The organism is Nonomuraea thailandensis, from assembly GCF_024172165.1.
Classification (GTDB): Bacteria; Actinomycetota; Actinomycetes; order Streptosporangiales; family Streptosporangiaceae; genus Nonomuraea; species Nonomuraea thailandensis.
The window spans coordinates 8370627-8824812 of record NZ_JAMZEB010000002.1 but is presented as its reverse complement, the minus strand read 5'-3'; the positions used below and the strand labels follow the sequence as shown (position 1 = coordinate 8824812).

Annotated in this window: 423 protein-coding genes, 1 tRNA gene, 1 other RNA gene, 2 pseudogenes and 1 riboswitch (2 of these 428 only partly in view); of the genes and pseudogenes, 221 read left to right on the top strand and 206 right to left on the bottom strand. The window is 71.7% G+C overall.

Features of this window, described 5'->3' with window-relative positions; all coding sequences use genetic code 11:
- Positions 1-548, top strand: the 3' portion of a protein-coding gene (locus HD597_RS44280) for a phosphoenolpyruvate carboxylase (RefSeq protein ID WP_253751949.1). It extends 2074 nt beyond the left edge of the window; 548 of the gene's 2622 nt are visible here — the last part of the coding sequence; its start codon lies beyond the left edge, outside the window; the stop codon is at positions 546-548.
- Positions 549-598: 50 nt separating this feature from the next.
- On the opposite strand, the gene HD597_RS44275 is transcribed toward HD597_RS44280, so the two are convergent.
- Both HD597_RS44275 and fdhD read right to left on the bottom strand, forming a co-directional pair.
- Positions 599-1681, bottom strand: a complete 1083-nt coding sequence (locus tag HD597_RS44275; RefSeq protein WP_253751946.1) for an epoxide hydrolase family protein — start codon at positions 1679-1681, stop codon at positions 599-601.
- A gap of 74 nt (positions 1682-1755) precedes the next feature.
- Entirely contained in the window at positions 1756-2595 is an 840-nt protein-coding gene (gene fdhD / locus HD597_RS44270) for a formate dehydrogenase accessory sulfurtransferase FdhD (protein WP_253751943.1), read from the bottom strand.
- Positions 2596-2650: 55 nt separating this feature from the next.
- Here fdhD and HD597_RS44265 point away from each other — a divergent pair, with 55 nt between their 5' ends.
- From HD597_RS44265 to HD597_RS44225, 9 genes are all read left to right on the top strand, one after another.
- Complete coding sequence (locus HD597_RS44265; RefSeq protein WP_253751940.1) at positions 2651-3472, top strand: biotin--[acetyl-CoA-carboxylase] ligase; 822 nt, start codon at positions 2651-2653, stop codon at positions 3470-3472.
- Between the two features lie 58 nt (positions 3473-3530).
- Positions 3531-4040, top strand: a complete 510-nt coding sequence (locus HD597_RS44260; protein ID WP_253751938.1) for a PH domain-containing protein — start codon at positions 3531-3533, stop codon at positions 4038-4040.
- Between the two features lie 89 nt (positions 4041-4129).
- A complete protein-coding gene (locus HD597_RS44255) occupies positions 4130-5101 on the top strand; it encodes an adenylate/guanylate cyclase domain-containing protein (protein WP_253751935.1) in 972 nt (323 codons plus the stop codon).
- A 15-nt stretch (positions 5102-5116) separates the two neighbouring features.
- A complete protein-coding gene (locus HD597_RS44250) occupies positions 5117-6202 on the top strand; it encodes an S-(hydroxymethyl)mycothiol dehydrogenase (protein WP_253751932.1) in 1086 nt (361 codons plus the stop codon).
- Positions 6202-6822, top strand: coding sequence for an MBL fold metallo-hydrolase (locus HD597_RS44245; protein WP_253751929.1), 621 nt, complete (start codon positions 6202-6204; stop codon positions 6820-6822). The genes HD597_RS44250 and HD597_RS44245 overlap by 1 nt, the downstream gene beginning before the upstream one ends.
- Before the next feature lie 80 nt (positions 6823-6902).
- Entirely contained in the window at positions 6903-7115 is a 213-nt protein-coding gene (locus HD597_RS44240) for a (2Fe-2S)-binding protein (RefSeq protein WP_308210815.1), read from the top strand.
- 24 nt (positions 7116-7139) lie between these two features.
- Positions 7140-7625 (top strand): bacterioferritin, encoded by a 486-nt coding sequence (gene bfr / locus HD597_RS44235; protein WP_253751926.1) that lies wholly within the window; start codon positions 7140-7142, stop codon positions 7623-7625.
- A gap of 308 nt (positions 7626-7933) precedes the next feature.
- On the top strand, positions 7934-8602 hold the full coding sequence (locus HD597_RS44230) for a response regulator transcription factor (protein WP_043620820.1): 669 nt from the start codon (positions 7934-7936) through the stop codon (positions 8600-8602).
- Between the two features lie 3 nt (positions 8603-8605).
- Complete coding sequence (locus HD597_RS44225) at positions 8606-9883, top strand: ATP-binding protein (RefSeq protein WP_253751923.1); 1278 nt, start codon at positions 8606-8608, stop codon at positions 9881-9883.
- Here HD597_RS44225 and HD597_RS44220 read toward each other — a convergent pair.
- A complete protein-coding gene (locus HD597_RS44220) occupies positions 9867-10343 on the bottom strand; it encodes a GtrA family protein (protein WP_253751919.1) in 477 nt (158 codons plus the stop codon). The genes HD597_RS44225 and HD597_RS44220 overlap by 17 nt on opposite strands.
- Before the next feature lie 335 nt (positions 10344-10678).
- Between HD597_RS44220 and HD597_RS44215 the strand changes: the two genes are divergently transcribed.
- The 3 genes from HD597_RS44215 (at position 10679) to HD597_RS44205 (ending at position 13331) form a co-directional block, all read left to right on the top strand.
- Complete coding sequence (locus HD597_RS44215) at positions 10679-11827, top strand: 5-(carboxyamino)imidazole ribonucleotide synthase (RefSeq protein ID WP_308210814.1); 1149 nt, start codon at positions 10679-10681, stop codon at positions 11825-11827.
- Between the two features lie 46 nt (positions 11828-11873).
- Entirely contained in the window at positions 11874-12368 is a 495-nt protein-coding gene (gene purE / locus HD597_RS44210) for a 5-(carboxyamino)imidazole ribonucleotide mutase (RefSeq protein ID WP_308210812.1), read from the top strand.
- Positions 12369-12443: 75 nt separating this feature from the next.
- Positions 12444-13331 (top strand): GNAT family N-acetyltransferase, encoded by an 888-nt coding sequence (locus HD597_RS44205; protein ID WP_253751916.1) that lies wholly within the window; start codon positions 12444-12446, stop codon positions 13329-13331.
- 21 nt (positions 13332-13352) lie between these two features.
- Here HD597_RS44205 and HD597_RS44200 read toward each other — a convergent pair whose 3' ends face one another.
- Positions 13353-14666, bottom strand: coding sequence for a UDP-glucose dehydrogenase family protein (locus HD597_RS44200; RefSeq protein WP_253751913.1), 1314 nt, complete (start codon positions 14664-14666; stop codon positions 13353-13355).
- A 124-nt stretch (positions 14667-14790) separates the two neighbouring features.
- On the opposite strand from HD597_RS44200, the gene HD597_RS44195 reads away from it, so the two are divergent.
- Entirely contained in the window at positions 14791-15954 is a 1164-nt protein-coding gene (locus tag HD597_RS44195) for an acyl-CoA dehydrogenase family protein (RefSeq protein WP_253751911.1), read from the top strand.
- Between the two features lie 130 nt (positions 15955-16084).
- Entirely contained in the window at positions 16085-16702 is a 618-nt protein-coding gene (locus HD597_RS44190) for a DUF4240 domain-containing protein (RefSeq protein ID WP_253751908.1), read from the top strand.
- 25 nt (positions 16703-16727) lie between these two features.
- Here the strand turns inward: HD597_RS44190 and HD597_RS44185 are convergent, their stop codons facing one another.
- The 8 genes from HD597_RS44185 to HD597_RS44150 form a co-directional block, all read right to left on the bottom strand.
- Positions 16728-17954 carry a tyrosine-type recombinase/integrase gene (locus tag HD597_RS44185; RefSeq protein ID WP_253751905.1) on the bottom strand — a complete coding sequence of 409 codons (1227 nt, stop codon included), beginning with the start codon at positions 17952-17954 and terminating at the stop codon, positions 16728-16730.
- Between the two features lie 3 nt (positions 17955-17957).
- Positions 17958-18134, bottom strand: a complete 177-nt coding sequence (locus HD597_RS44180; protein ID WP_043627595.1) for a helix-turn-helix transcriptional regulator — start codon at positions 18132-18134, stop codon at positions 17958-17960.
- On the bottom strand, positions 18131-19450 hold the full coding sequence (locus HD597_RS44175; protein WP_253759729.1) for a replication initiator: 1320 nt from the start codon (positions 19448-19450) through the stop codon (positions 18131-18133). Before HD597_RS44175 ends, HD597_RS44180 begins: the two co-directional genes overlap by 4 nt.
- Positions 19451-19703: 253 nt before the next feature.
- Entirely contained in the window at positions 19704-19865 is a 162-nt protein-coding gene (locus HD597_RS44170) for a hypothetical protein (protein ID WP_253751902.1), read from the bottom strand.
- An 18-nt stretch (positions 19866-19883) separates the two neighbouring features.
- Positions 19884-20225, bottom strand: a complete 342-nt coding sequence (locus HD597_RS44165; RefSeq protein WP_253751899.1) for a hypothetical protein — start codon at positions 20223-20225, stop codon at positions 19884-19886.
- Positions 20226-20241: 16 nt separating this feature from the next.
- Positions 20242-20889 carry a DUF2637 domain-containing protein gene (locus HD597_RS44160; protein WP_253751896.1) on the bottom strand — a complete coding sequence of 216 codons (648 nt, stop codon included), beginning with the start codon at positions 20887-20889 and terminating at the stop codon, positions 20242-20244.
- Between the two features lie 18 nt (positions 20890-20907).
- Entirely contained in the window at positions 20908-22242 is a 1335-nt protein-coding gene (locus HD597_RS44155) for an FtsK/SpoIIIE domain-containing protein (RefSeq protein WP_253751894.1), read from the bottom strand.
- Positions 22235-22564 (bottom strand): SCO3933 family regulatory protein, encoded by a 330-nt coding sequence (locus HD597_RS44150; protein ID WP_253751891.1) that lies wholly within the window; start codon positions 22562-22564, stop codon positions 22235-22237. The genes HD597_RS44155 and HD597_RS44150 overlap by 8 nt, the downstream gene beginning before the upstream one ends.
- A 105-nt stretch (positions 22565-22669) precedes the next feature.
- On the opposite strand from HD597_RS44150, the gene HD597_RS44145 reads away from it, so the two are divergent.
- Positions 22670-23041, top strand: coding sequence for a GntR family transcriptional regulator (locus HD597_RS44145; protein ID WP_253751888.1), 372 nt, complete (start codon positions 22670-22672; stop codon positions 23039-23041).
- On the opposite strand, the gene HD597_RS44140 is transcribed toward HD597_RS44145, so the two are convergent.
- Positions 23001-23192 carry a hypothetical protein gene (locus HD597_RS44140; protein ID WP_253751886.1) on the bottom strand — a complete coding sequence of 64 codons (192 nt, stop codon included), beginning with the start codon at positions 23190-23192 and terminating at the stop codon, positions 23001-23003. The genes HD597_RS44145 and HD597_RS44140 overlap by 41 nt on opposite strands.
- Positions 23189-23401, bottom strand: a complete 213-nt coding sequence (locus tag HD597_RS44135) for a hypothetical protein (RefSeq protein WP_253751883.1) — start codon at positions 23399-23401, stop codon at positions 23189-23191. Before HD597_RS44135 ends, HD597_RS44140 begins: the two co-directional genes overlap by 4 nt.
- 152 nt (positions 23402-23553) lie before the next feature.
- On the opposite strand from HD597_RS44135, the gene HD597_RS44130 reads away from it, so the two are divergent.
- Both HD597_RS44130 and HD597_RS44125 read left to right on the top strand, forming a co-directional pair.
- The gene (locus HD597_RS44130; RefSeq protein WP_253751880.1) at positions 23554-24294 is read left to right on the top strand and encodes a helix-turn-helix domain-containing protein; all 741 of its coding nucleotides are present in this window, start codon (positions 23554-23556) and stop codon (positions 24292-24294) included.
- A gap of 2 nt (positions 24295-24296) precedes the next feature.
- The gene (locus HD597_RS44125; protein ID WP_253751877.1) at positions 24297-24773 is read left to right on the top strand and encodes an NUDIX hydrolase; all 477 of its coding nucleotides are present in this window, start codon (positions 24297-24299) and stop codon (positions 24771-24773) included.
- Here HD597_RS44125 and HD597_RS44120 read toward each other — a convergent pair.
- The 3 genes from HD597_RS44120 to HD597_RS44110 are packed head-to-tail and all read right to left on the bottom strand — an operon-like array spanning position 24741 to position 26198.
- Complete coding sequence (locus HD597_RS44120) at positions 24741-25307, bottom strand: HD domain-containing protein (protein ID WP_308210810.1); 567 nt, start codon at positions 25305-25307, stop codon at positions 24741-24743. The genes HD597_RS44125 and HD597_RS44120 overlap by 33 nt on opposite strands.
- Before the next feature lie 47 nt (positions 25308-25354).
- Complete coding sequence (locus HD597_RS44115; protein ID WP_253751874.1) at positions 25355-25840, bottom strand: GntR family transcriptional regulator; 486 nt, start codon at positions 25838-25840, stop codon at positions 25355-25357.
- A gap of 4 nt (positions 25841-25844) precedes the next feature.
- The gene (locus HD597_RS44110; protein WP_253751871.1) at positions 25845-26198 is read right to left on the bottom strand and encodes a hypothetical protein; all 354 of its coding nucleotides are present in this window, start codon (positions 26196-26198) and stop codon (positions 25845-25847) included.
- Between the two features lie 146 nt (positions 26199-26344).
- Here HD597_RS44110 and HD597_RS44105 point away from each other — a divergent pair, with 146 nt between their 5' ends.
- The gene (locus HD597_RS44105) at positions 26345-27088 is read left to right on the top strand and encodes an XRE family transcriptional regulator (RefSeq protein WP_253751868.1); all 744 of its coding nucleotides are present in this window, start codon (positions 26345-26347) and stop codon (positions 27086-27088) included.
- Between the two features lie 167 nt (positions 27089-27255).
- Here the strand turns inward: HD597_RS44105 and HD597_RS44100 are convergent, their stop codons facing one another.
- From HD597_RS44100 to HD597_RS44075, 6 genes and pseudogenes are all read right to left on the bottom strand, one after another.
- Positions 27256-27720 carry a macro domain-containing protein gene (locus tag HD597_RS44100; RefSeq protein WP_253751865.1) on the bottom strand — a complete coding sequence of 155 codons (465 nt, stop codon included), beginning with the start codon at positions 27718-27720 and terminating at the stop codon, positions 27256-27258.
- A gap of 113 nt (positions 27721-27833) precedes the next feature.
- Positions 27834-29585 (bottom strand): annotated as a pseudogene (locus tag HD597_RS44095) (IS481 family transposase); the annotation flags it as partial.
- A gap of 141 nt (positions 29586-29726) precedes the next feature.
- Positions 29727-31580, bottom strand: coding sequence for an IS481 family transposase (locus HD597_RS44090; RefSeq protein WP_253759725.1), 1854 nt, complete (start codon positions 31578-31580; stop codon positions 29727-29729).
- Between the two features lie 577 nt (positions 31581-32157).
- On the bottom strand, positions 32158-33615 hold the full coding sequence (locus HD597_RS44085; protein ID WP_253751860.1) for a PIN-like domain-containing protein: 1458 nt from the start codon (positions 33613-33615) through the stop codon (positions 32158-32160).
- Positions 33616-33874: 259 nt separating this feature from the next.
- Entirely contained in the window at positions 33875-35005 is a 1131-nt protein-coding gene (locus HD597_RS44080; protein WP_253751857.1) for an AlbA family DNA-binding domain-containing protein, read from the bottom strand.
- Between the two features lie 853 nt (positions 35006-35858).
- Complete coding sequence (locus HD597_RS44075; protein WP_253751852.1) at positions 35859-36317, bottom strand: hypothetical protein; 459 nt, start codon at positions 36315-36317, stop codon at positions 35859-35861.
- 261 nt (positions 36318-36578) lie between these two features.
- On the opposite strand from HD597_RS44075, the gene HD597_RS44070 reads away from it, so the two are divergent.
- A complete protein-coding gene (locus HD597_RS44070; protein ID WP_253751849.1) occupies positions 36579-37115 on the top strand; it encodes a hypothetical protein in 537 nt (178 codons plus the stop codon).
- 13 nt (positions 37116-37128) lie between these two features.
- Here HD597_RS44070 and HD597_RS44065 read toward each other — a convergent pair whose 3' ends face one another.
- The gene (locus HD597_RS44065; protein WP_253751846.1) at positions 37129-37914 is read right to left on the bottom strand and encodes an ankyrin repeat domain-containing protein; all 786 of its coding nucleotides are present in this window, start codon (positions 37912-37914) and stop codon (positions 37129-37131) included.
- Between the two features lie 245 nt (positions 37915-38159).
- Between HD597_RS44065 and HD597_RS44060 the strand changes: the two genes are divergently transcribed.
- The gene (locus HD597_RS44060) at positions 38160-38723 is read left to right on the top strand and encodes a trypsin-like peptidase domain-containing protein (RefSeq protein ID WP_253751843.1); all 564 of its coding nucleotides are present in this window, start codon (positions 38160-38162) and stop codon (positions 38721-38723) included.
- A 128-nt stretch (positions 38724-38851) separates the two neighbouring features.
- Complete coding sequence (locus HD597_RS44055) at positions 38852-40543, top strand: hypothetical protein (RefSeq protein WP_253751840.1); 1692 nt, start codon at positions 38852-38854, stop codon at positions 40541-40543.
- A 43-nt stretch (positions 40544-40586) separates the two neighbouring features.
- Here the strand turns inward: HD597_RS44055 and HD597_RS44050 are convergent, their stop codons facing one another.
- Both HD597_RS44050 and HD597_RS44045 read right to left on the bottom strand, forming a co-directional pair.
- Entirely contained in the window at positions 40587-41825 is a 1239-nt protein-coding gene (locus HD597_RS44050; RefSeq protein WP_253751837.1) for a hypothetical protein, read from the bottom strand.
- A complete protein-coding gene (locus HD597_RS44045; protein ID WP_253751834.1) occupies positions 41812-42366 on the bottom strand; it encodes a SigE family RNA polymerase sigma factor in 555 nt (184 codons plus the stop codon). The genes HD597_RS44050 and HD597_RS44045 overlap by 14 nt, the downstream gene beginning before the upstream one ends.
- 142 nt (positions 42367-42508) lie before the next feature.
- On the opposite strand from HD597_RS44045, the gene HD597_RS44040 reads away from it, so the two are divergent.
- Positions 42509-43555: a questin oxidase family protein gene (locus HD597_RS44040; RefSeq protein WP_253751831.1), complete on the top strand. Its 1047-nt coding sequence runs from the start codon at positions 42509-42511 to the stop codon at positions 43553-43555.
- A 16-nt stretch (positions 43556-43571) separates the two neighbouring features.
- On the opposite strand, the gene HD597_RS44035 is transcribed toward HD597_RS44040, so the two are convergent.
- On the bottom strand, positions 43572-44726 hold the full coding sequence (locus HD597_RS44035) for a DUF418 domain-containing protein (RefSeq protein ID WP_253751828.1): 1155 nt from the start codon (positions 44724-44726) through the stop codon (positions 43572-43574).
- A 162-nt stretch (positions 44727-44888) separates the two neighbouring features.
- On the opposite strand from HD597_RS44035, the gene HD597_RS44030 reads away from it, so the two are divergent.
- The 7 genes from HD597_RS44030 to HD597_RS44000 all read left to right on the top strand — a co-directional run bounded on the left by HD597_RS44030 (position 44889) and on the right by HD597_RS44000 (position 54975).
- Positions 44889-45599, top strand: coding sequence for a GbsR/MarR family transcriptional regulator (locus HD597_RS44030; RefSeq protein ID WP_253751825.1), 711 nt, complete (start codon positions 44889-44891; stop codon positions 45597-45599).
- Positions 45600-45717: 118 nt separating this feature from the next.
- Positions 45718-46176, top strand: a complete 459-nt coding sequence (locus tag HD597_RS44025; RefSeq protein ID WP_253751822.1) for a hypothetical protein — start codon at positions 45718-45720, stop codon at positions 46174-46176.
- Positions 46177-46355: 179 nt separating this feature from the next.
- On the top strand, positions 46356-47747 hold the full coding sequence (locus HD597_RS44020; protein WP_253751819.1) for an AAA family ATPase: 1392 nt from the start codon (positions 46356-46358) through the stop codon (positions 47745-47747).
- A gap of 117 nt (positions 47748-47864) precedes the next feature.
- Complete coding sequence (locus HD597_RS44015) at positions 47865-49388, top strand: hypothetical protein (RefSeq protein ID WP_253751816.1); 1524 nt, start codon at positions 47865-47867, stop codon at positions 49386-49388.
- A 5-nt stretch (positions 49389-49393) separates the two neighbouring features.
- The gene (locus HD597_RS44010; RefSeq protein WP_253751812.1) at positions 49394-52822 is read left to right on the top strand and encodes a hypothetical protein; all 3429 of its coding nucleotides are present in this window, start codon (positions 49394-49396) and stop codon (positions 52820-52822) included.
- A 116-nt stretch (positions 52823-52938) separates the two neighbouring features.
- Positions 52939-54075, top strand: coding sequence for a hypothetical protein (locus HD597_RS44005; protein WP_253751809.1), 1137 nt, complete (start codon positions 52939-52941; stop codon positions 54073-54075).
- Between the two features lie 93 nt (positions 54076-54168).
- On the top strand, positions 54169-54975 hold the full coding sequence (locus HD597_RS44000; RefSeq protein ID WP_253751805.1) for a hypothetical protein: 807 nt from the start codon (positions 54169-54171) through the stop codon (positions 54973-54975).
- A gap of 40 nt (positions 54976-55015) precedes the next feature.
- Here the strand turns inward: HD597_RS44000 and HD597_RS43995 are convergent, their stop codons facing one another.
- The 5 genes from HD597_RS43995 to HD597_RS43975 form a co-directional block, all read right to left on the bottom strand.
- Complete coding sequence (locus tag HD597_RS43995; RefSeq protein ID WP_253751802.1) at positions 55016-55735, bottom strand: DUF4097 family beta strand repeat-containing protein; 720 nt, start codon at positions 55733-55735, stop codon at positions 55016-55018.
- A gap of 85 nt (positions 55736-55820) precedes the next feature.
- Positions 55821-56660 (bottom strand): LLM class flavin-dependent oxidoreductase, encoded by an 840-nt coding sequence (locus HD597_RS43990; RefSeq protein ID WP_253751800.1) that lies wholly within the window; start codon positions 56658-56660, stop codon positions 55821-55823.
- Positions 56657-57487, bottom strand: coding sequence for a GNAT family N-acetyltransferase (locus HD597_RS43985; RefSeq protein WP_253751797.1), 831 nt, complete (start codon positions 57485-57487; stop codon positions 56657-56659). Before HD597_RS43985 ends, HD597_RS43990 begins: the two co-directional genes overlap by 4 nt.
- 121 nt (positions 57488-57608) lie before the next feature.
- Positions 57609-57956 (bottom strand): STAS domain-containing protein, encoded by a 348-nt coding sequence (locus HD597_RS43980; protein ID WP_253751794.1) that lies wholly within the window; start codon positions 57954-57956, stop codon positions 57609-57611.
- Between the two features lie 34 nt (positions 57957-57990).
- Positions 57991-59442, bottom strand: a complete 1452-nt coding sequence (locus HD597_RS43975; RefSeq protein WP_253751791.1) for an LCP family protein — start codon at positions 59440-59442, stop codon at positions 57991-57993.
- A 39-nt stretch (positions 59443-59481) separates the two neighbouring features.
- Between HD597_RS43975 and HD597_RS43970 the strand changes: the two genes are divergently transcribed.
- Entirely contained in the window at positions 59482-60540 is a 1059-nt protein-coding gene (locus HD597_RS43970; RefSeq protein ID WP_504928502.1) for a glycosyltransferase family 2 protein, read from the top strand.
- Positions 60541-60592: 52 nt separating this feature from the next.
- On the opposite strand, the gene HD597_RS43965 is transcribed toward HD597_RS43970, so the two are convergent.
- Both HD597_RS43965 and ispD read right to left on the bottom strand, forming a co-directional pair.
- A complete protein-coding gene (locus HD597_RS43965; protein WP_253751788.1) occupies positions 60593-62329 on the bottom strand; it encodes a CDP-glycerol glycerophosphotransferase family protein in 1737 nt (578 codons plus the stop codon).
- Between the two features lie 26 nt (positions 62330-62355).
- Positions 62356-63621, bottom strand: a complete 1266-nt coding sequence (gene ispD, locus HD597_RS43960) for a 2-C-methyl-D-erythritol 4-phosphate cytidylyltransferase (RefSeq protein WP_253751785.1) — start codon at positions 63619-63621, stop codon at positions 62356-62358.
- Positions 63622-63732: 111 nt separating this feature from the next.
- Between ispD and HD597_RS43955 the strand changes: the two genes are divergently transcribed.
- The 6 genes from HD597_RS43955 to HD597_RS43930 all read left to right on the top strand — a co-directional run bounded on the left by HD597_RS43955 (position 63733) and on the right by HD597_RS43930 (position 69468).
- Positions 63733-65151: a CDP-alcohol phosphatidyltransferase family protein gene (locus HD597_RS43955; protein WP_253751782.1), complete on the top strand. Its 1419-nt coding sequence runs from the start codon at positions 63733-63735 to the stop codon at positions 65149-65151.
- An 11-nt stretch (positions 65152-65162) separates the two neighbouring features.
- Positions 65163-65771 (top strand): DUF5941 domain-containing protein, encoded by a 609-nt coding sequence (locus tag HD597_RS43950; protein WP_253751779.1) that lies wholly within the window; start codon positions 65163-65165, stop codon positions 65769-65771.
- 77 nt (positions 65772-65848) lie between these two features.
- The gene (locus HD597_RS43945) at positions 65849-66583 is read left to right on the top strand and encodes a phosphocholine cytidylyltransferase family protein (RefSeq protein WP_253751776.1); all 735 of its coding nucleotides are present in this window, start codon (positions 65849-65851) and stop codon (positions 66581-66583) included.
- Positions 66584-66611: 28 nt separating this feature from the next.
- The gene (locus HD597_RS43940; RefSeq protein ID WP_253759721.1) at positions 66612-67652 is read left to right on the top strand and encodes an iron-containing alcohol dehydrogenase family protein; all 1041 of its coding nucleotides are present in this window, start codon (positions 66612-66614) and stop codon (positions 67650-67652) included.
- Positions 67630-68397 (top strand): CDP-alcohol phosphatidyltransferase family protein, encoded by a 768-nt coding sequence (locus HD597_RS43935; protein ID WP_253751774.1) that lies wholly within the window; start codon positions 67630-67632, stop codon positions 68395-68397. Before HD597_RS43940 ends, HD597_RS43935 begins: the two co-directional genes overlap by 23 nt.
- Positions 68398-68583: 186 nt before the next feature.
- Positions 68584-69468, top strand: coding sequence for a glycosyltransferase family 2 protein (locus tag HD597_RS43930; RefSeq protein ID WP_253751771.1), 885 nt, complete (start codon positions 68584-68586; stop codon positions 69466-69468).
- Here HD597_RS43930 and HD597_RS43925 read toward each other — a convergent pair.
- A complete protein-coding gene (locus HD597_RS43925; protein ID WP_253751768.1) occupies positions 69465-70178 on the bottom strand; it encodes an acetoacetate decarboxylase family protein in 714 nt (237 codons plus the stop codon). The genes HD597_RS43930 and HD597_RS43925 overlap by 4 nt on opposite strands.
- A 106-nt stretch (positions 70179-70284) precedes the next feature.
- Between HD597_RS43925 and HD597_RS43920 the strand changes: the two genes are divergently transcribed.
- Positions 70285-70731 carry an RNA polymerase sigma factor gene (locus tag HD597_RS43920; protein WP_253751765.1) on the top strand — a complete coding sequence of 149 codons (447 nt, stop codon included), beginning with the start codon at positions 70285-70287 and terminating at the stop codon, positions 70729-70731.
- Positions 70724-71632 (top strand): hypothetical protein, encoded by a 909-nt coding sequence (locus tag HD597_RS43915; protein ID WP_253751762.1) that lies wholly within the window; start codon positions 70724-70726, stop codon positions 71630-71632. Before HD597_RS43920 ends, HD597_RS43915 begins: the two co-directional genes overlap by 8 nt.
- Here the strand turns inward: HD597_RS43915 and HD597_RS43910 are convergent.
- From HD597_RS43910 to HD597_RS43895, 4 genes are all read right to left on the bottom strand, one after another.
- Positions 71629-72540, bottom strand: a complete 912-nt coding sequence (locus HD597_RS43910) for a glycosyltransferase (RefSeq protein WP_253751759.1) — start codon at positions 72538-72540, stop codon at positions 71629-71631. The genes HD597_RS43915 and HD597_RS43910 overlap by 4 nt on opposite strands.
- 107 nt (positions 72541-72647) lie before the next feature.
- The gene (locus tag HD597_RS43905) at positions 72648-73877 is read right to left on the bottom strand and encodes an acyltransferase family protein (protein WP_253751756.1); all 1230 of its coding nucleotides are present in this window, start codon (positions 73875-73877) and stop codon (positions 72648-72650) included.
- Between the two features lie 175 nt (positions 73878-74052).
- Entirely contained in the window at positions 74053-75696 is a 1644-nt protein-coding gene (locus HD597_RS43900; protein WP_253751752.1) for an LCP family protein, read from the bottom strand.
- A gap of 138 nt (positions 75697-75834) precedes the next feature.
- Positions 75835-77649 (bottom strand): hypothetical protein, encoded by a 1815-nt coding sequence (locus tag HD597_RS43895; protein WP_253751749.1) that lies wholly within the window; start codon positions 77647-77649, stop codon positions 75835-75837.
- A gap of 234 nt (positions 77650-77883) precedes the next feature.
- Between HD597_RS43895 and HD597_RS43890 the strand changes: the two genes are divergently transcribed.
- From HD597_RS43890 to HD597_RS43880, 3 genes are all read left to right on the top strand, one after another.
- Positions 77884-80079, top strand: a complete 2196-nt coding sequence (locus tag HD597_RS43890; RefSeq protein WP_253751746.1) for a glycosyltransferase family 39 protein — start codon at positions 77884-77886, stop codon at positions 80077-80079.
- Between the two features lie 104 nt (positions 80080-80183).
- Positions 80184-81113 carry a glycosyltransferase family 2 protein gene (locus HD597_RS43885; protein WP_253751743.1) on the top strand — a complete coding sequence of 310 codons (930 nt, stop codon included), beginning with the start codon at positions 80184-80186 and terminating at the stop codon, positions 81111-81113.
- 2 nt (positions 81114-81115) lie between these two features.
- Positions 81116-82180: a glycosyltransferase family 4 protein gene (locus HD597_RS43880; RefSeq protein ID WP_253751740.1), complete on the top strand. Its 1065-nt coding sequence runs from the start codon at positions 81116-81118 to the stop codon at positions 82178-82180.
- On the opposite strand, the gene HD597_RS43875 is transcribed toward HD597_RS43880, so the two are convergent.
- A complete protein-coding gene (locus tag HD597_RS43875; RefSeq protein ID WP_253751738.1) occupies positions 82081-83040 on the bottom strand; it encodes a lysylphosphatidylglycerol synthase transmembrane domain-containing protein in 960 nt (319 codons plus the stop codon). The two genes, HD597_RS43880 and HD597_RS43875, sit on opposite strands and share 100 nt — an antisense overlap.
- A 95-nt stretch (positions 83041-83135) precedes the next feature.
- Here HD597_RS43875 and HD597_RS43870 point away from each other — a divergent pair, with 95 nt between their 5' ends.
- The 7 genes from HD597_RS43870 (at position 83136) to HD597_RS43840 (ending at position 92632) form a co-directional block, all read left to right on the top strand.
- A complete protein-coding gene (locus tag HD597_RS43870) occupies positions 83136-83963 on the top strand; it encodes a class I SAM-dependent methyltransferase (RefSeq protein WP_253751734.1) in 828 nt (275 codons plus the stop codon).
- Positions 83960-84955, top strand: a complete 996-nt coding sequence (locus HD597_RS43865) for a lysylphosphatidylglycerol synthase domain-containing protein (protein WP_253751731.1) — start codon at positions 83960-83962, stop codon at positions 84953-84955. Before HD597_RS43870 ends, HD597_RS43865 begins: the two co-directional genes overlap by 4 nt.
- Positions 84956-85100: 145 nt before the next feature.
- Complete coding sequence (locus HD597_RS43860) at positions 85101-86165, top strand: glycosyltransferase family 4 protein (protein ID WP_253751728.1); 1065 nt, start codon at positions 85101-85103, stop codon at positions 86163-86165.
- 32 nt (positions 86166-86197) lie between these two features.
- A complete protein-coding gene (gene manB / locus HD597_RS43855; protein WP_253751725.1) occupies positions 86198-87277 on the top strand; it encodes a mannose-1-phosphate guanylyltransferase in 1080 nt (359 codons plus the stop codon).
- A gap of 34 nt (positions 87278-87311) precedes the next feature.
- Complete coding sequence (locus HD597_RS43850; RefSeq protein WP_253759720.1) at positions 87312-88205, top strand: DNA-3-methyladenine glycosylase family protein; 894 nt, start codon at positions 87312-87314, stop codon at positions 88203-88205.
- Between the two features lie 49 nt (positions 88206-88254).
- Positions 88255-90801, top strand: coding sequence for a bifunctional FO biosynthesis protein CofGH (locus HD597_RS43845; protein WP_253751722.1), 2547 nt, complete (start codon positions 88255-88257; stop codon positions 90799-90801).
- An 82-nt stretch (positions 90802-90883) separates the two neighbouring features.
- Positions 90884-92632, top strand: coding sequence for a substrate-binding and VWA domain-containing protein (locus HD597_RS43840; protein WP_253751720.1), 1749 nt, complete (start codon positions 90884-90886; stop codon positions 92630-92632).
- A gap of 9 nt (positions 92633-92641) precedes the next feature.
- On the opposite strand, the gene HD597_RS43835 is transcribed toward HD597_RS43840, so the two are convergent.
- The 4 genes from HD597_RS43835 to cofD all read right to left on the bottom strand — a co-directional run bounded on the left by HD597_RS43835 (position 92642) and on the right by cofD (position 96170).
- Positions 92642-93103, bottom strand: coding sequence for a TspO/MBR family protein (locus HD597_RS43835; protein ID WP_253751717.1), 462 nt, complete (start codon positions 93101-93103; stop codon positions 92642-92644).
- 41 nt (positions 93104-93144) lie between these two features.
- Positions 93145-93882: a lytic polysaccharide monooxygenase gene (locus HD597_RS43830; protein WP_253751714.1), complete on the bottom strand. Its 738-nt coding sequence runs from the start codon at positions 93880-93882 to the stop codon at positions 93145-93147.
- Positions 93883-93960: 78 nt separating this feature from the next.
- The gene (locus tag HD597_RS43825) at positions 93961-95235 is read right to left on the bottom strand and encodes a coenzyme F420-0:L-glutamate ligase (protein WP_253751711.1); all 1275 of its coding nucleotides are present in this window, start codon (positions 95233-95235) and stop codon (positions 93961-93963) included.
- On the bottom strand, positions 95232-96170 hold the full coding sequence (cofD, locus tag HD597_RS43820) for a 2-phospho-L-lactate transferase (protein WP_253751707.1): 939 nt from the start codon (positions 96168-96170) through the stop codon (positions 95232-95234). The genes HD597_RS43825 and cofD overlap by 4 nt, the downstream gene beginning before the upstream one ends.
- Before the next feature lie 181 nt (positions 96171-96351).
- Between cofD and HD597_RS43815 the strand changes: the two genes are divergently transcribed.
- The 4 genes from HD597_RS43815 to HD597_RS65205 all read left to right on the top strand — a co-directional run bounded on the left by HD597_RS43815 (position 96352) and on the right by HD597_RS65205 (position 103670).
- Positions 96352-98466 carry a hypothetical protein gene (locus tag HD597_RS43815; protein WP_253751704.1) on the top strand — a complete coding sequence of 705 codons (2115 nt, stop codon included), beginning with the start codon at positions 96352-96354 and terminating at the stop codon, positions 98464-98466.
- 318 nt (positions 98467-98784) lie between these two features.
- Positions 98785-99045: a WhiB family transcriptional regulator gene (locus HD597_RS43810; RefSeq protein WP_020546325.1), complete on the top strand. Its 261-nt coding sequence runs from the start codon at positions 98785-98787 to the stop codon at positions 99043-99045.
- 115 nt (positions 99046-99160) lie between these two features.
- Positions 99161-102319, top strand: a complete 3159-nt coding sequence (locus tag HD597_RS43805) for a glycosyltransferase family 2 protein (protein WP_253751700.1) — start codon at positions 99161-99163, stop codon at positions 102317-102319.
- A 43-nt stretch (positions 102320-102362) separates the two neighbouring features.
- Complete coding sequence (locus HD597_RS65205; RefSeq protein WP_276083178.1) at positions 102363-103670, top strand: DUF5719 family protein; 1308 nt, start codon at positions 102363-102365, stop codon at positions 103668-103670.
- Between the two features lie 146 nt (positions 103671-103816).
- Here the strand turns inward: HD597_RS65205 and HD597_RS43795 are convergent, their stop codons facing one another.
- Positions 103817-104440, bottom strand: coding sequence for a TetR/AcrR family transcriptional regulator (locus HD597_RS43795; protein ID WP_253751697.1), 624 nt, complete (start codon positions 104438-104440; stop codon positions 103817-103819).
- Between the two features lie 42 nt (positions 104441-104482).
- Positions 104483-105310 (bottom strand): class I SAM-dependent methyltransferase, encoded by an 828-nt coding sequence (locus HD597_RS43790; protein WP_253751694.1) that lies wholly within the window; start codon positions 105308-105310, stop codon positions 104483-104485.
- Between the two features lie 216 nt (positions 105311-105526).
- Here HD597_RS43790 and HD597_RS43785 point away from each other — a divergent pair, with 216 nt between their 5' ends.
- Positions 105527-105766 carry a hypothetical protein gene (locus tag HD597_RS43785; protein WP_253751692.1) on the top strand — a complete coding sequence of 80 codons (240 nt, stop codon included), beginning with the start codon at positions 105527-105529 and terminating at the stop codon, positions 105764-105766.
- A 178-nt stretch (positions 105767-105944) separates the two neighbouring features.
- On the opposite strand, the gene HD597_RS43780 is transcribed toward HD597_RS43785, so the two are convergent.
- On the bottom strand, positions 105945-106328 hold the full coding sequence (locus HD597_RS43780; protein ID WP_253751689.1) for a VOC family protein: 384 nt from the start codon (positions 106326-106328) through the stop codon (positions 105945-105947).
- A gap of 82 nt (positions 106329-106410) precedes the next feature.
- Complete coding sequence (locus HD597_RS43775; protein ID WP_253751687.1) at positions 106411-106770, bottom strand: metallopeptidase family protein; 360 nt, start codon at positions 106768-106770, stop codon at positions 106411-106413.
- A 381-nt stretch (positions 106771-107151) separates the two neighbouring features.
- Here HD597_RS43775 and HD597_RS43770 point away from each other — a divergent pair, with 381 nt between their 5' ends.
- Genes HD597_RS43770 through HD597_RS43750 form a run of 5 tightly spaced genes read left to right on the top strand, consistent with a single transcriptional unit; the run spans position 107152 to position 111163 of the window.
- Positions 107152-107520 carry a DUF3499 domain-containing protein gene (locus HD597_RS43770; RefSeq protein WP_080042876.1) on the top strand — a complete coding sequence of 123 codons (369 nt, stop codon included), beginning with the start codon at positions 107152-107154 and terminating at the stop codon, positions 107518-107520.
- Positions 107521-107564: 44 nt separating this feature from the next.
- Positions 107565-108914, top strand: a complete 1350-nt coding sequence (locus tag HD597_RS43765; protein WP_253751685.1) for a phosphomannomutase/phosphoglucomutase — start codon at positions 107565-107567, stop codon at positions 108912-108914.
- Positions 108911-109078 (top strand): Trm112 family protein, encoded by a 168-nt coding sequence (locus HD597_RS43760; RefSeq protein WP_138710780.1) that lies wholly within the window; start codon positions 108911-108913, stop codon positions 109076-109078. Before HD597_RS43765 ends, HD597_RS43760 begins: the two co-directional genes overlap by 4 nt.
- Positions 109075-110181, top strand: coding sequence for an SIS domain-containing protein (locus tag HD597_RS43755; RefSeq protein ID WP_253751683.1), 1107 nt, complete (start codon positions 109075-109077; stop codon positions 110179-110181). Before HD597_RS43760 ends, HD597_RS43755 begins: the two co-directional genes overlap by 4 nt.
- Positions 110182-110230: 49 nt before the next feature.
- A complete protein-coding gene (locus tag HD597_RS43750; protein ID WP_253751681.1) occupies positions 110231-111163 on the top strand; it encodes a cation diffusion facilitator family transporter in 933 nt (310 codons plus the stop codon).
- Positions 111164-111248: 85 nt separating this feature from the next.
- On the opposite strand, the gene HD597_RS43745 is transcribed toward HD597_RS43750, so the two are convergent.
- Complete coding sequence (locus tag HD597_RS43745) at positions 111249-111593, bottom strand: MerR family transcriptional regulator (protein WP_253751679.1); 345 nt, start codon at positions 111591-111593, stop codon at positions 111249-111251.
- A gap of 103 nt (positions 111594-111696) precedes the next feature.
- Between HD597_RS43745 and ahcY the strand changes: the two genes are divergently transcribed.
- Both ahcY and HD597_RS43735 read left to right on the top strand, forming a co-directional pair.
- A complete protein-coding gene (gene ahcY, locus HD597_RS43740; protein WP_253751677.1) occupies positions 111697-113124 on the top strand; it encodes an adenosylhomocysteinase in 1428 nt (475 codons plus the stop codon).
- 187 nt (positions 113125-113311) lie between these two features.
- Positions 113312-114547 carry an adenosylhomocysteinase gene (locus tag HD597_RS43735; RefSeq protein ID WP_253751675.1) on the top strand — a complete coding sequence of 412 codons (1236 nt, stop codon included), beginning with the start codon at positions 113312-113314 and terminating at the stop codon, positions 114545-114547.
- A gap of 4 nt (positions 114548-114551) precedes the next feature.
- Here HD597_RS43735 and HD597_RS43730 read toward each other — a convergent pair whose 3' ends face one another.
- On the bottom strand, positions 114552-115517 hold the full coding sequence (locus HD597_RS43730) for a helix-turn-helix transcriptional regulator (protein ID WP_253751673.1): 966 nt from the start codon (positions 115515-115517) through the stop codon (positions 114552-114554).
- A 43-nt stretch (positions 115518-115560) separates the two neighbouring features.
- Here HD597_RS43730 and HD597_RS43725 point away from each other — a divergent pair, with 43 nt between their 5' ends.
- Positions 115561-116715 carry an epoxide hydrolase family protein gene (locus tag HD597_RS43725; RefSeq protein WP_372513549.1) on the top strand — a complete coding sequence of 385 codons (1155 nt, stop codon included), beginning with the start codon at positions 115561-115563 and terminating at the stop codon, positions 116713-116715.
- Between the two features lie 14 nt (positions 116716-116729).
- Here the strand turns inward: HD597_RS43725 and HD597_RS43720 are convergent, their stop codons facing one another.
- The 3 genes from HD597_RS43720 to HD597_RS43710 form a co-directional block, all read right to left on the bottom strand.
- Positions 116730-117002 (bottom strand): helix-hairpin-helix domain-containing protein, encoded by a 273-nt coding sequence (locus HD597_RS43720; RefSeq protein ID WP_253751669.1) that lies wholly within the window; start codon positions 117000-117002, stop codon positions 116730-116732.
- Positions 116999-118336 carry an FAD-binding oxidoreductase gene (locus HD597_RS43715; RefSeq protein WP_253751667.1) on the bottom strand — a complete coding sequence of 446 codons (1338 nt, stop codon included), beginning with the start codon at positions 118334-118336 and terminating at the stop codon, positions 116999-117001. The genes HD597_RS43720 and HD597_RS43715 overlap by 4 nt, the downstream gene beginning before the upstream one ends.
- A gap of 94 nt (positions 118337-118430) precedes the next feature.
- Positions 118431-119066, bottom strand: coding sequence for a DUF305 domain-containing protein (locus HD597_RS43710; RefSeq protein ID WP_253751665.1), 636 nt, complete (start codon positions 119064-119066; stop codon positions 118431-118433).
- 164 nt (positions 119067-119230) lie between these two features.
- Between HD597_RS43710 and HD597_RS43705 the strand changes: the two genes are divergently transcribed.
- Positions 119231-120634 (top strand): LVIVD repeat-containing protein, encoded by a 1404-nt coding sequence (locus HD597_RS43705; RefSeq protein ID WP_372513547.1) that lies wholly within the window; start codon positions 119231-119233, stop codon positions 120632-120634.
- Between the two features lie 126 nt (positions 120635-120760).
- Positions 120761-122116: an LVIVD repeat-containing protein gene (locus HD597_RS43700; RefSeq protein ID WP_253759717.1), complete on the top strand. Its 1356-nt coding sequence runs from the start codon at positions 120761-120763 to the stop codon at positions 122114-122116.
- A gap of 30 nt (positions 122117-122146) precedes the next feature.
- Here the strand turns inward: HD597_RS43700 and HD597_RS43695 are convergent, their stop codons facing one another.
- On the bottom strand, positions 122147-123103 hold the full coding sequence (locus HD597_RS43695; protein WP_253751663.1) for an RDD family protein: 957 nt from the start codon (positions 123101-123103) through the stop codon (positions 122147-122149).
- A gap of 51 nt (positions 123104-123154) precedes the next feature.
- Here HD597_RS43695 and HD597_RS43690 point away from each other — a divergent pair, with 51 nt between their 5' ends.
- Positions 123155-124147: a stage II sporulation protein M gene (locus tag HD597_RS43690; RefSeq protein ID WP_253751662.1), complete on the top strand. Its 993-nt coding sequence runs from the start codon at positions 123155-123157 to the stop codon at positions 124145-124147.
- A gap of 40 nt (positions 124148-124187) precedes the next feature.
- Here HD597_RS43690 and HD597_RS43685 read toward each other — a convergent pair whose 3' ends face one another.
- From HD597_RS43685 to HD597_RS43665, 5 genes are read right to left on the bottom strand one after another with little or no spacing between them, the layout of a single operon-like run.
- Positions 124188-125561: a DUF58 domain-containing protein gene (locus HD597_RS43685; RefSeq protein WP_253751661.1), complete on the bottom strand. Its 1374-nt coding sequence runs from the start codon at positions 125559-125561 to the stop codon at positions 124188-124190.
- Between the two features lie 28 nt (positions 125562-125589).
- Positions 125590-126561, bottom strand: coding sequence for an AAA family ATPase (locus HD597_RS43680; protein WP_372513645.1), 972 nt, complete (start codon positions 126559-126561; stop codon positions 125590-125592).
- A 13-nt stretch (positions 126562-126574) separates the two neighbouring features.
- Positions 126575-127753, bottom strand: a complete 1179-nt coding sequence (locus HD597_RS43675) for a DUF4350 domain-containing protein (RefSeq protein ID WP_253751659.1) — start codon at positions 127751-127753, stop codon at positions 126575-126577.
- On the bottom strand, positions 127750-128382 hold the full coding sequence (locus HD597_RS43670) for a DUF4129 domain-containing protein (RefSeq protein WP_253751658.1): 633 nt from the start codon (positions 128380-128382) through the stop codon (positions 127750-127752). The genes HD597_RS43675 and HD597_RS43670 overlap by 4 nt, the downstream gene beginning before the upstream one ends.
- The gene (locus tag HD597_RS43665; RefSeq protein ID WP_253751657.1) at positions 128379-129413 is read right to left on the bottom strand and encodes a DUF7847 domain-containing protein; all 1035 of its coding nucleotides are present in this window, start codon (positions 129411-129413) and stop codon (positions 128379-128381) included. Before HD597_RS43665 ends, HD597_RS43670 begins: the two co-directional genes overlap by 4 nt.
- Positions 129414-129928: 515 nt before the next feature.
- Here HD597_RS43665 and mtrA point away from each other — a divergent pair.
- The 7 genes from mtrA (at position 129929) to HD597_RS43635 (ending at position 137189) form a co-directional block, all read left to right on the top strand.
- Positions 129929-130606 (top strand): MtrAB system response regulator MtrA, encoded by a 678-nt coding sequence (gene mtrA / locus HD597_RS43660; protein ID WP_043620615.1) that lies wholly within the window; start codon positions 129929-129931, stop codon positions 130604-130606.
- 18 nt (positions 130607-130624) lie between these two features.
- Complete coding sequence (mtrB, locus tag HD597_RS43655) at positions 130625-132373, top strand: MtrAB system histidine kinase MtrB (protein ID WP_308210805.1); 1749 nt, start codon at positions 130625-130627, stop codon at positions 132371-132373.
- Entirely contained in the window at positions 132360-134090 is a 1731-nt protein-coding gene (locus HD597_RS43650) for an LpqB family beta-propeller domain-containing protein (protein WP_253751643.1), read from the top strand. Before mtrB ends, HD597_RS43650 begins: the two co-directional genes overlap by 14 nt.
- Before the next feature lie 203 nt (positions 134091-134293).
- Positions 134294-134977: a ComF family protein gene (locus HD597_RS43645; protein ID WP_253751640.1), complete on the top strand. Its 684-nt coding sequence runs from the start codon at positions 134294-134296 to the stop codon at positions 134975-134977.
- 628 nt (positions 134978-135605) lie between these two features.
- Positions 135606-136274 carry a ribosome hibernation-promoting factor, HPF/YfiA family gene (gene hpf / locus HD597_RS43640; RefSeq protein WP_253751637.1) on the top strand — a complete coding sequence of 223 codons (669 nt, stop codon included), beginning with the start codon at positions 135606-135608 and terminating at the stop codon, positions 136272-136274.
- 94 nt (positions 136275-136368) lie between these two features.
- Positions 136369-136494, top strand: a complete 126-nt coding sequence (locus HD597_RS65200; protein ID WP_276083177.1) for a hypothetical protein — start codon at positions 136369-136371, stop codon at positions 136492-136494.
- Entirely contained in the window at positions 136491-137189 is a 699-nt protein-coding gene (locus tag HD597_RS43635) for a response regulator (RefSeq protein ID WP_253751634.1), read from the top strand. The genes HD597_RS65200 and HD597_RS43635 overlap by 4 nt, the downstream gene beginning before the upstream one ends.
- Positions 137190-137405: 216 nt before the next feature.
- Here the strand turns inward: HD597_RS43635 and HD597_RS43630 are convergent, their stop codons facing one another.
- Positions 137406-138623, bottom strand: coding sequence for a winged helix-turn-helix domain-containing protein (locus tag HD597_RS43630; RefSeq protein WP_253751631.1), 1218 nt, complete (start codon positions 138621-138623; stop codon positions 137406-137408).
- A gap of 388 nt (positions 138624-139011) precedes the next feature.
- Complete coding sequence (locus HD597_RS43625; RefSeq protein WP_253751628.1) at positions 139012-139272, bottom strand: HGxxPAAW family protein; 261 nt, start codon at positions 139270-139272, stop codon at positions 139012-139014.
- A 224-nt stretch (positions 139273-139496) separates the two neighbouring features.
- On the opposite strand from HD597_RS43625, the gene secA reads away from it, so the two are divergent.
- A complete protein-coding gene (gene secA / locus HD597_RS43620; protein WP_253751625.1) occupies positions 139497-142286 on the top strand; it encodes a preprotein translocase subunit SecA in 2790 nt (929 codons plus the stop codon).
- Positions 142287-142352: 66 nt separating this feature from the next.
- Here secA and HD597_RS43615 read toward each other — a convergent pair whose 3' ends face one another.
- From HD597_RS43615 to HD597_RS43600, 4 genes are all read right to left on the bottom strand, one after another.
- Positions 142353-142724: an Rv3235 family protein gene (locus tag HD597_RS43615; protein WP_253751621.1), complete on the bottom strand. Its 372-nt coding sequence runs from the start codon at positions 142722-142724 to the stop codon at positions 142353-142355.
- Between the two features lie 180 nt (positions 142725-142904).
- A complete protein-coding gene (locus HD597_RS43610) occupies positions 142905-144179 on the bottom strand; it encodes a PTS transporter subunit EIIC (RefSeq protein ID WP_253759714.1) in 1275 nt (424 codons plus the stop codon).
- 49 nt (positions 144180-144228) lie between these two features.
- Entirely contained in the window at positions 144229-145575 is a 1347-nt protein-coding gene (locus HD597_RS43605; RefSeq protein WP_253751618.1) for a PTS transporter subunit EIIC, read from the bottom strand.
- Between the two features lie 250 nt (positions 145576-145825).
- A complete protein-coding gene (locus HD597_RS43600; RefSeq protein ID WP_253751616.1) occupies positions 145826-146566 on the bottom strand; it encodes a GntR family transcriptional regulator in 741 nt (246 codons plus the stop codon).
- Positions 146567-146690: 124 nt separating this feature from the next.
- On the opposite strand from HD597_RS43600, the gene HD597_RS43595 reads away from it, so the two are divergent.
- The 6 genes from HD597_RS43595 (at position 146691) to nagZ (ending at position 151835) form a co-directional block, all read left to right on the top strand.
- Positions 146691-147725: an SIS domain-containing protein gene (locus HD597_RS43595; RefSeq protein WP_253751613.1), complete on the top strand. Its 1035-nt coding sequence runs from the start codon at positions 146691-146693 to the stop codon at positions 147723-147725.
- Positions 147726-147763: 38 nt separating this feature from the next.
- Complete coding sequence (locus tag HD597_RS43590; protein ID WP_185109948.1) at positions 147764-148000, top strand: PTS sugar transporter subunit IIB; 237 nt, start codon at positions 147764-147766, stop codon at positions 147998-148000.
- Between the two features lie 10 nt (positions 148001-148010).
- Entirely contained in the window at positions 148011-148457 is a 447-nt protein-coding gene (locus HD597_RS43585; protein ID WP_253751610.1) for a PTS sugar transporter subunit IIA, read from the top strand.
- Positions 148458-148572: 115 nt separating this feature from the next.
- Positions 148573-148833, top strand: coding sequence for an HPr family phosphocarrier protein (locus HD597_RS43580; protein ID WP_253751607.1), 261 nt, complete (start codon positions 148573-148575; stop codon positions 148831-148833).
- Positions 148830-150491 (top strand): phosphoenolpyruvate--protein phosphotransferase, encoded by a 1662-nt coding sequence (gene ptsP / locus HD597_RS43575; RefSeq protein ID WP_253751604.1) that lies wholly within the window; start codon positions 148830-148832, stop codon positions 150489-150491. The genes HD597_RS43580 and ptsP overlap by 4 nt, the downstream gene beginning before the upstream one ends.
- Positions 150492-150530: 39 nt before the next feature.
- A complete protein-coding gene (gene nagZ, locus HD597_RS43570) occupies positions 150531-151835 on the top strand; it encodes a beta-N-acetylhexosaminidase (protein ID WP_253751601.1) in 1305 nt (434 codons plus the stop codon).
- 4 nt (positions 151836-151839) lie between these two features.
- Here nagZ and atpB read toward each other — a convergent pair whose 3' ends face one another.
- Positions 151840-152634 carry a F0F1 ATP synthase subunit A gene (gene atpB, locus HD597_RS43565; RefSeq protein WP_253751598.1) on the bottom strand — a complete coding sequence of 265 codons (795 nt, stop codon included), beginning with the start codon at positions 152632-152634 and terminating at the stop codon, positions 151840-151842.
- Between the two features lie 141 nt (positions 152635-152775).
- On the opposite strand from atpB, the gene HD597_RS43560 reads away from it, so the two are divergent.
- The 5 genes from HD597_RS43560 (at position 152776) to HD597_RS43540 (ending at position 156078) form a co-directional block, all read left to right on the top strand.
- Positions 152776-153420 carry an HAD family hydrolase gene (locus HD597_RS43560; protein WP_253751595.1) on the top strand — a complete coding sequence of 215 codons (645 nt, stop codon included), beginning with the start codon at positions 152776-152778 and terminating at the stop codon, positions 153418-153420.
- Between the two features lie 96 nt (positions 153421-153516).
- On the top strand, positions 153517-154026 hold the full coding sequence (locus HD597_RS43555) for a DUF6912 family protein (RefSeq protein ID WP_253751593.1): 510 nt from the start codon (positions 153517-153519) through the stop codon (positions 154024-154026).
- 136 nt (positions 154027-154162) lie between these two features.
- Entirely contained in the window at positions 154163-154573 is a 411-nt protein-coding gene (locus HD597_RS43550) for a DUF2690 domain-containing protein (RefSeq protein WP_253751590.1), read from the top strand.
- Positions 154574-154653: 80 nt separating this feature from the next.
- Positions 154654-155280 carry an HAD family hydrolase gene (locus HD597_RS43545; protein WP_253751587.1) on the top strand — a complete coding sequence of 209 codons (627 nt, stop codon included), beginning with the start codon at positions 154654-154656 and terminating at the stop codon, positions 155278-155280.
- 90 nt (positions 155281-155370) lie between these two features.
- Positions 155371-156078 carry an HAD family hydrolase gene (locus tag HD597_RS43540; protein ID WP_253751585.1) on the top strand — a complete coding sequence of 236 codons (708 nt, stop codon included), beginning with the start codon at positions 155371-155373 and terminating at the stop codon, positions 156076-156078.
- Between the two features lie 76 nt (positions 156079-156154).
- On the opposite strand, the gene HD597_RS43535 is transcribed toward HD597_RS43540, so the two are convergent.
- Positions 156155-157660, bottom strand: a complete 1506-nt coding sequence (locus HD597_RS43535; protein ID WP_253751581.1) for a penicillin-binding transpeptidase domain-containing protein — start codon at positions 157658-157660, stop codon at positions 156155-156157.
- 147 nt (positions 157661-157807) lie between these two features.
- Here HD597_RS43535 and HD597_RS43530 point away from each other — a divergent pair, with 147 nt between their 5' ends.
- The 3 genes from HD597_RS43530 to HD597_RS43520 are packed head-to-tail and all read left to right on the top strand — an operon-like array spanning position 157808 to position 161602.
- Entirely contained in the window at positions 157808-158728 is a 921-nt protein-coding gene (locus HD597_RS43530; RefSeq protein WP_253751578.1) for a LysR family transcriptional regulator, read from the top strand.
- Complete coding sequence (locus HD597_RS43525; protein WP_253751575.1) at positions 158725-159582, top strand: serine hydrolase; 858 nt, start codon at positions 158725-158727, stop codon at positions 159580-159582. The genes HD597_RS43530 and HD597_RS43525 overlap by 4 nt, the downstream gene beginning before the upstream one ends.
- A 58-nt stretch (positions 159583-159640) precedes the next feature.
- On the top strand, positions 159641-161602 hold the full coding sequence (locus tag HD597_RS43520) for an acetoacetate--CoA ligase (RefSeq protein WP_253751571.1): 1962 nt from the start codon (positions 159641-159643) through the stop codon (positions 161600-161602).
- Here the strand turns inward: HD597_RS43520 and HD597_RS43515 are convergent.
- Positions 161592-163256, bottom strand: coding sequence for an alcohol dehydrogenase catalytic domain-containing protein (locus tag HD597_RS43515; RefSeq protein WP_253751568.1), 1665 nt, complete (start codon positions 163254-163256; stop codon positions 161592-161594). The two genes, HD597_RS43520 and HD597_RS43515, sit on opposite strands and share 11 nt — an antisense overlap.
- A 109-nt stretch (positions 163257-163365) precedes the next feature.
- Here HD597_RS43515 and HD597_RS43510 point away from each other — a divergent pair, with 109 nt between their 5' ends.
- The gene (locus HD597_RS43510) at positions 163366-164325 is read left to right on the top strand and encodes an AraC family transcriptional regulator (RefSeq protein WP_253751565.1); all 960 of its coding nucleotides are present in this window, start codon (positions 163366-163368) and stop codon (positions 164323-164325) included.
- 12 nt (positions 164326-164337) lie between these two features.
- On the opposite strand, the gene HD597_RS43505 is transcribed toward HD597_RS43510, so the two are convergent.
- Together HD597_RS43505 and HD597_RS43500 are read right to left on the bottom strand one after the other, a co-directional pair.
- The gene (locus HD597_RS43505; RefSeq protein WP_253751563.1) at positions 164338-164997 is read right to left on the bottom strand and encodes a response regulator; all 660 of its coding nucleotides are present in this window, start codon (positions 164995-164997) and stop codon (positions 164338-164340) included.
- Positions 164994-166427, bottom strand: a complete 1434-nt coding sequence (locus HD597_RS43500; protein ID WP_253751560.1) for a sensor histidine kinase — start codon at positions 166425-166427, stop codon at positions 164994-164996. Before HD597_RS43500 ends, HD597_RS43505 begins: the two co-directional genes overlap by 4 nt.
- A 136-nt stretch (positions 166428-166563) precedes the next feature.
- Here HD597_RS43500 and HD597_RS43495 point away from each other — a divergent pair, with 136 nt between their 5' ends.
- The 4 genes from HD597_RS43495 (at position 166564) to HD597_RS43480 (ending at position 170590) form a co-directional block, all read left to right on the top strand.
- Positions 166564-167481 (top strand): ATP-binding cassette domain-containing protein, encoded by a 918-nt coding sequence (locus tag HD597_RS43495; protein WP_253751557.1) that lies wholly within the window; start codon positions 166564-166566, stop codon positions 167479-167481.
- Positions 167478-169001 carry a DUF1349 domain-containing protein gene (locus HD597_RS43490; protein WP_253751554.1) on the top strand — a complete coding sequence of 508 codons (1524 nt, stop codon included), beginning with the start codon at positions 167478-167480 and terminating at the stop codon, positions 168999-169001. Before HD597_RS43495 ends, HD597_RS43490 begins: the two co-directional genes overlap by 4 nt.
- Entirely contained in the window at positions 168998-169774 is a 777-nt protein-coding gene (locus HD597_RS43485) for an ABC transporter permease (protein ID WP_253751552.1), read from the top strand. The genes HD597_RS43490 and HD597_RS43485 overlap by 4 nt, the downstream gene beginning before the upstream one ends.
- Positions 169775-169987: 213 nt before the next feature.
- On the top strand, positions 169988-170590 hold the full coding sequence (locus HD597_RS43480; protein WP_253751549.1) for a L,D-transpeptidase family protein: 603 nt from the start codon (positions 169988-169990) through the stop codon (positions 170588-170590).
- A gap of 74 nt (positions 170591-170664) precedes the next feature.
- On the opposite strand, the gene HD597_RS43475 is transcribed toward HD597_RS43480, so the two are convergent.
- The 4 genes from HD597_RS43475 to HD597_RS43460 all read right to left on the bottom strand — a co-directional run bounded on the left by HD597_RS43475 (position 170665) and on the right by HD597_RS43460 (position 175309).
- The gene (locus HD597_RS43475; protein WP_253751546.1) at positions 170665-172239 is read right to left on the bottom strand and encodes an NADH-quinone oxidoreductase subunit NuoF family protein; all 1575 of its coding nucleotides are present in this window, start codon (positions 172237-172239) and stop codon (positions 170665-170667) included.
- Between the two features lie 61 nt (positions 172240-172300).
- Positions 172301-173140, bottom strand: a complete 840-nt coding sequence (locus HD597_RS43470) for a ferric reductase-like transmembrane domain-containing protein (RefSeq protein WP_253751543.1) — start codon at positions 173138-173140, stop codon at positions 172301-172303.
- A gap of 73 nt (positions 173141-173213) precedes the next feature.
- Positions 173214-174677: a DUF1996 domain-containing protein gene (locus HD597_RS43465; RefSeq protein WP_253751540.1), complete on the bottom strand. Its 1464-nt coding sequence runs from the start codon at positions 174675-174677 to the stop codon at positions 173214-173216.
- Complete coding sequence (locus HD597_RS43460) at positions 174674-175309, bottom strand: DUF4142 domain-containing protein (RefSeq protein WP_253751537.1); 636 nt, start codon at positions 175307-175309, stop codon at positions 174674-174676. The genes HD597_RS43465 and HD597_RS43460 overlap by 4 nt, the downstream gene beginning before the upstream one ends.
- Positions 175310-175438: 129 nt before the next feature.
- On the opposite strand from HD597_RS43460, the gene HD597_RS43455 reads away from it, so the two are divergent.
- The 4 genes from HD597_RS43455 to HD597_RS43440 all read left to right on the top strand — a co-directional run bounded on the left by HD597_RS43455 (position 175439) and on the right by HD597_RS43440 (position 181984).
- Positions 175439-175984 carry a sigma-70 family RNA polymerase sigma factor gene (locus HD597_RS43455; RefSeq protein ID WP_080047242.1) on the top strand — a complete coding sequence of 182 codons (546 nt, stop codon included), beginning with the start codon at positions 175439-175441 and terminating at the stop codon, positions 175982-175984.
- A complete protein-coding gene (locus HD597_RS43450; RefSeq protein WP_253751535.1) occupies positions 175984-176184 on the top strand; it encodes a zf-HC2 domain-containing protein in 201 nt (66 codons plus the stop codon). Before HD597_RS43455 ends, HD597_RS43450 begins: the two co-directional genes overlap by 1 nt.
- An 84-nt stretch (positions 176185-176268) precedes the next feature.
- Positions 176269-177072 (top strand): tryptophan 2,3-dioxygenase, encoded by an 804-nt coding sequence (locus tag HD597_RS43445; RefSeq protein WP_253751532.1) that lies wholly within the window; start codon positions 176269-176271, stop codon positions 177070-177072.
- A gap of 37 nt (positions 177073-177109) precedes the next feature.
- A complete protein-coding gene (locus HD597_RS43440) occupies positions 177110-181984 on the top strand; it encodes an NAD-glutamate dehydrogenase (RefSeq protein ID WP_253751529.1) in 4875 nt (1624 codons plus the stop codon).
- Positions 181985-182044: 60 nt separating this feature from the next.
- Here HD597_RS43440 and HD597_RS43435 read toward each other — a convergent pair whose 3' ends face one another.
- Positions 182045-183070, bottom strand: coding sequence for a DUF8094 domain-containing protein (locus tag HD597_RS43435; RefSeq protein ID WP_253751525.1), 1026 nt, complete (start codon positions 183068-183070; stop codon positions 182045-182047).
- Between the two features lie 47 nt (positions 183071-183117).
- Here HD597_RS43435 and prfB point away from each other — a divergent pair, with 47 nt between their 5' ends.
- Positions 183118-184233 (top strand): peptide chain release factor 2, encoded by a 1116-nt coding sequence (gene prfB, locus HD597_RS43430; protein WP_253751522.1) that lies wholly within the window; start codon positions 183118-183120, stop codon positions 184231-184233.
- A gap of 12 nt (positions 184234-184245) precedes the next feature.
- On the opposite strand, the gene HD597_RS43425 is transcribed toward prfB, so the two are convergent.
- Positions 184246-184437, bottom strand: coding sequence for a hypothetical protein (locus HD597_RS43425; protein WP_253751519.1), 192 nt, complete (start codon positions 184435-184437; stop codon positions 184246-184248).
- Between the two features lie 202 nt (positions 184438-184639).
- Here HD597_RS43425 and ftsE point away from each other — a divergent pair, with 202 nt between their 5' ends.
- The 13 genes from ftsE (at position 184640) to HD597_RS43360 (ending at position 196724) form a co-directional block, all read left to right on the top strand.
- Positions 184640-185329: a cell division ATP-binding protein FtsE gene (gene ftsE / locus HD597_RS43420; RefSeq protein WP_043620538.1), complete on the top strand. Its 690-nt coding sequence runs from the start codon at positions 184640-184642 to the stop codon at positions 185327-185329.
- Positions 185330-185349: 20 nt separating this feature from the next.
- Positions 185350-186249, top strand: coding sequence for a permease-like cell division protein FtsX (ftsX, locus tag HD597_RS43415; protein WP_253751516.1), 900 nt, complete (start codon positions 185350-185352; stop codon positions 186247-186249).
- Between the two features lie 48 nt (positions 186250-186297).
- The gene (gene smpB / locus HD597_RS43410; protein WP_253751513.1) at positions 186298-186765 is read left to right on the top strand and encodes an SsrA-binding protein SmpB; all 468 of its coding nucleotides are present in this window, start codon (positions 186298-186300) and stop codon (positions 186763-186765) included.
- A 19-nt stretch (positions 186766-186784) separates the two neighbouring features.
- Positions 186785-188641: a penicillin-binding transpeptidase domain-containing protein gene (locus HD597_RS43405; RefSeq protein WP_253751510.1), complete on the top strand. Its 1857-nt coding sequence runs from the start codon at positions 186785-186787 to the stop codon at positions 188639-188641.
- 310 nt (positions 188642-188951) lie between these two features.
- Positions 188952-189335: a transfer-messenger RNA gene (gene ssrA / locus HD597_RS43400) on the top strand.
- Between the two features lie 194 nt (positions 189336-189529).
- The gene (locus HD597_RS43395; RefSeq protein ID WP_253751507.1) at positions 189530-189913 is read left to right on the top strand and encodes a YbaB/EbfC family nucleoid-associated protein; all 384 of its coding nucleotides are present in this window, start codon (positions 189530-189532) and stop codon (positions 189911-189913) included.
- Entirely contained in the window at positions 189910-190254 is a 345-nt protein-coding gene (locus tag HD597_RS43390; protein ID WP_253751504.1) for a hypothetical protein, read from the top strand. The genes HD597_RS43395 and HD597_RS43390 overlap by 4 nt, the downstream gene beginning before the upstream one ends.
- Positions 190251-191330, top strand: coding sequence for a hypothetical protein (locus HD597_RS43385; RefSeq protein WP_253751500.1), 1080 nt, complete (start codon positions 190251-190253; stop codon positions 191328-191330). The genes HD597_RS43390 and HD597_RS43385 overlap by 4 nt, the downstream gene beginning before the upstream one ends.
- Positions 191331-191600: 270 nt before the next feature.
- Entirely contained in the window at positions 191601-192524 is a 924-nt protein-coding gene (locus HD597_RS43380) for a hypothetical protein (protein WP_253751497.1), read from the top strand.
- Complete coding sequence (locus HD597_RS43375; protein ID WP_253751495.1) at positions 192521-193111, top strand: hypothetical protein; 591 nt, start codon at positions 192521-192523, stop codon at positions 193109-193111. The genes HD597_RS43380 and HD597_RS43375 overlap by 4 nt, the downstream gene beginning before the upstream one ends.
- Before the next feature lie 79 nt (positions 193112-193190).
- Entirely contained in the window at positions 193191-194024 is an 834-nt protein-coding gene (locus HD597_RS43370) for a phosphatidylinositol-specific phospholipase C/glycerophosphodiester phosphodiesterase family protein (RefSeq protein WP_253751492.1), read from the top strand.
- A gap of 151 nt (positions 194025-194175) precedes the next feature.
- The gene (locus tag HD597_RS43365; RefSeq protein ID WP_253751488.1) at positions 194176-195564 is read left to right on the top strand and encodes a hypothetical protein; all 1389 of its coding nucleotides are present in this window, start codon (positions 194176-194178) and stop codon (positions 195562-195564) included.
- Positions 195561-196724, top strand: a complete 1164-nt coding sequence (locus tag HD597_RS43360; RefSeq protein ID WP_253751485.1) for an ARPP-2 domain-containing protein — start codon at positions 195561-195563, stop codon at positions 196722-196724. Before HD597_RS43365 ends, HD597_RS43360 begins: the two co-directional genes overlap by 4 nt.
- On the opposite strand, the gene HD597_RS43355 is transcribed toward HD597_RS43360, so the two are convergent.
- A complete protein-coding gene (locus HD597_RS43355) occupies positions 196669-197079 on the bottom strand; it encodes a hypothetical protein (protein WP_253751482.1) in 411 nt (136 codons plus the stop codon). The two genes, HD597_RS43360 and HD597_RS43355, sit on opposite strands and share 56 nt — an antisense overlap.
- Positions 197080-197178: 99 nt before the next feature.
- On the opposite strand from HD597_RS43355, the gene HD597_RS43350 reads away from it, so the two are divergent.
- The 5 genes from HD597_RS43350 (at position 197179) to HD597_RS43330 (ending at position 204062) form a co-directional block, all read left to right on the top strand.
- The gene (locus HD597_RS43350) at positions 197179-198141 is read left to right on the top strand and encodes a GlxA family transcriptional regulator (protein WP_253751479.1); all 963 of its coding nucleotides are present in this window, start codon (positions 197179-197181) and stop codon (positions 198139-198141) included.
- 26 nt (positions 198142-198167) lie between these two features.
- Positions 198168-199832, top strand: coding sequence for a serine/threonine-protein kinase (locus HD597_RS43345; protein ID WP_253751476.1), 1665 nt, complete (start codon positions 198168-198170; stop codon positions 199830-199832).
- A gap of 13 nt (positions 199833-199845) precedes the next feature.
- A complete protein-coding gene (locus HD597_RS43340) occupies positions 199846-202755 on the top strand; it encodes an AfsR/SARP family transcriptional regulator (RefSeq protein WP_253751473.1) in 2910 nt (969 codons plus the stop codon).
- A 178-nt stretch (positions 202756-202933) separates the two neighbouring features.
- Complete coding sequence (locus tag HD597_RS43335) at positions 202934-203536, top strand: hypothetical protein (RefSeq protein ID WP_253751470.1); 603 nt, start codon at positions 202934-202936, stop codon at positions 203534-203536.
- The gene (locus HD597_RS43330; protein ID WP_253751467.1) at positions 203520-204062 is read left to right on the top strand and encodes an OmpA family protein; all 543 of its coding nucleotides are present in this window, start codon (positions 203520-203522) and stop codon (positions 204060-204062) included. The genes HD597_RS43335 and HD597_RS43330 overlap by 17 nt, the downstream gene beginning before the upstream one ends.
- A 90-nt stretch (positions 204063-204152) precedes the next feature.
- Here the strand turns inward: HD597_RS43330 and HD597_RS43325 are convergent, their stop codons facing one another.
- Together HD597_RS43325 and HD597_RS43320 are read right to left on the bottom strand one after the other, a co-directional pair.
- Positions 204153-205244 (bottom strand): S1C family serine protease, encoded by a 1092-nt coding sequence (locus HD597_RS43325; protein ID WP_253751465.1) that lies wholly within the window; start codon positions 205242-205244, stop codon positions 204153-204155.
- Positions 205245-205262: 18 nt separating this feature from the next.
- The gene (locus HD597_RS43320) at positions 205263-206693 is read right to left on the bottom strand and encodes an AMP-binding protein (RefSeq protein WP_253751462.1); all 1431 of its coding nucleotides are present in this window, start codon (positions 206691-206693) and stop codon (positions 205263-205265) included.
- An 80-nt stretch (positions 206694-206773) separates the two neighbouring features.
- Here HD597_RS43320 and HD597_RS43315 point away from each other — a divergent pair, with 80 nt between their 5' ends.
- Entirely contained in the window at positions 206774-208354 is a 1581-nt protein-coding gene (locus tag HD597_RS43315; RefSeq protein WP_253751459.1) for a hypothetical protein, read from the top strand.
- A 96-nt stretch (positions 208355-208450) separates the two neighbouring features.
- On the top strand, positions 208451-210628 hold the full coding sequence (locus HD597_RS43310) for an acyl-CoA dehydrogenase family protein (protein WP_253751456.1): 2178 nt from the start codon (positions 208451-208453) through the stop codon (positions 210626-210628).
- 10 nt (positions 210629-210638) lie between these two features.
- Here HD597_RS43310 and HD597_RS43305 read toward each other — a convergent pair whose 3' ends face one another.
- Entirely contained in the window at positions 210639-212462 is a 1824-nt protein-coding gene (locus tag HD597_RS43305; RefSeq protein WP_253751453.1) for a hypothetical protein, read from the bottom strand.
- A gap of 87 nt (positions 212463-212549) precedes the next feature.
- Between HD597_RS43305 and HD597_RS43300 the strand changes: the two genes are divergently transcribed.
- The 5 genes from HD597_RS43300 to HD597_RS43285 all read left to right on the top strand — a co-directional run bounded on the left by HD597_RS43300 (position 212550) and on the right by HD597_RS43285 (position 220361).
- Positions 212550-214091, top strand: coding sequence for an MmpA family trehalose lipid delivery protein (locus tag HD597_RS43300; RefSeq protein WP_253751450.1), 1542 nt, complete (start codon positions 212550-212552; stop codon positions 214089-214091).
- A 110-nt stretch (positions 214092-214201) separates the two neighbouring features.
- Complete coding sequence (locus tag HD597_RS65195; RefSeq protein ID WP_272894589.1) at positions 214202-214336, top strand: hypothetical protein; 135 nt, start codon at positions 214202-214204, stop codon at positions 214334-214336.
- 12 nt (positions 214337-214348) lie between these two features.
- Positions 214349-215155, top strand: coding sequence for a glycosyltransferase (locus tag HD597_RS43295; protein ID WP_253751433.1), 807 nt, complete (start codon positions 214349-214351; stop codon positions 215153-215155).
- Positions 215152-216246: a glycosyltransferase family 4 protein gene (locus HD597_RS43290; RefSeq protein WP_253751430.1), complete on the top strand. Its 1095-nt coding sequence runs from the start codon at positions 215152-215154 to the stop codon at positions 216244-216246. The genes HD597_RS43295 and HD597_RS43290 overlap by 4 nt, the downstream gene beginning before the upstream one ends.
- Complete coding sequence (locus HD597_RS43285) at positions 216243-220361, top strand: alpha-(1->3)-arabinofuranosyltransferase domain-containing protein (protein ID WP_253751428.1); 4119 nt, start codon at positions 216243-216245, stop codon at positions 220359-220361. Before HD597_RS43290 ends, HD597_RS43285 begins: the two co-directional genes overlap by 4 nt.
- Here HD597_RS43285 and HD597_RS43280 read toward each other — a convergent pair.
- A complete protein-coding gene (locus HD597_RS43280) occupies positions 220288-221433 on the bottom strand; it encodes an acyltransferase family protein (protein ID WP_253751425.1) in 1146 nt (381 codons plus the stop codon). The genes HD597_RS43285 and HD597_RS43280 overlap by 74 nt on opposite strands.
- Before the next feature lie 191 nt (positions 221434-221624).
- Between HD597_RS43280 and pgfA the strand changes: the two genes are divergently transcribed.
- Both pgfA and HD597_RS43270 read left to right on the top strand, forming a co-directional pair.
- Positions 221625-222548 carry a cell envelope lipid trafficking protein PgfA gene (gene pgfA / locus HD597_RS43275; RefSeq protein WP_253751423.1) on the top strand — a complete coding sequence of 308 codons (924 nt, stop codon included), beginning with the start codon at positions 221625-221627 and terminating at the stop codon, positions 222546-222548.
- A gap of 162 nt (positions 222549-222710) precedes the next feature.
- Entirely contained in the window at positions 222711-223817 is a 1107-nt protein-coding gene (locus HD597_RS43270; RefSeq protein ID WP_253751420.1) for an NAD(P)H-dependent flavin oxidoreductase, read from the top strand.
- 56 nt (positions 223818-223873) lie between these two features.
- On the opposite strand, the gene HD597_RS43265 is transcribed toward HD597_RS43270, so the two are convergent.
- A complete protein-coding gene (locus HD597_RS43265; RefSeq protein WP_253751417.1) occupies positions 223874-224683 on the bottom strand; it encodes a crotonase/enoyl-CoA hydratase family protein in 810 nt (269 codons plus the stop codon).
- Positions 224684-224800: 117 nt separating this feature from the next.
- On the opposite strand from HD597_RS43265, the gene HD597_RS43260 reads away from it, so the two are divergent.
- Genes HD597_RS43260 through HD597_RS43235 form a run of 6 tightly spaced genes read left to right on the top strand, consistent with a single transcriptional unit; the run spans position 224801 to position 231889 of the window.
- Complete coding sequence (locus HD597_RS43260) at positions 224801-226345, top strand: acyl-CoA synthetase (protein ID WP_253751414.1); 1545 nt, start codon at positions 224801-224803, stop codon at positions 226343-226345.
- Positions 226335-227234 (top strand): Zn-ribbon domain-containing OB-fold protein, encoded by a 900-nt coding sequence (locus HD597_RS43255; RefSeq protein WP_253751412.1) that lies wholly within the window; start codon positions 226335-226337, stop codon positions 227232-227234. The genes HD597_RS43260 and HD597_RS43255 overlap by 11 nt, the downstream gene beginning before the upstream one ends.
- Positions 227231-228253, top strand: coding sequence for a thiolase family protein (locus HD597_RS43250; protein WP_253751409.1), 1023 nt, complete (start codon positions 227231-227233; stop codon positions 228251-228253). The genes HD597_RS43255 and HD597_RS43250 overlap by 4 nt, the downstream gene beginning before the upstream one ends.
- A gap of 2 nt (positions 228254-228255) precedes the next feature.
- Positions 228256-229404, top strand: coding sequence for a thiolase family protein (locus HD597_RS43245; RefSeq protein WP_253759711.1), 1149 nt, complete (start codon positions 228256-228258; stop codon positions 229402-229404).
- Positions 229404-230990: an acyl-CoA synthetase gene (locus HD597_RS43240; protein WP_253751406.1), complete on the top strand. Its 1587-nt coding sequence runs from the start codon at positions 229404-229406 to the stop codon at positions 230988-230990. Before HD597_RS43245 ends, HD597_RS43240 begins: the two co-directional genes overlap by 1 nt.
- A gap of 38 nt (positions 230991-231028) precedes the next feature.
- A complete protein-coding gene (locus HD597_RS43235; protein WP_253751403.1) occupies positions 231029-231889 on the top strand; it encodes an alpha/beta fold hydrolase in 861 nt (286 codons plus the stop codon).
- A 48-nt stretch (positions 231890-231937) separates the two neighbouring features.
- Here the strand turns inward: HD597_RS43235 and HD597_RS43230 are convergent, their stop codons facing one another.
- The 3 genes from HD597_RS43230 to HD597_RS43220 all read right to left on the bottom strand — a co-directional run bounded on the left by HD597_RS43230 (position 231938) and on the right by HD597_RS43220 (position 240326).
- Complete coding sequence (locus tag HD597_RS43230; RefSeq protein WP_253751400.1) at positions 231938-238600, bottom strand: tetratricopeptide repeat protein; 6663 nt, start codon at positions 238598-238600, stop codon at positions 231938-231940.
- Positions 238601-238697: 97 nt separating this feature from the next.
- Complete coding sequence (locus HD597_RS43225) at positions 238698-239324, bottom strand: LysE family translocator (protein ID WP_253751397.1); 627 nt, start codon at positions 239322-239324, stop codon at positions 238698-238700.
- A 141-nt stretch (positions 239325-239465) separates the two neighbouring features.
- The gene (locus HD597_RS43220; protein ID WP_253751394.1) at positions 239466-240326 is read right to left on the bottom strand and encodes a LysR family transcriptional regulator; all 861 of its coding nucleotides are present in this window, start codon (positions 240324-240326) and stop codon (positions 239466-239468) included.
- A gap of 110 nt (positions 240327-240436) precedes the next feature.
- On the opposite strand from HD597_RS43220, the gene HD597_RS43215 reads away from it, so the two are divergent.
- The 5 genes from HD597_RS43215 (at position 240437) to HD597_RS43195 (ending at position 244092) form a co-directional block, all read left to right on the top strand.
- Entirely contained in the window at positions 240437-240970 is a 534-nt protein-coding gene (locus HD597_RS43215) for a cysteine dioxygenase family protein (protein ID WP_253751391.1), read from the top strand.
- Positions 240971-241024: 54 nt separating this feature from the next.
- Positions 241025-241528: a pyridoxamine 5'-phosphate oxidase family protein gene (locus HD597_RS43210; protein WP_253751388.1), complete on the top strand. Its 504-nt coding sequence runs from the start codon at positions 241025-241027 to the stop codon at positions 241526-241528.
- A gap of 134 nt (positions 241529-241662) precedes the next feature.
- Positions 241663-242970, top strand: coding sequence for a ferredoxin reductase family protein (locus HD597_RS43205; RefSeq protein ID WP_253751385.1), 1308 nt, complete (start codon positions 241663-241665; stop codon positions 242968-242970).
- A 222-nt stretch (positions 242971-243192) separates the two neighbouring features.
- Positions 243193-243783 carry a winged helix-turn-helix domain-containing protein gene (locus tag HD597_RS43200; protein WP_253751382.1) on the top strand — a complete coding sequence of 197 codons (591 nt, stop codon included), beginning with the start codon at positions 243193-243195 and terminating at the stop codon, positions 243781-243783.
- Between the two features lie 27 nt (positions 243784-243810).
- On the top strand, positions 243811-244092 hold the full coding sequence (locus HD597_RS43195) for a hypothetical protein (protein ID WP_253751379.1): 282 nt from the start codon (positions 243811-243813) through the stop codon (positions 244090-244092).
- Here the strand turns inward: HD597_RS43195 and HD597_RS43190 are convergent.
- Positions 244086-244484 (bottom strand): ester cyclase, encoded by a 399-nt coding sequence (locus tag HD597_RS43190; protein WP_253751376.1) that lies wholly within the window; start codon positions 244482-244484, stop codon positions 244086-244088. The genes HD597_RS43195 and HD597_RS43190 overlap by 7 nt on opposite strands.
- 333 nt (positions 244485-244817) lie before the next feature.
- Between HD597_RS43190 and HD597_RS43185 the strand changes: the two genes are divergently transcribed.
- Complete coding sequence (locus HD597_RS43185) at positions 244818-245327, top strand: TetR/AcrR family transcriptional regulator (RefSeq protein WP_253751373.1); 510 nt, start codon at positions 244818-244820, stop codon at positions 245325-245327.
- Positions 245328-245360: 33 nt separating this feature from the next.
- On the opposite strand, the gene HD597_RS43180 is transcribed toward HD597_RS43185, so the two are convergent.
- Together HD597_RS43180 and HD597_RS43175 are read right to left on the bottom strand one after the other, a co-directional pair.
- On the bottom strand, positions 245361-246428 hold the full coding sequence (locus tag HD597_RS43180; RefSeq protein ID WP_253751370.1) for a CU044_5270 family protein: 1068 nt from the start codon (positions 246426-246428) through the stop codon (positions 245361-245363).
- A gap of 3 nt (positions 246429-246431) precedes the next feature.
- Positions 246432-247031, bottom strand: coding sequence for an RNA polymerase sigma factor (locus HD597_RS43175; RefSeq protein ID WP_253751367.1), 600 nt, complete (start codon positions 247029-247031; stop codon positions 246432-246434).
- 177 nt (positions 247032-247208) lie between these two features.
- Here HD597_RS43175 and HD597_RS43170 point away from each other — a divergent pair, with 177 nt between their 5' ends.
- Positions 247209-247985 (top strand): polyprenol monophosphomannose synthase, encoded by a 777-nt coding sequence (locus HD597_RS43170; RefSeq protein WP_253759709.1) that lies wholly within the window; start codon positions 247209-247211, stop codon positions 247983-247985.
- Positions 247986-248042: 57 nt separating this feature from the next.
- Positions 248043-248846, top strand: coding sequence for a class I SAM-dependent methyltransferase (locus HD597_RS43165; protein ID WP_253751364.1), 804 nt, complete (start codon positions 248043-248045; stop codon positions 248844-248846).
- 37 nt (positions 248847-248883) lie between these two features.
- Here HD597_RS43165 and HD597_RS43160 read toward each other — a convergent pair whose 3' ends face one another.
- The 3 genes from HD597_RS43160 to HD597_RS43150 all read right to left on the bottom strand — a co-directional run bounded on the left by HD597_RS43160 (position 248884) and on the right by HD597_RS43150 (position 252243).
- Positions 248884-250125, bottom strand: coding sequence for an MFS transporter (locus HD597_RS43160; protein ID WP_253751361.1), 1242 nt, complete (start codon positions 250123-250125; stop codon positions 248884-248886).
- Positions 250122-251222, bottom strand: coding sequence for a MerR family transcriptional regulator (locus HD597_RS43155; protein WP_253751358.1), 1101 nt, complete (start codon positions 251220-251222; stop codon positions 250122-250124). Before HD597_RS43155 ends, HD597_RS43160 begins: the two co-directional genes overlap by 4 nt.
- 97 nt (positions 251223-251319) lie before the next feature.
- Entirely contained in the window at positions 251320-252243 is a 924-nt protein-coding gene (locus HD597_RS43150) for an RNA polymerase sigma-70 factor (RefSeq protein WP_372513644.1), read from the bottom strand.
- Positions 252244-252500: 257 nt separating this feature from the next.
- On the opposite strand from HD597_RS43150, the gene HD597_RS43145 reads away from it, so the two are divergent.
- From HD597_RS43145 to HD597_RS43135, 3 genes are all read left to right on the top strand, one after another.
- Positions 252501-252986 carry a carboxymuconolactone decarboxylase family protein gene (locus HD597_RS43145; protein WP_253751354.1) on the top strand — a complete coding sequence of 162 codons (486 nt, stop codon included), beginning with the start codon at positions 252501-252503 and terminating at the stop codon, positions 252984-252986.
- A 172-nt stretch (positions 252987-253158) separates the two neighbouring features.
- Complete coding sequence (locus tag HD597_RS43140) at positions 253159-254433, top strand: AAA family ATPase (RefSeq protein WP_253751351.1); 1275 nt, start codon at positions 253159-253161, stop codon at positions 254431-254433.
- Positions 254434-254513: 80 nt separating this feature from the next.
- Complete coding sequence (locus HD597_RS43135; RefSeq protein WP_253751348.1) at positions 254514-255050, top strand: RloB family protein; 537 nt, start codon at positions 254514-254516, stop codon at positions 255048-255050.
- A gap of 86 nt (positions 255051-255136) precedes the next feature.
- Here the strand turns inward: HD597_RS43135 and HD597_RS43130 are convergent, their stop codons facing one another.
- Positions 255137-256492: a dipeptidase gene (locus HD597_RS43130; RefSeq protein ID WP_253751344.1), complete on the bottom strand. Its 1356-nt coding sequence runs from the start codon at positions 256490-256492 to the stop codon at positions 255137-255139.
- A gap of 253 nt (positions 256493-256745) precedes the next feature.
- Here HD597_RS43130 and HD597_RS43125 point away from each other — a divergent pair, with 253 nt between their 5' ends.
- Genes HD597_RS43125 through HD597_RS43115 form a run of 3 tightly spaced genes read left to right on the top strand, consistent with a single transcriptional unit; the run spans position 256746 to position 259710 of the window.
- On the top strand, positions 256746-258128 hold the full coding sequence (locus HD597_RS43125) for an aspartate aminotransferase family protein (RefSeq protein ID WP_253751340.1): 1383 nt from the start codon (positions 256746-256748) through the stop codon (positions 258126-258128).
- A 52-nt stretch (positions 258129-258180) separates the two neighbouring features.
- Complete coding sequence (gene ald, locus HD597_RS43120; RefSeq protein ID WP_253751321.1) at positions 258181-259290, top strand: alanine dehydrogenase; 1110 nt, start codon at positions 258181-258183, stop codon at positions 259288-259290.
- Between the two features lie 51 nt (positions 259291-259341).
- Positions 259342-259710, top strand: coding sequence for a VOC family protein (locus HD597_RS43115; protein WP_253751318.1), 369 nt, complete (start codon positions 259342-259344; stop codon positions 259708-259710).
- Here HD597_RS43115 and HD597_RS43110 read toward each other — a convergent pair whose 3' ends face one another.
- From HD597_RS43110 to HD597_RS43075, 8 genes are all read right to left on the bottom strand, one after another.
- Complete coding sequence (locus HD597_RS43110; RefSeq protein ID WP_253751315.1) at positions 259711-261099, bottom strand: tetratricopeptide repeat protein; 1389 nt, start codon at positions 261097-261099, stop codon at positions 259711-259713.
- A 53-nt stretch (positions 261100-261152) separates the two neighbouring features.
- Entirely contained in the window at positions 261153-262058 is a 906-nt protein-coding gene (locus tag HD597_RS43105; RefSeq protein ID WP_253751312.1) for an urease accessory protein UreH domain-containing protein, read from the bottom strand.
- 2 nt (positions 262059-262060) lie between these two features.
- Entirely contained in the window at positions 262061-262261 is a 201-nt protein-coding gene (locus HD597_RS43100; RefSeq protein ID WP_253751310.1) for a hypothetical protein, read from the bottom strand.
- Positions 262262-262353: 92 nt separating this feature from the next.
- The gene (locus HD597_RS43095; protein ID WP_253751307.1) at positions 262354-262659 is read right to left on the bottom strand and encodes an SHOCT domain-containing protein; all 306 of its coding nucleotides are present in this window, start codon (positions 262657-262659) and stop codon (positions 262354-262356) included.
- Between the two features lie 145 nt (positions 262660-262804).
- The gene (locus HD597_RS43090; protein WP_253751304.1) at positions 262805-263176 is read right to left on the bottom strand and encodes a VOC family protein; all 372 of its coding nucleotides are present in this window, start codon (positions 263174-263176) and stop codon (positions 262805-262807) included.
- Complete coding sequence (locus HD597_RS43085; protein WP_253751301.1) at positions 263160-263924, bottom strand: class I SAM-dependent methyltransferase; 765 nt, start codon at positions 263922-263924, stop codon at positions 263160-263162. The genes HD597_RS43090 and HD597_RS43085 overlap by 17 nt, the downstream gene beginning before the upstream one ends.
- A 46-nt stretch (positions 263925-263970) precedes the next feature.
- On the bottom strand, positions 263971-264426 hold the full coding sequence (locus tag HD597_RS43080; RefSeq protein WP_253751297.1) for a Clp protease N-terminal domain-containing protein: 456 nt from the start codon (positions 264424-264426) through the stop codon (positions 263971-263973).
- A 9-nt stretch (positions 264427-264435) separates the two neighbouring features.
- The gene (locus tag HD597_RS43075; protein WP_372513524.1) at positions 264436-264639 is read right to left on the bottom strand and encodes a hypothetical protein; all 204 of its coding nucleotides are present in this window, start codon (positions 264637-264639) and stop codon (positions 264436-264438) included.
- 51 nt (positions 264640-264690) lie between these two features.
- On the opposite strand from HD597_RS43075, the gene HD597_RS43070 reads away from it, so the two are divergent.
- The gene (locus HD597_RS43070) at positions 264691-266190 is read left to right on the top strand and encodes an FAD-dependent oxidoreductase (RefSeq protein ID WP_253751294.1); all 1500 of its coding nucleotides are present in this window, start codon (positions 264691-264693) and stop codon (positions 266188-266190) included.
- Here the strand turns inward: HD597_RS43070 and HD597_RS43065 are convergent.
- Both HD597_RS43065 and HD597_RS43060 read right to left on the bottom strand, forming a co-directional pair.
- A complete protein-coding gene (locus HD597_RS43065) occupies positions 266171-266818 on the bottom strand; it encodes a response regulator (RefSeq protein ID WP_185109860.1) in 648 nt (215 codons plus the stop codon). The genes HD597_RS43070 and HD597_RS43065 overlap by 20 nt on opposite strands.
- The gene (locus HD597_RS43060; RefSeq protein ID WP_253751291.1) at positions 266815-267921 is read right to left on the bottom strand and encodes a sensor histidine kinase; all 1107 of its coding nucleotides are present in this window, start codon (positions 267919-267921) and stop codon (positions 266815-266817) included. Before HD597_RS43060 ends, HD597_RS43065 begins: the two co-directional genes overlap by 4 nt.
- A gap of 95 nt (positions 267922-268016) precedes the next feature.
- Between HD597_RS43060 and HD597_RS43055 the strand changes: the two genes are divergently transcribed.
- The gene (locus HD597_RS43055; RefSeq protein WP_253751288.1) at positions 268017-269765 is read left to right on the top strand and encodes a gamma-glutamyltransferase family protein; all 1749 of its coding nucleotides are present in this window, start codon (positions 268017-268019) and stop codon (positions 269763-269765) included.
- Here the strand turns inward: HD597_RS43055 and HD597_RS43050 are convergent.
- Together HD597_RS43050 and HD597_RS43045 are read right to left on the bottom strand one after the other, a co-directional pair.
- The gene (locus tag HD597_RS43050) at positions 269755-271203 is read right to left on the bottom strand and encodes a flavin-containing monooxygenase (protein ID WP_253751285.1); all 1449 of its coding nucleotides are present in this window, start codon (positions 271201-271203) and stop codon (positions 269755-269757) included. The genes HD597_RS43055 and HD597_RS43050 overlap by 11 nt on opposite strands.
- 102 nt (positions 271204-271305) lie before the next feature.
- Complete coding sequence (locus HD597_RS43045) at positions 271306-271479, bottom strand: hypothetical protein (protein WP_253751282.1); 174 nt, start codon at positions 271477-271479, stop codon at positions 271306-271308.
- A 105-nt stretch (positions 271480-271584) separates the two neighbouring features.
- Here HD597_RS43045 and HD597_RS43040 point away from each other — a divergent pair, with 105 nt between their 5' ends.
- Together HD597_RS43040 and HD597_RS43035 are read left to right on the top strand one after the other, a co-directional pair.
- Positions 271585-272370 (top strand): SURF1 family protein, encoded by a 786-nt coding sequence (locus tag HD597_RS43040; RefSeq protein ID WP_253751280.1) that lies wholly within the window; start codon positions 271585-271587, stop codon positions 272368-272370.
- Positions 272371-272372: 2 nt separating this feature from the next.
- On the top strand, positions 272373-272684 hold the full coding sequence (locus HD597_RS43035; RefSeq protein WP_225271828.1) for a DUF3817 domain-containing protein: 312 nt from the start codon (positions 272373-272375) through the stop codon (positions 272682-272684).
- Positions 272685-272721: 37 nt separating this feature from the next.
- On the opposite strand, the gene HD597_RS43030 is transcribed toward HD597_RS43035, so the two are convergent.
- The 3 genes from HD597_RS43030 to HD597_RS43020 all read right to left on the bottom strand — a co-directional run bounded on the left by HD597_RS43030 (position 272722) and on the right by HD597_RS43020 (position 274977).
- Positions 272722-272913 carry a tail-anchor membrane protein gene (locus HD597_RS43030; RefSeq protein ID WP_253751277.1) on the bottom strand — a complete coding sequence of 64 codons (192 nt, stop codon included), beginning with the start codon at positions 272911-272913 and terminating at the stop codon, positions 272722-272724.
- Between the two features lie 123 nt (positions 272914-273036).
- The gene (locus HD597_RS43025) at positions 273037-274104 is read right to left on the bottom strand and encodes a protein kinase domain-containing protein (RefSeq protein ID WP_253751273.1); all 1068 of its coding nucleotides are present in this window, start codon (positions 274102-274104) and stop codon (positions 273037-273039) included.
- Between the two features lie 18 nt (positions 274105-274122).
- Positions 274123-274977: an arylamine N-acetyltransferase family protein gene (locus HD597_RS43020; protein WP_253751271.1), complete on the bottom strand. Its 855-nt coding sequence runs from the start codon at positions 274975-274977 to the stop codon at positions 274123-274125.
- 71 nt (positions 274978-275048) lie between these two features.
- Between HD597_RS43020 and HD597_RS66195 the strand changes: the two genes are divergently transcribed.
- From HD597_RS66195 to HD597_RS42990, 6 genes are read left to right on the top strand one after another with little or no spacing between them, the layout of a single operon-like run.
- Positions 275049-275732: a response regulator transcription factor gene (locus HD597_RS66195; protein WP_168008205.1), complete on the top strand. Its 684-nt coding sequence runs from the start codon at positions 275049-275051 to the stop codon at positions 275730-275732.
- A 10-nt stretch (positions 275733-275742) separates the two neighbouring features.
- Complete coding sequence (locus tag HD597_RS43010) at positions 275743-279123, top strand: DUF4153 domain-containing protein (protein WP_253751268.1); 3381 nt, start codon at positions 275743-275745, stop codon at positions 279121-279123.
- A gap of 8 nt (positions 279124-279131) precedes the next feature.
- Positions 279132-280673: an N-acyl-D-amino-acid deacylase family protein gene (locus HD597_RS43005; protein ID WP_253751265.1), complete on the top strand. Its 1542-nt coding sequence runs from the start codon at positions 279132-279134 to the stop codon at positions 280671-280673.
- 35 nt (positions 280674-280708) lie between these two features.
- Positions 280709-281785, top strand: a complete 1077-nt coding sequence (locus HD597_RS43000) for an alanine racemase (RefSeq protein ID WP_253751262.1) — start codon at positions 280709-280711, stop codon at positions 281783-281785.
- A gap of 9 nt (positions 281786-281794) precedes the next feature.
- Positions 281795-282175 carry a RidA family protein gene (locus tag HD597_RS42995; protein ID WP_253751258.1) on the top strand — a complete coding sequence of 127 codons (381 nt, stop codon included), beginning with the start codon at positions 281795-281797 and terminating at the stop codon, positions 282173-282175.
- A 9-nt stretch (positions 282176-282184) separates the two neighbouring features.
- Positions 282185-283375: a hypothetical protein gene (locus HD597_RS42990; protein ID WP_253751255.1), complete on the top strand. Its 1191-nt coding sequence runs from the start codon at positions 282185-282187 to the stop codon at positions 283373-283375.
- A 4-nt stretch (positions 283376-283379) separates the two neighbouring features.
- Here the strand turns inward: HD597_RS42990 and HD597_RS42985 are convergent, their stop codons facing one another.
- The 3 genes from HD597_RS42985 to HD597_RS42975 form a co-directional block, all read right to left on the bottom strand.
- Positions 283380-284225, bottom strand: coding sequence for a poly(ethylene terephthalate) hydrolase family protein (locus tag HD597_RS42985; protein ID WP_253751252.1), 846 nt, complete (start codon positions 284223-284225; stop codon positions 283380-283382).
- A gap of 124 nt (positions 284226-284349) precedes the next feature.
- Positions 284350-284889 carry a TetR/AcrR family transcriptional regulator gene (locus HD597_RS42980; protein WP_253751249.1) on the bottom strand — a complete coding sequence of 180 codons (540 nt, stop codon included), beginning with the start codon at positions 284887-284889 and terminating at the stop codon, positions 284350-284352.
- 5 nt (positions 284890-284894) lie between these two features.
- Positions 284895-285464 carry a LysE family translocator gene (locus tag HD597_RS42975; protein WP_253751246.1) on the bottom strand — a complete coding sequence of 190 codons (570 nt, stop codon included), beginning with the start codon at positions 285462-285464 and terminating at the stop codon, positions 284895-284897.
- A 147-nt stretch (positions 285465-285611) separates the two neighbouring features.
- Between HD597_RS42975 and HD597_RS65180 the strand changes: the two genes are divergently transcribed.
- Entirely contained in the window at positions 285612-288365 is a 2754-nt protein-coding gene (locus HD597_RS65180) for an AAA family ATPase (RefSeq protein ID WP_308210800.1), read from the top strand.
- 57 nt (positions 288366-288422) lie between these two features.
- Here HD597_RS65180 and HD597_RS42960 read toward each other — a convergent pair whose 3' ends face one another.
- The 5 genes from HD597_RS42960 to HD597_RS42940 form a co-directional block, all read right to left on the bottom strand.
- Positions 288423-289394, bottom strand: coding sequence for an ABC transporter substrate-binding protein (locus tag HD597_RS42960; protein WP_276083171.1), 972 nt, complete (start codon positions 289392-289394; stop codon positions 288423-288425).
- Positions 289395-289468: 74 nt separating this feature from the next.
- On the bottom strand, positions 289469-290257 hold the full coding sequence (locus HD597_RS42955) for an ABC transporter permease (RefSeq protein ID WP_253751240.1): 789 nt from the start codon (positions 290255-290257) through the stop codon (positions 289469-289471).
- A complete protein-coding gene (locus tag HD597_RS42950) occupies positions 290254-290985 on the bottom strand; it encodes an ABC transporter permease (protein WP_253751237.1) in 732 nt (243 codons plus the stop codon). The genes HD597_RS42955 and HD597_RS42950 overlap by 4 nt, the downstream gene beginning before the upstream one ends.
- A 140-nt stretch (positions 290986-291125) precedes the next feature.
- Complete coding sequence (gene otnK / locus HD597_RS42945) at positions 291126-292385, bottom strand: 3-oxo-tetronate kinase (RefSeq protein WP_253751233.1); 1260 nt, start codon at positions 292383-292385, stop codon at positions 291126-291128.
- 105 nt (positions 292386-292490) lie between these two features.
- The gene (locus tag HD597_RS42940; RefSeq protein ID WP_253751229.1) at positions 292491-293189 is read right to left on the bottom strand and encodes a hypothetical protein; all 699 of its coding nucleotides are present in this window, start codon (positions 293187-293189) and stop codon (positions 292491-292493) included.
- 562 nt (positions 293190-293751) lie between these two features.
- Between HD597_RS42940 and HD597_RS42935 the strand changes: the two genes are divergently transcribed.
- Positions 293752-294900, top strand: coding sequence for a DUF418 domain-containing protein (locus tag HD597_RS42935; RefSeq protein ID WP_253751225.1), 1149 nt, complete (start codon positions 293752-293754; stop codon positions 294898-294900).
- Here HD597_RS42935 and HD597_RS42930 read toward each other — a convergent pair.
- Positions 294897-295820 carry an AraC family transcriptional regulator gene (locus tag HD597_RS42930; RefSeq protein ID WP_253751222.1) on the bottom strand — a complete coding sequence of 308 codons (924 nt, stop codon included), beginning with the start codon at positions 295818-295820 and terminating at the stop codon, positions 294897-294899. The two genes, HD597_RS42935 and HD597_RS42930, sit on opposite strands and share 4 nt — an antisense overlap.
- Positions 295821-295940: 120 nt before the next feature.
- Here HD597_RS42930 and HD597_RS42925 point away from each other — a divergent pair, with 120 nt between their 5' ends.
- From HD597_RS42925 to HD597_RS42915, 3 genes are all read left to right on the top strand, one after another.
- Positions 295941-296492 (top strand): NADPH-dependent FMN reductase, encoded by a 552-nt coding sequence (locus tag HD597_RS42925; RefSeq protein WP_253751217.1) that lies wholly within the window; start codon positions 295941-295943, stop codon positions 296490-296492.
- A gap of 74 nt (positions 296493-296566) precedes the next feature.
- Positions 296567-298699 (top strand): hypothetical protein, encoded by a 2133-nt coding sequence (locus HD597_RS42920; protein WP_253751212.1) that lies wholly within the window; start codon positions 296567-296569, stop codon positions 298697-298699.
- A 14-nt stretch (positions 298700-298713) separates the two neighbouring features.
- Complete coding sequence (locus HD597_RS42915; protein ID WP_253751209.1) at positions 298714-299052, top strand: hypothetical protein; 339 nt, start codon at positions 298714-298716, stop codon at positions 299050-299052.
- Positions 299053-299151: 99 nt separating this feature from the next.
- On the opposite strand, the gene HD597_RS42910 is transcribed toward HD597_RS42915, so the two are convergent.
- The 6 genes from HD597_RS42910 to HD597_RS65175 all read right to left on the bottom strand — a co-directional run bounded on the left by HD597_RS42910 (position 299152) and on the right by HD597_RS65175 (position 306164).
- Positions 299152-300243: a serine hydrolase domain-containing protein gene (locus HD597_RS42910; protein WP_253751206.1), complete on the bottom strand. Its 1092-nt coding sequence runs from the start codon at positions 300241-300243 to the stop codon at positions 299152-299154.
- A 19-nt stretch (positions 300244-300262) separates the two neighbouring features.
- On the bottom strand, positions 300263-301162 hold the full coding sequence (locus HD597_RS42905; protein ID WP_253751202.1) for an alpha/beta fold hydrolase: 900 nt from the start codon (positions 301160-301162) through the stop codon (positions 300263-300265).
- Positions 301163-301224: 62 nt separating this feature from the next.
- The gene (locus HD597_RS42900; RefSeq protein ID WP_253751198.1) at positions 301225-302298 is read right to left on the bottom strand and encodes an ABC-2 membrane transporter-related protein; all 1074 of its coding nucleotides are present in this window, start codon (positions 302296-302298) and stop codon (positions 301225-301227) included.
- Positions 302295-303194 (bottom strand): ABC transporter ATP-binding protein, encoded by a 900-nt coding sequence (locus tag HD597_RS42895; protein WP_253751194.1) that lies wholly within the window; start codon positions 303192-303194, stop codon positions 302295-302297. The genes HD597_RS42900 and HD597_RS42895 overlap by 4 nt, the downstream gene beginning before the upstream one ends.
- On the bottom strand, positions 303191-303583 hold the full coding sequence (locus HD597_RS42890) for a GntR family transcriptional regulator (RefSeq protein ID WP_253751191.1): 393 nt from the start codon (positions 303581-303583) through the stop codon (positions 303191-303193). Before HD597_RS42890 ends, HD597_RS42895 begins: the two co-directional genes overlap by 4 nt.
- A gap of 73 nt (positions 303584-303656) precedes the next feature.
- The gene (locus tag HD597_RS65175) at positions 303657-306164 is read right to left on the bottom strand and encodes a LuxR C-terminal-related transcriptional regulator (RefSeq protein ID WP_276083168.1); all 2508 of its coding nucleotides are present in this window, start codon (positions 306162-306164) and stop codon (positions 303657-303659) included.
- 78 nt (positions 306165-306242) lie between these two features.
- On the opposite strand from HD597_RS65175, the gene HD597_RS42880 reads away from it, so the two are divergent.
- A complete protein-coding gene (locus tag HD597_RS42880; protein ID WP_253751176.1) occupies positions 306243-307220 on the top strand; it encodes an NAD(P)-dependent alcohol dehydrogenase in 978 nt (325 codons plus the stop codon).
- A gap of 22 nt (positions 307221-307242) precedes the next feature.
- Here the strand turns inward: HD597_RS42880 and HD597_RS42875 are convergent, their stop codons facing one another.
- Positions 307243-307980: an SDR family oxidoreductase gene (locus tag HD597_RS42875; RefSeq protein ID WP_253751172.1), complete on the bottom strand. Its 738-nt coding sequence runs from the start codon at positions 307978-307980 to the stop codon at positions 307243-307245.
- An 86-nt stretch (positions 307981-308066) separates the two neighbouring features.
- Here HD597_RS42875 and HD597_RS42870 point away from each other — a divergent pair, with 86 nt between their 5' ends.
- The gene (locus tag HD597_RS42870) at positions 308067-308669 is read left to right on the top strand and encodes a TetR/AcrR family transcriptional regulator (protein ID WP_253751169.1); all 603 of its coding nucleotides are present in this window, start codon (positions 308067-308069) and stop codon (positions 308667-308669) included.
- Positions 308670-308673: 4 nt separating this feature from the next.
- Here the strand turns inward: HD597_RS42870 and HD597_RS42865 are convergent, their stop codons facing one another.
- Entirely contained in the window at positions 308674-309129 is a 456-nt protein-coding gene (locus HD597_RS42865) for a MarR family winged helix-turn-helix transcriptional regulator (protein WP_372513514.1), read from the bottom strand.
- Positions 309130-309223: 94 nt separating this feature from the next.
- Here HD597_RS42865 and HD597_RS42860 point away from each other — a divergent pair, with 94 nt between their 5' ends.
- Positions 309224-309769, top strand: coding sequence for a YceI family protein (locus HD597_RS42860; protein ID WP_253751147.1), 546 nt, complete (start codon positions 309224-309226; stop codon positions 309767-309769).
- Positions 309770-309913: 144 nt separating this feature from the next.
- On the opposite strand, the pseudogene HD597_RS67065 reads toward HD597_RS42860, so the two are convergent.
- The 4 genes and pseudogenes from HD597_RS67065 to HD597_RS67060 all read right to left on the bottom strand — a co-directional run.
- Positions 309914-310153: pseudogene (locus tag HD597_RS67065) on the bottom strand (hypothetical protein); the annotation flags it as partial.
- On the bottom strand, positions 310122-310445 hold the full coding sequence (locus HD597_RS42850; RefSeq protein ID WP_253751140.1) for an AraC-like ligand-binding domain-containing protein: 324 nt from the start codon (positions 310443-310445) through the stop codon (positions 310122-310124). The pseudogene HD597_RS67065 and the gene HD597_RS42850, both read right to left, overlap by 32 nt.
- A 40-nt stretch (positions 310446-310485) precedes the next feature.
- Complete coding sequence (locus tag HD597_RS42845) at positions 310486-311811, bottom strand: alpha/beta hydrolase family protein (RefSeq protein ID WP_253751136.1); 1326 nt, start codon at positions 311809-311811, stop codon at positions 310486-310488.
- Between the two features lie 508 nt (positions 311812-312319).
- Positions 312320-312430, bottom strand: a complete 111-nt coding sequence (locus HD597_RS67060) for a hypothetical protein (protein WP_372513511.1) — start codon at positions 312428-312430, stop codon at positions 312320-312322.
- 299 nt (positions 312431-312729) lie between these two features.
- On the opposite strand from HD597_RS67060, the gene HD597_RS42835 reads away from it, so the two are divergent.
- Positions 312730-314235 (top strand): PQQ-dependent sugar dehydrogenase, encoded by a 1506-nt coding sequence (locus HD597_RS42835; RefSeq protein ID WP_253751131.1) that lies wholly within the window; start codon positions 312730-312732, stop codon positions 314233-314235.
- An 18-nt stretch (positions 314236-314253) separates the two neighbouring features.
- Here HD597_RS42835 and HD597_RS42830 read toward each other — a convergent pair whose 3' ends face one another.
- Complete coding sequence (locus tag HD597_RS42830; protein WP_253751126.1) at positions 314254-314817, bottom strand: ArsR/SmtB family transcription factor; 564 nt, start codon at positions 314815-314817, stop codon at positions 314254-314256.
- A gap of 79 nt (positions 314818-314896) precedes the next feature.
- Between HD597_RS42830 and HD597_RS42825 the strand changes: the two genes are divergently transcribed.
- Entirely contained in the window at positions 314897-316318 is a 1422-nt protein-coding gene (locus HD597_RS42825) for an alpha/beta hydrolase family protein (RefSeq protein ID WP_253751123.1), read from the top strand.
- Here HD597_RS42825 and HD597_RS42820 read toward each other — a convergent pair.
- Positions 316315-317286 carry a helix-turn-helix domain-containing protein gene (locus HD597_RS42820; RefSeq protein ID WP_253751120.1) on the bottom strand — a complete coding sequence of 324 codons (972 nt, stop codon included), beginning with the start codon at positions 317284-317286 and terminating at the stop codon, positions 316315-316317. The genes HD597_RS42825 and HD597_RS42820 overlap by 4 nt on opposite strands.
- Before the next feature lie 101 nt (positions 317287-317387).
- On the opposite strand from HD597_RS42820, the gene HD597_RS42815 reads away from it, so the two are divergent.
- Positions 317388-318416, top strand: a complete 1029-nt coding sequence (locus HD597_RS42815) for a saccharopine dehydrogenase family protein (RefSeq protein ID WP_253751116.1) — start codon at positions 317388-317390, stop codon at positions 318414-318416.
- A gap of 177 nt (positions 318417-318593) precedes the next feature.
- On the opposite strand, the gene HD597_RS42810 is transcribed toward HD597_RS42815, so the two are convergent.
- From HD597_RS42810 to HD597_RS42785, 6 genes are all read right to left on the bottom strand, one after another.
- Entirely contained in the window at positions 318594-319214 is a 621-nt protein-coding gene (locus HD597_RS42810) for an NUDIX hydrolase (protein ID WP_253751113.1), read from the bottom strand.
- Positions 319215-319217: 3 nt separating this feature from the next.
- Positions 319218-319874, bottom strand: coding sequence for a class I SAM-dependent methyltransferase (locus HD597_RS42805; RefSeq protein ID WP_253751110.1), 657 nt, complete (start codon positions 319872-319874; stop codon positions 319218-319220).
- 37 nt (positions 319875-319911) lie between these two features.
- Complete coding sequence (locus HD597_RS42800) at positions 319912-320616, bottom strand: hypothetical protein (protein ID WP_253751107.1); 705 nt, start codon at positions 320614-320616, stop codon at positions 319912-319914.
- A 411-nt stretch (positions 320617-321027) separates the two neighbouring features.
- A complete protein-coding gene (locus tag HD597_RS42795) occupies positions 321028-322020 on the bottom strand; it encodes a hypothetical protein (protein WP_253751102.1) in 993 nt (330 codons plus the stop codon).
- A 47-nt stretch (positions 322021-322067) separates the two neighbouring features.
- Positions 322068-323009, bottom strand: coding sequence for a GlxA family transcriptional regulator (locus tag HD597_RS42790; RefSeq protein WP_253751099.1), 942 nt, complete (start codon positions 323007-323009; stop codon positions 322068-322070).
- Positions 323010-323114: 105 nt separating this feature from the next.
- Positions 323115-323276, bottom strand: a complete 162-nt coding sequence (locus tag HD597_RS42785; protein WP_253751096.1) for a hypothetical protein — start codon at positions 323274-323276, stop codon at positions 323115-323117.
- 38 nt (positions 323277-323314) lie between these two features.
- Between HD597_RS42785 and kstD the strand changes: the two genes are divergently transcribed.
- A complete protein-coding gene (kstD, locus tag HD597_RS42780) occupies positions 323315-325081 on the top strand; it encodes a 3-oxosteroid 1-dehydrogenase (protein WP_276083167.1) in 1767 nt (588 codons plus the stop codon).
- A 90-nt stretch (positions 325082-325171) separates the two neighbouring features.
- Here kstD and HD597_RS42775 read toward each other — a convergent pair whose 3' ends face one another.
- Positions 325172-325990, bottom strand: a complete 819-nt coding sequence (locus HD597_RS42775; protein ID WP_253751092.1) for a MerR family transcriptional regulator — start codon at positions 325988-325990, stop codon at positions 325172-325174.
- Positions 325991-326040: 50 nt separating this feature from the next.
- The gene (locus tag HD597_RS42770) at positions 326041-326469 is read right to left on the bottom strand and encodes a hypothetical protein (protein ID WP_253751089.1); all 429 of its coding nucleotides are present in this window, start codon (positions 326467-326469) and stop codon (positions 326041-326043) included.
- Between the two features lie 198 nt (positions 326470-326667).
- Between HD597_RS42770 and HD597_RS42765 the strand changes: the two genes are divergently transcribed.
- Both HD597_RS42765 and HD597_RS42760 read left to right on the top strand, forming a co-directional pair.
- A complete protein-coding gene (locus HD597_RS42765; RefSeq protein ID WP_253751086.1) occupies positions 326668-327039 on the top strand; it encodes a YciI family protein in 372 nt (123 codons plus the stop codon).
- A complete protein-coding gene (locus tag HD597_RS42760) occupies positions 327039-328463 on the top strand; it encodes an RNA polymerase sigma factor (RefSeq protein ID WP_253751084.1) in 1425 nt (474 codons plus the stop codon). Before HD597_RS42765 ends, HD597_RS42760 begins: the two co-directional genes overlap by 1 nt.
- A gap of 21 nt (positions 328464-328484) precedes the next feature.
- Here HD597_RS42760 and HD597_RS42755 read toward each other — a convergent pair whose 3' ends face one another.
- Positions 328485-329168, bottom strand: coding sequence for a carboxymuconolactone decarboxylase family protein (locus HD597_RS42755; RefSeq protein WP_253751080.1), 684 nt, complete (start codon positions 329166-329168; stop codon positions 328485-328487).
- A 73-nt stretch (positions 329169-329241) separates the two neighbouring features.
- On the opposite strand from HD597_RS42755, the gene HD597_RS42750 reads away from it, so the two are divergent.
- Positions 329242-329886, top strand: coding sequence for a TetR/AcrR family transcriptional regulator (locus tag HD597_RS42750; protein WP_253751077.1), 645 nt, complete (start codon positions 329242-329244; stop codon positions 329884-329886).
- Positions 329887-329892: 6 nt separating this feature from the next.
- Here the strand turns inward: HD597_RS42750 and HD597_RS42745 are convergent, their stop codons facing one another.
- Together HD597_RS42745 and HD597_RS42740 are read right to left on the bottom strand one after the other, a co-directional pair.
- Complete coding sequence (locus tag HD597_RS42745; protein ID WP_253751074.1) at positions 329893-330252, bottom strand: hypothetical protein; 360 nt, start codon at positions 330250-330252, stop codon at positions 329893-329895.
- 72 nt (positions 330253-330324) lie between these two features.
- Positions 330325-330471: a hypothetical protein gene (locus HD597_RS42740; RefSeq protein ID WP_253751071.1), complete on the bottom strand. Its 147-nt coding sequence runs from the start codon at positions 330469-330471 to the stop codon at positions 330325-330327.
- Between the two features lie 62 nt (positions 330472-330533).
- Here HD597_RS42740 and HD597_RS65170 point away from each other — a divergent pair, with 62 nt between their 5' ends.
- On the top strand, positions 330534-330662 hold the full coding sequence (locus HD597_RS65170) for a hypothetical protein (RefSeq protein WP_276083166.1): 129 nt from the start codon (positions 330534-330536) through the stop codon (positions 330660-330662).
- Positions 330663-330684: 22 nt separating this feature from the next.
- Here HD597_RS65170 and HD597_RS42735 read toward each other — a convergent pair whose 3' ends face one another.
- From HD597_RS42735 to HD597_RS42725, 3 genes are all read right to left on the bottom strand, one after another.
- Positions 330685-331455 (bottom strand): enoyl-CoA hydratase-related protein, encoded by a 771-nt coding sequence (locus tag HD597_RS42735; RefSeq protein WP_253751068.1) that lies wholly within the window; start codon positions 331453-331455, stop codon positions 330685-330687.
- A 94-nt stretch (positions 331456-331549) separates the two neighbouring features.
- A complete protein-coding gene (locus HD597_RS42730; RefSeq protein WP_253751065.1) occupies positions 331550-335023 on the bottom strand; it encodes a serine/threonine-protein kinase in 3474 nt (1157 codons plus the stop codon).
- Between the two features lie 109 nt (positions 335024-335132).
- Positions 335133-335993, bottom strand: a complete 861-nt coding sequence (locus tag HD597_RS42725) for an alpha/beta fold hydrolase (protein ID WP_253751062.1) — start codon at positions 335991-335993, stop codon at positions 335133-335135.
- Positions 335994-336226: 233 nt separating this feature from the next.
- Here HD597_RS42725 and HD597_RS42720 point away from each other — a divergent pair, with 233 nt between their 5' ends.
- Positions 336227-337207 carry a pyridoxal-phosphate dependent enzyme gene (locus tag HD597_RS42720; RefSeq protein ID WP_253751059.1) on the top strand — a complete coding sequence of 327 codons (981 nt, stop codon included), beginning with the start codon at positions 336227-336229 and terminating at the stop codon, positions 337205-337207.
- A gap of 4 nt (positions 337208-337211) precedes the next feature.
- Here HD597_RS42720 and HD597_RS42715 read toward each other — a convergent pair whose 3' ends face one another.
- Entirely contained in the window at positions 337212-339158 is a 1947-nt protein-coding gene (locus HD597_RS42715) for an AfsR/SARP family transcriptional regulator (protein WP_253751056.1), read from the bottom strand.
- A 115-nt stretch (positions 339159-339273) separates the two neighbouring features.
- On the opposite strand from HD597_RS42715, the gene HD597_RS42710 reads away from it, so the two are divergent.
- The 4 genes from HD597_RS42710 (at position 339274) to HD597_RS42695 (ending at position 344807) form a co-directional block, all read left to right on the top strand.
- Positions 339274-340152 carry an alpha/beta fold hydrolase gene (locus HD597_RS42710; protein WP_253751053.1) on the top strand — a complete coding sequence of 293 codons (879 nt, stop codon included), beginning with the start codon at positions 339274-339276 and terminating at the stop codon, positions 340150-340152.
- Between the two features lie 76 nt (positions 340153-340228).
- Complete coding sequence (locus HD597_RS42705) at positions 340229-340756, top strand: carboxymuconolactone decarboxylase family protein (RefSeq protein WP_253751050.1); 528 nt, start codon at positions 340229-340231, stop codon at positions 340754-340756.
- A 122-nt stretch (positions 340757-340878) separates the two neighbouring features.
- Entirely contained in the window at positions 340879-342003 is a 1125-nt protein-coding gene (locus tag HD597_RS42700) for a serine hydrolase domain-containing protein (protein WP_253751047.1), read from the top strand.
- Between the two features lie 116 nt (positions 342004-342119).
- The gene (locus tag HD597_RS42695; protein ID WP_253751044.1) at positions 342120-344807 is read left to right on the top strand and encodes a tetratricopeptide repeat protein; all 2688 of its coding nucleotides are present in this window, start codon (positions 342120-342122) and stop codon (positions 344805-344807) included.
- Positions 344808-344848: 41 nt separating this feature from the next.
- Here HD597_RS42695 and HD597_RS42690 read toward each other — a convergent pair whose 3' ends face one another.
- Complete coding sequence (locus HD597_RS42690; RefSeq protein WP_253751041.1) at positions 344849-347734, bottom strand: helix-turn-helix transcriptional regulator; 2886 nt, start codon at positions 347732-347734, stop codon at positions 344849-344851.
- A gap of 396 nt (positions 347735-348130) precedes the next feature.
- Here HD597_RS42690 and HD597_RS42685 point away from each other — a divergent pair, with 396 nt between their 5' ends.
- Positions 348131-348574 (top strand): hypothetical protein, encoded by a 444-nt coding sequence (locus tag HD597_RS42685; RefSeq protein ID WP_253751038.1) that lies wholly within the window; start codon positions 348131-348133, stop codon positions 348572-348574.
- A gap of 584 nt (positions 348575-349158) precedes the next feature.
- Here HD597_RS42685 and HD597_RS42680 read toward each other — a convergent pair.
- Positions 349159-349230, bottom strand: a tRNA-Arg gene (locus HD597_RS42680).
- A 115-nt stretch (positions 349231-349345) separates the two neighbouring features.
- Here HD597_RS42680 and HD597_RS42675 point away from each other — a divergent pair.
- Both HD597_RS42675 and HD597_RS42670 read left to right on the top strand, forming a co-directional pair.
- The gene (locus HD597_RS42675) at positions 349346-349732 is read left to right on the top strand and encodes a response regulator transcription factor (RefSeq protein WP_253751036.1); all 387 of its coding nucleotides are present in this window, start codon (positions 349346-349348) and stop codon (positions 349730-349732) included.
- A 210-nt stretch (positions 349733-349942) separates the two neighbouring features.
- Positions 349943-350611, top strand: a complete 669-nt coding sequence (locus HD597_RS42670; RefSeq protein ID WP_253751033.1) for an AIM24 family protein — start codon at positions 349943-349945, stop codon at positions 350609-350611.
- 140 nt (positions 350612-350751) lie between these two features.
- Here the strand turns inward: HD597_RS42670 and HD597_RS42665 are convergent, their stop codons facing one another.
- The 3 genes from HD597_RS42665 to HD597_RS42655 form a co-directional block, all read right to left on the bottom strand.
- The gene (locus HD597_RS42665) at positions 350752-351801 is read right to left on the bottom strand and encodes a cellulose binding domain-containing protein (protein WP_253751030.1); all 1050 of its coding nucleotides are present in this window, start codon (positions 351799-351801) and stop codon (positions 350752-350754) included.
- 108 nt (positions 351802-351909) lie between these two features.
- Complete coding sequence (locus HD597_RS42660) at positions 351910-352740, bottom strand: universal stress protein (protein ID WP_253751027.1); 831 nt, start codon at positions 352738-352740, stop codon at positions 351910-351912.
- Positions 352737-353087: a hypothetical protein gene (locus tag HD597_RS42655; RefSeq protein WP_253751024.1), complete on the bottom strand. Its 351-nt coding sequence runs from the start codon at positions 353085-353087 to the stop codon at positions 352737-352739. Before HD597_RS42655 ends, HD597_RS42660 begins: the two co-directional genes overlap by 4 nt.
- Before the next feature lie 90 nt (positions 353088-353177).
- A riboswitch (TPP riboswitch) is annotated at positions 353178-353290 on the top strand.
- Here HD597_RS42655 and thiC point away from each other — a divergent pair.
- Positions 353283-354827: a phosphomethylpyrimidine synthase ThiC gene (gene thiC / locus HD597_RS42650; protein ID WP_253751020.1), complete on the top strand. Its 1545-nt coding sequence runs from the start codon at positions 353283-353285 to the stop codon at positions 354825-354827. It overlaps the preceding riboswitch by 8 nt.
- Before the next feature lie 309 nt (positions 354828-355136).
- On the opposite strand, the gene HD597_RS42645 is transcribed toward thiC, so the two are convergent.
- The 6 genes from HD597_RS42645 to HD597_RS42620 all read right to left on the bottom strand — a co-directional run bounded on the left by HD597_RS42645 (position 355137) and on the right by HD597_RS42620 (position 360429).
- Positions 355137-355988 carry an SDR family oxidoreductase gene (locus tag HD597_RS42645; protein ID WP_253751018.1) on the bottom strand — a complete coding sequence of 284 codons (852 nt, stop codon included), beginning with the start codon at positions 355986-355988 and terminating at the stop codon, positions 355137-355139.
- Between the two features lie 40 nt (positions 355989-356028).
- Positions 356029-356985: a glycine betaine ABC transporter substrate-binding protein gene (locus HD597_RS42640; RefSeq protein WP_253751015.1), complete on the bottom strand. Its 957-nt coding sequence runs from the start codon at positions 356983-356985 to the stop codon at positions 356029-356031.
- A complete protein-coding gene (locus HD597_RS42635; protein ID WP_253751012.1) occupies positions 356982-357758 on the bottom strand; it encodes an ABC transporter permease in 777 nt (258 codons plus the stop codon). The genes HD597_RS42640 and HD597_RS42635 overlap by 4 nt, the downstream gene beginning before the upstream one ends.
- Entirely contained in the window at positions 357755-358930 is a 1176-nt protein-coding gene (locus HD597_RS42630; RefSeq protein WP_253751009.1) for an ABC transporter ATP-binding protein, read from the bottom strand. The genes HD597_RS42635 and HD597_RS42630 overlap by 4 nt, the downstream gene beginning before the upstream one ends.
- Entirely contained in the window at positions 358923-359576 is a 654-nt protein-coding gene (locus HD597_RS42625; RefSeq protein WP_253751006.1) for an ABC transporter permease, read from the bottom strand. The genes HD597_RS42630 and HD597_RS42625 overlap by 8 nt, the downstream gene beginning before the upstream one ends.
- A gap of 70 nt (positions 359577-359646) precedes the next feature.
- Positions 359647-360429: an SDR family oxidoreductase gene (locus HD597_RS42620; RefSeq protein ID WP_253751003.1), complete on the bottom strand. Its 783-nt coding sequence runs from the start codon at positions 360427-360429 to the stop codon at positions 359647-359649.
- 142 nt (positions 360430-360571) lie between these two features.
- On the opposite strand from HD597_RS42620, the gene HD597_RS42615 reads away from it, so the two are divergent.
- The 7 genes from HD597_RS42615 to HD597_RS42585 all read left to right on the top strand — a co-directional run bounded on the left by HD597_RS42615 (position 360572) and on the right by HD597_RS42585 (position 368488).
- Complete coding sequence (locus HD597_RS42615) at positions 360572-360991, top strand: hypothetical protein (RefSeq protein ID WP_253751000.1); 420 nt, start codon at positions 360572-360574, stop codon at positions 360989-360991.
- 12 nt (positions 360992-361003) lie between these two features.
- Positions 361004-362413 carry a sensor histidine kinase gene (locus tag HD597_RS42610; RefSeq protein ID WP_253750997.1) on the top strand — a complete coding sequence of 470 codons (1410 nt, stop codon included), beginning with the start codon at positions 361004-361006 and terminating at the stop codon, positions 362411-362413.
- A complete protein-coding gene (locus HD597_RS42605) occupies positions 362410-363072 on the top strand; it encodes a response regulator transcription factor (protein WP_253750994.1) in 663 nt (220 codons plus the stop codon). Before HD597_RS42610 ends, HD597_RS42605 begins: the two co-directional genes overlap by 4 nt.
- 88 nt (positions 363073-363160) lie before the next feature.
- Positions 363161-363700, top strand: a complete 540-nt coding sequence (locus HD597_RS42600; RefSeq protein WP_253759699.1) for a DUF4956 domain-containing protein — start codon at positions 363161-363163, stop codon at positions 363698-363700.
- 29 nt (positions 363701-363729) lie between these two features.
- Positions 363730-364605 carry a polyphosphate polymerase domain-containing protein gene (locus HD597_RS42595; protein ID WP_253750991.1) on the top strand — a complete coding sequence of 292 codons (876 nt, stop codon included), beginning with the start codon at positions 363730-363732 and terminating at the stop codon, positions 364603-364605.
- A 137-nt stretch (positions 364606-364742) separates the two neighbouring features.
- Positions 364743-365804, top strand: coding sequence for a DUF6891 domain-containing protein (locus HD597_RS42590; RefSeq protein WP_253750988.1), 1062 nt, complete (start codon positions 364743-364745; stop codon positions 365802-365804).
- Between the two features lie 563 nt (positions 365805-366367).
- A complete protein-coding gene (locus tag HD597_RS42585; RefSeq protein ID WP_253750985.1) occupies positions 366368-368488 on the top strand; it encodes a transglycosylase domain-containing protein in 2121 nt (706 codons plus the stop codon).
- Here HD597_RS42585 and HD597_RS42580 read toward each other — a convergent pair.
- Both HD597_RS42580 and HD597_RS42575 read right to left on the bottom strand, forming a co-directional pair.
- On the bottom strand, positions 368485-369687 hold the full coding sequence (locus HD597_RS42580; protein ID WP_253750982.1) for an MFS transporter: 1203 nt from the start codon (positions 369685-369687) through the stop codon (positions 368485-368487). The genes HD597_RS42585 and HD597_RS42580 overlap by 4 nt on opposite strands.
- A complete protein-coding gene (locus HD597_RS42575) occupies positions 369684-370610 on the bottom strand; it encodes an NAD(P)/FAD-dependent oxidoreductase (protein WP_253750979.1) in 927 nt (308 codons plus the stop codon). The genes HD597_RS42580 and HD597_RS42575 overlap by 4 nt, the downstream gene beginning before the upstream one ends.
- A gap of 105 nt (positions 370611-370715) precedes the next feature.
- On the opposite strand from HD597_RS42575, the gene HD597_RS42570 reads away from it, so the two are divergent.
- From HD597_RS42570 to HD597_RS42560, 4 genes are all read left to right on the top strand, one after another.
- Complete coding sequence (locus tag HD597_RS42570; protein WP_253759697.1) at positions 370716-371303, top strand: helix-turn-helix domain-containing protein; 588 nt, start codon at positions 370716-370718, stop codon at positions 371301-371303.
- Positions 371304-371411: 108 nt separating this feature from the next.
- On the top strand, positions 371412-371978 hold the full coding sequence (locus HD597_RS42565; protein ID WP_253750977.1) for a DUF6879 family protein: 567 nt from the start codon (positions 371412-371414) through the stop codon (positions 371976-371978).
- Between the two features lie 41 nt (positions 371979-372019).
- Positions 372020-372145: a hypothetical protein gene (locus tag HD597_RS65165; RefSeq protein ID WP_276083165.1), complete on the top strand. Its 126-nt coding sequence runs from the start codon at positions 372020-372022 to the stop codon at positions 372143-372145.
- Positions 372142-372474: a winged helix-turn-helix domain-containing protein gene (locus HD597_RS42560; RefSeq protein WP_253750974.1), complete on the top strand. Its 333-nt coding sequence runs from the start codon at positions 372142-372144 to the stop codon at positions 372472-372474. The genes HD597_RS65165 and HD597_RS42560 overlap by 4 nt, the downstream gene beginning before the upstream one ends.
- A 184-nt stretch (positions 372475-372658) precedes the next feature.
- On the opposite strand, the gene HD597_RS42555 is transcribed toward HD597_RS42560, so the two are convergent.
- The 5 genes from HD597_RS42555 to HD597_RS42535 are packed head-to-tail and all read right to left on the bottom strand — an operon-like array spanning position 372659 to position 379312.
- Entirely contained in the window at positions 372659-373882 is a 1224-nt protein-coding gene (locus HD597_RS42555; protein WP_253750971.1) for an acyl-CoA dehydrogenase family protein, read from the bottom strand.
- 8 nt (positions 373883-373890) lie between these two features.
- Positions 373891-374877, bottom strand: coding sequence for an ABC transporter ATP-binding protein (locus HD597_RS42550; RefSeq protein ID WP_253750969.1), 987 nt, complete (start codon positions 374875-374877; stop codon positions 373891-373893).
- Positions 374867-376759: a dipeptide/oligopeptide/nickel ABC transporter permease/ATP-binding protein gene (locus HD597_RS42545; protein WP_253750966.1), complete on the bottom strand. Its 1893-nt coding sequence runs from the start codon at positions 376757-376759 to the stop codon at positions 374867-374869. The genes HD597_RS42550 and HD597_RS42545 overlap by 11 nt, the downstream gene beginning before the upstream one ends.
- On the bottom strand, positions 376752-377690 hold the full coding sequence (locus HD597_RS42540; RefSeq protein ID WP_253750963.1) for an ABC transporter permease: 939 nt from the start codon (positions 377688-377690) through the stop codon (positions 376752-376754). Before HD597_RS42540 ends, HD597_RS42545 begins: the two co-directional genes overlap by 8 nt.
- Positions 377687-379312: an ABC transporter substrate-binding protein gene (locus HD597_RS42535; protein ID WP_253750961.1), complete on the bottom strand. Its 1626-nt coding sequence runs from the start codon at positions 379310-379312 to the stop codon at positions 377687-377689. Before HD597_RS42535 ends, HD597_RS42540 begins: the two co-directional genes overlap by 4 nt.
- A 107-nt stretch (positions 379313-379419) precedes the next feature.
- On the opposite strand from HD597_RS42535, the gene HD597_RS42530 reads away from it, so the two are divergent.
- A complete protein-coding gene (locus HD597_RS42530) occupies positions 379420-380082 on the top strand; it encodes a TetR family transcriptional regulator (RefSeq protein ID WP_253750958.1) in 663 nt (220 codons plus the stop codon).
- Between the two features lie 9 nt (positions 380083-380091).
- Here HD597_RS42530 and HD597_RS42525 read toward each other — a convergent pair whose 3' ends face one another.
- Genes HD597_RS42525 through HD597_RS42510 form a run of 4 tightly spaced genes read right to left on the bottom strand, consistent with a single transcriptional unit; the run spans position 380092 to position 384849 of the window.
- Positions 380092-382038 (bottom strand): DUF6807 family protein, encoded by a 1947-nt coding sequence (locus HD597_RS42525; RefSeq protein ID WP_253750955.1) that lies wholly within the window; start codon positions 382036-382038, stop codon positions 380092-380094.
- A complete protein-coding gene (locus HD597_RS42520; protein WP_253750951.1) occupies positions 382038-383090 on the bottom strand; it encodes a mandelate racemase/muconate lactonizing enzyme family protein in 1053 nt (350 codons plus the stop codon). Before HD597_RS42520 ends, HD597_RS42525 begins: the two co-directional genes overlap by 1 nt.
- Entirely contained in the window at positions 383087-383959 is an 873-nt protein-coding gene (locus HD597_RS42515; protein WP_253750947.1) for a 5-dehydro-4-deoxyglucarate dehydratase, read from the bottom strand. The genes HD597_RS42520 and HD597_RS42515 overlap by 4 nt, the downstream gene beginning before the upstream one ends.
- Positions 383956-384849, bottom strand: coding sequence for an NAD-dependent epimerase/dehydratase family protein (locus tag HD597_RS42510; RefSeq protein ID WP_253750944.1), 894 nt, complete (start codon positions 384847-384849; stop codon positions 383956-383958). The genes HD597_RS42515 and HD597_RS42510 overlap by 4 nt, the downstream gene beginning before the upstream one ends.
- A 192-nt stretch (positions 384850-385041) precedes the next feature.
- Between HD597_RS42510 and HD597_RS42505 the strand changes: the two genes are divergently transcribed.
- From HD597_RS42505 to HD597_RS42480, 6 genes are all read left to right on the top strand, one after another.
- Positions 385042-385995 carry a LacI family DNA-binding transcriptional regulator gene (locus tag HD597_RS42505; protein WP_253750941.1) on the top strand — a complete coding sequence of 318 codons (954 nt, stop codon included), beginning with the start codon at positions 385042-385044 and terminating at the stop codon, positions 385993-385995.
- A gap of 205 nt (positions 385996-386200) precedes the next feature.
- Entirely contained in the window at positions 386201-387163 is a 963-nt protein-coding gene (locus tag HD597_RS42500; protein ID WP_253750938.1) for a carbohydrate ABC transporter permease, read from the top strand.
- A complete protein-coding gene (locus HD597_RS42495) occupies positions 387147-388013 on the top strand; it encodes a carbohydrate ABC transporter permease (RefSeq protein WP_253750935.1) in 867 nt (288 codons plus the stop codon). The genes HD597_RS42500 and HD597_RS42495 overlap by 17 nt, the downstream gene beginning before the upstream one ends.
- Positions 388014-388056: 43 nt before the next feature.
- The gene (locus tag HD597_RS42490; protein ID WP_253750932.1) at positions 388057-389346 is read left to right on the top strand and encodes an extracellular solute-binding protein; all 1290 of its coding nucleotides are present in this window, start codon (positions 388057-388059) and stop codon (positions 389344-389346) included.
- A gap of 8 nt (positions 389347-389354) precedes the next feature.
- Positions 389355-390635 carry a Gfo/Idh/MocA family protein gene (locus HD597_RS42485; RefSeq protein ID WP_253750928.1) on the top strand — a complete coding sequence of 427 codons (1281 nt, stop codon included), beginning with the start codon at positions 389355-389357 and terminating at the stop codon, positions 390633-390635.
- Positions 390625-391719 (top strand): dienelactone hydrolase family protein, encoded by a 1095-nt coding sequence (locus HD597_RS42480; RefSeq protein ID WP_253750924.1) that lies wholly within the window; start codon positions 390625-390627, stop codon positions 391717-391719. The genes HD597_RS42485 and HD597_RS42480 overlap by 11 nt, the downstream gene beginning before the upstream one ends.
- 53 nt (positions 391720-391772) lie before the next feature.
- Here the strand turns inward: HD597_RS42480 and HD597_RS42475 are convergent, their stop codons facing one another.
- The 7 genes from HD597_RS42475 to HD597_RS42445 form a co-directional block, all read right to left on the bottom strand.
- Positions 391773-393557 carry an ABC transporter substrate-binding protein gene (locus HD597_RS42475; protein WP_253750921.1) on the bottom strand — a complete coding sequence of 595 codons (1785 nt, stop codon included), beginning with the start codon at positions 393555-393557 and terminating at the stop codon, positions 391773-391775.
- Between the two features lie 17 nt (positions 393558-393574).
- Positions 393575-393850: a DUF2160 domain-containing protein gene (locus HD597_RS42470; protein ID WP_253750918.1), complete on the bottom strand. Its 276-nt coding sequence runs from the start codon at positions 393848-393850 to the stop codon at positions 393575-393577.
- 2 nt (positions 393851-393852) lie between these two features.
- Positions 393853-394662: a carbohydrate ABC transporter permease gene (locus tag HD597_RS42465; RefSeq protein WP_253750915.1), complete on the bottom strand. Its 810-nt coding sequence runs from the start codon at positions 394660-394662 to the stop codon at positions 393853-393855.
- A gap of 5 nt (positions 394663-394667) precedes the next feature.
- Positions 394668-395609 (bottom strand): carbohydrate ABC transporter permease, encoded by a 942-nt coding sequence (locus HD597_RS42460; RefSeq protein WP_253750912.1) that lies wholly within the window; start codon positions 395607-395609, stop codon positions 394668-394670.
- Positions 395606-396700 carry an ABC transporter ATP-binding protein gene (locus HD597_RS42455; protein WP_253750909.1) on the bottom strand — a complete coding sequence of 365 codons (1095 nt, stop codon included), beginning with the start codon at positions 396698-396700 and terminating at the stop codon, positions 395606-395608. Before HD597_RS42455 ends, HD597_RS42460 begins: the two co-directional genes overlap by 4 nt.
- Complete coding sequence (locus HD597_RS66190) at positions 396693-397793, bottom strand: ABC transporter ATP-binding protein (RefSeq protein WP_253750905.1); 1101 nt, start codon at positions 397791-397793, stop codon at positions 396693-396695. The genes HD597_RS42455 and HD597_RS66190 overlap by 8 nt, the downstream gene beginning before the upstream one ends.
- A gap of 122 nt (positions 397794-397915) precedes the next feature.
- Entirely contained in the window at positions 397916-398740 is an 825-nt protein-coding gene (locus tag HD597_RS42445; RefSeq protein ID WP_253750902.1) for an SDR family NAD(P)-dependent oxidoreductase, read from the bottom strand.
- An 83-nt stretch (positions 398741-398823) separates the two neighbouring features.
- Between HD597_RS42445 and HD597_RS42440 the strand changes: the two genes are divergently transcribed.
- The 3 genes from HD597_RS42440 to HD597_RS42430 all read left to right on the top strand — a co-directional run bounded on the left by HD597_RS42440 (position 398824) and on the right by HD597_RS42430 (position 401880).
- Positions 398824-400380: a DUF4434 domain-containing protein gene (locus HD597_RS42440; protein WP_253750899.1), complete on the top strand. Its 1557-nt coding sequence runs from the start codon at positions 398824-398826 to the stop codon at positions 400378-400380.
- A 76-nt stretch (positions 400381-400456) separates the two neighbouring features.
- A complete protein-coding gene (locus HD597_RS42435) occupies positions 400457-400753 on the top strand; it encodes a DUF8820 family protein (RefSeq protein ID WP_253750896.1) in 297 nt (98 codons plus the stop codon).
- Complete coding sequence (locus HD597_RS42430; RefSeq protein ID WP_253750893.1) at positions 400753-401880, top strand: DUF6745 domain-containing protein; 1128 nt, start codon at positions 400753-400755, stop codon at positions 401878-401880. Before HD597_RS42435 ends, HD597_RS42430 begins: the two co-directional genes overlap by 1 nt.
- A gap of 2 nt (positions 401881-401882) precedes the next feature.
- Here HD597_RS42430 and HD597_RS42425 read toward each other — a convergent pair whose 3' ends face one another.
- The 13 genes from HD597_RS42425 to HD597_RS42365 all read right to left on the bottom strand — a co-directional run bounded on the left by HD597_RS42425 (position 401883) and on the right by HD597_RS42365 (position 415044).
- Complete coding sequence (locus tag HD597_RS42425) at positions 401883-403073, bottom strand: hypothetical protein (RefSeq protein WP_253750890.1); 1191 nt, start codon at positions 403071-403073, stop codon at positions 401883-401885.
- On the bottom strand, positions 403070-403600 hold the full coding sequence (locus tag HD597_RS42420) for a SigE family RNA polymerase sigma factor (RefSeq protein WP_253750887.1): 531 nt from the start codon (positions 403598-403600) through the stop codon (positions 403070-403072). The genes HD597_RS42425 and HD597_RS42420 overlap by 4 nt, the downstream gene beginning before the upstream one ends.
- 73 nt (positions 403601-403673) lie before the next feature.
- On the bottom strand, positions 403674-404501 hold the full coding sequence (locus HD597_RS42415; protein WP_253750884.1) for an STM4011 family radical SAM protein: 828 nt from the start codon (positions 404499-404501) through the stop codon (positions 403674-403676).
- Positions 404495-405760: an STM4012 family radical SAM protein gene (locus HD597_RS42410; protein WP_253750880.1), complete on the bottom strand. Its 1266-nt coding sequence runs from the start codon at positions 405758-405760 to the stop codon at positions 404495-404497. The genes HD597_RS42415 and HD597_RS42410 overlap by 7 nt, the downstream gene beginning before the upstream one ends.
- On the bottom strand, positions 405747-406538 hold the full coding sequence (locus HD597_RS42405) for an STM4013/SEN3800 family hydrolase (protein WP_253750876.1): 792 nt from the start codon (positions 406536-406538) through the stop codon (positions 405747-405749). The genes HD597_RS42410 and HD597_RS42405 overlap by 14 nt, the downstream gene beginning before the upstream one ends.
- Positions 406535-407581, bottom strand: a complete 1047-nt coding sequence (locus HD597_RS42400) for an STM4014 family protein (RefSeq protein WP_308210796.1) — start codon at positions 407579-407581, stop codon at positions 406535-406537. The genes HD597_RS42405 and HD597_RS42400 overlap by 4 nt, the downstream gene beginning before the upstream one ends.
- Positions 407578-408567 (bottom strand): STM4015 family protein, encoded by a 990-nt coding sequence (locus tag HD597_RS42395; RefSeq protein ID WP_253750873.1) that lies wholly within the window; start codon positions 408565-408567, stop codon positions 407578-407580. The genes HD597_RS42400 and HD597_RS42395 overlap by 4 nt, the downstream gene beginning before the upstream one ends.
- Before the next feature lies 1 nt (position 408568).
- Positions 408569-409507, bottom strand: coding sequence for an STM4015 family protein (locus tag HD597_RS42390; RefSeq protein ID WP_253750868.1), 939 nt, complete (start codon positions 409505-409507; stop codon positions 408569-408571).
- A gap of 1 nt (position 409508) precedes the next feature.
- Complete coding sequence (locus HD597_RS42385) at positions 409509-410459, bottom strand: STM4015 family protein (protein ID WP_253750865.1); 951 nt, start codon at positions 410457-410459, stop codon at positions 409509-409511.
- A 131-nt stretch (positions 410460-410590) separates the two neighbouring features.
- On the bottom strand, positions 410591-411958 hold the full coding sequence (locus HD597_RS42380) for a glycoside hydrolase family 5 protein (protein WP_253750862.1): 1368 nt from the start codon (positions 411956-411958) through the stop codon (positions 410591-410593).
- Between the two features lie 4 nt (positions 411959-411962).
- The gene (locus tag HD597_RS42375) at positions 411963-412805 is read right to left on the bottom strand and encodes a carbohydrate ABC transporter permease (protein ID WP_253750859.1); all 843 of its coding nucleotides are present in this window, start codon (positions 412803-412805) and stop codon (positions 411963-411965) included.
- A complete protein-coding gene (locus HD597_RS42370) occupies positions 412802-413683 on the bottom strand; it encodes a carbohydrate ABC transporter permease (RefSeq protein ID WP_253750856.1) in 882 nt (293 codons plus the stop codon). The genes HD597_RS42375 and HD597_RS42370 overlap by 4 nt, the downstream gene beginning before the upstream one ends.
- Positions 413684-413757: 74 nt before the next feature.
- Positions 413758-415044, bottom strand: coding sequence for an extracellular solute-binding protein (locus HD597_RS42365; protein ID WP_253750853.1), 1287 nt, complete (start codon positions 415042-415044; stop codon positions 413758-413760).
- A gap of 145 nt (positions 415045-415189) precedes the next feature.
- Between HD597_RS42365 and HD597_RS42360 the strand changes: the two genes are divergently transcribed.
- A complete protein-coding gene (locus HD597_RS42360) occupies positions 415190-416200 on the top strand; it encodes a LacI family DNA-binding transcriptional regulator (protein WP_253750850.1) in 1011 nt (336 codons plus the stop codon).
- A 146-nt stretch (positions 416201-416346) separates the two neighbouring features.
- Here the strand turns inward: HD597_RS42360 and HD597_RS42355 are convergent, their stop codons facing one another.
- Positions 416347-417219 carry an aldo/keto reductase family oxidoreductase gene (locus HD597_RS42355; RefSeq protein ID WP_253750847.1) on the bottom strand — a complete coding sequence of 291 codons (873 nt, stop codon included), beginning with the start codon at positions 417217-417219 and terminating at the stop codon, positions 416347-416349.
- Positions 417220-417341: 122 nt separating this feature from the next.
- Between HD597_RS42355 and HD597_RS42350 the strand changes: the two genes are divergently transcribed.
- Positions 417342-417785: a winged helix-turn-helix transcriptional regulator gene (locus HD597_RS42350; RefSeq protein WP_253750844.1), complete on the top strand. Its 444-nt coding sequence runs from the start codon at positions 417342-417344 to the stop codon at positions 417783-417785.
- A gap of 5 nt (positions 417786-417790) precedes the next feature.
- On the opposite strand, the gene HD597_RS42345 is transcribed toward HD597_RS42350, so the two are convergent.
- The 3 genes from HD597_RS42345 to HD597_RS42335 are packed head-to-tail and all read right to left on the bottom strand — an operon-like array spanning position 417791 to position 420782.
- A complete protein-coding gene (locus HD597_RS42345; RefSeq protein WP_253750841.1) occupies positions 417791-419416 on the bottom strand; it encodes a serine/threonine-protein kinase in 1626 nt (541 codons plus the stop codon).
- A gap of 25 nt (positions 419417-419441) precedes the next feature.
- Complete coding sequence (locus HD597_RS42340; RefSeq protein ID WP_253750838.1) at positions 419442-420296, bottom strand: alpha/beta fold hydrolase; 855 nt, start codon at positions 420294-420296, stop codon at positions 419442-419444.
- A 45-nt stretch (positions 420297-420341) separates the two neighbouring features.
- Positions 420342-420782 (bottom strand): MarR family winged helix-turn-helix transcriptional regulator, encoded by a 441-nt coding sequence (locus HD597_RS42335; protein ID WP_253750835.1) that lies wholly within the window; start codon positions 420780-420782, stop codon positions 420342-420344.
- A 41-nt stretch (positions 420783-420823) separates the two neighbouring features.
- Here HD597_RS42335 and HD597_RS42330 point away from each other — a divergent pair, with 41 nt between their 5' ends.
- From HD597_RS42330 to HD597_RS42325, 4 genes are all read left to right on the top strand, one after another.
- Positions 420824-421174, top strand: coding sequence for a nucleotide pyrophosphohydrolase (locus HD597_RS42330; RefSeq protein ID WP_253750832.1), 351 nt, complete (start codon positions 420824-420826; stop codon positions 421172-421174).
- Between the two features lie 65 nt (positions 421175-421239).
- Positions 421240-421362, top strand: a complete 123-nt coding sequence (locus HD597_RS65150; RefSeq protein WP_276083163.1) for a hypothetical protein — start codon at positions 421240-421242, stop codon at positions 421360-421362.
- Entirely contained in the window at positions 421359-421484 is a 126-nt protein-coding gene (locus HD597_RS65145) for a hypothetical protein (protein ID WP_276083162.1), read from the top strand. The genes HD597_RS65150 and HD597_RS65145 overlap by 4 nt, the downstream gene beginning before the upstream one ends.
- A 57-nt stretch (positions 421485-421541) precedes the next feature.
- A complete protein-coding gene (locus HD597_RS42325) occupies positions 421542-424688 on the top strand; it encodes an AfsR/SARP family transcriptional regulator (protein ID WP_253750830.1) in 3147 nt (1048 codons plus the stop codon).
- On the opposite strand, the gene HD597_RS42320 is transcribed toward HD597_RS42325, so the two are convergent.
- Positions 424655-425155 (bottom strand): SRPBCC family protein, encoded by a 501-nt coding sequence (locus HD597_RS42320; protein WP_253750828.1) that lies wholly within the window; start codon positions 425153-425155, stop codon positions 424655-424657. The two genes, HD597_RS42325 and HD597_RS42320, sit on opposite strands and share 34 nt — an antisense overlap.
- Before the next feature lie 70 nt (positions 425156-425225).
- Here HD597_RS42320 and HD597_RS42315 point away from each other — a divergent pair, with 70 nt between their 5' ends.
- From HD597_RS42315 to HD597_RS42295, 5 genes are all read left to right on the top strand, one after another.
- Complete coding sequence (locus tag HD597_RS42315) at positions 425226-426440, top strand: amidohydrolase family protein (protein ID WP_253750825.1); 1215 nt, start codon at positions 425226-425228, stop codon at positions 426438-426440.
- A gap of 21 nt (positions 426441-426461) precedes the next feature.
- Complete coding sequence (locus HD597_RS42310) at positions 426462-427487, top strand: alpha/beta hydrolase (protein ID WP_253750822.1); 1026 nt, start codon at positions 426462-426464, stop codon at positions 427485-427487.
- 100 nt (positions 427488-427587) lie between these two features.
- Positions 427588-428007 carry a hypothetical protein gene (locus HD597_RS42305; protein WP_253750819.1) on the top strand — a complete coding sequence of 140 codons (420 nt, stop codon included), beginning with the start codon at positions 427588-427590 and terminating at the stop codon, positions 428005-428007.
- Positions 428008-428230: 223 nt separating this feature from the next.
- On the top strand, positions 428231-429529 hold the full coding sequence (locus HD597_RS42300) for a M23 family metallopeptidase (protein ID WP_253750816.1): 1299 nt from the start codon (positions 428231-428233) through the stop codon (positions 429527-429529).
- A 121-nt stretch (positions 429530-429650) separates the two neighbouring features.
- The gene (locus tag HD597_RS42295; RefSeq protein WP_253750813.1) at positions 429651-430349 is read left to right on the top strand and encodes a helix-turn-helix domain-containing protein; all 699 of its coding nucleotides are present in this window, start codon (positions 429651-429653) and stop codon (positions 430347-430349) included.
- Here HD597_RS42295 and HD597_RS42290 read toward each other — a convergent pair.
- Genes HD597_RS42290 through HD597_RS42275 form a run of 4 tightly spaced genes read right to left on the bottom strand, consistent with a single transcriptional unit; the run spans position 430333 to position 432752 of the window.
- Complete coding sequence (locus HD597_RS42290; RefSeq protein ID WP_253759693.1) at positions 430333-430956, bottom strand: alpha-ketoglutarate-dependent dioxygenase AlkB family protein; 624 nt, start codon at positions 430954-430956, stop codon at positions 430333-430335. The two genes, HD597_RS42295 and HD597_RS42290, sit on opposite strands and share 17 nt — an antisense overlap.
- Before the next feature lie 40 nt (positions 430957-430996).
- Entirely contained in the window at positions 430997-431458 is a 462-nt protein-coding gene (locus HD597_RS42285) for a hypothetical protein (protein WP_253750810.1), read from the bottom strand.
- Complete coding sequence (locus HD597_RS42280) at positions 431455-432261, bottom strand: 2OG-Fe(II) oxygenase (protein WP_253750807.1); 807 nt, start codon at positions 432259-432261, stop codon at positions 431455-431457. The genes HD597_RS42285 and HD597_RS42280 overlap by 4 nt, the downstream gene beginning before the upstream one ends.
- On the bottom strand, positions 432258-432752 hold the full coding sequence (locus HD597_RS42275) for a methylated-DNA--[protein]-cysteine S-methyltransferase (protein WP_253750804.1): 495 nt from the start codon (positions 432750-432752) through the stop codon (positions 432258-432260). The genes HD597_RS42280 and HD597_RS42275 overlap by 4 nt, the downstream gene beginning before the upstream one ends.
- 105 nt (positions 432753-432857) lie before the next feature.
- Here HD597_RS42275 and HD597_RS42270 point away from each other — a divergent pair, with 105 nt between their 5' ends.
- Positions 432858-433670: an alpha/beta hydrolase gene (locus HD597_RS42270; protein ID WP_253750801.1), complete on the top strand. Its 813-nt coding sequence runs from the start codon at positions 432858-432860 to the stop codon at positions 433668-433670.
- A 96-nt stretch (positions 433671-433766) separates the two neighbouring features.
- Here HD597_RS42270 and HD597_RS42265 read toward each other — a convergent pair whose 3' ends face one another.
- Together HD597_RS42265 and HD597_RS42260 are read right to left on the bottom strand one after the other, a co-directional pair.
- Positions 433767-434393 carry a hypothetical protein gene (locus tag HD597_RS42265; RefSeq protein ID WP_253750797.1) on the bottom strand — a complete coding sequence of 209 codons (627 nt, stop codon included), beginning with the start codon at positions 434391-434393 and terminating at the stop codon, positions 433767-433769.
- Between the two features lie 53 nt (positions 434394-434446).
- A complete protein-coding gene (locus tag HD597_RS42260) occupies positions 434447-436075 on the bottom strand; it encodes a CocE/NonD family hydrolase (RefSeq protein WP_253750794.1) in 1629 nt (542 codons plus the stop codon).
- Positions 436076-436216: 141 nt separating this feature from the next.
- On the opposite strand from HD597_RS42260, the gene HD597_RS42255 reads away from it, so the two are divergent.
- Positions 436217-437107, top strand: coding sequence for a hypothetical protein (locus tag HD597_RS42255; RefSeq protein WP_253750791.1), 891 nt, complete (start codon positions 436217-436219; stop codon positions 437105-437107).
- A 454-nt stretch (positions 437108-437561) separates the two neighbouring features.
- Here HD597_RS42255 and recQ read toward each other — a convergent pair whose 3' ends face one another.
- Both recQ and HD597_RS42245 read right to left on the bottom strand, forming a co-directional pair.
- Positions 437562-439418, bottom strand: coding sequence for a DNA helicase RecQ (gene recQ / locus HD597_RS42250; protein ID WP_253750788.1), 1857 nt, complete (start codon positions 439416-439418; stop codon positions 437562-437564).
- A 323-nt stretch (positions 439419-439741) separates the two neighbouring features.
- The gene (locus HD597_RS42245; RefSeq protein ID WP_253750785.1) at positions 439742-440902 is read right to left on the bottom strand and encodes an MFS transporter; all 1161 of its coding nucleotides are present in this window, start codon (positions 440900-440902) and stop codon (positions 439742-439744) included.
- Positions 440903-441042: 140 nt separating this feature from the next.
- Here HD597_RS42245 and HD597_RS42240 point away from each other — a divergent pair, with 140 nt between their 5' ends.
- Genes HD597_RS42240 through HD597_RS42230 form a run of 3 tightly spaced genes read left to right on the top strand, consistent with a single transcriptional unit; the run spans position 441043 to position 443037 of the window.
- On the top strand, positions 441043-441783 hold the full coding sequence (locus tag HD597_RS42240) for an SDR family NAD(P)-dependent oxidoreductase (protein WP_253750769.1): 741 nt from the start codon (positions 441043-441045) through the stop codon (positions 441781-441783).
- Positions 441784-441811: 28 nt separating this feature from the next.
- Positions 441812-442060, top strand: a complete 249-nt coding sequence (locus HD597_RS42235; protein WP_253750766.1) for a type B 50S ribosomal protein L31 — start codon at positions 441812-441814, stop codon at positions 442058-442060.
- 29 nt (positions 442061-442089) lie between these two features.
- Positions 442090-443037 carry a DUF1152 domain-containing protein gene (locus HD597_RS42230; protein WP_253750762.1) on the top strand — a complete coding sequence of 316 codons (948 nt, stop codon included), beginning with the start codon at positions 442090-442092 and terminating at the stop codon, positions 443035-443037.
- A 6-nt stretch (positions 443038-443043) separates the two neighbouring features.
- Here HD597_RS42230 and HD597_RS42225 read toward each other — a convergent pair whose 3' ends face one another.
- On the bottom strand, positions 443044-443637 hold the full coding sequence (locus tag HD597_RS42225; protein ID WP_253750759.1) for a TetR/AcrR family transcriptional regulator: 594 nt from the start codon (positions 443635-443637) through the stop codon (positions 443044-443046).
- A 126-nt stretch (positions 443638-443763) separates the two neighbouring features.
- On the opposite strand from HD597_RS42225, the gene HD597_RS42220 reads away from it, so the two are divergent.
- Entirely contained in the window at positions 443764-444006 is a 243-nt protein-coding gene (locus HD597_RS42220; protein WP_253750756.1) for a DUF3040 domain-containing protein, read from the top strand.
- On the opposite strand, the gene HD597_RS42215 is transcribed toward HD597_RS42220, so the two are convergent.
- From HD597_RS42215 to HD597_RS42200, 4 genes are all read right to left on the bottom strand, one after another.
- Positions 443977-444234 (bottom strand): DUF6343 family protein, encoded by a 258-nt coding sequence (locus HD597_RS42215; RefSeq protein WP_253750753.1) that lies wholly within the window; start codon positions 444232-444234, stop codon positions 443977-443979. The two genes, HD597_RS42220 and HD597_RS42215, sit on opposite strands and share 30 nt — an antisense overlap.
- Positions 444235-444244: 10 nt before the next feature.
- On the bottom strand, positions 444245-444949 hold the full coding sequence (locus HD597_RS42210) for a maleylpyruvate isomerase family mycothiol-dependent enzyme (RefSeq protein ID WP_253750750.1): 705 nt from the start codon (positions 444947-444949) through the stop codon (positions 444245-444247).
- A gap of 17 nt (positions 444950-444966) precedes the next feature.
- The gene (locus tag HD597_RS42205) at positions 444967-445662 is read right to left on the bottom strand and encodes a DUF4344 domain-containing metallopeptidase (protein WP_253750747.1); all 696 of its coding nucleotides are present in this window, start codon (positions 445660-445662) and stop codon (positions 444967-444969) included.
- A 145-nt stretch (positions 445663-445807) separates the two neighbouring features.
- Positions 445808-446542 carry a hypothetical protein gene (locus tag HD597_RS42200; protein ID WP_253750744.1) on the bottom strand — a complete coding sequence of 245 codons (735 nt, stop codon included), beginning with the start codon at positions 446540-446542 and terminating at the stop codon, positions 445808-445810.
- Positions 446543-446733: 191 nt separating this feature from the next.
- Here HD597_RS42200 and HD597_RS42195 point away from each other — a divergent pair, with 191 nt between their 5' ends.
- A complete protein-coding gene (locus HD597_RS42195) occupies positions 446734-447606 on the top strand; it encodes a sugar kinase (RefSeq protein ID WP_253750741.1) in 873 nt (290 codons plus the stop codon).
- On the opposite strand, the gene HD597_RS42190 is transcribed toward HD597_RS42195, so the two are convergent.
- Positions 447603-450881 carry a discoidin domain-containing protein gene (locus HD597_RS42190; protein ID WP_276083161.1) on the bottom strand — a complete coding sequence of 1093 codons (3279 nt, stop codon included), beginning with the start codon at positions 450879-450881 and terminating at the stop codon, positions 447603-447605. The genes HD597_RS42195 and HD597_RS42190 overlap by 4 nt on opposite strands.
- A 238-nt stretch (positions 450882-451119) precedes the next feature.
- On the opposite strand from HD597_RS42190, the gene HD597_RS42175 reads away from it, so the two are divergent.
- The 3 genes from HD597_RS42175 to HD597_RS42165 all read left to right on the top strand — a co-directional run.
- Positions 451120-452109, top strand: coding sequence for a LacI family DNA-binding transcriptional regulator (locus tag HD597_RS42175; RefSeq protein WP_253750738.1), 990 nt, complete (start codon positions 451120-451122; stop codon positions 452107-452109).
- A gap of 302 nt (positions 452110-452411) precedes the next feature.
- Positions 452412-453764, top strand: coding sequence for an ABC transporter substrate-binding protein (locus HD597_RS42170; protein ID WP_253750735.1), 1353 nt, complete (start codon positions 452412-452414; stop codon positions 453762-453764).
- Positions 453765-453768: 4 nt separating this feature from the next.
- Positions 453769-454186: the 5' portion of a carbohydrate ABC transporter permease gene (locus HD597_RS42165; RefSeq protein WP_253750732.1), read on the top strand. The gene runs 449 nt beyond the window's last position; 418 of the gene's 867 nt are visible here — the first part of the coding sequence; its start codon is at positions 453769-453771; its stop codon lies off the right edge, out of view.

Sequence of the window (454186 nt, the reverse complement as noted above, 5' to 3'; positions counted from 1 at the left end):
GCTCCCGCCCGGCCCGCCGCGGCCTCGGCGCCCCGCGCTCCCTCGACGACCTGCGCGCCATCCCCTGGGTCTTCGCCTGGGCCCAGACCCGCGTCAACCTCCCCGGCTGGTACGGCCTGGGCACCGGCCTGGCCGCCGTCGACTCCCTCGACGAGCTGCGGGCGGCCTACGCGGAGTGGCCGCTGTTCAACGTCATGCTGGACAACGCGGAGATGTCGCTGGCCAAGACCGACCGCTCCATCGCCAAGCGCTACCTGGCGCTGGGCGGCAGGGAGGACTTCGCCCAGCGGGTGATGGAGGAGTACGACCGGACCCGCGAGCTGGTGCTGCGGGTCACGGGGCACACGCGGCTGCTGGAGAACCGCAAGGTGCTCTCGCGCGCCGTCCAGCTCCGCGACCCGTACGTGGACGCCCTGTCGCACCTCCAGCTCCGCGCGCTGCGCGCGCTGCGCACGGAGAACCCGTCGGACCAGGAGCGCGACCGGCTCTCCACGCTGCTGCTGCTGTCGGTGAACGGGGTGGCGGCGGGCCTGCAGAACACCGGCTGACGCCACGAGAAGGCGCCCCCCCCGAGCGAGGGGGGCGCCTTTTTTCGTGCCTAGCCGATGCTGCGGAAGAAGGCGATCACGTCCGAGGTGAGGGCCTCCGTGGCGGTGTGCGCCGTGTAGTGGCCGCGGGCCGGGGCCGGGAGGGTCTTCCAGGAGACGATGCCGGCGTGGTCGCGCTCGGCGAAGCGGCGGATGGACTTGAAGTCGCCCTCGCCCATGGCCAGCGCCGTCGGCACGGTCGTCGGCTCCTTGGGCTGCTCGGCGCGGGAGTTCTCCCAGTAGAGGCGCAGCGCCGAGCCGGCGGTGCCGGTGAGCCAGTGGATGGCCGCGTTGGTCACCACGAAGTCGTCGTCCAGGTCCTCGTCGAAGAGCTGGGCCAGCCAGCCGACGAGGCCGGCGGGCGAGTCGACGATGGCGTGCGCGAGCGTCTGCGGCTGCTGCGACTGCAGCACGTTGAACGCGCCCTTCTCCTTCCAGAACCAGTCGAGCACCGCCAGCCCCGCCTGGTCCTCCTCGCTCAGCTCGGCGAACTCGGCCGGGTCGCCCGACGGGAAGGAGAAGATCTGCGTGACGTGCACGCCCACCACGTGCTCCGGGTCGATCCTGCCGATCTCGGGGGAGATCATCGAGCCGCCGTCGTTGCCGACCGCGCCGTAGCGCTCGTAGCCGAGCCGCGCCATCAGCTCGGCCCAGGCCCTGGCGATGCGCTGGTTGTTCCAGCCCAGCTCGCGCGTCGGGCCCGAGAAGCCGTAGCCGGGCAGCGACGGGATGACCAGGTGGAAGTGGCGCGACAGGGGCTCGACGGCGCGCAGGTACTCGGCGATGGAGCCGGGCCAGCCGTGGGTGAGGATCAGGGCGAGCGCGTCGGGGTTGTCGGAGCGGACGTGCAGGAAGTGGATGTTCTGGCCGTCGATCTCGGTGGTGAACTGCGGGTGGGCGTTGAGCCGGGCCTCCACGGCCCGCCAGTCGAAGCCGTCGCGCCAGTGCGTGACCAGCCGCTTGACCCGCTCGACGCTGACGCCCTGGTCGGCGCCGGGGATCTCGTCGGCGAAGCGGGTCAGGGCGAGACGGGCCTGGAGGTCGTCGAGGTCGGTCTGGGGGATCTCGACGCGGAAGGGGGTGATGCTGCTCATGATCTGACCTCCAGAAGGAACGGAATGTTTCGTTCTGTTCTAAGAGTAACAGAACGGAATGCTTCATTCCACAGTTAGGCGATGATTCTTTCCGCGCCCGCGTACACGTTGCAGCGCTCCCCGCGCAGGAACCCCACCAGCGTCAGCCCGAACTCCCTGGCCAGCTCCACCGCCAGCGACGACGGCGCCGACACCGCGCACACCACCGGGACGCCCGCCGCCAGCGCCTTCTGCATGATCTCGTAGCTGGCCCGCCCGCTGACCATGAGCACGTGCTCGGCCAGCGGCAACCGCCCGGCCATGGACGCCCAGCCGACCAGCTTGTCCACCGCGTTGTGGCGGCCCACGTCCTCGCGGGCCGCGGCCAGGGCGCCGTCGCGCGCGAACAGCCCGGCGGCGTGCAGGCCGCCCGTCTTGCCGAACCCGCCCTGGGCCGCGCGCAACGCGTCCGGCAGCCCGTACAGCACCTCGGGAGCCAGCGCGAGCGAGCCGCGGGGGACGGAGGCGCAGCGGTCGCGCAGCGCGTCGAGGCTCGCCGAGCCGCAGACGCCGCAGGCGCTGGAGGTGAGGAAGTGGCGGTCGAGCGCGGGCAGGTCGGGCACCGGGCCGCGCAGGCGCACCGTGACGGTGTTGTAGCGGGCCTCGGGCGGCAGGTCCTCGTCGGTGCAGTACGCGATCGACGCGACGTCGCCGTGGCGCACCAGGCCCTCGCCGTGCAGGAAGCCGGCGGCCAGCTCGAAGTCGTGCCCCGGCGTGCGCATGGTGATCGCCACCGTCCTGCGCGTGCCGTCGGGGGCGGTGAGGCGGAGCTCCAGCGGCTCCTCCGTGGCCAGGTCGTCGCGCCGCTGACGGGCGGCCGGGCCGGACAGCTCCGTGATCCTGATCCGGGTGGTCGGCCCGGGGCGCTCGCTCACCCCACCATCTTGCCTCTTCGGCCTCGCCGCGCCCGTCATCAGCCAAGATGGGGAGATGGCCGACTCACGCTACTCCGACCTCGACCGCCCGCCGCTGTCCGAGGCGTCGCTCAACCGGGCCCTGGTCCGCCCGGGCTCGATGTGGACCGGTGTCACCGTCGTCGACAGCACCGGCTCCACCAACGCCGACCTGGCCGAGGCGGCCAGGGGCGGCGCGCCCGAAGGCACGGTGCTGGTCGCGGAGGCGCAGCAGGCCGGCCGCGGGCGGCTGGGCCGCACCTGGTCGGCGCCGCCCCGTTCAGGGCTGACGTTCTCGATCCTGCTCAGGCCCGGCGTGCCGCCGCTGGCGCAGGGCTGGCTGTCGCTCCTGTACGGCGTGGCCGCCGCCTCCGCCGTACGCCGCCTGGCGGAGGTCGAGGTGGGCCTCAAGTGGCCCAACGACCTGCTGATCGGCGAGCGCAAGCTGGCCGGGGTGCTGGCCGAGCGGGTGGACGACGCGGTCGTCATCGGCATGGGCCTGAACGTCACCCTCCGCCCCGACGAGCTGCCCACCGAGACGGCCACCTCGCTGAGCATCGCGGAGGGGGCCTGCCTCGACCGTGACCCGCTGCTGCGCGCCGTGCTCAGGGAGGTCGAGGCCCACTACCGGGAGTGGACGGAGGCCAAGGGCGACGCCGACGCGTCGGGGCTGCGCGCGGCCTACCTCGCCGTCAGCGCCACGGTGGGCCGCCAGGTCAGGGTGGAGCTGCCGGGCGGGCAGACGCTGACCGGGCTCGCGACCGGCGTGGACGGCTCGGGCCACCTGCAGCTGGAGTCCGGCGGCGAGCGGTACACCCTGAGCGCGGGCGACGTGGTGCACGTGCGGGCCGTGGGCTGAGCTGCCCGTTGCGTCATGGGCATGGCCCCGGCACCCCGATGGTGGCACGATGCTGCCCATGACCCTTCCCGACCACCATCTGACGCAGGGTGAGCGGCGCGTCCGATCCTTCCACCCCCACTGGAAGCGGCTCATCGTCCCCTTCATCGCGCTGGTCCTCATCGCCGCGGCCACGGGCGCCGCGCTGTACTTCATCCCGGACTTCGAGTACGTGTCCTACGCCAGGATCGCGGTCGTCGTCATCGGGCTCATCCTGCTCACGATCTGGTCGTTCGTGCCGTACCTGCAGTGGAAGAACACCGGCTACGTGCTCACCACGCACCGCTTCACGATCAGCACGGGCGTGCTCAACAAGTCGACCGACGAGATCCCGATCACCAAGGTCAACACGGTGAGCTCGGACCAGACCTTTCCGGAGCGGCTGCTCGGCTGCGGCACGCTGACGGTCGAGTCGGCCGGTGACCGCGGGGAGATCGTGCTGAAGGACATCCCGAGGATCCAGGACGTGCGCACCGACCTGTTCAGGCTCGTCGAGGACGCCTCGGACGGCGAGGTCGACGGGCGCTGAAACAGCCGCCTCCGGCGGCGAGGTCACACGGGCGCCGAAGCAGCCGCCTCCGGCGGCGAAGGCGAGGGGCCGTCAAGTAGCCTCCTCGGGTGAGCGAAGCCCGTCCCGGCCGCCCGAGCGCCGAGGAGATCGAGCGACTGCTGGTCGGCCTGCCGCCCCGGTACACGCGGGCGGAGGTCTCCGCCAGGAGCGGGGTGCCGCGGGAGCTGGCCGAGCGCATCTGGCGCGCGCTCGGCTTCGCGCAGCGGGCGGACGACGCCGTGGCGTTCACCGAGGCCGACGTCGACGCGCTGCGCCGGGTGCGCAGCATGCTCGACGGCGGCCTGCTCGACGAGCAGACCGTGATCCGCATGGCCCGCGCGCTCGGCCAGACCACGGCCAGGCTGGCGCAGTGGCAGGCCGAGATCATGATCGGCACGATGCTCCCGTCCGAGCCGTCCGAGGGCGACCTGGCGGCGGTGCTCGGCGCGGCGCAGGTGCTGATGCCCGACTTCGAGCACGTGCTCACCCACGTCTGGCGGGCCCAGCTCGCCGCCGCCGGCACGAGACTGCTGGCCATCGCCGACGTCAACGACGAGCTGGTGCCGACCAGGGTGGCGATGGCGGTGGGGTTCGCGGACCTGGTGTCGTTCACCCGGCGCAGCCGCGAGCTCGACGAGAAGGAGCTGGCCGGGCTGGTGGAGGGGTTCGAGTCGCGGGCCTCCGACGTGGTGGCCGGCCACGGCGCCCGGCTGGTCAAGACGCTGGGCGATGAGGTGCTGTTCACCGCGCAGGGCCCCGAGCAGGCCGCGGCCGTCGCCCTCGACCTGGTGGAGACGGACGAGCTGCGCATCGGGATGGCGTACGGCCCGGTGCTGCCCATGATGGGCGACGTCTTCGGCACCACCGTCAACCTCGCCGCCCGGCTCACCGCCATCGCCCGGCCCGGCACGATCCTCGTCGACGAGTCGCTGGCCGGCGGGCTCGGCGGCGAGCCGTACGAGTTGCACAAGATCAGACGCCGTCCGGCGAGGGGTCTCGGCGTGGTGCAGCCCTATGTCTTGCGGAGATCATCCTCCTGACCCAAGATGACTGGCATGCCGTACGAAGTGCAGGGCGTGGTAGCCCGGGGCAAGGGTCAGGAAGTTTCTCTCGAGACGGTGCTCGTGCCGGATCCGGGTCCGGGCGAGGCGGTGGTGAACGTGCAGGCCTGCGGCGTGTGCCACACCGACCTGCACTATCGCGAGGGCGGGATCAGCGACGACTACCCGTTCCTGCTGGGACACGAGGCGGCGGGCACGGTGGAGGCGGTCGGCGAGGGGGTCACCGGCCTGGAGCCGGGCGACTTCGTGATCCTCAACTGGCGCGCGGTGTGCGGCCAGTGCCGTGCCTGCCTGCGCGGTCGCCCGTGGTACTGCTTCGCCACGCACAACGCCACGCAGAAGATGACGCTCAAGGACGGCACCGAGCTGTCGCCCGCGCTGGGCATCGGCGCGTTCCTGGAGAAGACGCTGGTCGCGGCCGGCCAGTGCACGAAGGTCTCGGCCGAGGCCCCGGCGCAGGTCGCGGGCCTGCTCGGGTGCGGCGTGATGGCCGGCATCGGCGCGGCCGTCAACACCGGCGGGGTCACCCGGGGCGACAGCGTGGCGGTGATCGGCTGCGGCGGCGTCGGCGACGCGGCGATCCTCGGCGCCTCGCTGGCGGGCGCCGCGAAGGTCATCGCGGTGGACGTGGACGACAGGAAGCTGGAGTGGGCGCGCGGGTTCGGCGCCACGCACACGGTCAACTCCCGCTCCGCGGACCCGGTCGAGGCGATCCGCGACCTCACCGGCGGCAACGGCGCCGACGTGGTCATCGAGGCGGTCGGCCGGCCCGAGACGTACGAGCAGGCGTTCTACGCCCGCGACCTGGCCGGCACGGTCGTGCTGGTCGGCGTGCCCACTCCCGACATGCGCATCGACCTGCCGCTGCTGGACGTGTTCGGCCGCGGCGGCGCGCTGAAGTCCTCCTGGTACGGCGACTGCCTGCCGAGCCGCGACTTCCCCATGCTGATCGACCTGTTCCTGCAGAACAGGCTGCCGCTCGACAAGTTCGTCTCCGAGACGATCGGGCTCGATCAGGTCGAGGAGGCGTTCGGCAAGATGCACCGGGGCGAGGTGCTGCGTTCGGTGGTGGTGCTCTGATGATCGACCGGATCATCACCTCGGGTACGTTCTCGCTGGACGGCGGCACCTGGGACGTCGACAACAACGTCTGGCTGGTCGGCGACGCGCGCGAGGTCGTGGTCATCGACGCGGCCCACGACGCGGCGGCGATCGCCGAGCGGGTGGGCGGGCGCACGGTCGCCGCCATCGTCTGCACGCACGCGCACAACGACCACATCAACGCCGCCCGCGACCTGGCCGCGCTGACCGGGGCGCCGATCCGGCTGCACCCGGCGGACCAGGTGTTGTGGGAGCAGGTGTACGGGCCGGAGGTGACGTACGAGCCGCTGGCCGACGGGGAGAAGCTGCTGACCGGCGGCGTCGCCCTGCAGATCCTGCACACGCCGGGGCACTCGCCGGGCGCGGTCTGCGCGTACGCGCCCGAGCTGGGGGCCGTCTTCAGCGGTGACACCCTGTTCAAGGGCGGGCCGGGGGCGACGGGCCGCTCGTACAGCTCGTTCGAGACGATCATCGAGTCGATCAGGGAGCGGCTGCTGACGCTCCCGCCGGAGACGGTCGTGCACACGGGTCACGGCGACTCGACCGCGATCGGCGCGGAGGCTCCGCACCTGGAGGAGTGGATCTCGCGAGGGCACTGACAGCGGGGGATAGGCGTTTGTGACCCACCCAACGTAGGCAAGCCTTACCAAAGTGGGTTACCTTAGGTGTGCCTAACCTTATGGCGCCCATCCCTTCGCGAGAGGTTTGTCCCTGGATGTACGTGTGCATTTGTCGTGCTGTGACCGAGAATGAGGTCCACGACTGCATCGCTGCCGGGGCAAAGAGCGCGAAGCAGATCCGCGACACCACCGGTGCTGGTGGGGACTGTGCCCGTTGTGTGCGGAAGATCTGTGCGATCCTGAAACGGTCTGACGAACTGACGACCGCATAGCCGGATAGCGATGAGGGGCCCGTCATGCAGGGCGACAAGCAGATCATCGAATTGCTCAACGAACAGCTGACCGCGGAGCTCACCGCGATCAACCAGTACTTCCTGCACGCCAAGATGCAGGAGAACTGGGGGTACACGAAGCTCGCCGAGCACACCCGCTACGAGTCGATCGACGAGATGCGCCACGCCGAGCGCCTCACCGATCGCATCCTCTTCCTGGAGGGCCTGCCCAACTACCAGCGCCTCGGGACCTTGCACATCGGCCAGACCGTCGAGGAGCAGCTGAGGGCCGACCTCGAGGTGGAGCTGTCGGTGGTGCAGCGGTTGCGGCCGGGGATCGCGCTCATGCGCGAGAAGGGCGACATCACCTCGGCGAACATCTTCGAGGACATCCTGAAGGACGAGGAAGAGCACATCGACTACCTGGAGACCGAGCTGGGGCTGATCAACAGCCTCGGGATCCAGCTCTACCTCGCCCGGTACGCCGAGCCGCCGTCCGCCGACGACTGAGCCGCCGACTGAGCCGGCGAGGACGCAAGGGGGGGTCAGGTGGGCCAGGGGCTCACCTTTCTCCATGTATGGGGCCTGACAACAAGCTGACCCGCCGGTGCGGCCCGCCCATCCCGGCGGACGACACGATCTCGGAATCGTGCACCCATGCATGATCGTCCGATGAATCGAAGGCCGAAAACGGCGGTGTTTTAATCACGACCTACCGTATTTTAGCTGTGTTTGCCCAGGTCAATGGATAGGTCAACGACAAGTCAAACCGCGCGCTGTGCCCGGGAAACGATCGCTTAAGGTCCTACGATCGCTTCATGACCTGCGTACTTCTCGCCGAGGATGACACCTCGATCTCAGAGCCACTCGCGCGTGCGCTGCGCCGCGAGGGCTATCAGGTCGAAGTGAGCCCCGACGGCCCGCAGGCCCTGGAGAGGGCCCTGTCGGGCGGCATCGACCTGATCGTTCTTGACCTTGGCCTGCCGGAGATGGACGGCCTCGAGGTCGCCCGCCGGATCCGGGCCGAGGGCCACGGCACCCCGGTGCTCATACTGACCGCCCGCGTCGACGAGGTGGACACCGTCGTCGGCCTCGACGCCGGCGCGGACGACTACGTGACCAAGCCGTTCCGGCTGGCAGAGCTGCTGGCCAGGGTGCGGGCGCTGCTGCGCCGCGGCACCTCCGAGACCCCGGTCGTCCAGGGCGTGCGCATCGACGCCGACTCGCGGCGCGCCTGGATGGGGGAGAAGGAGCTGCATCTGACCACCAAGGAGTTCGACCTGCTGCGCGTCCTGGTCCGCGACGCGGGCAAGGTCGTCACCCGCGAGCAGATCATGCGCGAGGTGTGGGACACCAACTGGTGGGGCTCCACCAAGACGCTCGACATGCACATCTCCTGGCTGCGCCGCAAGCTCGGCGACGACGCGGCCAAGCCGCGCTACATCACCACCGTCCGGGGAGTCGGCTTCCGGTTCGAGCGCGAGTAGGAGATGCGCCGCCGACTGCTCTCCTCCACCCTGGTCGTCGCGGTAATCGCGGTCCTGCTGCTGGGGGTCCCCCTGGGCGTCGTCGTCAGCCGTCTGATCGTCGATGAGGCGGCTCAGGAGCTCGGGGCGGAAGCCAAGCGTCTCGTGGGAGAGGTGGAGTACGCCCGCGTCCAGGAGACGCCGCTCGACCCCCAGCAACTGGAGCAAAAGTACCCGGGCAGGTTCATCCAGATCTGGGAGCGCGGAACCCCCCTGAGGGTGACCGTCGTCGGCGACCCCCCGCCGTCGGGTCACCTGATGACAGAGGACGCCCAGACCAACACCGGTGTCTACGTGCGGATCAGCCGCGACCGCGATCAGGTCGAGCAGGACGTACGGGCCCGCCTGCTGCTCATCGTGGCCCTGGCCGGCGCCGCCCTGGCGGTGGCCGTGAGCCTCGCCGTCGTGCAGTCACGCCGCCTGACGCTGCCCCTGCAGGACCTGGCGAAGATCGCCGAACGACTGGGCTCAGGCGACGCGCGCCCGAGCAAACACCGCTACGGCATCCCCGAGCTCGACCGCGTGGCCCAGGTGCTCGACCGCAGCGCCACCCGCATTTCCGACCTGCTCACCCGCGAACGAGAGTTCGCCACCGACGCCTCCCACCAGCTTCGCACCCCCTTGACCGGCCTGACCATGCGCCTGGAGGAGATCGTGGCCTCCGCGGGCGAGCCCGAGGTCGTGCGCGAGGAGGGCGAGGCGGCGATCGTGCAGGCCGAGCGGCTCACCGCCGTGATCGACGAGCTGCTGGCCGCAGCCCGCCGCCAGCGGCACGCCCAGGCCGAGCCGGTCGCGATCGACGAGGTGCTGGGCCAGCAGATCACCGAGTGGGAGCCGGTCTTCCGCGACGCGGGCCGCACGCTGCAGCTCGAAGGCTCCCGCGGGCTGAAGGCGATGGCCACCACCGGAGGCTTCGGCCAGGTGATCGCCTCGCTGCTGGAGAACTCGCTGCGGCACGGCGGTGGCGCCGTCTCCGTCACCACCTCGTTCGGCGGCAACTACGTGGTGACCGAGGTCGCGGACGAGGGCCCCGGCATCGCCGACGAGATCGCCCCCAAGATCTTCGAGAGGAACGTCAGCGGCGGCGGAGGCACCGGGCTCGGGCTGACGCTCGCCCGCGCGCTGGCCGCGGCCGACGGCGGCCGGCTGGAGCTCGTACGGCGGCGCCCCGCGACGTTCGCCGTCTTCCTGCGCCCGGCGGAGGACGACGGGCGGAACCGGGTGGTCAGCGGCCCGGCTTGACCCCGCCCTCGGGCAGCTCGACCGGGATCGGGTCGGTGGCCTCCAGGAACACCCACTTCTTGTACGACCAGTAGCGGAACAGCGTGCCGAGGCCCACGCCCACGATGTTGGCGATGTTGAAGCTGAGGGGGTCGTGCAGGTTGAGGGTGTAGGTGGTGAAGCCGATCGTCAGTATGCCGAACAGCAGTGCGATGCCGTTGAGCAGGAAGAACAGGAAGTATTCCCGGCGCAGGCCGCTCTGCTCGCGGTGGCGGAAGGTCCAGAAGCGGTTGCCGACGTACGCGAAGGTGGTGGAGATGATCGTGGCGAAGAGCTTGGACGTGAGCGGGCCGAGAAAGAGGTTGAACAGGTTGAGCAGGCTCGTGTCGATGACGAACGCCACGGCGCCGATGCTGCCGAACTTGGCCAGCTCGTGCACGAGGGACGAGAACCGGTGGTAGAGGCGTCTGGTGAAGTCCACGTCTCTGCTCGGTCCCTTCCCTAGTCGGCCTTGCGCCCCCAGCGTACCGGCCACGATGGAGCCCGGGTGTCAGAGGGATGAACAAAGGTCAGAAAATGGGTCTTCAGAAACTTCGTCCGATATCCGGCATACCCGTTTCGCAAGGTTTACCCTGCTGAACAGTTCGAGGGCACGCGAACGCTGGGCGGTCGTGCCCGCCGGGCGGTTCCGTCCGCCGGGCGACCCGGAACGGCCGTCCAGCCCTCGCCCGCGCGACCGGCTGCCGGGAGGCGACGCGCCTGGCTGGTCAGGGGCGCAGTCGGCGCAGTCGTTCCGTCCCGGTAAGCTCACCTGGCGTGAGTTCCTACAGCCCCATCGGACCGGTCGTCGGCATCGTCGGCGCGGGCCAGCTGGCCAGGATGTCGCAGCCGCCCGCCATCGCGCTCGGCGTCGAGCTGCGGGTGCTGGCCAACAACCCCGAGGAGAGCGCCGCCCGGGTCATCGTCGACACGCGCATCGGTGACTACCGCGATCTCGGAGACCTCCGCGAGTTCGCCAAGGGCTGCGACGTGATCACGTTCGACCACGAGCACGTGCCCACCGAGCACATCAGGGCCCTGACCGCCAACGGCTACGTCGTGCACCCCGGCGCCGACGCCCTCGTGCACGCCCAGGACAAGGCCGTCATGCGCGAGCGCCTGACCAGGATCGGCGCGCCCTGCCCCGCCTGGGCGCGGGTGTCGTCCGCCGACGACGTGGCGGGCTTCGCCGCCGAGCACGGCTGGCCCGTGGTGCTGAAGGCGGTGCGCGGCGGCTACGACGGGCGCGGCGTGTGGGTGTGCCGCACGCCCGAGGAGGTCGCCGAGGCGTTCGCGACCGGCGTGGAGCTCATGGCGGAGGCGTTCGTGCCGTTCGAGCGGGAGCTGGCCGTGCTGGTCGCCCGCTCGCCGCACGGGCAGGGCGTGAGCTACCCGGTCGTGGAGACCGTGCAGGAGAACGGCATCTGCGTCGAGGTCATCGCCCCGGCGCCCGGGCTCGACCAGGAGCAGTCCGCCCAGGCCCAGCGCATCGCCCTGACGATCGCCAACGAGCTCGGCGTGACCGGGCTGCTGGCCGTGGAGCTGTTCCAGTCGGAGAGGGGGCTGGTCGTCAACGAGCTGGCCATGCGCCCGCACAACAGCGGCCACTGGACCATCGAAGGCTCCACCACCTCCCAGTTCGAGCAGCACCTGCGGGCCGTGCTCGACCTGCCGCTCGGCGCGCCCAGGATGACCGCCCAGCACGTCGTCATGGCCAACCTGCTCGGCGGTGACGACCCCGACCTGTTCAAGCGGTACGAGCACGTCATGGCCCACGACCCGGGCATCAAGCTGCACTTCTACGGCAAGGAGGTGCGGCCGGGCCGCAAGATCGGCCACGTGACCGCCCTCGGCTCCAACCTCGACGAGGTCCGCGCCCGCGCCCGCCACGCCGCCGTCTACCTCATGACCGGGGAGTACACGTGAGAGAGCGCAGCATCCTGATCTTCTCGGTGGCTCCGAAGGAGGCGCCGTGAAGATCGGCATCGTGATGGGGAGCGACTCCGACTGGCCGGTCATGAAGGCCGCCGCGGAGGCCGTCGCCGAGTTCGGGGTGCCGTTCGAGGCCGACGTGGTGTCGGCGCACCGCATGCCCACCGAGATGATCGACTACGGCCGCCAGGCCGCCTCCCGCGGCATCCAGGTGATCATCGCCGGCGCCGGCGGGGCCGCCCACCTGCCCGGCATGCTGGCCTCGGTCACCCCGCTGCCGGTCATCGGCGTGCCGGTGCCGCTGAAGTACCTCGACGGGATGGACTCCCTGCTGTCGATCGTGCAGATGCCGGCCGGGGTGCCGGTCGCCACGGTCGCGGTCGGCGGGGCGCGTAACGCCGGGCTGCTGGCCGTACGGATCCTGGCCGCCTCCGACGCGGGGCTGCGGGAGAAGATGATGCAGTTCCAGGAGCGGTTGAAGGAGCAGGCGTACGCCAAGGGCGAGAAGCTGCGCGCTGAGGCCGCCGAGCTGTAGGAGCCTCGGTCACAGAGCCATAAGCGGCCGGTAAACCGCCTTTTTCCCGGGGGTCGTGGCGGCTAGGGTGCGGCCATGGACGACCCGACCAAGGGGCACGCGGCCCGCGTGTACGCCGCCGACCCCCTCCTTGCCGGACAGGACGAGCTGATCGCCAAGCGCGGCGAGGAGCTGCTGGAGGTGCCGGACGCCGTCGGCCTGGCCGCCGTGGACCGGCTCCACCCCGACACCCTGCCCGCGTGCTGGTCCCCGCTGGTCGTCCACCGCCTGCGCGCCCGCGCCGCGGGACCCGACCCGGAGGCCGCGCTCGGCGCGCTGCTCGACCGGTGGCTGGCCATGCCCCGCGGCGGCGAGCCCGGGCAGGCGCTCAGCGTGTTGTGGCCCAGCCACGACACCGCCCCCGTCCGGGCGCTGGCCGTCCGCGGCTTCGCCCCCATCACCTCACTGGCCGTCCGCGGCGTCCGCCCCGGCGGCCCGGGCGCGAGCGACCTGGCCGTCCGCCCGGCCCGGCCGGACGACGTCGAGGCGATGACGGGGATGTACGAGCGGCTGGTGGCGTACGACGCGCAGTGGGGGTGGGTGACGGTGCGCGCGTCCACCAGGGAGCGGCTCAGGGAGTCGGTGGAGGCCGAGGTGCTGCCGCTGAACTGGTGCTGGCTGGCCGAGGTGGACGGCCGTGCCGCAGGGTGCGTCATCGTGGAGCCGCCGGGTCGGTCCGGGTGGATCTCCCATGCCGTGAACGTCGCGCCCGCGGCGTACCTGGGGGTCATGTACGTCGAGCCGTGGGCGCGGGGCCGCGGCGTGGGCGCGGCGCTCACCGGCGTGGCGCACGAGGAGGCGGCGAGGAGGGGGGTGTCGGTCATGCTGCTGCACCACGCTCTGCCGAACCCGCTGTCGACGCCGTTCTGGGCACGGCGAGGCTACCGGCCGCTCATGACGCAGTGGGTGCGTCACCTGCGGTAGGAACGCGGCACACGGCTGGGACTATGGGCGGCCGAGGGCGCGGTAGTGCCATCCGGCGGAGCGCCACATCTCGGAGTTGAGCGCGTTGCGGCCGTCCACGATGCGCCGGGTCGCCACCACGGCCCCCAGCTCCACCGGGTCGAGCTGCAGGAACTCCTGCCACTCCGTGAGCAGCAGCACCACGTGCGCCCCGCGAACCGCTTCGACGGCCGACGTGCCGTAGTTCAGCTCGGGGTGGGCCTTGCGGGCGTTGTCGAGGGCGATCGGGTCGTACACGGTGACCTGTCCGCCCTGGTGGCCGATGGTGACGGCGACGTCGAGGGCGGGGGAGTCGCGGATGTCGTCGGAGTTCGGCTTGAAGGCCGCTCCGAGCACGCCCACGGTGCAGCCGTGGAAGGAGCCGCCGGCCAGCTCCCTGGCCAGGTCGACCATGCGGGCGCGGCGGCGCATGTTGATCGCGTCCACCTCGCGCAGGAACGTCAGCGCCTGGTCCGCCCCCAGCTCGCCGGCCCGTGCCATGAACGCCCTGATGTCCTTGGGCAGGCACCCGCCGCCGAACCCGAGCCCGGCGTTGAGGTAGCGGCCGCCGATGCGGTCGTCGTACGACAGGGCCTCGGACAGCAGCTGCACGTCGGCGTGCGCGGCCTCGCAGACCTCGGCCATGGCGTTGATGAAGGAGATCTTGGTGGCCAGGAACGCGTTGGCGGCCGTCTTGACCAGCTCGGCCGTGGCGAAGTCGGTCACCACGATCGGCACCTCGCCCAGCGGCTCGTACACCTCGCGCAGCATCTTCTCCGCCCGCTCGCTGCGCACGCCGAGCACGATGCGGTTGGGGCGCAGGGTGTCCTCGACGGCGAAGCCCTCGCGCAGGAACTCGGGGTTCCAGGCCAGCTCGGCCTCGGCGCCGGCCGGGGCGAGCCTGGCCAGCTTGTCGACCAGCCGCTCGGCCGTGCCGACGGGCACGGTGGACTTGCCGACGACCAGGCACTCGCGATCGAGGAGCGGGGCGAGGGACTCGATGGCCGCGTCCATGTACGTCACGTCGGCGGCGTACTCGCCACGCTTCTGCGGGGTGCCGACGCAGACGAAGTGCACGTCGCCGAAGGCGGCGACCTCCTCGTAGGAGGTGGTGAAGCGCAGCCGGCCGGAGTCGAGGCCGCGGCGGAGCACGGGCTCGAGGCCGGGTTCGTGGATGGGGAGCTCGCCCGCGTTGAGTCGGTTGATCTTGTCGGCGTCGATGTCGAGGCCCAGGACGTCGAACCCGAGATCAGCCATGCAGGCCGCATGGGTGATGCCCAGATATCCGGTCCCGATCACCGTGAGGCGATATGGCACGAGGGAGCTCCTTTCGATCGCGCAGGCATGCTACCGGCCCCCGCTACTCCTACGTGCCACCTGCATCTCTTCGCAAACCGTACCGGCTGGTAACAAGATGGTCGGACGTCCTAGTATCTGATGCATGAGCTTCCCTCTCTATGCGCCCGCCGAAGAGCACGACATGCTCAGGGAGACGGTCCGCGCCCTGGCCGACGAGAAGATCGCACCGCACGCCGCCGAGATCGACGAGACCGAGGAGTTCTCCTGGGACGTCTACAAGGCGCTCGTGGCGGCCGACCTGCACGCCGTACACGTGCCCGAGCAGTACGGCGGCGCCGGGGCCGACGCGCTGGCCACGGTCATCGTCATCGAGGAGGTGGCCCGCGCCTGCGCGTCCTCCTCCCTCATTCCCGCCGTCAACAAGCTCGGCACGGTCCCGCTCCTGCTCTCGGCTTCGGAGGAGCTCAAGTCCCGCTACCTGGCGCCGGTCGCCAGGGGCGAGGCGATGTTCTCGTACGCGCTGTCGGAGCCCGAGGCCGGCTCGGACGCGGCGGCCATGAAGACCCGCGCGGTGGCGGACGGGGACTCGTACGTGCTCAACGGCGTCAAGATGTGGATCACCAACGCCGGCGTCTCCGAGTACTACACCCTGATGGCGGTCACGGACCCCGCGGCCGGCGCCCGCGGCATCTCCGCCTTCCTCGTGGAGAAGTCGGACGAAGGCGTCTCGTTCGGCCCCAAGGAGAAGAAGCTCGGCATCAAGGGCTCGCCCACCCGCCAGGTCATCCTGGACAACGTCCGCATCCCCGCCGACCGCATGATCGGCGCCCCCGGCACCGGCTTCAAGACGGCCCTCGCCACCCTCGACCACACCCGCATCACCATCGCCGCCCAGGCCCTCGGCATCGCCCAGGGCGCCCTCGACTTCGCCATCGGCTACGTCAAGGAACGCAAGCAGTTCGGCCGGCCGGTGGCCGACTTCCAGGGCCTCCAGTTCATGATCGCCGACATGTCGATGAAGCTGGAGGCGGCGCGGCAGCTCACCTACCACGCGGCGGCCAAGTCGGAACGCGCGATGCACGGGGAGCCGCAGAAGGACCTGACGTTCCTGTCGAGTGCGGCGAAGTGCGCGGCTTCGGACGCGGCCATGGAGATCACGACGGATGCGGTGCAGTTGCTGGGTGGGTACGGCTACACGAAGGACTTTCCGGTGGAGCGCATGATGCGTGACGCCAAGATCACCCAGATCTACGAGGGCACCAACCAGATCCAGAGAATGGTCATGGCCCGCCAGCTTCTCAAGTAGGCGTTGACGTGCGGGAACCCGGCGCTTCCTGTGGGGTGGGCCGGGTCCGCCGAAGCGCTGACTGATCCTCGGTTCCGTCCCTGTTCCGTGATCTTTACACGACGGCCCCGGGGTGCGAGCATCACGCGGCATGGATGTCGATGAGTTCTGGGACCTGATCGAGCGTTCCGGACGTGAGACCGATACGAGGGAAGCGCGTGTCGCGTGGTTGGTGGACGAGCTCTCTCAGCGCCCGGTCGAAGAAATCATCGACTATGACATCTGGTGGACGACCACTCGGGACCGTGGTTGCACCATCGACCTCTATGCGGCGTACTGGTTCGTGTTCCAGAAGGGCTCGCTGAACGGCTTCGAGTACTTCGTGAACTGGCTCGTCGGCCTGGGGCGCGACACGTTCGAGGCTGTGGCCGACTGCCCTGATCGATTGATCGAGCTGCCGCAGGTGCTCCACCTGCTGAAGCCGAAGGACTTGTATGCCAAGCGCCGGCCTCGGAATCCGGAGCGGATGAGTGAAGATCGTCCTGAGTTCGAGTCGCTGGCCTACGTGGCGTCCGACGCCTATGAACAGGTGACCGGTAAGGACCCGACCGGACTCAGCGAAGCCGTGCACGCTCGGCGCGCTTCAGGCGGGTTCCCCCTGATCCCGGCGCTCGGCAGTGTCCCCCATGGAGAGCAGTGGGATTTCGACGATGAGCAAGAGCTGGCTCGCAGACTTCCACGGATAGCCCGTTATCGGGATCAGCGGTAACCCTCTACGCTGCCGTAGCGGCCCCTTACGGACGGAAGAAGCGCTCGTCAATCGCTCTGCGAGCGCGATCGTGGGAGCCCGGCATCATGTGGGCGTAGACGCGGAGGGTGAAGCCTGGGTCGGCGTGGCCTAGATACTCGGCGAGTTCCTTGACCGAAACGCCGCCAGTCAGCATGACGCTCGCGTAGTAGTGGCGGAGTTGGTGCAGCCCCTCTTTGCGCGAGGTGGTGTAGCGCCGGCGCTGGCGGGAGTCCTTGTCCGGCGCCGGGATCACGCCCGCAGCCACAAGAGCGGGCTTCCAGACGGCCTCGCTGTAGCTTCTGGCCTTGATGAAGTGGTCGTCTGTCCAGCGGAACAGCAGGTTGTGCGTACGAAGCTTGCCGTTCACCCTCTCCCAAGGCAGAGAGCAGGGCAACGGGGGATAGGCCGAGACGTGCCGCCTGATGGCCTCGGCCGCCCAGTCAGGCAGCGGTACGACTCGCTCACGGTCGTTCTTCGGCAGTGCGAAGACGTGGTCGGCTCCAAGCTTCTTGATCTGCCGCCGCACGCGGAGAACACGGTCCTCGGAGTCGATGTCTTCGAGGGCCAGGCCGAAGAGCTCGCCTTGCCGCAGCCCGCAGGCGGCCCCAAGCATGGGCAAGAGGCGGAAGAGTGCGGGGTGCGCGTCGATCAGGGCATGGACCCGTTCGTCTGACCACGCTGTGATCTCTTCGGCAGTGCGCTTCGGCGCCTGGACGATCGGCGACTTGGCGGGACTGCGCTTGATCGCCTCGTCGGCGACGGCAAGATCGAGAATGCCCTGAAGGACCAGGAAGGCCGTCTGTACGGTCGAGGTCTCGAAACGGCTGCTCAGGTGACTGATCCACGCCTGGATCTGGGACGGCTTGATGCTCTTCACCTGGCGCTTCGCGAACGTTGGCGCGACATGGAGCCGGTGGATGTACTCGTATCGAATCTTGGTCGATGGATCCACGATCCGCGAGGCGAGCCACCGTTCGGCGAGGTCGCCGAAGATGACTTTGCCTGCGTTTGGGTCGATGTAGTCGCCGCGGGCGATGTCAGCGCCCATGGTGGCGATCTTGCGCTCGGCGTCGGCCTTGCGGTCGTAGGCGGTCGAGCGTTCCTTGCCGTCGGGGTCCACCCAGACGGCGAGCCAGCGCTTGCCCTTGCCGTGGCGCGCGGTCTTGGCCTTCTGCGACTTGCCGTCGGGGGTTCGGACTGTCTTGGTCCAGAGGTCCTTGACGAAGGCCATGGGCTACTCCTGGTCCTGGACCCAGGACATGACGTCCTCAGGCACGTAGCGCAGGTGTCGGCCGATTCTGTGGCCTCTGGGGCCGGTGCGGTGGTGTCGCCACTGATAGAGGGTGGCGATCGGGACGCCGAGGAAGGTGGCTACGTCCTCCACGGTCCAGAGCTTGGCGAGGGTGCTCATATGCACCCTCCGGTGATGGCGGCGGCGAGGAGTTGATCGCCGAGGGAGTGGCCCTTGCCTGCGTACTCCCATGCGCTGATGACGAGGACGGTGTCTTCGTCGAAGAGCGGCAGGCGGCCGGTGGTGATGTCGGTGTCGCGGGCGTGGTGTTCTCTGGCTGCTCGGAGTTCGCCAAGGGTGGTGGAGTAGTGGCGGGAGCGGGTGGAGAAGTGGCCGCGGAAGCCGAGCATGTGGGCCCAGTCGGCGAGGCGGAGTTCGGCCAGGTCGGGCTCAGTGCCGAGCCGCAGACAGGTGGTGATGAGGCGGCGGGCGTGGTCGCGCAGGTTGTAGGCATCGAGGTTGTCGAGTGGGTTGATTCGGCGGTCAAGGGTGCCGACGCATTCGGCGGCTTTGGTGGCGTACTTGGCGATGTAGCCAGCGACGGCTTGGTCGGTGAGGTCGCCGTCCAGGGTGATGGGGCGAATGTCGAGCTGGTCGCCCCAGCGCAGGGGCCGTTCGGGCTGGTCGGCGTAGGCGGGAGCCTTGGCGGACACGGCCTTGGTGGCGTGCTGGACGGCCTGGGTCAGTACGTCGGCGGTGGCCCAGGGTGGTGGGGGTGCTTCGGGGCCGTCGGGGCCGTCGAGGCGGATGACGGCGTGGAAGTGGATGACGCCGCGGCGCTGGTATTCGGCGACCTTGGCGAAGGAGAGGGTGAGGTGGTGGCGAAGTTTCTTGAGGAGGAGGCCGCCTTGCTTGGCGAGGTGGCGGCGTACGGAGTCGGCGAAGCGCTTCCACAGCAGCGGGGCCAGGGCGTTGAACAGGACGGAGCCGGTGTAGTCGTAGCAGTCGGGGCACAGCGGTTCACCGAGGCGCGGGTCGTCCTTGCTGTGCCGTTCGGTGCAGGACATGACGTGGCCGTGTGGGCAGGTTGCGGCGTCGCGGCGGGCATGGCAGGGCTGGACCTTGCCGTTCCTCTCGCGTCGATTGTGGACCGTTCCAAAACTTGGCGCAGTGAAGGTGACGAACAGGGTCGGGTGGCTGGTGACGGTCTCGGGAACGCCCTTGCCGCCGACGAGGCCGGCGCGGATGAGGTGGTAGGTGTCGGCGCGGTAGATCTCAGCGCAGGCCGGGCAGCGGGTGGCGCGGCGGGTCTTGCACGGGACGCGCAGGATGCCGTCGGGTTCGGCGCGGGTGGTGTAGCGGTGTAGGAGTTGGCCGGTGGCTTGGTCGTAGTGGTCAACTCTGCCGCGTAGGTGGATGGGCTGGCGGCAGCCGCCGGTCTGCTTGATCTGGTTGGCCCAGCGGTCGTAGTCGGGGTGGTTGAGTCGGGCAATCATGCCCGCTTTGGCGTGCGCGGTGGCGTGGGTTGTGGGCAAGATGGTGTTCTCCTTTCGCTCGTTGGGGTGAAGGGATGGCCCTCGACCTGGCGTGTGTCTTGGCGGATGTGCGGCCAGGCCGGGGGCGCTGCGCGTTAGGCGCCGTGGTTGTCGATGCCGGTGCCGTCGCAGTCGCGGCAGCGGGCGTTCTCGGGATCGAGGCCGGTGCCGTTGCAGGTGCAGCAGCAGTAATGGATCACCTCGTTCATCTCGGTCACTTCTGCCTGTTGCGAGCGGTGGTGAGGTAGATGCGCCAGTGGTGAGGGCGGGTGCGGTCCAGGTAGGCGCGTGAGACGCCGATGACGGTGAAGTGCAGGCGCAGGCGGAACAGGGCGTCGATGATTTCGGCTCGGGTGCCGTCGATGCGGATGCGCATGGTCGGGTCCTCTCCTGATCAGGTGGCGGGTGCGGGGTCGGATTGGATGCAGCCGCGGTAGCTGGCTTCGGCGTCGTGGCGGGCGCGGGCGGCGGCCAGGATGGCGACGGCGCGGTATTCCACCGGGCCGAACAGGCGCGAGGTGGCGTAGTGGCTGTAGGGGGAGTCCTCGTAGTCGATCTGTGAGCCGACGAGGGTGGCGATCTGGTCGATCTCGGCGCGCTGGTCGGCGTCGCTGGTCTGGTCGGGGAAGTGGTGGACGGTGACGCTGGAGGAGACGGGTACGTCGGGATGGGTTTCGAGGAAGGCGGCCAGGTCGAGCAGGCCGTTGATGAGGGCGGTGCGGTGGTCGTACGTCATGAGTTGGGTTCTCCCTTCAGGCGGTGCGCAGGGTGCGCAGCAGGGCGGTGGCGAGCTGGCTGGAGACGCCCAGGCGGGTACGCAGGGCGTCACCGGTGATGGGCTTGCCATGCCGGGCGTGGTGTTCGTCGGCGATCCGTTGGGCGTAGTCGACGAGTGCGGGCGCGAGAGCGTCAGCCTGCTCGTCCTGGGTGTCGTTCTCGTCCTGTGCTTGGTTCGGGATGAGTTCCGGGACTGGAGGCGAGGTCAGGAGCGGCGCGGGCTCACGCGCGAACGGTTCGAGGCGTGTGGCGCGGCGTTCGAGCATCGAGACGGCGATGAGGAAGGCGCCGGCCGGGGTGGCGGCGGTGATCCAGCCCCAGACGGTCGGGTCGGCTTGGGCGAGGTTGGCGGCCAGAGACAGGATGATGCCGCCGGTCAGAACAAGGACGGGCCAGGAGAGCGGGCCGCGCTGGGTGCGGCCGGTCTTCTTGTCACGCTGGCGTTCGCGGGCGGCCATAACGCAGGTCAGGTCGATGCAGACGGCGATGGCCCAGGACATCCAGCCGGTCTGGCCGTGCTGGCTGGCAGTGTCGCGGATGTGGGTGAACGATCCGGCACCCGCGATGACGGCCAGGACGAGGACCGGGCCGGTGTCGAGCATCCAGCAGGCGAAGCGTCGCATCGTTCCTCCCTTCGTGGTTCAGGCGTCGAGCAGGTGGGACGGGTCGTAGTCGGGCAGGTGGGCGGTGATCTCGTCCCAGGCGGGTGTGAGGTGGGCATGGGTGCGGGCGGCGTGTTCGGCGGCTTGCTCGGTGACGTAGAAGGAGCGGGCGCGGTACCACTGGCCGTCCTGACCGGCGACGATGGCCACGCCGGGCGTTTCGGCGGCGATGGCGCGAGCGGAGACCAGCGCGGCCGGGTCCAGATCGCCGAGGGTCATCGTGGCGGTCTCGGGATCATTGACGCGGTGGCAGATCCGTCCGGAGCACTGGGCTCGGAGCGCGGTGACGCCGGGGCCGAGGTCGGAGCCGATCCTTTGGCCGCAGCAGAACAGGTAGATGCCGAACGCCCGCCCAAGCTGGGCGACCCGCAGCAGCGCGGTGGACGTCTTGGCGATCTCGTCCTTCTCGGACTTGTCGGCCATCAGGTAGAGCTCGGCCAGCTCATCCACCAGGACCACGACCGGGACCGGCCGGACGCCGGGCGGGAGCTGCCAGATGTTGCGGGCACCGGCCTGTCGGCATAGCCCCATCCGGTCGATCATCAGGGCGACCAGGTCATCCAGCAGGCCGACGGACTCGGCGCGGCAGGTGGCCAGCGCCGACAGCCGAGGCGCGTACGGGGTGAACTCCACGCCGCCCTTGAGGTCGAAGCCGACGAGGGCGACGGGTTGCCGGGCGAGGCCGACGATAAGTGCGTTGGCCAGGTTGGATTTGCCGGACTGGGTGGCTCCCGCGTTGATCCAGTGCGGCACGGTGCGGAAGTCGATGAGCCAGGGTTTGCCGGTCTCCAGCCGCCCCACGGTCACCTTGAGCAGCTCAGGCGAAGGCGGGAGCTCATCGACCTTGACCAGCGGGTCACGCATGGTGGCCATCAGGACGACCCGGCCGGGCCTGGGGGAGGACACACGGATGGCGTGTACGCCCCAGGAGTGGGCGAGGCGTTCGGCGGCGTCGGCGTAGTCGCCGGGCGTCTGGCCCTCCAGGGTGTGCAGGGTAACGCGCCAGCCGTGCCGGGTCGGCAGTGGCAGCCACATGAACGGTTTGGTGTCCACGGCGATGCGCTGCCATTTGCGCCGGACCCGGACGACGCCGGTGGAGGCGACCAGGCCGGGGACGGTGGTGAACCAGAAGCGCTGCCGCTTCTTGGTCAGATTGCAGCCGAGGGCGACCCGCCGCCACGAGGCGCGTACTGACAGGGCGACGAGCGGGAAGCCGAGCGCGAGCCAGAAGGACGGGTAGTGGCAGCGGCGCCAGGCCCACAGCCCGGCCGCAAGGGCGGCCAGGACTGCGAGCACCAGCAGCGCGTCACGCATCGGCCGTCTCCTTGATCGAGAGCAGGGCGTTGGCGCGGTAGGCGATGCCCCATCGGCCGGCGATCTCCCAGACGTAGCCGAGCAGGCCGACGGCGTTGACCTGATCGCCGACGCTGATGGGCGGTTCGCCGGTGATGCCGATCTTGACGAGTTCGATCCGGCCGAACTCGTCTTCGACGGAGACGGTGACCTCGTAGACGGTGTTGCCGTTCTTGTCGGTCTTGATCTCGCCGGTGTCCTTGTTGAGCACCCGCGGACGCGGGCCCTTGACGCAGGTGATGGCGAGCTTGCTGACATCGACAGGGATCGGGACGGAACGCATGAGCTGTGACCTCCTCTTTCGTCGTTCACCAACATAGTTAACCTAGTTGGCTTGGTTGTCAATGTGTTCTCGGTTGGCTTGGTCGGCGTTTCGTGATGTGATGGGATGGCGATGGTTCAGAACACCGGCCGCCCCGGCTACCTCCAGATCGCCGACGATCTCCGCACGCAGATCCGCGGCGGCTCTCTCGCGCCCGGAACCCCACTGCCCTCCACCGCCCAACTCGCCGAGCGGTACGACGCCTCGCTGAGCGTGGTGAAGATGGCCGTCGGCATCCTGCGCAACGAAGGCCTGGTGATCGGCCAGCAGGGCAAGGGCGTCTTCGTCCGTGACACCGAGGAACGCCCCGCCGGCGACGAGCAGGCCGGCCTGGCCGAGCTGCGCGCCACCGTGCGGGACCTGTCGGTACGGCTGGCGAAGGTCGAGGAGCAGTTGGCTACGTCCACGTCACGCCGTCCCGGACGTAGCAGCCGGTAACCTTCCGGGCCAGCGACGCCGAAGCCCCGCCGGGGTGCCTGCGCAGGCTCAGGGCCTTGTCCTGCCGGCGGATGCCGACCAGGACCATGACGTAGCCAACCAGCAGAGTGAAGCTGAGCAGGACGGCGACGATCAGCGGAAGCCAGCTCACGTCCAGCTCACCCCCATCGCGGCAGCGGCGCGGGGACCGCGCGGGGGACGCCGGGTCTCCGAACGCCGGTTGCGCCGGTTCCTGGCCCGCTCCTTACGCGCCCACCGGTCGCGCGCCAGGCACTTGGTGCAACGCGTCTGTCCCTCGGTCAGGGCGTTGCCGCACTCGCAGGCGGGCGTCTCGCTCAGGATGGTGATCTCGATGTTCATGAGTGCATCTCCTCCTTCGGTTGCTGCCGTTGTGGCCTTGTGCAATCGAGGATGCGACGCAGAGTCAGGACGAGATCACTACACGACGGGACATGTTCAAGACGTCCGGCCTACGATGGCCAGGTCCCCGGACGTCCTTGGGAGCAGGTGAAATGGCGAACGAACGGCTACGCGCGGCGCTGTTGCAGAAGGGTGCGAGCATCGCGGACCTGGCCGAGGCGATCGAGGTCGATCCCAAGACCGTCGAGCGGTGGATCACCAAGGGCCGCGAGCCGTACAGAAAGCACCGCTTTGCCACGGCTTCCTACCTGGGCGTGGACGAGACGTACCTGTGGCCGCAAGCCCTCTCCCGGGAGCAGGTGGTCGCCGCGTCCGAGAGCGAAGTCCTGGCGATCTATCCACACCGGTGGGCCGTACCCCGGGACACGTGGGGACGTCTGTTCACCGCCGCGTCCGAGGAGATCGGCGTCCTGGTCTACAGCGGGTTGTTTCTCGCCGACGACGCCGCCATGGTGCGACTGCTCGGCGAGAAGGCGCGGGCGGGCGTGCGGGTGCGAATCCTGCTCGGAGATCCTGATTGTGCCGAGGTCGCCCAGCGCGGTCAGGACGAGGGCGTGGGGGATGGCATGGCCTCGCAGATCCGTACCGCTCTGGTGCTCTACCGGCCGCTGTTCGGCCTGGACAACTTCGAGCTGCGGTTGCATCAGACGATCCTGTACAACTCGATCTACCGGGCCGATGACGACCTCCTGATCAACATGCACGTGTACGGCATGCGTGCCGGGAACGCGCCCGTGCTGCATCTGCGCAGGGTGGCCGGCGGGGAGATGGTCACCACCTACGCTGACAGCTTCGAGAAGGTCTGGGCCGGGGCCGTCCCGGTGGAGTCCTGACCGTGGCCAAGCGCATCGACTTCTACGACGACCCCGACGCGCCCGAGCCCGACAGCTTGGTCCCGTCCGTGAACGTCATCGTCACCAACCCGGTCGGGGACGTCTTGATGATCCGCCGCAGCGACAACGACAACTGGGCTGTACCTGGGGGTGCCGTCGACCTGGGCGAGTCCATCCCGGAGGCGGCCATCCGGGAGACGGCCGAGGAGACTGGGATCACGTGTGAGATCACCGGCCTGGTCGGCACCTACAGCGACCCCCGGCACGTGATCCTCTACACCAGCGACGGCGAGGCCCGCCAAGAGTTCTCCATCGTCCTGACCGGCCGCGCCATCCAGGGCGAGCCGACCCCGAGCGAGGAGTCCCGAGAGGTCCGCTGGGTGCCTCGGGATGAGGTCATGGCGCTGCCGATGGACCGGTCGATGCGGATGCGGATCGAGCACTACCTAACCGGCCCCGGCCTGCCGTACATCGGATAGCGCCGCCTCCACCGACCGCACCGACGACACGATGCACGGCGTGGCATCCGTGATCGACCGGCTCACCACATGCTCAGGCCCATACCGGGAATGGATCTCGGCCAGCCGGTCGAGAACGTCCACGTGCCGGCCGTCCGGGCCGGTGGTCATGTCGCAGTAGGTGAGCGCTCTGGCCAGGTCCGGTCGTTCCTGGTCGAACTCCTTGGCCAGGACGTCGAGCAGGTCCCGCTGCCGGGCCTCGTTGTCGGCACACGAGTGGTAGGCCACCAGGCGGCACAGCCGCTCGTCCGCCTGGGCCACGTCGCGTAGGTAGCGGGCGCCGTCGAGTTGGTGCATGCCAGTGTTGACGAGGTCGGGGGCGTAGCCGATGTCATGCAGCAGGCAGGCGGCGATCAGCGTGTCGGTGTCCTCGCCGAGCACCGCAGCCAGGGACTCGGCCCGGTCGGCGACCCCCTGAGTGTGCGCCCACCGCCGGGGCAACGTCGTCGCCAGCAGGTCCTTGGCCAGGCCATATGCCCATTCGGTATGTCCCACGTGCCTCACGATAGGCATGAAATTGGGAGGAAAACGCCGTGGGACGGTCAGACGTCCTGGGACGTCCTTCCTGACGGCGGGTCATGCCGGACGAACCGCCCCCGTCCCTGCTCCGTCACGATCAGCCCTTCCCGCTCCAGCACGGCCATCGCCTGCCGCACGGTGTTGCGCGAGATCGTGAGCTCCCGCCGCAGCCTGGCCTCGCTGGGCAGCGTCGCGCCTGGAGGGAAGTCACCCCGCTTGATCTGTTCGCGCAGCCATGCGGCGACCGCCTGGTAGCGGTAGGGGGCGTCTGTGCTCTTCCCGGCGGTCACACGCCCCTTGGACGGCACCGTGACCAGCAATCCCTCCTCCTCCAGGATCGCCAGCCCGCGACGCACCGTGTTCCGCGCCACCCCGAACTCCCGGCACAGCTCCGCCTCAGAAGGCAGCGCCTGACCAGGGGCGAACTCACCCGATCGGATCCGTTCCCGCATCCGATCGGCGATCTGGAGGTAGACCTGCCCGCCGGTCAGCCATCGCCCCGTAGCCACAGGCTCAGCCGCGGTAGGCATCGAGCAGCTTGTTCAGATCGACGCTGAGATCCCCCTGCTCACCGTCCGCCCACCCCTCCTGCGCGGCCTCCTCGATCCGGTCCACCGCGACGGCCATCTGCAGGAACGACACCCGCTCATCCTGCTGATCACCCCAGTAGAACCAGCAGAACGGCAGATGCACGAACACCCGCCGCACCCGCCCTCGGCTGTCGGTCACGTCCAGCGTCGTCCGACCGTCCGGGGTGACGACCAGCACATGCGTGACGCGTCGTGCTTGGAGTTCCTCGCTCAGGGCGAGCAGTAGCCGCTCCGCGTACGCCCGCTGCTGGTCCTTGATGCTCTGACTTATGTGCACCCTCGTCCTCCTGACGTCCGTGCGGTTGCTGTGCGTCGAGCTTCACCCGTCGCCAGGGGCGGGAACACCGCAACTTAGGGACGTCTAGGGACGTCTGATGCTAACGTCGCAGCACAGGGTCGTTCTGCGAGAGGAGCAGCCCGGACATGAACAACAACCTCCGCTACGCACTGGCCGTCGCCCGGCTCAACCCCACCGACGTCGCCGCCGCCCTGGCCGTCGACCCCAAAACCGTCGCCCGATGGCTCCAAGGCCGCATCCCGTACCCCCGCCACCGCTGGGCCGTCGCCGACCTCCTCCAGGTCGACGAGGCCGACCTGTGGCCCGACGTCGCGTCACGACACCAGGCCCTCACCGATGGCATCGCCGCGATCTATCCGCATCGCTGGGCCGTCCCCCAGGCGGTCTGGCGCAACCACTTCAGCCGCGCAAGGCGGGAGATCGGCATCTTGGCCTACAGCGCGTTGTTCCTCGCGGAGGATCGGGCAGTTCTCGACATCCTCACCGCCCGTGCCGAGGCAGGTGTGAAGGTCCGCGTCCTCCTCGGAGATCCGGACGGGAAGGAAGTGGCCGCGCGTGGAGCCGATGAGGGCATCGGCGCGGAGGTGATGGCGGCCAGGGTCAAGAACGCGCTCACGCTGTACCGGCCCCTGCTCCAAGTCCAGGGCGTAGAGATCCGCCTTCACCGCACAGTGCTCTACAACTCCATCTACCAGGCCGACAACGAACTGCTCGTCAACACCCACGCCTACGGCACACCAGCAGCCAACGCCCCAGTCATGCATCTGCCTGGGGCCCACAACCAAGGGCCGGCAGCTACCTACCTCACCAGCATGGCGTGCGTCTGGACCATCGCTCTCCGTGTCAGGAATAGCTCAGACACCATCTGACACAGCTACGGGCAGCCTGTCAGGTCTCAGGACCCGTGCGACAGATCCGGCTCGGGAGGTGGGTGACACTCCGGCTAGATGATCTTCGGTATGTCCTGTGGATGACAGTACCGCGGGTTGGTGCGAGCAGGGATGTTAAGGGTCTGTGCCTCAGCAGAGCTAGACGGTTAGGGCAGGTCGTATACGGTGACCGCGATACCGCGCTCGGTCAGCTGTTTGAGGATTATCGGTTCGATCTGGTCCCAAGAGCCGCCCGCGAGACCAGCGCCGATTCGCGGCATGTGGACACTCGCGTGGAGGCTCAGAGCTTCGTCACCCAGAGTGGACAGGCAACGGGCCAGGGCGTCGTAGCGGATAGGCGGGCCGTCCTTGGTGGGCCGGATGCCGTGCTGGCCAATCATGTTCGCGACCCATAGCTCGGGCTCGACCTGCACCAACCGGATGGCACCCAGCTGGAAGTCGTTACCAGAGCGGCGCCAGGCTCGGTAGTCGGCTTCCGGCTGTGGCCAGCGCCGGGAGAGGGCAAGGACGAAGCCCCTGCCCCAGCCGCCGATGTCGTTGCACACGTGGCAGATGACCTTTGGTCCCTGGCCGTGGGGATGGGTCGCGTCGCCGGTCACATAAGAGATCACGGTGTGGAAGGTACGCCAGCGCCCTGACATTCGTGTCCCGCGCGATCATCAGTAGAAGACTTTCTGCGGTTGCCGAGCAGCGGAAGCTGCGGCCTTCGAACTTTGAACCGGGCGATCGGCTTGGTGGTGGTGCGGGCGACCTCGGCGATGACCTGGCCGGCAGGCGTGGTGATGCGGAAGGTCCCGTCGGTGTCCTCGACGGTCACGGTCATTCCGGCGTGGCCGATGCCGACGCGGATGCGCTGCCCGGCGATGGACAGCTGGCCGCGGCTGCTGACGCGCCGCTGCACGCAGACCGGCTCGTCGGTAAGGCGGGGTTCGGGCCCTGCGGGGCGGGCGTCCCGGAGGCGGGCTATCTCGTCGCTGGTGAGCGGGTTGGGCAGGCTGCGCAGCAACGTGTGCCCATCGGTCAGGTGGAGCACGGCGCCGTCGATGCGGACGGTCAGCCGACGTCCGGCGAACTGGTAGCCGACCGAGTACTGCCGGCCGCCCAGGGCGACCAGGCCGCTGGCGTTGATGGTCCGGTCCACCTCGATCACCTCACCAGTGCCTGCGCGGGCCGGCTTGGCCGCAGGCTGGATGGGGGTGCCGCCGTCTGCGATCAGCTGCCGCAGGTGCCGAGGCGTGAGCCGGGACGGGACTTTCTTGATCCTGACCCGGCCGGCCAGCAGTTCGACGGTGCCGGCATCGGCCCGCAGCGTGATCGTGGCTCCGGCCCGGTGGGTGCCGAGCCAGAACTGCTGTCCGCAGACGGCCAGGTTGCCCGAGGCGGGGACGACCCGGGTGAACTCGACGGCCAGGTCGACCACGTCAGTCCCGTCAGCCGGCATCGCCAGCTGTGCTGTCTCGGCCTGCGCCGGCGGCATCACCACTGGCTCAGTCTGAGGTTCGGGCTCAGGATCGGATGGCGGATCGGGGAGGGCGTGCAGGGCCGATGGCAGCCGCAGCGGTAACTGGTCATCATGGCGAGGCTGGAACCGGTCGGCGGGGCGGTCCATGTCCAACGCCTGGTGGGGCCGGCGGGTGTTGTAGTCGTCGACGAAGGCGTCCAGGATCTGCTGGGCATGCTCGATGCTGGTGAACGGGCCATGGTCGTCCAGCAGTTCCCGCCGAAGCGTCTGGTGGAAGCGCTCCACCTTGCCGGTGGTGGTGGGTGAGTGCGGGCGGGTCAGCCGGTGCGTGATGCCGTTCTCGCGGCAGATCCGATCGAACAGCACCTCCCCGCCGCGACCGAACCGGGCGGTGAACTGCTTGCCATTGTCCGTGAGCAGCTCATCCGGGATTCCATATCGGCTCAGCGCCGCGGCGAGGGCCAGGCACACGGCCCGGCCGGTCGGGCGGGCCACCACAGTGGCGGCGACGCAGTAGCGGGAATGGTCGTCGACTCCAGTGACGACCTTGCACTCAGTGCCATCGGCCAGCATGATCCCGCCGACGATGTCCATCTGCCATAACTGCATCGACTCGGAGCGTTGCCAGCGCTTGTAGTCCTCCCGCCGCCGGCCCCTGGGGGTAATCTGCACCAGGCCGTGCCGCGCCAGCACCCGGTGCACCGTCGCCCGCGACGGCACCGGCCCGGGGCAGCCCCGGCGAGTCAGCTCCCACACCAGCCGGCGAGCACCCCAACGAGGGTGATTACGCCGCAGCTCGCAGATCAGCGCCTCCACTTCGGCCGGTGTCCGCCTCGGTGACGTGCGCGGGCGAGATGAACGATCCGACAGCCCGGCCAGGCCCTGATCGCGGTATCGGCTCAGCCATCGATGCACCGCCTGACGGGAGACCCCGAACCGGCGGGCGACCTCGGTGACACTCGCCCCGGACAGCACCTGCAGCACCGCTTGATACCGCTGCTCGACCACGCTCAACTCCACCAGCACTCGGCGAAGTGTTACGCACGTCCTGAGCACGATGTGTCACGCGAGTCATGAGACCCGACACAGCTACGGGCAGCCTGTCTGGTCTCACTTGATGCTTGACGCTTTGGCATCGGATGATGCTTGACACTCCTAGCCGATCTTTCGCTTCTTAGTATGCGCTTGGGACTTGATCCGGGTGATCTCCTGGGTGGTGGTTCGGGGCACGACGCGGATGGGTTCGCCGTTGTCGCGCACGGTGATGTGGGTGTCGTCCACGGTCACGTCCAGGATCTTGCGGGCGTGAACCCGGCCGACCTGGACCTTCTGCCCGACCACCTGGAAGTGCCCGCGGCTGCAGACCACCCGCTGGACGGTGACGGGCTCGGTCGGAGCGCCGGGTGGTGGTCCGGCGGGGCGGGCGTTGCGCAGGGTGACACACTCGGCGAGCGGGAGTGGGCAGGGTACGGCGCGCAGCAGCAGGCGTTCCTCGTCCATGACGCGGGCCGTGATGCCGTCCAAGCGCACGATGACGCGGCGGCCGGCCAGGTGGGCGCCGATGCACAGGGCCCGCCCGGCCAGGCTGATGGTGCCGATCGAGCTGACCTGCCGATCCACCTCGACGGCGCTCGCCGCAATCGCGGGCTCGGCGACGGGCTCGTCCGGTGCTGGGCGGGCTTGTCCCGAAGCGAGCAGCGCGGCCAGGTCCTTGACGGTCAGCCGGGAGGCCACGCTCTTGAGCCGGCCACCGCTGCCGGTGAACACGTGCAGCCGCTGAGTGCTGATCCACACGGTGATCGGCATGCCCGCCCGATCGGGGCCGAGCCAGAGCTGCTGGCCACCGATCGACAGGTTGCCTGAGGCAGGAACGACCCGATCGACCTCGATCGCCTGGCGCGATAGCGGATCGACCGTGCTCATCAGGACGGGCTCGGGCCGTTCGGGTTGATCGAAGTGATGGATGGCCGGGGCCGGGAGATCCGGCGGTGCGGTCGCGGGAGGGGCCGCGGGAGCAACGCCGGCAGCGGGGGCGGGCACCGTGGTCAGGCCGGCGGGCAGGTGCAGTGGCAGTTCCCGCTCGGCCCGGCGTTGTCCGTCGCTGCGCTCGATGAAGAACCGGTCGGCGGGGAAGGCCATGTCCAGCGCCTGGTGAGGGCGGGCGGTGTTGTAATGCTCGGCGAAGGCGTCCAGTTCGGCCTGGGCGGTCTCGATCGAGGCGAACGGCAGCGCCTCGGTCAGCAGCTCGCGGCGCACGCTCTGATGGAAGCGCTCGATCTTGCCAGTGGTGGTCGGGGTGCGTGGTGCGGTGTGACGCAGTTTGATGCCGTTCTCCCGGCAGACACGCTCGAACAGCACCTCGCCTGCCTTCGGCCCGCCGAACCGGCCGGTGAACTGCTTGCCGTTGTCGGTCAGCACCTCCAGCGGCACCCCATAGGCGCGCATCGCCGCGGCGAACGCCGCGCACACCAGCCGCCCGGTCGGCCGGGTCACCACCGAGGCGATCACGCAGAACCGGGAATGATCGTCCACGCCAGTGATCAGCTGGGCCTCGCTGCCGTCGGCCAGCAGCAGCCCGCCCATGATGTCCATCTGCCACAACTGCATCGGCCCCGGACGCTCCCAGCGGCGGTAATCCTCGCGCCTGCGCCGGCGGGTGACCGGCTCGACCAGCCCGTTACGCACCAACACCCGGTAGATGCTCGCCCGCGACGGCAACGGCTCCACCCCGCGCCGGCCCAGCTCCCACAACAGGGTACGCGGCCCCCACCGCGGATGGGCCCGCCGCAGCTCACAGATCAGCGCCTCGATCGCAGCCGACGTCTGCATCGGATGCGCCTTCGGTGCATGCGACCGATCGGCCAGCCCCGCCAGGCCACCGTCCTGATACCGCCGCACCCAGGCATGCACCGACTGCCGCGACACCCCATACCGTCCGGCCACATCGGTGACCTTCGCGCCCGACAACACCTCGATCACCGCGTGATAGCGCTGCTCCACGACACTCAACTCCACCAATGCCACCCGAGCCTCCCCCGAAGCGCCGATAACGCCACGAGCAGGCACAGATAACGATCAAGGTGTCAAGCATCAAGCGAGGCCAGAGTGTCAACCATCAAGCGAGACAGGACACAGCTACGGGCAGCCCAGAAAGCAACTTATCTGCACGTCATCAAGGGCAGCCCGCCTGTGGCGGCCTGCCGCGCGTCGGGCGGTCGCTGGCCGCGCTGCGGCTCTCCGGCCGGTCGCGACCAGCACCACCCACGCGTCTATCGACGCCACATCGGTTACATGGAACTTCAAGGAATTTGTAGCTCCACGAGGGCGATAGAGCCATGCCAGATGAACCCAGCGTTATGGCCGAGGACGTCAGGCCCACCACACGAATGCGGCCCTTACGATCGCCACGGCATGGCGAGTCACCGTACGTGGCCGGGGGCGCTCGGTGGGCCAGGGCTTCGTTCCTCAGCCCTGGCCCACCGAGGATCACGGCTGATCACCGAAAGTGCAAGCTAAACTGGGTGGTTCATCGGTTCTCCAGATAGAGGCGCGCACGACCCTAAGCGGACACGTTGATGCCTGCGATCTATTGATTATCTCTGTTCATGGGGCGTCGAATCGAGATGGTGGCATCTATGTCAAGATAGTCATGCAACAGGCTGATCAGCTCGGGTCCGTCGATCAACGTGAGCGGCTTCCCCTCGACGAATTTCCTCGTGGCGCTTCCAAACCAGCTAGTTGTTACCATGATGCCGGCTTGTGCTTTCACGTGCGTCATGACCCCATACAGCGCATGGACGGCGTCGAGGGAGACAGCCCTGCTGTAGCGCTTCACCTGGGCCACAGTCCTAATGACCCCAAGATTAGCGTCCGACTTTGTGGCGTCAATATCGAAACCGGCATCATGCGCTGGCTCTGTAACGTATGCAGTGAACCCCATGGCTTCGAGTAGTTGCCGTATCAAATGCTCAAACTCGGCGGGAGACAGTGCCATAAGATCGGGCTTATGGTCGTCCTTTAGAGATGACAGTACATCGAGAACCCCTGCCGCTTGTGCCGTTCTTTCAGATTCGCGGACTTCACTAACCGTGTCAGGTGAAACTCGGCCAGGAAACTGTTCGACGGCAGCTTCCAGGAAGTCAGATAGCATCATCTGTACCATCGACGACTTGCTGTGATCAAAAAGCTCTTGTCTTAGTTCCGGGCGTCCCTGCTGGGCTTTCCCGTTCTTGTCGAGCTCCCACCAGTCCTCCTTTGCATCGCTGGTGACCATGACAAGCATGCGTCCTCGGGCTTCCGTCTGTGCATAATCCATAATCTGACGCCAAAGGATGTAATCGCCAGCTGCCCTGTATGGGGTAGGCTTCCTTTCGGCGTCTCTATATCCCGGCGGGATTAAATTCGGGTATCTGTAAGATGTCGCTTCTTCTACAAGGTGTCTCAGTTCGGCATGAAGATATGGTGGTCCAATACGGCCTCTTGTCACCTCGTCAAGGCGTGCAAGTACCGGATCGCCGGACTGGAGATCGTTCGGTGCGAGGTCGTGTTCGGCTTCCAACGTCACGAGTTCTGCCAGAGCGGAATCCATCACTCCATCGAGTCTAGAGAGAATTGATTCCTCATTCAGGCCATTTGCGCCGGGGTCCCAGACTCGGTCGGTCATGTTCATTTGGCGTAGGTGAGTGAAGCGCAATACAGCTTTTCGTAGCTCGCCAGCCGCCTTATTGGTTGCATCTTTTAGGACGCGCCGAACCTCGCGGAATTGAGACAACCTATTTAACACCACATCGACCCGATTGCGGTGGAATTCTAGTGCCGCTTGATGTGGGATCCAGAGCCGATCTCGCACCTCCAGCAGAGTTGCCAAAATCTGTTCGCGAGCGGTGGGGGTGACGCGGTACAGGTGCAGCAGCACATTCGCGTCCAAGACGATGAGCCCCTCACGAATATAAGGCCCTGGGTCTGGGACCTCCGCCCACCACGCCTGAAAGCCGCTGCCCAGACCAACCGGATCTTGCGGGTCATTTTGGTACTGCGCGTTCATTTTGAACAGCCTATCGGAGTAATCGACTTAAGGCCTAGATCAGTTCTATCTTGAGCGCATGGTCGTGCAGCCTGGATGATCATCACCGGGACATCCGTCTCTCTCGTACTCGAGGGCAGGGGACCTCTAGAACCTGGCTTGTCTGCCTGAGAGGACGCCTCCCGAGAGACTTCTATGTCTGCTTGCTACCTCTGTCCAGTTTAAGGCACTCGTCATCTACGGTTGAGGTGACCGATGCCGATGGATCTTCTTCGTTGTACTATTCGCGACCATTGTTCGGGCTGTTAGGCCTATTCCCAGTCCTAAAGAAAGTACGCCCGGCAACAAGCATCGCATGAAGCTCTCGTGGATCCACCCCTACTGTACGATCACCACGCCTGCGGACGATCGAAAACATTTTTCCTTCTACCTTCCCATCAAGAATTCCACCGAAGACCATGAAAGGCTTTCGTTCATCACGCTGTGGTGGAATCAAGACGTACAATATTTCTTTATGGCCGAGTGGTATTACGTCAAGGCGAAGGTCATCAATTGGCGGATGAATACGAGCATTGATGACGTCGCGATACTGGCCCAGTCGCTTTGGGTTTGGGCTCAATGGGGTTAGTTTATGTAGAGTATCTCTGCCGTCGATCTCCCGGGATTCAATTCCAATGAGCAATAGCCCGCCAAGCTCCGCGTTGGCAAAACTAGATACATCTTGGGCGAGTTCGACCTTCCATCGGTCGCCCTGATACTTCGACATGTAGTCGATGCTCTTGACCTCAAGAGTGTCGGATTCGGGAGTTCCAATCAGCTGCGAAGCACCACCAGCCTCAAGAATATCTATAATTACATTAGGATGCATCAGGGAGTTCTCGGAGAAGAATGCCCTGTAGCTCAGCTCGCGGCGCAAGGAGAATAGATCGCCGAGCGTTAGGTTCTGAGTTGGTCCGGTGCATTTCATAAACCATGAACGTGCCCCGTCATCAAAGGTGGATGCTAGTCCCTCCGAAGCCTCACTTGTTTCAATCAAACGCAATCCGAATCTCCTGATGATGGGGTTAGTGACTTGCTCCATCTCCCCAGGGAAACTAGGAATTAGCGAAATAAAATAGATAGTTATGGTAAATTCGTCTTCTTTGGTTAGGTCAAGATAGTATGAAGCGAATTCATCCCATGGAAACACGACGAAATCTTCGATGACAATTGAGGCGTAGGCGTCACCCTTGTCGGGAGAGTCGTTCCATAGCCTTCGGCTGCGTTCCAGTAGTGTCGTGGAGAAATTAGCTACGCTGATCCCTGCGATGGCATCGGAGTGATCGCTTGCGATCTCATAATCGACATTATTGATCGTCCCGCACACTAATTCCTGGCCAGAAATATCTAGTGAGAATGACGGATAGCGCATATGCATATCATTGCACATCGCTGGCGTAGAATCGAGATGGCGCTAAGTAAGACACTCAAGGTCATTTAAGGCAATCCGACTGGAGTGTAGAGCCGGGCTGAGTGAGGAGTTTGGTGGCACCAGCGCTGACAGCAACGTCCCCGCACGAGGGCTCACCCCGACCACCGTCCTCTGACCGCGGGTTTCCGCTGCCGGCCAGGATGATTGGCCCGCCTGGAAAGCGGAAGGTCAGGCAGCCGCGGGGCTTCCGTTCCTCGGGCCTGGCGGCCCTGCGGTACGGGTCCCCTTGCCACCGGATAGGTGGGCCGGCCGTCTGCCGGGTTGCTGTATAGCAGGGAGGTACAGCAACACCGACGCATGCGAGCGCCGCCCACCAGACGGCATCTACCGCTTGACCAGGAGAAAGACCCCTCGACGGTGTGCCGGCTCCCGTTTGCAAGCAGGCGCTCACCAAGGAGCGGCGCAGACCGCTCCCGTGCTCTGTCCTTGTTCCGTCGCTGTTCCGTGGGAGTGCCGTAACCAGCGAAAAGAGATGCGAAGTGTCCACAGGCGTAGCCGGTGCTCAGCCGTATGGTCGAGCTGCCTTCGCAGGTGATCGAATCGGGTGTCGGAGATCACCCAGATCTACGAGGGCACCAACCAGATCCAGCGCATGGTGATGGCGCGGCAGCTCCTCAAGTAGAGGCTCTCTGGGAAACGCATGGTCTTCGCAAGGAAGGCGCTGCGCGCAAGGAAGCTCAGGCGGTGACATTGGGGGGCACAGCCCCCCAAACCCCCAGTTCAAACCCCGCTTCGCCGATGTGTTGGCCGACTACCCGACCTGGCGGCGAGGCCGTTGTCGCCCCGGCCGGCACTATCCGACAGCAAGCGCGAGGAAGGCGCAGACCAGAAGGAAAAGGGCCAGGACCAGGCCGCGCCCCCGCCATGACAGGTCCGGCGCGCTCACCAGGGCGGCCAGGGGGTAGGCGAACGATCCGGCGACCACGCTGACCGGAACGTCGGTGAGCTCCCAGATCGGCACCAGGAAGAAGGGCGCCAGCACGGCGACCGGCCATGCGGGGCGCACCCCGAGGAGGTGCAGCAGCGGCCAGGCGAGCGCGACCGCTGCCCAGTTCCCGATCGTCCACGCGTCGGCCGGCAGGCCGACACAGCCGAAGTGGCCGCAGCGGGAGTCGTCGGACAGGGCGGCTACGAGCACGAGCCAGCCGAACTGGACGAAGGGCAGGATGATGCCGGCCAGCCCGGCGACGACCAGTCGCTCGGCGAGCCGGCCTCCGGTGGCGGGTGAGACACTCGCGTTGCGTCCATCCATCACCGCAAGCATCGGATCCGGCTGTCTCGCGATGCACACGCATGGATCACGATTCATGTCTCCGCCGCCAGATCAGTGGCCTTCGGATGCTGGTGGATGAGCGGGTACGGTCACGTAAGCGATCGAGCCGTGTGCGTCGTCCGCCGAGCAGGTGCGTGGCGACCCGCGTCGCCCTGCCGCGGCGGGCAGGTCCAGGTCGCTGATGTAGCCGGTCAGTCTCGCATCGCATCGATGTCGGTCCGCGCCGCTACGGTTCCGGCCATGGCTGACATTCATGAGCTCATGGTCGCGATGGACCTGCGCGGCGATCTGCCCGAGGCCGAGCTCGCCGAGCTGCGCTGGCACCTGGGGCTCGGCTCGCGGCCCGGGCACGTCGCCGAGAGGACGATCGTGGTCAATGAGGTTCTCGATCTGCTGCCTGACGAGCAGGAGCCCATGCGGGACGAGAACGGCGACTGGGTGATCAAGGAGTTTCCGCGACCGGCGTGGGGTGACGGCGGGTCACCGTACGCGGCCTCGAAGATTCCCGGGGCCGGCTTCTCGATCCTGGTGCGCGGCGACGAACGGTGGGCGCTGACCTGCCGCTGGGAGGTTCACCCCGACGGGCATGCGGAGGTGGCTGAGCTGATGGGCCGGCTGGCCGTCCGGCTGCACGAGAACGGGTCCTTCTTCGGTTACCAGCGCTGGTATGAGGATGATGAGCCGGAGGTGCTCGGCGTACGCGACGGGAAGGTCGTGACGTGTCGCGACGGCGGGTTCGTCCCACCGTTCTGGGAGGAATCCGATGCGGACCGCTGAGCCCGAGGACTGATCAGACGAAGCCTTCGGCGACGAGCCGGGCGCCGTGTTCGTCGACGACGTGCCGCTGACCCGATCCCCCGACGACGCGAAACCAGCTTTCCACGATCAGCTGGGCCTGCTCCAGCCGGTAGCTGAAACCGCCGTACATGCCGGGGACGGTGAACCAGGAGGCCGGGTTGCGCTGCTCGGTGAGCGTCTCCAGCTCGGGAAGGCGCAACCGCTGGTCGGTGATCAGGTCGCCGGCCCGCTCGTGAATCAGCGCGTGGAAGTGGCGTTGCATCGACCTCATGGTCTCGGCCGGCAGGGGGTGGCGGATCACCGGCGTGAGCGGTGCCAGGAGATGGTGATGTCCCCTGCGTTCAGCGATGTCGACCGCCCGCTCTCCCTGAGCCGTGCGCAGCGTGCGCCAGGCGCCGCGGGCGACCAGCCGGTGAGCGAGGCCGGCCTCGGCGCCGTGCCAGGCGGCCTGGTGAAGAGGGGCGTATCCGCTGCCGCCGCCGACTCTGCCGCTGTTGATCCAGCCGGGGTGTTCGTCGAGCAGGGCGAAGACCGCGGACCAGTCGCCGTCGCGCGCCGCCTGGGCCAGGCTGTCGCGTCCCTCGATCACCCGGCGCTTGTAGCCGGACCGCTGAGTGACGCCGTCCCACGTCGAGACCTCGTCTTGCTCCATGTGGTGCCCGTCTGCTCCGGCTGCCCTCTGGGGCATGATGTCGGCGACGCTGTACAAGATCAAGCGAAGCGTGACACGGTGGTCTTCTGGCGACGATGGCTTGATCAACGGCGCGCCGTGAGCCATGTCGCCACAGACCATACCGACCCGAGGGGGAGTGAAGGGCTGTGACGCGTTGGTTGTGGTTACCCATAGTCCTCGCCCTGGCCGGCTGCTCGGCATCGGCCCCTCCGGTGCCGATGCCGGGTGGTGGGCCGGCGGCCGACGGTGAGGTGGCCGTCTCGTCGGAGAAGGCCGGTGCGGAGCAGAGCGTGGTGCGTCTCTCGGCGATCGCGCCGTCGTGCAACAAGGAGATCGAGGGGACGGGGTTCGTGTACGCCCCGCAGCGGGTGGTGACCGCCGCCCATGTGGTGGCCGGCGCCGTCCCGGTGTCTCCGGTCATCACCACTGCCGATGGCGAGCAGTACGAGGGCCAGGTCGTGGCCTTCGATCCCGATGCCGACGTCGCGGTCCTGTACGTACCGAAGCTGCCCGCCCCTGCGCTGCGCATCACCGCGGCGCCCAAGCCGCTGCTGCGGATCCCCGGGTTGTCGCTCGCCGATGCCCGGATGCTGGGGTATCCGAAGGGCGCCGAGCAACTGGTGACGCAGCCGGTCGAGATCGAGCAGCGGATCGAGGCCGAAGGCCCGAATCTCTACAAGGAACGCAACGTCACCAGAGTGGTCCTCGGGTTCTCCGCCGATACGGACGCCGGCCTGAGCGGCGCCCCGCTGATCCTCGAAGGCGGAGAGGTCGCCGGGATGGTCTTCGCTTCGGCGATCGAGCATCCGGAGGAGGGATATGCGCTGGCCGGAGAGGAGATCCTCGCCGTCACCGACGGTGCGGCCAAGGCCACGAAGCACGTCTCGACCCAGCGGTGCGACGAGGACGGCTGACCAGGGCCGAAAGGGAGGCCGCACCGCAGGGGGAACCGCTGGTCGTCACCGTGGTCGAGCCGTTTCCCGAGGGTGACCGCGCGACCGGCGCGAAGCAGTGATCGGCCGTACTACGATCAAGCCTCATTGTGCACTTATCCCGATCAGCGGCCTCCGCCTCGCTGGCCGTCACCTTCGCCTCGATCGCCCTCAGCCTGGTGCTCGGCACCGCGACCCCCGCATGGCTCGCCACCATGTGGTACGCGCCCGGCGAGAGCCTCAAGACCTCCCCCCTGCTCCCGGTCCTGGGTGGCTTGCTGCTGGTCGGGCTGGTGAACTCGTGGATGTTGTGGCAGCTCTTCCGGGGGCCCGCGCCCCTGGTCGGGCCGGTGCGCCGGGCGGCGACGTGGCTGCGGCTCATCCTGTACGCCAACGTGGCATGGCTGCTGATCCCCTCGTTCCTCCCGAGTCCGGTCGAGCTGGTGATCGGGCTGGTGCTCTGGGCGTCCGCGCTCGTGCTGATCACAATGGTGCTCACCGGGCCGGGCCGGGCCTTCCGGTCGGCTCTGCTCCTGGTCGGGGCGGTGGAAACAGCCGGATCGTTCGCGATCGGCCTGGTGGACGATCCGGTGTCCCGGTTCTTCCCGGGTACGGCCTACCGGGCGACCGTCCTGGTCGTGGAGGTGGCGGTCTTCGCCGGCATGGTGATGCTGCTGCTCGCCCAGCGGCGCGACGGGCGCTGGAGCCGGGCGACGATCCTCGTCGGCTGGGGCACGTTCGCGAGCGGGTTTCTGGTGGAGCTCGTGGACGGCCTGACGAGCGGGAGCACGATCGAGTCGATCGCCGAGGCGATGGACGTGCTCTTCCTCGTCTGGCTGGCGCGCACGGCCCACGAGCTGAACCGCGAGCCGAGGCGGCCGGCGCCGCTGCGGGTGCCCGCGGCGGTCATGGCCGCGGCCTCGGTCTCCCTGCTGATGATGATCGTCGGGCCCGAGAACCGGCCACGTCTCTCCTACACCTGGCAGGGCGAGCAGCTACCGCCTTCGGACTGCTGGACGTGGAGGGACCCGCCGCGTGTCGCGGACACCCCGGCTCACGAGCGTGATCGCGCCTATCTGTGCAGCGTGAACAAGCCTGACCGTGACATCTCGGACCAGGCGCTCTTCAGCAGGGGCAGGGCCGCGTGCGTCAGGTTCGCGCGCGGGGAGCCGGTCAAGGCCCGGCCCGCGCTGCTCGCGCTGCTCTGCCCTGAGGTGATCGGACGGAGCCACCCGGATCTGTTGCTGTCGTCCGCCCAGCTGGCGCAGCGGCAGAAGGAGAAGGACGACCTCGCACGCGAACAGATGCGGCGCGAGGCGCGCAGGGAGGACGCCCTGTGCCGTGACCCATGGCCCGCGTTGCGGACGCGGTTCCAGGCGACGGCGTCCTACTACGACTGGGACGCCCAGCCGTACGCCATTCATGACAAGGAAGCGGACACGTCCGAGGACTCCGACGCGATCTGGGACGAGGAGACGCTCGACCCGCTCGAGACCCGCGGTGCGCTGGCCCTGTTCTTCACTCCCAGCCAGGACTGGGCGACCTGCGTCACGGCGAAGGCGCTGGGCTCGGCCCCGCCACCCCTCCGGCGCAGGGGCTGGGATGAGGTGGTCGAGGCGGACATCGTCAGCGAATCGGGCCGTCTGGTGATGCAGACGCTGTCGGCGAGCAAGGTGCGCTTCCCCGACCTCGCGCGCAACGGCCCTGGCCGCTACCGGCTGCGCCTGTACACGCGTCCTGAGCAGGATCTGATTCTCGTCTATCCGGCTGGAAGAGGGGAGCGGCGCGGCCAGGGCCCTTGAGCAGCGGGCGCGCGTCCACCGCCGCCCGTAGCCGCCCCGGCGCTCAGTCGATCTTCGTCAGGTCGATGACGTAGAGGTCGTCACCGATCTGGTACGCGAGCAGCCGATCGTCGCCACGGGCGACGCCCGGCACCTGGATGCTCCCCTTCTCGTCCCGCTCGCCGAGATCGGCCGCCCTGCCCGTGGTGACGTCGTAAAGGATCGCGATGTGCCCCGCACCCTCGGCCATGACCGGCGCGACCAGGAAGCGCTCGCGGGCGAGCCCGTCCATCATGAGGCCCTTCACCGGCAGCTCCTTCTCCTGCGAGCCGTCCCGCAGCCGGTAGAAGCTCCTCCCGCCGTCCTGCGCCTCCTGTGCCCCGGCGCAGACCCGCGTCCCGCAGATCAGGCCGTCCTCGCCGGGACGGGTGACGGCCACGCTCGTCTCCCCGGTCTCCACGTTGGTGATGCTGGTGAACCGCGACCCGTTCCCCTCGGAGAGCGCGCCGGGCGAGCCGATCCACGGCCACTTCAGCAGATGCATCCCCGCGCCGCCGTTCACCTCCCGCACCTCGCCTCCCGCTGCGGGAACGGTGAACACCCCTCCGCTGAACAGGGAGAAGACGATCTGGCCGGCTTCGACGGCGAGGCCGCTGAGCCCGGCGCCGCCGCCGCCCTCCACGTCGGCGATGCCGGTGGCCTCGCCGCCGCTCACCGGGGCGGTCCAGACGTGCACGCGCCGGTCCTCGGTGGCGGTCCACCAGGCCACCCGGCCGCCGCCGGCCGTGAAGTCCGAGGCGAACACGACGGTTCCCGCCGGTGTCGGCACGTCGGTGATCTTCCGCAGGTCGCGGGTGCGCAGGTCGTACGCGTACAGGGCGTCGGTCTGCTCGAAGCCGCCCCACGTGGTCACGAGCATGGTGTGCTCGTCGATGAACGCCTGCGGACGCAGCGCCGTCCCGCCGGGCCCGCGCGCGGGCACCTTGCGCACCGCCGCGGGATACATCTTCTCCACGGGCTCGGGGAGCGGCCACGTCCGCGGCGTGGCGGCGGAGGGCGGCGGGTCCGTGGACGGGGACGTGCTCGGCAGCGCGGCCGTCACGTCGCCGTGGCGCAGCACGGCCGCCGTCCCGCCGGCCACGGCCACCACGGTCGCCGCGGCCAGCACCGCCTGGGCCAGGTTGCGCCGGCGGCGCCGCCGGTAGCCGTCCTCCAGCCGGGCGGGCAGGCCGGCGGGCATCCGGGGCGCGTGCTGCGACGCGCTGCCGAGCGTCCTGCGCAGGGCCTCCTCAACGTCGGTCATCGTAGGTTCCCTCCAGCCGCGCCCCGTCGAGAGGCGAACGTGGTCGTACCTGTGCGGATCGTCCGTCCTCGGCCGGTACGGCCGCGCGGAGCTTGTCGAGCGCGCGGGAGGCCTGGCTGCGCACGGTTCCCCGGGAGATGCCGAGCACCACGGCGATCTCCGCGTCCGTGAGCTGTTCGTAGTAACGCAGCACGAGCACCGCGCGCTGCTTGCGCGGCAGGCCGGCCAGCGCCAGCCACAGGGTCCGCTCGTCCCCGCGCGGCAGCGTGTCCTGGTGGACGCCGTCAGGCAGGTCCCAGGTCGACAGCTCGCGCCGGCGCAGCCGCCACGTCGACAGGTGCAGCCTGGCCATCGTCGTGCGCACGTAACTCTCGGGGCTCTCCTTGGCCCGTAACCTCGGCCAGGCGGCGCGCAGCCTCAGCAGCGCCTCCTGCACGAGGTCGGCCGCGTCGTGCTGGTTGCCGGCCAGCACGTAGCCGTAACGCAGCAGCGCGTCACCCCGTTCGGCGACGAAGTCCGCGTAGCGGGGATCACCGTCCAACTGCCTCGACCCTTCGTTGTCTCCGACAACCCCAAGAGGAGGCATCGCCGGATTCTGTTGCACGACCTAGGTCCAAAGGCGGAGAACCATTCGATCGGGGGACCGACGTGCGGGACCGCCGCCGAGGGTTAGCGTCCCTGTCATGAGCGACAGCGGGACATTGGAAGAAGCGTACGAGCGGCTGCACAGGACGGGCCCCGAGTTCGACGGGTGGCTGTCCAACCACGGCCCGATGGCGGTCGAGGCGATGGTCAGGCACGGGTACGACCGTGACGTGCACCGCTGGCTCGACGGTTACGTCGCCCGGCTGGACGAGCTGCCGCGCGGCGCCTCACCGGTCGGCGGCGGGGAGTGGCGGGAAGCGCTGGGCGATGCGCGCCGGCTCGGTGACTGGCTGGCGTTCTTCGACGGGGAGCTGCGGGAGCGGCCGTGGCGGGACGTGCTGGAGACCTGGTGGCCCCGCCTGCTGCCCGGCATCGCGGCCGGAGCCACGCACGGGGTGATCCGCACCGGGCACGCGGTCCACGCGCTGCTCGGATTCGAGGACGAGACGCGGCTCGCCGAGCTGGGCCAGGCGCTCGGGTACTGGGCGGCGCGCTGGCAGCCCGTCGCTGCCGCGGGCCCGCCGTCCGGTACGGCCGATCCCGGGCGGGCCCTCGACGGAGTCCCGCGGGTGCCGGACCAGAGCAAGGGCATCAACCATCGGCTCGACCAGCTCGCCGAGGTCGCCGGGTGGGGGCCGGCCGTGGCCGCGCTCAGACCGGCCGCCGACGCCGAGCAGGCCCGCGCGCGCCTCGCCGAGCTGGCGGACGCGGCCACCCTGCGCTACCTCACCCACGCCCACGGCAATCCCGTCATGCTGGTCCACGCCGCGACCGCTCCGACGGCGGTGTTGCGTACCCTGCCGGCGTTGCCTCAGGACCTCTGGGCCGGCAGCCTCGACGCCGCGTGGGCGGCGGGCGCCGCGGTGACCGCCGCCTACGCCCCCGCGGAGCCGGTGGCCCGGCAGGACCTGCCCGCCGGGGCCGGGCCGGCGGAGGAGGTGTTCGAGCTCGCGGTCCGGCACGGGGACGAGCATGTGATCAAGCTCGCCGACACGGCGCTGGACGTGCACCGCCGCACCGGTGATCCCGACGCCCTCGCGGCGGTGGCCCGCGCGGCCACGCTGATCAGCCCGTTCGCCTCCTGAGCGGCTTCGTCGTGCATCAGCCCTTGCGCCGCGAGGGCCGGTAGGTGAGGCGGCGCAGCAGGATCTCGGCCGGCCCCCGATGGCCGACGACGCGCATGCACTCGGCCAGCACGATCGACGACGCCCACACCGCGACCGCGATCCCGAGCGTCGCCGCGTACCCCATGTCGTCGTGCAGCCCGAGCGCGAACGGATAGAACAGCACCACCCACACCAGCGCCTGGAACAGGTAGAACGTCAGCGACCGGCGGCCCAGCGCGGCGAGGGCGGTGGTGAGGCGCCCGCCTCGGGCCCCGACGGCGACGAGCCCGATGGCGGCGGCCAGGCCGATGCCGCCCGCGTACCCGGTCAGGTCGTGCGCGACGGCGACCGCCCAGCGGACGGGAACCGACTCCGGGGACCACAGTCCCGCGGCCAGCAGCGCGGACGGAGTGCGCCCGGCCAGGGCCAGACCGAGTCCCAGGACGGTGATGCGGCGCAGCAGTGTCAGGTGCCGCTCCGGCTCGTCGAGGAGGCGGCGGCGCGCGGCCAGGATGCCCATCGCCATGGCGGGCACGACCATGAGGGTGGAGACGACGGTGTTGGCGGGCCAGGCGGGGAGGTTCGCGACGAGGTGGGCCGCGAAGGCCGGCTCCATGATCTCGGCGATGGTCGCCGGGTCCGTCTGGGCGGCCACGCTCTGCCAGGCCAGGAGCAGGGTGGCGGGGACGAGCGTCAGGCCGCCGGTCCACCACAGAACGGACTCCCCGGCCCGCACGATCGGCGCGAGCACCAGCAGGGTGAGCCCGTAGACGGCGACGATGTCGATCGGCACGAACACCACGGCGTTGAGGAAGCCGATGACGATCAGCCACCGTCCCCGGCGGCGCAGCAGACTCTTGATGGACGGCCAGCCCTCGCCCCGCGCCTGCTGGGCGGCGAGCAGCTGCACCAGGCCGTAGCCGAACAGGAACACGAACATGTTCCTGGCCTGGTTGTCGGCGACCAGGGACTTCACGAACTTCGCGGCGGCGTCCAGCCACGGCGGGCCCGTGTGCCAGTCGTCGACGAAGGAGGGGGCGTGGGAGAGGGCGATCAGCAGCAGCATGACCCCGCGGGCGAGGTCGGGCGCGAGCGACCTGGAGGGCCGTGCGCCGACGGAGGAAGAACGAGATATTACGTCTTCAGTCATGCCCGAAAGCTACTTTGCATTCAGTGTTCAGTCAACAAGAAAGAGTGTATTTTCGCAGGTTATTGCAATGGTCTGTGCGCGAATGCAAAACCCTGAGTTGCAATGGCATGTCGCCAAAGGCAATACTGGTCATCGGGCACCAGATCAGGAGGCGGACGACACATGCCGGGCGGCAGGCTCACTCACGACGAACGCCAGGTCATCGCGCAGGGCCTGGCGGACGGGCACACGTACACCGAGATCGCCAGGCGCCTCCAGCGCCCGGTCTCCACCGTCACCCGCGAGGTGATCCGCAACGGCGGGGCGGGCGACTACCGGGCCGACCGGGCCCACGACGCGACCGCCACCCGAGCCCGCCGCGGCAAGACCCTCCAGCCGCGCCCGGCGCCCGCCGCCGACGAACACGGGCGCGATCCGGAGACCATGAAGGCGCTGGAGGAACGCTTCACGGCCATGATGGTGGACACCGGCCTGACCCACACGCCCGCCCGGGTCCTCGCCTGCCTCTACATCACCGACAGCGGCAGCCTCACCGCGGCCGAGCTCGTCCAGCGCCTCCAGGTCAGCCCGGCCTCCATCTCCAAGGCCGTCGGCCAGCTCGAACAGCAGCGCCTCATCAGGCGCGAGCGCGACCCCCGGCGCCGCCGCGACCGGTACGTGATCGACGGCGACATCTGGCACCAGTCGTGGCTGGCCAGCGCCTACCAGAACGCCCGGCTCGCCGACCTCGCCCACGGCGGCGCCGACGCCCTCGGCCCGGCCACCCCCGCAGGGGTGCGGCTGGAGGGCCTGGGCCGGCTCCTGCGGCAGCTCAGCGACGACATGGTCCGCGCGGCCGAGCGGTGGCGCGACGCCTCGGGCGATCTGTCATGATCGCGGCTCATGGACATCGACGCCTTCTGGGACGTGGTCGAGCGCTCCGCCACCGCTCGGCCGGGAGGACTTCGAAAAGGTCGTCGGCTGTCCTGACCGCCTTGTGGAACTGCCGGCCATGCGACTGCTCGACGAGCTGTCACGCAACTACCGCCACGAGCGGACGAGCGCGTCGAGGGACGGCCGGATCCGGCTCGAACGGGTCACGCTCACCCGGTCCCGGCGCTGGCCGGACGAGGTCTATCCGGAATTCGAGCTGCCGGCCTACGTGGCCGCGAAGGCGTACGAACGGGTGACCGGCCCGGAGGCGATCGCCTGGGGGCTTCGGCGGACACGGTCGAGTTCACCCGCCGCCTCCCGCGACTCGCCCGCCATCACGGCGTCAACGACGAGCAGGACAAGAACGCCTCCACCTGGTGGCGGCGATATCTGGACCGGGAAGGAGAAGAAACCCGCGTCTGGACGTTCTCCCGCTGGAACACTACGGGCCCGGCTCGTACCCGCCCTGGGCGACGACGACTGTCGCCTCTCGCGCTACGGGGAGTGCTACCGCGACCGGTGCCTCGACGAGATGTGATCGTCATGAGGCCCTCGTGCAAGAAAGCAGAACTGCACTTCTGAGAGGTATGGTTCTGTATCAGATGTCGTCGCGGGAGCGGAGGAGACTTGATCGCCAAACCGGAGCGCCTCTTCGATCGCGTGCGAGAATGGCAGGGACTCACGGACTTCGTGGCGCCCCGTCAGAGCGCATCCGCCTTGACAGGTGCCGGCCTGGGCGTGGTCAGCGGACGGCGCAGGCAGGGAAAGAGTTTCCTCCTGCAGGCTCTGGCGGAAGCCGCCGGCGGAATGTACTTCGCCGCCACCGAAGCGACGGAGGCCGAGTCCTTGCGGCTGTTCGCGGAGGCCATCACCCGGTTCACCCGTGAAGTGGTGGAGATACCCTTCCGCGACTGGAACGACGCCATCCCCTACGTGTTGAGGGCCTTCCGTGACCGCCCAGTGCCGTTGATCATCGATGAGTTCCCCTTCCTCATCAGGGCATCTCCCGCACTGCCTTCGATCATCCAGCGGGAGCTCGGCCCCGGAGGCAGCGGCCGCGAGAGCGCGGCACGGTTGATCCTCTGCGGATCCGCCATGTCCGTGATGGGAGGGCTGCTCTCCGGGCAGGCGCCGCTACGCGGACGGGCCGGGCTCGAACTCGTGGTCCAGCCCTTCCGATACCGGCAAGCCGCCGAGTTCTGGGGAATCACGGACCCCCGCCTCGCCGTCATGGTGAACGCCATCGCCGGAGGCACTCCCGCCTATCGGTACGAGTTCACGCAGGGTGACGCGCCGTCGGAGCTCGCCGACTTCGACTCGTGGGTGGTACGCACGGTGCTGAACCCACAGAAACCGCTGTTCCGCGAGGCGCGTTACCTCCTCGCGGAGGAACGGGACATCCGGGACCCGGCGCTCTACCACTCGGTCCTGGCGGCGATCGCCAGCGGCAATTCGACCAACGGCGGCATCGCCGGCTATGTCGGACGCAAGTCGGACCAGATCACTCACCCGCTCAACGTCCTCGAGGACTGCGCGCTCATCACCCGCGAGCCCGACCTCTTCCGGTCCGGACGCGCCCGTTATCGCATCGTGGAACCCCTCATCACCTTCTACGAGGCGATCATGCGCAAGCGCTGGGCGGAATTGGAGATCCACCGGGCGGAGACCGTGTGGCGTTCGGTCAGGCAGACGTTCCTCGCCCAGGTCGTGGGCCCGCACTTCGAGGGCTTGTGCCGCGATTTCGCCCTGGACGGCGAGGACGGGCTCTTCGGCGAGTTCCCCGCCGAGCTCGGCTCCGGTGTGGTCGCCGATCCGGCCAACAGGACGCAGATCGAGGTGGACGTGGTGGCGTTGGCGGCACAGGAGCCGGGGCGGCCACGGCGGATCCTGTCACTCGGTGAGGCCAAGTGGGGAGACGTGATGGGGCGCCATCATCTCGAACGGCTTGCCAGGGCCCGCACACTGCTGGAACAGAAGGGCTACGACACCCGCGGCACCGTTCTGGCCTGTTACGGCGGGGCCGGATTCAGCCCGGAGTTGCGGGCGGCCGCCGGCGACGACGATCATGTTCGTCTCGTCGGAATCGACCGGCTCTACGGGGTCTCATGAGGAGCTCCAGTGATGCCGCTCCACCGCTCCCCGGAAAAGTGACTGGCGCCGAGGGGCCCGCTGCGGCATCATGGCGTCCATGATCTTCTACGGGAAGGGCGGCCACCGCCCCGGCCGGTGAACCCCGGCACGAGGAAGCTGAGCACCGGAGACGACGAGCTCACCTTCCTGGCACACACGATCTCCATGTCCTCCCTGCACGGCCCCGGCCCCTGGCCGCCGCATGCCATGGACCTGCCCGACGAGCCTCCTCGCCAGGACGACGGCAGGCCGTACATGCCCTCCGTCGTCATGGACGGCGTCCGCACCCACCACTTCGGCTTCGCCCCCGACCTCGGTGCCGTCCAGGAGGTCGCCGATCTCCTTCAGTGGCGGGCCCCGTACCAGAGGCTGCACGAGCGCCTCGCGGAGGCCTGCGCGCTGGAGCTCTGCGACGAGCTGGTGTCCGAGCTGGCGGGCAGGGAGCTGAGCAGGCGGCAGGTGTACGAGGCGGGCCGGTGGCTGGCCGAGCACGGCACGCGCCGCGAGGCCGTCAAGATCGGCATCGTGCTCGTCGGCGCGTCCGGCGACGAGCGGGACCGGGAGCTGCTGCTCCTGCTCGGCACGCTGGAGGAGTTCACCCTGTACGCGGCCGTCGCCCTGCTGCGCACCCAGCCGGCCGGGGAACGGGAGCGGGCGGTGTTCGAGCTGGCCGGCCGGGTGACCGCCTGGGGCCGCATCCACGCCGTCGAACGCCTCGAAGGCAGCGACGACCCCGAGGTCAAGGCGTGGCTGCTGCGCGAGGGCTTCCGCAACGGCGTCATGGACGAGTACCTGGCGCCGCTCGCCGCCACGACCGGCGACCTGTACTCCGCGCTCCTCGACCCCGAGCCGGACGAGGCGCTGGTGGACGGCGCGGGTGGCATCCTGTCCGCGCTGGTCCGCGGCGAGGGCGGCCCCACCACGGGCATCAGCGCGTACGGCGAGGCGGTGCCGGCCCTGGCCCGCTACGCCGACCTGGCCGCGGCCGGGGAAGCCACCCTGCGGCGCCTCGACCACCTCCTGACCATCCGCCGCCACCTGAGCGAGCCTCCCGAGCACTGGCTCCCCGCCGACGTGCAGGCTCTGCGCCGGCGCTACGCGGACGTGCTCGCGCAGCCGCGCTGGGCCGAACTGGCGCTGGCGGGGGTGGCGGACCCCAGGAGTGACGGCTTCGCGCTCGCCCAGTACTGCGCGCAGGGGCTGGCCCTGCCGATCCTGCCGCAGCTCGTGGCCCGGCTCCGGGTGGACCCGTGCGACGGCTTCACCTGGCAGCACGTGCTCGGCCTGGCCGATCCCGGCACGCTGGTGGCGCTGGCCGAGGAGCTGCTGCCGCTGGACGACCTGGCGAACGGCCCGGGAGACCGGCTCATCGGCGACGGTCATGAGCAGGCGCTGGAGACGATCGTCACGGAGCTGGAGCGGCATCCGGGTCTCGGCCTGCCGCTCGTCAGGGCGGCGCTGCGCAACCGGGGCATCCGGGTCCGGCGGTGCGCGGTCCGGGCGTTGCGGGCCTGGCCGGAGCCGCCGGAAGAGGCCGCCGCGTGGGTGCGGGCGGCGCACGCGGTGGAGCCGGACGGGGCGCTCCGCGACGAGATGGACGCCTACCTGGGGCAAGGGTGATGCGCATGCGATCTCAGGAACTGCTCGACGAGGTGGAGCCGCTGTCCCACGGGCAGCGCTGCCGTCACCTGGCACTGCGCGCCCGCGAGCTGTCCGGCCGCGCCGAGGGGCGAGGTGAGGGCGGTCCCGACGGCCGCGCCGAGCTGGCCGCCCTGCTGGAGGAGCTGGCCGCGGGCGGCTCGTACGAGCGTCTGCTGGCCGTGCGGATGGCGGCGGCGGCGAGGGACCTCCCGCGCCTCATCCGCGCTCTGGCCGACCCGGACCCTGACATATCCGGATTCGCGATCGCCCAGGCCGTCAAGCTCGGCGCCCCCGACGACACCATCCTCGCCCTGGCCCGCACCGCTCCCCTCCGCCACCGCCTGACCGCATACCGCGCCATCAGGCGCAACCGCCGCGCCGACCTGGCCGAGCGCCTGATCGACGAGGTGCACGAGCGGTGGGGCGACCGCGAGGCCGCGGGCCTGCTCGTGGCCTGCCGGCCCGAGGTGGTCGCCGCCAGGCTGGCCGGCCTCGCCCACGCGGTGCCCAACTGGGCGGCGCTGGCCGGGAAGCACCCGCTCCTGGTGCTCGACCACGTCGAGCAGACGCTGGACGGCCTGCCCCAGGACCTGCGGAACACCTGGTGGCCGACCGTGGTCCCCGGCGTGGAGGCCGCCGCCAGGCACGCCCCCGAGCGGGTGATCGCGCTGCTGGAGCGCCACTGGACGCCCAGGTCGTGGCGCTGCGCGGGCCGGCTCCTGGACGCCGACCCGGCCCGTACGCTGGCCGTCTACCTGACCCCCGGCCGGCAGCGCCCGCTCGCCGGCCTGCTCAGGCGGGCGGGCGTGCGGCGGCGGCTGGCCGCGCTCACCGACGAGCGGCTGGCCGAGCTGGGCAGGGCGGTGCGCGAGCAGCCCGGCGCGGTAGCCGATCTGCTGCGGTCGCTGCCGCCCTCCCGCAGGGACGCGATGTTCACGGCGACGACGCGAGGCGCCGACCCCTCCCAGCAGGTCTCCTCCGAGGACCTGCTGAACCCCGACCTCTCCCAGCAGGTCCACTCCGAGGACCTGCTGAACCTCCTCCCGCTGAGCCGCCGCGTCGCCGTGGCCCGCCGCATGCTCGGGCTGCGCGCCGTCGCCGAGGACGAGCTGCGCACGCTGGAGATCACCGCCTTCCTCCCCTACGACGAGGCCGAGCCGGTGCTGCGCGCCGCCACCCGCCGCTCCGACGCACAGGACCGCGCCAACGGCTACGTCAACCTGATCGCCTGCGCGGGCCGCAGCCGCGACCCCGAGGCCCTCACCCGGCTGACGGACGCCCTGACCCGCCTGCGCAACGAGCAGGACCCGGTGCGCGCCGCGGCCCTCACGGCCTTGGCCGGGATCCCCGGCGGGCTCATCCAGCCCGCGCACGTGCCCTTCCTCGACGGGCTCGCCGAGGACGCGCTGGCGGCCCGCGACTGCTCGCTCCGCACGCGGCACGCCGTCAGCAGCCTGGCCGCCTGGGTCTTCGAGCAGGGGGCCACGCGGGAGGACGCGGCCCTGCTGGAGTTCGGCATGCGGACGTTCGAGCGGGTGATCGAGCACGTGGGCACGGCCACGCTCAGCCATCTGACGGAGGTGTTGCGGCGCGGCCGGGAGGTCGAGCTGGTCCGCAGGCTGGCGCCGTACCTGGAGGCGGCGGCCGGCCACGACAGGCACCGGCTCGCCTTCGTGATCGCCACGGCACTCGGCCGCCGCGGGCACGAGCTGCCCGAGCTGCAGCGGGCGCTGGAGCGCGCGCTGGACGCGGTCGACGGGGCGGAGGCGATCGAGGCCGTCGAGTACTGGCTGGAGCCGCCGCGGACGAGGGGTGAGCGGGTGGCGGGGCTGCTGGCGGCGGATCCGTCCGTGGTGCAGCTGGACAGGGTGTTCGAGGTGCTGGCGTGGCAGCGTACGGACCTGCTGGAGGCCGCGCTCGGCCCGGAGGATCCGGAGGGGCGCTTCGCCAGGAGCGGCGCGCGCCGGGTGCACCACGTGCCGCGCGCGGCCGTGCTGCGCTGGACGGCCCGGCAGCGCGAGGCGTACCTGGGGCTGCTGGAACGGGTCGCGCGGGACACCACGCTGCCCGTGTGGGAGCGGGCGCGGGCCGTGCGGAGGACGGGCGAGGTGCCCGGGGTGCCGGCCGCGCGGTTGCGGGCGTACGTGACGCCGGGGGAGACCGCGGTGCGGCGGGCCGCGCTGACCGCGCTGCCGTGGACGGTGTCGCCGCAGGACGTGCTGGGCGACCTGCTCGCGCACGCGGGCGGGGACGACGCGCACGTGGCGGTGTACGGGGCGGCGCGGGCGGCCAGGTTCGTGCGGCCCGCGGAGCTGGCGGCGGAGCTGGGGCCGGTGCTGGCCGGTGGGAAGGTCGCCGCGCGCAAGGAGGCCATCCGGCTGCTGGCCCGGCACCGCGCGCCCGGCGCGATGGGCGTGCTGCGTGGGCTGTGGGAGGCGCAGGGACAGCACAAGGACGTCCGGGCGGCGATCGTGTCGGCGGCGGCGGACCTGCTCTCCGAGCCGGAGGCCTGGGAGCTGCTCAGGGAGGCGGTCGCGGCGGCGGAGGACGTGGCCGCCCCGGTGCTGGGGCCGCAGCCGCTGAACCTGCCGGAGCGGTGGCGGCCCGCGTACGGGGAGCTGATCGCCGCCGCGACCCGTTCGGGTGACCTGGGGACCCGGCTGGTGGCCGTCCGTGCGCTGCCTCGCTGGGGCTCCTACGTGCGCGGCGCCCCGGAGCGGCTGGCCGAGATCGTCCGCGAGCTCGGCCGGACCGCCGAGTGGCGGGCCGCGGCCCACGGGCTGGTGGGGGTGGCCTGCTCGGGGAGCGGGGTGGAGGAGCTGCGGCGGACCGTGCGCGCGCTCGCCGCCGCGCCCGACGGCCCGGACGCAGGAGCCGAACGCGACCGCCCGGCCGCCCAGCGGCTCGCAACCATCGTGCTGGACCTGCGCCTGAACCTCCATCCCGGCCAGGGCCGGCACCCCCGCCTGAACCTCCATCCCGGCCAGGGCCGGCGCCCGCGCCACGCCGTGGACCCGGAGCCGGTACGGCAGGCCGCGCGGGCGATCGTGGACGATCTGCCCGCCGACCTGGCGGCCGAGCTGCTGGCCGCCACCGTGGACTGGGAACACGACCCGCGGCACGACCTGGCCCGGCTGCTCGGGACGATCCCCGGGGTGCTGGCCGCCGCCGAGGCCGGCAAGCTGCTCGCGGCGTCGGCGCGGGACGTGCCGGCGGAGCTGCTGCTGCCGCACGCGCGGTGGCTGGCGGAGCGCGGCGAGGCGGGCGCGTTGCTGGCCGTCGCGCTGGCCGAGTCGTGCGCCATCAGGGCGGGCTGGGGCGAGGCCTGGCGTGAGCTGCTGCGGCGGGTCAGGGCGAGCGGCCTGCGCGAGGCGGGGTACCGGGCACGCCGGGTCACGACGGCCATGGAGTGAACGGGGAGGGTTCGGCACCACTTCACTGACAGTTCAGGAAATTGTCAGACATCTGCATGGGTGCGGTATAACGTCGATTTTTGATCATCGAACGTCGAAGACGGGGTTACCGCACCATGCGCAAGGTCCTGACACTCACCCTCGCCGCCACCTCCGCCCTCTCCTTCCTCGCCGCCACCCCGGCAGGCGCCGCCGACCGTCCCCGCGACCTCCCGACGGAGATCTACGGCGGCGCCTGGACGGCCGGCCACGTCCAGGGCATGGCCATCGACCAGCGCAAGGGGTACATGTACTTCTCCTTCACCAACCTCCTCGTCAAGACCGACCTTCAGGGCAGGCTCGTCGGCTCCGTGACCGGCTTCACCGGCCACCTGGGCGACCTCGACTTCAACTCCCAGGACGGCCGCGTGTACGGCTCGCTGGAGTACAAGGAGCAGGAGTCGTTCTACATCGCGATCTTCGACGTGGACCGCATCACCGCGCCCGACATGGACGCCCAGACCGCCGACGTGGTCAAGACCGTGTACCTGAAGGAGGTCGTCGCCGACTACGTGGCCGACATGAACGGGGACGGCAGGTTCGACGGCAACGTCGGCAACACCCCCGACCACCGCTACGGCTGCAGCGGCATCGACGGCGTCTCGTTCGGCCCCGAGTTCGGCAGGAAGCACGGCAGGCAGAAGCTGACCGTCGCCTACGGCATCTACGCCAACACCACCCGGCAGGACAACGACTACCAGGTCCTGCTCCAGTACGACATCCAGCAGTGGAAGAAGTACGAGCGCCCGCTCACCGAGAGCGCCCCGCACAAGAGCGGCCCCGAGCAGGTGGACGGCAAGTACTTCGCCTACACCGGCAACACCACCTACGGCGTGCAGAACCTCGAGTACGACGAGCACACCGGCAACTGGATGATGGCCGTCTACAAGGGCACCAAGCCGCAGTTCCCGAACTACACCTTCTTCATGGTGGACGGCGCCGCCCGCCCCAGGACGGGCGAGCTCGCCGGCCAGCCGCAGGCCGAGCGCGGCCAGCTCCTCACGCTGGCGCCCGGCGGGCTGGAGGACGCGGCGACCGGGGTCAGGGGCTGGCAGTTCACCGGTGAGTACGGGCTGATCTCGCTCGGCGGCGGCCACTACTACGTGGCCAAGGCCGGCAAGGTCACCGAGGACGGCGTCTCCAAGCACACCGGCCACGCCCAGCTCTACCGCTGGACCGGCCAGTCGCCGACGCCCTTCGAGCGCGTCGGCTGACGCCGCCTCCATGACAGGCCGCCTGCGGCCGGTCAGCGCGGACTGTTAGGGTCGTGCCCCTTGAACGAGTAAAGCATCCTGCATGGGAGGGTCATGCGGACCACGGGGAAGATCGCGATCGTCACGTCCGTGCTGGCCATGGCCGCCGCCGTTCCGGCGGCGGCCATGGCGCAGGCGGCGCCGGCCTGGGTCGCCTACCACGACCTGAGCGCGAGCCAGAGCGTCGCCCGGGTGAAGCAGCTCAAGGACCAGGGCTACCGGCCGATCACGGTCAACGTCTCCGACGGGGAGCGGTACGCCGCCGTCTGGGTCAAGGGCGGCTCCGGTGAGTGGGGCATCTGGCAGGGCATGTCGGCCGACGGGTTCCAGAAGCGGTTCGACGCCGGGCTGGAGGAGGGGGCGCAGCCGACCTCCGTCTCGGCCACCGGGCCGGCCGGCTCGGAGGTGTTCACCGCAGTCTTCGAGAAGAAGCCCGGCGCGTTCCTGGCCAGGGCCGGCCTCACCCCGGCCGCCTTCGCCGCCGCCAACAAGGAGGCCGCCGCCAAGAAGCTCGCGCTGACCTCGGTCGACGCGTACGGCACGCCGGGCGACATCCGCTACGTCGCCGTGTGGAGCGCCGGCGGCGGCGCCTGGCAGTACACCTACGGCAAGTCGCTCAAGCAGCACGAGGCCGAGTTCTACGCCAAGAAGAAGAAGGGTTTCCGGCCGGTCAGGATCGCCGTGGCGCCCGACGGGACGTACGCGGCCGTGTGGCGCAAGGACCGGGTCAGGTCCTGGGCCCACTACGTGGACATGAGCGCTTCCGGCTACCAGAAGCGCTTCGACGACCTCAAGGCCAAGGGGCTCGCCCCGGTGCAGGTCAACGCGGAGAACGGCAAGTACGCCGCCATCTGGCAGTAGCCGGCTCGGGTGCGGTGGACGACGCCACCGCACCCCGCCGTCACTTCGCCAGGATCCGGACGTGGCCGCTCCCGCTGCCGGCCGCGATCCTCCGTTCGCTCTCCCGGTCGTTCTTCACCTCCGAGCGCGTGCTCCCGTCCGTGCTCGTGGCCGTCACCGCGTACGTGCCCGAGGGAACCCGCGCCGTCACCCCGCCGTCCTGCGAGCGCAGGTCGAGGGTGGTGGGGGGATCGGTGAACGCCACGTCGATCGGCCCGTCCGAGGTGCGGCAGCGCACGTACGGGGACGTGAGGCCCGCGCCGGTGATCGAGCCGTCGCTCCGCAGCCGCAGCCGGCCCGAGGCGCCCGTGACCTGGATGCGATCCCGGCTGCTGGCGGCCACGTCCTGCGTGAGACCGTCCAGGATCAGACCGTCCGTCACGTCGATCGAGAGCCGGACGCCGGGCGGGACCTTGACGTGGTAGCGGGCGCCGCAGTCGCCGAAGACCATGTCGCAGGCGGCGCTCAGGCGCAGGGTGCCGTCGCGCAGCGACCAGGCGGGGGCGTCGGCGGCCTTGCCGCGCACCCACCGCTCCACCTGGACGGCGCCGCCGGCGCCCTGGAGGACGCGGACGCCGCCCAGGGAGGCGTCGATCTTCAGGTCGGCCCCGGTGAAGGGGAACGACCGGGCGGCGTGGACCTCGTCGGCCTTCAGGTCCACGCCGCAACCGGTGGCCGCCAGGAGCGCCACGCATGCCGCGATTGCCGCAATCTGCCTCATGGCCCCGATCGTGGCCGAGCGGGCCGCCCCGGCCATCGACCGTCCGGCCGAATCGGCATCGGCCGTTCGGCCGGTGTCGGGGCCGCTACAGCGCCGACAGCAGCGCGTGCACCTGCCCCAGCGGGTCGGCCCCGATCGGGCGTACCGCCACCGACGTGGCCCCGGCCGCCCACAGGCTCTTGACCTGCGCCGCGGCCTCCTCGGCGGTGCCGGACGCCATCGCCACGTCCTCCGGCGGGACACCCAGGAACCCGGCCTGCCCGGCCACCGCCTCCCGCACCGCCTCCGCGCTGCCCGACCCGACGCGCAGGAAGGTGAACACGACCAGCTCGTGCTCCCGCCCGGCCCCGATCGTCTCGATGATCCCGGGCACCTGGTCGGGGCCCACGCCCTCGGGCACGATCGTGCCCTGGGCCACGCGCCCCGACAGCGCCAGCGAGCGCGGCCGCTTCACCCCGGCCAGCACGGGCGGCGGCTCGGCCGGCGGGTGCACCAGCGACACGCCGTCCAGGTGGACCTCCTTGCCGTGCAGGGTGACGGTCTCGCCGCGCAGCAGCGCGGTCACCGCGGTGATCGTCTCCTCCAGCAGGGCGAGCGGCGAGGCCGGGGCGGCGCCCACCTGGCGCATCCAGTCGAGTACGCCGTGCCCGATCCCGGCCGCCAGCCGCCCCGGGTGCATCCGTGCCAGGTTTCCCAGCTCCATCGCCAGCAGCGCCGGGTTGCGCAGCGGCGCGGGGGCGATGCCCAGGCCGACGCGCAGCCGGGAGGTGACGGCGAGCGCCGTGGCGGCCGAGGTGAGGCCGCCCGTCCAGCCCAGGTCCTCCACCACCCACAGGTCGTCGACGGACGTCTCGTCGAGCGCTCTGGCGAACGGGACGAGCTGCTCGGGCGGCAGCCCCCGGTCGAACATGACGCCGAGTCTCACGATGCCCTCCAGTAATAGCGGAACAACCGGCCGGTCTCCGAGTATCCAGCACGCAGGAAGGCGTCGGCGGTGGGGACGTTGGCGACGTCGGTGGCGGCCACGATGCGTTGCAGGCCGGCCTCGGCGAGCGTGCGGGTGCCGTGGGCCAGCAGGTCGTCGACGTAGCCGTGGCCGCGGTGCTCGGGCACCACGCCGATGTAGGCGATCGAGTGGTCGTCGGGCGCCACCAGCCCGACGGGGGAGTCACCGAGGTAGCCGATGACGAACCAGCCGGGCTTGGCCTTGCGGCTCATCAGGTCGTCGTACATCCACCGGGCCTCCTTCTCCGCGCCCGACGTGGCCACCTCCACCTGCGTGTCGTGGTCGAGCGAGCCCTCGGAGACGCGTACGAGGATGTCGATCACCTCGGCGGGGTCCATGCGGCGGGCGGGGCGGTAGGCCAGCCTGCCCGGATCGGCGGGCACGTCGCTCCCGGCCGCCCACTCCAGCATCAGCCGCTCCACCTCCATGGAGAACCCGGCCTCGATGAGCGCCTCGTGCTCGACCGCGCGATCGACGACGGGATCGAGCCCCGGCTGGAGCGAGATGTCGTGGATCACCTTGGTCAGGCCCATCGCGCCGAGGCTGCCGCGCAGCAGGCCGGCGGCGGCCACGGGGTCGGGGCCCGGCTCGAACTGCCAGACGATCGCCGGCTCCGAGCCGGGGAAGGGCGCCCAGTAGGCCAGGCGGGCCTGCCCTTGCGCGAAGCACCACTCAGGCCGTGTCCTGCCCTCGTCGAAGGCGGCGCGGAGCTGGGAGCGCGCAGGCTCGGGGAACTGGTCGAACAACGTGAAAGCCTCCGCACCTCAAGGGGGCTCTCCCGCGACTCGGAGAAGGGTCGTGGAGAGGCGTGCCCAACATGACCCGACCATGTTCTCGCACACCTCTTACCGGATGACCCGCTACCGCTCAGGCGGCGTTCTCCAGCGCGGCCCGCGCCTCGGTGAGGGAAGGGCTCGTCTCGAAATGCCGGTCGAGATTGGTGATCGTCAGCAAGTGGCGGATCATTCCGGGAGCGAGGACCAGGATCATGCGCCCGTGCAGATCCTGGATGTGGTTGAGCGTGGCCACCAGCACGCCGAGCCCGACGGAGTCGCAGAACGGCACCTCGGTGAGGTCCACGACCACGTTGAGGGGATCGGCGGCCGCGAGGGCCTGCTCCAGCTCCGCCCGCAACCGGGGCGCGCCTGCAACGTCGAGATCGCCTACGACGTGCAGAACCGTACAGGGCTCCTCCCGCCAGTGCCTGACCACCATGGGCCTCACCTGCCCGACACCTCGATAATTATGCCTATTTCTTACATATGTTCTGCATTGCCGTTTTGGTGGTTGGTGTAACACTCGGCTTCGCAGTCGGGGTGCCAGTGGACTTCTGTTGCTGGACTTTCGGCTGGTCGCTGCCCAGGATCAGCTCGATGCCGTCGAGCTCCACCTTGCGCAGCTCCGCTCCGGGAATGGCGGCGGCCACGACTTTCGCCTGCGCCTCGAAAGCCTCGCCGTAACGGATGAAGGTCTGCTTGTAGTCCTTCTTCGAGGTGTTCCCCGGCTTGCCCGGCACCTTGAAGCCGTAGGCGACCAGCGCGTCCTTCGTCCGCGCCCCCAGGCCCGTGATCAGCGTGCCGTTCTTGACCTCCAGCGTGATCTCGCCGGGCGTGAGCGCCGGAGGCTTGGGGGAGGCCGAGGTGGAGGCCGGGGCGGACGGCGTGGGCCTGGCAGGATCCTGGTCCGCGTCGATCTTGGCGAACAGGTCCCGGGCCGCCTGCTTGTCCCACAGCACCGCCGACTCGCCCGTGGGGGTCTTGAAGTCGACGTCGGCCAGCGGCACCTCGGCGAACGTCACGTCCGACAGCGAGACGTCCCGCATCTGCGTGGCCAGCCCGAGCAGCCCGTCGTCGGGATCGACCTTCACCGTGCTCAGCGTCGAGTTGACGAACGAGGCCAGCTTGGCCGGGTTGGCCAGCGTGTCGGCGCTCAGCGCCCGGTTGAGCAGCGCCGAGATGACCTGCTGCTGCCGGTCGATGCGGTCGAGGTCGGAACGGGCGGTGGCGCGGGTGCGGGCGTAGCCGAGCGCCTGCACGCCGTCGAGCTGGTGGGTGCCGGCCGGCAGGTTGAGCGCGATCTTGGTGTCGTCGATGGGCACGGGCGTGCAGACGGTGACCCCGCCGAGGGAGTCGACGACGTCGATGAAGCCCAGGATGTTGACCTCGATGTAGCGGTTGATCTCAAGCCCGGTGGCCGCCTCGACGGTCTGCTTGGCCAGCTTGGGCCCGCCGAACTGGTAAGCGGAATTGATCTTGTGGTCGCCCTTGCCCGGGATCGTCGTCCAGGTGTCGCGCGGCAGGCTCACCACGGTGACCTTGCTGTGGTCCTCCGACAGGTGGACGACCATCATCGTGTCGGTGCGCTGGCCGGCCTCCCGGCCCAGCTTGAGCCGGTTCTGCTGCTGGCGGGTGAGGTCGTCGCGCTTGTCCACGCCGACCAGCAGGATGTTCTCGGCGCCCTGGGACGCGGGCGCGGTCACCCCCGCGTCGACCGTGCCGATCTGGCGCGGGGTCGCCCACACCACGCCCGTGGTGATCAGCACGCCGGTGGACAGGAGGCCGGCGGCCAGCACGTTGCGGCGGCGGGCCCTGGCACTTCTGCGCGGCGGCCGCCGAGTGCGGACGGGTGTCGTCAGCTTGACGTCGCCGTAGGCGTCTCCGCCCACGAGCACACCGCCGTCCTCCTCGTCCGGGTCGCGCATACCGTCCCCCTCTTGTCACCCCGGAGGATCGGCCTTTCGATTGCCCTCCTCCCACGGTCGTACAGTAGCGTGAGCCCCGCCATGAAGCAGTTCCCCGACTCGCCGCACGCGCCCGCGCAGACGCGCGGCTGGCCCCCCATCTCCGTCGTCATGCCGGTCCTCAACGAGGAGCGGCACCTCCGCGAGGCCGTCGAGATGGTCCTCGCCCAGAGCTACCCAGGTGAGATCGAGGTCGTTCTCGCCGTGGGTCCGTCCCAGGACCGCACCCAGGAGGTCGCCGACGCCATCGCGGCGGCCGACCGGCGGGTGACGGTGGTGCCCAACCCGACGGGCCGCACCCCCAACGCGCTCAACGCGGCCATCGCCGCCTCCCGCAACGACATCGTCGCCAGGGTCGACGGGCACGCCATGCTGCCCGACGACTACCTGCGCGTGGCCGTCGAGACGCTGGCCGAGACCGGCGCCGACAACGTGGGCGGCATCATGGCGGCCGAAGGGATCACCCCCTTCGAGCAGGCCGTCGCGTGCGCCATGACCTCCAAGATCGGCGTGGGCGCCGCCGCGTTCCACGTGGGCGGCACGGCCGGGCCGGCCGACACCGTCTACCTCGGAGTCTTCCGCCGGTCGGCGCTCGCCCGCGTGGGCGGCTACGACGAGCACTTCCAGCGGGCCCAGGACTGGGAGATGAACCACCGCATCCGCCAGACGGGCGGGCTCGTGTGGTTCCAGCCGCGCATGCGGGTCTCCTACCGGCCCAGGCCCAACGTGAAGGCGCTGGCCAAGCAGTACTTCCACTACGGCCGCTGGCGGCGGGTGGTCGCGCGCACCCACGAGGGCACGATCAACCTCCGCTATCTCGCGCCCCCGGCCGCCGTGCTCGCCATGCTGCTCGGGCTGGTCGTCTCGCCGTTCTTCCCGCTCGCGCTGATCGTGCCCGGCGGTTACCTCGCGGCCATCGCCGCGGGCTCCGCGCTGACCGGCGGCGGGCTGCCGACGAGCGCCAAGCTGCGGCTGCCGCTGGTGTACGCCACCATGCACTGCTCGTGGGGCTGGGGCTTCCTCACCAGCCCGAAGAAGCTGGCCCGGCCGCTGCGCTGACCCCGTCCTCCGTCCCCCCGCACCCCGCCGCACCCGCGGCGGGGTGCCGAGCTCATCCTCCGGAGAAGACGCGCTCCACTGCCGCGTCGAACCGCGCCATCGCGTCCGGGTACTCCGGCCCGAACAGGTAGCTCCTCAGCTTCACCCGCGCCCTGGCCAGCGTGTCCTCCCCGTCCAGGAACTCCGCCAGCCCCGACAGGTCCCCGCCCAGCAGCACCCCCGCCTCCGTGCTCGGATAACGCTCGTGGAAGGCGCGCTCGGGCAGCCCCGCCACGTTCGTCACCGCGTACGGCTTCTCGCTGGCCAGGAAGTCGGCCACCACGCTGGAGATGTCGCTGATCAGCAGGTCGCACTCGTTGAAGCAGTCGTACAGGTGCGGCACGGGCCCGGCGACGACCAGGTGCCTGATGTGCGGCGCCGCCCCGGCCGGCCTGGAGGGGTGGCGGGCCTTGGACTTGGCCAGCTCCGCCGCCTCGATCATGGCGACGATCTTCCTGTGGGCCCGGGTGGCGCTCTTGTCGCGGTGCCCGGTGAGCGGGTGCGGCTTGTAGATCACGCGCAGCGGGGGCTGGTGGTCGAGCAGGGCGCGCACGATGCGCGGGCCCATGGTGATCAGCGAGGTGTGGAACAGGTCGTCGTTCCAGCCCTCCCAGGTGGGCGCGTACAGGACCGTCCGGTACGGCAGCCCCGGCCCCTCCGTCGAGATGCCCTGGAGCTGCGGCCGGCCGACCTCGTGGATGTTCTCGTCCCTGACGCCCACCTTGGCCCGGCGGTAGCGGTCGCGGCCGGCGGGCCCCGCCACCCACACCTCGTCGTAGACCCGCGAGAACGGGTTGAACGAGGCCTCCTTGTCGCTGTCGCCGTGGTTGAGGAACGCGCTGCGCAGGGTCGGGATGCGCAGCATGTGCACGTTCCTGCCGACGTTGGCGACGTACAGGCAGAGCTTGGCCCCGGCCAGCGCGCGGAAGCTCATCAGGTCGGCCGACGACGGGATGCACACCATCGGCAGGCCGGTGCACTCCAGGTGCCTGGCCATGCCGCGCTCGCGCAGCACGACGATGGCGCGCCTGCGCATGCGTTCGAGGGTGGGCAGCCACATCCTGGCCTGGTAGGCGGCGGCCGTGGCGCCGGAGAAGTACAGGATCACCTCGGGGCCGTACTTCTCGACCTGCTCGCCCACCACGTCCAGCACCCTGGCCCGGTCGGTGAGCGGCCTGGCGCGGCGCACGTACGGGATGAGGGCGAGCGCCCCGGCCAGGCCGGCCGTGAGCGCCACCGCCGCGCCCAGCGTGGCCGGGACGGCCCCCAGGACGGCTCCGAGCACCGGCAGCGCGTCCAGATAGAGGAACGGCACGCTGCCGGCGTCGCGCAGCGGCCCCGGCGGCATCCTGGGGATGCGCAGCGCGGAGACGTCGAGGTTGCGGGTGGTCACCGGCATCCTGCTGAGCATCTGGCGCAGCCGCAGCGCCAGGCCCGTGTGCAGGGCCCGCACCGCGTGGATCGCCAGCATCCCGGCGGCCAGCGCCGCGAACCACGGCAGCTCGGCCCCCGTCGTGCGCGCGACCAGGAGCAGCGCCATGGTCTCCCTGGCCGCGAAGCGCAGCGTGACTCCCAGGTGCACCTTGGCGAGCAGCTCGGGCAGCGGGCGGGCGGCGCGCGGGGCCGCGTACTCGACGAGGTACGAGGCCGCGGCCACCGCTCCGAACAGCACCGGTGCCGGCCACAGCGCCGCCACCAGCAGCGCGGGGTAGCAGGCGAGCAGCGCCGCGATCACGATGAGTCTCCTCATGCGATCGCACGGTACTAAGCCCCAGGTCAAGCGCCGTCCACGCGGGCGTCTATGACTTGCCCTGATAGGTCGGAGATGAGGATGTCCAGCGAGGTCTGCGCGACCACGAGCGGAGAGGCTCCGGTATTCAGGCAGTTGACCCGGATGCCGTCGGCGGCCCATTCGCGGGCCAGTGCCCGGGTAAGCCCGGCGACGGCCGCCGCGCCCGACTCGTGCAGGGCGCCGGAGCCGGGCGGGACCTGCAGCAGCAGGCTGCCGCGCAGGTGCGGCCGGGCGGCCCGGGCGAGGTTGAGCGCGCCCAGGTGGCCGGCGCCGACCACGTCGGCGACGGTCTCGCCGCTCGCCCGCACCAGGTCGCCGGCGTGGCCCGCGCCCGCCACCAGCACCACGTGGTCGGCTCCGCCCACGTCGCCGAGCGCCTTGGCCACCGAGTCGAAGTCCTCCACGCGCACGCCGTCGGCGCGGGTCAGGACGCGTACCGCGGCGCCGTGCCGGGCGGCCTCCCGCGCGAGCTCGCCGTCGCCCAGCAGGACGACCACCTGCCCGGCCAGCGCCGCCCTGTCGCCCGCCGGGACGGGCCTGGGCAGCCGGAAGAGCAGGTCCGCGATGTGCAGGTCGGCCGGGTGGGTCACCTTGATGTTGCGCTCGCTGCCCTGGACCAGGTGGATCGGCACCTCGGGCAGGTACCTCAGCACCACCCCGCAGTCGTCGGTGGCGGGCAGCCCGGCGAAGCCGGGATCGGCCATCGCCCGCTCGTACGCCCGCCTGATCACCGAGAGCCGGAAGCACTGCGGGGTCTGGCTGCGCCGCAGCCGCGACCGGTCGAGCACCTCGCCGATCGCCCCCTCGGGCGTCGCCACCAGGACCGTGTCGGAGCTCGGGATCGCCACGTTGACGGCCTCGTGGGTCTCCAGCGCCCTGACACACTCCGTGATGATCCGGGGCTCCAGGAGGGGGCGTACAGCGTCGTGCAACAGCACGTTGCACTCCTCCGCCCCGAGCGCCGCCAGCGCCCGCCACGTGCTCTCCGTACGGCTGGAGCCGCCTTCGACCACCTTGCTGACCTTGCGGTATCCGCCCCGGGCCACGATCTCGCGCACCCGGTCGGCGTACCCGGGCGTCATCAGCACCACGATCTCGTCGATCTCGGGCGCGGCCTCGAACACCGCCAGCGAATGCTCGATGATCGTCCTGCCCGCGACCTCGATGAGCTGCTTGGGCGTGCCGAGCCCGACCCGCTGTCCCACCCCGCCCGCGAGGAGCACTCCGACCGACCGTAGCCGTGAATCCATACCGGCAGCGTAACGGTGCTGTTCCGTGATATCGCGTTGACCTGTCGCTACGCTGTGTCTACGCACCCCCGAGACCGTGTGCTCCACCCCGACCGGGAGGAGACCTGAGCTTTGCCCGACTCATTGACCCGCGAAGGCACGACCACGTCGGTCCTGCTGCTCGCCACGACACCCGCGTGCAGGCTGCACAGCGGCGACGGCACGCTGCTCGACCGCCTCGGCGACCAGCTCGCCACGCTGCCCGTGCGCGAGGTCCAGGTGCTGAGCGCCGCCGGCGGCCTGGCCGCCGACCTGCGCGGCGTCGCCAAGATCGCGCGCACGGCGACCGGCGCCGTGGCCGTGCTGCCCGGCGACCTGGTGCTGCACACCGAGGCGCTGGCCGTGCTGCTGGAGCACCCGGCGCGCAGCACCGCCGCGCTGATCTCGCACGACGCCACCGCCGGGCCGCTGCGCCCGTCCGTACGCGTGGAGGGCGGCCGGGTCGTCGCGTCGGGCAGCTCCTTCCACCTCGTCCCCGAGGCGAACGCCACGTTCAGGGGCGTGCTCCAGACGGGTGAGTCCGACCTGGCCTCGCTCGCCGACATCGCCGAGGAGCTGGCGGAGCTGGCCGACGCCGGCAAGCTCGGCCCCGTCACACCCGTCGAGGCGGTGGACCTGCTGCTGGTCGGGCTGGTCAGGTCGGGCGTGACCGTGCGCGCGTCGGGCATCGGGCAACTCCACGCCGATCGGGTGACCGGCCAGAACGCCGCCGACGCCGCCCTGGCGAGGCTGGCCGAGGTGGACGAGGCCAAGGTCAGGCTCGACGCCTCCGTGAAGGAGGACGACGGCTTCTTCGCCACGTTCTTCGTCTCCTCCTGGACCCGCCACCTGATCAAGCCCTGCGTGCGGCTCAAGCTCACCCCCAACACGGTGACCGGCATCTCGGCCGGGCTGGCCCTGCTGGCGGCCGTCTGGTTCTCGGCGGGCACCCAGGGCGGGCGGCTGGCCGGGGCGGTGCTGCTGTTGCTGTCGTTCGCGCTCGACTGCCTCGACGGGCAGCTGGCCCGCTACACGCGCACCTTCTCCCCGCTGGGGGCCTGGGCCGACGGCATGTCCGACCGGCTCAAGGAGTACGCCGTCTACGTGGGCCTCGCCTTCGGCGCCGCCGCCGGAGACCTCTGGCACCTGGCCGTGGCCGCGATGGTGCTGCAGGTCGTCAGGCACGCCATCGACTACACCTACGCGGGCGCCGTCGCCGACGCCGCCCGCGTCGGCGCCATGTGGGGCAGGCCCGCGCGCTCGCTGCTGGAGTCGCAGGACGTCCGCCGCGCGCCCGGCGGCGTGCTCAGGCTCGCCCAGCGCCTCGAACGCGACACGATCGCCCGCTACCTGAAGAAGATGATCGTGCTGCCCATCGGGGAGCGCATGGCGCTGATCGCCGTCACCGCCGCGCTCTGGGACGCCCGGGTCACGTTCCTGGCGCTGCTCGGCTGGGGCGGCGTGGCGGCGCTCTACCAGCTCGCCGGACGGATCGCGAGGTCGGCAAGGTGATTTCGGTCCACATGACACCCGTTCCCAGCAGCACGGTCGTGGCCTACCGCGACGACGGGCCCCTCTCGCGCGCCATGGGGCTGCTCGTGGCCGGGCAGCTCCCGCCGCTGCCGCCGGTGATCGCCGGCACGTTCGTCACCGGCGTGCTGCTGCTGCTCGGCGTGGCGGGGACCGACGGGCTGGCCGTGTTCGCGCCCGCCGTCACGCTGCTGCTGGCGGGGCCGGGAAGCACGCATCCCCACGACGGCAGGTTCGACTGGCTCGTGCCGCCGATCCTGCGGCTCATCGAGTACACCTTCGTCGCCGCCGTCGGGTTCGCCCACGAGGTGCACCCCCTGGTGATCTTCGCGCTGCTCGCCGCGCTGGCGTTTCACCATTACGATCTGGTCTACCGGTTGCGCCAGCGCGTCTACCCGCCGCCGTGGCTGGCCACCCTGGGGCTCGGCTGGGACGGGCGGATGATGGTGGTCTCGCTGGTCGCGCTGTCGGGCTGGCTGACCGGGGGTTACGCGCTTCTCGCGATTTACCTGTGGGGGCTGTTCGGCTGGGAGAGCCTGACGTGCTGGCTCGCCGCGCCCCGATCCGGGGTGGAAGCGACCGATATGGGAACGCAAGACTAACGCCGGATTACCCGCACGGGGCCCAAAGACGAATACTCTTTGGGCCATCGGAGTCATGCTCGACTGAGGAGTGCACGTTGCTGGGAATGGTTCTGGCCGCTGGGGCCGGACGACGCCTGCGGCCGTACACCGACACGCTGCCCAAGGCGCTCGTGCCGGTCGACGGCGAGACCACGATCATGGACATCTCGCTGCGGAATCTCGCCGAGGTGGGCCTGAGGGACGTCGTGGTCGTCGTCGGTTACGCGGCGCAGGCCGTACACGAGCGCAAGGACGCCCTTGAGGAGCGCCACGGCGTCAAGCTCACCCTCGTGCACAACGACAAGGCCGAGGAGTGGAACAACGCCTACTCCCTGTGGTGCGCGCGCGACTACTTCGCCCAGGGCGCGCTCCTGGTCAACGGCGACACCGTGCACCCGGTCTCGATCGAGAAGACGCTGCTGGCCGCGCCCGCGACCAGCGACATCCTGCTCGCCGTCGACAACGTCAAGACGCTGGCCGACGAGGAGATGAAGGTCACGCTCTCGCCGGAGGGCGCGCTGCGCCGCATCACCAAGCTGATGGACCCGGCGCAGGCGTACGGCGAGTACATCGGCGCCACGCTCATCAGGCCGGCCGCGGCCGACCGGCTGGCCGACGCGCTCAAGACCACGTTCGAGCGCGACCCGCAGCTCTACTACGAGGACGGTTACCAGGAGATGGTCGACCGCGGCGAGCTGATCCACGCCGCGCCCATCGGAGAGGTCGACTGGGTCGAGGTGGACAACCACGACGACCTGGCCAAGGCCCGCGCCATAGCCGTTCACTACTGAGGGGGCGCGGATGCCGCTTCTAGCGAGGATGTTGCCGGCGCCGCTGACCATGGACGTCAGGCGCGGCGCGGTCGCCCAGCTCGGCGCCCTGCTGGCCGACAGCCGCGTGGCGACCTCCGGCAGGATCGCGGTGGCCGTCGGCATGGGCCAGGGCGACCACATCGAGAGCCTCATCGCGCCCACGCTGGGTGACGCCGAGGTGTTCAGGGTGGCCGACGGGTCGGTCGACGCGGCCGTCTCGCTCGGCGCCGACCTGCGCAAGGCCGCCTACGAGGTGGTCGTCGGCGTGGGCGGCGGCAAGACGATCGACGTGACCAAGTACGCCGCCTCGCTGGCCGGCATCCCCATGGTCGCGGTGGCCACCAACCTCTCCCACGACGGCATCTGCTCGCCCACCGCCTCCCTCGTCTACGAGGGGGGCAAGGGCTCGTTCGGCGTGCCGATGCCGCTGGCCATCCTGGTCGACCTCGACTTCGTGCACAACGCGCCGGAGTCGCTGGTGCGGGCGGGCGTGGGCGACGTGGTGAGCAACCTGTCGGCCATCGAGGACTGGCAGCTCGGCAACGTCGAGCGCGGCGAGCCGATCGACGGGCTGGCCTGCTCGATGTCCCGCACCGCCGCCGAGGCGCTCGTGGGGCGCACCGACTCCATCGAGTCCGACGCGTTCCTGACCGTGCTGGCCGAGTCGCTGATCCTGTCCGGCATGTCGATGGTCGTCGCGGGCTCTTCCCGGCCCGCGAGCGGTGGAGATCATGAGATCCTTCATGCCGTGGATCAGCTCTTTCCCGGCACCTCCAACCACGGCGAGCTCGCCGGCATCGGCGCCGCCTTCTGCTTCTTCCTCAGGCAGGACGACGCCCGCGTCAAACAGGTCGTCGACTGCCTGCGCCGGCACGAGCTGCCCGTCGTCCCGGGCGACATCGGGCTGAGCGCCGAGCAGTTCGCCGAGGTCGTCGCGCTGGCCCCGGCCACCCGCCCCGGCCGTTACACGATCCTGGAGCACCTGCGCATGCAGGACTCGGAGATCCGCGATCGGGTGGGGGACTATGTCCGGGCCTTCGGTAGCTGAGCTGCGCCAGGTGGCCCAGCCGCCCGGCCACCTGGAGCGCAGGAACGGCGAGCACTGGGCGGGCGTGCTCTACATGCGCCGCCTGTCCATCTACGTCACCTGGATGTTCGCCAAGACCTCCGTCACGCCCAACCAGCTCACCTGGGTGATGACCGTGGCGGGGGTCGCGGCCGGCTTCGTGCTGGCCCTGCCGGGGCTCTGGGCGGCGGTGCTGGCCGCCCTGCTGATCCAGGTCTACCTGCTGCTCGACTGCTCCGACGGCGAGCTGGCCCGCTGGACGGGCAAGACGTCGCCGGCCGGCGTCTACCTCGACCGGGTGGGCGCGTACTTCGCCGAGGCCGCGGTGCTGGCCGGGCTGGGCTGGCGGGCCTCGGCCGTGCTGCCCGACTGGTACACCGTGTTCGGCTTCGCCGCCGCGCTCGGGGCCATCCTCATCAAGGCCGAGAGCGACCTGGTGGAGGTGGCCAGGGCCAAGGGCGGGCTCGCGGCCGCGAGCGAGGCGGCGGCCGTGCAGTTCCGCTCCGGGCTGCTGGGGCTGGGGCGGCGGGTGCTGGCGGCGACGAAGTTCCACCGGATCGTGCAGCCGATCGAGCTGTCCATGCTCGCGGTGGTGACCGCGGTGATCGACCTGATCATCGGCGATCTGACGGCGACGCGGGTGCTGGTCGTGGCCTGTCTGGCCGCCGCTGCGCTGCAGACCGTGCTGCACCTGATCAGCATCATGGCGTCGAGGCGACTCGCTTGATGTCGAGCCTGGAACCGAGGGGGCTTCCCGTCCGTCGTATTGATCGGACGTCCGCCGTTCGGTGGGGGTTCATCGTCGGTTCCGATACGCTTAGCTTCACCATTCCCAGACCATGCAGACCAGCAGACTCGGTGATCATGAAAGAATGCTCCGCCCGTGCTCTCAACGCGTCAGGACAGTGATTCGTTGAAGATCTCGTGCGTCATCCTCACCATGGGCAACCGGGTCGCGGAGCTGAACCGGGCGGTCGAGTCCGCGCTGAACCAGGTCGACGGCGACGTCGAGGTGGTGATCGTAGGCAACGGTGCCGACGTGCCCCAGGTGTCGGCGACGCCACCCGAGGGTTCGGCCGCGATCGTGAAAGCGATCCGGCTCGAACAGAACACGGGCATCCCCGCCGGCCGTAACCGGGGCGTCGAGGAGTGCTCGGGAGACGTCGTGCTGTTCCTCGACGACGACGGCTGGTACGCCAACCCGAAGGTCGTCTCGCACGTACGCGACCGCTTCGCCACCGAGCCCGACCTGGCCGTGATCTCCTTCCGGATCATGGACCCTGACGGGAGCGGCAGCCAGCGCCGCCACGTCCCGCGCCTGCGCGCGGGCGACCCGCAGCGCTCCAGCCCGGTCACCACGTTCCTGGGCGGCGCCTCGGCGATCAGGCGCTCGGCCTTCCTCCAGGTGGGCGGCCTGCCCGAGCGCTTCTTCTACGCGCACGAGGAGACCGACCTGGCCTGGCGGCTGCTCGGCGAGGGCTACCGGATCGAGTACGACGCCGAGACGGTGATGTACCACCCGCAGGTGCCGCCGACCAGGCACGCCCAGTTCCACCGGCTCAACGCCCGCAACCGGGTCTGGCTGGCGCGGCGCAACCTGCCGTGGCCGCTGGCGGTGCTCTACCTGACCAACTGGGTGGTGCTCACCGTGATCCGCGAGCGCGGCGCCTCGGGGGCGCTCAAGGCGTGGTTCTCCGGCTTCTTCGAGGGGCTGCGCAGCCCGGCGGGCGAGCGCCGTCCCATGGCCTGGCGCACGGCGTGGCGGATGGTCAAGCTCGGCCGGCCCCCGATCGTCTAGACCTGCTGGGCCTCGCCGAAGCTCATCTCCGCGTGGGAGATCGTGGTGGCGAAGATCGCCCGCTTGGGCAGCCCCAGCTCGCTCAGCTCCTTGGCGATGGGATGGTTGCCCAGGCGGATCAGCGCGCCGCCGGGCCGGACCCTGGCGCCCTTGGCGCGTACGGACCAGGCGACGCGCCGCGTCACCCCGTCACGGTGTGTGTAGGCGTCGAGCGGGGCCATCGCGCCCGCGCCCGGCACGGGCAGGCCGGGTTTGATCAGCATGTCGAGCACGAGCCGCCCGTCCTTGCGCAGGATGCACCTCTTGTACGGCGACGCCAGGCGCAGCTCGATGTCGGCCAGCTCCTTCGGAAAGCCCCACAGGGTGCGCCCGGCCTCCAGCGTGAACTCCTGGTCCACGGGTAGCCAGTGCACGAACACGCCGGCCTGCCGCAGCTCCGCGGGCCCCATGGCCCCGGACGAGCCGGGCGGGCGCACGAGGAAGGCCATGCCGAACTCGTGGTAGGTGTCGAGGTCGCCGTCGCGGTAGTCGACGAACACGAGCATGCAGACGGCCTTGCCGGGCAGCACCTCGGCGACGTCCAGCCCTGAGTACGCGATCACCGCCCTGGCGGCGTCGGCACGCACCGGGTAGAGGGCACTGCACACCTCCGCGTCCCTCACCCGCACGGGCATGCCCACCGTCCGGCCCTGGATCAGATGCGATGCCATAGGTCCCAGTACATCAACCCGGAAGCCGTGTGACCATTCCCGCCCCGGTGGCGTCTAGGTGTGATGTGACCATCGAAAGAGCACGGGGGGCGTCATCATCGAGGACTTGTACCGCGAGCACTGGCCGCTCGTGTGCGGGTTCCTCCTGCGCAGGACGCGTGACCCCCACCTCGCGGAGGACCTGGCGCAGGAGACGTTCGTCAAGGCGACCAGGGCCCTGCTGGGCTGGCGCGGCGAGAACCCGGCCGCCTGGCTGCTCACGATCGCGCGCAACGTCCTCATCGACCACGTCCGCCGCGCCCGCCGCGAGCTGCCCCTGCCCGAGCCGGACGAGCTGGGCGCGCCCGGGTTCCACGTGGACTCCCTGGAGGTGCGCGACGCCCTGGGGCGGCTGCCCGAGCAGCACCGCAGGCTGCTCACGCTGGTCTACTTCGAGGGCTTCTCGCTGGTGGAGGTGGCCGCGATGACCGGCAGGAAGCACGCCACGATCAAGACCGCCCTCTGGCGGGCCAGGAACGCCTTCGCTGATCTTTACGGAGCTCCCCATGACTGATGACTTTCCGGAAATGCCGGACTTTGACCCGAAGCTCACCCGGAAGGCCGTCCGCCGGGGGCTGGTCAGGACGACGACGAACGTGCTGGCGGTCCTGCTGGCACTCGCGCTGGTGGCCACGATCGGCTCGTCCCTCGTCCAGCAGCGCGGTGACCGGGAGCGGCGCATGACCGACGTGCTGGGCACCGCCTTCAAGCTCTACAACCCGGCCTACAGCGTGGCCGTGAGCGACTGCTGCGAGACCACGCCGCTGTCGATGTCGTTCCAGGTGACCGCCTCCCCGCTGCGGCCCGTAGGAGGCTCCTGGCCGGCGGCGGGCGAGACCTACACCATCAGCCAGGACTTCTTCGGGCGCGTGGGCCGCCTGCCCCTGGGCAGCACCGCCGGCACCAGGCTGTCCGTCTCGCTCTTCAACGTCGGCGGCGCGCTGGCGCCCAAGGAGGAGGTGCGCAAGGTGCTGGCGAGGCTGCCGGACGGGCTCAACGCGCTGTCGGTGGTGGAGTTCGCCGCGCCGCTCAAGGACGCCGAGCTCAAGGCTTTCCTCGAGCAGAACAAGACGTGCGCCGACAAGGTGGTCTACGAGCGCAGGACGAGCTCGCTGCCCATCACCTGGGGCGAGATCACGTGGGATGGCGGCGAGTTCTCCGAGGGCAAGCACGGATGCGGGGTCGGGCTGGACAACTTCCGCACCTGGGTCGGCCTGCTGCGCGAGCACGACGACGCGAACCTGCGCAGCTTCGACCTCACCCTTGACCGGCTGCGCAAGGCGGCACGCGACGGCCTCGCCTACGCCTACGTGGACGAGCTGTCCAGTGTCGAGAGGCTGCGCGAGCTGATCGAGGACCCGCGCGTGCGCACGATCCGCCTGGCGGACGCCACCTTCGACCTCGACCGCCCCTAGACGGCCAGCGCGTGCCTGGCCACCCCGGCCCACGACTCGGCGCGGCGCACGAACGCCTCACAGTGGTCCGGCCAGTGGTGGCGCAGCCGCGCCTCCGCGTGCCCCTGCGTGCCGAGCTTGACCCGCCGCGCCGGGTTCTCCTTCAGATCCAGTACGGCGTTCAGCACCGCGTCCACCTCCAGCGGCACCACCAGCCCGCACCCGGCGCCCTCGACCAGCGAGGCGCCCTGCGGGGTGGTGATCACCGGCAGCCCGCGGCCCATGTAGTCCATGATCTTGGTGGGCGGCGTGGCGACCGTGTCGTCGGCCAGCGACAGGCCTGCGAGCGCCCCCTCGGCCATGCGCAGGGCGTGCCGGTTCGGGACGTACCCGAACCAGTCGAGCAGGCCCACCCGCTGCGCGTCCCGCAGCAGCGGCCGGACCTCGCGGGCGGCGGCGCCGATGAGGTCCAGCCGGACGCCGTGCGGGACCAGGCGCTCGGCCAGCCCGATCAGCTCCGTCACGCCGCGCTCGGCCGACAGCCGGCCGATGTGCACGACCCTGGTGTCGCCAGGAGGGGGAGGACTGGGCGACACCAGGGTCGCCTCGGGGACCACGGAGGGCGTGATCACCCGGTGGCGCCTTCCGGCGCGGGCGAGTTGCCTGGGGGTGACCTGCTCGCGCACGTCCCAGACGACCGGAGGGCGCCTGTAGGGCAGCGCCCGCAGCAGCCGGTGGTCGTGCACGATCAGCAGGTCCGCGTCCCGCACGCCGCGTCTGAGCGCGGTGCGCGCCCGGCCGGGGGAGGCCTGGCGGGCCACGTCGATCGCGGTCAGGCCCATGGCGGGGGTCACGTTGAAGTAGGTGAAAGGCGCGACGTAGGTCACCTCGTGGCCCGCGTCGAGCAGCGCCCGGATCTGCCGGTGCATGATTCGGGCGTCCTCGGGATGATGGACGGTTGTGGCGACACATGCGCGCATGTGTCGATGCTGAGCGCTAACCAGGTCAAAGGCGTTAATGCGGGTAGAACGGCTGCTTAACTTCGAGAGGGGCGACGATAGAGCCAGGTCAGGCGGGGCTCCAGGACCCACTTGAAGACCGTGCGGGTCTCCGGCAGGCACAGGATGATGGCCAGCGCGAAGCAGCTCGCGCTGATCGCCAGCACGCCCAGCGGCCCGTACAGCCACGGCGCCGACAGCCAGCCCATCTCCTTGGCGATCAGCACGGGGATGCCGTGGAGCAGGTAGCAGTAGAGCGTGCGGGTGCCGAGGTCGGTGTACCAGGTCTCCTTCCTGGGCACCAGCGCCAGCACGGCCAGGCACATGGCCAGCGCGCACACGAGCAGCCCGATGCGCAGGCCGAGGCCCATGTACCACGACAGGTCGAGGTCCTGGTAGCTGTTCTTGTAGTAGAACGGGCCCAGCTTGGCCATGGGGGCGATGAAGATGGCCACCCCCGCCGCGCCGACCAGGATGAACCCCGAGACGATCTTGATCCAGCGCCGGTTGAGCATCTCGAAGTGCTCCGGCTGCAGCACCAGGCCGATCACGAAGAACGGCAGCAGGCCGAAGAAGCGGTCCATGCTGAAGTCGCCCGAGATCTGCGAGAACCCGGCGAACAGGTAGATCGCGATGGCCACCGGCACCGGGTACTTCATCCGCTTCCACACGGGTGTGGACAACCGCCAGAACAGCAGCGCCAGCAGGTACCAGTTGAGCCACGCCGGATCGATGATCGTCAGGCTCCACTTCGACCCGAGGGCGGTGCGGAGCGCGGCGTAACCCACCTCGACGATCACGTACGGGACCAGGAACGTGTCGACCAGCTTGTTGGTCTTGGCGTTGGAGTTCCAGAAGTTCCTGGACAGGTAGCCGCTGATCACCACGAACAGCGGCATGTGGAAGACGTAGATGAAGATGTAGGCCGCGCGCGCGGAGTCGGCGGCCAGCGTGGGCACCAGCGAGTGGCCGATCGGCACCAGCGCGATCAGGATGAACTTGACGTTGTCGAGGAACGGGTCGCGCCTGCGCTTGGAGGCCTCCGCCGCCGGCTGCGGCTGCTCCTGGCGCCCCTCGCCCGACTCCGGCCCCTCGGTGATCACCGCCTGGGGCGCGGTGCGCTCACCTGACGCGGCCCCGTGCGGGTCCGTGGACTCGCTCCAGAACGCCTCCTCCGGCAACGGCCAGCGGGCTCCCGTGTTGGCGGGCCCTTGCTCCTCTGGGCTGCGCTTGGGCGTGGCCGATGGGGAGAATCTGGTGTCAGACACGGAAGAGTCGCTCAGCTTCGCTCGGGGCCGGGGAACCGCGACGACTACAGGAGCGGGAAACCCGTACGGGTTGGTGTCGCGCTGCGTCGCCAACCCGCAACAGACTATCCCGCCCTCGCGGGTCCTGTCTCTCGCAGTGGAGCCAAATGCCCGGTTCCACAGGGAACTTGGAGCCTCAGGTGCACACGTTCTTCTGCTCCGAGGCGGTGATGGTGCTGTTGTTGACGCTGTCGGGCAGCTTGGTCACCTTGACCGACTCGAAGTCCTCGCCGACCACGAGCTGGATGATCGGGGTGCCCTTCGTGGCGGCTCCCGCCGTGGCGGCGGTCGCCGACGTGTACGGCTGCGGGTTGGTCGCCGGCACCTTGCCCGAGGCGGCCTGTGGCTTGGGCAGCACGGAACCGCCCAGCGCGACGGCGTGGTCGGCCGCGGTCTCGATCGTCTTGGCGTAGTGGATCTCGCTCTTGGCCAGGCTCGCCCCGCCGGGCGCCTCGTAGTTGCCCACCCCGACGACGTTGAAGCCCTGCTTGGCCAGCTCGTCGGCCACCTCGCGAGCCCTGCCCACGGTCTTGGTGCCGTTGAGCACCTGCACGCGCACCTGCTCGGGCTTGACCTTCTCCTTGGGCTTGGTGCTCGCGCTCGTGCTCGGCTCCGGCGTCGTGACCTCGGTGTCGGTCTTGATCGAGGTGAACAGCTCGGTGGCGTCCGGCTCCTTCCAGACCACGCGGTTCGGGTCCTGCGGGTCGGCGCCCCAGGGCACCGTGGTGAACTTGACGCCGTTGGCCGTCATCGCCCTGGCGCTCATCGCGATCTGGATGAGCTGCTCGGTGTCGTTGGCCAGCTCGGGGTCCATGGTGACCGAGCCCGCCGCGGCGGCGACGAAGTCGCGCAGCCGGCCGACGTCGGTGAGCAGCTCGCTGCTGGTGGCCTTGGACACGACCTTGCTCAGGAAGATCTGCTGGCGCTTGATGCGCTGGATGTCGCTGCCGTCGCCGTACTTGCGCAGGCGCACGTAACCCAGCGCCTTCTCGCCGTTGAGCAGGCTCTTGCCGGCCGGCAGCACCAGCTTGGAGGCCTTGTCGTTGACGGCCGTGCGCAGGCAGATCTCGATGCCGCCCAAGGCGTCGACGATGCTCTTGAACCCGCTGAAGTCCACCTCGACGTAGTGGTTCACGCGGATGCCGGTGAGGGTCTCGATCGTGGAGATCGTGCAGGCGATGCCGCCCGCGTTGTACGCCGAGTTGATCATGTCCCGGCGCGGGGCCATCTCCTGCTTGGTGGTCTCGTTCTTGCACCGGGGGATCTGCACCATCGAGTCCCGCGGGAAGCTCACCAGGCGGGCCTTGTCGCGGTTGGGCGAGATGTGCATGAGGATGATCGTGTCGGTGCGCTTGCCGCCCGCGTCGGCCTGCCGGGCGAGCTCCTGGCCGTACCTCGCGTTGCCCTGGCCTGCGCGCGTGTCGGAGCCGACGAGCAGCACGTTGAGTGCGCCGGTCTCGGGGGGCCGCGGGTTGATGATGTCTTCCTTGACGCTCTTCTGGTTGATGTTGCCGAAGGCGTCGCGGTAGGTCGTGTACGCGGTCAGCGCGCCCGCGACCATGACCGTGGTCAGGCCGATGCTGACCCAGGCCAGCACGCGCATCTTGGTCTGGCCGCCGGAGCCGCCGTCGGAGCGGTGGCTGCGCGGGGGCCGGTCGTCGGGCGGCGGAGGCGGCGCGGCGGCCGCCTGCCGGCGGGCCATCCGGCTGCCGGGTTGCGTGACGGCGTTACGGCGGTCCTGCACGGAATCGACTACCGGCACGATCCTGTAGTCACTCATACGCCCCCTAGCCCCACTCCTTGCGCCGCCGGATTGGTCGCTCCGCGCCACGAGACTAGGTCACGTACGGCGTGCCCCGAGCCATGATCGCGGGGAACGGCCGTGACCCGGACGTGATGTTTCCGCGGCAAAGCATACTCAGAGCTGGACATTGGGTGGAATATCATCGCCAAACTCTTTCGCCCTCGGATCGCCACCGGACTGTCGGAGCAGGCCAGGCCCGAGGCTCTGGGCCGCCGCCAAACAGGCCAGGGGCACGGCCGGCAACACGTACCGGTAGTCGAACTCGGCGGCCGCGGCCGGTGTGATCAGCAGCACAACGGCCACCGACCAGGGCACCAGCCAGGCCGGACCCGCCGCGAGGCGGCTTGCGTGCCGCCTGCGGGCGAGCGCCGCGACCGGTGGCACGAGCAAGATCCCCAGGAGCACCGGGCCGGGCAGGCGGACCATGCTCTGGTAGGCCCGCATCCAGCCGGCGAAGGGCTCCACGATCTCCGTGCCGATCGCACCCTGCTCGTAGAGCTTGGCATACTCGGCGCCGACCTGTGCGGGATAGCGCCCAGGAGGCCCCGGCGGGGCCGCCGGGAACTGGTAGTAGCCGTAGATCTCGGCGTCGGGGTAGATCGGCCGGCCCCAGGTGAACGAGCGGCCCAGCTCCTCCAGCACGGAGGCGGCGTAGTCGAGGGGCTGCGTGGTGATCGCCAGCATCGCGAACCTGGCAGCCAGGTCGTCGTTCTCCTTCGAGAACGTGATCCCCGGCCGCAGCACCAGTGGGGCGTCCTTGGCCCAGATGTACTCCTGCGAGGGCGGCCGCCGCTCCGGCGGGCGCGGGTCGCACAGGACCTTCAGGTCAGGGGGCGGGTCCATCCTGGCGCAGTCGGCGAAGGACATGGTGCGGGCGTAGAGGAAGACGCCGTTCGCACCGACCAGGCCGACGCGCTGGTAGGTGACGTAGAACCAGGCGCCGTACGCGACGATCGGCACCAGCGCGGCGGCCAGCAGCACGGCCGCCGGCCCGAACCGCACGACCGGCACTCTCCGCCCGCCCGGCCGTCCTCGCCCGCCTGACCTTCTTCGCCCGACCGGCTCTTCTCGCCCGACCGGCGTTCTTCGTCCGACCGTCGGCCTGAACGATCCGCCCGCCGGTCCGATCGGTTCGTCCGCCGGGCTCAGCCGGTGGCGCAGCGCGAACCAGGCCGCAAGGAGCACGATCAGCGGCTGGCCGACCGTCCTGGTGAGCGTGGCGGCGGCCAGCAGCAGGCCGATGGCGGCGATGGTCGCCGTCCGGCGCGTGGCGCACAGCGCCACGGCGGCGACCACCAGGAACGTGAAGAGCGTGTCCGAGACGAGCAGGTGCTCCAGCTCGATCTGGTACGCGTCCAGCAGCACCGGCACCGTGGCCAGCGTCGCCGCCCACCTGGGGGCCCGGCGGGCGGCCCGGTAGATCAGGATGGCGGTGGCCAGGCCGAGCAGGTGCTGGGCCGCCGTGACCGCGCCGAACGCGTGCAGCGGCTCCAGCAGCTTGAGGAACATCGAGTAGCCGGCCGGGCGGACGAGGTCGGGGCGGGGTTTGAAGACGGTGACGATGTAGGTGTAGGAGTCGGGGAACCACAGGGCGGGGCGGTAGCCGAGCATGGCCAGGGTCCGCAGGACGGTGCCGACTGCCAGAACGGCCAGGAACCAGCGGTGCCGCCGCACCCACTGCCTCCGAAGTGCGGTGCTGTGCGGTGCGGTGCTGCCTGGCGTGGTGCTGCCTGGCGTGGTGCTGTCCGGTGTGTGGCGTGTCGCGGGTTTCAGGACGCGCGCCCGGATGGTCTTCAGGACGTGCGCCAGGTCGGCGAGGCGCTCCACCCGGCTCAGGAGCCGTGCTGGCAGGCGATGCGGGTCGCGGGGCAGGCGCCGCCGGCCGCGGCCGGTCCTCGTGGGCTCCCCGTCGCGAGCCTCCGGCCTCACCGCATGTCCTCCCGCTTCTCCGGCACGTCCGTACGCTACCGGCGATCGCGAGCACGCCGCGCCCCGCGCCGCTCGCCCGCGCCGCGTGCCCCGCGCCGCTCGTCCGCGCCCCGCGCCGCCGCGCCGCGTGCCCCGCGGCCCGCCCCGCGTCCATGCCCCGTGCCTCGCGGCCCCGCAGTCCGTGGCGCGCGGGTGGACGGTGGGTGCGTCAGGGTTGGATACGCTCAGCCTCCGATGGAACTCGATCGACCCGGCCGGGTGCTCGCCACGCTGTCCGTGCTGCCCGCGCTGGCAGTGGCGGGCTGGTTGCTGGCGGGTCTGCCGCTGCTGCTGCTCGGCTGGTTCGCGCCGTTGCCCGCCACGCTGCTCGGTGTCCCGCTCGCGGCGCTGCTGTGCTGGCTGGGCGCGCGCGGGCTGGGCGAGAGCCCCACCCACGGCGGCACGACACGCGGCGGCGCGGCGAGTGGCGGGACGACACGCGGCGACACGACACGCGATGGCGTGGCGAGCGGTGGTGCGGCGAGCGGCGGAACGGCCAGCGGTGGTGCGGCGGGCGGTGGCGCGGCCGGTGGTGTCGCGCGGGCGGTGGTGTCGCGTGCGGCCGGGGGCGTCCTCGGGCGGGTCAGGGCCGCCACGTGGCAGGTGGCGGGCGTCGTGGGGGTGGCCGCCGCCTCGGGTGCGTTCAACGCGATCATGCACAGCGAGCAGATCGCCGTCAGGCGCGACCCGGCCACCTACACGCAGTACGCCGCCTGGATCGCCGCCCACGGCGGCCTGCCCGTCCCCGCCCAGGCCGAGGCGTTCGGCGGGGCGGATCCCGCGCTGGTGTTCAAGAGCGTCGGGTTCTACGACGTGGACGGGGCGGTGGTGCCGCAGTTCATGCCGGGCTCGCCGATGCTGTTCGCGATCGGCCACTGGCTGGGCGCCCCGTACGTGGTGCCGGCCGTGCTGGGTGCGCTGGCCGTGCTGGCGGTGGCCGGGGTGGTGGCGAGGCTGGCGGGGCCGAGGTGGGCGACGGTGGGGGCGGTGGCCTTCGCCGTGAGCCTGCCGATCCTCTACACCTCGCGCACCACGTTCAGCGAGATCCCGTCGCTGATCCTGCTGTTCGGCGGCCTGGCCCTGGCCTACGACGCCCTCGCGCGGCGGGAGCGGGGCAGGGCGCTGCTGGCCGGGCTGGTGTTCGGGCTGGCCGTGCTGGTCAGGGTGGACGGGTTGCGGGACGTGCTGCCGGTGCTGGCGTTCGCGGGGCTGCTGATCGCGATGCGGCGCTTCCGCAGGCCGGAGGGGGTGGTGGGGCCGCCGCTGCTGATGGGACTGGTGGCCGGGGCCGGGATGGGGATGCTGGCGGCGTATCTGGTGGCCCGTCCTTACCTTTCCTATCTGTCCGGTTCGGTGAGGCCGCTGCTGTTCGTCTGCGCGGGCGTCCTCGTGCTCACCGCCGCCGGTACGGCGCTCGCCCCGGCCCTCGCCCGGATCCGCCTGCCGGAGTGGGCGCCGAGGACGGGGGCGGTGCTGGTCGTGCTGCTGATGGCGGCCCTGTACGCGCGCCCGTGGGTGCAGACCGTCACCCGGATCCCCGTCAGCGACGACGACCGCCGCACCGCCGAGATGATCATGCAGATCCAGCGGGCGAACGGCCTGCCCGTCGACGGCACCCGGCTCTACTTCGAGGACTCCCTGCGCTGGGTGGTCTGGTACGTCGGCGCCCCCGCCGTCCTGCTGGCCACGATCGCCGCCGCCCTGCTCGTCCGCAGGCTGCTGCGCGACGGGTCGTCGTTCGAGTGGCTGCTGCCGCTCGCGCTCGTGGGCTGGACGACCGTCACCACGCTGCTGCGGCCCGAGATCACCCCCGACCACCCGTGGGCCGCCCGCCGCCTGGTGCCCGTCGTGATCCCCGGGATGATCCTGCTCGCCTCGTACGGGCTGGCCAGGCTGCGCCGCCTCACGGACCGGCACGGGCCGCGGGTGCTGAAGTGGGGCATGGCGGCAGCGGTGGTGCTCGTCCTCGTGCCCCCGGCCGTGACCTCGATCGGGACGGCGTTCACGCCGGTCGAGCGGGGAGAGGCGGCGGCGGTGCAGGCGATGTGCGCGAGGATCCCGGCCGACGCCTCGGTGCTGACCGTCGAAAGGGTGACGGGTGACCGGTTCGTCCAGGTCGTCCGCGGCATGTGCGGCAGACCGGCCGCGCAGGTGGCCCGCCCGGACGGTGCCGACCTGGCCACCGAGGCCGAGGTGCGGCGGCTGGCCGAGCGGGTGCGCGCGGCGGGCCGGGTGCCGGTCGTGCTGGGGGCCGAGCAGGGGCAGGTCTCGCCGTACGGGGCGGCGTCGCAGGTCCTGGGGCTGGTCACGCGCCAGGACGAGCGATCGCTCACCGAGGCGCCGGACGGCACGTGGTCCCTGCGGATGAACGTGTGGATGGCGGTCGCCTGAGCGGCCCGCGATGAGCCAGACTGGGAAGAAGATCCGGGAATCGGGAGTTCCCGCTGGCCCGATGTGGACTCGCCTCCCGGCTGGGCAGAGTACCCTCGACCCCCGTGAGCACGCTTGAGACCCCCAAGAGTGGAACCGCCGTGGAAGAAGCGCCGTACGTCACGATCGTCCTGCCCTGCTACAACGAGCAGGACCACGTCCTCGACGAGGTGGAGCGCATCACCAGGGCGATGGACTCGAGCGGCTACACCTACGAGCTGGTCGCCGTCGACGACTGCTCGACCGACGCCACCCTGGCCAAGCTGAAGGAGGCCGCGCCCGACTATCCCCACCTGCGCATCCGGGCCTTCCACCGCAACGGCGGGGCCGGCACCGTGCGGCGCATCGGCTCGCAGGAGGCCAGGGGCGAGATCGTCGTCTGGACCGACGCCGACATGTCCTACGCCAACGAGCGCATCCCCGAGCTGGTGCAGATCCTGGAGAAGGACGCGACCATCGACATGGTGGTCGGAGCCCGCACCAGCGAGGAGGGCTCGCACAAGCTCCTGCGCGTGCCGGCCAAGTTCGTGATCCGCAAGGTGGCGGAGATGCTGGCCGGGCAGAAGATCCCCGACCTCAACTCGGGGCTGCGGGCCTTCCGCAAGGCGGTGGCCAAGCCCTACCTGCGGCTGCTCCCCCCCGGCTTCTCCTGCGTCACGACGATCACGCTGTCGTTCCTGTCGAACCAGCACGACGTCTACTACCTGCCGACGGAGTACGCCAAGCGGGCCGGCAAGTCGAAGTTCAGCTTCGTCTCCGACGCCTACCGCTACATCCTGCAGGTGCTGCGGATGATCATGTACTTCAACCCGCTCAAGGTGCTCATGCCGCCGGCGTTGTGGCTGGTGGCCATCGGGTTCGTGAAGGGCGTGTGGGACATGATCCAGCACCCGTTCTACTTCCCTGCCAACACCGTCATGATCTTCCTGTCCGGGCTGCTGATCGGGTCCGTGGCGTTGCTCGCCGACCTGATCGTGCGCTCGCGGGGAGAGTGACGTTGCGGATCGCGATCGTCGGCCCCACCCATCCGTACAAGGGGGGCGGGGCGCAGCACACCACCGAGCTGGCGCACCGCCTGGCGGCGCTCGGCCACGACGTGGTGATCGAGTCGTGGCGCGCGCAGTATCCGTCCTTCCTCTACCCGGGGCAGCAGACGATCGACGCGCCCGAGGGCACGCCCTACCCGAAGACCGTGCGGCGGCTCGACTGGCGGCGGCCGGACGGGTGGGTGGCGGCCGGGCGGCGGCTGCGGTCGGCGGACCTGGTGGTGCTGGCGGTGCTGAGCCCGGTGCAGGTCCCCGCCTACCTGGGCATCCTCCACGGGATCGGGCGGAGGACCCGTACCGTCGCCCTGTGTCACAACGTGCTGCCGCACGAGCGCAAGCCGTACGACGAGCCGCTGATGAAGGCCCTGCTCAAGCGGGTGGACGGCGTGCTGGCCCACTCCGAGCCGCAGGCCGCGCTGGCCAGGGGGCTCACGGCGAAGCCGGTCAGCGTGGCGGGGCTGCCGCCGCACCTGCCCTCGACCTCCGGTGACCAGCCCGCCGGGGCGGTGCACCGCCGGCTGCTGTTCTTCGGCATCGTGCGGCCGTACAAGGGGCTGGACCTGCTGCTGCGCGCGCTGCCCGAGGGGATCTCGCTGACCGTCGCGGGCGAGTTCTGGGGCGGGCTGGAGGAGACGAAGGCGCTGATCGGCGAGCTGGGCCTCGGCGAGCGGGTGGAGCTGCGGCCCGGGTACGTCGCGGCCGAGGACGTGCCGAGGTTGTTCGCCGCGGCCGACGCGCTGGTGCTGCCCTACCGCAACGCCACGGCCAGCCAGAACGTCTGGCTCGCGCACGAGCACGGCGTGCCCGTGATCGCCACCCGCGTCGGCGCGCTGGCCGACCACGTCACCGACGGCGTGGACGGGCTGCTGGTCGAGCCGGGCGACGCCGGGGCGCTGCGCGCGGCGATCGAGCGGTTCTACGCCTCCGGAGAGCCGGAGAGGTTGCGGTCGGGGGTCAAGGCGGTCGATCCCGAGCCGTTCTGGTCGGCGTACGCGACGGCGCTGCTGGGCGCCTGACGGCCGAGCGCGAACGCGATGCCCGCGGCGGCCGCGTCGGCCAGCGTGAACGCCAGCCGCGACACGATCGCCACGGCGAGCGCGATGGGCGTGCCGACGATCGGCCCGAGCACGAGCACGAGCGCGCCCTCCCTGACGCCGACCCCGGCCGGCACGACCACGGTCAGGATCCCGGTCGCCCAGGCGAAGGCGTAGGCGCCCGTCGCCACCACGTACAGGTCGGGACGGCCGGCGATGAGCCCGATGTGCAGGCCGTAGACGAGCCAGCCCAGCGCCGTCCACGCCACCGCGACCACCACCGTGCGGCCGGACAGCACGCTCTCCAGCGGCTCCTTGCGCGCGATGCGCAGCGCCAGGTTGAGACCCCAGGTGAGCACCCGGGGATGCAGGCAGACGATGATCACCGGCACGAGCAGCACGAAGTACCAGGCCCGCCGCACCGCCTCCAGCGTGCCCAGCGTCGGGGTGGCGATCGAGATCGCCACCCCGAGGTTGATCACCAGCCCCAGCGAGATCGTCGCGAACGTGCGCCGCGGCGGGCTCCCGTGATCGCGCCCGAGGTCGATCATCGCCGCGTACGCCCACACCGCGCCCGGGATGTACTTCCCGAGCTGCCCCACGAACATGATCCGCCCGGCGATCCGCACCGGCACCCGCGTGCCCAGCCCCGCCAGGATCTCCCGCCAGGCCAGCAACATGCAGAACTGGCCGACCAGCACCGCCACGAACGACCCGAGCACCGCCCATGGCGACATCGCGGCCAGCGCGGTCGTGGTCTCGTCCCAGTTGGTGGCCAGGCCGTAGCCCAGGAAACCGATCGCGACCAGGGCGAGGAGGACGCGCAGCAGGCGGCGGAGCATTGGCTCAGGTTACGCGCGGTTCTCCGCCCAAATCCAGCAGGCGGGAGCACACGATTGGCGTGCGCGTCCGCACGAGGTCGGTACGGTGGGGAACCGTGGTGAAGCAACGGGTCGCGCAGCTCGAATACTCGGAGTTCCAGTCCGCCATGCTCGACGAGGCGAAGCGCCGGCGGAAGGCCGCGAAGATCATCGCGGTGCTGGAGCACTTCAACGGGCCGCTCGGCGGGCTGACCGTCGGCGACGTGGGCTGCTCGGCCGGGTTCATCGCCGACGAGCTGGCGCAGGCCGGCGCGAAGCACACGCTGGGCATCGACATCGACGTGCCGGGGCTGCGCAAGGCGGCCGACCGGTTCGGCGAGCGGGTGGCGTTCGTCTGCGGCGACGGCACGGCGCTGCCGTTCCCCGACGGCTCGATCGACGTGCTGGTGTTCAACCACATCTACGAGCACGTGGTCGACCCCGACGCGGTGGTGGCGGAGATGCGCCGGGTGCTGTCCGACAACGGGGTGCTCTACCTCGGGCTCGGCAACCGGCTCGGGGTCATGGAGCCGCACTACAAGCTGCCGTTCCTGTCGTACCTGCCGCCGGCGCTGGCCGACCGCTACGTGCGGGCGTTCGGGCGGGCCGACCACTACTACGAGCGGTTCAGGACGCGGCGCGGGCTGCGCCGGATGTTGCGCGCCTTCCACGTGTGGGACTACACCCTGCCCGTGCTGGCCACGCCGACCCGGTTCGCGGGGGGCGAGCTGTTCCCCGGGGTGCTGGGGAAGGTGGTCAGGACGGTGCTGTCGCGGATGCCGCGCGAGGTGCTCAGGCTGCTGCTGCCGGTCGTGCCGACGTACCTGTGGGTGGCCACCAAGACCCCGCGCCGGCCGGCGGGGGCGCGGCTGCCGCAACCGCCCGAGCGGGTGCGCCCGCTGTGAGCACCGACCCCGCCGCTGACCCCGCCGCCGACCCAGCAGCCGACTCAGCAGCCGACCGCGCCGCCGAGTCCGCCGCCGATCCCGCCGAGGCTCCTGGCACCGTCGCCGAGGGGGTGCCGCGGCGGCGCTCGGTGGGTCGCCGGCTGGTCAGGTACGGCTTTCTGGCGGTCGCGCTCGGCTTCGGCGGTTACGCGGTCGCCAGGCAGTGGGACGCGGTGGTGGCCGGGTTCGCCAGGCTCTCGTGGGCGGCCCTGGCCGGCTCCCTGGTCGCGGTGGTCGCGGCGCTGCTCGGAGCCATGCTGACCTGGCGCACCCTGCTGGCCGACCTGGGCTCACCGCTGCCCGCGCGCCCGGCGGCCAAGGTGTTCTTCGTGGGCCAGCTCGGCAAGTACATCCCCGGCGCCGTCTGGCCCGTGCTCGCCCAGATGGAGATGGGCCGCGACCTCGGCGTGCCGCGCCCGCGCAGCGCGGCGGCGTTCTTCCTGATGATGCCCGTCCAGCTCGCCACGGGCCTGCTGGTCACGCTCGTCACGCTGGGCTGGAACCAGTACGGCTGGCTGCTGCTCTTCGTCCCCCTGCTGCTCGTCCTGCTCGAACCCAAGGTGATCAACGCGGTCATCGGGTACGCCCTGCGCCGCCTCCGGCGCGAGCCCCTCGAACGCCCCCTCACCAGGCGCGGCATGCTGACCGCGCTCGGCTGGGCGCTGACCGGCTGGCTCGCCTACGGCGTGCACCTGTACTTCGTCGCCCCCCAGGGAGGCCTGCTCTTCGCCGTCGGGGCCTTCGCGCTGTCGTGGTGCCTGGGCATCCTGACCTTCGTGATCCCGGCGGGCGCGGGAGTCAGAGAGCTTGCCATGGTTGCGGTGCTCGCGCCCCATCTTGACTCCGGTGCCGCAATTGCGGTGGCCCTTTCCTCCCGCATTGTCATCATCATGGGGGATCTGATCTGCGCGGGCCTGGCGGGAATTGCGGCGCGTCGCGACTCGGTGTGATTTGGCCCACGATTTAGGGGAGGCTGGTCATAAGCTGAATTTCAGAGGGGGACGCCCGGTCCCACGTTGATCTTGAGGGGAGAAGATCTTCGTAATGCCTCGAGTGCTCGTCGATGCGGCGGCGGTCCCCGCGGACCGCGGCGCGTTGATCAGATACGTTGACGGGCTCGTGGCCGCGCTCGATCGGGCCGGTGCGGATCTGTCAGTGGTCTGCCAGCGTGCCGAAGCGGAGCGATACCGCCGCCTCGCGCCCACGGCCCAGGTGCTTCCCGGGCCTGTCGCGATCACCAACAGAGCCGCCAGGCTGGCCTGGGAGCAGACAGGGCTCCCGTTACTGGCCCGCCAGGCCGGCGCCGACGTCATCCACGCCCCGTACTACTCCATCCCGCTCAGCTCGGGCCTGCCGACCGTCGTGACGGTGCACGACGCCACCTGGTTCACCGAGCCCGACAACCACAGCCCGCGTGCCGCGTTCTTCCGCTCGGCCACGCGCACCGCCGTGCGCCACGCCAAGCGCGTCATCGTGCCGTCCAAGGCGACGCGCGACGAGCTGGTGCGCGTGCTGGCCGCCGACCCCACCCGCATCGACGTGGCCTACCACGGCGTGGACCTTGCGCAGTTCCACCCGCCGAGCGAGGAGGAGATCCGCAGGGCCGGCCTGAGGTGCGGGCTGCACGGCCGGCCGTACGTGGCCTTCCTCGGCGCCCTCGACCCCCGCAAGAACGTTCCGAACCTCATCCGCGGCTTCGCCGCCGCCGTGAAGCGGCTGGAGGAGCCGCCGGCGCTGGTGCTCGGCGGCGGCGTGCACGAGGACGACGTGGACGCCGCCTGCCGCGAGGTCGAGGCCACGGTGAAGGTCATCAGGCCCGGCTACCTGCGCGCGCCCGACCTGCCCGGGTTCCTGGGCGGGGCGCTGGTGGTGGCCTTCCCCTCGCGCGGCGAGGGGTTCGGGCTGCCGGTGCTGGAGGCCATGGCCTGCGGCGCCGCGGTGCTCACCACCCACCGCACCTCGCTGCCCGAGGTGGGCGGGGACGCCGTGGCCTACACAGAGCCGGACGCCGGCAGCATCGCCACGGCGCTGGGTCACCTGCTCGCCTCCCCCGAGCGCAGGAAGCAGCTACAGGAGGCAGGGCTGGCCAGAGCTCGCGAATTCCCCTGGGACGCCTCGGCCGAGGCGCATCTCAGCTCCTATCAACGCGCGATCGAATAGTTCGGTAACCTCACGGAGTGATGGAGAGCTCTTTGCCAGACCTCGAGGCGATCCTCCTGGTCGGGGGGCAGGGCACGCGCCTGCGTCCGCTGACACTGGGCACGCCCAAGCCGCTGCTGCAGACCGCCGGGGTGCCGTTCCTGGCCCACCAACTGGCGCGCGCCCGCTCGTTCGGCGTGCGCCGGATCGTGTTCGCCACCTCCTACAAGGCGTCCATGTTCGAGCCTGCCTTCGGTGACGGGGCGGCGTTCGGGCTCTCGCTCGTCTACATGACGGAGGAGACACCGCTGGGCACCGGCGGCGCGATCCGCAACGCCGCCGAGGCGCTCACGGCCGGCCCCGACGACCCGGTGCTGATCCTCAACGGGGACATCCTCTCCGGTCACGACATCGGCGAGCAGGTGCGCGTGCACCGTGCGAAGCAGGCCGCTGTAACGCTCCATCTGACAGAAGTGGATGATCCATCCCGTTTCGGTTGCGTGCCGACCGACGAGGCGGGGCGCGTGACGGCGTTCCTGGAGAAGACCCCCAATCCGGTGACGAACCGGATCAACGCCGGGTGCTACGTCTTCACCCGGTCGGTGATCGACTCCATCCCGCGCGACGAGGTGGTCTCGGTCGAGCGCGAGACGTTCCCCGGGCTGATCGAGTCCGGTGAGCTCGTGCTGGGCTACGCCGACCGCACCTACTGGCTCGACGTCGGCACCCCGAGCGCCTACGTGCAGGGCTCGCGCGACCTGGTGCTCGGCAAGCTGGCCTCGCCCGCGCTGCCCGGGCCCACGGGCGAGTGCCTCCAGCTCGACGGGGCCCGCGTCTCGCCCGAGGCGAAGGTGCAGGGCGGCACGGCCGTCGGCGCGCGCGCCGTCGTCGAGGCGGGGGCCACGGTGGTGGGCTCGGTGCTGAGCGACGACAGCGTCGTCGAGGCCGGGGCCACGGTGACCGACTCCGTGGTGGGCCAGGGCGCGCGGGTCTGCGCCGGCACGGTGGTGCGCGACGCGGTGATCGGCGACGGCGCCATCGTCGGGCCGGGCAACGAGCTGCAGAACGGCGTGCGCATCTGGCCGGGCATCGAGCTGCCCGAGCGCGCGCTGCGTTACTCCAGCGACGTCTGACCCACCCCGCCGGGCGGGGCAGACTGGACAGGTGATGGAGCGCAGGTGGGAGCCCGACGGGCCGCTCGACGTGGGGCTGGCGTTGCAGCCGCACAAGCGCGGCGGCGGCGATCCCACCTGGCGCCGCACTCCCGACGGCGCCGTGTGGCGCACGTCCAGGACCCCCGACGGCCCCTGCACGCTCCGGGTGAGCGTCAAGGCGGACGGCGTGCACGGGCAGGCGTGGGGGCCGGGGGCCGGCTGGGCGCTGGAGACGATGCCGGCGCTGCTGGGGGCCGATGACGACCCGTCCGGGTTCAGCGTCAGGCACGAGGCGCTGGCGGAGGCCGCCAGGAGGCATCCGGGCCTGCGCATCGGGCGTACGGGGCGGGTGATGGAGGCCCTCGTGCCCGCCGTGCTGGAGCAGAAGGTGGTCGGGCAGGAGGCGTGGCGGGCCTGGCGTTGGCTGCTCGGCCGCTACGGCGAGCCGGCTCCCGGCCCTGCCCCCGAAGGCATGCGGGTGGTGCCGGAGCCGGGGGTGTGGCGGCAGATCCCGTCGTGGCACTGGCACCGGGCGGGCGCCGAGGCCGTGCGCGCCCGTACGATCGCCACCGCCGCCTGGCACGCGGGCAAGCTGGAGGCCGCCGCGACCACGCAGGAGCTCGACCGGCTGCTGCGGGCGCTGCCCGGGGTCGGCGTGTGGACGTCGGCGGAGGTGCGCCAGCGGGCGTTCGGCGACCCCGACGCGGTCAGCGTGGGCGACTTCCACCTGGCCAAGCTGGTCGGTTACGCCCTGACGGGGGAGAAGACCGACGACCCCGGCATGATGCGGCTGCTGGAGCCGTACACCGGGCATCGGCACCGCGCCACGGTGCTGGTCTGGCTCAGCGGCCTGCGCCCGCCGGCCAGGGGGCCGAGGATGGCCGCGCGCGACTACCGGTCGTTCTGAGCACGCCCTGGGTGCGTACGGTGAACTCAGCCCGTCGTACTGTGCCTGTATGAGTTCTGACTCCGCGCTCCGCCGTGCCCTCGCCCGTGCCAGGGACGGCAAGACGCTCGACGTGACCGAGGCGACCGTGCTCCTGCACGCCAGGGACGGCCATCTGGACACGCTTCTCGAACACGCCTCCCGGGTGCGCGACGCCGGTCTGCGGGCCGCCGGTCGCGAGGGGATCATCACGTACAGCAGGAAGGTGTTCATCCCGTTGACCCGGCTGTGCCGGGACCGCTGTGGTTATTGCACGTTCGCGACGGCGCCGCACAAGCTGCCCGCGCCGTTCCTGAGCCCCGACGAGGTGCTGGAGATCGCCCGGCAGGGGGCGGCGATGGGGTGCAAGGAGGCGCTGTTCACGCTGGGGGACCGGCCGGAGGACCGCTGGCACCAGGCCAGGGAGTGGCTGGACGCGCACGGCTATGACGACACGTTGTCCTACGTGCGGGCGATGGCGATCAGGGTGCTTGAGGAGACCGGGTTGTTGCCGCACCTCAACCCTGGGGTGCTGAGCTGGCGGGACTTCCAGCGGCTCAAGCCGGTCGCGCCGTCGATGGGGATGATGCTGGAGACGACGTCGCGGCGGTTGTTCGAGGAGAAGGGGCAGCCGCACTACGGCTCGCCGGACAAGGACCCGGCCGTGCGGCTGCGCGTGCTGGAGGACGCGGGCCGCACGAACGTGCCGTTCACGACGGGCATCCTGATCGGCATCGGCGAGACCGTCGAGGACCGCGCCGAGTCGATCTTCGCGATCCGCAGGGTCGCCAGGGAGTACGGCGGCATCCAGGAAGTGATCGTGCAGAACTTCCGCGCCAAGCCCGACACCGCCATGCGCGGCCTGCCCGACGCCGACCTGCAGGAGCTGGCCGCCACGATCGCGGTGGCCCGCCTGGTGCTCGGCCCCCGGGTGCGCCTCCAGGCGCCGCCCAACCTGGTGGACTCCGAGTACGAGCTGATGATCAGGGCCGGGATCGACGACTGGGGGGGCGTGTCGCCGCTCACTCCCGACCACGTCAACCCGGAGCGGCCGTGGCCGCAGATCGAGGACCTCGCCGCGCGCACCGGCGAGTCCGGCTTCCAGCTCAGGGAACGCCTGACGATCTACCCGGAGTACGTGCAGGCAGGGGAGCCGTGGCTCGACCCCCGGCTGATCGCCCACGTCTCCGCCCTGGCCGACCCGGCCACCGGCCTGGCCCGCGAGGACGCCGTGCTGGAGGGCCGCCCCTGGCAGGAGCCCGACGGCGGGTTCGCCGCGTCCGGCCGGGTGGACCTGCACGTCGAGGTGGACACCACGGGCCGCACGAACGACCGGCGCGACGACTTCGACCACGTCTACGGCGACTGGGACGCCCTGCGCGAGCGCCTGGGCACGGCGGCCGCCGCCACCTCCAGCGACGTGCGCCAGGCGCTGAGGCGGGCCGAGGCCGATCCGGCGGGCCTGACGGACGCCGAGGCCGTGGCGCTGCTCGGCGCCGAGGGTGAGGCGCTGGACGAGCTGGCCGCCATCGCCGACGCGCTGCGCAAGGAGGCGGTGGGCGACGAGGTCACCTACGTCGTCAACCGGAACATCAACTTCACCAACGTCTGCTACACCGGCTGCCGCTTCTGCGCCTTCGCCCAGCGCAGGACCGACGCCGACGCGTACACGCTGAGCGTCGAGCAGGTCGCCGACCGGGCCGAGGAGGCGTGGGCGGCCGGCGCGACCGAGGTGTGCATGCAGGGCGGCATCCACCCGGACCTGCCGGGCAGCGCGTACTTCGACATCGCCAGGGCCGTGAAGGCCAGGACGCCGGGCATGCACGTGCACGCGTTCTCCCCGATGGAGGTCATCAACGGCGCCTCGCGGATGAACCTGTCGATCCGCGACTGGCTGGAGGCCGCCAGGGAGGCGGGCGTGGACTCGCTGCCCGGCACGGCGGCCGAGATCCTCGACGACGACGTGCGCTGGGTGCTGACCAAGGGCAAGCTGCCGGCCAAGGAGTGGATCGAGGTCATCACCACGGCCCACCAGGTGGGCATCCCCACCACCTCGACCATGATGTACGGGCACGTGGACAACCACCTGCACTGGGTCAGGCACATCAAGCTGATCAGGAAGCTGCAGGAGGAGACGGGCGGCTTCTCGGAGTTCGTGCTGCTGCCGTTCGTGCACACCAGCGCCCCGATCTACCTGGCGGGCGTGGCCAGGCCGGGGCCGACCGCGCAGGAGAACAGGGCCGTGCACGCGCTGGCCAGGATCCTCCTGCACGGCGCGATCAGGAACATCCAGTGCTCGTGGGTCAAGCTGCAGGACGACCTGTGCCGCCAGGTGCTCCAGGGCGGGGTGAACGACCTCGGCGGCACGCTGATGGAGGAGACCATCAGCCGGATGGCCGGGTCGGAGAACGGCTCGTACAAGACGATCAGCGAGCTGCGCGAGATGGTCGAGGTCAGCGGCCGGCCGGTCAGGCAGCGCACCACCGAGTACGGCGTGCCGAGCGAGGAGCGGCTGGCTGCCTCGGCGGCCAGCGACGGCGTCTGCCAGAGCGTCAGGAGGGTCCTGCCGATGGCCTAGTTGTAACATGTTCTAACAAGCACTTGCGCCCGCCCAGTGAGGCGCTGGGAGAATCGTGCCTCCCCGTGGAGAGAGGTTCACCGTGCGGTTGGGTCGGCACCGCGCCGCGTTAGCCCCCGAGCAGCGGCGCAGGAAGGCGCTCCAGCGCGGCATGCTGGCAGGGCTGACGGCCGTGGCCATCGTCGCGGCCGGCCTCGTCGTGATCTTCGGCGGCGGCGGAGTGCTGTGCAGCACACGAGAGCCTGTTCTGGTCAACGTGGCCGCCGCGGTGGACGTGGCCCCGGCGGTCATGGAGGCGGCGGGCCGGTTCAACGAGTCGAAGACGGCCGTGGGCGGCCGGTGCGTGCTGGTCCAGGTGACCGAGCAGCCGCCGGCCACCGTCCTGCGCACGCTGATCGGCGACCGGGCGGGCGTGCTGGCCGAGCGGCCCGACGGCTGGATCGCCGACTCCTCGGCCTGGATCAGGCTGGCCCGCCAGCAGGGCGCGAGCTCGCTGCCGGCGGGGGAGAGCGTGGTGGCGACCTCGCCGCTCGTCTTCGCCACCCGATCGTCGCTGGCCCAGCGCTTCTCGGTGGGCCGGACGGAGATGAACTGGCGGATGGTCTTCCCCTCGACCGTACGCGGGCGGCTGACGCCCAACGCGGACGAGCCGGACGTCGTACGGGTGCCCGACCCCTCCCTGGCCGGGGCGGGCATCGCCACCGTGGCCGCGGCCAGAGACGTCGTCGGCACCGGGCCCGACGCCGACAAGGCGCTGACCGCGTTCGTCCGGTGGGCGCAGGCCGGGTCCGCGCCCGACTACCGCAGCATGCTGGCCGCCGTGGACGACCACACGTTCTGGCAGCGGCCGGTCGTCATCGTGCCCGAGCAGTCCGTGTGGAACCACAACCTGCGGCCCTCCTCGGACCCGGTGGTGGCCCTGCACCCGCGCGAGGGCACGATCAACCTGGACTACCCGTACGTCGTCACCGCCGCCGACCCCGACGTCGCCGAGGCCTCCACCGTCTTCGCCGGCTGGCTGAAGGGGGCGCAGGCGCAGGAGATCGTGCGCCGGGCCGGCTTCCGGTCGGGCGACGGCACGCAGGGGCCGATCTCGCCCGGCCCGCAGATCCCCTCCGCCGCCCCGAGGACCAGGTCCTCGGTGTCGCCGCAGGACATCGACGAGGCCCTGCGCGCCTGGAGCAGGCTCGCCCCGCCGACCAACATCCTCGTGCTGGCCGACACCTCCAAGCACATGGCCGAGCCGCTGAACGGCCGGACCCGGGTGAGCGTGGCGCTCGACGCGGCCAAGATCGGCCTCCAGCTCTTCCCCGATTCCACCCACATGGGGCTGTGGGAGTTCGCCGACAAGGTGGGCGGGATCAGGAGCCATCGCCAGCACGTCGGCCTCGGGCCCATCACCGAGCCCGAGACGGGGCAGGTCATCCGGCGGAGCCGGCTGGACCAGCTGACCAGCACGATCACCGCGCATCCGAAGCGCGACAGCTCCCTGTACGACTCGATGCTCAGCGGGTTCCGCCGGGTGAGCGGCGACTACCGGGAGGAGATGAACAACGTCCTCCTGGTGATCACGGCCGGGCGCGACGACGGCAAGGGCACGGATCTGGCGCACCTGCTCGACCGGCTGAAGCGGGAGTGGAACCCGGACCGGCCGGTGCAGATCATCGTGATCGCGTTCGGCAAGGGCGTCGATCGGGCCGGACTGTCCCAGATCACGGCCGTCACGAACGGATCCCTGCACGAGGCCGAGGAGCCGGGAGAGATCATCGACGTCTTCCTGGCGGCCCTGGCCCGCCGGCTGTGCCACCCGACCTGCAAGCCGACGGCCTAGGAGCGCCGCTCAGCGGTTGCGGCGGGCGATGGAGGCGTTGAGCGCGGTGGCGAAGACCGTCCACGCCGCGTAGGGCAGCAGGAGCGCGCCCGCCGTACGGTCGGCGCGCAGGGCCCGCCGGATCAGCACCGCGTTGGAGGCGTTGAGCAGCAGGAGCTCGGCCAGGGCCAGGCGCGGGGCTCTGGCGCGGAAGAACAGGGCCGGCCAGGCGGCGTTCAGCGCCAGGTTGCCGGCCAGGGCGCGGGCCAGGGCGTCACGCTCAGGGCCGTCGCCGTGGGTCAGGGCGCGGGCTCCGCCGTACGCGATGAGCCCGTACAAGGGGGTCCACACCAGGGGGAAGGCCCGGGGCGAGGGTTGCCAGGCGGGCTTGCGCAGCCGCTTGTACCAGGCCGTGCCGGGGGCGGTGGCCAGCGAGCCCGCGAGGGCGGCGGCGCCGGTGGCGAGCGCGGTGGCGAGCAGGGTCCTGTTCATGGCACGTGCCCCTGCCCGCCCCGCGTCGGTTCAAAAGGTTGTCACACGCGTGCCCAGAGGGCGGGCACGTTCGGCGGCTCCCAGCCCGCGAGGGCGGTGTGCGCCTGGAGGCACCGGTAGGTGCCGCCGTTGTAGGTGACGGTGTTGCCGGCGGCATAGGCCGTGCCGGCCCGCCAGGTGCCGGAAGGCGTGGTCGTCGTCGGGGTCGGGGTGGGGGTGGGGGTCGGCGTGACGGTCGGGGTGGGGGTCGGGGTCGGGTTGCCGCCACCGCCGCCGATGTTCAGGTCGATGCAGGAGTAGAAGGCGTTGGCCGTGTCGGAGATGTTCCAGATGGCCAGGACCTTCTGCCGGCCCGAGTAGCCGGAGAAGTTGACCGTGTGCGAGATCGTCTGCGGCGGCTGCTGGCCGTTGCCGTTGAAGACGGCCACGCGCGTGTTGCCGATGTAGTACTCGTAGTTCGACGTCGCGTGCCTGGCGGTGAACGTCCAGGTGAAGGTCACCGAGCTGCCCACCGAGGCGACGGGCCAGGCCTTGCTCTCGTCGCTGAGCTGGGCGAACTGCCCGAGGTTGGCGTGGCAGCTGCGCAGGCCCTTCGGGCCTTCCACGCTCTGGGGCTCGTAGATGATGTTGCCGCAGCCGGAGACCTTGCCCTGGGCGCAGTTCGCCTGGCGGGAGGGCGGCGTGAGCACGTAGCCGTGCGCGAACGCCGGGGTGGTGTTGAACACCGTGGTGGCGACCGCGATCACCACCACGGCGACTAACGTGAGGGTCCTTCTCATGAAGTGCTCCTTCACATGGGGGGTTGGCCCCAATGTAAAGGAAAGTTTCCTAACGGTAAACGCCCGGCTTACCGCCTGTCAGCGCGTGACGATGAAGTCGGCGGGGTCGCGCGGCGCCCGGTCGCGCGGCGGCGCGGCGGCATGGCCGACGGCCACGCAGCCCATCGGATCCCACGATTCGGGCAGGTCGAGCACCTCGCGGACGACCGGGCGGCAGAACATCGTGGACGACACCCACGCCGAGCCGAGCCCCTCCACGGCGAGCTGGATCAGGAAGTTCTCCACCCCGGCGCCCGTCGCCACGATGAACATCTCCCGCTCCGAGGCGTTGCGCCGATCGTCCCTGTAGGTGTGCGAGCCCTCCATCACCAGGCACGGCACCACCAGGTAGGGAGCGTTGCGCAGCACGTCACCCCGCTTGATCCGCTTGGCGATCGACTGCTCGGAGAACCCGTCGCCGCGCAGGTCGGCGATCCACGCCTCGCGCATGGCGTCGAGCAGCTTCGTCCTGGTCTGCGGCGACTCCAGGAGCACGAACCGCCACGGCGTCGTGTGGTGCGGCGCGGGCGCCGCGATGCCGGCCGCGACCGCCCTGCGCACCGCCTCCGGATCGACGGGCCGCTCGGAGAACTCCCTGATCGTACGGCGGGCGAACACGACGTCCCGCGACCCGTAACGGAACAGGTCGTCGTCGGCCCCCCGCACCAGCGGCCGGACCCCGGGCCCGTCGTCCTCGGTCACCAGGTGCGCCAGCCCGCGCACGATCGCCACCGGAACCCCGGCGAGCTTGCCCTTGACCAGCTCCGCCGCGCTCGCGATCTCGTCGGCCAGGGCCGTGACCGTGGCGCTGAGCTGGTTGCCGTAGGAGTCGGACGTGCCGCGGTAGTCGTCGAGCGGCAGCACGCCGGCTGCGCCGATGGCCACGTCGGTGAGCCCGTTGCGCCACGGCCGCCCGAACGTGTCGGACACGATCACACCGACGCGCCCGCCCAGCCCCGCCCTGATGCGCCTGGCCGAGGCGTCGGAATCCTCCGGGAGGAGCAGCACGGTGCCCTGCTCGGTGTTGGAGGCGTCGACCCCGGCGGCGGCCATGACGAAGCCGTGCCTGGTCTGGGAGATCACGGTGTCGCCGCGCCTGGCGACCACGCGCTCGGTCTCGTCCAGGATGGCCTGGGTGCGATCCGGCGCCTGCCGCACCCGGCCCTCGGCCTTACTCACGATCTTGGAGGTGACCACGACGATGTCGCCGTCGAGCAGGCCGGCGCCGGCGAGCAGGGACGCGACGTCGTCGCCCGGCCGCACCTCGCCGATGCCGGTCACGGGGATCACTTCGATGCGGGTCGCCTCGCTCACCTGGACAGCTCCTGGGCCAGGTCGAGGGCGCTGCGCGCGATGTCGGCCGCGGCCTCGGCGTCGTGCATGAGGATCGGGCGGGCGAGCACGCGCACGCCGTCGAGCGCCACCCCGGCGTCCTCCTCGGCCACCAGCCAGCCGTCGATCAGCTCCGGGCCGTACAGCTCCAGCACGGCCTGCGCGGTCGTCTCCACCCCGATCGCCGTCAGGCAGGCGTCGGCCATGCCCCGCACCGGCGCGCCGCCGATGATCGGGGAGACGCCCACCACGGTCTTGGGCAGCAGGGCCTCGCGGATGCCCGGGACCTGAAGGATCGTGCCGATGCTGACGACCGGGTTGGACGGCGGCAGGATCACCACGTCGGCCTGCTCGACGGCCTCCAGCACGCCGGGGGCCGGCTTGGCGGTGTCGGCCCCGACCAGCGCGAACGACTGGGCGGGCACCGAGGCGCGCAGGCGTACCCACCACTCCTGGAAGTGGATCGCGCGCTTGCCGCGCTCGTCCTTGATCACGACGTGCGTCTCGCAGCGGTCGTCGCTCATCGGCAGCAGCCGCACGCCGGGCTGCCAGCGGGCGCAGAGCGCCTGCGTGATCTGCGAGAGCGGGTAGCCCGCCTCCAGCATCTGCGAGCGCACGATGTGGGTGGCGAAGTCGCGGTCGCCCAGGCCGAACCACTGCGGCTCGACGCCGTACGCGGCCAGCTCCTCCTTGACGACGTGGCTCTCCTTGGCCCGGCCCCAGCCCTGCTCCTCGTCGATGCCGTTGCCCAGGGTGTACATCACGGTGTCGAGGTCGGGGCAGACCCGCAGGCCGTACAGGGTGATGTCGTCGCCCGTGTTGCCGATGACGGTGATCGAGGCGTCGGGTGCGGTCGCGCGCAGCCCCCTGAGGAAGCGGGCGCCGCCGATGCCGCCGGCTAGTGACACGATGTGCATGCGGCCCAGTCTTCCATCGGGCTCTGACAGCGCCCGCTTGGGACCGGTTTTCAGCTTATTGTCATCGGTGTACTGCCAGGTATTGGACGATTTGATATGGAAGAGGTTCCTGGGACTCCCGGCAGGTGAGTCAGTGATGTGGCAAACTCCCTTCGGGCTAAAGGGTCCGATGGGGGTACTTGTGAGCAAATTTGACGTTGCCCGGCTCAAGGAGCCGGCCGCCTGGGTCATGCTCGTCGCCGGGTTGCTGAACGTGGTGCTGGCGATCGGGCACATCCTGATCGGCTCGTCCGGCTCGTCGTCCTTCACCGAACGCGCGGTCTCGAACTTCTCGGGCGTGACGAGCCCGATCGTGACGGCGTTGCTGCTCGGTGCCGTGTTGCTGGTCACCAAGGTGGGCGAGCCGTCGGCCAAGGCGAAGCCGATCACGTACGGCGCCGCGGCCGGGCTGCTGCTCGCCGCCGTGTTCGGCATGCTCGCGCTGTTCGCCGGGCTGTTCGCCGGAGGCGGGGCCCGCGCCACGATCGAGTACGTGCTCCTCGGCGTGCCCACCCTCGCGCTGACCGCCATCGCCCTGGTCTACCTGCTGCCCCAGGTGCTGCCGGAGCGGCCCGCCGCGCAGGTGTACCACGGCCAGTTCGGCCCGCAGCCCGGGTTCTTCGACCAGCAGCAGTACAACCCCCAGGGCCAGCCCCAGGCGGGCCCCGGCTACGGCCAGCCCGGCTTCGGCCAGCAGCCCGCGCCGGGCCAGCCCGGGTTCGGCGGTCCCCAGGACCAGCAGCCCGCCTACGGCCAGCAGCCTCCCTCGGGACAGCAGCCCGGCTTCGGCCACCAGGACCCGCAGGCCGCCGCCGCGTACGGCCAGCAGCCTCCGTCCGGCCAGCAGCCCTCGCCCCAGCAGCCCATGCCCGGCCAGCAGGACCACCCGTTCGGCCAGCAGGACCCGCAGGCGGCGCCCGCGTACGGGCAGCAGCCGATGTCGGGCCAGCAGCCGATGCCCGGCCCGCAGCCCGGCTACGGCCAGCAGCCCCCCTCGGCCCCCGCCTACGGTCAGGCCGCCCCCGGCTACGGCCAGCAGCCTCCCTCCACTCCCGGCTACGGCCAGCAGCCCCCCTCCACCCCCGGCTACGGACAGCAGCCGCCCAGCTTCGGCGGCCGGCCGGAGCAGCCCGAGCCCCAGGCCGCGGCCTACACCCCGCAGCCGGCGCCGCAGATCAGGGGCGCGCTGCCCCCCGCCTCCTCCGACCAGCCGCAGCCCGAGCCCTACGCCCCCGAGGGCTTCGGCCAGTACACTCCGGCCGACACGGCCCCCTCGGCCCCTGCGCCCGCCCCGGACTACACCACCCCGCCCGCCGGCGAGTACACCCCGGCCCCGTACGTCCCGGCCGACAGCCAGCCGAACCTGTACGGCCAGGCCAGCCCGAACCCGTACGCGCCCGCCGCGAACGACCCCTTCCCCACGCCCGCGGAGCAGCAGGCCGGCTCGTACGCGCCTCCGGCCGACAACCCGTACGCGCCCGCCGCCGACAACCCGTACGCGCCCGCCGCCGACAACCCGTACGCGCCCGCCGCCGAGCAGCCCAGCCCGTACGCGCCCCCGGCCGAGCAGCCCAACCTGTACGCGGCCTCGGCCGAGCCGGCCTACCCGTCCGGCGACACGACGCCGAACGTGCAGTACCCGCCGCAGGCCGAGCAGCCCCAGCAGCCCCAGCAGTTCGGCCAGCAGCAGCCGTACTTCGGGCAGAGCGCGTTCGACCAGCAGGGCGGGTTCGACCAGCAGGGCGGGTTCGACCAGCAGCAGGGCGGCCAGCAGCAGGGCGGCCAGCCGTTCACGGGCTACTCGGGTCACGAGTTCGCCACCCCGCCCGCCTACCAGGAGCCCGATCCGCCGGTCGACCCGCGCTCGCAGCAGCTCATGGACGCCTACCAGCAGGCGGAGACGTACCAGTCGAACGTCGGCACCCAGCCCGAACTGCGCGTCCCCGAGTACGGCGGCCAGCAGAACAGGCCGTACGACGACCCGTTCGGGCACCCCCAGCAGCAGCCCCCGGCCCAGCCCCAGCACGGCGGGTACGAGCCGCAGCAGGGCCAGTACCAGCCCACCCACCAGGCCCCGCAGCAGCCACAGCAGGCGCAGCAGCAGGGCGGCTGGCCGGCGGACGCGCAGGGCGGCGAGTCGACGATGCGGATCGATCCCGCGTCGCTGGGCGGCGGCTACGGCGGCGACCACCGCCGTCCCGGAGACGACCCGATCGACCCGACAGCCATATACACCCCCAACGAGCCCCGCAGGTAACGGACCGGCAATGAACGGCTAGAGAGAAGGTGGGCCACGGGCGGGTGTCTTTCCCGCCCTGGTACGGTTCCGACCGCTGAGAGCGTTGAACGAGCCAGGCCGATGCCATGCCCGTCAGGCGTCGGCCCGGTGCGAACATCACATGACGAGCACACCGGGGCGAGATCTGGTCTTTCCCCGGATAGCTGCATGCCGCTTGACGGCACGTGCAGCACACGCGTGTAATTACAACCATGTTGTTACGCCTTCCCGTGGGTGGGTACTAAGGAAGGCGTCCATGGGGGGCTCCATTGCGGGCGGGCGGCAGGGAGGTGTGCAGTGACCGATCCGGTCATCGCACAGGATCAGCTTGACGCTGAAGAACTCGGCTGGCAGGAGCGTGCGTTGTGCGCTCAGACGGATCCGGAGGCGTTCTTCCCTGAGAAGGGCGGCTCCACCCGAGAGGCCAAGAAGGTCTGCCGATCGTGCGAGGTCCGTGCCGAGTGCCTGGAATACGCACTCGAGCACGATGAGCGGTTCGGCATCTGGGGTGGGCTGTCCGAGAGGGAGCGTAGACGGATCAAGCGCCAGGCGGTGTAGTTGATAAGGGGGGAAGGGGTCACGCGGGAAGCCGTGTGACCCTTTTCGCATCTCCTGAACCGCTTGCACCTGTATGGTGGGGCCGCCTGATCTTCCCCTCTGGAGTCACCCACCCATGTCCCGTCCCTACGTCACCGCGATCGTCGTCTCCCATGACGGCGCGCGCTGGCTCGGGGAGACCCTGCGCGCGCTGATCAACCAGAGCCGCAGGCCGGACCGCGTGGCGGGCGTCGACAACGGCAGCAGGGACGGCTCGGCCGGCCTGCTGGGCCAGACGCTCGGCCCCGGTAACCTGATCTCCCTGCCCCGCTCCACCGGTTTCGGAGAGTCGGTTGCCAAGGCGCTCGACCGGCTGCCGTCCGCCGGGCGCGACGAGTGGATCTGGCTGCTCCACGACGACTGCGCCCCCGACAGGCGCGCGCTGGAGATGCTGCTGGTCGCGGCCGAGCAGGATCCCAAGGCCGCCGTGCTCGGCCCCAAGCTGCTCGACTGGATCGACCGCAGGCGGCTGCTGGAGCTCGGCGTCACCGTGGGCCGCACCGGGCGCAGGGACACGGGGCTGGAGCCGCGCGAGTTCGACCAGGGGCAGCACGACGGGACGCGGGAGGTCCTGTCGGTGTCCACGGCCGGGATGCTGATCCGGCGGGACGTGTGGGAGAAGGCGGGCGGGCTCGATCCGTTCCTCCCGCTGTTCAGGGACGACCTCGACCTGTGCTGGCGGGTGCGCAACGCCGGCCACAAGGTGCTGAACGTGACCTCCGCCGTGGCCTGGCACGCCGAGGCGGCGGCCCGCAGGCGGCGGCGCATCACGGTGAGCGGCGACCATCCGCGCCGCCTCGACCGGCGCAACGCGATCTTCGTGGTGATGGCGAACCTGCCGTTCATGGCGATGATGTGGGCGCTGCTGCGCAACGTGCTCGGCTCCTTCTTCCGCACGCTGCTGTTCATCGTCAGCAAGCAGCCCGCGAACGCCCTGGACGAGGTCGTGGCCATGGCCTCGGTCCTGGTGCACCCGTTCAGGCTGCTGCGGGCGCGGCGGGCCCGCAGCCACGGCCGCAAGAAGGGATATATCCGCATAAAGCGGCTTATGACCCCTCGGGGTGCGGCCTACCGGCGCCTCACCGACATGGTGCAGAGCTTCCTCGCCGGCGAGGCGCCGGTCGACGCCGCCGGCCAGCACCACCACGCGGCCCACGGCGAGGAGCAGGACGCCGTCCCGCCCTCCGACAGCGGCGCCTTCCAGCGCTTCATCGGCCGGCCCGGGGTCATCCTCATGTTCGCGCTGACCGTCGTCTCGCTCCTGGCCGAGCGGTCGCTGCTGGGCGGCGAACGGCTCGGCGGGGGCGCGCTGGTGCCGGTGACGGGCGGCGCCGCCGAGCTGTGGGCGTTCTACCTGGAGGGCTTCCACGACGTGGGGCTCGGCTCCACCGCGCCCGCGCCGCCGTACGTGGCCGTGCTCGCCGCCCTCTCGACGCTCGCCTTCGGCAAGACCTGGCTGGCCGTCTCCATGCTGCTGCTCGGCTCGGTGCCGCTGGCCGGCGCGACCGCGTACCTGGCCACGCGGCACCTCATCCCGTCCGTGCCCGCCCGGGCGTGGGCGGCGGGGACGTACGCGCTGCTGCCGGTCGCCACGGGGGCCATCTCGGGCGGGCGGCTGGGGACGGCCGTGGTGTTCGTGCTGCTTCCCGTGTACGCCTGGCTGCTCGGGATCATCCTGCTGGCTCCCGACCGGAGGCGGGCCCGGCGGGCCGCCTGGGCGCTGGGGTTGTGGCTGACGGTCGGGATGGCGTTCGTGCCGCTGGTGTATCCGCTGTTCGCGGTGCTGGGGGTGCTGGGAGCGGTCGGGCTCGGGCGGCTGGCGGGCGGTGGCCGCGGCCAGGCCACGGCCGACGCCGACGCCTCGGACACTGCCACGCCATCGGGCACCTTCGCCACCGGCTCCGGCTCCGGCTTCGCCCCCGCCACCGGCCCGGGCTCCGGCTTCGCCCCCGCGCACGGCCCGGGCTCCGGCTTCACGCCCGCCACTGGCCCTGACCCTGGTTCCGGCTTCGTGCCCGGCCCTGGCCCTGGCTTCGGCGCCGGCGCCGCCGGCAGCCCCGCCGGCAGCCCCGCCGGCGCTGATGGCGGCCGTCGTGGGCGGGCCGGCGGGCGGCGAGGCCGAGCCCGGGGCGGGGTCCTGAGCAGGAGAGGCGGGGGAGCGGGCGGCCGGGTGAGCCGTGAGGCGCTGGTGTCCATGGCGATCGTCCTCGCCGTGCCACCGGTGCTGCTCCTGCCCTGGACGGCCGGCCTGGTGACGGATCCCGGCAGGATCCTCCTGGAGGCCGGCCTGCACAACCCGGCCCTGGTGAACCCGTCCCTCCCCCCGGAAGCCCTGCTCGCACTCAGCCCAGGCGGCCCGGGACTGCCGCCGTTCTGGGTCACGGCGGGCCTGGTGGCGGCGGCGCTGGCCGCACTCCTCATGCGCCGACAGCGCCTGATCGTCGCCATCGGCTGGGGCGTCGCCCTGTACGGGGTGCTGGCGGGCGTCCTGGTCAGCCGCATCACGGTCGACGGGGCGAAGGTGTGGCCGGGCGTGCCGCTCGCCATCGCCGGGACAGGGCTGGTGGTCCTCGTGGGCCTGACCGCCCACCGGCTCGCCGAGCTGCGCGCCGGAGGCGGGCTGCGGCGGCTGGGGGCGACGGCGATGGTGGTGGTGGCGTTCAGCACGCCGCTGCTGGCGGCCGGCTACTGGGTGGTCGGCGGGGTGCGCGGGCCTCTGGTGGGCGACGCCAGGGACGTGCTGCCCGCGCTCGCCGCCGCCCGTACGGCGCAGGGAGAACGCACTCTGGTGATCAAGGGGACGGGGTTCGCGGTGCTGCACGGGCGTACACCCCTGATCGGCGAGGCCGAGCTGCCCGCCGAGACCCAGGCCCGCGACCGGGTGGGCGCCGCCGTACAGGGTCTCGTCGGCGGTCGTGGCGGCGACGCCGCCACGCTGGCCGCGCAGGGCATCGCGATGGTCGCCGTGGCGCCCCCGGTCTCGCCCGAACTGGCCAGGACCCTCGACTCCCAGCCCTCCCTGGAACGCATGAGCCTGTCGGAGACGGGCGGCGGCCTGTGGCGCCTGGCCGAGCCGGTCACCCGCGTCCCCGTCGAGCCGGTGAGCGTCCTGCACACGGTGTGGCTGTGGGCGCAGGGGGCGTTGCTGCTGGTGGCCGCCCTCCTGGCATCACCTGGCCGCAGCCGGCCCGAACCCGCCGACACCCCGCCCGCCGTGGCACTGGCGGGTGCGTGATGCGGGCGGCGGGAACCCGGCTCCCGGACGTGGCGGGTGCGCGATGAAGAGGTTCGTGGACAACAGGTTCGGCCTGCTGGTGCTGGTCGTCGTGTCCCTGGCGGCCATGTACGGCATCGCGTACGTCACCAGGCCCGCCGTCACCCCGCCCGCCCCCGCTCAGCCGCGCAAGGTCGCCGTGGAGTCGGTCACCGCGGTGTGCCCGGGGACGAAGGGGGAGCAGGTCAACGTGTACCTGCCGGGCACGCTCAACGGCGAGACCATGGAGAACGGCAAGCCGTACGTGACCAAGGGCCCCGGCGGCCTGGAGGCCGGCTACCTGACCCGCGCCACCGCGGGCGCCGCGCGTGGCCTGGCCGGAGTCCGCTGCACGGAGCCCGCCCCCGAGACCTGGCTGCTGGGCCCCGGCCCGGCGAACGCCGACGTACGCCTGCACCTCACGAACGCCGACAAGGCGCCCGCGCTGGCGGACGTGCAGGTGTACGCGGCGGAGGGCCGGATCTCCAGCGAAGCCGGCCTCGGCCTGGAGATCGCGCCGGGCGAGCACAGGGAGATCGACCTGAAGACCCTGGCGCCGTCGGCCGACGTGATGGCCGTGAGCGTCACCACCACGTTCGGCCGCGTCGCCGTCGCGGCCAGGGCGACGCCGGAGACGGGCGGCGTGGACTGGCTCCCCGCGGCGGCCCCGCCGTCCACCCGCGTGGTCGTACCGGGCGTCCCCGGAGGCGGCGGCCTGCGCAGGCTCCTCGTCGCGGCCCCCGGCGAGACCGACGCCGTCGTGGAGATCAAGGCGGTGACCGCGGACGCGCAGTTCGCGATGAAGGGCCGGGAGACGCTGGACGTCCCGGCGAACAGCGTGACCGCCCTGGACGTCACCACAGGCGTGGCCGGCTCCGCCGCCGCCCTGGTCCTCACCTCCCCGACCCCGATCGTCGCCGGCCTGATCGCCACCGGCACGGGAGAACGCTCGGACGTCGCCTTCACCGCCGGCACCCCGTCCCTGGCCCTGGGCAGCGCCGTCGCCCGCAACGCCACGGGCTCACAACTGCTGCTGACGGCGCTCGGCGCCCAGCCCGGCAAGGTGCGGGTGCAGGTGGTGCCGGGGAAGGGGACGGCGCAGGCCCCGTTCGACGTGGAGGTGCCGGCCGGGCGGACGCGGGCGGTGAAACTGACGGCGAAGGGGGACTTCGCGGTGGTGGTCACGCCGGTGGCGGGGGAGGTGTACGGCGGCAGGCTGGTGGAGGAACGCCGGCGAACCGGCGTCCTCCTGACCACCCAGCCCCTGGCCCCGGCCCGGATGTTCACGATGCTCCCACCCCTGGCGCACACGTACGACGTGGTCGCCCCCTGAACCGGGCGCGGTCCACCACCTCCGGCGGCTCGCCCTGTAGGGGACCTCTGCTCGCCGCCGCGCCGCAGCCGGACCCCGTGACGGAGCATGTCCGCAGCATCGCGGACCGTGGCGATCCCGGCCGCCGCTTCACTCCCGGACGCGGTTCAGGCCCGCGCACCCCCGACGCCGTCCAGCACGACGCCCACCAGGTCGTCGACGAACTCGACGGTCACCTCCTGAGAGTCGGAGGAGCCGTACAGCAGCCCCGTGAGAACCGTCTCGTGACACACCCCGACGATCATCGCCACGGCCGCGTCGACCCTCGCGTCCGCCGCGAGCCGCCCCAGCTCGACCTCGCCCTGCAGATATCCACGGAGCCGATCACGCCAGTCCTCCCCGGGCACACCGCCGGCGGCGAACGCGTCGAGGACCTTCGGCCGGTCGATCAGCCCGGCGAAGGCCGGCAGCACCGCCTTGTGGAAGGCGATGCCGTACAGGACGTGGGCCCGCAGGTTCTCCCGGACGGAACCGTGGCCGGGGCTGGGCAGCGCGCCCATGCCCCGCCCCACCGTGCGGACGTGGGCGCGCACGGCGAGCGCCAGCAGTTCCTCCTTGTCGGCGAAGTGGTTGTAGAGCACCCCGTCGGCCACGCCGGCCTCGCGGGCGATGGCGCGGACGGTCAGACCGGTGGTGCCGCGTTCGGCGATCAGGCGTTCGGCCGTGGCGACCAGGTGTTCCCGCAGGCTGAGGTCGGTTCCGTGGAGTGCCGGCGCTTTTCTCGGTGACACCAGGACACCGTACCGAGGTAGGGCGCGACGCCGTACGCCTGCTCAGAGCCCGGCCCGTACCAGCCAGGCGGTGGTGCGGACGCGGACGGCGTCCCCGTCCTCGAAGTCACGGAACGCGGCCTCCAGGGCCGCGCGGACCGGGGCCGGGCCGGCGCCGGCGAGGTGGTGCCGGACGGGGCCCCAGCCGCTGAGGAACTCGGCCGCGTCCGAGGCGTTCCTGCCCATCTCGGCCATGGCTTCCACGGGTGTCACCGTGATGTCGCCGAAGCCCGCCCCCGTGAGCACCTCACGGATCCGGTCGGGGTCGGCGAGGGAGAGCGGGCCCGACCGATCCGGCGTGGAGGCCGGCCGCCGGCCGGGCAGGAGCCCGCCGATGGCGGCCAGGACCGCGCCCAGGTCGGTGCCGCCCGGGTCCTTCAACGTCACGAAGGCCAGTCGGCCGCCAGGCCGCAGCGCCCTCGCGACGTTGCCGAACGCGGCGACCGGATCGCCGAAGAACATCACGGCGAACCGGCTGACCGCCACGTCGAACGAGCCCGGCTCGAACGGGTGGACCTGGACATCGCCCCACTCGAAGGTGACGTTCGGGACGCCCTCGGCGGTGGCCACCGTGCGGGCCCGCTCCAGCATCGGCTTCGACAGGTCGACCCCGACGGCGTGCTGGGCGCCGCGGGCGGCGAGCCTGGTGATCTGCCCGTTGCCGCAGCCGAGGTCGAGCACCCGGTCGTGCTCCCCGATCCGGGCCGCCTCCAGCAGGGCCTCGTTGAAGCCGCTGTTCGTGGCGTCGTACCGGTCGTGGTTGTCGGCCCAGTGCCGGCCCTCGTACCCGTTCCACGCCTGCGCCTGCTCGGCGTTGACGATCGTGCCCATCGCGCTCCCTCCTCTATGAACCTATGTTCATGAACCTATGTTCATGGTGAGACGCCCACGGGCCCGCGTCAACCGTCATCCGAGGGGCCGAAAGTGGCCGGTGTGGCCAGAGATGCAGGTCGGCGAAGATAACTCATCGTAACTATCCGCTACCTTGTGTCACGGTGACGTGGTGGCAGAGGGTGATAGTCCGAAAGCCACTTCGAGGAGGTTCTCGTGCAGACATCCCCCCGTAGGATCGCCGTCGCCGGGGTGATCGCCGCTGCCGCCGGGCTGGTCCTGCCCGCCACGGCCGCACACGCCGTGGTCGATCCCGCCAAGGTCGCGGTCCTGGAGTCGGTCCAGAAGATGGATCCGGTGCTGATGGCCAACTGCGCCACCGGCACGGCCGCCGACCCCGCCGGTGCCGTGGTCGTTCCGCCGGAAGTCCCGCTCGTGGGCTGTCTCGCGCTCTGATCCGACGATCAGGCGACAGGGCCCCTCCGCGGGCGGCGGGCTCGCGCCGCCCGCGGAGGGGCCCCTCGTCATGCCGCGGGGCGGCGGCTCACCGCGCGGGACGTGCCGCGTCGGGCTCCAGGTCGTTCGCCTCGTCGCCCGGCTGCTCGCCCATCGCGTACGAGAGCGCGGAGCGCCCCTACTCCACGACCTCCAGCCCGTTCCCGTCCGGGTCGCGCAGGCCGAACATGGGCGGCACGCCCGGCCAGCGCAGCAACTCGCCCACCTCCACGCCGTGCTCCACCAGCTTCTCGTGCAGCGCCGCCGCGTCCGCCACCGTGAGCCTGATCCCCGTCTCGACACCCGGCTTCGCGTCCGGGCCCGCGGGGACGAGTGCGATCGTGGTCGCGGCCCCCGCAGGCGCCACCTCGATCCACCGCCCGCCGAGCTGCTCGACCGGGGCGTCGAAGCGTTTGTCCAGGCCCAGGACGTCCACGTAGAACGCGACGGCACGGTCCTGATCGGTGACGGGGACGCCGACGGTCCTGATGCCGGTGATCGCGGTGCTGGCTTGCTCGCCCATGTTGAGTCTCCTGTCGTCTGCTCGCTGAGGTGGACTCGTGGTTCGTCCAGAACTCATCGCTGCGGACCGGAGAGGATCGGGGCTAGCGGCGGTCGTCGTAGCCGGGATCGACGGTTTCCGGGGTCAGGCCCAGCAGGGTGGCCACCTGCTCCACCACCGTGTCGTGCACCATCGCGCCCAGGGTGTCCCGGTCGCGGGCGCGGGCCTCCAGCGGCCGGCGGTACACCACGATGGAGGCGGGGGACTGGCCGGTGGCGGCGTCCGCGCGGCCGAAGGGGATCGGCTCGGAGTTGAGCCGGGGGCCGTCGCCCAGCTCGCTCAGCGGCGGGACGTCCTCCACCGCGAACTCCACCGCCGACAGCTGTCTCTCCCAGCGGGGCCTGAGGCGGTCCACCGCGTCGAGCACCAGGTCGTCGAAGCGTTCGCTGCGGGACTTGGCCATGGGGACGTGGGAGGGAGCGAGCGGGCCGCGGAGACCGCGACCGTGGCGATCGCGCCGTCGGGGACCGCGCTTGGGTATCACGTGTGCAAGTGTACGGGGCCGCTTCCCCGATGCCCTGGAGCGCCGCCCTGGGGAGATCGCGGCGATGGCACGGGCCTGCCTCCCGGATCCGCGGGAGCGGTGCGGGCAAGATCGAGGTGGTGCGGAGGATTGGGCAGGTCGCGAGGTGGGGAAGCCGGGGAGGGCGGTGCCGGGGGAAGGGGAGGAGGGTTCGGGGCATGTGGGTGGAAACGCTGCGACAGGTGTCCGAATTGTGGCGACACGCTCGTTAAGAGCGCTCAGGTAGTGGCGCCTCGCACTCTTACCAGATACGGTCCCTCCGTGAGCCCCGTCCGCCGCTGTTCCCGCACCGCCTGCAGCCAGCCTGCCGTCTTCACGCTCACGTACGTATACGCCGACTCGACCGCTGTTCTCGGCCCTCTGGCGACGTACGCGGAGCCACACTGTTATGACCTGTGCGCCGAACACGCCGAGCGGCTGACCGCCCCCCGCGGCTGGGAGGTGGTGCGGCTGCCGACGGACGGCGCCTCGCCCAGCTCCGACGATCTCGAAGCGCTGGCCAACGCGGTCAGGGAGGCGGCGCGGCCCACGTCCTCCGGTGGCGGCGAGCCGGTCGGCCAGGGCGTCGAGGTGAGCCGCCGCGGGCACCTGCGTGTTCTGAGATCGGCCCAGCAGCACCGCGACCGGTAGGCTCGTCCTGTAGGGCGGAAACGACCGAGGGGCGGAGCTGGAGAGTGGGCGACCTCGCCAAGATCTTCAAAGCGTACGACGTTCGCGGGGTGGTGCCCGACGAGCTGGACGAGCCGACCGCCGAGGCCGTGGGGGCGGCGTTCGTCGAGGTGACAGGGGCCCGGTCGGTGGTGGTCGCGCATGACATGCGCGAGTCGTCCCCGCTGCTGGCGGAGGCTTTCATCAGGGGCGCCCGCTCGCGCCGTGCCGACGTGGTGCACGCCGGGCTGGGCTCGACCGACCTGCTCTACTACGCCAGCGGCAGCCTGGGGCTGCCCGGGGTGATGTTCACCGCCAGCCACAACCCCGCCCGCTACAACGGCATGAAGATGTGCCGGTCGGGCGCGGTGCCGATCGGCGGCGACACGGGGCTGACGGAGATCCGCGACAGGGCGGCGGAGCTGGTCGGGACGACGGCCGCGCCCGGCGGCTCCGTGATCGAGAAGGACCTGCTCCAGGGCTATGCCGACCACCTGCGCGGGCTGGTCGACCTGAGCGCCATCAGGCCGCTGAAGGTCGTCGTGGACGCGGGCAACGGCATGGGCGGCCACACGGTCCCCGCCGTGTTCGAGGGCCTGCCGATCGAGCTGACCTCCCTCTACTTCGAGCTCGACGGCGCCTTCCCCAACCACGACGCCAACCCGCTGGAGCCCCAGAACCTCGTCGATCTGCAGCGGGCGGTCGTCGACAGCGGCGCCGACCTCGGGCTCGCCTTCGACGGCGACGCCGACCGGTGCTGGGTGATCGACGAGCGGGGCGAGTCGGTCTCGCCGTCGGCGATCACGGCCCTGGTCGCGGTGCGCGAGCTGGCCAAGTACCCCGGCTCCACGATCATCCACAACCTGATCACCTCGCTCGGCGTGCCGGAGATCGTGCGCGAGCACGGTGGCGTGCCGGTGCGCACACGGGTGGGCCACTCGTTCATCAAGGCCGAGATGGCCAGGTCGGGCGCGGTGTTCGGCGGCGAGCACTCGGCCCACTACTACTTCAGGGACTTCTGGTTCGCCGACTCCGGGATGCTGGCCGCCCTGCACGTGCTGGCCGCGCTGGGGGAGCAGGAGCGGCCGCTGTCGCAGGTCGTGGCGGCCTACTCGCGTTACCACGCCTCCGGCGAGGTCAACAGCGCGGTCTCCGACCAGGCGGAGGCGCTGCGGCGGGTGCGGGAGGCGTTCGCCGGGCGCGGGGAGTTCGACGAGCTCGACGGGCTGACCGTGAGCGGGCCCGACTGGTGGTTCAACCTGCGGGCGTCCAACACCGAGCCGCTGCTCAGGCTGAACGCCGAGGCGGCCGACGAGAGCAAGATGACGGCGATCAGGGACGAGGTCCTCGCCATTGTGGGAAAGGTGTCAGATTGAAGATCGACGACTGGCTGCTGGAGATCCTCGCCTGCCCGGCGTGCAAGGCGCCGCTGCGGGCCGAGAACGAGGCGGAGGAGCTCGCCTGCACCGGCTGCGGCCTGATCTACCCGGTCCGGGATGACATTCCCGTCCTGCTCGTCGACGAGGCCAGGAAGCCGTGACCTGGGAGCCGGAGCGGCTTGACGACCAGCGTCACCTCGGTGAGGGCGACCCTGGCGGCATGCTCCCGGCCGTCGCGGCCTCCGCGGCGCACGTACGCACCGGCTACCGCACCGCCGTCGAGGCGCGGCTCGATCGCCTGGCCGACCACGGGCGCCCGCGTGCCATCGTGGTCGCGGGCATGGGCGGCTCCGCCATCGCCGGCGACATCCTGGCGGCGGTCGTGGGCAACGGCGCGCCGCTGCCGATCGTGACGCTGCGCTCCTACCAGCTCCCCGGCTGGGTGGGGGCCACCGACCTGGTCATCGCCGTCTCCGGCTCGGGCACCACCGAGGAGACGCTGTCGGTCGCCACCCAGGCGGTGCGGCGCGGCTGCACGCTGCTCGGCGTCGGCGCTCCCGGCACCCCGCTGGAGGCCATCGCCACCCAGGCGTCGGCCGTCTACGTGCCGGTGCCGGTCACCGGCCAGTCCAGGGCCAACCTGTGGCTGCTGAGCATTCCCCCGATCGTGGCGGCGGCGGCGCTGCGGCTGGTGTCCGTGGAGGCCGGCCTGTTCGAGCGGGTGGCCAGGTCGCTGGAGGACCTGGCGAACCGGTGCCGCCCGTCGAGCGAGTCGTTCGTCAACCCGGGCAAGTCGCTGGCGATGGACCTGGCCGAGAGCGTGCCGATGATCTGGGGGTCGTCTCCGGCGGCGTCCGTGGCGGCGTACCGGCTGGTCTGCCAGCTCGGTGCGAACGCGAAATATCCCGCCATCCACGGCGAGCTGCCCGAGGCCGACCACCACCAGGTGGCGACCCTCGACGGGCCCATGGCCGAGCGTGACATCTTCGCCGACACGGCGGGCCGCACTCTCAGGCTCGTCGTCCTGCGCGATGTGGAGGAGCACCCTCAGGTGACGCGGCGACGCGAGGCGTCGCTGCGGCTGGCCCGCGAGCGCGACGTGCCGGTCACCGAGCTGACGGCCGACGGGGTGCATCCGCTGGAGCGAATGGCGAGCCTCATCGGGCTCGGCGACTATGCGAGCACCTATCTGGCGCTGGGTTATGACATCGACCCGACCCCTGTGTCAGCGATCACTGAGGTAAAGGCAAGGATTTCCCAATAGGATCCCCTATCGGGCCTTTGTAGGTGATCTTTATGACTGGAGTAGACCGGTGAGCGCGAGCGGCGGAACTAAAGCGATCATTGCGGCATTGGCCGCGAACCTGTCCATTGCCGTGGCCAAATTCGTGGCAGCGTTCTTCACCGGGTCCTCCTCGATGCTCGCGGAGGGCATCCACTCGGTCGCCGACTCCGGCAACCAGGTGCTGCTGCTGGTCGGCGGCAAGCGGGCGGCCAGGGCCAGGACGAAGGAACACCCGTTCGGCTACGGGCGCGAGCGTTACTTCTACGCCTTCGTGGTGGCCGTGGTGCTGTTCACGATCGGCGCGGCCTTCTCCCTCTACGAGGGCGTGCACAAGATCTCCGACCCGCACAAGGTGGAGGCGCCCATCTGGGCGTTCGCGGTGCTGATCTTCGCGATCATCGCCGAGACGTTCTCGTTCCGTACGGCGATCATCGAGTCGAACGCCGTCCGCGGCAAGCAGTCGTGGGTGTCGTTCATCCGCCGTTCCAAGTCCCCCGAGCTGCCGGTCATCCTGCTGGAGGACCTGGGCGCGCTGCTCGGCCTGATCTTCGCGCTGTTCGGCGTGACGATGGCGGTCATCACCGGCGACGGCGTCTGGGACGGCATCGGCACCCTGATGATCGGCGTGCTGCTGGCCGTGATCGCGGTCGTGCTCGCCATCGAGACCAAGTCGCTGCTCGTCGGTGAGGGCGCCTCGCCCGACGTGGAGAACCAGATCAGGGTCGCGCTCGAAGGCGCGCCCGAGGTCTCGCGCGTCATCCACATGCGCACGCTGCACCTGGGCCCGGAGGAACTGCTGGTGGCCGCGAAGATCGCGGTCGAGCACAACGACACGGCGGCCGAGGTCGCGCACGGCATCGACGAGGCCGAGCGGCGGATCAGGCAGGCCGTGCCGATCGCCCGGGTGATCTACCTGGAGCCGGATCTGGACCGCCTCAAGAGCACCTCCGCCACCGGCTGACCCGGCCGGACGGGCGGCGGCCCGCCGCCCGTCCGGCGGGCGTCGTCCGGCGGGCGTCGTCCGGCGGGCGTCGTCCGGTGGGCGTTCAGCGGACGCCGTTCGGCGGGCGGAGCAGGCGCAGGGCCTTCTCCTTCTCGAAGTCCAGGGCGCGGCGAGGCACCTGGATGCGCCCGATGCGGATCCCGAGGTCGCGTACGGCGGCCGCCACCGCCGGCTCGCTCAGCACCCGCAGCGCGAACGCCAGCTCCGCCGGCGACACGTCGAACTGTTTCTCCAGCTCCACGCCCTGAGCCACGGCGGCCAGCTCGTCGGGCCCGAAGCGCCGGTGCGCCCCTTGCTCGCGCACCGGTGGGAGCAGGCCGAGTGCCTCCCGGTATCGGAGCATTCGTGGGGACATGCCGAGCCGCTTGGCTGCTTCCGTGATGCGCATTCTTACATTCTTACGTCAGGTTAGCCCTCCATGAGGTGCATCCCCGTAGGAGCGCCGCCTAGACTCGTCGGCGACAACCATCCGTGACGCGAGGGGAAACCCGATGGACTTCAAGGTCGCAGACCTTTCACTTGCCGACTTCGGCCGTAAGGAAATCCGGCTCGCCGAGCACGAGATGCCCGGCCTCATGTCGGTCCGCAAGGAGTACGCGGCCTCCCAGCCCCTTCGCGGCGCGAAGATCATGGGCTCCCTGCACATGACGATCCAGACGGCCGTCCTCATCGAGACCCTCGTGGCCCTCGGCGCCGAGGTGCGCTGGGTGAGCTGCAACATCTTCTCCACCCAGGACCACGCCGCCGCCGCGGTCGTCGTCGGCCCCAACGGCACGGTGGACGACCCGCAGGGCGTCCCGGTGTTCGCCTGGAAGGGCGAGACGCTGGAGGAGTACTGGTGGTGCACGGAGCAGGCGCTCACCTGGCCTGACGGCGACGCCCCCAACATGATCCTCGACGACGGCGGCGACGCCACCCTCCTGGTGCACAAGGGCGCCGAGTACGAGAAGGCCGGCGCCGTGCCCCCCGCCACGGCCGAGGACCCGGAGGAGTGGCACGTCATCATCGACCTGCTCACCCGCACGGTCGGCGCCGACAAGAAGTGGACCCGGATCGCCGAGAGCATCAAGGGCGTCACCGAGGAGACCACGACCGGCGTGCACCGCCTCTACGAGATGCACAAGAACGGCCAGCTCCTCTTCCCGGCCATCAACGTCAACGACTCGGTCACCAAGTCGAAGTTCGACAACAAGTACGGCTGCCGCCACTCCGTCATCGACGGCCTCAACCGCGCCACCGACGTGCTGATCGGCGGCAAGGTGGCCGTGGTCTGCGGCTACGGCGACGTCGGCAAGGGCTGCGCCGACGCGCTGCGCGGCCAGGGCGCCCGCGTCATCGTCACCGAGATCGACCCGATCTGCGCGCTCCAGGCGGCCATGGACGGCTTCCAGGTCACCACGCTGGAGGAGGTCGTCGGCATCGCCGACATCTTCGTCACCTGCACCGGCAACTTCAACATCATCACCGCCGAGCACATGGCGAAGATGAAGCACCAGGCGATCGTCTCCAACATCGGCCACTTCGACAACGAGATCGACATGGCCGGCCTGAGCCGCACCGAGGGCATCGTCAGGAACACCATCAAGCCGCAGGTCGACGAGTGGGTCTTCGCCGACGGGCACTCGATCATCGTCCTCGCCGAGGGCCGCCTGATGAACCTGGGCTGCGCGACCGGCCACCCCAGCTTCGTCATGTCCAACTCGTTCACCAACCAGGTGATCGCGCAGATCGAGCTCTTCGCCAAGACCTCCGAGTACCCGATCGGCGTGTACACGCTGCCCAAGCACCTGGACGAGAAGGTCGCCCGCCTGCACCTCGACGCCCTGGGCGTGAAGCTCACCGAGCTGTCCAAGGAGCAGGCCGCCTACATCGGCGTCCACGTCGAGGGCCCGTACAAGTCGGACCACTACCGGTACTAGATCTCTGCCGCGAACAGCTCCGAGAGGTTGCTACTCGCCTCTCGGGGCTTTTCCATCTGTTACGGCGGGCCAGGTCACCCGCACGCGCCGACGCCACCCCGGTCTGTCATGGCCGGTCGTGAAGGATCACGGACCGGGCGCCGTGACGAGCGTGACCCTGGCCGTCCTCTTCGGTTTAAGGTTGGCCATGGACCTCAGTGAAAGCGGTGAGCGGCAGATCTCCTGGGCCGCCCGCTCGATGCCGGTGCTCACGGCGATCGGTGAGCGGTTCGCGCTCGAACGGCCGCTCGACGGGCTGAGGATCGCGGCCTGCCTGCACGTCACGGCGGAGACCGCGGTGCTGCTGGGGGCGCTGAAGGCGGGCGGGGCCGAGATCGCGCTGGCCGCCTCCAATCCCCTCTCCACGCAGGACGACGTCGCCGAGGCGCTCAGAAGCTACGGGATCGCGGTGCACGCCCGCGCCGGGGTCGATCGGGCGACCTACTACCGGCACATCCACCAGGCGCTCGACCTGGCCCCGGAGCTCGTGCTGGACGACGGCTGCGATCTGGTGAACATCCTGCACACCGAGCGGACGGACCTGCTCGACGGGGTCACCGGCGGCTGCGAGGAGACCACGACCGGGATCATCCGGCTGCGGCAGATGGCGGCCGAGGAGGCGCTGCGGTTCCCCGTCGTGGCCGTGAACGACACCCGTACCAAGCGCATGTTCGACAACCGGTACGGGACCGGCCAGTCCACGCTCGACGGGATCATGCGGGCCACCAACACCATGCTCGCCGGGCGGACCGTGGTCGTGGCCGGGTTCGGCTTCTGCGGGCGCGGGGTGGCCGAGCGGGCCAAGGGGTTCGGGGCGCGGGTGATCGTGACCGAGATCGACGCCGTCAAGGCGCTGGACGCGACCCTCCAGGGATACGAGGTGCGGCCGATGGCGCAGGCGGCGCTGCTCGGCGACCTGTTCGTCACGGTGACGGGCAACCGCGACGTGATCAGGGCCGAGCACCTGTCGGTGATGAAGGACGGCGCCATCCTGGCCAACGCGGGGCACTTCGACGTGGAGATCGACGTGCGGGGCCTGGACGAGATGGCCCACGAGGTGCACAGGGGCGTGCGGCCCAACACCGACGAGTACGTGATGCCCGACGGACGGCGGCTGCTGCTGCTGGCCGAGGGCCGGCTGGTCAACCTCACCGCCGCCGAGGGGCATCCGGCGGCCGTCATGGACATGTCGTTCTCGGCGCAGGCGCTCGCGGTGGCGTGGCTCGTCGGCGAGCGGGCGAACCTCGCGCCCGGCGTGTACGACGTGCCGGAGGAGATCGATCACGAGGTGGCCAGGCTCAAGCTCGCCGCCACCGGCATTGGCATCGATCTGCTGACGGCCGAGCAGGAGGAGTACCTGCACTCCTGGCGGATGGGCTCCTGAGGGCTCACGCAGGAGCCGGGCGGGCCGCGTCGGCGAGGCGGGCGCCGAGGCCGGCGATGTGCCGGACGAGCTCGGGCGGCTCGTGCACCTCGAACGGCACCCCGAGCTGCGCGACCCACATGGCCAGCTCGTCCAGGGAGTTCGACCCGGTGCTGAGGACGCACGCGTCGTCACCGGCTGGCTCCACCACCGCCATCGTCGGCGGCATCCGGGCGGCGACCACGCCGGCGGGAGCGTGCACGGTGAACCGGCCGCGATAGCGGTAGGGGTCGACGGAGATCCGCTCGGAGACGTAGCGGACGAGATCGTCACCGGGCGGCCGGCGGGGCGTGAAGCGGGGCCCGTTGGGGGTGTGCAGGCGCAGCCGGTCGACGCGGAACGTGCGCCAGCCGGCCCGGCCGGTGTCCCACGCCACCAGGTACCAGCGGCGGCCCGAGCTGACCAGCCGGTACGGCTCGGCGGTGCGGACGTCCTCGGCGCCGTCGTGGGAGCGGTAGCCGAAGCGCAGGCTCTCCCGGTCGCGCACGGCCGCGGCGATCGCGGTGAGCACGGCCGGGTCCACCTCCGCGGCCGTGGACCCGGCCAGCGGGACCGTGACCGACCGCAGGTTGCCGACGCGGTGCCGCAGCCGGGACGGGAGAACCTGTTCGAGCTTGGTGAGGGCGCGCAGCGAGGTCTCCTCGATGCCCGCCACGCCCGAGACGGCGGCGGTGCCGAGGCCGATGGCGACCGCGACGGCCTCGTCGTCGTCGAGCAGCAGCGGCGGGAGCCCGGCGCCGGCGCCGAGCCGGTAGCCGGGCGCGCCCGCGGTGGCGTGCACGGTGTAGCCGAGCTCGCGCAGCCGGTCGATGTCACGGCGCACCGTGCGGGGCGAGACGCCGAGCCGTTCGGCCAGCTCGGCGCCCGGCCAGTCGCGAGGGGTCTGCAACAGAGAGAGCAGCCGCAGCAGCCGCGCCGAGGTCTCCAACATGACGTCCATCCTAGGACCGAAGTTGTCCTAGGTCGTTCCTAGCATGGTCGACATGAACAACGACGCGCGCATTCGTCCCTTCCGCATCGACATCCCGCAGGCGCAGCTTGACGACCTGCACGCCCGGCTGGCGGCGACCCGCTGGCCGGACGAGCTGCCCGGGGTGGGCTGGTCCTACGGGGTCCCCACCAGCTACGCGAGGACGCTGGCCGAGTACTGGCGCACCGGCTTCGACTGGCGGGCCGCCGAGGCCAGGCTGAACGCCTTCCCGCAGTTCACGACCCCGATCGACGGCCAGAACATCCACTTCCTGCACGTCCGCTCGCCCGAGCCCGACGCGCTGCCGCTGATCATCACGCACGGCTGGCCCGGCTCGATCGCCGAGTTCATGAACGTCATCGGCCCGCTCACCGATCCGGCGGCACACGGCGGCGACCGCTCCGACGCCTTCCACGTCGTCGCCCCGTCGATCCCCGGCTTCGGCTTCTCGGGGCCCACCACCGAGACCGGCTGGGACCTGGAGCGGGTCGCGCGGGCGTGGGCGCGGCTCATGGACCGGCTCGGCTACCGGCGCTACGGCGCCCAGGGCGGCGACAGCGGCTCGGTCATCTCGCCGATGCTCGGCCGCGCCGCCCCGGAGAACGTGGTCGGCGTGCACGTCAACGGCGCGCTCGGGTTCCCCACCGGCGACCCCGCCGAGCTGGCCGAGCTCACGCCCGCCGAGCTGGCCCGCCTCGACCAGTACCAGGACCAGGACAGGGCCGGTTACGCGATCATCCAGGCCACCCGGCCGCAGACCCTCGCGTTCGGGCTGCACGACTCACCCGCGGGCCAGCTCGCGTGGATCGTGGAGAAGTTCAAGGAATGGACCGATCCGGCCCGCGACCTGCCCGAGGACGCGGTGGACCGCGACGAGCTGCTCACCGACGTGAGCATCTACTGGTTCACCGGCACCGCGGCCTCGGCCGCCCGGCTCTACAAGGAGGGGCAGAAGGGCTGGGGCGCGGTGGCCGAGTACTCGGCGCTGCCGCACGGCGTGGCCGTCTTCCCCGGGGACGGCGGGGTGCGCCGGATCGCCGAGCGCGAGCACCACGTCGTGCACTGGTCGGAGTTCGACCGGGGCGGCCACTTCGCCGCGATGGAGGCGCCCGAGCTGCTCGTCGAGGACATCCGGGCCTTCTTCCGCCCGCTGCGATGACCCTGCGGGGCGCCTCAGGGCGTCTGCCGCTCCGCGAGCAGGCGCTTGCGCTCGGGGGTGTAGTGCCACCACGGGAGTGCAGGCCCGCCCTCGGCCTGGCGTACGGCGGACATGATGGTGTCGAGCAGGCACGGGTCCTCCCGCTTGCCGCCGGCGGCCGAGATCCGCTCGTACAGGTCGAGCGGGTCCCGGCCGTGGAGCTGGTCGACGCGGGTGATGCCGATGCGTTCGAAGCGGGCGGCCACGGCGCGGCCGACGTTGAGCAGGTCGGTGAGGTTCGAGGTCACGGGGCCCCTCCTTCGTGCGATGGCGGGATGTTGAAGTTGATCCGGAACAGGTTGCGCGGGTCGTAGCGGGCCTTGAGCGCGGTGAGGCGGGCGTGGTCGGCGGGGGTGTAGGCGGCTGCCACGCGGGCGGGGGCGGAGTCCTCGACGCCGGCGAAGTTGAGGTTCGTGCCGCCGGTGCTCCACGGGCGCAGGCGGGTCAGCAGCTCGTCGCGGCGGCGCAGCGCCCCGGCCTCCGGCACGACGCCGGTGAACAACGAGTACGCCGCGTCGCGCCCTCCGACGCAGTTGGCCACCCGTGGCGCCCGCGCGTACGCGCCGCCGAACTGGCGCAGCTCGGTGACGAAGGGCGACCCGGGCCCGGCCAGGGCGGCGACGGTCTCGACGGCTTCCGGCGTCAGCTCGCGCAGCAGCACGTTCCGGTCAAGGGCGACGTACGGCTCGCCGGCCGGATCGTGATGGATCGACCCCACCTGTGCGTAGGGCAGCTTCCGTACCGTGTCCAGCAGCGTGGGCCGCAGGTCGCGCAGGGGCCGGACGAGGAACTCGCCCTCCGCCACGTCGCCGCTGTAGGCGATGCGGACATGGACGAAGAACCGGCCGCGCAGCGGCTCGGGCAGGCCCGGCACGTCGGGGGCGCCGATCAGGAGCACCGAGGAGGCCATCTCCTCGGGCATCCGGCGGCTCCACGCGGCGTAGGCGTGCAGCACCTCGGCGGTGGCCTCGCCGGGGAAGTACAACCCGCCCCCGTACAGCTCCGAGATCGGGAACAGGTCGATCTCCATGTCCACGACCAGGCCGAAGTTGTCCTTGGCGCCGCGGACCGCCCAGAACAGGTCGGGCTCCGACCCGGCCGTCACCTCGCGCGGCCGGCCGTCTGCGGTGACGAGCCGCAGGCGGCGTACGTGGTCGGCGGCGAAGCCGTAGCGGCGGCCGAGGAGGCCCGCGCCGCCGCCCGTCGTGTAGCCGACGGCTCCGACATGCGGGCTCGATCCGTTGAGCGGGGCCAGCCCGTGCGGGGTCGTGCGCTCCAGCACCTGCTCCCATCGGGCGCCCGCCTGGACCCACGCGGTCCCGGCAGCCGGGTCCACCGTCACGGCGTCCATCCGGCGCGTGCTGACCAGCACGGCGCCGTCGGCGGCCACCGCCGGGCCGTGCCCGGTGGCCATGACGCCCACCGGCCGCCCCCGCTCGGCGGCCAGCCGCACCGCGGCGACCACGTCCCGCTCGCCCGCGGCGGCGACCACGCAGGCGGGGCGGGAGTCGCCCGCCGCCCGGTTCAGCCCCAGCCGGTTCTCGTCGTAGCCGGGCTCTCCTGGATGGAGGTTCGTGCTCATGCCCGCGACACTATGCCGGGTGCTCCGGCCGCGGCTTGCAGGAATCGGACGTCGGGCGGCTCAGCGGGTGGGGCGGATCAGGGGATGGGGCGGATCAGGGGGTGGCCTGCATCTCCTGCATCCGGCGGATCTCGGCCGCCTGCTCCACGCTGACGTCGGTGGCCAGCTCCTCGATCTTGATGTGCGCCCCGCCGGTCAGCACCTGCTTCGACATCTCGATCGCGCCCAGATGGTGGTTGATCATGAGCTGCAGGAACATCCGGTCGAACTCCTTGCCCTGGGCCGCCCTCAGCGCCTCGATCTGCTCGGGCGTGGCCATCCCCGGCATGCTCTGGTGGCGGCCGTGGTGGTCGGGCACGGTCTGCTCCTGCTCCCGCAGCCAGGTGGTCATGTACTGGATCTCGGGGCCCTGCACGTCCTGGATCCGGTCGGCCAGGCCCTTGAGCCTGGCGGATTCGGCGCGGTTCGGGGCGAGCAGCGCCATGTCCACGGCCTGCCGGTGGTGGAGGATCATGTCCTGGACGTACTTCACGTCCGCGGCGTTGGCGGTGGCCGAGGGGACGGCGGTGGCTGCCTCCCCGGGGGAGAGGGTCCTGGCCTGCTCGCCCGGGCGTCCGGGCGCGATCACCGGCGCCGACGAGCCGGCCCGCGGGGCCTGCGGGGTCGTGTCGGAGCTGCAACCCGAGAGGGCGGCGGCAAGGGTCACGACGACGACGAGCGCAGCGCGCACTCAGCCTCCTGACTGAACGGGGTACAGCATGCGCACTCTAGGTGAAAACCGTACTAAATGAAAGAGGTCGAATCGCAACAAAATTTGACATGTTGGACGCTGGTCGTTGGGGCCGGGAGGGGGTGAGGATTGCGTAGATTTATGCCCCCTTTATTGGAGGTCTGGTGTTAGCCCCCCGCAAAGCCCTCATCCTGGTAGCGGCGTTCGTCGCGTGCGTTGGTGTCACGGCACCCGTCCAGGCTGCGGACATCCCGGCTCCCGGCGAGATCGTCATGAGCCCCAACATCAAGCACGTCACGAACGTGCCCAAGCCTGAAGCCCTGTCCGACATCAACACGGACATGGCCTTCCAGGGCGACTACGCCTACGTGGGCAACTACTTCGGCTTCTCGATCTACGACATCAGGAACCCGAAGAGAACGTCGCTGGTCAGCTCCGTCGTCTGCCCCGGCGGCCAGATGGACGTCAGCGTGTACGGCGACCTGCTGTTCGGCTCCGTCGACTCCTCCCGCAACAACGACTCGTGCAGCAGCACCGGCCAGAGCGCCACGATCAAGGAATCGTGGGAGGGCATCCGGATCTTCGACGTCTCGAACAAGTCCGCCCCGACGTACATCAAGTCGGTCGAGACGAACTGCGGCTCGCACACGCACACGCTCGTGCCCGACCGCAGGCGGCAGAACGTCTACATCTACATCTCCTCCTACGGCCCGAGCGACACGTACCCGGACTGCAAGACGCCGCACGACCTGATCTCCATCATCAAGGTGCCGCTGCGGAACCCGGAGGCGGCCTCGGTCATCGCCACGCCGAACCTGTTCCCCGACGGCGGGTACCCGGGCGTCCCGCTGCCCTACCCGGACGGCAAGACGGCCACGGCGGGCTGCCATGACATCACCGCCTACCCGGAGAAGGGCATCGCCGCGGGCGCGTGCATGGGTGAGGGCATCCTGCTCGACATCCGCAACCCCGAGCAGCCCAAGGTGACCGCGACGGTCAGGGACGAGACGAACTTCGCCTTCTGGCACTCGGCCACCTTCAACAACGAGGGCACGAAGGTGATCTTCACCGACGAGCTCGGCGGCGGCACCAGGGCGACCTGCAACGAGGCCATCGGGCCGAACCGGGGCGCCAACGCCTACTACGACATCGTCGGCGGGCAGCTCCAGTTCAGGAGCTACTTCAAGATCGCGCGGCACCAGGCCGACACGGAGAACTGCGTGGCCCACAACGGCTCGCTGATCCCGGTCAAGGGCCGCGACATCATGGTGCAGGCCTGGTACCAGGGCGGCGTCTCGGTGGTGGACTTCACCGACTCCGCGAACCCGAAGGAGATCGCCTACTTCGAGCGCGGTCCCGACAACACCGCCGGTCCGCTGTACGGCGGCTTCTGGTCGGCCTACTACTACAACGGCTACATCTACGGCTCCGACTTCCACCAGGGCCTGGACGTGCTGAAGATCAACGACTGGCGTACGAACAAGGCCAACGGCGTCAAGATGCGCTCCCTGAACGCGCAGACACAGGCGTCGTACCCCGAGCGCGGGCACGGCCGCGACGACTGGTAGATCGTGCGGCGGGGGCTCCGACCGGAGCTCCCGCCCTTTTTCGTTTCCCGCATCCGACGTGCACGTTCACACTCCGAGCGTGATCAAGGAGGCTCCCGAGTGACATCGAAGCGCCGTTCCCTCGTCATGGCGGCGATGGCCGCCGTCTTAGCGCTGGCCGTAGCACCCGCGCAGGCCGCCGACATCCCCCCGCCCGACGCCGTGGTCCACAGCCCCAACGTGACCCACGTGCTGAACATCCCCAAGCCCGACGCGATCGCCGCCACGATCAACACCGACCTCGCCTTCCAGGGCGACTACGCCTACGTGGGCAACTACGGCGGCTTCTCGATCTACGACATCAGCAACCCCCGCAAGGCCAAGCCGGTCAGCTCGGTCGTCTGCCCCGGCGCCCAGATGGACGTCAGCGTGTACGGCGACCTGCTGTTCGCGGCCGTGGACTCCTCGCGCAACAACGACTCGTGCAGCAGCACCGGGCAGAGCGCCACGATCAAGGAGTCGTGGGAGGGCGTCCGCATCTTCGACATCTCCGACAAGACCAACCCGCGCTACGTCAAGTCGGTCGAGACCAACTGCGGCTCCCACACCCTGACCCTGGTGCCGGGCAAGGGCCGTGACCAGCACAGGAACGTCTACGTCTACGTGTCGTCGTACCAGCCGGCCGACACCTTCCCCGACTGCGCGCCGCCGCACGACAAGATCTCGATCATCAAGGTGCCGCTCCGCGACCCGGAGGCCGCCGCGGTCGCCGCGACTCCCGTCGTCTTCCCCGACGGCGGCAACGAGACCCAGCCCGGCCTGCTCCTGCCGACCAGCGGCTGCCACGACATCACCGTCTACGCGGAGAAGGACATCGCCGCGGGCGCGTGCATGGGCGACGGCGTGCTGTTCGACATCCGCGACCGGCTGAACCCCAAGATCACGGCCAGGACGACCGACCCGAACTTCGCGTTCTGGCACTCGGCCACGTTCAGCAACGACGCCAGGAAGGTCGTCTTCACCGACGAGCTCGGCGGCGGAGGCGGAGCGACCTGCAACGAGGCCACCGGCCCGAACCGCGGGGCGGACGCGATCTACGAGATCGTGCGGGGGCAGCTCGTCTTCAAGAGCTACTTCAAGATCTCGCGCCACCAGGCCGACAGCGAGAACTGCGTGGCGCACAACGGCTCGCTGATCCCGGTCAAGGGCCGCGACATCATGGTCCAGGCCTGGTACATGGGCGGCGTGTCGATCTGGGACTTCACCGACTCCGCCAACCCGAGGGAGATCGGCTACTTCGAGCGCGGTCCCCGCTCGGCGGGCGGCGGCGGTGGCGTCTGGTCCGCCTACTACTACAACGGCTACATCTACGCGGCCGACTTCCACGAGGGTCTCGACGTCATCAAGATCAGCGACCCGCGTACCGACAGTGCCAGGTACGTGCGTACCGACCGGCTGAACACGCAGACGCAGGAGTCGTACCACGGCCGCAGGCACGGCTGAGGTGACGGCTCGCGCGCCCCGTGACCGCGCTCACTGAGGCGGCGCGAACCCGCCCGGAGTCGCCCTCGGCGGCTCCGGCGCGGGTGCGGGCGGAGCCGGCGGCTGCTGGTACACGACCGGGCCGGGCGGCGGCGCGTACGGGTGTTGCGGCGCCTGCGGGTGCTGCGGTGCGTGCGGGTGCTGCGGTGCGTGCGGGTGTTGCGGCACGTGCGGGCCCCGCTGCGGCGGCTGCCCGTTCCCCAGGCGCTGCGCGAACCGCGCCTGCTCCCGCCGCCGCCGCTCCGCCAGGACGGCGCTCAGGTACGCGTGCGCCGGCACCCCGCCAGGAGCCGCCGGCGAGACGAAGGCCGCCACCTGGGTCGCGATGCGTATCCCCATCTCGTACTGCACCTGCGGCGTGAGGTCGTGCCAGCGCGTCAGGTACTGCCGGGCCGCCTGCGCCACCTCGTCGGGCAACTGGGACAGCTCCAGCGTGGCCGCCCAGCCCACGAGCTGCGGCGGCATGACGATGACCTGCCCCGACTCGCGCGGCGCCCGCTCGGAGATCACGATGGTGCCCGCGAACACGTCGCCGAGCCGCTTGCCCCGCTGCGAGACCAGCGACGCGATCAGCGCCGGCGCCCCCGAGAGCATCCAGAACTCCAGGACCCCGGCCAGCCCGCGGAACAGCGCCTGCCTGAAGCGCTCGGGGCTGCCGTCGTCGCCGACCACCCGGAGCCCGAGCGCCAGCTTGCCGAGGCTGCGGCCCCTGCTGAGGGTCTCGAAGATCACCGGATAGCCGACCAGCACCAGCACCACCAGGACGATCATCACGGCCCCGAACATGGCGGAGTCCGTGATGGCCGCGAACGCTCCTAACAGCGCGTAGGCGGCGACCAGAACGGTGAACTGCACGGCCATGTCGATGACGATCGCCAGGGCCCGGGAGGGCATCTGCGCCACCCGCACTTCGACGACGACGGCGTCGCCGGTCACAACCTCCGACATATGTGGAGCCTAACGGCAATGTCCGGGTGAACGAGCGGCCAGAATGTTCGGGTGGACATCGATGCGTTCGTCACAGCACACCGCCCCGTGTGGGACCGGCTCGATCACCTGGTCAAGCACCGCTCCTCGCTGACCGGCGCCGAGGTGGACGAGCTGGTGGAGCTGTACCAGCGGGTGGCCACGCACCTGTCGATGGTCCGCTCGTCGTCCAAGGACCCGATGCTGGTCGGGCGGCTGTCCGCGCTGGTGGCCAGGGCCAGGTCCGCCGTCACCGGCGCGCACACGCCGGCCTGGCGCGAGGTGACGCGCTTCTTCACCGTGTCGTTCCCCGTGGTGGCCTACCGGGCCCGATGGTGGTGGCTGGCGGTCACGGTGGCTTTCCTGGCGGTGGGGTGGGTGATGGGCGCGTGGGTGGCGGCCAACCCCGACGTGCAGGCGTCGATCGCCAGCCCCGACGAGATCACCCGGCTCGTCGAGGAGGACTTCGCCGACTACTACTCCGAGCACCCGGCCGCCTCCTTCGCCAGCCGCGTGTGGACCAACAACGCGTGGGTCGCGGCGCAGATGATCATGTACGCGGCGGTGCTGGGCCTGCCGATCCCGTACGCGCTCTACGCCAACGCCGAGAACGTCGCCGTCTCCGGCGGCCTGATGGCCTCCAGGGACAAGCTGGACATCTTCTTCGGCCTGATCCTGCCGCACGGCCTGCTGGAGCTGACCGCCATCTTCCTGGCGGCGGCCGTGGGCATGCGCCTGGGCTGGACGGTCGTCGACCCGGGGCCGCGCAGGCGGATCGAGGCGCTGGCCGAGCAGGGCCGGGCGGTGATGAGCGTGGCCATGGGGCTGGTCGTGGTGCTGTTCGTGTCGGGGCTGATCGAGGCGTTCGTCACCCCGTCGGGGCTGCCCACGTGGGCGCGCATCAGCATCGGGGTGCTCGCCGAGGCGGTCTTCCTCGCGTACGTGATCATCTTCGGCCGCAGGGCGCTGCGCGACAACGAGACCGGCGACATCGAGCGGGCGCCCGACGTCGCCCCGACCGCCTGACCGCGGCGTCACCGGACCGGAGCGCGGCGGGCTCGGCGCGTCAGAGCCGTCCCGCCGCCTTGAGAGCCAGGTACGCGTCGGCGAGGGCCGGCGCGATGTCCTCCGGAGGCGCGTCGACGACCTCGACACCGTGCCGCCGCAGCCTGGCCGTGATGCGCCTGCGTCCGAGCTGGGCCTGCTCGGCCGCCGCCGCGTCGTACACCTCCTCGACCGACCCGCGGCGGCCCGCCATGGCCGCGACGGACGGGTCGGACACCCCCGCCACCAGCACCAGGTGCCGCGCGGAGAGCTGCGGCAGGACCGGCATCAGGCCCTCGTCCATGGCGGCCGGGTTCAGGTCAGTGAGCAGCACCACCAGGCAGCGCCGCTTGGCCCGCGACAGGATGGCGGCCACCATGCCCTGCGCGTCGGCCTCGACCAGCTCCGCCTCGATCGGCGCCATCACGTTGACCAGCGACGACAGCAGCTCGGTACGCGACGCCCCGCTCACCCAGGCGCGTACGGCCCGGTCGTGGGCCAGGAAGTCGACCTGGTCGCCGGCCCTGGCGGCCAGCGCGGCCAGCAGCAGGGCGGCGTCCATCGACCAGTCGAGGCGCGGCCAGCCGGGCGCGGGCCTGGGGTCGGGCCGCAGGAACAGCCCGGCGCCGCTCGCGTCGGCCCCCGCCAGGTAGATCGGCGCGGCGCCGACCCGCCCCGCCGAGGTGCGGCCGGTGTCGAGCACGATCAGCACGCGACGGTCGCGCTCGGGCCGCCAGGTGCGGACGACGACGTCGTGGCGGCGCGCGGTGGCCCGCCAGTCGATGGAGCGCACGTCGTCGCCGACGACGTACTCGCGCAGCGAGTCGAACTCGGTGCCCTGCCCGCGCACCAGCGCCGGGTGCTGCCCGTCGAGCTCGCGCAGCCGGGCCAGCCGGGAGGGCAGGTGCTTGCGCGACAGGAACGGCGGCAGCACCCGCACCGTCCACGGCGCCTGGTGGTTGCCCTGCCGGGCGGCCAGGCCCAGCGGGCCGAGCGAGCGCACGGTGATCGCCACGGAGGAGCGGTCGCCGCGCCTGGTCGGGCTGAGCGAGATGACGATCTTGCGGCGTTCCCCGGCCGGCACGTCCAGCGGGGCCACCCGCGGGTGCACCTCCGCGGAGGGCGGCCAGGCGTCCCTGAGCAGGCCGCGTACGCGCCTGCCGCCCGGGTTCTCGACCACCAGCTCCACCGTGGCCTGCTGGCCGAGCCGGACCAGCGTGTCGCCGGACCGGTGGAAGCGCAGCGGCCGCACGGCGCCCGCGAACACCAGGTCCACGACGATCCCCGCGGCCAGCAGCAGGCAGACCCCGGCCAGCGCGGCCCCGGGCTGCGGCGCGAACAGCACCACCACGATCCCGACCGCCGCGACCAGCCCGGCACGTCCCGTCAGAGCCATTCCCGCACCACGCTTCCCGTAGCGGCCGTCAACGCGGGACCGGGACCGAGGCCAGGATGCCGTCGAGCAGGCCGTCGGCGGTGGCGCCCTCCAGCTCGGCCTCGGGCCGGAGCTGCACGCGGTGCCGCAGCGCGGGCCTGGCCAGCGCCTTGACGTCGTCGGGGGTGACGTACGGGCGCCCGGACAGCCACGCCCACGCCCGGGAGGCCGCCAGCAGCGCCGTGGCGCCACGCGGCGAGACGCCGAGCTGCAGCGACGGGGAGTTCCTGGTGGCCCGGGCCACGTCCACGATGTAGCCGAGCACCTCGGGCGCCACGTGCACCTTCGAGGCCGCCTCCCGGCCCGTCGCCAGGTCCTCGGCCGAGGCCACGGGCTTGATGCCGGACAGGTCACGCGGGTCGAAGCCGCGGGCGTGCCGGTCGAGCACGGAGATCTCCTGCTCGCGCGGCGGCAGCGGCACGGTCAGCTTGAGCAGGAACCGGTCGAGCTGGGCCTCGGGGAGCTGGTAGGTGCCCTCGTACTCGACGGGGTTCTGCGTGGCGCACACCACGAACGGGTCGGGCAGCTCGCGGGCCGAGCCCTCCACGCTGACCTGCCGCTCCTCCATCGCCTCCAGCAGCGCCGCCTGCGTCTTCGGCGGCGTGCGGTTGATCTCGTCGGCGAGCAGCAGGTTCGTGAACACGGGCCCCTCGCGGAACTCGAACTCCGCGGTCTTCGTGTCATAGATCAACGACCCGGTCACGTCGCCGGGCATCAGGTCGGGCGTGAACTGCACCCGCTTGAAGTCCAGCGACAGCGCCGCCGACAGGGTGCGCACCATCAGCGTCTTGGCCACGCCCGGCACGCCTTCGAGCAACACGTGCCCCCGGCACAACAACGCGATGACCAGCCCCGTCACGACCGCGTCCTGGCCGACCACGGCCTTGGACACCTCGGCGCGCAGCGCGCCGAGCGCCTCCCTGGCCGAGTCGCCGTTGCCGATCGGCCCGCCGGCCGGCACGCGGTATGTCTCATCAGAGTTCACTGATCTGCCTCTCCATGAAGTCCAGATATGCGGCCAGCCCGACGAGCCCCGCGTCGTCCGCCGGCGGCGGGCCGTAGAGCGCCGCGGCGACCTGCTGCGCGTCGTGCCCCGTGCGGGCGGCGATCGCCGAGACGATCTCCGGCCGGCCCGCGCCGGACGCCAGCCCCAGCCTCGGAGTGAGCCGGTCGATCGTGCCCGCGCGCAGCGCGTCGGCCGCGCGTTCCCTGGCGCGCCTGGCCCGGTAGAGCCGGCCGCGCCCCTCGACGGTCTCGGCGGCCCTGACGACGACCGGCAGCTTCTCCGTCACCACGGGCCCCAGCCGGCGGCCGCGCCAGAACGCGGCCACGGCCACGGCGATGATCGACATGTAGACGGCCCACCGGATGCCGGCCGGCATCAGGTCGTACATCGACTGGCCGCGCTCGCCGGGCAGGTCGAGCGCGGGCGGCGTCTCGGGCGGCACCAGCCAGGTGACGGGCCTGCCGGTGCCGATGAGGTTGAGCGCCAGCGCCGCGTTGCCGTCCTCGGCCAGGCGCCGGTTGGTCATGAAGCCGCCGTCGCCGACGACCGTGATGACCCCGCTCGCGTACGGGAAGCTGACCAGGGTGTGCCCGTCGCCCGCCGGGTAGCAGGCGGTGGCGCCCGACGGGCCGCGCAGCACGGCGCCGCCCAGGTAGGCGCTGCCCGCGGCGGTGGCGGCGGGCAGGCCGCACTCGGGCTCGCGGGAGCGGGGCCTGGCTCCGGCCGCCTCCACGCGCACGCCGGGGGCCAGGGCGGGCAGGCCGAAGAGGTCGCCGACGATCAGGCGGTCGCCGGGGACCCTCGCCAGGCTGAACTCCTCGACGTACATGGTGTCGGTGATCAGCAGCAGCCGGTCGCCCGTGGCGGCCTTGGCGGCGGCGGCCTCGACGGAGTCGACCCGGTCGACGGTGACGCCCCGGTCGCGCAGCAGCTCGGCCAGCGCCCTGGAGCCGGACAGCGAGGTGTCGTCGGGGTCGAGGTAGCGGGCCGGGGCGCGCTCGGGGCCGAGCAGGACGCCGAGGACCGCGATGAGCACGACGAGGCCGCCCAGCAGCGCGATCATCCGGCCGGCCCGCCAGGTGGAGCGGGCGGTGGGGGAGGTCGGGTAGGACTGCCCGGGAGGGGCCTGGGGGGTGACGACGCTCATGCCCCGCCCTCACCGGCCGCGGCCGCGAGCGGCACCGGGCGCGCCTGGCGCAGGCGCTCGTCGAGGCCGGTCATCGTCTCGTACGCCTCCCGTGTGCCCATCACCCCGCCGTACGTCACGTCGTCGAACGAGCGGGCGGCCGCCGCGAGTTCCTGCGCGAACGAGGGCAGCGACACCGCCGCCTCGGCGGCCAGCTCGTCGGCCGTCCGCCCCGGCATGCCGTCGACCAGCGCGCGTTCCTCCAGGTCGCGAGCGATGGCCCGGAGCCGTTCCTGGATGGCCTGGGTCCAGCGGCCCTCCTGGGCCAGGCGCTCGGCGGCCTGCCGGTGCTCGGCCGCGGTCAGCGCCCGCGTGCCGAACAGCGCGCCGGGCGCGAGCGCGTTCCTGCGCGCCGTCTTGCGCAGCCGCCACGCGATCAGCGCGATCAGCCCGAGCAGGATCAGCGTGATCACCACGGCGGCGATGATGCCGCCCGCCGAGCCGCCACCGGTGGCCGCGTCGAGAAGGTCGCCGAGGAACTGCGTGACGTACCGGTAGAGCCGGTCGAACAGGGCTTCCTTCTCGTACTCCGGCTTGAGGAGCTCCTCCGCGGCCTTGCGCGCGGCCTCCTCCCGGTCGATCGGGCTCACGACCTGGCGGAGTTGGACGGGTGCCACAGCTCGTCGGCCGAGGCGTGCACCCAGCCCTGGCGCTGCTGCTCGATGGCGGCGGTCTGCAGCACGAGGTCGAACGCCTCGCTGCGCATGCGCCGGTCGGCGTACAGCAGGCCGGAGACGCCGGCCTCGAACGGGTAGGTGAGCATCGCGCCGAGCGTGCCGCCGATCGCGATCAGCACGGCCGACACGATGGTGTTGGTCACCGAGCTCGTGCCCAGCATCCCGAGCATGGTGCCGATCAGCGTGAACGGGAACGTCAGCAGGCTCGCGACGAGGCCGACCAGCAGCGACGTGAGCAGCAGGATGCCGAACACCCGCCAGAAGTCGCCGGTCACCAGGTGCCACGAGCGGCGCATCGCGTCGACCGGGCCGCGGCCTTCCAGGACCACCGCCGGCGAGGCGAACGCGAAGCGGGTCCTGAAGAACAGGTAGTAGGCGACGTAGAGGATGAGGAACAGGACCGTCAGCCCGAGGATCCAGCCGATGGCTGAGGCGTCGGTGGCGTTCATCACGATCGCGACCAGGAGCAGCACGAAGACGATCAGCGGCACCACCATGATGGCGGCCATCATGGCCACCACGCCGAACAGCGCGGGGATCCGGCCCTTGACGAGCTGCCAGGCCTCGCCCGCGCTGATGTTGCCGCCGAAGACGGCCCGGCCCAGGATGCGGGTCAGCACGCCGGTCAGCAGCGTGACGACGACGAACGAGATCGCGGAGGAGATGAGCGTGCCGCCGTACTGGCCGACGATGCCGGAGATGCTGTTGAGCTGGCTCTCGGCGCCGGCGATGCTCTCGGGGTCGTCGAGCGGGCTGGGCATGGCGTCGATGAGGAACGCCTGGCCGACGGCCATCGGCACGGCGGCGAGCAGCGCGGCCACGGCCGACAGGCCGAGCACGGCCTTGGGGTTCGACCGGATCAGCTTGATCGTGCCGTCCAGGATGTCGCCCAGACCCAGCGGGCGCAGCGGGATGATGCCCGGGCGGAGCGCCGGCGGCGGCATGTAGCCGTATCCGGGCTGCTGTTGCGGATAAGGCGGATATGGTGTTTGCGGCGCTTGCCCGTAAGGCATCTGTTGCGGCAAATGCGGGGGTTGCTGCGCGGGCGGGCCGTACGGCTGCCCGGTGGGCGCCGGCTGTTGCGCACCGGGGGCGGTCCACGGGGAGGCCGGCGGGGCGCTGTAGGGCGGGGGCTGTTCGGCCGACCAGCCTGATGGCGTCTCGGGCGTGGGACCGTGACCGTCTGACATATCCCAATCCTGGCACGCTGTGCGGGGCATTGGTGTCACGGGAAGGATTCGCGGCCTCATCTTGCCCGCATTCACGGAGGAATCCGGGCAAGGTTCGCGTCCAGGGATGGCCGAAAGTCGCTCTGTTACCGCAGACTGAGATTGCGGTCGCGGGGGCGGACCTAAAATTCGCCTTTTGTAGGGCTCAGGTCACACTCATGGGTCAACCAAGGGTAACCTTCAGCGATCGTGCGGGTATGTCCCACAATGCGTAGAACGAATGAGGGGCCATGAAAGGTCGCGTGCTGGTCGTCGACGACGACGCCGCTCTCGCCGAGATGCTGGGGATCGTGCTGCGAGGGGAAGGCTTCGAGCCGTCCTTTGTCTCCGATGGCGACAAGGCCCTCGACGCGTTCCGGGATACACGCCCGGACCTGGTGCTGCTCGACCTGATGCTGCCGGGGGCCGACGGCATCGACGTCGCGCGCAGGATCAGGGCGGAGTCGGGGGTGCCCATCGTCATGCTCACGGCCAAGAGCGACACGATCGACGTCGTGCTCGGTCTGGAGTCGGGCGCCGACGACTACATCGTCAAGCCGTTCAAGCCGAAGGAACTGGTGGCCAGGGTGCGGGCGCGGCTGCGCCGTACCGACGAGCCCACCCCCGAGATCCTCCAGATTGGCGACATCACCATCGACGTGGCCGGCCACTCGGTCAAGCGCGGCGAGGAGACGATCAACCTCACGCCGCTGGAGTTCGACCTGCTCGTGGCGCTGGCCCGCAAGCCGCGCCAGGTGTTCACCCGCGAGGTCCTGCTTGAGCAGGTGTGGGGTTACCGGCACGCGGCCGACACGCGGCTGGTCAACGTGCACGTGCAGCGGCTCCGGGCCAAGATCGAGAAGGACCCCGAGCACCCCGAGATCGTCGTGACCGTCCGCGGCGTGGGCTACAAAGCCGGTCCCGCCTAACCCTCGCCCCTCCCCGCCGTGCCCCCGACGAAGAAGAAACGAACGCGCAGACGGACGCTCCGCCAGATTCTCGGCGGCGTCCGCCGGCGGGTTCGCCGTGCGGCGGGCAGGACACGCAGCATCTGGCGGCGCTCACTCCAGCTCCAGGTGGTCACCAGCACGCTGGTGATCTCCGTGATCGTGGTGGTGGTGCTCGGCACATTCCTGTTCGGCCAGATCAACAAGTCGGTCGTGGACAGCAGCCAGCGCACCGCCGCCAGCGAGGCCTTCGCCGACCGGCTGCAGATCGCCGACGCGCTGACGCCCGAGACCGACGACCCCGCCAAGCAGGCCGCCGGCGCGGAGCCGGCCGCGGGCAACCTGCTCGACGAGGTCATGGACACCATCACCGGCTCGGGGGAGAACGGCTCCGAGAAGCGCTACGAGGTGCTGATACTCAACCTGACGTCCCCGGGCCAGTCGCGGGCGTCGGGCAGCGTCGTGCCCGCCGACGTGCCGCTCACCCTCAAGCTCGCCCTGCAGCGCAACATCCGCGCCTACAAGTGGGAGGACGCGACCGGGTCGATCCAGACCATCAGGTTTCGCGGTGAGAGCCAGCCAAGGCTGACGTACGTGGTCGGCGGCATCGTGCACCTGACCACCAACGGGCGCACCTACGAGGTCTACCACTTCTTCCCGTTCGACGAGGAAGAGGAGCTGCTGTCCAACGTCCGGCTGGCCATCGTCGTGGTCGGGCTCGGGCTCGTGCTGCTGCTGGCCGCCATCGCCTACCTCGTCGCCCGCCAGGTCGTCACCCCCGTCCGCCTGGCCCGCCAGGCCGCCGAGCGCCTGGCCTCCGGCAGGCTGGACGAGCGGCTCAAGGTGCGCGGCGAGGACGACCTGGCCCGGCTGGCGAACTCGTTCAACGAGATGGCCGCCAACCTGGCGCTCAAGATCCACCAGCTGGAGGAGCTCTCCCAGGTGCAGCGGCAGTTCGTCTCGGACGTCTCCCACGAGCTGCGCACCCCGCTGACGACCGTCCGCATGGCCGCCGACCTGCTGTACGACGCCCGCGAGGACTTCGAGCCGATGGCCGCCCGCTCGGCCGAGCTCATGCAGGCCCAGCTCGAACGGTTCGAGTCGATGCTGGCCGACCTGCTGGAGATCAGCCGCTACGACGCCGGCGCCGCCACGCTCGACCTGGAGCCCGTGGACATCCGCGACGTGGTGCTGCGCGCGATCGGCGACTCCGAGGCGCTGGCCGAGCGGCACGGCACCCGCTTCGAGCTCAGGCTGCCCAACGAGCCCTGCGTGGCCGAGATCGACAACAGGCGGGTCGAGCGGATCCTGCGCAACCTGCTGTTCAACGCCATCGAGCACGGGGAGGGCCGCGACATCGTGGTCACCGTCGGCGCCGACCGCGACGCCGTGGCCGTCGCCGTTCGCGACCACGGCATCGGGCTCAAGGCCGGCGAGGACACCATGGTCTTCGACCGCTTCTGGCGGGCCGACCCGTCGCGCGCCAGGACCATCGGCGGCACCGGGCTCGGCCTGGCCATCTCCCGCGAGGACGCCGGCCTGCACGGCGGCTGGCTGCAGGCGTGGGGGCAGCCCGGCGAGGGCTCCCAGTTCAGGCTCACGCTGCCGAGGAGCGCGGGCGTGGACCTGAAGGGCTCCCCGCTGTCGCTCGTGCCGCCGGAGATCGAGATGCGCCGCACCTGGCGGACGTCGATGACGCCCGTGCTGCTGCCCGCATCGGGGGACGGGGACGGCCATGACGAGGATTAGCCGGCTGGGCACGGCGCTCGGCATCGTGGCCGCGATGGTCCTGGGCGGCTCGGGGTGCACCGTCATCCCCCCGAACGGCCCGTACACCGTCAACAACGACGAAGGGGCCGGCGACCCGCTCAGCAAGCCGTTCCAGCGCATGATCGCCATCCCGCCGCAGCCCGGCTGGGGCGCCGAGGACACGATCAGGGGCCTGCAGGCCGCCATGGCCGCCCACGCGGACGACCCGTCGGTCCTGGCCGACTACCTGACGCCCGAGGCGCGGGCCAAGTGGACGGCGGCCGGGCCCGTGACGGTGATCCAGGACGAGTACGAGGTCGTGGTCCCGCCGCCGCGCGAGTCCGAGACGTCGATGAAGATCACGCTCAAGGCGCACGTGGCGGCCCTCATCAACGAGGACGACTCGTACAAGCCGACGGGCGGGTCGTGGGAGCGGACCTTCGAGCTGGTCAAGCTGCCGGAGGGGTACCGCGTCAGCAGCCTGCCCGCCGGGCTGCTGCTCACCCAGTCCGACGTGGCGCGCGCGTACCGGCCGACGAACCTCTACTACGTCAACCGCAGCACGCAGGACCGGCTCGTCGTCGACCGCGTGCGCCTGCGGCTCGACACGATGGAGACGTTCGCGCAGACCGTGCTCGAGCGCCTGCTCGAACCGCCGACCGAGGCCCTGCGCGGAGCGGTCACCTCCAGCTTCCCCGCCGACACGAAGATCGAGTCGATCAGGTCGGGCGAGGATCGCGTGATCATCAACCTCTCGGGGCAGCTCGACACCCTCGACCTCAGCACCGAGGAGACCCTCAGAGGGCAGATCAGGAACAGCCTCAACAGGAACGAGATCGCCAAGGGCCGCGTCATCGAGATCCTGGTGGACGGCGAGCCCTACACCGTCGACCGGCCCGACTCCGTCGACCAGTGGCTGGACGACGACGTCCGCGACAGCGCCTACTACGTCGACAAGGGGGCCGTCCACTACCTGACCAAGGACGGCGCCGGGGGCGCCGTGGCGGGCGCGGCAGGAGAGCAGCGCGAGGGCTACAGCCACTTCGCCGTCTCCGCCGGCCCCAACCCGCTCATCGCTGCCAGGACCTCGACCGGCATCTCGGTGGCGGGGCTCGCGCCCGAGGGGGTGTGGCAGGAGGTCGTCCAGGGAGACGATCTGACGCCGCCCACGTGGCACAGGGACGGCTCCCTGTGGACCTACGACGGCAAGAACGGGACCTTGCTGAAGTACGACCCCGTCAGGCAGCGGACGGATCCCGTGCGGGTGCCGGAGGAGCTGGACCGGCTGGACATCAACCAGTTCAGGATCGCCAGGGACGGGGTGCGGGTCGCGGTGACCACCGGGGACGAAACCGTTCAGATCGGGGCGCTGACCGGTGAGGGGACGGGGATGAAGCTGGAGAACCTGCAGCTTCTGACCAACACCGAGACCGGGAACGAGATCAAGGACATCGCCTGGCGGGACGACGAGCACCTGCTCGTGCTGGTGCAGGCGACGGCGGGGCAGACGCTCAACGAGATCAACGTGGGGGATGGGGAGACCACCGGCGTGCCGTTGAAGGATCGGCTGCAGTCGGTGGCGGCGTTCCAGGACCAGGTGCTGGCGGACGTTACCACCAAGGGCGGGAGCAAGTTGATGGCGCTCAGCCAGGATCAGCAGACCTGGACCGCCAAGATCGACACCGATGGTGGCGCGCCTCTGTTCCCGCTGGGCTGACCCGCCTCGCCGACGCGTCGGCTTGGACCGCGTCGGCCTGCCCTTGCATCCGCTGTCACCCGTCCTGCCCCGTCCTGCCCCGTCCCGTCCCGCCCCGTCCCGTCGTGTCCTGCCCCGCGCCGCCGCCCCCCGCCGCCTCGCGCCGTCTGAATGCGTTGTGTCAGTGAGCCGGAACTGTCGGTGGCGACCGGCATGCTGATCCCGTGCTGAACGCCGTACTGGACCTGGTCCTTCCCCCGGCCTGTGCGGGCTGTGGCGCCAAGGGGGCGTCGTGCTGCCCGCGATGCTTCGAGGCGCTGACCGCAGAGCCCGCCAGGCGAGCCCCCGTCCCGCGCCCGTCCGGCCTGCCCGACTGCTGGTCCGCGGCGCCGTACGAGGGCGTGGTGCGCAGGATGATCGTGGCCTACAAGGAACGAGGGGCGGTGGCGCTGGCCGGGGTGCTGGCCGAGGCGGTGGCGCGGACGCTGCTGGTCGCCATGGGACAGACAGGGGAGTGGGCGGGTACCGGGCCGTTCGCCGTCGTGCCGGTGCCGAGCGCCCGAAGGAGCGTGCGCGGCCGGGGTCATGATCCCGTAGGGAGGCTGGCCGTGCTGGTGGCCGCCCGGTTGCGGGCGCTCGGGATGGGCGCCGAGGCATGGGCGGGGCTGAGACAGGCCGGCCGGGTGGCCGACCAGGCGGGCCTGAGTCGCGCTCAGAGAGCCGCCAACCTCGCAGGGTCACTTCGGGTCGTCCGCGCGGGAAAAGGGCCTCCAGCGCCCCGTGCGCTGCTCCTGGACGACATCGTGACGACCGGCGCGACCCTCGCCGAGGCCGCCAGGGCGCTGCAAGCTGCGGGGATCGAGGTGCCGCTGGCCGTCACCGTGGGCGCGACACGCCGAAGATCTTGAAATTCGTCATGGTCACGTTCGGTAAAGAAAGATCCAAATCGGTTTCCTGGCCTGGAGGTCACATGTCACTTCCCCTAGACCGGCACTGCGGCTGTTCGGTGGACGGGAGGCCCGTGCGCATAAGGGTTGCCGATCGGTTAAATGGGGCATTGGAAGGCGCTTTCCGAGGGGTGCGATATCACGGACCGTGATCATCCGGTTGAGGCTCAGGCTGACATTCGTGCTGGATGCGGATAGCGTTCCTACATGGCACCCGTTCGGGTCCGTGGTTGCGCAGGGTCGGGGTCCCCGGCTCTGCTAGCCGATGCCAGCCGCAGGCAAAACGGTCCACGTAAGGCGACTCTTTGTCGACCGATCACGGTGCGGCTTAGGGGTAAGTCCTGCCTTCCCGGGGGTCCAGATGTCCCCCGTCAGAAGAGAAGGGCAGTAGTGGCAACAGAGCCGCGAGACCCTCAGCAGGCGGATGTGGGGTCGAAGACCAGGTCGGCCGGGCGGGTGCCTTCCGAGTTCCCGGTGACGCAGCGTCGGAAGAGGGTGACCGTGACAGGGAGGCAGCCAGACCACCCCGTCCGACATGCACGTAGTCGGGCGCTCTTGCTCAGTCGTTAGACCGAAGGGGGGCTGTTGCATGGACATCATCGTCAAGGGCCGGCACACAGGAGTTAGTGATCGGTTCCGAGACCACGTGACGACCAAGCTGGCCAGGATCGAACGTCTGGACAACAAACTCATCCGAGTCGATGTGGAGGTGTCCAAGGAGCGTAATCCGCGCCTCGCCGATCAGCGGGAGCGCGTCGAGCTCACCATTCACTCCCGAGGGCCGGCCATCCGCGCCGAAGCCTCGGCCGACGACCGACTCGCAGCCTTCGATCTAGCCCTCGACAAGCTGGAAGGCCGTCTCAGGCGGCTGGCCGACCGGCGTAAGGTCCACCACGGCAACCACTGCCCGCCCTCGGTGGCGGAGATCACCGCGACGCTCCCTGACGCCGCCGATCTGAAGCCCCGCACGCAGTCAGGCGCCCCGAAACAGGCCGAGCCTGACGAGGACGAGCTGCAGCAGAAGAGCGACCAACTCTACGACGACATCGTCCCGATCGAGATGGACGGCGACGGGCCGCTCATCGTCCGGGAGAAGTTCCACCGAGCCGAGCCCATGACCATCGATCAGGCCCTGCTCGAGATGGAGCTGGTCGGACATGATTTCTACCTGTTCCGTGACAAGGAGAGCGGCCAGCCGTGCGTCGTCTACAACAGACGCGGCTACAACTACGGCGTGTTGCGGCTCATAGAGCCCTGATCGCGCGCTAAAAGATCTTCTCGACCACCCGAGAACCGCGGGTACATGCCATCATGGCGGTTCAACGGCTCTGGCCCCCCGACGAGGAGGAGACGTGAGCGAGCTCAGTCAGGTAGGGATGAGCGAGCGAAGCGAGGCAATGGCAGGCGCGAGGCTGATCGTCACGAGGCTGATCGTCACGAGGCTGGTCGTCACGAGGCTCACCAAGGAGGCTTCGTGACCGAGTCTGACGAGGCCCGCGCGCAGGCGAGCGAGCCGATCCGCGTGCTGATCGTCGACGATCACGAGCTGATCCGGCGGAGCCTGGCGCTGGCGCTGGCCGCCGAGCCTGACATCGAGGTGGTCGGTGAGGCGAGCGACGGGCAGGAGGCGGTCGAACTGGCCGATCGCCTCATGCCTGACGTCGCGCTCATGGACGTGCGCATGCCGCGGCAGGACGGGATCGAGGCGACGAAGGGCATCAAGGCCTCCGTCCCGAGCACCCGCATCATCATGCTGACGGTGAGCGACGAGGAAGAGGATCTCTTCGAGGCCATCAAGGCGGGAGCCACCGGCTACCTGCTCAAGGACGTCCAGATCAACGACGTCCCGGCCGCGGTGCGCGGCGTGCACGAAGGCCAGTCGTTAATCAACCCGGCGATGGCGGCCAAGCTCATCAGCGAGTTCGCCAACATGAGCCGCAAGGAGGCCGAGCGGCCGCCTCAGCTTCCCGTTCCCCGGCTGACCGACCGGGAGATGGAGGTGCTGCGGCTCGTCGCCAAGGGCATGAACAACCGGGAGATCGCCAAGCAGCTGTTCATCTCCGAGAACACCGTGAAGAACCACGTGCGCAACATCCTCGACAAGCTGCAGCTGCACTCGCGGATGGAAGCCGTGGTGTACGCGGTGCGGGAGCGCATGCTCGAGATCACCTGAGCCACGGACGCTGCTTGAGCTGCTGCCGTGGCTCGAGGTGCGAGATGTGGCTCGAGTTGCGGACACGGCTGTACTGAGAACGTGGCTTTGGGTTGCGCAACGTGACTGGGGTTGTGACGTGGCTTGAGTAGCGGGACCCGTCCGAGCCGCCCGTCCGAGCCGCCCGGGCCGTTGTGGTGGGGCCCGGACGTGTGCGTGGATGTGTGTGTGGCGTGCTCAGCTCGCGTTGGGCTGGGGCGGGGGTGCGGGGGTTGCGTTGAGCATGGGGAGCAGCTCAGGTGGGTCGGAGCGTTCGACGCGTACGGCGTCGCAGCCCACCCACTCGGCGGCCGACCAGAGAGCCTCGCTCAGGGCGTCGGCCCACTTGGCGGGTGAGAGGCCGGGCTCCAGGTGGACCTGCCTGGCCACCAGCGTGGAGCCCTCGCGGGCCGGGTCGACGCGCCCGATCAGCCGCCCTCCGGACAGCACCGGCATCGTGAAGTAGCCGTGCACGCGCTTGGGCTTGGGGACGTAGAGCTCCAGCGTGTAGGTGAAGCCGAACACCCGCTTCGTGCGCTCGCGGTGCCAGATGAGGGAGTCGAACGGCGACACCAGCGTGGTGCGGTGGCGGCCGCGCGGCTCGGACTCCAGGCCCTCGGGCGCCGCCCACGCGTTGGCCAGGCCCTTCTTGCCCGGCCAGCCGGCGACGGTCACGGGCACCAGGCCCGCCGCGCCGCTGAGCAGGACCTCGTCGAGGATCGCCGCGTAACGGCCCTTGAGGCGGAGGAAGTCGATGAGGTCGGTGCGGTTGGCCACGCCGAGGGAACGCCCGGCCACGCCCGCCAGACGTACGATGCACTCCTCGTCGGACAGGTCGTCGGCCAGGAGGTCGGCGGGGACCACCCGCTCGGCCAGGTCGTAGACGCGGCGCCAGCCGACGCGGCGGCTGCACACCAGCTCGCCGATGTCGAGCAGCCACTCCAGGCCGATCTTGGAGTCGGACCAGTCCCACCACGGGCCGCCGTTCTTGGCGCCGCCCACGTCGGACGTCGTCAGCGGGCCCGACTCCCTGACCTGGTCGAGCAGCTTCTCCACGTTGTCGGGCACCTCGTGCCACCGGTAACGCCGCTCGCGGTAGGCCCGGCGGCGGAAGGAGTAGAGCGGCCAGTGCTCGATGGGCAGGATGCAGGCGGCGTGGCACCAGTATTCGAAGCTCTGGGCGGGATTGTGCCAGTAGGCGCGCTCGATCTTGGAGCGGCCCACCGCGCCGAGGCGGGCGTAGGCGACCAGCTCGTGCGAGCGGGCCAGGACCGAGATCGTGTCGAGCTGGACGGCGCCCAGTTTGCGCAGCATGGTGTGCACGCCGCCCTTGCGCGCGTCGGCGCCGATGAAACCCTGCGCGCGCAGGATGATCCGGCGGGCCTCTTCGGCGGTCAGATCGGTCACACCGGTCATGCCCGCGCCTCCATATGGCGATGCATGCGAGCAATCTAGCCATGGGCACCGACAGAAATGACCGCTGCCCGTCTCGGAGATCGCACCTGGGGCCTCGCATCGCATCTGTGGCGGGCCTCGCATCTCGCATCTGCGGTGGGCGCACGTCTCCGACTGCAGGGCGGCTCGGGGTGCAGGGCGGGCCGGGGTGCAGGGCGGGCTGGGAAGGCAGCTGGTGGTGAAACGCTCAGGTCGGGGGGTGCGAGGTGCTCGGCTGGAGGTGCGGGGCGCGCCCGGAGGTGGGGGTACGGGCCCGGAGACGCGCCCGGGCGTCACGTGTCGCGTGATCGTGTCCCGGCATGCGGACGGCGGGCGGCCCAGGGTAGGGCGCCCGCCGTCGATGCGTGAGTCAGCGGTGATCCTCAGCGCGCATGCCCACCCGCGGAGCGTCGATCACGACGTCGGTGAAGATATCGAAGACGAGGGCGAGGACGCCGCCGACGACGAACAGCCCGGCGCCGATCCAGATGAGCGTCCAGTTCGCGGCCGTCATACCGAAGCCGGCCACGACGGTGCCCACCAGCATCACCGTCACCGCGAGCCACGAGGACGCGCGCCCGCCGTGGCTGCCGAGATTCTCGGTATGCTCCGACTTCTTCCCCTCAACCATGACAAATCCTTCCTTTGCCGGATATCCCGCTATTGGTGCGAGCCGGCTCTCCACCGGCATACCCTCTGCCTTGTCCCCATTCTCCCAGACTGGTTCTGCGCCCTCGTCGTCACGGTGGCTGTGTCTGGTTGCGGAACCGCCTACGATGGCTAACGGGGAAGTTTGTCTCGGCCTCTCCTCCTGGCGGCGCCGCCGGGGTAGACCTGCGAGGAGCTTTACATAAAGTGGCAGCCATTCTCGACAAGATCCTACGTGCCGGCGAAGGCAAGATCCTGCGCAAGCTCAAGCGGATCGCAGACCAGGTCAACTCCATCGAGGACGACTTCACGAGCCTGTCCGACGCGGAGTTGCGTGCGCTGACGGACGAGTTCAAGCAGCGCCATGCCGACGGCGAAAGCCTCGACGATCTGCTTCCCGAGGCGTTCGCGACCGTGCGCGAGGCGGCCCGCCGCGTGCTCGGCCAGCGGCCCTACGACGTGCAGATCATGGGCGGCGCCAACCTTCACCTGGGCAACATCTCCGAGATGAAGACCGGTGAGGGCAAGACGCTGACCTGTACGTTGCCGTCCTATCTCAACGCGATCGCCGGCAAGGGCGTGCACGTCATCACGGTCAACGACTACCTGGCCAAGCGTGACGCCGAGACCATGGGGCGCATCCACCGCTTCCTCGGCCTGGAGGTCGGCTGCATCGTCTCCGGCCAGGCCCCGGAGGAGCGCCGCAAGCAGTACGAGGCCGACATCACGTACGGCACGAACAACGAGTTCGGCTTCGACTACCTGCGCGACAACATGGCGTGGTCGCTCGACGAGTGCGTGCAGCGCGGTCACTTCTTCGCGATCGTCGACGAGGTCGACTCGATCCTGATCGACGAGGCCCGCACGCCGCTGATCATCTCCGGTCCCGGCGAGCAGTCGGGCAAGTGGTACCAGGAGTTCGCCAAGATCGTCCCCCGCCTGCGCAGGGGCGTCGAGGCGAAGAACCCGGGCGAGGAGAGCACGGGCGACTACATCGTCGACGAGAAGAAGCGCACGGTCGGCATCCTTGAGGCCGGCGTCGAGAAGGTCGAGGACTGGCTCGGCATCGACAACCTGTACAAGCCGGAGCACACCCACCTCGTCGGCTTCCTGAACAACGCGCTCAAGGCCAAGGAGCTGTTCAAGAAGGACAAGGACTACATCGTCGCCGACGGCGAGGTCCTGATCGTCGACGAGTTCACCGGCCGCATCCTGCACGGCCGCCGCTACAACGAGGGCATGCACCAGGCCATCGAGGCCAAGGAGAGCGTGAAGATCAAGGACGAGAACCAGACTCTCGCCACGGTCACCCTCCAGAACTACTTCCGCCTCTACGGGAAGCTGGCCGGCATGACCGGTACGGCCGCCACCGAGGCCAACGAGTTCCACCAGACGTACAAGCTGGGCGTCGTCCCGATCCCCACCAACCGCCCCATGGTCCGCAAGGACCAGCCGGACGTCGTCTACAAGACCGAGGACGCCAAGTTCGACGCGGTGGTGCAGGACATCAAGGAGCGCTACGAGGCCGGCCAGCCGGTGCTCGTCGGCACCACCTCGGTGGAGAAGTCCGAGCGGCTGTCGAAGGCGCTCAAGCGGCGCGGCGTGCAGCACGAGGTGCTCAACGCCAAGAACCACGCGCGTGAGGCGTCGATCATCGCCGAGGCGGGCCGCAAGGGCGCCGTCACCGTCGCCACCAACATGGCCGGTCGAGGCACCGACATCATGCTCGGCGGAAACTCCGAGTTCCGCGCCGACCTGGAGCTGCGCCAGCGCGGGCTCGACCCGGTCGAGACGCCGGAGGAGTACGAGAAGGCCTACCCCGAGGCGCTGGAGAAGGCCAGGGCGGCGGTCAAGGCCGAGCACGACGAGGTCACCGAGCTGGGCGGCCTGTACGTCCTGGGCACCGAGCGGCACGAGTCGCGCCGCATCGACAACCAGCTTCGCGGCCGTTCCGGCCGTCAGGGCGACCCCGGCGAGTCGCGCTTCTACCTGTCGCTCGGCGACGACCTGATGCGCCTGTTCAACTCGGCCAGGGTCGAGATGATCATGACCAGGCTGCAGATCCCCGACGACCAGCCGATCGAGTCCGGCATCGTCTCCAAGGCCATCGCCTCCGCCCAGCACCAGGTCGAGCAGCAGAACTTCGAGATCCGCAAGGAAGTTCTGAAGTACGACGAGGTCATGGACCGCCAGCGCAAGGTCATCTACGCCGAGCGCCACCGCGTGCTGGAGGGCGCCGACCTGCACGAGCAGGTGCGCGGCTTCATCGGCGAGGTGATCGACGGCTACGTCCAGGGCGCCACGGCGGAGGGCTTCGCCGAGGAGTGGGACCTCGACAAGCTGTGGAAGGCGTTCGGTGAGCTGTACCCGGTCTCGGTCCGGATCGAGGACGTCGTCGAGGAGGCCGGCGGCCGCGAGGACCTGACCGCCGAGCTCATCAGCGACAAGATCAAGGCCGACGCGCTGGCCGCCTACGACCGGCGCGAGGAGGAGTTCGGCCCGGAGACCATGCGCGACCTGGAGCGCCGCGTGATCCTCTCCGTGCTCGACCGCAAGTGGCGCGAGCACCTCTACGAGATGGACTACCTGCGCGAGGGCATCGGCATGCGGGCCTACGCGCAGAAGGACCCGAAGATCGAGTACGCCCGCGAGGGCTTCGAGATGTTCGCCGCGATGCTGGAGGGCATCAAGGAGGACTCCGTCGGCTTCCTGTTCAACCTCGAGGTCGAGGTGCAGGAGAACCCGATCGTCGAGGAGGAGGACGCGGCCATCGCGGAGACCCGCTCGATCATCGCGCGCGGGCTGCGCGGCCCCGAGCGGCCGGCCGAGCTGGAGTACTCCGCTCCCGGCGAGCAGGGCGACGTCGAGCACGTCCGGGTCCGCACGACTCAGGCCGAGCGGGCGGCGTACGGCAACGTGGAGCGTAACGCGCCCTGCCCGTGCGGGTCGGGCAAGAAGTACAAGCGCTGCCACGGAGACCCGAAGAACGCCGCCTGATCCGTCATTCCTGGGCCCCCACCTCCTGCGGAGGTGGGGGTTCGCCTTTTCGGCGGGCCGCCACGCCTAGGCCGTTTCGAATTCGGTGCACAGCCACTGGTTGCCATGTCGTTCCAGGCGCAGGGCCAGGACGTGGTTGCGGTTGCCGCAATGGACGAGCGCGCACATTTCCACGGCGCCGTCGCGGGGTTGCTTCATGTGGACGCTTCCGGTGAAGGGCGGCCGGTCGGCATGGATCATCTGGCCCGCCCGTACCAGCTCGCGGTAGGCGCGCTCGGTCAGCCGGTCGGCCAGGGCCTGTGGCGGGCGGCGGCCGGCCAGCACCTCCGCCAGGGCCTGGGTCAGGTGGCGCAGCCTGCGCTCGTCCGGTTGGGCGCCCGGCGGGCCCCAGACCAGGGGGGTCGTCAGGGCCAGCGCGCCGTCGATGTCGTGAGGCATGGGCTGCTCCGATTCTCTGCATGGAAGAAAGAGTCGGTATAAACGAGTTTTCGGCCCGGCTCAGGAATACAGAAAGCGCCAGCTTGTGCGCGTGCGGCGGAAGCTCGTCCGGTTATGCGGGGAAAGTTTCGGGGGAAGCTGGAGTGGTCCGGCCCTCTTTGGGATGGGGGAGTCAAGGGTTTAGGGCTCGCGTCCCGGGGTGGGCAGGTCGAGCCAGCGGATCAGCAGGGTGAACAGGGCGTAGTAGATCAGCAGGTACGCCACGCCGAACCCGATGATCAGGCCGAGGCCGTGCGTGTTGGACTTGCTGGCGTTCAACAGCAGGTCGATGGCGCCGCCGGAGAAGGTGAAGCCCAGGCGGGCGCCGAGCTCGGCCATCAGGGCCATGGACAGGCCGGTCAGGAGGGCGTGGGCGGCGAACAGCACGGGGGCGACGAAGATGAAGGCGAACTCCAGGGGCTCCGTGATGCCCGTGATGAAGGCCGTCAGGCCGGCCGACAGCAGGATGCCCCCGACCGCCTTCCTGCGCTCGGGCGGGGCGGCCCGCCACATCGCCAGCGCGGCCCCGAGCAGGCCGAACATCATCACGGGGAAGAAGCCGGTCATGAAGATGCCCGCGCCCTGCTCGCCGGCGAAGTAGCAGTTCAGGTCGCCCGCCGCGTCGCGGGTGGCGCCGTTCACGCCCGCGTGGCACTCGGGGACCGTGAACCAGACGATGGTGTTGAGCACGTGGTGCAGGCCGATGGGGATGAGCAGGCGGTTGGCCACGCCGTAGAGGCCGGTCCCCACCGTGCCGTGGGCGGACAGCCAGTCGCCCGCCTGTGCCAGCCAGTCGCCGATCGGGCGCCACAGGAAGCCGAACAGCACGCCCAGCAGCAGGGCGGCCACGGCGGTGATGATGGGCACCGAGCGGCGCCCGCCGAAGAAGGCCAGCCAGGAGGGCAGCTTGACGCGGTGGAAGCGTTGCCAGAGGAGGGCGGCCGTGAGGCCGATGAGGATGCCGCCGAGGACGCCGGTGGGGTTCGGGGCGCCCAGGTCGAGCGCGGGCACGCCGTTCTGGAGGGTCACCGAGACCTTGTCGTGCACGGCGCCGTGCCCGGCGTCGAAGAAGAGGGTCTTGCTCACGTGGTCGAAGACGAGGTAGCCGACCAGGGCCGCCAGCGCGGTGGAGCCGTCGGACTTGCGGGCGAAGCCGATCGCCACCCCCACGGCGAACAGCAGCGCGAGGTTGTCGAACAGGGCGGCGCCGGCCGCCGCCATGACGCCGGCCACCGGGAGCAGCCAGGGGAGCGCGCCGCCCAGGCCGTGCGCGCCGAGCAGGTCGTCCTGGCCGAAGCGGTAGAGCAGCCCGGCGGCGGGGAGGACCGCGATGGGCATCATGAGGGAGCGGCCGACGCGCTGCAGCACGGAGAAGGCCGACGACAGCCGGGACTGCGGCGGAGCCGGGTCCTGCATGGTCGTGGTCACCCCCACGTGAGCGTCGACGCGGGGGTCAGGTCGGTTACTACCCCGGTGCTGATCTCCCCGAACCGGGCTCGGTCTCGCCCGAGTCGAGGTCGGGCTCGGGTTCGCGGCCGGGTGTCATGATGTTCAGCCTGCGGATCAGGAACGTGAACACGGCGTAGTAGACCAGGCCGTAGACCAGGCCCAGGACCAGGATGCCGGGCAGGTTCTCGGTGTTCGACTTGCTGGCGTTCAGCAGCAGGTCGAGCAGGCCGGCGGAGAAGCCGAAGCCGAGCTGGCCGCCGATCAGCGTGGTCAGCGCCATCGCCAGGCCGGTCAGGATCGCGTGGACGACCAGCAGCAGCGGCGCGACGAAGATGAAGGCGAACTCGATCGGCTCCGTGATGCCCGTGACGAACGACGCCAGCGCTGCCGAGAGCATGATGCCGCCCACGGTGGCCCGCCGGTGCACGGGGGCGGCCCGCCACATGGCCAGGGCGGCGGCGGGCAGCGCGAACATCATGACGGGGAAGAAGCCGGCCATGAACTGGCCGGAGTACGGGGCGCCGCCGAAGTAGCAGTTCCAGTCCCCGCCCAGCACCTGGCCGCCCACCTCGCACTGCGGCACGACGTACCAGACCACGGAGTTGACGAAGTGGTGCAGGCCGAGGGGGATGAGCAGGCGGTTGATCAGGCCGTAGATGCCGGTGCCGATGGGGCCGATGGCGGCCAGGGCCTCGCCGGCGTGCCGGATCCACTCGCCGATCACCGGCCACAGCCAGCCGAACGCCACGCCCATGAGCAGGGCCACGATGGAGGTGATGATGGGCACGAAGCGCCGGCCGCCGAAGAAGGCCAGCCAGGACGGCAGCTTGATGCGGTGGAAGCGCTGCCACAGGACGGCGGCGACCAGGCCGATGACGATGCCGCCGAGCACGCTGGTGGGGTTCTGGATGCCGTTGTCGACGATCTCCTTGATGCCCTGGGGCTCGACCACCTTGACGGCGACGGTGTCCCTGATGTCCGACTCGAAGAACATGGCCTTGGTCACGCGGTCGAAGACGAGGTAGCCGACCACGGCGGCCAGCGCGGTGGAGCCGTCGGACTTGCGGGCGAAGCCGATCGCCACCCCCACGGCGAACAGCAGCGGCAGGTTGTCGAACAATGCCGCCCCGGCGGCGGCCAGCACGTGGGCGACCTCGTTCATCCAGGCCATCCCGGACACGTCGGCCAGGCCGCCCGGCGCGGCGCCGTTGGAGCCGAGCATGTCGGGCTGGCCGAAGCGCTGCAGCAGGGCGGCCGCGGGCAGGGCGGCGATGGGCAGCATGAGGGAGCGGCCCAGCCGCTGGAGCACGGTCATCACGCGAGCGAACGGCGAGGGCCGGGCGGCGGCGGAGGTTTCGTTCACGTCTCGTTCACCGGCGTTCCTCCAAGGCGTGGTCATGCCAGGAGTCATGAGGCGCCGGACACGGCGGCTCGTCGGCCGAGTCTGGCGGAGTTCGGGACGCGGCTCAAGAGCCGCGCCTGGCGGGGATCGGGACGCGGCTCAAGAGCCGCGCCTGGCGGGGATAGGGACGCGGGCTCAAGAGCCGCGCCGGGGATCGGGACACGGCTCAAGAGCCGCGCCTGGTGGGCGTCAGCGGGTGTCGGGGCGTGGCTCAGCCACGCCGGGCGGGCATTTCGAGGAGGGTGCGGAGCTGGTAGCGGTCGGCGCGGTAGGTGGACACGCCCAGCTCGGCGCAGACCCCGCCGGAGAACGACCGGCGCTGCAGCAGCAGCACGGCCCCGCCGCGCGGCAGCTTCAGCAGGTCGGCGTCGCTCGGGTCGGCGATGCCGCCGTCGATGGTGAGCTCTCCGGCGTCCATGACGAGCCCGTAGCGCCGCTCCAGCAGCTCATAGAGCGATTTTTCGGACAAGTCGTGGTCGGCGAGGTCGGGGGCGAGCTTGACCGGGATGTGGGCCCGCTCGATGGACAGCGGCTCGCCGTCGGCCGTACGCAGCCGCTCGATGAAGTGCACCTCCTCGCCCGGCTGGATCCCCAGCTCCTTGGCCAGGTGGGCGCTGGCCCGCACGATGCGGCGGTCCAGGTCGCGCGAGCCGGGGATCATGCCCCGCGCCCGCATGTCGTCGGTGAACGACGTGAGCTGCAGCGCCAGCTCGATCTTCGGCCGCGCGACGAACGTGCCCTTGCCGGGCACGCGGTGCAGTCGGCCCTCGGACACGAGGTGGTCCACAGCCTGCCGTACGGTCATCCTGGACAGGCCGAAGCGCTGGCAGAGCTCGCGCTCGGACGGGATGGCCGCCCCGATGCCGAACTCGTCGCTGTCGATGAGGTCCAGCAGGATCTCGCGAAGCTGGAAGTACTTGGGCACCGGGCTGTCCGGATCGATGTGCGCCACGGATCCTCCCCTCGTCTCTACCTGGGCAATGGGCTATGGTTCGTACTGGTCTAGTCCGGACTAGACCACATGTCGCGAAAGACGGTCAAGTCTGAACCGCAATGACCCGAGGGATGAGCCGAAGATGACCACCAAGATGCGCAGCGAGATCGCCGAGCAGCCGACCGCGCTGCGGGCCACACTCGACTCCCTGCTCCCCAAGATCGACGAGATCAGGGCCATGGGCGAGCAGACCCGCCAGCTGCTGTTCATCGCGCGCGGCACCTCCGACAACGCAGCAGTGTACGGGCGCTACCTGGTCGAGGCGCACGCCGGACGCCTGTCCGCGCTGGCCGCCCCGTCGATCGCGACCACGTACAGGCGCAAGCTCGATCTCGACGGCGTGCTGGCCGTGGCCATCTCGCAGTCCGGGCGCACCGAGGAGATCGTCGAGACCCTGGCCTGGGCGAAGGACTGCGGGGCGCGCACCGTCGGCGTCACGAACGGCGGCGAGGACAGCCCGCTCGCGCAGGCCGCCGACATCGCCCTGTGCACGGTGGCCGGCGAGGAGAAGGCCGTGCCCGCGACCAAGACGTACACGACGCAGCTCGCCGCCCTGGCCGTGCTCGCGATCGGGCTGGGCGCGGACGTGGACGCCGGCGAGCTGCGGCGGGTGCCCGAGGCCGTGGAGAAGCTGATCGCGGAGCCCGGGGACATCGAGGCCGTGGTCGAGGGGCTGGCCGACAAGCAGGGCGTGGTCGTGTCCGGGCGCGGGCTGGCGTTCTCGACGGCGCTGGAGACCGCGCTGAAGCTCAAGGAGGCCTGCTACCTGCACGCCATGGGCCTGTCGTACGCCGACCTGCTGCACGGCCCCATCGCCGTGGTGGACGCCGACACGCCGGCGCTGCTGGTGGCCGCCGAGCACAGCCCGACCCTCCAGGGCACGATCGCGCTGGCCGAGCGGGTGGTGGCCGCGGGCGCGGCGGCGTACACGATCGGCGGGGGCGGCGCGCTCGCCCAGGCGGGCACGGCCGCGCTGAACGGCCCCGATCTGCCCGAGTGGCTGGCCCCCATGGGCCTGATCGTCCCCGGCCAGCTCCTCACCGAGGCGCTGGCCCGCAGGCTCGGCATCGACCCCGACGCGCCGCGGGGCCTGAACAAGGTCACCCAGACCGACTGATCTAGCCTGGTCAGAGTGCTAATCCTAGGGAGGACCGGATGGCGGCGGACGTGAACGCGATCATCGCCGCGCTGGGCGGCGCCGACAACATCATCGACATCGAGCCCTGCATCACCCGCCTGCGTACGGAGGTGCGCGACGCCTCGAAGGTCGACCAGCCGGCGCTCAGGGCGGCGGGCGCGCACGGCGTGATGGCCGCGGGCAACGTGGTGCAGGTCGTCGTCGGGCCGGAGGCGGACACGATCGCCAGCGACATCGAGGATGTCATCGGCTGAGGGCGAGACCATGACGACTGTTCTCGCCCCGATGGAGGGGACGGCTGTGGGGCTGGCGGCCGTGCCCGATCCGGTGTTCTCCGCGGGCATGGTGGGGCCGGGAACGGCGATCGACCCGCTGCGGGGGCCAGGCAAGGCCGTGGCCCCCATAGCGGGAAAAATCATGAAGCTGCACCCGCACGCGTACGTCATCGTGGGGGACGACGGCAAGGGCGTGCTGGTGCACCTGGGGATCGACACGGTCCAGCTCAAGGGGGCGGGGTTCCAGCTCCTGGCGGCGGAGGGCGACAGGGTCAGCGCCGGCCAGCCGGTGGTCGCCTGGGACCCGTCGGCCATCGAGGCGGGCGGCCGCTCGCCGGTCTGCCCGGTCGTCGCGCTCGACGCGCTTTCCGACGAGCTCACCGGGGTAGCGGAGGGGTCGGTGCACGTCGGGGACGAGCTCTTCAGATGGGGATAGCGGCCGTTCGCCGGAGGTCGGCCTCACCCGGCACAATGAACGGGTTGTCCGTGTTTACCGCGATGACGGAGATGGCCGGCCGGTCTGGACCGGCACGAGAAGGAGGAGCAGCAAGATGGGTGAGCGCAAGGTCACCGTGGCGGCGGAGGTAGGGCTGCACGCCCGTCCCGCGGCGACGTTCGTCCAGCGGGCCAAGCTGGCCCCGATGGACATCACGGTGGCGAAGTCCCACGGCGGTGGGCCGGTCAACGGCAAGAGCATCCTTGCGATCATGGCGCTGGACGTCCGCCAGGGCGAGTCCGTCGTGATCAGCGCGGAGGGCGAGGGCGCCGACGAGGTGCTCGACGAGCTGGCGAAGATAGCCAGTACGCCATGAACCTCCGGGGGGTGGGGGTCAGCCCGGGCATCGGGCACGGCCCCTCGTACGTACTGACCGTCTCTGTGCCCGAACCCCCCGAGGGCGCCACCTACACCGGTGAGGCGGAGCAGGAGAAGGAGCGCGCGATGGCCGCGCTCACGCAGGTCGCGGGCGAGCTGGAGGCCCGCGGCAACCAGGCGGGCGGCGAGGCCGGAGAGATTCTCAAGGCGCAGGCGCTGATGGCCGAGGATCCCGGTCTGGTCGTGAAGGTGAGATCACTGATCGACCGCGGTCTGGCCGCCCCCAGGGCGGTCTTCGAGGCCTTCACGAAGTACCGGACCGTGCTGCAGGGGTCCGGCGGATACCTGGGCGAGCGGGCCGCCGACCTCGGTGACATCAGGGACCGCGTGATCGCGTCGCTCACCGGGCAGGCCATGCCGGGGCTGCCGATGGCGCCCGCGGAGCCGTACGTGCTGGTCGCCAGGGATCTCGCCCCCGCCGACACCGCGCTGCTGTCCAGGGACGACGTGGTCGCGTTCGTCACCGAGGAGGGCGGCCCGACCAGCCATACCGCGATCATGGCCAGGTCGATGGGCGTGCCCGCCGTCGTGGCCTGTCCCGGCGCCACCCGCATCCCGGACGGGGTGCGGGTGATGGTGGACGGCACCTCCGGCGACGTGCGCGTGGAGCCCGCCGCCTCCGACGTGGCCGACGCGGTCGGCGCCGCCACGGCGCGCCAGGCGGTGCTCGCGTCGTGGACGGGGCCGGGCGTGACGGCCGACGGGCACCCCGTGCCGCTGCTGGCCAACGTGGGCGGCCCGGCCGAGCTCGACGCCGCCGTGGCCGCGGGCGCCGAGGGCATCGGCCTGTACCGGACCGAGTTCCTCTTCCTCGACAGGCCGGAGCCCCCCTCCGCCGAGGAGCAGGAGCGCGCCTACCGGGCGGCGCTGGAGGCGTTCCCCGGCGGCAAGGTGGTGGTGCGCACGCTCGACGGCGGCGCGGACAAGCCGCTGGCGTTCCTGCCCGCGGCCACCGAGCCGAACCCGGCGCTGGGAGAGCGGGGCCTGCGCAGGTTCGCGCGTTTCCCCGAGGTGATGGACGTCCAGCTCCGCGCGGTGGCCGCGGCCGGCGGGGCCGCCGTGATGGCGCCGATGGTGGCCACGGCCGAGGAGGCCGCCTGGTTCGCCAGGGAGTGCCACGACAAGGGGCTGGACGACGTCGGCGTGATGATCGAGATCCCGTCCGCCGCGCTGCGGGCCGCCGACCTGCTGGCCATGGTCGACTTCGTCTCCATCGGCACCAACGACCTGAGCCAGTACACCTTCGCCGCCGACCGCCAGCTCGGCGCCGTCAGCGCGATGCACGACCCCTGGCAGCCCGCCCTGCTCGACCTGGTCGCCGCCACGGCCGTCGCGGCGGCGCGGGCCGGCAAGCCGTGCGGGATCTGCGGCGAGGCCGCCGCCGATCCGGCCCTGGCCTGCGTGCTGGCCGGGCTCGGGGTCTCGTCGTTGTCGATGGCGCCCTCCGCGCTGGCCGCCGTGCGCGCCGGGCTCGCGGCGCACACGATGGAGCAGTGCGAGGCGGCGGCCGAGGCGGCCCGCACCGGGTCTTCGGCGGCCGATGCGAAGGCCGAGGCCCGCCTCCACCTGCCAGGTCTCGACAGGTTGGGGCTGTAGCCGGCCCGGGCGGGTCGTCATCTGGATACCTTTGGAGTCATGTTTGGACGGATCGGTACGACAGGGCTCCTGGTGATCGCGCTCACCGCGTGCGGCGGTGGCGACGGCTCGGCGGAGGTGGGGCCGACCGGAGGCAAGGCGGCCCCACCCGCCACCACGTCGGCCGGCACGTCGGCGACCACGTCCTCCGCTCCGGCGACCACGGCCCCGCAGCAGAGCCCGGTGCAGCGGGTGCTGGGGAGGATGAGCGTGGAGGAGAAGGTCGGCCAGCTCTTCATGCCCGTCCTGTACGGCACCGCCGCCGACACGGTCTCCGGCGAGAACCAGGCCAGGTACGCCGCCCGGACCCCGGCCAAGGTGATCGCGAAATACCACCTCGGCGGCGTGATCCTGTTCCCGCACAACGTCAAGAGCACCGCCCAGGTCGTCGGCCTCAACAACGGCATGCAGCGGGCCTCGAAGGAGGTCCCGCTGCTGATCGGCACCGACCAGGAGAACGGCCTGGTCTCCAGGATGTCCGCGCTCATGACCGACTTCCCCGGCGCGTCGGAGATCGGCGCGACCAAGGACACGGACCTGTCGCGGCAGGTGGCCAGGGCGACAGGTGAGGAGCTGGGCGCGCTCGGCGTCAACCTCGACTTCGCGCCGGTCGCCGACGTGAACGTCAACCCGCGCAACCCCGTCATCGGCCGCCGCGCCTTCGGCGACGACCCGCAGAAGGTGGCCAGGATGGTGGCCGCGGCGGTCAAGGGGTTCGGCGAGGCGAAGATCGCCGCCACCGCCAAGCATTTCCCGGGGCACGGTGACACGTCCGTCGACAGCCACACGGGGCTGCCGGTGATCAAGCACACCAGGGCGGAGTGGGAGCGCATCGACGCGCCGCCGTTCAAGGCCGCGATCGACGCCGGGGTGGACGCGGTGATGAGCGCCCACATCGTCTTCCCCAAGCTGGACCCGTCGGGCGACCCGGCGACGCTGTCCAAGCCCATCCTGACCGGGCTGCTCAGGGAGAAGCTCGGGTTCAAGGGCGTGATCTCGACCGACGCGCTGAACATGGGCGGGGTGCGCAAGAAGTACGACGACGGGGAGATCGCGGTGCGGGCCGTGCTGGCCGGGGCCGACCTGCTGCTCATGCCGAACGACCTGCCCAAGGCGTACGACGCGGTGCTGGCGGCGGTGAAGTCGGGCCGCATCTCCAAGGAGCGCCTCGACCAGTCGGTCACCCGGCTGCTGACGCTCAAGCAGAAGCGGGGCCTGCTGACCGGGGCGCCCGTGGCCTCGGCGGAGCGGGCGGCCGAGGTGCTGCGCTCGCCTGAGCACCGCAAGCTGGCCGCCCGCGCCTAGGGGGTCAGTGCGAGCCGTGCAGCCCGCTGGCGATGTACATCGCGGCGAGCATGGCGAACAGGAACGCCTGAAGGAACATGATGAACATCTCGAACGCGGTGATCACGATCGTCATGGCCACGCCGAGCACGCCGAGGCCCGCGCCGAGCGGTGTGAGCTGCTCGAACAGGAACCAGAAGCCCACCGAGCTGAAGAAGGCCACGAGGAGGTGGCCCGCGAACATGTTCGCGAACAGGCGGATGAAGTGGGTGAACAGCGAGGTGAGGAAGACCTCGGCGAGGATGAGCGGAGCGTAGATGCCGTACGCCCAGCCGGGCAGGCCCTCCAGGTACACCACACCTCGCAGGTAGCCGCGCACGCCGTGGTGGCGCACGCCGAGGTAGACCTTCAGGACGTACACCGAGATCGCCAGCACTGCCGCGAAGTTGACGTGCGCGGCGACGGGGAACTGGATGAACGGGACGACGCCCATCAGGTTCCAGATGAGCACGGTGAGGAAGATCGTCAGGAGCAGTCCCATCCAGCGGTCGGCGTCCTTGCCGAGGTGGGGCCGGGCGATCTGGTCGCGTACGAAGTCGTAGGCGTACTCGCCCATGCTCTGCCAGCCCCGTGGCACGATCTTGGGCTTGGCGAATGCCGCCCAGCACAGCGCGATGGCGATGACCGCGCTGAACAGGACGATGAGGATCGGTTTGGTGAACCATTCCGGTCCACCGGGGATGATGGGGGGAAATTGGAAGAGTTCGGAGCCCGGAGCGGTCCACTCTTCAGGGGAGGTGATCAGGATCGTCGTCCGCACGGCGGTCCCTTCTGGGTAGCGACTTACGCTGGAAAAACACCTTAACTGGATATTTCGGTCACCCTTTTTCTAGGGTTTTATCCGTTTATTAAGGGGCGAGCTCCGGTAAAAGTCGCAACCGTGACGCCCTACCCTAGAACGATGGTTACGGGTGTGCTCATCGACTGGGGTGGCGTGCTCACGAGCAGCCTCTCCGACTCCATCGCGCGATGGATCGCGGCCGACAGGATCGACGCCGACCGCTACTACACCGTGATGCGCGAAATGATCGACCACGCCTACCGGGGCGGCGACAGCGAGAGCGTCGTGCACGCGCTCGAAAGGGGCGAGATCGACGGGGCCGCCTTCGAGCGCGACCTCGCCGCCCGGCTGCTGACCCTGGACGGCGTGCCGCCGGTGGCCGAGGGGCTGCTGGAGCGCATGTTCGCGGGCTTCGAACGGGTCGAGGCCATGTACGACATGCTGCGTGACGTCCGCGGCAGCGGCGTGAAGACCTGCCTGCTGTCCAACTCCTGGTCCAACACCTACCCCCGGGACGACTGGGACGAGGTCTTCGACGCGGTCGTGATCTCCGGCGAGGTCGGCATGCGCAAGCCCGAGCCGCGCATCTTCCAGCACGCGCTCGGCCTGATCGGCCTCGCGGGCGCCGAATGCGTGTTCATCGACGACATCGAGGCCAACATCGACGCCGCCCGCGCCCTCGGCATCGCCGGGATCCACCACCGCGACGCGGCCACGACCATCGCCGAGCTGGAGACCGTGCTGCGGCTCACGTTGCGCAAGTAGCCTGCCGATGCGGTCGTGACCAGGCACCATGAGTAGGGTGGCGGAGGCCTGGTGAGGCAGGCTCTTCCCACAGCAGAGGTGTTGGAAAGGTTCGTCATGCGCGTCTATCTGCCGTGCACTCTTCCGGCCCTGGCCACGGCGGTCGAGGCCGGGGAGCTGGGCCCGGCTCCGCTGACCGGTTACGCGGTCACGCCCGCGCTGATCGAGTGGTACGCCTCGGGCGACACCGAGGAGCTCGAGTACGTCGCGCTGACCGAGGCGGCCCGCGCCTCGCTGCGCATGCTGGCCGCCGACCGCGCCGACGGCGTGCCGGCCGCGCCCCGCCGCGTGGTGGTCGCCGCCGAGGTGCCGGAGCGCGCCGCCACGGTCGGAGTCGACCTGGAGGAACGCGCCAGGGTACGCCTCGCGGAGCCGATCCCGCTGGCCAAGGTGGCCGCCGTGCACATCGACGACGAGTACGCGGTGCCCGACATCGAGGCCGCCGTCGCCGCGCTGCCGGCCGCCGACGAGGGCGACGACGACGCCCGGTTCACGGTGGACGGCGCCGAGGCGCACGAGCTCATGTGGTACGCGACCCAGGAGATTCCCGAACTCCTGCGCCCATAACGGTGCGATCACAGACGCGCGTGGTTCCCTGCCGGGCGAAGTCGATCTCGCTAGGGTCGCCACCCAGCAAGAGTCGTCTGACAGAAGGAGTCGGTTCCACGTGATGCGTCGAGTCGCAGCGATCGCTGTAGGTGCGGTGACTCTCCTGGCCGGTTCGCCAGCGCAGGCCCAGGCCGCGCTCAAGCCGTACGACCACCAGGACCCCTACCGGTCGGGCTGTGGCAACTCGGCCAGGGTCGTGAAGACCGCCAAGATCAAGAGCCGGGTCCACGGAGAGCTCGGCACCATCAAGCTCATGTGGTCGGGCCGGTGCCAGACCAACTGGACCGAGATCAAGACCGCCTCCTCCGCGCGCGGCACCATCAACGTCTACACCGCGGACGGCCGGCACAACCGGTTCAGCTTCAGGGCCGGCAACGGCGGCCGTCACTGGGGCGACATGCTCGCGGCCAAGAACATGTGCGCCTGGGGCAGCGTCAGCATCCAGTGGAACGGCGGCAACGGCGGCCAGAACGCCCAGGGCACCACGGGCAAGGCCTGCGACTAGCCGCGGGAAGGGCTGCGGCCGCGCGGTCGCAGCCCCCGGTTCATCCGGATGTCACACCGGCCATCTAGGCTAGGCGTGACATGACGAAGCACATCATCTGGGATTGGAACGGCACGCTCTTCCACGATTCCGACGCCGTGGTCCAAGCCACCAACGAGATCTTCAAGCCCTACGAGCTACCCGAGCTGACCCTCGACGGCTTCCGCGCCGTCTTCACCCGCCCCATCTGGGTGGCCTACGAGCGCCTGCTCGGCCGCCCGCTCGCCGAGGGCGAGTGGCAGCAGCTCGACGCCGGGTTCCACGAGCACTACTTCAGGTTCTGCGACGTGTGCCAGCTCGCCTCCGGCGCGGAGGTCATCCTCTCGACCTGGACGGGCACGCAGTCGCTCTGCTCGATGGCCCCGCACGACCACCTGGTGCCCAAGGTCGAGTCGTTCGGCATCACGCGGCACTTCACCAGGATCGACGGCCTCACCGGTGCGCTCGGCGGCGAGAAGGCCGTCCACATGACCGCGCACATCGAGGCCATCGGCGTCGATCCCGGCGAGATCCTGGTGATCGGCGACAGCGTGGACGACGGGCTGGCCGCCAAGCACGTGGGAGCCAGGGCGGTGCTCTACACCGGCGGCATGACCACCAAGGCCGAGCTGCAGGAGACCGGGCTGCCGGTGGTCGACCGGCTGTCCGACGCGCTCGACTACGTCTGATCATGCCGTAATCGCTCGGGCGGGAGCCCTGACGGCGGCGACGGCCGTACCCTTGCAGGGACCCCTCAGGAGGCTGCCATCAACCGCCTTGTGCTGTGGAACGTCGATCTGACGCTCGTCGACGTCGCCATCGTGACCAGAGACGCCTACGCCGAGGCGTTCCGCGTCGTGACCGGGCGACCGCTGGTCAAGCTCGTGCCCCCGCTCGGGCGCCCCGACTCCGAGATCGTCTTCGAGACGCTCGCCGTCAACGGCATCGTGGCCGAGGACGACCACCTGCCCCGGTTCCTGTCGGCGCTCGCCACGGCCTTCGCCGACCGGCGCGGGCGGCTCGGGCAGGACGGGCGGATGATGCCCGGGGCCAAGACGGCGCTGAAGGCCGTCTCGCGGCTCGACGGGGTGGTGCAGACGGTGCTGACCGGCACCATCCGGGCCAACGCCGTGCACAAGCTGAAGGCGTTCGGGCTCGACAGGCACGTCGACTTCGAGCTCGGGGGGTACGGTGAGGAGGTCTACCCCAAGGCGACCCTGCTGCAGGTGGCGCAGTCGCGCGCCAAGCAGCGGCTCGGGACGCCGTTCACGGCCGCCAACACGGTCGTGATCGGTGACTCCACGCGGGACGTGCAGGCGGCCAGGATCGGCGGGGCCGGGATGATCGCGGTCGCCTCCGGGCGGTCCATGGCCTCCGAGCTGCGCGAGGCCGGGGCCGACATCGTGCTGCCCGACCTGTCCAACGCCTCCGAGGTGGTGGCGGCGGTCGCGGCCCTGACGGCCCCGCTGGACCGCGCGGCCCGCTGACACCGGAGGTGCCGGCCACCGCCGGGCGCCACGCCGGACGCCACGCCGGACGAGCGTGGCGCGGGGCGGCGCCGGGTCAGGGGAGGGCGCGCAGGAAGCGGGCCGCGATCGGGGCCGCGACGGCGGAGCCCGCGCCGCCGCCCTCGACGATGACCGAGAACGCCACGTCGTCCTGGTAGCCGATGAACCACGAGTGCGCGGGCGGCTCCTTGCCCGAGCCGTACTCCGCCGTGCCGGTCTTGCCCGCCGTGCCCGCCGGGAAGCTGACGCCGTGGGCGGTGCCGTCCGTGACGACGGCGGGCATGAGCCGGCGCAGGGCCTTGACCACGCCGCCCTCCAGCGGGCGCGGCTCGGCCCGCTGCTGCCCGGGGACGGGCTCGCCGGTGACCAGCCGGGGCGGGATGTAGGAGCCGGAGGCGATGGCGGCGGCGACCGAGGCCATGTTGAGCGGGCTCGCCAGCACCCTGCCCTGCCCGATCGAGGCGGAGGCGAGGTCCGTGTCGTCCTTGGGGTCGGGGAACTCGGCGCGCACGGCCGGCACCCCCGGCGTGATCGCGGTGCCGAAGCCGAAGCTCCTGGCGACCTCGCCGAGCCGGCCCCCGTTCAGCTCGGCCACGCTCATCTCGCCGAACGTGGTGTTGCACGAGTGCGCGAACGCGTCGCGGAACGACAGCGTGCCGTAGTCCTTGAAGCCCGCGTTGTGGAACGGGAAGCCGCCGATGTTCTTCTCGGCCGGGCACGTCACCTGCTGCCCCGGCTCGACCCCGTCGGCGACCAGCGCGGAGGCCGTCACGACCTTGAACGTCGAGCCCGGCGGGTACTTGCCGAGCAGCGCCCGGTTGAACCCGCCAGGCGCGTTGACCGCGGCCAGGATCTCCCCGGTGGAGGCCCGCAGCGCGACCAGGGAGGCGGGCTTGTCCGTGCCCTCCAGTGCCTCGGCCCCCGCTCGATGCACCTTCAGGTCGATGCTGGTCCGGATCGGCTCCTTCCCCGCCTGCTGCTCGGCGACGGTCCTGACGCGTTCGCCGCCCTTGTAGAGGTCGATCCTGGTGCGGGACAGCTCCTCGAAACGGTCGGGGAAGGTCTGCTTCATGCCCTCGACGAGCTGCTGCACCGAGCCGGGCGCGCCGGCGTTGTTGAGGTCGGCGCCGTCGGCGGCCAGGACGCGCACGGGGTCGCCCTTCTGCGCGACCACCTTCAGTGACAGGCCCTTCTTCAGCAGCGGGTGGAGGGTGGCGGGCGTCCAGGCCACCTTCCAGGCACGGTCCCGCTCGACGACCCGGAGCCTGCCGTCGTACTCCCAGTTCCGCGCGCCGGTGACGGCGGCCTTGAAGGCGACGTCGCCGCCCGACACCTCGCCCGGGCGGAAGGCGGCCCGGGTGGCCTTGAGGTCGGTGAGGAAGCGCCGGTGCAGGCGCTCGAAGTCGGCGGGCGGGTCGGCGACCAGCGCCCGCATCGCCGCGTAGTCCTGGGCGGACCAGGCCGCCAGGTACCGATCGGCCGTCTCCTCGGGCGAGCCCTCGACCCGCAGCGCCCAGATGACGCCGCTCGCCACGAGGGCCGGGATCAGGAGTGCCGCCACGATCCACGGCCACCGCCTGCGGCGTCTTTTGCCATAGATTCGCCCCGTTTGTGGTGCCATGCCGCAGAGAACACCAGAGCCTGCGGCGCGGTGTCCAATACTGATATGAGCGCTTCTCAGATATAAATCTGGATATAGTGGCTGGTCATGGACCTGGTCCGACATCTCCGCTACTTCATCGTGGTGGCGGAGGAACTGCACTTCGGCAACGCCGCCATCCGGCTCGGCATGGCCCAGCCGCCCCTCAGCCAGCGCATCAAGCGGCTGGAGGAGGAGCTCGGCGTGCGGCTGTTCGACCGCTCCGCCCGCCAGGTCCGGCTCACCGAGCCCGGCCGGCTGCTGCTCGGCGAGGCCCGCGAGATCGTCGGCCGGGTGGACCGGCTGCACGAGCTGGCCAGGCAGGGCGGCCGGGGCACGGTGCTGAAGGTGGGGGTGCCGCCCGACCTGGCCGCGACCGTGCTGGCCGCCCTGGTCGCGGCCTTCCGCGAGAGCAGCCCCGAGGTACGCCTCGCGCCCGCCGAGGTCTGGACCGCCGACCAGGTGACGGCGCTGACCGAGGGCACGATCGACGTCGGCCTCGTCCGCCATCCCGTGACCGCGCCCGGGCTGACGTTCGGCCAGGTGCTGGTGCAGGCGCAGGGCGTGCTGCTGGCCGAGGGCGACCCGCTGGCGAGCGTCGGCGAGGTGCACCTGGCCGACCTGGCGGGCCGCGAGCTGGTGATGCCGCCCAAGGAGGGCGAGCCGGGCTGGCGCGCCGAGGTGCTCGCCGAGTGCCGCCGCCAGGGCTTCGTGCCCGCGCAGGTGCACGAAGGCGCCGGGCTCGGGCTGGTGCTGGCGGGGGCGGCGGTGGCGTTCGGGCCGAGGATGGAGCTGCCGGGGCTGGCCTGGCGGCCGCTGCTAGGCTCGCCGATCACGAGCCGGGTCTCCACCGCCTGGCGCGCGGCCACGCCTGCGGTCGGCGACTTCTCGGCCGCGGCCGTACGTACGTTGAAGGAGAGCGCCGGGATGACCCACGAAGGCGCCGCGCCCGCGCGGCGGGTCAGCCGCAGGCCGGGGATGCTGGCATGAGCGCGCCGGCCTTCGACCGGTTGTTCCGGGCCGCCGGGGTCACCGGCTGGCTGTACGCGGCCGACGTCGACACCGGGCACGACCTCGGGCACGGCGCCGACGAGCCGATGCCCACGGCCTCGATGTTCAAGGTGCCGCTGCTGGTGGCGCTGTGCCGGCAGGCCGACGCCGGGCTGCTCGACCTGGCCGAGCGGGTCACCGTGACGGCGGCCGACCGGGTGTCCGGGCCGACCGGGATCTCCTCGATGCTCGACGACGTGACGATCTCGCTGCGCGACCTGGCGTACCTGATGATCGCGCTGAGCGACAACACCGCGGCCGACAAGCTGCTCGGCAGGGTGGGGTTCGACGTGATCAACACCATGCTGGAGACGTTCGGGCTGAAGCGGACCCGGGTGGTGCAGGGCTCGGGAGAGATGCTCGGCAGCATGGACGTGGACACCGGGCACGCGTGGCCGTTCGTGGATCCCGACGACATCGCCCGGCTCAGCGTGCTCGACCCCGCGCGCACCAACCACAGCACCGCGCGGGAGATGGCGCGGCTGTTCGGGATGATCTGGCGCGACGAGGCCGCCTCCGCGCCGTCGTGCGCCTGGATGCGCGGCGTGCTCAACATGCAGGTGTGGCCGCACCGCATGGCCTCGGGTTTCCCGTACGACGACGTGGCCGTCAGCGGCAAGACGGGCACGATGCCGACGCTGCGCTGCGAGACGGGCGTCGTGGAGTACCCCGACGGCGGCCGGTACGCGGTGTCGGTCTTCACCCGCTCCTTCGGCACCGCGCTCATCCAGCCGCGCGCCGACGCCGTGATCGGCACCGCCGCGCGTATGGCGGTGGACCACCTACGGAGGTAGCAAGTTATGGGGGAGGCCGGGTATGACTTTCCTCCGTACGGGCGACAGGATGAGGCATATGGTTGCTGAGGGCGAGCTTCTCTGGGAGCCGAGCGAAGAGATCGTCGAGTCCGCCAGGCTGACCCACTACCTGCGATGGCTGGGGCGGCCCGTCGACTACGAGGACGCGTGGCGGTGGTCCGTCGATCGGCCCGCGGAGTTCTGGACGTCGGTCTGGGACTACTTCGAGGTGGTCGGCGACCGGGGTGACGGCCCCGTGCTGTCGGGGACGATGCCGGGCGCCACGTGGTTCGCCGGCAGCTCGCTCAACTACGCCGAGAACGCGCTGCGGCGTTCCGACGGGGGCACCGCCCTCGTCTTCGTCTCCGAGGACGGCGGCCGGCAGGAGCTGACCTGGGCCGAGCTGCGCGAGGAGGTCGCCAGGGTGCGCACCGGGCTGCTGCGCCTCGGTGTCGGCCGCGGCGACCGGGTGGCCGCCTACCTGCCCAACATTCCGCAGGCCCTGATCGCCTGCCTGGCCACCGCCTCCCTGGGCGCGATCTGGTCGGCCGGCTCGCCCGACTTCGGCGTGCCGAGCATCGTCGACCGGTTCAGGCAGATCGAGCCCAAGGTGCTCATCGCCGTCGACGGCTACCACTACAACGGCAGGAGCTACGACCGCTCCGCCGCGGTCAACGCGATCGCCGCCGAGCTGCCCACGCTGCGGGCGACCGTGTGGATCCCGTACCTGGCGGCGGCCGAGGAGGGCCGCGCGCCGCAGCAGGCCGAGCCCGCTCCCGGGCACGCCGGTCAGGTGCCGCACGGCGAGGTGATCGGCTGGGAGGGGCTGCGGGCCGAGGAGGGGCCGCTGGAGTTCGAGCGGGTGCCGTTCGACCACCCGCTGTGGATCCTCTACTCCAGCGGCACGACCGGGCTGCCCAAGCCGATCGTGCACGGGCACGGCGGCGTGGTGCTCGAACACCTCAAGTCGCTCGCCTTCCACCAGGACCTGGGCGAGGGCGATGTGTTCTTCTGGTACACCACCACAGGCTGGATGATGTGGAACTACCTCATCGGCGCCCTGCTGGTGGGGGCCACGCCCGTGCTGTACGACGGGTCGGCCACGCACCCGTCGCCCGCCGCGCTGTGGCGGATCGCCGACACGGAGGGCGTGACGTACTTCGGGGTCGGGGCGCCGTACATCATGGCCTCGCTGAAGGCCGGCATCCACCCGGAGGGGCTGGAGCGGCTGCGCGGGATCGGCTCCACCGGGTCGCCGCTGCCGCCGGAGGGGTTCGCCTGGGTGGCCGCCGAGCTGCCCGGGGTGCCGATCGGGTCGTTCTCCGGGGGGACCGACGTGTGCACGGGGTTCGTCGGGGCCACCATGCTGCACCCGATCAGGGCGGGGATCATCCCGTGCCGGTCGCTGGGGGCGAAGGTGGAGTCGTACGACCCCGTGGGCAAGCCGGTCGCCGGCGAGGTGGGCGAGCTGGTGCTGACCCTGCCGATGCCGTCGATGCCGGTCATGTTCTGGAACGACCCCGGAGGCGAGCGGTACACCGAGAGCTACTTCGACGTTTACCCCGGGGTGTGGCGGCACGGCGACTGGATCAAGATCGACGAGGACGGGAGCTGCGTGATCTACGGGCGCTCCGACTCGACGCTCAACCGCGGCGGCGTGCGGATGGGCACCAGCGAGTTCTACCGGGTCGTCGAGCGGTTCGGGGAGATCGCGGACAGCCTGGTGATCGACACGGGCCAGCTCGGGCAGGAGGGGCGGCTGCTGCTCTACGTGACGCTCGCCGAGGGCGCCGAGCTGACCGACTCCCTGGAGCGGGCGCTGTGCGACGCGCTGCGCAAGGAGCTGTCGCCCAGGCACGTGCCGAACGAGATCCGCGTCGTCCCCGGCATCCCGCGGACGTTGTCCGGCAAGAAGCTGGAGGTGCCGGTACGCAAGATCCTGCTCGGCACGCCCGTCGAGGACGCGGCCAACCCCGACGCCATGGCCAACCCCGAGGTGTTGCGGCACTTCACCCCATGAGGACGGTGATCTTGCCGCGGAGGTCGCCCGCCTCGGCCCTGCGGTGCAGCCGGGCGAGCTCCGTCAGCGGGTGCGACTCCGCGATCTCGACCGTGAGCCGGCCTTCGTCGATCAGGGCGGCGAGGGCGGCCAGCTCGTCCGGGTCGTAGCGCATCACGAAGTGGCCGTCGCCCCCGGCGATCGAGACGGTCGTGCGGGACTGCCCGGCCGGTCCGCCCGGGACCAGGTTCAGAAGCACGTCCACGTCGGCGGGCAGCGGTGCCGTGGTGTAGTCGATCACCTCGTCGGCGCCGAGCCGCCGCACCGCGGCGGCGCTGCGCGGGCTCGCGGTGGCGATCACGTGCGCGCCCGCCAGCTTGGCGAGCTGTACGGCGAACAGCCCCACCCCGCCGCCCGCGCCGTTGACCAGCACCCGCGCGCCCGGCGTGATGCGGGCGTGCTCGCGGACCGCCTGCCAGGCGGTGAGGCCGGCCACGGGGACGGCGGCGGCGTCGGCGAGCGGGATGCCGGCCGGGGCCTTGGCGAGAACGTCCGCCGGGGCCACGACGTACTGCGCCGCCGCTCCGTCCACCATGCCGAACACCCGGTCACCCGGCGCCAGGTCGCCGGCGCCCGGCCCCGCCTCGACGACCGTGCCGGAGACGTCCCAGCCGAGGGTGTGCGGCAGGCTCGCCCGGAACACCTCGGGCAGCAGCCCGGACCGCAGCCCGATCTCGGACGGGTTGAACGAGGTGGCGGCCACCTCGACGAGCACCTCTCCGGGGCCGGGGCGCGGGACGTCCACCTCGTCGACGCGGATCACCGAGGCGTCACCGAACTCGTGGATCCGCGCCGCCCGCATCGCGGCCGCCGCGCCGGGCCTGCGGCGGGTGGTGTGCCGAGTCACCTGGCGGAACGCGCCGGCGTGTTCCGCGGCCCACTCCCGGAACGAGGTCGCCGGAGCCTTGGTGACCTCCTCGACCGCCCTCGTGACCGGCGCCGGCCGCCTCACGAGCTCCGCCTGGGCCCGCAGCACCTCCTCCACCGCGCCGGACGGCCAGCCGCCGGCTGAAAGGGCGGCGCGGGCCTGCTCGGGCGTCAGTTCCTCCCACCGCGCCGCGAGCCCGGTGACCTCGGAGAGGATCCGCACCTGGTCGGCCTGCGAGATCGTCTCGGGCCCCGTCAGGGCGTAGGCCGCGCCGTGGTGCCCCGCGTCCAGCAGCGCCCGTACGGCCACGGCCGCGACGTCCCTCTCGTGCACCACCGGCATGCCCGCCGCCCCGTACGCCCCCCGCACCACGCCCGCGCGCACCTGCCGGGCCCAGCGCAGCGCGTTGGCCGCGAAGGCGTGCGGGCGCAGGAAGGCCCACTCGCCGGCCGCCTCCTCGACCAGCCGCTCGACCTCGCGCTCGGACGTGCGCCGCGCGGCCGAGGACAGGTAGACCACGCGCCGCCCCGCCAGCGCCCGCACCACGTCCTTCGCGCCGTCGGCGGTGGCGAACGGCCACACCAGCAGCGCCGACGTCACCCCGTCCAGCGGCGGCAGCGTCCGAGGGTCCCGCAGGTCGCCGTCAGCGCCGCTCAGGGCCACCACCTCGGCCCCGGCCTCCCGTAGCAGCGCCACCGCGTGCCGCCCCACCGTGCCGGTCGCCCCGGTCACCAGAATCCGTGCCATCGTCGCTCTCCTCTCGTCGCACGAACACCGTAGGAAGAGATGAAGAGATGGCCAATGCGTTCAGGTCTTCCATTCATACGTCAGCGTCTTCCGGGTTAGAGTTCGCGGTATGGACGTGCTCAGCGACGTGGTCGCCGTCATGCGGACCGGCCGGCCCCGTTCCGCCCGGATCGAGTGGCGCGCGCCCTGGGGGCAGCGCTTCCCGGCGGCGCCCGGTTCGGCCGGGTTCCAGGTGGTCCTGCGCGGGGCCACGTGGCTGCTGCCGCCCGGCGGGCCGCCGGTCGCGTTGTCCGCGGGAGACGTCGTGTTCTTCCCGCGCGGGCACGGCTACGCCATGGCCGACAGCCCGGCCACCCCGGTGGCCGAGCCGTCCTGCGACCCGTACACCGACGAGGACGGCCTGTTCTCCTCGGCCTCGATGGAGGGGCAGGGCGCGGCCACGGTGCTGCTGTGCGGCGGTTACCGCCTCGATCCCAGCCGGGCGCACCCGCTCCTGCGCGACCTGCCCGACCTCGTCCACCTGCCGGCGCAGCCCGGCCTGCACTCCGAGGTGCGCGCCGCCGTCGAGCTGCTGGGCGCCGAGATCCACCGGCCGGGGCTGGGCGCGGACACCGTCGTGTCGTCCCTGCTCGACATGCTGCTGCTGTACATCCTGCGGGCCTGGTTCGCGGCCGAGCACGGGCACTGCGAGGTCACCGGCTGGGCCGCCGCGCTGGCCGACCCGGCCGTCAGCGCGGCGCTCGACGCCATGCACCGCGACCCGGCCCGCCAGTGGACGGTGGCCGAGCTGGGCACGCGGGCGGGGCTGTCGCGGGCGGCGTTCGCGCGCCGGTTCGCCGCGCTGGTGGGGCAGCCGCCGCTGGCGTACCTGACGTGGTGGCGCCTGTCGAGCGCCGGCCGGCTGCTGCGGGAGGGCGACGCGCCGCTGAGCGAGATCGCCGCCAGGGTGGGGTACGGCTCGGAGTTCGCCTTCGCCAACGCCTTCAAGCGGGAGTACGGCATGGCTCCTGGCAGGTACCGCCGCACGGCCTGCCCGGCCCAGCCGCGGGAGGCCGCCCTGACCCGCTGAGCCGGGGCCCGCTCAGCCGCGTTCGCCGGGGACGACCAGGCCCGACTCGTACGCGGTGACGACGGCCTGGGTCCTGTCACGCAGGCCCAGCTTGTTCAGCACGCGGCTCACGTGGGTCTTGACCGTCTCCTCCGTGACCACCAGGCGGTCGGCGATCTCGACGTTCGACAGGCCCTCGGCCACCAGCCGCAGGACCTGCGTCTCGCGCGGGGTGAGCGCCGACAGGCCCGCGTCGGGGCGGCCCCGCGCGGGCGTCAGGCGGGCGAACTCGCTGATCAGGCGTCGGGTGACGGCCGGGGCCAGCAGCGCTTCACCGGCGGCGATCACGCGGACCGCCTCGAAGAGGCGCTCGGCCGTGACGTCCTTGAGCAGGAAGCCGCTGGCGCCCGCGCGCAGGGCGTCGTAGACGTACTCGTCGAGGTCGAACGTGGTCAGGATGAGCACCCGCGGCCCCTCGGGGCCCGCCACCAGCCGGGTGGCCTCGATGCCGCTCATACCCGGCATGCGCACGTCCATGAGCACGACGTCGGGGGACAGCTCGCGGCACATCCGCACCGCCTCGGCGCCGTCGGGGGCGGTGCCGACGACCTCGAGGTCCGGCTGGGTGTCGAGCAGCTCGGCGAACCCCGTGCGGACCACCAGGTGATCGTCGGCGATGACGACCCGGATCACGAGGCGTCCCTGCCGGGGAGGCGCGCCTCCACCAGGAAACCGCCGCCGGGCGCGGGCCCCGTCCGCAGCTCGCCGCCGACCGCCACCGCCCGCTCCCGCATCCCGGCCAGCCCGTGCCCGTCCGCCGCCTCTCCGGCTGTCGTCCCGGGGCCGGGGCCGGGGCCGTTGTCGCGGACGCGCAGGCGCAGCGTGTCGCCGGTGTAGTCGAGCTCCACGTCCACCGCCGCCCCGGGCGCGTGGCGGCGGGCGTTGGTGAGCGCCTCCTGGACGATCCGGTACGCGGCCAGCTCCACGCCGGGATCGAGCTCCACCGGCGCGCCCCGCAGGATCAGCCGGGTGTTGTTCCCGGACGCCTCGCGGGACCCGTCGAGCAGCTCGTTCAGCTCGTCCAGGCGCAGGCCGGGCTGCGGGCGCCAGGTCGTCTCCGCCTCCGCGTCCTCGCGCAGGACGCCGAGCAGCCGGCGCATCTCCGTCAGCGCCGCCCTGGCGGTGTCGCCGATCGCCAGCAGCCGCTCCGCGCCCGCCGCGGGCATGCCGGGGACGGCCAGCCGGGCGGTCTCGGCCTGCACGGCGACCATGGAGATGTGATGGGCGACCACGTCGTGCAGCTCCCTCGCGATGCGGGCGCGCTCGCCGCGGGCCGTGTGCTCCAGCAGGCTGTCGGCGATGACCTGCCGGGCGGCCGTGTCGGCCCTGGCCTGGTGGCGGGCGCGGCGGGCGATCCCGGCCAGCGCCGCGGCCGGGGCCAGGCAGCCGAGCAGCAGCGAGAGCAGGCGTACCGGGCCCTCGGACCGGCCGGTCGCCTCCGCCGCCACCGCCAGCAGGGGGAACGGCACGGTGAGCGCCACGGCACGCCACAGCGGCCCGCCGAACCGGTAGGCCGCGACGAGCTGGGCGACCAGCCCGGCGGGGGTGAAGGTGTGGAAGGCCGTGATCGACAGCAGGCTCGCGCCCGTGACCAGGAGCCCGGCGGTGGCGGGCCGGTTCCACAGGAGGGCCGGCGGCAGCGTGGTGCCCAGGGCGAGCAGCGGGAAGAGCACGGCCTGCGGGACCGGTTCCGGGCGCCCGCCCGCCGGAAGCCGCGTGCCGGCCCCGCCCCCGGCATCGCCCGCCGCGTCACCCGCCGCGTCACCGGCCGACGGGAACGGGCCGCCTGCCGTCTCGCCGGCCGACGGGAACGGCCCGCCCGTCGAGTCACCGGCCGATGGGAGCGAGCCGTCCGCCGGGACGGCTTGGGTGTCCGAGAGGATCAGGCCGGGCCCGTGCTCCGCCTGCGCGACCGCCTGGGCCACGCCCACCAGCGCCAGCAGCGCGACGAGCACGACCGGCGCGTACCGGGCCGCGGCGAACCGCCGGACCGGCCCCGCCCACGCCCCGAACCGGCCGTGCGGCACCGGCCCGGCCGCCCGCCGGTCATACGCTCGCTCCACGGACCTCATTGTTTCCCCGCCGCCCCCGCATGGCATCCCTCCCAGGAGGGACGGTAGCTCGCGGACGAGAGTGATCCCGACAATCGCTCTCAGGCGTGACGACCGCCCGGCCACCCGCTGCCTAGTGTGCCTGGACATGGAAGCAACCATCGAAGTCACCGGGCTGCGCAAGCGGTTCGGCCAGACGACGGCGCTGGACGGGATGACGTTCACGGTGCTGCCCGGCCAGGTGACCGGGTTCGTCGGGCCGAACGGCGCGGGCAAGTCCACGACGATGCGCGTGGTGCTCGGCCTGGACGCGCCTGACGAGGGACACGCGCTGGTGGGCGGCAGGACGTACCGGAGCCTGCGCCGCCCGCTGAGCCACGTCGGCGCGCTGCTCGACGCGGGCGCGCTGCAGCCGGGCCGCACGGCACGCAACCACCTGCTGTGGCTGGCCCACTCGCAGGGGCTGGGGGCGCGGCGCGTGGACGAGACATTGGAGCTGGTGGGGCTGACGGCGGCGGGGAGGCGCAGGGCCGGCGGGTTCTCGCTGGGCATGCGGCAGCGGCTGGGCATCGCCGCCGCCCTGCTGGGCGACCCGCCGGTGCTCATGCTGGACGAGCCGTTCAACGGGCTGGACCCGGAGGGCATCGTGTGGATCCGCGGGTTCCTGCGGTCGCTGGCCGCCGAGGGGCGCGCGGTGCTGGTCTCCAGCCACCTGATGAGCGAGCTGGAGGACACCGCCGGCCACCTCGTGGTGGTGGGGCGCGGCCGGGTGGTCGCGGACGTCGCGGTGTCCGAGCTGATCGCCGCGGCCTCCCAGGACCGGGTGACGCTGCGCACCACGGCCCGGTCCGCGGCCATGTCGGCGCTGGCCGGGGCCGGGGCGACGGTGACGGTCAGCGAGCGGGACACGGTGGTCGTCTCCGGGATGCCAGCCGGGGAGGTGGTGCGGCTGCTCGGCGCGCGGCAGGTGCCGTTCTCGGAGGTGAGCGCGCACCGGGCGACGCTGGAGGAGGCGTACCTGGAGCTGACGAGGGACGCCGTGGAGTTCAGGGGGGCGGCGCGATGAGCTTGCGTCACGTGCTGCACGCGGAGTGGACCAAGCTCAGGACGGTACGCGGCTGGGTGGCCGGGCTGGTGGCCGCCTGCCTCGCCGTCGTCGGGCTGGGCGTGCTCTTCGCCACCGGCAGCTACTCGTCGTGCAGCAAGGGCCCGGTCGAGGTGCCCTGCCCGGCGCCGACGCTGGGCCCCGACGGCACGGCGGTCGTCGACCGCTTCTACTTCGTCAGCATGCCGCTGGACGGCAACGGCGCCATCACCGCCAGGGTGAGCTCCATGAGCGGCCAGATCCGCCTGCCCGACGCGACGCCCGGCGTGCGGAACGTGGTCCCCGGCGTCGTGCCGTGGGCGAAGGCGGGCCTCATGGTCAAGGAGAGCACCGAGCAGGGGGCCGCGTACGCCGCCGTCATGGTCACCGGCGCCCACGGCGTGCGCATGCAGCACGACTTCACCGAAGACGTGGCGGGCGGCCCGCGGGGCGTGTCGCCCGGATCGCCGCGCTGGCTGCGCCTGAGCCGCACCAGGGACACGATCATCGGCGAGGAGTCGGCCGACGGGAGGCAGTGGTCCACGGTCGGCACGGCCCGGCTGGAGGGGCTGCCCGCGAAGGTGCGCATCGGCCTGTTCGCCGCCTCGCCGCCGGACGTGCGGGTGGAGAGCAACCCGCTCGGCGGCACGGCCACGGCCGGCCGCTTCAGCGAGGTCACCGCGCTCGTGGACCAGGTCAGCGTCGGCGGCACGACGTCCCGCACGTGGCAGCAGGACGACATCGGCGTGGACTACGACGTGGACGGCACCCCGCACCACCCCGGCGGCCTCGCCAGGAACGGCGGCACGTTCGCCATCACCGGGACGGGCGACATCGCCCCCAACACGACCGAGGGCACCGTCGAGCGGACGCTGACCGGCGCGCTGATCGCGCTCGTCGTGGTGATCGTGGTGGCGGTGCTGTTCGTCACGACGGAGTACCGGCGCGGCCTGATCCGCACGACGCTGCTGGCCGGCCCGCGGCGTGGCCGGACGCTGGTGGCCAAGGCCGTGGTGGTGGGCGCGGCCACGTTCGCCGCCGGGCTGGTGGGAGCGGCCGTCACGGTGCCGCTCGGGGTGCGACTGCTGCGCGGCAACGGCATCTTCACGCTGCCGGTGAGCACGCTCACGGAGGTGCGGGTGATCGTGGGCGCCGCGGGCGTCCTCGCTGTGTCCGCCGTGCTGGCCCTCGCGCTGGGCGCCCTGTTCCGGCGCAGCGCGCCCGCGGTCATCGCGGCGATCGTGGTGCTCGTGGTCCCGTACGTGCTGGGGACCGCGTCCATCCTGCCCGACGAGGTGTCGCGCTGGCTGCTGCGGCTCACCCCGGCCGCCGGCTTCGCGATCCAGCAGAGCGTGCCGGCGTACGAGCAGGTGATCTCGCACTACGTGCCCGCGATGGGGTACTTCCCGCTGCCGCCGTGGGCCGGGTTCGCGGTGTTGTGCGCGTACGCGGCCCTCGCGCTCGGCCTGGCCGTGCGCCGCCTGAACGGGAGGGACGCGTGAGGCGGGAACTGCACGCCGAGTGGACCAAGCTGCGCACGGTGCCGGGGCCCGTCCGGCTGCTGATCGGGATCGTCGCGCTGACCGTGGCGGGCAGCGCGGCCGCGGCCGGCGCGATGGAGTGCCCGTCGGCGGGCTGCGGTCAGGACGCCGCCCGCGTCGGCCTGTTCGGGGTGCAGCTCGGACAGGGGCTGGTGGCGCTGCTGGCGGTGGTGGCGGTCTGCGGGGAGTACAGCACGGGGATGGTCCGCACCAGCCTGACGGCGATGCCGCGCCGGATGACCGCGCTGGCCGCCAGGACCGCCCTGCTCGCCGGGCTGACGTCGGCCGCGGGGGCGCTCGGCGTGCTCGGCTCCCTGCTGGTGGCGCGGCTGCTGCTGCCCGGCAACGGCTTCACTCCCGAGCACGGCTACCCGCCGCTGTCGCTCGCCGACGGGCCCACGTTGCGGGCGGCGGCCGGGTCGGTGCTCTATCTGGTGCTGATCGCGGTGCTGAGCGCGGGCGTGGCGACGGCCGTGCGGGACTCGGCGGTCTCGGCGGGGGCCGTGCTGGGGCTGATCTATCTCTTCCCGATGGTCGTCCTGATGATCAGGAACGAGGACGTGCAGCGCCTGCTCTGGAGGTTGTCGCCGATGAACGCGGGGCTGGCCGTCCAGGCCACCACGACCCTGCCCGCCATGCCCATCGGCGCGTGGGCGGGGCTGGGCGTGGCCGCGGCCTGGGCCGGGGCGGCGCTGGTGTGCGGCGGGCTGCTGCTCCGCGCACGTGACGCCTAAATACGAAATAACCGATTTAGCCGGGATCCGGTTATTAGCCGGGGCTTTGCTTGATAAAAGCCATGAATTCTCTGCGGTGCGGGTAGGCGTTGATTTATGAGGATAAAGCTTCAAAGAATAGCCGCTCTTGGCGTCGCCGCCGCCGCCGTCTGTGCGATTCCGGCTCCCGCTGCGGCCGACCACACGGACCAGGCCGGTCAGGTGTCCGGGGTCGTGCTGAAGCCGGGAGACCGGGGAATGGCCGTCAAGGTGCTGCAGGAGAAGCTGCACCGGGGCCGCTACTACTTCGGGAAGATCAACGGCGTCTACGACGAGCAGACCAAGATGGCCGTGTGGGCGCTGCAGAAGCACCGCAGGATCATGCCGCAGGGCGAGGTCGGCTCGCGGGTGTGGGCGGCGCTGGAGCGGTCGGCGCACCGCCGCCCGCTGGTGCCGAACGGCGGCGCCGACCGGGTGGAGATCAGCCTGCGCGACCAGCTCCTGACCGTCTACCGCGACCGCAAGCCCGCGCTGATCACGCACATCTCGTCCGGCGCCGAGGTGCGTTACTGCGAGGACGGCCGCTGCGGCAACGCCATCACGCCGGTCGGCGACTTCCGCGTCTCCCGGCGGGCGCCGGGCTGGACGACGGGGCGGCTCGGATCGATGTACAACTCGCTGTACTTCGTGGGGGGCATCGCCATGCACGGCTCGACGAAGGTGCCGCTGCGCCCGGCCTCCCACGGCTGCGTGCGCGTGCCGTTGACGACGTCCAAGCGGTTGTTCGAGATGGTGAAGATCGGTGAGCCCGTTTATGTGCGCGGCAAGATCATGTGACGTTGAACAGCGCCGACATTATTCATATCGGCGCTATTCCGAAATAACGCTTTTCTGGGTCACGCCCCTCACGATCAGGCGCGCGCGATGCCGACGCGGGTGAGCCGCGGCACGCTCTCTCCTGCCTTCTTCATCACTCCGTCCTTGACCAGCCGCAGCGGCCTGCCCGCGGGCTTGGGCCCGCCGCCGTGGTCCCCGCCGTTGGTCTGGGCCAGCCGCAGAGCCAGCGCCGGGCACATGTCGACCGCCCGCCGCGCCTCCTTGGCCATGAAGCCCGGGATCTGGCGGAACGACGGGAACCCGTAGTCGTCCAGGTCCACGAACTCGGGCAGCAGGTGCGCGCACAGCCCGTGCCCCTGGCAGCGGGACCAGTCGACCTCCAGCCGGTACTCGGGCTCGGCCTCGCGCTCCGGCATCGGCAGCACCCCGCGCACGGGGCGGCCGCAGGAGCCCTGCTCCAGATGTTGCGCGATCTCGACCTCGAACGCGTCCAGGGCCGACAGCACGAACTTGGCCGTGCCGTCCGGGTGGAAGCACGCCCCGCGCCGCTCGACGCCGCGCACGCAGCGCCGTACCGCGTCGATGGAGCCGGTGCCCTCGACCAGCGCGTACATGGCCTTGGCGATGTCGGGCAGGCCGAGCCGGCACGGACCGCACTGGCCCGCGGACTCCGCCGCGAGGAAGGCGGCGACCCGGGCGGCCTCGCCCAGGGCGCAGGTGGACTCGCCGAGCGGGACGATGATCCCGGCCCCGAGCGTGGCCCCGGCCTGCTTCATGCCCTCGCGGGAGATCACGGCCGTCTCGACGACGCCGGCCGACAGCCACGCGCCGTGGTAGCCGCCGATGAGCACGCCGTCGCCGATCTCCGCCTCGCACAGGCCCAGCACGTCCGACAGGTACGTCCCCGTGGGCGCCTCGATGACCGCGCCGTGGGCCGCGCCGCCGCTGACCGTGAGCAGGATCGTGCCGGGCTCCTTGGCGGTGCCCACCTCGGCGTACTTCTCCGGCCCGTACTCGGCGAGCAGCGCGAACTGCGCGTACGTCTCCGTGTTGGACAGCAGCGTCGGCAGCCCGTCCACGCCGCTCGTCGCGGCCCGCTTCTTCCTGCCCGGCGGGATGCCCTCCTCTCCGTTCACGGCCTTGACCAGCGCGCCGCCCTCGCCGGAGATGAACCGCTCCTTGATCCCGACCACTCTGATCGGGACCCGGCTCTCGGCTCCGCCGGACACGTTGGCCGCGCGGCGCTCGTTCACGGCGGCGGTGACGGACGCCTCGGCGACCTCGCCGCCGGCCGTGGCGACGACCACCTCGCGGGCGCCCAGCGCCTCGGCCGCCAGCACCGCGCCGTCCAGCACGAGGTGCGGGTTGCGGGTGAGCAGCATGGCGTCCTTGGAGCTGGCCGGCTCGCCCTCGGCGCCGTTGACCAGCACGACGCACTCGCCGCCCGAGCGGGCCGCGTCGGCCACGGCGCGCAGCTTGCGGGCGAACGGGAAGGCCGCGCCGCCCCGGCCGCGCATGTCCACCTCGTTGGCGTACGAGATGAGCTCGCCCAGCTCCCTGGGCTCCATGACGCCGTGGAGGGTGCGGTGGGCGGGCAGGTCCAGGCGACGGCAGTGGTCCAGCCCGGCGGTGAGCCGGGCCGGACCCATGCGTAACACCCGTGGCACTCTGGCCGGAATCACAGTCGCTCCTTGGGGGCTGCGAGCAGGATCATCCTGCCTCCCGGTATCTGCGGCGGGCCTCGGCGAGGCTGACGGGTGCCTTGACGGCTGTCGCCGTCGCTCCGGCCGGGACCGGAGTCTTCTGCTTGGCCTGCTGGGGCCGCTCCGACGGCACGCCCAGGGCGGCGGGAGCGGTCACGGCGGGCATGTTGACCTTCTCGGGTACGACCGGCGGCCTGCGCACCGTCGCCAGCACGCGGACGATCAGCGCGCCGCCGACCGCCGCCATGCTGGCCACGTACGACCAGGCCACCCAGCCGGCCGGCGGGCGGCCGGCCGTCAGTCCGTGCATGATCCCGACGGGCCAGGCCAGGTACGCGGCGGAGTGGAGGATCCGCCACAGCCACGGCCTGGTCCGCGTAGCGAACCGCCCCCTGAGCATTCCCGTCACCACGGCCAGGACCATCAGGTCGAAGGCCAGGGTGCCGAGCCCCACGTAGATCCCGGCGACCGGCACGACCGCCGCCCCCGGCGGCACGTGCCCGAGGCTGATCATGAGTGTGATGTGCGTGACCAGGTACGCCAGCCCGATGAGCGCGGTGGCCCGGTGGGCGAGCTGGGCCCTGACCCGGTTGGCCGGTGACAGGAAGACGCGTTCCGTGGTGAGCAGGCCGAGCGCGACGGTCGCGGTCAGCAGCACCAGGGCGAACACGCCCGCGTAGAACTCGAGGAAGCCGACCCCTCGGCCGAGCAGCGCGATCCCGCGTTCCGTCCTGGTCAGCGCGAACACTGACAGCACGAGGGCCGCGATGGAGGCGCTCGCCCCCAGCCGGACGTTCCTGGTGTCCAGCAGAGTGGGGGCGTGCCTGGGGTGTCGTCTGTGGAGCATGTATTTCCCTCCAAGGTCGGGTGAGGGTGCGACTCGGAGAGCTGCGTTGCCCGTGAGGGCGACGACGATCAGATCAGCAACGGCGGCCACGGTTGATGCATGAGACGACGAACTGCATCAGCCGGTCGGGCATCACGTTGGCGAAGTCACCGTGGTCGGTGACGGGGTTGTGCTTCTGCTCAGGGAAGGCGTCCACGGCGTACGAAGGACCTTGCGGCACGTTGTACGCGAGCGTCATGCGTAGCTGCGGAATCGCTCTGGTGCCCTGGGGGCAGGCACCACCCTGGCCGGGGAAGACCACGTGTGTGCGGTGGTTGGCGCTGTCGGTGTTCTGACCGTCCCAGCAGCTGGGGAAGTCCAGAATACGGAGGACCTGGCCGCCGCGCGGGCAAAGCGTGTATTTGTCGGGACTTATGCGATTTTGGAATCCCGAGCAGCTCCAGCCGGCCTTGGCGTTGGCCCCGCCGTTCGTGGCCGCCTTGGCGTCACCCGTGATGATCCGGATGAACCTCGGCATCTCGACCACCCGGGCGGCGGCGTTCCCGCGGAACTGGAGCGTCACGGAGCGCGGACGCAGGACCTGGCCGACGTTGCCGTCGGGGTCGGTGGCGTTCGCGTCGGACCTGCGGTCCCTGAGTACCGGCCAGAAGTAGGTGGACCGGTCGTTCAGCCGGCAGGTCGTCCCGGCCGCGGCCAGGCTCTCGTCGGTGGAGAAGGCGTCCGTCGACAGGTTGCCCACGTAGTCGTGCAGGTGGTGCGCACCGTTGCTCACGCCGGGGGCCACGATGAAGTTGTCGGGGTTGTTGTGGCCGTTGCGGTTGGTGCCGCACTGCGAGACGAACGTGCCACGCGAGCCGTTGCGGCCGGTGCGGGCCTGGTCGTTCACCGGCGCGACCTGGCGGATGTCCACGAAGTCCTCGGGGAACGGGCCCAGGTCGGCGCACTGCTCCTCGGCGCCGCCCGTCCCGGTGGGCGAGGGCGAGGCCGAGCCGGTCGGCGAGGCGCTCGGCGAGGCGGTGGACCCGCCGTCGTCGGGGTTCTGGGTCTGGCTGGGGCTCGGGGTGGGCGTGCGGGTGGGCTGGTTGCCGCCGCGGCGGCGGCCGAAGGTCTCGGCGCTCTGCTCGGGCTCGGCCTCGGGGTTGCCGGCCTCCGGAGCGTCCGGGGCGTCGGTCTCCGGCGGCTGCGCCGGGTCGAGCAGCGCGATGCCGCCGCCCTGGGGGGCCTGCTGCTCGTCGTCGGTCTGGCCGGTGCCCTGCTGGTCGGTCTGCTGGTCCTGTTGCTGTCCCTGCTGGTTCTGATCCTGTTGCTGACCCTGGTCCTGTTGCTGTCCCTGGTCCTGGTTCTGGTCCTGCTGCTGGCCCTGGTCCTGGTTCTGATCCGGCTGCTGGGTCTGGCTCGCCTGAGGTGACTGGGTGGCCTCCGCCGGATCGCAGTGGTCGGCCAGAACCGGGCCGACGCCGATGACGGCCGCGGACACCAGGCCGCTCGCCACCACCGCGAGGGTGGTCACGGCCGCGGCCATGCGTCTGGATCTCATGATGTGTGTCTCCTCTTTTCAACCGCCAGTGCGACGGGTGGAGCGGGTGAGGGCGTCGGGGGTTCGGGCAACTGGTTGTGGTCGACCAGGCGGGTGGACTCCAGATAGCCCATGTGGCGCATCACGTAGTTGATGCCTTCCTGGGCGAACTTCCTGATCTCGGAGTTGCGCGTCCCGGACCGTACGCCCGCCACGACGGTGAAGACCTTGCCGTGCGCGGCACGCAGCAGGTTCGCGAAGTCCTTGTCGAAGGCCGGCCCGCTTTCGGCCGCGAGCTGGGCCATCCAGCTCTGCTGGTCGGCGTTGGGCTCGTCGGGCAGCGCCACGCCGAGCTTCTTCGCAACCTGGCGCGTGATCAGGTCGAGCTCCATGTGCTCTTCCATGATCAATTTGCCGACTTCCTTCACACGCTGGGACTCGGCGCGGGTCTGGGCGTACTCACCGACGGGCATCTCCCAGAGGCCCGCCTGGCGTACCTTGACCAGCAGATCGCGGTCGGCGGCCGTGAGAGGCCCCGATGAGGTCTGCGTCCACTGGGCGGCCGCGGGATCGATCGCCGGCGGCATGACCAGCGCGATCGTCACGGCGGCGGCTACGACGAAGCCGCCGAGCATGAACATCTCGCCGCGCAAAAGCCTGTGCATGGTCGGAGGTACGCGGGCGTCTCGGTCCAGGTTCACGCATGGCCGGGAATAGTTAGAAATGACTGGAGTTATCGGAGTGGCTACCGCTTGGATAACGAAGGTGTAAAGATGTGCCCCGTGCTAGGTCACCTCGACGGCAGGTTCGAGAGTGCGGATGCCGAGGCGGAGCACCGCATCGCGGTGCTTTACCAGGAGTTCGGCGGCCCTCTGCTGCGCCACGTACGCAAATCAACAGGTAACGACCTTCAGTGGGCTGAAGACGTCGTGCAGGAGACGATCGTCAGGGCCTGGCGGAACTCGGCAAGACTGCAATGGGAACCGAGCCTCATATGGGCGTGGCTGCTGACAGTGGCCCGTCGCATAGTCATTGACGGTCGTCGGCGGAAGAGCGTCCGGCCCCAAGAGGTCGAGCCGCCTGAAGTCGACATGATGTCGGTGCCCGATGGATCGGAGCGCGCCTTATCGGCGATGGTCGTCGCGGACGCGCTGCGGTCCCTGTCCGAAGAACACCGCGAAGTCATTGAGCAGACCTACCTCCGAGACCGTACGATAAGTGAAGCGGCGGAGATTCTGGGGATCCCGCCGGGCACGGTGAAGTCCCGGCTCTACTACGGGATCCGGGCTCTCCGTGAGCTACTGCGGGACAAGGGGGTAGCCGGCTGATGCATGACGGGGTGGCCGCCTACGTCCTCGGCGTCCTCGATGATGAGGAGCACGAGGCCTTCGAACGCCACCTCGACACGTGTGAGCAGTGCCAGGCGGAGCTGATTGAGCTCGCCGAGCTGCCGGAGCAGCTCGATGAGCTCAAGAACGATCCCTCCTCGACTTCCGGTGACGATCCGCCCATGACGATGTCACGTTGACGTCTGTCCCCTTTTCGGGTGGTATCGGTAGGCAAGGCGTTACGCCCGGCCCCGCGCGGCCGGGCGGTCAGGGGGAGGTGTTCGGTGGGCATCGACGGTGATGCTTCCGGTCCCCCGCGCCGTCAGTTCGGCGAGGAAGGCGGTCGGCTGTCGTACGGCGGCTACCTTCGCCTGCCCGAGCTCCTCGCCCAGCAGCAGCCGCAGTCGCAGGCTCCCGACGAGCTGCTCTTCATCACCATCCACCAGGTCTACGAGCTGTGGTTCAAGCTGCTGCTCCACGAGCTGGAAGGCGCCCGCGAGGCCATGTTCGCGGGAGAGCTGTGGAAGGCCAGGCAGCTGTTCAAGCGCGTGCACGCGGTCGAGCGGGTGCTGATCGAGCAGGTCGAGGTCCTGGAGACGATGACGCCCCAGGACTTCATGGAGTTCCGCGCCAAGCTGGCGCCCGCCAGCGGGTTCCAGTCGGTGCAGTTCCGCGAGCTGGAGTTCCTGTCCGGGCTGCGCGACGAGCGCTATCTCGGCTCGTTCCGGCACGTCTCCGACGAGGAGCTGGCCCGGCTGCGCCGCAGGCTCGCCGAGCCCACGCTGTGGGATGCTTACCTGACAGCCCTCTCCCAGCGTGGCCTGCCGGTCTCGGACGACGAGATCATGACTTCGCTGCTGGCCGTGGCGAGAAACCGCGGGTCCTACGACGACCTGTGGCAACTGGCCGAAGACCTCCTGACGCACGACGAGACCGCCGCGTTGTGGCGGATGCGCCATGTCCAGATGGTCGAACGCCAGATCGGCACCAAGTCGGGCACAGGCGGCTCGACCGGTGCCCCCTACCTGCGCGGTAGGGCACGCCTGCACTACTTCCCACTGCTGTGGGAACTTAGGGCCTGGCTATGAACACGTTGGCAAACCCTCACAAAGGAGTGAGAGCGATATGCCGCTCGACGAGGCCAAGGATGAGCTGCTCCAGCGAGCCGCCGAGAGTTGCGCGGTGGGCAGTGACCATGTGAGCCCCGAGGAGGCACTGTCCTTCCTGCGGTTCTACTATCGGCATGTCGCCCCGGAGGACCTGCTCGACCGCAACCCCGTTGACGTGTACGGTCCCGCGATGTCCCAGAGACGGCTCGCCGAGCTCCGCCCCCAGGGCAGGGCCGTGGTCAGGGCCTACACCCCCACGCTGGACGAGCACGGCTGGGACCCCGGCCACTCGGTGGTCGAGGTGGTCACCGACGACATGCCGTTCCTGGTCGACTCGGTCACCATGGAGCTCGACCGGCACGACTTCGGCGTGCACCTGGTGGTCCACCCGCAGATGCGGGTGCGCCGTGACATGACGGGCCGGATGCTCGGCCGCGGCCAGGAGGACGTGACCGGCCAGATGCTGGTCGAGTCGTGGATCCACATCGAGATCGACCGCCAGTCCGACGACGAGGCGCTCAAGGCCATCGAGGCCGACCTGCAGCGCGTGCTCACCGACGTGCGCCACTCGGTCGAGGACTTCAGGAAGATGCGGGCGCTGGCCGTCCAGACCGCCGAAGACCTGAGCATGAACCCGCCGCCGCTGGAGCCCGCCGAGGTCGAGGACAGTATCGACCTGCTGCGCTGGCTCGCCGACGGGCACTTCACCTTCCTCGGCTACCGCGAGTACCGCCTGGAGGACACCGACGAGGGCGAGACGCTGCGCGCGCTGCCCGGGGCCGCGCTGGGCATCCTGCGCGACGACAAGGTGGGCTCGGGGAGCTTCGCGTCGCTGCCCGCCGAGGTGCGGGCCAAGGCGCGCGAGAAGCAGCTCATGATCATCACGAAGGCCAACTCCAGGGCCACCGTGCACCGGGCCACCTACCTCGACTACATCGGCGTCAAGCTGTTCTCTCCGGAGGGCGAGGTGGTCGGGGAGCGGCGCTTCCTCGGCCTGTTCACCCACGTGGCCTACAACGAGTCGATCTCCCGCATCCCGGTGCTGCGGCGCAAGCTGGCCGGCGTGCTGAACGAGGCCGGGCTGGCCCCCGACAGCCACGACGGCAAGGACCTCATCGAGATCCTGGAGACGTTCCCGCGCGACGAGCTGTTCCAGACCTCGGTCGAGCAGCTCCTGCCGATCGCGATGGGCGTGCTGCGGCTGCGCGAGCGCAAGCAGGTCAAGCTGTTCCTGCGGCGCGACGACTACGGCCGCTACATCTCCTGCCTGATCTATCTCCCGCGCGACCGCTACACCACGAAGGTGCGGCTGAAGATGCAGGAGGTGCTGCTCAAGGCGCTCGGCGGCCGGTCGCTCGACTACAGCGCGATGATCGGCGAGTCGGTGCTGGCCCGCCTGCACGTGGTCGTCAGGGGCGAGCGCGGCCGGCAGCTCCCGCCGCCCAGCGTGGACGTGGAGGAGCTGGAGGCGCGCCTGGCCGCCCTCACCCGCTCCTGGGAGGACGACCTGGCCACCGCGCTGACCGAGATGACCTCCGAGGAGGAGGCCCCCACGCTCATCAGGCGCTACGCCTCCGCCTTCCCCGAGGGGTACAAGGCCGACTTCCCGCCCAAGGTGGCCGTGGTCGACCTGCGGCGGCTGGAGCAGATCGTCGAGGCGGGCGACGGCGAGCAGGTCGGGATCAACCTCTACGAGCCGTACGACGCCGCGGAGGGGGAGCGGCGGCTGAAGATCTACAAGGTCGGCTCGCCCATCTCGCTGTCCCAGGCGCTGCCGCTGATCCAGCGGCTCGGCGTGGAGGTCGTGGACGAGCGCCCGTACGAGATCGACCGCGACAACGACCCCAGCACCAAGAACGCCTGGATCTACGACTTCGGCCTGCGCTACACGCCGTCGGACGAGGTCGACAGGAACGACTTCAAGCGGCTCTTCCAGGACGGCCTGGCCGCCCTGTGGAAGGGCCGGGTGCAGGACGACGACTTCAACGCGCTGATCCTGCGGGCCGGGCTGACCTGGGAGCAGGTGGAGATCCTGCGGGTCTACGCCAAGTACCTGCGGCAGGCGGGCAGCACCTTCTCGCAGCTCTACATGGAGCGGGTGCTGCGCGACAACGTGCGGGTGGCGCGGCTGCTCGTCCGGCTGTTCGAGGCCAAGCTCGATCCGCGGCGGGGCGAGGACGTGCGGGTGGACCTCGTGGAGGCGCTCAACGAGGAGATCCTGCGGTCGCTGGACGAGGTGGCCTCGCTGGACGAGGACCGCATTCTCCGGGCGTACCTGGAGATGATTCAGGCGACATTGCGCACCAACTACTTCCAAACAGTGGATGGAGAGCGCAAACCGTACATATCTCTCAAATTCGACCCGCAGGCCATCAGCGTGTTGCCGTTGCCGCGGCCGAAGTACGAGATATTCGTGTATTCGCCGCGGGTCGAGGGCGTGCATCTGCGCTTCGGGAAAGTCGCGCGCGGCGGGTTGCGGTGGTCGGACCGGATGGAGGACTTCCGCACGGAGATTCTCGGCCTCGTCAAGGCGCAGATGGTGAAAAATACCGTTATTGTGCCGACTGGGTCCAAGGGCGGATTTGTCGTTAAGCGTCCGCCTAAGTCTGGTTTGCGGGAGGATCTGCTCGCCGAAGGCGTGGCCTGCTACCGGATGTTCATCTCCGGGCTGCTCGACATCACCGACAACCTCGTGGACGGCAAGGTCGTGCCCCCGCCCGACGTGGTCAGGCACGACGGCGACGACACCTACCTCGTCGTCGCCGCCGACAAGGGGACCGCCACCTTCTCCGACATCGCCAACAGCGTGGCCAAGGAGTACGGCTTCTGGCTCGGCGACGCCTTCGCCTCCGGCGGCTCCATCGGCTACGACCACAAGGCCATGGGCATCACCGCCCGCGGCGCCTGGGAGTCGGTCAAGTACCACTTCCGCACCATGGGCGTGGACGTCCAGACCACCGACTTCACCGTGGCCGGCATCGGCGACATGTCGGGCGACGTGTTCGGCAACGGCATGCTGCTGTCGCAGCACATCCGGCTGATCGCCGCGTTCGACCACCGCCACGTCTTCGTGGACCCCTCGCCCGACGCGGCCCGCTCCTTCGCCGAGCGGCGGCGGCTGTTCGAGCTGCCGCGCAGCTCGTGGGAGGACTACGACGCCAAGCTGATCTCCGCGGGCGGCGGCGTCTTCCCGCGCACGGCCAAGTCCATCCAGATCACGCCCCAGATGCGCGAGGCGCTCGGTATCCCGTCCGGCGTCGCCTCCATGGCGCCGAACGACCTCATCAGCGCCATCCTGCGGGCCCCGGTGGACCTGCTCTGGAACGGCGGCATCGGCACCTACGTCAAGGCGAGCGCCGAGTCCCACACCGACGTGGGCGACAAGGCCAACGACGGGCTCCGGGTGAACGCCGCCGACCTGCGCTGCAAGGTCATCGGCGAGGGCGGCAACCTGGGCTTCACGCAGCTCGCCCGGATCGAGTTCGCCCTCAACGGCGGCCTGGTCAACACCGACTTCATCGACAACTCGGCCGGCGTGGACACCTCCGACCACGAGGTGAACATCAAGATCCTGCTCGACCAGGTCGTCCGCGACGGCGAGCTGACCGACAAGCAGCGCAACCAGGTCTTCACCTCGATGACCGACGAGGTGGCCGACCTCGTGCTGCGCGACAACCACGCCCAGAACGTGGTCCTCGACGCCGCCCGCACGCAGGCGGTCGAGATGCTCCACATCCACGCCCGCTACCTGCGCAAGCTGGAGCGGGAGGGGCTGGTCAACCGGGAGCTGGAGTTCCTGCCGTCGGACAAGACGCTGGCCGAGCGGCGCCAGGCCAGGCTGGGGCTGACCGCGCCCGAGTTCTCCGTGCTGCTCGCCTACACCAAGCTGGTGGCCGACGCCGAGCTGCTCGGGTCCGACCTGCCCGACGACCCGTACCTGGCCTCGTGGCTGGTCTCCTACTTCCCGTCGGCGCTGCGCGAGCGGTTCCGCACGTACATGGACGAGCACCCGCTGCGGCGCGAGATCATCACCACCTGCGTGGTGAACGAGCTGATCAACTCGGCGGGCACCACCTTCATGTTCCGCTTCGGCGAGGAGACCGGCGCCTCGACGCCCGACATCGTGCGGGCGTACCTGGTCGCGCGGGAGGTCTTCGACCTGCCCAGCTTCTACCGGGCCGTGGAGGCGCTGAACAACCAGGTCGACACCGGCACGCAGATCGCCATGCTGCTGGAGGCCCGCAAGCTGGTCGAGCGCGGCGCCCGGTGGCTGCTGGTCAACCGCCGGCCGCCGCTGGACCTGGCCGGGTCCGTGAGCTTCTTCGTCAAGGGGGTCAACGGGCTGCTCGCCCACATCCCGAAGCTGCTCACCGGGCCCGACCTGGCGGCCTACGAGGAGCGGCGCGACTCGTTCGCGGCCCGCGGCGTGCCGCTGGAGCTGGCCGAGCGGGTGGCCGGGATGGTGCCGGCGTACTCGACGCTGGACCTGGTGGAGATCTCGTCGCTGACGGGGCGGCCGGTCAACGAGGTCGCCGAGGTCTACTTCGACCTGGCCGACCGGCTGCAGCTCGCCCGGCTGCGGGAGCGGGTCATCGCGCTGCCCAGGGACAACCGGTGGAACTCCATCGCCCGCTCCGCGCTGCGCGACGACCTGTACGCCGCGCACGCCTCGCTCACCCGTGACGTGCTGGCCCACAGCAAGCCGGGGCTGCCTCCGGAGGAGCGGCTGGCGCGGTGGTCGGAGGCGAACTCCGCGGCGGTCTCCCGGGCCCGCCAGACGCTGTCGGAGATCTGGGAGAGCGACAACTTCGACCTCGCCACGCTCTCCGTCGCGCTGCGCGCGATCCGCACGCTCGTCGCCGCCAGCAACCTCCCCCACACGGAGGCCTGACCTCACGAGCCGCCGGGGCCGGCCGACGGCCCGCCCCGGCGGGCCCGCGCCGTAGGGCGGCTACTGCCCGGAGGCCCGCGTCAGCACGCCGTCGTGGGCGATCACGGACGCGGCGGACGGGTTGGTGAGGGGCGGGACGGCGGTGGCGTACTGGTGGGTCTCGGTCAGCTTGAGCGTGCGGCGCAACACCGGCGCGCTGATCGCCCACCGGGCCTGCTCCGGCACCGGGATGTAGTCGTCCTCGGCCGTCTTCGTCGTCGTGGACGTGGTGCGGGACAGGGAGTACTGGATCAGCGCCCCGCCGTCCTTGGTGCGCAGGGCGTAGACGGGGAAGTTGTCGGCGCTGAAGATCGAGTCGTAGCTGAAGCCCTCGTTCTTGGCCTGCTCCCGGCTGGCGGCGATCTGCTCGGCGACGTCCGTGGTGAGCGGGCCGGCCCCGAGCAGGCCCGCCGTGACCCCGGCCGTGCCCGTCTCGGCCACGCTGGCGTGCACCGGGCCGATGAACTGCGGGCTGATCGTGACCGACTTGTCATCGGCGGCCACCACGGAGGCGTAGCCCTCGGCGTCGAGCGCGATCTCCGGGAGCTCCTGCCCCGGCAGGAGCTCGGCCGCGGAGCTGAGGCGCCAGTGGTCGGACTTGGTGAAGGTCAGCAGCGTCTGCCGGCCGTCGCGCGTCACCAGCGCGCTGAACCAGGGCGCCCGCTCACTGCGGGGGAACCTGGGCACGTACAGCGTCGGCGCGCCCCACTGGCGGCGCGGCGGCCTGGAGCCGGTGGACACGTAGGCGGCCTGGGTGATCTGCCACTGCCCGCCCGTCGTGATGTCGCTCGCCATCGTCAGCCTGCCCTCGAAGGTGCTCTCCCAGGTCGAGCCGCGCAGCGAGTCGTCGGTGAGGGTGAAGGCGGTGAACTCCTCGGCCGCCTGCGCCGGTGTCACCGCGGGCTCCTCGGCGGCGGGCGACGGGGTCGTGGTGACCGCGGCCGCGGGCGTGGTGGCAGGCCGCGGGGCATCGCCCGTGCAGGCGGTCACCCCGGCGAGCAGGCCGGCGGCGAGCGCCAGCATTCCACGCCGACCGTATGCACGCACCTCGCCATGTTATTCGGGCCCGCGAGGGTCGCGTACCCTTGGGAGACGTGGCAGGCATCGATCCGGCAGAAGAGATCAACGAGCTCCGGGGCACGCTCCGCAGCATCCAGGACGTGCTCGACCTCGACGCGATGCGCAAGCAGATCGCGGAGCTGGAGCAGCAGGTTGCCGCGCCCGACCTCTGGGACGACCCTGAGCAGGCCCAGAAGGTCACCAGCAAGCTCTCCCACCTCCAGGGCGAGCTCAACCGCGTGGAGGGCGTCGCGCGCCGTCTGGAGGACCTCACGGTCCTGTACGAGCTGGCGGCCGAGGAAGGCGACGACGACACGCGCGCCGAGGCCGACAAGGAGCTGGAGGGGCTGAAGGCCGACATCGGCGCCCTGGAGGTCCGCACGCTCCTGTCGGGCGAGTACGACGCCCGCGAGGCGCTCGTCACCATCAACTCGCAGGCCGGCGGCGTCGACGCGGCCGACTGGGCCGAGATGCTGCTGCGCATGTACCTGCGCTACGCCGAGCGCAAGGGCTACGCCACCGAGGTCTACGACACCTCCTACGCGGAGGAGGCCGGCATCAAGTCGGCCACGTTCACGATCAAGGCCCCCTACGCCTACGGCACGCTGCGCGGCGAGCACGGCACCCACCGGCTGGTCCGCATCAGCCCGTTCGACAACCAGGGGCGGCGGCAGACCTCGTTCGCCGGCGTCGACATCGTGCCGGTCGTCGAGCAGACCGACCACATCGACATCAACGAGGACGAGATCCGCGTCGACGTCTACCGCTCCAGCGGCCCCGGCGGCCAGGGCGTCAACACCACCGACTCGGCCGTGCGCATCACGCACCTGCCGTCCGGCATCGTGGTCTCCTGCCAGAACGAGCGCTCCCAGCTCCAGAACCGCGCGACGGCCATGAACGTCCTTCAGGCCAAGCTCCTGGAGCGCAAGCGGCAGGAGGAGGCGGAGAAGATGTCGGAGCTGCGCGGCGCCACGACCACGTCGTGGGGCACGCAGATCCGCAACTACGTGCTGCACCCGTACCAGATCGTGAAGGACCTGCGCACGGGCACGGAGGCGGGCAACCCGTCAGCGGTGCTCGACGGCGACCTCGACGAGTTCATCGAGTCGGAGATCCGCTGGATGCGGCGCCAGGAGTCGGGCGCCGAGTAGGTGCCGAGCAGGTCAGGTGCCGAGCAGGTGCTGGGCCGCGAGGCTCAGCAGCAGCAGGGCGACGAGGAGCAGGGCGACGAGGGCGGGTGACAACCCGGCGAAGCCGTGGTTGTGCATCCGCTCCCTGTTGGCGCGGCAGACGGGGCAGCGCCCCTCGACCACGGGGTGAGCGCACTGGGCGCATACGAGGTGTTCACAACTCATGACAGCCCCAAGTCTAGCCGCACAATCGTTTTGTTTCCGTTATGGACGTTCCATGCCAGTCTTCCCCCTAGACTGTCGTCTGGCCAATCGGAACGTCGATCATCAGTAAAGTCAACGCCCCCGATCGGCCGGTGGCGGGAAGTGGGCATGTGCCACCCTCGCTTCCGTCCTGACCCCTAGACTGGCATGCCGTGATGCTCTCGTGATCCATTTCGATAATGTCACCAAGGTCTACGCGAACCAGAACCGGCCCGCCCTCGACCACGTATCCGTTGACGTGGACAAGGGTGAGTTCGTGTTCCTCGTCGGTCCCTCGGGATCAGGCAAGTCGACGTTCCTGCGTCTGATCCTGAAGGAGGAGCGGCCCAACTCCGGCGCGATCCACGTCGCCGGCAAGGACCTGGCCCGCCTCTCCAACTTCAAGGTGCCGCACCTGCGCCGCCGCATCGGCTGCGTCTTCCAGGACTTCAGGCTGCTCCCGAACAAGAACGTCTACGAGAACGTGGCGTTCGCCCTCGAGGTCATCGGTAAGCCCCGGCGGTTCATCCGCAAGGTGGTGCCCGAGGTCGTCGAGCTGGTCGGCCTGGAGGGCAAGGCCCACCGCATGCCCGACGAGCTGTCCGGCGGCGAGCAGCAACGCGTCGCCATGGCCCGCGCGTTCGTCAACAGGCCGATGATCCTGCTGGCCGACGAGCCCACGGGCAACATCGACCCCGCGACGAGCATCGGCATCATGAAGGTGCTCGACCGCATCAACAGGACTGGCACCACGGTCGTCATGGCCACGCACGACGCGGCCATCGTCGACTCCATGCGCAAGCGTGTCGTGGAGCTGGAGGACGGCAAGATCGTCCGTGACCAGTCGCGTGGCGTGTACGGCCAGGCGTACTGACAGGGAGCTGCAGACAAGACATGCGGGCGAATTTCATCTTCTCCGAGGTCTGGATCGGCCTCCGTCGCAACCTGACCATGACGATCGCCGTGGTGATCACCGTGGCGGTCAGCATGGCGCTGCTCGGCGTCGGCCTGATGATCAACAGTCAGGTCGGGCTGATGAAGGGCTACTGGGACGACAAGGTCGAAATCTCGGTCTTCCTCTGTAAGAAGGGGACGGCCATGCCGGCCTGCAACGGCAAGGCGATCTCGCCCGCGCAGACCAAGGCGCTCCAGGAGCACATCAACAACACCCCCGGCGTCAAGGGAGTGGTGTTCGAGGACGAGGCCGCCGCGTACGAGAACTTCAAGCAGTCGTTCTCGTCCAACAAGGCCCTCGTCGACGCGACCAAGGTCGAGGACCTGCCCCAGTCGTTCAGGATCAGCCTGGAGAACCCCGACAACTACCAGCCCGTCATCGACGCCATGAAGGGCCAGCCCGGCGTGGCGCAGGTGATGGACCAGAAACAGCTCATCGCCCCGTTCTTCAACCTGCTCAACACGCTGGCGTTCGCCGCTCTGTCGGTGGCCGTCGTCCTGGTGCTGGCGGCCGCCCTGCTGATCGGCAACACGGTGCGGCTGTCGGCGTTCAACCGGCGCAGGGAGACGGGCATCATGCGGCTGGTCGGCGCCTCCAACCTCTACATCCAGCTTCCGTTCGTCATGGAGGGCGTCATCGCCGGCCTGGTCGGCGGGGTGTTCGCCGCGGTCATCCTGATCCTGGCGAAGGTGTTCCTGTTCGACGAGGTCGTCAACTTCTTCGGCACCGGGCTCGGCTGGAACGACCTGGCTCAGACGATCACGCTCACCATGGTCATCGGTGTCGTGATCTGTATCCTGGCCTCGTTCGTGACGCTGCGCCGCTACCTCAGGGTGTAGCGAGTGCGCTTGGGTCGTGACCGCCCCGGTCGCCGGTAAAGTCGAAGCATGCCACGTGAGACCGGGCGGAAGGTCATCGCCCAGAACAAACGTGCTCGGCACGACTACCACGTCGAGGACACTTTCGAGGCGGGTCTCGTGCTGCAGGGCACCGAGGTGAAGTCGCTACGCGAGGGCCGCGCCTCGCTCGTCGACGGCTACGCCAGCATCGACGGCAACGAAGCGTGGCTGCTCAACGTCCACATTCCCGAATACTCGCAGGGCACGTGGACCAACCACGCGGCGCGCCGCAAGCGCAAGCTGCTGCTGCACCGCAAGGAGATCGAGAAGCTCGCCGCCAAGACGAAGGAGGGCGGGCTCACGATCGTGCCGCTGACGCTCTACTTCAAGGACGGCAGGGCCAAGGTCGAGATCGCCGTGGCCCGGGGCAAGAAAGACTGGGACAAGCGGCAGGCGCTGGCGGAGCAGCAGGCCAAGCGGGAGATGGCCCGGGCACTGCGGCAGCGCAACCGATGAGAGTGTGACACCGCAACCGATGAGACGCGCCCGCCGCACCCTGGCCGCGACCGTCACCCTGGCGGTCGCGAGCACGACGCTGACCGGCTGCTTCGAGGAGCCGTCACCGCACGACGCGGTGCGTGACTTCCTCGTGGGCTGGCAGACGGAGGACTACGAGCTGGCCGCCGGCCGCACCGACGGTGACGTGGCGACGGTGCGCAAGGCTCTGGCCGACGCCAAGCTGGAGCTCGACGCGGCCTCGTTCCGCTTCAAGATCAAGAGCATCAGCATGACCGGCGACGAATCCAAGGCCGACTTCCACGCCGAGGTCGACCTGGGGGAGAACAACCCCCTGTGGGGCTACGAAGGCGTGCTGCCGCTGCACCTGGTCGACGGCTCCTGGAAGGTGCGCTGGTCACCCTCGGTGCTGCATCCGGAGCTCAAGGAGGGGCAGCGCTTCGCGGTCGACACCCAGCCCAGGCCGCGTCAGCCGATCGTCGACAGGGCGGGTGACCCGCTCCAGAGCGACACCCTGCTCTACGTCGCGGGCGTCTACCCCAACCAGCTCGGCGGCCGGGCGGAAGAGGTGGTCACCAAGCTGGCGGAGGTCACCGGCTACGCCCAGGACCGGCTGCTGAGCCGGGTCAGGTCCTCTCCTCCGGAGAAGTTCGTCCAGCTCGTGACGTTCGGGCGCTCGCGTTACCAGTCGTTGCAGTCGAAGCTGGAGGCCATCGACGGGATCAAGGTCGAGCCGCAGAAGCAGCCCGTCGATCCCGACGCGCCCCGCCAGCTCGTGGGCAATGTCAGCGCGCTCACGCCCGAGACGGAGCAGAAGCTCGGCGGCCCGCAGCGGGCCGGTGACTCGGTGGGCAGGAACGGCCTGCAGCAGGCCTACCAGAACTACCTGACGGGCTCCACCGAGACCAAGGTGATCACCCTCGACCTCAAGACCGGCCGCCAGGTCGCCGAGCTCGAAGGGTGGCCGGGCCGGCAGAACGTCTCGGTCAAGACCACGATCGACCGGGCCACGCAGGCCGCGGCCGAGCAGGCGGTGGCCGACACCGGGACGAGCGCGCTGGTGGCGGTGCAGCGCGACACCGGCGAGATCCTCGCCGTCAGCACCAAGGGCCTGCACCAGGAGCGCGACGCGCTGGCCGGCAAGTTCCCGGCCGGCACGGCGTTCTCGATCGTGGCGGCCGACGCGTTGCTGAAGAAGGGCGTGAGCACCAAGCAGAAGCTGGCCTGCCCGCAGGAGCGCACCGTGGGCGGGGCCAAGTTCGTGCACGCCGGGCAGGCCGCGGGCGTCACGACGTCGGCCACCTTCCAGGAGAACTTCGCCAAGGGCTGCGTGACCGCGCTGGCCTCGCTGGCCCGCCGCGTCACGGCCGACGACCTGCAGCGCAGCGCGAAGGCGTTCGGCGTGGGGCAGCCGTGGCGGCTGCCGCTCAAGTCGTTCAGCGGGACGCTGCCGGAGCTGTCCAGCGACGCCGACAAGGCCAAGGCCATCGCGGGCCAGAACGTCGAGATGAGCCCGCTCAGCATGGCCCTGGTGGCCGCGGCGGTGGGCTCGGGCACGTGGCGGCCGCCGGTGCTGGTCACCGACCCGAAGTCGCCCGACCCGTCGGCCGAGGCGAAGCCGGTCGTCCAGCCTGCCCCGGTGCCGATGGACGCCAAGGTCCGCACCGCGCTGATGACCATGATGCGGGCCGGCGCGGCCGGCACGCCCGCCCAGGCGGGCAAGGGCCGCGTCTACGGCGTCCGGGCGTCGGCGGCCGACCAGCAGGGCTGGTTCGTCGGCTGGCAGGGCGACGTGGCCATCGCGGTGCTGACCAAGAACTACGACGCGGCGGCCGTGGCGGGCAGCTTCTTCGCGGGCCTGCGCAACCCGTCGTGAAATTGTCGCGACGCTGAGCAACCATCCGGGCACCCGATTGCGTCTTACTCAATGACTGGGCCCGCTCGGGGGGTTGCGGTTCCAGTCGCCGTGATGAGATCAGGACTTCATCTCGGGGGAAGTCCTGCCGTCCGGACCGGCTCGACCCTGCCGGTCGGCCCCCGGGAGCGCGCGCCGTTGTGCCACGCTCCCGGGGGTTTCGGCATGTGCGGCTGCACCTGGAATTAAGTTGGCGTTGAGGGTGTTGTCCCCTGTAGATTCATCAATGCGCGGGCCTCGTCCCGACGGGGCGCGTGTTGAAAACTGCACAGGGGGTGACTGGCTTCGACTTTGACCTTGCAAGCCAGGTGAAGCGGGCCGAGGACTGCGGACATAACCTCGTTAATCCTGTGACCGCAAACAACAAGTGCCAATTCCAAGAGCACTGTGGCTGCCAGGTCTGACCTGGCGCTCGCTGCCTAAGTAGCGAAACCACTGTCAGCCCGGGAGTGCCTTCGGCCCGGTGTCTGGCATCGTCAGAAGGCTCAACCGATCAACCCGGCCACGGGGGCGATCGGGAAACCAAACAGTGGCTGAGCCCGTCGGCGACTCGCCTGCGTGATCGCCGGGGCTGAGAAAAACACAGCAGGCTGCGCCCGGAGAAGCCCTGACTTGGGGTTGAAGGACGCGGGTTCGATTCCCGCCACCTCCACCACTTCAGACCGCCTCTTACCTGCGGAAACACCGCAGGTAGGGGCGGTTTTGGCGTTCCCGGGCCCTTGTCGGCGGGGAACCTCCGGTGAACCGTGGGCGAACTCTCAAGATCGACACCGGGGTGGCGCCACGCCTTCTGCTTGGATCTCCTTGGCCGAAATTTGCCATCGAGCATGACCGAAAGTGGAGGGGCCCATGGCGACCTCGGACGAGGCCGACTTCCTGGACCGGTTCGCCGAGCTGCGGGAGGTCGAGGCGGCGGCCAACGGCCTGGTCAAGGTGACGGTCGACGGCACCAGCGATCTGGTGGAGCTGGTGATCGACCCCAGGGCGATGCGGCTGCCGTCCGAAGAGCTGGCCGCCGCGATCAAGGAGGCGTTCGGGCGGGCCCGCACCGCCGCCCAGGACCGCGCGATGCAGGCCGTCCCCGACGTCCTGCGGCAGGAGACGCCGGAGCTGACCGCCCTGCTGAAGGACATCGAGGCCGACGCCCGCGGCAACATGAACGAGATCCTGCTGGCCGCCGGCGAGCTGACCGCGCGGCTGGACCGGCTGATGCGGCAGGGCACGCAGCGATGAACGAGAACGGCGACGGGATCCAGGTCGTCTACGGCAGCCGGGCCGTGTCCGCAGGCAGGCTCAGGGAGCAGGCGGACGAGCTGGAGCAGGCGCTGGGCGGCGCCCTGGGCCGGGCCGATCACGCGGGCGGCGCCGGAGCGGCGCCCGAGCGGCCGGGGGCGCAGTTCGACGTCGAGTTCGCCGGGCTGACCGAGCTGGTGCGCAACGCGTTCGGGGCCACGGCGGAGACGCTGCGCGGCCACGCCGCGAAGGCCGAGCTGTCGGAGCGGAACTACACCCATGCCGAGCAGGCCGGCGTCGAGCCGGCCGAGCGCGTACGGACCGGGCTGGAGGACCGGTGAGCTGGGAGATGCCGCCCGGGCTGCGGGTGGTGCACGGTCTGGTCGCGTCCGACGCCCCGTGGCCGCGCGCCGACGAGACGCAGCGCCTCGACGGGGCCGGCTCGTGGATGGACCTCGCCTCCGCCTCGCAGGGCGGCCGGGCGGAGTCGGCCTCGGCTGTCTCCCAGGTGAGGGCGTCCGGCAACTACGGCGGCGACGTCTCCGTCTTCGAGAGCTCCTGGAGCGGCACGGACGAGCGGATGGGCGACGGGGCCCTGGCCAACGCCCTGGTCGGCACCGGGACGACCGCGGTCGTGGTGCTTCGCACCGTGTGGAAGTACGTCGTCGTGATCGCCCTCCTCGCCCTGCTGGTGGCCGTCATCCGGTCCTTCGCCCTGGGCCCGGCGCTGGGCGCGCTCTTCACCAGGATCCGGACCATGGGCACGCGCAAGGCGCTCCAGGCCACCCTCGCCCAGATCGAGCGGAACATCGGCGGGAACGCGGTCGCCGCCCTGCGGCTCGCGAAGGGCATCTTCGGCCGCCTCATGATCGTGCCCGGCCTCCAGACGGCCCTGGTGGCGGCCAACACGCTCTCCCTCGACCCCTTCGACGACAACGCGCAGGCCCGCGAGGCGGCCGAGCACGTGCTGAACCAGACGCCCGCGGGACGGGAGGCGCTCGCGTACGCCAGGGAACACGGCATCACGACCCTGTACCAGAACGGGCCGAACGAGTACGGGTCGGGCTACAACCGGAACCTGAAAGTCATCCACATCGGCGGCGCCGGCTGGTCCACCCCCGAGGCCATGGCGGGGGAGTTCGTCCGGCAGGTCGAGATCGCCAAGAGCCGCTGGACCCCGAGCCCCCTCGGGACGGACCTGGGCGAGTACGCCGAGGCGCGCGGCCGGGAGGAGGAGGCGGCCAACCGGGCGGCGTACCGCATGGGCAGCCAGCTCGGCCACGAGGAGGACGCCCGCCAGACCTACGGCGAGGACGGCTTCAAGAGCCACGGCGCCGACTACGGGGACCTGGCCCAGGAGCACGACGAAGGGCTGGAGCAGGCCATACTCAACGGCCCGTTCAAGCTGTTCAACTGACACCCCGGCCCCCGCCGGGGTGCGCGGGGTCACGAGCCGGAGGCGTGGGTGGCGGAGAAGGCGCTGTCTCTCGGACGCCGACGCCGGGATAGACGACCTGCCACTCACCGGGGAGCCCGTGTTCGGGCCGGCGACCGAGTTGTAGTCGTGACCGTTGAGCGATCGGTTGCCCGCTCTGAGTTACAAATCTGCCACTCTGTCACCAATCATTGCTCTACGTGTGCTTAGGTGTTGCTTTGACAATTCCTGTGTTCTAGGTGGGGTTCAAGCGTGTCAAGGTACGACTGGCGCCATTCGGCGTTCGCGCCACTGGTGGGGTTGCTGGTGTCCGGGGTGCTGCTGGTGGCGGGCGCGGTGGGGGCGCTGTTGCGGCTCGTGGGCGCGACGACGGCCCCGGCGGCGGCCGAGCTAGTGGTCACTCTCGTCATCGCGGTGTTCCTGACCACCGTGCTGAGGATCGTCAGGGCGGTGCCCGACATCCGGCGCGAGAGCGCCGCGACGGCGCGGGCGGTGGCGAGCATCGGTTCGGTGAAGCTGGGCGAGGAGACGCTGGTGGCGCGGCGGCTCAAGCTGTTCAAGGAGGCGGCCGAGGCCGGCAGCGACTGCGAGGCCGTGCTCAGCGCCCGCTCCGCGCTGGACGAGAGCGAGATGGCCAACCGGCATCACCTCGACCACGCGCTCATCTGGGCGCTGCCGGTCTTCGGGTTCATCGGCACCGCGCTGACCATGGCGGCGATGGTGAGCTCGTTCGGCAACGCGCTGGACGGGCGGGGCGACCCCGGCGTGCTGATCGCCGCGCTCAAGCAGTTCGTGCTGCCCGAGCTGGCCTCCGCGTTCGGCGTCACGATGATCGCGCTGTTCCTCAGCGTGCTCGCGTTCGGCGCGATGGCCCTGGTCGAGCGGGCCGAGCGGGCCAACGTCGGAGCGGCGGACGAGGTGTTCCTGATCTACCTCGCCCGCCTGCCCGGCAAGGAGGCGGGGCCCGGCCTGGCGGGGCTCACCCGCGAGCTGGCCCAGGTGCAGGGGCTGACCAGGGAGCTTTCCCACATGCAGGGCCTCACGCAGGAGCTGGCCCACTCGCGGGGCAGGACCGAGGAGCTGGTGAAGGGCCTGGACGCGCTGCGCACCGCGGTGGACCGGCTGGCCGCCGCCGAGAGCCGGCCGCAGAAGTACACGCTGGTGAGGGAGCAGTGAGGAAGCGGGCTCCGAGGTCGTTCGCGCCGCCGCTCGACCTGCGCTTCATCGACCTGTTCATGGCCATCGTGCTGGCGCTGTCGTTCGTGGCGATCATGCTGACCGTGGTGACGCGGATGTTGCCGACGCAGGACTCCGCGCCGCCCGCCCGGCAGCAGCAGAGCGTGGCCCAGCTCGAACGCCGGCTCGCCGCCGCCGAGCAGGCCAGGCGGGAGGCCGAGGCGGAGCTGCGCACGACGCGGGACCAGATCTCCGAGCAGACCGCCTTCGCCCTGCCGTGGTGGCTGATCGGCCTCTGCGCGCTGCTGGGCGTGCTGGCCGTGTTCATGAACTGGCGGGTGCGGCTGTGGAACAAGGGCAGCCTGCCGCCGCTGTGGAGCTGGGGGCTGGTCACGCTCGTGGTGGCCGTGGTCACGGTGGTGATCAGGTCGCTGAGCGACGGCCAGGGATACCTGCTGCTGGCCGAGATCCCGTGGTGGGCCGCCGACGTCCTCTGCCTGGGGCTGTTGCTGGTCGCGCACGTGCTGATCTCGGACATCCGGGATCGGCAGGCCACGCTGGGGCGGATCAAGGCACAGAGCCGATAATTCAGGCGAACGTCACTCCTGTCACACTTTTCCCGCATACCGTGACACGCGTCTCGATCATCCCTCGATAGGAGATGCGATGTTGCGTCGAACCCTGGGCGTGCTGGCCGCCGCCGGCGCGCTGCTGCTGACGGCCGTCCCTGCCTCGGCGACGGCCGTCCAGCCCCTGCCCCGCGCCCACGCGCACAACGACTACGAGCACGAGCGCCCCCTCCTGGACGCCCTCGACCACGGGTTCACCAGCGTCGAGGCCGACATCTACCTGGTGGACGGCGAGCTGCGCGTCGGGCACGACCCCGAGGACCTGCGGCCAGGACGCACGCTGCAGTCGCTCTACCTGGACCCGCTGGCCGAGCGCGTCCGCCACGGCAGCGTCTACCCGCGCAGCCGCCAGCAGCTCCAGCTCCTGGTGGACATCAAGAACAACGGCGCCGCCACCTACACCGAGCTGGACAGGGTGCTCAAGAGCTACCGCAAGATGCTCACCGGCTACCACAAGGGCAGGGTCAAGCCCGGCGCGGTCACCGTGGTGATCAGCGGCGACCGGCCGCGCGACCTCATGGCCGCCCAGGAGCGGCGCTACGCCTTCTACGACGGCCGCATGGCCGACCTCGGCCAGGGCGACCCGGCCCTGATCCCGCTGATCAGCGACAACTGGACGAACCACTTCACCTGGACCGGCGTGGGCGAGATGCCCGCCGCCGAGCGGGACAAGCTGCGCCAGATCGTGGCCACCGCCCACCGCGACGGGCAGCGGGTGCGCTTCTGGGCCACGCCCGACACGGCGGGGCCGGCCAGGGACGCGCTCTGGCGGGAGCTGGTCGCCGCGGACGTCGACCACATCAACACCGACGACCTGGCCGGGCTGGAGGCGTTCCTGCGCGCCGACGACGGCCGGCGCGAAGCGGCTTAGATCCCTTCGCGCCCGCCGCGAACCCCCGGTAGGGTCCGGAACCAGACTGGCCGCGGGACTCCGGTACGACTTCCGGAATCCGCCTGTACAGCGATACTTTCGCAGCTCGTGCCTCCATTCCCCGGCCAGTCGACGACCTCCGGGGGAGCCGATGGAGACCTACGCCGACCTGATCGAGTGCGAGGACGTGCTGCTCTTCGCGAACGCGGCGATCACCTCGACCGGCCAGCGCGAGTTCCACAGCGCGGCCGGCGAGCAGCGGCTCTCCCTCGCCTTCCTGCACAGCTACATCCACGGCAACTATCCCGGCCTGTACGCCGCCACGCTCGCGCTCGACATCAACGACCACAACGCCGCCCTGATCATCGCCAACCTGCTGCGGCGCAAGGGCGGCCACGAGGGCGACGCGCGGCTGATCGCGTGGCGGCTGGGCCGGATGAGCCCGCCCCGCGTCTACCGGCTCTTCCAGGAGCTGCGCCGCGCGGGCGTGAACAACCGGCGCACCCGCGCGCTCGTCCGCGACTGGCTCGCCGCCCGGCCCGACCTGGCCTTCGACGCGGTCAAGTACCGCTCGGCGGTGAAGTCGGCCGTGCGGCACGCGCACCTGCGGCCTGAGGGCGAGCTGGGCGACTTCCTGTTCGCGCCGTTCAGCCGCGCCCGGTACGACACGCCCATCCTGGAGACGTGGCGGCGGGCGCACTACGACAAGAACGCCCTGTACGACCTGCCGTACACGGTCGCCGAGGGCTTCGCCGCCCGCCACGGCATCGCCCGCGCCGTCTTCCTGGAGCGGGTCGCGCCCCGGCTGACCAGGCTGGAGCGGCTGCGGCTGAGCGGGGCGGCCGAGCGCGACGGCGTGCGCACCGAGGCGGATCTGGCCGCGATGCCGCTGGTCAGGCTGGCCTCGTACGTGCTGTCGCCGGCCGCAGACGTGCGGACGCGGCGGCGTGCCGAGCTGGTCGCGGCGCTGCGCGCCTCGGCGGCGCGGGCGGCGGGCGCGCGGGCCGGCACGTGGGGCAGCGTGGCGGCGGTGCTGGACGACAGCTTCTCCTCCTTCGGCTCGCCGGTGAAGCGCCGCCGGCCACTGGCGGTCGCGCTGGCCTGCCACTACCTGCTGGAGGCGCTGGCGGGCTCGTACCGCGCGCTGTGGCTCTCGCGCCGCTCCGACCCGCTCCAGGTGCGCCCGTCCGGGCCCACGCCGCTGGGGCGGCGGATCATCGACGCCCTCGAAGGTCGGCCCCGCCTGCTCGTCATCGTCTCCGACGGCTGGGACAACGCGCCGCCGGGGCTGGCGAGCGAGGTGCTGCGCGTCTGGCGGCGCAAGCTCGACCCGGCGGGCGAGGTGGGGATCGTGCACCTGAACCCGGTCTTCGACGCCGAGCGGTTCGAGGTGCGCCGGCTGGCTCCGGTCGTGCCGACGGCCGGCGTCCGCGACGCCGAGGACCTGCCGGCGCTGGTGGAGCTGGCCAGGTTCGCGGAAGGACGGACGGGGCTCGCGGAGCTGCGGGCGTACCTGGAGGATCGGGCGGCGCGACGATGATCGACCTGGACGGCCTGGAGACGCGGCCCGCGCAGACCTGGGGCGCCATGCGGCTGGTGCCGCTCGTGCGCCGCGAGCCCATCGAGGACCTGCGGCTGCACGCCAAGGTGTACGGCGACGAGGCGAGCGTGGTGTTCCTGCCGGACCGCACGCTCTACACCGCGTACGTGCCGCACGCCTTCGTCGCGTCCTGGACCGATGACGGCACCCCGGCGGCGGCGTACGGCACGCAGCTCGGGCAGCCGCTGCGGCACGTGTGCGTCCGGGCGCGGCGCAGGATGGCCCGCCGGGTGGACGCCGGCCGGCTCCGGTTCCTGCCGTTGCACCTGGCCATGGAGGGCTTCCTCGCGCTGCACTTCGGCGGCCCCGAGATCGCGTGGGAGGAGTGGTCGCGCCAGGCGCTCGCGCACGGCCTGTCACCGCGGGCCGAGGACGCCTACACGGGGGCGGAGGTGCGCGGGCTGGACGACGCGCTCAAGGTCTTCGAGATCTACCCGGGGCAGTGCGGGCTGCTGCTGTACGCGGGGGACACGCTGGCCAGCGCGTTCGTGGTGCCGCATCCGGAGGACCACCGGGCGCTGCACCCGACCCTCATCCGCGACCTGTACGGCGAGCTGATCTACGAGTACGCCCTCTTCTTCCCTGCCAGGGACTTCCGCGCGGCGATCGACGAGAGCGCGGTCACCGGCCTGGCCGGCCTGCGGGCCGAGGCCGAGCGGGTCGAGCGCGAATGGGCGGGCTTCCACGACTCGGTCATGGCGGCCGGGCTGCTGGGCGCCCCCGCGCGGGTGGAGGAGGTCCACCGGATGGGCCGGTACACGCTGAGCCGCTTCCTGCCCTCGTTCGAGCGCAAGAGCGAGAACCACATCGGCGAGACGATCACCGATGAGGACGGGCGGCCGGCCTACCTGAAGACGTTCAGGCTGTCGGAGGCGCAGTGCCGGCGCGGCCACCTGCTGAGCGAGCTGGCCGCGCACGGCTGGAACCTGGCCGGCACCGCCGCCGCGCTCGGGATCAGCGTGCCCGCGCTGGGAGCGCGGCTGGAGCGGTCGGGGTTCGGGCACCTGCTGCGGCAGGACGTCATGGACGCCTTCCGCAAGCAGCTCAATGAGCGCACCCGGCGTACTCGTCGAGGCGGCGCAGCATCGCCACCAGCATGAGCGGGAACATCACCACGTGCGAGACCAGCATCAGCCCGCCGGCGTCCATGACCCCAGTCCACAGCAGGGGGAAGAGCGGGACGGCGGGCGCGAACATGATCGCGCACATCTCCAGCGTCGGCGCCCAGCCGTGGCCGCGGAACCGCATCCACGCCGCCATGCCGATCGACATGTTCAGCGCCATCGACAGGTACCACAGCTCCGGCTGCTCGGCGTGGGAGACGCCGAGGCCGACGGCTGACTGCAGCATGCCGAGCGCGAACATCCCGACGAACATCGCGATGATCATTTCGACGTAGTGGAGGGCGAACCTGCCCCAGCGGCGCCCGGTCTTGGGAGGTGTCGTCGTCGTCATGCCCCGACTGTCGCCGGTACGGGCCGCGGCGGCCAAGGGCGACGGCCGGGAAGGTCCGGAAACTTGGGTTCTGCGTCCTTCGGACCTACAGTCGGGGCCATGGACCGAAGACGGGTCGTGATCGTGGCCTACGAGGCTTCGGAGCTGCTCGAGATCGCGAGCATCACCTCGACGCTGGAGAGCGCCAACTGGCACGGCGCGCAGCCGTACTACGAGTATCGCGTCGCCACCCCCGGCGGTCACCCCATCACCACGGCCACGGCGCTGACCCTGAGCGCCCAGCTCGTCCTGGAGCGGGTCACGGGGCCGCTCGACACCGTCGTGGTCGCGGGCGGGATCGGCCACGAGGACGCCGCCGGCAACCCGCTCATCGTCAGCCACGTCCGCCGGCTCGCCAAGGAGAGCCGCCGCGTCGCCTCCGTCTGCACCGGCTCCTACATCCTGGCCGCCGCCGGCCTGCTCGACGGCCGGCGCGCCACCACGCACTGGCACCAGGCCGAGCGGATGGCCGAGCTCTACCCCGACGTCGTCGTGGACCCCGACCCGATCTTCATCAGGGACGGCAACGTCGCCACCTCCGCGGGCATCACCGCCGCCCTGGACCTCATGCTGGCCTTCGTGGAGGAGGACAACGGCACCGAGCTGGCCAGGACCGTCGCCAGGAACCTCGTCACCTACCTGCAACGACCCGGCGACCAGGCGCAGATGAGCATGTTCGTCAGCGCCCCCTCGCCCGCCAACAGCCTGGTCAAGCGCACCCTCGAACACATCTCGGCCCACCTGCGCGACGACCTGAGCACGGCCACGCTGGCGATCGAGGCGGGCGTCAGCGAGCGGCACCTGACCAGGCTCTTCCTCAAGCACCTCGGGCAGACGCCCGGCCGCTACGTCAGGCAGGCCCGCACCGAGGCCGCCGCCCACCTGCTCGCCTCCACCTCGCTGCCGATGGCGGCGGTGGCGGTGCGCTGCGGGTTCGGCACCGCCGAGACGCTGCGGCAGGCCTTCATCGACCGGTACGGCATCCCCCCCTCCCGCTACCGCCTGACGCAAGCGGTCGGCTGATCCCGGCTCTGGCTAGGGTGTCTGCGATGAACGGTGACCGGGTCGTGGGCGGCTACACGCTGCGGCGCCTGCTCGGCCGGGGCGGCATGGGCGAGGTGCACCTCGCCGCCACGCCCACGGGCGGCCTGGCCGCGGTCAAGCTCATCCATCCCCACCTGGCCGGGGATCCGGTGTTCCGGCGGCGGTTCGAGCGGGAGGCGGCGGCGGCCCGGCGGGTGGCCAGGTTCTGCACCGCGCCCGTGCTGGACGCCGGGATCGACGGGAACGTGGCCTACCTCGTCACCGAGTACGTCAAGGGGCCCGACCTGGCGCAGGCCGTGCACGAGCAGGGGCCGCTGTCAGGCGCGAACCTGGAGGCGCTGGCGGTGGGCGTCGCCACCGCGCTGAGCGCCATCCACGGGGCCGGGGTGATCCACCGCGACCTCAAGCCCTCCAACGTGCTGCTGTCGCCGCTGGGACCGCGCGTGATCGACTTCGGCGTCGCGCAGCTCGTCAACGACTCCATGGCCAGCCAGGCGATACTCGGGACGCCCGCGTTCATGGCGCCCGAGCAGGCGCGCGGGGAGCCGCTGACGCCCGCCGCCGACGTGTTCGCGTGGGGCGGGGTGATCGCGTTCGCCGGGACGGGCCGGCCGCCCTTCGGGAGCCCGCACTCCGAGGCGCTCTACCGGCTCCTGCATCGGGAGCCGTGGCTGGACGGGCTGGACGAAGGCATCCGGGGGGTGGTGGAGCGGGCGCTGGCCAAGGACGCGCGGCTGCGGCCCACGGCTCAGGAGCTGCTGGCCGAGTTGGTGGGCGGGACGCGCCTGGCCACGGCCACCCAGGTGGTCGAACGTACGTGGACGGGGGGCGTCCAGCGGCCCGTGGGCGCGGTGGCGGCCTCCGCCGAGCAGTCTGCAGCCGGGCCTGTCGGCAGGCGGCCCGAGGTCGTGGCGGCTTCCGGTGGGCGGCCCGAGGTCGTGGCGGCTTCCGGCGGGCGGCGGAGGAGGCGGTGGCCGTGGGTGGCGGCGGCCGGGAGCGCGGCTGCGCTGGTCGTCGCCGTCGCCGCCGTGACCCTGCCCGGCCTGGCCTCCCGGACCTGGCCGTACGAGGCCGGGTTCACGGACGGATGGGCCGTCGGCGCGTCCGACGCCGGCGACGCCCGCCTGGACGGCGCCGCCTACGAGCTGACCGTCGAGCCCGGCTGGCGGCTGTGGAAGTCGGCCCCCGTCCAGGAGCCGGAGAACGGGGTGATCGTCAGCGCCAAGGCCACCCTGGAGGAGGGCGAGGGGGAGTACGGTGTGTGGTGCCACGGCTCGGCGAGCTCCGGAGACCGTTACGAGTTCGGAGTGAGCGGCGCGGGCAAGGTGTCGATCGTCAAGCGCCGCACGGGCACCGGGGGCAGGATCCTGTACGGCCCGGCGGACGTGCCGAGGACGGCCGCCGACCGCGTCGTCGCGGAATGCGGCCAGAGCGGGAGCAAGGTGACCCTGCGGATGTGGCTGAACGAGAGCCTGGTCGCCGAGGTGTCCGACGCCGAGGAGCCGTACGGGCCCGGCGAGGCGGGCGTGCACGCGGCATCGAGCGCCACCGGGCAGGCCCGCGTGAGCTTCGAGACCTTCGCCGTCAGACCGGCGGCCGTCGCCGCCGGGCCGGCGTCCTCCGCGGTCGGACCGGCGACCGTGGCCGTCGGTCCGGCGACCGGCGCGTGAGGCCGAGGCGCCGGTGAACGTGCGCTTCGGCGTGCTCGGTCCGCTGCGCGTCGACGGCGGCCAGGCACCGGGACCGGCCAAGCACCGGACGTTACTGGCCGCGCTGCTGCTGTCGGCGCGCGAGCAGGTGCCGGTCGAGCGGCTCCTGTCCGCGGTCTGGGACGACCGGCCGCCCGCGTCCGCCGAGTCCGTGCTCCGCGTGTACGTCAGCGGGCTGCGCAAGGTCGTCGGCGGCATCCGTACCGTGCCCGGGGGTTACCTGCTCGACGTGGAGCGCGACGACGTGGACTGCCATCGCTTCGAACGGCTGGTCGCCGCGGCCAGGCAGGCCAGGCGGGCCGGGCGGGTGGCGGAGGCGGCCGACGGGCTCAGGGCGGCGCTGGGGCTGTGGCGGGGGCCGGTCGCGCTGGCGGACGTCGAGTCGTCGGCGCTGCGGCGGGCGCACGGCGTGCCGCTGGAGGAGCTGCGGCTGACCGCGCTGGAGGAGCGGGTGGAGCTCGACCTGCGGCTGGGGCGGGGCGCCGAGGTGGTGGGCGAGCTGCGGGCGCTGGTCGGGGCCCATCCGTTGCGCGAACGTGCCTGGGTCCGCCTGATCGAGGCGTTGCACCAGGCGGGGCGCAGGTCGGAGGCGCTGAACGCGTACCAGGACGTGCGGCGGACGCTGGTGGAGGAGCTCGGCCTGGAGCCCGGAGCGGAGCTGGTGGCCGCCCACCAGCACGTCCTGGACGACACCGCCACGGACCCGCCGGCCAGCGGCCGCAGTGCTGGACCGGGAGGTGCCCTGGATGAGCCGGTCAACGAGCTGCCGCCCGACATCTCGGACTTCGCCGGGCGGCGGGCGGTGCTCGACTGGGTCGCGCGGATGGCCGCCGAGCGCGCCCCGGCCCCCGTGCACCTGGTCCTGCACGGGCCGCCCGGCTGCGGCAAGTCGGCCGCCGCCGTGCGCGCCGCCACCGCCCTCGACCTCCCGGACGGCCGCCTGTACGCCGCTCTCGGCGCCCGCCCGCCCGGCGCCGTGCTGGAGGACCTGTTGCGGTCCCTCGGCTGCCCGGACGGCGCGGTGCCACCCGCGCTGGACGATCGGGTGCGGCTGTACCGCAGCATGACGGCCCGCAGGCGGCTGCTGGTCCTGCTGGACGACGCCGCCGACGAGGCCCAGGTACGCCCGCTGCTCCCCACGGGGCCCGGCAGCCTCACCCTGGTGACGAGCCGGTCGCCGCTGGCCGGGCTGGAGGCGGCGCGGGCGTACGAGCTGGGCCTGCTCGACGAGGACGAGGCCGTGGCGCTGCTCGGCGGCGTGGCCGGGCCCGAACGGGTACGCGCGGAGCCCGAGGCCGCGCTGCGCATCGTCCGGCTCTGCGGACACCTGCCCCTGGCCCTGCGCATCGCCGGGTCCCGGCTGGCCAGGAAGCCGGGCTGGACGCTCGCCCACCTGGCGGGGCGGCTCGGCGACGAGCGGCGCCGGCTCGACGAGCTCAGCGCCGGCGATCTCGCCGTACGCGGCAGCCTCGCCCTGGGTTACCGCGGCCTGCCGGACCCGGAGCGGCGGCTGCTGCGCCGGCTCGGCGCGCTGTCCGCGCCCGACTTCGCGCCCTGGGCGCTGGGCGCGGACCTGGAGCCGCTGGTCGAGGCGGGGCTGCTGCAGTCGCGCGGGCTGGACGAGGCGGGTCAGGAACGGTACGGGTGGCACGACCTGACCCGGCTGTACGCGGCCGAACGCCTGGCCGAGGAGGACGGCGGACAGGGCCGGGTGCTGGCGGCCCTGGCGGGCGAGATCCTGGAACGGACCCGCCACGCCCGCGAAGCCCTCCTCCCGGCGGAGCCCGGCACCGGCCGCACCGAGATCCACCTCCCCGGGCCCTCCGACGCCCCGCTGCCCGGAGCGGACGGCCCGGCCTGGGACCCGGGGCCTCCTGGAGGCGGCGGAGCGGCCGCGGGCGGGCATCCCTTCGCCGGCCGCGCGGGATGGTCGCGGCGGGGCGGTGACGGGCTGGAGACGGGGTGGTTGCGGCAGGAGGCGCGCTGGCTGAGCGCCGAGCGCCGGTTCCTGGTGGCGACGGTCGAGGACTTCTTCAAGGCCGCCCTGTACGAGGCCGCGTGGCGGCTGGCCTTCTACCTGACCCCGCTGTTCGAGCTGGGCGCGCACCACGACGACTGGCACGCGGCGACGGCGACCGGGCTGGACGCGGCCAGGGCGGCGGGCCACCGGCAGGGCGAGGCCCTCCTGCTGCGCGGCCTGGCCGACCTGCACCGGGCGGAGGGCCGCATGGACGCGGCGGCCGCGGCGCTGAGGGCGGCCCAGCCCCTCGTGGACGGGCTGGAGCTGGCGCGGATCACCCTCCGCCTGGGTCTGATCCAGGCCGCGGTGGACCGTCACCGGCCGGAGCCCGAGGCGGAGGGTGGCGCGGGTGGGCGGTGGACGGCGCGGGGGCAGGGCGGCGCGGGTGGGCGGCGGTCGGCGCGGGAGCTGGAGGCGGAGCGGGCGTTCGGGCGCGCGTTGCGGGTGTTCGAGGAGGCCGGCGACCGGCGGGGGCGGGCCGAGGCGTTGCGGGCGCTCGGCTCCCTGCACGGGGACGAGAGCACGCTGAACGAGGGCCTGGCCGCGTACCAGGAGCTGGGTGACCTGCGTGGGGAGGCGGAGGCGCTGCTCGACCTGGCCAGGCTGCATCTCACCGCGCGCCGCCACCACCAGGCCCGCGACTGCGTGGAGCGGCGGCTGGGGATCAACCGCCGCCTCGGCGACCGGCTCCCCGAGGCGGCGGCGCTGCTCGTGCTGGCCGAGGTCGAGGAGGCGGAGGGCGTCCCGGCAGCCGCGGTGGACGCGGCGCGGGCGGCGCTGGAGACGTTCACCGCGTACGGGGACCGCAGGAATGCCGAACGGGCCCGTCAGGCACTGGCACGGGCCGGGCGGTTGAGGCCCTGATGGGAGGTATGGAAGAGTTTGACGGCCTCGGTGCTGAGCGGATCAAGGCCGAGGGCGGCAGGCTCGCGCGGGAGGCCGGCAGGCGGCGTGGTCGGTGGATACAGCCGACTATGCGGATCCTGAAGGTCGCCTCCGTAGGGTGAGGGCCACATCCCCGACATACGAAGGTGACCAGGTAATGCGAAAGACGTTCGCGCTGGCTGTCACGGCGATCGTGCTGGCAGGGTGCGGCATGTTGCCGGGCCGGCAGGGCGGAGGCGGTGAGGAGCGGCAGTCGCAGGCCGCGGCGGAGGGGCAGCCGGCGTCCACGTCCGCGTCCGCGGCTCCCACGGGGCAGGCGCCCGAGCGCAGCGCGCCGCCGCAGGACACCGCGGTGATCGCCGGCCGCGAGGTCAAGGTCGGCGCGGGCGACATGTACGGCAAGGCGCGGGTCGACATCACCGCGCTCAGGCGCCAGGGCCGCACCCTGAGCCTCAACTGGACGGTCACCGCCACCGAGGGCAAGGTCAACCTGCACAACGGCCTGGGTGGAGGCCCGCTGGACTTCACGGTCTCGGCCGTCTCCCTGATCGACCCGGTCAACGCCAAGCGCTACCGGGTGGCCCGCAACGGCACCGGCCAGGGCGCGGAGTGCGTCTGCTCCGGCACGCAGGGGCAGTTCCTGGAGCCGGAGGAGGCCTCCACGTTGTACGCGGTGTTCGCGGCCCCGCCGGCGGACGTCACGAAGATCAACATCGAGATGCCGATGTTCGGCGTGTTCACCGATGTTCCGATCTCTTAGCGTCGCGCTGACCCTCGTCCTGTCGCCCACCCCCGTCCCCAGCCCGCCCGCGGACGCCACCGGCGCCGTCGAGGACCTCGTCCTGCCCGTCGAGGACATCGTGGGCGAGGTCGAGTCCATGGACGGCACCGAGAGCGAGAGCAAGGTGGGGCGGGAGGTGACGGTGGCGGTGACCAGCGACGTGCTGTTCGCGCTGGACAAGTGGCGGCTCACCGCCAAGGCCAGGCAACGGCTGGCCAAGGTCGCCGAGAAGGTCGAGGCCGAAGGGGCCGGCGGGGTGGTCAGGATCGAGGGGCACACCGACGACCAGGGCAGCGACTCCTACAACGTGACGCTGTCGCAGCGGCGCGCGCAGGCCGTCGAGAGCGCGATGCGGAAGCTGCTGGCGGCGGCGGGCGTGACGCTGGAGGCGCGCGGCTACGGCGAGAGCCGGCCCAAGGTGCCCAATGTGATCGACGGCAAGCCCGTGGAGCCGAACCGGGCCAGGAACCGGCGCGTCGAGATCGTCTTCACCGCCAAGCAGTGACCCCGGTGCCCGCCTGCGGTCGGCGCGCCCGCGAAGGGACGCGGGCGGCGCAGGACCGGTCGCCGGGTCGCCGGTGCGGGACCGGGGCCGTCACTCGCCCGCGAGTTGCCCCAGCGTCACGGTGACCGTCTGGGTCTGGCCGTTCGAGCGGGTCACCCCCACTCGGGCGCGGTCGCCCGGCTTGAGCGTGGTGATGGTCTCGGCCAGGACGGCCATCGTCGGCGTGTCCGTGTCGTTGATCGAGGTGATCACGTCGCCCGCGCGGATGCCCGCCTTCTCGGCGCCCCCGCCCCGCTCGACGCTGGCCACCCCGACCCCGGTCGGCTGGCCGTCGGAGCCGATGACCGTGCTGCCCCGGATGCCCAGGGCGGCGCGGTGGCTGTTGGTGACCTTGCCGTGCTCGACGATCTGCCGGGCGATGTCCGTGGCCGTGTTGCTCGGGATCGCGAAGCCGATGCCCGGCGCGGCGCCTCCGCCCAGAGCGGGGTCGGTGGCCGCGAGCGTCGGGATGCCGATCACGTGACCTGACAGGTCCACGAGCGCGCCGCCGCTGTTGCCCGGGTTGATCGCGGCGGAGGTCTGGATCGCGCCGGCGATGGTGGCGCCGGGCGAGTCGGGGTTCTGCGGCTCGGTGACCGTACGGCCGAGCGCGGAGACGATGCCGTTCGTGACGCTGCCGGACAATCCCAGCGGGTTGCCCATGGCCAGCACGATCTGCCCCACCCGCAGCTTCGAGGAGTCGCCGAAGCGGGCCGGTCTGAGCCCGTCGGGCCGGTCCACCTTGATCACGGCCAGGTCCCCTGCGGCGAACGACCTGACCAGCTTGGCCGATCGCGGCGGCCCGCCGGTGGCGATGGTGACGTTCATCTGCGTGGCCTGCCCGACCACGTGCGCGTTGGTGACGATGTGGCCCTTGGTGTCGAACACGATGCCGGACCCCAGCCCGACCTTCGTGTTGATCTGCACGATGGACGGCAGGACGTCCGAGATGACCTTCTCGTACGCCGACTCCAGCGCCTGCGGCGACATGGTGGGCGAGGCCGTGGACGTGCGCGGTGTCGTGGGCGAGGCCGTGGGGGAGGACGGCGCGGACGGGCTGACGGTGCCTGTGGTGGTAGGGGGAGGCCCGCAGCCGGCGACCAGTACGGCTGCGGCGGCCAGTCCCGCGACGATCTCCCTCATGGGGAGATCCTGCCCAGCTCAGCTCGAAAGATACGCTTCCCGGACGTTTCGCCTGCTCAGCTTGCCCGTCGGCGTCCGGGGCAGGGACTCCCGGTACTCGATGAGCCGGGGGTGTTTGAGCCTGGCCAGCCGGGGCGCGCAGTGCCGCAGCAGCTCGGCCGTGAGCTCCTCGCCGCCGGTGACCCCGGCCACCGGCTGGACGAGCGCCACCACCTTCTGCCCCCACTCGGGATCGGGCACCCCGATCACCGCCACGTCGGATACGGAGGGGTGCTCCAGCAGCGCCGCCTCGATCTCGGCCGGGTAGATGTTGACGCCGCCGGAGATGATCAGGTCGGTCCGGCGGTCCAGCAGGAACAGGTAGCCGTCCTCGTCGAGGTAGCCGATGTCGCCCGGCGTGTAGTCGCGCCCGCGCATGGCCGCGGCTGTCTTGTCCGGGTCGCCGTGGTACTCGAAGCGGTTGATGCCGCCGATGTAGACGAGCCCGGGCGAGCCCGGCGGCACCTCGTCGCCGTCCTCGTCCACGATCGTGAACGTCATCCCGTCCAGCGCCCTGCCGACCGTGCCGGGCCTGGCCAGCCACTCCTGGGAGGAGACCATGGTCGCCACGGCGGCCTCGGTGGAGCCGTAGTACTCCCAGACCACCGGCCCGAGCCAGTCGATCATCGCCTGCTTGGTGGCCGGCGGGCACGGGGCGGCCCCGTGGTAGAGATGGGTGAGGGACGACAGGTCGTACGACTCCCGGTCGGGCACCGCCAGCAGCCGGTGGAACATCGTGGGCACCATGAACGCGTTCGTCACCCGGTACCGCTGGATCAGCTCCAGCGCGGCGGCGGCCTCGAACCGCTCGGGCGCCACGATCGAGTGCCCGAACTGCAGCGCCATCATGGCCTGCCCGTACGGCGCCGAGTGGTAGAGCTGCGAGCACACCAGGTGCACCCCGCCCATGGGCAGCCCGAAGTGCCGCCAGCTCTTGCGCAACAGGATCGGGTACAGCTCCTCCGGCGTCAGGTCCAGCAGCCGCCGGCGCACGCCCTTGGGCCGTCCGGTGGTGCCCGAGGTGTAGAGCATCATCGATCCGGCCCGCCGGTGGCCGGGCGTGGTGGCGGGCCGGCCCGCGACGAGCTCGTCCACCGTGAGGGCGTCCGGCGCGATCACCACCTTGGCGCCGCAGTCGCCCACGATGTAGTCGATCTCCTCGGCGGTGAAGTGCCAGTTGACAGGGACGAGATAGGCCCCGATCTGGTACGTCGCCAGCATCATGGTCAGCGCGTCGGCCCCGTTCTTCAGCACGGTGACCACGCAGTCGCCCGGCGCGACTCCGCGCGAGGTCAGGCCGTTGGAGGCGCGGTTGACGCGGTCGAGCAGGCGTCCGTAGGTGATGCCCTCGTCGCCGAGGAGGGCGGGGCGTTCAGGGTCGTTGGCGGCGATCTCGTAGAAACCCCTCATGTTGGCAGACCTTACAGAATTAGATTCTGCTGGGGGAATAGAGGAATTATCCCGCTCTCTCGTGACGTAACCTCAAGGCCATGGCGGACGACGGCGAGCGCAGGCGCACCTATGATTCACCCACCACCCCGTTCCGCAAGGTCGTCCTGCCCGCGGAGGAGACGATCAGGATCTCGCGGCCGCCCGCGCCGGGGCCGTCCAGCCCGGTGAAGTCGCCGGAGCAGGCCGAGGAGCAGCCCGCCGACGAGCCGCCCGCTCAGAACGGCGGCCAGTCCGCCGCCAAGAGCGGCCGGTCGACCGATCAGAAGGGCGGCCGTCCGGCCGACCAGCCCGCCGACCAGCCCGCCGATCAGCCCAACGGTCAGCCGACCGATCAGCCCAACGGCAAGCCGACCGGTCAGGCTTCCGCCAAGGCGCCGGCGAAGACGCCGGCCCCGGCTCCCGGCCAGTCGCCCGGCCAGTCGCCCGGCAAGATGGTGGCCCCCGCGCCGAGCCGGACCCCGAAACGGCAACCGCCGAGCGGACCGTCCGCGCAGCCGCCGAGCGGGCCCTCGGCCCAGCCGCCGAGCGGGCCTTCCGCCCAGCCCCCGGGCCAGGCGCCGACAGGCGCGCCGGCTCCCGGCCAGGGACCAGGCCAGAGCCGGCATCCGGGTCAGGCGCAGGGCCCGGCCCCAGGTCAGGGCGTGAGTCACGGTCAGGGCCCGGGTTCCGGTCAGGGCATGGGCCACGGTCAGGGCCCGGGGCCTGGTCAGGGCGCGGGGCCCGGTCACGGCCCGGGGCCGATGCAGAACCCGGGGCCGATGCAGGGCCAGGGTGCGGGGCTGCGGCTGGGCCAGCCGCCTCAGCAGCAGTACCTGCAGCCCCCGCCGCCCGTCCCCCCGCTCCCTCCGGAGCCCAGGGCCCGCCGTTTCGGCGACATCCCGATGAAGGCGGTCTACCTGGTCGGCGCCATCCTCGGCACGGTCGTGGCCGTGCTGCTGGTGTTCGTCGTGTTCCGCGGCGACGTCCCCGCCAACCAGGAGCCGTCCGAGCAGGTCGTCCGGGTCGCGCCGGTGCCGTCCGTCACGGCGACGCCGACGGTGTCGACCAGCCCGACCCCCACCGAGACGCCGATCGTGCTGCCTCCGGTGCCCGACTCCAAGAAGTACGCCACGCTGTCCGGCACGGCCTCCACGGTGTCCGGCACGATCACCGACAAGAACAGCGGCATCTCCTACCCGAGGCTGGCCTCGCCGTGGAAGGCGAAGTCGTTCCCGCCGTTCTCGATCGCGCAGCGCATCGGCAAGGTCGCCGTCCCGCACACGGTGATCGCCTCCGCCATGTACCCGGGCGAGTCGCCGGAGGAGAAGCCCACCTCGAACGCCGACTACCGCGAGATCGCCACCCAGGCGGCCCGCTGGACGATCCGCACCCAGTACCCCGCGGGCGCCAAGCTCGACGAGTGGACCGCCTCGCAGAAGATCCCGGTCGGCAAGGGCTGGACGCTGGGTTACAAGGTCACCTACACCGTCGGCGGCAAGGAGCAGGAGGCTCAGGCGATGGTGACGGTCATCGAGGTGGGCAAGACGAAGCCGGCGATGCTCATGGCCTCGATCCCCGAGACGAACAAGACCCGCTGGCGCGACCTGAACACGCTGGTCCAGCAGGTGCGTCCGCTGTAGGAAGCCCAGGAAAGGCAGCGCGGGAGAGCGGTATGCCAGAAGCATCCTCTAGAATATGATTCTGGGCATGACTCGGACCTGGCTGGAGGATGGACAATGGCGATCGGGTTGAGCGAGGAGCACGAGGCGCTCCGCGAGTCGGTGAGCGGCTGGGCTGAGCGGAACATCCCCTCGGAGCTGCTGCGCGCCGGGACCGAAGGGCGTCCCGCGTTCTGGTCCGGCCTGGCCGAGCAGGGGCTGCTCGGCCTGCACGTGCCCGAGGAGTACGGCGGCTCCGGCTACGGGCTCCTGGAAGCGGCCGTGGCCGTCGAGGCGCTGGCCGAGCGCATGGCGCCGGGGCCGTTCGTGCCGACCGTGCTGGCCAGCGCGGTGATCAACGCCTCCAAGCGCCGCGAGCACCTGGAGTCGTTCGTGGACGGCACGCTGACCGCCGCCGTCGCGCTGACCGGCACGCTGACCGGCACCCGCCGCGAGGACGGCTCCCTGGTCGTCTCCGGCACGGCCGAGCCCGTGCTCGGCGGCTCGCTGGCCGACTCGCTGGTGCTGCCGGTCAGCACGCCCGAGGGTGAGGAGTGGGTGCTCGTCGACGCCTCCTCCGCCACCGTCACCGAGATCAAGTCGCTCGACCTGACCAGGCCGGTCGCCAAGGTGGAGCTGTCGGAGGCGGTCGTCCCCGCCGAGGGCGTCCTGGACGGCGTCGAGACCTCCGACGTGCGCGACCTGGCCGCGATCCTGCTCGGCGCCGAGGCGGCGGGCGTGGCCTCCTGGTGCGTGACGGCCGCCGCCGAGTACGCCAAGGTACGCGTCCAGTTCGGCCGCCCGATCGGCCAGTTCCAGGGCATCAAGCACAAGCTGTCGCGCATGCTGGTCGCGCTGGAGCAGGCCCGCGCCACCGTGTGGGACGCCACCCGCGCCGAGGGCCAGGAGCTGCGGTTCGCCGCCGCCGTGGCCGGGGTCATGGCCCCTGACGCCGCCGTGCGGTGCGCCAAGGACGCCATCCAGACCTTCGGCGGCATCGGCTACACCTTCGAGCACGACGTGCACCTCTACTACCGCCGCGCGCTCACCCTGCGCGCCCTGCTCGGCTCGTCGGCCGAGTGGGCGGCGACCGTGACCGAGCTGTCCCTGCAGGGCGTCTCCCGCGAGATGGAGATCGACCTGCCCGAGGGCGCCGAGGCGCTGCGCGAGTCGATCCGCGCCGAGATCGCGGAGATCGCCAAGCTGGAGGGCAAGGAGCAGAAGCGGGCCCTGGCCGATCAGGGGTTCGTCATGTCGCACCTGCCCAAGCCGTGGGGCCGCGACGCCAAGCCGCTGGAGCAGGTGCTGATCGCGCAGGAGCTCAAGGCCGCCAGGGTGCGCCTGCCCGCCATGATCATCGGCGCCTGGGTGGTGCCGTCGATCGCCGCGTACGGCACCGTCGAGCAGCAGCAGCGCTTCCTGCCCAAGACGCTCAGCGGCGAGCTGATCTGGTGCCAGCTCTTCTCCGAGCCCGGCGCCGGCTCCGACCTGGCCTCGCTGCAGATGAAGGCGGAGAAGGTCGAGGGCGGCTGGAAGCTCAACGGCCAGAAGATCTGGACGTCCGTCGCCCACGTGGCGGAGTGGGGCATCTGCATCGCCCGTAACTCCAGCGAGGGCTCCAAGCACGAGGGCATCACGTACTTCCTGGTCGACATGAAGGCTCCGGGCGTCACGGTCAGGCCGCTGACCGAGATGACCGGCGAGAACCTGTTCAACGAGGTCTTCCTCGACGACGTGTTCGTGCCGGACGACCTGGTCGTGGGCGAGGTCGGCGAGGGCTGGAAGGTGGCCCGCAACACGCTGTCCAACGAGCGCGTCTCGCTGTCGTCCGGCTCGGGCGGCACCGGCGCGTCCGTGCCCGACCTGCTGGGCCTGGTCGGGCGGCTGGGCCGGGAGCTGACGCCGGTCGAGGCGCAGACGGTGGCCGAGGTGGTCTGCGAGGGGCACTCGATCAACGCGCTGTCGTTGCGGGTGACGCTCAAGCAGCTCGCCGGGGCCGAGCCGGGCGCGGACGCCTCCGTACGGAAGCTGCTGTCCACCTCGCACGCCCAGCACGTCTCCGAGACCGCGGTGGAGCTGGTCGGCGCCGCTGCCGTGACCGCCGCGGACATGAAGCTCGGCGACGCCGGCTACTGGAACCGGGCCGTGCTGGCCACCCGGGCGATGACCATCTACGGCGGCACCACGGAGGTGCAGCTCAACATCATCGGCGAGCGCATGCTGGGCCTGCCGAGGGACCCGGAGCCGGGCAAGTAGGCCCGGTCGATCACTCCGCGGACCGCGGAGGAACGGCCGCCCCGTCCTCGTCGGGGACGGGGTGGCCGATCCTGATCTCCCCGACGCAGGCGTCAGGGCCGCCGTCCGTGCGGAGGGCGAGCTCGGCGCCCTCGCCGGGGATCCGGGCGAACGTCCTGCCCAGGTCCTTGCCGGCGCGCACCTGCGTGACCCCGAGCCCGAGCCGTACCGACAGGGTGGTCTCCGCGCTGTTCAGGTAGGTGATCTGCGCGGTGTACGCGCCGCCGGGCAGCCGCCCCGGCAGGCGGAAGCGGACCTCGTCCGGGCCGACCGGCACGCAGTTCCCGCGCTGCGGGACGCGCAGGCCCCGGATGGCGACCGGGCGCAGGCGGCCTCGCGCGTCGAACGTCATCGGCTGCTGCACGGGGCCGGAGAGCTCGCGCTGCCACGTCACCGGCCACGGGTCCGGCACGCCGAGGAGCTTGGAGTGCAGGGCGTAGTCGTGGAAGAAGGCGGCGGCGGCGACCCCTGGCGGCACGTGCGTGTCGAGCACGACCGTGCCCTCCGGCACGCGGGAGAGCGCCTGCCTGGCGGTGGCGACGTAGCCGCGGACGGTGGCGCCGAGCGGGCGGTCGGCGTACGCGGCCACCGACCAGACCGACCCGGCCGTGACGGCGGCGGCCAGCGGCGCCCAGGCCCACCTGAGGCGGGTGCGCGGGCGCAGCCAGGGCCGTTCCTCGCCCTCCAGCGGGATGAACGCCAGCCCGAGCACGACGGCGACGACCGTGGCGGTGGCGGCCAGGTACCGCAGCTCGTACCCGAGGATGCCGGGCCCGAGCAGCTCGATCCGGCCCAGCAGCACCGGCACCACGTCGGCGAGCAGGAAGTAGCCGAGCAGCACCAGCCACGCCAGCCAGGCCCGGCGCCGCCACCGCACCGACACGGCCACCACGGCCGCCACGACCGCCAGCCCGATCCAGACCAGCGGCTCCGGCGGGGCGGCCATCGCGTAGTCGTCCCCGATCGGCCGCCACTGCCACGGCCCGCCCAGCGCCGACGGGATCAGGCCGCGCGAGCCCAGCATCCAGAAGAACTCGCCCGCCACGCCGGCGTCCGGCAGGCCGGGGGTCTGCGTCGCGTTGTTGATCTGCACGGAGCTGTAGAGCCCGGTGAAGAAGACGTACGAGTACGCGGCCAGCAGCCCCGCGTACGGCACCCAGGCCCGCCACAGCCGCATCCAGCCCGGCGTCAGCCAGCCGGCGGTGATCACCAGCATCAGCACCGGGACGAACGCGGCCTTGACGAAGAAGACCAGCCCGAACAGCGTCCACGCGCAGGCCGCCACCACGTGCCGGACCCGGCCGTCACGCACGTACAGCAGGTGCGAGGACAGCGCCATCGGCAGCGCCAGCTGCAGCGGCAGCGTCTCCAGCACCGCCGCCCACCACGACAGCGACGGGATCGTCATGGGCGTCAGCAGGTAGAACCCGAGCGGCACCAGGATCGCCGGCCGTGCCCCGAACAGCAGCCACAGCAGTCGCAGCAGCGCCAGGCTCGCCCCGGCCTGCAGCGTGATCGTCATCGAGTGGGCCAGCAGCTCGTTGTAGCCGCCGAGGCGGGCCATCGCCCACGAGATGCCGAACCCGCCAGGCAGCAGGTGGCCCACGTCCACCCACATGAGGTAGTCCCAGGTGAAGCCGCTCTCCTGGCCCCTGATGATGTAGTGGAAGTCGTCCTGGCGGAAGAACGTCCGCCTGACCAGCTCGAACTTCCACACGAGCTGCACCGCCACCATCACGAGCCCGGTCGCGAGCACGGCGTCGCCGCCGCGTGATCGCATCCCCTGCACGGTCATGGCCCCCAGCCTCCCGTCACCGGCGAGGGTAACCACGCGGCGGTGATCAAGGGAATGGCCGTGGCTCTGTTGTGATGTCATTGCGGGATGCCGTACACCGCCCGAGCCGGGCTCGCCGCCGCCCTCCTCGGGCTGGCGCTCGGCTGCCTGGCGCTCGGGCCGGCCCTGGGGTGGGGGTTCACGCTGCTCCAGGACATGGTGTTCGTGCCGGACCCGGCGTTCTCCCGGTTCACGTTCGGGCTGGCGGGCGGCGCGGCGCGAGTGGTGCCGAGCGACGCCGTCGTGACCGCCCTGGCGCAGGTGCTGCCCGCCGAGCTGGTGCAGAAGGCGATCCTGCTGGGGATCTTCGTGCTGGGCTGCTCGGGCGCGGCGCTGCTGCTGCCGTCGCAGTCGCTGGGGCCGAGGCTGGTGGCGGGCGCCTTCTACGTGTGGAACCCGTACGTGGCCGAGCGGCTGCTGATCGGGCAGTGGGCGCTGCTGCTCGGGTACGCCGGGCTGCCCTGGGTGGTGCGGGCCGTCCGGTCGGGGCGCAGGATCGTGCCCGCCGTGCTGCCGGCGGCGGTGGGCGGGTTCGCGGCGATGACGGTCACGGCTCTCACGGCGCTTCCCGTGGCACGGGGGAAGGCCCTGGTGCGGGTGGTGGCGGTGCTGGCGGTGTTCAGCCTGCCGTGGCTGATCCCGACGGCGCTGCGGCCCCAGGGCATCGAAGGCGACGCCGCCGGCGTGGAGGCCTTCGCGGCCAGGGCCGACACGCCGTTCGGCGCCGTGGGGAGCCTGCTGTCGCTGGGCGGGATCTGGAACGCGCACGCGGTGCCGCCCGGCTACGAGACCGTGGTGGGGGCGGTGGCCAGGCTGGCGCTCACCCTCGTCGGGGTCGTCGCGTTCCTGCGGGCGGACGTGCCGTACAAGCGGGGGCTGGCCGCGGCGGCGGCGATCGGGCTGGGCGTGGCGTGCGTCGGGGTGAGCGAGCCGGGCCGGGCGGCGTTCGCGTGGGTCGTGGTGGAGGTGTGGGGCGGGTTCGCGGTGTTCAGGGACGCCCAGCAGTACGTGGCACCGCTGGCGCTGGTGGCGGCGCTGGGGCTGGGGCTGCTGGCCGAGCGGGTGGCGCGGCACCGGGTGTGGGTGGGCGCGCTGGCGCTGGTGCCGGTGGCCGTGCTGCCGACCATGGCGTGGGGCTCGCTGGGGCGGCTCGGGGCCGTGCCGTACCCGGAGAGCTGGACGGTCGCGCGGGAGGTCATCCGGCGCGATCGGGAGCCGGGGGACGTGCTGGTGCTGCCGTTCGAGTCGTACCGGCAGTTCCCGTGGAACGGCGGGCGGGCGGTGCTGGATCCGGCGCAGCGCTTCTTCGCGACGCCGGGCCGGCGGGTGGTCTCCAACGACGCCGTACGGGTGGGCGATCTGGTCGTCAGGAGCGAGGACCCGCGCGTCCAGGGGCTAGAACACGTACTAGAAGGAGCCTCACCCGACCTGCCGGGGGCGGGGTTTCGCTACGTGATAGTCGACGCGGGGACAGGTGAAGAGCGACAGCGCTTCGGTATGTGGCTACGGAGCGCGAGGGTCCTGGTCGATACCCGTGACCTGCGGTTGTACCGATTCGACGGTCCCGTGTCGCGGGTTCCGTCCGAATAGGTACGCTGATCAGCGACTTTGTTAAGATTTCGTCTAGCTACTTCCGAGTAGCAAGAATTGGTTCTAGGTTTAGGGACGCCCGCACCAATGTCCGCTCGAGGAGGAACCCCGTGATCAAGATCCTCTTAGCAGCGATGATCGGCGTCGCCGTTGCGGCACTCGTGGCGACGGTCACCACCGTCACCTTCACCGGCGCCACCGCCACGCCGGTCAACCAGCCGCTCTACAACTACGGCGACCGGTAATCAGAGCCGAACATGCCACCCTCTCCACCAGGGGACGAGAGGGCGAGCCGGCCACCACTGCTTGAGATCGTCGTTCCCGCCTACAACGAGGAACGACGACTTCCCGGGGGGCTCCTGCAGCTGTGCGCGAAGCTTGCCCGAATGCCGTTCCCCACCTCTGTCATCGTCGTGGACAACAACAGCACCGACCGCACGGCCGAGATCGTTCTGAACTGGCCGCGCAGCCCCGTGCCCGTCCGCCTCGTCCAGTGCGCGATCCCCGGAAAGGGGGCCGCGGTACGCGCCGGGCTGCTCGGCACCAGCGCGCCGTTCGTCGGCTTCTGTGACGCCGACATGGCCACCGACCTCGACGCCATCGACGTGGCGCTCGGGCTGCTGCTGTCCGGCGAGCGCGTCGTGATCGGCTCCAGGGCGCACCTGGGCTCGCACGTCGAGAACCGGCACAGCAAGGTGCGGGAGCTCGGCGCGTTCGGCTTCCGCACGCTGGCCGGCGCGCTCGTGCACGGCGTGAGCGACACCCAGTGCGGCTTCAAGTTCTTCGACGGCGTGCTCGCCCGCGAGAGCGCCGCGAGGCTGCGCACCCCGGGCTTCGCGTTCGACGTCGAGCTGCTCGCGCGCTGCGTCGAGCGCGGCTCGACGGTGCGGGAGATCCCCGTGCGCTGGCGCGACATGCCAGGCTCGCGTTTCTCCCCGGCCAGGCACACCTTCGGCATCGTGCTGGAGCTGGGGCGGATCTGGCTGCGGCTGCACACCCGGCCCCGGCCCGCCGCCGCGCACCCGGCCTGGGAGCCGCCGCTCGACCCCGTCGGATATCCGTGAAGATCGCTGTCGTCAACTGGCGTGACCCCTGGCATCCCCAGGCCGGCGGCGCCGAGACGTTCGCCTGGGAGCTGGCCCGCCGCTTCGCGCGCGCCGGTCACCAGGTGTGCTTCGTCACGGCGCGGGCGCCGGGGCAGCGCCGGCGCGACAGCGCCGAAGGAGTGCGCTTCGTGCGGATGGGCGGGGTCTTCTCCGTCTATCCGCTGGTGCTGGGCTGGCTGCTGCCGCGCGGGGGCCGCTTCGACGCGGTGCTCGACTGCCAGAACGGCATCCCGTTCTTCACCCCCTGGGTGGTGCGGCAGCGCACCCGCGTGCTGTGCGTCGTGCACCACGTGCACGACCGGCAGTTCGGGGTGCACCTGCCGGGGTGGCTGGCGGCGTTCGGGCGGTTCCTGGAGGGGCCCGTGTCGCGATGGAGCTACCGGCGGCACGCGAGCGTGGCGGTGTCGCCGTCCACGGTGCGGGCCATGCGGGAGCGGCTCGGCTGGCGCGGCCCGGTGCACATCGTGCCGAACGGGGTGAGCATCGCGCAGCCGGGAACCATCGCGAGAAGCCCGGTTCCCCGGCTCGTCTGCCTCGGCCGGCTCGTCGCGCACAAGCGGGTGCACCTGCTGCTCGACGCCGTCGCCGAGCTGCGCGAGCGCTGGCCGGACCTGGTGGTGGACATCGTCGGCCGGGGCCCGGAGGAGGCGGCGCTGCGCGCCCGGCTGCCCGAGGGCGTGATCCTGCACGGCTACCTGCCGGAGGAGGACAAGGCGCGCCTCGTGGCGCAGGCGTGGCTGCACGTCAGCGCCTCGCAGGGCGAGGGGTGGGGGCTGAGCGTGCTGGAGGCCGCCGCGCTCGGCGTGCCGACGGTGGCGTTCGACGTGGACGGGCTGCGCGACGCCGTACGGCCCGGCGAGACGGGCTGGCTGCTGCCCGAGGGCACTGACCTGGCCAAGGGCCTTGCTTCGGCACTCGACGAGCTGGACCACACTTATAGCGTGAAATGTCGGGAATGGGCCGGGCGGTTCTCCTGGGACCGCGGTGCCGAACGCCTCACCGCGCTGATGCACGGCTCCGACCCCGGTCCCGGCTGGGAGGAACGGTGAGCAAGGAGCAGGCCAGGACCCTGCTGCCGACCGACAAGCTGGTGGCCGGGCGGCGCACGGGCGGTGGCCGGCCGGTGGCCGGGCCCGCCAGGCGCCGGCTCTGGCTGCTGCTGTGCTGCCTCGGCTTCGCCCTGCTGGCGTTCACCACCAAGCCGGGCCGGCTCATCTCCGACACCAAGATGGACCTGGCGCTCAACCCGGTCGGCTGGCTGGAGCGCGCTGCCCACCTGTGGGACCTGCAGCACTTCGGCCAGCTCCAGAACCAGGTGGCGGGCTACATCTTCCCGATGGGGCCGTTCTTCGCCCTCGGCGACCTGGCGGGCGTCGCGCCGTGGGTGACGCAGCGGCTCTGGCTGACGCTGCTGATGTGCGTGGCCTTCCTCGGCGTGGAGCGGCTGGGCCGGCAGCTCGGCATCGGCACGCCGGGCACCAGGATCGTCGCCGCGCTGGCGTACGCGCTGGCTCCGCGCACGCTGTCGATCCTCGGCGAGATCTCGATCGAGTGGCTGCCCGCCGCGATGTTGCCGTGGATCCTCATCCCGCTGCTCACCGCCTCGGAGACCGGCCAGCGGGCCCGCGGCGCCATCAGGTCGGCGCTGGCCGTGGCGCTGTGCGGCGGCGTGAACGCGGTCGCCGTGCTGGCCGTGCTGGTCGCGCCCGTCCTGTACATCGTGACCCGGCCGCGCCCCGTGCCGCGCTGGCGGCTGCTCGGCTGGTGGTCGGGGGCGGTCGCGGTGGCCACCCTGTTCTGGTCGCTGCCGCTGCTGCTCGTGGGCCGCTACGCCTTCAACTTCCTGCCGTACACCGAGACCGCCGACACCACCACCGCCGTCACCTCGCTCACGAACGTGCTGCGCGGCGCCTCCGACTGGGTGCGCTACCTGCCGCTCAGCGGCGTCTTCGAGCAGCCGCCCGGCTTCACGATCGCCACCTCGGCCACCATGGTCGTGGTCACCGGCCTGATCGCCGCGCTCGGCCTGGCCGGGCTGTCGCGCCGCGACCTGCCCGCCAAGGGGTTCGTGGTGGCGATGTTCCTGGTCGGCGTGGTCGCGCTGGTCGCGGGGCACGCCGGCGCGCTGGAGCCGATCACGGCCGAGCCGGTGCGCTGGCTGCTCGACGGGCCGCTCGCGCCGCTGCGGAACCTGCGCAAGTTCGACCCGCTCGTGCGGCTCGCCCTCGCCTTCGGCCTGGCCCACCTGCTGGTCAGGGCCAGGATCCCGCTGCGCACGACCGCCGTGGCGGCGTTCGTCGCGCTCGTGGCGCCCGTCTTCAACCAGGGCCTGGCCGCGCCGGGCGACTTCCAGCAGGTGTCGTCCCACTGGCGGGAGGCGGCCGCCTGGCTCGACGGCAACGCCGGTGACGACGGCGTGCTCGTCGTGCCGGGCGCCAAGTTCGGCGAGTACGTCTGGGGCCGCCCCATGGACGAGCCCCTGCAGGCCCTGTCCACCGCCCGCTGGACCACCAGGCAGATCACGCCGCCCGGCTCCGTGGGCCTGACCAGGCTGCTCGACGCCGTGGACCAGCGGCTCACCGCCGGCCACGGCTCGGCCGGGGTGACGGCGGTGCTGCGCCGGCTGGGCGTGCGCTACCTGCTCGTCAGGAACGACCTGAACAGGGCGAACCTCCAGGGCGCCTGGCCGTCCAGGATGTACGAGGCGCTGCGCGAGTCCCCGGGCATCAGGAAGGTGCGCTCGTTCGGCGACGTGGTCGGCGACCGGGAGACCGACGACGCGGTGAACCAGGTGGACGCGCCGTTCCCCGCGCTCGACCTGTACGAGGTGTCCGGCAGCGCGGACCTGGTCTCCGTGCAGCCCGCGGCCGACGCGCTGACGGTGCGCGGCGGGCCCGACTCGCTGCTCGCCATGGGCGACCTCGGCCTGCTGGACGACGGCCCCGTCCTCGTCGGCGGCGACGCCGGCAAGCGGGAGGCGCCGACCGTGGTCAGCGACGCGCTGCGGCTGCGCGAGCGCTCGTTCGGCGAGATCAGGTCCAACTGGTCGCCCACGCTGACGGCCGACCACAAGGCCGACTTCGGCGGCGTCAGGGAGCTGGACCTGCTGGAGGACGGCTGGCTGGACGAGACCGCGGTGGCCGAGTACGACGGCATCGCCGGCATCAGCGCCTCCTCCTCGGTCGCCGACCCGTACGCGATCGCCGGGATCAGCAGCCCCGGCAACGGCCCGTGGGCCGCCATGGACGGCAACGTCGACACCGGCTGGCAGAACGACGGCGCCACGGCCCCGCAGGGCGAATGGCTGCGCGTGGACCTGGCCGGGCGCATGCGGCCGCCGTACGTGGACGTCATGTTCGCCCCCGACCTGATGCTCGGCCAGTCGATCAGGCGGATCGCCGTGGAGACCGAGGCCGGCAGCCTGGTGCAGGACGTCACCGCCAGCACGGACCCGCAGCGGCTGCGCGTGCCCGACGGGCCGACCACCTGGGTGCGGCTCAAGGTCGCCGGCACCTCCTCCGCCACGTGGAGCTACGGCCAGCGGGTCGGCATCGTGGAGCTGTCCATCCCCGGCGTCTCGGCCGGCCGCACGATCCGGCTGCCGGGGCAGGGCGACGTGTACGTCATGGACCGGGGCCTCGACGAGCGGCCCGCCTGCGTGCGCAACCCGTACCGGTGGGTCTGCAACGAGGTGACGCTGGCCAGGAAGGGCGAGGAGACCGGGTTCGACCGGACCTTCAGCGCGGGGTCCGACGCGGCGGTGAACGTGCGCGGGACCGCCGTGCTGAGGGATCCCGAGCTGGTCGACCGCTTCACCCGGGTCGGTACGGACCTGACCACCGTGACCGGCTCCTCCCAGCTCAGCGACGACGCCGTGGTCTCGGCCAGGTCGGCGTTCGACGCGGACGGCAGCACCACCTGGATCCCCGACTCCGACGACACCGAGCCCACGCTGAGCATCGCCTGGAAGGGCAAGCGGAAGATCTCCCGCATCCAGATCGGCCGCCCGAGCGACGACATGCAGCCGCTGGACGTGGTCGTCAGCGGCGACGGCGGCCAGGTGCGCGGCGGGCGGGTGGACGAGCAGGGCGTGCTCACCTTCAAGGCCATGTCCACCTCCCGGCTGAAGCTGCGCTTCGACCCCTTCTCCAAGCGGCTGCAGGTGACCGAGCTGGTGGTGCCCGGGGTCGACCCGGTGGGCCGGCCCGCCGACATCCCGCTCAGGCTGGCGTGCGGGCTCGGGCCCCGGATCGAGGTGAACGGCGAGGTCGTCGCGACCAAGGTCGCCGGCACCCACGCCGACCTGCTCGAACAGCGGCCGGTGCAGATCCTGGGCTGCTCCAGGGCGGAGCTGGCGCAGGGGGACAACCGGGTGCGGGTGGCGGGCTGGGACCCGTACACGATCGACTCCCTCGTGCTGGGCACGCTGCCGCGCCGGCCGGACGGCGTGGAGGGCTCGGCGGTGCGCGGCACCTGGAGCACGTCCGCGCGTGAGGTCACGGTGAGCGCGCCGAAGGACTCCTTCCTGGTCGTCAACGAGAACTACAACGCCGGCTGGCGGGCCCAGATCGGCGGGGAGACGCTCAAACCGGTACGGATCGACGGCTGGAAGCAGGGCTGGGAGCTGCCCGCGGGCACCCAGGGGACCGCCAGGCTCGAATACCTGCCCGACCGCCCCTACCGGCTCGCGCTGCTGCTCGGGCTGGCCGGGATCGCGCTGCTGGCGCTGCTCGCGCTGGCGCTGCGCGGGCCGCGGCCCGAGCACGTGCGCGAGACGTCCGCCGCCTCGGCCGCCCGGCTGTCCCGGCCGCGGGCGCCGGTCGTGATCGTGCTCGCGCTGGCGTTCGGCGGCTGGGTGGCGAGCTGGCAGGGCATGGTCGCGGTGCTCGCCGCCGTGCTCGTGACCCTGCTGCTGCGGGCCCGCGGGCTGCCCGCGCACTGGGCGGCGGCCACGAGCTTCGGCGCGGCCACGGCGTCGCTGGCGGCGGCCATGGCGCTGCGGAACTACGGGGTGGACGTGGGGCCGCTCATGGACCAGGCTCCGCAGCTCGCCGCGGTGGCGGCCGTCGGCGTGCTGTTCGGGCAGCTCGTCACGGAGCCGGCGCGGCCGGCAGCGGAGCCGGAGCTCCCGGCGGAAGAGCAGGTGCTGACCGGTGTCCGCTGAGCTTGAGCGCGCTCGCCTCGATCAGGTGGTAGCTGCCGACGCTGAGCAGCATCGTGACGACGAACGACACCACCGCGACGCTGGCGAAGTCGCCCTGGAACGGCTGCGCGCCGGTGAGCTTCATCTGCAGCGTGATCACCGGCGCGTGCCAGAGGAAGAAGCTGTAGGAGATGCGGCCCAGGTAGGCGATGACGGGGTTGCCGAGCACCTGGTTCCTGAGGGAGCCCGGCCGGGAGGCCAGCGCGAACGGCGCCACCAGGAGCACCGCCACCGCCGCCTCCAGGCTGACCCGCAGCAGCGACTGCGACAGGGTGGGCAGCGCGAGCGTGCGCGGGCCGGCCAGGCCGGTGCTGAGGACCACGTACAGCAGGCCCGCGAGCACCAGGAGCTGCGGTGCCAGCGAGTCGATCACGCGGCTGTGCCCGATCCACACCGACAGCACCGCCATCGCCATGCCGCAGGCGAAGAAGATCAGGTGGTACGGCAGCAGCAGCGCGAGCTGCGGCTGCTCGAACAGCCGGGCGGCGGCCACGACGGCCAGGGAGATCACCGGCAGCACCGCGATGCCGCCCAGCAGCCGCACCGGCCGGTTCCCGCCGCGCGCGAAACGGTGCAGCAGCCAGGCCAGGATCGGCAGCACCACGTAGAACGACATCTCGATGGGCAGCGTCCACATCTGGTAGAGCCCGTCGGGCGTGGGGTCGCCGGGGAAGAAGTTCTGCGTCAGCGACATCCACTTCAGCCAGCCGGTCCAGTCGAAGGGGCTCCACGCCCACAACGCCAGCGCGGTCACCAGCCAGTAGACCGGCATCACCCGCAGGACGCGGCGCCACAGGTAACGCAGCGGCTGCGGCCGTGGCGTATCCTCGATCACCGCGCGCGCCCACGGGCGGTACAACAGCAGGCCCGACAGGAGGAAGAAGATGGGTACGGCGATGCCCAGGCGGCTCATCATCCAGGGGAGCATGCCCTCGCGGTACATGACGCCCGTGTTGCTCCCGACGTGCAGCAGCCAGACGCCGAGCGCGGCGATCGCGCGGATGCCGTCGAGTGCGGCGTCCCTGCCCCTCATCGCTGCTCCCACTTTCTCGCTTTCCTGACCGTACGGCGCTTCACCGGCCGCCGAAACCACGATAGAACTTGTTTCTATCGATTTGGTTGCGGTGATCGGGCCGCCGGTGACGGACATCACTCACTGTCATACTTTGTTGCTCGACGATCGCAGACAAACGACAACATGTTCTACAAAATGCGGAGGCCTCGATGGGTCGTATCTCCACGCTCGTCCTCATCGGGTTCGGGGCTTTCTTCATCGCGCTGGCGCCCCTGCTGAAATTCTGGGCGGCCGATCAGATCATCTCGGCGCCGGCGAACCAGTTCGGCATCTCGCGACTGGAGGCCAAGGGCGCCCAGTACTTCTCCATGCAGGACCTCAAGGTGCTGACCGGTGACCTCGACATCATCGTCACCACCCGCGGGGACGTGAAGGAGGCCAAGGACGACCACGTGGTCTGGGACGAGGCCACGGTCGTCAACGACGTGACCAACAGTCGCCCGCAGATCGACATCTCCGAGCGCCGCAGCGCCTTCAACAAGTACACGGGGCTGGCGGTGAACTGCTGCAGCAACAACGTGGAGAAGGCGCCGGTGACGCTGGAGGGGCAGATCTACAAGTTCCCCTTCGACGTGGAGAAGAAGACGTACAAGGTGTTCAACTCCACGGCGCAGAAGGCGTACGACGCGGTCTTCGTCCGTGAGGACAACGTCAACGGGCTGCCCGTCTACGTCTTCGAGCAGACCGTGCCGCCGATCAAGACCGAGACCCGCACCGCCCCCGCCAACGTGCTCGGCATCACCGGCGAGACCGGGGACGTGCAGGTGGACCGCTGGTACGACGGCAAGACGACGTACTGGATCGAGCCGGTCACGGGCTCGCCCGTCCGGCAGGAGCAGCAGCGGCACGAGGTGCTCAAGACGCAGGACGGGGTCGAGCGCACGGCGGCCTTCATCGCCACCGCGAAGATGACCGACGCGACCGTGAACGACCTGGTCAAGAACGCGCAGAGCGGCAAGAACACCATCAACCTGCTGCGCAACGTCATCCCGCTCGTCCTGCTCGTCGTGGGCGTCGTGCTCGTGGTGGCCGGGGTGCTGCTCGGCCGGCGCCGCGCGGAGCGGACCGAGTAAATAGCCGCGCAATTCCGGGGCCCGTGAAAACGGGCCCTTTTTCATTGACAGCGACCTCTGACTAGAACGAGTTATAGTCGAAGGTTACTCACCGGTACCAGACGAAAGGTTCTAGTCTAGAACGCGTTGCAGTTCGGTCGATCGCGGACGTATTGTCGGGCCATGCGGACACGTGTCACGGACATGTTCGGAATCGAGCTCCCGATCTTCGCGTTCAGCCACTGCAGGGACGTGGTCGCCGCCGTCAGCAAGGCCGGCGGCATGGGGGTGCTGGGAGCGCTCTACTTCACGCCCGAGGAGCTCGAGACGGAGCTCAAGTGGATCGACGACCACGTGGACGGCAAGCCGTACGGGGTGGACGTCGTCATGCCGGCCTCGTACGAGGGCGCCGACTTCGCACCGGAGGAGCTGGTCGGCCGCCTCCAGTCCATGATCCCGGAAGGCCACCGGGCGTTCGTCGAGGGCCTGCTGGCCAAGCACGGCGTCCCGGCGCTGTCGGCCGACGCGGAGGCCGGCCGCGTCCTGCTCGGCTGGACGGACGCCACCGCCCGCCCCCAGGTCGAGGTCGCCCTGCGCCACCCCATCGCCCTCCTGGCCAACGCCCTCGGCCCGCCGCCCGCCGACGTGGTGGAGCTCGCGCACTCCCACGGCGTCAAGGTCGCCGCCCTCGCCTCGACCCCGCGCCACGCGCTCAAGCAGGTGGAGGTGGGCGTGGACGTGGTCGTCGCCCAGGGCACCGAGGCCGGCGGCCACACGGGCGAGATCTCCACCATGGTGCTCATCCCACAGGTGGTGGACGCCGTGGACGTGCCCGTGCTGGCCGCGGGCGGCATCGGCAACGGCCGCCAGATGGCCGCGGGCATGGCGCTGGGGGCCGAGGGCGTGTGGACGGGCTCGATCTGGCTCGCGGTCGAGGAGGCCGACACGCCGGAGATGGCCAAGCGCCGCATCCTGGAGGCCACCTCCCGCGACACCGTCCGCTCCCGGAGCTGGACGGGCAAGCCCGCCCGGCTCCTCAGGAACGAGTGGACCGAGGCGTGGGAGTCGGAGGAGTCGCCGGGGACGCTGCCGATGCCGCTGCAGTTCATGCTGGTCTCGGACGCGTTGCGGCGCATCGGCCGCTCGGACGCCTCGGAGCTGGCCACGTTCCCGGCCGGGCAGATCATCGGGGTGATGAACCAGGTGCGGCCGGCCAAGGACGTGGTGTTCGGGCTCGTGGAGGAGTACGGGGAGGCGCTGGAGCGGCTGGAGCGCCTCACCGGCGACTGAAGGCTCTCGGTGACGGAGGCCGTGACGGGCGTGCCTCCGTCATCCGGCCACGGCGATCAGTGGCCCTGGTAGTTCGCGGAACGCTTCTCGCGGAAGGCCCGCGTGCCCTCCTTGGCGTCCTCGGAGCCGATCACCGGCCACCCCAGCTCGTCCGACACCTTCAACGCCTCCACCTCGGCCATCCCCAGCGTGTCCCGATACGTCCGCAGGATGGCCTGCACCGCCAGCGGCCCCGACGCCGCCACGTCCTCGGCCAGCTCGCGAGCCGCCGCGAGCGCCTGGCCGTCCGGGACCACGCGGTTGACCAGGCCCATCGACAGCGCCTCCGCCGCCGTGACGGCGCGGCCGGTGAGCAGGAGGTCCATGGCGTGGCAGTACGGGATCTGCCGGGGGAGCCGGACGGCGCTGCCGCCCATCGGGAACAGGGCGCGCTTGGCCTCGAACAGGCCCAGCGTGGCCGACTCCGCCACCACCCGCAGGTCCGTGCCCACCAGCAGCTCCGTGCCGCCGGCCACCGCGTGGCCCTCGACCGCGCAGATGATCGGCTTGGTCGGCAGGTCCTCGCGCAGCAGGCCCTTCCAGTGGAAGTTGGGGATCTGGGCCGCGCGGGCCTGCACGTCGGGGTCGGCCGACGGCTGGCCCATGGCCTTGAGGTCGGCGCCGGCGCAGAACGTGCCCTCGGCGCCGGTCAGGATCGCGACCCGGATCCCGGGCTCCTGGGACGCGTACGCCCACGCCGAGGCGAGGCCGATCAGCATGTCCGAGGACAGCGCGTTGCGGGCCTCGGGCCGGTTCATGGTGACGGTCAGGACGTGGCCGTCACGTTCGATCCGGCAGTGGGGGGTGCTGATCGACAGGAGCTCCACGGACGCCTCCGGAGTGACTAGATCAAGCGCTTGCTACGAAGATGGGCCCAGGATACGCTCCGACCAGCAAACGAGAACAGGTTCCTGTTTTGCTCACTCCCGCGCTGAGGAGATCAGATGGGCACACTCGGCTTCTGGAGGCTCGCGCAGGCGGATCCCGAGTGGATCGCGGCCGTGGACCCCGATGGCACCCAGCACCGCGCGGGCGATCTGCTGGCCCGCTCCAACCGGCTCGTGCACGGCCTTCGCGAACTGGGCCTGCGGCCCGGCGACGGCATCTGCGGTCTGGTCCCGAACGGCGCCGACGGGCTCGTCCTCTACCTGGCCGCCCTTCAGGCCGGCTGGTACTACACGCCGATCAACTGGCACCTGACCGGGCCCGAGATCGCCTACATCGTCACCGACAGCGAGGCCAAGGCGTTCTTCGTGCATCCCCGCTTCGCCGCGGAGGGCGCCAGGGGCGCGGAGGCCATCGCGCCCGAGCGCCGCTTCCTGCTGGGGGAGGGCGACGGGTTCAGGGCGGCGAGCGAGCTGACCGGCGGGCAGCCGGACACCGCGCCCGCCGACCGCACCGCCGGCGCCACCATGCACTACACCTCGGGCACCACCGGCAAGCCCAAGGGCGTCAGAAGACCGCTCAGCGGCCTGGATCCGGACGACTCCGCCGAGCTCATGACGTTCCTGCTCGGGCTGTTCGGCATCACCCCCGGTCGCCCGAACGCCCACCTGGTCACCTCCCCGAGCTACCACACGGCGGTCACCCAGTTCGGCGGGACGGCCCTGCACCTGGGCCACACGCTCGTCTACATGGACAGGTGGGACGCCGAGGAGATGCTGGCGCTCTGCGAACGCCACCGGGTCACGAACTCCCACATGGTCCCGACCCACTTCAAGCGGCTGCTCGCGCTGCCGGAGCAGGTCAGGAAAAAGTACGACCTGTCGTCGCTGCGGTGGATGATCCACGCCGCCGCCCCCTGTCCCGTCCCGGTCAAATGGGCGATGCTCGAATGGTGGGGCGACTGCGTGTACGAGTACTACGCGGCCACCGAGGGCGGCGGCACCCTCGCCACGCCCGAGGACTGGAAGGCCCATCCCGGCACCGTCGGCAAGGCCTGGCCGATCAGCGAGCTGCTCATCACCGACGAGCAGGGCGAGCCCGTGCCGACCGGCACCCCCGGCACCATCTACATGAAGATGATGGGCGTCCAGTTCGAGTACAAGGGCGACCCCGCCAAGACGGCCGCGAACCGCCTCAAGGACCACTTCACCGTCGGCGACATCGGTTACCTGGACGAGGACGGCTTCCTCTTCCTCTGCGACCGCAAGGCCGACATGATCATCTCGGGCGGGACGAACATCTACCCCGCGGAGATCGAGAACGAGCTCATGGTCCACCCGAAGGTGGCCGACGTGGCCGTGTTCGGCATCCCGGACGAGGAGTGGGGCGAGCAGGTCAAGGCCGTCGTCGAGCCCGCCCCCGGCATCGAGCCGGGCCCGGAGCTGGCCGCCGAGCTGCTGGCCTCCCTGGAGGGCCGGCTGGCCAGGATGAAGTGGCCCAAGAGCATCGACTTCATCGCCGAGATGCCCCGCGAGCCGAACGGCAAGCTGCTCAAACGCAAGCTCCGCGCCCCGTACTGGGAGGGACACGACCGTGCCATCTGATCCGCTGGTAGCTCAGCACGTCCTGGAGTTCCCCGGCGGCTACACGCGTACGACCGGGCCGGTCATCGGCCGGTTCCTCAGCGAGCTGCGCGCCCGCCGCCTCGTCGGGGTGCGGACGGCGGAGGGGCGGGTGCTCGTCCCCCCGCTGGAGTACGACCCCGCGACCGGCGAGCCGGTGACCGGTGAGTACGTCGAGGTCGGCCCCGCCGGCACGATCACCACCTGGGCCTGGGTGGACGAGCCGCTCGACGCCCACCCCCTGGACCGCCCCTTCGCCTGGGCCCTGATCCGCCTCGACGGCGCGGACAGCGACCTCCTGCACGCCGTGGCCGCCGACAACGCCAAGGCCCTGGAGACGGGCGCCCGGGTCTGGCCGGTCTGGCGGGACCAGCCCACCGGCCACATCACCGACATCTCCCACTTCGCCCCCGAGGTCACGAAGATCGTGTCCAGCGTGCGCGCCGAGTACCGCCTCCAGGCCGGCGGCGCGCTGCGCGTCTTCCTGGAGGGCGTCGAGCGCGGCGTCCTGCTCGGCAGCCGCTGCGAGCAGTGCGAGAAGGTGTACGTCCCGCTCCGGCTGGCCTGCCCCGAATGCGGCAACACCCTCCCCGACACGCTCGAACTCCCCGACACCGGCACGATCACCACCTTCGCCATCAACAACCTGCCCGCCCCCCGGGCTCCCCAGGTGCCGTTCGTGTCGGCGTACATCCTGCTCGACGGCGCGGACATCCCCATGATCGCGCTCATCGGGGACGTGCCCGCGCACGAGGTGCGCCAGGGCATGCGGGTCCGGGCCGTCTGGGTCCCCGAGAGCGAGCGCACGGCGTCCATGGCGAACATCCGCTGGTTCGCCCCCACCGGCGAGCCCGATGTGGAGCTGGCATGAGAGACGTGGCGATCGTCGCGTTCGCGCAGACGCGGCACACCGATCACGACACCGGCCTGAGCGAGCACGAGCTGATCCACCCCGTGATCAGCGAGGTCAAGGAGCTGACCGGGCTCAAGCGCTTCGGCTTCACCTGCTCGGGGAGCTGCGACTACCTGGCGGGCGCGCCGTTCTCGTTCGTGTCGGCGCTCGACGCGCTGGCCGCCTGGCCGCCGATCTCCGAGAGTCACGTCGAGATGGACGGCGCCTGGGCCCTGTACGAGGCGTGGGTGCGGCTCCAGCACGGCGACATCGACTCCGCCCTGGTCTACGGCTTCGGCAAGTCGTCGCTCGGCGACCTGCGGACGATCATGACGCTCCAGCTCGACCCGTACTACCTGGCCCCGCTCGGCCTCGACCAGCTCTCCTACGCCGCGCTCCAGGCCGCCGCGGTGGGCGCCGAACGGCAGGAACTGGACGAGATCGTACGGCGCAGCCGGGCCGACGGGCGGAGCAACCCGTACGCGCTCGACCTGCCCGACCCCGCTCCTTCTGAGGACTACGCCGTACAGCCGCTCAGGAAGGCGGACGTGCCGCCCATCACGGACGGCGCGGCGGCGATCGTGCTCGCGACCGGCGACCTCGCCGCCCGGCTGCACCCGAACCCCGCCTACATCAGGGGCATCGCGCACCGCACCGAGCCGCACTACCTCGGCATGCGCGACCTGGCCCGATCGGCGTCCGCGGCCGACGCCGCCCGCGCCGCCGGCGTCGGCAAGGGGCCCGTCGAGGTGGCCGAGCTGCACGCGCAGTTCCCGCACGAGGAGGTCATCCTGCGCCAGGCCCTGGAGCTGGGCGGCGACACCGTGATCAACCCGTCGGGCGGCCCGCTGGCCGCCAACCCCGTCATGGCCGCCGGCCTCATCCGCATCGGCGAGGCCGCGCGCCGCATCCACGACGGGACGGCGAGCCGCACGGTCGGGCACGCCGCCGGCGGCCCCTGCCTGCAGCAGAACCTCGTGACCGTCCTGGAGGCATGACCATGGGTAACCGGTGTGCGGTCATCGGCGTCGGCCAGACGCACTACACGACCAAGCGCAGGGACGTCTCGATCGCCGGCCTGGTGCGTGAGGCGGCGCTGCGCGCGCTGGAGGACGCCGGGCTGACGTTCAAGGACATCGACGCCGTGGTGATCGGCAAGGCGCCCGACCTGTTCGAGGGCGTGATGATGCCGGAGGCGTACCTGGCGGACGCGCTCGGCGCGGCGGGCAAGCCGATGATGCGCGTGCACACGGCGGGCAGCGTCGGCGGCTCCACGGCGCTCGTGGGCGCCTCCCTCATCCAGGGCGGCGTGCACGAGCGGGTGCTGGTCGTCGCGTTCGAGAAGCAGTCGGAGTCCAACGCCACCTGGGCGCTGTCCACCCACCTGCCGTTCAGCGCGTCGCTGGTCGTGGGCGCCGGCGGCTACTTCGCGCCGCACATCCGCGAGTACATGCGCAGGTCCGGCGCCCCCGGCCACATCGGCACCCTGGTGGCGGTCAAGGACCGGCTGAACGCGCTGAAGAACCCGTACGCGCACCTCAAGATCCCCGGCATCGACCAGAAGATGGTCGAGTCCACGCCCATGCTCTGGGAGCCTATCCGCTACCTGGAGACCTGCCCGTCCAGCGACGGCGCCTGCGCGATGGTGCTGTCGTCGGAGTCGGCCGTCACCGGCACGCCCGCCTGGGTGCACGGGACCGCCATGCGCTCCGAGCCGATCTTCCGGGCCGGCCGCGACACGGTCAGCCCGCAGGCGGGCAAGGACTGCGCCGCCGACGTCTACCGTCAGGCCGGCATCGCCGACCCGCGGCGGCAGATCGACGTGGCCGAGGTGTACGTGCCGTTCTCCTGGTACGAGCCGATGTGGCTGGAGAACCTGGGGTTCGCGGCGGAAGGTGAGGGTTGGAAGCTCACAGAATCGGGCGCCACCGCGCTCGACGGCGACACCCCGTGGAACGCCTCCGGCGGGGTGTTGTCCAGCAACCCGATCGGGGCGTCGGGGCTGATCAGGTTCGCCGAGGCCGCGCTGCAGGTGCGCGGCATGGCGGGCGAGCACCAGGTGGACGGCGCCCGTACGGCGCTCGGCCACGCCTACGGCGGGGGAGCCCAGTTCTTCGCGATGTGGATCGTCGGACGGGAGAGACCCTGATGGAGTTCAACCACGCTGACCTGTTCGAAGGGCTCGCGGACACGATCGGGGAACGGACGGCCGTCGTCTGCGGCCAGGAACGCCGCACCTACGCCGAGCTGGAGGCCGAGTCGAACCGGCTCGCCCACTACCTGCTCGGCCTCGGGATCCAGCCCGGCCAGCACGTCGGCCTGCACCTCTACAACGGCATCGAGTACGTCGCCGGCATGCTCGCCGCGCTCAAGATCCGGGCCGTCCCGATCAACGTGAACTACCGGTACGTCGAGGCCGAGCTGCTCTACCTCTACCGGGACTCCGACATCCGGGCGCTGATCTACGACGTGGAGTTCGAGCCCAGGGTGAGCGCCGTGCTGGACCAGGCGCCGCTGCTGGAGCACCTCATCGTCGCGGGCGGCGCGCCGGCGATCGGGTCGGCGGTGCCGTACGGGGCGGCGCTGGAGCGCGGCAAGCCGGAGCGGGGCTTCGAGCCGCGCTCAGGTCAGGACGTGTACATCATCTACACCGGCGGCACCACCGGCATGCCCAAGGGCGCGATGTGGCACGTCGAGGACCTGTTCATGGGCTTCGGCGGCGGCAACCCGTACGGCGCCCCGCGCGCCACCCCGCAGGAGGTCATCGACGAGGCCGTCAAGGCGAACCCCATGGTGATGCTGGCCGCCTCGCCGCTCATGCACGGGGCCGCGCAGATGGCCATGTTCCTGACCTGGTGGATGGGCTCGACCATCGTGTTCGTGCGCAAGTTCGACGCCGGCGCGGTGTGGCGGGCGGTCGGCCGGGAGCGCGTGAACACCATCAGCATCACCGGCGACGCCATGGCCAGGCCGCTGGCCGAGGCCCTGGAGGGCGGCGAGCACGACGTCTCCTCGCTGTTCGCGATCAGCTCCACCGGGGCGATCCTGAGCGGCGCCGTCCGCGACCGCCTCCAGGAGCTGCTGCCGAACGCCATGATCATCGACAGCTTCGGCTCCACCGAGTCCGGCTACACCGCCTCCGGCCTGGCCGGCTCCTCACCCGAGAAGGGCCTGCGCTACCAGCCGAACTCCGTCGTCAAGCTGGCCGTGCTGGACGAGAAGGGCCGGCCCGTCGAGCCCGGCTCCGGGCAGCTCGGCACGGTCGCCAGGTCGGGGCGGGTGGCGTTCGGCTACTACAACGACCCGGCCAAGACCTCCCGCACGTTCGTCACGGACGAGGACGGCAACCGGTGGCTGCTCACCGGTGACCTCGCCACCGTGGACCCCGACGGCACCGTGAACGTCTTCGGGCGTGGCTCGCAGTGCATCAACACCGGCGGGGAGAAGGTGTTCCCCGAGGAGGTCGAGGCGGTGCTCAAGGGGCATCCGTCGGTGTTCGACGCGGTGGTGACCGGGGTGCCGGACGAGCGCTGGGGGAGCAGGGTGGCGGCCGTGATCGAGCCGCGGCCCGGGGTCGAGCTCACCTCCGCCGAGCTGGACGCGCACTGCAGGAAGCTGCTGTCCGGGTACAAGGTGCCGCGGACGTACGCGTTCGTGGCCGAGATGGTGCGCTCGCCGGCCGGGAAGGCCGACTACCGGTGGGCCAGGGAGACGGCGGAGCAGGCGGAGGGCTGACCTGGTTGATCGACATCCGCCCGGGTAGGGGCGGGCGGATGTTCGACGACTTCCAGACCGGCATGATCGACGTGGGCGAGACGGAGCTGTTCGTCCGGCACGGCGGCTCCGGCAGCCCGCTCCTGCTCCTGCACGGTCACCCCCGCACGCACGCGACCTGGCATCGCGTGGCCCCGCTCCTCGCCCCGTACCACACGGTGGTCTGTCCGGACCTGCGCGGATACGGGCGTTCCGGCAAGCCGCGCACCACCCCCGACCACGCTCCCTACTCCAAGCGCGCCATGGCCCGTGACCTGGTGGCCCTCATGCGGGCACTCGGGCACGACCGCTTCGCCGTGGCGGGCCACGACCGCGGCTGCTACGTCGCCCACCGCCTCGCCGCCGACCACCCCGCCGCGGTCACCCGCCTGGTGGTGATGGACGGCATCCCCATCGGCGAGGCGCTGGCCCGCGCCGACGCGCGGTTCGCCGCGGCCTGGTGGCACTGGTTCTTCCTCGGGCAGACCGCCAAACCCGCCGAGCGGGTCATCAACGCCGATCCCGACGCGTGGTATGGGGGGACGGTCGGGCAGATGGGGCCCGAAGCCCACGAGGACTACCTGCGGGCCATCCGCGACCCGGCCACCGTTCACGCCATGTGCGAGGACTACCGCGCCGGCCTGACCGTGGACCGGGCCGCCGACGACGCCGACCGCGCCGCGGGCCGGCGCCTCGCGTGCCCGGCCCTGTTCCTCTGGTCGGCCAAGGACGACATGGAGGAGCTCTACGGCGATCCGCTGGCGATCTGGCGGACGTGGGCCGAGGACGTGACCGGGCAGGTGATCGACAGCGGGCACCACATGGCCGAGGAGGCGCCGGACGAGGTCGCATCCGCCCTGCTGGCCTTCCTCCGTTCGTGAACCCGGGACCGGCAGCCTTCATCCGGCCCTTCCGCTGACATCTCTCCTTCAGCTCAGGCGGCGCAGCTCCGCCTCGATGGCCTTCGCGTCGTGCGTCCGCCCCGTCTTCTCCAGCAGCCTCAGCCGGCCGAGCAGCACGTCACGCAGCAGGTCCGGCTCGGCCACCGGCAGCTCGCGCAGCAGGTCGGCGGAGACGCGCAGGGCGGCGTCCGCGGCGTCGTCCCTGCCCAGCTCCTGCTGGCAGAAGCCGAGCCGGGCGTGCGCCACCGCCCTGGTCAGCTCGTCGCGCGTCACCTGCGTGCTGCGGTGGAAGACCAGCCCGGCCTCCAGCGCCCGCCCCGCCTCCATCAGCGCGTCGCCCAGCATGAGCATCGCCCGCGACAGCAGCCCGCCCTGCATCGGGTTCCCCGGAGAGAACCGCTCCAGCGCCGCCACCGCCTCCCGCAACGGCTGGATCGCCTCGGCCGCCAGATCCCGCATCCGCAACGCCGACGCCAGCGTGAGGCAGGCGCCCGCGCGGCTGGTGTGCAGGGCCTGCGCGTTCATGCCCGTGGTCAGCAGCTCGTCGTAGATCGCGATGGCCTCGCGCGCCCGCGCCTCCGCCTCCGCGCCGCCGTCCAGCCGCAGCAACGGCATCAGCTCCGAGCTCTGCGCCAGGGAGTCGGCCAGGATCGCGCGGTACGTCAGGTCGTCCGGCTCGCGCCTGGCCAGCGGGATCAGGGCCTCGACCAGCTCGTTCGCTGCGGCCAGCTCGCCCAGCATCATGTGGCACCTGGCCAGGCGCTGGGTGGCCAGGGCGTGCTTCACGGTGCCCGGCTCGTGGCCGGTCGTGGCGGTCCGTGCGTACTCGGCGGCCTCCTGCGGGCGCCCGGCGGCCAGGAGGTCGTCGGCGATCAGCGCGGCGGTCTCGGCCGCGGGCAGCGGCTCGCCCAGCTCGGTGAACAGGCGCAGGGCCTCCACCAGGTGCGCCGTCGCCTCCTGGGCCCGCCCGAACGTCCGCAGCACCCGTCCTCTGACCTGGATCGCCTGCGCCCGCACCCGCCGCGGATCGGTCCCGAACGACAGCTCGTGCCACGCTCCCGCGCCGCGCTCCCGTTGCCCTGGCTCCACGCGCCCCGGGTCGGCGCGTTCCAACTCCGCGCGCTCGAATCCCGCGCGCTCGAATCCCGCGCGGCCCGGTTCGGCGTGCTCCAGCTCGGCGCGGCCCGGTTCGGCGTGCTCCAGCTCGGTACGGTCCAGCTCGGCACGGTCCAGCTCGGCCAGTGACCAGGCGATGGCCTCCAGAGCCGCCTGCGGGCGGTCCAGGGCGGCCAGGGTGGAGCCGACCTGCGCGTAGGTGACGGCGGCGACGGCCGGGTCCTCCAGCTCGTCACAGAGGTCGGCGGCCCGCTCGCAGTGGGCCAGCGCCTCGACGGCACGGCCCCGTTCGAGCAGCTCGGCCGCGTAGCGGTTCAGGGCTCCGGCGAGCAACCGGCCCAGGCGCTCCTCGTCCAGGCCGGTCGCGTGGTCCTGGCGTTCGTCGACCGGGACGCTCGTGCGGTCCTGGTGCTGGGTGAGCAGGTCGATGGCCTGTTCCAGCACGGCGAGCCCCGCGGGGCCGGCAGTGTCCCGGGCGCCGTCGCGGGCGCCGGGCAGGGCGGCGAGCGTGGCGAGGGCCGAGGCGAGCGGCTCGCGGTAGGCGGGCGAGACGGGCGCGAGACCGCGGTAGACGCGCACGGCCAGCTCGGCGATCGGGACGGCGCTCGCGGTGTCACCCACCCGCGCCGCAGCGGCGCCGAGCCGCGCCAGGCACCGGCCGAACCGATCGTACGTCTCGGGCGCACCGCTCAGCGGCACCTCCCGCTCCATCCCCTCCACGAACGTCGTGAGCGGCCCCACCAGCCCTGCCACACCTCCGGCGGGCTCCTCCGCCAACCGGCCACCCTCCCCCGCGAACCGGCCGCTGCCCGCGAACCGGCCACCCTCGCCCGCGAACCTGGCCAGCTCCTCCACGACGGCATCGAGCACCGGCGGCCCCGGCAGCGGCCGGATCCCGAGGATCTGGGCGTACAGGGCGGCGCCCGCCACCGGCCCCTCCTCCTCCACCCGCATCCTGGCCAGCCGCACCAGCGCCAGCAGATGCACCCCCACCAGATCGGGCGGAACGCTCCCGAGCCGCGCCATCGCCGCCGTCCCCGCCGCCAGCCGGTCGCGGGCGGCGTCGCTTTCGTGCAGGTCCGCCAGGCACAGCCCGGCCAGCTCCAGGCAGGTCGCGACGAGCAGCCGCTCCTGCCGCGTGGACGGGGACGGGACGAGGTCGAGCGCGCGGATGACCGACCGGAGCGCGCCGTCCGGCCGCTGCCCGGCGAAGCGGATCCCGCCCTGGAGCCGGAGCGCGCCGGCCAGGGCCACGGGCTGCTCGACGCGCTCGGCCACCAGCCGCTCGTACAGCTCGACCACCCGGTCCGCGGCCGCCTCCGCGTCGGAGAGGCAGGCGGCGCGCGACAGGGCGACGGTCTCCAGCACCATCAGCCGGGCCAGCTCCGTACGGAACTCCGCGCTCGCCTCGGCGTGCGGCTCGTACGACTCGATGGCCGTGAGCAGGTGCGGGATGGCCTCCTTGGGCCGTGCGAGCCCGACGAGCGAGCACCCGAGCGCCGCGGCCACCATGCCGACGGCGATCGCGTGCGGCCCGTCCGGCGCGGCGTGCCGCTGGAGCAGCTCGGCCGCCCGCATCGCCAGCGCGAACCCGTCCCCCGCCCGCCCCGCGTCCGCCCAGGCCCGGGCAAGCGTGGCCTGCGCGGACAGGTACGCATGAATCTGCTCGATCCCCGGCGTACCGGCGCTCTCAACGGCCTCCCTGCACTCGGCAAGCCGCCGCTCCGCCCGACCCACCGTCTCCTCGGCGACCGTCTCCCGGTCCACGGCCTCCTCCGGCCGGGCCGTCGACGGCGACCAGGGCAACCACGGCTCTTCGGCGGGGCGGCCGGGCTGACGGGCGGACTCCAGCCGGACGCGTGCCTCATCCCGGTGAGCGGGGTAGGAGGAGCCGTCTTCAAGACACAGCACGTCGTACAGCTCGGCGGCGATCTCCAGGTGCGCCAGGCCGTCCACGGTCCTGCCCAGCTCGTCCAGGCAGAGGCCGAGCAGCCGCCTGCCCCTCGCCGCGGTGGCCGTGCGCCGCTCGGCCACCACGGCCGCCGCCTCCTGCAGCGGGGCCAGCGCCTCCTCGGGGCGGTCGTCCATCAGCAGCAGCTCGCCGAGGTCGAGGAGCTGGTCGGCGAGGGCGGGGCGGTGCTCGTCCGGTTCGAGCGTGACGAGGGCGCGCAGGTTCCGTACGGCCTCGGCGGCGGAACGCGCGGCGGCGTCCAGGTCCTCCATGCGGGCGTGCAGCCTGGACAGCAGGCCGGCGGCCGACACCAGCATGGCGCGCAGCCCCGGCTCCTCGGCGGCCAGGGTCCGCAGCCGCGTCACGGCCTCGGCCGCCGGGGCGCGCGCCTCGGCCGGCCGATCGTGCGTCTCCAGCCAGGCGGCGGCCAGGTGCAGGTGGTGAGCCACGTTCCTGCTGGTGGGGGCGGTGTTCTTGACGGCGGACACGGTGGCGGCGGCCAGGCAGGCGGCCAGGTCGGGCAGCACGGCGGCGACGCCGATCCCCTCGAACGAGGTCAGCGGCACCGGCCGCGACACGTCGCCCGTGACGCCGGCCGTGCGGGGCAGCACGGACAGCACCCCTCTCACCTGGGATGCGAACCCGGCGCTCCCGCCCGCCGCCTCGAACGCCTCCACCGCCTCGTCCAGCCGTCCGAGCTCCAGCAACGCGCAGGCGAGGTTGTAATGCGCCCTGGCGGCGTGCTCCGCGTGGCGGGGATCCTCCTCGGCCAGGATCCGGTACCGGGCCGCCGCCTCCTGCGCCGGCTTGAACGCCCCGCCCGCCTCACCGCCGGCCAGCAGGCAGGCACCCAGCCCGAACAGCGCCTCCGCCCGCCCGGCCGGCTCCTCGTACGGGGGAGCGCCCGCGTACGTCTCCACGGCCTCGGCCGCCGCGACGACCGCCTCCCCGGTCTTGCCCACGGCCGCCAGCCCGGCCGACAACCACGTCAGCGCCCTGGCCAGCGCCAGCCGCCCGCCGCTGCCCCGCCGATGCCGTACGGTCAGCTCCGCCAGCGTCACCTTGAGCGCCCGGCACCCCAGCCCGTCCTCCCACCCCACCGGCTCAGCGGGCAGCCCGGTTTCCGGGCCCTCCGGCCGGGCGGGCAGTCCCACCTCGCGCCCCTCCGGCCAGGCAGGCAGTCCCACCTCGCGCCCCTCCGGCCAGGCAGGCAGTCCGGCCGCGGTCTCGGCGAGCTGCCGGTCGCCGGCGAACAGCACGAGCGCGGCGTTGAGCGCGTCGCCGAGCCCGCCGGCGGGATTGGCCGCGGCCTCCGCGACCAGCTTGCCCAGCCGGCTGGCGACCAGCGACCACAACGCCTGCCTGACAGGCTTCCTGCTGCTCGACAGCCGCAGGACCTCCAGCATGCGCACGAGGTGGTGGACCGTGCGGCCCTCGTGGTCGTGCAGGGCCAGGACGAGCGCGTCCAGGTCCTCGGTCTCGGCCAGGAACTGCTCGGCCACCAGATCGGGCCCGAGCGGGGCGACCCGCCCACCAGGAGAGCCGGGAGAGCTCGGAAAGAGGCGGCCCAGCCAGCGGGCCGCGACGAGGGCGCCGGGCTGGGGAGGCCTCGTGTCGCTCGGGCTGCCCTCAGGGGAAGGCGGCAGGTCGCTCGGGGCGTGGAACCAGTCCGCCGGGTGCCCGGCGCCGCCCGCCGGGCCCGGGGCGCGGGCGCGGAGTCCCGGGACGGACGTCAGGAGGACGGGCAGCTCGGCGGGGGCCGGTGCGGTGAGCGTGAGAACCGCCACCGCCTGCCGCGCGGTCGCCTCGCTGAGCCGTTCCTCTCCGTCCGGCCAGACGCGCGCCCACCGGCCACGCTCACGCGCCAGGAACCGCCCGATCAGCCCGCCACCACTCTCACCACCCGGCGAACGGCCCGCAGTCCTGCTCGGCTGCCGGCCCGCGATCTCGCCAGGAAGCCGGTCCGTTGTCCGGGCTGTCGCCTCGTCAGGGAGCCGGTCCGTTGTCCGGGCTGTCGCCTCGTCAGGGAGCCGGTCCGTTGTCCGTGCTGTCGCCTCGTCAGGTGGCCGGTCCGCCGCCTCGCCTGCCGCCCCGGCCGGCTCCCCGCCGTTCTCCTCCTCCCCGTCGCACAACCGCAGCAGCGCGGCCAGGTGGACGTGCAGCGGAAGGCCGTGCTCCGGGTCGTCGAGACGCGGCGGGGAGGGCAGCGCGGCCCGGCTCGGCGCGAACGCCTTCATGGCCGCCACCGCATGCTCGTTCCGCTCGGCGAGCGTCAGCGGATGGGCGTTGAGCTGCACGGTCGTGGTGTTGAGCCGCCTGAGCCAGCCGCCCGCCGCCGTGTCCAGCCGCCGCCACCACTCCGCCTCGCCCGGCTCGCGAGCCACCAGCAGCAGCCGCACCCGGGCGTTGTGACCGTGCTTGGCCAGCCGCCGCACCAGCTCGCCCACCACCGGTGAAGACGGCTCGGGCCGTTCCACCACGACCAGGGTCGGCCGCAACGCCTCGAACGCCGCACGTTCCCCGGACAAGAGGCCGGTCACCGCGTCCAGAGGCAGGAACCCGGCGTCCCACCCCGCCTCCGCCAGCTCCACGCACAGCTCGCCCGCCAGGCGCGTCTTCCCCGTACCGCCGCGCCCGCTCAGCACCGCGATCGACAGCGGGCCGGGCTCGGCCGCCCAGGCCCGCAGCGTGCCCAGCTCCTCGCTCCGCCCCAGGAACGGCACCACCGCGTGCCGCGCCATCAGCAGCACCCAGTCGGGGCAGTCCTCCGGCAGCCGCTCGCGGGCCGGCCTGAGCAGCGCGGGCAGGGCCACCGAGCGGTCGTGTTCGGAGACGGTCTCCAGCGGCCCCGGCGGCACGCCCGCCAGCTCGCGGAAGCGCGCGTCGCTCAGCAGCGCGGTCACGGGCACGGCGTCCAGCCGGCGGCGCTCGTACCCGCCAGGGCCTGGGACGGCCACGCCGATGAGCTGGCCCGCGGGTTCGGCGAGCAGCGCGGCCCCTGACATGCCGTGCCAGAGCGGGGTCGGCGCCGCGTCGAGCTCGGGCGAGAGCACGCTCACCGCCAGCGCCTTCGACACCGCGCCGGTCGGCGGGCTGACCAGGCCGGACAGCGTCTCCGCATCCCGCAGCCCGCCCCGCTTCCCACCAAGCGGCCCGCCCGGCTCTCCACCAGGCAGCCCGCCCAGCGCCCCGATGCCCGGCTCTCCACCAGGCAGCCCGCCCGGCTCTCCGATGCCCGGCTCTCCATCAGGCAGCCCGCCCGGCCGGCCGAGTTGCGCGAAACCCCGGGCCACGCAGCGCACGCGATAGGAGCCGCTGCTCGCCACCCTGGCCCACCGGTTGTGCTCGATCCCGGCCACGTCGGCCCAGGCAGCCTCGGACACCCGCAGCAGCACCGCGTCCGCGCCGCCGCGCCCGCGCCACACCGGCTCGGCCGCGAGCCACCGGCCGGACCACGGGGGCCGTACGTGACAGGGCGCGCCGGGCTCCACCACCTGCCCGGAGGTCAGCACCAGGTCGGCACCGATCGCGTACCCGGAGCCGGTCACGCCGACGAGGTCGTCATGACCGGAAAAGACCTCGACGACCCGTTCGAGCCCGAGGCGGTGTGGTGGCGTGTCCATGGGTCCGCTACCTGTCAGCTACGTACGGAAGAAAAGCCCCCGATCAGCCTGATCTCCTTCTCACTATCGCATCAAGGACGCGAAATTTCCCGGCTTGTCAGGCCTTCTCAGTCGTGAGCCAGGCGGCCAGCCCGAGGTACACGACCCCGCTCCCGACGTCCAGCCGCCGTCGCGCGCGGGCCGAGCTCCGCACGCGACCGGCCAGGGCGGAGGCGAGCATCGCGTACGTGCCGTCCGACGCCATCCCGAGCAGCAGCCACACGAGCCCGAACACCAGGATCTGTGGCCCGACCGGCCCTGCCGCCGGGTCGGTGAACTGGGGCAGGAACGCCAGGAAGAAGATCGCGGTCTTGGGGTTGAGCACGTTCACCACGAACCCCTCCCAGAACAACCGCCGCTTCGACTGCACCTTCAGCTCGACGAGCTCCTCGCCGCCGCCCTTCCGCATCAGCCTGCGGACGCCGAGCCAGACCAGGTACGCCACACCCACGTACTTGACGATCGTGAACGCCGTGGCCGAGGCCGCGAGCAGCGCGCTGATGCCCAGCGCCGCGGCGGCGACGTGGACGATCGAGCCGGTGTGGATGCCGAGTACGGAGATCAGGCCGGCCGTGCGGCCCTGGGAGACGCTTCTGGTGACGATGTAGAGCACGGCGGGGCCGGGCACGAGCAGCAGTCCGAGGGTGGCCGCGCAGAAGATGGCGAGTGACGAGATATCCGGCATGGGGCAATCGTAGGACCGGCGTCAACGCCATTACCGGGCCTCGGGCAGCGGGCACCTTCCCCGAGAGCACCGGGCAGCGGGCGCCTTCCACCGAGAGCCCCGGGCAGCGGGCGCCTTCCCGGAGGGGTCGGGAAGCAGGCGTCAGAGGCCGTCCTGGAGGGCTGTGAGCAGGGCCTCGGTGGCGGGCGGGTAGGGCGGCTCGCCGTAGACGGCCGCGTACACGTGTCTCGTCGAGCCCGGCACCACCGCCACCTCCACGTCCGGATGCCGGTGCGCCGCCAGCGCCAGCCCGGGCAGCATGGTCAGCCCCAGCCCGGCCGCGACCAGCGCCTGCACGGCCACGATGTCGTCGCTGGTGAACGCGATCCGCGGCTCGAACCCCGCCTTGTCGCAGACGTCCAGCAGGTGGCTGCGGCACCGGTCGCACCCGGCGATCCAGGCGGAGTCGGCGTGGTCGCCGACCTCGCCGGGCGCCGTGCCCGACACGAGGTAGCTGGGGTCGTCGAGGAGGTGGATCATGTGGATGCCGCTGTCCTCGGGCGCGGTGTCGTCGTACCGGAACATGACCGCCACGTCCACCCGCCCGGCCCGCAACAGCCGCAGCGCCTCGGGCGGCTCGGTCTCGGTGAGCTGCAGGCGCAGCCCGGGATGCGCGCCGGCCAGCAGGCCGGCCGCCTTCGGGATGAACGTCCCCAGCGCGGAGGGGAAGGCGGCCAGCCGCACCCGCCCGGAGCGCAGCCCCACGTGCGCGGCCAGCTCCTCGGCGGTGGCGTCGAGCCGGCCGATGATGTCGGCGGCCCGCTCGGCCAGCAGCCGGCCCGCCTCCGTGAGCCGGATGCCGCGCCCGGCGCGCTGGATGAGCTTGGCCCCGGTCTCAGCCTCCAGCCGGGCCAGATGGTGGCTGACGGAGGGCTGCGAGTAGTGCAGCTCCTTGGCCGCGGCGGTCAGCGAACCCTTGCGGGCGACGGCCACGAGCACCCGCAGGCGTGCGACATCCAGCATTCATCAATCTTATCTATTGATCGACCAGAAGACTTCTGTTGGACCTATCGGTCGAAATGCAGGAGCGTAGAAGGGGAAGGCAGATTACTGATTATTCCTAGGGGAATCCCATGGATATGGCCGCCGCCACCACAGTCACCAGGCCGGGCCTCGAGCCGATCGTCTCGGGAGTGTCGCGCATCGTCGACCGCCGGCTCGACGGTCACGCGACCGCGCTGGCCGTCGCCGCCCTGCTCCGGGAGCGCCTTCCGGGCCTCGACATCCTCACGCCGCAGGAGCGGGCGGGCTCGCCCGAGCGGTACGTCTCCCACATCCTCCACGCCGAGGAGCGCTTCTCGGTCGTCGGCGTCGTCTGGCGCCCCGGCCAGGACACGGTGATCCACGACCACGTGTCGTGGTGCACGTTCGGCATCCTCAGCGGCATCGAGGACGAGACGCTCTACCGCGACCTGGGCGACCACCTGGTGCGCATCGGGCACGCCGAGAACCGGCCGGGCGAGGTCAGCGGGTTCGCCCCGCCCGGCGACATCCACAAGGTGCGCAACACCAGCTCGGAGACGGGAGTCTCGCTGCACGTGTACGGCGCCGACGTGAGCAGGCTCGGCAGCAGCGTGCGCCGGACCTACGACCTGCCGGTCCGATGAGTTCCGCGCGCCCCGCGGGTCTGTCCCTTCGACAGCCGATGCAAGGGAGCGACGATGGAACCCACGACGGAGCTGGACGCCCGCTTCAGCGCCGAGAACGCCGCCGCCACCTCCTGGGCCGAGGCCCGCGAGCAGCTGACGAACGCTGAGACGTACTGGCTGAGCACCGTGCGCGCCGACGGCCGCCCGCACGTCACCACGCTGCTGGCCGTCTGGCAGGACGACGCGCTGCACTTCTGCACGGGGGCCGAGGAGCAGAAGGCCAGAAACCTGGAGACCAACCGCAACTGCGTGCTCACCACGGGCGCCAGCGCCCTGCGCGAGGGCCTGGACCTGATGGTGGAGGGGGTGGCCGAGCGCGTCACGGACCAGGGCACGCTCAAGCGGCTGGCCGACGCGTGGGAGGCCAAGTACACCAGCGAGTGGCACTTCGACGTCAGCGACGGGGTGTTCGTCAACGTCGCCGGGGGAGAGGCTCTGGTGTTCGCGGTGGCTCCGGCCAAGGTGCTGGGCTTCCGCAAGGGCGACTACGCCCAGACCCGGTGGCGCTTCCGCTGACTTGCCCCTGCCTGTGCCGGAGCCGTTTCGGCCTGGCGGGCACGGGTACGCACGGCGTAGTTGTCACAGCTCATCGCGGGGGTGTTCACGATGGCTCCTCCGGCATGCGCAGGCGAGGCCGCGGGCGGTCCGCGATGAGAGCGACGGCACAGGGGGTCGTCTGGGTCGGCGTGTTCCTGGGGGTCTGCGTGGCGCCGCTGGCGTTCGCGCTGATGGGCGTGAGCCGCCCGGGCCAGGGATTCTGGACCGACTTCTCGGTCGCCCTCGGGTTCGTCGGCCTGGCCTTGATGGGCATCGAGTTCGCCCTCGTCGCCCGGGTCCGTGTCGTGGCGGAGCCGTTCGGCACCGATGCGGTGATCCAGTTCCACCGGGAGATCGGTTACGTCGGCCTGGCGTTCGTCCTGACGCACACGGCGCTGTCGGGCCCGGGCGTGATCGCCGCCTTCTCCCTGACCGAGCTGCCGTGGAGGGCTCGGTTCGCCGTGCTCGCGGTGCTGGCCCTGCTGGTGCTGATGGTGACCTCGGTGTGGCGGCGGCGGCTGCGCCTGTCGTACGAGGTGTGGCAGGTCCTGCACACGGTGATGGCGACACTCGCGGTCACGGCGGCTCTGGTGCACGTGCTGCTGGTCAACCACTACGTCGACAGCCTGTGGAAACAGGTGCTGTGGGCGATCATGACGGCGGCGTTCGTGGGGCTGCTTCTCTGGATCCGGATCGTGCGGCCACTGCGGTTGTGGCGGCGTCCGTGGGTGGTCGAACAGGTGCTCCCCGAGCGCGGCCGGATCACCGTGCTCGTGCTGCGCCCGCGGGGGCACGAGGGGCTGCGCTTCCAGCCCGGGCAGTTCGCCTGGATCACTGTCGGCAGGTCGCCGTTCTCGGTGACCTCGCACCCGTTCTCGTTCTCCTCCAGCGCCGAGACGGACGGCACGGTCGCCGTCGCGATCAAGGCGCTCGGTGACTTCACCTCCAGCGTCAGCGCCGTACGACCGGGCGCCACCGTCTACGTCGACGGCCCGCACGGGGTGTTCTCCATCGACCAGTACGAGGGCGCCGGGTTCTGCCTGATCGCCGGCGGCGTCGGCCTCGTCCCCGCCCTGAGCATGCTCCGCACCCTCGCCGACCGCGGCGACGTGCGGCCGGTCGTCCTGTTCTCCGCACACCGCGATCACGACAGCATCCCGTTCCGCGAGGAGATCGACGAACTCACCGGCCGCCTGAACCTCCAGGTCGTCCACGTACTCGAACAACCGCCGCCCGGCTGGACGGGCGAGAGCGGCCGCATCGACGCCGGCACGCTCCGCCGGTACCTGCCGTCCGCCGGCCCGCGTTTCCAGTTCTTCGTCTGCGGCCCGAACCCGATGCTCGACGCCATGGAGGCCGCCATCCCGGAGATCGGCATTCCCGCCGATCGGGTCCACACCGAGCGCTTCGCCTGGGTCTGAGCCGCCCGTACCGGAGGAAACCGTGCGCCACGCCTACATGACCCGGCTGACGATCGTCGCCGGCCTGATCCTGGTGCTCGCCTGCCTGGCCTTCGCGGCCGTCCAGAACTGATCGAACGGATCCCGCGGACGTACGCACGAAGATCCGATCGTCCGGTGATCGGAAAGAAAAGTTGTGCAACTAATATTGCGCAACTTTTCTTTCGCTTCTATGGTGGTGGTATGTCCTCCCCGGAGCAGTCCCACCGCGTCAAGGACCTCGACACGCTCAAGGCCCTGGGTCATCCGCTGCGCATCAAGCTCTACCGCGCGCTCTACGTCGCGGGCACGGCGACGGCCTCGCAACTGGCCGACCAGGTGGACGAGGCCGTGTCGCTGGTGAGCTACCACCTGCGCAAGCTGGCCAAGCACGGCATCATCGAGGAGGTCGAGGGCGGCAGCGGCGATGCCAGGCAGCGGTGGTGGCGGCCGGTGATGACCAGCATCTCGACCACCGACGAGGACTTCCGCGACGCCCCCGAGCGCAACGCCGTCCACACCGCCGTCTCGCGGGTGTACGCCCGGCAGCGCGGCGAGCTGTACGAGGGCTACCTCGACATGAAGGCCGCGTGGAGCGACGACTGGCGCAACTCGGCGTTCTCCTCGGAGTCCCTGATGCCGCTCAAGGCGGAGGAGCTGCGCTCGCTGCGTGACGAGATCATCGAGCTGGTCCAGGGCTACCGGCTGCGGGCAGAGGCGGCGCGGGACGCCGGCGACACGGAAGGCCGCGAGAACGTCGCCGTGCAGACGTACGGCTTTCCGTTCCGTACCTAGCAGTTCAGAGCCGAGCGAGGGACACTCATGCTGCATCCCGACCTGTATCTGTACGCCGAGCGGGCCCGAGCCCGTGAGCTGGAGGCGGAGGCGGGCCGCCATCGCCTGGCGAGCCACTACCTGGCGCATCACCGCCTGACCGGCCGCCGCCTGGCCGGCCACCGTTTGACCGATCACCGCCTTACCGATCACCGCCTGACAGGCCGCCGGTCCCTGGGCCTTCGGCCTCGCGCTGAGGTCCGTACGTGGGAGCGGCGCCTCGGCTGGCTCCTGATCGAGCTGGGCCTGCGCCTGGTCGCGCGTTACTGACCGAGTTGGTGGCGCATGGCGACCGCGTCGCTGATGGCCCAGTGCTCGACGATCCTGCCGTCCCGGACGCGGACCATGTCCATGCCCCGCACCTCGTACGTCCGGCCTGTCGCCGTGTGGGTGCCGCGGCTGAGATACACGTTGGACGACAGCTCGCCGTCCGACACGTTTCGTTCTATCTCGACCGACACGTCGTGGAAGCCGGTCTCGCCCAATATTGCCCGCTCCCACTTCTCCCGCCATGCCTCCAGGCCGTGGTGGTCGCCCTCCGTGCCGCCCCTGTGGTCGATCACGCCGGGGTCGACGAGGGCCAGGGCCTCGTCCATCCGACCGGTCGCGAGCACCTGTGGGTACAGCTCCACGACCCTCCGATGCACCTCTCCAGCAATCATCGTTGCGCCTCCTCCGGCTAAGTGGGGAGCTCCCCGTTTCTCAGGTTCGGTTACTCTAAACGGGGAGCTCCCCACTTAGCAAGGCCTGCGCTGGCAAGCCCGCGCTTTGTCAGGGCTTCGGTGGGTACGGCCTTGCGCTGTCAGGGCTTCGGCGGCCAAGGTCTTGCTCTGGCAGGGCTTCCGCGGGCTCTGGCAGGGCTTCCGCGGGCTCTGGCAGGGCTTCGGCGGGTAAGGCCTTGTGCTGGCAGGGGCTTCGGCGGGCAAGATCTTGCTCCGGCAGGGTTTCGGTGGGCAAGGTCTTTGGTGGCCAAGCCTCAGTCGGCAAGGAGAGAGATGCGAGCGGACGCACAGCGGAACCGTGACCTGCTCGTGGCCGCGGCGGCTCAGGTGTTCGCGGAGCGCGGCGCCGACGCGCCGCTCGATGACGTCGCCCGCCGGGCCGGGATCGGGAACGCCACTCTGTACCGGCATTTCCCCACCCGCTCCGACCTGCTGCTCGCCGTCTACGCCGACGAGGTGAGCCAGCTCTGCTCAAGCGCCGAGACGCTGCGCGAGGAGGCGGGCTCGCCGCGGGAGGCGCTGCACGAGTGGCTGCGCCTGTTCATGGACCACGTCGAGGGCAAGCGCGACCTGGCCCTGGCCGACACCGCGCAGGTCGCCGACTGGCACCGCGCGATGCTCGCCGCCGCCTCGTCCCTGCTGGCGGATGCCGTACGGGTCGAAGCCGTACGGGCCGACCTGGACGTACGGGACCTGCTCACCCTGGTCAAAGGCATCACCGTGGCCGCGGAGGACCGCCGCCAGGCCGAACGCCTGCTGTCACTCGTGAACTGGGGCCCATAGGCAGGGGACGTCCCGTCCGCTGGTGGAGCGTGATCAGGGCATGTCGCCCGCCTTGTCCACGATCCCGGCCCCCAGCACCGACAACCCCACGGCCCCGCCATCACCGTCCACCACCTTCACGCCCATGTAGTGGTAGTCGTCCGGGTCGAGGATGTAGTACGCCCTGACGCCGTCACCGGCGTCGAGCACCACGCCCACCCCCGCGCGGCCGGCCGCGTCCGTGGCGCCCTGCTCGATCGACACGTGCGGGAGCTTGGCCAGCGCCCGGTACATCCCCGCCACCGTGTCCGGCGGGATCACGGGCCCGTACTTCATGTACCACCCGATCGCCCCGAACACCTTGACGTCGTCCGCCACCTCCGGCCGGCAGGAGGGCTGGCAGATCGACAGGGGATGAAGCTCCCGGTCGAGACCACGGAAGTGCGCGAGCAGCGCGTCCGGGTCCGAGGGCAGCGCCTCCACCTCCTGCTGCGTACGGCCGACGTGCGTCGGACCCTTCTCCCTGCCCAGCTTGAGCTCGCCGCCCTCCTCCTTGATCGCCGACCTCTGCCCGTCCATCCGGCCCCAGGACTCGAACGTCGGCAGGTCGCCGCCCATGTGCTGCGATTCCTTGAGGTAGAACCACTGGTCCGGGCGGATCCGCCGCGCGGGGCCGCGAGCGGCGACCAGCGCCGCCTGCTCCAGCACCGTCACCGCGCCACTTGGCCGAGCCCCGCCGCCGGCCTCCGTGGCGCCGCCGGTCTGCGGGCCAGTGCCGGTCTGCGGGCCAGTGCCGGTCTGCGGGGGGCCGCCGGTCCGCGTCGCACCGCTGGGCTGAGCCGCACCGCTGGGCTGAGCCGTACCGCTGGGCTGGGCCGCCACGGCCGGGTGCGGCCGTACCGCCGCCTCCTGCTGGGGCCGCAGGACGGCCACGGCCGCGACGGCCAGCAGGCACGCGCCCGCCGCGCTCAACCCCAGCCGCAACCGCGGCCGGCGGCGCGGCCGGCCGTGCGGCGCGTTCCCGGCCGTTCGCTCGGCCAGCCTGCGCTCCACCTCCGCCACGCTCAGCCCCTCCGGGACCTCGCTGCGCATCTCCCTGAGGAGCTCGATCTCGTTCACCATCAATCATCCCTCGTCCGCGACGGTTGGATCGATTCCGGCCAGCATCCGGCGCAGGCTGCTCCGCGCCCGGTTCACGCGCGACCGCACGGTGCCCACGGGCACGCCCAGCGCCACCGCGGCCTCCTCGTACGTCAGCTCCGCCCACGTCACCAGCAGCAACGTGTCCCGGTGCTTGCGCGACAGCCCGGCCAGCGCCTTCGCCAGCCGCCTGCGCGCCCCGTCCGCCACCACCCGCTGCTCCACCTCGTCCGTGAACGGCTCGATCACCGCGTCGGCCCCCGTACGGCTCAGCGCCTTGTACAGGCCGATCTCGCGGCGGCGGTGCCGGCCGATGAGGTTGGTGGCGATGCCGTACAACCAGGCGCGCTCGTCACCGCGCCGCCCGTCGTACGACTCCAGCCGCTGCAGGGCCACGGCGAACGTCTCGGCCACGATGTCGTCGGCCGGCTCCAGGCCCAGGCGGCGCACCACGTACCGCTTGAGCTCGGGGGCGTGATCGACGAACAGCCCGGCGAACCGCTCGGGGCCCGGTCGCGGTGGCGGATCGTCGCTGGTGCCCACGCCGGGCCGGGGCGAGAGGTCCGCCCGGCTCTCGTGTCGCATGTGTTGCCTCTCGGATGCTTGCCGTCATGACATGAGTAATTGCCGCGGGCGGGGACGGCGGTTCCATGAATTTTCGCCGAGGCCGGTGGCCTCTCGCTGAGCCGATCAGGGCGGCGGGCGATCATGCGGCCCCGTAGGGTGTGGGAGCCACCGTGCCCGGACAAGGAGAGCGTTGTGATCGAAGGAGCCTGGTCGCTGCCGTCACCCTGGCGGGAGGCGCGCGTCGCGGTCGTGGTGCCGACGTACAACGAGGCAGGCAACCTCGGCGAGCTGACGGAGCGGATCCTCGCGCTCGGCCTGCCCAACCTGCGGCTGGTCATCGCCGACGACGACTCGCCCGACGGCACCGGCGCGCTCGCCGACGACCTCGCCAAGCAGGCGAACGAGGAACGCCCCGACCGCATGGTGGTGCTGCACCGCAAGGTCAAGGAGGGCATCGGGCGCGCCCACATCGCCGGGATGCAGGAGGCCCTGGGGCGCGGCGACGAGTACGTGGTGCAGATGGACGGCGACCTGAGTCACCGCCCCGAGTACATCCCGCACCTGCTCGGCACGATCCTCGCCACGCGGGCCGGGGTGGTGATCGGCAGCCGGTACGTCGTGGGCGGCTCCCTGTCCACACAGTGGGGCTGGCACCGGCGGCTGCTGAGCCGGTTCGCCGGCCTGTACGTCAACACGATCCTCCACCTGTCCGTGCGCGACCCCACGGGCGGCTTCAAGATCTGGCACCGGGACGTGCTCGAAGGCATCGACCTGAACGCGATCCGCAGCGACGGCTACAGCTTCCAGGTCGAGATGAACTACCGCTGCAAGCGGCTGGGCCGGGCGATCGTCGAGATGCCGATCCACTTCGAGGAGCGCAACGCCGGCTCCAGCAAGATCAGCTTCTCGGTGCAGGTGGAGTCGATGCTGACCCCGTTCGCCCTCCGGTTCGGCAGGCAGCGGCGTCGGTGACAGCGTGCCGGGGCGCGGGAGAAATAGGGTCGCGGGCCGGCACAACACGTTCCTAGGGTGGCGGCATGCCGTCCTACCTTCACCCCCCTGGCCTTCCTCCTGGGCCTGGAAGGAGTCGCGCTGCTGCGCACGCAGGCGGGCGACCTGGGCGACGCCGCCTACGTCGAGCGGCGTATCGCCGAGATCCGCAGCCTGGTCACCGACCCCGGCCTGACGCGCAGCGCGGGCGCCACAGCCGGCCACGCCACCACCGAGGAGGGGTACGCGCAGTGGGCCGGGCACTACGACTCCGACGACAACCCGCTGATCGCGGCCGAGGAGCCGCTGGTGCGCCGCATCCTGTCCGCGCTCCCGCCGGGGAGCCGGGCCCTGGACGCCGCCTGCGGCACGGGGCGCCACGCCGCGTTCCTGGCGGGTCTCGGGCACGAGGTCGTCGGCGTGGACACGTCCCCCGAGATGCTCGCCCGGGCCAAGGCCAAGATCCCCGGCGGCGAGTTCCACCAGGCCGATCTGCACGACCTCCCGGCCGGGCCCGGCAGCTTCGACGTCGTGGTCTGCGCGCTGGCGCTCACCCACCAGCCCGCTCTGGGGCCGGCGCTGGCGGAGTTCGCCAGGGTCGTACGGCCGGGCGGCCACGTGGTGCTGTCGGACATCCACCCGCTCCTGCTCTACCTGGGAGGGGTGCCGACGGTGGCGGGCAGCGACGGCGTACGTGCCATGCCGGCCAGCCGCTTCCTGGCCGGCGACTACATCAACGCCGCCCATGAGGCGGGCCTGGAGATCGTGAGCTGCCACGAGCCCCGCTGCGGCAGGGTGCCCGGCGGTCACGGCGGCCCGCTCGCCCAGCAGCGCTGCCCGTAGGCGGCGGCCGCCGCCTACGAGGACACCCCGGCCCTGATCATCTGGCATCTCCGTCGGCCACCGGCCCGAGCCGCCGCAGCTCAGGAACCGCCCAGGTGACGGCCGCCACGGTCACGGCGGTGAGCAGGCCGCCGGCGCAGATGACCACCCGGTGGTCGAGGACCGAGGTGGCGGCCCCGTGCAGCAGGTTCGCCAGGTGCGGCCCGCCGAACAGGACGACGGTGAGCGATCCCTGGATCCGGCCGCGTAGCGCGTCGGGAGTGTGCGCCTGGGTGATGGCGTTGCGGAACGTGCTGAGCACGAAGTTCACCGCGCCGCCGAGGACGAGCGCCACCAGGGCGAGCCAGAGCTGCGCGGCCAGCCCGAGCAGCACGACGGTCAGCCCCCACGCCGCGGCGGCCCCCGCCATGAGGGTGCCGTGGCGGCGGGCGCGGGTGAACGTGCCTGACAGCAGCCCGGCCGCGACGACCCCGGCCGGGTAGGCGGCGTACAGCAGCCCCAGCTCGGGGCCGCCACCCGCGGGCCCGCCGAAGGTGTACCGGGCGAGCTCGGGGAACAGGGCGACCGGCATGCCGAACACCATCGCCGCCAGGTCCACCAGGAGCACCGCCACCAGCAGCCGGCTGGCCGCCAGGTACCGGAGGCCGGCCAGGCGTTCGCGGGGGCCTCGCTGCGGTGGCAGCGACGGCAGCCTGACGACCGCCCACACGACGGCCAGGAGGGCGACGGCGTCGAAGAGGTACAGCGTGCCGAGCCCGACCACCGGGATCAGGACGCCGGCCAGCACCGGCCCGACGATCGAGCCGGCGTAACGGGTCAGCGAGCCGAGGCTGTTCGCCGCCGGCAGGAGCTCGGGCGGCACCAGCCGCGGCACCGCGGCGCCCATCGTCGTCATGATCGCCCCCAGGGACAGGCCCTGGCAGGCGACCAGCACCATCAGGAGAGGGACGGAGCCCACGCCCAGGACCGCCTGCCCCCACAGGGCCGCGTACGTCGCCGCGAGGCCGCAGTGCGCGGTCAGCAGCACCACTCGCCGGTCCCGCACGTCGGCCAGCGCGCCGCTCCACAACGACGCCACGACCAGCGCCACGAACGACACCGCCCCCGCAGCCCCCACGACCACCGATGACCCGCTCACGGCGAACAGCTGCGCCGGGACGGCCACCACGCCGAACGAACCCCCCACCGCACCCACGGCCGAGGCCGCCCACAGCCGCCGGAAGGCCGGGACGGCCAGCGGGCGGCGATCGACGGTGTACGCCCCGAGCGAGGCGATCACTCCCCGGCCCCCGAGGGCGGCGTCTCCAGGCTCTCGACGTCGGCGACCACGCAGGCGACGTTGTCGGGCGCTCCGGCGGCGTACGCCCGCTCGACCAGTTCGTCGAGCACCTCCTGGGGAGCGCCGTCCCCGGTCAGCACCTCGCGCAGCGCCCCCGCGGGCACGACGGCGGACAGCCCGTCGGAGCAGAGCAGGTACCGGTCACCGGCCACCGCGTCGTGCAGCGCCAGTTGCGGCCGGACGCCGCCCGTGCCGGTCAGCGCCCGCGCGAGCAGCGCACGCCGCGGGTGCGAGGCCGCCTCCTCCGCCGTCAGCCGTCCCTCGTCGACCAGCCCCTGCACGTACGTGTGATCGTGGGTGATCTGGAACAGCTCCCCGTCACGCACGAGATACGCCCGGGTGTCACCGATGTGCACCAGCGCCAGCCGGGAGCCCGACCACAGCAGCGCCGTCAGCGTGGTGACGGCCTCACCCGACGGCGCCGACGCGGCGATCTCCCCGATGGCCCGATCGGCGTCCCCGACGGCGTCGGCCAGCGCGCCGAGCAGGTCCTCGGCCGGGACGGTCATGGTCTCCAGCGGCTTGAGCGCCTCGACGGCCGCCGCGCTGGCCAGGTCGCCGCTCGACCCCCGCACCCCGTCGGCCACCGCCAGCAGGCGCGGGCCGGCGTACGCGGTGTCCTCGTTGCTCGTGCGCCCCAGCCCCGACTCCGACCGGGCGGCGTAGCGGATCCCCAGCAGGGTCGCCGTCTCCTCCACGGTGCTGCCCCTTCCCGACAGATAGTCGACGAGGAAGGTGGCCAGCTCCCCGCGGGCGGCGGTCTCCGCCAGCACCTGCTCCCAGTAGGCGGCGATCTCGCCGGCCGCCGCGCCCGCCGGCAGGTCGCACACCCGCCGGATCCGCGCCAGTGGCATGCCCAGCCGCCGCAGCCAGGCGATCAGCCGGGCCCGCTCCAGTTGCGCCGGATCGTAGAACCGGTACCCGGACTCCCCGTCCACCGCGGCGGGCCGCAGCAACCCCAGCTCGTCATAGAGCCGCAACGCCTTCGGCGACAACCGCGCCGCCCGGGCGAACGCCCCGATCGTCAGCAGCCGCACCACTCCTCCTCGCCCCGGCCACCACGACCGGTACGGACGATGGTGCGGCTTCACCCAGGGGCAAGGTCAACGCCGGCCCCGGAAGCAGACCGCCCGCTCAGCGGCTGACCGGCGTCTCCCGCTGCACCCGCGCCAGCTTCTCGGGGTTGCGCACGAAGTAGAGCCCGGTGACCAGCCCGTCGTCGATCCGCACCGCCAGCACGTTGTCGATCTCCCCGTCGATCCGGACGATCAGCGCGGGGCACCCGTTGACCTGCACCGGCGCGAGCGACACCTGACCCCCGAGCCTGGGCAGGCCGGCCTCCATCACCCGAGCCACCTTGTCGGCCCCCACGACGGGGTGCGGCAGGGCCTGCACGACCCCGCCACCGTCGCTCAGCAGGACGACGTCCGGCGCGAGGATGTCGAACAGCCCCTGCAGATCACCCGTCTCGACCGCCCGCTGGAACGCCGCCAGCGCGTCACGCGACTCGGCGGGCGAGGTGACACCGCGTGGCCGCCGCGCCGCCACATGCGCCCGAGCCCGGTGCGCGATCTGCCGGACCGCGACCGTGCTCTTGTCCACGGCCTCGGCGATCTCGTCGTAGTCCAGGCCGAACACCTCGCGCAGGACGAACACCGCCCGCTCGGTCGGCGTGAGCGTCTCCAGCACCAGCAGCATCGCCATCGACACGCTCTCGGCCAGCTCCACGTCCTCGGCCACGTCCGGCGCGGTCAGCAGCGGCTCCGGCAGCCAGGGGCCCACGTAGGACTCCTTGCGCCGCCCGAGCGTCCGCAGCCTGGTCAGCGCCTGCCGGGTGGTGATCCGCACCAGGTACGCCCGCTGGTCCCGCACCTCCCCGAGCTCGACCCCCACCCACCGCATCCAGGTCTCCTGCAGCACGTCCTCGGCGTCGGCGGCCGAGCCGAGCATCTCGTAGGCGACGGTGAACAGCAGGCTGCGGTGCGCCACGAACGCCTCGGTGGCGGGGTCCAGGCGCCCGTCGTGATCGTGGCCGCCGTCCATGCGCCCGCCATCCATGCGGGCTTCACCGGCGGACGGCTCGGCCGCGCCTCGTGCCTGCTCGGTGGGCTCACCCATGGCCATCTCCTGCCTGATCCGATTCGACGTCCCGCACACGAGACGCCGGTTCTCGCCGCTTCGTGACACCCGCTCACGGTGGCATACCTCACAGAACCGCCCTGTCACAGGGGCCGGCCGGCCGGCATCTCCATGTCGTCAGGACGCCGCGCGGAACGCCCCGCACGGCACGCAGGCCGACCAGTGAGGACGATCCCATGGAACCCCGCTTCAACCTGTTCGCCAACGAGATCGGCGCCAAGATCCTCAAGCGGATCTACAACGTCAGCACCGCCATCGAGGAGTCGTCGCTGCCCAAGCCCACGCAACACCTGGTGATGATCCGCGCCAGCCAGATCAACGGCTGCGGCTTCTGCCTCGACGCCCACACCAAGGACGCCGCGGCGGACGGCGAGAGCGCCGTCCGCCTCAACCTGGTCGCCGTCTGGCGCGAGACCACCGTGTTCACGGAGGCCGAACGGGCCGCGCTGGCACTCACCGAGGAGGGCACGCGCCTCGCCGACGCCCACCTCGGCGTGTCGGACGAGACCTGGGAGCAGGTCCGCAAGCACTACGACGACGACCAGATCTCCGGGCTGATCGCCCTGATCGCGATGATCAACGCGGCCAACCGGCTCAATGTGATCACGCGTAACCAGGGGGGTTCCTACGAGCCGGGGATGTTCAGCCGCGTGACGAGCTGAATCGGCGGGCGTGATCCGGCCTAGGATTATCCCGATCCAGGGCCGGGCCGCACCCTGGAGAATGAGGAATTCGGTCTGTGTCTACGGCGAAGATGCAAACAAAGGCGGTTCTTCGCCTATCTTCGACGGATCGAGGCCTATGATTGCCGCCTGAGTGCTGGAAGGTGATGCCGTGCTGATCCGGTTCGAGGTGGCGAACTTCCGCTCGATGCTCGATGCGGTCGAGCTGTCGATGGTGGCTGTCGATCGGGACCGGACCGAGGCGCGGCCGGCGCCCAACCTCGGCGAGAGCCTGCTGCCGATCGCGGCGATCTTCGGACCGAACGCCTCCGGCAAGTCCAACGTCATCGCCGCCATCACCTGGCTACGCATGGCCGTACGCGAGTCCCTGCGCATGTGGGACGACGAGATCCCGGTTGAGCCGTTCGCGTTCGCCGACGGACCGGGGCGCCTGTCGGAGTTCACCGTCGAGTGCGTCATCTCCGGTGTGCGGTTCGAGTACATGGTGGAGCTCGATCGCCAGGCGGTGCGTTATGAGGCCCTGTTCCATTACCCGGAGAAGAAGCGGCGGCGGATCTTCGAACGGGAAGGAAGCCAGTTCAAGCTCCAGCGCGGCCTGGGCAACCTGTCCGGCACGCGTGAGTTGCTGACCCCTCGCACACTGGCGCTGTCGATCGCGCGACGATTCGACCAGCCTGTTGTCTCCGGTTTTGCGGACTACCTGCTCGCCGCCCAGACTCTCGGCCTGTCCGCGCGCCGCCCGCGAGGCCCGCAATATCGCACGACACGCTCGACCATGCGCTGGTTCGAAGAAGGACCAGCTGGCGACCAGTTGTCACTGCCGGGCATGGAGGATGTCAGCAGGCCCTTCCAAGCAGATCGTGCCCAGGCGCTGGCTCTGCTCCGGGCGGCGGATCTGGGTATCGACGACGTGCTGATCGATCAGTACGAGGTCGCCCATCCGGAAGGGGCGCGAACACAGCGCAGGATCCGCCTCGTGCATCGCACGGCCCAGGGGACGGCGCCGCTCGACTTCGACGCGGAGTCGGAGGGGACTCGCACGTGGTTCCACCTCATCGGCCCCGTGCTGGCGGCGCTCAAGGCCGGCTCGCTGCTGCTGTTCGACGAACTGGACGCAAGCCTGCACCCGACGCTCTCCGCGCAACTGCTCAGATTGTTCCACGACCCGGTCACCAATCCGAAGGGCGCGCAGTTGGTCTTCACCTCCCACGACACCAGCCTGCTCAATCACCTCAACCGGGATGAGGTCTGGCTGACAGAGAAGGCCGAGGACGGAGTGACCCGGCTCGGCGCGCTGGCGGAGTTCGCCGGTGAGCGGGTGCGGAAGTCGCAGAACCTGGAGAAGGCATATCTGCATGGACGGTTCGGCGCGCTGCCCGATGTCGATCGAACAGAGCTGCTGCGGGCTCTCGGGCTGATCGGCTGATCGGGATGGCACCACGGAGGACCAAGGCGAAAGACCTCCGCCGCAGGACGGCGAGTCGCCCAGAGCGCACGACCATCGTCGTGTTCTGTGAGGGCGAGGCATCCGAGCCCGACTACATCAACGCCTTGAAGCGTCTGCCGGAGATCCGCGCCAACACCGCGATCAACGTCGAGATCGACTCCGGGCAGGGAGTGCCGCTGACCCTGGTGAAGCGCGCGGTCGAGCGGAACCGCGATGACGAGGTCGACCAGTGCTGGTGCGTGTTCGACGTCGAGTGGCCCAAGAACCACCCGAACCTGAAGCAGGCAATCCGGTTGGCGCAGGAGCACGGGATTCGCCTCGCCATCTCCAACCCGTGCTTCGAGCTGTGGCTGATCCTGCACTTCGAGGACCAGACGGCCTTCATAGGCACCAAGGAGGCCGAGAGCAGGAGCCGCAAGCTCGACGGGCGCGTGGGGAAGCGCATCGATCCCGAGCAGTACATGTCGCGACGGCATGAGGCGGTCCGGCGGGCGTTTCTGCTGGCCGAACGGCACGGCCGGCACGAGAGCGCGTGTCCCGACGACAATCCGTCGTCCGCCATGGGCGATCTGCTGGCGGCGATTCAGCCTTTTTGACGGGGTGGTTCGTCGAGGCTCCCGGCGAAGCCCCTTCGGGGCGGGCTCCCACGGCCCACCCCGTGACCGGGTAACGGGTGGGCGGGCTAGACGCCGAGGGCTGAGGGGAGGCTGAGCTCCTGGAGGAAGAGGGCCTCCGTGGTGGCGACCCGCCGGAGCTCCTCCAGGTCTACACGCTCGTTCGGCGCGTGGATCGCCGCCTCCTCGTCCTCCGCCCCGAACAGCAGGATCTCGGCCGCGGGGAACTGCCGGAGCAGCGTGTTGACCAGCGGGATCGAGCCGCCGGCGCCGACGTCGCGCGGCGGGCGGCCGAAGGCGCGCTCCATGGCGCGGTTGAGGGCGGCGCGGGCCTTGCCGCCCGAGTCGGCCTGGTAGCCGGAGCCGACCGTGAAGTCGCCGAACGCCACCTGCACGCCCCACGGCGCCACCTGGCGTAGGAACTCCACGACCGCGTTGACCGTCGTCTTGGGGTCGCCGGCCGGGGGGACGCGGACGGTGACGCGGGCGCGGGCCGTGGGCTGGACCGCGTTGACCGCGCCCGACACCGTGGGCACGTCCAGGCCCGTGACGGTGATGGCGAAGGAGGACCACAGCCGGTCGGCGAGGGAGCCGGAGCCGACCAGCGACACCCCGTCGAGCACGCCGGCCGTCCGCCTGAACTCCTCCTCCGACGGGCCCTGGCCGAGGAACGAGCCGCGGGGCAGGCCGGGGACGCGGATGTCGCCGTTGTCGTCGTGCAGCGAGGTCAGCATGCGCATGAGCGCGGCCAGCGCGTCGGGGGCGGCGCCGCCGAAGGAGCCGCTGTGCAGGGCCTCCTTCAGGGTGCGCACCTCGATGGTGAAGGCGGCCATGCCGCGCAGCGACGTGGTGACGGACGGGTCGCCGACGCGCGGGTTGCCCGTGTCGGCCACGACGATGGCGTCGGCGCGCAGCAGGTCGGGGTTGCGCTCGACGAACGCCTCCAGCCGGTCGCCGGCGTACTCCTCCTGGCCCTCGATGATGACCTTGATGCCCACGGGGAACCGGCCCTGGAAGGTGCGCAGGGCGGTGACGTGGGAGATGATGCCGGACTTGTCGTCGGCGGTGCCGCGCCCGTAGAGGCGGCCGTCGATGAGCGTCGGCTCGAACGGCGGCGTCCGCCACGTGGCCGGGTCCCCCGCCGGCTGCACGTCGTAGTGCGCGTACAGGAGCACCGTGGGCATGCCGGGAGGCGCTGGGGCCTCGCCGAAGACGGCCGGGAAGCTGCCCTCGACGGCCACCTGCTGCACGCGCGGCAGGCCGGTGGAGCGCAGCAGCTCCTCGGTCATGGCGGCGGCGGCGAACACGGGCTCTTCCGGGTGCCCGGGGAAGGCCACGGAGGGGATGGCGGCGAGCCGCTTCAGCTCCTCGACGGCCTGTGGCATCGCGGCAGCGACGGCGCTCTCGATCTGGTCTGGAGTCACGGAGGGTCCCCCGGGGTCGTTCTTCACCTATTCACAGCGATTCGTCCATTGGATCACAACCGGCCCTGTGCTGCGGAAACGAGATGATGGGGCGGCCTTGACCCGCGCGCTAATCTACCTGCGGATTTCGTTGTTGTTACATACCGCTTCTGCGGATCCCGATTTTCTTGCATAGTGCTGCGACCGATTCGCTTGGCAAACCCGCAGGTGAAGCGTCAGACTGTGGCTAGTTCAGACACGAGGGAAGATAACCATGACGCAGCCGGAACACGACGTCCTCAAGGCCGCGCAGGACAACCTGTGGTTGCACTTCACCAGGCACAGCGCGTACCAGCAGTCCGAGATCCCGACCATCGTGCGCGGTGAGGGGTCCTACGTCTACGACATCCACGGCAAGCGCTACCTCGACGGTCTGGCCGGCCTGTTCGTGGTCCAGGTGGGCCACGGGCGGCACGAGCTGGCCGAGGCCGCCGCCAAGCAGGCGCAGGAGCTGGCGTTCTTCCCGCTGTGGTCCTACGCCCACCCGAAGGCGGCCGAGCTGGCCCAGCGCCTGGCCGCCCACACTCCCGGCGAGCTGAACCGCGTCTTCTTCACCACGGGCGGCGGTGAGGCGGTCGAGACCGCCTGGAAGCTGGCCAAGCAGTACTACAAGCTCGTCGGCAAGCCGCTCAAGCACAAGGTCATCAGCCGCCAGATCGCCTACCACGGCACCCCGCAGGGCGCCCTGTCGATCACCGGCATCCCGGCGTTCAAGCAGATGTTCGAGCCGCTGGTGCCGGGCTCGGTCCGGGTGCCCAACACCAACCACTACCGCGCCGACGAGATCACCGGCGTGAGCGGCATGACGCCCGAGGAGTACGGCTTCTGGGCCGCCGAGCGGGTGGCCCGCGCCATCGAGATGGAGGGCCCCGACACGGTGGCCGCCGTCTTCGCCGAGCCGGTCCAGAACGCGGGCGGCTGCTTCCCGCCGCCCCCCGGCTACTTCCAGCGGCTGCGCGAGATCTGCGACGAGTACGACGTCCTGCTCGTCTCCGACGAGGTCATCTGCGCCTTCGGCCGGCTGGGCACCATGTTCGGCGGCCAGAAGTTCGACTACGTGCCGGACATCATCACCTGCGCCAAGGGTATGACCAGCGGTTACTCGCCGATCGGAGCGATGATCGCGCACGAGCGGCTGTTCGAGCCGTTCAAGGGGGGCGACACGATGTTCGCCCACGGTTACACGTTCGGCGGCCACCCCGTCTCCGCCGCCGTGGCGCTGGCCAACCTCGACATCTTCGAGCGCGAGGACCTGCTCGGCCACGTGACGGCGAACGAGCCGCGCTTCAGGCAGACCCTCGACGACCTGCGCGACCTGCCGATCGTCGGCGACGTGCGGGGCTCCGGCTACTTCTGGGGCATCGAACTGGTCAAGGACAAGGCCACCAAGGAGACGTTCTCAGCCGACGAGTCCGAGCGGCTGCTGCGCGGCTTCCTGTCGAAGGCGCTGTTCGACGCCGGCCTCTACTGCCGCGCGGACGACCGCGGCGACCCCGTCATCCAGCTCGCCCCACCGCTGATCGCCGGGCAGAAGGAGTTCGACGAGATCGGAGAGATCCTCCGCGGCGTGCTCACCGAAGCCTGGGCTCAGCTCTGACACCCCTCAATCCGGTACGACGGAGTGCCGGTTCCCGAAAGGATCCACCGCCATGAAGATCGGCGTTCCAGCCGAGGTCAAGAACCACGAGTATCGCGTCGCCGTCACCCCGGCAGGCGTGCACGAGCTGGTGCGCAACGGGCACGACGTCACCGTACAGCGGGGCGCGGGCCTGGGCTCGCAGATCACGGACGAGGAGTACCTCGCGGCCGGCGCCAAGATCATCGACAGTGCCGACGCCGTCTGGGCCGAGGCCGACATGGTGCTCAAGGTGAAGGAGCCGATCGCCGAGGAGTACCACCGGCTGCGCGAGGGGCTGGTGCTGTTCACGTACCTGCACCTGGCCGCCTCCCGGCCCTGCACCGACGCGCTGCTCGGCGCCAGGACCACCGCCATCGCGTACGAGACCGTGCAGGTGGGCCACGCGCTGCCGCTGCTCGCCCCGATGTCCGAGGTGGCCGGCCGCCTGGCGCCGCAGGTGGGCGCCTACAACCTGATGCGCTTCAACGGCGGCCGGGGCGTCCTGCCCGGCGGCGTGCCTGGCGTGGCCCCGGCGAAGGTGGTCGTGATCGGCGGCGGCGTCTCCGGGCTGAACGCGGCGCAGATCGCCGTCGGCATGGGCGCCGACGTCACCGTCCTCGACACCAACATCGACCGCCTGCGCTCCATCGACGCCGTCTACCAGGGGCGGCTCAAGACGCTGGTGTCCACCGCGTACGCGATCGAGCAGGAGGTCCTGAGGGCCGACCTGGTGATCGGCGCGGTGCTGATCCCCGGCGCCAAGGCTCCGACGCTGGTCTCCAACGACCTGGTCGCGCGCATGAAGCCGGGCTCCGTGCTCGTCGACATCGCCATCGACCAGGGCGGCTGCTTCGAGGACTCGCGCCCGACCACGCACGCCGAGCCGACGTACAAGGTGCACGAGTCGGTCTTCTACTGCGTGGCGAACATGCCGGGCTCCGTGGCCAACACCTCCACCTACGCCCTGACCAACGCGACCCTCCCGTACGCGGTGAAGCTGGCCAACCTGGGCTGGCGGGACGCGGTCAAGTCCGACGCCGGCCTGGCGGGCGGGCTCAACACGCACGGCGGCAAGCTCACGAACGAGCCGGTCGCCGAGGCGCTCGGCCTGCCGTACACGCCGGTGACCGAGGTGGTGTGATGGGGTGAGGGGGCGCGGCCCGGTCGTGCCCCCATGACCCGAGGAGGAGCGATGACGCTCGGCATCAGCCAGGTCACCGTCTACGTCGAGGACCAGCAGCGCGCGGTGGACTTCTGGAGCCGCAAGATGGGCTTCGAGATCGTGCGCGACATGCCGTACGGCGAGCACCGCTGGATCGAGGTGCAGCCGCCCGCCGGGGGCACCCGCCTGGTCGTCGCCAAGGCCGGCCCCGACTGGCCGGCGCTGGTCAAGGACATGCCGAACTACGTCATGTTCCACGCCGACGACATCGTCAAGACGCACCAGGAGCTGGCCGCCCGCGGCGTCGAGTTCACGCAGCCGCCCAGCCGGCAGCCGTGGGGGTGGTCGGCCGTCTTCACCGACGACGACGGTCACCTGTTCCACCTGGGGCAGCGCTAGTCAGCGGATGCCGAGCCGCCAGCGCAGGTCGCGGGCCGTCACCAGCACGTGCTGGAGCTCGCCGGGGCTCGGCCAGGGCGCGCTGCCAGGCCGCACCAGCGCCCCGCGTACCGACGCCAGGTGCTCGACCGCGCTGGCGTGCGCCCCGCTCCGCTCCACCAGCCACGCCAGCACGTCCGAATGGTCGTGCAGCGGCCTGGTCATCAGGTCCCACGTGGACAGCACCTCGGCCAGGTCCGCCACCTCCAGCTCGGCCCCGTCCCTGCGCCGGGTGGCCGCCGCGGCCAGCTCGGCGCGGGCGGTCAGCTCCGGCTCGGCGGGGCGGGCCCAGGAGGAGGGCGGCGGCGGGTCGGCCAGCCACTCCTGCGCCTCCCCGTGCTCCCCTGCCACCGACAGCAGCCCGCCCAGCTCGACGGCGGCCCGGTGGTGCCCGGCCCGCGCCGCCTGCCTGAACCAGTGCCGGCCACCCGCCAGGTCGCCGAACTCGGCGATGAGCAGCAGCCCGTAGTTGAAGGCCGACTCGGCGTCGCCGCCGGCCGCCGCCCGCCCGAACCAGTGGCTGGCCGCCGCGGTGTCGTCCAGCTCCACGCAGACGAACCCGGCCATCCGCTGGTCGTAGGCCCGGCCGGCGTTCGCGGCCTGCTCGAACCAGGCCCGCGCGGCCCGCAGGTCGCCCCTGGACAGCGCCACGCCGCCGAGCCGCGAGGCGGCGCCGGGATGCTCGCTCCTGGCCGCCAGCCGGTAGTACGCCTCGGCGCCCTCCGGGTCGCGGCCGGCGTGCAGGTAGAGGCCCAGGCAGTACGCGGAGTCGGCGTGCCCGCCCCTGGCCGCGCACTCCCACCAGTGCACGGCCTCGGCGCCCTGGCCCGCGCAGTACGCCAGGAACCCCAGGTCGTGCGCGGAGGCCGCGTCACCGCCCTCGGCCGCCCTGCGATGCCACTCGCGGGCCACGCCCAGCTCGCCCGCGTCCTCGCACATCAGCGCCAGCCGGCGGGCGGCCGTCCTGGACCCGGCCGTGGCCGCGCTCTCGAACCACACCCTGGCCGCCCCGACGTCGCCGCGCTGCTCCAGCAGCAGCAGGGCCAGGTTCGTGGCGGCCTCGGCGTCGCCGGTGCTGGCGGCGGCCTCGTACCAGGTGACGGCGTCCTCCAGGCTGCCGTGTTTCTCGTGCCAGATGCCCAGGTTGTAGGCGCTGTCCACGCTGCCGCCCGCGGCGGCGCGCTCCCACCAGTGGCGGGCGGCCGCGCGGTCGCCGTGCTGGGCGAAGAGCTTGCCGAGCCGGTGCGCGGCCTGGGCGTCGCCCGCCAGCGCCGCGGCCATCAGCTCGGGCTCGTCTCCCACTCGCGGCGCCGGTACGGACGGCAGCCCCACCTCTCCTTGCCAGGACATGGCGACAGACTGGCACGTGATCGCCCGATCGCGAACAGTAATCGCCGAAGCCTCTACGAGAAGTGGATGAGACCTGAGTACATGCCCATGCCGCAGACGTAGCGCAGCGAGCCCGCCGGCTGCGGCGGCAGCCGTACGGTGGCGGGGAGCGCGACGTCGCGCCCGCCGATCGAGACGGTGTCGGTGCACCCCCGGTCCACCAGCTCGAAGACCACCTCGACGGGCACTCCGGCCCTGGCCGTCACGATGGCGGGCCGGTAGCCGTCGCGGGTGGCCCACACGGTGACCGTCGCCGCTCCCGGCCCCGACGCGGCGGGCGCCTCGGCCTGGGCGAGCCAGCCGCCGAGGCTGACGCCGGCCCCGGCGGTCCAGAGCCCGGCACCCACGGCCACGATCGCGGCCCACCGGGCCAGCCGGGTCCGGGAGACGCGCCGCAGCACGTACCCGAGCAGCGCGAACGCGGGCGCGGTGCCGAGCACGAACCCCGCCATGGCGGCCGCGCCCGCCAGCGGCGAGCCGCTGGAGACGGCGACCATCTCGACGCCGAGCGTCACGCCGCAGGGCACCAGGATGGTGGCCGCGCCCAGCAGCGGCGCCCTGAACCGGGACGGGGCCGGCGGTCCGGGCGCCGAGCAGCCCGGACGGCGCATGAGCCGGAGAGCGAAGCCGACGACCGTGACCCCGGCCACGACCAGCAGCACCGCCCTGGCCTGCGGCGGCAGGCTGACGGCCGAGCCGAGCAGCCCGAGCAGCGCCCCAGCCGCGGTGTAGGAGGCCAGCCGGCCCGCCAGGAACCAGCCGACCAGCGCCGGATCGCGCCGCCCGCGGCCGTCGGCCCTGTTGCCGGCCCTGTTGTCGGCAAGGCCGATCAGCAGCCCGCCCTGCGCCGCCGTGCACGTGGCGGTCCCCGCGAGCAGCCCGGCGGCCACCCCGCCGGCCAGCAGGGTGAGGGTCTGCACGGTCAGCGGGCGAGCGCCAGGTCGTCGAGCGTGCCGCTCTTGGCGGCCTCGACGATGGAGCCGAGCTGGTCGAGGCTCATCTCGACGCGCTGCCCGAAGTCGTCCACGATGACGACCTGGCGCTCGGCGGGAGCCGTCTCGTCGACGAACAGCTCGGGGCATCCGCAACTGCACTGGCCGCAGAACTTGGCGATGGACCGCATCCTCGTCCTCACTCTCACTCGGGCCGGTTACTCGCAAGGTAACGCGACCCCTTGGGTGCGGCCAGTGACAGTTGTCGCACTGATAGTGACGTTTAGGACGAGCCGCCCCTGAGCACAGACAACCTTTCGAAGTACTCGTCATCGGTCATCTCGCCGCGAGCGTAGCGCTCGGCGAGGATCTGCTCGGCGGACGCGGTCGGCGAGGCGGGCGCGGTCGGCGAGGCGGGCGCGGCGGCGGACGCGGCGTGCGCCCGGCGCGGCCCCCACCAGCCCCTCCGCCAGCTCACCACGGCCAGTGCGATGAAGCCGGCCCAGAGCAGGGCCCAGGCGATCGGGAAGATCGGGGATATGCCGCCGGCGGCGCCCCAGTGCGGGCCCGCCATGATCAGAGTGTTCATGTCTCCTCCTTGACGTGTGCCTCCAGGGTCGCCGGAGGAGCCGCGCGGCGAATCGGACGGCGGGCCCTGCTCGCGCTGCGCCCGGGGGAGTGCTTCGGGCGGGCCCGCCGTACGACGGCGGGGGTAGGGCGCCGGCGCGTCGCCGTCAGGCCAGGCAGAACTCGTTGCCCTCCGGGTCGATCAGCACGACCCAGTCGTCGTGCGTCTCCAGCAGCTCGGCCCCCAGGTCCACCAGCCGGTCGATCTCCGAGTCGAGGTCGTCGGCCCGGAGGTCGAGATGCAGCCGGTTCTTGACGATCTTGCGTTCCGGCACCCGCTGGAACCACAGCCGCACGGGGCCGCCCTCGACGAGCACGGTCGGGTCGTCCTCCGGGCCCTCGACGCCCAGCTCGCGCAGGCGGGCCAGCTCGCCCTCGTCGTACGGCGCCACGGCGTACCCGTCGAGCGCCGCCGCCCAGAACCGGGCCAGCGAGGCCGGGTGCCGGCAGTCGACCACCACGTCACGCAGCCGGGCCATCGGGCTTCCTCGCCTCGATCAGGAACCGGGCGGAGTGCGCCACGAACGGCCCCTCCGTCTCGATCCGCTCGTGCAGCGAGCGCAGCTCGTCAGGGAAACGCTCGACCGAGAACCCGGGCACGATCCAGATCACCTTCCGCAGGAAGTAGATCACCGCGCCGATGTCGCGGAACTCCATCCGCAACCGCGCGGACCGCAGATCCACGACCTCCAGCCCGGCCGCCTCGGCCTCGGCCCTGGCGCGCGCGGGGTCGCGGTGACCGCCCTCGTGCGGCCCGAGGAAGTACTCCGACAGCTCGTACCCGCTCCACGGGCCGACCTGCTGCGAGAAGTAGGAGCCGCCGGGCCGCAGCACGCGGGCGATCTCCGCCCACCACGTCCGCACGGGATGGCGGCTGCTCACCAGGTCGAAGGCCGCGCCGGCGAACGGCAGGCGCGGCTCCTCGTCGTCGTGCACCACCCGGGCGCCGCGCGGGCGCAGCCGGGAGGCGGCCAGCCGCAGGTTGGGCGGCCACGACTCGGTGGCCACGGTCACCGGCGGCAGCGTGGGCAGGCCGGCGAGGAGCTCGCCGCCGCCGGTCTGGATGTCGAGGGCGGCCCGCGCCCGGGCCATGCGCTCGCCCAGGAGCCGGGAGTAACCCCAGGACGGCCGCTCCTCGCCGGCCCGGCCGTCGAGCCAGGAGAAGTCCCAGCCGGCGACGGAAACGGTGGCGGCCTCGCGGACCAGGTCGTCGTAGGTGCGCCGCATCCTCCGACCTTGTCAGCGGCCGGGCCCGCAGATCAACCACATTCGGTCAGGCGATGCGGTGGCGCACGGCCGCGCGGTCGATGCCGAGCTGGTCGATGAGCTGCGCGACGGGGTCGGGCCGCTTCTGCGCCAGCAGGTTGAGCACCAGGTGCCGGGGCGCCTCCGCGTCACGCGTCTTCATCTTCGTGGCCTTGACGGCGTCGTTGAGCACGGCCCTGGCGCTGGAGGTCAGCGCGGTGCCGGGCACTGCCGGATGCTTGCGCGGCGTGCCGGGCAGCTCGCCCACCTCCAGCCCGAGCATGCGCAGCGCGGCCCGGTCGAGCTCCTCCAACGCCGCGCGGGCCGCGGCCAGGTCGACGCCGAGCGCCCGTGCCGACTCGCCGTGGTGCAGGAGGCCGAGCAGCATGTGCTCGGTGCCCAGCCGCCGGTCGCCGCGCAGCCTGGCCTCCTCGAAGGCGGCCTTGATGATCACCGCCACCGGGCTCTTCTGCCTGCCGAACATCGTCAGCCCTCATTTCCCGTATTTGGCGTGCACCGACTGCCGTGACATGCCGAGCGCGTCGCCGATCTGCTCCCAGGTCCAGCCCTGCTCCCTGGCCAGCGCCACGGACACCGCCTCGACCTGCTCGGCGAGCCGGTGCAGCGCCCCGACCGCGCGCAGCCCCATCGCGGGGTCGCCGGCGCGGATCCTCTCGGTGAGCTCTGAAACGTCCACGTTGTCAGGCTAGCTTGACAGCTCGATTTTTGTCAATCTAGCCTGACAGGCATGGAAGATGTGCTGATCGTGGGGGCGGGCCCCGTCGGGCTGATGCTCGCGTGCGAGCTGAGCCTGGCCGGCGTGCGCCCCGTCGTGCTGGAGAAGAGGGCCGAGCCGGGCGAGCTGCCCAAGGCCAACGGACTGGGCGGGCAGATCGTGGACCTGCTCGACCACCGGGGGCTGCTGGAGCGCTTCAGCGAGGGCAGCCCGTTCTCGGGCCGGGCCGCGGGCTTCCCGTTCGCCGGGGTGCCGCTGAGCTTCGAGGGCATCGACGACATGCCGCTGCGGCTGCTGCTCATCCAGCAGCCCCGGCTGGAGCGGCTGCTGGCCGAGCGGGCCCGCGAGCTCGGCGTCGAGATCAGGCGCGGCTGCGAGGTCACCTCGCTGGCGCAGGACGAGGAAGGGGTGACGCTCGTCGCCGGGGACGCCCGGGTGCGCGCCCGGTACGCCGTCGGCTGCGACGGCGCGCGCAGCCGCGTACGCGAGTGGGCCGGGATCGGCTTCCCCGGCACCACGGACGAGGAGGGGCTGGTGATCGGCCACTTCAGGGCCGACATCAAGGTCTTCGACAGCCTGGAGTCGGACGGCCTCCAGCCGGGCTGGAACCGCACGCCGCACGGCCGCGTGCTGCTCACCTCGCTGCAGGACGGCGTGCTCGTCGCCGGCGTGCGCGAGCCGGCCGCGCTGCCGGACGGCCCCGTCACCCTGGACGACTTCCGCGCCGCCGTGCGCCGCGTGCTGGGCAGGGACGTCCCGCTCGGCGAGCCGATCTGGCTGTCGAGCACGGTCGCCCAGGCCCGGCTGGCCGAGCGGTACCGGGCCGGGCGGGTGTTCGTGGCGGGGGACGCCGCTCACCTGTTCCCGGCGGGCGGCTCGGCGCTCAACGTGGGCATGACGGACGCGGTCAACCTCGCCTGGAAGCTGGCCGCCGTCCTTCAGGGGCGCGTGCCGGAGGGGCTGCTCGGCACGTACGAGGCCGAGCGCCGCCCGATCGGGGCCCGCACGCTCATGCAGACGCGCGCGCAGGCCGCGATCGACCGGGTGGAGGGCGAGGACGGGCGGGCGCTGCGCGAGCTGCTCGGCGAGGTGTTCGCCTTCCGGGAGCCGGCGCGGCACCTGGCCGGGCTGCTGCAGGACGCCGGCCTCGCGTACGGGCCGCCCGCGCGCCCCTTGACCGGCGCGGAGGGGTCGCCCGAGAGCCCGGTGACCGGCGCGGGCGGGTCGCCGGAGCACCCGCTGGTCGGCCGGTTCGTGCCCGATCTGGAGCTGGCCGGCGGCGTCCGGGTGGCCGGGCTGATGCGCGCGGCCAGGCCCGTGCTGCTCGACCTCGGCGGCGGCGCGCGGGTCGCCGGCGACTGGATCGACGTGGTGCGCGCCCGCTGCGACGACCCGCCCGCCGACGCGCTGCTGATCCGCCCCGACGGCTACGTGGCCTGGGCGGGCGCCGACGGGCTGGCCGAGGCCGCCGAGGAGTGGTTCGGCGCGGGCCTCACAACCAGCCGGGCTTGACCAGGCCCGACTCGTAGGCGATGACGACGAGCTGGGCGCGGTCGCGGGCGTGCAGCTTCATCATGGCCCGGCTCACGTGCGTCTTCGCCGTCGCCGGGGACATGAACAGCTTGGCCGCGATCTCGTCGTTCGTCATCCCGGTGCCGACCAGGGCGAGCACCTCGCGCTCGCGCTCGGTGAGCTGGTCTAGGCCGTCGGCGGCGACCGGCTCCTTGGCGCGGGAGGCGTACTCGGCGATCAGCCGGCGGGTCACGCTGGGCGACAGCAGCGCCTCACCGGCCGCCACCACCCGCACCGCCTGGATCAGCTCGGCCGGTTCGGTGTCCTTGACCAGGAAGCCGCTGGCGCCGCCGCGCAGCGCCTCGAAGACGTACTCGTCCAGCTCGAACGTCGTCAGGATGATGATGTGCGGCCCCGGCGGCATCTGGCGGGTGGCGGTGAGGCCGTCGGTGCCCGGCATGCGGATGTCCATGAGGACGACGTCCGGCTGGTGCTCGCCCGCCAGCCGGACGGCCTGCGCGCCGTCGGACGCCTCGGCCACCACGGTCATGTCCGGCTGGGCGTCGAGCAGCGCCTTGAAGCCCGCGCGGACCAGCGCCTGGTCGTCCGCCAGCAGAACCTTGATCATGACGTCTCCTCGGGTAGGGGCAGCCGGGCCTCGACCTCGAAGCCGGTGCCGGAAGGCCCGGCGACCAGCGTGCCGCCAAGCGCGGAAGCCCGCTCGCGCATGCCGGGGATGCCGTTGCCGCTGCCCGACTCGGACAGCGCGCCGGGGGTGCCGGCTCCGGAGTCGCTGATCCGCAGGGTCAGCTCCCGCTCGCCGTACTCCAGGCGCACGCTCACCGCCGCCCCGGGCGCGTGCCTGGCGGCGTTCGTGAGCGACTCCTGGACGATCCGGTACGCCGCCCGCTCCACCTGCGGGGGCAGCGGCCGGGAGCCGGCGCGTCTGAGCGTGACGTCCACCCCGCAGCGCTCGATCAGCTCGTCGAGCCGGTCGAGCCCGGCCGTGGGGGAGCGGGGCGCACCCTCGCGCAGCACGTTCAGCACCGAGCGCATCTCGCCGAGCACCTCCTTGGAGGCCGTCTTGATCGTGGCCAGGGCGGTCCTGGCCTGCTCGGGATTGGCGTCGATGAGGTGCAGCGCGGTCGAGGCCTGCACGTGGATGAGCGAGATGTTGTGCGCCAGCACGTCGTGCAGCTCCTGCGCCATCGTCAGCCGCTCCTCGCTGGCCTGCCGCCTGGCCTCCTCCTCGGCGGTGCGCTCCCGCTCGGCCCTGCGCTCCCTGACGGTCCTGACCAGCTCGGCCACGACCATGAGCAACATGATGGAGGTCAGGATCCACACGCTGTGGAACAGGTCGCGGTTGCCCACCATCCACGCGTAGGTGAGGAACGACAGCAGCGTCATCCCGGCCATCACCCACGCCATCAGCCTCCTGCCGCGCAGCACCAGGAGCACCAGCAGGACGCCGGGGCTGATGAAGGTGGGGCCGTAGGCGTACCCGCCGATCAGGAACAGGTCGCAGGCGGCCAGCGCGGCGGCGGTCGTGAGCAGCGGGAAGCGGCGGTGCAGCAGCACCGCGAGCGGGCCGACCAGCAGCAGCGTGTACGCGTAGGGGTCGAGCGGCTCCCGATCCAGCCGCTGCCCCCAGGAGGCGCCCTTGGCGATCACCATCTGGGCGACCGCCACGATCAGGGCGAGATAGGGGTCGAACCCGTACTTCCTGCGCACGTCACCCACGCTAGATCACCCCTCCTGACCAGCGCATCATCCCTATGTGTGAGGAGGCCCTACCACGCGGGGCGTACCTGGGTCATGGTGGGACCATGCGCCGTGCGATCATTCCCGCAGCAGCAGTTCTCGTCCTGCTCGTGCCCGCGCCCGCCGCGCTCGCACAGCAGGCTCATACACAGCAGGCTCATCGACAGAAGGTCCCCGTCGCCGAAGGGTACGGTGGCGCGGTCGCCACCGTCGACCTCGACGCCAGCAAGGCCGCCATCTCCGTGCTGAAGAGGGGCGGCAACGCCATGGACGCCGCCGTCGCGGCGGGCGCGGTGCTGGGCGTCACGGAGCCGTACTCCGCCGGCCTGGCCGGCGGCGGCTTCATGGTCTACTACGACGCCAGGCAGCGCAAGGTGTTCACGATCGACGGCCGCGAGACCGCCCCGCGCGCCATGACCTCCACGTCGCTGGAGGGCGTGCCGTTCGAGGAGGGCGTCACCAGCGGCCTGTCGGCGGGCGTGCCGGGCACGGTCGCGAACTGGGACCTGGCCCTGCGCAGGTTCGGCACGATCTCCCTCAGGCAGGCGCTCCAGCCGGCGATCGAGGTGGCGTCCAAGGGCTTCGTCGTGGACCAGACGTTCTACGACCAGACCGCCGCCAACGCCGGCCGCTTCAAGGACATCGCCTCCACCGCCGAGCTCTACCTCCCCAACGGCGCCCCGCCGCCCGTCGGCTCGGTCTTCAGGAACCCCGAGCTCGCCGACACCTACCGCGAGCTGGGCAGACGTGGCCCTGGCTGGCTGTACGGCGGCCGCCTCGGCCAGGAGATCGTGAGCACGGTCAAGAACCCGCCGGTCACCCCCGGCAGCACCCGCAACGTCCGGCCGGGCCTGATGGAGCTGTCGGACCTGCGGGATTACCGCGCCATCCTGCGCGAGCCCACCAAGGTCTCCTACAAGGGCATGGACGTGTACGGCATGGCCCCGCCCTCCTCCGGCGGCTCCACGGTCGGCGAGGCGCTGAACATCCTGGAGGCGCTGCCGCAGGCCGGCCTGCACGAGTACCTGGAGGCGTCCAGGCTGGCCTTCGCCGACCGCGGCAGGTACGTCGGCGACATCCCCGGCGTGCCGCTGCGCGAGCTGCTGTCCGACGGGTTCGCCAAGGAGCGGGCCTGCCTGGTCGGCGGCACCGCCATGCCCCATCCGGCCGCGCCGGGCGAGCCCGACGGCCAGTACGAGGGCTGCGCCCCGCCCACCGGCGCCGCCACCCCGGTCGCCCAGGAGGGCCCCGAGACCACGCACCTGGTGGTGGCCGACCGCTGGGGCAACGTGATCGCCTACAACCTGACCATCGAGTCCACCGGCGGCAACGGCATCGTGGTGCCGGGCCGCGGCGTGCTGCTCAACAACGAGCTGACCGACTTCACCTTCGGCCCCGCCCCCGGCGACCCGAACCTGCCGGGCCCCGGCAAGCGGCCGCGCTCGTCGATGGCGCCGACGCTGGTGTTCGACCACGGCAGGCCGGTGCTGGCGGCCGGCTCGCCCGGCGGCTCCACGATCATCACGACCGTGCTGCAGATCCTGCTCAACCGGTACGAGTTCGGCATGAGCCTGCCCGACGCGCTCGCCGCGCCGCGCGCCACCCAGCGCAACACCGCGCAGACGCAGGCCGAGCAGGCGTTCCTGGACCGGCACCGCGCCGAGCTGGAGGCCAGGGGGCACAGCTTCGCGCTGAACCCGGAGATCGGGGCCGCCACGGCGCTGGAGTTCCTGAGCCGGAACCGGATCCAGGCCGTGGCCGAGCCGTCCCGGCGCGGCGGCGGCAGCGCGATGGTGGTCTCGCCTAGTAGATGAGCTCGTAGGCGCCGGGCTTCACCTTCCGGGTACGCGCCCAGTACTCGAAGGTGAAGCCCGGCCAGATCGTCCGGTTCACGCCGTGCTCGTCCAGGTACCAGGAGCTGCAGCCGCCCGCGTTCCAGACGAGGGGGTCGAGCCGGGCCCGCAGCCGGTCGTTGAACGCCCGCTGCGCCTGCGGCCGCACGTCCACGGCCCTGGCCTGGGTGCGGGAGAGCAGGCGCAGGCACTCGACGACGTAGCGCGCCTGCGACTCGATCATGAAGACGACCGAGTTGTGGCCGAGCCCGGTGTTGGGGCCGAGAAGGAAGAACAGGTTGGGGAAGCCGGAGGTGGCGATGCCGAGGTAGGCCTCGATGCCGTCGCGCCAGGCCTCCTGGAGCTTCAGGCCGTCCCTGCCGACGATGTGCTGCTCGGTGAGCGCGTCGGTCACCTTGAAGCCGGTGCCGTAGACGATCGCGTCGGCCTCGTGCTCGGTGCCTGCCACGAGGGAGCGCTCGCGGATCTCGGTGATCCGGTCGGTGACGAGTGAGACGTTCTCCCTGGTGAGGGCCGGGTAGTAGTCGCTGGAGATGAGGATGCGCTTGCAGCCGATGAGGTAGTCGGGGGTGAGCGCGCGGCGCAGCTCCGGGTCGGCCACCTGGGCGCGCAGGTGCCGCAGCGCGAGCTGCTCGTGGGCCTTCATCAGGCGGGGGTCCACGGCGAAGCCGAGTGCCCTGGTCTCCAGGGCCCAGTAGACGCCGGCGCGCAGGGTCCTGGCCGCGCCGGGCAGGCGCAGGAGCCGCCGGGCGGCGGGGGGAAAGGCGAAGTCCGGTTTGGGGTGCAGCCAGGGGGCCGTGCGCTGGAAGACGGTGACGTGGCGGGCGGTGCGGGCGAGCTGGGGGACGAACTGGACGGCGGAGGCGCCGGTGCCGACGACGGCCACGCGCTTGCCGGTCAGGTCCACCGAATGGTCCCAGTCGGCGGAGTGGAAGGCAGGGCCGGCGAACGACTCGCGCCCCGCTATCTCCGGAAATTTCGGGATGTGGAGGGCGCCGATGGCGGAGACCACCGCCTTGGGGCGGAGGGTGTCGCCGTCCTCCGTGGTGACCGTCCAGGACCTGGCGGCGTCGTCGTACTCCATCGAGACGACGTGCTTGCCGTACCGGAGGTGGGGGGTGACGCCGTACCCGGCGGCGCAGGCCCGCAGGTACGCCTGGATCTCCTCCTGCGGCGAGAACATCCGCGACCAGTCCGGGTTCAGCTCGAACGAGTACGAGTACATGTGGGACGGCACGTCGCACGCGCAGCCGGGATAGGTGTTGTCACGCCAGGTGCCGCCCAGCTCCCCGGCCTTCTCCAGGATGACGAAGTCGTGGTAGCCGGCCTGTTTGAGCTTGACGGCCATGCAGATCCCGGCGAATCCGGACCCGACGATCACGATCCCTGGCTCACCCACGAGCTCCTCCCAGGCTTATTGGACGATTAGTCCAATGTAGCTCCTCCCGGGAACGACGAAAACCCGCCACGGCCTCCGCGGCGGGTGAAGCAGCCGGCTGTCTTACCGGAGCAGCAGGAAGGCGGCGACGCCGATGATCACGATGGCGGCCACGACCGCGATGATGGGCACGAGGGGCGACTTCTTCGGCTTGGCCGAGGCCTCCTGCTCGCGCGCGTTGGCGAACGCGCGGAAGGCCTGGGTGTTGCCCGCCGGGTCGATGTGCTGGTCAGACATGGGCAGCAGCCTAGCGTGCGCGCCTGCGACGTTTGCGTCTTTTGGTGGGATCCATAGTCATGGGCTGATTAGGGGACCACTCCACCTGCCGGATAGCTTTGAGTCATGCTCAGGACCCTGTTCTCGCCGCGCCTCATGGGGCTGCACCTGCTCACGATCGGGGTCCTCGTGGCGTTCATCCTGCTCGGCCGCTGGCAGCTCGGCGTCTTCCAGGATTCGGGCAAGCCGCGTGTCTCCACCGACCCCGAGCCCGTCGCGGTCGCCACGCTCGCCAGGCCGGGCGCCCAGCTGAGCGGCGAGTTCGTGGGCCGCAGGGTCACGGCCGAGGGCGTCTACGAGGCCGATCGCCAGCTCCTGGTCGCCGACCGGCGGGCCGACGTCGACGCCCCCGGCGGCAACGTCTCGCGCGACCACGGCTACTGGGTGCTCACGCCGATCAGGCTCGACGACGGCACGCTCATCCCGGTCGTGCGCGGCTGGGCGGCCGAGGCCGGCGACCCTGGCGTCGCGGCCGTGCCGCAGGGCCGGGTCACGGTGTCCGGGCGGCTGCGGCCGCAGCAGGGCACCGACAGCGTGCAGCGGCGCGCGGAGGGCCTGCCCGCCGGGCAGGTGCAGACGGTGTCCACGGGCGAGCTGGTCAACCTGTGGACCGGGCAGCAGGTCCGCACCGGCTACCTCGTCGCGCAGCCGGCCTCGGGCTCGTTGACGCAGGTCAAGGTGCCCGCGCCGGTGGTCGGGGGCACGCTGACGTGGCGTAACCTGGCATACGCCGCCAACTGGTGGATCTTCGCTGGATTCGCCGTCTTCATGTGGTTCCACTTCGTGCGCGACGCCGTGCGAAGCGACCGGGACCGCGGCAAGTCGTCCCCTGAGATGGTTCTGGAAGGTTAACGGTGGAATCGGCTCTCAAGCCCTTCCGGGCGCTCGCGTACGTGGTCGGGGTCATGCTGCTCGTGCTCTGCGTGGGCATGGTGCTGAGGTACGGCTTCGGTGAGCCGTCCCTGTCGCAGACGATCGCCCCCATCCACGGCGGGCTCTACATGATCTATCTGATCGCGGTCATGAACCTGGGCATGAAGGCACGCTGGTCGTGGCCGTACATGGCGGGCATCATGCTGGGCGGCACGGTGCCGTTCCTGTCCTTCTACGTGGAGAGAAGGGTGACCCAGCGCGTGCAGGCCGCGCTGGCCGCGGCGGAGGCCTGAGGCCCCCGCCGCGAAGCGGCAGGGCCCGGTGGCCGGCTCAGTGGCCGATGCCGCGCCTGCGGGCCCGCTTGAGCCGCTCACGCTGCGACGGGTCGAGCATCAGGTAACCGACCACCGGAGCGGCGATCACGCCGAGGACGACCAGCAGGGTGACCCAACCGGGAAAGATGATCCACGAGAGCAGGACCGCGACGCCTGCGCCAATCGCGTACTTCTGTATTGGCGACATCCTCAACATCCTCCGAACGCGGAGCGCGCGCCCCGCCTCTCCCACATTGTGCGTCGCCTGTCCAACGTGTGAACCCGCCACGAGGTTCCAGGTCGCGATGTATCGCAATTGTTGTGCGGGCCGTCAAGCCCTCCCGGTGGCGACCGCGAGCAGCTCCCGGCGCAGCTCGTCCATGGTGGGGCGGTGCGCGGGATCGCCCGACAGCAGCCTGAAGAGCACGGGGGCCAGCGCTCCCGCCCTGGTCAGCGGCGCGCCCGGCGCGGGCGGGGAGCCCTCCACGGCGGTGAAGAGCGTGGCGCCGAGCGACCACAGATCCGCGGCCCGCGTCGCGGCGCCCTCCGGGGCCGTGTAGGCCGGGAGCGTTCCCGACCTCAGCAGCGGCGTCAGCCGGGCCCTCCCGGAATCGTCGACGAGCACGTTCCCCGGCTGCACCCCGCCGTGGAAGGCGCCGCACGCCACCAGCCGGTCGAGCACGGCCAGCCCGATCGCGGCCACCCGCGCGGGCGGCAGCGGGCCCGACGCCTCGACCACCGCGTCCAGCGGCCGGTCCACGGCCAGCCGGTCGAGCGTCTCGCGCACCACCTCCACCGGCGGCGGCCCCGCCGGATGCAGCATCGCCCTGATCAGCGACCTGAACGGGTCGGCCCCCGCCGCCGGCACCTGACCCGGCGGCCGGCCTTCGACGGCGAAGTGCATCGTGGCGGCCAGCGACCACAGGTCGGCCGAGGGCAGCATGCTGAGACTCGGGGCGCCGAATCCGGCCAGCACCGCCCGCCCGGTCGCGGTGAGCAGCACGTTCCCCGGATCGACCCGGCCGTGCACGATGCCCGCCCCGTGCGCGGCGGTCAGCGCCGACAGGACGCAGACGCCGGCCCTGGCCGCCTGCGCGACCGGCAGCGGGCGGCGCGAGCGCACGGCCTGCTCCAGCGACACCCCCGAGACGAACTCCATGACCAGCCACGGCACGCCGCCCTCGATCAGCACGTCGAGCACGCGCACGACCGACGGGTGCCGCAGCCCCGTGGCCCTGCGCGCCTCGAACAGCGCGGACTCGCGCAGCTCCGGCGGCACCCGCAGCTCCCTGACCGCGACGTCACGGTGCTCCGCCTCGTCGAAGGCCAGGCGCACGGACCCGGCGCCCAGCGGGTTCAGCAGCCGGTAGCGGCCGCTCAGCTTCCTGCTCTCACCCATGGGACACGCACGCCGACATCATGCCGAGCCGCCCGCCAGCCAGCTCTCGTGCGCCTCGTGCACCTTGCGCCAGAGCTTGTCCTTCTCACCGTCGCTCACGTCGTCGAGCGGCAGCAGGAAGACGTCCGCCAGCGCCGCGTAGTAGTCGCGCGCCGTGCCCAGCGTGACCGAGTGCGCGCCCCTGCCCAGGCGCGTCAGGGCCAGCCCGCGCAGGCTGTCCACGCCGTACGCGTCGCGCCGCTGCACCGTCGCCACCCGCACGAACCCCGACGTGGGGGACGTGGTCAGCTCCACATGCTTGTCGGCGAACGACGACATCCCCACCGGTTCCAGGCCGAAGTCCATGCCTTCGAACGATCCACTCGGATCATGGTCGAACCGCCACCCGCCGGGCGCGACCTCCGACGGCCGCAGCGCGTACACGAAGGGGCCCTGCCGGTACGTGCCCGCGACCAGCGGCAGCGGCTCGTGCAGCGCGTCGCCGAGCCCCAGGTCCACCAGCCACTCGCCGCCCGGGTTGGCGTCCGAGGGCAGGCCGCGCACGGTGAGCACCAGGTGGTTGCCCGAGACGCCGGGCTCCGCGCCACGGGGCTGCACGCCGCCGCGGTGCCGGGTCACGTCGTAGCCGAGGGCCAGGGCGAGCGCGGAGAAGGCGCCGTTCAGGTGGTAGCAGTAGCCGCCGCGGCCCCCGATGATGCGCTCGGCGGACTCGAGGGGATCGACGGTCGTGGCGCGGCCGAGCCAGATCTCCAGCGCCTCGTACGAGACCCTCTCGACGTGCGCGGCGTGCAGCGCACGCAACGTCTCGGCGCTGATGGGGGCGGTGAGCAGGCCGGGCAGGCCGAGCCGGCGGAGGTATGCGGCGGTGTTCACGGGCCAAGTCTGCACGGTATGTGCACGAATTTGGGAGTGTCGTCTGCACGGCGCGCTTCTAGGCTTCGTACGTGGCAGAGCAGCGACGCATCCTCGTGGTCGAGGACGACGTGACGATCGCGCTGGCCGTGCGCAACCGCCTGGCGGCCGAAGGCTTCGACGTCAGGGTGGCGGGCGACGGGCAGGACGCGCTCGTCCAGTACGGCAACGCGGAACCGGACCTGGTGATCCTCGACCGACTGTTGCCCGGGCTCGACGGCCTGGAGGTGTGCCGCAGGATGCAGGCCGCCAGGCCGGTGCCCGTGCTCATGCTGACCGCGCTCGGCGACGAGACGGACGTGCTCGTCGGGCTCGGCGTCGGGGCCGACGACTACCTCGCCAAGCCGTTCAGCATGCGCGAGCTGGTCGCCAGGATTCACGCGCTGCTGCGGCGGGTGGAGCGGGCGGCCCAGCTCGCCGCCGAGGACACCGTGATCAGGGTCGGCGAGGTCGAGATCGACACCGCCGCCCGCCGCGTGTTCGTGCGGGGGGCCGAGGCGCAGCTCACCAGGACCGAGTTCGACCTGCTGCGCCGCCTGGCCGAGCGGCCCGGGCAGGTCTTCGAGCGCGACCGCCTGCTGTCCGACGTCTGGGGCTTCTCCGAGGCGGCGGCCACCAGGACCGTGGACAGCCACGTCCGGGCACTGCGCCGCAAGCTGGGCTCCGACGTCGTACGCACCGTGCACGGCGTCGGCTACGCCCTCGTACGGCGATAGGGGCGCGACGATGAACCCGCTGGACTTCCTCGGCCGGATCAAGGTCAAGCTCGGCATCGTGATCGTGCTGGCCGTGGGCACCGCGTTCGTGGTGAACGAGGTAGGCCTCAACTCCGGCTTCTCCCGCGAGGTGCGGATCGCGGTCGCCGTGATCCTGGCGCTGATCATGGTGCAGGTGCTGGCCATGGGCATGACCAAGCCGCTGCGCCAGATGGCCAGCGCCGCCCAGACCATCGCCAAGGGCAGCTACACGCTGCGCGTCAGCGCCACCTCGCGGGACGAGGTGGGCGAGCTGGCCAGGGCGTTCAACGCGATGGCGGCCGACCTCGGCGAGGTGGACCGGCAGCGGCGCGAGCTCGTCGCGAACGTCAGCCACGAGCTGCGCACCCCCATCACCGGCCTGCGCGCCGTCCTGGAGAACGTCGTGGACGGCGTCTCCGCGCCCGACCCCGTCACCATGCGCACCGCGCTCGCCCAGACCGAGCGGCTCGGCCGCCTCGTCGCCCAGCTCCTCGACCTGTCGCGGCTCGACTCCGGCGCGCGCCTCATCGAGGCCGAGGCCGTCGAGCTGGCGCCGCTCATCGAGCAGGCGGTGCGCGAGGCGTCGCTGGCGCGCGAGGACGTGCTGATCCGGCCGTCGGTCCCCGGCGACCTGGTGGTCCTCGCCGACCCCGACCTGCTGGCCCAGGTCCTGGCGAACCTGCTGGACAACGCCGTACGCCACAGCCCCGCCGGCGGGGTGGTGACCGTCGGTGGCGCGGCCGAGGGGGCCGGGGTGCGGATCGTCGTCTCCGACCAGGGGGCGGGCATCCCGTCCTCGGCCAGGGGGCGGGTCTTCGAACGCTTCTCGCGGCTGGATTCGGGGCGCGCGGCGGACTCGGGGGGTGCGGGGCTGGGGCTGGCCATCGTGAAGGAGATCGTCGAGTTGCACGGGGGATCCATTCGGATCGACGACTGTTCCGGCTGCCGGATGGTCGTCGACTTACCAGGGAGGACGACGATGGCGGACGTGTCGCTGGAGGCCGGTCACGGGCACGGGACGGGGGATGACGGGCGGGCGGAGCGCGGTGGCGTGGACGACGCCCGCGGCGCGGGCACCTCCGCGGACGCCGCCCCCGGGCTCGTGGCGGGGGTCGCGCCCGGGCTTGCGGCGGGGGGCGTCCCCGCACTCGGTGCCGTCGCCGCGCCGGACACGGGCCCGGCGGAGGGTGCCGGCCCGGCGAGCGGCGCTTCCGCCGGGACCCCGGCGTCGCAGACGGCGCCCGGTGACGCCCCTGTGGTTGCCCCGGCGCCGGGCGTGGCGGGGCAGCCCACCGGCGAGGGCGTCCCAGCCGGCCAGGGCATCGGGGCCGGCCAGGGCGTTCCCGTCGGCGCGGCGGCGATGTCCGGTGACATCGCCCTATCGGCTGCCGACAAGAGTGGCGCGGCGCACCTGACGCCTGGCGAAGGCGTCCCGGCCGCCGCCACCGCAGCGAGCGGCCCCCCGATCACCGGCGTCGCGCCGAGTGGCGTTGCGGCGAGTGGCGCGTTGGCAGGTGCGAGTGGCGGGGCCGTCGTCCCTGCCGGGGCGAGTGGTGTCGGACCGGGTGGGGCCGGGTTCGGCGGGCCGGGGGCGGGGGCGGGGCCGGGGATGTACGGGCCGCCGCCCCAGCCGCCCAGCCCGGCCAACAGCCTGGCCAGGATGTTGGGGGGCGGCGTCATCGGGCTGCTGGTCGGGTTCATGGTGGGCATGTTCGCCGCCGTGCTCGTCAGCGTGACCCTGGGCGACGGGATGGCCCTGCTGACGTTCGTCGGCTGCACCGCGGTCCTGGGAGCCGTGGGCGCGGCCATGGGCGCCGGTTCGGGACGCAGGGCGGCGGCCGCGGCGTACCAGGCGACGGTGCCGTACCGGAGCCAGTCGGGGCCGGTCCCGCCGTACGTGCCGCCCCCGCTGTTCCCCAGGCCCGAGCTGCCCGACCCCCCCAGATGGCTGCTGCCGGCCGCGGCGGGGGCCGGGGTGTTCGCGGCGGTGGCGCTGCCCGAGGCGCAGGTGGGGCTCGGGATCGTGCTGGTCGCGATGGTGCTGGGCGCGGCGGCGCTGCCGGCCGTGCTGCGGCGGATGACGCCGTGGACGGTGGCGTTCGGCGTGACGGCGTACTGGCTGATCTCGATGGCGGCGGTGCGCGACGCGGACTGGCTGGTCGGGATCCTGCTCGTGGCGGGGGCCGGGCTGGGCGCGCTGGCCGTCTCCGGCGCGGGCGCCGGCTGGCTGGGCGTGATCAGGGGCGGCGTGTCCGTGCTGCTGGCGCTCGGGCCCGTGCCGTGGTTCCTGGCGCAGCCGCTCAAGCGGCTGACGGCCAGGCGGCGGGTGTTGCCGATGATGGTCGCGCTGGGCATCACGGCGGTGCTGCTGCTGGTGTTCGGGCTGCTGTTCGCCTCGGCGGACGCGGTGTTCGCCTCGTACGTGGAGCGGCTGACCACCACCCCCGACTGGGCCGAGTCGGCGCCGGCGCGGATCTTCCTGTTCGCGCTGTTCGCGGTGCTGCTGGCCGCGGTCGTGCTGGTGGCGCTGCGGCCCGTGGTGGATCCCGTGGGGCCGGAGATGAAGCTCCGGGTGAGCACCAGCATCTGGGCGCTGCCCCTGTCGGCGGTGAACCTGCTGTTCGCCGCGTTCGTGGCGGTGCAGATCACGGCGCTGTTCGGCGGGAACACGCTGGTGCTGAAGACGGCCGGGCTGACCTACGCCGAGTACGCCAGGCAGGGCTTCTTCCAGCTCGTGGTGGTCAGCGTGTTCGTGCTGGCCATCGTGGCGGTGGCCGCCGGGCTGCTCAAGGTGGAGCGGCGCGAGCGCTGGCTGCTGGCCGTGCTGCTCGGCGTGCTCTGCGGGCTGACCATGGTGGTGCTGGCCTCGGCGCTGCACCGCATGAACCTCTACACCGACGCCTACGGCCTGTCCCGCCTGCGGCTGTCGGTGCAGGCCACGGTGTGGTGGCTGGGCGCGCTGTTCGCGCTGGTGCTGCTGGCGGGCGCGGCGCGGCTGACGGGCCGCGGCTCCGGCTGGCTGCCCCGTACGATCGTGCTGGTCACCGCGCTCAGCCTGGGCGCGTTCGCGCTCGTCAACCCCGATCTGCGCGTCGCGCAGACGCAGCTTGAGGTGCGCGGCCCCGCGAAGATGGACTCCGACTACCTCGGCGACCTGGGGGCGGAGGCGGTGCCCGCCCTCGACCGGCTGCCGGAGCCGCAGCGGAGCTGCGTGCTGTCGGCCGTGGTGGAGGCCAACGGGCTGGACCGCCCCGACCCGTGGAACGGCTGGAACCTGGCCCGCTCGCAGGCCCGCGACGTGCTGGCCGAGCGGCCCGTGCGCGATACGTCCGCCTGCGGTCCCAGGGCGGTCGTTCCCGTCCCTGATTAAATCCAGGAGTGACCTTCGACATAGTGATCAGCGGTGGGCGGGTGCTCGACGGCACGGGCGCCCCGCCGTACCGGGCGGACGTGGGGATCTCGGGCGACCGGGTGGCGGCCGTCGGCAGGCTCGGCGGCGCGCGGGCGGGCACGGTGATCGACGCGGCGGGCCGGCTCGTGGCGCCGGGCTTCGTGGACTGCCACGCGCACGGCGACGCGGCCGTGTTCGACGCCGGAGTGCAGCGGGCGGCGCTGCGGCAGGGGGTCACGACGTTCGTGCTGGGGCAGGACGGGCTGTCGTTCGCGCCCGGCTCCGCCGAGACCGTGGCCTACGCCTCGCGGTACTTCGCGGCGGTCAACGGCGCCCCCTGGGCGGCCCTGGCGGACGGGCCGCTGACGGTCGCCGGCCTGCTGGCCGGCTACGACAGGGCGGTGGCGGTGAACACCGCGTACCTGCTGCCGCACGGCACGATCCGCTACGACGTCATGGGCCCCTCGCCCGATCGGGCCGGGCCTGACGACGTGGCGGGCATGCTGCGCCGCGTGGAGCGCGGGCTGTCCGAGGGCGCGGTCGGGCTGTCGACCGGGCTGGAGTACCTGCCGGGCCGCTATGCCGACGCCGAGGAGCTGGCCGCCCTGTGCGAGCCACTCGGCGGCCTGCCGTACGTCACCCACATGCGCTCCTACGGCGAGCGGGCCGGCGTGGGGATGGCCGAGGTGGTGGAGATCGCCGAGCGCTCGGGCGCGGCCGTGCACGTCTCGCACCTGCACGGGCCGGCGGGCGTGCTGCTGCCGCTGGTCGAGGACGCCCTGGGCAAGGGCGTGGACCTCACCTTCGACACCTACCCCTACCTGCGCGGCAACACGATCCTGGCGATGGTCGCGCTGCCGCCGTCGGTGCCGGGCGCCGACACGGACGCCGCGCTGGAGATGATCGCCTCCGACGCGCTGGACGCGTGGTGGCCGACCCAGGCCGCGCTCTGGCCGAGGCTGACGATCTCGCACGCGCCCGGCGCGGAGTGGGCCGAGGGGCTGACGATGGTGGCCGCGGCCGAGCGGGCGGGGGCCGGGCCGGCCGCGTTCTGCCGACGCCTCCTGGCGCAGACGCGGCTGGAGGCCGGGGTCGTCATCGCCCGTCCCGACGAGGGGCCGCAGGGCGAGGAGTCCGTACGCCGGATGTTGCGCCACCCCTCCCAGACCGGCGGCTCCGACGGCATCTACGTGGGCGGCCACCCGCACCCGCGCGGCTTCGGCGCGTTCGCCAGATTCCTGGGCAGGCACGTCAGGGAGCTGGGCGACTGGACGTGGGAGCAGGCCGCGGTGCACCTGGCCGCGCATCCCGCCAGGCGCTTCGGGCTGGCGGACCGGGGGCTGCTGCGGCGCGGGTTCGCCGCCGACGTGGTGGTGTTCGACCCGGCCACGGTGGGTGACCTGGCCACCTATCCGGCGCCGCGCACGCTCGCCGAAGGGGTCGACGACGTGCTCGTGTCCGGCGTGCGCGTGCTGGCCGGCGGCGAGCTCACGGGTGCCACGCCGGGGCGCGCGCTGCGGCCCTCGTGAGCGATAAGGTCGGAGCCGGAATCAGAGGGGGTGTTGTGCCGGCGATCCTCGGCCAGTCGGTCTTCGACGGCGGGCTCGAATTTCCCGCCATGGTGGTGCACCGGGACGCGCTGGAGCACAACGTCTCGACGATGGCGGGCTTCGTCCGCGACCACGGCATGGAGCTGGCGCCCCATGCCAAGACGCACATGTCCGCCGAGATCGCCGCGAGGCAGCTCGCGGCCGGCGCGTGGGGGCTCACGGTCGCCACGCCCCGCCAGGCGGAGGCGGTCAGGGCGTTCGGGGTCGGTCGCGTCCTGGTGGCCAACCAGGTCGTCGATCCCGCCGGGCTCACCTGGGCCGCGCACGAGCTGGAGCGGGATCCGGGCTTCGAGTTCCTCAGCTTCGCCGACTCCACGACGGGGATCGACATCCTCGCCGCGCACGCCGGCTCCCGGCCGTTCCGGGTGCTGGTGGAGCTGGGGCACGAGGGCGGGCGGGCCGGCTGCAGGACGCTCGGCGCGCTGCTGGAGGTGGCCTCGTACGCGCAGGCCACGCCCGGCGTCGAGCTGGCCGGGGTGGCCGGTTACGAGGGCGGGCTGCGCACGGCCGACGAGGTGCGCAAGTACCTGGCCGCGTTGCAGGAGGCCGTCGAGCACGTCCGCGTCAAGAACCCCTACCTCACCGTGGGCGGCAGCCAGTGGTTCGACGTGATCGGCCGCGAGCTGGTCGCCACGCAGGCCAGGATCCTGCTGCGCAGCGGCGCCTACGTCACCCACGACGACGGTTACTACCGCGAGCGCACGCCGTTCAACCGCATCGACGGGGAGCTGCGCCCGGCCCTGGAGGTGTGGGCGCACGTGCTGTCGGTGCCCGAGCCGGGGTTGGCCATCGTGGGCATGGGCAAGCGTGACGCGCCGTACGACGAGGGGCTGCCGATCCCGCGCCGCGGCGGCGTCACGATCGTGAAGATGCAGGATCAGCACACCGTGGTCCGTGCCACCGGGCTCAAGCCCGGTGACCTGCTGGCGTTCGGCATCTCCCATCCCTGCACGGCGTTCGACAAGTGGCGCGTGCTGCCGCTGGTGGACCGGGACTACCGTGTCGTTGGCACGATAAGCACGAATTTCTAGGGAGATTCAGTGAAAAAGGAGCTCCGGACCACGGAGGGCGCCGCCCCCATCGGCGCCTACTCGCAGGGAATCGTCGTGGGCGACTTCGTCTACACCTCCGGCGCCGGCCCGCTCGACCCGCAGACCGGCGAGCTCGTCGGCGACGACGTGGCCGCCCAGACGCACCGCACCATGCAGAACCTCGGCGCCATCCTGGCCGCCCACGGCCTCGGCTTCGACGACGTGGTCAAGGCCACGGTGCACCTGCAGCACCTCAAGCGCGACTTCGCCGCGTTCAACGAGGTGTACAAGTCGTACTTCAACCAGCCCTACCCCGTGCGCACCACGGTGGGGTCCGACCTGATGGACATCCTGGTGGAGATCGACTTCGTCGCGTACAAGAGCGCTTAAGGTCTGCGTGTGGACAGTTCGGTGTACGTCTTCGTCGAGGACCTGCGCGGCGAGGGCGTCGAGCGGGTGCTCGACAGGGTCAGCGGTTACGGCGTGTCCGGCATCACCGTCGGCGCGGTGCACCACGCCTCCCGCGACGTCACCCCGCACGGGCTGTCCCGGCTGACGATCCGCCACGACGGGGCGCACTTCACCCCGCCGCCCGAGCTGTTCGACGGGCTCCGGCTGGCTCCCGTGCCCGGCTACGCGGACGCCTTCGACGGGCTCCGCGAGGCGTGCGCGAAACGGTCCATGAAGCTGCACGGCTGGACCGTCTTCCTGCGCAACGCCACGCTCGGCACCGAACATCCCGACGTGACCGTGCGCGACTGCTTCGGCGACCGCGGCTCGCTCACCGACCTGTGCCCCGCCCACCCCGACGTGCGTGACTACGCCGTCGCGCTGGCCAGGGCGGTGGCCAGGCTCGGGGTCGACAGCGTGGTGGCCGAGTCGCTGCACTTCAGGCCGCTCAAGCCGCAGCGCTCGTTCGTGCCGCTCGGGCCGATGGACGCCTACCTGTTCGCGCTGTGCTTCTGCGACTACTGCATGCGCCGGGCCACCGACCTGGGCGTCAACGCGGAGGTGGCGCGCGAGGAGTGCGCGCGGATCGTGGGCGGCGTCTTCGACGGCGACCCGCCGGCGCAGGGCGAGGTCACCAGGGCGGCGCTGACCGCCTACGCGGGGCCGGACGTCGTCGCCTACGCCCGCGCCCGCTCCGAGACGGTGACGACGCTGGTGTCGGAGGTGGCCTCGGCGGTCGCCGACGAGGGCTCGAAGCTGGTGTTCATCGACTCGACGGGGGCGGTCAAGGGCTACACCGACGGGCTGCCCACGCCCGGGCTGGCCGCGCACGACGCCTGGCAGCTCGGGGTGGACCTGGTGGCGCTGGGGGACCTCGTGCCCGCGTTCGGGGTGCTGGCCTACGCGCGTGACGCGGCGCGGGTGGCCGACGACGTGGGGGCCTACCTGCGCTCGGTGGGCAAGGACCGCGAGGTGCGGGCCGTGCTGCGGCCCGGCCATCCCGACAGCGACTCCGTCGACCGGCTGGTGGCCAAGGCGCGGGGGGCCAAGGCGGCCGGGGCGCTGGCGGTGGACTTCTACGCGTACGGGCTGGTGCCGCACCCCGTCCTCGACCGCATCCCGGCCGCGCTGTCGCTCTAGCCGCTCAGGAGAGGTTCTTCTGCCTGACCTGCCAGGGGCCCGAGCAGAGCCCGCAGTCCGGGCCCACGAACGCGGCCCTGGCCGCGGCGTCGCCCTTGAGCTGCCACTTCAGCCAGAGCGCCCCGACCCGGCCGAACTCGCCGCCGTTGGGCTGGGAGTAGGTGCCGAAGTGCCCGACGTCCAGGTTGCCCATGAACGCGGGCAGCCCGGCGGGCAGGCGGTTCCAGTCGTCGAGTGCGTTCTGGTAGGCGATGTCGCTGGGGCCGCCGATGAAGTAGCCGATGGGCGCGTGCAGGCGGGAGAGCTGGGCCTTGTCCAGCGCGCTCATGATGCCGCTGTTCCAGATACCAGTTGTCGTGACGCGCGGATCATCCGACACCTCGTATGCCTCCAGCCCGCCGCAGGACTGGCCCATCACCGCGATCTTCGTGGTGTCGATCCGGCCCCGGAGCCTGCTGGCGAGCCGGCTGTTCTCGGCGACGGCCCAGTCGATCGCGTCGATGAGCATGTCGGCGTCGGTGGAGCCGGTGCCCCCGGGGCGTCCGTTGGCGATGACCAGGAAGCCGTGGGAGGCCAGCTCCTTCAGGAAGAGCTCGAACCAGGTGCCGTCGGCGCGGCAGGCCCCGTTGCCCCAGGCCACGATGGGCAGGAGCACTCCCGTGGGCAGGGTGGCCGGGCGGTAGATCGTGTGGCGGGGCAGGCGCAGGGTGGTCTCGTAGTCGGCCGGATAGGGGCCTGAGCCGCCGGGGGCCGCGTGCGCGGGAGCGGCCGGCACGGTCAGGATCGCGCCGGCCATCACGATCCCGGCCCCGGCCGCGGTGACGCGTCGGATGAGCTGCCCGAGCTTCATGAATCCTCCTGGGGGTCGCTCGACTCGGTGCCGCGACCTTCGCACAGGGGATAACCGGGATCAATGGATCACGAGCATGACTGGTGATATTACCGATGCCGACCGTCATAGAAACGGTCCGCTATTAGATGCCGTCGAGAAGAGCCGAGACCGCCTCGGTGGCGAAGTCGTCGTCCACCCGCAACCCGCGGAAGACCGACCGCATCCACACGGCGCCCGCCAGCAGGTCCACGATCAGCATCGGGTCCGCCGACGCCTTCAGCTCGCCCCTGCCCACCGCGCGCTCGAAGATCTCCCGCTCCCTGGCGAACCGGTCGGCGAAGAAGCGCCGCGCGTCCAGCTCGGGATGGCGTACGGCGGCGCCGAGCGCGGCCACCGCGATGTCGCTGCCCGGAGGCTCGGTGAGCAGCCGCCTGACCCCCTCGACCAGCGCCACCAGGTCGCCGCGCAGGCTCCCCGTGTCGGGGCTGTCGAAGCCGAGCACGTCGGACTCGACCAGCGCCGCCCCCAGCAGCGCCGCCTTCGACGGCCACCACCGGTAGATCGTCGTCTTGTTGACGCCCGAGCGCTCGGCGACCCCCTCCACGGTCAGCCCGTCGTAGCCCCTCTCGGCGACCAGCCGCAACGTCGCATCGAAGATCTCCTGCTGCTTCCTCGGCGCCATGCGGCTCATTGTCTCCCGGTGAACGCCGTGAACACGCCGAGCCCGAGATAGACGACGCCGCTCACGTACCGGAGGCTCCTGGCCGCGCGGTCGAGGCGGCGGCCCAGGGCGCCGGCGGTGAGCGCGTACACGATGTCGGAGATCAGCCCCAGGAGCAGCAGCGTGCAGCCGAACACCACCACCTGGAGCGCCGGCGAGCCCGACTCCGGGCGCACGAACTGCGGCAGGAGCGCCAGGAAGAACAGCAGGGTCTTGGGGTTGAACACGTTGACCAGCACGCCTTCGAGGAACACCTTGCGCAGCGGCTGCGGCTCCGGCCGCCCCGCCGCGCCCTGCCTGCCGGTGAACGCGCGGATCCCCAGGTACACGAGGTAGGCGACGCCGGCCCACTTGATCACCGTGTAGAGCGTGGCGGACCGGGCGATCACGTACGACAGGCCCGCGGCGGCGGCCGCGATGTGCACCAGCGTCCCGATCTCGACGCCGAGCGCGCTGACGAGGCCCGCCACCCTGCCCTGGGAGAGCCCTCTGGCGGTGATGTAGAGGTGGTTCGGCCCCGGGATGACGACGAGCAAGGCCGAGGTTGTGAGGAAGAGCGCGAACGTGGCGGGAGATATCACGAAAGAGCAGCGTAGGATGGTCTTGGTATGTCGAAGAGGGCCAATTCCCCGCCGGTTTCCCGGACCAATGGGTTGTCGGTCCGCTCTGGCATAGTTTCAGGCGTGAACGGTCTTCTTGTCGGGCGATCCGCGGAGCTGGCAGGGCTGGTGCGAGTGCTGGCCGCCGCCGGCGACGGCATGGCGGGGGTTGCGCTCGTCGGCGGTGACGCCGGGATCGGCAAGACCCGGCTGATCACCGAGCTGGCCGCCGAGGCCCGCGAGCGCGGGTTCAACGTGCTGGTCGGGCAGTGTGCCGAGCTCGGTGACGCGCTGCCGTACCTGCCGCTGGCCGACGCCCTGCGCGGCGCGGAGCCGGCCGTGCGCGAGGCGGCCGCCGGCCATCCCATGCTGGGCCAGCTCCTGCCGGGCACGGAGAGCGCGCCCTCGGCCGGGCTCACCCAGCAGCGGCTGTTCGGCTCGCTGCTCGGCCTGCTCGCCGACGTGCAGCCGGTGCTGTTCGTGATCGAGGATCTGCACTGGGCCGACCGCTCCACCCGCGACCTGCTGGTCTTCCTCAGCCGCATGGTGCAGAGCGAGCGTGTCTGCGTCGTCGGCACCTACCGCACCGACGACCTGCACCGCCGCCACCCGCTGCGGTCCGTGCTGGCCGAGCTGAAGCGCCTGCCCACCGTGATGAGCGTGGAGCTGGGGCCGCTGCACCCGGGCGAGATGTCCGACTACGTCGCCACCCTGGGCGAGGTGGACGCCCAGGGGCTCGGCCTCATCGTCTCCCGCGCCGACGGCAACCCCTTCTACGCCGAGGAGCTGTACGCGGCCATGGCCGAGGGCGACAGCCTGCCCGACGGGCTGGCCAGCCTGCTCATGTCGAGGGTCGAGGTGCTGTCGGAGGCCGGGCAGCGGGTGCTGCGGGCCGCCGCCGTGGCCGGTCGCCGCGTCGAGGACGAGTTGTTGCGCGAGGTGGCCGGGCTGCCGCTGGCCGAGTTCGAGGAGGCGGTCAGGGAGATCGTCTCGCGCGGGCTGCTCAAGGTGCGGGGGCACGGCTACGCCTTCCGCCACGCGCTGCTCCAGGAGGCCGTCTACACCGACCTGCTGCCCGGCGAGCGCACCAGGCTGCACGCCGCCTTCGCCCGCCTGCTCACCTCGCCCGCGGAGCTGGCCCACCACCACCTCGCCGGTCACGACCTGGCCGGGGCGCTGGCGGCCTCCGCCGAGGCGGGCAGGCAGGCCGAGCGGGTCGGCGCGCCCGCCGAGGCCCACAGCCACTACGACCGCGCGCTCGGCCTGTGGGACCGGGTGGACGACGCCGAGCGGCTGGCCGGGGAGAGCCGCGTGGAGCTGGCCTTCCGCAGCGCCGTCATGGCCGCCGACAGCGGCGACAAGCACCGCGCCGTGGTGCAGCTCCGCGTGCTGCCGCAGACGTCCGAGGTGAGCGAGCGGCTCGCCTACTACCTGTACGAGTCGGACGACGCGGAGGGCGCGGTCGCGGCGGCCGAGCGCGCGGTGGAGAGCGCCGGCGACCAGGTGACGCTCGCCCGCGCCATGGCCACCCACGCCCGCACGCTGCTGTGGGGCCGGCGGCACCGCGAGGTCGAGGCCCGGGCCACCAAGGCGCTGGAGACCGCCCGCGCGGCCGGGGTCAGAGACGCCGAGGTGGGCGCCATGCTCACGCTGGCCACGCTGGTCGAGCTGCGCGGCGACCTGCACCAGGCCCACGAGCTGGTCGACGCGGCCATGGCCGGGCCCACCGGCGACCTGGCCATGGACCTGCGGGCTCGCTTCCACCACGCCCGCATCCACTACGAGCAGGGGCTGCTCGCGCACGCCGCGGAGGTGGCCGACGACGGCGTCCGCCTGGCGTTCGAGACCGGGCTCAAGTGGAGCACCTACGGCACCGACCTGCGGTTCCTGCGCTTCCTGATCCACTACGTGGCCGGGGAGTGGGATCAGGCGGAGGCGGTGGCGAGCGGCTTCGGCGCCAGGGTCGGCACGGTGCCGGAGGCCATCCTGTCGTCGTTCGCGCTGTTCATCGAGGTGGCGCGCGGCCTGCCGGCGGTCGAGTCGCGGCTGAGCTGGCTGCGGCCCTTCTGGTCCGATCCGCTGGCCTCGTACATGTCGAGAGGGCTGGCGGCCGAGCACGCGCTGTGGCACGGCGATCCCGCCACCGCGCTCGACCACGTACGCGCGGTCCTCGCGGGGCAGATGGACGGCGAGTCCGGCAACGTCCGGATGGCCGCCATCGGGCTGTGGGCGCTGGCCGAGCTCGGCACCACCGAGGGCGCCGACGAGCTGCGCGCCCAGTCCCGCCAGGCCGTCGAGGCCGGGCCCACGGGCGACGGCGGTCACCTCGGGCCCGAGGGGAAGGCGTGGGCGCTGCGCGTGGAGGCCGAGTGGCACCGCGTGCACGGGCGGCTCGACGTGGCGTCGTGGCGCAGGGTGGTGGAGGCGTTCGAGTTCGGGTTCGTGTACGAGGCCGCGCGGGCCCGGTGGCGCCTGGCCGAGGCGCTCCTGGCCGCGGGCGAGCGGGACGCGGCCCAGACGGAGTGGGAGCTGGCCAGGGAGGCGGCGGGCAAGCTGCGCGCCGCGCCCCTGGAGAACGCGCTGCTCGACTTCGGCCGCCGGGCCCGCTTCGGCGGTGCCGCCGGCCCCGGCGGTCAGGGCGACGGCGGGCTGACGGCGCGGGAGGTCGAGGTGCTGCGGCTGGTGGCGGAGGGGCTGACCAACCGGGAGATCGCGGAGCGGCTGTTCATCGCGCAGAAGACGGTGAGCGTGCACGTGTCCAACATCCTCGGCAAGCTCGACGTCTCCACCCGCACCCAGGCGGCGGCCGCCGCCCGCCGGCTGGGGCTGCTGGGGTAGCCGCCGGCGGGCGGGCCGGGCCGGTCTGCTGGGCCCGCTTCCGGCGGCGGGCGGAGGTCAGCCGGAGGCGCCTCCGGCGAGGATCGTGCTCACGTCGAACTTCTGCTTCAGGTAGCCGAACTCGAGCATGAGGTCCGCCACCCGCTGCACCCGCGCCGGATCCACGGCCGTGGAGAAGCCGCCGAGCTTCATCGTCGAGGCCGTCTCCTGGTCGATCTTGGTGTACTTCTGCAGCGCGGCGGTGACCTCGGCCAGGTCCGAGCGGGCCAGCTCGGTCGCCTTGCGCAGGGCCCGCTGGAACGCGGCGACGGCCTTGGGGTTCTGCTGGGCGAAGCTCTCCGTGACGAGGTAGCCGGCGATCGGGAAGTCGGCCAGCGTGCCGGTGAACAGGTCGCTGAGGGTGATCGCGCCGAGCGTCTTCGCCGCCGCCTGGTGGAACGGCTCGGGCAGGAGCGCGACGTCCACCTGGCCGCTCTCCAGCGCGCCGGCCATCTCCGGGAACGGCCGCTCGACGAACTTGACGTCCTCCGGCCGCAGCCCGGCGGGCTTGAGCAGGGCGCTCACGGAGAGGGTGGAGATGTTGTTGAGGGTGTTCACGCCGATCGTCCTGCCCCTGAGGTCGGCGATCTCGGTGATCGGCGAGTCCTTCTTCGTCATGAGCAGGAAGTTGCCGGGCTGGGCGGCGTACGCGTCGCCGACGACCTTGATCTTGACGGTGCCGCTGGCCGAGGCGAGCAGGGCGGAGACGTAGTTGCTGTGCAGGACGTCGATCTTGCCGGAGACCAGGTCGGGCATCGCCGCCGCGCCGCCCGAGATCAGCTCCGTCTGTACCTTGAGCCCTTCGGCGGCGAAATAGCCCTTGTCGATGGCGAGCTGAATGGGAGCAACCTCCGGGAGCGGCAACATCCCGATCCTGATTTCGGTCTTTTCCGGGCCATTGGATTGAGGGGCCGAATCGCCTCCTCCGCCGCAAGCGGTGACGAGCAAGGCCGCGATACAGAGGGCGGGCAGGTGCCGGAAACCTAACATGAACGCTCCTCATGGAGTAAATGCGTCCGACAAGGCCGATCTGTGAGCCTAACTCCAATCGCGTTTCAGATTCGCTACATTTTTGCGTCATGCCAGGTGAGCGCTCTTTTCTCTAGGAGCAGAAAGCCCTGGTTCAGCAAATAGCCGAGGATTCCGAGCAGCACGATCGCTCCCCACACGCCCGGCAGGTCGAACGCCCGCTGCGCGGCCCGGAGCTGGAACCCGATGCCCTCGGTGCTGAAGAACTCGGCGATGACCATGAGGATCAGCGCCAGCGACAGGCTGAGCCGCAGCCCCGCGAAGATCTTGGGCGCCGCCGACGGCAGGACGACCCGCAGCAGCCGCTGCCCGCGCGTGAGCCCGAACACCCGCGCCGTCTCCAGATGCAGCGGCTCGACGCCGCGCGCCCCGTCGGCCGCGTTGAACAGCACCGGCCACACGATCCCGAACGTGATCGTGGCGATCTGCATGCGCGTGCCCGTCGAGAACAGCGCCAGGAACATCGGCAGCAGCGCCGGCGCGGGCAGCGCCCGGCCGAACTGGATGATCGGATCGAGGAAGCGGTAGAGCAGCGGGGAGCGCCCGATCGCCACGCCGATCGCCACCCCGCCCACCCCGGCCAGCACCCAGCCCGCCAGCAGCCGCCCGAGGCTCTGCGGGAAGTTGGCCAGGGCGGTGTCGTTCAGCCAGAGCCGGGCGGGAGAGCCGGTGAACCACAGCTCGCGCATGTGCCCGACGATGACCGACGGGGGCGGGAAGAACGGGTGCTCCATGGCCCGCGTGGCCAGCTCCCACACCAGGAGCACGAGCGGCACCACCCACAGCCTCGCCAGCCGGGCGAGCACGCGCCGGATCGCGGTCATGCGGCCGTTCCCGGGTGCCAGTGGAACAGGCGCCGCTCCGCCCAGACGAACGCGCCGTTCGTGGCGATGCCGAGCAGCCCCGCCCAGACGGTGGCGGCCACGGTCAGGGTGAGCCCGTCAGGGCTGCTGCCGGCCAGGACGATGAACGCGCCGATCCCGTCGGAGCCGCCCGCGAGCAACTCCGTGCTGATGGCCAGGATGAGCGCGATCGTGGCGGCGAGCCGCACCCCGGTCGCGATGAACGGGGCCGTGCTCGGCAGCGAGACCCGCAGCAGCACCGCCAGCCGGCCGAACCCGAACGTCCGCAGGGTCTCCTTGGCCAGGGGATCGACCTCTCTCAGGCCGTACATGGTGTTGATCAGGATCGGCCACGTGGAGGCGTACATGATCATCGCGATCTTCATGTCCAGCCGCTCGGTGAACACGAACGCCGCGAGCGGGATGAGCGCCACGGACGGGATCGGCCGCAGGAACTCGATCACCGGCCGCAGCGCCCGCTCCACCGCCGGCACGCTGCCGAGCAGCAGCCCGGCCGGCACGGCGAACGCCACGGTCAGCGACAATCCCAGCGCCCACGCCGCGAAGGTGGCGCCGACGTCCAGCAGGAATTCCTGATCGGCCGCCAGCCCGGCCGCGGCGACCAGCACGGTGGAGGCGAGCGGGAATTGCACGGTGGAAACGAACCCGAGCCGGCCCGCCGCCTCGGCGAGCAGGAGCAGACCGGCCACGCCGAGGAAACCGCAGAATAACGCGCTGTCGAAGGGGCGGGACAAAAGCCGGGGGATCAAAAGATCGCCCCGGTGAGGAGAAACGCCATGAAGCTCTCCATATTCCTCCGAGACGGCGAATATGGAGCCAGCGTAAACGATCAATTGCGCGGATCGGCGAGGGAGGCTTCCAGCAGCAGGTCCGGGTCGCCGAAGTTGCCGGACTTCAGCAGCAGCGCCGGCCCGGAGGAGGGGAGGATCCAGGGGACGCCGCGCGCCGCCTCGGCCCCGATCACGCCACCGGGCACGCCGAGCGCGCTCACGACCGCGCCGGACGTCTCGCCGCCCGCCGTGACCAGCCGGGTGACGCCCCGCTCCACCAGCCCCCTGGCGATGCGGCCGATGGCCGCCTCCAGGATCGAGGCCGACCGCTCGACCCCCAGCGCCTCCTGGACGCGGCGTAGCTTCGCCGGCTCCAGCGACGAGTAGATCAAGGGGGCGCCGGTGCCCTGGCGCAGGGTGTCGTACCAGGCCAGAGCGCCCCTGGCGAGCGAGTCGGCGTTCTGGTCGGCCAGCGCGTCCAGCCGGTAGGCCGGCCTGCCCGCCTCGATCATGTGGTGGACCTGCTCAAGCGTGCGGGCCGAGCAACTGCCCGCCAGCACGGCGGCCGGCCCGGACGGCTCGGGCGCCGGCGCCCCGCCGTGCCCTGCACCGGCACGCGTCCGCGCATGAGCCGCCGCCAGCCCGCCCGCGAGCCCGGCCGCCCCCGCGACCAGCGGCGCGCCGGCCAGCGCGCGGCCGGCCTCCATCAGGTCGTCGTCCTCCAGCGCGTCCACGAACGCGTACCGCACCCCCTGCCCGCGCAGCTCGGCCAGCCGCCGCTCGACCCCCCGCCCGCGTACGTGCGGCAGCGTCACGACCCCCGACCGGTACGCGCTCTGCGCCTCCAGCAGGCGCGGCAGGTACGAGTCGGTCATCGGGGTGAGCGGGTGGTGCCGCATGGGGGACTCGCCGAGCAGCACGTCCCCGACGAAGAGATAGCCGTTGTACTGGGTGCGGCCGTGCTCGGGCGAGCTCGGCGTCATGGGGACGATGGGCACGTCCATGGCGTCGGCCAGCGCGTCCAGCACCGGGCCGATGTTGCCGTCGGGAGTGGAGTCGAAGGTGGAGCAGTACTTGAAGTAGACCTGCTCGGCGGCGCCGTGGGCGCGCAGCCAGCGCAGCGCGCGCAGGGAGCGGGCCACCGCGTCGGCCTTGTGGACCGTGCGGGTCTTGAGAGCGATCACGACGGCGTCGTGCTCGGGGGCCTCGGCGCGCTGGGGAGGGAGCCCGAAGTAGAGCAGGGTGCGGATGCCCCGGCGGCGCAGCGCCACGGCCACGTCGGTCGCGCCGGTGAAGTCGTCCGCGATGGCGCCGATCATCGGTGCCCCGCTGAGCCGGTCTCGATGCTGTCGTGGTGCGAGTCGAACATGATGCCGACGGTATCGGCGTCAGGTCACGGGCGATTCGCGCCCCTTGGGATGGGTTCAGCTGGTGATGGTCTGGTCGCGCAGTTCGAAGTAGCCGGTGTGGTCGGTCTGGAGGTAGGCATGGAAGTTCGGGGCCTTGGTGCCGGCGGACTTGTCGGCGGTGACGATGGTGACGACCACGTAGTTCTTGGACGCTCCCGAGAGGATCTTGCCGTAGGTGTAGCGGGTGAGCGCCTTGTCCTGGCGCCACTTGACGGCGTTCGACGACAGCTTCGCCAGCCGGTCGGCCGTGGTCTTGGCGGCCCGGTCGGTGGGGAAGGACATCATGACCTGCACGGCCTTGAGGTGGCCGCTGTAGGCGGAGTAGGCGAGCTGCACGGCCCGCTGGCACTTGTTCCTGGCCAGCACGCCCTGGCCGTCCACCGGGGTGCACGAGCTGTAGGTCCAGCCACCGACCTTGTCGGCCTTGAACTTGATGCCGCCCAGGGCGAAGTTCCAGTCGTCGAACTCCTGGTGGGTGATCGGCGAGCCGGGCTGGGCCTGCTTGGAGGTCGCCGGGGTCTCATCGGGGGTCTCGTCCGGTGTCGTGCCGGGTGCGGGCTCGTCCGACTCGGCCGGGGTGGCCGACGGGGCGGGGGCGGTGGTGGTCGGGGCGCTGCTGGGCATGGCGATCGTGGGGGCCGGGCCGGGTGAGCTCAGGTACGCGTACGCGGCCCAGCCGCCGCCGCCCAGGAGCAGCACGGACAGGCCGGCCACGACGCCGATGATCAGCGCGTTGTTGCTCTTGGCCGGGGGTCTGGGGGCCTGACCCGGTGCGCCGTGGCTCTGCGGGGCCCCAAAGGGCGGCTGGTTCCCGTACGGGGGCTGGTTCCCGTAAGGCGGTGGGCCTCCGTGGGGCGGCTGGTTGCCGTGCGGCGCCGCGCCGGGCCCAGGGCCATGCGGCGGCCGGCCGGGGCCTGGCTGCTGCGGGGCATGCTGCGGCCCGTAACCCTGGGCGGGGCCGTGACCCTGGGCAGGCCCGTGACCCTGCGCAGGCCCGTAACCGTGGGCGGGGCCGTGGGTCGGGGGAGGGCCGTAGCCTCCTTGCGGCGCTCCCGGGCCCTGCCCGGCACCCCACGGTCCAGGATGGTGGGGCTGCGGTTGCGGCGGCTGAGGAGGGTATGCCATGCCCCCATTGTGGTGCAGCCCCTTACCTTCTGCCCCAATTACCCCACCAATCGCCACACCGGACGCCTGGCAGCCCCGCGATCCTTTGGACGCGCGGAGCCAGACCAAGGTCGGATGCCCGCCCGGGCCCGCCGTCCGTAGCTTCGGCGTCATGACAGAAGTGCGCACGCCGCCCGCCACCCGGGTCCACGAGATCGACGTGGTGCGCGGGTTCGCGCTCGCGGGCATCCTGGTGGCCAACATCGGCTACTTCGCCGACCCCGGCTACGCCGTCAACGGCACCATGCCCATCCCCGACGGCCCGGTGGCCTCGCTCGTCACCGCGCTCGTGCTGACCAAGTTCTACATCATCTTCTCGTTCCTGTTCGGCTACTCGTTCACGCTCCAGATGCGCTCGGCGGAGCGGGCGGGAGCGAGCGTGCGGGCCAGGACGCTGCGCCGGTGCCTGGGGCTGTTCGTGATCGGCCTGGCCCACGGGATCCTGCTGTGGATCGGCGACATCCTCACCCTGTACGCCGCGCTCGGCCTGCTCCTGCTCGCGATGCGCGGCATGCGGCCGAGGACCGCCGTGGTGACCGGGTCGGTCGTCGTGGGCGTGCTGACCCTGCTGTGGGCGGGGCTCGCGGCGCTGTCCACCCTCGACCCGGCGGCCGGGCAGGCCCCGCCGGCCGACCCGGCGGCGGCGGCCCGCACCATGGCCCTGGCCACGGGCGGCCCGCTCGACGTGCTCACCCTGCAACTGGAGCTCTACCCGGCGCTCGCCGCGATGGTCTGGGCGTTCCAGGGGCCGATGGCGCTGGCGATGTTCCTGTTCGGGCTGGCGGCGGGCAAGACCAGGGTGCTGGAGGAGACCGGGCGGTGGTGGCGCCTGGCGACGCGGATCCAGTGGATCGGGTTCGGCCTCGGGCTGCCGGGCGGGGTCCTGCTCGCGGTGACGGCCGGCCGGCCCGGCGCGTGGGAGCTGGTCGGCACGGCGGCGACCACGGTCACCTCGGTGCCGCTGGCCGCCGCGTACATGGTGACCCTGCTGCGCGTGACCCGCCGCTTCCCCGCGGTCGGGCGCGCGCTGGCACCCGCGGGGCGGATGGCGGCCTCCAACTACCTCGGGCAGTCGGTGCTCTGCTGCCTGGTCTTCACGGGATACGGCCTGGCGCTGGCGGGCAGGTTGTCGCCGCTCGCCGTGATGGGCGTGGCCCTGGTGATCTACACGATCCTGCTGGGGCTGAGCGCCTGGTGGTTGCGCACCCACCGGTACGGCCCCGTCGAGCACGTCCTGCGCCGCGTCACCAACGGCGGCTAGGCCGCGGTGGCGCAGCGGCGGTACCGGCCGGGCGCCACGCCGTACTCCCGCTTGAAGGCGTTGCCGAAGGCGAACTCCGAGGTGTACCCCACCCGCTCGGCCACCTCGGAGACCGGCGCGTCCGACTCGCGCAGCATGCGGGCCGCGCTGGCCAGCCGCCACCAGGTCAGGTACGCCAGCGGCGACTGCCCGACCAGCGCCGTGAAGCGGCGCGCGAAGCCGGCGCGCGACAGCCCCGCGTGGGCGCCCAGCGACTCGACCGTCCAGCGGCGGCCGGGCTCGCTGTGGATGGCGTTGAGGGCGCGGCCGATGGCGGGGTCGGCCAGCGCGCCCGCCCAGCCGGACAGCGTGCAGGGCTCGTCGCCGTTGTCGAACCAGGCCCGGAGGATGTACAGCTGCAACGCGTCGAGCAGGGACGACACGACGGTGTCCGCACCGAGGCGCGGGTTGTCGAGCTCGCCGGCCAGCAGCTCGACGGCGGCCCTCAGCTCCGGGTTGCAGCCGAGCCTCGCGGGCAGGTGGATGACGGCGGGCAGCGAGCCCAGGATGGGGTGGACGCGCTCGGGATCGGTGCGGTAGCCGCAGGACAGGATGACCGTCTCGGCGCCGGTGCCGTCGAAGCCGGCCGAGGCGAACAGCTCGGAGTGCAGCGCGCAGTCCGACTCGGCCAGCGGCCGCGCCGGATCGTCGGCCAGCCCGAACGCGTCACCGTGCGGCAGGAAGACCACGTCGCCCACGCTGAGCAGGACGGGCTCGCCGTCCGCGGGCATGAGCCAGCAGGACCCGCGCAGCACCACGTGGAAACCCACCGAACCGGGCAGCGCGGGGAACGCCCGCCCCCACGGGGCGCGCCAGGAGATACGGGTGGAGGCCGGACGGCCCGTCCGCATGAACGCGACCACGTCGCTCAGCACATCCATGAGCGCTGAGTCTAAGGCCTGAGACGATGACGTATAAATCTGGGACAGCAACGCATTCAGTATCTCAGCCTTCCCTCCTACGGTGTTTCGAGTAACCGAATTCTGAGAGGAAGCACCGACATGCTGAAGGTGGGCATCATCCTGGGCAGCACCCGTCCCGGGCGCGCCGGCGAAGTGGTGGCGAGCTGGGTCCGCGACCTGGCGGTCAAGCGGGGCGACGCCGAGTACGAGATCATCGACTTGAAGGACTACGACCTGGGCGTCCTGGACGAGCCCGAGCACCCCGCCACGGGCATCTACCAGCACGAGCACACCAGGCGCTGGTCGGCCAAGATCGCGTCCCTGGACGCGTTCGTGATCGTGACCCCCGAGTACAACAACTCCTACCCGGGCGCGCTCAAGAACGCCCTCGACTTCCTCTACACGGAGTGGAACAACAAGGCGGCCGGGTTCGTCGGCTACGGCGTGGACGGCGCGCCCCGGGCGATCTCGCACCTGCGCCACGTCCTCGGCCTGCTCAGCGTGGCCACCGTGTCGAACCAGGTCGGCCTGTCGATCCAGACCGACTTCACCGACGGCTTCAACCCCGCCGAGCACCACCAGGACCGGCTCAACGTCGTGCTCGACCAGCTCAACGCCTGGGGTTCGGCCCTGCGCCCGCTGAGGGCCTGAGCCGAGTACGTATTTCTCCCTGTACGTCGCCCCTCCAGGAGAGCACGATCCTGGGAGAAGGGGGGTGAGCGGCCATGCCGGTCGCCTGGGGCAGCGTACGAGGACGGGTCGTCTTCGACAGCACTCACCACCACCTGCTCGTGGAGCGCCAGTCGTCCGGGTTCTCCTGGACGGGCACCCGCTCGCTGCTGCTGACCGACCACCCCGCCGTGTACGTGCACGACACCGGCGGGCTCGGCAACCCGGTCGTCACCACGCTGGACCCCGCCGCCGATCCGGACGCCACGATCGAGCTGGTCGACGGCAGCACCAGACTGCTCGCCGACCTGCGGCTGCCGGACGGCAGGAGCATCGAGCTCACGACCGGCGAGCTCCCGCCGCAGGCGCTGGCAGCGCTGACCGGCCTGCGTGGCAGGCTCATGCCGGACGCCGCCGCCACGGACTTCGTCAGCCCGTGCGCGATCTCGATCACACCCCGCTACGAGGCCGGGACCGGGGACGACGACGCCCCGGCCGAGCTGGCCGCGTACGTGGTCATCACGGGCGGTCGCCTGCAGTTGCGCAGCCGCGGCCGGATCCCGCTGGAGTGGCCCGTGAACCGGGTCACCGCGACCCCCGTCGGGCCGAGCGCGGTCGAGCTGCGGGGCGGCGCCCTGCTCGGCGGGCACTTCCTCACCGGTGCGACCCTGCATCTCGTGACCCCGCAGGTGCGGACGGCCTTCCTCACCGTCATCGGGGCGGCCGGGCCGGGGACGCGCACGGTGGGCACCTCCGCGCCGGTGTCGCTGCGCGGCCTGGGCGGCACGGACGCGGTGCGGGCCGACTGCGTGCTGAGCGAGGCCGCGCTGGAGTTCCAGGCACCGGACGACCAGCGGGTGCTCGCCCGCTTCGACCTCGGTGACCGGCAGTTGCGCATCGCCGGGACGGCCGAGCGGTTCGTGGTGTTCAGCCCGGCGTACGGGGCGGTGACCGTGGAGTGCGCGTCCGAGGTGTTCGGGCGGCGGCTGCACAGCAACGCCGGGCTGCGCGCCGCCGCCGAGCGCACGCTGGGATCGGGGGTGCTGCCCGCCGAGCTGGCCGACGGGCGGCCCGTCGCGTGCGCGTTCGCGCCCGACGGCATGCGGGTCAAGGGCGACGGGGTGAACGTGCGGATCCCGTACGAGCGGATCACGGCCGTCGAGGGCAGGCCCGGGCCGTCCCGGGCCGAGCTGCGGCTCACCACCGAACGCACGGACCTGCGGGTCGTCGCCCAGCCCGAGCTCGTCCAGGCGCTGCACACCGAGGTGCGGGCGTGGAGCAACGCGTGCGCGGGCGCCGCGCAGGTGCCCGCCATGCTGCGCGCCGCCGTCGGGCTGGAGGAGGACTACCTGCTCTACACCGTGTTCGGCCCCTTCTACGAGCTGCACGCGGCGCTGCTCGGCGACATCGGCGCCGACGGTCTGTCCCGGCCCGTCGAGCTGCCGGAGGCCGGCGACGAGCGTGCCAGGGTCGCCGCCGTGCTCCAGGTCGGGCTGCACGAGCTGCAGGCCCACCTCGACCAGGTCGCCACCGTGCTGCCGGCCTTCCTGCGGCACCGCGACGCGCTGCTCGTGGCCGCGATCACGGGCGGCGTGGAGCCGGACTGGCTGAAGGCGGGGGAGCCGAGGCTGCGGGCCGCGCTCGCCCCCGCGCAGCGGGCCGCCGCCGAGACCGGGGCGCTGGCCGCGCAGCTCTCCCGCGTGATGGACCTCGACCCCGACGCGCTGCCCAAGGTCGGCTACGCCGGGGCGGCGCTGTCGCTGGGGGCGGCGGCGCTGCTGAACCCGGTGTTCGCGGTGTCGGGGATCTCCCAGGCGTACTCGTCGCACGCCCAGGGCGAGCAGCGCAAGGCGCAGGTCACCGCCCAGTCGGAGCGGGGCTGGGCCGTCGTGCTGGATCGGTGGAACGCGCTGGTCGGGGCGACGTTGCCGGTGCTGGCGTACGTGGTGACGGAGAACGTGTTCGCGCCGCGCTGGGAGAGCGCTCGGCGCATCGGGCAGGAGATCGCCGCCGCGCCGCCGCCCGCCCGCCTGCCCGCGCTGCGGGCCGTGGCCCGGCGGCTGGCCGTGCTGGACGTGATGCGGCGGTATCCGGGCGGGGCCGGGGTGCGGCTGCGGCGCGGTGAGATCGCCGATCACCTGCGTGCCGCCCGCGAGTCCGTGCGGACGCCGCGGTTCCTGGACTTCTGAGGAGAGGTGCCGTCATGACCCTGTTCACCAGCCGGTTCGACCGGGCACGCGAGGAGTCGCTGGCCTACGCGGGTGAGGCGGGGGAGACCCGGTTCTGGATCCCGGCCGCCGTCGCGGCGGGCGGGGTGGCCACCGCCGCGGTCTGGGCGAGCGAGGAGTGGGCGGCGGGCTGGGGTGACGGGTGGGATCAGGGGTGGGACGCGGGACCGGCGGCCTCGCCCGGGGATCCGCCGGTCGGGGACGACGGCGGTGAGGCGTGGTCGCATCACGGGGAGTACACGGACGCCTCGGTCGGCGGGGACGGTGACTTCTTCTACTTCATCGACGGCGACAGCAGCCTGACCATCGGCTGAGCCCGCGCGACCCCGGGCCCCGCTCAAGCGTCCTGCGCGCGCGTCCTGCGCACACGTCCTGCGCACACGTCCTGCGCACCCGCTCTGCACGCGCCCTGCTCAGGTGGTTTCCGCGACGATGTCGCCGATCGCCCGGGCGGTGGCGAAGTCGGCGGCGAGCCGGTTCTTGGCGAGCGCGAACGCCACGCCGGTGGCCGTGTCGGCGCAGGCGTAGCTGCCGCCGCTGCCCGCCCAGCCGAACACGGTCGGCGTGTCCCCGGGATCGGTGCCCAGACGGCCGACGGCGTACCCGTTCGACAGCACCGCGCGGTTGCCGAACACCCGGTCCACGTCGTCCACGACCGGGGTGCTCAGCTCGCCCAGCCGCTCCGCGGAGATCAGCCGGACGCCGTCCACCGGGCCGAGCAGGGCGGCGTACATGCGGGCCGCCGCCCGGGCGGTGAACTGGCCCGCCGCCGGGATCGCCGCTGACAGCACGTCCGGCCGGTTGCCGAACGCGGCCGTCGGCCGCACCCCGCGCGGAGCCACCGCGAGGGAGGGCGAGCCGTCGGGCGCCTCGGCGTAGCCGGGAACGTCTTCCAGCCGGGCGAGCCGGCCCAGCTCGGCCGGCGGCACGCCGAGGAACAGCTCACCCGCCACCTTCAGCGGCCCCGCCACCTCCTGCGCGAACGCAGTGGAGACGGGCACGCCGGTGACTCGCCGCACGACCTCGCCGACGACGTAGCCGAAGGTGTAGGAGTGGTAGCCGGTCCCGGTGCCCGGCTCCCACCACGGCCGGGCGCCGGCGACCAGCGCGCACATCCGGTCCCAGTCGCACAGGTCCTCCGGGGTGACGTCGGCCGGCAGCCCCGGCACGCCCGTCGCGTGCGTCAGCGCGTCCCGCACCGTGGCCGCCCCCTTGCCGTGGGCCGCGAACTCCGGCCAGACCTCGGCGATCGGCGTGCCGTAGCCGAGCGCGCCGCGTTCGGCGAGCACGTGCACGAGGGCCGCCGTCAGGCCCTTGCCCGCCGAGAAGACGTGGAACGGCGTGCCGGGCGTCACCGGCCGCCCGGTGCGCGGGTCGGCAGCCCCGGCCACGACGTCGGCGACCTGCTCGCCGTGCCGGTAGACGGCGATCTGCAACCCGCGCTCGGCCCCGGAGCGGACGAGCTCGTCGGCGGCGTCCTGGAGCCGCCGCTGCAGGACGTTCACGAGGGCCTCCTCGGCGGGGTCAGCAGCCGGTCTCGGTGCGGTGGACGAGATCGGCGATGCGGGCGGCGAGCTGCGGCCACAACGCCCTGGGCAGGTGGTGCCCCATGCCGTCGATGACGACCAGCTCGGCCCCGGGGATCGCCTCCGCCGTGGCCCTGCCCCCGCTGACGTCGCACATCAGGTCGGCGGCCCCGTGGATCACCAGCGCCGGCACGCGTACGGAACGCAGCCCCGCCGTCCGGTCCCCCGAGGCGAGGACCGCGACGCTCTGCCGCGTCACCCCCGCCGGGTCGTAGGCCCGGTCGTAGGCGAGCGCGGCGCGCTCGCGCAGCTCGTCCTCGCCGGACGGGTAGCCGGGCGACCCGACGAGCAGGAACGCCCTGACCCACTGCTCGATCACGTCCTCCCGCACGGCCGGCGGCGGCCCCGTCATCCGGGACAGCGCCTCGCGATCGGGCCCGCCGACACCCGGCGCCCCCGTCGTGCTCATCATCGACGTCAGGGACCGGACCCGGGCGGGATGCTCGATCGCGACCTGCTGGGCGATCATGCCGCCCATCGAGACGCCGACGAGGTGCGCGCTGTCCAGCCCGAGCGCGTCGAGCAGCCCGACGGTGTCGGCCGCCATGTCGGACAGGGTGTAGGAGGCCGAGGACGCGTCACCGGCCAGCGCGGCCGGCAGGTCGGGCTCCGGCGCGTCGTGGAAGTGGGTCGACAGGCCGGCGTCGCGGTTGTCGAACCTGATCACCTGGCAGCCCCGGGCGGCCAGCTCGGCGCAGAACCCCTCGGGCCAGTGGATGAGCTGCGCGCCTGCGCCCATCACCAGCAGCACGGGCGGCGCCTGCGGGTCGCCGGACCGCTCGTACGTCACCTCGATCCCGGCAGGGCCGACGTCGAACGCCTTCTCCTCGCTCACCACGGCACGACCTCCTCGTCCCGTCATCGTAAGTCGAGGAGGCGGCCGCATGCGGCCCGTGCGCCTCAGAACTGCCGGCGGCGGACCAGCCACAGGCACAGCCCCATGAGCCCGAGCGTGAGAGCGGCGTAGATGCCGGTCTCGAACCACTGCAGCGGCCAGAACCGGCTGGAGGGGAGGTAGGTGACGTCCTGCCGGTAACCCAGCCGGTTGATCTCGTCGAGGCAGGTGTCCCTGCTCCGCTCCGGAGGCCCTTCCGGCTCGGCCCGGAGACTGCAGGGACCCGAGGCCGTGGCCACCGGGATGAGGGTGCCGTCCTCCGGCGCCAGGCCGGGGACGGCGAGGGTGCTGACGCCCGGCGGGCCGACGATCCGGCTGGACAGCGTCCAGGCGCCCGGGTCGCCGGGCACCCGCGTGTCCACGGCCACGGCCAGCGCGCCGTCGCGGCCTCTGGCCAGCTGGTCCACGTTCTCGGGGGAGAGCTCGAAGGTGGCGCGGGCCGGAGGGAGCAGGTGGGGTCTGACCAGGAGCGGCATGGCGATCTGGACGGCGGTGAAGAGCACCAGGGTGAGGACCATCGCGGGCTGGAGGCGGCGCACGAGCATCCCCACGGTCACCCCGAGGGCGAACGCGAAGGCCGCGTACCCGATGGGCGCGACCCCGCGCCCGCCGAACACCAGCGGCCCCATCAGCGGGAACTCCACGGCGGCCCGGTCGAGCGCGGCGGCCCACCAGCTCACCGCGAGGCCGCACAGCCCGCCGGCCACCGCGGCGGCCACGCCGATGAGCGCGAGCTTGACGGCCAGCCAGCGCGTACGGGTGATGCTCTGGCTCCACACCAGCAGGTGCGTGCCCGACTCCAGCTCGCGCGTGATCAGCGGCGCCCCCCAGAAGAGCCCGACCAGGGCGGGCAGGGCCAGGGAGGCGGCGGTGACGCCGAGGAACGGGTTCTGGTGCTCGTCGAAGAACCGGTCGAGGAAGCGCTCGCAGTCGCCGCCCCGCGCGCACAGGTCGATGCCCTGCGCGTACTGGTCGATCAGCGCGGTGCGGGACACGGCCAGGACCGCGACGAGCACGCCGAGCGCGGCGGCCGTCATCGCGGCGGCGGCGCGGAACTGCCGCCAGGCCAGCCAGATCACCGCACCACCGCCAGCGCGGGCCGCCGGCGGGCAGCGGGGACGGCGGGGGCGGCCTGCTCCATGTACGCCAGGACGAGGTCCTCCATCGTGAGGCGGCCGACCGTCCAGGCGGGGTCGAGGATCGGCCCGCCGGCGCGGACGAGGAACGTGCTCTGCCGGTCGGTGTGCCGGGCGGAGACGACGTGCTGGTCGGCGGGGAGGCGGCCGGGGTCGCGGCGCGGGCCGGTGAGCCGGTGGTGGGTGGCCAGCAGCTCGTCGACCTCGCCCGCCAGGCGGACCCTGGAGTCGACGAGCACGATCAGGTAGTCACAGGTGCGTTCCAGGTCGGAGACCAGGTGCGAGGAGAGCAGCACGCTCAGCTCGTGCTCGGCGGTGGCCTCCATCAGGCCCCGCAGGAACTCGCGGCGGGCCAGCGGGTCGAGCGCGGCCACCGGCTCGTCCAGGACCAGCAGCTCGGGCCGCTTGGCCAGGCCCAGGGTGAGGGCGAGCTGGGCCCGCTCGCCGCCCGACAGCCGGCCCGCGCGGCGGCCCGGGTCGAGGCCGAGCCGGTCGATCCGCTCCCGCGCCAGCGCGGCGTCCCAGCCGGGGTTGAGCCTGGCGCCCAGCCGCAGGTGCTCGTCCACGGTCAGGCCGGTGTAGGTGGGGGTGTCCTGGGCGACGAAGCCGACCCTGGCCAGTTGCGCCTGGCCGGTGGGCGGGCCGCCGAGCACGCTGATCCGGCCCGACGTCGGGGCGAGCTGGCCGCAGGCGAGCTTCAGCAGCGTGGTCTTGCCCGCGCCGTTGGGCCCGACCAGGCCGACGACGTGCCCGGCGGGGATGTCGATCGTGCAGTCACGTAACGCCCAGCGGCGGCCGTACTTCTTGCCCAGGTCCTGGGCCTGCAGGACAGCGGTCACGCGATGTCCTCCTGCGCCGTGTTCCGGAAGGTGGTCATGAACAGGGCCTCGATGCTCTCGTCGTCGAGGCCGGCCCCGCGGGCCTTGGCCAGCCACCGCCGCAGCTCCTGCCGCAGCGGGCCGTGCGCGGCGAGCGTGGCGTCGGTCAGCGTCGCCGTCACGAACGTCCCGACGCCGGGCCGGGCGGCGACGAGCTTCTCGTGTTCGAGCTCCCGGTACGCCTTCAGCACGGTGTTGGGGTTGATCGCGAGCTGCGCCACCACCTCCTTGACCGTCGGCAACCGGTCACCCTCGCGCAGCAGGCCCAGCCGCAGCGCGTGCCGTACCTGCCGGACGAGCTGCTGGTACGGCGAGACACCCGACCCGCTGTCCAGATGGAACTCGATCACCGGTTTCTCCATTTATCTAGTGTCCTAGGTCTTTCTAGGCATGTCACCATACGGCGGGAGTAAAGAACGCTCGTCACCGGTGGGGTGCGGCCATCCAGGCGGCGATCTGCGCCCGTGAGTTGACGCCGAGCCTGTTCATGATCGCGCGCACGTGGCTGTCCACCGTGTGCTCCGAGATGAACAGCCGCTCGCCGATCTGCCTGTTGCTGAGCCCCTCGGCGACCAGCCGGGCGACCTGCGCCTGCCGCCTGCCGAGCGGGGTCTCCTCCTGCGGCGGCTCGGCGGGTGGCGCGGGCTCGCCGAGCGCCCGGCCGATCGCCTCGTCCCTGCTCAGGCGCCGTCCTGCCGCGTACGCCTCCTCGAAGGCCGCCGTGCCCAGCTCCGCCCTGGCCGTCTCCTCGGCCCTGGCCAGCAGCGGCGCCAGGAAGGGCAGCGCGCTCGCCCCGGCCTCCGTACGGACGGTCTCGGCCGCCCCCATCAGCAACGCCGCATGCCACGCCCGCTCGGTGCCCGTCCGCTCGGTGCCCGTCCGCTCTGTCCCCGCCCGCTCTGTTTCCGCGTGCCCTGTCATCGCCTGCTCTGTCCCCGCCCGCTCGGGGCCCGCTGCGACGCAGCCCAGCGCGTCAAGCAGGACGTACTGTCCCACCCGGTCGTCGATCCGGTACGCCACGCGCAGCGCCTCCGCCAGCAGCGGCCCCGCCTCGTCGAACGCGCCCGCGATCAGGCGGGCGCAGCCCAGGTTCAGCAGCATCATGTCCAGGCTGTAGAGGTCGCTCGTCTCCCGGCCGAGACGCACACCCTCCTCCGCCGCCTCCCGGGCCGCGTCCAGGTCGCCCTCGAAGAGCCCGTTCAGCGCCCGCGACTGCAGGTACATGAGCACGGCCACGTCGTCGTCCGCCTGCGCCACGGCGGCCCTGGCCCGCTCGCCCAGCCGCCGGGCCGCCGCGCGGTCCCCGGACATGCTCGCCGCCATCGACGCCAGCGACAGCGACTGCGCCAGCACGGACGCCAGCCCCGCCTCCCCGGCCCTGGCCACCGCCTCGTCCAGCGCGGGCCTCGCACTCGCCGCGTCCGACTGCAGCACCGCCAGGAAACCGCGCATGAACAGGGCCCTGGCCCGCTCGGGAGGGCCGCCGCCCCGCTGGGCCAGCAGTTCCTCCGTCCACCGGACGCCCTCGCCGAGCGCGCGCGTCATCCAGTAGTAGCCGACGGCGTAGACCAGGTTCATGCCGCGCCCCGCGCCGTCAGGGGTCAGGCAGCCCCGCAGGACCGCGCGGAGGTTGTCGATCTCCAGGTCCATCCAGTCGAGCCACTCGGCCAGCCGCCGCCGTACGTGCGGCGCGGCCCGCAGGCAGAGCGCGGTGTAGTGACCGGTGAACCGCCTGCCGGTCGCCTCCTCCTCGCCGGCCTCGCGCAGTTTGAGCGCCGCGTACTCGCGCATCGTCTCGTGCAGCCGGTAACAGGCGAGGTCACCGGCGTCCTCCTTGATCACCAGCGACTTGTCCACCAGCGACGACAGCCGGTCCAGGACCTGCTGCCCGAGCCCGCCCTCCTGCCCGCGGACCGCCCCCTCGTCCTCCTGCCCGTGGACCGCCCCCTCGTCCTCCTGTACGCGGACCGCCTCCTCGCGCTCCTGCGCGCAGACCGCCTCCACGTCCTCCAGCGTGAACCGTCCCGCGAACACGCACAGCCGCCGCAGCAACGCCTGCTCCGCCGGGCCCAGCAGGTCGTGGCTCCAGTCGATGGTGGTACGCAGCGTCTGGTGCCGCGGCAGCGCCCGCGCACCGCCGGTGAGCAGCCCGAACCGGTCGTCGAGCCGGCCGAGGATCTGCTCGGGCGACAACACCCGCGTCCGCACGGCCGCCAGCTCGATGGCCAGCGGCACGCCGTCGAGCCGTCGGCACAGCCCGGCCACCGCCGCCTGGTTCGCCGCGGTCAGCTCGAACGTGCCCGACGCCGCCGCGGCCCGCTCCGCGAACAACCTGACCGCCTCGTTCCGCCGCACCTCCGCCGGCCGCCCGCCCTCCGCCGGCCGCCCGCCCTCCGCCGGCCGCCCGTCCGTTTCGGGCCGGTCAGGGGGTGGTGCGGGCAGGTCGAGTGGTGGGACGGGCACCACGTGCTCGCCCGGCGCCGACAGCGGCTCCCGGCTGGTCGCGATCACCCGCACGCCCGGCGCCGCCCGCATCACCTCCGTGACCAGCCGGGCGGCCCCCGCGAGCAGGTGCTCGCAGTTGTCCACCACCAGCAGCAGCCTCCGGTCCCGCAGGTACGCCGCCAGCACCGCCGGCGGCTCGGCCGTCTGGGGCCTCAGGTCCAGGGCCGCCATGACGGCATCGCCCACCAGGGCGGGATCACGCACGTCGGCCAGCTCCACCAGCCACGCGCCTCCGGGAAAGCCCCGCCCGAGCTCGCCTGCGGCCCGCAGCGCCAGGCGCGTCTTCCCGACCCCGCCGGGCCCGACGAGGGTGACCAGGCGGGCCTCGGCCAGCGTCCTCCTGACCGCGGCGAGCTCGCGACGGCGGCCGATGAAGCTGGTCGCCTCGGCGGGCAGGTTGCCCGGGCGGCGCGGGGGTCTGGCCATGGTGGCTCGGACACTACTCGCCGAATCACGAATTCACGTGATTTCCTGCCGCCGCTGCCCGATCGCACGCTGGGGATCGTGAAAGCCATCCGCTACCACGCCTACGGCCCGCCCGACGTGCTCCGACTGGAGGACACGGACCTGCCCGCCGTCGGCCCCGGCGACGTGCTGATCCGCGTACGAGCCGCCTCCGTCAACCCCCTGGACTGGCACACCATGCGCGGCGAGCCGTACGTCGCCCGCCCGATGAGCGGCCTGACCCGCCCCAAGCACACCGCCCTGGGCGCCGACCTGGCCGGCGTCGTCGAGTCGGTGGGGCCCGGCGTCACCGCGCTCGCCCCGGGGGACGAGGTGTACGGCGGCTGCGGCCTGGACCTCGTGCCGGGCACGACCGGCCTGGCCGAGTACGCCTGCCTGAAGCAGGACGGGATGGTGCGCAGGATGCCGGCCGGGCTCACGTTCGAGCAGGCCGCGGCCGTCCCGGTGGCGGCGCTCACCGCGTTGCAGGGGCTGCGGGACAAGGGGCGGCTGCGGCGCGGGCACCGGGTGCTGGTCAACGGGGCGGCGGGCGGCGTGGGGACGTTCGCCGTGCAGATCGCCAAGGCGCTGGGGGCCGCCGAGGTCACCGGGGTGTGCGGCACCGGCAACGTGGAGCTGGTCCGGTCGATCGGCGCCGACCACGTCGTCGACTACACCAAGGAGGAGTACACGCGTTCCGGGCAGCGCTACGACGTGGTGCTCGACCTGGTCGCCAACCACGGCCCGGGCGCGAACCGGCGCGTGCTCGCGCCCACAGGCGTCCTCGTGGCGGGCGCGCCGGCGAAGGGGCTGTGGATCGGGCCGGTGATCGGGATGGTCAAGATCATGGTGATGCCCCGGATGACGTTCTTCCTGAGCCGCAACAGCAGCGCGGACCTCGACACCATCACCGGCCTCATCGAATCGGGCAAGGTCACCCCCGTCATCGACCGGACCTACCCGCTCGCCGAGGCCGCCGAGGCCATCCGCTACCTCGAACGCGGCCACGCGAGAGGCAAGGTCGTGGTCGTCCCGTGAACCTCTGGATGATGCCCGGGGCTCAGGCGGGGACGGCCGCGGACAGGCCGCCGTCCACGGGCAGGTTCACGCCGGTGATGTAGCCGGCGGCCGGGGAGGCCAGGAAGGCGACGGTGCGGGCGACGTCCTCGCCGGCGCCGAGGCGGCCCAGCGGCACGCGGGCGGCCAGGTCCTCGAGGAAGCCGTCGCGGGCGCCGAGCTTGGTCAGGGCGGGGGTGTCGATGGGGCCGGGGCTGACGGCGTTGACGCGGATGCCGCGCGGGGCCAGCTCGACGGCCAGGGCGCGGACCAGGGAGATCAGGGCTCCCTTGGTGGCGCTGTAGACCGACCAGTGGGGCTGGCCCCTGGCCGCGCCCAGGGCGCTGTTGAAGATCACGGAGCCGCCGTCGGCGATCAGGGGGAGCACGCGCTGGAGCGTGAAGAGCTGGCCCTTGACGTTGACGTCGAAGTGCTCGTCGTAGAAGGGCTCGTCGACGGCCTCCAGCGGGGCGAACCGGCCGACGCCCGCGTTGAGGAACACCAGGTCGAGGTGGCCGAACCGGTCGCGGACCTGCTGGGCGACGGTGTCGGCGTCGCCCGGCGCGGCCGAGTCGGCGCGCACGACCGTGACGTCCGGGGGGAGGGTCTGCCTGGCCCGGGCCAGGGTGGCGGGGTCGCGGCCGGTGACGAGGACCGCGTATCCCTCGGCGTGCAGCGTGCGGGCGGTGGCCAGGCCGATCCCGGTGGTGCCGCCGGTGATCAGTGCGGCGGGTGCGCTCACGTCATGCTCCTCACGAGTGGACGGATCGGTCCAATGACTGTAGGCACAACTGGACCGATCCGTCCAGAGGGATTAGGCTGCGGGTCATGGCGCACCAGCCGACCACCGACCGCGGCCGGCGCAGCCGCGACCGGATCGTGGCGGCGGCCTCCGAGCTGATGGAGATCCACGGGGTCGCGGGCACGGGCATCGAGCGCGTCCTGGCGCGGGCCGGCGCGAGCAAGAGCCAGCTCTACCACTTCTTCGACGACAAGGACGACCTGGTCCGCGCCGTGATCCAGGCCCGCATGGACGGCGTGCTCGACGTGCAGGGCCCCCTGCTCGCCGAGCTGGACGACTGGGCCGGCATCCGCCGCTGGCTCGACATGCTGATCAGCGAGAACGAGGCGCACGGCCTGCCCGGCTGCCCGATCGGCAGCCTCGCCGCCGAGCTCTGCGGCCGCGACGAGGCGGCCAGGGCCGACCTGGCGCGCTGCTTCGACGTCCTGGAGCGCCGCCTCGCGGACGGCCTGGCCGCCATGCGGGCACGCGGCCTGCTCGTCCCCGCCGCGGACCCGGAGAAGCTGGCCGTGGTGGTGTTCGCGGCGTTCCAGGGCGGGCTGCTGCTGGCCAGGACCAGGCAGGACGTCGAGCCGCTGCGCGTGGCGCTCGACGCCGCCTACCGGCACCTGCGGTCGTTCGGCGGGTAGCGGCTCACTCGGACTTGGTCAGATGGTCGAGGAGTGCCTGGCTGATCTCGCCGAGCTGCCGGAACTGCTCGGGGGTGAGCGCGTCGATCAGGTGCGCCCGTACGCTCTCGACGTGGCGCGGAGCGGCGACCTGTAGCGCGGCCAGGCCCTCGTCCGTGAGCACGGCGAGCCAGCCGCGCCGGTCTCCCTCGAAGTGCTCCCTGCGCACCCAGCCGCTCTGTTCGAGCTTGTTGACCGCGTGGGAGATGCGGCTGGGCTTGGAACGCGTCCAGCGCGCCAGCTCGCTCATGCGCAGCGTGCGCTGGGGCGCCTCGGAGAGCAGGACCAGCAGCTCGTAGTAGGTCGGCGGCATGCCGGCCTCGTTCTGCAGGTCGCGGTCGAGCCGGTCGTTCACCAGCCGGCTGGCCTGAGCGAAGGCTCGCCAGCTGCGTTGTTCGTCGTCGTTCAGCCACCTCGTCACGCGAAGCATCCTACTCAACTGTTGCGCGCTGAAATAAATCTGGATACTGTCGTGCTGAATGTTTCAGTGCTGAACTAAAACTGAAGGAGCAGGCATGTACCCCAGTGAGCTCGGCGGCGCCTACACCATCGACCCGGCGCACAGCCGCTTCGGTTTCGTGGCCCGCCATGCCATGGTCACCAAGGTGCGCGGCAGCCTTCCCATCGTGGAGGCCACCGCCACGCTGGACGCCGCGAACCCGGCCGCTTCCAGCGTCCGCGTGGTCCTGGACGCGGCCGGGGTCGACACCGGCAACGCCCAGCGTGACGAGCACCTGCGCACCGGTGACTTCCTCGACGTCGCCACGCACCCGCACATCACGTTCACCAGCACCGCGATCAAGCACGCGGGCGGCGACGGCTTCGAGGTGACCGGCGACCTGACCATCCGCGGCGTCACCCGCGAGATCACCATCCCGCTCGAGTACACCGGGTCCGCCACCGACGTCATGGGGCTCAAGCGGGTCGGCTTCGAGGGCGGCACCGTGATCAACCGCAAGGACTTCGGGGTCAGCTTCAACGCCGTCCTGGAGACCGGCGGGGTGATGGTGTCGGAGAAGATCACGCTCGAGTTCGACCTGTCCGCAGTCAAGTCCGGCTGAAGGAACGCGCCGGACGCGGGTCAGGAGCGTCTCGTCCGGCACCGACCGGGTGGCTGCCGACCGCTCGTCGTGCAGCGCCGACACCAGCAGCGCCCGCACCAGCTCGACGGTGGCGTTCGCCACCGCGGGCGCGCCCGGGTCGGCGGCCATCCGCTCCGGGTCGCGCCACAGGCCGCGCAGGTGCTGTAGGACGAGGTCGTACAGCGGGCTGGCCCGCAGCTGGAGCGAGGCCCGCACCACCGGCTCCACCGGCACGCCGAGCCGGTCCATGTCGATGACCATGGCCTGGGAGGAGCCCACTCCGGACCAGCCGTAGACGCGCGGCGACAGCTCGTGGAAGACGGTGAGGTCGTCAGGGCCGTACGTCAGCCGGCGCCCGGCCACCTCGGCCCGGCCCACCCCCGCTGAGCTGCAACGAGACGGAGACCACGGGCCGGCTGCGCTGCCTGCGCACGTGCCGGTCGGTGCGGTGCAACGTGAATCCGGTGCTGTGCATGGTCAGGAGGGGCAGCCCGCCGATCCGGCACACCGCCATCCTGGCGCGCAGGCCCGACGGGGGCTGCTCGTGGCGGACCTCGTTGGGCACCGAGTCGTCGGTCAGGCCGTGGTGGAACGCCTCCACCCGGTCGGAGGGAGGCAGGGTGTCCGTGTCGAGTACCAGCACAAGCGTCTCCATCGTCTCCGCCACCTGACACCCGGAGATCAGCGGCGCAGACTCACGCGGGGCAGGGCGGGTACAGCGGCCGGGTACCGGTCGGGTAGGCCGACGGGTCGGTGAACCGGCAGCCGTAGGCGGGGCCGGCCACCGTGGCGGGGCGGCTCACGTCGTCGCCGTGGGGCCGCTTGCCGGTGCGCTGCCAGCGTACGAGGTCGTCCCAGGCCGCGCCCGCCTCGGCGTCGCTGAACTCGCAGTGCCCCGCCGCGCGGATCGCGCGCTGCACCAGCAGCGCGGAGCGGCCGTGCCGGGCCACGTCGGCTCGGTAGTGCTGCTCCATCGAGAACGGCACGAAGTTGTCGCCCAGGTTGTGCAGCGACAACACCGGCACGCCGATCCTGCCGGAGACGCCGGGCACCTCCGTCAGCCGCCCCGTACGGCGCGCCACCGGATCGGCGGGATCGACCCGCTGCACGCTCGCGTTGACGTTCACCGGCGCCGCCGGCCGGTAGAGGGTGCCGCGGTTGGTCGCCACCCTGCCGGGCTCCTGCGCCAGCGTGCCGCCCTCGTCCTGACCCGCCAGCCCGAACAGGAAGTCCTGCCAGTACGCGAACGCCGCCGACGCGCCGGGCCGCTCCCCGCCGCCGAGGTTCACCACGATGGAGCGGAACTGCCTGCCCAGCTCGTTGCCGGGCTCCGCCCCGCCCGTCAGGCCGAGCCGTTCCTTGATCCTCGGCACGACCGAGGTCGCGTAGTCCGCCGGGATCGGGTACGCGGGCACGTCGGCCAGGTCCTGCGCGACGAGCTGGTAGTCCAGGAAGAAGTCGAACAGCTCGTGGTCGCCGAGCACCCCGCACATGGGCAGCGCGGCGTCGTACACGCCGGGGTACTGCTCGATCGAGCGGACGGTGACGTGACCGCCCATGGACACGCCGGCCAGGAACGTCCGGTGCGGCCGCCCCACCTCCCGGGTGAAGCGCGAGACGAGGTCGCGGGTGCTGAGCACGCCCGCCCGCACGTCGTAGCCGTTGGCGTAGTAGGAGGAGGCGGCCCAGGCGTACCCCTGCTCCAGCAGCCGCTGCCGCAGGCCGTAGGCGGGCGGCTCCACGGTGAGGACCGTCGTGTCGCCGCGGTAGCCGTGCGCCCACATCACCAGCTCGCCGTTCCAGCGCGGCGGCACCTCGATGTCGAAGGCCGCGTGCTCGTGCACCCCTTGCAGGACCCGGCTCGGCCTGCCGTGCACGGTGGCCGGGGGGAGGGGCGGGTTGTCGACGGTGTAGCCCGGTAAGGGCTGGTCTCCGGGGACGTCGGGAGTGGTTCCCGCGGCGGGCGTGGCCGGTGACGCGCACAGCACGGCGGCGAGAACGACCGGGAGGAGGGGGCGCATCGGTCGTCACCTTTCTTCCAGGCTGGGGGACCTCATTCCATGAGACAACAGTTGCCGATCAGGCTCCAGCGGTGTGAACCCAGTCATCGTCTGAGATCTGTGGGCTTTGACGGGTTGTTTGGGTTTAAGGAGGTAACTGAGAGTATCTGCATGGGTACGTCTGCTTCCGTCTAGGCGCTCGCCCAGCCGGGGGACGCCGGGATTCTGGCCGATCTATCCAGAACGGAAACGAGCACGTGAACACTCAAATTCGGCAATCGCGGGCCCCGCGCCAAGGGCGGCTCGCGGCACTGGTTCTGACCGGCGCGGTCGCCGGTGTCATGTTCCTCCCTCTCGGCATGGGGGTGGCCAGCGCGAGCGCCGGCTTCCCCGCGGTCGAGGCCGGAGGCCCGCCTTCCGAGCCGGTACGGCACGTCACCAAGACGAGGTACGTGCCGCGGGAGAAGCCCATCCTGCACAACCCGCGCTACCGCATGCCGCGGATCGACGTGATCGTCGACAACGACAACTACTCGCGTAACGAGCGGCACCACGAGCACAGGCACGTGCCGATCAAGCGCAAGCCGGTGAAGGTGGAGCCGCCGGTCAAGGAAGAGCCCGTGAAGGAAGAGCCGGTCAAGGAAGAGCCGGTCAAGGACGACTGGTGGTGGCCGAACCTGGACTGATCCCAGTCCAGGCGCGTTCACCCGCCGCGGGTGTGGTGACCCTGGGGCCGCTTCCTGTCGGGGAAGGAGGAGGCGGTCCCTCACCCGCGACGATGTACGTTTCATCGACCCCGCCGGGCTGCTCCCGCAATCTACGAGGTCAGAGCCGGGAGCGGCCCTGTCATGTCTCCGGGGACGGTGGCGTGGTTGGCGATGATCGCGGGCGAGCGGATAACGTCCGAGCTCGACGAAGCCTCGCCGCTGGAGCCCTGACATGCCAGGAAGACGCTGGGCCATCCCCATGCTGCTCGCCCTGTCCCTGCCACTGCTAGCCCCCGTGAGCGCCTCCCCGGCGACCGCCGCCGCCGTGCCCCCGCTGGAGGAGATCAACGCCACCACCACCCAGGTGGCCTTCGGCTTACGCCGCCCCACCGCCATCGCCGCCCCCGACGACGGGACGGACCGGCTGCTCATCACCGAGAAGCGCGGCACCGTACGCGTCTACCACCCCGACACCGGCCTCGCCCAGAGCCCGATCATCGACATCACCGCCTCCGTGGACGAGTCGGGCAACGAGCGAGGGCTGCTCGGCATCGCCGTCGCCCCCGACTTCGCCCGGAGCCAGGACGTCTACCTCGCCTACACCGCGCTGCCGGACGGAGCCGTGACCCTGGGCAGGTACCGGCTGGACGAGGCGCGCCTGGAGCCCCTGCTCTCCCAGGAGCACGCCGAGTACAGCAACCACAACGGCGGCCAGATCACCTTCGGCACCGACGGCAACCTCTACATGAGCATCGGCGACGGCGGCGCCGCGGGCGACCCCTTCGACACCGGGCAGCGCCTGGACACGCTGCTGGGCAAGATCCTCCGCGTGGACGTGCGCAGGACCTGCGGCGCCCTGGCCTACTGCATCCCGGCCGACAACCCGTTCGTCGGGGTCGCGGGGGCGAGGGGCGAGGTGTGGATGTACGGCGGCCGCAACCCCTGGCGCTTCTCCGTCGACCGGGCGGACGGCTCCCTGTGGATCGGCGACGTCGGCCAGGGCAGGTGGGAGGAGATCAACCACGTCAAGCCCGGGCGGCAGGCCGGCGCGAACCTGGGCTGGTCCTGCTACGAGGGGCTGGAGGTGTTCGACCAGACCCAGTGCGGCTCCGGCGCCACCTACACCAAGCCCGTCTTCACCTACTCCCCGCACACGGGCGGCTGCGCGGTCATCGGCGGGCAGGTCTACCGGGGCCAGCAGTTCGCCGACCTGGTCGGCGGCACCTACATCGCCGCCGACTACTGCTACATGACCGTGTGGGCGCTGCGCGAGAACGGCTCCGGCGGCTACGCCGCCGCAGAGCTCGGCCAGATGCCGACGCAGGTCACCGCGTTCGGCGCCACGCCGGAGGGCGAGCTCTACGTCGTCAACGACCTGCCCGGCGGCCTGCACCGCGTCTCCTTCGAACACGCCGAGCCGACCTGCCGGATCGCCTACACCACGCGGGCCTGGGGCACCGGCATGACCGTCGACCTCACGATCACCAACACCGGCACGGCCCCGATCAGCGGCTGGACGCTGCGCTTCCCGCTCGCCAGGGGACAGAGCGTCGTCTCGGACTGGAACACCGACCTCACCCAGAGCGGTGACATGGTCAGCGCCGTCAACGCCGCCCACAACGGCTCCGTCGCGCCCGGCCAGAGCGTCACGATGGGCTACCTCGTCAGCCACACGGGCGACGCGTCCCCGCCGAGCCGGTTCACGCTCAACAGGGACACCTGCGCCGTCACGCGGTGAGGGGCGCGCCGCCGGGCGTCAGCCCTCGTCCGCGGGGAGGGTGAAGAGGCGGATGTACACCGGGCGGGCGTCCGGCGGCGCCTCGTCGGCGGGGCGGCTGTAGCGCAGCAGCAGAGCGATGTACTCCTCGTAGAACGCGTCCAGGTCCTGCCGGGTCACCCGGGCCAGCCCGCGCGAGCCCCTGGCCCAGCCGGGGTCGGCCCGGTAGGCGGCGGGGAAGCGTTCGAACAGGGCGCGGTCCTCCTCGTAGCCGATCCGGTGGAACTCCTCCAGCACCGGCCGGTCCTCGGGCGCGACCTGCTCGGGGGTCGGCAGGCGCATGTCCCGCGGGACCTCCGCGCGGCGCCACCAGCGTTCGCGGCCCGTCGAGCGCTCGGGGATCTCCTCGATGAAGCCGTACTTCTCGAGCTGGCGCAGGTGGTAGCTGGTCGTGCCGGTCTTGGCGCCGAGCAGCTCGCCGAGGGTGGTGGAGGTGGCCGGGCCGTGCACGTTCAGGTGGGTCAGCATGCGGCGGCGCATGGGATGCGCCAGCGCCTTGAGCCGGTCGGGGTCATCGAGCACGTACGGCTCGTCATCCTTCATGAGGACAAGGCTAGTACTCCAGAACGATATCTGCAGACATTCCTTTGCCGAGAACTCTCTGCAAACTAGTCTCCGCAGTATGAGGAGAATCCTTGCGGCGATCGCCGCCGTGTTATTCGTGCTCGCCACACCCGCCCACGCCACCGCGCCGCCGGGGCCGCCGGAGCCGCAGGGGCTGCCGGGCGACCTGACGTCCACCGAGGTGAGCTTCCGCGGCGACGGGAACCTGGAGCTGCGCGGCAGCGTGATCAGCGCGGCCGGCGCCCCGGACGGGCGCCCGGGGGTCGTGCTGGTGCACGGCGCGGGCACCGGCACGCGCCGGGAGAAGCTGCTGGCCGAGGCCGTGGCCTTCGCCCGGCAGGGCCTGTCCGTGCTCGTCTACGACAAGCGCTCGGTGGGGTACTCGCTGTTCGAACGGTCGTACCCGCAACTCGCCGAGGACGCCCTGGCCGCCGTCGGGACGCTGCGGCGGCAGCCCGGCGTCGACCCGGCCAAGGTCGGCATCTGGGGGCTCAGCGAGGGAGGGTGGGTGGCGCCGATCGCCGCCGCCCGCTCCTCCGACATCGCCTTCGTCATCCTCGTCGGCGCCAACGCGCTCGAACCGCTGCGGCAGCAGGCCTGGGCGGTGGCGGCGGGGCTGCGCAAGGCGGGCGTGGGCGGGTCGCTGGTGGACCGGGCCGAGCCCAACCTGTACCGGGTGATCGCGGACGGCGGGCTGTTCCCCGAGCCGTACCACGATCCGGCGCCCGTCCTGGCGAAGGTGCGGCAGCCCGTGCTCGGCATCTGGGGCGTGCACGACCTGCTCACCCCTCCCAGGGAGACGCCGCCGATCCTCGCCGAGGCCCTGGAGGACGGCGGCAACCGCCGCTACGCGTTCCGGTTCTTCGCCGGGGCCGACCACGCCGCCCACCTGACGCCCGACGGCGGGGTCACCCGGCAGCCCGAGCTGGCGCCCGGCTACGCCGAACTGGTCGGAACGTGGGTAGGCGAGGCGACCTCAGGCCGCGCACCCGAGGCCCAGGTCACAGGGCCGGCCCCGGTACAGGCGAGTGACACCTTCGGGGTGCCGCCCACCGCGTGGTGGGAGTCGGCCCCGGTGCAGGCCGTGGCGCTGGTGCTGCTCCTGGTGGCGTTCGGCGGGTATCCCGTGGCGGCCCTGGTCAGGAAGGTCAGGCGGCGGCCGGCCGTCACGCCGGTCAGGGCGGCCCGGCTGGTGAGCGCGGGCGGGCTGCTGGCGGCGCTGGGCGGGTTCGCGTACCTGTTCTACGTGATCATGACGGGCGGGAAGCTGTCCGTGCCCGGGCCCATGGCAGGCGACAGGCCGATCATCTGGCTCGCGCTCCAGGCGGTCGCGGCCGTGACCGTCGCCGCCACCGCGGTCACGGCGGCACGGTGGCGGCGGGCCGCCACGCGGGGCGAGCGGGTGCGGCTGGGCCTGCTGGTCGCGGGCGGCGTGGTGTTCGCGCCCTGGGCGCTGTACTGGGGCCTGCTGCTGCCCTAAGCGCTGTGACCTGCGAGATGCCCGAAACGGGAGCGCGAGCGGAAGGTACGGCGGTAGGCGTCCGGGGGCACGCCTACCGTGCGGTTGAAGTTCCGGCGCAGGGTCGTGGCGGTGCCCATGCCGGTGGCCGAGGCGATGGTGTCGACGCTCTCGTCGGTGGTCTCCAGCAACTGCTGGGCGTGGCGGATCCGCTGGGTCAGCAGCCACTGCAGCGGGGTGGTGCCGGTCACCGACCTGAAGTGGCGGCCCAGGTTGCGCGAGCTCATCCGCGCCTGGCGGGCCAGGTCCTCCACGGTGAGCGGATGGTCCAGCCGCTCCATCACCCAGGGGAACAGCTCGGCCAGCGGATGGTTGTCGGGGGCGGGCACCGGGGTGGTGACGAACTGCGACTGGCCGCCGTCCCGGTGCGGCGGCACGACCAGGCGGCGGGCGACCGCGTTGGTGACCGAGGAGCCGTGGTCGAGGCGGACCAGGTGCAGGCACAGGTCCATGGCGGCGGCCTTGCCCGCGGAGGTGAGCACGCTGCCGTTGTCCACGTACAGGACGTCCGGGTCCACCTCCACCAGGGGATGCCGGATGGCCAGCTCCCGGGTGTGCGCCCAGTGGGTGGTCGCGCGCCTGCCGTCCAGCAGGCCGGCGGCGGCCAGGATGAACGCGCCCGTGCACAGGGAGGCCACGCGCGCGCCCGCCTCGTGAGCCGCGCGCACCGCGTCGACCAGCTCGGCGGGCGGCTCCACGTCGATGTCGGCCCACCCCGGGACGATCACCGTGTCGGCCCGCGCGAGGTGGTCGAGGCCGTGGTCGGGCTCCAGCCAGAACCGACCGGCCCGTACGGCGCCCGGCCCGCAGGCCACGAAGTCGTACCAGGGGTCGGCCAGGTGGCGCAGGTCGGACCCGAAGACCTCGTACGCCAGGGACAGCTCGAAGTGCAGCATGCCGTCGGTGACGGCCAGCGCCATGGTATGCATGTCCGGAATTGTATGGCTATTGGCGTTCCGGACACTCGTGCGGGCGCGTCGCCGTTGCCAAAATGGTCACATCAGATCAACCGAGAACGGGGGAGAACCCAATGGGAGCAGGGCAGATGGTCACGGTGTTCGGCGCGTACGGGCACACCGGGCGGTTCGTGGTGACGGAGCTGCGCGAGCGCGGGTTCGTCCCGATCCTGGCCGGGCGTGACGCCGACAAGCTCAAGGCGCTGGCGTACGAGACCGGGCTGGAGGCCCGCCCCGCGTCGGTCGACGACCCGGGCTCCCTCGACCGAGCGCTCGCCGGAGCCGCGGCCGTGATCAACACCGCCGGGCCCTTCGCCACGACCGGCGGCCCCGTGATCGAGGCGGCGCTGCGCGCCGGGATCCCGTACCTGGACGTGGCGGCCGAGATCGAGGCCAACGCCGACACGTTCGCGCACTTCGGCGAGCGTGCCCGCGCCGCCGGAGCGGTGATCGTCCCCGCGATGGCCTTCTACGGCGGCCTCGGCGACCTGCTCGCCACCGCCGCGATGGGCGAGTGGACGTCGGCCGACGAGGCGCACGTCGCGTACGCCCTGAGCAGCTGGCACCCCACCGCCGGGACGCGGGCCTCGGGCGTGATCTCGCGGGAGCGGCGGGACGGCCGGCGCGTGCGGTTCGCCAACGGCCGGCTGGAGTACCGCGACGACCCGTCCCCGACGCTGGAGTGGTCCTTCCCCGAGCCGGTCGGGCCCCGGGACGTCATCGGGGAGTTCACGATGGCGGACGTCGTCACCGTGCCCAGCCACCTGTCCATCCCCGAGGTGCGCACGTACATGACGGTCGAGGCGGCCAAGGACGTGGTCTCCGCCGACGCGCCGGCGCCGGCGCCGGCCGACGAGTCGGGGCGCTCGGCGCAGACGTTCCTCGTGGACGTCGTCGTGCGCTCGGGCTCCGACGAGCGGCGTGCCGTGGCCACGGGGCAGGACATCTACGCGATCACCGCGCCGCTGGTGGTGGAGGCGGTCGAGCGCGTCCTCTCCGGGCGGACCAAGGCGGTCGGCGTCGTCTCCGCCGGTGAGATCTTCGACGCCCCCGACTTCCTCCGCGCCCTGTCCGCGCACCTCACGGTCGACCTGCGCAAGTAGCCGCGCCGAGCGGCACGGACCTGCGCCTCCGCGCCGAGCGGCACGGACCTGCGCCTCCGCGCCGAGCGGCACGGACCGGCGCTCGCCGCGCCGAGCGGTGCGGACCTGCGCCCCCGCTGCGCGGCACGGGCCTGCGCCCCCGGGTTCAGGGACGCGGACCTGCGGCCGGCGCCGCGTTCATGGGCGCCCGCCCGCCTCCGTCCCGCCGGAGCCCGGCACGAACCCGCCCGCCTCCAGCTTCGCCACGAAGCGCGACATCTCCGGATCGAACCGATCCGGCGCCCAGCGCGCGCCGCCCCCGAGGGCGAACCAGCGCACCTCGGCGAACTCGGCGAGGTCGGGCGTGATCGGCGCCTGCTGATCCCCCTCCAGCACGAACCAGAGCGACACATCGGTGTGCGCATCCGCCCCGCGCGTCCGCGTCACGGTGAGGAAGAACGGAGCGGAGCCGAGCACCGGATGGAAGCGCCCGGCGATGCCCAGCTCCTCCTCCACCTCACGCAGCACCGTCCGGCGCGGATCCTCACCGGGATCCACGTGCCCGCCGGGCGGCAGCCACGCCCTGGCCTTCAGGTGGTCCACGAGCATCACCGAGGCGCGGCCCCGGTCCACCAGGGCGGCGTACGCGACGAGATGGCACGGCGGCGTCGCCGGCTTGGCCACCCGGAACAGCGGCGCGCCGGAGTCGACCCAGTCGAGCGTCCACTTGAGGTCCGCGGCCTCCCGGCCGTCGTGCGGAGTCATCTCCTCGACCAGGGCGCGGACCAGCTCCCGGGACTCGTCGGCGATGGGCGGCATCGATCAGTCCCGGCCGGGCTTGTACGCCAGGAAGAAGCCCTGCGGGCCCGACCGCGGCCGCTCGCTCGCGTCGGGCTCGCGGATCAGCCGGGCGTCCACGACCAGCCCCGCCTTGCCCATCAGCTCGGCGATCTGCTCAGGGGGATTCCAGTAGACGTCGAGCGACAACTCGTGCCCGTAACCCCTGCTCAGGTGGCGGCGCTGGTCACCCACCTTGAACGCGATCAGCAGATGACCACCCGGGGCCAGCACCCGATGGGCCTCCTCGAACACCTTCCCCAGCAGCTCCGGCGGCGTGTGCACGGTCGAGTACCAAAGGAGCGCGCCGCCGACGGCCTCGTCCGCCAGGTCCAGCGCGGTCATCGACCCCACCTCGAAGCGCAGCCCCGGGTGGCTCCGGCGGGCGACCGCGATCATCTCCGGCGACAGGTCCACGCCGAAGGCGTCGACCCCCAGAGCCCGCAGGTGGGCCGTGACGCGGCCGGGGCCGCAGCCGAGGTCGGCGACCTCGCCGGCCTCCCGCACGAGCTCGGCGAACGCCCCCAGCATGGCGCGGTCCAGCGGCTTGGCGTCCAGCTCGTCACGGAGCAACTCGGCGTAGTCGGCGGCAACGGTATCGTAGGCCACCCGGGTCTCATGGAGGTAGGAAGATTCGGTCACGGCCAAGGACCTTAGCCCCATCGACTGACAGACGCGGCTAGCTCGTGACGACTCGCTCGTCCTGGCGGCCCAGGAAGAAGTAGACGCCGCGGTCGGTCTGCATGGCGGTGTGGAACTTCCTGGCCTTGGGCTTGGCCGACTCGTTGGTGGTGACGACCGTGACGACCACGTAGTTCAGGTACGCGCCCGAGTAGATCGCGCCGTAGGCGTACCTGCTGTGGGCGCTGGCCCGGCGCCAGGCGACCTTGTCGTCGGCGCTGTTCTTGAGCTGGTTCGCGGTCTTCTTGGCGTCGCTTGTCCCGGGGAACCGCAGGACGATCTGCACCGCCCTGAGATTCCCGCCGTAGGCGGTGTAGGCGAGCTGGATGGCGCTCTCGCAGTTGTTGTCGGCCATGACGCCCTCGGCGTCCAGCGGGTCGCACGAGTCGTACGTCCAGCCGCCGACCTTGCGCGCCGCGTACTTCTCGCCCTTCAGCGAGTAGTTCCAGTTGCCGAACTCGGTGTGGTCGAGCGGCCCTCCCGAGCTGTCACTGGGCGTGCTGGACGGCTCGGGGGTCTCCTCGGCCGGGGTGGGAGACGGCGCCGGGGACGACGGTGGCGCGGACGTCGGCGGGGTGCTCGGCTGGGCGACGGGGGTGGGGGTGGGGGCGGGATCGGAGGAGCCGAGGTAGGCGTACGCGCCGAAGGCGCCGCCCCCGAGCAGGAGGATCGCCGACAGGGCGACGATCACGCCGATGAGCACGGGGTTGTTGCGGTTGCCCGGCGGAGGGCCGAAGGGCGGCGGCGGTCCGCCCTGGTTGCCGTACTGGCCGGGGGGCGGCGGCCCTTGACCGGGCTGGTTCTGGGGCGGGCCGTAACCAGGCTGGCCATGGGGCTGCCCGTAGCCGGGTTGTGCTTGAGACGGCCCGTAGCCGGGTTGTCCCTGAGACGGCCCGTAGCCGGGTTGGCCTTGGGGCGGCCCGTAGCCGGGTCCGCCCTGTCCGGGGGCCTGAGGGGGGCCGTAGCCGGGGGTGCCCTGGCCTGGTGGCGGCCCGTACCCATGGGGCCCCTGAGGCCCCCAGGGCCCTTGGGGTCGGGGCTGCTGAGGGTGTGCCATTACCCCATTGTGGGACACACCACCCCCACATACCCCATCTACCCCACAACTATGACCTCATACACACCGCCAGATGGCCGCGGCCGGCAGCCCGTTCGCGCCGCGCGTCGTGCCGCCGACGGTGTCGTCGTCCCCGATCGTCGTGACGGAGGCGGCACCGTTGAGCTGGCCCAACAGCGTTCCGAAGCGCCAGACCTGGAACGGCGTGGACGTCAGTGAGGTGACGATGAGCCCGTTCCTGTTGATCTGCGCGGCCAGGGCGCTCTGGGGCAGCACGTGCGGCTGCCCGTTCCGGTCCCAGTACGCCGGCCGGTTCGGCGCCGAGCCCAGCCGGAGCGACCCGCCCACCAGCCCGTCGGCGACGACCCGGGCGTAGCCGTCCTGCATGTCCGGCGGCTCCGACAGGCGGGTGAGCCGGCCGTCGCGCCACAGGTGCGGCCACGGATAGGTCGCGTCCGCCCCCATCAGCAGGGTGCCGTCGTGGTCCACGTCGACCACCCGCATGCCCGCGGGCAGGCCGGGCACCGGCTCGACGACGCCGGGCCGGTCCTGCGGCCAGCGCACCACCACGCCGACGGTGACGTTGCCCTGCCAGACCACGGCGCTGCCGTAGACGTCGCCGCTGTCGGTGATCCCGAAGGCCCTGGTGTTCGTCTCCGCGCCGGGCAGCGGGGTCAGGATCTCCCGCCGGCCGTCGCGGATGCGGAAGGAGATCGCGGACGCTCCCCACAGGCCGGTCACGGACGTTCCGGCGATGGTCCCGCTGCTGTTCTGGGCCACGACGCGGTCGGTGCCATGGCCGGTCGACCCGTAGTCGACGACCCGGCCGTCCTTCCAGTAGATGATCCGCCGGCCGGTGTCGGGGAAGTAGGCACTGCCGGAGTAGCCGCCGTTGTGGTCGGTGGCGTCGACCTGGTGCTGCGTCGAGCCGGTGGGCGCCTGGAGCGCCTGCATCTGCCAGGTGCACGCCGATCGCGCCGCCGCTGCCTGGGGCGCGCCGGCGAACGCGGCGACGACCAGCATCGCCGCCATCACGATTCTGCCTGTCATGACTCCAGTCGATCGTGACCGGCCGGGGCGGGCATCTCCCTGGATGCTCAGGAGCCGAACGCGCGCCGGTAGCCGGTGGGGCTCACGCCGGTCGTCCTCTTGAAGCGGTCGCGGAAGGCGGTGGGGGAGCCGAAGCCGACCTGGGCGCCGATGCGCTCGACCGGGTACCGGGTGGTCTCGAGGAGGTGCTGGGCCTGCCGGATGCGGGCGCGGTGCAGCCACTGCAGCGGGGTGCTGCCGGTCTGCTCGCGGAAGCGGCGGATCAGCGTGCGCGTGCTCATGCCGGCGTGCGCCGAGATGGCGTCGAGGGTCAGGGCGCCGCCGAGGTTGTCCTGCAGCCAGAGGAGCAGCGGCTCCAGCTCCGAGCCGCGCGGGACGGCCGGGTGGTCGTGGACGATGAACTGGGCCTGCCCGCCCTCCCGCTCCAGCGGCATGACCGACAGGCGGGCGGCGTCGGCGGCGACGGCCGAGCCGTGGTCGCGGCGGATCAGGTGCAGGCACAGGTCGAGCCCGGCCGCGGCCCCGGCCGAGGTGAGGAACTGGCCGTTGTCCACGTACAGGACGTCGGGGGCGACCTGCAGCCGCGGATAGGCGGCGGCCAGCCGCTCGGCCAGGATCCAGTGGGTGGTCACCCGCTGACCGTCGAGCAGACCGGTGGCGGCCAGCGGGAAGGCGCCCGAGCAGATCGAGGCGATACGGGTGCCGCTCGCGGCCGCCGCGCGCAGGGCGTCGCGGACGGCGCCGGGCAGCGGCGCGAACGGGTCGGCGGTGCCCGGCACGATGATCGTGTCCGCGCCCTCCAGCGCGTCCAGCCCCCAGGGCACGCGCACCGCGAACGCGCCGGCGCTGACCTCCGGCTGCGCGCCGCACACCCGGGTCCGGTAGCCGGGACGCCCGCCGGGCAGCCGCGTGCGGGTGAAGGCCTCGATCGGGACGGACAGGTCGAACGGGATCACCTGGTCGAGCGCGAGGACGGCGACGGTGTGCATGGCCGCAACCTATCCGGCCGCGCGGGCGCCCTCTCCGCCGCGGGATCCGGTCGGCGCCGACCCCGCCCCGGCCCGCACACCGCCGGTGCGCGGGCCGGGAGCCGGTCACCCCATGATGACCGTGAGCTCGAACGTGCCCTGGTGCGGGATGCGCAGGGCGTGGAAGCGGCGGGAGCCGTCGCGGAAGTAGGCGGCGGGCAGGGATCCGTTGGAGTCGGGGACCTGGCCGGGGAAGACGGTGGACCAGCAGGTGTGTCTCCGGCACACCGTTGACAGGGTTAGCAACCAAGCGCATGCTTGGGCGCATGGCCGGATCAGCGAGATCGACCAGCAGTCACACCCCCGAGGGCCCCAGCCGCCGTACGCTGCTGCGCGGCGCCGCCGTCGCCGGAGGCGCGCTGGTGACGGGCGCCGCCCTGGGCGGCGCGCCCGCACGTGCCGCGGCCGAGTACGACGTCGTGGTGGTCGGCGCGGGCGCCGCCGGGATGACGGCGGCCCTGGCGGCGGCCCGGCGCGGGCTGCGTACCGTCGTGATCGAGAAGGCTCCGACGTTCGGCGGGTCGGCCGCCCGCTCCGGCGCCGGCATCTGGATCCCGAACAACGAGGTCATCCTCGCCGCCGGGGTGCAGGACACCCCGGCCAAGGCCGCCGCCTACCTCACCCGCGTCGTCGGCGACACCGTGCCGATCGAGCGGCAGCAGGCGTTCCTGGCCGCGGGGCCGGCCATGATCTCGTTCGTGACGCGGAACAGCCCGCTGCGCTTCCGGTTCATGGAGGGCTACTCCGACTACTATCCGGAGCTGCCCGGCGGCATGCCCGGCGGCCGCTCCATCGAGCCGGCGCAGCTCGACGGCAACCTCCTCGGGGCCGAGCTGGCCCGCCTGAACGGCCCGTACATCCCCACCCCCGCCGGCATGGTGGTCCACAGCGCCGACTACAAGTGGCTCACGCTCGCCGCCGTCAACCCCAAGGGGCTGGAGGTGAGCGCCGCGTGCCTGCTGCGCGGCACCGAGGCCGCGCTGCGCGGCGAGAAGCCGCTGACCATGGGCCAGTCGCTGGCCGCCGGGCTGCGCGCCGGGCTGATCGCCGCCGGCGTGCCGGTGCTGCTGAACACCCCGCTGCTCGACCTGAGCCGCGAAGCCGGCCGGGTCACGGGCGTCATCACCCCGTCCGGCCCGATCACGGCCCGGCGCGGCGTGATCATCGGGTCAGGCGGGTTCGAGCACAGCGCGGCCATGCGCGCGGAGTTCCAGCGCCAGCCCATCGGCACGAGCTGGACCGTCGGGGCCGGCGCGAACACCGGCGACGGCATCGAGGCCGGCGAGCGGGCCGGCGCCGCGCTCGACCTGATGGACGACGCCTGGTGGGGCCCGGCCATCCCGCTGCCCGACGAGCCGTACTTCTGCCTGGCCGAGCGCACGCTGCCCGGCAGCGTCCTGGTCAACGGCCTCGGCGTGCGCTTCGTCAACGAGGGCGCCCCCTACAGCGACGTCGTCCACGTCATGTACGACCGCAACACCGCCGCCGCCCCGCACATCCCGGCCTGGCTGATCGTCGACCAGCACTACCGCAACAAGTACCTGTTCCGGGACGTCGCGCCACTGCTGCCGCTGCCCGGCGCCTGGTTCGACAGCGGCGCCGTGTACAAGGCGTGGAGCATCGAGCAGCTCGCCCGGCAGATCGGCGTCCCCGAGGCCGCGCTGCGCGGCACGATCAACCGGTTCAACGGGTTCGCGACCTCCGGCAGGGACCTCGACTTCCATCGCGGCGACAGCGCCTACGACCGCTACTACGCCGACCCCCTGGTCAAGCCGAATCCGTGCCTGGCCCCGCTCTGGCTGCCGCCCTTCTACGCGTTCAAGATCATCCCAGGGGACCTGGGAACGAAGGGCGGGATGCGCACGGACGCCCGGGCGCGCGTGCTGCGCGCCGACGGTTCGGTCATCCCCGGCCTGTACGCCGCGGGCAACGCCAGCGCGGCCGTCATGGGCCACAGCTACGCCGGCTCGGGCTCGACCATCGGCCCCGCCATGACCTTCGGCTACATCGCCGCCAACGACCTGGCCCCCTGAGCCGCCACGACCTGGCCCCCTGAGCCGCCACGACCTGCCCCCTGAGCCGCCGACGACCTGGCCCGCTGAGCCGCCCGGCCCCCGGGCGCTTCAGGTCCAGGTCGCCGTGTCCGGATCGACGCCGTGAGCGCGGGCGTTGGCGTCGATGACGTCGCGGAGCCAGACCGCCAGGCCCGGCTCGATCGCGTCGTGGTAGGCCGCGAAGCCGGGATCGGCGGCGTGCTTCCTGCCCAGGCAGACCTGCATCGCGTGAGTGCAGTCGAAGTACACGCCGATGGAGGCCCTGTGCCGCTCGGCCAGGGCGTTCGCCTCGGCGCTGCCCGGCCTGACGCCGGCGCGCACGGCCGCCGCCAGGTCGTTCTCCAGCGCGGTGACGTCGTCGGCGACCCGCTGCCAGTCCTCGGGGGTCATGCCCGCGGCGCGCTCGGCGTACTGCACCCATTGAGGCGTGTCGCCCCACCGCTCACGCGCCCCCGCGACCGACGACGGCTCCCAGCGCTGCCCGAAGATGGCGACCTGCTCCTCGGCGGAGAGCAGGATGCCGGAGCTCGCGGCGTCGATCATGCGATCGACGGCGTCGACCATCGCCTGCAACCGCGAGATGCGCCGGACGAGCTCGGCGCGCTGCTGTCTCAGCGGCCCGGTCATGTCGACCGCGGGTGCGTCGAGCAGCTCACCGATGTCGTCGAGGGGCAGCCCCAGCTCGCGGTAGATGAGCACCCGGTGGACGCGCGCGACGTCGGCCGGCGAGTAGAGCCGGTAACCGCCGGAGGTCCGCCCGGAAGGGCGGACGAGGCCGATCGCGTCCCAATGATGCAGGGTGCGGACGGTGACCCCCACGTGCGCCGCCGCGGCCCCGACGGTCAGCCCGCCGGCGCCCGCGGCATCGTCCATCGCGGCGTCGGTCACGCGGTCGAGTCTGGCATGCGCGTACGCGGCGCCGGCCCCGGGGAGGCTGGTCAGGCCCGCCGGGTCATGGTCGATTCGTATCCGCCTCCGCCGGGGTAGACCCAGGCGCCGGTGACGGTGGCGCCGTCGGCGCTGAACGTGCCCTCGTAGTAGGCGGGGCTGCCCTTCGCGCCGCCCCAGATGACGAGCTTGTCGCCGGTCAGCTCGTACACGTAGTCGAGCGTGTTGCCGGTCGAGTCGTAGAAGCGGGACACCACGTCCGTGCCGGCCGGCTCGCCGAACGGGCGCAGGTTGCCGATCACTTCCATGCCCGTGACGGCCTGGCCGAACTGGGTGAGCTCGACGTGCTGGAGCAGGAAGAAGCCGCCGGGCATCCACTCGTACCGTACGGTTCCCTCGGCGCCGCCGCTGACCGTCCAGGTGCCGGTCAGCCGGTCCAGGGCCGTCAGCTCGGGGCTCGGCTGGTAGGTCTCGGACATCTCGTTCTCCTCATGGGTTCCGTGCTGAGTTGCTTGCCGGTACCTCGGAGGCCCGCGCCGGGTCTCGACACCGGCTTGATGTGATTCAGATCACAGAACGGCCGTGTCGAGAGCCGCGTCCCTGATCCGAGGTACCGGCAGGGACCCGTCGGGGACCCTGCGTACGCTTGCCCGGACGTCCGTCGAAAGAGGATCACCATGAAGTACCTGCTGCTCGGCTACACCCCGGCCGCCGCCTGGGACGCCGCGACCGCCGGCACCGCGTCCGAGGAGGCGCTGGCGGCCTTCGCCGCGTACCAGGAGTTCGAGCGGGACCTGTTCGCCAGTGGCGAGTTCGTCGGCAGCGAGGGCCTCGGGCATCCGGCGGTCAGCACCACGGTCCGCAGGACCGCCGAGGGCGTGGTGGCGACGGACGGGCCGTTCGCCGAGCTGAAGGAGGTCCTGGCCAGCTTCGCCGTGATCGACGTGGCGAGCCAGGAACGAGCCGTGGAGATCGCCTCGCGGATCGTCGAGGTGCTGGGCGAGCCGATCGAGATCCGGCCGATCATGGGCGAGGACTTCACCGCCTGATGGACCGCCTGGAGCCGGAGGGCAGCGTGAGCGGAACACCCGGCACGGCCGCGGACGCCGGCCCCCTGCCGCGCGTGGACGCGGACGCCCGGACCCGGCTGCGCGCGGAACCGGGGTCTCGGCTGTGCACGGACGCGGACGCCCGGACCCGGCTGCGCGCGGAACCCGGGTCTCGGCTGTGCACGGACGCGGACGTCGAGCGACTGCTGCGCGTCGAGGCGCCGCAGGTGCTCGGTGCGCTGGTGCGGCGCTTCGGCCGCTTCGAGATCGCCGAGGACGCCGTGCAGGAGGCACTGCTGGCCGCGAGCCGTTCCTGGCCGGCCGATGGCGTGCCGGACAACCCGCGCAGCTGGCTGATCCGCATCGGCTACCGGCGCATGGTCGATCTGCTGCGCGCCGACCAGGCCAGGCGCCGGCGCGAGCGGGAGGCCGGCGTCGCCGCCCTGGCCATGCAGGAGCCGGCCCGCCATCCGGGCCCCGCGCAGGAGACCGACGACAGTCTCGCCCTGCTGCTGCTCTGCTGCCACCCCGCGCTGAGCGCCACCTCCCAGGTGGCGCTCACGCTGCGCGCCGTGGGCGGCCTGACGACCGCCGAGATCGCGCACGCGTACGGGACCGCAGAGAACACCATGGGCACCCGGATCAGCCGCGCCAAACAACAACTGGCCCGTGCCGGCGCCCGCTTCACCCCGCCCACCGACGCCGACCGTGACAGCCGGATGGCCGCCGTGACGCAGGTCCTCTACCTGATCTTCAACGAGGGCTACACGGCCTCCACCGGCGACCGCCTCGCCCGCGTCGACCTGACCGGCGAGGCCATCCGGCTGACCCGCATGCTCCACGCTTCCCAGCCGGCCGACTCCGAGGTCGCCGGCCTGCTGGCGCTGATGCTGCTCACCGAGGCGCGCCGCCCCGCCCGCACCGGCGGCCACGACGAGCTGGTGCCCCTGGACGAGCAGGACCGTACGCGCTGGAACGCCGCCCTCATCCGAGAGGGCACCGAGCTGATCGACAGCGTCTGGAGCCGCCGCGAGGCCGGCCCCTACCAGCTGCAGGCGGCCATCGCGGCCGTGCACGCCGCGGCCGCCGCGCCCGAGCAGACCGACTGGCCGCAGATCGCGGCGCTCTACCTGTGGCTCGAACGGCTCAACCCCACCCCGCCGGTACGGCTGAGCCGGGTGGTGGCGGTGGCCAAGGCGTACGGGCCGCCTCGGGGGCTGGCCCTGCTCGACGACCTCAACCGCCGCTTCCGGCTCGACCAGGACCCGCTGATCCGGCAACGCGAACGCGCCGTACGCGCGCACCTGCTGCGGATGACCGGCGACGCGGCGGGCGCCGCGAGACTGTACCGCGAGGCGGCCGCCCTGACCGGCAACCTGGTCGAGCAGCGCTACCTGCTCGACCAGGCCGACCTCCTCGGCTGAGGACGCGGCCCGTCCCCGGTGTCAGACCCGGGCGGCGTCGAGCTCGTCGAGCATGGCGTCGAGTACGTGCATCGCCCGCCACGCCTTGGTCATGCCGAACTGCGCGGAGAACCGTACGACGGCGCGGGCCTCCTCCGGCGTGGCGCCGGCGGCGAGGGCGCGGGTGAGGTGGGCACGGAAGCTCTCCTGAAGGGTCTGGAAGAGTACGTCGACGGTCATCGTGACGAAAGCGCGCTCACGCACTGACAGCAGCCGCATGCCGGCGCGCATCCGGGACTGCAGATCCATGTAGCCGCCGAACGGCGCGTCGAGCGCGGTCACGGCCTGCCGCATCGACTCGGGGAGCGGGCTGCCCGTGCCGCCGGCGTTCACCTCGTGCCCCTGGCCGGTGGGGGCGGGCAGGGCCTGCTCCCGTTCCAGGTCGGTCAGGCGGGCGAGCGCCGTCAGGGCGGCCGGGTAGCCGCTGTCGTAGGCGACGAAGCGGAGCAGCTCGCGCAGATCGTCGGCCGACAAGCCGCAGTCCGCCGCCATCGCCACGTGTCGCTGGAAGGACAGCCCGAGGGTCTGCTGGCAGACGTCGGCGGTGAGGCACAGCAGGGCCTTCTCGCGCCTGGTGAGCTCCGGAACCTCTTCCCAGAGCAGACGATCTGTGGCGGCGCTCATCTCGGCGAACACCGAGTCCAGCGCCTCTACCTGGCTCTTCACAGGAACTCCTCTATGTGAACGACTGTAGCGCTACGACTGTAGTGCAACGCGCGCCCGCCTACAATGGGCGGCCATGGACGACACCACCCCCGCCCGGCCCGAACCTCGCGCTGACCGGCGGGGCCGCAACCCGCGCGGCCAGGGAGAGCGGCTGCGCGCGGACATCGTGGCCGCCGCTCTGCGGATGCTGGACGAGCTCGGCGACGACCAGGCCCTGTCCATGCGCGCGGTGGCCCGGGAGGTCGGCGTCGCGGCGACCTCGGTGTACATCCACTTCGCCGACCGGGACGCGCTCGTCCTGGCCGCGCTGGAGAGATTCCACGGCGAGCTCGTGGAGGCCGTCGACCAGGCCGAGGCCCGCGCGGCCGGCCCGGCGGCAGGGCTGCGCGCCCGTGTCCTGCTCCTGGGCCGCTGGGTGCAGGAGCACCCTGGCCTTTACAAGGTGCTGCACGAGAGCACGCTCAATCAGCGGGTGGCCATGTCGTTCAAGCAGGAGCTGGCCGAGCGCACCACCGCCGCGGTGCGGCGGTGCATCGACGCCGGGCTGGCCCCCGCCGACGACGCGGCGGCGGTCTCACTGGACCTGCGGGCCGCGGTTCACGGAGCGGTGTCGATGCGGGTCAACCAGCCCGACCTGCCATGGCCGCCTCTGGAGGAGCAGGTCGATCGTTTCCTGGCCAAGCTCGTCGGCCTCACGCCCGAAGCAGGCAGCCGCTGATCCTCCTCACGGGCGAGGTCGGCCTGGGTGCGCAGGTGCCGGCGGCTGTCCGAGGTTGCGCAGGAGGGCGTTCTCCAGGTGCACGGAGATGTCGGCCAGCCGCCAGCCCTCCCGTGCGGCCCGGCGGGCCAGTTCCTCGTGCAGCTCGGCGCTCACCGGGATGACCTGGTGCCATGAGTCGAGGATGGGCTGGTACTTGCGGCGGATCTCGTGGTCGTGGCGGATGACGGGGTTCCTGTCGGGCCTCGGCCAGAAGCTCGCCGAGCGGTGGCTGGCCGTGCTCGTCCTGCCCGGCGCGCTGTTCGAGGGCGTGCTCTGGCTCGCCGCCAACACGCTCGCGGGGCCGGTCGTACGCTGCTGGTTCATGCGGGGCCCGACGTGGCCGGCCCGGCCTCTGGTCGAGCGGCGCAGGAAGCGCTGGGACAGGGCGCACCGCGACTACGAGACGGCGACGGCGGGCAAGACCGAGAGCGCCGCGGACTTCCAGCGCCGCCGGGGAGAGCCGGCCGCGCGGCGCAACGCCATCGCCCTGGCCCGTCCGTTCCGGCCGACCTGGATGGGCGACCAGATGGACGCCGTCCTCACCCGCGTCCACCATCGCGGTCGGCCACCGCAGGGGAAGGGCGGCGACGGGGACCCTGGCACAGGTGTGCGAGGCCACCGCGGACCTCTACGGGGTGGAGCTGGCCAAGGCGCTCAACGTCCCGCTCGCCGACGGCCAGGTCACCCCGCCCGCCGGCTTCACCATCACCGAGCTTCTCCGCAAGGGCACCTGAGACGCGCGGGGGCCGCCTGGCGTCAGTCGCTCCACTTGGGCCGGCGCTTGCTCAGGAACGCGGACATCCCCTCCCGAGCCGCGGCCGACTGCGACGACTCCGCCATGACCTGGGTGGCGAGCTGGTACGCCTCCGCCTCAGGCAGGGAGAGCTGCTGGTACAGCGTGCGCTTGCCGAGCGCCTTGGAGGCCCGGCTGCCGCGAGTGGCGCGGCCCAGCAGGTCGGCGACGGCGGCGTCGAGGTCCGCGGCGGGCACCACCCGGTTGACCAGCCCCCATTCGAGGGCCTGCGCGGCGGTGATGGTGTCACCGGTGTAGGCCAGCTCGGCTGCGCGCTTGCGGCCGATGTTGCGGGCGATGGCGACCATGGGGGTGTGGCAGAACCAGCCGCCCTTGCCGCCGGGCGCGGCGAAGCCGGCGGAGTCGGCGGCGACGGCGAGGTCGCAGGTGGCGACGAGCTGGCAGCCTGCCGCCGTGGCCAGGCCGTGGACCCGGGCGATGACCGGTTGCGGCACCGATTCGATCAGCTCCATGAGGTGGAGGCAGGTGTCCAGGAGGGCGCGCACGGCGTCCTCGTCCGCCTCGGCGACGTCGGCGAAGTCATGGCCGGCGCTGAAGACGGGGCCCGCCCCGGCGAGGATGATTCCCGCGGCGTCGCTGTCGCCGGCGGCGGTGAAGGCGTTGATCAGATCGCGCAGATGGGCCAGCGACAGGGCGTTGCGCCGCTGCGGCCGGTTCATCGTGATCGTCACGAAGTCGACGTCGCGGTCGACCAGTACATGATCGAGGTTCATGGCGGGCTCCTGTTGATTGCGCGGGCCGCGTGACCGGCTACGTGGACATTGTTCCCACCCTTGAGAGGTGGCAGCCCTTCACCACAGGGCCGAGCTAGCCGCACGCACCGCTGCGGTACGGGACGTACGGGATGTAGCGCCGCCATTCGGCCTCGCTCAGTGAGCGCCCCGCTCTCGCGCAGACGGCCTTCGCGACCCGGGCGGGATCGGTCGGATAGGTCAGCAGGTCACGCTCGCCGCCGGCCGCGTGCAGCGTGCCGTCCGGGCCGAAGGCCAGCGATCGGGCACCCGCGGGCCCGGGGAACGGCGGCCCGACCTGCTGCCCGGTGGCGGTGTCCCACAACCGGATCTCACCGGACGTGGCCGAGGCCAGCAGGTCTCCAGCGGGAGAGAACCCGATCGCGGAGGCGTCACCGCTCGCGAGGCCGGCGGGAGCCCCGGCGCGTACGTCACGCACAAGCGCGCGGCGCGCCCCCGTCGCGGTGTCCCAGATGCCGATCTGCCCCTCTTCGCCGACGGCGACGAGCCGGCGGTCGGCGCTGAGGGCGACGACGTCGCCGGCGAACGGGCCGGTCCCGGCCAAGGGTGTCCGCCTGCCCGAGGCCAGGTCGACGATCTCGGCGCCCGACGTGAGCACGCGGTCGTCGGCGACGAACGTGAGCACCCGCCTGTCCTCGATCGGGAAGGCCCCCGTCATGCTGCGTCTCGTGAGGTCCCAGGCTCTGGTGTGCTCGGTGCCGTCCTGGTCCACGGCGACCGCCAGCGTCCTGCCGTCCGGGCTGAAGGCCTGGACGTGGCCGATGAGGTGGCTCGGATCGTGCAGATCGGGCAGGCGGCGCCGGGAGGCCACGTCCCACAGGCTCGTCCGGGGCCCGGCGCTGATCGCGATCGTGCGCCCGTCGGGGCTGAACCGCATCCAGGCGCCCGTGACGGCGGCGGGCTCGCCCAGGCCGTCGAGCTGTCCCAGAAGGCGGCGTTCGCGCACGTCCCAGAGTTGTACGGCCGCCGTGTCGCGGTCGAGCAGGGCGGCGACGCGGCCGTCCGGGCTCAGGGCGTGCCCCGCGATCGACGTCCGCGCCGGCACGGCCGCCTCGCCCAGGGACGGGGGCCGGGTGTAGGCGGAGACGTCGAGGGAGGTGACCGTCATGGGGGTGTCCGTGCTCAGATAGCGGAGCGTCCGGCCGTCCCGGTCGAAGCTCAGGGTGTGCAGGTCCTGGCGCCCCAGGGGGAAGGTGGTCAGGGGGGCCTGGTCGCCGATCCTCCAGAGCGTGATTCCGTCCGGATCGAGCACGGCCAGGCAGCGGCCGTCGGGGCTGTACGCTACCAGGCCGGGCCCGTAGGAGGTCCGCCACAGCGCGCCCGGCCTCGTCAGCGGCGGGCCGGCGGCCTTGCCCGACGTCACGTCCCACAGCAGCACCTCCGTCGGCCGGACGATCGCCAGGGTGCGGCCGTCCGGCGAGAAGCGCGCGGCCATGACGTCCTGGCCCTCCCGCGCGGCGGGCGCGCGAAGCCGCTCACCGCGCGAGAGGTCCCAGATCTCGCCAGGTCCCTCCTGCCGGAACAGGGCCGCGAAGCGGTCGTCCGGGCTGATCGCCACCGACTCGAACGAGCCGCGCTCCAGGACGGGCTCGCGACCGCCTGCCCGCCACAGCTCGGTACGGTCGCCCGCGGTGGTCGCGGCGTAGACCCGGTTCCCGTCGCCGAAGCCGGCGCCCGTGAGGCGGGTGTCGAGGGCGCCGGCAGGCCGTCCGGAGACCAGGTCCCACAGCAGGACCCCGTCGCCTTCGACGTCGCCGGCCAGCGCCGCCAGCCGGCCGTCCCGGCTCAGGGACATCTCGCCGTCCGCGCCGGGCATCGGGACGGGGGCCGTGCGGAGCTTCCGGCGGGTGGCCAGGTCCCACACGTGCACCTGCCGGTCGTCCCACGTGTGAAAGGTGCGCCCGTCGGAGCCGAAGTGGCCGTAGCCGGGCGCTAAGACGTCCAGGGCGGGCTGGGCCAGCGAGCCGTACAGGGCCGTGCGCGCCTCGGGGGCCGGGGCGATGTCCCAGGCGGCGGCGCTCAGCAGCATCGCCGCCGCCGGATCCTCGCCGCGCAGGGTCTCGGCGCGGGCGGCGACGGCCCGGGCCGCGGCCTCGTCCCGCTGCCGGGCGAGGTCCAGGCTCTGCCGGACGGCGATCGCCCCCGCGCCGAGCGCCAGCACGAGGAGGACGGCCAGACTGGACGTCACCAGGCGGCGGACCCGGCCGCGCCGGCGGGCGACCGCCGTGCCCGCGTCCAGGAACGAGCGTTCCTGGGTGTTCAGGGTCAGGTGCCGGCGGCCCGTGGCGGCCCATCGCAGCGCCGACTCCAGCGTCCTGCCCTGGAAGGGATCGCCCTGCCCCTCCCGCCAGCGCCGGGCCGCGACCGCGAGCTCGCGGTGGACGGCCAGGCCGGGACGCTCGGCCTCCACCCAGTCGCGCAGGCGTGGCCACGCCCGCAGCAGCGCCGGCCGGGAGATCACCACGTCCTGGCCGCCGGAGGTCACCATCGCGGCCTCCGCGAAGGCCGCCAGCACGTCGCCGGCGCCGGGCGGGAGCTCGGCACGCGCCACTCGCCGCACGGTGTCCTCGCTGTCGGGGCCGGCGGCGACCATCCGCAGGAAGATCTCGGGCACCAGCTCCTGGGCGGCGGGCGTCAGGTCCGCGTACACCTGCTCGGCGCGCGCTCCCAGCGAGGGATCGCCCGAGCCCGCGCGCACCTCCGACGCCTTCTCCACCCCGGCGGCCAGCGGATCCCGCACGGCCCCCAGCAGCCTCATCAGCAGCTCCCGGGCGGCCGGCCGGTCGCCGGGCTCCTTGCCGAGGGCGGCGGCCACCAGCGAACGCAGCGGATCGTCCAGGTCGCCCAGGTCCGGCTGGGCCGTGAGCACGCTGTACATCACCGCGCCCAGGTTCTCCGCGTGGAAGGGGTCGCGGCCGGTGGCCGCGAACAGGACGATCGCTCCCCAGGCGAACACGTCGGCCGGCGTCCCCGCCCGCCGCCCGGTCAGGATCTCGGGCGCCATGTACGTGGGCGTGCCGGCCACGACCCCCGTGGAGGTCAGCGACATCTCGGCGGTCCTGGCGATGCCGAAGTCGATCACCCGCGGGCCGTCCGGGCCGAGCAGCACGTTGTCCGGCTTCAGATCGCGGTGGATGACCTCGGCCTCGTGGATCGCGGTGAGCGCGGTGGCGACGCCGACCGCGAGCCGGTGCAGGTCGGCGCCGCCGAGCGGGCCACGTTCCGCGACGAACCTGCGCAGGCTCGGGCCTTCGACGTACTCACTGACGATGTACGGCCTGGCCGCCCTCAGATCGTGCCCGAGCACCCGGGCGGTGCAGAACGGGGTGACCCGCTCGGCGGCGGCCAGCTCCCGGGTGAGCCCGTGCCGCAGCTCGACCCCGTACAGGATCTTGATGGCGACCCGCCGGCCGGAGCCGTCGTACGCCTCGTAGACGACTCCCTGCCCGCCCGACCCCAGCCGCCCCGCCAGCCAGTAGTCGCCCAGGCGCGCCGGATCGCCTGGAAGTAGCTCCGCCGAACCGCCCATGTCCCCGTCCCCCCGTCTCTTCCGACCCCCATGCCGTTAGTCGAGACGGGGGCCGGGTTTGTTCGGCGTTCCCGGATCACGTGGGCACCGTCGGCTCCGTGGACGAGGGTCAGGAGAGCTTGCGGCCGAGGAAGTCGCGGATGAGACCGGCGATCTCACGTCCGTGGGTCTCCAGGGCGAAGTGCCCGGCGTCGAGGAGGTGGATCTCGGCGTCGGGCAGGTCGCGGGCGTACGCCTCGGCGCCGGCGGCCCCGAAGATCTCGTCGTTGGCGCCCCACGTCACGAGCAGGGGCGGCTGGTGAACGCGGAAGTACTCCTGGAAGCCCGGGTAGCCGTCGAGGTTGAACTGGTAGTCCCAGAAGAGCTGGAGCTGGATCTCCTTGTTGCCCGGCCGGTCCAGGTACGCCTGGTCGAGCACCCACGTGTCCGGGTTGACCCGATCCAGCAGGCCGGCGGGCACGCCGTGGGTGTACTGCCAGCGGGTGGCCTCGGCGGTCAGCAGCTCGCGTACCGCGGGCTCGTGGGCGGCGCGGTCCTTGGCGTGGGCGAACAGCACCTCCCAGAACGGGGTGAAGCCCTCCAGGTACGCGTTGCCGCTCTGCGTGATGATCGCGGTCACCCGCTCGGGGTGACGGCTGGCGATGCGCAGCCCGATGGGGGCGCCGTAGTCGTGGATGTAGAGGGCGAAGCGGTCGATGCCCAGAGTGTCGAGCAGGGCGAGGGTGATCTCGGTGAGCTTGTCGAAGCTGTAGGGGAACTCCGCCACCGAGGGCGCGGCCGACTGGCCGAAGCCGATGTGGTCGGGGGCGATCAGGTGGTAGGAGCCGGCCAGGTCGGCGATCAGGTCGCGGAACATGGCGGAGCTGCTGGGGAAGCCGTGCAGGAGGACCAGGGTCGGGTTCGCCGGGTCTCCCGCCTCCCGGTAGAAGACGGGCAGGCCCTGGATCTGAACCGTGGTGTGGCGCGTCATGTTCGGGTGCTCCTGATCGGTTGGTGGCGGAGTCGCGGGGGCGGCGGCTGTGCGGGCACTCACGGCCGCCGCCAGCTTCTAACGGTCATATTTGCCTGTAACCGTTAGAAGCTGGCGGGTCATTCCCGATCGGACGAAGAAAATGTCACGACGGCGGGATCACGGCGCCTGGGTTGGCGACGCGTGCCTTACCGTTGCCGAAACCGACATGACCATGTGAGACGGCTGGAGCCATGACGAACGTACTTCCGGTCACCCTCGACGACGTCCGTGACGCCGCCGCCCGGCTGAAGGGTGTCGCGCATCGTACGCCCGTTCTGCGCTCGCGCACCCTGGACGGCCTGGCCGGCGCCGAGGTCTTCCTCAAGTGTGAGAACCTGCAGCGGGTCGGCGCCTTCAAGTTCCGGGGGGCCTACAACGCCGTCTCCCGGCTCGCCCCGGAGCGACTGGCCAAGGGCGTTGCCGCGTACTCCTCCGGCAACCACGCCCAGGCCGTGGCGCTGGCCGCCCGTGAGCTGGGTAGCAGCGCGGTGATCGTGATGCCCGAGGACACCCCGCGTTCCAAGCGGGAGGCCACCGCCGGGTACGGCGCGGAGGTCGTCACCTACGACCGTTACACCGGTGACCGGGTCGCCATCGGCGAGGCGCTGGCGGCCGAGCGTGGTCTGGCGCTGATCCCGCCGTACGAGCACCCCCACGTCATCGCCGGTCAGGGGACCGCCGCTCTGGAGCTGATCGAGGAGGCCGGTGAGCTGGACGGGCTGCTGGTTCCCGTCGGTGGTGGCGGGCTGATCGCGGGCAGTGCCACGGCGGCCAAGGGGCTGCTGCCGGGGGCCCGGGTGATCGGTGTGGAGCCGGAAGCGGGTGATGACACCAGGCGGTCGCTGGCGGCGGGGGAGCGGGTGTCGATTCCCGTCCCGCGCACGATCGCCGACGGCCAGGCCGCCGACATCCCGGGCGAGCTGACGTTCTCCATCAACCAGCACCTGGTGGACGACGTCGCCCTCGTCTCCGACGACGACATTCGCGCGGCCATGCGCTTCGCCTTCGAACGCCTGAAGATCGTCATCGAGCCGAGCGGCGCCACCCCGCTGGCCGCTCTCCTGTCCGGGCGGCTGGAGCGCGTGCCGCCGCGCCTCGGGCTGATCATCTCCGGCGGCAACATCGACACCCGGCGTTTCGCCGAGCTGTGCGCGCAGGCGCCCCCGGCCTAGGCAGTCAGAAGCCCGGCACCGTCGCGAGCTCGGCAAGGATCCCGGCCACCGGGCCGAGGCTGATCAGGCCGCTCGCCGCCCCCGCCAGCTCGTCCGAGGCCGGGAGCAGCGCCGCGTGCGCCCGCCGCAGCACCGGCAGGTCCTCCAGGCGCAGGGCGCCGAGGGCGAGGAGGGCCCACAGCCCCTCGGCGAGGAGGTCGTGAGGGGGCTCGGGCGCGTCCCGCAGGGCGTCGGACGCCTCCTCCCGGCGCCCCGCGGCCAGCAGCAGGAGCGGGAGCACCCATGGCTGGTAGGGGCCGAAGCGGCCGGGGTCCTCCCACTCGGGAGCACGGCCGTGGCGCAGCCGCAGGGCGAGCAGGGCGAGCGGCGCCAGGCCCTCGCTCAGGCCGGGCATGCCGGCCGAGCCGAGGAGCGCGATGGCGGCGCGGTAGGCGCTCTCCTTGTCGGCGTAGGACGCGGCCGGACTCTCGGCGAGCCGAAGCGCGCGATACCAGGTGGTGAACACGGCCACCAGGGGCCGGTCGTGGCGCTCGGCCAGCCGGTCGAGGCGGGCGGCGTGCTCGTCACCGGCGGCGAAGTCGGCGACCGCCCCGGCGGACTGCAGCCGGATGAGGCGGCCCAGCACCTCATGGGTGGGCGACGCGTGCCGTTCGCCCAGGCCGGCGATCTCCGAGCCGATGGCGTCGCGCCGCCCGGACAGGCCCGTGCGCTCGAACGACTGCATGTACACCCCGTTGAGGGCGAAGGCCAGCAGCGCCGGATCGTCCAGGTCGCGGGCGAGCCGCTCGGCCTCCTCGGCCGCGGCCCGCGCCCGCGGCGACGCCGTGCCGCGCGACTCCAGGGCGACGGTCGCCAGCACCAGGGCCCGCACGGCGGGGGCGGTGTCCGCAGGCAGCCGGGCCAGCGTGCGTTCGGCCGTCGCGACCACGCGCGCGGCCTGCGCGGGATCGTCGGAGCGGGTCCAGTTCGCCGGGACGTCGTAGGCGCCGATCACCCGCGCGGTCAGCTCGGCGTCACCCAGCTCCTCGGCCGCCTCGACGGCGGCGGCGCGGTGCTCGCGGGCCGCGAGGAGACCGCTTCCGCCGGTGACCGCCAGGCCCCGCATGAGCCCGGCGGTGGCCTCCAGGCGCAGGCGGGCGTCGGGTGCGGCGCGGTCGAGCGCGGCCGTGGCGCCGGCCCACACCCGGGCCGCCGCGTCGGCGGGGGCGTCCAGCCGGCCGGCCTGCCGCAGGATGTCGGCCTCCAGCTCCCGCAGCCCGCGGCCCGGGTCGAGGCCGAGGTTGTCGGCCAGCTCCGTACGGGCTCCGCGCAGGACCGCCAGGGCGTCGGCCTGCCGCCCCGCCCGGTAGAGGGCCAGGGCCAGCAGCCGCCAGGCCTCCTCCCGCCAGGGATGGGCGCGGGCGTGCGCGTCCAGGTCGGGAACGGCCTCGGCGGAGCGGCCGAGGTCGAGCAGCGCCTGGGCGCGCCGCTCCACCGCGCGCAGCCGCAGCTCCGCCAGGCGTGCCTGCTCGGGCCGGGCCCAGGGCGCCTCGGCGAACTCGGCGTAGGCGGGCCCCCGCCACAGCGACAGGGCCGCGTCCAGCGCAGGGAGCAGCCGCGCGGGCGGGGCGGCGGCCTCGACGGCCTCGGCGAACCGCCACGCGTCGACCTCTTGCGTGGCGGCCCGCAGCGCATAGCCCGGCCCGGCGGTGACGATCAGCCGGGGCGGTGTCCGGGGCGGACGGCCGGGCTCCAGCGCGCGGCGCAGCGCCCCGACGAAGGTGCGGATCGAGCCGACGGCACCCGCGGGCGGGTCCTCCCAGAGGTCGGCCGCGAGGAGATCGACGGGCACCACCCGGCCGCGGGCGGCCACGAGCCGGGCCAGCACCTCGCGATGCCGAGGGCCGTGCAGGGAGATCTCCTCTCCTGCTTCGCCCCAGGCCGTGACGGGCCCGAGAACACCGATGCGCATGGCCGTCGCCCCCTGTTCCCCCTGGGTCTCAGGCTAGTGCTGATTCGTTGCTGATCGGGGCGCGCCAAGGTGGGGACATCAGGTCGTCATCGAGATCATGAGGAGTGAAACGACCATGTCACCGGTCATCCCGGGCTTCGCCTACCATCGGGTGCCCGTCGCCGACGGCGTCACGCTGAACGCCGCCGTCGGGGGCTCCGGCCCGGCCGTCGTGCTGCTGCACGGCTTTCCCCAGACCCATCTGATGTGGCGGCACGTCGCCGCCGATCTGGCCGCGGATCACACGGTCATCTGCCCGGACCTGCGGGGTTACGGCGCCAGCGACAAGCCGGCCGAGGACGGGCCCGGCACCTACGCCAAGCGCACCATGGCGGCCGACGTCGTGGCGCTCGCCCGCCAGCTGGGTCATGAGCGGTTCGCGCTGGCCGGGCATGATCGCGGTGCGCTGGTCGCCTTCCGCGCCGGTCTCGACCATCCCGAGGCGATCACCCATCTCGCCTGCCTGGATGTGCTGCCGACGCTCGACATGTGGGATGTCATGCACGGGGTGTCGGCCGCCGTCGGCTGGCACCTGTATCTCATGGCGCAGCCGGCCGGGGTGCCCGAGCCGATGATCGCGGCCGTTCCCGACGCGTTCTTCGGCTCGTTCCTGGACCAGTGGGTGAAGGATCCGGAGGCGATCCCCGCGGACGTCCGTGCGGCCTACCTCGCCGCCTGCCGGGAGGCGATCCCGTCGATCGTCGCGGACTACCGCGCCTCGGCCGGTGTGGACGTGGCCCACGACGCCGCCGACCGTGACGGCGGCGCTCGCCTGCGCATGCCCGTCACCGTCGTCCAGCAGGACTGGGGCGCGGCCCTCGGCTACGACGCCACCGCCCTGTGGCAGGCCTGGGCCGACGACCTGCGTCACCACACCACGACCGCGGGCCACTTCATGGCCGAGGAGGCCCCGGCCGAGATCGTCAAGCGGCTGCGCGAGCTGCTCAGCCGCTGATCGAATGCGCCGGCCGGCGGGGGAATAGCCTACTCTTCTCATACCCTATAGGGGTATGACGAGTGGAGGAGATCGTATGCGACGCCTTGCCGCACCGGAGCCCGCCGAAGCGCCCGGAAAGTCCCGCGAGCTGCTGGAGGACATCGTCGCCAGGAGAGGGGGAGTGGGTGACATGGTCGCCACCATGGCCCACTCCCCGGCCCTGCTGCAGGGCTACCTGGAGCTGTCCCGTGCCATGAAGCGCACCAAGCTGCCCCGCGCGCTGAGCGAGAAGGTCTCGCTGGCCGTACAGGAGTGGATCGGCTGCGCCTCCTGCCTTCAGGCGCACACGGAGGCGGCGCGTGCCGCGGGGCTGAGCGAGACCGACGTCGCGCTCGCCCGCCAGGGCACCTCCACCGACGCCCGCGAGGCCGCGCTCATCGCGATGGCCGTCCGCATCCTGGCCGAGCCGTCCGCCATCGGCGACGACGACGTGGCCGAGCTGCGCGCCCACGGCTGGAGTGACCGGATCATCGCCGAGCTTCCTGGGCTGGTCGCCCTGAACCAGCTCACCGGCACGTTCAACCTGCTGGCAGGGCTTGAGCCGGTTGTCGCGGAGGCTTGATCGGGGCTCTCGCCGGGCATCGCCTCGCCGCCGTCCGGGAGGCCGGGGAGCTCGCCGCTGGCCCTTCATACCCGATGGGGGTATCGTCGTCGAAAGAAGTCGACGTGCGGGAGGCGTGCGGTATGAGTGACGCATCCGAGATGTCCGGCGAGGCGCAGGTCGAAGGGTTCGCCGCGGACGGCTACGACAAGGTGCGCGAGGTCTTCCAGAAGCTGGTCCATGACGGCCGGGAGACAGGGGCGGGAGTGTCGGTCTGGCGCGATGGGCGTGAGGTCGTCAGGCTGAGCGGGGGATGGGCCGACGCCTCACGGCGCCGCCCCTGGCAGGCCGGCACCCTCGTCCAGCCGTACTCGCTGTCGAAGTCCTTCGTGACGCTCGCGGCTCTGGTGGCGGTGCGCGACGGTGTGCTGGCACTCGACGAGCCGGTGGCCGGGCACTGGCCCGGGTACGGAGTCGCAGGCAAGGACCGGACGACGTTGCGCCACGTCCTCACGCACCGGGCGGGACAGCCGCGGTTCCCTCCGGAGGCGGCCGGTCTGGACCTGCTGGACGACGCCGGGCTGCGCGAGAGCCTGGCGAAGGCGGCGCCGGAGTACGTTCCAGGCACGTCGCTCGGGGAGCACGCGTTGACCTACGGGCATCTGGTGGACGGCGTTCTGCGCGCGGGCGCCGGCACCACGCTGGGGGAGACGTTCAACGAGGTCGTGCGGCCCGCGCTGGGGCTGGACGCGTGGTTCGGGGTGCCGGACGACCTGCTGGAGCGGGTCGCCGACCTGGAGTACGCCGACCCCGACTGGCCACGCCGGTTGCACGCCGCGCCGTGGCTGCGCATTCCGGACGGGACCTTGGACGTCGAGCGGGCGAACTCCCGAGCGTGGCGGCAGACGGTCTTCGGCGCGGTCAACCTCCACACGACCGCCACGGCCATGGCCCGGTTCTTCTCCGAGCTGACCGCCGAGGACGGCCCCGTGGGCGCCCTGCTCGGGCCGGAACTGCACGCCGAACTGCTCGCTGCGCAGGTCACGGACTTCGACGAGGTCTTCGGGACCAGGATCACCTGGACTCTGGGCTTCGTCCGGGACCATGGCAAGATCGCCAAGGGCGGCATCGGCGGCTCGGCCGCCTGGTGGTCGCGCAGGCATCACCACGGCTGTGCTTACCTGACCCGCCGGCTGGACGATCACTCCAGGGCCGCGGAGATCGCCGCCGCCCTGGGAGACGACCTGACGGTCGTGGGCGAGGACTGACCTGGAGCGGTGGGCGAGATCCTTCGCGGGCGCCCGGCCGCACGGCCGGCGCTGCGACGGATAACACGTTCGTCACCATGGGCCCGCTCGTCCGGTTCCGGCAGCACTCTTGAGGCATGTCGACAGCGGACGACACCCCCGGCAGCTCCTCCCGCGAAGAGGAAACGCGGCGTGCCCCACTGCGGGCACAGGCCTCCGGCCAGGGCCGGGTGTACCAGTCCGCCAGGGACCAGACCATCCACCACCACTACCCGCCCGCGCCGGACCCCGGCCAGATCGTCGAGGGCGACATCCCGCAACGCCCGCCCGGCTTCCAGCCGCGGGAGCTGCTGCTGGGGCAGCTCGCCGAGCTGCTCGGCGGCCCGGCTCCGGATCACGGCGTGCGGGACGCAGGTGGCGGGGCCGCGGTGATCTGCGCGGTGGCCGGTACGCCCGGGGTGGGCAAGAGCATGCTGGCCGCCTCCTACGCCTGGGCCTGCCAGGCCGCGCGCTGGCCGGTGGTGGCCTGGATCGCCGCCGAGACCACCGACCAGATCCAGACCGGCCTGGCAGCTCTGGCCGAGCGGCTGGGCGAACGCCGCTCCGACGAGGACGCCGCCGCGGCCGCCCGCCGCGCCAGGGCGTGGCTGGCCGCCACCGCCCAGCCGGTGCTGCTGGTCTTCGACAACGCCACCGACGTGGCGGCCGTTCGCCGCTGGTGCCCCGCCACCGGAGCGGCCCGGGTGGTCATCACCACCCGCAACCGAGCCTTCGCCCGCGCGTACGCGCCGCTGGAGGTGGAGGTGTTCACCCCCGGGCAGGCCGAGGCCTTCCTGCGGCGGCGCACCGGCCTGATCGACCCCGAGGGCGCCGCTGAGCTCGCTCACGAGCTGGGATGTCTGCCGCTGGCGCTGGCCCAGGCCGCCGCGGTGATCGTCCGCCTGCGGTTGAGCTACGCGGGCTACCTGGAGCTGCTGCGCGGCCTGCCCGCCGGCGACCAGCTGACCGCGCAGCATGGGGACGCCTACCCGGCCGGCACCGCCGAGGCCATCATGCTGTCGGTCACCCAGGCCGAGTCGGCCCTGCCCTTCGCCCAGCAGTTGCTGTCGGTCCTGGCCGTGCTGTCGCCCTCCGGCGTCCCGCTGCGGGTCCTGTCCGCGCTGAGCGATGCGGGCAGCGCGGAGAGCGTCGAGCCGGTACGCCTGCGAGAGATGCTCGCCGACCTGGCCGACACCTCGTTGATCACCTTCAGCGAGGACGGGACCACGGTCCTGATGCACCGCCTCGTCCAGCGCGTACTGTGCGACCGGGCCGCCCGCCACGGCGACTTCGACGCCGTCCTTGACCAGGCCGTCGCCCTGCTCCAGGACTACGCCGACACGCTGCCGGACGGCGCCGGGACCTGGGCGGCCCGCGCCGCGGTCGAGATGCTCATCGACCAGTGCGACGCCCTCTACCGGCGAGTCCCCGCCGGCGAGCTCCCCGATGATCTCCTGGCACTGCGGATCTGGTGCGGCAGAGCCCTGTACGACCTGGCCGAGCTCGCCCGCGCCGGGCAACTGCTCGATGCCACCCTCGCCGACTGCGTGCGGGTGCTCGGCCCCGACCACCTCCATGCCCTGGCCTGCCGCACCTACCTCGCCTTCACCTACCGGGAGGCGGGGGACCTGGGCAGGGCCATCCCCTTGTACGAGGCGACGCTGGCCGACTGCGAGCGGATGCTGGGCGCCGACCACCCCGACACCCTGATGAGCCGCAACAACCTGTCCGGCGCCTACCACGCGGCGGGGGACTGGCGGCGGGCCATCGCGCTGCTCGAGGCCACCCTCGCCGACCTGGAGCGGGTGCTCGGCCCTGACCATCCCGAGACGCTGTCCTCCCGCCACAACCTCGCCATCGGCCACCAGGAGGCGGGGGACCTCGACCTGGCCATCCGGCTGCTCAAGGCCGCCCTCGCCGGCCGCGAACACGTGCTCGGCCCTGATCACCCCTCGACCCTGGCCTCGCGCACCGGCCTGGCCGGCGCCTATCAGGCGGCGGGGAACCTGAAGCGGGCCATCCGGCTGTTCGAGGCCACCGTCGGTGACTACGAGCGGGTGCTGGGCGCCGACCATCCCGACACCCTGACCTGCCGCACCGGCCTGGCCGGCGCCTACCAGGCGGCGGGGGACCTGGATCGGGCCGTCCCGCTGTTCGAACGGACGCTGGCCGAGCGCGAGCACGTGCTCGGCCCTGATCACCCCTCGACCCTGGCCTCCCGCACCTACCTCGCCGGCGCCCACCAGGCGGCGGGGGACCCGGATCGGGCCGTCCCGCTGCTCGAAGCCACCCTCAGCGGCTATGAGCGGGTGTTGCGCGCCGACCATCCCGACACCCTGACCTGCCGCACCTACCTCGCCACCGCCTACCAGGCGGCGGGTGATCCGAAGCGGGCCATCGTGCTGCTCAAGGCCGGCGTCGGGGACCACGAGCGGGTGCTGGGCGCCGACCATCCCTCGACCATGTCCTGCCGCAGCAACCTGGCCGACGCCTACCAGGCGGCAGGGAACCTGGGCCGGGCCGTCCCGCTGCACGAGGCCGTCCTCGCCGACCGCGAACGCGTACTCGGCCCCGACCACCCCGACACCCTGACCTCCCGCAACAACCTCGCCGGCGCCTACCGGGCGGCGGGGAGCCTGGGGCCGGCCCTCGCGCTGTACCGGACCATCGTCACCGATTGTGAACGAGTGCTGGGGAGCGATCACCCCGCGACCCGCGTCGTCAGGGAGAACCTGGTGATCGTCGCCACCGAGATCGCTCGGCGAAGGGCTCACGGGCGGCGGTAGCCGGTCCATGCGGTGGGGACGGGCGGCGCGCAGGTACGCGGTCAGCTACCGCCGTGCTCGCTACCGCCGTGCTCGGCGAGGAGGCGGGCCAGCTCGGTGCGCGAGCGCGCATCCAGCTTGCGCATGGCCACGCCGAGGTGCTTGTCGACGGTCTTCGGTGACAGGAACATCTGCCTGGCGATCTCCTGGTTCGTCAGCCCGGCCGCGGCCAGCCGGGCGACCTGGACCTGCCTGGCCGACAGTCCCGGCACGGACTGCGGGCCGCTCCCGGCGGGACGTACCCGGGTGACGGGACGCAGGCCCCAGCGGCGGCCCAGCCGGGTGGCGCGGTCGAGGTCCCAGCGAGCGTCCAGCCGGGTGTACGCGCTCATCGCCTGCTGCAGCGCGCCCTCGGCCGCGGGGTCGCCGAGCTCGAACCGGCACGCCGCGATGTGCTCTCGCGCCTGGGCCGCCTCATAGGCGGCCGGCAGCAGGGCATAGGCGTCGGCGGCGCCGGCGAGCCGTTCGGCCGCCCGGTCCCACCGCGCCGCGGCCATGTCGAGCAGTCCGCGGGTGTGCGCCAGCGCCGGCGCGGCCAGCGGCGCGTCGAGACCGCGCAGCCGGGCCTCGTAACGGTCGGCCAGTTCGGCCGCCGCGTCCGGCCGGCCCGCCGACACCATCGCCTCGGCCAGGGCGGGCACGGCCCGCACCCCGACCGGCCAGAAGTCTCTGCCTTCCCACCTCGTGACCGCCTCGGCCGTCTCGGCGAGGGCGGGTTCCGCCGCGCCGCGCGCGGTGGCCAGCCTCAGCAGCATGCTCACCGGAAGGGGGAGCACGTCGCTGTCCCCGCGCGCGTGCGCCTCGCGGATCACTTCGAGCAGCTGGGAGTACGCGGCGTCGAGGTGGCCGGGAGCGACGGCGAGGCAGGCCGCGACGGAGTTGAGCTGGATGCGCTCGGCCGGGCGGTGGCCGTGGTCGTCGCGCAGCGCCTCGATCTCCGGACGCAGGACGTCCCAGGAACCGCTGAGGTAGTTCACCATCGCGATGTCCAGCCTGAGCCGGAACTCCTCCAGCGGTGAGGCGGGCCCGCTGTCGAGGGCCGCCCGCAGCAGCCGCAGCGCGGCCCGGTGGTGGCCGGTCACCATGGCGGTGCCGCCGACGGAATTGTAGGCGACGCCCTCCTGCTTGGTGACGGGACGGCCGCCCGTCTCCGCCAGCAGGCGGTCGGTCGCCTCCGTCCAGCGGGGATCCCCGTACAGGACGAACAGCATCGCGATCTTGCCGAGCACCAGGAGACGAGTGCCCCGGTCGCCGTCGGCGGGCAGCGTGGCCAGGGCCCGTTCGAGCCACGCCATGCGCTCGTCCAGCGGCCGGTCCGTGATGCCAGGATGGGCCAGCCCCACCATGGCCCAGGCCGCGTACGCAGGCAGCTCCTCCAGGTCGCCGACCGCGTCCTCGAACGACTGCCGGAGCCGCGACTGGTCGACCCGGGTCACGTCGATGTTCAGGGCCAGCAGGAGGCGCAGCTCACCGCGTACCCGGCGGGGCAGATCCCGCTGGATCGCCTCGGCGAGCAGCTCGGTGATCGCGGGAACGCGCAGCACGTTGATGGCCACCCAGCCGAGGCGGATGGTCAGCGCCGCCCGCCGCAGCGGCTCCAGGTCGGCCTGCCGCAGGACGTTCTCCAGCAGGCGCGCGGCTTCGGCGTCGTTGCCGAGCGTGGTCGCGTGCTCGGCGGCCGTGACGGCGGCCTCCACCCACTCCTCCGGCTTGCCCGCGTGCCGCAGGTGGTGCGCCACCTGCCCGAGCGGCACCGGATGCAGGGCGCGCACCGCCTGCGCCGCCAAGGCGTGCAACGACCGGCGCCGGCCCAGCGGGATGCCCTCGTAGACGGCCTGCGCGGCCAGCACGTGACGGAAGCCCACCATCCCGTCCTGCTCGGTGAGCAGCCCGGAGTCGAGCGACGCGTCCAGCGCCTCGACGTCGGGCATGCCGGCGACCTGGACGAGCACCGCGGCCGGCACCTCGATCTGCAGCACCGCCGCCGCATGGAGCACCGCTCGTGCCCCCTCCGGCAGGGCGGCGACGCGTTCCCGCACCGAGGTCAGCACGCCGGCCGGAACGTCCAGCTCGTCCAGCGCCCGGCGGGCCCAGCCGCCCTCCCACCTGATGAGCGCCCCGCGCGAGCGTAACAGCGCCAGCAGTTCCTGGATCGCAAGCGGCAGCCCGGAGGAACGCGTGCACAGATGCTCGGCGAACTCGGCCGAGACCTCCTCGGCCCCGAGGATGGCGGCGGCAAGCGCCCGGGTGGCCGTCACGTCGAGGGGGCCGAGCACGAGATGCTCGTGCCCGACCGTGTCGGGCGGGCGCCCGGTCACCGCCCGCAACGCCGCGTCGGCCTCCTCTCCGCGATAGGTGAGCACCACGCTCAAGGTCTCCGGCAGCGCGCGCACCAGGTAACCGAGGAACTCGATCGTCTGCTCGTCGCCCCAGTGCAGGTCCTCCACGACGAGGAGGGACGGCCCCAGCGCGGCCAGCACGTCGGTCAGCCCGCGGAACAACCGGTGCCGCTCGGCCGCCCGGTCCTCCAGCGGCGGGAGCGGCTCGGGCAGGACGCCGCCCAGCTCGGGCAGCAGCGCCCGCAGCGAGCCCGCCACCGGGGACAGCGGCACACCTTCCAGGTCGGCGGCGCGCCCGCGCAGCGCCTCCACCAGAGGCCCCAGCGGGAACGGCTCCCGCACCTGGCCGCAGCCCCCCGTCAGCAGCCGACGGCCGGCCAGCTCCGGGCGGGCCGACAACTCGGCGACGAGGCGGGACTTGCCGATCCCCGCCTCACCCTCGACGACGGACACGGACGGGGCGGCCACGACCGTTGCGGTCAGCTGCTCCAGCTCGGCTTCACGTGCAATCAGGACGGGAGAGACCACCCGGCCGGCCGCGCGCTTCATCCACCGCTCCTGCCTACTTCTTGATCACCGCACATCTAACTGCAAGAAGGCGGCGATGTCACGGCATCCGCGGCTGGGGCGGCCCGTACAGGTGAGAACGTGCGGGAGGTGCGGTGGCCGAGGGGACGTCCGGGCAGCGGTTGCGTGCGCTGCGGCAGGCGAGAGCCGAGGCATCTCCTTTTTCCCGGGAGCAGGATGCGCCTGCCCGGCCGCACCGAGTACCACGGCCCCGCGAGGGCGGCGGCTCGGTGCCGAGGCTGTTCGCCGGGGCAGGCGGCGTCACGTGTTCCGAAGATGTTCTGTGCGTATACCGCCCTACGGCACTGTGGCACACGGTCACTCAGCCGACCGTGCTGGGCTCCACTGGTTGCTCCGACACCGGAGATGGGAAGGTTCATGCGCAAAGGACAACGGCTCGCGTGGTTCATGGCGTCGGTGATGCTCGCTTCGGGGACAGTGGTCCTCGGCAGCGGGATGTCGACCGCCGGTGCCGACACGATCAGGCCCTACCTCTACTGGTCGCAGACCAGGGGTCAGTGTGGTGGGGTGTGGAAGAACTACCTCGGGACGCGGACCTACGACCCGAACACGCACAGCGTCAAGCGGCTGAAGCGGACCGAGACGACGTCGAGCAGCATGACGAAGATCTACAACCAGAACGGTGTCCGTCAGGCCAAGGTGTACGACGTCTGCACGCACGGACGCATCATCCGCAAGTTCAATCCGACGATCTATCGGCACCGGAGCATCAAGGTGAGCTACGTCTGTTACGCCGGTCGCTGCCGAGTCACCAGCACCCTCTACGGCCGCTGGCTGAGCGGGACCGGCACTCCGATGTAGCGAGTCATCCGCCCTCCCGCCGGCCCAGGTCTGCGGACGGTGCCGGGGCGGATGGCGTTGGCAGCGTACGGTCCAGGCCAGGGTGATCGTGGCGCAGGTCACGTCCGAGGGGCCCGGATGGCGTGTCCCGGCTGTGGGACAGCCAAAGGTCCGCGCCGGGACCCAGCGATCACCCTCAGGCCGAACGCCGCAAGGTCTCGTACTACGCCTGCGAGCCGGCCATGCGCCACCACAAGGACCGCCGCGACTGGTCGCCGACCACCCCGAGAGCCTGTGGATCCGCGAAGACGATCTCGCCGATGTCGTGCACGACTTCTTCGCCGCCCGAGTCTGCAGCCCGCGGCGATTCAGCGTTCTGCGGACCCAGTTGCGCCGTCAGGAGCCGCCGAAGGAAGACGTCCAGGCAGAGCGGTTGAAGGAGACCTGTTCAACCTCGAACTCCGTCACCGAGTCGGCACCCACGAAGTTCTCATCCGCATCAGCGGCAAGAAGGACGACTCGCCACCGATCAAGGCCCTGACAAACACAATCGCCGACCCTCCTGAAGGAGGACCGGCGACCGAAGATGGTTCCCTTGACCTGTGTGCCCCCTGCAGGATTCGAACCTGCGCACCCGGCTCCGGAGGCCGGTGCTCTATCCCCTGAGCTAAGGGGGCTCAACGAGTGTTAAGGCTACCAGCATCTGACCACCACTCGGCACCGGATAAAGCCTCGCGAACACTTCCGGCGAAACCGCTCGTGACCGGCCCGCTACCCGTTAGCTTTGCGCGCGTGGGTGACGTTCTTGGGAAAGTACTGGTCGTAGACGATGACGAGGTCATCCGGCAGCTCATCGCGGTCAACCTGAACCTGGAGGGGTTCGAGGTCGTGACCGCCACCGATGGGCAGGATTGTCTGGAGCGGGTGCTCGACGTCATGCCCGACGTCATCACGCTCGACGTGATGATGCCGTTCCTGGACGGGTGGACGACGGCGCAGCGGTTGCGGGCGGAGGAGGCCACCAGTCACATCAAGGTCGTGCTGATCACGGCGCGGGCGCAGGATGACGACAAGGTGAGGGGGCGGGGGATCGGGGTGGACGCGTATCTCACCAAGCCGTTCGATCCTGCCGAGTTGATTCAGGTCGTGCGGGATCTGGCGGCCGGGTCCCAGGGCTGAGGTCCTCCCGGAGGGGGATCGGGTTTCTGGCGGGGGTAGCGGCGAACCTGGTTGGATTGGCTCATATCGCTCTCGGCGAGGGCGGCGCGACGATGCTGTGAGCAGGACTCCCCGTCCTGTGCCACCGGACCAGCGCGTACGCCGATCGGCCGGCAGTCGTCGGCACGAAGCAGCCGGCCCCGAGAGTCACAGCCAGGAAAGGGTTGAAACGTGCGTAGCTCCATTTTCGGAAATCTGAACCCCCAGCAGCTGCCCCCGGGGTTCGCGCTGGAGAACGGCAAGATGTTGCGGGTCCAGCTCCCCCACGAGGTGCTGGCCAAGCAGGGTTCCATGGTCGCCTTCCAGGGTCAGATGGACTTCGACTACGAGGGCTCGGGCGGCCTCGGGAAGATGTTCAAGAAGGCCATGACGGGCGAGGGCGCCTCGCTGATGCGGGTGCGCGGTGAGGGCCTGCTCTACCTGGCCGACAACGCCGACGACATCCACCTGTTCTACCTGGAGAACGAGGGGATCACGGTCAACGGGCGCAACCTGCTGGCCTTCCAGCCGCAGCTCACCTGGGACATCCAGCGCGTGCAGGGGGCGGGGGTGGCGGCCGGCGGGCTGTTCAACACCACGGTGACGGGCACGGGGTGGGTGGCGGTGACCACGCACGGCACGCCGGTGCTGCTGGACGTGGCGCGGATGCCGACGTTCGCGGACGGGCAGTCCGCGGTGTGCTGGAGCGCGGGGCTGCAGGTGGGGGTCAACCGGACGATGAAGGTGGGGGCCTTGATCGGGCGGGGGAGCGGGGAGGCCATGCAGCTCGCGTTCAGGGGGCAGGGGTTCGTGCTGGTGCAGGCCAGTGAAGGGGTGCCGGTGGTGCAGGCGTCCAGGTAGACGGGTGAGCCGTACGCCGCCTACGAGCGCCTGATCGTGATGGTGAAGGTCGGCAAGAAGCGGACCTGGCAGGCTCGACCGCTCCGTGGCGCTGGCCACCGCCGACTACGTACGGCTGGCGGCGCCCCGCCTGGCGCCCATCACGAGCAACTAGGGGCCGGCGCGGTGTTGGCGCCGTTCCACGACCCCAGGAAGCCGAACGTCGTGGAGGCCCCGGGTGCTAGCAGGCCGTTCCACGAGGCGTTGCGCACGGTCACCGCGGACCCGCTCGCGCTCAGCGTGCCGCCCCAGAGCTGGGTGATCTGCTGACCGCCGGTGAACGTCCACGCCACGGTCCACGCGGGCCTCGACGTGGTCGCGGTGTTCGTGACGGTGACCTCGCCCTGGAAGCCGCCCTGCCACTGCCCGGTGATCTTGTACGCGGCCGCGCACCCGCCGGGCGGCGGGGGCGTGGTGGTGGTGACGGTGGGTGTGGCGGTGCCGCCGCCGGCCAGCGCGTCCACCAGCGCGGGATACCACTTGTCGGACATCTTCTGATCACCCGAGGCGTTCGGGTGCACCCCGTCGTAGGTGTCGCTGCCCGTGCTGAAGCCCGTCCACTGGTCCACCACGGTGATCGGCGACTGCGGGGTGGTGGTCGCGGCGGCCCAGGCGGGGATGGCGTTGTTGAAGTTCACGGTGCGCTGGGCGCACTCGGCGCAGGTGGACGGGTTCATCGGGATGATCTTGGCGACGAGGATCTTCATGTTGGGGTTGCTGGACCGCATCTGGTTCACCAGCGTGGTGAAGGCGCCGAGGATCGTCGCCGGCGCGATGTTGCTCCACACGTCGTTGGTGCCGAAGTGCATCAGCACGATGTCGGGCCGGGTGGCGGAGAGCCAGCCGGGCAACAGGTTCTGGCTCGCCACGTTGGTGGCCAGGTAGCCGCCGTGCCCCTCGTTGTCGCCGTCGTGGGCCACCCCGCAGCCCTGCGGCGGGAGGGTGCCGACGAAGTCGATGTTCGTGTGGCCGGCGTTCTGGAGGCGGTTCCAGAGCAGGGCCCGCCAGCAGCCGGGGGATCCGGTGATGGAGTCGCCCAGGGGCATGATCCTGATGGGGGCGGCGCTGGCCGTGGCCGTGGCGGTGGCGAATAACACCGCCGCGGCCAGGGCCGCGAGCGCGGCCAGCACGGAGCCGGTCTTGCTGCGCATCGTGTGCTCTCCCGTCGTAAGCCTGCGCAGATCGTAGGAGCGGCGGCTCGGCGCCGGGAAGCACGACGATCATGGCGCGGTGCTGACCTGGGAGTACGGATGTAACTTTCAGCCGCGTATCACCGCCAGCGGGCACGGCGCGTGGTGCAGGAGGGCCTGGCTGATCGAGCCGATGAGCATCCCCGCGAGCTGCCCGTGCCCCCGGGACCCCACCACCAGCAGGTCGGCGCGGGCGGAGGTCTCCTTCAGCACCTCCACCGGATGACCGTGCACGACCTCCGCGATGACGTGCACCCCCGGATGCCGCTCGCGGTGCCCGGTCAGCGACTCCTTCAGGTTGCGCAGCGTGTCCTGCTCGCTCTCGCGGGAGGCCGGCTCGAAGCCGCCGGGATGGGGCCAGGCCCAGGCCCGTACGGCACGCAGCCGCGCGCCGCGCAGCTCGGCCTCGGCGAAGGCGAACTCGAGCGCCCGCGCGGCGCACGGTGAGCCGTCGGTCCCGGCCACGATCTCCCCGCGCGGGGACGCGGGCGGCTCATGGATCAGGACGACGTCCGTACGGGCGTGCGCCGCCACCCCGTACGCGACCGACCCGATCAGCAGGCCCCGCACCCCGCCGACCCCGCGGCTCCCCACGACCAGCAGCTGGGCGTCCTCGGACGCCTTGACCAGCGCCGTGCGGGGGTCCCCCGGAAGCAACACGCGCTCCATGCGCACCTGCGGCCACACGCGGTGCGCGCGGTCGCAGGCGGCGGTGAGGACGGTCTCGGCGCCGTCACGCATCCACTGGGCCACCTCGGCGTAGCGGACGGCGCCCTCGCACACCCACTTCGGCACGGCGTGCGCCACGGTCAGCGGCTGCTGCCGCAGCTCGGCCTCGGCGGCGGCCCAGCCGGCGGCCTCCAGCCCCGTACGGGAGCCGTCCACTCCTACGATGATCATGACAGCGCGTAACATTCCACCTCGGCCCGGCGGAACGCCACCCCCTGTGCCTCGGAGTCGCGGGCGCACCTGCGCTCGGCCTTGCTGAGCTTGAGCGTGCCGCAGACGGTCACGCCGGAGTACGTCCGGCAGTCGAGCGTCGGGTCGGTGCTGCCGACGCGGTACATGCGCTTGACCGCCGCACGGCACTTCGCCTTCCCCGTGTCGGAGTAGCGGCACTGGGCGATCAGAGTGTCGTACTGTTCCTGGCTGACTTCGTGCTGATCCATGCCGTCCCCGGCGGCTGCGGTGGCGCCGGACGCGGCCATCACGACGAGTAGTCCTGCGACAGCGGCGAATCTCTTCATGTTTCCCCTGATGGGGACCGTACCGCTCACGGCGATCGCCAAACCTCCGCGGCGAGGTTTCGGGCGGGGCAGGGCGTGGGTACGATCTTCGCCGTCCAACGCGGGAGCCCGGTGTGGACCGGGCTGAGAGGACGGCTGACAGCCGCCGACCGCCAGAACCTGCTCCGGATAATGCCGGCGAAGGGAGTTTGCGCGATGAGTGGTGCGCGCTTTTCCAAGGTCTACAGCGGTGAGCTGCGGGTGCCGATGCGCCAGGTGCACCTGTCGAACGGCTCGTCGGTGACCCTGTACGACACCTCGGGCCCGTACACCGACCCCGCCTACGAGGCGGACCTGCGGCGGGGCCTGCCGCGCCTGCGCGAGCGGTGGATCCGCGAGCGCGCGGCAGCCGGGCAGCCGGTCACGCAGGTCGGGTGCGCCCGGCGCGGGCTGGTGACCAGGGAGATGGAGTTCGTGGCCGTGCGCGAGGGCGTCACCCCCGAGTTCGTCCGCGACGAGGTCGCCGCGGGCCGGGCCATCATCCCCGCGAACGTCAACCATCCCGAGACCGAGCCGATGATCATCGGCCGCAACTTCCTCGTGAAGATCAACGCCAACATCGGCAACTCCGCCGTCACCTCCTCCATCGAGGAGGAGGTCGAGAAGATGACCTGGGCCACGCGCTGGGGCGCCGACACGATCATGGACCTGTCCACCGGCGCCGACATCCACGAGACCCGCGAGTGGATCCTGCGCAACTCGCCCGTCCCGGTCGGCACCGTGCCCGTCTACCAGGCGCTGGAGAAGGTCAAGGGCCGGCCCGAGCTGCTGTCGTGGGAGGTCTACCGCGACACCCTGATCGAGCAGTGCGAGCAGGGCGTCGACTACGTGACCGTGCACGCGGGGGTGCGGCTGGCGCACGTGCCGCTGACCGCCCGGCGCAAGACCGGCATCGTCTCGCGCGGCGGCTCCATCATGGCCGCCTGGTGCCTGGCGCATCACCGGGAGAGCTTCCTGTACGAGAACTTCGCCGAGATGTGCGAGATCCTGGCCCGCTACGACGTGTCGTACTCGCTGGGCGACGGCCTGCGCCCCGGCTCGATCGCCGACGCCAACGACGAGGCCCAGTTCGCCGAGCTGCGCACGCTGGGCGAGCTGACGGGGATCGCCCGCGAGCACGACGTCCAGGTGATGATCGAGGGGCCGGGCCACGTGCCCATGCACAAGATCAAGGAGAACGTCGACCTGCAGCGCGAGCTCTGCGACGACGCCCCGTTCTACACGCTCGGCCCGCTCGTGACGGACATCGCGCCCGGCTACGACCACATCACCTCGGGCATCGGAGCGGCCATGATCGGCTGGTTCGGCACGGCCATGCTCTGCTACGTCACCCCCAAGGAGCACCTCGGCCTGCCCGACAGGGACGACGTCAAGACGGGCGTGATCACGTACAAGATCGCCGCTCACGCCGCCGACCTGGCCAAGGGCCACCCGCAGGCCCAGGCGTGGGACGACGCGCTGTCGGACGCGCGGTTCGAGTTCCGCTGGGAGGACCAGTTCGACCTGTCGCTGGACCCTGAGACGGCGCGCTCGTTCCACGACGAGACGCTGCCGGCCGCGCCCGCCAAGACCGCGCACTTCTGCTCGATGTGCGGCCCCAAGTTCTGCTCGATGCGGATCAGTCACGAGATCAGGGACGCGGGGTACGCGGAGAAGGCGGCCGAGTTCCGGCGGCTCGGAGGCACCCTCTACGTGGAGTGACGCATTGTCCAATGTCCGAAGCCGCAGGCCTGGACAAAGATGACGTGGTTTCCGGCTCTTCCGGTGGCAGCGTGACAGGTGGCCCGGCGCGGCAGTGGCGCCGGGACGCCTCCCACGACCACCAGCAGAGAGGATCTCTCGTGTTGATCAGCACTCGTGCGGCGGCCGTCGTCGTCATAGGGCTCGCCGCCACCCCGGCCGCCGCGGACGTCCACCGGGGGGTGCCACGGCCACCGTCGGCGGTGACGGCAAGGGCCACAAGAAGTTCCGGACCGCCTCGATCGTGTCCATCAAGGACGCGGGCCGGGCCTAACCCGGCAGCGTCTCGCCGCCGATCGGGGCGAGCACCTCGCCCGTGTAGTACGACGACAGCCGGTTCGAGGCGAAGAACACGTACGAAGGGGCGATCTCGTCCGGATCGGCCGGCCGCCCCATCGGCACGTGCTCGCCGAACTTCTCCACCTTCTCCTCGGGCATGGTCGCCGGGATCAGCGGCGTCCACACCGGTCCCGGGGCGACGGCGTTGATCCGGATGCCGCGCTCGACCAGGTTCTGGGCCATGGAGTAGGTGAAGGCGTTGATGGCGCCCTTGGTGGCGGCGTAGTCGATGAGCGACTTGTTGCCGCGCAGGCCGTTGATCGAGGAGGTGTTCACGATGGCCGAGCCCTCGCGCAGATGCGGGAGCGCGGCCTTCGTGACGCGGTAGTAGCTGTGGATGTTGACCGCGAACGTGTGCTGCCACTGCTCGTCGTCCAGCTCCTCCAGGCCGCTCACGGGCTCCTGGTAGGCCACGTTGTTCACCAGCACGTCCAGGCCGCCCAGCTCGGACACCGCCTGCTCCACCACCGAGGCGCAGTGGGCGCGGTCGCCCAGGTCGCCGGGCAGCAGCACGCAGCGCCGCCCGGCCTCCTCGACCAGCTTGCGGGTGTGCGCGGCGTCCTCGTGCTCGCTCAGGTAGGCGATCGCGACGTCCGCGCCCTCCTTGGCGAACGCCACCGCGACGGCCCGGCCGATGCCCGAGTCGCCGCCGGTGATCAGCGCCTTCTTGCCGCTGAGCAGGTCACGGCCCACGTAGTCGCGCATCTCGTCGCGCGGCTCGGGGGCCATCTCGCCGGTGTGGCCCGGATAGGGCTGGTTCTGGGGTGGTGGTGTTTGCGACATGTCCAGCGGCCTGCCCCTGGCCGGGTATGCCTAACGTCAGCTATTTCACGAAACCCTGTGACCGGAGCCAGTCGCGGGCCACCAGCACGGGCACGTCGCCGTCCACGTCCACCTGGGCGTTGAGGGCGCGGATCACGTCGTCGGTCAGCTTCGCGCTGATCGGCGCGAAGATCCTGGCGATCTCCGGATGCGCGTCGGCGACAGGGCGGCGCAGGGTCACCGCCGCGTTGTAGAGCGGGAAGAAGTGCCTGTCGTCCTCCAGCAGGACCAGGTCGAGGGCCTTGATCCGGCCGTCGGTCGTGGTGACCATGCCGAGCGCGCACTGGCCGCTGGCGACCGAGTTGTACAGGACGCCGACCGACACCCTGCGCACGTTCCCCCGCGGGACGTCCTTGCCGTAGGTCAGCCCGTAGCCCCTGAGCATGCCGAGGAAGCCGTCGTCACGGCCGAAGGTCTCGTGGTCGACGCAGAACGTGCGCTGCGCCACGGGGATCTTCGTCAGGTCCGAGATCTTCCTCAGCCCGTACCTCTCGGCCGTGGCCCGCGTGACGCCGATCGTGTAGCTGTTGTTCAGCGGGGCCGGAGGCAGCCAGACGATGCCGTTCTCGCGCAGGTCCAGGTCGCGTACGGCCTCGTACTGCCGTGCGGGATCCGGGATCGGCCTGGCCTGGCCGAGGTAGGTGATCCAGCCGGTGCCGGTGTACTCCCACATCAGGTCGGCGTCGCCCCTGGTCAGCGAGGCGCGGGCGTTCACGCTGCCCTGCACGTTCGTCTGGTCGGCCACGTCCGCGCCGGCGGCGGTGAGGGCCAGCACGGCGATCTTGCCCAGGACGAGCTGCTCCGTGAACTCCTTCGACGTCACCCGGATCCGCGCGCCTTCGAGGCCGGGCACCGGCCGGATGCTGCCCGGCTCGACCGGCGGCACGAACGACGACGCCGGCCGCAGCCCGCACGCCGTGACCGCGACGAGCAGCAGCGCCGCCATGAGCACCCTCACGAGAGCCCCTTCGGCGACAGGTACCGCTGCGCGAGGCCGCCCAGCCAGTCGATGAGCAGCGCCAGCACCGCGATCAGCACGCATCCCGTGATCAGGACGAGGTTGCGCTGCGTGCTCACCCCCGCGGTGATCAGGTCGCCGAGCCCGCCGGAGCCGATGAACGCCGCGATGCCCGCCGTGCCCACGTTCAGCACCAGCGTGGTCCGCACTCCCGACAGGATCACCGGCACCGCCATCGGCAGCTCCACCTTGAACAGCACCCCGGCCGCCGACATGCCGATGCCCCGTCCGGCGTCCACCAGCCGCGGGTCCACCTGCTCGATGCCCACCATCGTGTTGCGCAGCGTGGGCAGCAGGCTGTAGGCGAACAGCGCGACCACCGCCGTCCAGAACCCGATGCTGAACAGCACCGCCAGCAGCACCACCAGGCCCACCGCCGGAGTGGCCTGGCCCAGGTTCACCAGGGACAGCACGACGGGCGTCGCCCTGCGCAGCGCCCGCCGGGTCAGCAGCACGCCCAGCGGCAGCGCCACCACCAGCACCAGCACCGTCGAGAAGAACACGAGCTGGATGTGCTCCCACGTGCGCCTGAGCAGGAACGTCAGGTTCAGCGAGCCCCGCTCGATGCTGTCGAGCGGCGCCACCTGCGTGTAGACGACCATCGCCACGCCGATGAGCAGGTAGCACAGCGGCGGCAGGAACACGTGCCACGACCGCCCGATCCGCGGCTCGGGAGTGGTGGCCTCCCTGGCCGCCGCGCTCTCGACCGTCACTGCGGCTCGCCCCTGCGCAGGCGGCGCTCCCGCTCGCGGGCCTTGATGCTCTGGATCGCGTTCTGCACCGTGGCCAGCGACAGCGCGCCGGCGTACGCCCTGCGCCTGCCGAGCACCGGCAGGAAGTCGGTGTCGGCGTTGAGCAGGGTCTCCAGGGCGTCCTGCAGCGTCATGCGGTGGCCGATCGAGCCGGCGATGGGCTCGCCCGCCGTGCCGACCGGGCCGATGATGCCTTCCAGGTCGCTCTGGGCGACCCACCTGAGCGGGCGGCGCATGCCGTCGAGGACCAGCGCGTAGCCGCGGCCGTCGAGCTCGACCTCGCGCACCAGGTCGCGCGCGTCCATGTCCTCCGTCGCGTACGGCACCTGGTCCAGCTCGATGTCGCCCACCTGGGTCAGGCGCAGCAGCCGCATGGAGGAGCCGCCGCCGAGGAACTGCTCGACGTACTCGCTGGCCGGGTTCGTGAGGATCTCGGCCGGTCTGGCGTACTGCACGACGTGGCCGGGCCGCTGCATGATCGCGATGTGGTCGCCGATCTTGAGCGCCTCGTCCACGTCGTGGGTGACGAACACGATGGTCTTGGCCAGCTCTTCCTGCAGGCGCAGCAGCTCGTCCTGGATGCGCTCGCGGCTGATGGGGTCGAGCGCGCCGAACGGCTCGTCCATCAGCAGCACGGGCGGGTCGGCGGCCAGGGCTCTGGCCACGCCGACGCGCTGCTGCTGGCCGCCGGACAGCCGGCGCGGGTAGTTGTCGCGGAACCGGCCGGGCTCCAGGCCCACCAGCGTGAGCAGCTCGTCCACGCGCTCGGCGATGCGCCTGCGGTCCCAGCCGAGCATCTTCGGGACCTGGGCGATGTTGGCGGCCACCGTCATGTGCGGGAACAGGCCGGCCTGCTGGATCACGTAGCCGATGTGCCTGCGCAGGCGGTCGGGGTCGATGTCGCGGGAGCTCTGGCCGCCGATGAGGATGTCGCCCGAGGTCGGCTCGATCAGGCGGTTGATCATGCGCATGGTGGTCGTCTTGCCGCAGCCCGAAGGCCCGAGCAGGACCACGATCTCGCCTGCCGGGATGTTCAGGTCCAGCTCCTGTACGGCCGGCTCGCCGCCGCCGGGGAACGCCTTGGTGACCTTCCGCAGCTCGATCGGCACGCCGCCGGTGGCCTGGTCAGGCACGGGCGACCCCCCTCCCCGGCGTGGTGAACCGGCCGAGCAGGACGAAGAAGCCGTCGAAGAGGAGCGCCAGGATCGCCACGCCGATCGTGCCGGTCAGGGTGGAGTTGACCGCGTTCGCGCCGCCCAGCCTGGCCAGGCCCGAGAAGATCTGCTCGCCGAGGCCGGGGCCGGAGACGTACGCGGCCACGGCGCCGATGCCCATCGCGAGCTGCGTGGCGACCCGGATGCCGGTCAGGATCACCGGCCAGGCCAGCGGGAGCTCCACCCTGGTGAGCGACCTGCGGCGGCTCATGCCGATGCCGCGGGCGGCGTCGACCAGCATCGGATCCACGCCGCGCAGGCCGACGACGGTGTTGCGGATGATCGGCAGCAGCGCGTACAGCACGATCGCCGTCACGCTGGGCGCCACGCCGAGGCCGAGTGGGGGGATCAGCAGGCCGAGCATGGCCAGCGACGGGATCGTGAACACCACGCCGGCGGCCGACGTGGCGAACGCCGAGGGCCTGGGGCGGCGGTAGGTGGCCACGCCGATGAGCACGCCGAGGACGGCCGCGACCAGCACGCACTGCGCGACCATGCTGGCGTGCTGCACGGTCTCGAAGGCGATGAGGTCCCATCGATCCTCGACGTACTCCCACAGGTTCATCCCCGAAAACCTAACCGTGGGCTGTCAACCTCAAACGCCTCAGCAGCAACAGCCGTGCCTGGTCACGGGGTCAGGGCTGCAGGGAGGCGACGAACTGGGACATGCCGGCCAGCCAGCGATCCGGGTCCTCGGCCTTGCGGCGGGCGTACTCGGCGACCTCCGGGTGCGGGAGGATGTGGAAACGCTCGGCGGCCAGGCCGTCGATGACCGTCGTGGCCACGTCGGCGGGGTCCAGCACGGCGCCCGAGGCGCGTACCGCCCTGGCCGTCAGGTGGCCGGTGTCGATGCCGTGCTCCAGCATCGCGGTCTGGACACCTTGCGGGCACAGGACACTGACCTTGACGCCGTGGTGGGCGTAGTGGATGGCGACCCACTCGGCGAAGGCGACCGCCGCCGCCTTCGTCACCGCGTACGGGGCGTCGCCCGGGCAGCTGATCAGGCCCGCGGCCGAGCACGTGTTGAGCAGGTAGCCGCCGCCCCTGGCCACCATGGAGGGCACGACGGCGCGGGCGGCGTACACGTGGGCCAGCACGTTGACCGCGTACAGGCGGCTCCACTCCTCGCCGGGGGCGTCGAGGCCGTGGCCGCCGATGACGCCGGCGTTCGAGCAGAACAGGTCCACGGGGCCGAACGGGGTGTCGGCGAGCGCGGCCACCTCCTGCTCCGAGGAGACGTCCACGCGTACGGGGACGGCCCGCGAGCCGATCTCCTTGGCCACCGCGGCGGCGCCCGCCTCGTCGAGGTCCGCCACGACGACACCGGAGGCGCCCTCGGCGGCGAACCTGAGCGCGAGCGCGCGGCCGATGCCGCTCGCGGCTCCCGTGACGACGACGACCTTGTCCCGTACCAGCATGAATGCTCTCCCTCCGGCCACCACCGAACCCGCACCCCGGTATAGAACAAGATTCTACTGCGGGAGTGGGCCGAGGCCCAGATGAGAGGTTTCTCATCTCGGCCTCAGCGTGGTCTCCTCGAAAGGCGTCATGGTCGGACGCATGAAACATCGGGGAACGGTGATCCTCCTCGCCCTGCTCGTGGCGGCGGCCGGGGTCATGTCGGTGAGGCTGGTGCGGGCGGCCGACGAGGAGCTCGACCTGGGCGGGCCCGTCGTGGTCTCGCCGACGTCCTCGCCCAGCAGCGGGAGCGCGTCCAGGCCCGTACGCACCGGGGACGAGGGCGGCGTGCCCGACCCCGCGCGGACAGGGCAGGCGGGCACGTCCGAGCCCGCACGGACGGGAGAGGCGTCACCCGGGGCGAGCCCGGGGGCCGTCAAGAGCGGGGAGCCGGTCCGCAGCGAGCGGCCGACGCCGCGCAAGACGAAGGCCGAGCCGGTCAAGCCGCCCTCCCCGAGACCTGGTGGCGGCGATGATGGTGACGACGACGATGATGGTGGCGACGATGACGGCGACGACTGATGGGGAGGTCACATGCGGCTGAGCGCCCGTGCCCGGATCGTGGGCTGGATGCTCGTCGTCGTCGGTATCGCCCTGGCCGTCGCCGTCTCCGTGACCTGGTCCACCCTGCTCACCCGCCTCGACCATCGGATGGATCTCGAGCTGGGCAACGAGGTCGAGAAGCTGCGGCGGTACGCCGCGACCGCGTACGACGCCCAGTCGGGGCAGCCCCTGGCCGACGTCGAGCAGCTGATGATCGGATACCTCCAGCTCAACGCGCCCGACCGGTGGGAGACCTTCTTCAGCATCCTCGACGGCAGGGCCCACAAGATCACCGCGATCCCGCCGCCCGTACGCCTCGACACCGACGAGAAGCTCCTCGCGCGGATGGCCACGGCGACCCGGGTCGAGCGCCACGAGATGGAGACCAGCAAGGGAACGGTCCACTACGCGGTGATCCCGGTGAGCGTGGCCGGAGACTCCCGGCGCGGGCACTTCGTCGTGGCGCACTTCTACGACCTCAACCGCGACGACATCGTCGACGCGGTGGGCGCGCTCGGGCTCTCCGCGCTGGCCGCGATGGGGCTGGCGGGGGCGGCCGGATGGTTCGTGGCCGGGCAGGTGCTGGCGCCGGTGCGGCTCGTCCGCCAGACGGCCGAGCAGATCAGCGACTCCAGCGACCTGACCCGCCGCCTGGACGTGCCGGGCGACGACGACGTGGCGGCGCTCGCCTCGACGTTCAACCACATGCTCGACCGGCTCGAACACGCCTTCGTCGTGCAGCGCCACTTCATGGACGACGCCGGGCACGAGCTGCGTACGCCGATCACGGTCATCCGCGGCCACCTGGAGCTGATGAGCGACGACCCCGATGACCGCGCCGAGACCCTCGCCCTGGTCACCGACGAGCTCGACCGGATGAACCGCATCGTCGACGACCTGCTCACCCTGGCCAAGGCGGAGCAGCCGGGGTTCCTGGCACTCGACAACGTCGAGCTGGCCGATCTCACGGTCAGCGTGGTCGCCAAGGCCCGGGCGCTGGGCGATCGGCAGTGGCGGGTCGACGAGGTGGCCGAGGCGCGGCTGCCCGCCGACCGGCACCGCCTCACTCAGGCGCTCATGCAGCTCGTCGCGAACGCCGTGCGCCACACCGCCGACGGCGACCTGATCGCCGTCGGCTCCGCCGTGCGTGACGGGCGGGTCGAGCTGTGGGTGCGCGACAGCGGCCCGGGAGTCGCGCCGGCCGAACGGGAGCGCATCTTCGGGCGGTTCGTCCGCGGTGCCGGGCGCACCGGGGCGCACGACGGGGCCGGCCTCGGCCTGGCCATCGTCAGATCCATCGCCCAGGCTCATGGAGGCACGGTGAAGGTGACGGAGGCCCCCGGCGGCGGGGCCTGTTTTGTGATGTCTCTTCCGCTATGGGAGCTGTGGAGGCTGGGTTGAACCGGATTCTGATCGCTGAGGACGAGGCGAGGATCGCCTCATTCGTGGAGAAGGGGTTGCGGGCCAACGGCTTCGTGACCGCTGTGGTGGGAGACGGGGTGGCGGCGTACGACCTGGCCAGCGCGGGCGGGTTCGACCTGCTCATCCTGGACATCGGGCTGCCGTTGAGCGACGGGTTCACCGTGTTGCGGCGGTTGCGCGAAGCCATGGTGACCATCCCTGTGATCATCTTGACCGCGCGTGACAGTGTGAGCGACACCGTGGCGGGGCTGGAGGGGGGCGCCGACGACTACATCGCCAAACCCTTCGCCTTCGAGGAGTTGCTGGCCAGGGTGCGGCTGCGGCTGCGGGCCGAGCGCACGCCCGAGGTGACCGTGCTGCGGGTTTCCGACCTGTCGCTGGACCTGCGTACCAGGCGGGTCTACGTCGGGGATCGGGCGGTGGACCTGTCGACCAGGGAGTTCGCCCTGGCGGAGATCTTCTGCCGGCATCCCGACCAGGTGCTGACGCGCGAGCAACTGCTCAGCCACGTGTGGGGGTTCGACTTCGACCCCGGGTCGAACGTGGTGGACGTCTACGTCCGCTACCTGCGCCGGAAGATCGGCGCCGACCGCATCGAGACCGTCCGAGGCACGGGTTATCGCATGAGAGTCGCCTAATCGTCAGCTCACCACCGCTTCACCCCCCACCACCAAGCTGTTCATCAGGAACACTGCGGAAGGAGCGGTTGTGATAACCGGACTGACGATGGATCTCGTGGCGATCGTGCTGCTGGCCTACGGCCTCTACTACCGGCGCCACCATCGGCGCGACCTGCTGTTCGCCTACATCGCACTGAACGTGGGCATCTTCGCGGTCGTGTCGCTGCTGCTGGTCCAGCGGGTCGACATCGCCGTCGGGTTCGGGCTGTTCGGCGTGTTGTCCATCATCCGGCTGCGATCGAGCGAGATCACCCAGCAGGAGATCGCCTACTACTTCGTCGCGATCGTGCTGGGCCTGGTCAACGGCATCGCCGGCGCGTGGCCGCTGACGGCGCTCCTGCTGAACGGGGTGCTGCTGGCGGTCATGTACGTCGCCGACCACCCCGGCCTCCTGGGGCGGACCCGCCACCAGGTCGTGACGCTGGACGTGGTGCACGCCGACCCGGAGGCGTTGCGGGTGGATCTGGAGAGCCGGTTGCGGGCCCGGGTGTTGCAGTGCGAGGTCACGCAGGTCGACTACGTACGGGACGTGACGGTGGTGGACGTGCGGTACGTGGCGCCCAACGCCAGGGCCGGTGTGCGGTGACGGCGGCCGGACGGACGGGGGAGGTGCGCATGGCTGAGCCGTACGCGGACGTGCTGCTCGCAGGGGTCGCCGCCACGATGCCGGCGGTCGGGCTGGAGGACGTGCCGGAGCTGATGAGCCGGGTCGACTGCAAGTACATCGTCACCGCCTCCACCATGGCGAGGCTCGCGGCGGAGCTGGGCGACCGCTTCGTCGTGCTGGGGATCGAGGGGCGGCGGCAGTTCCGCTACACCTCCACCTACTTCGACACTCCCGGCCTGCTCACCTACCACCAGCATCGGCAGGATCGGCGGCGCAGGTTCAAGCTGCGCACGCGGACCTACCTCGACGGGGGCGGCCAGTGGCTGGAGCTGAAGCTCAGCGGCGCGCGGGGCAGCACCGACAAGCACCGCATCCCCTACGACGGGGTGCCGAGCCACACGCTCACGAGTCAGGCGCTGGAGTTCGTCCACGACACGCTGCTCAGCGAGCTGCGCCTCGTCGCGCCCGAGACGCTGGAGCCGGTGCTGGCCACGGACTACAAGCGGGTGACGCTCATCGACCGCTCCGGCGCGGCGCGGCTGACCTGCGACACCGGGCTGGTGTGCCGCGACGGGCAGCGCAGCAGCCCGGCGCGGGGGGATCTGGTGCTGCTGGAGTCCAAGTCGGCGGACGGGAAGGCGCTGATCGACAAGGTGTTGCGGGGGCTGGGGGTGCGGCCGGTGAGTGTGAGCAAGTACTGCCTCGCGGTCGCCGCGCTCAGGGAGCTGCCCGCCAATCGGTGGCATCCGGTGTTGCAGCGGTATCTGGCGCACCGGCCTGGCCCGCGCCGTCCGGTCGCACGGGGGCGCTCGTTCGGGCACCCGTCCAGGTCGCCGTCCGGGGCGTCGGCGGGCTCCTGGCCGGGGCCGTCGCCAGCGTCCTGATCCGGGCCTTCGCCAGGGTTCTGATCCGGGCCTTCGCCGGGGGCCTGATGCGGGCCGTCGGCGGCGCCTCGGCCGGGTTTCACCGGCCTGCTCGGAGCGGCGGCGAAGCGCCGGGAGGGCTGGCATAGTGATCGGCCATGGATGTCGCCAGGTGGCTGCTGATCGACGAGTCCGTTCGCGACGAGATCGCGGAAGAGGCCCATACGGCGGTGGCCGCCGGGCGTCATGACTTCGAGCAGGTGGTCCGGGGCGTGACCGAGACCTGGGCGGACGAGGTCGAGGACAAGGACCTGCTGGACGAGGCCGTCAGGGACGTCGTGGCCGAGGAGTTCGCCGGTCAGCTCGCCGCCCAGGCCGGATGGCCCGCTGTCACGGACAACGACCGGCTGAGCCTGGCCATGGGGGAGCTGGCGATGGCGGGGATCGTGGCCAGGGAGCACTACACCTGCTGCATGAGCTGCGGGATCGCCGAGATCGGGAGGGAGATCAGCGGGCTTTCCGGGGTGCGGGGTTACGTCTTCTACCACGGGCAGGACGTCGAGAGGGCTGTGGCGGGCGGGGATGTCCATCTCGCCTTCGGGCCCAGCGAGCTCGGGGGAGAGGGCGAGCGTGGTCTCGGCGCTGGTCTCGGCGGTGGTCTCGGCGGTGGTCTCAGCGGTGGTCTCAGCGGTGGTCTCAGCGGTGGGATCGGGGGTGAGATCGTCGAGGTGCTGCGGCGGCGCGGGCTGCGGGTCGAGTGGAGCGGGGACGACGGGCAGCGCATCCAGGTGCGGGTGGATTGGCGGCGGCGGCGCTTCGGGTGGCTGGCAAAGCATCCGGGGATGGGCGGCGAGCCGGGGCCGGGGTTGCTGGCCACCTTCTGCGACCACTCCTGGGCCTCCGTGGACGAGCCGGTCGTCATGTCGGCGCAGGAGAGCCGGGATCTGCTGCTCTGGCTGACCCCGCGTGACGGCAACTTCGCCTGTTTCGAGGGGGAGCCGGGGAGCGTGCTGCAGTTCGCGTGGGAGGGCGGGACCCGGCTCTGGGCGGAGACGCCGGATGCGGCGGCAGGCTGCTCCTTCGGGCGGCATGTGACCCTCGACGAGGGGTTGGCGATGATCGCTTTGCTGGCGGAGGAGGGGCGGATCGGGCTGCGGGATCTGGGGGAGTTGGAGATGGTCTCTTGGGCTCAGGGCCTGCGTGTATGGAGGGGCGATTGACACCTTCTATGGCTAACCGCTATCTATGGGCTAACCGTTAGGGGAGGGTGTAGCGCAGTGCTGGCGATGCTCGCCGAGAAACCGACGCAGGCGTGGCAACGGGTGACCGCCCTGTGAGTGACAGCAGCTTCGGGCCGGAGCCGAGCGGCCGTGGCCGGAGCGCCGAGGGGCGAGCCGGGGCGCAGGGGCGTCCGGGCCGGCGTCGTCGCACGGCTCGGGAGGGCGCGTCAGGCCGCGGCCCGTCCCGCGGCGCTGCGGGCGCCGCGTCCGCCAGGCCGGCGAACGGCGCCGAGACGTCAGGGAGCGCCCGTGTGAACGGTTCCGGCGGTGAACGCGGACGGCCGGACGGGATTGGCGGTGAACGCGGACGGCCGGACGCGGACGGTGGCAGGAGCGGACCGCCGGACGCGGACGGTGGCAGGAGCGGACCGCCGGACGCGGACGGTGGCAGGAGCGGACGACCGGACGCGGACGGTGGTGAGAACGGGTGGACTGACGCGGACGGTGGTGGGCGGGGGCGATCTCGTCGTACCGGGTGGAAGCGTTATGTCCCGAGCTGGAAGATGGTGCTGGTGGGGTGCACGGTCCTGGTGGCCGGTCTCTTCGGCATGATCATGGTGGCGTACGCCAACACCCCGTTACCCACGCAGCCCCAGCAGCAGGCCATCGAGCAGGGCAGCATCATCTACTACCGGGACGGCAAGACCGAGATCGCCCGGCTCGGCACCAAGCGTGAGATCGTGCCGATCTCGAAGATCCCGCGGCACGTCCAGGACGCCTTCATCGCCGTCGAGAACCGCACGTTCCGCACCGACCCGGGCATCTCGGTGTCCGGCACCCTGCGCGCGGTGTGGAGCACCGTGAGCGGCCAGCAGGTCCAGGGCGGCTCGACGATCACGCAGGAGATGGCGCGCGGCTACTACGACGGCCTCAGCCAGGAGCGGACGCTCAAGCGGAAGATCATGGAGATCTTCGTGTCCATCCGCGCCGGCAAGGAGATGTCCAAGGACGAGATCATGGCCATCTACCTCAACACGATCTACTTCGGCCGCGGCGCGAACGGCATCCAGGCCGCCGCGCAGGCGTACTTCGACAGGGACGTGGACGAGCTGACCGTCGCCCAGGGCGCGTACCTGGCGGGCCGGATCCAGAGCCCGGACGCCTTCGACAAGGCGGAGGCGGGGAGGAACTGGGCGCCGACCAGGGAGCGGTTCGACTACGCGGTCCGCGGCATGGCGATCGTCGACCCGGCGAAGTACGGGCAGCTGGCCACGACGGCGAAGTTCCCCAAGCTCGCCCCGCTGGACAAGAAGGAGACCCTCAAGGGCGTCAACGGCTACATGGTCGACATCGTCCAGCGGGAGCTGGAGAAGCGGGGGATCAGCAGGGAACGCCTGCGCAAGGAGGGGTACCGCGTCACGACGACGTTCGACAGGAAGCTGATGGCGGCGGCGAAGAAGACGGTGGAGAGCAATCTGGCCGCCGTGGGCGACAGGAACATCCACGCGAACCTGGCCGCCGTGGACCCGCGCAACGGCCAGGTGCTCGCGTTCTACAGCGGCCACGACTACCTGAAGAGCTTCACCAACAACGCCTTCGACGCCGGCAAGCAGGCGGCGTCGGCCTTCAAGCCGTACGTGCTGGCCGCCTGGCTGGAGAAGGGGTACAGCCTCAGGAGCTACGTGTCGGGCGACGGGCCGGTCACGCTGCCGGGCACCAAGCCGATCGGCAACTCGCACGACGTGGGCGCGGCCGTGCAGATCGACCGGGCCACCGCGGAGTCGGTGAACACGGCGTTCGCCACGATGGCGCAGGAGGTCGGCCTGGAGGAGGTCGCGAGGATCGCCGAGGCGGCCGGGATCGACGAGGACGATCTGGAGCAGGCCATCGAGCAGCACGCGTACGGCATGTCCATCGGCGCCGGCCTTGTGACCCCGGTCGAGCAGGCCACCGGGTACGGCATCTTCGCCAACGGCGGCGTCCACCACGACGCGCACGTGGTGCTGGCGGTCAAGGCGTACACGGGCAGGACCGTCATGAAGGAGGCCGGCAAGTCGGCGACGGTCATCAGCCCGGACACCGCCGCCGACGCCACCTACGCGATGCAGCAGGTGGTCAGGTACGGCACCGCCAGGGGCACCACGCTGCCCGGCGGCCGCCCGATCGCCGGCAAGACCGGCACCAACAACGAGAACAAGGAGGCCTGGTTCGTCGGCTACACCCCGCAGCTCTCGTCGGCCGTCGGGATGTACAAGGAGGTCCCGCGGATCGACCCGAAGACGAGGAAGGTCATCAAGGACGCCAACGGCCACACCCTGCGCAGGGAGGTCTCGCTCGGCGACATCCAGGGCGCCGGCACGCCCACGAAGATCTGGCGTGACTTCATGACGATCGCGATGGCGAACAAGCCGGTCGAGCCGTTCCCCGCCCCCGCGTTCGGCGGCGAGACGCACGACCTGGTCCGCAAGCCGACGCCCAAGCCGACCGGGGAGCCGTCCGAGGGCCCGTCCGAGGAAGAGGCCGGCGCGGATCCGGCCTGCGCCGGCGATCCCGCCTGCGCGGGCCCGGACGAATCCGGCGACGACCCGCTCGGGGACGCCGGCGACGAGACGGCGGACGACGGTGGCGATCCCGGTGACAGCACCACCATCGACGAGGGCACCCAGCCCTTCGGGGGAGGCTAGGCGGCGTCCCTGCGCGACATCATGCGGTCGAGCAGGACGGGCACCGTCGTCAGCGCCGCCAGCCCCGCACCGACCCACGGAATGGCACCGAGCCCGCCCGCACCGATCGCGGAGGGGGCGAGCACGAGGGCGGCGAAGGCGGGGACGAGGCTGATGCCGAGCTGGAAGGCGGAGACGGTGGTGGCGCCGGCCAGCGTGGGCGCCTGTCCCGCGATGGCGAACACCCGCCCGTAGATCGCCGGATTCAGCACGAATCCGGCGACCCCCAGCAGCAACACCAGGGGAACGACGGCCACCGCGTGCCGGGCGAAGACCCCGAGCAGCACGGAGCCGGCCAGGATCCCCAGGGCGCCGGCCAGGAGCGCGTGGGTGGGCAGCCGGTCGGCGACCCTGCCTCCGATGGACAGCCCGATGAAGGCGCCGGCGCCGAACAGCGTCAGGACCGCGGGGATCCAGACCCCCGGCAGGCGGGTGACGCCGGTGAGGAGCGCGGCCAGGTAGTTGAAGGTGATCATGTACGCGGCGGTGCTGAGGAGGGTGGCGGCGTACACGACCCACAACTGGGGGTGTCGCATGGCGCGCAGCTCGTCCCGGATGCCGGCCTCGCCGCGCTCGCGGGTGGCGGGCAGCGCCACGAACGTCAGGAGCGCGCCGGCGACGGTGAGGGCGGCCACCGCCCAGAAGCCGCCACGCCACCCGGTGAAGTAGCTGATCAGCGTGCCGGCCGGGCCGCCGGCCACCATCGCGAGGCTGAGCCCGCTGACGACGACCCCCGAGGCGCGCGCCGCGCGGTCGGGCGGGACCAGGCCGATCGCGGTGACCGCGGCGACCGCCCAGAACCCCGCGTACGCGAGGCCGGACAGGAAGCGGGTCACCAGCAGCACCGCGTAGCTGTCGGTCAGGACGCCGGCCACCACGCACGCGGCGAAGGCCGCCTGCGTGGCCACCAGCGTCGCCCGCCGCGGCCAGCGCAGGGTCGCGATGGCCAGGGGCGGGCCGCCGACGACCACCGCGGCGGCGAACGCCGAGATCAGCGCCCCGGCGGACGACAGCGTGATCCGCAGGTCGCCGGCGATGGCGGGCAGCACGCCGGCGAGCAGGAACTCCGCGCTGCCCATCGCGAACAGGCTCAGCGACAGCAGGTAGACCCCCGCGGGCAGCCTGTCCCGCCGCACGGCCCGCATCGGGCCGGCGCTCACCGGCTCTCACCGCCCAGGGCGTGACGCTCAGCGGAACGCCGCACGTCCTCCTCCACCAGGTCGCCGTTGACGGCGATGGCGGCGGCCGACCCCATCCCCGCCGCGGTGACGACCTGGGCGCGCGGGTCGACGACGTTGCCGGCGGCCCAGACGCCGGGCACGCTGGTACGGCCGGTGCGGTCGGTGACGGCCCAGCCGCCCTCGTCCCTGGCACAGCCCAGGCCGGTCAGCAGTTCGTCGTGCGGCACCATGCGCGGGAAGACGAAGACGGCGGCGCGGGGGATGGCGCGGCCGTCGGCGAGCTCGACGCCGCGCAGGCGGTCGTCCTCGACGGCGAGCCGGGCGATCGTGCCCTCGACGACGCGTACGCCGTGGCACTCCAGGCGTTCGCGATCCTCCGGCGCCAGGTCCAGCGCGTGCCGCAGGAACAGCACGTCGTCGCTCCACTGGCGCAGCAGCAGGGCCTGGTGCACGGCTCCCGGGTGCGTGCCGAGCACGGCGAGGGGCCGGTCGCGCACCTCGTAGCCGTGGCAGTAGGGGCAGTGCAGCACGTCCCGGCCCCACCGCTCGCGGATCCCGGGGATGGCGGGCAGCTCGTCGCGCAGGCCGGTCGCCACCAGGATGCGGCGGGCGTCGAGCACCTGGCCGTCCGCGAGCCGGACGGTGAAACCGTGGTCGATCCGCTCGACCCGGCTCCGGACGAGCCGCACGCCGTACCGGGCGATCTCGGCACGGCCGAGCTCCAGCAGCTCGGCCGGGGGCAGGCCGTCGCGGGACAGGAAGCCGTGCATGTGCTCCGCCGGGGCGTTGCGGGGCTCCCCGGCGTCGATCACGGCGACCTTGCGCCGCGCGCGGCCCAGGAGCAGGGCCGCGTTCAGCCCGGCTGCCCCGGCGCCCACGATCACCACATCGTGCCTGTTCATCGCCTTGTTCACAGCGATCACCTCCGGCGCCGATGGTGCGCCGGCCGGTGCTTTAATGACAACTACCGTTGCCAATTCCGCAACAGCAGAGAGGACGTGAGGGTGATGGGCACCACGCTGGAGGAGACGCTGGCCCAGGTCGGCCCGCGGCTCAGGCGCATCCGTACGCAGCGTGAGGTGAGCCTGTCGGCGCTGTCCGAGGCCACCGGCATCTCCAAGAGCACGCTCTCGCGGCTGGAGTCGGGCCAGCGCCGCCCCAGCCTGGAGCTCCTCCTGCCGATCGCGCTGGCGCACCAGGTGCCGCTCGACGAGCTGGTCGGCGCGCCGGACGTCGGCGACCCGCGCATCCGCTGCAAGCCCCTGGTCCGCAACGGCCGGACCGTGATCCCCCTGACCACCCAGCCGGGGCCGCTGCAGGCGTGGAAGTCGATCATTCCCGCCGAGCAGAACCAGCCGCGGCCGGTCACGCACGAGGGCTACGAGTGGATGTACGTGCTCTCGGGCCGCGTGCGGCTCGTCGTGGCCGACCACGATCTGGTTCTGGGGCCGGGGGAGGCCGCGGAGTTCGACACCCGGCTGCCGCACTGGTTCGGCCCCGCCGGGGACGTTCCGGTGGAGGTGCTCAATCTCTTCGGCCGGCAGGGTGAGCGCGTGCACGTACGGGCCAAGCCTCGCCCGCGTGCGGGGAAATGATCGGATTGGTACAGACTCGCCCGGGCTGACCTGGGGAAACTCGACTCAAGGGCTTCCTGGTGATAGGCAGGGATTGTGCTTGAACGCATTCATGAGATACCGGGCGTCATGCTGAGTGCGGATGAGTATCTCGACGACTTCTGGCCGAATTTCCATCAGCTCGACGACGTGTTCTGGAAGCTCGAACGGCGGCAGAGCTTCCGGGGCCGGCCGAGCTGGGTCGCGATGGTGGAGGGCGACTGGGACCGATCGCTCAAGCTGGTCGACGACGGGGCCCGGCCGGTCAGGGAGCGCGAGCGTCCGGCCAGACGGCTCAGGCGGCGGCGGATCAGGATCGTGGAGCAGCCGGTCACGCCGTACCTGCAGTGGGAGATGCACCTGCTGGCGCTGCGGGAGGCCACCGTCGAGCAGGTGCGGGTGCTCGACGCGGGCGAGGTGGCCGAGATCGAGATCGGCCGGCGGTTGCCGGAGCTGGTCGTGCTGGGGACTGTGGCGATGTACGAGGTGACGTACGACGAGTCGGGGACGCACAGCGGGGCGCGGCGGATCGACGACCGGGAAGTGATCACGGCCTGCCAGGGGGAGCTGGACAAGCTGTTCGAGCGGGGGGAAGAGTTCCGGCCCTACTACGAGCGCGAGATCGTGCCGCTGCCCGCGCCCCGGGTGTCCGTCTGAAGAGGGGCATCCTTTGACTCGCCCGGCAGGAAAGTGAAGTGTTGGCTTTCCTGGTCCGCCAGAGCGGCTTCCCGCTGGGGCACACCGTGGCCGGCGTGATCTTCGCTGCCTGCATCGTCGTCGGCGAGCCGCTGTACCGGGCGGTGGCACGACGGGCGGCGGCATGACGGTCCCGGCGGGCTTCGACGAGCTGATCCATCCGCCGACCCGGCTGGGGCTGGTGGCGCTGCTCGCGGCGGCGCAGTGGGCCGAGTTCGGCTTCCTCAAGGAGAGCCTCGAGCTCACCGACTCGGCGCTGTCCAAGCAGGTCTCGACCCTCGCCGAGGCCGGATACGCCGAGGTGCGCAAGGAGGGGGCGGGGCGCCGGCGCCGCACCCTGGTGATGCTGACCCCGCAGGGCCGGGCGGCCTTCGACGGTCATGTCGCGGCCCTGCGGCAGCTCGTCGAGCGCGCGTCCACGCCGAGCGGTGGAGGAACGGCCGGCGCGCAGGCGTAGGGGCTCGGCGGGGTGGCGGGCTCCCGCAGGTCCGCGCCTACGGCAGGGCACCCGGCCCCGCGGCGCGAGCGTCCGCGGCGCGAGCTCCCGCAGCGCGAGCTCCCGCAGCGCGAGCTCCCGCAGCGCGAGCGTCCGCACTTCCCCGGGGCGGGCGGGCGCCCCCGGGAGGGACGGGAGCCGGCGGTCAGATGGGCAGGCCGCCGGTGGCGGAGCTGGTGGAGCCGGTGGCCTGGTAGGCGGCGATGGTGCGCTCGGCGATGCGCATCTGGTGGATCTCGTCGGCGCCGTCCGCGAAGCGGGCCCAGCGGGCGTGCTGGAACATGTTGGCCAGCGGCGTGTCCGTCGAGTAACCGAGCGCCCCGTGCACCTGGATCGCCCGGTCGATGATCCGGTTGAGGCTGTTGGCCACGAAGTGCTTGGCCATCGACACCTCCGTACGGAAGTCCTCACCCTTGTCGATCTTGCTGGCGGCGTGCAGGACCATCAGCTTGCACTGGTACAGCTCCATCGCCGAGTCGGCGATCAGCCACTGGATGCCCTGCTTCTCGGCCAGCAGGGAGCCGTGGCTGTACCGCTTGAGCGCGCGGTCGACCATCATGTCCAGGGCCGTCTCCGCCTGCGAGATCCACCGCATGCAGTGCGCCAGGCGGGCCGGGCCGAGGCGGTACTGGCCCAGGCGGTGACCGTTGCCCCGGCCGCCGAGGATCGCGCTGCCGGGCACGCGCAGGTCCTTGATGACGATCTCACTGTGGCCGGTGGAGCCGTGCATGGTCTCCACCTCGCGCACGTCGTTCCAGCCCGGGTTGGGCAGGTCCACCAGGAAGGCGGTGTTGGCGCCGCGCGAGCCCTCCGGCACGTCCTGCTCGGTCCTGGCGATGAGGATGGCGAAGCTGGCCCGGCGGGCGTTGGAGATGAACCACTTGTGGCCGTTGATGACCCACTCGTCGCCGTCCTGGACGGCGTGCGTGCGGATCAGCGTGGGGTCCGACCCGGCCACCTCCGGCTCCGTCATGGCGAAGCAGGACATCTTCACGCCGTCGAGCAGCGGGCGCAGGTACTTCTCCTTCTGCTCGTCGGTGGCCCAGTGCAGGAGGGTGTGCATGTTGCCCTCGTCCGGGGCCTGGCAGTTGAGCACCCACGGCCCGAGGCGGGTCTTGGCCGACTCCGACTGCACCATCGCCAGCTCCACATGGCCCAGGCCCATGCCGCCCCACTCCTTCGGCATGTGGGGCAGCCACAGGCCCTCCGCCTTGGCCAGGGAGCGGAGGTGGAAGATCGTGCGGAGGTACTCGTCGCGGTCGCCCTCCTTCAAGTCCTCCACGGCGGGCATGACCGTGCCCTGGATGAAGGCGCGGACCCGCTTGCGGATCTCCTCGTGCTCAGGGGCAAGGGTGAAATCGATGGCCATGTCGGGCTTTACTCCTTAACGGGTAGGGCGGGGTAGTGGCAGGCGAGCCAGTGGTCCTGGCCGATCTGCCGGATCTGCGGCTCCTCCTCCGCGCATCTCGCCGCCGCGCGCGGGCACCGCGTACGGAAGCGGCACCCGGAGGGCGGGTCGACGGGCGACGGGGGTTCGCCGCTGATCAACGTGTCGGCGGGCGGCAGGTCGAGGCCGCCGCCCGGGATGGAGGCGATCAGGGCCCGCGTGTACGGGTGCGCGGGGCGGCCGATCAGATCGGCGCTCGGCGCCAGCTCGCACACCTTGCCCAGGTACATCACCATGATGCGGTCGCTGACGTTCTTCACCACGGCCAGGTCGTGGGCGATGAAGACGAGGGTGAGCCGGTAGCGGGCCTTGAGGTCCTCCAGCAGGCCGAGGATCTGGGCCTGCACCGAGACGTCCAGCGCCGACACCGGCTCGTCGCAGATCACCACCTCCGGGTCGAGGATCAGGGCCCTGGCGATGGAGATGCGCTGGCACTGCCCGCCGGAGAACTCGTGCGGCCTGCGCTCGGCCGCCGTCGCCGGGTCGAGGCCGACCGCCTCCAGGACCTCGTCCACGCGGTCGCCCGGCAGGTGCCACACGCGCGGGCCCTCGCCGACGATGTCGCGGACGCGGCGGCGCGGGTTGAGCGAGGAGATGGGATCCTGGAAGATCATCTGGAGGCGCTGGCGGGTCATCCGCAGGGCCTCGCCGCGCAGGGCCGTCAGCTCCAGGCCGTCCAGCCGGACCGAGCCCGAGCGGGGCGGCGGGAGCTGGACGAGCGCGCGGGCGGCGCTCGACTTGCCGCAGCCCGACTCGCCGACGATGCCGAGCGTCTCGCCGCGCGCCAGGTCGAAGCTCACTCCGGAGACCGCACGAACGGTGCGGCCCCGCCCTGCGGGGAACTCCACGACCAGATCCTCCACCCGCAGCAGCACTTCGTCACGGGGGCGCAGGTGCGCGTTTCCGCTACCGGCCACGGCTCTCAACTCCTGACTCGACGTCCGCAGGCTCGCCGCCGTGCGTCTCGCGCGGGTACCAGCAGGCGTACCGGTGGTGGTCCGGGCCGTCCTCGAACAGGGGCGGCGCCTCCAGCTCGCACCGCTCCTGCGCGTACGGGCACCGCGCCCGGAACGCGCACCCCTCGGGCAGGTGCGCCAGGTCCGGCGGCCGGCCGGGGATGACCCGGAGCCGGTGGTGCACGGGGTCGGTGAGCCGGGGCGCGGCCTGCAGCAGCGACTCGGTGTACGGCATCCGCGGCCGCGCGAACACCTCCTGGGCCGGCCCCCGCTCCACCACCTTCCCGGCGTACATGACGATCACCTCGTCCGCCCACTGGGCGACCACCGACAGGTCGTGGCTGACCAGCACCACGGCCATGTCGCGCTCCTCGCGCAGCCGGTGCAGCAGCCGCAGCACCTGGTCCTGGATGGTCACGTCGAGCGCGGTGGTGGGCTCGTCGGCGAACAGCACGTCCGGCCGGCACGACAGGGCCATCGCGATCGTCACCCGCTGCCGCATCCCGCCGGAGAGCTGGTGCGGGTAGCGGCGCAGCGTGCGGGCGGGGTCGGGGATGCCGACGGACGCGAGCAGAGCGGCGGCCTCGGCGCGGGCCTGCCTGCGGCCCATGCGCAGGTGCACCCGGAGCGGCTCCATCACCTGGGTGCCGATCGTGCGGACGGGGTTCAGCGCGGTCATCGGGTCCTGGAACACGGTGCCGAGCCGTCGGCCGAGCACGGCGCGCATCTCGGCGGGGCCGTAGGTGGTCAGGTCGTCGCCCGACAGGTACACGTGGCCGCCCCGGACCGAGGTGCCGGGCAGCAGGCCCAGGATGGATCGGATCAGCATGGACTTGCCCGACCCCGACTCGCCGACGATGGCCAGGGTGCGGCCGCGGTCGAGGGTGAAGGAGACGCCGTCCACGGCCTTGACGACGCCGCGCGGCGTGACGAAGTGCGTGCGCAACTCCTCGGCCTGGAGGAGGGTGTCGCGGACGGGGTGGGTGGCGGTGGGCATCGTGGCGGCGCTCTTCTGGCCTACCGGCTCCAGGCCGATCTCGCGCACGTCGGTCAGCGCCCGCAGCCGGTCGCCCACCAGGTTGAACGACAGCACGGTCAGGAACATGACGATCGAGGGGGCCAGCACGACGTGCGGCGCGTTCTCCATGAGCGTGCGGCCCTCGTTGATCAGGCCGCCCCAGGTGGGGGTGGGCGCCTGGACGGACAGGCCGAGGAAGGCCAGGCTGCCCTCGGCGACCACGACCACGGCCATCCCGATGAAGGCGTACGAGGCGGCGGGGACCGCCACGTTCGGCATGATCTCCCGCCACAGGATGCGCCGGTCGCGGGTGCCGAGCACGCGCGCGGCCAGCACGAACTCGCGCTCGGCGAAGGTGAGGGTGGCGCCCCTGATGAGGCGGACCCAGGAGGGCACGCCGAGCACGCCGAGGACGATCAGCACGTTGCGCAGGCTCGCCCCGGCGAAGGCCACCACGGCCAGCGCGAAGACCAGCGCGGGGAACGCCTGCGCCACGTCATTGACCGCCATGATGACCGCGTCGGCGGCCCGCCGCCGGTAGCCGGCCAGGATGCCGAGGGGCGCGCCGATGCCCAGGCCGAGGAGCACGGCGCCGATGCCGACGCCGAGCGAGACGCGGGCGCCGTACACGACCCGGCTGAGCACGTCGCGGCCGAGCCCGTCGGTGCCGAAGGGGTGCGCGGCGCTGGGCCCCGACTGCGGCGGCCCGGCCAGCGTCTCGTCGTAGCGGGCGAACGGCAGGAAGTCGGCCAGGAGGGCGGCGAGCAGCACCAGCCCGATCCAGCCGGCGGCCAGCCAGATCCCCAGACCCAGCCGCCTACGCACGACGGATCCTGGGGTCGACGGCGGCGTACACCAGGTCCACCGCGAAGTTGACGACCACGTAGCCGACCGAGATCAGCACGACGCCTCCCTGCACCGTCAGGTAGTCGCGGGAAAAGATGGAGTCGACGATGAGCCGCCCGACGCCGGGCAGGCCGAACAGGGTCTCGATGATCACGGTGCCGCCGATGAGCGCGCCCAGGTTCAGGCCGATGGCGGTGATCAGGGTGATCGCGGAGGGGCGCAGCGCGTGACGCCACAGGATGCGGCGCGGTGACAGGCCGCGGGCGCGCGCCAGGGTGATGTAGTCCTCCTGGAGGGTGGCGATCAGGTCGGTACGCAGCAGCCGCGCGTACACGGCGAACTGCCCGCAGCCCAGCGTGACCGCGGGCAGCACCACGGAGGTGAGGTTCCAGCCCAGGTCGACCGAGATCGAGGTCCAGCCGGTCGCGGGCAGCACCCGCCAGGTGACCGCGAACAGCAGGATCAGCAGCACCCCGAGCACGAACACGGGCGTGGACAGCAGCGCGAAGCTGAGCGCGGTGAGCACCTGGTCGAGGGCGCGCCCGGCGCGGCGGGCCGCGGCCACGCCCACCGGGATCGCCATGCCGAGCGCCACGATCTGCGCGGCGACCAGCAGCTCCAGCGTGACGGGCAGCCGCTCGGCCAGCTCGGCGCCGACGGGCATCCGCGTGATGTAGGAGGTGCCGAAGTCGCCGGTGGCCAGGCCGCCGAGCCAGTCGAGGTAGCGCACCAGCAGCGGCTGGTCGAGCCCGAGCTCCTGGCGGAGCTGCGCGCGGGACTCCTCCGTCGCCGACAGGCCCAGGATCTGCGTGACCGGGTCACCGGGCAGCAGGTTGAGCAGCACGAACGACAGGAAGGTCACCACGATCAGCACCACCAGGAGCCGGACGAGCCGGTGGAGGATGATCACTGGCCGCTGACCCAGAGCTGGCCGAACGGGTGGTACGGGATGGGCGAGCCGGTCAGCGGCAGGCCCTTCTCGCCGCTGGGCAGCTTGTGCTCGCCGATGCCGCGCACCTTGCTCCTGGCGATGATGGCGCCGGTGTTGAGGTGGTCGATGAACACGTACGGGACCTGGTCGCGCAGCCGCTGCTGCACGGTGGCGTACGCCTGTTTGCGCGTGGCCTCGTCCGGGCTCATCCGGCCCGCGTCCAGGGCGGCGCTCAGCTTGTCGTCCTTGAGCCTGGTCATGTTGAGCGAGATGGCGCCGACGGGCTTGGCGTAGGCCTGGTGCATCCAGACGTACTCGCCGTCGGGGTCCTGGGCGGAGAACTGGGTCCACACGGTGGCCGAGAAGTTGCCGGTGATGGCCCGGTTGATCAGATCGGCCTGGTCGGCCTGCTTGATCGACACCTCGATGCCGGCCTTGCGCCACATGTCCTGGGCCAGCTCGACGCCCTGCATGGTGTTGGGGTCGGGGGTGGAGATCAGCTCGAAGCTGATCGGGCCCTTCTCCGCCTCGACCTCCTTGACCAGGGCGGTGGCCTTGGCCAGGTCGTAGGAGGGGTAGCCGCCGGGGGCGTACCACGGGGAGTCCTTGGACCAGGGGCCGTCGGCGGGCTCGGTCATGCCGCCGCGCAGGGTCTTGATGACCGTCTCGCGGTCCATGGCATGGGCCATGGCCCGGCGCACCCGTACGTCGTCGAGCGGGGCCGCGGCGGTGTTGAGCAGGAACATGTACTCGGCCACGGCCATGCCCTGCGCCCGGTGCACGGTGTAGGCGTCCTTCATGGCGCCGAACTTGGTCAGGTCCTCGTCGCGGGAGGTGCCGATGGCGTCCACGCCGCCCGCTTCGAGGGTCTGGGCGCGGGTCTGGGTGTCGGGCAGGATCCGGAACTCGATCTCGTCCAGGTACGGCAGGCCCTTCTGCCAGTAGCGCGGGTTGCGGGTGACGACCATGCGGTTGTCCGGGACGTACTCCTTGAAGATGAACGGCCCGGTGCCGACCGGCTTGAGGCTGGCCGTCTTGAGGTCGGTGAGCGAGGCCGGCGGGACGATCATGCCGGTCTGCACGGCCAGCAGGTAGGGGAAGGCCACCCACGGCTGGTTCAGGACGACCTTGACGGTCATCGGGTCGGTCAGCTCGAACGACTTGATCGGCATCATGGCCGCGGCGGTCAGCGGGGACCGCTTCTGAGCTTCGAGGTTGGCCTTGACGATGTCACCGGTCAGGGAGATGCCGTCGGAGAAGGAGATGCCCGACCTGACCTTGATGGTCCATTCGTCGTACTTCTTGTTGGGGGTGAGCGACTCGGCCAGGTACGGCTTCCAGTTGCCGTCCGCGTCCACGCTCACCAGGGTCTCGATGATGGTGCCCGTCATGCTGTAGCTCTGCGCCGCGAATTGGTCGGTGACCGGGTTGAACCCGTTGGCGTCCGCGCTGAGCGCGTACACCAGGCGCCCGCCCTGCGCGGGGCCTGTCGCGGCCGGCGCACTGGACTGGGACTGCGGTTCAACCGGTCGCTGGCCGCTGCACGCCAGCATCACCATCGCGGCCAGCAACAGCGTGGCCGGCATCCTCCAGCGTTTCATTCACGCCTCCTCCCGGCAGATCCCCCGAGAGCAATTTCACCGATAGTACTATCGGTGAAATTCCGCACAAGTAGCGCGAGAGAATCGTTACGGGAGGGGAGGGACTCATGACGGGCACGCCGCTCACGAGGAGTGAGGCGAAGGATCTGACCAGGCGCAGGCTCATCCGCGCCGCCCTGTCGATCCTCGACGAGGAGGGCGAGGCGGGGCTGAGCACGGTCAAGGTCGCCAAGGCCGCGGGCATCGCGCAGTCCAGCTTCTACGTGCACTTCAAGGACATGCAGGAGCTGCTGCGGGTGCTCGCCGAGGAGGGCGGCGAGCGGCTGCGCGGCTCGATGCGCGAGGCGCGGCGCAGGGCCCGCGAGCACCCCGGCGACCTCGACCTGCACCGCGAGACGTTCCGCATCCCGCTGGAGTCGATCTGCCGGCACCCCGAGCTGCTGCGCATCCAGATCAGGGCGCGGCACGACCCCTCGTCCTCGCTGCGCGACTTCGCCGTGGAGACGGCGGCGGCCTACCGCGAGCACCACGCCGCCGACCTGGCCGCCCTCGGCTACACGGCCGACAACGAGCGCGACAGGCGGCGGCTGGAGATGATCGCCGACGGCATCAACGCGGCCACCAACGCGCTGGCCATGGGGCACCTGGAGGGGCGCTACCCCGACCTGGACGAGGCCGCCGACATCCTGACGGCCCTGTCGCGCGGCGCGTTGCGGCTGCTGCGGGCGACCTCGAACAAGCCGGTCAGCGAGCCTCCCGGGCAGCCCTGACCCGAGCTCTCAGCGGAGCAGGTCCGCGGCGACGGCCGCCGCGCCCGCCGCGTCCAGCCGGCCGTCGAGCACCGCCGTGACGACCCGCCTGGTCAGCGTGGTCTCCACGACCAGCGGCGTGTCCCAGGCGAGCGCCTGACCCACGCCCGGATACTCCGCCACCCGCACGAACCACGGGTCGCCGTCCGCCTGGGCGAAGACCAGCGTCCAGTCCCGGCCCTCCGGTGTCGTGCCTGACATGGCCACCCACGGGCCGGTGCTGCCGTGCACGGTCCCTTCGTCCCCCGGCAGGGTGGTCCGCGCCACGGAGGTGCCGGGGGCGCGCCAGAAGAAGCCGCCGTAGCCCGCGCCCGCGCGGCCCTTGGTGGCGGAGCTGTTGATCTCCAGCGGCGCGCCGGTCAGGTTGGTGAGCGTGAACGCGAAGTCCAGCGCCCAGAACTCGCCCACCGGCCTGGCCGTCACCGTGCGCTCCTCGCGGGCCATCAGGCCGCCGGGGCCGGCCCACTCCAGGTGCTCGGTGAAACCGCCGTCGTCCAGCCGGGTGAACGCCACGTGCCGCTGGGCGCCGTGATCGTCCAGCCAGGTCGGCCCCTGGTCCTTCACGTACGTGCGGCCGCCCCAGAAGTTCGCCCCGCCGAGGTCGGAGATGGCCACGCCGACACCCAGATGGTGCACGTGGTCCTCCGGGCGGACCTCGGTCACCTCGACGCCGCCGAGGGTCCGCACCGCGTGCAGGTAGGGGCGGGGGGAGTCGGTGGCGGGCAGGTCGGGGCGCAGCTCGTAGGCGGCCACCGGCCGCTGCGACACCAGCAGCTCCACCCGCGTCCACGGCACGCCGAGCTCGGAGTAGAGGGCCAGCTCCGCCGCGCTGCGCCGGACCAGGTCGGTCACGCCGGGCAGCACCCGGCCGGCGACCTCGCCCTCGGCGTCCCGCTCCACGAGCTGGTGCCGCTCGGGGATGGGCGTCGGCTCGGGAGCCAGCCGGATCGCGTCCAGCACCTGCGTGAACCGCTCGGTGGCGGCGAGCGGCACCAGCAGCTCCGCGCCGGTGCGGACGTGGTCGACGAGGTTCTCCAGCAGCCCTGCCCGGTCGTGCACGGTCGTCGTGACCGACCCGTCGGGCAGCTCCACCTTGAGCCGGTCGTGCGTGTACGTCAGCGTGGCCCGGCCGGCGTCGCCCTGCACCACGAGGTGCGCCTCGCCGCGCAGCGCCTTACCGGGCGGCGGCTCCACGTAGGGCGCGCACAGGGTCGCCGCCATCGTGATCGTGAACCCGTCCGCCAGCCGCACGCGCACGCAGGAGGTGTCGTCCGACTCGATCGGATGGGCGTGGAACAGCTCGGTCTCGATCTCCGCGATCGGGCTGTCGTGCAGGGCCAGCGCGGTGGCGATGGCGTGCGCGAACGGGTTCGTCAGCGCGCCGTCCATGACGTCCACGCCGTTCAGGCGGCGCCGGCCCGCCCAGGGGGCGCGGGTGAAGTAGGCCGACGGGCGGTGCCAGGCGCCCCAGCCGCCGATGCCGCGCACCCGGCCGAGCCGCCCGCTCGCGATCAGCGCGCGCAGCGCGGGGACGGCCGCGGAGCCGAGCGCCTGGAACCCGACCTGGCAGGCCAGCCCGGTCTCGGCCACCACGTCGGCGATCCTGCGCTGCTCCGCGGGGCTGGGCGCGGGCGGCTTCTCCAGCAGCACGTGCGAGCCCGCCCGCAGCGCGGCGATGGCCAGGTCGGCGTGCGTGTTGATCGGCGTGCAGACGATGGTGATCTCCGCGCCGGTCTTGCCGATCAGCTCGCCCAGGTCGGACGACTGCAGCGGCGCGCCGAAGTCCACCTCGACCGGACGCAGGTCGCAGATCCCCACCAGCTCGACCACGCCCCGCCCGGCCAGCTCGCGCAGGATGCCCAGGTGGTGCCGGCCGTGCCCCTGCGCTCCCGCCAGGACGACCTTCACCGGCGCCATCACGACCACCTCAGCCCGAGCCCGGCGTGCCCGCCCGCGCGCAGCACGCCACCCGCGATCTCCACCGGGTACGGCTCCGCCAGCAGCCCCAGCCGGGCGAAGGAGGCGTCCTCCACGTCCTCGGCCATGACGGGCAGCGGCAGGGCCAGCGCGAGCTGCCCGGACACCTCGCCCAGCAGGTGCGGGTAGACCGGCACGTCGTACGTCCTGGCCAGCTCCACGATGCGCAGGAACGGGGTGATGCCGCCGACCCGCACCACGTTCGGCTGGACCACGTCGCAGGCCCCCGCCGCCAGCAGGTCGCGGAAGCCGTAGGCGGTGTAGACGTTCTCGCCGACCGCGACCGGCACGTCGATGGAGCGGCGCAGCTCCACGTGCGCGGCCACGTCGTCGGCGGGCAGCGGCTCCTCGATCCAGTGCAGGTCGAACTCGCGCAGAGCGGCCAGCGCCCGCCGGGCCCTGTGCAGGTCCCAGCGCTGGTTGGCGTCGATCATCAGCAGCCGGTCGGGGCCGATCACCTCGCGGACCGCGGCCACCCGGGCCACGTCCTCGGCCAGGTCGGGCCGGCCGACCTTGATCTTGACGCCCCGGTATCCGGCCGCCACCCAGCGCCTGGCCTGCGCGACCAGCTCGTCGAGGGGGTAGTGCAGGTTGACGCCGCTGCCGTAGACCGGCACCTCGTCGCGCCGCCTGCCCAGCACGTCGGGCAGCGCGTCGCCGCCGCAGCGCAGGTCCCACAGGGCCAGGTCGATCCCGGCCAGCGCGACCGTGGTGATCCCGCCGGGGCCGGCCTCGCGCAGGTGCCGCCACAGCCGGTCCCACACGACCTCGGGGTGCGCGGGCAGCCCGATCAGCGCCTCGCGCAGGTCGTGGTCGAGCAGCGCCTTGACGGCGTGCGCGCCGATCTGCGGCGTCCACGAGAAGCCGGTGCCGGTGCGCCCGTCCTTCAGCGTGACGTGGGTGACGATGACGTGGTTGTACGGCACGTCCTCGCCCCACGGGCGCGGCAGCGACGCCGTGCGCAGCTCCGTGCGAAGGTCGGCGATGGTCATGACGTGGCCCGTTCGAGACCGGTCTTGATCAGCGCCTCCAGCTCGGCCAGGTGCTCGTCGCTCACCTCGACCAGCGGCGGGCGGACGGCGCCGACGTCCAGGCCGCGCAGCCGCACGCCGGCCTTGACCAGGGCGACCGGGTAGCCGGGCACCTTGCCGCGCAGGCGGACGAGCGGCGCGTAGAACTCGGTGAGCAGCCGCTCGTCACCGTTGAGGTAGGCCAGCGCGATCTCGGGCGCGAACGCGAACACGGCGCTGGAGTAGAGCTCCACGCCGATGCCGCGGTAGGCGGGCATGGTCAGCTCGGCCGTCGGCAGCCCGTTGAAGAACAGGAAGTCCGGGTGCTTCTCGCGCACCGCCAGCACGGTGCGCTGCATGCGGTCGATGTCGCCCAGGCCGTCCTTGAGCCCGATCACGCCGGGGACGCCGGCCAGCTCCACCACGGCGTCCGGCTCCAGCACGACCGAGCCGCGCTGGTAGACGATCACCGGCAGCACCTCGGCGACCGCCCGCACGTACGCCGTGAAGCCGTGCCCGGGCCCCTGGGCCAGGTACGGCGGCATGAGCAGCAGCCCGTCGGCGCCCGCCTCGCGCGCCGCCCGTGCCTGGTTCAGCGCAGCGCCGAGCGGCCCGCCCGCGCCCGCGAACACCGGCACCCGGCCGGCCACGACCTCCGCCGCGATCCGCGTGGCCCGCGCGTGCTCGGACTCCGACAGCGCCGAGAACTCGCCGGTGCCGCAGGCCACGAAGACGCCGCCCGGCCCGTGCTCCATGCCCTGCCGGACGTGCTCGGCCAGCACCTGCTCGGCGAGCGTGCCGTCGGCGTCGAAGGGGGTCACGGGAAAGAACAGCACACCGCTGAGGTTCATTCGGCTTCTTCCTTGAGTTCGGTACGCCAGCTGCGCTTGGGCTGCCAGCCGAGCAGGCGCTCTGCCTTGGCGGTCGAGAAGGCGGGGGTGGTGCCGGTGAGGCCGGAGGCGTACGCCTCGGTGCCGGGCACGACCTGCGGGAGCAGGTCGGCCAGCGGCTTCCTGGCCAGTGCGTCGGCCGCGCCGGCGAAGAAGACCTCGCCGTTCGGCAGGTCGGGCAGCGCCTCGGCGAGCACGGTGATCATCTCGGCGGCGTCGCGGGAGTCGATGTAGTTGAACAGCGACACCCCGCCCAGCTCCGGCCGGTCGAGCCGCTCGCGAACCGTGTGGCCGGACTGCGTGGGCGCGCCGGCCCACTCCTCCGGCGGGATCACGAAGCACGGCCGGACGGCGGCCAGCTTCGTGCCGCCCGCCCTGGCGTACGCCTTCATCGTCTCCTCGGCCGTCACCTTGGACAGGTTGTAGGCGTTCCACGGGCGCACCGGGTGCTCCTCGTCGATCGGCAGGTACTGCGGCGTCCAGCCGCCGGGCGCGCCGTATCCCATGACGGTGGGGCTGCTGGCCACCACCACGCCCGGCACGCCCAGGGCCACCGACGCCGAGCACACGTTGTACGCGAGCTGCGTGTTGACCGTGAAGATCACCGATTCCGGGACGCTGAACGGGGTGGCGATGGCGGCCAGGTGGATCACCGACTCGGGCCTGAACCTGGCCAGGACCTCGAACGTCTCACCGGTGTCGGTGAGGTCGGCCGGCAAGGTGACGGCTGCCTCCGGCGGGGTGCCTGGGGCGCGGTCGACGCCGATGACCTCGTGCCCGGCCGCCGCGAGCGTGCTGACCACGCTGCGGCCGAGGCGTCCTGCGCTTCCGGTGACGAGGACTCTGCTCACCGTGTGGGGCTCCTTCAAGACTGCAAACAGTTGCACTAAACCTTCATGTCCGGAAGGGTGAGGCGTCAAGAGGTGATTTCGTCACCGCCCGTCTAGCTGGGGGTTCCTAGGGGCTTCCGTTTCATGGACGTGCGGCAAGCGCTTTCATCGTACTCATGGGTTCTGCAAGCGGTTGCGTTAGGGTGTGCGACTGTGACAGTGACGATTCGTGATGTGGCCAGGGCCTCCGGCGTGCATGTGTCGACGGTGTCCCGGACGTTCTCCGCGCCGCACATGGTGAACGCCGCCACCCGCACCAGGGTGCTCACCGTGGCCGAGGAGCTCGGCTACCGGCCGAACCGGGCGGCCAGGGCGCTCACGACCGGGCGTACCCACAATCTGGGCCTCATTGTGGCCGACATCGCCAACCCGTTCTTCCCGCCGCTGATCAAGGCGGCGCACTCGGCGGCCCGCCAGCGCGACTACCACCTGTTCGTGGCCGACACGGACGAGGAGCCGGCGGCCGAGGAGGAGCTGATCCAGGCCTTCTCCAAACAGGTGGACGGCGTGGTGCTGTGCAGCCCGCGCTCGTCGAACAAGGCGCTGGAACGGCTGGCCGAGCGGGTGCCGTTCGTGGTGATCAACCGGCGGCTGCGCGGCGCGGCCACGGTCCTGATGGACGTCGGGCACGGGGCGAGGCTGGCCGTCGAGCATCTGGCCGGGCTGGGGCACCGGCGGGTCGCGCTGGTGTCGGGGCCCGCCGGGTCGTGGACGAGCGCGGAGATCCGTACGGCGGCCGAGCAGGTGCCGGGCGTGGAGCTCGTCGTCATCGGCCCGAACGCGCCCACCGAGCGCGGCGGGTTCGCCGCGGCGGGCCGGGTGCGCGACTCCGGGGTGACGGGCGTGCTGGCCTACAACGACCTGGTGGCCATCGGGCTCATCGAGGGGCTCGGCGACCTCGGGATGAGCGTGCCCGAGGACATGAGCGTGGTCGGGATAGACGACATCGTGCCCGGCCGGCTGAACCGTCCGAAGCTCACCACCGTGGCCATGCCGACGGCCGCGGCGGGGCGGCTCGCGGTGGATCTGCTCATCCAGGAGGTGAGCGCCACCACCTCGCTGGAGACGCGCCTCGTGATCAGGGACTCCACCGCAGCTCCGCGGTAGTTCCGTGATAGCTCTGCGTCTGCAAACGGTTGTACTAAACCGGATCGTAATTCATCAGACTTATTGGGCGGGCACGCGTGCTAGCTGGGCAAACGCCGTGGCGATATATCGGTAACGGCTATGTAACGCCTGCAAAGGGTTGACGTAACTTTCCCGCCAGCTATAGGAAAGCGCTATCCATTCACTTCTCGCCGGAAGGTCCGTGATGACTGAAGTTTCGGTGGCGGTGAAACCCAAGCGTGCGGTGCAGCCACCCGCCCGCGGCGGTCATCGCTCCACGAAACGGTCCCGCCGGGAGGCACGGGCCGCCTACCTCTTCCTGGCCCCATGGTTCGTCGGGCTGCTCGTCATCACGATCGGTCCGATCTTCGCCTCCCTCTACCTGTCGTTCACCGACTACAGCCTCCTGGAGGAGGCCCAGTGGGTCGGGTTCGACAACTACGTCAAGATGTTCACCGAGGACCCGAGGTTCCTGAACTCGCTGAAGGTGACCACGATCTACGTGGTCGTCTCGGTCCCGATGCAGCTCGCCTTCGCCCTCGCCCTCGCCCTGGTGCTCGACCGGGGGCTGCGCGGCCTGTCGTTCTACCGCTCGATCTTCTACCTGCCCTCGCTGCTGGGCGGCAGCGTCGCGATCGCGATCCTGTGGCGCAAGGTCTTCGGCGCCGACGGCCTGGTGAACGCGGTGCTGGGGATCTTCGGCATCGAGGGGCAGGGCTGGGTGGGCCACCCCGACTACGCGCTGGGCACGCTGATCCTCCTGCACGTGTGGACGTTCGGCGCACCGATGATCATCTTCCTGGCCGGCCTCCGGCAGATCCCCGCCAGCTACTACGAGGCGGCCTCCGTGGACGGCGCCGGCGTGTGGCGGCAGTTCCGGTCGATCACGCTGCCGCTGCTGACGCCGATCATCTTCTTCAACCTCGTGCTGGAGCTCATCAAGTCGTTCCAGTCGTTCACGCAGGCGTTCATCGTCAGCGGTGGAAAGGGCGGCCCCGCCGACTCCACGCTGTTCTACACGCTCTACCTCTACCTAGAGGGCTTCAAGAACTACGACATGGGCTACGCCGCCGCGATGGCGTGGGTCCTGCTGATCATCATCGCCGCCCTCACCGGGGTGAACTTCCTCGCTTCCAAGTATTGGGTCTTCTATGGCGACACCAAGTAGGCCGGTTCCGGTCCTGTTCCGCCCGTTCAGGGGCGGGCGGGTGGCCAAGCACATCCTGCTGATCGGCTTCGGCCTGGTCATGCTCTATCCCCTGCTGTGGATGATCTCCAGCTCCCTCAAGCCGGAGGAGCTCATCTTCCGCGAGCCGGGCCTGTGGCCCAGCCAGGTGACGCTGGAGAACTACACCGACGGCTGGTACGCGCTCAAGCACCCCTTTGGCTACTACCTGTGGAACTCCGCGGTCGTCACCGGCATCTCGGTGGTGGCGAACCTGGTGGCCTGCTCGCTGGCCGCCTACGCCTTCGCCCGGCTGAGCTTCCCGCTCAAGTCGTTCTGGTTCGCGATCATGCTGGGCACGATCATGCTGCCGCACCACGTGACGATCGTGCCGCAGTACATCATGTTCTCCGAGCTCGACCTGATCAACACGATCTGGCCGCTGGTCATGCCGAAGATCCTGGCCACCGACGCGTTCTTCATCTTCCTCATGGTGCAGTTCATCCGCACCCTGCCCCGGGAGCTGGACGAGGCGGCGGAGATCGACGGCGCCGGCTACTGGCGGATCTTCATCAGGGTCGTCATGCCGCTGTGCATGCCGGCGCTGGCCACGACCGCGATCTTCACGTTCATCTGGACGTGGAACGACTTCCTCAGCCAGCTCCTGTACCTCAACAATCCCGACAACTTCACCGTACCGGTAGCGTTGCGCACGTTCCTGGACGCCAGCAGCGATTCGTCGTGGGGCCCGATGTTCGCCATGTCGATCATCGCGCTCGGCCCCATCTTCGGGTTCTTCCTGGCCGGCCAGAAATACCTGATCCGTGGTGTCGCCACCACGGGCCTGAAGTAGATCCTCCACCCCCCAACAGTGAACACCCATAGGAGGTAGAGCCGTGAGCTCTGGCAAGAAGATGTGGTCGGCGGCCCTGCTCGCCACCGCTGTGCTGGCGGTGACCGCGGCCTGCGGCAGTGGCGGCGACGGCGGCGGACAGACCGCCGACGGCAAGATCAAGCTGCGCTTCTCCTACTGGGGCAGCGACGCTCGGCAGAAGATGACCGAAGAGGCCATGAAGAAGTTCGAGGCCAAGAACCCGAACATCGACGTGGAAGGCGAGTTCTCCGACTTCGCGAGCTACTACGAGACGCTCTCCACGAAGGTCGCGGGCAGCGACGCGCCGGACGTCATCAGCCTGGAGATCCGCGGCCTGCGCGAGTACGCCGACCGCGGCACCCTCGCCGACCTGACCGGCAAGGTCAACACCGCCGACGTCGACGCCAAGGTCCTGGCCACCGGCGCCATCGACAGCAAGCAGTACGCCATCCCCACCGGCGTCAACGCCTTCTCCCTGATCGTCAACAAGGGCCTGGTCGAGCAGGCCAAGGCCACGCTCCCCGACGACAAGACGTGGACGTGGGAGGAGTACGTCGAGCTGTCCAACAAGATCACCGCCGGCGGCGGCGGCAAGATCACCGGTACGCAGCTCAGCTGGAACCCCGCCTACCTGCAGATCTACGCCGCGCAGAAGGGCGAGCCGTTCTACAACGGCAACAAGCTCGGCGTGTCGCCCCAGACCATCACCGAGTGGTGGGGGATCATGCAGAACCTGATCAAGGGCAAGGGCGCCCCCGAGGCCGCCAAGAGCGCCGAGATCGGCGCCACCAGCATCGACCAGTCGCTGATCGGCACCAACACCGGCGCCATGGGCATGTGGTGGAGCAACCAGCTCGGCGCGGCCAGCAAGGCGTCGGGCCAGCAGCTGGACCTGCTGCGGATGCCGAAGATCAAGGGCGCCACCACGGGCGGCATGTTCACCCAGCCGGCCATGTTCTACAGCGCCTCCTCCAAGAGCGAGCACGCCGCCGAGGCCGCGAAGTTCATCGACTTCATGATCAACGACCCGGAGGCGGGCGCGATCATCCTGAGCGACCGCGGCCTGCCGGCCAGCTCCAAGGTGCTCGCGGCGGTCCGGGACAAGCTTCCCGAGGCCGACCAGAAGACGCTGGCCTTCCTGGAGGAGGCCAAGGGTGAGCTGACCGACCCGCCGGCCGCCCCGCCGAAGGGCGCCAGCGCCATGGAGGAGATCCTCACGCGTTACTCGGAGGAGGTCATGTTCGGCCGCCAGACCCCGGAGGACGCCGCGCAGAAGTTCATCACGGAGGCCAACGCCTCCATCGCGGGCTGAGGAGAGGCATGAAGTACGCGTTCGTCGGGCTCGGGCACCGCGCGCAGATGTACGTCGACGCGCTGCTCGGGGAGTGGCGCGACACCGGCACCATCGTCGCCCTGTGCGACACCAACCGGACCCGCATGGACTACTACGTCGAGCGGATCGGCCGGCCGGTGCCGTGCTTCGCCCCCGATGAGTTCGGCAAGGTGCTCGAGCTCGCCGACGCGGTCATCGTCACCACCGTCGACGCCGCGCACGCGGGATACGTGTGCGCGGCGCTCGACGCGGGCCTCGACGTCATCGTGGAGAAACCGCTCACGACCGACGCCGACGGCTGCGCGGCCATCGCGGCCGCCGCGGAGCGCGGCACCGGCAAGCTGATCGTCACCTTCAACTACCGGTACTCGCCCCGCAACTCCGCCGTGCGCCGCATCCTCCAGGAGGGCGCCATCGGCGAGGTCACCTCCGTGCACTTCGAGTGGATGCTCGACACCATCCACGGCGCCGACTACTTCCGCCGCTGGCACCGCGAGCGGGCCCGCTCCGGCGGGCTGCTCGTGCACAAGTCCACCCACCACTTCGACCTGGTCAACTGGTGGCTGGGCGCGGCGCCCGAGCTCGTCTTCGCCCAGACCGACCTGCGCTTCTACGGCGCCGAGAACGCCACGAAGCGGGGCCTGACCGGCCGCCCCGAGCGCGCCCACGGCGCGCCGGGGCTCGGCACGGACCCGTTCCTGCTGGACATCTCCAGGGACGAGCGGCTCAAGCGGCTCTACCTGGACGCCGAGCACGAGGACGGCTACGTCCGCGACCAGGACGTCTTCGGCGAGGGCATCGACATCGACGACAACATGTCGGTCATGGTGCGCTATGCCAACCGCGCGGTCCTGACGTACTCGCTGCACGCCCACGCCCCCTGGGAGGGGTACCGGGTGGCCTTCAACGGCACGGCGGGGCGGCTGGAGCTGGACGTGGTGGAGCGGGAGTGGACGCCCCCGCACGCCGCCGTCGATCCCAGCGCGGCCTCCAAGGAGCACGCGACCGGCTCGTCGGAGCGGCTGCTGCTGCGCCGGCACTGGAGCGAGCCGGAGGAGGTGCCCATCGAGTCGGGGGCCGGTGGGCACGGCGGCGGCGACCGCCTGCTGCTGAACGACGTCTTCCGCGGCCCGGGCGACGACCCGCTGGCCCGCCAGGCCGGCTACCGCGACGGCATCCGCAGCGTGCTGACCGGCCACGCGGCCACCGTGTCCGCGCGCAGCGGGGCGCCCGTGCGCCTGGCCGACGACGGCACGCGTGTTCTCTGAGCTGGCCGGGATCGCCGCCGCGCAACGCGGGCTCTACCCGGTGCTGCCCGGGCCCGAGCTGCGCGTGGCGGCCCGGGAGGCCATCGGGGTCATCGACCTGGAAGCCGCCGGCGTGCGCGTCGAGCGGACCTGGACCGACGGCGACCTGCACGGCGAGGAGCTGTCGTGGTCGGTGGGGTTCGGGCCGCGCACGCGGGCGTACCTGCTCAAGCCGCGCGACGCGGACGGGCCGCTGCCCGGGGTGGTGGCGCTGCACTGCCACGCCGGGATGAAGTGGGCGGGCAAGGAGAAGATCGCCGACGGCCCGGAGGGGCCGTCGCCAGAGGTGCGGCGGCTGCGCGACGCCATCTACGGCGGCCGGGCCTTCGCCAACGCGCTGGCCCGGAGGGGCTTCGTGGTGCTGGCGCACGACGTGTTCGTGTGGGGCAGCCGCCGCTTCCCGCTGGAGACCGCTGAGGGGTCGTCCGGGGTGGACGACCGTGGGGACGCCCCGGACGCACCCCTCAGCGAGGCCGACCGGTACGACCGGGCGGCCAAGGCGCACGAGCACGTCGTGGCCAAGCACTGCGCGGCGCTCGGCACCTCCTTCACGGGCGTCGTCGCCGGCGAGGACCTGGCGGCGGCGGCCTACCTGCGCTCGCGCCCCGACGTCGGCCCGGTCGGCTGCGCCGGCCTGTCGGGCGGCGGGCTGCGGGCGGCGCTGCTCGGCGCGTTCGACCCGCGGATGCGGGCGGTCGTCGTCGCCGCGATGGCCTCCTCCTACCGGGACATGCTGGACGGGCACGTCGAGCGGCACACCTGGATGCTCTGGCCGCCGGGCCTGCCGCGGCTGGGCGACTATCCGGACCTCATGGCCGCCCGCGCCCCCGAACCGCTCATGGTCCAGTACGCGATGCGCGACGAGCTGTTCCCCGAGGCGGGCATGCTGCGCGCCCACGCCATCATCGGCGAGCGCTACCGCGACGCCCCCGAGAGCTACGCGGCCGTCTTCGCCGAGGTGCCGCACAGCTTCGACGTGCCCATGCAGGAGCGGGCCTTCGACTGGCTGGCGGCCGGCCTCAGGGTCCAGCCGCCGCCCGTCTAGCCGGCCGCCGCCCGTCTCCTGCCACGGGCGGCGGCATCCGATCGCCGGGGCGGTCAGTCGCCCTGCTTCCAGGTGGCGATCAGCTTGTCGTAGTCGAGCGTCTCCGGCTTGCCGCGCTCGTCGGCCAGCTTCGGCGCCGGGGCGCCCGGCTGGTCGTACCAGTACTGGGCGTCACGCTCCTGGTTCAGCTTGGGCGCGCACTGGCCGCCGTACCCCTCCCGCTGCTGCGAGAGCCGCTCCAGCCGGGACAGGATCTCGTCCTGCTGCCTGGCCAGGTTGTCCATCGACTGCTGCGGCGTGGTCTCGCCGGTCACCGCGGTGGCCACGTTCTGCCACCAGAGCTGGGCCAGCTTCGGGTAGTCGGGCACGTTCGTGCCGGTCGGCGTCCACTGCTTGCGGGCGGGCGAGTTGTAGAACTCGATCAGGCCGCCGTACTTCTCGGCGTTGTCGGCGAAGTACCGGCTCTTGACGTCGGAGTCGCGGATGAACGTCAGCCCGACGATCGACTTCTTCAGCGACACCGTCTTCGAGGTGACGAACTGCGCGTACAGCCAGGCCGCCGCCCTGCGATCCTGCGGCGTGCTCTTGAGCAGCGTCCACGAGCCGGCGTCCTGGTAACCCAGCTTGTTGCCGGTCTTCCAGTACGAGCCGTGCGGGCTCGGCGCGATGCGCCACTTGGGCGTGCCGTCGCTGTTGACGACCGGCAGGCCCTCCTTCGTCATGTCGGCCGTGAACGAGGTGTACCAGAAGATCTGCTGGGCGATGTTGCCCTGCGCGGGCACGGGGCCGGCCTCGCTGAAGTTCATGCCCGCCGCCTCGCGGGGCGCGTACTTCTTCAGCCAGTCCACGTACTTGGTCAGCGCGTAGACCGCGGCGGGGCCGTTGGTGTCGCCGCCTCGGGTGACCGAGGAGCCGACCGGGCGGCAGTTCTCCACCCTGATGCCCCAGTCGTCCACCGGCAGGCCGTTGGGGATGCCGGGGTCGCCGTTGCCGGCCATCGACAGCCAGGCGTCGGTGAAGCGCCAGCCGAGCGACGGGTCCTTGCGGCCGTAGTCCATGTGGCCGTAGACCTTCTTGCCGTCGATGGTGCCGTTGCCGTTGACCTTGCTGGTGAAGAAGTCGGCGATGTCCTCGTAGGCCGCCCAGTTGACCGGGACGCCGAGGTCGTAGCCGTACGCGTCCTTGAACTGCTTCTTGATCTCCGGGTCGGTGAACCAGTCGTAGCGGAACCAGTAGAGGTTGGCGAACTGCTGGTCGGGGAGCTGGTAGACCTTCTTGTCCGGGCCGGTGGTGAAGCTGATGCCGATGAAGTCGTTCAGGTCGAGGGTGGGCGAGGTGACGTTCCTGCCCTCGCCGGCCATGTAGTCCGACAGCGGCACCACGTAGTCGCCGCGCGAGTGGGTGCCGATGAGGTCGGAGTCGTTGACGTAGGCGTCGTAGATGTTCTGGTTGCCCTGGATCTGCGTCTGGAGCTTCTCGACGACGTCGCCCTCCTGGATCAGGTCGTGCTTGATCCTGACCCCGGTGATCTCGGTGAACGCCTTGGCGAGCTGCTGCGACTCGTACTCGTGCGTGGTGATCGTCTCGGAGACCACGTTGATCTGCATGCCCCGGTACGGCGCCGCGGCCTTGATGAACCAGTCCATCTCGGCGAGCTGCTGCTCCTTGCTCAGCGTGCTCGGGGTGAACTCCTGCGACACCCACCTCTGGGCCGCGGCCTTGCCGTCGGCCTCCTTGAAGTCGCTCGCCGGCTTCTGCGCGCCCTGCGTGCATCCGGCCGCTATGAGGGCGACCGCGGCCAGACCGGCGGCCACGGATCTGCGTGTCCGATGCCTCATCGCCTGCTCCTCTTCTGTTAACCCCATATGCCGATCACGACCGCCACGAGCAGCGCGCAGCCGAGCGCGAGCCACATGGACAGGTCGGTGATCGCGATCCAGCCGGCCAGCACGACGGCGGCGCTGATCAGGCCGATGTAGAGCCGGTCGCCGCGATCGGTCTCGATGCGCAGGAACCCGCGCCTGGCCACGGGCGGGGAGATGCGCGCCCAGACCGCCATGACGACCAGCAGGAGGGCCAGCCCGGCGAACACCAGGGCCGTGGGGACGGTCCAGACCATCCAGTCGAGCATCGCTAGACCCTCCCCAGCGCGAAGCCCTTGGCGATGTAGTTGCGCACGAACCAGATGACGACGGCGCCGGGCACGATGGTGAGCACGCCCGCCGTGGCCAGCAGGCCCCAGTCCACCCCCGCCGCGCTCACGGTCCGCGTCATCGTGGCGGCGATCGGCTTGGCGTCCACCGAGGTGATCGTCCTGGCGATCAGCAGCTCGACCCAGCTGAACATGAAGCAGAAGAACAGCGTCACGCCGATCGCCGAGCGGATCATCGGCAGGAAGATCCGGATGAAGAACCGCGGCAGCGAATAGCCGTCGATCGCCGCGGTCTCGTCTATTTCCCGCGGAATTCCGGACATGAATCCTTCGAGGATCCACACCGCGAGCGGGACGTTGAACAGCATGTGCGCGATGGCCACGCCGAGATGCGTGTCGAACAGGCCGACGCTCTGGTAAATCTGGAAGAACGGCAGCAGGAAAACCGCCGGCGGGGCCATGCGATTGGTCAGCAGCCAGAAGAAGAGGTGCTTGTCGCCGGCGAATCGGAACCGCGAGAACGCGTATGCCGCGGGCAGTGCCACGATCAGCGACATCACGGCGTTCAGCGAGGTGTAGACGATGGAGTTCAGATAGCTCGAATACCACGCCGAGTCGCTGAAGAATGTGGCGTAGTTGTCGAACGTCACGCGCTGCGGCACCAGCGAGAAAGTGCCGAGGATGTCCTCGTTCGGCCGGATCGACATGCCGAACATCCACAGCAGCGGCAGCATGAGCGTGGCCACGTACAGCCAGAAGACCGTGCGCGCCCAGGGCAGCCTCTTGGTCACCTCGCTCACCTCCCCGACCTGGTGAGCACGGTGAAGAAGACGTAGCAGAAGACCTGCACGATGAGGAAGTAGAGCAGCGAGAACGCCGCCGCCGGCCCCACGTCGAACTGGCCGACCGCGATCTTCGACAGCAGGATGCTGAGGAACGAGGTCGCGTTGCCGGGCCCGCCGCCCGTCACCACGAACGGCTCGGTGTAGATCATGAAGCTGTCCATGAACCTGAGCAGGATCGCGATCGTCAGCACCCCGCGCAGCCGGGGGAGCTGGATGTGCCGGAAGGTGGCCCACGCCGAGGCGGCGTCGATCTGCGCGGCCTGGAAGTACGGCTCGGGGATCGAGCGCAGCCCCGCGTACGCCAGCAGCGCCACCAGCGGCGTCCAGTGCCACACGTCCATGACCAGGACCGTGATCCAGGCGTCCGTCGAGTCCAGCGTGTAGTTGAAGTTGATGCCGAGCACGTTGTTGACCGTCCAGCCGCCCAGGCCGATGTCGCCGCGGGCGAAGATCTGCCAGATCGTGCCGACCACGTTCCACGGGATGAGCAGCGGCAGCGCGACCAGCACCAGCGCCACCGACACCCACACACCCCTGCGCGGCATCACCACGGCCAGCGCCACGCCCAGCGGGATCTCCAGCAGCAGCACCTGCGCGGAGAACAGCAGCGTGCGCACCAGCGCCGCGCGCACCTCGGGGTCGCGGGAGATCGTCTGGAACCACTCCAGGCCGACGAAGACCCGGTCGACGGGGCTGAAGACGTCCTGCACGGAGAAGTTGACCACGGTCATCAGCGGGATCACCGCGGTGAACGCCACCGACACCACGACCGGCAGCACCAGCCACCAGGCCCGGTTGTTCCTGCGCTTGAGCGGGGCGCGCGGCTGCTCCTCCTCCGCGGGCGTCTCCTTGGTGACGAGCTCGCCGCTCACCTGGCTGCCTGCGACGCTCACGCCTGCCCCCTTCCGTTCAGCGGCGCGAGCGAGCCGCACCTGACCTGGTCGCGGAACAGGAACGTGCGGTCGGCGGGGAAGTGCAGGAACTCGACCGCGTCCGGCCGGTAGGAGCAGCCCGCCTCGGTCTTGGCGATCAGCCGGTGCTCGCTGGCGGTGGCGTGGACCAGGTCGTACGCGCCCATGCGGTCGATCCCGGTCACCCGGGCGGTCACGCCGGGGGAGGCGCCCGCCGGGGTGATGCGCACGAACTCGGGCCGCACCCCGATGCGTACGGGGCCCGGCGGCAGCGGCTCCCTGACCGTGCCCACCTCCTCCCGCCCGACGCGGACGACGTCGCCGGCGATCTCGGCGGGCAGCATGTTCATCCCGGGCGAGCCGATGAAGTGGCCGACGAACTCGTGCGACGGCGACAGGAACAGCTCCGACGGCTCGCCGGCCTGCACGATCGCCCCTTCGTTGAGCACCACCACCTCGTCGGCGAACGTCAGCGCCTCCGTCTGGTCGTGGGTGACGTAGACCAGCGTGTGGCCGGTGTCGCGGTGGATCTCCTTGAGCTTGCTGCGCAGCGTCCACTTCAGCGCCGGGTCCACCACGGTCAGCGGCTCGTCGAGCAGGACGGCGGCGACCTGGGAGCGGACCAGGCCGCGGCCCAGGCTGACGATCTGCTGGCGGCCCGCGTCCAGCCGGCGGGACCTGCGGCCCAGCACCTGGTCGAGGCCGAGCAGCCGGGAGACCTCGCGGACCCGCCGGTCCACCTCCTGCTTGGGCACCTTCCTGTTCCTGAGGGGGAAGGCGAGGTTGTCGTAGACCGACATCTCCTCGTACAGGACGGGGAACTGGAAGACCTGCGCGATGTTGCGGCCCGCGGTGGGCACGCCCGTGACGTCGCGGTCGTCGAAGAAGACGCGGCCCTCGGTGGGCGTGATCAGGCCGGAGATGATGTTCAGCAGCGTCGTCTTGCCGCAGCCGCTGGGGCCCAGCAGCGCGTACGCCCGCGAGCCGCGCCACGTCCACGTCGTCGGCTTGACCGCCCACGTCCGGCCGCCGTCGTAGCTGTGGCCCACGCCCTCCAGCCGGATGTCAGCCATGCAGGTCCACCTCCGCGGCGCTGGTGGCGAGCAGCCGGCCCCCTGACCCGCCCGCCTCGTCGAAGACGAACACGTGCGCGGGGTCCACGTAGGCGACCGCGCGCTCGCCGGGCGTGAAGAGCTGGGTGCCCGGCAGGTGGGCGACCAGGTGGCGGCCGCCCTCCAGGAGCAGGTGCAGGAACGTGGCGCTGCCCGTCACCTCCGCGAGCCTGATCTCGGCGGGCAGCTCCAGCGCGCCGGGGCCGTCGCGCTCGATCGTCACCTGGTGGGGGCGGATGCCGAGCATGACCGTGTGGCCGGCGGAGTGGGCGCGGGGGGCCGGGAAGGACGTGCCGAGCAGCTCGATCCGGCCGTCGCGGACGACGCCGGGCAGCAGGTTGAGCGGCGGGTCGCTGAGCGTGGCGGCCACGGCGAGGGTGGGCGGGTGCGCGTACATGGCGGCGACGTCGCCGACCTGCTGCACCCGGCCCTCGCCCAGCACCACGGTCGGCGCGGCGAACGTCAGCGCCTCGTTCGGGTCGGCGGTGGAGTAGAGCACCACGCCCGGTGAGCCGGCGAACATCGTCTTGAGGTCGGCGCGCAACTGCTCGCGCAGCTTGAAGTCCAGGTTGGCCAGGGGCTCGTCGAGCAGCAGCACGTCCACGGGGCGGGCCAGGGCGCGGGCGATGGCGGTGCGCTGCTGCTGCCCGCCCGACAGCTCGGCCGGCCGGCGGTCCAGCAGGCCGGCGATGCCCATGAGCTCGGCCACCTCGCGCACGCGCCGGTCCAGGCCGTCGCGGCGGAAACGGGGGTCGAGGCGGAGCGGGGAGGCGATGTTCTCGTAGACGGTCAGCGAGGGATAATTGATGAATTGCTGATAGACGAAAGCGACCGAACGTTTTCGCACCGAGATTTTCGTGACGTCTTCCCCGCCGACCAGCACGCGCCCTGAATCGGGCGTCAGCAATCCGGCGACGACGCGCATCAACGTCGTCTTTCCCGCCGACATCGGGCCGATGAGGGTGGTCAATCCGTCGGATAATTCGAGGTTTATGGCGTCGAGCCAGGTCTCTCCGCGCTGCCGTACGGAGATGCCGTCGAGAATCACCGTCACTGTGCCCGGTCCTCTCTGCTTCCCTCCCTTCTAACATGATCTGTATGGGCCTGCAAAGAGGGCTTGTGAGGCATTTGTTGACTATGGTGCGTTTGTTGTCAACGCATTTCCGTAGCCCCTGGTCAGGGGAGGATCGAGTCGACGTACCCGCCGTCCACCCGCACCGCCGCGCCCGTCGTCGCGGAGGCCAGGGGAGAGCTCAGGTAGACCACCAGGTTCGCGATCTCCTCGGGCTCGATCAGGCGCTGGAGCAGCGACTGCGGGCGGTGCAGCCGCATGAACTCCCGCTGCGCCTCCTCCCACGGCAGCTCGCTGTCCACGAGCTGGTGGACGAACTCCTCCACGCCCCCGGTGTGCGTCGGCCCCGCGATCACGGAGTTGACCGTGACGCCGCTGCCCGCGGCCTCCTTGGCGAACCCTCGCGAGACCGCCAGCAACGCGGTCTTCGTCATGCCGTAGTGGATCATCTCGTGCGGGATGACGACGGCGGAGTCGCTGGCGATGTACTGGATCCGGCCCCAGCCGCGCTCGCGCATCCCCGGCAGGTACGCCCGCGTCAGCCGGACCGCGGCCAGCACGTTGACCTCGAAGTACCGCCGCCACTCGTCGTCGTCGATCTCCAGCGCGGGCCTGGCGCCGAAGATGCCCAGGTTGTTCACCAGGATGTCCACGTGCGGGAGCATCTGCCCGACCCGCCGGCAGCCCTCCTCCGTCGAGACGTCGCCCGGCGCGGCGACCAGGTCGTAGTGCAGCCGCTCGCCCGAGGTCCGCTCGGCCTCGATGCGCTCGTCGTCCATCCGCTCGATGGCCGCGGCCACCGAGCCCTCGCCGCGGCCGTTGACGCCCACGCGGGCCCCCGCCCGCGCCAGCCCGGTGGCGATGGCCGCCCCGATTCCCTGGGTCGAGCCCGTGACCAGCGCGGTCCTGCCGCTGAGATCGATACGCATGATGTCATTCTCCGCGACCGGATCGTGACGGTCCGCGCCGGGGTCGCCGCGTAGTCTGGAGGCCGGGCGTGGAAGGGGTGTGGGTGCACCGGGTTCTGTGGCTGATCGTGGCGGTCGCCTTCGTGGTGGGCATGGTCATTCCCGACGATCCCGAGCCGGAGGAGTGCCCGGCGCGTGACACCAGGGTCGTGGCCCCCTACGCGGTCACCGGCTACTGGGTGATCCCGCGCGCCGACCGGTGCGTCACCCAGCGCATGGTCGAGGCCGTCCACGCGATCGGCGGCGACACGCTGATCACCTTCGGGCCCCGGTTCAACGCGCGCCGGGACCCCGACTTCCCCGACTGCCTCGCGGACGGCAGGCCCTGCGCCGAGGTGCCCGGCGTGCGCGTCCGCCAGGTCTACACGTACATGACCAGCGAGGAGTTCGGGCAGGGCATGCTGCGCTGCCCCGGCATCGACCGGCGGATCGGCGGCGAGCGCACCTTCTACCGGCTGACGCTGGCCGAGTCGTGCGCCGCCGCCGAGCACGACCTCGTGCTCGTCGCCACCGACGGCGACGGGCTGGGCAACCTCATGCGGGAGGCGAGCGCGTACGGCATGACCGTCTTCCCCGGCCTGCCCGCCGCCTCGCAGCGCGAGGACAAGCCGTGGGAGCCCGACGCCGCCCACACCGCCGCGCTCAACGCGTTCACGGCCCGGGTGCTGGCCGACTACCGGGCGCGCTTCGCGGGGCTGTCCGCGTTCGGCGGGGTGTACCAGTCGTTCGAGCTGGCCATGCGGGCGCGGGCGGAGCGGGATCCGATCATCTCCCTGTACGCCGCCCAGCACGCCGTGGTCGCCGCCGCGCTGCCCGGCAAGAAGATCGTGGTCAGCCCGTACATCGACGCGCGGCGGGGCCGCGGGTTCCCGCCGTCGCAGGTCGAGGAGGGGCTGGCCGACATCGCGGGCACGCGGGCCGGCCTGCCCATCGCGGTCGCCGTGCAGGACGGGCGCGGCACCGGCAAGGTGCCGGTGCACGGGCCACAGGAGGGCGGGGCCAGGGTGGCGCCGCGGCTGGTGCCCGTCGTGGGCGAGGTGACCAACGCGCAGGCGTACTACGGGCCCACCAGCGCGTACGTCGAGGCCGCCGCCCGGCGGGTGCCCGACGGGGCCGAGCTGTGGGTGAACGTCGAGGGCTTCGAGCCCACCCCGGCCGAGGGCGAGTGCGGCAGGGCCGACCCGCTGCCGCCGCGCGGGCGCACCACGAAGGCCCGGCTCGACCAGCAGGTGATGGCGTCGGGGCCGCACCCCGTGAAGATCATCTCCTACGGGTGGGACCCCTTCTTCACCTGCCAGGCCCGCTACGACACGCCGTCGCTGGCCGACGACATCGCGGCCGGGTGGCAGCAGCCGATCATCGTCGGCGCGCGGGCGGAGGAGCGGGGCGGGCGGCCCGGCGTGCTCGTCGAGGGCTACCACCTGCGGGGCGGCACCCTGCGGTTCGAGCCCGGCGGGGCCGTGGTCGCGCAGGAGTCGTACACCCGGGGGCGCCTGGAGTCCGCCTGGGTCCCGTACGCCTGGCCGTGGACCTCCGTCACGGCCACGAACGCGGCCGGTCACTCCAGCACGAGCGGCTACGCGATCCGCGCGGAGCGCTGAAACGGCGGCAGGCCCGTTTCTGTCGGTGCCCGCCGCTAGTTTTCCGGTCATCCCCCCGATCGATGGAGGTTGGTCGATGTACCGACAGGGCGACATCCTGATCGTGCCCGTCCCCGAGGAGTCCGTTCCCGGCGGGCTGCGGTCCGAGCCGCGTGACGCCCGCGGCCGGCTCGTGCTGGCGCACGGCGAGGCCACCGGGCACTGCCACGCCGTCCCCGGCCCCGGCACGCTGTCGCGCGGCTTCCTGCACCTGCCCGAGGGCGGCAGGCTCGTGCACGAGGAGCACGACGCGATCTCGCTGCCGAAGGGCTGGTACCGCGTGGTCAGGCAGCGCGAGTACGTGCCGGGCTCCTACCGGGTGGTGGCCGACTGATGACGACCGCGACGTGGGAGCGGGTCACCGTCGCCACCGGGCCCGGCGAGGGCGCCGAGGCGGCCGTGCGGCAGGCGTACCGGGAGGCGGGGCTGGCCGAGCCCGAGCGGGTGCTGAAGCTGTCGTCGCCGCTGGCCGGAGCGGTCGTGGCGGCCTGGCTGACCGGCGGCCTGGAGATGCGCGTGGGGCTGGAGCGGGCGGGGCTCGGCACCGACGAGCTCGTCCCTGACGGGCTCGGGCTGGAGAGCGCCGATCCCGGGCGGCCGGTGCGCGACGCCGTCCGCACCGCGCCGTGGGAGCGGGCCAGGGCGGCCGCGTACGCCGAGCTGGGGCACGCGGGCTGGGCGCAGCTCTGGGCCGAGACCGGCGGGCGGCTGTGGCCGCAGGCCGAACGGCTGGTCGGCGACCTGCGCCGCGCCATCGCCGAGCGGGGCGCCGCCCTCGGCACGGGCCTCGACACCGGCCTCGACACGGGCCTCGACACGGACACCGACCTGGAGGCCGAGCGGTTCGGCGAGAGCCTGCGGCGGGTGACGCTCGACGCCGTGCTCGGGCAGCACGACGCGCCCTGGCTGTCGGCGTTCGACGGGCTCGACGGGCTCAAGCGGGTGGCGGAGCGGGCGGGCTGGTGGTGGCCGTACGAGCGGCTCGCCATCGTCACCGAGCGGCCCGTCGAGCTGCACCTCGACGACCTCGGCCGGCTGCACCGCGCCGACGGCCCCGCCCTGTCGTACGCCGACGGGTTCGCCCTGCACGCCTGGCACGGCATGCCCGTCCCGCCCGAGTTCGGGGCCACGATGACCGCGCTCACCCCCGAGCGCATCCGCTCGGAGCCCAACGCCGAGCTGCGCCGCGCCATGCTGGAGCACTTCGGCCTCGACCGCTACCTGGCCGAGTCGGGCGCGCAGCCGGTCCAGTCCGACGAGACCGGCGTGTTGTGGCGGATCGAGCTGCCCGGCGACGAGCCGCTGTCCATGGTGGAGGTGGTCAACTCCACGCCCGAGCCCGACGGCACCCGCCGTACCTACTTCCTGCGGGTGCCGCCGTGGGTGCGGCGGGCACGCGAGGGCGTGGCGTGGACCTTCGGGCTCGCCGAGGACGACTACCGGCCGCAGCGCGAGACCTGACCTCACACCGCCCCGGGCAGGACGATCTCGAAGAAGTCCTGCGCCGTGTACGTGGTGAGCTTCCTGGCCCGGCCGGTCCCGACGTTCACGGCGTAGGCGGTCAGCGTCCGGTAAGGCGGGTCGAGCTGCTCGGCCTCCTCGTCGGGCCCCTCGTGGTAGGCCCCCACGTTGCACGGGACGGACTCGGCCAGCGCCGTCACCTCCTGAGGCCCGAGCCACGTGCGCAGCGAGAGGCTGGTGACGCCCGCGTCCAGGCCCTGCACGATGACGGACCCGAGCTTCACGCCGGTGCGGGCGTCCAGCACGACCAGGTTGCCCAGCCGGGGGCAGGGGAAGCCGCGGGCGAAGTACCTCTCGACGGCGGCGATGCCGCGCCCGTCGGGGGCCAGCGGGCTGAACTCGTAGTTCTGCGCCAGCGTGATCGAGGTGCCGTTGCCCGAGGTCGTCCACAACCTCGGGATGGTGCGCAGCATCGACCTGGGCGAGTACTGGGAGAGCGTGAGGGTGCCGCCGTCCGCTGACAGGCCGGCGGGGACCCAGCCGTTGGGCAGCTCGCGCACGGCCCCCGCCCGCAGGTCGAAGATCAGCCCGGGGTCCTTGAACTGCGGGTTCTTCATGAAGATGACGTAGCGGCCGTCGGCGGAGAGCATCAGGCGGGTCCTGCTGTACAGCCACTCCCTCGGCACCTTCGCGGGAGCGGCGGTGCGCCTGCCCGAGGCCAGGTCGCGGACCACGAACGTCTCCTCCGCGGCGCCGTAGTAGGCGATCTTGCCGCCGTCGCGGCTGATCGCCAGCGGGCTGTCACTCAGGCCGGTCCGGCCGGGCACGAGGCTGGGCAGCGCGTCCGGCACGCGATACGTCCTGCCGTCCCGCGCGAACAGCCGCCACTCCCCGTCCCGGCAGTCCTCGGGCGCACGGCCGCTCTCCGGCCGGCAGTACGTCCTGACCGCGTGACTCAACGGCCCCACCCCCTTCGCCGGCAGGTCGCTCACCGAGGCGGCGTCGTCGGGCCCGGGCGGCAGCAGCCGCGCGGCCACCGTCGCGCCCAGCGCCGTGACCACCACCATGGCCGCCGCGACCAGCGAGATCGCCGTCCGCCGCCGCCTGTCCCTGATCATGATCGTGCGCTCGGCCAGATCCACCTGGGGAGAGTCCTCGGCCAGGTCGACGAGCACGTCCCGTAGCCAGGTCATCGCTGTCCCTCCCGGACGTCGGTCTCCAACTCGGCGAGCCGCGGCGCCAGCTCGGGCGCCAGCTCGCGTAACCGGGCCAGCGCGTAGTGGGCCTGGCTCTTCACCGTCCCGACCGAGCAGCTCAGCAGCTCGGCGGTCTCACGTTCCGTGCGGTCCTCGTAGTAACGCAGCACGATCACCGCCCGCTGCCGGGGCGGCAGCCGCATCAACGCCTGCCGCATGACGACCCGGACGATCGTGGCGTCCTCGCTCGAGTACGGCCGCTCGGGCGGCGCGGCGCTGGACAGCTCGGCCCCCGTCCTGCGCAGCCGCCGCCACGAGATGTACTGGTTCACCAGCGCCTTGCGCGCGTACGCCTCGGGGTGCTCCACGCACGACAGCCTGGACCAGCGCCGCAGCACCTTCAGCAGCGCGCTCTGCAGCAGGTCCTCGGCCTGGTGCGCATCGCCCGTGAGCAGGTGCGCGGTGCGCATCAGCGCCTGCTGATGGCCCGCGACGAACTCGCGGAAGCTGTCATTGCGATCCAACGCGACTCCTCTCGCCCGTACCGACGCCGGTGACGGCTCGAAAGGTTCGGTCCGATCGTGATTCAGCCGAGGATCACGGCAGGTGGGGGACCCGCTCCAGGACGCCGCCGGTGAAGACGTCGTAGAGGCCCAGTGGCTCCAGGTGCACGTAGCCGATGTGGCAGTCGCAGGAGGCCGCCGGACAGGGGCGGGGGCGCAGGGCCGGGCGGTAGGAGCCGTCGTACAGGTTGCCCAGCACCTCGGGGATGAAGTGGCAGCGGCGGACCGTGCCGTCCCCGTTCACCGAGATCACGCTGTCGCCGGTGCGGCAGGGCAGGCCCGCGCTGGCGTGCGGGAAGCGGCTGTAGGAGAAGAGGGGGTCGATGGCGGCCCACTCGGCGGCCTCGGCGTCGGTGTAGAGGCGGCCCTCCTCGGCGTTGATCCACACGTACGTCTCCGGCGGCAGGTCGGCCCGCAGCCGCCGCGCGTGCGGCAGGTGGGCGGGGTCGCCGACGACGCCGACGCTGTGCCGGACCGGGAGCGAGCGGACCTTGTCCAGGAACCGCTCGTACGGGACCTGCGTCGGGTGGTAGGTCACCCACAGCGCCGCCCGCTCCGACGCCTCGGACAGCCAGTCCGTACGGCAGCTCAGGTTCGTCTGGATCGCCACCTTCGCCACGTGCGGCAGCCGGGAGAGCTCCACGAGAGCCCGGCGGTACCACGATCTGACCAGCCCCTCGCCCCACGGCGTGAACAGGATCGAGACCTCGAAGTCCCGCCCCGCCGCCCAGGCCGTGAACCGCTCCAGCGCGGCCCGGTCGGCGCGGAGCTGTTCGGGCGTGTCGCGGCGCTTGGCGAACGGGCAGTAGGCGCAGTCGTAGTCGCAGCTCGCCAGGGGGCCGCGGTAGAGGATGGTCAGCATGCCTCGTATCCGTCCATGAGCGCCCGGACCCGCGGCGAGAACAGGGCGGGGCCGATCGCGTCCGAGTACGCCAGCCCCTCCGGGGTCAGCGCCACGGTCGAGTCCGTGATCGTCAGCCGGTCCGCGAAGGAGCCCAGGGGGAAGTCGTCCAGGACGTCGCTGCCGAACCTCTCGGCGTACAGGCCGCGTGACATGCCCTCGGCCTGCAGCAGCGACTGGAGCAGGTGCCGCCGCCTGCTCTCGTCGGGGGAGAGGACGAACCCCACGTTCGCGGTGCCGAAGTCCGTCTCGGCCACGTACTCGTCGATGATCGAGCGCACGTGCCGGGCGCCGACGGCGTAGTCGAAGGAGTAGTGCAGGGCGCCGGTGTACGACCGCGCGCCGCAGCCCAGCCCGACCATGCCGTCGCTCTGGCAGCAGTAATCGGTGGAGCCGGACGTGCCGGGCAGGCGGAACATGCGCATCGACACCTGCTCGTACCCGGCCGCCAGCAGATGGTCGCGCCCCGTCCTGTAGAGCTCCAGCCGCTGGTCGTCCCACGCCCGGCCCTGCTTGCCGAGCCCGGTCAGCGGCCGGACGTACAGCGGGTAGAGGTAGAGCTCCTCGGGCCGCCAGCCGAGCGCCGTGTCCAGCGAGTACAGCCACGACCGCGGCGTCTGGCCGTCGATGCCGTAGATCAGGTCGATGTTCAGCACGGGCACGCCCGACGCCCTGATCGTGTCCAGCGCCGCGTCCACCTCGGCGCGCTTCTGCGGGCGGACGGCCGAACGGGCCTCCTCGGGCACGAAGCTCTGCACGCCGATCGAGACCCGCGACGTGCCCCGCTCGGCCAGCACCGACAGGCGGTCGGGCGTGGCGGTGGCGGGGGAGGTCTCCACCGACAGCGGGATCCGCGCCAGGTCCACGCCCATCGTGCGCTCGGTCAGGTCGAACAGGCGGGTCAGCTCCCGGGCGCCGAGGTACGTCGGCGTGCCCCCGCCGAACGCCGCCGTGGCGAAGCCGGTCTCCTGCAGCGCCTCGCGTACCTGCTCGGCCTGCCGTTCGAGGGCGTCGAGGTAGGCCGTGACCAGCTCCTCGGGCGCGCCGGTGCGGGTGAACAGGTTGCAGAAGCCGCAGCGCATCTCGCAGAACGGGATGTGCACGTACAGGGCGCCGGGCCGTTCGCCCGACCAGACCTCCTTCAGTCGCGGGCGCGGGTCGAGCGGCCGGTACGCGGTCTTGTGCGGGTAGGCGTAGACGTAACTCTCATACGGCCGCATGGCTCTCCAGGACGAAATGGGTGTAGGGGACCGTCCAGACCACCTCGTGGCCGATCCGGTGGCCGACGTGCCCGTCCTCGCCGTACGCGGTGCCGTGGTCGGAGCAGACGATGGCCAGGCAGGGACGGCGGCGGCGCATGAGCGCGTAGAGCCGCCCGATGTGCCGGTCCACGTAGCGCAGGGCGGCGGCGTGGCTGTCCAGGGAGTCGCCGGTGGCCCCCGGCAGGTAGAAGTGGTTCGGCTGGTGCAGGGCCGAGACGTTGACGAAGAGGAAGACCGGGCCGGGCACGCGTGCCAGCACCTCGGCTGCGCGGTCGATCTGGTGCTCCAGCGAGGCGGGGTCCGTCACGCCGAACTCCGGCTCCCAGTGGCTCTCGGCGAACAGGCCGGGCAGCGCCGACCCGAGCGGGGTGCGCTTGTTGAAGAACCCGACGCCGCCGATGCACACCGTGTGGTAGCCCGCCCGCGCCAGCCCCGCCGGCAGGTCCGGCGCGTCGAACACCCACGTGCCCGGCGCCGTCGTCTCGCTGCCGGGGAACGTGGCCGCGAACAGCCGGGGGTGCGGGCCCGGGGTGACGGGCGTGGGCAGGAAGCCGGCGAAGACGGCGGCGTGGGCGGCGTAGGTGAAGCTGCCGGGGCTGTGCCGCCGCTCCCAGCGGGCGCCCGGTGGCAGCAGGCCGGTCAGCAACCCCGCCTCGGCCTGCGCGGCGGCCACGTCGTAGCGCAGCGTGTCGAGCGTGACGAGGAGGAGGTCGTGGGTGCCCACGATGGCGTTCATGTCCACGAGGTCAGCACCGCCTCGACCTGTTCGGCGTACGTGTCCCGCCCATGTCCTGAAAAATCCCCCAAGTTCGGCAGCAGGTCCCCGAACGCGTTGACCTCCGCCACCGCCACCGACCGCCAGTCCGACCCGACCATCACGTCCACCCCCGTGCTCAGGCTGCGCGGGAAGCACCCGGCCGCCCCCGCGGCCGCCTCCAGCACCCGCTCCCACAGCCCGGGCCGCCCCCGGACCGTCTCCAGATCGCCGCGCGACCCGCCGAGATGCAGGTTCGTCATGGGGCCGCGGCTGGTGCGCACGACGGCGTGCGTGGGCCGCCCCGCCACGGTCACCACCCGGAGGTCGAACGCCCGCCCGCCGCTCGCCGCCTTGGGGAACCACTGCTCGACGTGCAGCCCGTCGGGCGCCAGGAAGTCCACCAGCCGCCGCGCCTCCGCCTCGTCGGTCACGGCCCTGACCCGCAGCGAGTTGCACCACCTGCCGCCCATCCAGGTGGCCGAGGTGACGGCGTGGACGCGGCCCGCGTGGGCCTGGAAGGCGATCACACCGGAGGCCGAGGAGCCGTGGGCCGGCTTGACGAACACGCGGGCCCACCGGCGGGCCGCCATCCCGTCGCGCAGCTCCTCGTACGAGCCCGCGGGGAACCCCTCGGGCACCGGCACCCCGGCCGCCGAGAGCACCGCATGACAGCGCCGCTTGTCGAACATCACCCCGATCTCGCCAACGTCCCCCAGCAACCGCACCCCGGGGATGGCCGCGACCCGCTCCAGCCCGGCGGTGAACGCCCGGTACCAGGCGGCGCCCCCGCCGACCCGCGCCGGGTCGCCCGGCCCGCGCAGCAGCGCGTCGGCCTGCGCGTCCTCGCCGGGCGAGTCGATCCGCAGCAGCGCCCCCTCGGGCGCGCCGAGCTCCCGCCCGGCCAGCACGTCCCGCCAGGCGACCACGTACGGCTCCGCGAGGCCGCGGGCGACCACGGCGTCGCGGAACAGCGTGACCCGCCGGTCTCCCGGCGTCCCCACGACGGCGAAGCGCACCGTCACTCGCTCACCGCCACGTACATCCAGCCGTCGTCCTCGGGGCTGTCCTGCTCCTCCAGATCGACCGTCACCCGGGGCAGCGCGTCCCGCACGCGGGCCATCATGGCGTCGGTGAGGAAGTGGTGGCGCAGGTCGAGCACGCGCAAGTGGGACAGCGGCTGGCCGCTGAGCAGCGCCTCCGCGCCGCGGTCCGTGAGCGTCCCCATGCCGAGGCTGAGCTCCTCCAGCCGGCTCACCACCGGAGCGGCGGCCACGGCCGCGGCCACCTCGTCCTGCTGCTCGCTGTCGCACAGGCCGAGCCGCCTGAGCGCGGGCAGCCCGGTGCCCGACAGGATGCCGTCGAGGTCGCCGCGCGTCGAGTCGCCGCCGTAGTTCTCCTCGCCCAGCCACAGCTCCAGGTGCTCCAGCGCGGGGAACGTGCTCGCGCCGACCGCCCGCACCACCGTGCCGGGCAGCCCGCCGGACTCGAAGCGCAGCACCTTCAGGCGCTCGTGGGTGACGGGCCGCAGCTCCAGGCCCGCCGACCCGCGCACCTCCAGCCGCTCCAGCTCCGGGTACGCCTCCAGCAGCGGCGTGATGTCGCCGTGCCGGATCCAGGAGATCTCCCAATCCTCGGAGTCGACCAGCCCGAGGAACACCGCCCGCAGCGCGGTCAGCCGCCCGGCGTGCTCGGCCAGCAGCCGCGGCGCGTTGCCGGCTCCATGGCCCGTCACCGCCAGGGCCGTCACCCGGGCGGGGTCCACTTCGCGTAGCAGCTGGTCGAGCTCGTCCGGGAAGGCGGTGTCGCGCACGTCCTCGGCGGTGCCGAAGCCGGTCTCGTCGTGCAGCAGCCAGGCGACCCGCTCGGGCGGTTCCTCCGTGAGCTCGCCGGCCTGGAGGACCGGCAGGCCCGCGAAGTACATTCGATGGTGGAAGCCGGAGCCGGCGAGGAGGAACGTGCCTCCCGGCTCGCGGTGACCGGCCGGCGTCTCCGTGTGGAAATCATTCATGTCACTCCGCCACCGCGATGTAGGGCCCGTCATCGTCGCCGGGCCTGGTCAGTTCGAGGGTGACGCCGGGCAGCGCCTCCCGCACGCGGGCCTCCATCGCCCCGCTCAGGTAGTGGTGGTGCAGGTCGAGCACGCGCAGGTGGGTCAGCGGCTGGCCGCTGAGCAGCGCCTCCATGCCCCCGTCCATGAGCACGCCCCGGCCCAGGCTCAGCTCTTCGAGCCCGGCCACGACCGGCGCGGCGGCCAGGGCGGCGGCCACCTCGTTCTGCTGCTCGCTGTTGCGCAGGCCGAGCCGCCTGAGCGCGGGCAGGCCGGCGCCCGACAGGATGCCGTCCAGGTCCGCGATCGTGTGGTCGCCGTGGTAGGCCTCGGTGCCGAGCCACAGCTCCAGGTGCTCCAGCGCGGGGAGCGTGCTCGCGCCGACCGCCCGCACCACCGTGCCGGGCAGCCCGCCGGACTCGAAGCGCAGCACCTTCAGGCACTCGTGGGTGACGGGCCTCATGGTCAGCTCGCCCGACCCGCGCACCTCCAGCCGCTCCAGCTCGGGGTACGCCTCCAGCACCGGCGTGATGTCGCCGTGCCCGATCCACGACATCTCCCAGTGCTCGATGGGCACGAACCCCAGGAAGACCGAGCGCAGCGCGGGCAGCCGCCCGGCGTACCCGGCGAGCACCTCGGGCGCGCTCGCCACGCTGCGGCCGGTGACGGCCAGGGCCTGGACTCGGGCCGGGCCCACGCTCGCCAGCAGCTCGTCCAGGCTGCCGGGCAGGCTCGTGCTTCCGGGCCGGGTGTCGTCGTCCACCAGCCAGGCGAGCCGATCGAACGGCTCCTCGACGGCCGGGTGGCAGGAGGTGACCGTCCGGCCGGCGAAGCGCTCCCCGCTGTAGATGTCGGGGTCGGCGAGGAACGTCAGCCCGGGGTCGTCGTCGATCCGCTCCACGTCACTCGCTCACCGTGACGTAACGCCAGTCGTCCTCGCGGCTGCGCCGGTCGTCGAGCCGCACCTCGACCCCGGGCAGCGCCGCCGTCAGGCGCTGCGCCATCGCCTCGCTCAGGTAGTTGTGGTGCAGGTCGAGCCGGCGCAGGTGGGTCAGCGGCTGGCCGCTGAGCAGCGCCTCGGCGCCCTCGTCACCGATCGAGCCCATCGACAGGCTCAGCGCCTCCAGCCGGGCCACGACGGGCGCGGCGGCGACGGCGGCGGCCAGCTCGTCGGCGAACGGGCTGTTCTGCAGGCCCAGGTAACGCAGGCCGGGCAGCCGCTGCCCGCTCAGGATGCCGGCGCAGTCGTTCACCGTCGAGTCGCCGCCGTAGTCCTCGACGCCGAACCACAGCTCCAGGTGCTCCAGCGCGGGCAGGTCGCTGGTCCCGAGCCCGCGCACGACCTGCCCGGGCAGGCCGCCGGTCTCGAACCTGAGCACCCGCAGGCTCTCGTGCCGCGTCGGCGAGAAGGCCAGCCCCGAGCCGCCCCGCACCTCCAGCCGCTCCAGCTTCGGGAAGGCCTCCAGCAGCGGGGTGACGTCGGTCTGCTGGATCCAGGAGATCTCCGACTGCTCCCAGGTCATCGCGCCGAGGAACACCGAGCGCAGCTCGGGCAGCCGGTCGGCGTTCCCGGCCAGGCGGGCGAGGATGGGCGCGCTGTCGGTGTCGTAGCAGTCCTCCCACTCGCCGATCACGATGGCCTTGACCTTCTCCGTGTCGACATTGTCGAAGAACCAGTCGAAACTTTCGGAGATCTCCTCGAACTCGTCCCCCTCGCAGGCGCTCAGGCGCCAGGCGACCGCGCCGGCGTCCGGGTGGGGCTCCTCCTCGTCGAGGGGCGGGACCGCCACCGGCAGCCCGGTGTAGGTCTCGTGATAGTCCTCGCTGTTCGTCGGCTGTATGTCGAAGATCACGGATGGTCCTAGGGTCGGGGGGTTCGGCGGCTCCTGTCCTACCAGATCCACCCGACATTTCCCGATCTATCCCATGAAAAGTGGGCGCCCCCAGTGGCCGGCCGGAGCGACACCGGGCAGGCGCCCCCCAGTCACCCCTTGAGGTTGTCGGCCAGCAGGTCGAGCAGGGGCTCGCGGCGTACGCACCGCTCCAGCAGGAACGAGTCGGCCAGCACGAGCAGCTCGTCGTCACCGAGCCCGCGGAACAGCCCGGCGTACTCCGGCAGCAGCGCCTGCGCCAGCAGGATGTGCCTGATCAGATCGTCGGTCTGGTAGCGCGCGCCCCACGGATAGGGGCGCCACTCGGGGAACTCCGTCTCGACCAGCGCGTGCAGCGGGGCCAGCGCCTCGGCCGACTCCTCCATCGTCGAGCCCCAGCGGTCCGCGCCGAGCCGCCGCTTCTTGGCGATGAAGCCGCCGAACCGCTCCAGGTACGGCTCCGAGACGTGGACCAGCCCCTGCAACCCCACGTCCTTGTACGTCCAGAGCGACCAGCCCGCCCCCTGCTCGTCGTAGATCGCGAGCTGGTCGCGCAGGATCTGGTACCGCTGCCGGTCCACGGCCGGGTCCCCGGTGTAGACGGGCCCGAACTCGCCCACCCACAGCGGCGTGCCCGTCTCGCGCTGGAAGCGGGAACGCTTGGCGAACGTGCGCTCCAGCTCGGCCCGGTCGCACCACTCGCCGCGGGTGTACCCCGGGTAGGGGCCGCCGTGGGCGAACCCGGCCAGCGCGTAGTCGTGCATGACGAAGACGGTGTTCTCATACACCTCACGAAATATCGAGAAATCGGTGGAGTAGGTGTTGCCGTCCAGGAACAGGACGTGCCGCGGGTCGGCGGCCCTGATCGCCTTGACCAGCCGGTCGTAGAACGGGCCGATCGCCTTGCCCGACACGTCGCCCGGCTCGTTGACCGGGTTGTAGCCGGCCACCCAGGGATGGTCGCGGTAGTGGTCGGCGATGACCTCCCACAGGCGTACCGCCCGGTCCTGGAAATGCCGGTGCTGCCAGAACGCGGCCACGTGGGTGGGGTTGTCGGAGTGCCAGTGCTGGTTCTGGGCGCCGGGCAGCGCGTGCAGGTCGATCACGCTGTAGACGCCGTGCTCGCCCAGCAGGCCGATCACCCGGTCCAGGTGACGGAATCCGCGCTCGTCGATCTCCATGGGGCGCTCGTCGCACTCCCAGTGGCGGTAGTTGACCGGGATGCGCACGCAGTTCATGCCCAGCCCGGCCAGCAGCGCGGCGTCCTGCTCGGTGAAGAACGAGGTCAGCAGCCGGTCGAAGAACAGCTCGGCCCGGTCGTCGCCGAGCACGGAGCGCACCGCCTCCCGCATGGAGCTCTCGTTGGCCGGGAAGCCGGTGATGAAGTTCTCCATGTTCATCCAGCCCCCGAGACCCACCCCCCGCAGCCGTACCGGCGTGTCGTCGTCCGTCACGAGATGGGTTCCGGACACGTGCAGCATGGAGTCACCCCTTCGTCGCACCCGCGGTGAGCCCACCGACCAGGTGACGTTCCGCTATGGCGTAGAACCCGAGCGCGGGCACCATGGCCAGGATGAGATAGGCCAGGATGCGGGCGGTGTCGGAGGCGTACTGGCCCTGGAACTGCTGGATGCCCAGCGGCAGCGTCCAGCTCGCCTCCTCGCTGAACACCACCAGCGGGAGCATGAAGTTGTTCCAGCTCCCCACGATGGCCAGCACCGAGACGGTGGCGATGGCGGGCCTGGCCATCGGCAGCAGGATCCGCCAGAAGAAGCCGAACGGCGAGCACCCGTCGATCGTGGCCGCCTCCTCGATCTCGCCCGGGATGCTGCGGAAGAAGCCGCGCAGGATGATGATCGTCAGCGGCAGGCCGAAGGCGGCCTGCGTGAGGATCACCCCGAGCGGGTTGTCCAGCAGCCCGAACGTGCGCAGCAGCACGAAGATGGGCAGGATCGCCACCGCGAACGGGAACATCAGCCCCGCGGTGAACAGCGTGAAGTACAACTCCCTGCCGCGGAAGGCGAACCGGGCGAACACGAACGCCGCCAGCGCCGACAGCGCGACCGTCACCACGGTCGTGACGACGGCGATGAACGTGCTGTTCCACACCTGCCGCCAGAACGAGCCGGAGGCCAGCACGTCGGTGTAGTTCGCGGTGATCCACTCGCTCGGCAGGCCGAACGGGTTCCCGGACAGCTCGCTGTTGTCCTTGAAGCCGCCGAGCAGCGCGTAGAAGACCGGGATGACCATGAACACGCCGACGATGATCGCGATCACGTGCAGGGGCAGCGTGTTGCGCCGCCGCTTGAGCGGCTTCTTGTGGCTCACGGCCGGCCTCCTTGGGAGGTCACTGCGCCCTCCAGGTCGCGGCGCATCACGAACCGCTGGTAGACGAGGGCGAAGACGAGGCTGAGCGCGAACATCACGACGCTGATCGCGCTGGCGTAGCCGACCTGGGAGCGCTTGAAGCCCCAGTCCATCATGGTGACGGCCATCGTCTCCGAGGAGTGCGAGGGCCCGCCGCCGGTCAGGATCCAGACCAGGTCGAAGAGCTGGATGGTGTAGATGACGGACAGGAAGATGCTGATCCGGATCGTCGGGCCGAGCAGCGGCAGCGTGACGTGCCTGAACGTCTTCCAGCCCGTCGCGCCGTCGATCTGGGCGGCCTCGACGAGCTCGTTCGGGATGTTCTGCCGGCCCGCGAGATAGATCATCATGTGGAAGCCGAAGTACTTCCAGGTCATGACCAGGAAGAGCGACGGCATCACGGTGTCGGGGTCGGCCAGCCACTCCGACTCCCAGCCGATCACCGACAGCAGCTGGTTCGCCATGCCCGAGTCGGGCGAGAGGATCAGCGAGAACAGCACGCCCGTGATGACCTCGGACAACACGTACGGCGCGAAGAACAGCACGCGGTAGAGCGCCCGGCCGCGCATGCGCTGGTTCAGCAGCATGGCGATGGCCAGCGAGAACGGCAGCTGCACGCAGATCGACAGCAGCACCAGCACCAGCAGGTGCCACAGGTCCTGGGCGAAGATCTCGCTGCTGAACAGCCGGGTGAAGTTGTCCACCCCGATGAAGTTGGTGGGCAGGCCGCCGAAGCCGTTCCAGCGGAACACGCTCGCGTACAGGGCCACCAGCATCGGGGCCACGACCAGCATGGCGAAGAGCACCAGTGCGGGCAGCAGGAACAGGGCGATCGTCACCCAGCGGCCACGGCGTCGGGCGGCAGGCGCGGGGGCCGGAAGCTGGAGAGCCTCCGGCCCTTTCGTGAGCGTCGTCATCCGGCTTCGCTCTTGGCCACTTCGCTGATGTCCGCCCCGACCTCTTCGGGCGTCTTCGTACCGGCGATCAGCTCGGCCACGCTGTCGTTGACCTGCTGGCCGACGGCCGGCGGGTAGGCCTGGTCCAGGTAGAGCTGGTAGCCGCTGGCGCCGGCCAGCAGCGTCGCCACCTGCTTGAGGTTCGGGTCCTTGACCGCGCTCTCCTCGCCCTTGAGCACCGGCAGCACGCCGCCGGACTCCACGGCCTTGGAGTGGTTGCCCATCTCGGTCATGAACTTGACGAAGTCCACGGCCTCCTTGGGCGCGTCCGCGCCGACGGTCAGGCCGCCGCCACCGCCGAACGCGTCACCGATCGAGCCCTTGCCGCCCTCGACCGCGGGGAACGGGAAGAAGCCGAGGTCGTCACCGAGACCCTTGCCCGCGTCGTTCTGCACGCTCGGCGCCCACTGGCCCATCAGCTCCATGGCCGCCTTGCCGTTGCTCACCGTGGCGGACTGGCCGTCCGGGGTGGAGTACGCGGCGCCCAGGAAGCCCTTCTGGAACGGCTGCAGGTCCGCCAGCGCCTTGACCTGCTGGCCGGCGGTCACGAAGTCGGGCTTGGTGAAGTCGTGGTCGACGGCCGCCTGCTTGAGCGCGTCCAGGCCGGCGATGCGCAGGGCGAGGTAGGCCCAGTAGTAGTGGCCGGGCCACTTCTCCTTACCGGCCAGGGCGATCGGGGTGATGCCCGCGGCCTTGAGCTTCTTGACGTCCTCCAGGAACGCCGACCAGGTGGCGGGCGGCTCCGTGATGCCTGCCTTCTCGAAAAGTTTCTTGTTGTACCAGAAACCCACCAGCCCGATGTCGGTCGGCAGGCCGTACGTCTTGCCGTCCAGCTGGTACGCGCTCAGCGCCGCGGGCGTGAAGCTCGGCAGCACGTCGGCGACGTCGGTGGAGATGTCCTTGACCACGCCGGCGTCGATCTGCTGCTTGAGCACGCCGCCGCCCCACGAGGCGAAGACGTCGGGGGCGTTGCCCGACTGCGTGATCGTGGTGAGCTTGGCCTTGTACGCCTCGTTCTCCAGGACGGTGGCCTTGATCGTGACGTTCGGGTTCTTGGCCTCGAACTCCTTGGCGCGCTGCGCCCAGAGCGACTTGAGCGGTTCGGCGGTCGAGAGGTGCCACCACTCCAGCGTCACCTTGGCGGGCGCGCCGCCCGCGCTCTGCTGAGGTGCTGCCTCTCCGCCTCCGCCACCGCAGCCGGCCAGGAGCACCGCCGCCGCGACCAACACGAGAGTGCGTTTCATGGGGTCCCTTCCTCAGCGATAGTCGAAAGTTTCGTGAACCCCCCGATAATTTCTTTGGCGCGATCGTAGGTAAACGCCATGTAAAGCGTCAACACCTCGACCGGGAGCGATCCCAAACCGAAACTTTCGGATACACTCCCGATTTGTGTCAGCGAAGAGGCGGGTGACGATCGCACTGATCGCGGAGGAGGCCGGGGTCTCCATACCGACGGTCTCGAAGGTCATCAACGGGCGTCCGGAGGTCGCTCCGGCGACCCGCCACAGGGTCGAACGGCTGCTGCAGGAGCATGGCTACCAGCGGCGCATCAGCCAGGACGACACCCCGGCCGGCCTGGTGGACCTGGTCTTCGCGGAGATCGAGTCGCCCTGGGCCATGGAAATCGTCCGAGGGGCGGAGAGCGCCGCCCACGACGCCGGCGCGAGCGTCGTCATCTCGGTCCTGCACACGCACGCGGGGCCGGGCCGTGACTGGCTCGAACGCCTGGCGGCCCGGCGCACGGACGGCGTGGTGATAGTCGCCTCGCGACTCTCGACCGGCATCCAGGCCCAGCTCAGCGCGCGATCCCTGCCGTTCGCCGTGGTGGACCCGGAAGGCGAGCCCGCACCCGGCGTCATCTCGGTCGGCGCCACCAACTGGAACGGCGGCCTGGCGGCCACCCGGCACCTGCTGGAGCTCGGGCACCGCCGCATCGGCATGATCAGCGGCCCCGCCGACATGTTGTGCAGCCAGGCACGCATAGACGGTTACCGGGCGGCCCTGGAAACAGCCGGCCTCCCGGTCGTCCCCGAGCTGATCAGGCGTGGCACGTTCCTCGTGGAGTCCGGCCACGACCAGGGCCACGCTCTCCTCTCCCTCCCCGAGCCCCCCACGGCGATCTTCGCGGGAAGCGACCTGATGGCGTTCGGCGTCTTCGAGGCGGCCAGGCAGCGCGGCCTGCGCGTGCCCGAGGACCTGAGCGTGGTCGGCTTCGACGACCTGCCCCTGGCCAAGTCGGCCTGGCCACCGCTGACGACCGTCCGCCAGCCGCTGCAGGAGATGGCGGCCCTGGCTACGCGGACGGTGCTGGCGATGGGGCATGGGGAGGTGCCGGAGACGAAGCGGGTGGAACTGGCCACGGAGCTCATCGTCCGGGACAGCACGGCTCGGTACGAGTAGCCCCCTTCGCCCCCACCCGTTGCCCGTTGACGGGGCCGGCCGTTGTCGCCCGCCCCGAAAGGGCTTCGCGTGGGGGCGCTTCGCGCCGTGAGGCTCAGACGTTCCTGATTTCGGGCGCCTGCGGCGCACCCCGAGACGGCCAGGTCCTAGCGGCCGAGCTTGTCCAGCTCGCCGAGATCCTCATCGGACAGCGACAACCCCGCCCCGGCGACGTTCTCCCGCAGATGCGTCACCGAAGAGGTGCCAGGAATGAGCAGAATGTTCGGCGACCGACGCAGCAACCAGGCCAGCGCCACGGACATCGGCGTCGCCTGCAACCGAGCAGCCACCGCCGACAGCGCCGAGGACTGGAGCGGGCTGAAGCCGCCGAGCGGAAAGAAGGGCACGTACGCGACCCCCTGCTCGGCGAGCCCGTCGATCAGCTCGTCATCCTGACGGTAGGCGAGGTTGTACATGTTCTGCACGCACACGATCGGCGCGATCGCCTGCGCCTGCGCGACCTGTTCCGCCGTCGCGTTGCTCACTCCGAGGTGCCGGATCAGCCCCTGCTGCTGAAGCTCGACGAGCGCCTCGAACGGCTCGGCGAGCGAGCCCGGCCGAGGTCCCTGGGCGTCGCCGAGCCGGAGATTGACCAGGTCGAGCACGTCGAGCCCGAGGGATTCGAGGTTCTCGTGAACGGAGCGGCGAACGTCTTCGGGCCGCCGGGCAGGAGGCCAGCCGCCCTGCTGGTCGCGGTTCGCGCCGACCTTGGTCACGATGTGCAGCGCGCCGGGGTACGGGTGCAGCGCCTCCCGGATCAGCCGGTTGGTGACGCGCGGCCCGTAGGCGTCGCTGGTGTCGATATGGGTGATGCCGAGGCCGACGGCCTCCCGGAGGACGGCGAGTGCGCCGTCGTGGTCGGCCGGCGGGCCCATCACGCCGGGGCCGGCGAGCTGCATGGCGCCGTAGCCGAACCGGGTGACGGTCAGGCCGCCCAGCGCCCAGGTGCCGCCGGGAAGCTCAGGGGGATAAGTGCTCATCCTCTGCCTTCAGGTGAGAGTGGTGCCTATCGGTTCGTTGCTTCAGTATGGAGAGGTAACTTCCTGACAGGAAGTACGCACTTCGGAGTGCGTAAGACACCGGCGGGTGAGAGGAGCGGTCGATGGCGACGACGACGGCGGCCCAGAAGAGGGCACAGGGCAAGGCGGAATATGACGCCTTCATGGCGGCATGCCCGAGCCGCAAGCTGCTCGACCGCATCTCCAACAAGTGGGTCACGCTGATCCTGGCCGCGCTCGGCAGCGACGGCTCGCCTCAGCAGGACGCCGGCTGCGCGGGAGGCCCCCGGCCGATGCGTTACTCGGAGCTGTCCCGCCTGCTGGCCGGCGTCAGCCAGAAGATGCTCACGCAGACGCTGCGCTCCCTGGAACGCGACGGCCTCATCACGCGCACCGTGACGCCGACCGTGCCCGTCACGGTCTCCTACGAGCTGACCGGCCTCGGCCTCTCCCTGCACCACATGATGCGCGGCATCAAGGGCTGGGCCGAGACGAACATGGACGACGTGCTCGCCAACCGTGAGGCGTACGACTCCCGCGTCACCTGAACAGGTCAGTGGAAGTAGGACTTGCGCGAATCCACCCCGGTCCGGCTGGCGATGCAGCGGTAGAACCGCACCCCGTCCTCGAACTGGGACTGCGACGGCGGCATCACGTCCGCCTTCCACTGCGCGGCCGCGAGGTCGCGGGCCGTGCCGGTCCTGGTGGACAGCAGGACCGTGCGGCTGCAGACCTTCTTCACGGTCGGGTGCCTGGCGAGGTCCTGCTGGACGTACGTCTCGGCGTCCTTCGGGATGGGGGCGACCGCGAACGTCTCCCACGAGTGGGACTCCTCGCAGCCCAGCCGCCTGGCCTTGGTGTCGCCCACGATGATGACGAGGCCGCCCCAGCACTCCGCCTCCCGCACGCACGCCGCACCGGCGCCCTTGATCTTCGCGGCGGGGCAGTTCTCGGTGTACGTGTCCAGGCCCGTGAAGACGCCGGGCTCCTCCTTCTGCGGAGTCGTGGCGGCGGTGGTGGGGCCGGCGGCCTCCTGCTCGTCCTTGGCAGGGGGCTGCTGGATGACCTGGGTGTAGACGAACACGCCCGCGCCGGCCACGATCACCAGCGACAGGGCGGCGATGATCGCGACCAGGACCTTGTTGACGCCGTGCGGCGCCGCCGGCGGCCTGGTGACCGGCTCGTGCGGGGGGTTGGTGGGCTGCGATGGCGCCAGGTGAGCCGGGGGTTGCGAAGGCGCCAGGGGAGCCGGGGTGAAGGGCGCCGAGTGGCGTCCCGGCGACGGGGCGGGGGGCGAGGGGTGGCCTGATGGCGAGGGGTGGCCCGAGAGCACGGGTGGCGGGGTGGAGGCGTGGGCGTGGCGGCCTGAGGGGGCGGACGGGGGGAGAGGGACGGCGGACAGCTCGTCGCGCAGGGCCGCCGCGCTCGGGGTGCGTTGCCACGGGTCACTGGCCAGGGCGCGGCGGAGGACGGCGGTCAGCTCCGGCGGCACGCCGGGGATGTCGGGGACGGGCAGGCGGTGCAGGGCGAGGATCATCGCCAGGTTGGGGACGCCGCTCTCCGGGAAGCGGGGCGGGCGGCCGGACAGCAGCGCGTAGACGGTGGCCGCCAGCGCGTACACGTCGCCCGCGGGTGACGGCTCGGCCAGCTCGAACGCCTCGGGCGGGGCGTAGGAGGGGGTCAGCGACTCGCGGGTGACCGAGGCGTCGGGGCCGGACGCGGGCATGGTGGCCAGGCCGAAGTCCGACAGGGCCACCTGGCCGTACCGGTTGAGCAGGATGTTGGCCGGTTTGACGTCGCGGTGCAGCACGCCCTGCGCGTGTGCGGCGGCGAGCGCGTCGGCGATGCGTGCGCCGACGTCCCTGGCGTCGGCGGGGGAGAGCGTGCGGCCGGCCAGCGAGCCGCCGGGGCACAGCTCCAGCACCATGTACGGCCGCCCGTCCGGCAGCAGCCCCGCGTCGTAGACGGGCACCACGTGCGGATGGCCGGACAGCGCGCCGGCCGCTGTCACCTCTCGCAGGAAGCGGCGCCTGTCGCGTTCGGACAGCAGCACCCGGTTGTCGACCTTGAGCGCCACCTCACGGCCGACGGCCGATTGCAGGGCGAGGTAGACCACGCCGAAGCCGCCCTGGCCGAGTACGCCCTTGATCTCGTAGCCCGGGACCGATAATTCCGACACGCGATGGAAGCGTACACGTGTGCGGTCAGGGGGCAGGCGGGAGTTCGCGGAGTAGCTCGCGCAGGCGGGCGGCGTACGCGCGGGGGTGGGTGAGGTTGCCGTTGTGGCCGCCGGGCAGCAGGGCGACCTCGGTGCGCAGGAGCGCGGCCAGCTCGTCCGCGCAGCGGCGGTCGAAGACGGCGGCAGGGGTGGTGAGACCGGCGGCGGGCAGGACGCGGGTGCGGCAGCCGGTCAGGTCGAGGTCGTCCTCGATGACGGCGTGGAAGTCGTGGCGGATGAAGAAGTCGAAGTTCGCCCGCCGCCGGGCGGTCATGGGCTGCGGGGTGAGGCCGGGCTCGGCGCCGCCGCCCGCGCCGGGCGGGGTGAGGCCGGGCCCGGCGCCGCCGCCGGCACCGGGCGGGGTGATGCCGAGCACCCGGGCCACCTCCTTGAGCGCGGCGGGGAGGCCGGACTCGAGGTAGAGGGCGCGGATCTCGGCCAGCTCCGTCCGGTGCCGGTCGCGTTCGGCGGCGGGCAGCAGCCAGGGTGAGACGGGCTCGTGCGCGATGAGCAGGCTGAGCTGCTCCGGGTGGCGCATGGCCAGGTGGAGGCCGATGGAGGCGCCCAGGCTCTGGCCGAGCATGATGACGGGCCGGTCGGTGAGGTGGGCCAGCAGCCGGTGCACGTCGTCGGCGTGCTGCCGGACGCTCGCCGCCGTCCCGGTGCTGCGGCTGAGGCCGCGGCGGTCGTAGGTGATCACGGTGTGGTCGCCGGTGAGGTGATCGACCAGGTCGACGCTCCGGTCGGCGTCGCCCTCGCCGCTCTGGGCGATCAGCAGGAACGGCCCGGCGCCGCGGACCTGGTAGTGGAGGTCGGCATCGTGGACGCGCAACATCGTCATGCCGCGACCCTAATGCATCAGAAATGATGCATCAAATTTGATGGATTACTTCCGGAGCTGAGGGATGAGCCGGTCGGCCAGTTCCTCCAGCGCGGCCACGGTCTCGCGGACCCGCTGCGGGTCGTCCGTGCCCAGCGCCGCGGCGAGCGCGTCGTCGATGGGGGTGTCGCGCACCCGCGTCACCCGCTCCGACACCTCGGGCGCCTCGCGGATGATCGTGCGGCGGCGGTCCCGGGGATCGGTCTCCGCGATCACGGCGCCCGCGGTGCGCAACCGCCCGATGGCCGCGGACACGGCGCTCTGCGGCAGCCCCGTACGGGTGGCGATCTCGCCCACCGTCGTCTCGGGGTGGGCACGCAGGTCGCTCACGACGATCAGGACGGTGCGGGCACTCGTGGCCTGGTCGCCGATCCCCTCGGACGGCATCGCCTCTTCGCCGATCTTCATCAGCGCCCGGCCCAGCAGGAACAGTTCGACCCCATTCACGCTACGCAACATACCCGCAGGGCTCGATAGGGTCGGGTGACGTGACGACGGAGTTGGAGTGCCTTGCCGGGCGGCTGCGCGAGTTCGCGCGGGTCAGGGAGTGGGAGCGGTTCCACACGCCGAAGAACCTGGCGATGGCGCTGGCGGGCGAGGTCGGGGAGCTGGTGGCGGAGTTCCAGTGGCTCACGGCGGAGGAGTCGCGCGACCCCGATCCCGAGACGCTCGCCAGGATGCGCACCGAGCTGGGCGACGTCACCCTCTACCTGGTCCGGCTGGCGGACGTCCTGGGCGTGGACCTGCTGGAGGCGGCGCGGGCCAAGCTCGACGACAACGAGCGCCGCTACGACGCCGAGCTGTATCGCGGGTCCGCCAGGAAGGCCCCGCCGTCCTGACGATCGCGGGCACCGCGGGAGTCTGCCGTGACGAGCTGTAGATCTTGGGCTGCCGTGATCGGCGCATGAGACGCATGGGCGTCGCGCTGGTGGTGGCCGGGCTGCTGAGCGTCACGATTCCCGGCGGTGCCGTGCACGCGGCTCCCGAGGCCGGGTCCCCCGGCCGAGACGGTTCCACGCCATCATGAGGTTCACCTCGAAGGGCGGCGGTGAGGCCGACACCATGACGATGAACATCATCTATCGGGACTGGGGAAAACCGGTCGGGATCACGGCCCCGCCCGAGCGTCTCCTCACCGACGAGCTGTGACCGCCGACCCCGTCGCCGTCCTGCCGTTTGTCGGACGCTTCTCGTAGGGTGACGTGCATGCGATTTGGGGTGCTTGGCCCGCTGGCCGTCTGGACCGACGCCGGGGAGACCGTCACGATTCCCGGTCTCAAGGTCCGGGCGCTCCTCGTGGACCTGCTCGTCCACGAGGGTCACCCGGTGTCGGTCGACCGGCTGGTCGACGACCTGTGGGGCGCCGAGCCGCCGGCCAACCCGGCGGGCGCGCTGCAGGTGCGCGTCTCGCAGCTGCGCAAGGCGTTCGAGGACGCCGAGCCCGGCGGCAAGAACCTCGTGGTCTCCCGCGCCCCCGGCTACCTGCTGCGCGCCGACGAGGGCGCCGTGGACGCCGTGCGCTTCGCCGGCCTGCTGGCCAGGGCCGAGGCCACCGACAGCCCGCGGACCAAGGCCGGGCTGCTGGCCGACGCGCTGGCGTTGTGGCGGGGGCCCGCGTACGCGGACTTCGCCGACGAGGAGCACACCAGGTCGGCCATCCACCGCCTGGAGGAGCAGCGGCTGTCGGCGCTGGAGCAGCACGCCGAGGCGCGGCTGGAGCTGGGCGAGCACGGGCTGCTCGTGGGCGAGCTGGGCGACCTGGTCGACCGGCACCCGCTCAGGGAGCGGCTGCGCGCCGTGCACATGCGGGCCCTGTACCGCGCGGGGCGGCAGAGCGAGGCGCTGGCCAGCTTCGGCGAGCTGCGCGAGCGGCTGGCCGACGAGCTCGGCCTCGACCCCGGGCCCGAGCTGGTCGCGCTGCACCAGGCGATCCTCGGGCAGGATCCGGCGCTGAGCGTGCCCGCCGACCGCCCCGTGACGAACCTGCCCGCCCCCGTCAGCAAGCTGATCGGCCGCGACGAGGCGCTGACCGAGGTGTGCGGGCTGGTCGAGGAGGAGCGCCTGGTCACGCTCACCGGCAGCGGCGGCGTCGGCAAGACCCGGCTCGCGCTGGAGGCGGCGAACCGCCTGCTCGACACGTTCGCCGACGGCGCCTGGCTGGTCGCGCTCGACCAGGGCCCCCGCACGCCGGCGGAGGCCGTCATGGCGGCTCTGGACATCAGGGAGGAGGCGGGCGGCGCCGTTCCCGGAGAGACCGGTCCGGCGGGGCGGCTGGTGGCCGTGCTCAGGCCGCGGCGGGCGCTGCTCGTGCTGGACAACTGCGAGCACGTCGTCGAGCAGGTCGCCGAGCTGGCCGAGGTGCTGCTGCGCAGCTGCCCCGACCTGCGCATCCTCGCGACGAGCCGGGAGCCGCTGGCCGTGGCGGGCGAGGTGTTGTGGAGCGTGCCGCCGCTCGACGTGCCCGCCGGCGCCGACCTGGCCGTCATGGCCCGCTCCGACGCCGTACGGCTCTTCGTGACCAGGGCGGCCGCCTCGGCCCGCGGCTTCCGGCTGGAGGCCGGCAACGCGCAGGCCGTCGCGCAGCTCTGCCGGCGGCTCGACGGCATCCCGCTGGCGCTGGAGCTGGCCGCGACGAGGGTGCGCGCGCTCGGCGTGCAGGGGGTGGTGGCCCGGCTGGACGACAGGTTCCGGCTGCTCGCCTCGGGGCAGCGGGGAGCGCCGGCCCGCCAGCAGACGCTCACCGCGGTGATCGACTGGAGCTGGGACCTGCTGCAGGAGGAGGAGCGCGTCGTCCTGCGCCGCCTGGCCGTGCACGTCGACGGCTGCACGCTGGAGGCCGCCGAGTCCGTCTGCGACGGCGCGGACCACCTCGACGTGCTGGACCTGCTGGCCCGGCTCGTGGACCGTTCGCTGGTGGTGGTCGTGGACGCGCCCACCGGCGTCCGCTACCGCCTGCTGGAGTCGGTGTCGGAGTACTGCCGGGCCAGGATGTCCGACGCGGGCGAGCTCGACGCCGTCCACCAGGCGCACCTGCGCCACTACCTCGACCTCGCCGTACGTGCGGAGCCGGCCCTGCACGGGCCGGAGCAGCGTGACTGGCTGCTGCGCCTGGACGCGGAGGCCGCCAACATGCGGGCGGCCCTCGACACGGCGGCGGCCCGCGGCGACGCGTACGGCGCGGCCCGGCTGGTGAACGCGCTGGCCTGGTACTGGTTCCTGCGCGGCCGGCTGGCGGAGGGCAGGCGGGCCATGGCGCAGGCACTGGCCGTTCCCGGGCAGGACGCCGGGCCGGTGCGGGCCAGGGCGGCGGCCTGGGAGGCCGGGTTCGCCCTCTGCCTAGGCGAGCAGCCCGACTGGCGGCCCGTCCTCGACGCGGTCGAGGACCCGGGGGAGCGCGCCAGGGCCAGGCTCTTCGTCGGGCTGCACGTGGACGACATGCCGGCCGGGCAGGAGCAGACGGAGCTGGCGCTGGCCACGTTCAGGGAGATCGGCGACCGGTGGGGCATCGCCGCCGCGCTCACCCGGCAGGCCATGGACGCGTTCACGGTGCGCGACCATGAGGCGATCGAGCGGATCGCGGGGGAGAGCGCCCGCCTGTTCACCGAGCTGGGCGACCGGTGGGGGCTGCTGCGCGCCACCGAGTGGCTGGCCTCGCTGGCCGAGATGCGGCGCGACACCGAGCAGGCGAACCGGCTGTTCGGCGAGGGGCTGCGGATGGCCGAGGAGCTGGGGCTGTGGTCCGAGGTCGCCACGCACACCGCCTGGCTGGGCTGGGTGGCGCTGGAGAGCGCCCAGTACGATCGCGCCATCGAGCTGTGCGGCAGCGCGCTGAAGCAGGCCAACGCCCAGGGCTACAGCAAGGGCGAGACCATGGCCGAGATGGGCCTGGCCTACGCCGCGCGCAGGGCGGGCCGGCTGGAGCTGGCGGAGCGGCACCTGCACCACCTGCTCGAAGGGCTGTCCCGCGACCCCGACGGCGATCCCGCGCTGCACCTGCCCGACACCCTCATCGAGCTGGGCTGGCTCACCGAGCTGCGCGGCGACCTGGCCGGGGCCATGGCGCTGCACGCGGAGGCCGTGGCGTTCGCCTGGAAGATCGGCGACCCCCGGACGACGGTCGGCGCCGTGGAGGGCGCGGCCGGCGCCGCGGGGCCCACCGAGAAGTCGGCCCTGCTGCTGGGCCTGGCGGCGGCCGCCAGGGAGGGTTACCAGCTCCCGCCGGGCAAGGCGGAGGTGGAGGACATCGAGCGCGTCACCGTGCGGGCGCGGGAGGCGCTCGGCGAGCAGGCGTTCGCGGCCGCGTTCGCGCAGGGCGGCGCCTACAAGCTGGACGACGCCCAGGGCCTGCTCTGATCCCGCACGTGGGCGGCCAGGCGGTCGAAGAACTCGATCCAGCCCGCCTTGGCACCCTCTGCGTGCTCCTGGTCGGTGTTGACCCCGTACTGGTGGAAGCGCATCTCGGTCCCGCCGCCGGCGTCGGTGAGCGTGACCGTCACGACGGACGCCGGCCCGTCACCCGGGTCGTCGGGGTCGCCGGTGGTGAAGACCAGCCGCTCCGGCGCCACCACCTCCCGGTACGTCCCGTCCAGCGTCACCTCGAACCCCTCCTCGCCCACCAGCGTGGCCCGCCAGACCCCGCCCGGCCAGGTGTCCAGCGTGATCCGGCCCACCGGCGTGGCCAGCGTCGCCGGCCCGAACCAGCGGGAGAACCGCTCGGGCTCGGTCCACGCCGCCCACACCTGCTCGCGGGGCACGTCGAAGAGACGGGTCAGTTCGTACTCGGCGGTCTGGGTCATCGTGCTGCCCTCCTTGGTGTTCATGACTCCACGGTGACCGGCCGGGCTTACGATCCCCTTCTCGCGGCCTTTAGGCGGTGGCAGTCTGGGACGCATGAGGATCATTCGCGCCGCCAGAGTGCTCACCGGCCGGCCAGGAGAAGTGATCGCGGACGGCGAGGTTCTCATCGACGGGGAGAAGATCGTCTCCGTGGGGCCGCGCGGCAGCGCGGGGGAGGCGCGGGAGGTGCTCGACCTGCCGGGTCACACGGTGCTGCCCGGCATGGTGGACGCGCACGTGCACCTGGGGTTCGACGGCAGGGTCGATCCGGTGACCAGGCGCAGCCCCGAGAGCGATCACCACCTGCTGCTGCGGATGGCCGAGAACGCCCGCAAGCTCGTCTCCGCCGGCGTCACCACCGCCCGCGACCTGGGCGGGCGCGGCTTCCTCGACGTGGTGCTGCGCGACGCCATCGAGGAGGGGCTGGCCGTCGGCCCGCACCTCGTGGTCGCCACCCGCCCGATCACCATCACCGGCGGCCACTGCTGGTACATGGGCGGCGAGGCCGACGACGAGCCCGCCATCCGCCGCGTGGCCAGGGAGAACCTGCGCGCGGGGGCCGACTGCCTCAAGGTGATGGCCTCCGGTGGCCTGATGACGCCGGGCGCGCCGCCGAGCTGGGTGCCGCAGTACAACACGGACCAGCTCCGCGTGGTCGTCCAGGAGGCCGCCACGCGCGGCAAGCACGTCGCGGCGCACGCCCACGCGCACGCCTCCATCCGGAGCTGCGTCGAGGCCGGCGTCACCACCATCGAGCACTGCACGTTCTTCACCCCGTCGGGCCACCGCTACGACTCCCGGCTCGCCGACTTCGTCGCGGCCAGCGGCACGTACGTGTGCCCGACCGTGCACGGCGTGCACGAGCGGATCGCCAAGGTGCACGGGCAGGCGATGGTCGACGCCTGGCTGGCCGGCGTGGCCGCGATGCGGGACGCGGGCATGCGGGTGATCGCGGGCACCGACGCCGGGTTCGCTGTGGGTGACATCCCCAACCGCATGGACGGGTATGTCGGGGGTCTGGAGACGTTCGCGTCGGTGGGCTACGGCAACGCGGAGGTCATCGAGCTGGCCACCGTGCTGGCCGCCGACGCCTGCGGGGTGGGCGAGGTCGCCGGCAGCCTGGATCCCGGCAAGCGCGCCGACCTCGTCGCGGTCGCGGGCGACCCGCTCGAACGCATCTCCGACCTGCGCAACCTCGCGCTCGTGCTGGTGTCGGGCCGCTCGGTCGGGCAGGCGGGCGTGGACACCGTGACCTCGTCCGTGGGCTGAACGTCTCTGGAAGGAGATCTCATGCTGCCCTGGTCCGCCGAGCCGGCCGGCCGCCTCGACCACCACGTGGTCGAGAGCGACCTGCTGCGTGGCAACCCGCTGGGGGATCCGCACGAACGGCCGCTGGTGGTGTACGTGCCGCCCGGGTACGACGACTCGCCCGGCCGCCGCTCTTCCTCCGTGTACGTGCTGCTCGGCTACACCGGGCACGTCGGCATGTGGTTCAACCGGATGCCGTTCCGCCAGCCGTACCCGGAGCTGGCCGACGCCATGTTCGCCGCAGGCGACGCGCCGCCCGCCATCGTCGTGTACGTGGACGCGTGGACCGCGCTCGGCGGCAGCCAGTACCTCGACTCGCCCGCCACCGGCCGGTACCACTCGTACCTGCGTGACGAGATCGTCCCCTTCGTGGACGGCCGCTACCGCACTCTCGCCGACCGCGACCACCGGGCCGTCACCGGCAAGTCGAGCGGCGGCTACGGGGCCATGGTGACCGCCATGCTGGCGCCCGACGTGTTCGGCGCGCTGGCCACGCACGCGGGGGACGCGCTGTTCGAGGTCTCCCACCGGCCCCGGTTCCCGGCGCTGGCGCGCCGGCTGCGCGACATGTACGACGGCTCGTACGACAAGTTCCTCGCGGACTTCCGCGGCCGCCTGGCGGGCACCAAGGAGGGGGATCTCGAACTGCTCGAGATGTACGCCTACGCGGCCGCCTACTCCGACGACGGCATCGTCCGCCTGCCGTTCGACGACGTCGGCGCGGTCGTGCCGGAGGTGTGGGAGCGGTGGCTAGCCCTCGACCCGGTCGTGATGGCCGGGGAGCCGCGCCACGCGGAGGCGCTGCGCTCGATGCGGGCGATCTGGGTGGACGCGGGCAGCCGCGACGAGTACCACCTCGACTTCGCCGCCGTGGCCTTCCGCCGGGCGCTGGAGGCGGCGGGCGTGCCGGGGGAGCGGGTGCACTTCGAGCTGTTCGAGGCCGGCCACGGGGGCATCGAATACCGCTACCCGCTCGCCCTCGCCTGGCTCTCCCACCGCCTCGCGTAGCTCCCGAGGGGTCGTGAGCAGGCCGTAGCCGCTGGTCGCGCATACCTCCGGCATACCGCCGCGCCCAAGAATGGCGGGCACGACCAACGGGAGGAACACTGTGAAGACCCTGCGCAACCTGGCCGTCGTCGCCGCCCTGGGCATGGTCGCGTCGATCGCCGCGACCCCCGCCACGGCGTCCGCCGAGGGGTACCTCGTCACCCGCTGCGCCGGCGGCGGCTACGGCATCGAGCTCAAGGTCCGGTACCTGACGAGCGCGACGAACCACGCGTTCACCCAGGTGTCCTGGCGGCTCAGCGGCGCCGTCGGCGGCGACAACACCGTCCGCGTCCACTTCGTGCAGGACGCCCAGCCGGACGTGACGTTCAAGGTGTTCAACTACACGGGCGGAAGGACGGGCATGCGGAACATCTCGGTGGTCCGGCCCAAGCCGCACCAGGTGTTCGTGAAGCTCGGCGCCCGCTTCGACACGAGCGCCTCCTCCGACCCGGGCTGCACGTCCCGGACCCGCGGCGTCTAGCTCCTGAACGCCGGCACATCCGGCCTGTTCAGCCGCCATGCCGGGTGCTGAAGAAGGGCGGCGGGCGCGGTTCGGCATACCACCGCCATACCGCCGCTCCTTACGTTCGGTTCCGCGGAGAGACCGCGTGCGACGAACTCCGATGAAGCCGCGCAAACGCGCCGACGCATGGCGCCGTCATCCCGGCTCGGAACCGGATCGCGTGAGAAGTGCAGGAGGATTCGTGTTGTTACGATCTGCCATCACCACGGCGCTCGTCGCCGCCTTCAGCGTCGCCGGCACGGCGACCGGCCACGCGGCGACGGCCGCCCCCGACCTCCAGCTCCCCTTCCCCTGCGGCCAGCAGTGGCGCCTGGACACCTGGGCGCACGCTCCCGCACTCGACATGGTGAAGGAGCCGGACCAGCACGGCACCGAGGGCGCCACCCTGATCGCCCCCGCCGCGGGCAGGGTGAACAAGTCCTACGCCCACGGCAACGCCGGCAACATGATCCAGATCGATCACGGCGGCGGCTACTTCACCACCTACATCCACCTGAAGTCCCGCGCGGTGTCGGTCGGCGACAGGGTGCAGCGGGGAACGGTGATCGGCCAGGTCGGCAAGGACGGCGAGACCGCCAACGGCCACCCGCACCTGCACTTCGAGCTCGGCTACGACGCCAACGGCGACGGGTCGGCCTCCTGGGGGTTCGAGGGCTCCGAGCGGGTCAGACCCACCTTCGACGGCGTCACCTACGGCCAGTCGGACAACCGGACCTGGCGCAACGTCACCAGCCGCAACTGCGCCACCGCCACCCCGGAGGGCCTCGTCTCGGTGTACGGGGTGCTGCCGGACGGGCGGCTGACGTACACGGCGATCGACGCGGCGACGGGGAAGCGCACGCATGGTGCGGTGCTCTCGACGGCGACGCTGGGGTTCACGCCCAAGGCGATGGCGACGTTGAACTTCAACACGCTGCTGGTGACCGGTGATGGGCCGGACGGCAGGTTGTATCGGGTCGACATCCGTACCAACCGTGACGAGCTGATCTTCGAGCCGCCGGTCCATCTGGGCAACGGCTACACCCATGACCTGCTGGCCCATGACGGCAGGAGTCATCTGTTCGGCATCGCCGACGGTGTGCTGCGCCGTTACACGATCACCGCGGCCAAGCCCGCTCTGGCCGACATCACGGGCAACACGCTGATCGGCAGCGGGTTCACGCTGAAGACTCTGACCGCGACCGGGCCGGACTGGCTGCTGGGCACCACCGCCGGTGGTCAGCTCATCTCCTACCGCGTCTCCGGCGCCGGCGTCTGGCAGCGTCACCAGCTTCGCGACGCCACCTGGCAGGGCTTCGGCCATCTGCTCTCCCCGGGTGGCGGCGTCTACCTGGGCCACCACCCCAACGGCTCCCTGCACCGCTACTTCGACGCCGACCCCTACGACGGCAAGGGCGACGACCTCTCCGGCCAGGGCACCGTCGACGCCACCGGCTGGGCGCAGACCCTCCTGTCCGCCCAGCCCGGCTCCGTCACCTGACAGACCCGTGTTCCCGGCCCCGGCGCGGGCCGGGGCCCGAAGCGCGCCGTGGCTCGCCGGCGGCCCGGTCATCACGGTGACCCTGCCACATCGTGCCTGCCCAGGACACTAGGCTGCCGCTATGGATCTGAAAGAGCAGGTACGCGAGCTGCGCCTGCAGGGCAAGTCGCCCAAGGAGATCGCCCGCGCGCTCAAGGTCTCGCCGTCGGTCGTGGCGCCGCTCGTCCGCGCCATCGCCACCGAGACGGCCGAGTCCGCCGAGTCCGCGGGCCCGGTCGAGGCCGAGGTGGCCGGGTGCTGGATCAACGTGGGCTGGAGCGAAGGGCTCGGCCTCGACCCGGCGCGCGGCTGGGTGGACGAGGCCCCCGCCTCCGGCGTAGGTGGCATGGTGTGCGTGCTCGTCGCCCGCCGGCACACCTGGGACCGGCTGTCCGTCTGCGGGTACCTGGCCGACGTCTACTGCACGGGCGTCAAGAGCGTCATCGGCCCCGACGTGCTCGACGACCGCGACCTGGTGCGGTTCCGCGAATACTTCTTCGGCGAGTACCCGGCCTGGCAGGAGGCCCCGATCGAGCTGGCCAGGCAGTTGGTGTTCGGGTCCGTCGACTACGCGCGCACGCTCGGGTTCGAGCCGCACGAGCTGTTCACGCTCGGCTCCGACCTGCTCGGCAAGTGGGAGGGCGAGTCGGTGGTCACGTTCGGCCGCGACGGCAAGCCGTTCTACGTGGAGGGGCCGGACGACGACTCCGCCAAGGTGCTGCGCACCCTGCGGCGCACGCTGTCGGACGACGAGTTCGGGTTCGTCACGACAGGCCGGTGACCCGCAGCGTGAGGTTGAGACGGCCGGAGGCCAGCCCGGTGGCGGGATCGCCGGTGCCCGGGTAGACCTTCGGCACGCCGTGGTAGGCGAAGCGGGACGGCCCGCCGAACACGAACAGGTCGCCCGAGGCGAGCTGCACGTCGGTGTACGGCCGCCCGCGCGTCTCGGTGTTGCCGAAGCGGAACAGGCAGGTGTCGCCGATGCTCAGGGACACCACCGGGGCGTCGGACCGCTCGTCCTTGTCCTGGTGCATGCCCATCCTGGCCTGGCCGTCGTAGAAGTTGATCAGCGCGGTGTCGGGTTCGTACGCCATGCTGCGCCCGTAGGCGTCCGCCAGGGCCCGGCGGCCCAGGTCGGCCAGCCACCCGGGCAGCTCCGCCACCTGACGGCCGTTCACGTCGTGCGCGACGCGCGTGTACCTGTACGGCTGCCAGTGCCATCCCAGGCACACCGTCCGCACCGACATGACGCCGCCGCGCGGCAGCACGGTGTGCCGGATCGGCACCGGGCCCCGCGCCCACTCGCGGCACTCCCCGACGAGACGGCGCTGCTCGTCGAGCGTCAGCCAGCCGGGCACGTGGACGGCGCCGGGCGCGATCTCCCTCATCGGCAGCGGGATCACGACGGCTCCCGAGACTGTGTGATGGTCATGACTCCTCCCGAGGCGGCAGAGCCCCGATCCGCCACGCCCGCCCATCGCGGCCGGCCCCGCGCATCCCCTCCAGGGTGCCAGGCGGCGCGAGCGCCACGGCCCCGGCCGTCTCCGCGAACCCGAACGTACGCCCGGGCTCCCACTCCGTGCTGCGCCGCAGCCGCTCGCTCATCCCGGCCCACCCCGGCGCGCCGCCCGCCACCACCCAGGCATCGGGCTCCTCCGCCGTGAACCGCCTGGCCTGCCGCAACCAGGAGGCCGCCACCTCGGGCCACCCGACCACCGCCAGCACGTCCCCGCCCCACGCCCGCGCGAACGCCTCGGCCACGGGCGCGGCCTGCCGCCCGTGCCCGATCACGACGGTACGGGCCCGCTGCGCCCGTACGAGCTCGACGACCTTGGCCAGCTCGGCGGCGGTAGGCCCGGGATGCCCGCCATCGGCGCTGATCAGCGTCATTTCGCGTCGTGGAGGACGAGGCCGAGCGTGTGCCGCAGCCCGGACCGCACAGTGCTCACCCCGTGCCGCACGGGGGAGGCCGACCAGCCGCGCGACGACCGCACGGGACGGTCGCGGGTGGTGAAGATCAGCCCGTGCCCCTGCGGCAGCAGCGTCACCGTCCCCCGCGACTGAGCCCGGGGCCGCTGCTCCACCAGCAGGAACTCGCCGCCGGTGTAATCTTCGCCCGGCCTGTCGAGCCCGATCACCACCTGCAGCGGGAACACCAGGTCCCCGTACAGGTCGCGGTGGAGGGCGTTCCAGTCGTTGTCCCGGTAGCGCAGCAGGATGGGCGTCGGCCGGGTCTGTCCGGCCCGGTGACACAGGTCGAGCCACTCGCCGAAGTCGTCCGGCCAGGGCGCGGGCTGCCCGAGCCGGGCCGCCCAGTCCCTGGCGATCGGCAGCAGCCGGGGGTAGAACGCCGCCCGCAGCCGCTGCACCAGGGGCGGGAGCGGGTGGTCGAAGTAGCGGTACTGCCCGGCCCCGAACCGGTGGCGCTCCATGTCGACGGTGGAGCGGAAGAACCCGGCCTCGTCGTACAGGCCGGAGATCTCCGCGCACTCCTCGGGCGTGAGGAGCCGCGGCGTCAGCGCGCAACCGTACGCGTCCAGCTCGGCCGCCAGCCTCTCCCAGTCGGCCGCCGCCACCTTCGTCTCACCCGCCCCTTCGACAGCCCTTGCGCCGGCGCCTTCGTCGGCCCGTCCGCTGGTCCCTTCGCCGGACCCCTGCCCGGCCCTGTCGCCGGCCCGCTCCCCGGCGCTCACAGCGTGCTCCAGAGCTGGGGCTGCAGGACGCCTTCGAGCGTGAGCAGCGCACGCTTGCGTTCGAGGCCGCCCGCGTACCCCGTCAGGGCGCCGTCGGCGGCGACGACGCGGTGGCAGGGCAGCAGGACGAGCAGCGGGTTCGCGCCGACGGCCGCGCCCACGGCGCGGATCCGGTCCGCGGGCGCGCCGACTCGGGCGGCCAGCGCGCCGTAGCTGATCGTGGTTCCGTACGGGAGCCCGGCCAGCTCCGCCCACACCCGCTCCTGGAACGCGGTGCCGCGCGCCCCGAGCGGCAGGTCGAAGGAGGTGCGCTCACCCGCGAAGTACTCGCCGAGCTGCCGCTCCACTTCGGCGAACGCGCCCGGCTCACGCCCTGGCCTCGTCCCGGCCCCTGAGGCGGCCCCGTCGAACGACACGCGGGTCAGTGCCGTGCCGTCCCCCGCGAGCAGGATCTCACCCAGTGGGCTGTCGATCGTGGTGTAGATGTCCATACCCTCTTCAACACCGGAGAGCGCCGGAAGGTCGACGGTTTTCGGACGTCGCGGCCGTCGCCTTCCGTGGCGTACGCTCACCTCACTTTCGAGCTAGGAGTGAGCATGGCGGAAGCACGCGAGCGCACCTTCACCGGCACGAGGGGCCGAAACACGGCCCGCGAATGGCCCCACGAGCGGCCGCGATACCTCGCGCTCCTCGTCCACGGGTACGGCGAGCACATCGGCCGCTACGAGTACGTGGCCGACCGGCTCGTCCGCCACGGCGCCGCCGTCTACGGGCTCGACCACATGGGGCACGGCAAGTCCGAAGGTGACAGGGTGCTCGTCGAGGACTTCGAGGACGTGGTCACCGACGTGCACTCCGTGGAGGAGCACGCCAGGGCCGAGCACCCCGGCGTGCCCGTCGTGCTGATCGGCCACTCGATGGGCGGCATGATCGCGGCCCGCTACGCCCAGCGGTACGCCTCGGGTCTGACCGCGCTCGTCCTGTCAGGGCCGGTGATCGGGGAATGGGCGGTCGTGCCGGGGCTGCTGGCGTTCGAGGAGCCGCCGGACGTGCCGATCGACCCGGGCACGCTCTCCCGCGACCTCTCCGTGGGCGCCGCGTACGCGGCCGATCCGCTGGTGTGGCACGGGCCGTTCAAGCGCGTGACGCTGGAGGCGTTCGCGACGACGCTGGACGCCATCGCCAAGGGCGGCACGTTCGGCGCGCTGCCCACGCTGTGGGTGCACGGGGACGACGACCAGCTCGTGCCGCTGCCCGGCAGCCGTGCCGGCATCGCGGCGGTCAGCGGCAGCGACCTGACGGAGAAGATCTATCCCGGGGCCCGGCACGAGGTGTTCAACGAGACCAACAAGGACGAGGTTCTCGACGACGTCACGTCCTTCATCGACCGCACCCTGCCCGCACCGTGACCCGCCGCCCCCTGCGTCGCTGACGTGCCGCCTCCTGCGTTGCTGACGTGTCGCCCCCTGCGTCGCTGACGTGCCGTCCCCGGCGGTGGCGGCACGTCAGCGGACGGGCAGCCACACGTGGCCCGACCCCCGGCTACGGGACAGCTCGATCTTCCAGCAGCCCGGCTTCGGGAACACGAACCCGGTGCCCCACTCCTGCCCGGGCCGCCGCCAGCTCGATCCCCCATGCTCCTCAGGCCCCCAGACCCGCTCGGCGGCCGTCCCGTCGGGATGGACGGCCCTGATCCGCAGCGGCCCTTCTCCGGTCATCCGCCATACGATCTTGACCTCGTCGCCCGCGCTGAGAGGCGTCGCCCGGACGAACAGCAGCCCCCAGAGCTCCGCGTCCCGAGCCGTCCCCCGCACCTCGGGAAACCCGTCCCCCTCGAACACCGCCGTGCCGTTGCACCCAGCGCCGGTGGCAGCAGGACGCGGGCTCGCCTCCTCACCGGCACCCGGGCTCGCCTCCTGACCGTTACCCGGGCTCGTACGCACGCCCCCGGCCGGGCCGGACGCACCGCCATCGTCGGGCGCGGACGTACCACCGCCGGCCGGGCCGGACGCACGGCCGCCGGTGGGCACCGGCGCGCCGCCGCCGGCGGGAGCTCCGCCCGCACACCCGCCGCCCACCATCACCACGACCACCGATGCCGCCACCCCGGCCCACACCCTCATCAACCGCATCGAACCTCCTCGCCCTCATTACCCGAGCCACGAGCGGAAGGTTCCAGGCCGCCCTACCGGCCCTCGAAGACGGGCAACATGAGCGCCGACGGCCGCACGGCGTCGTGGAAGATCTCGAACCGCGTCGGCCGCGTCCGCACCGCCTCACCCACCGGCTCGCCGGTCCCGTGATTGCGGGCGAACCGCGGGAAGGCCCCACCCGCCACCTGCACCCGCAGCCGATGCCCGCGCAGGAACCGGTACCCCGTCGGATGCAACTCCACCTCGGCCTCGATCACACCCTCGCTCCCGGCGGGCAGCCGCAGGATGCCGTCGGTGACGTTGCGCGAGACCCCGGCCGGGTCCACGTCGCACAACCGGACGAACACGTCGGCGTGCCCCGTGTCGGTCCGCACGTGCACGGTGGCCGAGACGGGGCCGATCAGGTCGAGAGGGCGGGGGAGCGGCGCGCCCGTGTAGACGAGCACGTCGGGACGGGCCTCGATGGCGCGGTTGTCGCGCTGCCTGGACTCGCGCATGTCGAGCAGCGGCCCGCCCACCGAGCGGGTGGGGCGCGCGGGATCGTAGGTGAAGACGTCCGGGGCGCTCTCGCCGGGCGCGCTCCAGCCGAGCCTGCCGTACGGCAGCAGGTGCAGCGGGGTCGGCGCCGACTGCGGCGGCGGCCACTGCTCGAAGTCCAGCCAGCGGCCGGCCCGCTGCAGGTAGAGGCGCACGGGGGAGCGCTGGAGCTGGGCGGTGTCGCCGAGCAGGTGCGCCGACAGCCACGACACCTCCTCCGACAGCAGCGCCCGCAACGCGCCGAGGTCGTGCGCCCACGGGCCGATCAGGATGCGGCTGCGCCGCCCGGCCTCGCGCAGCGCGGCGTAGTCGCGTAGCTGCGCGGGCAGCAGCAGGTCCCACCAGCCGGTGACCATGCTGGTCGGCGTCGTCATCTTGACCGCGGCGGCGCTGTTGTCGACGTCCGCCCAGAAGGTGTCGCCCGCCCCGGCGTGCGCGGCGGCCTCCCGCAGGAACGGCACCCGCTTCCCGATCGCGGCCACGTCCGACCTGCCGATGGGCACGTGCGCCATGGCCCGCCGCAACCGGCTCTCCCTGCGCGGATCGGGCAGCAGCCCGCCCAGCGGCGCCTCCTCCTGCGTGCCGATGAGCGCCGCCCAGGTCAGCAGGTTGTGCAGGGCGAACACGCCGCCCGGATAGAACGTCGTCCTGAACTCGCTGGACGTCACCCCCAGGCACATCGCCTCCAGCGGCGGATCGAGGTACGGCCCGACCGCCCACTGCGTGAACCCGAGATAGCTGGCCCCGGCCATCGCCAGCCGCCCGTCGCACCACGGCTGCTCCCGCAGCCAGGCGGCCGTGGCCAGGCCGTCCTCCTTCTCCTGGTGGAAGGCGGAGAACCGGCCTTCCGAGCCGAACGTGCCCCTGGCGTCCTGCACCACGACCTGCATGCCGCGCCGCGCCAGCACCCGGGCCGTCCCTCTGGCGTCGAGCTTGTGCTTTCCGTACGGCGTGCGGATCAGCACCACCGGCAGCGGCTCCGACCCGCGCGGCCGGTAACGGTCGGCGCGCAACACGACCCCGTCGGGCATCGGAACGCGCAGGTCGCGGGCGATCTCGAGGTCGGGAGTGGTGGCCTCGGGCAGGCCGAGGAGCCGGTCGAACAATCTGCTGAGCATCCCCATGACAGATCCTTCCGCTCCGCCCCAGAGTACGGCGCACCCTCCGGACGAACAGGGCCCTCCCGCGTCCCGTCCGGCTCCGGGCGCTCGCGCGAGGCGATGACTTTTCACCTTCCCCGGGGTCTCCATTCACGAGGAGGCGACATGAGCGATCAGAAACGTGCACTGACGGCAGGCGTGGCGCTGCTGGAGCGAGCGATCGACTACGCGCTCGGCAGCCTGCGCATCGTGACCCCCGCGGCGCTCTGCCGCCCCACACCCTGCGCGGACTGGAACCTCCAGCAACTGCTCCACCACCTGGGCGACTCCCTCCAGACCCTGCACGAGGCCGCCGCCGGCCACATCCGAACCGGCCCCGACCCCCTGACCCCCACCCCGCCCACCCGCCCCACGCCCACCCGCCCCACGCCCACCCGCACCAGGGCCCCCGCCCCGCCCCCCAGGCCGGGGACTGCCACCCCGCCCGCCGGCACCGCGGCCCCCGTCCCGCCCGCCGGGCCTGGGACTGCCACCCCGCCCGCCCGCACCGCGGCACCCGTCCCGCCCGCCGGGCCTGGGACTTCCGCCGCGGCCGCTTCGCTCGCATGCGATCGCGCAGCCGGTCTGCCTGCCGGGCGTGGGACGAATGCCGCCGCCGCTGCGGGCTGGCTGACGCCGGCGCCGGAGCTGTGGACGCGCAACCCCGCCCTCGTCCTCAGGGACAGTGCCACGGAGGTCCTCGGCCAGTGGATCGCCGCGACCACCGCCGACCTCGTCACCATCCACGACCGCCACCTGACCAGCCCGATGGTGGCCGCGGCCGGCGCCATCGAGATCACCGCGCACGCCTGGGACGTGGCCAGGGCCTGCGGCGAGCACCACCCGATCCCGCCACTCCTGGCGGAGGAGCTGCTGGACCTGGCCCACCTGTTCGTCACCCGCGCCGACCGCCCCGAAAGGTTCGCCCGTGCGGTGAGCGTGCCCATGTCCGCGCCCATCCAGGATCACCTCCTCGCCCACCTCGGCCGTAATCCCGGCTGGCCCGTGCAGAACTGAGCGACCGCCCGCACTCACATCCGCCGCTCCCAAGCCGTACGATCACCCTGTACGGCAATGTCAGACCTGAGATCGCGGCACCACACTTGGCGGAACCCGCGACGTCATGCCCGATACGGTGAGAAGATCGGTAATGGCCGGCCGGTCACGCGGACCACGCCGTGCCAGGGGACGAAAGCTTCCGGCCGATCCGCGAGGCGGCGCACCTGCGATCGCCGCGGACAGGCCGATCAACGTGGTGGCGACGACCGTTCTTCGTGCGGCCGTCGCCACCACCACCGGCACCGTGACCGGCACGATCGACGGTGGCCTCCGCAGTCGTCGACGGTCCCCCGAAGTCGTCGGTGACGGCGAAGTTGCCGGTAGCCTCCCGAAGCCGCCGGTGATCTGCCGAAGTCGGCGGCGGCCTGCCGTGGCGTTCGGGGGAGACCGTCAGGCGAGGGTCCGCAGGGCGTCAGAGGAGGGTCTGCTCGCCCGTCTCCGGCTGCTCCGGCGGCGCGTCGCCCCCGTGAAGCGTGTGCAGCACCTGCTCCCCGTACTTGGCCAGCTTGTTCTCGCCGACGCCGTTCACCCTGCTCAGCTCCGCCAGCGACGTGGGCGCCTGGGTGGCGATCTCGCGCAGGGTCGCGTCGTGGAAGATGACGTAGGCGGGCACGCCCTGCTCCTTGGCCGTGGCGCCGCGCCAGGAGCGCAGGCGCTCGAAGACCGCAGCGGCCTCGGCGGGCAGCTCCACCGCGGGCTGGGCGGACTTGGCGCCGGTGGAGGCCCTGGCGCGGGCGGGGCGGTGGGCGTCGCGGCGCAGGCGCACCTCGCGCTGGCCGCGCAGCACCGCCGCGCTGTCGTCCGTCAGCACCAGCGCGCCGTGGTCGGAGTCGACCGCGAGCAGGCCCTGGGCCAGGAGCTGCCGCACCACCCCGTGCCACTCCGCGTTGCCCAGGTCGGCGCCCACCCCGAACACCTTCAGGCTCTCGTGCCCGTGCTGGAGCACCTTGGCGGTCTTCTTGCCGACCAGGATGTCGACCACCTGCCCCACGCCGAACTGCTGCCGCCGCTCCTTGAGCAGCCGCAGCACCGTGGACAGCACCTTCTGCGCCGCGATCGTGCCGTCCCAGGACTCGGGAGGCGTCTGGCAGGTGTCGCAGTTGCCGCACGGCTGCGACCCCTTCTGCCCGAAGTAGTCGAGCAGCATCATGCGGCGGCAGCTCACGGTCTCGCACAGCGCCAGCATCGCGTCGAGGTGGAGCACCTGGCGGCGGCGGTGGGCGTCGTCGCCCTCCATCGCCATGCGGCGGTGCTGCACGACGTCCTGCAGCCCGTACGCCATCCACGCGGTCGCGGGCAGCCCGTCGCGCCCCGCGCGCCCGGTCTCCTGGTAGTAACCCTCCACGGACTTGGGCAGGTCGAGGTGGGCCACGAAGCGCACGTCGGGCTTGTCGATGCCCATGCCGAAGGCGATCGTGGCGACCACGATCAGCCCGTCCTCGCGCAGGAAGCGGGCCTGGTGCAGGGCGCGGGTGCGGGCGTCGAGCCCCGCGTGGTACGGCACCGCCGCGATGCCGTTGTCGGCCAGGAACTCGGCGATCTTCTCCACCGAGGAGCGCGACAGGCAGTAGACGATGCCGGACTCGTCGGGATGCTCGGTGCGCAGGAACTCCAGGAGCTGCCGCTTGGGCTCGCTCTTGGACGTGATGCGGTAGTGGATGTTGGGCCGGTCGAAGCTGGCCACGAAGTGGCGGGCCTGCTCCAGGCCGAGCCGGGAGGAGATCTCGGAATGCGTGGACGGCGTGGCGGTGGCCGTCAGCGCGATGCGCGGCACCTCCGGCCACAGCTCGCGCAGCTTGGACAGCTCCAGGTAGTCGGGGCGGAAGTCGTGACCCCACTGGGCCACGCAGTGGGCCTCGTCGATGGCGAACACCGAGATGTCGCCCTTGGCCAGCAGCCGTTGCGTGGCGTCCACGCGCAGCCGCTCGGGGGCGAGGTAGAGCAGGTCGAGCTCACCGGACAGGAACTCCGCCTCCACGAGCTGCCGCTCGTCGAAGCCCTGCGTCGAGTTGAGGAACCCCGCCCGCACGCCGAGCGCCCGCAGCGCGTCGACCTGGTCCTGCATCAGGGCGATCAGAGGTGAGATGACGACCCCCACGCCTTTGCGCACCAGGGCGGGGATCTGGTAGCAGAGCGATTTGCCGCCGCCGGTGGGCATCAGGACGAGCGCGTCACCGCCGGCCACGACGTGGTCGATGATCTCTTGCTGACCCGCCCGGAACGAGTCGTAGCCGAACACGCGGTTCAGAACCTCGGTGGGGGTATCCATGCGGCTACCTTACGTGTTCGGGGGTGTGCGGATCGTCAGTTCCGCCGATGGCGGAGAGAGGCAGCACCGGCGCTCGCCCGCGTGCCTCTGGCGATCGTAGCCGCCCTCACCGACAGCCCGCCCCCGTCCGAAGACGGCCCCAGCCCACCGCCGTCCCGACCGAGGCCCGGCGACCGCAGTCCGGCCGACCGCAGTCCGGCCGACCGCAGTCCGGCGGGAAGTGGTCGGGCCGACCGTAGTCCGGCGGGCCGTGGTCGGGCCGACCGCAGTCCGGCCGTAGTCCCGCCGCCTCCGGGCGTGCGGTGGCTCTCCCCGGCGGGCTCTCACTGTCCCTGGGCCGCCGCCGCGCGCGACCTGTCGTACACCACCAGCGACAACGCCCCCAGCGCACACGCCGCCGCCACCACCCCCATCACCGCCGGATACCCCGCCACCTGCGCGATCCCGGCCGCCACCAGCGGCGCCACGGCCTTGGCCACCAAGATCGGCATAGCGAGCGCCCCGCTCAGCGACGCGTACGCCGCCGTCCCGTAGCGGTCGGCGAGCAGCGCGGGCCGCGCGATCGTGCCCACCCCGAACCCCAGCCCGAACAGCACCACGGCCACCACCGCCCCGACGGCCCCGCGCCCGACCATCGGCAGCAGCACGGCCGCCAGCCCCTGCAGCCCGAACATGACGGCCGTGATCAGCGCCACCGGCCACCGCGCCTGCAACCCGGTGGTCACCAGCCGCCCGGTCACCGACAGCACCCCGAGCAGCCCGGCCACCCCGGCCGCGAACACGGGCGGATGCCCGAGCGCGATCAGGTACGTGACCAGCAGCACCCCCATCACCGCCACGGCGCCTGTCTGCGTCAGGAAGGCCGCCGCCAGCAGCCAGAACGGCCGCTCGCGCAGCGCCGATCCCACGATCTCCCGCCGGTCCACGTGGGCGGGCGCGGCCCGGCCGCGCACGGCCAGGGCGTGCAGGGGGACGGCGGTCAGCGCGTACCCCACGGCCAGGATGACCAGCGCCTGCCGCCACCCGTACAGCTCCACCAGCAGCCCTGTCAGCGGCAGGAAGATGCTGGAGGCGAACCCGGCCACCACCGTCACCGCCAGCAGCGCCCGCGCCCGCCGGGTCGCGTCGAACCAGGCCACGATCACCGCGAACGCCGCCTCGTACAGCACCATGGCCGACGCCACGCCCAGCACCCCGCACACGAGGTACAGCTGCACCACCGAGCGCACCTGCGACCAGGCCAGCACCGCCAGCGCGCCCAGCACGGACCCGGCCGTCATCAGCCCCCGCCCGCCGCGCCGGTCGAGCCAGCGTCCGATGAGCGGAGCGACGAGTCCCGACACGAGCACGGAGAGCGTGATCGCGCCGGTGAGCTGCGCGACCCCGGCCTGGAGCTCGCGCGACATGGGTGGGATGAACACGGAGAACGCGTAATAGAGAATGCCGTATCCGGCGGTCTGGGTGATCGCGAGTGCGCCGATCATTCGCGCCGGAGCTTTCGGTCCTGCGGTGGCGATCACGCCTTGATTTGTTCCCGTTCACTTGCCGTAAATACGGTGATAAAGGTCACTTCGCCACCGAATAATTCCCACGATTTCCCTTCTCGTCGTCATAACGTCGGATCATGACTCTTTCGTATGTGGTGACCGGAGGCGGGCGCGGCATCGGCAGGGCCGTGGTGGAACGGCTCCTCGGGGACCGGAACGTCGTGGTGGCCGTCGAGCGCGACAAGGACGCTCTCGACCGGGCCGGCCCCCGCGTCGTCCCGGTGATCGGCGACGCGGCGGACGAGGAGGTCGCCGCCTGGGCCGCCGACCTGGCCCAGGAGTCGGGCACCCTGGCCGGCTGGGTCAACAACGCCGCCGTCTTCCGGGACGCCTCCGTGCACTCGTCCCCGATCTCCGAGGTCAGGGCGCTGATCGCGGCCAACCTCGACCTGGCCGTGGTGGGCTGTGCCACCGCCGTGCGCCACTTCCTGGAGGCCGGCACCCCGGGCGCCATCGTGAACGTCACCTCGCACCAGGCCACGAGGGCCGTGCCCGGCAGCCTGCCCTACTCCACGGCGAAGGCCGCGACGGAGGGCCTGACCAGGGCGCTCGCGGTCGAGTACGGCAGGCACGGCATCCGCGTCAACGCCGTGGCCCCCGGCTCGGTGGCCACGGGGCGCTACGAGGAGCAGCGCACGCCGGAGATGGAGGCGGAGCTGGCCAGGCTGCATCCGCTGGGCCGGGTCGCCACCCCGGCCGAGGTGGCCTCCGTGGTGGCCCACCTGCTCTCTCCTGACGCCGCCTTCGTCAACGGCGCGACGATCCCGGTGGACGGCGGCCGTACCGTGCTCGGACTCGACCCGGAAGCGAGGGAATGAAAACCGTTGTCGCTCGGTTGCAGGGACCATGAAGAAGAACCTGCACCCCCAGTACCGCCCGATCGTCTTCCGTGACCCGAGCGTCGGCTTCGCCTTCCTCACCCGCTCGACCCTGACCAGCGACAGGACGATCGAGTGGGAGGACGGCAGGACGTACCCGGTCGTCGACGTGGACGTCTCGTCCGCCAGCCACCCCTTCTACACGGGCCGTGGCCGCGTCCTCGACACCGCGGGCCGCGTCGAGCGCTTCAACCAGCGCTACGGAAAGACCCGCTGACCGGATCTTGCTGCGGCAAGATGTGACACATGTTCGACACGCCCCTGTCCGCCCGGCTCGCGAGCTCCCGCCGGATCCTCGTCGCCGGCGCGGGCGGGGGCTCCGACGTGTACGCCGGGCTGCCCCTCGCCCTCTCCTTGCAGGAGGCGGGCAAGGAGGTGCACCTGGCGAACCTGTCGTTCAGCCACCTCGACGCCCTCGACCTCGACGTCTGGCTGTGCGAGGACGTCGCGGAGATCCGCCCGGACACCGAGGCCCGCGACTGGTACTTCCCCGAGGGGTGCCTGTCCCGCTGGCTGGCCGCGCACGGCCTGCCCTCCACCGTCTACGCCTTCCCCAAGGTCGGCGTCCGGCCGCTGCGCGCCGCGTACGCCAGGCTCGCCGAGCACCTCGGCCTGGACGCGGTCGTCCTGGTGGACGGCGGCACCGACATCCTCATGCGCGGCGACGAGGCCGGCCTCGGCACCCCGGCCGACGACATGACGAGCCTGGCCGCCGCGCACGCCCTCGACGTGCCCGAGAAGATCGTGGCCTGCCTGGGCTTCGGCGTGGACGCCTATCACGGCGTCAACCACGTGCAGGTGCTGGAGAACCTGGCGGCGCTCGAACGCGACGGCGCCTACCTCGGCGCGTTCTCCGTCTCCCGGTCCACGAAGGCGGGCGCGCTCTACCTCGACGCCGTCGCCCACGCCCAGGCGGAGCTGCCCGCCTACCCGAGCATCGTGAACGGCTCGATCGCGGCGGCGGTGCGCGGCGAGTTCGGGGACGTGCGTTTCACCGACAGGACCAGGGGCAGCGAGCTGTTCGTCAACCCGCTGATGGCCATCTACTTCGCCGTGGACCTGGACGCGCTGGCCAGGCGTTCGCTGTACCTGGACCGCCTCCAGGACACCGTGCTCATGCGTCAGGTCCACTCCGTCATCGAGCGGTTCCGCGACGAGGTCACGCCCCGGCCGCCGAAAGCGTTCCCGCACTAGAGGGCGCTAGAGGCCCATGGTGTCGGCCAGCGCGTCGATCTCGGCCGCCAGCAGCGCCGCCCCGATCCCGGCGAACGGGCCCCGCAGCTCCACGCTCAGCACCCCCTGCAACCTGGTCCACACCAGCACGGCCCCGGTCAGCGCCGCCGCCGGGTCGCCGCCGGGCACGTGCGCCCAGCCGGGCAGCCCGTCCACCGCGCGCGCCGGCCGCCCCTGCGCGAAGACCGGCAGGAACGGCCTGAGCACCTCCTCGGCGCCGGCCGGGGTGGGCGCCGAGGACACGAGCAGGAACAGGCCGGGGTGCGCCACGGCCCAGTCGTAGAACGCCCGCGCCAGCGTGTGCAGCCGCTCCCGCGGCCCGCCCTGCGGCGCGGCTGCGGCGCGCACCGCCGCCGCGAGCTCGCCCAGCCCGTCCCGGACCAGCTCGGCGAGCAGCTCGTCGCGGCTCGCGAAGTACTTGTAGAGGGCGGGCCCCGTCATGCCCAGGCGCCTGGCCACCGCCGTCAGGCTCAGCGGCTCGCCCTCGCCGATCCGGGCCAGCGCGGCCTGCTTGATCTCCCTCCTGACCTGCTCCCGGTAACGCTGCCGCGGTGTGGACATGCCCTCATCATCCAGAGTTCCGATCCCACCACAGTGCGTGATCACCAAGCCCGGGTCAACACCCCGGTATGCGGGGCCTACCGGTGGGTAAGAGAAGGTCACCGGCGTGAGAGCAGTGGTGGTGCGATGAGTCTCTCCGGAAGGGAGCGCCGTATTCTCGCCGAGATCGAGCGAGCCCTCGAGCGGGACGACCCCGAGCTGGCCAGGCGCGTCGCGGCCATCAACCAGATCGAGGCAGGCAGCGAGCCGCCGCCCGGTCAGCCGTCCGGCGACCGGTGGCGGATGTGGGCGCTGGCCCACGTCCGGGTGCTCTTCTGGGCGGCCGCGGTGGTGATCGTTCTACTGCTGCTGGCCGTTCTGACGACCTGAGCGGTGGTGCCGCAGCACCACCAGGCTGGTGGCGGCGCACAGCGCCACCAGGGCGGCGATGGCGGCCTCCCAGCGCCACACCTCCTCCCCCGTCCGCATGGCCATGACGGTGCAGATCACCGCCGCCACGATCCCGAACACCAGGGCGACGATCGACAGGACGCGCCGGGCGCCCAGCGGGCTGCGGGCCGTCACCGGCTCGGTCCCCTCGCGGTTACGCAGCCACATGACCTCCTCCTCAGGCCAGGCACCTCAGTGCCGAGGCGATGCGCGGGTCGAGGTCGTGCGAGGCGGGCACCCGGCCCACCGTGGCCTCGACGAACTCCGGGTACGACAGGTTGGCGGTGACCCCGTCCACGGCGGCGAAGATCTCGTCGGCCGTCTGCTCGACCTGCACCTTGGCGTCCTGCTCCGCCAGCACGAACCGGCCGACCGCCACCCGCCACAGGGTCCGGTCGTCGGCCTCGTCCTCGGCGACGGGCGCGCCCACGTCGTCGGCGTGGGTGGCGTACTCGGAGTCGTAGTGGAAGGCCTGCTGCCCGACGGGGTAGGGCCCGGCCATCGTGTCGAGCATGGCGTGGCGGCCCAGCGCCCGCATGCGCTCGCGCGTCTCGCCGTTCTTCGTGCGCCACTCCGCCAGGACCTCGTCCACGGGCAGGGCCGCGCGCTCGCGCACGCACCACTCGTTGAAGTCGTTGTAGCCGCCGATGCCCGCGTCGGACAGCCGGTCCATCAGCTCCTCCACGGTCCCGTCGAGGCAGGCGTGGTTGTACAGCTCCTCGCCCGCCAGGTGCGCCAGCACGTCGCGGACCGACCAGCCGTCGCACCGGGACGGCCGCCGCCAGCCGGCGTCGTCCAGGCCGGAGAAGTACCGGTCGAGCCGGGCGGCCTCGGTGTCGAGGATGTCGAACGGGTCGAGGTCTTTGAGCAGGTCGTGGGCCATACCCGGACCGCTACCCCTCAGGTCTTGACTCTATCGCCGATGGCGGAGCGGACCCTGCTGTACTCGTCTGCGCAGGACGGCGCGCGCCCGGCCGGCACCCAGCCACCCTTGGCGATCCTGCCGTACCTGCCCGGGTCGGCGCCGTAGAGCAGGCAGGCGAACGTGGCCGACTCCGCCATGCCCGACAGGTGGCCGAGGCCGGCGTGCCCGGCGAGCAGGTGCCGGGCCTCGGCGGCGGCCACCACCCGGCCGGGTGTGTCGGCCGTGAGCGTCAGCGCGGCGAACCGGTCGGCCTGCGCCTCGCCGTCGGTCATGCCGTTGAGCGTGGTCAGGGCGTGGCCGAGCTGGTGGTGGAAGAGCACGGACAGGGCGCCGCGCACGCGCGCCCCGGCGGCCTTCTCGCCGGTCTCCTCGGTCTGGGAGATGCCCTTGATCGTGCGGTTCACCCGGTCCACCAGGGAGTAGCAGATCGTGATCCGGCGCTTGCCGTGGTCCCAGCCGGCCTTCGGCGCGTCGCAGTCGCGGGCGACGACCGTGATCGGCTCGGGGAGCCGGACGCGGGTCTTCAGCGCGTCGCTGTCCTTGAGCAGCCGCTGGGCCCGCTCGGCGCGGGGTGAGTCGGGGCGCTCGTACCGTACGGTCAGCTCCGGCGAGGGGGCCGCTCCCATCGTGCTCGTCATGCTCAGGACGAGGGCGATCACGGGATGCGGCATGCGTGGGCTCCTTCGGGGGTTCGATCAACGCAATGGGACTTCCCATGCGGCGAATGCGTGATCGCTAAACCTGCGAAGGCGAAAAAGCCGGAGGCCCAGCCCCGAAGGGCTGGGCCTCAGCGTGGTGATTCAGTAGCTGGTGAGACTACCGGCGCCAGGAGTAGACGCGCACGTAGTCCGAGCGGCTCTTGGCGCCCTCGAGCTCGTCGTCACCGCTGTAGACGGCACGGAAGGTGCCGCTCTTGTAGGCCTTCGTCTTGGCGTAGAACTTGCCGCCGCGACTGGTCCAGTCGGAGGCGACCCACTTCCAGCCACTGCGGTAGTTGGCCTTGTAGTAGATGTTCACCTTCTCGCCGCGGACGCCCTCCCAGCCGTCGTCGTCAACCAGGAGACGGCCGGAGAAGTAGATCGACTTGCCCTTGCGGACCTTGGAGGGGTCGGCGCTGAAGCGGGCGATCGTGGTGTCGAGCTTGCCCTTCTCGACCTCGACCGAGAAGAACGCGTCGTCCTTGGCGATCTCCTTGCCGTCCTTGTCGAAGGCCACGGCGGTGGCCTTCCACTTGCCGGCGTAGTCGTTCTCGTTGAACCCGATGGCCCAGCGCCAGCCCTCGAGGTCCTTGATGTCCTTGCCCCGCATCGTGCGGAAGTTGCTCTCCGCGGGAGCGACGCTGAGCTCGACCTTCTGGACGTCGGAGCTGGCGCCGACGTCGAAGTACGCCGTCGTCTCGGAGCCCTTCTTGACCACGACCGGGTTCGGGCTGATGTCGCGGATGACGAGCTGGGTGTCCGCCTTGGTGGCGGCGGAGGCGATTCCCGCGCCCGACACCAGCATGGCACCGCCGATGGTGGCGGAAAGGATACCTACTGCGATCTTCTTCATGAGGGTGCTGATTCCTCTCCCCGTATTGACTTCGGAGCCGGCTTCGGGGGGGCCGGCTCCCTCTACTACTTTGAGGCACGATCAAGGGAAAAGGTTGGCTAAAGTTACAGAAAATATTTGATCACGGTCTTAACCAGCAGTTATGCGGAAAAATCGGTTTTGGGTTGACTTGACCGGATACAGTCGGCCCCATGACGGACGTCTACACGTTGGGCGAGCCGCTGGGGGTGGTCTCCAGCGGCCGGGTCCGCCACGAGAACGAGGCCAGACTGGACGTCTGCGGGCCCGAGTTCACGCTGGCCATCGCCCTGGCACGGCTCGGGCACCGCTGCGCGTACCTGGGCAGGGTGGCCGGCGACGAGCTGGGCGCCAGAGCCCTGACCGTCCTGCGGGGCGAGGGCGTGGACGTCGAGGACGTGCGCGTGACCGAGAGCACGCGCACGGGGCTGCTCCTGCGGGAGTCGCGGGTGGGCCGCGAGCTCGCCGTGACGCACTACCGCACCGGCTCCGCAGGCGCGCTGCTCGCGCCGGGCAACGTGCCCATCGACCGGATCGCGGCCTCCCGGATGCTGCACGTCACCGGCCTCACCGCGGCCCTGGGCAGGGACGCGCTGGACGCCGTGCGCACCGCCGTCACCGCGGCCAGGAACGCCGAGGTGGCGATCTCCTTCTCCGTCGAGTACGTCCCGGAGCTGTGGCCCTCGGTGCGCGAGGCCGAGGAGGTGCTCAGCGAGCTGGCCTGCGAGGCGCACCTGCTCTTCCTCCGCCAGGACGAGCTCGACCTGGTCAAACCCGCCCTCACCCCCGAGCGGGAGGTCGTGGTGGACCGCGGGGCGAAGGGCGCCAGCGTGCGGGCCGACCGCATGCGCTACGACGTGCAGGGCTGGCAGGTCCCCGTGGTGGACACCGCGGGGGCGGGGGAGGCGTTCGCGGCCGGATACATCAGCGCCGCGCTCGACGGCCTCATCCCCCAGGAACGCCTGCACCGCGGGGCGCTGCTGAGCGCCGCCGCGGTGACCAGCGTGAGCGACTGGCAGGGGTTGCCCACCAGGGCCGAGCTCTAGTCGACGTTCAGGGTGAACGTCGAGGTCGTGTTCCTGATGTTCGTGTGGTTGTTGCTGAACCGCAGGCCGTTGAAGGTGGCCGAGCCGATGGCCGGGCCCTGGCCGGGCTCGGGCAGCTCGTTCACCCAGATGCCGAACCCTGACTTGGCGTCGAAGGCGTCACCGCTCTTCTGCGCTCCGCTGATCGACACGTTGGTGAAGACCGTGTCCCTGATCGGGTTGAGCGGCGTCGAGGGGTTCGAGTAGCCGGTCTGGAACATGATGCCGCTGTACGTCGGGTCCACGATGTCCAGGTTGCTGACCCGGATGCCCTGGAACACCTTGGAGGAGGAGAACAGCCACATCGCCGGGAACGTCTGCTGCCCCCAGAAGTGCCCTCCGGCCCGGACCAGCGAGATGTTGTCGAACGTCGTGGGCGGGCTGGCGCCGAAGCCGTGCATCGGGATCCCGAAGTCCAGCGAGCTGATCGTGACGCCCGAGTACACCAGCGTGTCGGCCACGTGGATGTTCCTGAAGGTGTTGTTGTAGCCGCCGTACACGGCCAGGCCCGCGGCCCGCCAGGTCAGCAGCGAGGTCAGGTTCTCGTAGACGTTGCCGAACTGCTCGCCGGAGTTGTTGTCGATGGCCGAGAACAGCGCGAAGCTGTCGTCACCCGTGGACCTGGTCTCGATGTTGGTGACGCGGTTGCCGGTGCTGCCGTTGGTCATGTTCAGGCCGTCGGCGAACACGTTGCGGATCCGCGAGTTCCTGATCGTCATGTTGTCGATGTTCGAGCCCCACAACATGCAGATCTGGTGCTCGATCCAGACGTCCTCGATCGTCATGTTCGCCACGTTGTTGAAGTCGAACACCTTGCCGGGGCCGTCGATGCGCTCGACGTAGTTGCCGAAGTAGGCGAAGCCTCCGAACGTCGAGCCGTTGGCCGTGGCCTCGGCGCGGAAGCCGATGTCGGTGTTCGACTGGCCGGACGGCGCGTGGAACCTGGTGAACCAGGGGCCCGCCCCGACGACCTTGATCGTCTTGCCGTACACCTGGAACTTGCCGTTGGTCTGGTAGTCGCCCGGCGGCAGGTAGACGCCGGTCAGACTGGCGTCCATGCGGGCTCTGTCGAGGGCGTTCTGCACGTCCTGGTGGGCGAATCCGGCCGGTACGGCGTACTTCGCCGGGTCCGGGTTGGCGACCTGCGTGGCCAGCTCGAAGTCCACGAAGTCGATCGCGTAGTTGAGCGTGTTGGCCGCGTCCTTCTGCAACCTGATCCTGCTGCCCTTCGGGACGGTGGTGCCGAGCAGCACGTTCGCCTCGTCGTAGATGTGCCTGGGCGGGCCGGAGCCGGGGTTGTTGTTCGGGCTCGCCTCGGGGCCGTACAGCCAGGCGTAGCGCGAGGTGAGGTTGACGGCCTTGAGGAAGGAGCCGTTGACGTAGACGTTCAGCGTGGAGTTGAGCCCGCCGCCGCCCGGCGCGTCCGGCATCGAGAACCGGGTGACCAGGGTGTTGGTGTCGGCTCTGGTGGTGAACTCGACGTACGCGCCGGTCTGGTTGAGCGTGACCGCGCGCCGCCCCGACGCCTCGCCGGCGATCGTGCCGATCTCCCTGCTGGGGCCGACCCGGGCCGCGCCGCCGCCGATGGCGGCGTCCTCGGCCTCGTAGGTGTCGTACGGCATGCTCGCGCCGCGGCCCACGAACAGCGGCAGCGTGCTGGTGTTGTTGGCCCGCTTGACCGGCAGCTCGTTGGCGTCGTCGGCGAGCACCGTCCTGACCGTGTACCTGCCGTTGGCGGCCGTCCACGTGCCCAGGGTCACCGGGCTCGTGGTGGCTCCGGCGGCGATCGCGCCGCTGGTGGAGCCGGTCAGTGTCCTGACGACGGCGCCGGAGCCGTCGATGACGGTCAGCGTGATGCCGTGCGCGCCGCCGCTGGAGGCCACGGTGCCCTGGTTCCTGATCGCGACGGAGAACGTCACCGGGGCGCCCGCGGCGGGGTTGCCCGGCGTCCAGGCGACGGGGGAGGCGACCAGGTCGGCCGTGTCGACGGGCCTGACGGTGAGCGTGCCGGTCGTGGCGTTGTTGGCCTCGTTCTGCTCGGCGACCTGGCCGTCCTCGTCCACCTTGGCCGAGAGCTGGTACGTGCCCGCGTCCCTGGCCCCGATGTTCGCCGACACGGTGGCGGACGCCCCTGCGGCCAGCGCGCCCACGCCGGCGCTGCCCACCCTGGTCGTGCCCGCGTAGAAGTTGACCGAGGTGGCGGCGGAGGCGGCGGTGCCGGCGTTCCTGACCGTGGCCGACAGCGTCACCGCGTCGGTCTCCACCGGGGCCGCCGGGGAGGAGGTCAGGCCCGACACGGTCAGGTCGGGGTTGGGGGCGGGGGTGCCGAAGATCTGGAACTCGGCGACCTGGCCGCTGGGGGCGCCGGAGTTGGCGGTGAACTGCAGCCGCACGTCGGCGGCCCTGCCGGTGACCGGGATGGTCACGGTGTTGCCCGTGGCCGGGTCGAAGGTGTAAGTCGCCTGGGCGGCCAGCGTGGTGAAGGAGCCGGCGGACTGCTCACGGCCGAGCACCTGGAGGGTCTGGGTACGGCGGCCCCAGACGCTGTCGGGGTTGAGCCTGAGCACGACGGAGGTCAGCTCGGCGTTGGCGCCGAGCTGGGCGGTCAGCGTGGCGGGGTAGGCCGCGCCCTCCCAGTACGTCTGCAGGTTGTCGTCGTTGGCGTTGGCCGCGGCGTAGGTGTGGGTGTGGCCGGACTCGGTCAGCGTCTTGCCGAGCGCCAGGTTGGCGCCGCCGGGGCCGGGGCCGGGGTCGGTCTGCGTGGTGCCCCAGACTTCCAGCTCGGAGAGCTGGCCGGCGGGCCAGCCGGAGTTGGCGGTGATCTGCACGCGGACGTGCCGGGCGGTGCTGTCGGCCGGCAGGGTGATGGTGGCGGCCGGGCTGATGGTGTGGGTGGCCGAGGCGGCCAGGGTGGTGAAGGCGGAGCCGTTGGTGCTGCCCTGGACGCTCAGCGTCTCGGTGCGGGCCGGCCAGCCGGCGGGCAGTTTGAGCACCACCCTGCTCACGCCGGCGGTGGCGCCGAGGTCGACCTGGATCCACTGGGGGAAGGCGTTGCCGGCCGACTCCCAGTAGGTGGCCTGGTTGCCGTCGGTGACGTTGGCGGCTCGGTAGACGTCGGTGAAGCTGCTGGCGGTCGCGGCCTTGCCGGCGGCGAGGTTGGTGTCGGCCGCGGCGTGCGCGGCCGGTGCGGCGAGGGATCCGATGAGTAACGCAAGGGCGGCTAACAGTGCTCTCATGGGGGTGGCCCTTCGGGTAAGGCGGATGGCCGAACCATAGGATGTCGAGCAGATAGCCGCAATATTTCGACTTCATTTCGCAAACAGTTGACTGACTCTGAAGGTGCTCCACCGTCTTCTGTTGCTGGTCAGAGAGCGGCAAGCGGCAGGAAGCCCGGTGTGGGCGCGGTGCAAGGCGCGACGTTCGATCCACGTAAGCCGTTGCAAGCGCTTGCGTGGAAGGCCGTATAGTTTGCGCATGACGCGACGACTCGCAGAGGTGGCCAAGAAGGTCGGGGTGAGCGAGGCGACCGTGAGCCGCGTGCTCAACGGCAAGCCGGGGGTGTCCGACGCGACCCGCGAGGCCGTGCTGACGGCGCTCGACGTGCTCGGCTACGAACGTCCCACCCAGCTCCGCGGCGACCGTGCCCGGCTGGTCGGCCTGGTGCTCCCCGAGCTGCAGAACCCGATCTTCCCCGCCTTCGCGGAGGTGGTCGGCGGCGCGCTGGCCCAGCAGGGCTTCACCTCCGTGCTGTGCACCCGCACGGTCGGCGGCGTCTCCGAGGCCGACTACGTCGACCTCCTGCTCCAGCAGCAGGTCAGCGGCGTGGTCTTCGCCGGCGGCCTGTACGCCCAGGCCGACGCCTCCCATGGCCACTACGAGCTGCTGCACGAGCGCAAACTCCCCACCGTCCTGGTCAACGCCGCCGTCCAGCACCTCGACTTCCCGCAGGTGTCGTGCGACGACGTGGTGGCCGCCGAGATGGCCATCGCCCACCTGCGCGCGCTGGGCCATGAGCGGATCGGCATGGTGCTCGGGCCCAAGGACCACATGCCGTCGCGGCGCAAGCTCAGCACCTTCCAGGCTTCCGGCGGGGATGCCGAGCTGGTCGAGCACACGATGTTCTCCCTGGAGGGCGGGCACGCGGCCGCCGCCCGCCTGGTCAGGCGGGGCGTCACGGGCGTCATCTGCGCCAGCGACCTGCTCGCCCTGGGCACCGTGCGCGCCGCGCGCCGCGCCGGGCTCGCCGTGCCCGCCGACATCTCGGTCATCGGCTACGACGACTCGGCCCTGATGAACTGCACGGAGCCGCCGCTCACCACGGTCCGCCAGCCCATCGACGCGATGGGCCGGGCGGCGGTGGACCTGCTGGTCGCCCAGATCGACAAGGCGGTCGTGCCGGCGGACGAGCTGCTCTTCGAGCCCGAGCTCGTCGTCCGCGCCTCCACCACCCGAGCCCGGGCCTGACCCCGGCCCCACGCGACCGCGCCACGGGCGCGGTGATCGATGAGGCCAGGCCGCCGGCGTGCGGCGTGGTGCGGACACCGGCGTGCGGTACGCGTCCGCGCAGTGTGCGGGCGCGTGCGGTCGTGCTGTGCGCGCCGTGCGGTCGTGCCGTGCGCGCCGGGCGGCCGGCGCGCGCCGGTCCGCGTGTCCGCGCACCCCGGCAGGCGTAACATAGTCGTTATCTTGCAATACGAAGTCGAAATCTTGCGGACCAACGTCGCGGATCCTATGGTGTGGGCACCTCGCATCAGAAGGGTCAGACCATGCAGAGATCCACGGGACTCTTGCTCGTATCCGCGCTAGCCCTGTCCACCGCCGCCTGCGGCTCAGGCAGCGAGCCCGCCACCCCCAGCGCCGGCGGCGCCAAGGCCGTGTCGATCACGGTGGCCTGCCAGCCCGCCAAGTCCGCGCCGAAGGAGCGGCAGGCCTGGGACGACGACGTGGCGGCGTTCATGAAGGCGAACCCCGGCGTGACGGTCAAGAGCACGGACCAGCAGCCGTGCTTCGACCCCAAGACGTTCGGCCCCAAGCTGGCGGGCGGCCAGATGGAGACGGCGTTCGTGGTGCCCGTGACGAACTACAACGACGTGATCTCCAAGGGTCAGGCCCTCGACATCACCTCGCACACCGGCGCGATCAAGAACTGGAACGACCTGCGCTCCGACCACAAGGAGCTGGTCACCAGGGACGGCAAGGTCTACGGCGTCCCGAACGTGCACTACAGCGTCGGCCTGGTCTACAACCGCGCCCTGTTCACCAAGGCCGGCCTGAACCCGGACGCCCCGCCCACGACGTGGGCCGAGGTCCGCGAGGCGGCCAAGAAGATCGCCGGGCTCGGCGCCGGCTACGTCGGGTACGGCGAGTACTCCGGCGGCAACACCGGCGGCTGGCACTTCACCCAGGCCATCTACGGCCGCGGCGGCGACATCCTGACCCCCGACAACAAGAAGGCCGCGTTCAACTCGCCCGAGGGCAAGGCCGTGCTGCAGACCCTGCACGACATGCGCTGGGTGGACAACAGCATGGGCACCAAGCTCCTGGTCGGCTGGGAGTCGCTCATGGTCGCCATGGGCAGCGGCAAGGTCGGCATGATGCTCGGCGCGCCCGACGTGGTCACCGACGTGGTCAACAAGTTCAAGGGCAACGTCGCCGACTACGGCATCACCGGCTTCCCCGAGGCGAAGGCGTCGCTGAGCGGCGGCGAGGCGTTCATGATCAACCCGAAGGCCACGCCCGAGGAGGCCAAGGCCGCGCTGGCGTGGATCGACTTCCGCTTCAACACCGTCGGCAAGGGCCGCTTCGACTTCGCCCGTGGCAAGACGCTCGGCAACCCCGTCGGCGTCCCCGACAACGCCGTCTACGGCGACTCGCCCACCGGCCAGGCCATCCAGGCCGACCGCGTGAAGAACGCCTCGCTGCCGGTCACGAACTACGAGACCTACGTCCAGGCAGCCGGCACGATCCCGCCCAAGGCCGAGCCGCTGCACGCCCAGGAGCTGTACGCCATCCTCGACGTGGCCATGTCGGGCGTGCTGAGCCGCAAGGACGCCAGCATCGACGAACTGCTCGCCGACGCGGAGACGAAGGCCAACTCGGTGCTGGCGGCCAAGGGCTGACCCTATGCAGATCTTGAGGCGCAATCTGACGGCCTACGGGTTCTTGTGCGCGGCGCTGGCGTGTTTCACGGTGTTCGCCTGGTATCCGATGGTCAGGGAGTTCATTCTGAGCTTCCAGAAGACCGACCTGATCAACGAGCCGATCTGGGTGGGCCTGGACAACTTCGTGACGGCGTTCCAGGACCCGGCCTTCGGCGAGGCGTGGCTCAACACGCTGGAGTTCACCTTCCTCGCACTGGTGTGCGGCTATGCCGTGCCGTTCGTCGTCGCGCTCGTGCTGAACGAGCTGCGCCACGCCCGGGCCTACCTGCGGTTCGTGGTCTACCTGCCGGTCATGCTGCCGCCGATCGTGGCGGTGCTGCTGTTCAGGTGGTTCTACGATCCGGGGCCCGGGCTGTTCAACCAGGTGCTCGACGTGTTCG

Bases quoted from the DNA above. Each gene is read 5' to 3' on its own strand.
- HD597_RS44275 (WP_253751946.1), bottom strand. From the start codon at position 1,681: ATGAGCAGCATCACCCCCTTCCGCGTCGAGATCCCCCAGACCGACCTC.
- HD597_RS44265 (WP_253751940.1), top strand. From the start codon at position 2,651: ATGGCCGACTCACGCTACTCCGACCTCGACCGCCCGCCGCTGTCCGAG.
- HD597_RS44260 (WP_253751938.1), top strand. From the start codon at position 3,531: ATGACCCTTCCCGACCACCATCTGACGCAGGGTGAGCGGCGCGTCCGA.
- HD597_RS44250 (WP_253751932.1), top strand. From the start codon at position 5,117: ATGCCGTACGAAGTGCAGGGCGTGGTAGCCCGGGGCAAGGGTCAGGAA.
- HD597_RS44245 (WP_253751929.1), top strand. From the start codon at position 6,202: ATGATCGACCGGATCATCACCTCGGGTACGTTCTCGCTGGACGGCGGC.
- HD597_RS44240 (WP_308210815.1), top strand. From the start codon at position 6,903: ATGGCGCCCATCCCTTCGCGAGAGGTTTGTCCCTGGATGTACGTGTGC.
- bfr (WP_253751926.1), top strand. From the start codon at position 7,140: ATGCAGGGCGACAAGCAGATCATCGAATTGCTCAACGAACAGCTGACC.
- HD597_RS44230 (WP_043620820.1), top strand. From the start codon at position 7,934: ATGACCTGCGTACTTCTCGCCGAGGATGACACCTCGATCTCAGAGCCA.
- HD597_RS44225 (WP_253751923.1), top strand. From the start codon at position 8,606: ATGCGCCGCCGACTGCTCTCCTCCACCCTGGTCGTCGCGGTAATCGCG.
- HD597_RS44205 (WP_253751916.1), top strand. From the start codon at position 12,444: ATGGACGACCCGACCAAGGGGCACGCGGCCCGCGTGTACGCCGCCGAC.
- HD597_RS44195 (WP_253751911.1), top strand. From the start codon at position 14,791: ATGAGCTTCCCTCTCTATGCGCCCGCCGAAGAGCACGACATGCTCAGG.
- HD597_RS44190 (WP_253751908.1), top strand. From the start codon at position 16,085: ATGGATGTCGATGAGTTCTGGGACCTGATCGAGCGTTCCGGACGTGAG.
- HD597_RS44185 (WP_253751905.1), bottom strand. From the start codon at position 17,954: ATGGCCTTCGTCAAGGACCTCTGGACCAAGACAGTCCGAACCCCCGAC.
- HD597_RS44180 (WP_043627595.1), bottom strand. From the start codon at position 18,134: ATGAGCACCCTCGCCAAGCTCTGGACCGTGGAGGACGTAGCCACCTTC.
- HD597_RS44175 (WP_253759729.1), bottom strand. From the start codon at position 19,450: ATGATTGCCCGACTCAACCACCCCGACTACGACCGCTGGGCCAACCAG.
- HD597_RS44170 (WP_253751902.1), bottom strand. From the start codon at position 19,865: ATGCGCATCCGCATCGACGGCACCCGAGCCGAAATCATCGACGCCCTG.
- HD597_RS44165 (WP_253751899.1), bottom strand. From the start codon at position 20,225: ATGACGTACGACCACCGCACCGCCCTCATCAACGGCCTGCTCGACCTG.
- HD597_RS44160 (WP_253751896.1), bottom strand. From the start codon at position 20,889: ATGCGACGCTTCGCCTGCTGGATGCTCGACACCGGCCCGGTCCTCGTC.
- HD597_RS44155 (WP_253751894.1), bottom strand. From the start codon at position 22,242: ATGCGTGACGCGCTGCTGGTGCTCGCAGTCCTGGCCGCCCTTGCGGCC.
- HD597_RS44150 (WP_253751891.1), bottom strand. From the start codon at position 22,564: ATGCGTTCCGTCCCGATCCCTGTCGATGTCAGCAAGCTCGCCATCACC.
- HD597_RS44145 (WP_253751888.1), top strand. From the start codon at position 22,670: ATGGCGATGGTTCAGAACACCGGCCGCCCCGGCTACCTCCAGATCGCC.
- HD597_RS44135 (WP_253751883.1), bottom strand. From the start codon at position 23,401: ATGAACATCGAGATCACCATCCTGAGCGAGACGCCCGCCTGCGAGTGC.
- HD597_RS44130 (WP_253751880.1), top strand. From the start codon at position 23,554: ATGGCGAACGAACGGCTACGCGCGGCGCTGTTGCAGAAGGGTGCGAGC.
- HD597_RS44105 (WP_253751868.1), top strand. From the start codon at position 26,345: ATGAACAACAACCTCCGCTACGCACTGGCCGTCGCCCGGCTCAACCCC.
- HD597_RS44085 (WP_253751860.1), bottom strand. From the start codon at position 33,615: ATGAACGCGCAGTACCAAAATGACCCGCAAGATCCGGTTGGTCTGGGC.
- HD597_RS44080 (WP_253751857.1), bottom strand. From the start codon at position 35,005: ATGCGCTATCCGTCATTCTCACTAGATATTTCTGGCCAGGAATTAGTG.
- HD597_RS44075 (WP_253751852.1), bottom strand. From the start codon at position 36,317: ATGGATGGACGCAACGCGAGTGTCTCACCCGCCACCGGAGGCCGGCTC.
- HD597_RS44070 (WP_253751849.1), top strand. From the start codon at position 36,579: ATGGCTGACATTCATGAGCTCATGGTCGCGATGGACCTGCGCGGCGAT.
- HD597_RS44065 (WP_253751846.1), bottom strand. From the start codon at position 37,914: ATGGCTCACGGCGCGCCGTTGATCAAGCCATCGTCGCCAGAAGACCAC.
- HD597_RS44050 (WP_253751837.1), bottom strand. From the start codon at position 41,825: ATGACCGACGTTGAGGAGGCCCTGCGCAGGACGCTCGGCAGCGCGTCG.
- HD597_RS44040 (WP_253751831.1), top strand. From the start codon at position 42,509: ATGAGCGACAGCGGGACATTGGAAGAAGCGTACGAGCGGCTGCACAGG.
- HD597_RS44035 (WP_253751828.1), bottom strand. From the start codon at position 44,726: ATGACTGAAGACGTAATATCTCGTTCTTCCTCCGTCGGCGCACGGCCC.
- HD597_RS44030 (WP_253751825.1), top strand. From the start codon at position 44,889: ATGCCGGGCGGCAGGCTCACTCACGACGAACGCCAGGTCATCGCGCAG.
- HD597_RS44025 (WP_253751822.1), top strand. From the start codon at position 45,718: ATGCGACTGCTCGACGAGCTGTCACGCAACTACCGCCACGAGCGGACG.
- HD597_RS44010 (WP_253751812.1), top strand. From the start codon at position 49,394: ATGCGATCTCAGGAACTGCTCGACGAGGTGGAGCCGCTGTCCCACGGG.
- HD597_RS44005 (WP_253751809.1), top strand. From the start codon at position 52,939: ATGCGCAAGGTCCTGACACTCACCCTCGCCGCCACCTCCGCCCTCTCC.
- HD597_RS44000 (WP_253751805.1), top strand. From the start codon at position 54,169: ATGCGGACCACGGGGAAGATCGCGATCGTCACGTCCGTGCTGGCCATG.
- HD597_RS43995 (WP_253751802.1), bottom strand. From the start codon at position 55,735: ATGAGGCAGATTGCGGCAATCGCGGCATGCGTGGCGCTCCTGGCGGCC.
- HD597_RS43980 (WP_253751794.1), bottom strand. From the start codon at position 57,956: ATGGTGGTCAGGCACTGGCGGGAGGAGCCCTGTACGGTTCTGCACGTC.
- HD597_RS43975 (WP_253751791.1), bottom strand. From the start codon at position 59,442: ATGCGCGACCCGGACGAGGAGGACGGCGGTGTGCTCGTGGGCGGAGAC.
- HD597_RS43965 (WP_253751788.1), bottom strand. From the start codon at position 62,329: ATGAGGAGACTCATCGTGATCGCGGCGCTGCTCGCCTGCTACCCCGCG.
- ispD (WP_253751785.1), bottom strand. From the start codon at position 63,621: ATGGATTCACGGCTACGGTCGGTCGGAGTGCTCCTCGCGGGCGGGGTG.
- HD597_RS43950 (WP_253751779.1), top strand. From the start codon at position 65,163: ATGACACCCGTTCCCAGCAGCACGGTCGTGGCCTACCGCGACGACGGG.
- HD597_RS43940 (WP_253759721.1), top strand. From the start codon at position 66,612: ATGTTGCCGGCGCCGCTGACCATGGACGTCAGGCGCGGCGCGGTCGCC.
- HD597_RS43935 (WP_253751774.1), top strand. From the start codon at position 67,630: ATGTCCGGGCCTTCGGTAGCTGAGCTGCGCCAGGTGGCCCAGCCGCCC.
- HD597_RS43925 (WP_253751768.1), bottom strand. From the start codon at position 70,178: ATGGCATCGCATCTGATCCAGGGCCGGACGGTGGGCATGCCCGTGCGG.
- HD597_RS43915 (WP_253751762.1), top strand. From the start codon at position 70,724: ATGACTGATGACTTTCCGGAAATGCCGGACTTTGACCCGAAGCTCACC.
- HD597_RS43910 (WP_253751759.1), bottom strand. From the start codon at position 72,540: ATGCACCGGCAGATCCGGGCGCTGCTCGACGCGGGCCACGAGGTGACC.
- HD597_RS43900 (WP_253751752.1), bottom strand. From the start codon at position 75,696: ATGAGTGACTACAGGATCGTGCCGGTAGTCGATTCCGTGCAGGACCGC.
- HD597_RS43890 (WP_253751746.1), top strand. From the start codon at position 77,884: ATGGAACTCGATCGACCCGGCCGGGTGCTCGCCACGCTGTCCGTGCTG.
- HD597_RS43875 (WP_253751738.1), bottom strand. From the start codon at position 83,040: ATGCTCCGCCGCCTGCTGCGCGTCCTCCTCGCCCTGGTCGCGATCGGT.
- HD597_RS43850 (WP_253759720.1), top strand. From the start codon at position 87,312: ATGGAGCGCAGGTGGGAGCCCGACGGGCCGCTCGACGTGGGGCTGGCG.
- HD597_RS43845 (WP_253751722.1), top strand. From the start codon at position 88,255: ATGAGTTCTGACTCCGCGCTCCGCCGTGCCCTCGCCCGTGCCAGGGAC.
- HD597_RS43835 (WP_253751717.1), bottom strand. From the start codon at position 93,103: ATGAACAGGACCCTGCTCGCCACCGCGCTCGCCACCGGCGCCGCCGCC.
- HD597_RS43830 (WP_253751714.1), bottom strand. From the start codon at position 93,882: ATGAGAAGGACCCTCACGTTAGTCGCCGTGGTGGTGATCGCGGTCGCC.
- cofD (WP_253751707.1), bottom strand. From the start codon at position 96,170: ATGCACATCGTGTCACTAGCCGGCGGCATCGGCGGCGCCCGCTTCCTC.
- HD597_RS43805 (WP_253751700.1), top strand. From the start codon at position 99,161: ATGTCCCGTCCCTACGTCACCGCGATCGTCGTCTCCCATGACGGCGCG.
- HD597_RS65205 (WP_276083178.1), top strand. From the start codon at position 102,363: ATGAAGAGGTTCGTGGACAACAGGTTCGGCCTGCTGGTGCTGGTCGTC.
- HD597_RS43790 (WP_253751694.1), bottom strand. From the start codon at position 105,310: ATGGGCACGATCGTCAACGCCGAGCAGGCGCAGGCGTGGAACGGGTAC.
- HD597_RS43780 (WP_253751689.1), bottom strand. From the start codon at position 106,328: ATGGGCGAGCAAGCCAGCACCGCGATCACCGGCATCAGGACCGTCGGC.
- HD597_RS43775 (WP_253751687.1), bottom strand. From the start codon at position 106,770: ATGGCCAAGTCCCGCAGCGAACGCTTCGACGACCTGGTGCTCGACGCG.
- HD597_RS43745 (WP_253751679.1), bottom strand. From the start codon at position 111,593: ATGCGCATCACGGAAGCAGCCAAGCGGCTCGGCATGTCCCCACGAATG.
- ahcY (WP_253751677.1), top strand. From the start codon at position 111,697: ATGGACTTCAAGGTCGCAGACCTTTCACTTGCCGACTTCGGCCGTAAG.
- HD597_RS43735 (WP_253751675.1), top strand. From the start codon at position 113,312: ATGGACCTCAGTGAAAGCGGTGAGCGGCAGATCTCCTGGGCCGCCCGC.
- HD597_RS43730 (WP_253751673.1), bottom strand. From the start codon at position 115,517: ATGTTGGAGACCTCGGCGCGGCTGCTGCGGCTGCTCTCTCTGTTGCAG.
- HD597_RS43725 (WP_372513549.1), top strand. From the start codon at position 115,561: ATGGTCGACATGAACAACGACGCGCGCATTCGTCCCTTCCGCATCGAC.
- HD597_RS43715 (WP_253751667.1), bottom strand. From the start codon at position 118,336: ATGAGCACGAACCTCCATCCAGGAGAGCCCGGCTACGACGAGAACCGG.
- HD597_RS43700 (WP_253759717.1), top strand. From the start codon at position 120,761: ATGGCGGCGATGGCCGCCGTCTTAGCGCTGGCCGTAGCACCCGCGCAG.
- HD597_RS43695 (WP_253751663.1), bottom strand. From the start codon at position 123,103: ATGTCGGAGGTTGTGACCGGCGACGCCGTCGTCGTCGAAGTGCGGGTG.
- HD597_RS43685 (WP_253751661.1), bottom strand. From the start codon at position 125,561: ATGGCTCTGACGGGACGTGCCGGGCTGGTCGCGGCGGTCGGGATCGTG.
- HD597_RS43675 (WP_253751659.1), bottom strand. From the start codon at position 127,753: ATGAGCGTCGTCACCCCCCAGGCCCCTCCCGGGCAGTCCTACCCGACC.
- HD597_RS43665 (WP_253751657.1), bottom strand. From the start codon at position 129,413: ATGCCGCCGCCGGCGCTCCGCCCGGGCATCATCCCGCTGCGCCCGCTG.
- mtrA (WP_043620615.1), top strand. From the start codon at position 129,929: ATGAAAGGTCGCGTGCTGGTCGTCGACGACGACGCCGCTCTCGCCGAG.
- HD597_RS43650 (WP_253751643.1), top strand. From the start codon at position 132,360: ATGACGAGGATTAGCCGGCTGGGCACGGCGCTCGGCATCGTGGCCGCG.
- hpf (WP_253751637.1), top strand. From the start codon at position 135,606: ATGGACATCATCGTCAAGGGCCGGCACACAGGAGTTAGTGATCGGTTC.
- HD597_RS43630 (WP_253751631.1), bottom strand. From the start codon at position 138,623: ATGACCGGTGTGACCGATCTGACCGCCGAAGAGGCCCGCCGGATCATC.
- HD597_RS43625 (WP_253751628.1), bottom strand. From the start codon at position 139,272: ATGGTTGAGGGGAAGAAGTCGGAGCATACCGAGAATCTCGGCAGCCAC.
- HD597_RS43615 (WP_253751621.1), bottom strand. From the start codon at position 142,724: ATGCCTCACGACATCGACGGCGCGCTGGCCCTGACGACCCCCCTGGTC.
- HD597_RS43610 (WP_253759714.1), bottom strand. From the start codon at position 144,179: ATGCAGGACCCGGCTCCGCCGCAGTCCCGGCTGTCGTCGGCCTTCTCC.
- HD597_RS43595 (WP_253751613.1), top strand. From the start codon at position 146,691: ATGACCACCAAGATGCGCAGCGAGATCGCCGAGCAGCCGACCGCGCTG.
- HD597_RS43590 (WP_185109948.1), top strand. From the start codon at position 147,764: ATGGCGGCGGACGTGAACGCGATCATCGCCGCGCTGGGCGGCGCCGAC.
- HD597_RS43585 (WP_253751610.1), top strand. From the start codon at position 148,011: ATGACGACTGTTCTCGCCCCGATGGAGGGGACGGCTGTGGGGCTGGCG.
- HD597_RS43580 (WP_253751607.1), top strand. From the start codon at position 148,573: ATGGGTGAGCGCAAGGTCACCGTGGCGGCGGAGGTAGGGCTGCACGCC.
- ptsP (WP_253751604.1), top strand. From the start codon at position 148,830: ATGAACCTCCGGGGGGTGGGGGTCAGCCCGGGCATCGGGCACGGCCCC.
- nagZ (WP_253751601.1), top strand. From the start codon at position 150,531: ATGTTTGGACGGATCGGTACGACAGGGCTCCTGGTGATCGCGCTCACC.
- HD597_RS43560 (WP_253751595.1), top strand. From the start codon at position 152,776: ATGGTTACGGGTGTGCTCATCGACTGGGGTGGCGTGCTCACGAGCAGC.
- HD597_RS43555 (WP_253751593.1), top strand. From the start codon at position 153,517: ATGCGCGTCTATCTGCCGTGCACTCTTCCGGCCCTGGCCACGGCGGTC.
- HD597_RS43545 (WP_253751587.1), top strand. From the start codon at position 154,654: ATGACGAAGCACATCATCTGGGATTGGAACGGCACGCTCTTCCACGAT.
- HD597_RS43530 (WP_253751578.1), top strand. From the start codon at position 157,808: ATGGACCTGGTCCGACATCTCCGCTACTTCATCGTGGTGGCGGAGGAA.
- HD597_RS43525 (WP_253751575.1), top strand. From the start codon at position 158,725: ATGAGCGCGCCGGCCTTCGACCGGTTGTTCCGGGCCGCCGGGGTCACC.
- HD597_RS43520 (WP_253751571.1), top strand. From the start codon at position 159,641: ATGGTTGCTGAGGGCGAGCTTCTCTGGGAGCCGAGCGAAGAGATCGTC.
- HD597_RS43515 (WP_253751568.1), bottom strand. From the start codon at position 163,256: ATGGCACGGATTCTGGTGACCGGGGCGACCGGCACGGTGGGGCGGCAC.
- HD597_RS43510 (WP_253751565.1), top strand. From the start codon at position 163,366: ATGGACGTGCTCAGCGACGTGGTCGCCGTCATGCGGACCGGCCGGCCC.
- HD597_RS43495 (WP_253751557.1), top strand. From the start codon at position 166,564: ATGGAAGCAACCATCGAAGTCACCGGGCTGCGCAAGCGGTTCGGCCAG.
- HD597_RS43490 (WP_253751554.1), top strand. From the start codon at position 167,478: ATGAGCTTGCGTCACGTGCTGCACGCGGAGTGGACCAAGCTCAGGACG.
- HD597_RS43475 (WP_253751546.1), bottom strand. From the start codon at position 172,239: ATGGGTCCGGCCCGGCTCACCGCCGGGCTGGACCACTGCCGTCGCCTG.
- HD597_RS43470 (WP_253751543.1), bottom strand. From the start codon at position 173,140: ATGCTCCACAGACGACACCCCAGGCACGCCCCCACTCTGCTGGACACC.
- HD597_RS43465 (WP_253751540.1), bottom strand. From the start codon at position 174,677: ATGAGATCCAGACGCATGGCCGCGGCCGTGACCACCCTCGCGGTGGTG.
- HD597_RS43450 (WP_253751535.1), top strand. From the start codon at position 175,984: ATGCATGACGGGGTGGCCGCCTACGTCCTCGGCGTCCTCGATGATGAG.
- HD597_RS43440 (WP_253751529.1), top strand. From the start codon at position 177,110: ATGCCGCTCGACGAGGCCAAGGATGAGCTGCTCCAGCGAGCCGCCGAG.
- HD597_RS43425 (WP_253751519.1), bottom strand. From the start codon at position 184,437: ATGAGTTGTGAACACCTCGTATGCGCCCAGTGCGCTCACCCCGTGGTC.
- ftsX (WP_253751516.1), top strand. From the start codon at position 185,350: ATGCGGGCGAATTTCATCTTCTCCGAGGTCTGGATCGGCCTCCGTCGC.
- smpB (WP_253751513.1), top strand. From the start codon at position 186,298: ATGCCACGTGAGACCGGGCGGAAGGTCATCGCCCAGAACAAACGTGCT.
- HD597_RS43405 (WP_253751510.1), top strand. From the start codon at position 186,785: ATGAGACGCGCCCGCCGCACCCTGGCCGCGACCGTCACCCTGGCGGTC.
- HD597_RS43395 (WP_253751507.1), top strand. From the start codon at position 189,530: ATGGCGACCTCGGACGAGGCCGACTTCCTGGACCGGTTCGCCGAGCTG.
- HD597_RS43390 (WP_253751504.1), top strand. From the start codon at position 189,910: ATGAACGAGAACGGCGACGGGATCCAGGTCGTCTACGGCAGCCGGGCC.
- HD597_RS43370 (WP_253751492.1), top strand. From the start codon at position 193,191: ATGTTGCGTCGAACCCTGGGCGTGCTGGCCGCCGCCGGCGCGCTGCTG.
- HD597_RS43365 (WP_253751488.1), top strand. From the start codon at position 194,176: ATGGAGACCTACGCCGACCTGATCGAGTGCGAGGACGTGCTGCTCTTC.
- HD597_RS43360 (WP_253751485.1), top strand. From the start codon at position 195,561: ATGATCGACCTGGACGGCCTGGAGACGCGGCCCGCGCAGACCTGGGGC.
- HD597_RS43355 (WP_253751482.1), bottom strand. From the start codon at position 197,079: ATGACGACGACGACACCTCCCAAGACCGGGCGCCGCTGGGGCAGGTTC.
- HD597_RS43350 (WP_253751479.1), top strand. From the start codon at position 197,179: ATGGACCGAAGACGGGTCGTGATCGTGGCCTACGAGGCTTCGGAGCTG.
- HD597_RS43345 (WP_253751476.1), top strand. From the start codon at position 198,168: ATGAACGGTGACCGGGTCGTGGGCGGCTACACGCTGCGGCGCCTGCTC.
- HD597_RS43335 (WP_253751470.1), top strand. From the start codon at position 202,934: ATGCGAAAGACGTTCGCGCTGGCTGTCACGGCGATCGTGCTGGCAGGG.
- HD597_RS43330 (WP_253751467.1), top strand. From the start codon at position 203,520: ATGTTCCGATCTCTTAGCGTCGCGCTGACCCTCGTCCTGTCGCCCACC.
- HD597_RS43325 (WP_253751465.1), bottom strand. From the start codon at position 205,244: ATGAGGGAGATCGTCGCGGGACTGGCCGCCGCAGCCGTACTGGTCGCC.
- HD597_RS43320 (WP_253751462.1), bottom strand. From the start codon at position 206,693: ATGAGGGGTTTCTACGAGATCGCCGCCAACGACCCTGAACGCCCCGCC.
- HD597_RS43315 (WP_253751459.1), top strand. From the start codon at position 206,774: ATGGCGGACGACGGCGAGCGCAGGCGCACCTATGATTCACCCACCACC.
- HD597_RS43310 (WP_253751456.1), top strand. From the start codon at position 208,451: ATGGCGATCGGGTTGAGCGAGGAGCACGAGGCGCTCCGCGAGTCGGTG.
- HD597_RS43305 (WP_253751453.1), bottom strand. From the start codon at position 212,462: ATGACCGTGCAGGGGATGCGATCACGCGGCGGCGACGCCGTGCTCGCG.
- HD597_RS43300 (WP_253751450.1), top strand. From the start codon at position 212,550: ATGCCGTACACCGCCCGAGCCGGGCTCGCCGCCGCCCTCCTCGGGCTG.
- HD597_RS43295 (WP_253751433.1), top strand. From the start codon at position 214,349: ATGCCACCCTCTCCACCAGGGGACGAGAGGGCGAGCCGGCCACCACTG.
- HD597_RS43280 (WP_253751425.1), bottom strand. From the start codon at position 221,433: ATGAGGGGCAGGGACGCCGCACTCGACGGCATCCGCGCGATCGCCGCG.
- pgfA (WP_253751423.1), top strand. From the start codon at position 221,625: ATGGGTCGTATCTCCACGCTCGTCCTCATCGGGTTCGGGGCTTTCTTC.
- HD597_RS43270 (WP_253751420.1), top strand. From the start codon at position 222,711: ATGCGGACACGTGTCACGGACATGTTCGGAATCGAGCTCCCGATCTTC.
- HD597_RS43260 (WP_253751414.1), top strand. From the start codon at position 224,801: ATGGGCACACTCGGCTTCTGGAGGCTCGCGCAGGCGGATCCCGAGTGG.
- HD597_RS43250 (WP_253751409.1), top strand. From the start codon at position 227,231: ATGAGAGACGTGGCGATCGTCGCGTTCGCGCAGACGCGGCACACCGAT.
- HD597_RS43245 (WP_253759711.1), top strand. From the start codon at position 228,256: ATGGGTAACCGGTGTGCGGTCATCGGCGTCGGCCAGACGCACTACACG.
- HD597_RS43240 (WP_253751406.1), top strand. From the start codon at position 229,404: ATGGAGTTCAACCACGCTGACCTGTTCGAAGGGCTCGCGGACACGATC.
- HD597_RS43235 (WP_253751403.1), top strand. From the start codon at position 231,029: ATGTTCGACGACTTCCAGACCGGCATGATCGACGTGGGCGAGACGGAG.
- HD597_RS43230 (WP_253751400.1), bottom strand. From the start codon at position 238,600: ATGGACACGCCACCACACCGCCTCGGGCTCGAACGGGTCGTCGAGGTC.
- HD597_RS43225 (WP_253751397.1), bottom strand. From the start codon at position 239,324: ATGCCGGATATCTCGTCACTCGCCATCTTCTGCGCGGCCACCCTCGGA.
- HD597_RS43220 (WP_253751394.1), bottom strand. From the start codon at position 240,326: ATGCTGGATGTCGCACGCCTGCGGGTGCTCGTGGCCGTCGCCCGCAAG.
- HD597_RS43215 (WP_253751391.1), top strand. From the start codon at position 240,437: ATGGATATGGCCGCCGCCACCACAGTCACCAGGCCGGGCCTCGAGCCG.
- HD597_RS43210 (WP_253751388.1), top strand. From the start codon at position 241,025: ATGGAACCCACGACGGAGCTGGACGCCCGCTTCAGCGCCGAGAACGCC.
- HD597_RS43205 (WP_253751385.1), top strand. From the start codon at position 241,663: ATGAGAGCGACGGCACAGGGGGTCGTCTGGGTCGGCGTGTTCCTGGGG.
- HD597_RS43200 (WP_253751382.1), top strand. From the start codon at position 243,193: ATGTCCTCCCCGGAGCAGTCCCACCGCGTCAAGGACCTCGACACGCTC.
- HD597_RS43195 (WP_253751379.1), top strand. From the start codon at position 243,811: ATGCTGCATCCCGACCTGTATCTGTACGCCGAGCGGGCCCGAGCCCGT.
- HD597_RS43190 (WP_253751376.1), bottom strand. From the start codon at position 244,484: ATGATTGCTGGAGAGGTGCATCGGAGGGTCGTGGAGCTGTACCCACAG.
- HD597_RS43185 (WP_253751373.1), top strand. From the start codon at position 244,818: ATGCGAGCGGACGCACAGCGGAACCGTGACCTGCTCGTGGCCGCGGCG.
- HD597_RS43180 (WP_253751370.1), bottom strand. From the start codon at position 246,428: ATGGTGAACGAGATCGAGCTCCTCAGGGAGATGCGCAGCGAGGTCCCG.
- HD597_RS43175 (WP_253751367.1), bottom strand. From the start codon at position 247,031: ATGCGACACGAGAGCCGGGCGGACCTCTCGCCCCGGCCCGGCGTGGGC.
- HD597_RS43150 (WP_372513644.1), bottom strand. From the start codon at position 252,243: ATGGATGGCGGGCGCATGGACGGCGGCCACGATCACGACGGGCGCCTG.
- HD597_RS43145 (WP_253751354.1), top strand. From the start codon at position 252,501: ATGGAACCCCGCTTCAACCTGTTCGCCAACGAGATCGGCGCCAAGATC.
- HD597_RS43125 (WP_253751340.1), top strand. From the start codon at position 256,746: ATGACGCAGCCGGAACACGACGTCCTCAAGGCCGCGCAGGACAACCTG.
- ald (WP_253751321.1), top strand. From the start codon at position 258,181: ATGAAGATCGGCGTTCCAGCCGAGGTCAAGAACCACGAGTATCGCGTC.
- HD597_RS43115 (WP_253751318.1), top strand. From the start codon at position 259,342: ATGACGCTCGGCATCAGCCAGGTCACCGTCTACGTCGAGGACCAGCAG.
- HD597_RS43110 (WP_253751315.1), bottom strand. From the start codon at position 261,099: ATGTCCTGGCAAGGAGAGGTGGGGCTGCCGTCCGTACCGGCGCCGCGA.
- HD597_RS43100 (WP_253751310.1), bottom strand. From the start codon at position 262,261: ATGCGGTCCATCGCCAAGTTCTGCGGCCAGTGCAGTTGCGGATGCCCC.
- HD597_RS43095 (WP_253751307.1), bottom strand. From the start codon at position 262,659: ATGAACACTCTGATCATGGCGGGCCCGCACTGGGGCGCCGCCGGCGGC.
- HD597_RS43090 (WP_253751304.1), bottom strand. From the start codon at position 263,176: ATGGCCCGGCTGCGTGACGTGGTGGTCGACTGCCGGCACCCGGCCTCG.
- HD597_RS43085 (WP_253751301.1), bottom strand. From the start codon at position 263,924: ATGCGGCGCACCTACGACGACCTGGTCCGCGAGGCCGCCACCGTTTCC.
- HD597_RS43080 (WP_253751297.1), bottom strand. From the start codon at position 264,426: ATGTTCGGCAGGCAGAAGAGCCCGGTGGCGGTGATCATCAAGGCCGCC.
- HD597_RS43070 (WP_253751294.1), top strand. From the start codon at position 264,691: ATGGAAGATGTGCTGATCGTGGGGGCGGGCCCCGTCGGGCTGATGCTC.
- HD597_RS43065 (WP_185109860.1), bottom strand. From the start codon at position 266,818: ATGATCAAGGTTCTGCTGGCGGACGACCAGGCGCTGGTCCGCGCGGGC.
- HD597_RS43055 (WP_253751288.1), top strand. From the start codon at position 268,017: ATGCGCCGTGCGATCATTCCCGCAGCAGCAGTTCTCGTCCTGCTCGTG.
- HD597_RS43045 (WP_253751282.1), bottom strand. From the start codon at position 271,479: ATGTCTGACCAGCACATCGACCCGGCGGGCAACACCCAGGCCTTCCGC.
- HD597_RS43040 (WP_253751280.1), top strand. From the start codon at position 271,585: ATGCTCAGGACCCTGTTCTCGCCGCGCCTCATGGGGCTGCACCTGCTC.
- HD597_RS43030 (WP_253751277.1), bottom strand. From the start codon at position 272,913: ATGTCGCCAATACAGAAGTACGCGATTGGCGCAGGCGTCGCGGTCCTG.
- HD597_RS43025 (WP_253751273.1), bottom strand. From the start codon at position 274,104: ATGGGTGAGAGCAGGAAGCTGAGCGGCCGCTACCGGCTGCTGAACCCG.
- HD597_RS43010 (WP_253751268.1), top strand. From the start codon at position 275,743: ATGAACCCGCTGGACTTCCTCGGCCGGATCAAGGTCAAGCTCGGCATC.
- HD597_RS42985 (WP_253751252.1), bottom strand. From the start codon at position 284,225: ATGAAGCTCGGGCAGCTCATCCGACGCGTCACCGCGGCCGGGGCCGGG.
- HD597_RS42980 (WP_253751249.1), bottom strand. From the start codon at position 284,889: ATGGCGCCGAGGAAGCAGCAGGAGATCTTCGATGCGACGTTGCGGCTG.
- HD597_RS42960 (WP_276083171.1), bottom strand. From the start codon at position 289,394: ATGTTAGGTTTCCGGCACCTGCCCGCCCTCTGTATCGCGGCCTTGCTC.
- HD597_RS42955 (WP_253751240.1), bottom strand. From the start codon at position 290,257: ATGACCGCGATCCGGCGCGTGCTCGCCCGGCTGGCGAGGCTGTGGGTG.
- otnK (WP_253751233.1), bottom strand. From the start codon at position 292,385: ATGATCGGCGCCATCGCGGACGACTTCACCGGCGCGACCGACGTGGCC.
- HD597_RS42935 (WP_253751225.1), top strand. From the start codon at position 293,752: ATGACAGAAGTGCGCACGCCGCCCGCCACCCGGGTCCACGAGATCGAC.
- HD597_RS42930 (WP_253751222.1), bottom strand. From the start codon at position 295,820: ATGGATGTGCTGAGCGACGTGGTCGCGTTCATGCGGACGGGCCGTCCG.
- HD597_RS42925 (WP_253751217.1), top strand. From the start codon at position 295,941: ATGCTGAAGGTGGGCATCATCCTGGGCAGCACCCGTCCCGGGCGCGCC.
- HD597_RS42920 (WP_253751212.1), top strand. From the start codon at position 296,567: ATGCCGGTCGCCTGGGGCAGCGTACGAGGACGGGTCGTCTTCGACAGC.
- HD597_RS42915 (WP_253751209.1), top strand. From the start codon at position 298,714: ATGACCCTGTTCACCAGCCGGTTCGACCGGGCACGCGAGGAGTCGCTG.
- HD597_RS65175 (WP_276083168.1), bottom strand. From the start codon at position 306,164: ATGGCCAGACCCCCGCGCCGCCCGGGCAACCTGCCCGCCGAGGCGACC.
- HD597_RS42870 (WP_253751169.1), top strand. From the start codon at position 308,067: ATGGCGCACCAGCCGACCACCGACCGCGGCCGGCGCAGCCGCGACCGG.
- HD597_RS42860 (WP_253751147.1), top strand. From the start codon at position 309,224: ATGTACCCCAGTGAGCTCGGCGGCGCCTACACCATCGACCCGGCGCAC.
- HD597_RS42850 (WP_253751140.1), bottom strand. From the start codon at position 310,445: ATGGAGACGCTTGTGCTGGTACTCGACACGGACACCCTGCCTCCCTCC.
- HD597_RS42845 (WP_253751136.1), bottom strand. From the start codon at position 311,811: ATGCGCCCCCTCCTCCCGGTCGTTCTCGCCGCCGTGCTGTGCGCGTCA.
- HD597_RS42835 (WP_253751131.1), top strand. From the start codon at position 312,730: ATGCCAGGAAGACGCTGGGCCATCCCCATGCTGCTCGCCCTGTCCCTG.
- HD597_RS42830 (WP_253751126.1), bottom strand. From the start codon at position 314,817: ATGAAGGATGACGAGCCGTACGTGCTCGATGACCCCGACCGGCTCAAG.
- HD597_RS42825 (WP_253751123.1), top strand. From the start codon at position 314,897: ATGAGGAGAATCCTTGCGGCGATCGCCGCCGTGTTATTCGTGCTCGCC.
- HD597_RS42820 (WP_253751120.1), bottom strand. From the start codon at position 317,286: ATGCATACCATGGCGCTGGCCGTCACCGACGGCATGCTGCACTTCGAG.
- HD597_RS42815 (WP_253751116.1), top strand. From the start codon at position 317,388: ATGGGAGCAGGGCAGATGGTCACGGTGTTCGGCGCGTACGGGCACACC.
- HD597_RS42810 (WP_253751113.1), bottom strand. From the start codon at position 319,214: ATGCCGCCCATCGCCGACGAGTCCCGGGAGCTGGTCCGCGCCCTGGTC.
- HD597_RS42795 (WP_253751102.1), bottom strand. From the start codon at position 322,020: ATGACAGGCAGAATCGTGATGGCGGCGATGCTGGTCGTCGCCGCGTTC.
- HD597_RS42790 (WP_253751099.1), bottom strand. From the start codon at position 323,009: ATGCACACCGTCGCCGTCCTCGCGCTCGACCAGGTGATCCCGTTCGAC.
- kstD (WP_276083167.1), top strand. From the start codon at position 323,315: ATGGCCGGATCAGCGAGATCGACCAGCAGTCACACCCCCGAGGGCCCC.
- HD597_RS42770 (WP_253751089.1), bottom strand. From the start codon at position 326,469: ATGTCCGAGACCTACCAGCCGAGCCCCGAGCTGACGGCCCTGGACCGG.
- HD597_RS42765 (WP_253751086.1), top strand. From the start codon at position 326,668: ATGAAGTACCTGCTGCTCGGCTACACCCCGGCCGCCGCCTGGGACGCC.
- HD597_RS42760 (WP_253751084.1), top strand. From the start codon at position 327,039: ATGGACCGCCTGGAGCCGGAGGGCAGCGTGAGCGGAACACCCGGCACG.
- HD597_RS42750 (WP_253751077.1), top strand. From the start codon at position 329,242: ATGGACGACACCACCCCCGCCCGGCCCGAACCTCGCGCTGACCGGCGG.
- HD597_RS42745 (WP_253751074.1), bottom strand. From the start codon at position 330,252: ATGAACCAGCAGCGTACGACCGGCCCCGCGAGCGTGTTGGCGGCGAGC.
- HD597_RS42735 (WP_253751068.1), bottom strand. From the start codon at position 331,455: ATGAACCTCGATCATGTACTGGTCGACCGCGACGTCGACTTCGTGACG.
- HD597_RS42730 (WP_253751065.1), bottom strand. From the start codon at position 335,023: ATGGGCGGTTCGGCGGAGCTACTTCCAGGCGATCCGGCGCGCCTGGGC.
- HD597_RS42725 (WP_253751062.1), bottom strand. From the start codon at position 335,993: ATGACGCGCCACACCACGGTTCAGATCCAGGGCCTGCCCGTCTTCTAC.
- HD597_RS42720 (WP_253751059.1), top strand. From the start codon at position 336,227: ATGACGAACGTACTTCCGGTCACCCTCGACGACGTCCGTGACGCCGCC.
- HD597_RS42715 (WP_253751056.1), bottom strand. From the start codon at position 339,158: ATGCGCATCGGTGTTCTCGGGCCCGTCACGGCCTGGGGCGAAGCAGGA.
- HD597_RS42710 (WP_253751053.1), top strand. From the start codon at position 339,274: ATGTCACCGGTCATCCCGGGCTTCGCCTACCATCGGGTGCCCGTCGCC.
- HD597_RS42705 (WP_253751050.1), top strand. From the start codon at position 340,229: ATGCGACGCCTTGCCGCACCGGAGCCCGCCGAAGCGCCCGGAAAGTCC.
- HD597_RS42700 (WP_253751047.1), top strand. From the start codon at position 340,879: ATGAGTGACGCATCCGAGATGTCCGGCGAGGCGCAGGTCGAAGGGTTC.
- HD597_RS42695 (WP_253751044.1), top strand. From the start codon at position 342,120: ATGTCGACAGCGGACGACACCCCCGGCAGCTCCTCCCGCGAAGAGGAA.
- HD597_RS42690 (WP_253751041.1), bottom strand. From the start codon at position 347,734: ATGAAGCGCGCGGCCGGCCGGGTGGTCTCTCCCGTCCTGATTGCACGT.
- HD597_RS42685 (WP_253751038.1), top strand. From the start codon at position 348,131: ATGCGCAAAGGACAACGGCTCGCGTGGTTCATGGCGTCGGTGATGCTC.
- HD597_RS42665 (WP_253751030.1), bottom strand. From the start codon at position 351,801: ATGCGCAGCAAGACCGGCTCCGTGCTGGCCGCGCTCGCGGCCCTGGCC.
- HD597_RS42660 (WP_253751027.1), bottom strand. From the start codon at position 352,740: ATGATCATCGTAGGAGTGGACGGCTCCCGTACGGGGCTGGAGGCCGCC.
- HD597_RS42655 (WP_253751024.1), bottom strand. From the start codon at position 353,087: ATGAAGAGATTCGCCGCTGTCGCAGGACTACTCGTCGTGATGGCCGCG.
- thiC (WP_253751020.1), top strand. From the start codon at position 353,283: ATGAGTGGTGCGCGCTTTTCCAAGGTCTACAGCGGTGAGCTGCGGGTG.
- HD597_RS42645 (WP_253751018.1), bottom strand. From the start codon at position 355,988: ATGTCGCAAACACCACCACCCCAGAACCAGCCCTATCCGGGCCACACC.
- HD597_RS42625 (WP_253751006.1), bottom strand. From the start codon at position 359,576: ATGAACCTGTGGGAGTACGTCGAGGATCGATGGGACCTCATCGCCTTC.
- HD597_RS42620 (WP_253751003.1), bottom strand. From the start codon at position 360,429: ATGCTGGTACGGGACAAGGTCGTCGTCGTCACGGGAGCCGCGAGCGGC.
- HD597_RS42615 (WP_253751000.1), top strand. From the start codon at position 360,572: ATGAAACATCGGGGAACGGTGATCCTCCTCGCCCTGCTCGTGGCGGCG.
- HD597_RS42610 (WP_253750997.1), top strand. From the start codon at position 361,004: ATGCGGCTGAGCGCCCGTGCCCGGATCGTGGGCTGGATGCTCGTCGTC.
- HD597_RS42600 (WP_253759699.1), top strand. From the start codon at position 363,161: ATGGATCTCGTGGCGATCGTGCTGCTGGCCTACGGCCTCTACTACCGG.
- HD597_RS42595 (WP_253750991.1), top strand. From the start codon at position 363,730: ATGGCTGAGCCGTACGCGGACGTGCTGCTCGCAGGGGTCGCCGCCACG.
- HD597_RS42590 (WP_253750988.1), top strand. From the start codon at position 364,743: ATGGATGTCGCCAGGTGGCTGCTGATCGACGAGTCCGTTCGCGACGAG.
- HD597_RS42585 (WP_253750985.1), top strand. From the start codon at position 366,368: ATGGTGCTGGTGGGGTGCACGGTCCTGGTGGCCGGTCTCTTCGGCATG.
- HD597_RS42575 (WP_253750979.1), bottom strand. From the start codon at position 370,610: ATGAACAGGCACGATGTGGTGATCGTGGGCGCCGGGGCAGCCGGGCTG.
- HD597_RS42570 (WP_253759697.1), top strand. From the start codon at position 370,716: ATGGGCACCACGCTGGAGGAGACGCTGGCCCAGGTCGGCCCGCGGCTC.
- HD597_RS42565 (WP_253750977.1), top strand. From the start codon at position 371,412: ATGCTGAGTGCGGATGAGTATCTCGACGACTTCTGGCCGAATTTCCAT.
- HD597_RS42560 (WP_253750974.1), top strand. From the start codon at position 372,142: ATGACGGTCCCGGCGGGCTTCGACGAGCTGATCCATCCGCCGACCCGG.
- HD597_RS42555 (WP_253750971.1), bottom strand. From the start codon at position 373,882: ATGGCCATCGATTTCACCCTTGCCCCTGAGCACGAGGAGATCCGCAAG.
- HD597_RS42535 (WP_253750961.1), bottom strand. From the start codon at position 379,312: ATGAAACGCTGGAGGATGCCGGCCACGCTGTTGCTGGCCGCGATGGTG.
- HD597_RS42530 (WP_253750958.1), top strand. From the start codon at position 379,420: ATGACGGGCACGCCGCTCACGAGGAGTGAGGCGAAGGATCTGACCAGG.
- HD597_RS42525 (WP_253750955.1), bottom strand. From the start codon at position 382,038: ATGGCGCCGGTGAAGGTCGTCCTGGCGGGAGCGCAGGGGCACGGCCGG.
- HD597_RS42520 (WP_253750951.1), bottom strand. From the start codon at position 383,090: ATGACCATCGCCGACCTTCGCACGGAGCTGCGCACGGCGTCGCTGCCG.
- HD597_RS42515 (WP_253750947.1), bottom strand. From the start codon at position 383,959: ATGAACCTCAGCGGTGTGCTGTTCTTTCCCGTGACCCCCTTCGACGCC.
- HD597_RS42500 (WP_253750938.1), top strand. From the start codon at position 386,201: ATGACTGAAGTTTCGGTGGCGGTGAAACCCAAGCGTGCGGTGCAGCCA.
- HD597_RS42495 (WP_253750935.1), top strand. From the start codon at position 387,147: ATGGCGACACCAAGTAGGCCGGTTCCGGTCCTGTTCCGCCCGTTCAGG.
- HD597_RS42485 (WP_253750928.1), top strand. From the start codon at position 389,355: ATGAAGTACGCGTTCGTCGGGCTCGGGCACCGCGCGCAGATGTACGTC.
- HD597_RS42475 (WP_253750921.1), bottom strand. From the start codon at position 393,557: ATGAGGCATCGGACACGCAGATCCGTGGCCGCCGGTCTGGCCGCGGTC.
- HD597_RS42470 (WP_253750918.1), bottom strand. From the start codon at position 393,850: ATGCTCGACTGGATGGTCTGGACCGTCCCCACGGCCCTGGTGTTCGCC.
- HD597_RS42455 (WP_253750909.1), bottom strand. From the start codon at position 396,700: ATGGCTGACATCCGGCTGGAGGGCGTGGGCCACAGCTACGACGGCGGC.
- HD597_RS42445 (WP_253750902.1), bottom strand. From the start codon at position 398,740: ATGCGTATCGATCTCAGCGGCAGGACCGCGCTGGTCACGGGCTCGACC.
- HD597_RS42435 (WP_253750896.1), top strand. From the start codon at position 400,457: ATGTACCGACAGGGCGACATCCTGATCGTGCCCGTCCCCGAGGAGTCC.
- HD597_RS42430 (WP_253750893.1), top strand. From the start codon at position 400,753: ATGACGACCGCGACGTGGGAGCGGGTCACCGTCGCCACCGGGCCCGGC.
- HD597_RS42425 (WP_253750890.1), bottom strand. From the start codon at position 403,073: ATGACCTGGCTACGGGACGTGCTCGTCGACCTGGCCGAGGACTCTCCC.
- HD597_RS42415 (WP_253750884.1), bottom strand. From the start codon at position 404,501: ATGCTGACCATCCTCTACCGCGGCCCCCTGGCGAGCTGCGACTACGAC.
- HD597_RS42410 (WP_253750880.1), bottom strand. From the start codon at position 405,760: ATGCGGCCGTATGAGAGTTACGTCTACGCCTACCCGCACAAGACCGCG.
- HD597_RS42405 (WP_253750876.1), bottom strand. From the start codon at position 406,538: ATGAACGCCATCGTGGGCACCCACGACCTCCTCCTCGTCACGCTCGAC.
- HD597_RS42395 (WP_253750873.1), bottom strand. From the start codon at position 408,567: ATGAATGATTTCCACACGGAGACGCCGGCCGGTCACCGCGAGCCGGGA.
- HD597_RS42380 (WP_253750862.1), bottom strand. From the start codon at position 411,958: ATGCTGCACGTGTCCGGAACCCATCTCGTGACGGACGACGACACGCCG.
- HD597_RS42365 (WP_253750853.1), bottom strand. From the start codon at position 415,044: ATGAAACGCACTCTCGTGTTGGTCGCGGCGGCGGTGCTCCTGGCCGGC.
- HD597_RS42355 (WP_253750847.1), bottom strand. From the start codon at position 417,219: ATGAGCACTTATCCCCCTGAGCTTCCCGGCGGCACCTGGGCGCTGGGC.
- HD597_RS42350 (WP_253750844.1), top strand. From the start codon at position 417,342: ATGGCGACGACGACGGCGGCCCAGAAGAGGGCACAGGGCAAGGCGGAA.
- HD597_RS42340 (WP_253750838.1), bottom strand. From the start codon at position 420,296: ATGACGATGTTGCGCGTCCACGATGCCGACCTCCACTACCAGGTCCGC.
- HD597_RS65150 (WP_276083163.1), top strand. From the start codon at position 421,240: ATGAGACGCATGGGCGTCGCGCTGGTGGTGGCCGGGCTGCTGAGCGTC.
- HD597_RS65145 (WP_276083162.1), top strand. From the start codon at position 421,359: ATGAGGTTCACCTCGAAGGGCGGCGGTGAGGCCGACACCATGACGATG.
- HD597_RS42325 (WP_253750830.1), top strand. From the start codon at position 421,542: ATGCGATTTGGGGTGCTTGGCCCGCTGGCCGTCTGGACCGACGCCGGG.
- HD597_RS42320 (WP_253750828.1), bottom strand. From the start codon at position 425,155: ATGAACACCAAGGAGGGCAGCACGATGACCCAGACCGCCGAGTACGAA.
- HD597_RS42315 (WP_253750825.1), top strand. From the start codon at position 425,226: ATGAGGATCATTCGCGCCGCCAGAGTGCTCACCGGCCGGCCAGGAGAA.
- HD597_RS42310 (WP_253750822.1), top strand. From the start codon at position 426,462: ATGCTGCCCTGGTCCGCCGAGCCGGCCGGCCGCCTCGACCACCACGTG.
- HD597_RS42295 (WP_253750813.1), top strand. From the start codon at position 429,651: ATGGATCTGAAAGAGCAGGTACGCGAGCTGCGCCTGCAGGGCAAGTCG.
- HD597_RS42290 (WP_253759693.1), bottom strand. From the start codon at position 430,956: ATGAGGGAGATCGCGCCCGGCGCCGTCCACGTGCCCGGCTGGCTGACG.
- HD597_RS42285 (WP_253750810.1), bottom strand. From the start codon at position 431,458: ATGACGCTGATCAGCGCCGATGGCGGGCATCCCGGGCCTACCGCCGCC.
- HD597_RS42275 (WP_253750804.1), bottom strand. From the start codon at position 432,752: ATGGACATCTACACCACGATCGACAGCCCACTGGGTGAGATCCTGCTC.
- HD597_RS42270 (WP_253750801.1), top strand. From the start codon at position 432,858: ATGGCGGAAGCACGCGAGCGCACCTTCACCGGCACGAGGGGCCGAAAC.
- HD597_RS42265 (WP_253750797.1), bottom strand. From the start codon at position 434,393: ATGCGGTTGATGAGGGTGTGGGCCGGGGTGGCGGCATCGGTGGTCGTG.
- HD597_RS42260 (WP_253750794.1), bottom strand. From the start codon at position 436,075: ATGGGGATGCTCAGCAGATTGTTCGACCGGCTCCTCGGCCTGCCCGAG.
- HD597_RS42255 (WP_253750791.1), top strand. From the start codon at position 436,217: ATGAGCGATCAGAAACGTGCACTGACGGCAGGCGTGGCGCTGCTGGAG.
- recQ (WP_253750788.1), bottom strand. From the start codon at position 439,418: ATGGATACCCCCACCGAGGTTCTGAACCGCGTGTTCGGCTACGACTCG.
- HD597_RS42245 (WP_253750785.1), bottom strand. From the start codon at position 440,902: ATGATCGGCGCACTCGCGATCACCCAGACCGCCGGATACGGCATTCTC.
- HD597_RS42240 (WP_253750769.1), top strand. From the start codon at position 441,043: ATGACTCTTTCGTATGTGGTGACCGGAGGCGGGCGCGGCATCGGCAGG.
- HD597_RS42235 (WP_253750766.1), top strand. From the start codon at position 441,812: ATGAAGAAGAACCTGCACCCCCAGTACCGCCCGATCGTCTTCCGTGAC.
- HD597_RS42230 (WP_253750762.1), top strand. From the start codon at position 442,090: ATGTTCGACACGCCCCTGTCCGCCCGGCTCGCGAGCTCCCGCCGGATC.
- HD597_RS42225 (WP_253750759.1), bottom strand. From the start codon at position 443,637: ATGTCCACACCGCGGCAGCGTTACCGGGAGCAGGTCAGGAGGGAGATC.
- HD597_RS42220 (WP_253750756.1), top strand. From the start codon at position 443,764: ATGAGTCTCTCCGGAAGGGAGCGCCGTATTCTCGCCGAGATCGAGCGA.
- HD597_RS42215 (WP_253750753.1), bottom strand. From the start codon at position 444,234: ATGTGGCTGCGTAACCGCGAGGGGACCGAGCCGGTGACGGCCCGCAGC.
- HD597_RS42210 (WP_253750750.1), bottom strand. From the start codon at position 444,949: ATGGCCCACGACCTGCTCAAAGACCTCGACCCGTTCGACATCCTCGAC.
- HD597_RS42205 (WP_253750747.1), bottom strand. From the start codon at position 445,662: ATGCCGCATCCCGTGATCGCCCTCGTCCTGAGCATGACGAGCACGATG.
- HD597_RS42200 (WP_253750744.1), bottom strand. From the start codon at position 446,542: ATGAAGAAGATCGCAGTAGGTATCCTTTCCGCCACCATCGGCGGTGCC.
- HD597_RS42195 (WP_253750741.1), top strand. From the start codon at position 446,734: ATGACGGACGTCTACACGTTGGGCGAGCCGCTGGGGGTGGTCTCCAGC.
- HD597_RS42190 (WP_276083161.1), bottom strand. From the start codon at position 450,881: ATGAGAGCACTGTTAGCCGCCCTTGCGTTACTCATCGGATCCCTCGCC.
- HD597_RS42175 (WP_253750738.1), top strand. From the start codon at position 451,120: ATGACGCGACGACTCGCAGAGGTGGCCAAGAAGGTCGGGGTGAGCGAG.
- HD597_RS42170 (WP_253750735.1), top strand. From the start codon at position 452,412: ATGCAGAGATCCACGGGACTCTTGCTCGTATCCGCGCTAGCCCTGTCC.